This is a genomic window from Pantoea sp. At-9b, assembly GCF_000175935.2.
Lineage (GTDB): Bacteria > Pseudomonadota > Gammaproteobacteria > Enterobacterales > Enterobacteriaceae > Pantoea.
Genome location: NC_014837.1, coordinates 4,018,774 through 4,368,708, shown reverse-complemented (window position 1 = coordinate 4,368,708; position 349,935 = coordinate 4,018,774). Strand labels below are relative to the sequence as shown.

The window sequence follows — 349,935 nt, the reverse complement described above, 5'->3', positions numbered from 1 at the left end:
TTACAATCCCGCCTCTTTATTAAAGACACATTGAGGCGTCGGTCGATTTACTGGCCCGAAAACGCGTCACCCAGTGAAAATTTTCAAGTTTAGGTAGAAATCGCCATGAAACGCACTTTTCAACCGTCCGTACTGAAGCGCAACCGTTCTCACGGCTTCCGTGCACGTATGGCTACTAAAAATGGTCGTCAGGTTCTGGCACGTCGTCGTGCTAAAGGCCGTTCTCGTCTGACCGTTTCTAAGTAATAAAAGCTAACCCTCGTGGTTAAGCTCGCATTTCCCAGGGAGTTACGTTTGTTAACTCCCACTCATTTCACTTTCGTCTTCCAGCAGCCACAAAGGGCTGGCACGCCGCAAATCACCATTCTCGGCCGCCTTAACTCGCTGGGGCATCCCCGCATCGGTCTCACCGTCGCCAAAAAGCATGTAAAACGCGCCCATGAACGCAACCGGATCAAGCGATTGACCCGCGAAAGCTTTCGTCTGCGTCAACATGAACTGCCAGCGATGGATTTTGTGGTCGTGGCTAAAAAAGGGGTTGCTGACCTGGATAACCGTGCGCTGGCGGAAGCGTTGGAGAAATTATGGCGTCGTCACTGTCGCCTGGCTCGCGGCTCCTGATCGGCCTGATACGCGTGTATCAACGCGCCATCAGCCCACTGCTGGGACCTCATTGCCGGTTCCATCCCTCCTGTTCGCAGTATGGAATTGAGGCCTTACGTCGCTTTGGCGTAATAAAAGGCAGTTGGTTGACGATTAAACGCGTATTAAAATGCCACCCTTTGAACCCGGGTGGCGACGATCCTGTGCCGCCGAAAAAACTTTGAAACCAGAGAACATTAACGATGGATTCGCAACGCAATCTCTTTCTCATCGCTTTTCTGTTCGTGTCTTTTATGATCTGGCAAGCCTGGCAGACGGACCATGCTCCTCAGCCACAGCAAACCCAGACCACACAGACTACTAACAGCACAGCGGGTGATGCCGCCACTTCCGGCGTTCCCGGCAGCGGCCAGGGCAAAACGATCACCGTTAAAACTGATGTCCTGTCTTTGAACATCAACACCCGCGGTGGCGATATCGAGCAGGCTTCACTGCTGACTTACCCGGATAAACTGGGTTCGGATGCACCGTTCCAGTTGCTTGAAACCACCCCAGCGTTCATCTATCAGGCACAGAGCGGCTTAACTGGCCGTAACGGTCCGGATAACCCGAACAATGGCGCGCGTCCGCTTTTCACCACCACTCAGGATCACTTTGAGATGGCGGAAGGCCAGACTGAGCTGCGCGTACCGCTCACCTGGACTGGCGAAAACGGTGTGGTCTACACCAAAACCTTCGTGTTCAAACGCGGCGAATTCGCTGTGAATGTTGACTACAACATCAATAACGCCAGCCAGCAGCCGCTGGAAGTCGCGATGTTTGGTCAGCTGAAACAGACCATTGAAGTCCCGAAACACCGCGATACCGGCAGCAACAACTTTGCCCTGCACACCTTCCGTGGCGCAGCGTACTCGACCAGCGATGCGAAATACGAAAAATATAAATTCGATACCATCAATGATAACGAGAACCTGAACACCACCACCAGCAATGGCTGGGTTGCGATGTTGCAGCAATACTTTGCTACCGCGTGGGTTCCGCGCACCGAAGGCACCAACACCCTGTACACCAGTAACCTGGGTAACGGTGTGGCAGCCATCGGTTATAAATCTGCACCGGTCACCATCGCCCCTGGCGCACAGCAAAATCTGGGTGCGACCCTGTGGGTTGGCCCGGAAATTCAGGACAAAATGGCAGCCATTGCGCCGCACCTGGATCTGACCGTGGATTACGGCTGGTTGTGGTTCATTTCTCAGCCGCTGTTTAAGCTGCTGAAATTTATCCACAGCTTCATCGGTAACTGGGGCTTCTCCATCATCGTTATCACCTTCATCGTTCGTGGCATCATGTACCCGCTGACCAAAGCGCAGTACACCTCGATGGCGAAGATGCGCATGCTGCAGCCGAAGATTCAGGCGATGCGTGAACGTCTGGGCGATGATAAGCAGAAGATGAGCCAGGAGATGATGGCACTGTACAAAGCGGAGAAAGTGAACCCGCTCGGTGGCTGTCTGCCGCTGGTGATTCAGATGCCAATCTTCCTTGCCCTGTACTACATGCTGTCAGGCTCGGTTGAACTGCGTCATGCGCCGTTTATCCTGTGGATTCATGACTTGTCCGCGCAGGACCCGTACTACATCCTGCCAGTCATCATGGGTATCACCATGTTCTTCATTCAGAAGATGTCACCGACCACCGTGACCGATCCGATGCAACAGAAGATCATGACCTATATGCCGGTGATCTTTACCGTCTTCTTCCTGTGGTTCCCGTCAGGTCTGGTGCTGTACTACATCGTCAGCAACCTGGTTACCATTCTCCAGCAGCAGCTGATTTATCGCGGCCTGGAAAAACGTGGTCTGCATAGCCGCGACAAGAAGAAAGCGTAACGTCCAGCTCCCGCGAGCTACGACGTATACTGAAGGGGCGGCATTTATGCCGCCCTGTTTTTTTGAAATGAGAGAAAGTTATGAGCCACAGCGATACCATCGTCGCCCAGGCGACACCCCCCGGTCGTGGCGGCGTCGGCATTCTGCGTATCTCCGGTGCCAAAGCCGCTGACATTGCACGTGCCGTGCTGGGCAAACTGCCGAAACCACGCTATGCCGACTATCTGCCGTTTGCCGATAGCGATGGCAGTGTGCTGGATCAGGGCATTGCGCTGTGGTTCCCCGGACCGAACTCCTTTACCGGTGAAGATGTACTGGAGTTGCAGGGCCACGGCGGTCCGGTGATTCTCGACCTGCTGCTGAAGCGCATTGTGGCACTTCCTGGCGTGCGCATCGCGCAACCGGGTGAGTTTTCTGAACGCGCCTTCTTGAATGACAAGCTGGACCTGGCACAGGCGGAAGCCATCGCAGACTTGATTGACGCCAGCTCAGAACAGGCAGCCCGCTCGGCGGTAAATTCGCTACAGGGGGCATTTTCAGTGCGCATTAACGCCCTTGTGGAAGCGCTCACTTACCTGCGCATCTATGTGGAAGCCGCTATCGACTTTCCGGATGAAGAGATCGACTTCCTTTCCGACGGGAAGATTGAAGCGCAATTGAATGCGGTGATCGGTGACCTGAATGCGGTGCGGGCCGAAGCGCGTCAGGGAAGTCTGTTGCGCGAAGGGATGAAGGTGGTGATCGCTGGACGTCCTAATGCCGGAAAATCAAGTCTTCTCAATGCATTAGCTGGAAGAGAAGCCGCAATTGTTACCGATATTGCCGGGACAACGCGTGATGTCCTGCGTGAACACATTCACATCGACGGTATGCCACTGCATATCATTGATACCGCCGGTTTACGCGATGCCAACGACGAAGTTGAGCGCATCGGCATTGAGCGTGCATGGCAGGAGATTGAACAGGCTGATCGCGTGCTGTTTATGGTGGATGGCACCACCACGGATGCCACTGAAGCGGCAGCCATTTGGCCCGATTTTGTTTCGCGCCTGCCTGCCGAGCTGCCGATCACGGTGGTACGTAACAAGGCCGATATGACCGGTGAATCCCTTGGTTTGTCTGAAGTAAATGGTCACTCACTTATTCGTCTCTCCGCCCGTACCGGCGCAGGTGTGGATACCCTGCGCGATCACCTGAAACAAACCATGGGCTTCAGCGGCAATATGGAAGGGGGTTTCCTTGCTCGCCGCCGCCATTTGCAGGCGCTGGAGCTGGCTGCGACCCATTTACAACAAGGTAAAGATCAGTTGCTGGGTGCCTGGGCTGGAGAATTGCTGGCCGAGGAACTGCGTCTGGCGCAGCAGGCGTTAAGCGAGATTACCGGCGAGTTCACTTCGGATGATCTGCTGGGGCGGATTTTCTCCAGTTTCTGTATTGGTAAGTAGCGCTCTAAGATTATTGATTACCCCTGGTTGGCTCAGTAGCTAACCAGGGGTACTTGCAGCAATGTTATTTGGTAACCCTCTCTGTTTGCAGTATAACGGTGAAGACCTTCACCAGCCGGTTCGACTTTCTGATATCCCCCATCACCAGCAAAAGTGCACCGACTGATCCACGTCATACCTCTATTCATGCTAAACATTAGGCTCAATTTGATGCCTGAAAAGGAGAGAAACATGAGTACACCGCTCGACAGCCTTGCTCTGAATGTGCTGTTCAATGAGGCTCGCACCCATAGCTACTGGCAGGAAAAACCGATTTCAGAGGATCTGCTTAAACAGCTCTATCAACTGACGGCGCTCGGTCCCACTTCCGCCAACTGCTCTCCGGGCCGCTTTGTGTTTGTTACCTCCCAGGAAGGGAAAGAGAAGTTAAAACCTGCCCTCTCCTCCGGCAACCTGGAAAAAACCATGAAGGCACCGGCCACGGTGATCGTTGCCTCAGATCCCGAGTTCTATGAAAATCTGCCGAAGCTGTTTCCGCACGGCGATGCGCGCAGCTGGTTCACCAGCAACCCGGAATTGGTCAAAGAGACAGCATTTCGTAACAGCAGCCTACAGGCAGGCTATCTGATCATGGCGGCACGATCGCTCGGTCTGGATGCTGGCCCGATGTCCGGTTTCGATCCGGCGAAAGTGAACGCCGCCTTCTTCAGCGACAGCAAATGGCAGGTGAATTTGCTGATTAACCTCGGCTACGGCGAAGCCAGCAAGCTGCATGCGCGTCTGCCACGCCTCGGCTTTAATGATGTGTGCAAGTTTGCCTAAAGCATGCACCAATGCGTAACAGCGCGGTTTATCGCGCTGTTTTACGACATGCCAGGGGTAGCAAGAATCTGCGCGATAAATCGCGCCATCAGAGACTCAGTGCATGAAAACCACTGTTGAAGTAGACCATTGGCTCGGCAGCCTCACCGGCCAGATTGATGCCGACAATGCGCGCCAGCAGCACGCTATGGGTATGCCATTCAACCACTTTTTCCAGCTGACAATCAAAACTCACCAGGGCATCGGCCAGCACCGGCGCACCGGTGGTAATCGTCTGCCAATTCCCCGTCTGAAAACGTTCCTCGCGGCGTGATGACTGACTGAACTGCGCACACAAATCTGCATGCTGCTCACGCAGTACATTGACGGCGAAATGACCCGCCTGCAAAAAATAGGCGTGGCTGGTGGCACTTTGATTGACGCACACCAGCAGGCTCGGGGGTTCCGCCGTCAGGGAACTGACTGAGGAGGCAATCAAGCCATATTTTTCACCCGCGTGTTGCGTGGTAACCAGCGAGACACCTGAGGCCAGACGGCGCATACCATGACGAAAGTCATCCAGAGAAATCGATTCCTGGTGTGATGAAGTAACTGACATTAAAAACTCCGACATACGTGATTCTGCGATGAAGCTCGACTGAAATTTCGCGATCATAATTTTCTCATCAATCGGCTTTTTTTTACCGCTCAAATCCTACACTACATCACGCTATTCAGCATCCATTCAGGCATTTATCAGCAAACTGCTACCATGAAATAGCGGCTGACGCGGTGTCAGCGCATTGTCATGATGTTCGGCGTTATCTGAAATTCAGGTATTCCATATAATGCCGGATGCAAAGCCATGAGAAAATTCTTACAATAGACCTGATGATTATCCGACCATTTTCACGGAGCGACAGATGGCTAGTCATTTTGTTCGTTGGACAGGTAATCCGCCCCTCTCCTCTGAGACAATGCGGGTTCCACAGGATGTGATTAATAGTGCACAGCGCCTGCCCGACAAGCGCCGGGGACGCTTTCTTGCCGCACGTGAGTTGCTGGCTCAGCTCATGGTGCGCGTCTACGGTATCAATGAATTACCGCCGCTGGTGACCACCAGCAGTGGCCGCCCTTGTTTTGCCGATTCCGCCCTGCCTGATTTCAGCATTGCTTACGCCGGAAATATGGTGGGTGTACTGCTGGCCGAAGAAGGTGGCCGGGCCGGGCTGGATATGGAGATTGTTCGCGCCCATAGCCGCCAGACTCAGGATACCTTAACGCAGGATCTCTCTTCCGGTGAGAAAGCCTGGATTAATGCGCAGCAGGATTTTATGGAGGCGGTGACGCAAATCTGGACCCTGCGCCAAAGTATCCTCAAACTCACCGGAGAAGCGCAAAGTGGTATCGATTCTTTGCGGCTACACCCGGCAGCAGGTCGTCTGCGCTCCAGCGTATTTCCTGATATACAGGCGGTGTGCGATGCCGAACCGACACTGGTCTGGTCCTGCGCGCTCTCTCCCGGCACCGAGCGGCTACGACTGTGGGAAATTGATGCTCACCATCAATGGATGCCGTTGCGCGACGTGGAGATGAGTAAACCGAATATTGGGCCACGCACATTACGGCTGACCAGTTTGCCCAGCGAACGTATCACGCCGCAGGAAATGGGACATCTCTGACAAAACAGGCCGCTTATGCGGCCTGTTCGATTTTAGTGGGCATCAACAAAAACAATTTTCAGCACAAACAGCAGTGCCACCACCACCACGCACGGGCTGATTTCCCGCCAACGACCCGTGCCAAGTTTCATCACGCAATACGCGATAAAGCCCAGTGCGATACCTTCCGTGATGGAGAAACTGAAAGGCATCATCACCGCAGTGACAAACGCCGGAACCGCTTCAGTCAGGTCATCCCAATGCACGCGTGACAGCGACGCTGTCATCAATACGCCAACGTAGATTAACGCGCCCGCCGCTGCGTAGGACGGTACCATCGCTGCCAGCGGTGACAGGAACATCACCAGCAGAAACAGAATCCCGGTGATCACCGCCATCAGACCGGTGCGTCCGCCAATCGCCACGCCTGAAGAACTTTCGATATAGGCGGTGACGGAAGAGGTACCAATCAATGAACCCGCCACCGAGCTGACGCTGTCCACAAACAGCGCCTGCTTCATGCGCGGGAAGGTGCCTTTTTCATCGGTCAGGCCCGCTTTATCCGTCACACCGATCAGCGTCCCGGAGGAGTCAAACAGGTTGACCAGCATAAAGGAGAAAATCACCCCGGCCATGCCGATATTGAGCGCGCCTTTAAGATCAACTTGCCCCACCACTGAACCCACCGACGGCGGTGTCGCGAAAATGCCGGTGAACTTCACATCGCCCAACAGCAAGCCAATCGCGGTCGTCACCACAATCGACACCAGCACGGCCGCATGAATATGACGAGAAGCGAGGATCGCGATGATGAAGAAGCCGAGCGCACCCAGTAAGACGCTGTGTGAGGTCAGGTTGCCGACGGCAACCAGGGTGTCGGCATTTGACACAATAATGCCGGCATTTTTCAGCCCCATCATCGCAATAAACAGCCCGATACCGGCTGTGATGCCAACCCGCAGACTCAACGGGATATTGGCAATCATCCAGTAGCGCACACGCAGCAGCGTGAGGACTAACAGTCCCAGCGCCCCCCAAAAGATGGCCCCCATGCCGATCTGCCACGAATACCCCATCGCGCCGACCACCACAAAAGCAAAGAAAGCATTCAGTCCCATGGCGGGTGCTAACGCTACCGGCAGATTCGCCACCAGTCCCATCAGAATGCTGCCGAACGCCGCGATCAGACAGGTGGTGACAAACACCGCCTGGGTGTTCATGCCAGCAGCACCCAGAATCTGTGGGTTAACGAAAACGATGTAAACCATCGTCAGAAAGGTGGTGAAACCGGCGATCACTTCCGTGCGCACGGTGGTGCCGTGTTCCTGCAACTTAAAGACGCGTTGCAACAGACCCTGCTTGTTCATAGCTTATTCCGCTGAAAAATTTAACGCGCGTATCCTATAGATTTTAGCGGGTCAGCACACTGATTTTTCGCAAGCGTTTGCTCGGTGCGCGCAGTGCGTTAGAGTGACAGCTTCTTGTTTAGCAAAAGGATGATGTCCGATGTCAGTTGAATGTGTTTTTTTTGATTGTGACGGCACGCTGGTCGACAGTGAGGTGATTTGTACACAATCCTACGTCAACACCTTTGCCCGCTACGGAATTGAGCTCTCTCTTCAGGAGATGTTTGAAAAATACAAAGGGGTAAAACTGTACGACATCATCCGCGATGTTTCCGCAGAACATCAGACTGAATTGCCGATGGATGAGGTGGAAACCGCCTATCGCGCAGAAGTGGCACGTCTGTTCGATTTAGAACTGCAACCGATCGCCGGAGCGAAAGCACTGGTGGAACAGGTCAAAGTACCGATGTGCGTCGTCTCGAATGGTACGGTGAAGAAGATGCAGCATTCTCTGGGGCTGACCGGCATGTTGCCCTTGTTTGCCGCGCATCTTTACAGCGGTTATGACATCAATCACTGGAAACCGGACCCGGAACTGATGTACCACGCTGCGGAACAAATGCAGGTGCCCATTGAGAAGTGCATCCTGGTGGATGACTCCGAGGCCGGTGCCCGCGCAGGTATTGCTGCCGGCATCCCGGTGTTTTATTACTGCGCCGATGCCCACAACCCAGAGCTGGATCACCCGCTGGTGACCCGATTTGATGACATGGCGCAGCTACCCGACCTGTGGCGCGCGCGCGGTTGGTCGTTGGTGTAACTACCCACACGGTCCCGTAGCGGCGCGATTCATCGCGCGGGGTTTTCACGCAGCACGCAAGATCTTGCGCGATAAATCGCGCCGCTACGTTCAGCCAATCGCGCCGAGTGAATCCTCATTACCCTGTTTCTTCGGCAGTAAAAACAGCGTGGCGACAATATCCAGCAAATAAATCAGCGCCAGCAGGGTAATCGCCGCCGCAAAGGAAATTTTGGTCGCCAGTAAACCAATGACCAGCGGGCCAAAGCCACCCACGCCGCGTCCGAGGTTAAACAATACGTTCTGCGCGGTAGCGCGTGCCTGGGTTGGGAAGGTGTCGGAAATCAGCGCGCCATAGCCACCAATCATGCCATTTACAAACATCCCCATCAGCGCACCGGTAAATAACATCACGGTGGGATCGCGCAGTTGAGCGTAAATCACCACCATGACGACCGCACCGAATTGATATAACAGGAAGATTTTCCAGCGTGCGAAGCGATCCGCCAGCACACCAAACAGCCAGATGCCGAACGTCATGCCCACCACGGTAACGGCAGTCCACAGGCCAGATTTGGTCAGGCTGAAACCGAAGCTGGAGGAGAGATAACTCGGCATCCAGATCATCAGGCCGTAGTAACCAAAGTTCTGCACCGAACAAAGAATGAAGATGCCGAGGCTGGCTTTGCTGGTCGCGCGATCGCTAAACAGCAGCCGAATACGCGCCGCAAACGACAACTGCGGCGTGGTCGCCACATGGTGGGTAAACCCTTCCGGCTCGCCCATGCTGCGACGAATCACAAACGACACCAGCGCAGGCAGCAGCCCCACCAGAAACATCCCACGCCAGCCAATCACGCTCAGCAACGGCGGGGTGATAAAGGCCGCCAGCAGCACCCCAAGTTGCCAGCCAATACCGACCCACGCCGACGCGCGATTGCGCTTCTCCTGCGGCCAGGCTTCGGCTATCAGCGCCATGCCGATACCAAACTCGCCCCCCAGCCCCATCCCGGCAAGGGTGCGATACGCCAGCAGATCCCAATATCCCTGCGCCACCGCGCACAAGCCAGTGAAAATCGAGAACATCAGAATGGTGACGGTGAGAATACGGATACGGCCAAAGCGGTCACTCAGGTGACCAAAAACAATGCCACCAACCACCGCACCGATCAGCGTCCAGGTCACCAGCGAACCGGCCTGGGAGGGGTCAAGTGCCAGTGAGACGCTAATTGCCGGTAACATAAAACCAAGGATCAGCAGATCGAAGCCATCCATCGCATAGCCACTGACGGCGGCCAGCATCGCTTTTGCCGGGGTTACGCTCTGTTTCTTGTGTGGGGAGAGGGACATGCAGCAGCACCTTGCAGTAAAAAGTGCGCCAAGTATAAAGAGCGGAAAGGCTTGAGACCAATCAGAAATGGAGATGGCTGCGGGTTTTACCCGCAGCCATCTGGCTATCAGGAAGGTTTGTTGCTGCCATCGTCGCCAGACAACAGCTCATCCAGCTTGTCGCCGCCAACGTGACGGAAATCCTGCCCCTTCACAAAATAGAAAATGATCTCACAGATGTTCTGGCAACGGTCACCGATACGCTCAATGGCTCGGGCGCAGAACAGCGCGGTCAACACGCTGGGGATGGTACGCGGGTCTTCCATCATGTAGGTCATTAACTGACGCACAATGCCCTCGTACTCTTTATCCACCTTCTTATCTTCACGGTAAATATCGATCGCCGCGTTGAGATCCATACGCGCAAAGGCATCCAGCACGTCATGCAGCATCTGTACCGTATGGTGGCCGAGGGATTCCAGGCTCACCAGCAGCGGCAAATGTTGCTGGCCAAATTTCTCCAGTGCGGTGCGACTGATTTTTTCCGCCACGTCCCCAATACGTTCCAGCTCAGAGATGGTCTTGATGATCGCCATCACCAGACGTAAATCGCTGGCGGTAGGCTGGCGTTTGGCGATGATGCGCACGCAGGCCTCATCAATCTCCACTTCCATCATGTTGACCTTCTGGTCGCCGTCGATGACACGCTGCGCCAGCTCGCCATCCTGGTTGTGCATCGCGGTAATGGCGTCGGTGAGCTGCTGCTCCACCATGCCACCCATGATCATCACCTGAGTGCGAATGTGTTCCAGCTCAGCGTTGAACTGACCGGAGATATGTTTGTTCAGATTTAAATTATCCATGTGCGTCTCCGTCAAATCAGCCGTAACGACCGGTAATGTAGTCTTCTGTCTGCTTCTGCGCTGGCTTGGTAAACAGCGTATCGGTATCACTGAATTCAATCAGCTCACCCAGATACATAAAGGCGGTATGATCGGAACAGCGCGCCGCCTGTTGCATGTTGTGGGTCACAATCACCACGGTGTAATCCTGCTTCAGCTCGGTGATCAACTCTTCGATACGGCCAGTCGAGATGGGGTCCAGCGCCGAGCAGGGCTCATCCAGCAACAGCACTTCCGGGCGAATCGCAATGCCGCGAGCGATGCACAAACGCTGCTGCTGACCGCCGGAGAGACTGTAACCACTCTGATGCAGCTTGTCTTTGGTTTCATTCCACAGCGCCGCTTTACTCAGCGCCCACTGCACACGCTCATCCATATCAGCACGTGACAGCTTTTCAAACAGACGGACACCGAACGCGATGTTGTCGTAAATCGACATCGGGAACGGCGTAGGTTTCTGGAACACCATGCCCACACGGGCACGCAGCAGGGCGATATCCTGGTTTGACGCCAGAATATTGTCCCCATCCAACAGAATTTCACCTTCCGCACGCTGCTCAGGATAGAGTGAATACATTTTGTTGAAGGTACGCAGCAGGGTCGATTTACCGCAGCCGGATGGCCCGATAAATGCGGTGACCTGGTTTTTTGCGATGTCCAGATTGATGTTTTTCAGCGCATGGAATTTCCCGTAATGGAAGTTCAGATTGCGCACCTGAATTTTGCCGGCAGAAGAAGTTGCCATACTCATTGCTCGTCTCTCATGTACCGCGCCGCCACAGCCGCGCCGGGAAATTAGTGTTTGCTCTTAGCGAAAATCACGCGTGCCAGGATATTCAGCAGCAATACGCACAGAGTGATGATCAGCACACCCGCCCACGCCAGGCTCTGCCATTCCGCAAACGGACTCATGGCAAATTTAAAGATGGTAACCGGCAGGTTAGCGATCGGCTGCATCATGTCGGTGCTCCAGAACTGGTTCGACAGCGCAGTAAACAGCAGCGGTGCCGTTTCACCGGCAATACGCGCAATCGCCAGCAGCACACCGGTAATAATGCCGGAGACTGAGGCCTTCAGGGTGATCGCTGAAATCATCTTCCATTTCGGCGTCCCCAGCGCATAAGCCGCTTCACGCATGCTATCGGGCACCAGACGCAGCATATTCTCAGTGGTGCGGATCACGATAGGAATCTGCAACAACGCCAGTGCCACCACACCTGCCCAACCGGAGAAGTGTTGCATCTGCGCCACCACAATGGTGTAAACGAACAGCCCCACCACAATTGACGGTGCCGACAGCAGGATATCGTTGATAAAACGGATCACTTCCGCCAGCCAATGTTTGCGGCCATATTCGGCAAGGTAAATCCCCGCCATGATACCCAGCGGCGTACCAAAGAAGGTTGACCAGAAAATCAGCAGACCACTGCCCGCCAGGGCGTTGGCTAAACCACCGCCTGCCGTATTGGGTGGCGGGGTGGATTCGGTAAACAGCGACCAGGAGAGGCCATCAATACCGCGCGTAATGGTGGTTAACAGGATCCAGACCAGCCAGAACAGGCCAAACGCCATCGTCAGCAACGACATGGTCAGGGCGATTTTATTTTTGGTGCTGCGCCATGCCTGCATTTTGCGGCGTGAGGCTTCCAGTTCGGCGCGCGCCTGCAATTCAATCGTTGTCATGAACGGGCTCCTTCACTCTTCGCCAAACGCAGGATCATCAGTTTGGAGATCGCCAGCACGATAAAGGTGATCACAAACAGAATCAGCCCCAGCTCCATCAACGCTGCCACATGGACGCCGGATTCTGCCTCAGCAAATTCATTCGCCAGTGCCGAGGTGATGCTGTTACCTGGCATAAACAGCGATGCGCTGTCGAGCTGGTAGGTGTTACCGATGATAAAGGTCACCGCCATGGTTTCACCCAAGGCACGACCCAGACCGAGCATTACGCCGCCGATCACACCGTTTTTGGTGAAGGGCAACACGATGCGCCAGATCACTTCCCAGGTGGTACAGCCAATGCCGTAGGCCGACTCTTTCATCATCACCGGGGTCTGTTCGAACACATCACGCATCACCGATGCGATGTACGGGATGATCATGATGGCCAGGATAACGCCCGCCGCCAGGATGCCGATACCAAAAGCCGGGCCAGAGAACAGCGCACCCACAATCGGGATATTCGACATGATGTCGCCAACCGGCGTCTGAAAATATTCGGCAAACAGCGGCGCGAAGATAAACAGGCCCCACATGCCATATACGATGCTGGGGATCGCTGCCAGCAGCTCGATCGCGGTGCCAAGCGGGCGACGCAACCAACCGGGAGCCAGTTCGGTCAGGAACAGAGCGATACCGAAGCTCACCGGGACGGCGATGATCAACGCAATCAGCGAGGTCACGACAGTGCCGTAAATCGGCACCAGCGCACCAAATTGTTCGTTAGGCGCATCCCAGGTTTTGGTCCACAGGAACGAGAAACCAAATTTCTGGATGCTGGGCCAGGAGGAGAAAATCAGGGAGACGATGATGCCACCCAGCAGCAATAACACAATCAGCGCAGCCAGTTTTACCAGCGCGCCGAAGATCATGTCACCTTGTTTGCCAGGGGCTTTAAACGTCGGCTTAGTGGCAGCCATAGAAGTCTCTGTTCTCAGGAGAAGTCAGGGCGGCAGTGATGCCGCCCATTGGGTGGCCAGCGTATTCGCCAGCCAGGTCATTCACTTACTTGTACAGCGCTTTGCCGGAAGTATCTTTGATGTTGGCTTTCCAGGCGTCGCGAATCTGTGACGTTACGCTATCTGGCAGCGCAGCATAATCCAGGCTGGTCGCTGTTTTACCGCCATTTTTGTACGCCCAGTCGAAGAACTTCAGCACTTCGCTACCTTTCTCAGCATTCGCCTGATCTTTGTAGACCAGAATGAAGGTGGTAGAGGTGATCGGCCATGCATCGTTGCCTTTCTGGAAGGTCAGGTCCTGGGCAAAAGATTCGCTCCAGTTCGCGCCTTTCGCCGCGTTAGCAAAGCTGGCTTCGCTCGGCGCGACAGATTTACCGTCTGCATCGTGCAGTTTGGTGTAGGTCAGGTTGTTCTGCTTAGCATACGCATACTCAACGTAGCCAATTGAACCCGGCAGACGCTGGACAAATGCTGCCACGCCGTCGTTACCTTTACCGCCCAGACCGGTCGGCCAGTTTACGGTGTTGCCTTTACCAATTTTGCTGTTCCACTCTTCGTTCACCTTAGACAGGTAGCTGGTGAAGACGAAAGAAGTACCGGAACCGTCAGCGCGGCGTACCACGTTGATGTTGGTGTCTGGCAGTTTAACGCCCGGGTTCAGCTTAGTGATCGCCGGATCGTTCCACTTTTTGATGTTGCCCAGGTAAATGTCACCAACGGTTTTACCGTCGAGGGTCAGCTGACCAGACTTCACGCCAGGGATGTTAACCGCCAGTACCACACCACCGATCACGGTCGGGAACTGGAACAGGCCATTTTTTTGCAGATCTTCATCTTTCATCGGCGCATCTGACGCACCGAAATCGACGGTTTTGGCGATGATTTGCTTCACGCCGCCCGAAGAACCAATACCCTGATAGTTTACTTTGCTACCGGTGGCTTGCTGGTATTCTGCTGCCCACTTGGCATAAACCGGTGCCGGGAATGTCCCGCCTGCGCCAGTCAGATCGGTTGCTGCAAAAGCAGAGACCGCGCTTACTGCGAAGGTGGCGGCGAGGATTCGGGCTACGGTGCTACGCATCAGTGTCATGTTCCCTCCAGGGGAGTTAAAAAAATCAGGCTCTATGCCATTTTAGTAAGAGTCATTGATTGCTGCTGGAGGGAAAATAGGACAGTTTGATGACAGTCAAATGTACGAAATATGACAGTTTTATGACATCGTTTAAAAATGAAGCGGGGCCATTGCAGCCCCGCCTTTCTTACTGATTATTCAACAGTAACTGATTTCGCCAGATTACGCGGTTGATCGACATCGGTGCCTTTAATCAACGCCACGTGATAGGAAAGAAGTTGCAGCGGCACGGTATAGAAGATAGGCGCGATCACGTCTTCCACATGCGGCAGGGAGATAATCTTCATACCATCACTGTCACTAAATCCAGCATCCTGATCGGCAAACACATACAGCAAACCGCCGCGTGCACGCACCTCTTCAATGTTGGATTTCAGCTTCTCCAGCAATTCGTTATTGGGCGCGACCACGATAACCGGCATATCGGCATCAATCAGCGCCAGCGGGCCATGTTTCAGCTCACCCGCCGCATAGGCTTCAGCGTGGATATAGGAGATCTCCTTCAGCTTCAGCGCCCCTTCCATCGCAATCGGATACTGATCGCCACGGCCAAGGAACAACGCATGATGCTTGTCAGAGAAACCTTCAGCCAAGTTTTCGATCACTTTATCCTGCGCCAGCATCTGCTCAATACGGCTCGGCAGCGCCTGTAAGGCATGCACAATCTCGTGTTCCGTGTCGGCAGACATGCCGTGCAGACGGCCCAGTTTTGCCACCAGCATCAGTAACACCGTGAGCTGCGTGGTAAAGGCTTTGGTGGAGGCCACGCCGATCTCGGTGCCCGCTTTGGTCATCAGCGACAAATCAGATTCGCGTACCAGTGATGAACCGGCGACGTTACAGATGGCCAGTGAGCCGAGGTAACCCAGTTCTTTCGACAGACGCAGCGCCGCCAGCGTATCGGCGGTTTCACCGGACTGTGACAGAGTGATCAGCAGGCTATTTTTACGCACCGCCGATTTGCGGTAGCGAAATTCAGAGGCAATTTCGACATCGCAGGGAATGTTGGCCAGCGACTCGAACCAGTAGCGCGATACCATGCCGGAGTTGTATGAGGTGCCGCAGGCGATAATCTGGATATGCTCAACCTTGCTCAACAAGGTTTCCGCCTGTGGACCAAGCTCGCTAAGATCCACCTCACCGTGGCTGAAACGACCGGTTAAGGTGTTTTTGATCGCCATCGGCTGTTCATAAATCTCTTTCTGCATGTAGTGACGATAAATACCTTTGTCACCGGCATCGTACTGGACGTTAGATTCAATCTCGGCGCGATTTACCGGCGTACCACTACGATCGACAATGGTCACTTCGCGGCGGGTAATCTCGGCGATATCGCCCTCTTCCAAATAGATGAAGCGACGTGTCACCGGCAGCAGTGCCAGCTGGTCGGAGGCAATAAAGTTTTCGCCGACGCCACGACCGACCACCAACGGGCTGCCGGAACGGGCGGCCACCAGCAGTGAGGGATCGCGGCTGTCCATGATCACCATGCCATAGGCACCACGCAGTTGCGGGATTACGCGCAGCACCACTTCACGCAGCGAACCCCCTTGCTTCTGTTCCCAGTGCACCAGATGAGCCACCACTTCGGTGTCTGTTTCTGACGCGAACGTGTAGCCACGCTCAATCAGCTGTGCGCGCAACGGCTCATGGTTCTCAATGATGCCGTTATGCACAATGATGATGTGCTCAGAGATATGCGGATGCGCATTGGCTTCTGAGGGTTCACCGTGGGTAGCCCAACGGGTATGCGCGATACCAGTGCCACCAATCAACGGCTGCTGTTCCGCCGCTTCTGCCAGTTTTTGCACTTTGCCGAGGCGGCGCAGACGCGTCACATGGCCCTGACGATCAACGACGGCCAAACCCGCCGAATCGTAACCGCGATACTCAAGACGACGCAGACCTTCCAGCAGAATCTCTGCAATGTCGCGCTGTGCTACTGCACCAACAATTCCACACATAATAGTTTCCTGACTTCATGGCTTTCGGCCATTGCGTTGTCATCTGACCTGATATCCGGCAGTGCCGGTTCCCCGAGCCTTGTAGAGAGTGGGGATGTAGTTATAGTTACTGCTAACAGGCCGATCTTTGTCGGCCCTTAAAAATTACTTTTTCTTTTCCGGGCGCAGCCAGCCTGCTTTCTGGTTCTGTTCTTTACGGTTGTAGACCAGAACGGCGGCGGGAACGTCTTTCATTACCGTGGTGCCTGCGGCGATAGTTGCGCCACTGGCGACAGTGACCGGGGCCACCAGCTGAGTATCGGAACCGACAAACACGTTGTCACCAATGATGGTTTTGGATTTGTTCGCCCCATCGTAATTACAGGTGATGGTGCCCGCGCCGATATTCACATCGTCACCAATCTCAGCGTCGCCAAGATACGAGAGGTGACCGGCTTTAGATCCCTTACCGAGGGTGGCTTTTTTCATTTCCACAAAGTTGCCAACGTGCGCCTTCTCCCCCAGTTCACTGCCGGGGCGCAGACGAGCAAAGGGGCCAACGGTGCAGGCCGCAGCCAGACTGGCATCTTCGATCACCGAATACGCGCTGATTTCACAATCGTCAGCGATCACGCTGTTTTTGATGATGCAACCCGCCGCGATTTTCACCCGATCGCCCAAGGTAACGTTGCCTTCGATAATGACATTGGTATCGATTTCCACATCGCGGCCATGTTTCAGCGTGCCACGCAGATCGAAACGTGCCGGATCACGCAGCATCACACCTGCCAGCAACAGTTTCTCGGCCTGTTCCGCCTGGTACGCGCGCTCCAGCGCAGCCAGTTGCAGGCGGTTGTTGACACCATCGGTTTCACTGATACGTGCCGGATGCACTGCCTGAACCAGACGCCCTTCCTGATGAGCCATGGCAATAATGTCAGTAATGTAGAACTCGCCCTGCGCGTTGTTATTGTTCAACTGCGACAGCCAGCGTTTGAGATCGCCGCCATTGGCAATCAGGATGCCGGTGTTGATTTCCTGAATCTTCAGCTGCTCTGGCGTCGCATCTTTTTGTTCCACGATACCGGTGATGGTGTCATTTTCACGCACGATGCGGCCATAGCCGGTCGGATTATCCAGCACCACGGTAAGCAGGCCGATGCCGCCAGCCGGTTTGGCCGCGCGCAGGCGTTGTAACGTCTCCAGCGAGATCAACGGCACATCGCCGTATAACATCACAATGTCTTCGTCATCTGCAAAATAAGGCGCGGCCTGCTGCATCGCATGCCCAGTACCAAGCTGTTGCGCCTGTAGCACCCAATTCAGGGTGTTGCCGGAAAGCAGAGCTTTGAGTTGATCGCCGCCGTGGCCGTAAACCAGATGGATTTGCTGTGCACCCAGCCCGGTGGCGGCGTCAATCACATGCTGAACCATGGGTTTTCCAGCCAGGGTGTGCAGAACTTTGGGGAGATCCGAATACATACGGGTGCCCTTGCCAGCAGCAAGAATCACCACACTCATCGCACTAGTAGACATAACTATCCTGCTCAGTTTTAGCTTTCGAAAGTTTAAGGTTTACCTCTGAGATTACTACATTTTTCTCGGATCGAAATTAGAGGATGATGAAAGGCAGTGCGCAATAAATTGCACCGCTACGCCAGGTGCAAAATATCGCGACGCCGTAGCGACGCGATTTATCGCGTTGTTTTTATTTTTTCCGGAACAGCAGGCAAAAAAAATGCCAGCCCAATGGGCTGGCACTTCGTGACGCATAAAGCCTGATTACATCGCTTTTTTGGTCAGCTCGATAACACGCAGTTTCGCGATAGCTTTCGCCAGTTCGGCAGAAGCCTGAGCATAGTCCACGTCGCCGTGGCTGCTGCTCATGTGTTCTTCTGCTTTACGTTTCGCTTCCAGCGCGCGCGCCTCGTCCAGGTCTTCACCACGAATCGCGGTGTCGGCCAGAACGGTGGTGCTGCCCGGCTGTACTTCCAGCACGCCGCCAGAGAGGTAGATATACTCCTCTTCGCCGTGCTGTTTAACGATGCGAATCATACCAGGCTTAATGGCAGTCAGGAGCGGGGCGTGACCAGGGTAAATCCCCAGCTCACCTTCGCTACCTGACACCTGGATTTTCTGCACCAGGCCGGAGAACATTTGTTGCTCCGCGCTGACAACATCCAGGTGATAAGTCATAGCCATATCATTCCTCCCGGGAAACCGTTATTACAGTTTCTTCGCTTTTTCCACGGCTTCGTCGATCGCGCCAACCATGTAGAAAGCCTGCTCTGGCAGATGGTCGAATTCGCCTTCCATGATGCCTTTGAAGCCACGGATGGTGTCTTTCAGCGTTACGTACTTACCTGGAGAACCGGTGAAGACTTCAGCAACGAAGAACGGCTGAGACAGGAAGCGCTGAATCTTACGCGCACGTGCCACCAGCAGTTTGTCGTCTTCAGACAGCTCGTCCATACCGAGGATGGCGATGATGTCTTTCAGTTCCTGGTAACGCTGCAGCAGAGACTGCACGCCACGCGCAACATCATAGTGCTCCTGACCCACGATCAGCGGGTCCAGCTGACGGCTGGTGGAATCCAGCGGGTCAACGGCCGGGTAGATACCCAGAGAGGCGATCTGACGGCTCAGAGTAACAGTTGAGTCCAGGTGGGCGAAGGTGGTCGCCGGAGACGGGTCAGTCAAGTCATCCGCAGGGACGTAAACGGCCTGTACGGAGGTGATTGAACCGGTCTTAGTTGAGGTAATACGTTCCTGCAACACACCCATCTCTTCTGCCAGCGTCGGCTGATAACCTACCGCTGAAGGCATACGACCCAGCAGTGCAGATACTTCTGTACCGGCCAGGGTGTAACGATAGATGTTGTCGATGAACAGCAGAACGTCACGACCTTCATCACGGAATTTTTCCGCCATGGTCAGGCCGGTCAGTGCTACGCGCAGACGGTTACCCGGCGGCTCGTTCATCTGGCCATACACCAGCGCTACTTTGTCGATAACGTTGGAGTCAGTCATTTCGTGGTAGAAGTCGTTACCCTCACGAGTACGCTCACCCACACCGGCAAATACCGAGTAACCTGAGTGCTCAGCCGCGATGTTACGGATCAGCTCCATCATGTTTACGGTTTTACCTACACCCGCACCACCGAACAGACCGACTTTACCGCCCTTCGCGAACGGACACATCAGGTCGATAACCTTGATGCCGGTTTCCAGCAGCTCCTGCGAGTTAGACTGATCTTCATAAGAAGGTGCTGCGCGGTGAATAGAGGAAACCTCTGGTACGCTGCCATCTTCTTCTTTCAGGTCGCCTTTCATGTCGATCGGCTCACCCAGCACGTTCATGATACGGCCGAGGGTTGCTTTACCAACCGGTACCTGGATCGGTTTTTTCAGGTCGGCTACTTCCAGACCGCGCTTCAGGCCGTCAGAAGTACCCATGGCGATGGTACGCACCACGCCACCACCCAGCTGCTGCTGAACTTCCAGCACCAGACGAGCATCACCATTCTTAACCTCAAGAGCGCTGTACACTTGCGGTACGGCATCCTGAGGGAATTCGACGTCAACTACGGCGCCGATAATCTGGACAATCTTTCCAGCTGCCATCTTGAATCCTCTACCTAATTCCAAACCTGGTTAAACCGCGGAGGCTCCCGAGACGATCTCGGTAAGTTCCTGGGTGATGCTGGCCTGACGAGCTTTGTTGTAAACCAACTGCAGCTCTTTGATCAGATTTCCGCCGTTATCGGTTGCGGCTTTCATCGCTACCATACGTGCGGCCTGCTCACTGGCCAGGTTTTCCACCACACCCTGATAAACCTGCGATTCGACATAACGACGCAGCAGGGTATCCAGCAGCGCCTTCGGATCGGGTTCGTACAGGTAATCCCAGGTCTTCGCCTTCATCTCTTCTTCACCTTCCGCTGGCGGTAACGGCAGCAGTTGGGTAATGGTCGGAGTCTGAGACATGGTGTTATTAAATTTGTTGCTGACGACATACAGCTTGTCGATGCGGCCTTCATCATAAGCCTGCAACATCACTTTTACCGGACCGATCAGTTCAGACAGTGAAGGCTTATCACCCATGCCTGTGACCTGTGCCACGATGTTGCCACCCACAGAGCCGAAGAAACCAAGCCCTTTTGAGCCGATAATCGCCAGATCGCTCTGTACGCCTTTATCGGTCCAGGCTTTCATTTCTGCCAGCACTTTTTTGAACAGGTTAATGTTCAAACCACCACAAAGCCCGCGGTCAGTCGAAACGACCAGGTAGCCGACGCGCTTAACGTCGCGCTCATCCAGGTAAGGGTGCTTGTATTCCAGATTGCCTAACGCAAGGTGACCAATCACTTTGCGCATGGTATCTGCATACGGACGGCTGGCCGCCATGCGTTCCTGCGTTTTACGCATCTTGGAGGCGGCGACCATTTCCATCGCTTTGGTGATCTTCTGCGTGTTTTTCACGCTTCCGATCTTGGTACGTATCTCTTTTGCGCCGGCCATTAGCTTCTCCTCAAAGCCTTGCGGCCTGCCTTTTCAGACAAGCCGCCAGACATTACCAGGACTGGGTTGCTTTAAACGTTTCGAGGAGGCCTTTCAGCTTCTCTTCGATTTCGTTGTTGTAGTTACCCGCCTGATTGATTTCAGCCATCAGCTCGGCGTGGTCGCGGTCAGCAAACGCCAGCAGCGCTGCTTCGAAGCTACCAATTTTTGCCAGCTCGACATCGTTCAGGAAGCCGCGCTCAGCAGCAAACAGCACCAGACCCTGCTGCGCAACGGACATCGGCGCATACTGTTTCTGTTTCAGCAGCTCGGTCACTTTCTGACCGTGGCTCAGCTGTTTACGGGTCGCGTCATCCAGATCGGATGCGAACTGAGAGAACGCAGCCAGTTCACGATACTGTGCCAGTGCGGTACGGATACCACCAGACAGTTTCTTGATGATCTTGGTCTGAGCAGCACCACCCACACGGGATACGGAGATACCCGGGTTAACTGCCGGACGAATACCGGAGTTGAACAGGTTAGATTCCAGGAAGATCTGACCATCGGTGATTGAAATCACGTTGGTCGGAACGAACGCAGAAACGTCACCCGCCTGAGTTTCGATAATCGGCAGTGCAGTCAGTGAGCCGGTCTTACCTTTCACTTCACCGTTGGTGAAACGCTCAACGTAGTCAGCGGTTACGCGTGATGCACGCTCCAGCAGACGCGAGTGGAGGTAGAACACGTCGCCAGGGAACGCTTCACGACCCGGCGGACGACGCAGCAGCAGAGAAATCTGACGGTAAGCAACAGCCTGCTTGGACAGGTCATCGTACACGATCAGTGCATCTTCACCGCGGTCACGGAAGTACTCACCCATTGCGCAACCGGCATACGGTGCCAGGTATTGCAGTGCAGCAGATTCAGAAGCCGAAGCAACAACCACGATGGTGTTAGCCAGCGCGCCGTGTTCTTCCAGCTTACGTACCACGTTAGAGATGGTAGAGGCTTTCTGACCGATCGCGACGTACACGCATTTGATGCCTGAGTCACGCTGGTTGATGATGGCGTCGATCGCCATCGCGGTTTTACCGGTCTGACGGTCACCGATGATCAGCTCACGCTGGCCACGGCCGATTGGAATCATCGCATCGACAGATTTGTAACCGGTTTGAACCGGCTCATCAACAGACTGACGGTCGATAACGCCCGGTGCAATCACTTCAACCGGCGAGAAGCCGTCGTTGTCGATTGCGCCTTTACCATCGATCGGAGCACCCAGGGTGTTAACAACACGACCCAGCAGGCCACGACCAACCGGCACTTCCAGAATACGGCCAGTACACTTAACCTTCATGCCTTCGGCGAGGTCAGCGTAAGGACCCATCACCACTGCACCTACAGAGTCACGCTCGAGGTTCAGGGCGATAGCGTAACGGTTGCCCGGCAGGGCAATCATTTCACCCTGCATCACATCGGCCAGGCCGTGTACGCGGATGATACCGTCACTTACAGAAACAATAGTACCTTCATTGTGAGCTTCGCTCACGACATTGAACTGAGCAATGCGCTGCTTGATCAGTTCGCTGATTTCGGTGGAATTCAGTTGCATATGCTCCAGTCCCCTTAAGACTGCAAGACGTCTGCCAGACGCTCAAGACGGCCGCGCACGCTGCCATCAATCACCAGATCACCCGCACGGATGACCACGCCTGCCATTACAGACTTATCAATTTTGCAATTCAGCTTAACTTTGCGTGACAGACGTTTTTCCATCGCGGCGCTGATTTTGGTCAGCTGGCTGTCACTCAGCGTACTGGCAGAAATCACATCAACTTCGGCCGTCGCTTCGTGCGCGTCACGCAGTTGAATGAACTGTTCCAGTACAGCCGGAAGCGCTGTCAAACGTCCGTTTTCCGCCATCACCTTAATCAGGTTCTGGGCGTATTCATCCAGTTGATCACCACAGACTGCGATGAAAGAAGCAGATAAAGCTTCCGGTGCTAATGCACCAGCAAGGAGATCTGCCATCTGTTCGTTGCCAGCCACTTCTGCGGCAAACGCCAGCATATTTTGCCAGCGTTCAATACTTTGATGCTCAACAGCAAAGTCAAAAGCTGCTTTGGCGTAGGGGCGAGCTACAGTAATCAGTTCAGACATCAGCCCCTCCCTCCTTACAGTTCAGCGACCAGTTTATCAACGATGTCGCTGTTAGCAGCTTCATCCACGGAACGTTCGATGATCTTCTCGGCGCCAGCTAATGCCAGCAACGCGACTTGCTTACGCAGCTCTTCACGGGCACGTGAACGCTCGGCTTCGATTTCTGCCTGCGCTTGCGCCACGATGCGGTTACGTTCAGTTTCGGCTTCAGTTTTCGCTTCGTCCAGAATCTGTGCACGGCGTTTGTTCGCCTGCTCGATAATGACCTGGGCTTCTTCTTTGGCTTTTTTCAGCTGGTCGGTCGCATTGGCCTGCGCGAGATCCAAATCTTTCTTCGCGCGCTCAGCAGAAGCAAGGCCGTCAGCAATTTCTTTCTGACGCTTTTCGATGGCAGCCATAATCGGCGGCCATACGTACTTCATGCAGAACGCGACAAACAGGATGAACGCGATGGCCTGGCCGAGGATTGTTGCATTAATGTTCACAGCACAATGCCTCTTATTAAGTTAACTTGCTCTGCCGTTATCAATGATAAGCGGCAGAATCCGTTTCTCACCACACCGTGTGCCGTGAGAAACAAGGCTACAGGCTTTAGGCGACAGCAAACATCACGTAGAGACCCAGACCAACAGCGATCATCGGGATAGCATCCACCAGACCCATTACAACAAAGAACTGCGTGCGCAGCAGAGGAATCAGATCCGGCTGACGCGCTGCGCCTTCCAGGAATTTACCTCCGAGGATGCCGATACCGATCGCAGCACCGATTGCCGCCAGGCCCATCATCACAGCGGCAGCCATGTACAGCAGATCCATATTCAGGTTTTCCATGACAGTCTCCAGTTTGTTTCAGTTAAAAGCTAAGTAGTTGAGATAAAAAATCAATGTTCTTCAGATGCCATCGACAGATAGACGATCGTGAGGACCATGAAAATGAAAGCCTGCAGCGAAATAATCAGGATGTGGAAAATGGCCCACGGCACATTTAACACCCACTGCGACCACCACGGCAGCAGACCGGCAATCAGGATAAAGATCAGCTCACCCGCATACATGTTGCCGAACAGTCGCAGACCGAGTGAAACCGGTTTGGACAGCAGGCTAACACCTTCAAGAATCAGGTTGATGGGGATGAAGATCGGGTGATTAAAAGGCTGCAGCGTCAGCTCTTTGGCGAAGCCACCTACACCTTTCATTTTGATGCTGTAGAACAGAATCAAAATAAATACGCCCAACGCCATAGACAGCGTGATGTTCACGTCCGCAGACGGCACGACGCGCAGCGCCGGCAGGCCTAAATAGTGCTCACCGATAAACGGCAGCAGGTCGATAGGCAGCAGATCCATGAAGTTCATCAGGAAGACCCAGACGAAAATCGTCAGAGCCAGCGGGGCGATAAGTTTGCTTTTACCGTGGTACATGTCGCGCACGTTGTTATCAACGAAACCGACAACCAGTTCGATAGCCGCTTGTAATTTCCCTGGCACACCGCTGGTGGCGCTTTTTGCCACTTTACGGAACAACACCAGGAAGATCAGTCCCAGCACCAGAGAGAAAAACATGGAATCGATATTTAATACCCAGAACGTCGCGGGAGCGTCGTGCGGATTCACTAACTCGAAAGTACGCAGGTCCAGCTGAAGGTTATTCAGGTGGTGACCTATGTATTCTTGCGGAGTAGAGATTTCTCCTGCAGCCATGATGCCTCTTACCCTTTGTTGTTAATTACAGCCGGTGCGACGATCTGCACCACCAGCACCGATAACCAGGTGATTGCGAGAGGCCAGAAGACCGCTCCAAACACACCCAACGCCACAATGAGAAAAATAATGGTGGCGAACACCTTTAACACTTCACCGAAGGCAAAGCTCCAGGCTACACGCCCTTTGGCCGGTGTTTGCCCCTGCAGGCGCCAGGCTAAAAACATAAACAACACATTCGGCAGCCAGGCCGCCACTCCACCAGCGATGGCGGAGGCACCCCAGATGACATCTTTCAGGCTAAACAACGCACCGATTACGACAAAAGTCACCAGCTGAATAAGCAGCACGGTTCGGGCCAATTTCACACTGTAAAGAGACACTGACATGGTGCTGAACTCTCCTGCCCCAAACGGGGTATGTCGCGTGTCGTATAAGACTGCCTTTACTCATTTGAGTCAAGCAGCAAAAGCCGTGCAAATTATACGGGCCGCACCTGCGATTTCAATCGCTAAGTAGCGAAAAGGTGAACAATTATTTAAATTTCTTTCCGGAGGGCTATTTTTCAAAAGATTCGCATCCAGCAGAGATGGATTCAGCAGGTGAAATTGCGCCTGCGACTTGCTTTTAAAGCGTGCTTTAGATCACATTATAAGCATGTGGGCATGATGCGATTTTGTTTTGAACAAAGAAATATCGATTTCAATGCAGGTGCAAATCTATACTTTTCAAAAAGATAAAAATATATTCTGGTCACATCGGCTGGATTAACGATAAAAACACTCTATTGACATCTCCCGGCGCAATAAAAACGTAAAACTGATATTACGCACGCCGATTTATTGCAGAGTTATATTTTCCGACGTGACTATCCTTTTCCGTAAATACACCCAGAGAAGTGATCTAACTGATAATAAAATGTGAATTAAACGTTAAATGTAACAGAGCTTTTCGGATAATTTCTAACGGGAATGTTAACTTGCTTCCCCTGCCCTGCTGAATAAATCTCTTTATCGTCTGGTGTTCGATTGCTGATTTTTTATCCAACCGGTTGAGTAACTCAAATGGTATAGATTGGTGTTAATCCATACCATTTAAGGGGCTATTGACGGGCGATGACCACCAGGTGACGCTCACCGTCCAGTTCCGGGACGTGCAACGGATAAACCTGCTGCACGACAAAACCAGCCGGTAAGGTGGTTATTTCATCATCCGGACGCACCCCTTTCAGGGCATAAAAGTGTCCTTGTGCCGCAGGCAGATGATGGCACCAGTTCACCATATCCTCAAGTGATGCGAAAGCACGGCTGATCACCCCATCAAACGGCGGCTCGGCCGGGAACTCTTCAACACGGCTCTGCACTGGCGTAACGTTAGTAAGCCCTAACTCATGCTGAACCTGGCGCAGGAAACGCACACGCTTACCCAGGCTGTCGAGCAGCGTAAAGTGAGACTGCGGACGCACAATCGCCAACGGAATGCCCGGTAATCCCGGTCCGGTGCCGACATCAATAAAGCGCTCACCCTGTAAATGCGGCTCCACCACAATGCTGTCGAGAATATGGCGCACCAGCATCTGCTGCGGATCGCGCACTGATGTCAGGTTATAGGCCTTATTCCATTTATGCAGCAACTCAACATAGCCAACCAGCTGTTGTTTTTGTTGATCGGAGAGGGAAATGTTTGCCGCTTTCAGCAGCGCGGAGAGTTTGTTAATCACGACGAGAATTCCATTAACGGGGGCGAGCAGGCCCGCCCCGTGGTAAATCAGGCGCTTTTACGCAGCAGACCCTGTTTTTTCAGGTAAATCAGCAAAATGGAGATCGCAGCTGGCGTAATGCCAGAGATGCGGGATGCCTGGCCGATCGAGCTGGGTTTGTGATCATTGAGCTTCGCAATCACTTCATTCGACAGACCGCTCACCTGACGGTAATCAAGATCGACGGGCAGCAAGGTGTTTTCATTGCGCTGCTGGCGATCAATCTCTTCCTGCTGGCGGGCAATGTAACCTTCGTATTTTACCTGGATTTCAACCTGCTCTGCGGCCTGTTCATCCGCCAGTACCGGACCATAGCTGTTGAGCGAGGTCAGCAACGCGTAGGTCATTTCCGGGCGACGCAGCAAATCTTCACCACTGGCTTCTTTGGTCAGCGGTGCACTGAGAATGCTGTTCACTTCATCCACGTTTTCTGATTTGGGATGCACCCACAGATCACGCAGACGCTGGCGTTCTTGCTCAATCGCTTCCAGTTTCTGGTTGTAACGCGCCCAACGCGCATCATCCACCAGCCCCATTTCGCGACCGGCTTCGGTCAGACGCAGATCGGCGTTGTCTTCACGCAGCATCAGACGATATTCAGCGCGTGAGGTAAACATGCGGTACGGTTCTTTGGTTCCCAGCGTACACAGGTCGTCAACCAGCACGCCCATGTAAGCCTGATCGCGGCGCGGTGCCCAGCCTTCTTTGTCAGCTGACTGGCGGGCTGCGTTCAGGCCAGCCAGTAACCCCTGTGCCGCCGCTTCTTCGTAACCGGTGGTACCGTTGATCTGGCCCGCAAAGAACAGACCCTGGATAAATTTGCTCTCCAGCGTCGGTTTCAAATCGCGTGGGTCGAAGAAATCATATTCGATGGCATAACCCGGACGTACAATCTTCGCGTTTTCCAGACCCTTCATCGAACGGACGATTTGCATCTGCACATCGAATGGCAGACTGGTCGAGATGCCGTTCGGGTAAATTTCGTTGCTGGTCAGCCCTTCCGGCTCGAGGAAGATCTGATGCGCATTACGATCGGCAAAGCGCATCACTTTGTCTTCGATCGACGGGCAATAACGTGGGCCGATCCCTTCGATCACCCCGGCATACATCGGGCTGCGATCGAGGTTGTTGCGGATCACATCGTGGGTTTGTTCGTTGGTGTAGGTGATCCAGCACGGCACCTGCTGTGGATGCTGTGACACATTGCCCATGAACGAGAACACCGGCATCGGGTTATCACCATGCTGAGGAGCCAGCTGGCTGAAGTCGATGGTACGGGCATCAATACGCGGCGGTGTGCCGGTTTTCAGGCGACCAACACGCAGCGGCAGCGCACGCAAGCGTTTTGACAGCGGGATAGAAGGCGGATCGCCAGCACGACCACCGCTGTAGTTATCCATGCCGATATGAATTTTACCGTCCAGGAAGGTCCCGACGGTCAGCACCACGGTTTTAGCGCGGAACTTCAACCCCATTTGGGTAACAGCCCCGACTACGCGATCGTTTTCTACGATCAGATCATCAACCGCTTGCTGGAAGATCATCAGGTTAGGCTGATTCTCCAGCGCAGTACGTACTGCCTGGCGATACAACACGCGGTCAGCCTGAGCACGGGTCGCACGGACAGCCGGCCCTTTGCTGGCGTTTAGTATCCTAAACTGGATACCCGCTTTGTCGATTGCCGTTGCCATCAAACCACCGAGGGCATCCACTTCCTTCACCAGGTGTCCTTTGCCGATGCCACCGATTGCCGGGTTACAGGACATTTGTCCAAGCTTATCAATGTCATGGGTGAGTAACAGGGTTTGCTGACCCATTCGGGCAGCAGCCATCGCGGCTTCTGTGCCCGCATGACCACCACCAATTACGATGACGTCAAAAGGATCTGGATAAAACATGAAGTGGTACCTCGTTAATATTCGGACAGGGATCATTGCCCTGGGCGGTGGATTCTACTGAAATTCTGTCTACGGTGAAAGCCGTGCGATCCTGAGGTTTAAAAGAAAGGATCTTTATTCTTTGGATGATCTTCCTGTTAGATCTCTTATTAGGATCGCCCGCTCTTGTTGATAACACGGAAAAAGGGTTATTCAACAGCAGGTTGGTCAGGATCGTTTGCTGTGAATGATCAGTGATCCAGATCCGTATAAGCTGAGATCAAAATGGCGAGTTACCCACAGCTCAGAAAAGCATCAGCGGTTATTCTTGGGATAACTACCGGTTATACGCATGAATTAATCTATGTTATCCACAGGAGATCGAAAAATAAAAAGCATAAAACAGCGGAATACTCTGGGGATCGCCTTGATTTCACGATCCCCAACCGGGTTGGATCGTCTTATAACTGCGTTTTCCAGCTCGCGACCCACACCTCTGCCGGATCTTCCGGGATTTCATGTTCCAGAACGTCGATCTCAAGACGATCACCAATACGTGTGGCGCCCAACTGGTTCAACTGATCTTCCAGCAGTTTGATCGCGCCACAGAATAGATCGTATTCGTGGTTACCAATGCCCACAGCACCATAACGCACGCCAGAGAGATCCGGCTGGGTCTCTTTTAAGGCTTCATAGAAGGGCAGCAGGTTATCCGGCAGCTCGCCAGCTCCGTGTGTTGAGGTCACAACCAGCCAGATACCTTCCTGCGGCACCTCATCCAACTCCGGTCCATGCAGCATCTCGGTTGAGAAGCCCGCTTCCTGCAGTTTTTCTTCCAGATGTTCGGCGACATATTCGGCGCTGCCAAGGGTACTGCCACTGATTAAGGTAATATCGGCCATGATGCTCTCCGGAACTCAAAGGCGAGCATTGTACGCTGTGATCAAGCCGTGATCCACCTGTGGAAAACAGGGTTAATAACAGAAAGCATTGGCTGGCAAGCGGCAACCCAGGCGCGATCGGCCTGGGATAAGTTTGTGCACAATAAAAAAGAGGATCAGGGTTTGATGGTGCGCATGATCGGGTTTTGCAGGGAGATCAGGGTTTCGGTGGACTGAATTTCGTCGATGGTCTGGATCTTGTTGATGAGCACCTGTTGCAAGGCATCGATGGAGCGGCACATCACCTTAATAAAGATGCTGTAGTGGCCGGTGGTGTACCAGGCCTCAACCACTTCATCGAGGGCTTCCAGCTTGCTCAGCGCAGCCGGATAGTCACGGGCGCTTTTCAGAATGATACCAATGAAGCAGCAGACATCGAATCCAAGCTGACGGGGATCGATCTCAACCCGGGTACCCAGAATAATCCCGGCCTGACGCATCTTCTCGACGCGCACATGGATGGTGCCCGGGCTGACATTGAACTGCTTTGCCAGCTCGGCATAGGCTGTGCGCGCATTCTCCAGCAGCGCATTTAAGATGCCGCGATCGAGATTATCCAGCTGCACATGTTCCGCCATATCCTTCCCTCTTCAATTGGTCTTCAGTGAACTGAGGAGAATGTGCAGCAAAATAACCGGGCAGGCAAGGTGCAGACAGCGGGGCTGCCGCTGTCTGCAAGCTTTTAACGCTTACGCCACAGGGTGACCTGCGCCAGCGTGTGCTGGAACTTGCGCGAGGTTTCGCGGATGACGAAAGGCACATCCTGCGGTGCGGCGATCTCGTCGAACGCATCACGCAGCAGGCGTTGCAGCGTTTGCAAGGTTGTCAGCGCTTCACCGTTTTCACGCACACCGCCCAACCAGTTCTCCTTCGGAGTAAATTCCTCCAGCCAGGTGTAGGGCGATGACAACACCAGCAGGCCGCCTGAGCGGATCATCGGGGTGATATCTTGCAGGAAGCGTTTCGGCTGACGCAGGCGATCGAGCAGATTCGATGCCAGCACCAGATCATAGCGATCCGGCTGTGGCTTTAGATTACAGGCATCGCCCTGCACAAAATGAATACGCTGTACCTGCTCGTCACCGAGATCGAACGCTTTCAGGCGCACCTGACGATACTCCACCAGCTCCCCTTCTTCCGGCACCACATAACGGAAATCCTCGCCGGAAGTCAGCTGCAAGGCCACATCAATAAAGCGTGCCGAGTAATCCATGCCGACCACGTGGTTGAAATGGCGCGCCAGCTCAAAGCTGGCACGGCCGGTGGCACAACCAATATCCAGTGCCTGACCACGCTCGCTGCAATGTGGCAGCAGCAGCGATACCAGGTTTTCGGCATAATTTGGCACGCCGAAATAGCGTGGTCCGTACTGAAAATCGAGGTACTGCGACACCATGCTGTCGGTTTCATAGGGGTTCAGCGTCATCGTCTCCTGGTGTGAGGAGAGCACATAACGAAAACCGGCATGCTGGAAGAAGTGGCGACGGAAGGCGTAGCGCGAAGATTTCAGCGCCTCGTTGCCGGTCGAAATCCAGCTGCCACCTTTGATCAACGCATGTTTACCATCAAAGGTTGGCGTGGAGAAATCGTCATACAGCGGATGGACTTTGAAGCCTTCGAAACCGTTGGTTGGCGTAGTGGTCCATTGCCAGACGTTGCCGACGATATCGAAAAACTCGCCCTGTGCAAAATGATCCACCGGGCAGGAGGAAGCCCAATATGCCAGGTTGATGTTGCCTGGCGCGTCGATCCAGTCTGGCTGATCGCCCTCGACCCTCTCACGCAGTTGCATCCACTCTGCTTCGCACGGTAGCTGGATCGCTTTACCGGTCTCTTCTGCCAGCCAGCGACAAAATGCCGCGGCTTCCAGTTGATTAACCTCTGCCGGCCAGTCCCACGGCATCGCGACTTCTTCGGTCATCAGACGCAGTTTTAGCTGATCGGGTTGCTGAATATCTCCCACCCAGAAGGCGGGCATCTGTGCGGCTGCAAATGTGCGCCAGCCCCAGCCTTCGTCATCCCACCAGCGCTGGTCCTGATAGCCACCCGCCGCAACGAAGTTAAAATATTCCGCATTGCTGACCAGCATTTTGCTGGCTTTAAACGGTTTGAGTTCAGTCAGCTGGCTGCCGTATTCGTTATCCCAACCGTAGGTATCGTCGGTTTTACCCTGCTGTACACGGCCACCGGGCATTGCCATCAATGCGTTGGCAGGAACCTGATGGCGATCATGTCTGGCCTGTGGGCATACCGGCCAGTGCGCCTGCGGCTGCACCCACTCAATCGGCAACTGGCGCATCAGGACGCTGGAGGTTTCCAGATGGATACGTTCATGTTCGATACCCATCAGGATCACCCATGCCGGGCTGTCCCAGTTGATGGGAAGTTCCAGTGGCATGCTCTGGATAAATTCGCTGACCAGGGTTTTGACCTTGCCGCGATAATCGCGCACTTCCGCGACCGTCGGCCAGCTGTAGTGGCTGTCGTCGAGATCGTCCCAGCTCATTTCATCCACGCCGATCGCCATCATCGCTTCGATGCGATCGTCGACGCGCTGTTCAAGGTAGCGACCCGCCATCAGCTTATTAATATAGAAAGTCGCGGTGTGACCAAAATAGAAGATCAGCGGATGGCGTAGCGAAATGGCTTTATTGAAGTACGCGCGTTCGTCAGCAAGGCAATCGAACAGGCTTTCGTACAGCGTCCAGGTTTGCAGAAAATAGTCCAGCAGCTCGGCGCGTTTTTGTTCTGAATTCTGGCCGGAGAGCCGCAGCGTGCGGGTTGGTGTTGGCAAGGCGGTGGTCACGATATGCTCCAGTTTGCTCAGCGAATTAACTTATCACTATAGCAAATAAGCATTTCCGTCAGATGAATTAGCGTTGCCAGCGACGGAGCAAACGGCTTTTCAGGCCGGTATCAAAGCGCCAGATATGATCGAAGATGCGCAGAATCCCCGGTTTGCCATGGGCTGACATCGCTACCGCATGGAAACGCTGCTGATTATGACGCTGACGTTGTTTCACGGCGTTAACGATCTCTTCCGGCAGGCGCTGAGCGATAAAATCGGAGACGATCACCGCATCGGCTTCCTGCCACAGGCTGCCCTCCATCCGTGCCACCACGGCGGCCAGACAGGCGGCCAAATCGGTGCCACCACGAAAGCGCTGGCTGAGGAAACGCACGGCCTGCTCGATACCGTTATCTGCTGTCAGTTCATAACCGATCACCTCATGAGCGAACAGCATGATGTAGCAACGACGTTTATCCGCCAGTGCCACCTTCAGCAGGGCCAGGCAAAAGGCCTTGGCGCAACGCTCATTGAAGCCTCCCATGGAACCGGAGGTATCAACGCAAACAATAAACGGGCCACGCGGCTGTTCTTCATGGTGCTGATGGCTGACCGGTCGCAGAGCGACTTTCTCATGCCAGGCATCGCCTTGCAGGCGATAGGTCAACAGGCGTTTTTCCACCAGGCGACGATAAAATTCCAGCTCCAGCTCGCTGATGCTCAACGTAGCCAGCTCGGGCGGCAGCAGGCGCAGCACATCATCGCTCTGATGAATGCCACTGACCTCTTCCGGTACGTTATCCGGTTCACGTACCACCTGGTGAAACTCTTCCAGTGGCGCGTCCTGGGACGGCACCGCCTTCGCTTCACGGCTGCGTCCCAATTGTTGCGCCAGTTTCATCAATTCGGGCTGTTGCGCGAGAAAATCACCGTACTGCACGATCAGTTCATAGTCGCCATGCTGCAACGGCGCTTTGCTCAAATCCCACAAGCGTCCGGCGGCAGCTTCATCGTCATCGGTGAGAATCGGGGCCAGCTGCCCGCTCAGCGCCATGCGTTGCTGCAACTCCGCCATCAGACGTTCGCGCTGCTGCTCAAGCAATTGCTGATTAAGCGTCAGGGTTTGTAACGTCAGGCTGAGACGCCAGCGTTGCAGGAACAGCGTGTGTTGCGCGTTGCTGACCTGGTCGCTATCGGTATGCAGCAGCAATTTGCTGGCTTCTTCGATAAAGGGGGATGGCAGGCTTTTCAGTTGGCTGATGATGGCGGGGAGTTGCTGGTTGAATTCATGCTGGTTGAACAACTGCGCCTGCTGAAACAGCTGAAATTCCTGCGCCAGTGTTTCGGGCACCGCCGTGTTTTTCATCTCTTCGGCAATTTCAGCGCGCCAGCGCGGCAGGTCGCGCATCATGGCCTGCTTGAGACGCGGGAATTTCTCAAAGAACATCGCCAACTGCGGCGACGCCAGCAGCGCCAAAATCAACTCCTCGATCAGCTCAGTTTCACCAATCGATAACAGCGTGCTCAGCGTCTCCAGCGAAATCATTTACGCGCCTGTTTCAACTGTTCTGCCACATCTTGCAGGCTGGTCTCAATGCGCGCCAGCCAGTCATCGCTGATAAACAGGCAGCGCTGGTGCTGGCTGAACAGCGTGCGCTGAGCGCGCAACTGGTTATCCAGGGCGTCAAACTCATCAACGATTTCCTGCGGCAGTTCGTTACTGGTGCTGGCACCTGGCAGTGTCAGACGCGTTGCCTGTAGGCTGACATCACGTAATGTCAGGCAATGATGAGCGTCCACCAGCAGATCGAGTGTCTGCGCAAAGCCAATGCCGTTGAGCTTGCCGCGAATTTCACCGCCCTTCAGCAGCCATTGGCTCAGTGCTTCGCGGCTGATCAACACATGACTGACCTGCATATCATGCAGCATCAACGGTTGTTGCAGCATCAACGTCAGTTGCTCATCGCCGAGCGTGGCAGGCAATTCATAATGGGGTTTGCGGCTGAACATGCCGCTGTGCTTCTCCAGCGTCAGCGCCTGGGCCACGCTTTGCTGCTGTTGCAGCGCCAGTCGCCGTGCTTTGATCTGCTGGAGCTTCATCAGCATCGGTTGTTGTTGCCAGGCGTGTTGCGTCATCAACGCATCGATTTCGCGATCCAGCAGTTTCATTGACGTGACGTCATGCCACAGGCAATCTTTCAACAGGATCAGATCCAACGGGGCAATCGCGACGCGACCACTGTAGAACGCGCTGGCCTGTAACAGATGGATGGCTTTCTTCCAGCGGCGGTCGGAGATATAAGGTGCATCAGGCAGATTCTCCAGCTGCTGACGCAGCTGATAGATCAGCTCAAATACGTGATCCGGCAAGCTGACCTGACTGATGCCTTGCTGCCACTGATGATACTCTTCATCACTGATGCACAACGATTCTGCCACCGGATTGACGCTTTCATCCTGCTGGTGGGTCAGCATGCTGCGGAAGTTCTGTTTTTCGTGCACATTATCGAGCCACAGACGAATCAGCATACGGTCATACAGGGCTTCCAGCCCGCTGTCGGCTTCCGGTAGTTCGTTAGAGGCGGTCACCAGCAGACGCATCGGGATCTTATCTTCGCTGTCGCCATTACGGAAACGGCGTTCGTTGATGGCGGTGAGCAGGGTATTCAGAATCGCCGGGCCGGCTTTCCAGATCTCATCCAAAAAGACGATTTCGGCATCCGGCAGATAGCCTTTGGTCAGACGTTGATAGCGACCTTCATCTTTTAATGCCTGGATAGAGAGGGGACCAAAAACTTCTTCGGGAGTGGAGAAACGCGTCATCAGGTATTCAAAGGCGCGGGCATGCTGGAAAGCGTACTTCAGGCGGCGGGCGATCAGGCTTTTGGCGATACCCGGCGGCCCGAGCAAAAAGACGCTTTCGCCACTCAGCGCGGCTAACAGGCAAAGGCGGATCGCATGATGCCGTTCATACAACCCTTTTTCCAGGGCGTTGCTCAGGCGAGAAATTCTTTCTGCCAAAAGATGGGGTTGAGCCATAATCACATCATTGTCCTTCTGATCCTGGTGCCATCGCATTCTGGCGAGCGCATTACTCTACTGATTATCATGCGTGAAAGCGTTGATAGCCGTCAGCTTTTTTGTTTCAGAAGGTTGAAGCGAGGCTACTCGCCTGTTCCGGCGTATTTTTGCCGGATTTTGCGGCGAAAAACCGCGTCGCTCGCGCCATGTTGTATGTTTGTAAGGGTAGGTTTTTTTGGGAATATGTGCATACTGTGCGCTTTTTGATGGCCAGAGCGGTCGGCAACCGCCTGATCGACTCCAACAAAAGATAACTCTATGAGCTCGGAAAACAAGCAGTCCCTTGGCGCTGTCACGCTGGCCGCAATCGGCGTGGTGTATGGCGATATTGGCACCAGTCCACTTTATACCTTGCGCGAATGCCTCTCCGGCCAGTTTGGTTTTGGTGTGGAACGTGATGCGGTATTCGGCTTCCTTTCTCTTATTTTCTGGCTGCTGATTCTGGTGGTGTCACTGAAATACATCAGCTACGTAATGCGCGCTGATAACGCCGGTGAAGGGGGGATTTTGACGCTGATGTCGCTGGCCGGGCGTAATACCGGAGCCAGAGCCACAGCGATTCTGGTGATCATGGGATTGATTGGCGGCAGCTTCTTCTATGGCGAAGTGGTGATTACCCCGGCGATCTCGGTGATGTCCGCGATTGAAGGTCTGGAGATTGCTGCGCCTTCGCTCGATCCCTGGATTGTCCCTTTGTCGATCACGGTGCTGACGCTGCTGTTTATTATTCAGAAGCACGGCACGGGGATTGTGGGTAAGCTGTTTGCCCCGGTGATGCTGTTGTGGTTTATCGTGCTGGCGGTGCTGGGTGCCAACAGCATCATCAAAAATCCGGAAGTATTGCAGGCACTTAACCCGTCACATGCGGTTAACTTCTTCCTGCATTACAAAACTATCTCCTTCTTTGCGCTCGGGGCTGTTGTCTTATCGATTACCGGCGTAGAAGCGCTGTATGCCGATATGGGGCACTTCGGTAAGTTACCGATTCGTCTGGCCTGGGTCGCGGTGGTGCTGCCGTCGCTGGTGTTGAACTATTTTGGCCAGGGCGCGTTGCTGCTGGCACATCCTGAAACCATCAAAAACCCGTTCTTCCTGTTGGCTCCGGACTGGGCGCTGATTCCGTTACTGATCCTCGCCACACTGGCCACGGTCATTGCTTCGCAGGCGGTGATTTCCGGCGTCTTCTCGTTAACGCGTCAGGCGGTGCGTCTCGGCTATCTGCCGCCGATGCGCATTATCCATACCTCTGAGATGGAATCCGGCCAAATCTATGTGCCGGTAATCAACTGGCTGCTCTACTTCGCGGTGCTGATTGTCATCGTCAGCTTTGAACACTCCAGCAATCTGGCAGCGGCATACGGGATCGCGGTAACCGGCACGATGGTGCTGACCACCATTCTTTCCTGCACCGTGGCGATCAAAAACTGGCACTGGAATAAAATTGTCGTCAGCTTAATTTTGGTGGCGCTGCTGTGCATTGATATCTCGCTGTTCTCCGCCAACCTGGTGAAAATCTTCTCCGGCGGTTGGCTGCCGCTGTGTCTGGCGCTGGTGATGTTTATTGTTATGACCACCTGGAAAAGCGAGCGCTTCCGCCTGTTGCGTCGTATGCATGAACACGGCAACTCGCTCGAAGCGATGATTGCCTCGCTGGAGAAATCGCCGCCGGTGCGTGTACCGGGTACGGCGGTGTATATGTCGCGTGCGTTAAATGTGATCCCGTTTGCCATGCTACATAATCTCAAGCACAACAAAGTGTTGCATGAACGCGTGGTGCTGCTGACCTTGCGTACTGAAGATGCACCCTATGTGCATAACGTCAGACGCGTCACCATTGAGCAGCTGTCACCGACATTCTGGCGCGTCGTGGCCAGCTACGGCTGGCGAGAAACGCCTAATGTCGAAGAGATTTTCCATCGCTGCGGGCTGGAAGGGCTGAACTGTCGCATGATGGAAACCTCATTCTTTATGTCGCATGAATCACTGATTATTGGCGACCGTCCTTGGTATCTGCGTCTGCGCGGCAAGCTGTTCCTCGCTCTGCAACGCAATGCGCTGCGTGCACCGGATCAGTTTGAAATCCCACCTAACCGGGTGATTGAACTGGGCACCCAGGTCGAGATTTAACGTTGTTCTGCGCGTCCGTTACCAGCTTAGCGTGACGCGCAACCCCCCAGCTGTTCTCTGACTAAAACCAACGCGGATGGCGTGCAGTTGCGCGATATTCTTCACGATCGAGAGTCCCAGCCCGCTACCGGTTTGCGTTTGTCCCGGTGGACGCCAGAAACGTTCGCCGAGGCGCGCTAACGCCTCATCGCTCACCCCGGGACCGTTATCATCGATAATCATGGCACCAGCCGTCAGGCTGACCGTCACCTGGCCCCCGTCAGGGGTATAACGCAGCGCGTTATCCAGCAGATTACGCATCATCAATGTCAGCAACAGCTGATGACCGTTCATCACCGGTTGCGCTGTGGTGTGCAGCTGTAAATCGATATGTTTCTCTTCCGCTTGGGAAAAATGTTCGGCCAACAGGTTTTGCAGCAGCGGGGCCAGGGCTGTCGGCTGAAATTCACTGCGCAGATCATCCGCTTCAACTCGGGAGAGCGTCAGCAGTTGATCTACCAGCCGGGTCGCACGCAGGATCCCCGCATCCAGCTGCTGTAACGCGCGATTGCGCATCGCTTCATCGTCGTCCGCCAATTGGATCACGTCGCTCTGCACCCGCAATGCCGCCAGCGGGCTGCGCAACTCATGGGCTGCATCGGAGGTAAAACGGCGTTCACGCTGTACCAGGGCTGCCATACGGTTGAACAGGCCGTTCAGTGCCTGGACCAGCGGTTGAACTTCTTTCGGCAGGCGTGCCAGCGGCAGCGGCGTGGCATCATCGGCTGCACGCTGGTGGAGTGAGGCGGTAAGGCGTTTTAGCGGGCGCAGTTCAAACCACACCAGCGCCAGCAGCAGGGTCAGCATAAACGGCAGCGCGATCAGCCACGGCAGGATGTTGCTTTGCGCCAAATCGCTGGTCATATCGTCGCGGTAGTCCCACTCCTGACCGACCACCACGCGATAGCGTTGGTCGGGAGAGGTTAGCCACAACAAACGCCAGCGGTCATCATCATCGCGCAGGTGTCCATTGCGAAAACCATCGCGCCCGTCATCGAACTGCAACTCCCGGCCCTTTTCGCCATCATTGAGCAGCAGCGTGCCGTCGTGACTAAAAATGGCAAAAGCCAGCGCGTCATCATCCTGTTTACCGCGATGATGGCTCAGTAACGCGTTGTTTTTGGGTAGCGTCGTTTGGTGCAATGTCGTCGGATCAAGGGCCAGCAGGCGTTTGGCGAACAGCATTTGCTGGGTATCAAACAGTTCATTGACGGTTTCCCGTGTCTGATGCCAGGCGCTCAGGCTGGCGGTGCCCCAGCACAGCATAATCAGCAGCACAAAACCGAGGGTGAGCCGCAGGAACAGGCTCATTCTGCGGCTCCCAGGGTATAACCGACACCATGCACGGTACGGATAAACTGGCTGCCGAGCTTTTTACGTAGATGATGGATGTGAACCTCCACGGCATTACTGGAGACATCGTCATCCCAGCTGTAGAGCTTCTCCTCCAGTTGGCTGCGTGTCAGCACCCGACCAGGATTGCGCAGGAACAGCTCCAGTAGCGCCAGTTCACGACTTTTCAGTGTTACCGGTTCCCCTGCCAGCAGCACGCTGTGGCTGGCTGGGGACATCACCACCTTGCCGTGGCGCAGCTCCGGCTGTAACTGGCCGTGACGCCGACGGATCAGCGCTTCCAGACGTGCTGCAACTTCGGCCAGCGCAAATGGCTTGCACAGGTAGTCATCTGCGCCCAGTTGCAAACCCTGAACCCGCTGATCGAGCGCATCGCGCGCGGTGAGGATCAACACCGGCACATCCTGGCCCTGTTGCCGCCACTGGCGCAGGATATCGAGTCCATCTCTTTCCGGCAGCGACAAATCAAGGATCACGGCATCCCAGGGGGCAGATGCCAGCGCCTGAAAGCCAGCGTCACCGGAAACGAACCAGTCCACGCTGAAACCGAGTTTGGTCAGGCCGACTTTCAGGCCGTCACCGATTATTCTGTCGTCCTCAATCAATAAAATGCGCATGTAAGTCCCTCCCTGTATCCTCGAGTTATACGAAGCAGAAGCGTTCATGTACAGGATAAATCGCGACATTTGGCCTGATTTTCACGAATTTTAATAAATTGATCCGCCTTAAGATCCTGTTAAGAACCCTATGGTGAAATAGCCTCCGTATCCCGCACATTCATGGAAAAGAGGTGAAAATATGAAAAAGCATGCAGCACTTTTCGCGATCGTCGCATTGGCTTCCACGCCGGTTCTGGCGGCACAGCAGGGGGGATTTGTTGACCCCAATGCGCCTGCAGTGCAACACCATGCCGGTGGCTTTCAGCCTGGAAACACCAGCGTTGTGACGGTTAAGCAGGCTGAAACAATGAAGGACGATAGCTGGATCACCGTGCGTGGTTATCTGGATAAGCAAGTGGGTAAAGAGGATTATCTGTTCCGTGATGAGACCGGCACCATGAAGGTCGAAATCGATCACAAACGCTGGGATGGACAAACCATTTCGCCCAAAGATCGTGTTGAGCTGACCGGCGAGCTGGATAAGGGGCTCAACGCGGTGGAGCTGGATGTGAAACAGGTCAGGAAACTCCCCTGATGATCTGGCAGGGCTGCTGCGGCAGCCCGTTTATAACTCCAGCCAGACGGAATGTTCTCCCGGCGTGTTGCCCTGGGTCCAGTAGGCAGCCTTCCAGGCTTTCCCCTGCCAGGTGACTTTATCCTTACTGGAATAGGACATCGATTTATTCCATTCACGTAGCTGTTCCGGGTCCGCAAACTTCCAGCCTGCACCATTAGCGGGTATCGATTGTGTCCATTTGGTCGCGATGTACTTAATCCCGGCGAAAGTGACTTTATCGCCTGCCATATAGGTATTTTCTTCACCCCAGTCCGGAAATTCAGTGGGTTTAGCCGGATTTTCCGTCACGGATGAATACCACGGGGAAGTGGCGGTCATGGTGACGCGTTTGGTATCGATGTTGCCATCTTTATCGGTGACGCTGACTTCATAGACCGCGACACCGGTGTGCCTGGCCGGAACCAGGGCTTTGGCTTTGGCCTGATTAACCTCGGTCTTCCAGCCTCCTCCTGGTTTTTCCTGTAGCCAAAAGACACCTTTCCCCTCTGCCACTTTCCAGCTAAAAGAGACGGCATTCTTGCTGGCGGAAGCGTCCAGTTCGAACAGGACAGATTCATCCACTGAACTTGTAACACTAAAGTCGGCAGTGGCGATCGCGACCGGCCCGAACACTTCAGCCTTTGGTGCCATCTCTCCCTCATCAGCCCAGGCGGCAGCCACCAGTGATAAGGCGCTCAGGCTGGCAATTGCTTTCATTTTAAAATTCATTAGGTTCAATCCTTTGATGCCTGCGTGGTGGCGCACAACAAATACACATTCCGTTACCGATGAAAAAACGTAACACAGAGAGCGGAAGGGAATTTCTGCCGGAAACGCAGGGAGTTTCTCTCGTTGATTGAGAAAATTCGGCTGACCTTGTCTGTTGAGGTGGTTTGGTTATCCACCTAACTCAAATATTTTCTGGTACAAGCGAAACGTTTCGATGGCGATCACATTTCCGTGATGCCGGGATTGAGTTGCTATGCATTTTTTATACACTCCGGTCAGCGAAACGTTTCGCTGTGGAGTGGAAGAAATGAAAAAAGGTCGCTTGTTAAACGCTGAAATCTCTCATGTGATTGCCCGTCTGGGACACACGGATACGCTGACGATTGCCGATGCGGGGTTGCCCATTCCGGTGGGGCCGCAACGTATCGATCTGGCGCTGACGCCGGGTACACCCGAGTTTTTACAGGTTGTTGAGGTGGTTACTCAGGAGATGCAGGTTGAGAGCGCTCTGATGGCGGAAGAGATCAAGCAGTTCAACCCGCAGCTCCACAGCGCACTGCTCGCCGTGCTCGATGCCTTGCAACGACACCAGGGAAATACCATCGCTATTCGTTACACCAGTCATGAACAGTTCAAACAACAGACTCAGCGTAGTCAGGCGGTCATTCGCAGCGGAGAGTGTTCTCCGTATGCGAATGTCATCCTGAGCGCGGGCGTTACCTTCTGAGGTCGCTATGCAACCGTTATTGCAACTCAAAGGGATTGAAAAGTCGTTTCCCGGTGTGAAAGCGCTGAAAGGCGCATCACTGGCCGTCTGGCCTGGGCGGGTGATGGCGCTGGTGGGCGAAAATGGTGCCGGTAAATCCACCATGATGAAGGTGCTGACCGGTATTTACAGCATGGATGCCGGTTCACTGCACTGGCTCGGCAAAGAAACTACCTTTTCCGGGCCCAAATCATCCCAGGAAGCGGGCATTGGCATCATTCATCAGGAACTCAACCTGATCCCGCAGCTGACCGTGGCGGAGAATATCTTCCTCGGACGCGAATTTGTGAACCGTTTTGGCCGCATCGAGTGGAAAAAGATGTATGCCGAGGCGGATACGCTGTTGGCTCGTCTGAACCTGCGCTTTAACAGCCATAAGCTGGTGGGTGACTTGTCAATTGGCGACCAACAGATGGTCGAGATCGCCAAGGTACTTAGCTTCCAGTCGCGCGTCATCATTATGGATGAACCGACAGATGCACTGACCGATACCGAAACCCTGTCATTGTTCCGCGTGATCAACGAGTTGAAAGCGCAGGGGTGCGGCATCGTCTACATCTCCCACCGTATGAAAGAGATCTTTGAGATTTGCGATGACGTCACGGTATTCCGCGACGGTCAATTTATTGCCGAGCGTCCGGTCAGCGAGCTGAGTGAAGAGAGCCTGATTGAGATGATGGTCGGGCGCAAGCTGGAAGAGCAATACCCGCATCTTGACCAGGCTCCGGGCGCCGTGCGCTTGCAGGTGGAAAACCTGAGCGGGCCAGGCGTTCATGACGTCAGCTTTAACCTGCGTAAGGGTGAAATCCTTGGCGTGTCCGGCCTGATGGGGGCGGGGCGCACCGAATTGATGAAGCTGTTATATGGCGCATTGCCACGTAGCGGCGGCAAAGTCACGCTGGATGGCCGTGAAGTGGTGACGCATGCGCCACAGGATGGTCTGGCGAACGGCATCGTCTATATCTCCGAAGACCGCAAACGCGACGGCCTGGTGCTGGGCATGTCGGTGAAAGAAAACATGTCACTGACCGCATTGCGCTACTTCAGTCGTGGTAATGGCAGCCTGAAACACGCGGAAGAACAGCTGGCGGTGGGTGATTTTATCCGCCTGTTCAACGTGAAAACCCCGTCGATGGAACAGCCGATTGGCCTGCTTTCTGGCGGTAATCAGCAAAAAGTGGCGATTGCCCGTGGGCTGATGACGCGACCGAATGTGTTGATCCTTGATGAGCCAACACGCGGCGTGGATGTGGGCGCGAAAAAAGAGATTTATCAGTTAATTAACCAGTTTAAAGCCGATGGGCTGAGCATCATTCTGGTGTCGTCTGAAATGCCGGAAGTGCTGGGCATGAGCGATCGCATTCTGGTGATGCATGAAGGCCATCTGAGTGGCGAATTTACCCGTGAGCAGGCTAGCCAGGAATCCCTGATGGCAGCGGCAGTCGGTAAGCAACACAGCGAGGAGTTAGTTGTATGAGTACCCAAACCTTACCCGCCAGCCGTCGCTGGTTCAGCAAAGCCTGGTTGCTGGAGCAGAAATCGCTGATTGCGCTGATTGTGCTGATTGCCGTGGTTGCCAGCCTCAGCCCGAATTTCTTCACCGTCGCCAACCTGTTCAACATTCTGCAGCAGACTTCGGTCAACGCCATTATGGCGGTGGGGATGACACTGGTCATCCTGACCTCAGGCATCGATCTCTCCGTCGGCTCGTTGCTGGCGCTGACCGGTGCAGTGGCGGCCTCGATCGTGGGTCATGAAGTCAATGCGCTGGTGGCGGTGGCGGCTTCGCTGGCGCTGGGCGCGGCGATTGGCGGTATCACCGGCACCATTGTGGCTCGTGGCAAAGTGCAGGCGTTTATCGCCACGCTGGTGATGATGCTGCTGCTGCGTGGCGTCACCATGGTCTACACCGACGGCAGCCCGATTAATACTGGCTTTAGCGATAACGCCGATCTGTTTGGCTGGTTCGGCATTGGCCGTCCGCTGGGGATTCCGACCCCGGTGTGGTTGATGGCTGTGGTGTTCGGGCTGGCCTGGTACATGCTGCATCACACGCGTCTGGGACGTTATATCTACGCGCTGGGTGGTAACGAAGCGGCCACGCGGCTGTCGGGTATCAATGTTAACCGCGTCAAAATCATCGTCTATTCACTGTGCGGCATGCTGGCGGCGCTGGCAGGCACCATCGAGGTGGCGCGTCTCTCCTCGGCACAGCCAACGGCGGGCACGGGTTATGAACTGGATGCCATCGCCGCCGTAGTACTGGGTGGCACCAGCCTGGCGGGCGGTAAAGGTCGCATCATGGGTACGTTGATCGGGGCATTGATTCTCGGTTTCCTGAACAACGGCCTCAATCTGTTAGGTGTCTCCTCTTACTATCAAATGATTGTAAAAGCAGTAGTAATTCTGCTGGCAGTGCTGGTGGATAACAAAAGCAGTAAATAACTCTGACCTTCACACAGGATGCATTAATGAAAAAGTTAACCGCATTGGCCGTCATTCTTGGCGCCACTCTGAGTGCCAGCGCGATGGCGAAGGATACTATCGCTCTGGTGGTTTCTACCCTGAACAACCCGTTCTTTGTTGCGCTGAAAGATGGCGCACAGAAAGAAGCTGACAAGCTGGGTTATAACCTGGTGGTGCTGGATTCACAGAACAACCCGGCGAAAGAGCTGGCGAACGTGCAGGATCTCACCGTGCGCGGCACCAAGCTGATGCTGATCAACCCGACCGACTCTGATGCCGTTGGCAACGCAGTGAAAATGGCCAACCAGGCAAATATCCCGGTGATTACCCTCGACCGCGTGGCGTCACAGGGTACGGTGGTGAGCCATGTGGCATCTGACAACCGCTTTGGCGGCAAAATGGCCGGTGACTTTATTGCGAAGAAACTGGGTGATGGCGCGAAAATCATCGAGTTGCAGGGGATTGCCGGTACTTCAGCGGCGCGTGAGCGTGGTGATGGCTTTAAACAGGCTGCTGATGCACATAAATTCAATATCCTCGCCAGCCAGCCTGCGGATTTTGACCGTACCAAAGGTCTGAACGTGATGCAGAACCTGTTGCAGGCGCATCCGGATGTGCAGGCGGTGTTCGCACAGAACGACGAAATGGCGCTGGGCGCCCTGCGCGCACTGCAAACCGCCGGTAAAACCGATGTGGTGGTGGTCGGTTTTGACGGCACCGCTGACGGTGTAAAAGCGGTGGAAGCAGGTAAACTGACCGCGACCGTTGCGCAGATGCCTGACAAGATTGGTATCATCGGCGTAGAGACTGCGGATAAAGTATTGAAAGGTGAAAAAGTGCAGGCGATCAACCCGGTCGATCTGAAACTGGTTACCAAATAACACGCAAAGAAAAGCAGGGCAACGCGCCACCATTGAGGTGGCGCAATTTTGATGGATCACTCCCTATGAGCAAAAGCGCAAAACTGGCCGTACTCGGCAGCATCAATGCCGATCACATCCTTAACCTCGCCCATTTTCCACGACCAGGCGAAACGGTGATCGGGAAACAGTATCAGATTGCCTTTGGCGGCAAAGGGGCTAATCAGGCGGTAGCCGCCGGACGCGCGGGTGCCAATATCGCCTTTATTGCCTGCGTGGGTGCAGATGACATTGGCGAACGTATCCGCCAGCAGTTGCAGCAGGACCGAATTGATACTGCGCCGGTGGAAACCGTCGCGGATGAAGCCACCGGTGTGGCGATGATCTTCGTGAATGGCGAAGGTGAAAACAATATCGGCATCTATTCTGGTGCTAATGCGGCGTTAACGCCGGCCTGTGTTGATCGTCATCAACAGGTTATCGCGGATGCTGATGCGTTGTTGATGCAATTAGAGTCACCGCTGGAAAGCGTGCTGGCGGCGGCGAAAATCGCCAAAGCGCAGCAAACGCAGGTGATTCTTAATCCGGCCCCTGCCACCCATCTTTCCGATGAACTGTTGGCACTGATCGATATCATCACGCCAAACGAAACCGAAGCGGAAATCCTGACCGGCATCGCAGTGAAAAGCGATGAAGATGCGGCGCGGGCGGCGGCAGTGCTGCATGGTAAAGGTATCCAGACGGTGCTGATTACCCTGGGCCGTCGTGGTGTCTGGTTGAGCGAGCAAGGCGAGGGTGTGCGCATTCCTGGCTTTAGCGTACAGGCGGTCGACACCATTGCAGCGGGCGATACCTTCAACGGCGCGTTTATTACCGCCCGTCTGGAAGGGGTCTTGATGCATGATGCGGTACGTTTTGCCCATGCGGCGGCCGCCATCGCCGTGACGCGCCCCGGGGCGCAACCCTCGGTGCCGTGGCGTACCGAGATTGATGCCTTCCTGCAACAACAGGGCTAAGCATTTGGCTACCATGAAAGATGTCGCCCGCCTGGCGGGCGTCTCTACCTCCACCGTTTCGCATGTGATTAACAACAATCGCTTTGTTAGCGAACAGGTGCGTGAAAAGGTGGAGCAGGCCATCCGCACGCTGAATTACGCCCCTTCTGCCCTCGCGCGCAGCCTCAAAATCAATCAGACACGCACCATCGGCATGCTTCTGACCGCCAGCAATAACCCCTTCTATTCTGAAGTGGTGCGCGGCGTTGAGAACAGTTGTTATGAACGTGGCTACAGCCTGATTCTGTGCAATACCGAAGGGGATGAGGAACGTATGAACCGCAGTCTGGAAACGTTGCTGCAAAAGCGCGTTGATGGCCTGCTGATCATGTGCACGGAAACCCACCTGCCCTCGGCGGATATTCTGAATCGTTATCCGTCGATTCCCATGGTGATGATGGACTGGGCACCGTTTGAAGGCCGTGGCGACATTATTCAGGATAACGCGCTGTTAGGCGGTGAGATGGCCACACAGCATTTGATCGATCGTGGCTACCGTCGTATTGCTTGTATTGCCGGGCCGCTGGATAAAACGCCTGCGCGACTGCGTCTGGATGGCTTCCAGAAAGCCATGGCTAACAGCGGGCTGCCGGTGCTACCGGGCTATGTCGTTGATGGCGACTTTGAGTTTCAGGGCGGTTTTAATGCCATGAACCAACTGTTGACGCTGGATCCGCTGCCGGAAGCGGTATTTACCAGCAATGATGCGATGGCGGTAGGTGTCTACCACGCGCTGTTTCAGGCCGGGCTGCGTGTGCCGCAGGATATTGCGGTGATGGGCTACGACAATATCGAACTGTCGCGTTATCTGACGCCGCCGTTAAGTACCGTCCATCAGCCTAAAGATGAGTTGGGCGAGCTGGCGATTGATACCCTGATTCATCGAATGAGCGATCCCGACGCCAGTCAGCAAACGCTGGTCCTGACGCCGGAGTTAGTGGAACGTGGTTCGGTTTAAGCGCCCTTCTTCTTTTTATCGCGGTTGGTGATTAAATGGCGGCCATCGCCATTGCGCAGCAGCATAAAGGTAAACGCGGCCAGCACGGTGATAACCCCCATCGTCAGGAAGGTGGCGTGGAAATGTTGCACCGTGGTGCCATCAAACTCCTGATAAAAGCGCAACACGGCGGCACTCACCGCGACACCAAAGCTGATGGACAGTTGCTGCGTTACCGCCAGCACGCTATTCCCACCGCTGGCGTTCTCATCATTCAGGTCCGCCAGGGTGATGGTATTCATTGCGGTGAATTGGGTCGACATCGCCATGCCCAGCACGAACAACGCCAGCAGCAGCAATAACACACTTCCTCCTGGCGTTTGCAGCGAGAAGGAGGCAATCAGGAAACCGATAATCACCGAAATACCGACCAGGGTGTGGCGATAGCCAAAGCGACGTAAGACTTGGGTAACGGTGGATTTCGCCAGTAACGAGCCAATCGCGGTCGGGCCCATCATGCAACCGGCGATAATCGCCGGATAACCAAATCCCACCTGTAACATCAACGGCATCAGGAAGGGAATACAACCCGTACCGAGACGCGAAGCGATATTGCCAATGATGCCAATGGAAAAGGTTCGGGTTTTAAACATGGGTAAGCTGATCAACGGTGCCGGATGACGGCGCGCATGGACTATATAGAGAAGCAACAACAACACCCCGGTGAACAGAACAGCGGTTGCCTGCCAGGGCGACACAATGCGTTCACCGAACAGTTCGATACCAATCGAGATCAACACTAACCCAACGCCGAATAACACAAAACCACCGAAGTCGAAGCGACGTTTGGGGGTGGTAAAATCCGGCATGTACTTACGCGCATAAAAGATGCCAAGCAGACCGATAGGGATGTTAATCAGGAAAATCCAGTGCCAACTGGCATAGGTGACCAGCAAACCGCCGAGCATCGGCCCCAGTATCGGCCCGACCAGACCAGGCATGGTGACGAAGTTGAGTACCGGTAGCAGTTCACTGCGTGGATAGGCCCGTAGCAGCGCCAGTCGGGCGACCGGCATCATCATCGCGCCGCCAATCCCCTGCACTACGCGGGAAAAAACCAACCACCCCAGACTGCCAGACAAAGCACAGGCCAGCGAACCCAACGTGAACAGCGATACCGCAATGATAAAGATTTTGCGTGTACCAAAGCGATCGGCCAGCCAGCCACTGACGGGAATTAACATGGCAACGGTCAGTGTGTAGCTGATAACGGCGGATTGCATGGCAAGGGGTGAACGTTGGAGGCTGGTGGCGATGGCAGGAAGCGCGGTGTTGAGGATAGTGGCATCAAGCGATTGCATGAAAAATGCCATAGCGGCGATCCAGGGCAAACCGGCCATACTGCGCGCGGAGCGAATCATTTAAAGTCCTTCTTTAATAAAATTCTGTCTGCAGCAGGGGGAAAACTGCGATTGGACCATCAGAATAGCACTTACGTTTAGAGCCATTGCGATGATTTGTGCCGAGCGGTGGGCTTTTCTGGGTGTTTCTTCAGCGTAAAATGCCTGCTTTTAGCACATTCGTATAAAAAAGTAGCGCTCGGTCAATTTTTTGCAATAAACGCTTGTCAGTCAGAATTATCTCCCTATAATGCGCCTCCACTGACACGGCAAAGCGGCAACGCAGACGGTCAGCGAGGGACGAAGTGATTCATCCCGCCAGAGAAAAATCTCGAAAAAGAGATTGACTCTGAAGGAGGAAAGCGTAATATACGCCACCTCGCGACAGACGGTTAACCCGCTGGTCGCACTGCTCTTTAACAATTTATCAGACAATCTGTGTGGGCACTCGCAGGATTGATATCAAAAGTCTACGGACTTAAAAAATATCAAGTCTCAAGAGTGAACACGTAATTCATTACGAAGTTTAATTCTTTGAGCATCAAACTTAAATTGAAGAGTTTGATCATGGCTCAGATTGAACGCTGGCGGCAGGCCTAACACATGCAAGTCGAACGGTAGCACAGAGGAGCTTGCTCCTTGGGTGACGAGTGGCGGACGGGTGAGTAATGTCTGGGGATCTGCCCGATGGAGGGGGATAACTACTGGAAACGGTAGCTAATACCGCATAACGTCGCAAGACCAAAGTGGGGGACCTTCGGGCCTCACACCATCGGATGAACCCAGATGGGATTAGCTAGTAGGTGGGGTAATGGCTCACCTAGGCGACGATCCCTAGCTGGTCTGAGAGGATGACCAGCCACACTGGAACTGAGACACGGTCCAGACTCCTACGGGAGGCAGCAGTGGGGAATATTGCACAATGGGCGCAAGCCTGATGCAGCCATGCCGCGTGTATGAAGAAGGCCTTCGGGTTGTAAAGTACTTTCAGCGGGGAGGAAGGTGTTGGAGTTAATAACTTCAGCAATTGACGTTACCCGCAGAAGAAGCACCGGCTAACTCCGTGCCAGCAGCCGCGGTAATACGGAGGGTGCAAGCGTTAATCGGAATTACTGGGCGTAAAGCGCACGCAGGCGGTCTGTCAAGTCGGATGTGAAATCCCCGGGCTTAACCTGGGAACTGCATTCGAAACTGGCAGGCTAGAGTCTTGTAGAGGGGGTAGAATTCCAGGTGTAGCGGTGAAATGCGTAGAGATCTGGAGGAATACCGGTGGCGAAGGCGGCCCCCTGGACAGAGACTGACGCTCAGGTGCGAAAGCGTGGGGAGCAAACAGGATTAGATACCCTGGTAGTCCACGCTGTAAACGATGTCGACTTGGAGGTTGTGCCCTTGAGGCGTGGCTTCCGGAGCTAACGCGTTAAGTCGACCGCCTGGGGAGTACGGCCGCAAGGTTAAAACTCAAATGAATTGACGGGGGCCCGCACAAGCGGTGGAGCATGTGGTTTAATTCGATGCAACGCGAAGAACCTTACCTGGCCTTGACATCCACGGAATTCGGCAGAGATGCCTTAGTGCCTTCGGGAACCGTGAGACAGGTGCTGCATGGCTGTCGTCAGCTCGTGTTGTGAAATGTTGGGTTAAGTCCCGCAACGAGCGCAACCCTTATCCTTTGTTGCCAGCGATTCGGTCGGGAACTCAAAGGAGACTGCCGGTGATAAACCGGAGGAAGGTGGGGATGACGTCAAGTCATCATGGCCCTTACGGCCAGGGCTACACACGTGCTACAATGGCGCATACAAAGAGAAGCGACCTCGCGAGAGCAAGCGGACCTCATAAAGTGCGTCGTAGTCCGGATTGGAGTCTGCAACTCGACTCCATGAAGTCGGAATCGCTAGTAATCGTAGATCAGAATGCTACGGTGAATACGTTCCCGGGCCTTGTACACACCGCCCGTCACACCATGGGAGTGGGTTGCAAAAGAGGTAGGTAGCTTAACCTTCGGGAGGGCGCTTACCACTTTGTGATTCATGACTGGGGTGAAGTCGTAACAAGGTAACCGTAGGGGAACCTGCGGTTGGATCACCTCCTTACCTGAAGATACCTTCCTTCGAAGTGCTCACACAGATTGTCTGATGAAAAAGTAACGAGCAGAAAAAACCTCTACAGGCTTGTAGCTCAGGTGGTTAGAGCGCACCCCTGATAAGGGTGAGGTCGGTGGTTCAAGTCCACTCAGGCCTACCAAATTTCTCCTCATGCTGCGTTATGCGCGGTCGTTTACCTGAGTAAACTTCCCTTCCGCATGCCTTGCCTGAGAAGAAATTACATTCTTCATGTAAGAATGTTAACTCGGTTGAGTGGTAGTAGTGGTCTCTGCAGTAACTGTATGGGGCTATAGCTCAGCTGGGAGAGCGCCTGCCTTGCACGCAGGAGGTCAGCGGTTCGATCCCGCTTAGCTCCACCATTACAGTACTTCAATACTTCAGAGCGTACCGGAAACGGTGTGCTGCGAAGTATTTGCTCTTTAACAATCCGGAACAAGCTGAAAATTTGAAACGACACGTTGTTTCATTTCTCCGTAATAAGAAATGAAAACGATGTGTTCGAGTCTCTCAAATGCTTGCAGTCTGCATGCGTAAAAACGTCTGTGGGTTGTGAGGTTAAGCGACTAAGCGTACACGGTGGATGCCCTGGCAGTCAGAGGCGATGAAGGACGTGCTAATCTGCGAAAAGCGTCGGTAAGGTGATATGAACCGCTACAGCCGACGATGTCCGAATGGGGAAACCCAGTGCACTTGTGCACTATCGTTAACTGAATACATAGGTTAACGAGGCGAACCGGGGGAACTGAAACATCTGAGTACCCCGAGGAAAAGAAATCAACCGAGATTCCCCCAGTAGCGGCGAGCGAACGGGGAACAGCCCAGAACCTGAATCAGTTTGTGTGTCAGTGGAAGCGTCTGGAAAGTCGCAGGGTACAGGGTGATACTCCCGTACACGAAGATACACTTGCTGTGAGTTCGATGAGTAGGGCGGGACACGTGGTATCCTGTCTGAATATGGGGGGACCATCCTCCAAGGCTAAATACTCCTGACTGACCGATAGTGAACCAGTGCCGTGAGGGAAAGGCGAAAAGAACCCCGGCGAGGGGAGTGAAACAGAACCTGAAACCGTGTACGTACAAGCAGTGGGAGCATCCTTCGGGGTGTGACTGCGTACCTTTTGTATAATGGGTCAGCGACTTATATTCTGTAGCAAGGTTAACCGTATAGGGGAGCCGCAGGGAAACCGAGTCTTAACTGGGCGTTAAGTTGCAGGGTATAGACCCGAAACCCGGTGATCTAGCCATGGGCAGGTTGAAGGTTGGGTAACACTAACTGGAGGACCGAACCGACTAATGTTGAAAAATTAGCGGATGACTTGTGGCTGGGGGTGAAAGGCCAATCAAACCGGGAGATAGCTGGTTCTCCCCGAAAGCTATTTAGGTAGCGCCTCGTGAATTCATCTCCGGGGGTAGAGCACTGTTTCGGCTAGGGGGCCATCCCGGCTTACCAACCCGATGCAAACTACGAATACCGGAGAATGTTATCGCGGGAGACACACGGCGGGTGCTAACGTCCGTCGTGAAGAGGGAAACAACCCAGACCGCCAGCTAAGGTCCCAAAGTCATGGTTAAGTGGGAAACGATGTGGGAAGGCCCAGACAGCCAGGATGTTGGCTTAGAAGCAGCCATCATTTAAAGAAAGCGTAATAGCTCACTGGTCGAGTCGGCCTGCGCGGAAGATGTAACGGGGCTAAACCATGCACCGAAGCTGCGGCAGCGACACTATGTGTTGTTGGGTAGGGGAGCGTTCTGTAAGCCGTTGAAGGTGGACTGTGAGGTCTGCTGGAGGTATCAGAAGTGCGAATGCTGACATAAGTAACGATAAAGCGGGTGAAAAGCCCGCTCGCCGGAAGACCAAGGGTTCCTGTCCAACGTTAATCGGGGCAGGGTGAGTCGACCCCTAAGGCGAGGCTGAAAAGCGTAGTCGATGGGAAACAGGTTAATATTCCTGTACTTGGTGTTACTGCGAAGGGGGGACGGAGAAGGCTAGGTTATCCGGGCGACGGTTGTCCCGGTTTAAGCGTGTAGGCATGTGCACCAGGCAAATCCGGTGCGCTTTATGCTGAGGCGTGATGACGAGCCACTACGGTGGTGAAGTAACTGATGCCCTGCTTCCAGGAAAAGCCTCTAAGCTCCAGGTAACACGAAATCGTACCCCAAACCGACACAGGTGGTCAGGTAGAGAATACCAAGGCGCTTGAGAGAACTCGGGTGAAGGAACTAGGCAAAATGGTGCCGTAACTTCGGGAGAAGGCACGCTGGCATTAGGTGAAGGGACTTGCTCCCGGAGCTGAAGCCAGTCGAAGATACCAGCTGGCTGCAACTGTTTATTAAAAACACAGCACTGTGCAAACACGAAAGTGGACGTATACGGTGTGAACGCCTGCCCGGTGCCGGAAGGTTAATTGATGGGGTTATCCGTAAGGAGAAGCTCTTGATCGAAGCCCCGGTAAACGGCGGCCGTAACTATAACGGTCCTAAGGTAGCGAAATTCCTTGTCGGGTAAGTTCCGACCTGCACGAATGGCGTAATGATGGCCAGGCTGTCTCCACCCGAGACTCAGTGAAATTGAAATCGCTGTGAAGATGCAGTGTACCCGCGGCAAGACGGAAAGACCCCGTGAACCTTTACTATAGCTTGACACTGAACATTGAGCCTTGATGTGTAGGATAGGTGGGAGGCTTTGAAGCGTGGACGCCAGTCTGCGTGGAGCCAACCTTGAAATACCACCCTTTAATGTTTGATGTTCTAACGTAGGCCCGTAATCCGGGCTGCGGACAGTGTCTGGTGGGTAGTTTGACTGGGGCGGTCTCCTCCCAAAGTGTAACGGAGGAGCACGAAGGTTGGCTAATCCTGGTCGGACATCAGGAGGTTAGTGCAATGGCATAAGCCAGCTTGACTGCGAGAGTGACGGCTCGAGCAGGTGCGAAAGCAGGTCATAGTGATCCGGTGGTTCTGAATGGAAGGGCCATCGCTCAACGGATAAAAGGTACTCCGGGGATAACAGGCTGATACCGCCCAAGAGTTCATATCGACGGCGGTGTTTGGCACCTCGATGTCGGCTCATCACATCCTGGGGCTGAAGTAGGTCCCAAGGGTACGGCTGTTCGCCGTTTAAAGTGGTACGCGAGCTGGGTTTAGAACGTCGTGAGACAGTTCGGTCCCTATCTGCCGTGGGCGCTGGAGAATTGAGGGGGGTTGCTCCTAGTACGAGAGGACCGGAGTGAACGCACCACTGGTGTTCGGGTTGTCATGCCAATGGCATTGCCCGGTAGCTAAGTGCGGAAAAGATAAGTGCTGAAAGCATCTAAGCACGAAACTTGCCCCGAGATGAGTTCTCCCTGACCCCTTGAGGGTCCTGAAGGGACGTTGAAGACGACGACGTTGATAGGCCGGATGTGTAAGTGCAGCGATGCATTGAGCTAACCGGTACTAATGACCCGTGAGGCTTAACCTTACAACGCCAGAGGCGTTTTGAGTTGAGAGACGCAAAGAATTTTCAGCATTGTTCAAACGGATTGATTCGTATGGCCTGTGAGGGCGGTGCGGATAAACAGAATTTGCCTGGCGGCTGTAGCGCGGTGGTCCCACCTGACCCCATGCCGAACTCAGAAGTGAAACGCCGTAGCGCCGATGGTAGTGTGGGGTCTCCCCATGCGAGAGTAGGGAACTGCCAGGCATCAATTAGTGAAGAAGCCCTGAACGAAAGTTCAGGGCTTTTTTACGTCTGAAAATCAGAAAAAAATCACGGATTTTTCTGTGAAAAACACCATTCAGCAATGAAGTCGGCAATCTGCTGTGGTTGATTAATATCCAGTACGGGTATCGGCAACGCGGATTCCACATCACTCGCTACCGCAATCACGTAATCATCAAGTAAATCGGCAATAGCCCCCTTCACACCGGTACGCCACAACACAATCTTCGCAACTGGCTCATCCTTAAACCCTTCGACCAACACTAAATCCAGCAAAGCATGGTCCATACGTGCCGCCAGCTGATGCAAATTTAAGGGTTCATCGGGTGTCTCGCACATCAACGCCCAACGCTGGTTGCTGGCAACGATCACCTGATCTGCACCCGCTTTTCGCAGCAGATAGCTATCTTTTCCCGGCGTATCGACATCCATATGATGGTGTGTATGTTTGATCAAGCCCGAACGGATACCTCGGTCTCTCAGCAGTGGGATCACCTTCTCCAGCAAGGTCGTTTTACCGGTTCCGCTCCAGGCGGCAATGGCCAGCAAAGGTACGGTCATGATGGTATTTCCTCATCCCGTAAGTCGTCCGGTGTATTGATATTACGAAATGCCGATTCAGGATCGGTAAAGGTCACAGCATGACCGCCACTTTCCCGCAAAAACTGCATCAGACGCCGCTCGCCGCTTAACAGCCAGGTTTCGAGATCATCTGCTAAAGATCGATTCACCAATGCCAGTGCCGGGTGATCGCGTAGGGGGGATTTCACCCATACGGCCGGAGCATCTGCTTTGTTTTGCCATAAACGTGCAACGAAATCGTCAGGGATCCACGGCGTATCGCAGGCACAAAATGCCACCCACTCAGACGGACTGTGACGCAAACCACTCAGCATTCCCGCCAGAGGACCAGGATAATCGGGCAGAGAGTCGCTGACCACCTGACAACCGCTTAACTGATAACGATCAATGTTGCGGTTGGCGCTTATCAACACAATATTGACCTGTGGCCGAAAACGGCGCAGAACGTGTTGATACAGGGGTTCACCTTGCAGCAGCAGTAATCCCTTATCTTCGCCCCCCATACGACGTCCCTGGCCGCCTGCCAGGATCACGCCGGTAAATGCTGTCATCTTCGTCTCCTTATCCTGAGTGGACGATACTTACAGGTCGGCTGCCTGACACCTGCATATGAGGAATAAATGATGAAATATCACCGTCTCAACGAACTACTCGAACTCCTGCAACCAGCATGGCAGAAGGAGTCTGATCTTAACCTATTGGCATTTTTACAAAAATTAGCGCAGGAAGCAGGCTTCAGTGGCCCATTAAGTGAATTAACCGACGACATATTGATTTACCATCTCAAAATGCGAGATTCAGACACTGATGCTGAGATTCCCGGTCTGAAAAAAGATTATGAAGTGGATTTTAAAACCGCGCTATTACGTGCACGCGGTGTGATTAAGGATGATGAGTAGTGCTATCCTTGCGCATCAAAGCAAAGGTAACACACAGGCCACATGATGAGCGAAGCCACCTTTAATTTTCAGACGTTAAACCCCGATGTGATCCTGGATGCACTTTGGGAAGCGGGTCTGCGCGTAGAATCTGGCTTAACCGCCCTCAACAGCTATGAAAATCGCGTCTATCAATTTAGCGATGATGACAAACGCCGCTACGTCGTGAAGTTTTACCGCCCGCAGCGCTGGAGCGCCGGGCAAATTCTGGAAGAACATCAGTTTGCCCACGATTTATTAAATGACGAAGTGCCGGTTGCTGCCCCCCTGGCATTACAGGGAACCACCCTGAACAGCCATGCCGGTTTTATGTTTGCGGTATTTCCCAGTCTGGGCGGACGCCAGTATGAAACCGATAATGAAGAACAGATGGAGTGGGTAGGCCGTTTTCTCGGGCGCATCCATCAAACTGGCCGGCAAAAAAGCTTCCAGCAACGGCCAACCATCGGATTGGATGAATATATTGTACAGCCGCGCCAACAACTGGAGCAGAGCGTACTGGTACCAGATGCGCTCAAAGCACAGTTAATGGCCGCCATAGATAAATTGAGCCACACGTTACAGCAGATATGGCATACGCGCTGGCAGCCACTGCGATTACACGGTGACTGCCATCCCGGTAATATTCTGTGGCGTGATGGCCCGATGTTTGTCGATCTTGATGATGCACGCACCGGACCGGCAGTACAGGATCTGTGGATGTTGGTAAATGGCGATCGCCAGGAACAACTTATCCAGTGGGATATTTTGCTGGAAGCTTACAATGAATTCAGCGATTTCGATTTACATGAATTGTCACTGATTGAGCCTTTACGCGCGATGCGCATGGTTTATTATTTAGCCTGGGTCGTGCGTCGCTGGCAGGATCCTGCATTTCCACGCGCCTTTCCGTGGATGACCGATGAAGATTTTTGGCGTCGGCAAATTGCCCTTTTTACCGAGCAGGAAAAGCTGTTACACGAACCGCCGTTGCAGCTTAGCCCGCAATTTTAATGAAGCAGTCAGGAGAATTTTTCACGATGAAAAAGATTTGGTTCGCGCTGGTAGGTTTAATGCTGGCATTTAGCGCCTCCGCGGCACAATTTACCGATGGTAAGCAGTATGTCACGCTGCCGAAGCCCATCGCTGGTGAACCGCAGGTAATGGAGTTTTTCTCTTTCTTCTGCCCGCATTGCTATCAATTCGAACGCGTTTATCACGTCAGCGATGCCGTGAAAAAGAATCTGCCTGCCAATACCAAAGTGACCAAATATCACGTGGATTTCCTGGGTGGTGACTTTGGTCCGGTTGTGACGCATGCATGGGCTGTTGCAATGGCACTGGGCGTCGAAGATAAAGTAACGGCACCGATCTTTGATGGTATTCAGAAAACCCAGACAGTCACTGATGCTGCCAGCCTGAAAGACACCTTTATTAAGGCTGCCGGGATCTCTTCAGAAGATTACGATGCGGCGTGGAACAGCTTTGCAGTGAAAGCGCTGGTTGCACAGCAGCAGAAAGCCGCTTCTGATGTTAATCTTCAGGGCGTACCGGCGATGTTTATCAATGGTAAATACATGGTAAACAACGGCGGCCTCGACACCAGCTCTATGGATAATTTCGTGGCGGATTACGCCAACGTGGTGAAATTCCTCGTCGAGAAGAACTAATTTAAGCAATAAAAACGCCGACTACGTCGGCGTTTTCAATTCTGCTTCCTTTCTTTTATTTGCCTTCCTGCTGTAAACCTTGTGGTTAATATCCACATCGACGATCATCTTTTTAAAAAGATGCCCGGCATCACAGAAACTTACCAACTGCATGAAAAATATCGTGTTTTATCGGTGTGAGATTGATGTTCAAAGGAAATAACAATACGTTATGAAATTTACGCACAAAGTTATCCACAATAAGATCCCTGCGATCCATCCCGCGTAATGAGGAAAAAACATCACATCACCTGCCGCGAATTCAACATTCGTCTCTGGTTATGGCATCCTTATACCTCTCTTAATCGCAACGAAGAAAAATCAAACTTATGGCGCACATTGCAGAAAATCCCCTGATTCTGGTAGACGGTTCCTCCTATCTCTACCGTGCATATCATGCCTTTCCGCCCCTGACCAATAGCGCAGGCGAGCCAACTGGCGCCATGTATGGTGTTCTCAACATGTTGAAAAGCTTGTTGATGCAGTATCAACCCAGCCATGTCGCTGTGGTCTTCGATGCGAAAGGAAAAACATTCCGTGATGAGTTATTCGAACACTACAAATCACACCGCCCACCGATGCCTGATGATCTGCGTGCGCAGATCGAGCCGCTTCATGAAATGGTTAAAGCGATGGGCTTGCCGCTGCTGGCAGTAACGGGTGTTGAGGCGGATGACGTCATCGGTACGCTGGCGCAGGAAGCAGAAAAACAAGGGCGTCCGGTTCTGATCAGCACCGGCGATAAAGATATGGCCCAATTGGTGACACCGGGTATCACGCTGATTAACACCATGACGAATACGGTGCTCGGACCGGAAGAAGTTGAACAGAAATACGGTGTACCGCCTTCACTGATTATCGATTTTCTCGCCATGATGGGCGACAGCTCGGACAACATTCCCGGCGTGCCGGGGGTGGGCGAAAAGACCGCGCAGGCATTGTTGCAAGGCCTGGGTGGCATGCAGTCCATTTATGACAATCTGGAAAAAGTGGCTGATCTGTCATTCCGTGGTGCCAAAACGATGGCGGCGAAGCTGGAACAAAACCGCGACGTGGCCTTCCTGTCTTATCAACTGGCGACCATCAAAACTGACGTAGAACTGGAGCTCGGCTGTGAGCAATTGACGGTCAATGAGCCGGATGTTGCTGTCCTGCAAACACTCTTCAGTCGCTATGAATTCAAGCGCTGGTTGGTCGATCTGCAAGAAGGCAAATGGTTGCAGGGTACGAAAGGCAGCGCCCCGGCCCAGCAAGCATTGGCGGATCAGCCTGCGGCAAAAGCCGAAACAGCGAGTGTGTTGTCTTCCGACGGTTACGTCACCATTCTTGATCAAGACACTTTTAGCCGCTGGCTGGAAAAGCTGAAGAAAAGCGATGTGTTTGCATTCGATCTGGAAACCGATTCACTGGATACGCTGAGTGCCAATATTGTCGGCCTTGCTTTCGCCGTCGCCCCCGGAGAAGCGGCTTATTTGCCGGTAGCACATGATTATCTCGATGCCCCCGATCAATTGGATCGCGCGGCGGTGTTGGCGCAGTTGAAACCTTTGCTGGAAGACAGCAAGGCGGCAAAAGTCGGGCAAAATCTCAAATACGATCGCGGCGTTCTGAAGAACTACGACATTGAGCTGAACGGTATCAAATACGACACCATGCTGGAGTCATATTGCCTGAACAGTGTGGGTGGTAAGCACGATATGGACAGCCTCGCAGCGCGCTGGCTGAACCACAAAACGGTCACCTTTGAAGAGATCGCCGGGAAAGGCAAAAATCAGCTGACCTTTAACCAGATTGCCATTGAGCAGGCCGGGCATTACGCCGCGGAAGATGCAGATGTCACTTTGCAGTTGCACCTGAAAATGTGGCCGGAGCTGGAGAAAGAAGCAGGCCCGAAAAAAGTCTTCACTGAGATCGAGATGCCATTGCTGAAGGTGATCTCCCGTGTTGAGCGTAACGGTGTGCTGATCGATCAAAACATCCTGGCGAAACATTCGCAGGAGCTGACGACGCGGCTGGCTGAGCTGGAGCAGCAAGCGCATGATCTGGCGGGAGAACCGTTCAACCTGTCCTCAACCAAGCAACTGCAAACGATTCTGTTTGAAAAACAGGGTATCAAGCCAACCAAGAAGACTCCGGGTGGCGCACCATCGACCAGCGAAGAGGTGTTGGCTGAACTGGCACTGGATTATCCCTTACCGAAGGTGATTCTGGAGCATCGTGGTTTGTCGAAGCTGAAATCGACTTACACCGATAAACTGCCGCTGATGATCAATCCGGTTACTGGTCGCGTGCATACCTCCTACCATCAGGCGGTGACGGCAACCGGTCGTCTGTCATCCACCGATCCCAACTTACAAAATATCCCGGTGCGCAACGATGAGGGCCGCCGCATTCGCCAGGCGTTCATTGCCGGGCCTGACAAGCGGATTGTCGCGGCTGACTATTCGCAGATTGAGCTGCGTATTATGGCGCATCTGTCGCAGGATAAAGGGCTGCTGGCTGCTTTTGCTCAGGGGGAAGACATTCACCGCGCAACCGCATCAGAAGTGTTTGGTGTGGCACTGAGCAAGGTTTCCGGTGAACAGCGCCGTAGCGCGAAAGCTATCAACTTTGGTCTGATCTACGGCATGAGTGCGTTTGGTCTGTCGCGTCAGCTGAATATCGGTGCCGGTGAAGCCAAAAAGTACATGGATCTCTACTTTGAACGCTATCCGGGCGTATTGCGTTATATGGAAGAGACGCGTGAGCAGGCGGCAGCGAAGGGCTACGTTGAGACGCTAGATGGTCGCCGTTTATGGCTGCCGGATATCACATCCAGCAACGCCATTCGCCGCAAGGCAGCAGAACGCGCGGCAATTAACGCCCCGATGCAGGGAACCGCAGCGGATATCATCAAGCGCGCGATGATTGCGGTTGATGGGTGGCTGCTGGAGCAAAAGGACGACAAGGTTAAAATGATTATGCAGGTACACGATGAACTGGTGTTTGAGATCCATCAGGACGCAGTGGCCAGCGCCAGTGACAAAATCCGCCAGTTGATGGAGGGCAGCATGAAACTGGATGTTCCATTGCTGGTTGAGGTCGGAACGGGTGAAAACTGGGACCAGGCGCACTAAGCCACATACCCTAAGCGGCGAAAAGCCGCTTATGACAATGTCATAAGAAAAAAGTTTACTTAATCGGTTCAGCAACGCGCAAAAGCCGTCTGTAAAATGCGCGTTTTGTAACTGCCTAACGTCTAAGCATTTTTTTAGTAATTAAACTACATTGGATGCGCGGTTTTGTGACGAACCTGGTAAAAAAGATGTCGATTCCTGAAACTAAACAACAAAAAACCCTTTGTGGGTCAGGAAAAATCAGGTAAAGTTTCTCGCGTAGGGTACAGAGGTAAGATGTTCTATCTTTCAGACCTTTTACTTCACGTAATCGGATTTGGCTGAATATTAGCCGCCCCAGTCATTTATGACTGGGGCGTTTTTTATTGGGCTTTTTCTGAAAATGCGGGTGGGTGACACCCGCTGCCGATACCCGTTATGCAGGGGTATCGTTGTTGTCATCTTCCTGAGCCGGTTCCAGCTCACTGAACCAGCTATCCAGTTTTTGCCGCAGTTTGTCGACACCCAGCTTCTTCAGTGAAGAGAACATTTCAACCTGTACGTCCCCCTGAAAAGCCAGCGACGCTTCGCGTACCATATTTAGCTGGGCTTTACGTGCACCGGAAGCCAACTTGTCAGCTTTGGTCAATAGCACCAAAACCGGGATCTCACTCTGAACCGCCCATTCGATCATCTGCTGGTCGAGGTCTTTCAGCGGGTGACGAATATCCATCAGCACCACCAGCCCCTTCAGTGCCTGGCGTTTTTGCAGATATTCACCCAGCGCTCGTTGCCATTTGCGCTTCATCTCTTCAGGCACTTCGGCGTACCCATAGCCGGGTAAATCCACCAGACGTTTGCCTTCCACGACCTCAAAAAGGTTGATCAGCTGGGTGCGACCCGGCGTTTTACTGGTACGCGCCAGGCTTTTCTGGTTAGTCAGGGTATTCAGCGCACTGGATTTGCCTGCATTTGAGCGACCGGCAAAGGCAACTTCAATGCCCGTGTCAGAAGGCAAGTGGCGAATATCCGGGGCACTGAGAACGAAATGGGTAATGTGATAGTTCAACGCAGACAAAGTAAAACTCCGGCAAAGTGATTCATGCAATTGCGCAGAGTATACCTGTTATGGCGCAAAAGTGCCCGATGGCGTCTTTGCGCGCGACTTTGTAAGAGATATGCGATAAGTGCTGCCAGTCATTAACGTTTCCTGTAACTAAGGCATGATTATTTATCAATTAAATTCAATTGGTTAATAAAAAACATGGCATTTTCATTATAAATAAGAGAAGCGTCTTACTTGTTCATTTTACCTATTGGTCTACATTTGGTGTCTGTGCAAGGCTGCACGCATCGAATGATGAGCTCAGGAGCGTCAAGGGGGACGAAGAGCAGGCAGGAATACGATTCAGGAACGAATCGGACAGGGACAGGGAAATTCGCAGGAGCGATTTGGCGAGGGAAAAACCGGGACGTTGTGAGCCATTAATGGATTTATCTCGTGTTTCCTTCGTATGAAGGTGCGAAATAAGGCGACAGCATAAGCTGTCGCCTTTTTTCTTTGTCTGCTTTCTGCTAGATTTCGCCGCAATTCGATACCTTAAATCATTCGGGCGGTGGGAAGGCGAAAAGCGCACTCACCACACCAGTCCGTAATATGACCGGTATATACTGATTAAAAATTGCCGAGACCCAACACCATGAAGCAACCTGCACAATCCCCACGCGGCAAACCCGCCGCCAAAGCGAAACGTAAATCGCGTGAAGATTTGAATCTGGAAGCGCGCGATCGTAAACGTGATAAAAAGCACCGTGGCCATGCCGCGGGCAGCCGTGCGAATCCAGAAAAACAAGCCACCGGGAAAGGTCAGGCCAGAAATGCCCAGGATCCCCGTCTTGGTAGCAAAAAACCGATTGCCCTGGTGGCTGAAGGACAGACATCCGTCGTGAAAAAAGCGGCTCCGAAACCGAAAGCGGAAAAAGTTCGTCTGACTCCGCAGGAAGAGCTGGCCAAACTGGAAAATGATGAGCGTCTGGATACGTTGCTGGATCGTCTGGAAAACGGCGAGACCCTGAGCGGCGAAGAGCAGGCCTGGTTGGATGAAACCCTGGATCGCATCGACGAACTGATGGAAACCCTTGGCATCGCGTTAGATGATGACGCTGACGATGATGAGCAGGCGGAAGAAGACATGATGCGCCTGCTGAAGGGCAAATAAGGGCGTTTTTGATCGGCATGCGCATTCGCGCATGCCACGCTAAACAGGTATTGACCGATGTTTTGGCCTGGATCAATTTTAGCGCTGCTGCTGGCATGTTATCTCATTAGCTTATTGTTTAAACTACGCCGTCTGTCGCGCCTGAAGTCGCGTTTACGCCGGGTTGCTGCTCGTCGTCCTGTTCACCCTTCTGCTTCGCGACCTGCCTTCAGACGACGTCACCGTAAGGAGTGAGCATGTCATCACAGCAGATTGAATGGGATCAGCGGCTGATCGAAAAATACAATTACGCTGGCCCGCGCTACACCTCCTATCCCACTGCACTGGAATTCAGTGAGAATTTTGGCGAAGCCGATTTTCAACACGCGGTGGCCCGCTATCCTGAGCGTCCGCTCTCACTCTATGTACATATCCCGTTTTGTCATCGTCTGTGCTACTTCTGTGGCTGCAATAAGATTGTCACGCGTCAGTTACACAAAGCGGATCGTTACCTTGATGTGCTGGAACAGGAAATTCGTCAGCGTGCGCCGCTGTTTGCCGGGCGTAGCGTCACCCAGTTGCACTGGGGCGGCGGTACGCCGACATTCCTGAACCAGCAGCAGGTGAGTCGGCTGGTGGGTCTGCTGCGCAGCCATTTCACCTTTGCCGAAGACGTTGAGATGTCGATCGAAGTCGATCCGCGCGAAATTGAGCTGGAGATGATCGATCATCTGCGTTCGCAGGGCTTCAATCGTCTTAGCATGGGCGTGCAGGATTTTAATAAAGCGGTGCAGGAGAAGGTCAATCGCGTACAGGATGAGGCCATGATTTTCGCGCTGGTGCAACGTGCGCGCGAGCAGGGCTTCCGCTCCGTCAGCCTCGATCTCATCTACGGATTACCGCTGCAAACGCCAGAAAGCTTTGCGTTCACATTGCAACGCGTTATCGCCCTCAACCCTGACCGTCTCAGCGTGTTTAATTACGCCCATTTGCCGACGTTATTCGCCGCCCAGCGCAAAATCAAAGATGCTGAGCTGCCCGGTGCGACACAAAAGTTGGCGATTTTGCAGCAGACCATTGCCACCTTGACCGGTGAAGGCTATCAGTTTATCGGTATGGACCATTTCGCCCGGCCTGATGATGAACTGGCGGTCGCCCAACGCGCGGGCAAACTGCACCGTAATTTCCAGGGTTATACCACGCAGGGCGAAACCGACTTGCTGGGGCTGGGGGTGTCGGCGATTAGCATGATCGGCGACAGTTATGCGCAGAATCACAAAGAGCTAAAAACCTGGTACGCCAGCGTGGAGCAGCAGGGTAGCGCATTGTGGCGCGGTCTGACCCTGAGTGACGATGATTGCCTGCGCCGTGATGTCATCAAGGCGCTGATTTGTAACTTCGCACTCGATTACGCGGCGATAGAGGCGCAGTGGCCGATCGTGTTTACGCGCTATTTTGCGGAGGATTTACAACTGCTGGCACCGCTGGTGGCAGATGGCCTGGTCGAGCAGCATGAGGGTGGGTTACGCGTCACCGGCGTGGGTCGCTTGCTGATTCGCAATATCTGCATGTGCTTTGACGTCTATCTGCGGCAAAAGGCGCGTCAGCAGCAGTTCTCACGTGTGATTTAAAACGACAAAGGGAGCTAAGGCTCCCTTTGTGTTAACTGAACAGACTCACGGTGATGGCGCATATCACGGCAGCAATGGCGGTTTGCGGTGAATGGCTGGCCGCATTGCCGATCGCCGCGATATTATGCGTGATCATCTGGATGACTGACTGGAACATGTTCTCTTCTCCCGATTGCCGCCCGTATGATACTGAACGGCACCGGTCTGTACAGATGGCGTAAGCATAAAAATCGTGCAATAAGCCCTCTTTTTACACTTACTCCATGCCCAGCTCTTTCAGTTTGCGCGTCAGAGTATTACGTCCCCAACCGAGCAAACGTGCCGCTTCCTGTTTGTGCCCCTGCGTATGACGTAACGCGGTGGTGAGCAGGGTGCGTTCCATCTCTGGCTGCGCTTCAGATAACAGGTTTTGATGACCGGAACGCAGTGCACGATCTGCCCATTGCGCCAGCAAGGTGGCCCAGCTATCCGGCAGCGATTGCACCGGGCTTTCTGGCGTGCTGGATTCAAACAGCTCGGCGGGCAGATCCTGAATCAACACTTCCTGACCCGCTGCCATCACTGTCAGCCAGCGACAGGTGTTTTCGAGCTGGCGCACGTTGCCTGACCAATGCAGGCGCGTCAACGCCGCTTCGGTTTCCGGGTGCAAAATCTTCGCTTCCACGCCCAGTTCACGCGCGGCAACTTGCAGGAAATAACGTGCCAAGCGCGGAATATCTTCACGACGTTCACGCAACGGCGGCAGATGCACGCGAATCACGTTCAGACGATGGAACAAGTCTTCACGGAATTTACCTTCCTGTACGCGCATTTCCAGATTCTGGTGAGTTGCGGCGATGATACGGACATCCACCTTCACCGGTGCATAACCACCAACACGGTAGAACTGACCATCGGCCAGCACGCGCAACAGGCGGGTTTGCACGTCGAGCGGCATATCACCGATTTCGTCGAGGAACAACGTGCCGCCATCAGCTTGCTCGAAACGTCCCTGACGAATCTGATTGGCACCGGTAAATGCGCCTTTCTCATGACCAAACAGCTCGGACTCAATCAAATCTTTTGGAATCGCCGCCATGTTCAGCGCGATAAACGGCGCTTTGGCTCGCGGGCTGTGGCGATGCAGGGCATGCGCCACCAGCTCTTTACCGGTCCCGGATTCACCGTTAATCAGCACGCTGATCGAGGAACGCGACAGACGGCCAATAATGCGAAACACATCCTGCATTGCTGGCGCTTCACCGATAATATCGGTGGTCGGGCCGCTGACCGGCTGGTTGCGTGGCTGCTGCTGTTCCTGATAGTGACTAATAGCGCGCTCGACCAGTGCCACCGCTTCATCAATATCAAACGGCTTCGGCAGGTAATCAAAAGCACCCTGCTGATAAGCACTGACGGCGGCATCCAGATCGGAATGCGCCGTCATAATGATGACCGGCAGCATCGGATGGCGTTGTTTAATCTGTTTCAGCAGTGCCAGCCCGTCCATGCCTGGCATACGAATATCTGACAGTAAAACATCTGGGGTTTTGGTCGAGAGCGCTTCCAGCACTTCGTTGCCGCTGTCAAAAGTTGCACAGCTCAAACCGGCTCCAGTGAGCGCACGTTCAAGCACCCAGCGGATGGAGCTATCGTCATCGACGATCCAGACTATCCCTCGTTGCATAGAAACCTCACTGGCGAATAGGCAGGTAAACCGAGAATTCGGTGTGACCAGGCCAACTGTTAAATTCTATTTTTCCTGAATGCTGATCGATCAGACTGCGGGCAATCGACAGACCTAAACCGGTGCCGCCTTCGCGCCCACTCACCATCGGATAGAACAGCGTATCCTGCAGTTGAGCCGGAATACCTGGGCCGTCATCTTCAATATCAATGCGTGCCACCAGGCGATATCGCACACCGTGCAGCGTTAACTGAAACGCGGTGCGGGTGCGGATAATTATTGTGCCGCCTTCTTCACCCAACGCCTGAAGCGCGTTGCGTACTACATTCAGCAGAACCTGTTCAATTTGATCCGGATCGTGCGGCAACTCCGGCAAGCTGGGGTCGTAATCACGCACCAGCGAAACGTTATCCGGCAACTCCATCGACACCAGATTGACCACGCGTTCAGCCACCTGATGAATGCTTTGGGTCACATGCAAACCGGGCTGCTGCGGGCCAAGCAAACGATCAACCAAATTTCTCAGCCGATCGGCTTGCTCAATAATGACCTTGGTATATTCATTCAGCGAAGGGTCCGGTAGGGCGCGGGATAATAATTGCGCGGCACCGCGTAAACCGCCCAGCGGGTTTTTAATTTCATGCGCCAGACCACGTACCAAATCGCGGGCGGCGACCTGCTGAGCATGCTGAATTTGTTCCTGGCTAAGACGACGCTGATTATCCATCGGCGCCATTTCCAGCAAAATTAAACCATCGGGCAGACGTTGCGCCGTGAGCGACATAATATGCGCGCGGCCATCGACCACTAAGGTGACTTCGCTGTCCGTAAAGCCCTGGCCAGCCTCAAGACTCTCGCGCATCACCTCGATATTCAGCGAAAAATAACCGGTTAATTCAGGTAACGGCGTACCAAATAATTTCCGTGAACTCTGCGCCAGTAATTGCTGTGCAGCCGGGTTGGCGTAATGAATAACTAATTCATTGTCCACCAGCAAAATACTGTTTATCAGGGAGTTGAGAATCTGCCCCGCATCGGGCAGCGTGCCAGTTGCCATACAGCGTTCCTCTGCACTAATTTAGTGCATTATAGCCTTTGGTTGTAAAAACCGTTATTTGAACGATGAATTCGTGGAGAAAAAAGCCCATCCGAAGATGGGCTGAAAGTTTCCACGGCAACAAAAAATTTTCAGCGTCTTTCGTGCCGCAGCCGTGTTGGCTGCTCTCACTCACCCGGGTCACTGAGCGATCTCAGCTCCCCGGGATTCATTCGGTTGCCGCCTGGCTGCAACACGAAATCCGCGGAATATTTAATTAATTACACGCTGTAGTACAGCTCGAACTCTACCGGGTGCGGAGTCATGCGAACGCGGTCATTTTCAGACTTACGCAGTTCGATGTACGCGTCGATAGCGTCGTCGGTGAACACGCCACCACGGGTCAGGAACTCGCGGTCTTCGTTCAGGCAGTTCAGCGCTTCTTCCAGTGAACCCGCCACTTTTGGAATCTCAGCTTCTTCTTCCGGCGGCAGGTCGTACAGGTTTTTGTCCATCGCATCGCCAGGGTGGATCTTGTTGATGATGCCGTCGAGGCCAGCCATCAGCAGTGCGGTGAATGCCAGGTACGGGTTAGCAGCCGGGTCCGGGAAGCGAGCTTCGATACGACGCGCTTTCGGGCTGGCAACAACCGGGATACGGATTGAAGCAGAACGGTTACGGGCAGAGTAAGCCAGCATTACCGGTGCTTCGTAGCCTGGGACCAGACGCTTATAAGAGTTGGTGGTCGGGTTAGCCAGGGCGTTGATGGCTTTAGCGTGCTTGATGATACCGCCGATGTAGAACAGAGCAGTTTCAGACAGGCCGCCGTATTTGTCGCCAGAGAACAGGTTCACGCCGCCTTTAGACAGAGACATGTGGCAGTGCATACCTGAACCGTTGTCACCGAACATTGGCTTCGGCATGAAGGTTGCAGTTTTGCCGTAAGCGTGAGCAACGTTGTGAACAACGTATTTGTAGATCTGAATTTCGTCAGCTTTTTTGGTCATGGTGTTGAAGCGGGTAGCCACTTCGTTCTGACCAGCAGTTGCTACTTCGTGGTGATGCGCTTCAACCACCAGACCCATCTGCTCCATGGTCAGACACATGGCAGAACGGATGTCCTGAGCTGAGTCAACCGGCGGAACCGGGAAGTAACCACCTTTGATAGCCGGACGGTGACCTTTGTTGCCACCTTCGTATTCTTTACCGGTGTTCCAGGCTGCTTCGATATCGTCGATAGCAACGTGTGAACCAGAAGTTGAAGAACCGAAACGGATGTCATCGAACAGGAAGAATTCCGGCTCAGGTCCGAACAGAACGGTATCCGCGATACCAGAAGAACGCAGGAAATCTTCTGCGCGCTTGGCGATTGAACGCGGGTCGCGATCGTAGCCCTGCATGGTGCCTGGCTCAAGGATGTCACAACGGATGATCAGCGTCGGATCTTCGAAGAACGGGTCCAGAACGGCAGTGGTTGCGTCCGGCATCAGCACCATGTCTGATTCGTTAATGCCTTTCCAGCCACCGATGGAGGAGCCATCGAACATTTTGCCTTCTTCGAAGAAGTCAGCGTTAACCTGGTGAGCAGGGATAGTAACGTGCTGTTCTTTACCTTTGGTATCGGTAAAACGCAGGTCAACAAACTTAACTTCGTGCTCGTTCATCATCGAGAGAACGTGTTCAGCGGACATACTCAACTCTCCTGGAAATTGTCATTGTCGTCGTGGTGAGAGAACTTCGTTGCCTGGAATGTGCCATGGATTCTGACATCTCCTAACCAAAGATCTCGGCAAGCTCTTCAACCGTTGTGCAACTGTCGTTTTCGCTTGAAAATACTAAAGCGAATTTTGTGCCAACTTTATTACAGCGGATAAAATCGTGCTGTGATGCGCCCTGTCGTGAGTCGATGACTGCACCAGGATGGATGTAGTGCACCGAAATGGTGCCTTTGTGGCAATTAAAAGCACCATTTCAGTGCAAAATGCCATCGCAGTGCAGATTAATGCACCGCAATTGGTGCTAAAAACCAGCGCTGTAAGAAACTTTAGGCGAAATCTGTGATCATGTTCAGTCTTCCGCTTAATCCGTGTACAATAGCGCGTTATTTCTATTTCTATAATGCCTGAGGCAAAGCTGTGACCGAAAATTTGCGTAACATCGCCATCATCGCGCACGTTGACCACGGTAAGACCACCCTGGTTGATAAACTGCTGCAACAGTCCGGTACTTTTGACGCCCGTACCGAAGCGACTGAGCGCGTAATGGACTCCAACGATTTGGAGAAAGAGCGTGGAATTACCATCCTCGCGAAAAACACCGCCATCAAATGGAATGACTATCGTATCAACATCGTTGATACCCCGGGACACGCCGACTTCGGTGGTGAAGTTGAGCGCGTAATGTCCATGGTGGACTCGGTGCTGCTGGTTGTCGATGCGATGGATGGCCCGATGCCGCAAACCCGCTTCGTAACCAAAAAAGCCTTTGCTCACGGCCTGAAGCCGATTGTTGTTATCAACAAAGTTGACCGTCCTGGCGCACGTCCGGATTGGGTGGTTGATCAGGTATTTGACCTGTTCGTTAACCTCGATGCGACTGACGAACAGCTGGACTTCCCGATCATTTACGCTTCCGCGCTGAATGGTATCGCCGGTCTGGATCACAACGACATGGCAGACGACATGACCCCGCTGTATCAGGCGATTGTTGACCGTGTTTCTCCGCCGCAGGTTGAAGTCGAAGCACCGCTGCAGATGCAGATCTCTCAGCTGGACTACAACAACTACCTGGGTGTTATCGGTATCGGCCGCATCAAACGCGGTAAAGTGAAGCCGAACCAGCAAGTCACCATTATCGACAGCGAAGGCAAAACCCGTAACGGTAAAGTCGGTAAAGTGCTGGGCCACCTCGGTCTGGAACGTATCGAAAGCGACCTGGCAGAAGCGGGCGACATCATCGCGATCACTGGCCTGGGTGAGCTGAACATCTCTGACACCATCTGTGATCCACAGAATGTTGAAGCGCTGCCAGCACTGAGCGTGGACGAGCCGACTGTCACCATGTTCTTCAACGTCAACACCTCACCGTTCTGCGGTAAAGAAGGTAAGTATGTGACTTCGCGCCAGATTCTGGAGCGTCTGAACAAAGAACTGGTGCACAACGTTGCGCTGCGTGTGGAAGAGACCGCTGATGCTGACGCTTTCCGCGTTTCAGGTCGTGGTGAGCTGCACCTGTCCGTGCTGATTGAAAACATGCGTCGTGAAGGCTACGAGCTGGCGGTATCCCGTCCGAAAGTAATCTTCCGTGAGTTCGAAGGCCGTAAGCAAGAGCCGTTCGAAAACGTGACCCTCGACATCGAAGAAACCCATCAGGGTTCTGTGATGATGGCGATGGGTGAGCGTAAAGGCGACATGAAAAACATGGACCCGGATGGTAAAGGCCGTGTGCGTCTTGACTACGTGATCCCAAGCCGTGGTCTGATCGGCTTCCGTAACGAATTCATGACCATGACTTCAGGTACCGGTCTGCTGTACTCCACCTTCAGCCACTACGACGACGTGCGTCCGGGCGAAGTGGGTCAGCGTCAGAACGGCGTACTGATCTCCAACGGTCAGGGTAAAGCGGTAGCCTTCGCCCTGTTCGGTTTGCAGGATCGCGGTAAGCTGTTCCTCGGCCATGGTGCGGAAGTGTATGAAGGCCAGATCATCGGTATCCACAGCCGTTCTAACGACCTGACCGTAAACTGCCTGACCGGTAAAAAACTGACCAACATGCGTGCGTCAGGTACGGATGAAGCCACCACCCTGGTTCCGCCAGTGAAAATGACACTGGAGCAGGCTATCGAGTTTATCGATGACGACGAACTGGTAGAAGTGACTCCGCAGTCAATCCGTATTCGTAAACGTCACCTGACCGAGAACGACCGTAAGCGTGCGTCTCGCGGCAGCAAAGAGTAAGCGAACACATATAGCAAGCCCCGCAATGCGGGGCTTTTTTTTGCCTGAACGTCGGGCAATTGTCTGATAAATGTGCAAGGCCAATTCTGTATGTAACCCGCGTGCGAGCTGAAAAACAGAAGAGTGCGCCCGCTTCCAGATCGGGGATTTCCCCGCCAGACCGCCTGTTCAGCCTTCGTATTTGCCGCTAGAGTGAATGATCCAGGGAATATAAAGGAGGCGTCATGCTGTACATCTTTGATTTAGGCAATGTGATTGTTGATATCGACTTTAATCGGGTACTCGGCGTCTGGAGTGACCTGGGACGTGTGCCGCTGGCAACGCTACAAAGTCGTTTTCGCATGGATGAAGCCTTCGAACAACACGAACGTGGTGAGATCAGCGATCCCGAGTTCGCTGCCCGGATGTGTGAGCAGCTTGATGTGGCGCTGAGCTATGAACAATTCACCGCGGGCTGGCACGCCGTGTTTATCAATCCTCGCCCCGACACGCTGAAGCTGATGAACCAGCTACGAGCAGAGGGTCACCGCGTGGTGATCCTGTCCAATACCAATCAGCTGCATTATGAGTTCTGGCCGTCGCAATTTCCCGAGGTGCAGCAGGCCGCCGATAAACTCTATATGTCGCAGGACATCGGTATGCGCAAACCTGAAGCCCGCATTTATCAGTATGTGCTGGATAATGAAGGTTTTACGGCTGACCAGACGGTATTTTTCGATGATAACCACGCCAATATCGAGGCAGCACGTGCGCTCGGCATAGAAAGCGTGTTGGTCACCGACAGCAAAACCGTGCCAGCCTGGTTTGCGAGTCATCGCTGAGTGATGTTCCTGCGCCATTTGCGCCACTCCGGGCATGCATTTTTCCTGTGGGTCAAACTGCTGTGGCGGCGCATTGATGAAGACAATATGACGACGCAGGCGGGTAATCTCGCCTATGTCTCATTGTTGGCGTTGGTGCCTTTGATTGCCGTCGTCTTCGCGTTGTTCGCTGCTTTCCCGGTGTTCTCCGAGATCAGCGTGCAGCTCAAAAACTTCATTTTCACCAATTTTGTACCGGCGGCGGGCAACACCATCCAGCGCTATCTGGAACAATTCGTCGCCAATGTGAATAAGATGACCGCCGTGGGCGCAGTCAGCCTGATTGTCACTGCGCTCTTGTTAATGCATTCGGTAGACAGTGCACTGAACGTTATCTGGCGTAGTGATAAAAAACGGCCAATGGTCTATTCGTTCGCGGTCTACTGGATGATTCTTACCCTCGGGCCACTGCTGGCAGGCGCGAGTTTGGCTATCAGTTCCTATTTGCTGTCGCTGCGCTGGGTAAGTGCCGCTGGTGTGAACAGCCTGATCGAACAGGTGCTGCGCGTCTTTCCTCTGTTGCTCTCCATTCTCGCCTTCTGGTTACTGTATAGCATCGTACCAACGCGTCGTGTCCCCGGACGAGATGCGCTGGTGGGCGCGGTGGTTGCGGGCCTGCTATTTGAGCTGGGCAAAAAAGGCTTTGCGCTCTATGTTACGATGTTTCCCTCGTATCAGTTGATTTACGGGGTACTGGCCGTAATCCCGATTCTGTTCCTGTGGGTTTACTGGACCTGGTGTATTGTGTTGTTAGGGGCAGAAATTACCGTCACGCTGGATGACTATCGTCAATTAAAACAGTGTGAACGAGAAAAAGAACGAGAGGAAACATGATTGCTTTGATTCAACGCGTCAGTCGCGCCAGTGTCAGCGTCGACAACGCGGTGGTAGGGGAGATTGGTGCCGGTTTGCTGGTGTTGCTGGGTGTTGAAAAGGGCGACGATGAGAAAAAAGCGCAACGGTTATGCGAGCGCGTGCTGGGCTATCGCATTTTTGCGGATGAGAACGACAAGATGAACCTCAATGTGCAGCAGGCAGGAGGCGGCGTGTTGGTGGTGTCGCAGTTTACGCTGGCCGCTGATACGCAAAAAGGCATGCGGCCGTCCTTCTCGGGGGGTGCCGAACCGGCAGAAGCCGAGCGTCTTTATGATTATTTTAGCGCCTGCTGTCGTGAGCAGGGCGTGTCTACCGCCAATGGCCGCTTTGCCGCCAATATGCAGGTTGAGCTGGTTAACGATGGTCCGGTGACCTTTTGGTTGCAGGTGTGAGATTTTCAGCCGAGCGGCAAGGGATCAGCCAGGTAAGCTCCGAACGAGAGAATCACTTTATGTATCATCTTCGCGTGCCACAAACGGCGGAAGAACTGGATATGTACTACCAGTTCCGCTGGGAAATGTTACGAAAACCGTTGCGCCAACCACAAGGCTCCGAGCGCGATGCCTGGGATGCGCTGGCTCATCACCAAATGGTGGTGGATGAACAGGGCAAGCCGGTGGCTGTCGGGCGGTTATACATCAATGCGGAAAATGAAGCGGCCATCCGCTTCCTCGCGGTGCATCCGTCGGTCCAGGGTAAAGGCCTGGGTACGCTGGTGGCGATGACGCTGGAATCGGTCGCGCGGCAGGAAGGGGCAAAACGCGTGACCTGTAGTGCGCGCGAAGATGCGGTCGAATTCTTTGCCAAACTGGGCTATGTCAACCAGGGAGAGATCACCGCGCCACAAACCACCCCGGTCCGCCATTTCCTGATGATTAAACCGGTGGTGACGCTTGATGACATTTTGCATCGCGCCGACTGGTGCGGGCAGCTACAGCAGGCGTGGTATGAGCATATCCCGCTCAGTGAAAAAATGGGCGTGCGGATTCTGCAATATACCGGGCAGAAGTTTGTCACCACCATGCCAGAAACCGGCAATCAAAACCCGCACCATACGCTGTTTGCCGGTAGCCTGTTCTCACTGGCTACGCTGACCGGCTGGGGATTGATCTGGCTGTTGCTGCGTGAGCGTCATCTGGGCGGCACCATTATTCTTGCCGATGCACACATTCGTTACAGCAAACCGATCAGTGGCCGTCCGGGGGCGATTGCCGATCTCGGCTCGTTGAGTGGTGACCTCGATCGTCTGGCGCGCGGGCGTAAAGCGCGAGTACAGATGGAGGTTGAGCTGTTTGGCGACGATGAGCTGGGGGCGGTGTTTGAAGGGGTGTATATCGTCTTACCCGCCGATTCGCAGGGAGCACTGGAAGAGGGTGGCTCCGGCGAGCGGATTGATTAATTAAATCTTGCATACACCGTAGCGGCGCGATTTATCGCGCAGTTTTCACGGTTTTCAAAACCCGCGCGATAAATCGCGCCGCTACGGAATAAGGCACGAGATTTACGGTTGAACCTGCCCACCACGCATGGTCTGTTGCACGGCTTGCGTATCGGTGGTCACCGCCAGGTTGCCATTCACGCTCGGGCGTAACGGTGCCGTCGCGTTCAGCGAACCGTTCACCTGCAACAATAAATTGCTATTTCCGGTCAACGGCAACGCTGGCCAGCCCCAGTTTTGCAGGATGTTTGCCGGAACCGACTGGCCTTTCAGGTGCAGCGTCAATGCGCGCTGTGGCTGTTGGTCGACGGTGGCAGTCCCCTCCAGTAAACCGCTGCCATTAAAGGCGCTCAATTCACTGACCTGAATCTTTTGATCATCGGCGCTGAAGCTAATCGACGGATGCCGTAAATCGGTACGGTTAAAGGTCGCCTCAGCGGCGTTAAAACTGGCCTTACCGGCCCAGAATCCCCATTGGTTCTGTCGTGCCAGCAACAGGTTTTCACCGCTGCCATCCAGTGCTGTCATCTGGAACGGGAACGCCGGATTGATATCAATGATCAGGTTGCGGTTGGCGGTCACACGTTTTACCAGCACGCTGTCGAGCCACGTTGGTAAGCTCTGCTGCCAACGGTCGCGCCAGTTCTGCGGCAGGGTATATTCCAGTCCGGCTACCGCCAGTTCATCCAGCGTCAGGCGCTTATCATTGCGCGTCCAGTTACCACTGGCACGGATGACACCACTGGCCCAGCGGGAACTGAACTGCGTCAACGCGATACCCTGCGTTGAGAAGTCGGCATTCACGATGGGGTCATTCAGTTCAAAGGCCCCGTTAATAAAGTTTCCGGCATTCATCGCCAGAGAACCGTCCTCACTCTGCCAGTCATTACCGCGCCAGGTTAAATCCTTCAGGGTGAGATCGAGGTCAGTGACGGCCCAATCCGGCCCTTGCAAACGCGCGTCGGTCATATCCAGCCGGTTAATTGTTACCGATGGCACATCACTGATTGGGGTGAGGAAATCGAGCAGACTTTTATGGGTTTGCAGGCGAATATCATTGAGGCGTAATTGGTTGATCTTCCAGTTACCCTGCGCGTCGCGTTCGGCATCACCGGTCATCGAACCGCGGGCCAGATCGGCCCCGATGTTGCTCAATACCAGGCGCCGTTGCGCCACATTACCTTGCAGTAAGACGTTATTGCCCTGCACACCATCCAGAGTCATTTCACCGGCACTCATCTGGAACTGCGCATCGCTGCCCAGCATATCGTTGGCGGTGGGCTTCCACGGCAAAATGCCACCGTTCACCTTACGGGCAAACATCGGCAGCGCGCTGCCGGGGCTGTCGATACGCATATTATTGAGTTGCAGGCGGTTGGCCTGAATGGGTAATGCGTTATTCGCTGTCAGGTTAGCCAGATCCACTTCGCCATCACGCAATTCAATGCTGCTAAAGTGCAGCGGATCGCTGAACTGGACCAATGCCAGCCCGAGATCAACGCGTTTTGCGACCAGCACCGCCGGTTGGCCATCGTGACCAAAGCTGAAGTCATCGAGGACGATGTGTGAAGGCGAAGAGAGGTTGTGTTCGATTTTACTGAGGGAAAGATGCCAGTCGGTTTTATCACTTACCCAACGGCTAAACCAGCCTGCGCCCCATTGTGTTTGCAGCAACACATACAGGATGACCAGTGCCAGCAGAATTAGCAGCAGTAAAGTAAGGAAAAATTTGCCTAGAAATTTCATTGCATCCATCCCGATCTTTTATCCGGTAAGAGGTTGTTATGCCTGAATTACCGTTACAGCTCAACAGCCTGGATGTAAAAGCGGATAAATATCAGGCAGGCATCAGCCTGCCATGAGTATTACTTTTCCTGGGGGAAGACGAGGTTAAGCACGATTGCGGTGATACCGCCCGCAGCAATACCCGAGGAAAGCAGCGTTTTCAGCCAGTCTGGCGCGAATTGCAGAATCAGTGGCTGCTGTGAAACGCCAAGGCCAACCGCCAGCGACAGTGCAATAATCATAATGGCGCGACGATTCAGTGGTTCACGCGAAACGATGCGCACGCCCGATGCGGCGATAGTACCAAACATAACGATAGTTGCACCGCCCAGCACGGGTTCAGGAATGTGTTGCACAAATCCGCTGACCGCCGGAAACAGGCCCAGCACAATCAACATCAGCGCCACGACAAAGCCCACATAGCGGCTGGCAACGCCAGTCAGCTGGATCACGCCATTATTCTGGCCGAAACAGGAGTTTGGAAACGTATTGAACAATGCGGATACAAAAGAGTTGAGGCCGTTGGCCAGCACGCCGCCTTTCAGGCGTTTCATATACAGCGGGCCGCTCACTGGCTGCTCAGAAACGTCAGAGGTGGCGGTAATGTCCCCGATGGTTTCCAGAGAGGTCACCATAAACACCAGCATCAGTGGCACCAGCAGATTCCAGTCAAAACCGAGGCCGTAGTAGAGCGGTGAAGGCACCGAGACCAGCGCCTGGTTGGTCGGCGTGGTATTTTCCGGCAACATGCCCAACGCCCATGCCAGCACATAGCCAACGGCCATGGCGATCACCAGCGAAGCGACACGCAAATAAGGATTACGCTGACGATTGAGCAGAATAATCACCAACAACACCGCACCCGCCAGCAGCAGATTTTTCGGTGCGCCAAAACTGTGATCATTCATGGCGGCAAAGCCACCACCGATAGAAGTGAGTCCAACCTGAATCAGCGACAGACCGATGATCATCACCACAATGCCCGAAACCAGCGGGGTAATAATGCGGCGTGCCAGGTGCAGCACGCGGGACAACACCATCTCCGTACAGGAGGCCACCATCAGAGTGCCGAACAGCGCAGCCATCATGGTGGGAATATCGGCCCCGCCATTTTTCAGCGCCATACCACCCATAATCAACGGGCTGACAAAGTTAAAGCTGGTGCCCTGAATCGACAGTAGTCCGGACCCTACCGGCCCCCAGGTTTTGATTTGCAGAATCGATGCGACGCCAGAAGCAAACAGCGACATGCTGATAATGTGCTGGGTATCCTGCGCGGGCAGGCCCAGCGCCTGGCAAATCAGCAGCGCGGGGGTGATCACCGCGACAAACATCGCCAGTAGATGCTGGCAGGCAGCAAACAGCGTTTGCGGCAACGGTGGGCGGTCTTCAAGACGGTAAATCAATTCACTTTTTGCCGCACTGGCGGGTTGGCGGGTTTCAGCGGTATCGACGGACATGGTGGACGTTCTCAATCACAACAAAGGGGGCGATTTTAAACCGATGCCGAATGAAAGCAAACGTTTGCAATGCCCCTTTTCATTTCCTTCACCTCAGAGGGTAAATACCGTGCGGCAGCGGCTGTCATCCTCGCTCCAGGCGCTCTGCACTTCACTCAACGGTCGCATCTGGAAGGGAATCGAAAAATCGCTGTGCGCTGCCGCCGCCAACAGTTCGCCGATACAGGCCACCAGCTCGGCATTCGATACACTGCCAAGGCCGCTGCCCATCAGGGTCAGGCCAGAGGAACGCAGCAATTTGCTGTGTAACGCGATCTCCTGGCCGCTGAGCGAGCCGATTTGCACAAACCGAACCACCTTCTCACCACCTGCTACCGCCGCCTGCATAATATCGAGCGCGCTCTGACCCCACAGATAATCGAGCACCACATCAATCCCTTCGGCCATCAGTGCGGGCAATGCGGTCGGTAACGCATCGAGCGTTAGCGTGATATCCGCCCCCTGGGCACGTAACTGTTCCAGCACACTTTGGTTACGCCCGGTGGCGATGATTTTTCCGGCCCCGAGATGGCGCGCGATACGCACTGCCAGCCCACCTGACGTCCCGGTTGCACCGTTGATCAACACGGTTTCGCCTTGCAGCAAATATGCCCGGCGCGTTAATGCCGCCCAGGAGGACATACCGGGATTGGCAAGCGCAGCCGCCAGTACCGGATCCAGTGTCTTCGGTAGTGGGACGATGGCCGCGGCGGGTACGCGCGTTTTTTCCGCCATGCTCCCCCAAGGGGCGTTAAAAGCCAGGAAATACACCGGGTCGCCATTGCTGAGATAACCGGTGCCGTCGATCCCGGTGATAAACGGATAGTGCAGGGTGGAACTGTAATGGGTGCCAGCGGCACGCGCTTTAGCCAACTGACTAATGGCAGCGGCCTTGACCGTGACCACAACCTGATCGTCATCGGCCTGGGGTTCGGGAAAATCGCCGTATACCGGTTGCTCACCTGCTGCGGAAACTATTGCTGCTTTCATGTTTTCACCTTCAGTTAATCGGAATATATGTGTATTATGCACACATTATTCTTGCTTCTGGATGCCGTCAATGAAAAGCGTGCAAAATACACATAATAATTCAGACTTTGATGATCTGCATAATGCGTTGCTGACGATTGTCGGGACGTTCAACCGTCCGCAACGTGATGAATTATTGATAAAAGAGTCCAATATTCAGCTCGATCGTGCGTTGTTTCCGCTGTTGGTGCAGGTCAGCCGTTTCGGTCCGATTGGCGTGGTTGAACTGGCGGATCGGGTTGGCCGTGACTACACCACCGTCAGCCGTCAGGTGGCGAAGCTGGAGGAAATTGGCCTGGCGCAGCGTCAGAAGAATGCGAAGGATAAGCGTGTCAATGAAGCGGTCATTACGGCAGCGGGCAAGGCGATGACCGACAAAATCGATGCTGCACGGAGCAGGATTTACGGAGAGGTGTTTCAGGCGTGGCAGGAGAATGAGCGTGTTGAGCTGGCGCGGTTACTGCAAAAATTTGTCGGGGATTTTACCGCGCTGGATCGTGGTAAAAACACGGGGGCCTGACCCATTCGTAGCGGCGCGATTTATCGCGCGGCGTTTTCCGGCAACGCGCACGAAATTGCGCGATAAATCGCGCCGCTACGCGTTACTGTAGCGTTCGGTTTCCGGTAACCAGCGCTCAATCAACGCCACCGCCTGCTGCGGATAGTGCTGGTGGATATGGCGCGCTACGCGCTGAACTTCCGGGATCATGGCCTGGTCGCGCAGCAAATCGGCGACTTTGAACTCCGCGTTGCCGGTCTGGCGGGTGCCAAGCAACTCACCGGGACCACGAATTTCCAAATCATGCTGGGCGATAACAAAGCCATCGTTGCTGTCACGTAGCACCTGTAAGCGTTTTTGCGCCGTTTTGCTCAGCGGTGCTTTGTACAGCAACACGCAATGCGAGGCGATCGCGCCGCGCCCCACGCGCCCACGCAACTGATGCAGCTGCGCAAGTCCGAGACGTTCCGGGTTTTCGATAATCATCAGGCTGGCATTCGGCACATCCACCCCGACTTCGATCACCGTGGTGGCGACCAGCAGTTGGATTTCATTGGCCTTGAACGCCTGCATCACCGCCTGCTTCTCAGCCGGTTTCATGCGGCCATGCACCAGCCCAACCTGAAGATCCGGTAGTGCCACCTTCAGCTCCTGCCAGGTGGCTTCGGCTGCCTGTGCCTCCAGCAGTTCGGATTCTTCGATCAGCGTACAGACCCAATATGCCTGGCGTCCTTCATGACAGGCGCTCTGCACGCGCGTGATGATATCGCTGCGGCGACTGTCGGGAATGGCGACGGTGGTCACTGGGGTACGGCCTGGCGGTAGCTCGTCAATGGTTGAGGTATCGAGATCCGCGTAGGCGGTCATCGCCAGGGTGCGTGGAATCGGCGTGGCGGTCATGATCAACTGATGCGGATGAAAACCCTGCTCTTCGCCCTTTTCCCACAGCGCCAGTCGCTGGTGGACGCCAAAACGGTGCTGTTCATCGATAATCACCAGCGCCATGCCGTTAAATTGTACCTGCTCCTGGAACAGCGCATGGGTGCCGACCACCATTGCCACCTGACCGCTGGCAATGGCTTCCTGCTGCGCCTGACGCGCCTTGCCTTTCTGTTTACCCGCCAGCCAGCCCACTTCAATGCCGAGTGGCGCAAACCACTGGCGGAAGTTATTAGCGTGCTGTTCGGCGAGTAATTCGGTGGGTGCCATCAGCGCCACCTGCTTGCCATAAGCAATCACATTCAGCGCCGCCATGGCGGCGACCAGCGTTTTGCCCGATCCCACATCGCCCTGTACCAGACGCATCATCGGGAAATCATGTGCCAGGTCGCGCTCAATTTCCGCGACCACCCGTTGCTGCGCACCGGTGGGGGAGAACGGCAGGGCGGCCAGCAATTGATCGACCAGCTGATGATTGGCAGGCATCGGCAACGCGTGATGACGCTGTGCGCCCGCGCGCACGGCCAGCATGCTGAGGTTATGTGCCAGCAGCTCCTCCATAATCAGACGGCGCTGCGCCGGATGGCGTCCGGTTTCCAGTTCACTCAGGCGTAAATCCGGGGGAGGACGATGCAGGGTGCGCAAGGCATCTGGCAGGCTGATCAACCCGCCACTCAGTTCCGGCGGCAACAGCTCAGCAATGGCGCAGGTTTCCAGCAACGTCAGCGCCTGATCGGTCAGGTTACGCAGCGTTGCCTGGCGAATGCCTTCGGTGGTGGGATACACCGGCGTCAGGGTTTCCTGCAACTCAACGTTGCTGTGCTCGCCCTGGATGCGATATTCCGGATGAATAATTTCCGCGCCACGCTGGCCGCGTTTGATTTCACCGTATGCGGTGACGCGGCGGCCTGTCGCCAGGCTGTTTTTCATCCCAGCATTGAAGTTGAAGAAGCGCATGGTCAGCACACCCGAGCCATCGCTGATTTGGCATACCAGCATACGGCGGCGGCCAAAGGTGATTTCACTACTTAATACTTCACCTTCCACCGTGGCCCAGATACCCGGCAGCAGGTCATTAATGCGATAGAGTTGGGTGCGGTCTTCGTAGCGTAACGGCAGGTGCAGCAGCAGATCCTGGATGGTGTACAGGCCAATCTTAGCCAGTTTCGCCGCCTGGCTGGCGCCGACGCCGGTCAGGGTACTGAGCGGGATGGCATCCAGCAGACGGCCTTTCATTTTTTGCCCGTCGCTTGCATGGTTGCCCACCATGCGGCATCGGCTTCCACTTCACCGAGATCGTTGATGTGCGGATAGGGCAGCCCTTTTTGCTTCGCTACACGAGCCAGCACCGGGTAACCCCCTTCGAACAACAGACGTTGCTGTTCTTCTTCATCCAGTAAACTGTAGGTACGCTGGTACATACCGGCATTTTGTCGCTGGCGTTGTGCTTCATACAGGATCAACGCAGAAGCCACCGAGACGTTAAGTGACTGCACCATACCGACCATCGGGATAATGATGTCCTGATCCGCCAGAGCCAGGGCTTCAGCGGTGATACCGGTTTTTTCCTGCCCCATCAGAATACAGGTCGGGCGTGTGTAATCGATCTCGCGAAAATCCACTGCTTTGGCCGACAGGTTAGTGGCCAGCACCTGCATACCCTGGGTCTTCAGATGGGATACTGCGTCAGTAATATTGCGGTGAGTTTTGACCTTCACCCAGCTGTTGCTGCCTGCGGAGGCCGAGACCATGGTGCGCATACGCACGCTGGGCCAGACCGCATGGACTTCATGAATACCCACAGCATCAGCCGTGCGGATCACGGCCGATACATTGTGCGGCTTATGCACCTGTTCCATGCAGACGGTGAGATCGTGCTGGCGCAGGGCCAGCATCTCGCGGATACGAGCAAAACGTTGATCGTTCATGCACTAATTACGATTTCGGTGAACTTTAATCACATCCGGCATTACGCGAATTTTACGCATAATGTTAGCCAGATGGACGCGATCGTGCGCGGTCAGGCGGATAAAGGCGCTATACACGCGACCGTCTCGTTCTTCGGTATTGAGGCTTTGAATGTTTGAACCAGCCGTGTTAATCGCCGCTGTCAGGTTAGCCAGTGCGCCCTGATGGTTGAACATGTCGACCTTAATTTCGGCGACAAATTCCTGATCGGTCACTTTATCCCACTCTACCGGCATGAACTTTTCGGGTTCTTTCTGGTAGCCACGAATATTGCGGCAGGACTCATGGTGCACCACCAGGCCTTTACCCGGGCTGACGTGTGCGACGATCGGATCGCCGGGAATCGGACGGCAGCATTTGGCAAAGGTAATCAGGACGCCATCAGCACCTTTAATCGGCAGCTTGTTGCGTTTATTGCTAACAAGCGGTGCTGAGTTGTCGGATTGCAGCAGGTTTTTCGCCACCACCACGCTCATCGCGTTGCCAAGTCCAATTTCTGCCAACAAGTCATCCAGGCTGGCCAGCTTCATGCGTTCCAGTTCGCGCTGGACGCTTTCCGTCGGAATCTCGGCCAGTTTACGGCTGCCACCCAACGCGTGGCTCAGCAGGCGACGGCCCAGGTTAACGGAATCCTCGCGTTTGAGGTTTTTCAGCAACTGGCGAATTTTAGCGCGTGCTTTGGAACTCACGACGAAGTTGAGCCAGGCGGCGTTTGGTCGTGCACCTGGCGCGGTAATGATTTCAATCGTTTGGCCGCTGGTGAGCGACTGCGATAGGGGATAAGGCTGGCGGTCAACGCGCGCACCGACACAGGCATGGCCGATATCGGTGTGGACCGCATAGGCGAAGTCAACAGGTGTTGCGCCAGCAGGCAGTTCAACAATGCGGCCTTCCGGCGTGAACACATAAATCTCGTCCGGGAAGAGATCCGATTTCACGCTTTCGATAAATTCAAAGGAGCTTCCCGCGCTTTGTTGCAACTCCAGCAAGCTTTGCAGCCAGCGCTGCGCGCGTACTTGCGCGGTGGTGCCGCTTTCACCGGCCTGTTTATAGGCCCAGTGTGCTGCCACCCCCATTTCCGCCATCTGATCCATATCTTCAGTACGGATTTGCACCTCAACCGGCACGCCGTGCGGGCCAATCATGGAGGTATGCAGAGATTGATAGCCGTTAGCCTTGGGGATAGCGATGTAATCTTTGACACGTCCGGGACGCGGTTTGTACAGACTGTGCATCTGTCCGAGCACGCGATAGCAGGTATCTAAATCTTTCACGATGACGCGAAAGGCGTAAATATCCATTATCGAGTGAAATCGCTGCTCTTTCAGATGCATTTTGCGGTAGATCGAATAGAGATGCTTCTCACGGCCGCTGACGCGACAGGGAATTCCGGCCTCTTGTAGACGGCCATCAATCTCAGAAAGAATCTTCTGGATCATCTCTTTACGATTACCGCGCGCCGCTTTGACCACCTCTTTGATGACCCGATAGCGGTTCGGGTACAACGCTTCAAAGCCCAGTTCTTCCAGCTCGGTTTTCAGGTGATGAATACCGAGACGGTGAGCCAGCGGGCTATAAATTTCGAGGGTTTCTCGTGCGATACGACGGCGTTTATCCGGTCGCAGCGAGCCAAGCGTGCGCATGTTGTGGGTGCGGTCAGCCAATTTGATCAGAATGACGCGGATGTCCTGCACCATTGCCATGATCATTTTGCGGAAGTTTTCAGCCTGCGCTTCTTTCTTATCACGAAACTTCAGCTTATCGAGTTTCGACACCCCTTCCACCAGTTCGGCAACGCTTTTGCCAAACAGTTGTTCCATATCCTGGTAAGTGGCGGGGGTATCTTCGATAACATCATGCAGCAGCGCCGCCATCAGCGTTTCGTGGTCGAGTTTCATCTCGGCCAGAATGCAGGCAACGGCAACAGGATGGGTGATGTAAGGCTCACCGCTGGAGCGTGTTTGTCCCTCGTGGGCATCACGCGCAACAAGATAAGCTTGCTTGAGGCGCTTGATTTGCTCCTCAGGCAAGTATTTTTCAATCAGTTGATTGAGGCTTTCAAACAGATACAAGGTTGACCTGCAGGGTGCTGTTAACGACGACCTTCAGCGATAGCGGTAACGGCTTGTAATTCAGCGGCTTCCTGCTCTTGCTGTTCCTGACGATCACGCACATCCAGAATCTGGTTAGTGATCAGACCTTCTTCGATTTCGCGCAGCGCAATAACGGTGGCTTTATCGTTTTCTTCCGGAACCAGCGGATCTTTACCGCCTACCTGCATCTGACGTGCACGACGTGCAGCGACCAACACCAGGTCAAAACGGTTACCAATTTTTTCTACTGCGTCCTGAACGGTTACGCGTGCCATAGGTGTGCTACTCCACAGATGAAGAAATGACTGGGCATAATACTGAAAGTGAATTCAGACTGCCAATAGTTTGCTGATTAAAGCATCATGTCGCGATTTCTGGCGACTCATGCGCAGACGTTCTGCGCGAATGATGGTTTTCAGATCGGACAGCGCCAGATCGAAATCATCATTCACAATTAAGTAATCGTATTCGGCATAGTGGCTCATTTCCGCCACGGCCTGAGCCATACGGCGGGCGATGACCTCTTCGCTATCCTGACCACGGCCACGCAAACGGCGATCTAACTCTTCCGTTGAAGGCGGCAAGACAAAAATGCTGCGTGCGGCAGGCATTTTATGACGGATTTGCTGCGCACCCTGCCAGTCGATATCAAGAAAAACATCAACGCCGGTTGCCAGTACGCGTTCAATGGCCGCACGGGAGGTACCGTAATAGTTGCCAAAGACTTCCGCATGCTCAAGGAAGGCATCCTCGGCAATCATGGCTTCGAATTCCGGTTTCGATACAAAAAAGTAATGTTCACCATGAGCCTCACCAGGGCGCACGCCACGAGTGGTATGGGAAACAGACACTTGCGTATCGTATAACGGTTGTGTCTTCAACAGCGCCTGAATCAGACTGGATTTACCTGCGCCGCTGGGGGCAGAAACAATATAGAGCGTGCCTTGAGCCATGATTTTCTTGAATTGAGTAAAGAGCGGAGTCGATTTCCTGCACAGTATACACGGCTTACGCCCGCCACGCAGCGTTTGCCGCCGCGTCAGGCGCATTTCTTTTTTGTGAGTCAGCCCCAGCCGCATTGTTCAGCGCTGCAAGCGGTGAAAAAACGCGGGAACCTAACCTCCAGATTACCTTTGCGCTGCTGTTATCAGGCTGCCGGATGTTCTCCAATAAGCAAAAAGGAGAACAAAGATGAAAGGATGCATAGTCTTGATGTTGTGGCTATTCAGTGCTGGCGTAATGGCAGAGGGCATTTGTCCCAACTGGTCGCCGATACGTGCCGGACAGGAGATCGCCCAGTTAACCACCCAGCTACGGCACTGGGATGATGCTTATTATCGCCAGGGCTTGAACCCGGTAAGCGATGCCGATTACGACAGCCTCTCCCAACGTCTACAACAGTGGCAACACTGCTTCACTCCCGATCAATCCGCTTACGCGGCACAACCGACAACGGATGGCTCTACGCATCATCCGGTGGCGCACACCGGGGTGCGCAAATTACGTGATAAGCGGGCGGTCATGGAGTGGATGCAGGGAAAAGCAGATTTGTGGGTACAACCTAAAGTTGACGGTGTAGCCATTACGCTGGTGTATCGCCAGGGGCATTTGGCTTCCATGCTTAGCCGTGGCGATGGTTGGCGTGGTGAGGAGTGGCGGGCGAAAGCCTCCCTGATTCCCGCCATCCCACAGCAGATTGCCACGACACAGGATGAGGTGGTGCTGCAAGGGGAGTTGTTTTTGCAGATGACCGATCATCAACAGGCACAGGACGGTGGCAAAAATGCACGGGCGCAAGTCGCGGGGGCGATGATGCGTCGTGATGACACACCACTGTTGGCGCAACTGGGGGTATTTATCTGGGCGTGGCCGGACGGCCCGGTAGCGCTGTCAGAGCGTCTGGCACAATTATCGCGTTGGGGATTTGGCCTCACGGCACGCTGGAGCGAACGGGTCAATAATGAGGACGAGGTAGCAAGCTGGCGCGATCGCTGGTTCCAGGGAAAATTGCCCTTTGTCACTGACGGCATTGTTATCCACCAGTCACCTGTGCGTAGGGGGCGTGACTGGCAACCCGGACAGGGGGAGTGGTCAGCTGCGTGGAAATATCAGCCAGCAGAGGTCAGCAGCGAGGTTCGTTCGGTGGCGTTCAATATCGGGCGCACCGGGAAAATTGCGGTGGTCCTGAATCTGATCCCGGTGCAGTTGGATGATAAAACGGTGCGCCGGGTGAATATTGGCTCGTTACGACGTTGGCGTGAGCTGGATGTGATAGCGGGCGATCAGGTAACGCTGGCGCTTGCCGGACAGGGTATTCCCCGTGTTGAACGGGTCATCTGGCGCGTTGCACAGCGTGACTATCCTGATGCGCCGCAAAGCGATGATTTCAACCAGCTCAGTTGTCTGACATTCAGTCCACCCTGCCGGGCGCAATTCCTGTCACGCCTGAGCTGGCTCAGTGAGAAGTCAGTGCTGGATATAAGCGGCATACAACGCAGTACCTGGCAACGCCTGCTGGATAGCGGCACCATCAGCCATCTGTTTTCCTGGTTGGCGCTGACGCCAGAACAAATTGCTCAGGTGGCTGGGATTTCACCGGCACGTGCGCAGCAGATCTGGCATCGGTTTAACCAGACACGTCAACAACCGTTGCGCCGCTGGGTAATGGCGTTGGGTCTGCCGATACCGCGAGCCGCTTTGCAAGCCATGCCGGATAGCCAGTGGCAACAGTTGCAGTTGCGCAGTGTGGAGAGCTGGCAGCAGTTACCGGGTATTGGCGGCACGCTGGCGCAGCGGATTGTGACAATGCTGCACGACCATCAGGTGCAGCAACTCATCACCTTTTTACAGCAACAGGCTATCCCCGCCGGTGCATCAGTGATCGGGATGCGGGTAGTTGAAAATCGGCAGGCCGAGGCGGAAACGCAGCGCCAGCAGGCGAGCGAAAAAGCCGAACAATAACGTGACGATCACCACCACTTCATTCGCCAGGGACGTTTTTAACAGCAGGATATAGAGCCAGCCGGAGGCGAATGCGACAGCGGCATACAGTTCCTTTTGAAAAACCAGCGGGATGCGGTTGCAGAACATATCGCGGAGTACGCCGCCAAACACACCGGTAATGACCGCGCTAATGGCGGCGATCACGGCCGTATGGCCACCATCCAGTGCTACCTGGGCACCAATAATGGAGAACACGACCAGGCCCAGCGCATCCAGCACCAAAAAGACTTTGCGCAGATGATTCATCAGCGGCGCGACCACGGTGGTGATCACTGCCGCCGCAGCGACAATCATGATGTATTCGGGATGCTTTACCCAACCCAGGGGGTAGTGGCCAAGCAGAATGTCGCGCACTGATCCGCCGCCAATAGCGGTAACCGAAGCAATAATAATGACGCCAAACAGATCCATTTTGCGTCTGCCCGCTGCCAGCGCACCGGTCATGGCCTCGGCAGTGATACCAATGATGTAGAGAACAGTTAACAGCATAGAGCACTCCAGATGATTGGCGGCAAGGCTAAAGATTTCCCAAAGTGTAGACCACTGAGATTTTCTAAAATAGCATCATCGGATTAGCTGTTTTAATAATAATAGCCTGAGCAGGCCCATTTTACCGGGGTTTTTGATGAGATAATTCCTGGTCGCATTATAAAATATGATGCGAATGCGGAGTTTGTTACGCATGAATCGGCCGAAACCTGTGTGGCCCCTTCAGCCATGGTTACGGGGGTTAAAAAGAAAAAAGCGTGCTGACCAGCAGCACGCGAACGCATCCTCTCAGATGCCCAGAGCCCACCATACAGACTTGTTTTTATTATTCGTTTCTTGCCCGCACACCGGCGAAGCTTTTCAGGCTAAAACGGTATTCAGGTTGAAACCATGAACGGCCGTAGTAGCAGTAGACCAGCATACGGATTGAGACCATCGCCAGGTAACCCCAGAGAGCACAGAGTACTGAGGGGGTCAGCCAGACGGTGAACAAGGTCACACCCAGTCCTACCAGCACTGACAAGATTTCTGTAAACGCAATGCGGGTGAATTGTTTTTCCCGCTGCAATATGGCGCGATAATGTTGCCCTTGTGGAATAATAATGAAAATCACCGATATCATTTCCAGCATAATTGCCAGTTCGGGTTGATTCATTATGCGGCTAAAAAGATCGCTGCCAATAAACATGACGGCGAATATTAATAACCCAAGCAACATGTTTCCCCAGTAGAGTACGGAGAGATCGCTTATGCTTAAATTCTGATTGCGAATCGCTGCGTTGCCAAATCCCCGATCAGCTAATGTGTCTATAGCTAATAAAAAGATAATGGCAACGGCCAGTAAGTTCAATTCGTTTGCCTGTAATATCTGTGCCAGAAGTGAAAGTTGTAATACACCGATGCCAATGATTTTAATTGATGACAATATTGACCACTTGGTAGCGCCGGTCAGATTTCTTACGCGTATCGTCATACTCTGCTCGTTATGGTACATGTACCAGTGCAAATTGAGGGTCGCCCGGGCGAAAAGGCCAGAGCACAGATTTCATCAGTGCAGCCAATCCTGGCGCAACCCTGAAATACCTTTCAGTGATTGCCATGTGATGATGCATTCAATCAAATGATGTTCTGAGTTTAAAAAGACGCCCCTGGTGTGTAATTGTTTTTGTGTCATGGCGGTATCTCCTCCTGTCAGAAGAAAATCCGCCAGATCACGATAAAATCCATTTTGATAATTATATTCTCCAGCCAGAATCCGTCTGGCGATCTCAACGAATTCTTTTTCCGATAATAAAGGATAAGTTGAGCGATCCATATTGGCACATTGCGGTTGTTATTATTAATTGCTGCTGTGTGTAAGGGAGTTATACCGTGTTTTATTTGAATAAACACCATAAGAAAACTCCTATAAATGACACTCAGGAATAAATGGTTTCAGGCTGTGCAACTGAATATATAATGAAAAGGGTCATTAATTTATTAGTCTTTTTCGTTAATGCAGGTAAGGGAGAATACAGTTGTTCAGGGCAGATAAAAAAAACATCAGAAAATCAGCGGGCCTGACGGCAGAGGTGACTTCCTCACCAGGAATTTTCCTGGAGAGGAAGCGTTAGCCAAACTGGTGATTAAGATGAAGAACAATCATAAAAGCTACAAAACAGTTAAAGGCTGCGCTGAAGAAAAATTGTTTGCCAGTACCGATTGCGTCCAGAGAATACCAGAGTAAGAATTTTTGTATAATTCATTGATTCTAATGAGTTAAAAGGTGAAGAAGGTTATCCAGATCACGTTTTACCCATGCGACATCTTGTGCAAATTTCTCATCAGACATCAGTGGCTGACGGTACACGACCATCACGACCTCGGCACCTTGCTCATTCGCAATCACCCGCATCGGCATGTAGATCTCCTTACCGATACCGGTATCGATCCAGTGATCCATTACGCCGAATGGATTATGTGGCGTGAAACGGATCTTTACCGTGCCTTCGGGTCCTTTGGCTTTCCAGACATTCCCTTCCTGCGTTAGCGTGCTACTACTTAGCCCGCTCGCCCATTTTGCGAAACACTCGGGTTTCCAGATGGTTTCATATAAATCTAACCAGTTACGTGGAATGGTCAGAGTCACTGTCTGAGATGGCAGCATGGGACCTCCTGTTGGGCGGATAAAGAGGCATTAAAGCACGCGGTTACCGGGCTGGAAACGGCCCGGTGCCGGAAGTGTGGCGCAGATGAGGTTTCCAGAAAAAGCCTCGCGGTCAGATGAACTTGCCGCGTCCTTCAATATTAAGCACTTCAGCGCTACCGTCAGTATGGCGCAACACAAAACGATCGGATTGCGCCACAACCGCGCAACTGTGGTTGGGGAAGATACGCAGTAGCGCCCCCACAGTGGGAGCCTGATGGCTAAATTGCAGGAAGCCGTGCTCCTCGGACAATTTCACCACCTCGTATTGATTACCCTGCTCATCTACAGCAATACCAAAACCGCTGGCGTTGGTGCCGTGCGGACCTTTATCGGAGCTGAGCATTTTGGAGCCGGCATCGATAATGGCGTAATGCGGATTCACCGCCACCACGCGGGTGACCACGCTTAAAGCCAGTGCGTCTGGTGTGCATAAACCTAAACGCCAGGCTGTCAGATCAAGTAGCGCGTAATTGCCGGGACGGATTTCATCGCTACCTTCCGCGACCGGTGCCGCCAGAGCCGTGGGGGTCGAGCCGACAGAGATCGGGCAGGAGGTAAATCCTGCCGCGATCAGGCGTTGCTGCACGCCACGCATAAGTGCGATTTCCTGTCGGGCAACTTCGCAGATGGCGGCGGCATGGCCGGCACCGTAAGCATGGCCAGCATGCGAAACCAATCCGGCAAAAGGCAGCCCGGCGGTGTTGATAGCCTCAGCCAGTTCCAGTGCCGCATTGCTGTCAGGATTCACCCCTACCCGATGCAGACCGACGTCCACCTTAATGGCCACGGCCAGCTCTGCGGTGGGTTGCTGCTGGTGGGCAGCGGCTATTGCGGCCACCCCACTCAGGGAGTCTGCAATGCAGGTAATGCGGGCATGGTTTTCAGTCGCAACCTGGAGTAATTCTGCCAGCGTAGCGGCCAGCACCACCGGATAGGCCAGTAACAGGTCACGTTCGCCGCCCAAAATAAAAGCGACACCTTCACTCGGCTTGGACACCGTAACACCGCGCGCGCCGAGCGCACGTTGCTGCTGAGCAATCCAGACGCTTTTATGGGTTTTGATATGTGGGCGCAGCGCAACGCCAGCTGCATCAGCCTTCTGTTGCATCTGCTGGAGATTACGTTGCAGACGGGCTGCATCAATTTCCAGAAAGGGGGTAAGTCGGTCAGCAATAAGAGGCCGCAACCAGCCAGCCTCAACATCGTGTTCCATCATGATTGTCCGCAGGTTGATTCAATGAGCGCACCATCATTCACCAACGCGCGGCAGAATACCAGCCGCGCCACTTAACTGTGGGGTGCCGCGCCGCTGTTCTGGAATCCACCACCTAAATCTTCAATCAGCACCACCGCCAGATTGATCTGTTGGGCTTTAAGCGCCACCAGTTTCTGGTCGGATTCGATCAACTGATTCTGAATGGTCAATACGTCCAGATAAGGACGCAGGCCCGCCGCATACTCGCGGTTCAGGTCATCCCAGGCGCTGTGGATCAGCTGGTTGGCGCTTTCCTGCTGCGCCAGTTGGTCCTGAATGGACTGCAACTGAGTGATGGTATCGCTGACATTGCCCAGCGAGCTAATCAGCAGCTTGTTGTATTGCGCGACTGCCAGATCCCAGTTCGCATCGCTTTCTGCCAGATCGGCACGGCGTTTACCGGCATCGAAAATCGGCAGCGACAAACTTGGCCCAACATTGAAGAAGCGACTCGGTGCGCCAAACAAGGCGTCGCCCAGCAGTGAGCGTGTACCGGCTTCTGCCACCAGGTTGATATTGGGATAGAACTCGGTTTTGGTCGCTGCGATGTCTTTTGCTGCGGCTTCAACCCGCCAACGGGCAGCCACCACATCCGGGCGACGTCCGAGCAGATCGGCTGGGATACTGCCTGGCAGCAACGCGGCGGTCGGCACGTTCAGTTTCGCTGGCTTCAGGTTATGCCAGTAATCCGGGCCTTTGCCGACCAGTGTTGATAGCTGAATGCCGGCGTCAGTGACGTCCTGTTTGGCTTCCGTAAGCGTGGCTTCGGCCGTTTTCTGTTCCGACAGCGCTTGCTTATATTGATAATCAGACGTGAGCCCGGCAGAAACATATTGCTGCTGAATTTTGGCGATACCATTGGCGCGGTCTGCTGCCTGCTTCGCCAGGTCGGCATTGGTCCACGCCAGATTGAGGTTGTTCCAGGCACGCGTCACGTTAGCGGCCAGCGTTAACTGGCTGGCCTGGCGGTCCAGTTTGCTGGCGCGCGCCTGCCCGAGTGCCGCTTCGGCTGCATCTTTCTTACCACCCCATAAATCGAAGGTGTAGCTCAGCCCAACGTTGGCGGTACGCAGTGTGCTGTAGGTTTTACCCTGAAGCAGCGGGTCGTCGACTTTCGCCACACGCGAGCGTGTAATTCCGGCGTTGAGATCCACATCCGGGTAGCGCTCGGCATTGGCGGCAATCACCTGTGCATTGGCCTTATCGGCTTGGGCGTTAACCACTTGCAGATCCGGGCTGGCGGCCATGGCATCGTTAATCAGGTGATTGAGCTGGGCGTCATCAAAGCTTTGCCACCATTGTGTTTTAGGCCAGTTGGCCGCGCTGAAATGTGCATTTTTCAGCGTGTCCTGTGCCTGTAACGTATTGGCATCAAGCATGTGGTTACTGGTATGTAAGCCATGAGGATTGGCACAACCGGCCAGCAACGCGCTGGCAACAGCAACTGCGAGCATCGCTCGCCGGGGTGAAGTCAAAAGCAGAGTCATAAGTTTGGTCAGGAAAAGGAAATGGCGACCATTACAAAAGGCTGTGCAAATTTTGACAAACCTGTTTTTCGTTAAGAATGGTTGTGAAATGTTTTTGGCGGGTCAGGCAGCAGGCCGGAGCCTGCTGCATCTGGTCAGACGTAGAGTGATGCTTCCCCTGGCGGGCGAGTTTTAAAACGGCGATGCAGCCACAGGTATTGCTCCGGTGCACGCAGGATTTCACGCTCAATCACTTTATTCATGTATGCGGCGGCGGCCGATTCATCATCATGCGGATAGTTTTCCAGCTCTGGCTGGATGATCAGCTGGTAGCCATTTTTCTGCGGATTACGAATCAGTACGATTGTCAGCATCGCCGGGCGTGCCAGGCGCGATAACACAAAAGTCCCGTTAGTTGTGGCCGCTTTTTCAACGGCAAACAGCGGCGCAAAGACGCTGCCTTTCGGGCCGTAGTCCTGATCCGGTGCGAACCAAACTGCCTCGCCTTGTTTCAGCGCCTGCACCATACCGCGCAGGTCACGGCGATCAATCATGGCTTTATTGGAGCGCATACGGCCTTTGGTTTGCGCCCACTCCATTGCCTGATTGTTATGCTTGCGATACATCGCCATCATCGGCTGGCACAACCCGGTGATCCGCCCCCCCAGTTCCAGTGACATAAAATGCACACCAATCACCATCACGCCACGTTTATGGTCCTGGGCCGATTTCAGATTGGCCATACCACTGACCTGAAACAGTTGGCGTACCCGACGATCCGACCAGAACCAGGCAATGCCCGTTTCTGCCAGTGCCATGCCCAACGAGGCAAAGTTGCCGGCGATCATCAGTTCTTTCTCTTCATCACTGATGTGAGGAAAGCAGAGTTCAATATTGCGACGCGTAATGCGCTCGCGACGTTTCAGGAAGCGACGCGACAATTTGCCCGCCGCTGCACCGAGCCGAATAAGGATGGGGTAAGGAAGTTGTACCAGAAGCCATAACACGCCCAACCCAAACCAGGTAAACCAGTAGCGAGGGTGGAGGAGTTGAGAGCAGAAGTGCCCGGTTTTTTTCATAACGCCTTCATGTGATCAGTGAATGTATCGCACAAAGAAGCAGGTCCATGTGTTCCAGGGCGCGGTACAGCAGTCTTAATTTCGACCGGCAGATTAGCAAATAGTGCCGTCAAAGAAACCTAATCTCTGCAATCTTTAAGATTGAACGGATTCATTGAACGGGGAATTATCAAGAAGAAATGTCTTGATGACGTACAGATATATCTTAATTTACAAGTGATTATAAACGAATCGGGTGATTCTTAACGCAGGCGAAGCGGTAAATGACTGACCCAGGTGGACATGGTTGGGTACGTGTCTTTACGCATTTTTTACGTTGCGCCTTCAAAAAAATAGACTAGCGGACAGGAACTGTACGAATGGGTTGAACTGCCCCAGGCAAAGCCGGGGGCAGTGAAGCGATTACTCAATGTTCTGAATCTGTTCGCGCATCTGCTCAATCAACACTTTCAACTCAATCGCTGACGCGGTGATATCGGCGTTAATGGATTTCGATGCCAGAGTGTTCGACTCGCGGTTGAACTCCTGCATCATAAAATCAAGGCGACGACCGACCGCTTCTTTCTTCTTCAGAATATTGAAGGTCTCTTTGACGTGCGCGTCCAGACGGTCCAGTTCTTCGGCGACGTCAATGCGTTGCGCCATCATCACCAGTTCCTGCTCCAGACGGTTGTTTTCCAACTGGACTTCGGCCTCTTCCAGTTTGGTCACCAGACGTTCGCGTTGCCACTTCAAGACTTCAGGCATCTGTTCGCGTACTTTGCTGACCTCATGGCTTACCCCATCAAGACGCTGTTCGATAAGGGTTTTCAGTGCTGCCCCTTCGGTTTCGCGTGCGGTGATAAAGTCATCCAACGCCCCATCCAGTGCGGCCAGCAGTTCAGCATTAATGGCGTCGAGATCCTGCTCTTGTGCCGACATCACGCCCGGCCAACGCAGAATATCCAGTGGGTTGATTGCACCCTCATCGCTCTGCATTTTCACCCAGTTAGCCGCCTGGACCAGCTGTTTCGCCAGTGATTCATTCAGAATCAGTTCGCCCTGCGCGCCGGGATCGGCATCAAAACGCAGGTTGCACTCGATTTTACCGCGCGTCAGTCGGTTGCGAATACGCTCGCGAATGACGGGTTCCAGGCTGCGGAACTGCTCGGGCAAGCGGATGTAGGTTTCCAGGTAGCGCTGGTTAACGGAGCGAAGTTCCCAGGCGGCGCTGCCCCAGTGGCCTTTGGCTTCGCGACGTGCGTAAGCGGTCATGCTGCGGATCATAAGCGGTACTCGTGTGAAGAAAATTTAGTGAATTATAGCGAGCTACGCTTTGGCATGACAGGTAAAAGCCTGAAATACGGACAGCTAAGCACTGGCCTTTTCAAACCAGACACCTATGATAGCGACGGGCATTCAGTTCAGGGAAATCTGTATGGCAACAAAATTTATCGCTTCTTTCGCATTAGCACTGCTGCTGGCAGGTTGCCAGACGCACCCCACCTCGATTACGCAATCCGCGCCGACCAGCACGCCGACGCCGGTGTGTGCCGGTGGAGATATGATGATGCAAACCACGCTGTGGTTCGGCATGAGTAAGCCGCAAGGTGGCACGGTGAGTGAGCAGGAATGGCAGCACTTCGTCGATAGTGATGTCACGCCGCGTTTTAAAGACGGGCTATCGGTCTACGATGCCAAAGGGCAGTGGCTGGGGGAGAATGGCAAACTGGCGCGTGAAAACAGCAAAGCGCTGATGCTGATTCATACGCCAGATCGCGCCAGTTCAGACAACATCAACGCCTTGCGTGATATCTACAAAAAACGCTTCAGCCAGGAATCGGTGATGCGGGTTGATGGCCTGGTGTGCGTGGGCTTCTAAAAACACGGGCGGCTGTCAGGCCGCCCTGTTTCATCAGATAAACAATCCGGCAAACGCGGCAGACAGCAGACTGACCAGTGTTGAACCGTACACCAGTTTCCAGCCGAAGCGCGATACCACGTTACCCTGCGCTTCGTTCAGTCCTTTAATGGCCCCGGCAACGATGCCGATCGAGGCGAAGTTGGCGAACGACACCAGGAACACCGACAAAATACCCAGGCCACGCGGCGTCATTTCTGCGGCCACTTTTTTCAGCTCGATCATCGCCACAAATTCATTGGCTACCAGTTTGGTTGCCATGATGCTGGCCGCTTGTAACGCATCTGCAGCGGGAATGCCGATCAACCAGGCGAACGGATAAAATACGTAGCCCAGCAATTGTTGGAAGCTGTAGCCAAATACGGCAGCAAACAGCGCATTCACGGCGGCAATCAGCGCGATAAAACCAATCAGCATCGCCAGAATAATCATCGCGACTTTAAAACCGGCGAGAATGTATTCGCCCAACATTTCAAAAAAGCTCTGATCTTCATGCAGCTTATCCAGCGCGATATGTTCTTCATCTTGTGCACGCATCGGGTTGATGATCGACAGGATGATAAAGGTGCTGAACATATTGAGCAGCAGCGCGGCAACCACGTATTTCGCGTCAATCATCGTCATATAAGCGCCAACGATGGAAAGCGATACGGTGGACATGGCCGTAGCCGCCATGGTGTAGAGACGCGGCGCGGAGATATCACCCAGAATGCCTTTGTAGGCGATGAAGTTTTCCGACTGACCAAGAATCAGGGTGCTGACCGCGTTAAACGATTCCAGTTTGCCCATGCCGTTAACTTTTGACAGCAAGGTGCCAACCAGACGAATCAACAGCGGCAGAATGCGCCAGTGCTGCAAAATACCGATCAGCGCAGAGATGAAGACAATTGGGCAGAGCACGCCAAGGAAAATAAACGCCAGGCCCTGTTTACTCATGCCGCCGAAGACAAAATCGCTACCCTGAGCCGCGAAGGTCAGCAGCGTTTCAAAGAACCCGCCCACGGAGCTCACCACTGCCAGGCCACTGGCGGAGTGCAGGAAAAACCAGCCAAGAGCGGCTTCCACCAGCAGCAATTGCAGAATAAAACGTGGACGAATTTGTTTGCGGTCGTGACTGACCAATAGCGCGAGGGCAAAGATCACCACCAGCGCCAGCAGGAAATGGAGTATCGCTGTCATCATTTATCTTTTTAAGGAGGAAAACGCGCATTTAGCCACAGAGCGGGCGGAATTTCATCTGCGATTGTGCCGCCTCAGGGCAGGACAGGCGCGGAGGAAGTCCGTATAATGCGCAGCCAAACCTAAGCAAGCCGGAGAGAAACCATGCGTCCAGCAGGCCGACACACCAACCAGGTGCGTCCCGTTACCCTTACTCGTCACTACACCAAACATGCCGAAGGCTCGGTCCTTGTTGAGTTCGGTGAAACCAAAGTGCTGTGCACTGCCACCGTTGACGAAGGCGTACCGCGTTTCCTCAAAGGCCAGGGACAGGGTTGGGTCACCGCAGAGTACGGTATGTTGCCGCGTTCTACGCACAGCCGCATGGCGCGTGAAGCCGCCAAAGGCAAACAGGGTGGCCGTACTCTGGAGATCCAACGCCTGATTGCGCGCTCCCTGCGTGCTGCCGTTGATTTGCAGGCATTGGGTGAATACACCATCACGCTGGATTGTGACGTGATTCAGGCTGATGGCGGCACCCGCACCGCATCTATCACCGGAGCCTGTGTGGCACTGGCCGATGCCCTGAATAAGTTGGTGGCGGATGGCAAACTGAAATCCAGCCCGTTGAAAGGCATGGTGGCCGCTATTTCTGTCGGTATCGTTGAAGGCGAAGCGCGTTGCGATCTGGAGTACGTGGAAGATTCCGCCGCTGAAACCGACATGAACGTGGTGATGCTGGAAGATGGTCGCATGATTGAAGTGCAGGGCACGGCAGAAGGTGAACCGTTCAGCCATGAAGAGTTGCTGGAACTGCTGGCGCTGGCGCGCGGCGGGATTGAGCAATTGATTGTGGCGCAGAAAGCGGCGTTAGCAGATTGATGTAACAGGCGACCAGAGAGTCGCCTTTTCTTTATTTGAGGAGTGAGAAATGAAAGCCTGGCAGCGTCAGTTTATTGAGTTCGCCCTGAACAAAGGGGTATTGAAGTTTGGTGAGTTCACCCTGAAATCCGGGCGCAAAAGCCCTTATTTCTTCAATGCTGGTCTGTTTAATACCGGGCGCGATCTGGCGTTGTTAGGCCGTTTTTACGCGCAGGCCCTGGTGGACGGCGGTGTTGATTTCGACCTGTTGTTTGGCCCGGCTTACAAGGGCATTCCGATTGCCACCACCACAGCGGTGGCGCTGGCCGATCATCATGACCGTGATGTGCCTTACTGCTTCAACCGCAAGGAGGCCAAAGATCACGGCGAGGGTGGTCTGCTGGTCGGCAGCCCACTCCAGGGAAAAGTGATGCTGGTGGATGATGTGATCACCGCAGGCACGGCAATTCGTGAATCGATGGACATCATCAATGCCCATAACGCGACTCTGGCGGGCGTGCTGATTTCTCTTGATCGTCAGGAGCGTGGTCGTAGCGACATTTCGGCGATTCAGGAAGTGGAACGTGACTACCACTGCAAAGTCACGGCAATCATTACCCTGGCTGAATTGATTGATTACCTGGAAGAGAAGCCGGAGATGGCAGACCATCTGGCGAAAGTGCGCGCGTATCGTAAAGAGTACGGGATTTAATTATCCGTAGCGGCGCGAATTATCGCGCCGCTACAGTTAAACCAGCTGTGCTGCCAACAATGGCCAGCGGGTATCGAAATCCGCAGTGGGACGGTAGCGGAATTCAGAACGAACGTAGCGCGACAGCAATCCTTCGCAGAACGCCAACAGCTGGCTGGCGAGCAGGGTTTCATCGGTCTGGAAGCCCTCGCCATCACGCATCTTCTTCTCTTTCATCACCTGGCGTAGCTGCACTTCAATGCGCTCAAACAGCTGATTGATGCGTCCTTGCAGGCGATCCTGCTCAAACATCAGTGCGTGGCCGGTCAGAATACGCGTCAGCCCCGGATTACGCTCACCAAATCCCAGCAGCAACTGCACGATAAGACGCAGGCGCGCCACCGTCTCTTTTTCATCTTTCAGGATCAGATTGATGCGCGTAATCAGGCTGTCTTCAATAAACTCGATCAGGCTGTCAAACATGCGTGTTTTGCTGGGAAAGTGTCGATAGAGCGCCGCTTCAGAAACACCCACGGTGGCCGCCAGTTTCGCGGTAGTGATGCGCTGGCTGCCATCGCTCGACTCCAGCATCTGCGCCAGTGCCTGCAAAATTTCTTCGCGACGATTCCGCTTCGCGACCTTTTTTTCTGCCATGACCTTCAAGACCCCTGAAATTCACCATAAACAGGCAACACTCACGCGTCTGCCCTGTATGCAATGCGCACAGAGCCGAAAAGAAGCAAGGGCAGGGCGTAAGTGAAAAGCGCGTGTTACTGACGGCCAGAGTGACCGAAGCCGCCCGCGCCGCGCACGCTGGCGTCAAAATCTTCCACCAGATTAAACTCAGCCTGCACCACCGGTACAAACACCAGCTGTGCCAGACGGTCACCTGGGTTCAGCGTGAAGCTATCCTGCCCGCGATTCCATACCGAAACCATCAGCTGACCCTGATAATCTGAGTCGATCAGACCGACCAGGTTGCCCAGTACGATGCCGTGCTTATGACCGAGACCGGAGCGCGGCAGAATAACCGCCGCGAGGCTGGGATCGCCAATATGAATTGCCAGGCCAGTGGGCACCAGCACGGTGCTGCCCGGCGTGATTTCCAGTGCTTCATCCAGACAGGCACGTAAATCCAGTCCGGCTGAACCCGAGGTTGCATAAGTTGGCAGCGGGAACTCAGTTCCTACGCGCGCATCAAGAATCTTAACGTCGATTTTTTTCATCATAACGGCTGACAATCTCGTCTAATAATTGTTGGCCAAGGAGCGTCTTATCACTGAGCGGTAAGACTTTCTCTCCTTCCTGCCAAAAAAGGTGAAGAGCATTGGTGTCGCTATTGAACCCCTGGCCCGCTTTTGCCACATCATTGGCGCAAATCAGGTCGAGATTTTTACGGACCCGTTTTTGCCGCGCGTATTCTTCCACATTCCGGGTTTCGGCGGCAAACCCGACGACATAGGGACGACCCTCTTTGAGTGCCGCTACCCCCGCCACAATGTCGGGATTCTTCACCAGTTGCAGCGTGACGTTATCATCGCCACCCTGTTTTTTGATTTTCTCTGCGGCAATATTTGCCGCCCGGTAGTCTGCCACGGCTGCGCTGGCAATGAAAATATGTTGTTGGCTGATTTGCGCCATCACCGCCGCTTCCATCTCCTGAGCGGTCGTGACATCCACGCGCTGCACCCATGCCGGTGTCGGCAGCGTTACCGGACCGGCAACCAGCGTCACTTTCGCACCCCGTTTCGCCGCCGCAGCGGCAATCGCAAACCCCATTTTGCCGGAGCTGTGATTGGTGATGTAACGTACCGGGTCGAGAGCCTCACGGGTCGGACCGGCGGTGATCATAATGTTGAGATGTTGCAGATCGTTGACGGGGGAGGCCCATTCCAGCGCATAAGCCACAATCGCCAGTGGATCGAGCATTCGACCCGGTCCGATATCGCCACAGGCCTGGCTGCCACTGTCTGGCCCCCAAATCAGCACACCACGCGCATGCAGACGTTGCAGGTTCTCCTGCGTAATGGCAGCGCGATACATTTGCTGGTTCATGGCCGGCACGATGGCAATGGGGGCTGCGGTTGCCAGACAGGTGGTGGTCACCAGATCGTTTGCCATTCCGGCGGTAACACGGGCAATCAGGTCTGCGGTAGCGGGTGCCAGCAAAATCAGATCAGCCCATTTCGCCAGCTCGATATGGCCCATCGCCGCTTCGGCTGCCGGGTCGAGCAGATCGTCAAATACCGGATAACCCGATACGGCTTGCAGGCTGAGTGGCGTAATAAACGCTTTGGCCGCGTCGGTCATCATCACACGCACATCGGCACCGCGATCGCGCAAACGCCGTACCAGTTCCGGTGCTTTATAGGCGGCAATGCCGCCACTGACACCCAGCAGAATTTTTTTTCCGGCTAATCCCGTCATCTTCATCGCCTCGGTTCAACGCAGTGTGCCGTGCCAGGCACGGCAGATATGGCAACTTTACCACAAAATCCCCCGGTGCCCTTTTCACTGGCTGCGGCCTTTGCGAGGCGGCTCTGAAAACCTCATTAACGGGCTGGATTTCATCGCGTTGGTTGCTCAGGATAGCCGCAACACAGGGAAGAGGACGCAATGATGGAACTGGCACCACGCGAGAAACTGGCGTTGAAGGGCGCTGAAGCACTGAATGATGAGGAACTGCTGGCGATTTTTTTGCGCACCGGTTCTTGTGGCGTCAGCGTGATGGTGCTGGCGCGACAGATGCTCAATGAATTTGGCTCGCTGTATCGCATCATGAGCTCCAGCAAAGAGGAACTGGTGAGCATCAAAGGCGTGGGTGTGGCGAAAATGACGCAAATTCAGGCAGTGGCTGAGCTTGGACGACGTTTTTTTGCCAGCCAACTGGCGCGTGAAAACGTGATGGAAAACCCGCAGGTGACGCGTCACTATCTGCAAAGCGTCCTGGCGCATCAGGAGCGGGAAATTTTTATGGCGCTGTTTCTGGATAATCAGCACCACGTGTTACAGGCGCAGAAAATGTTTTCCGGCTCGATCAACAGTGTGGAAGTGCATCCACGCGAAATCGTGCGTGAAGCATTGAAACTCAATGCGGCGGCGGTGATTCTGGCGCACAATCACCCGTCCGGTGTCGCCGAACCCAGCCGTGCCGACCGCGAGATTACGGATAAAATCAGCAAGGCGTGTTCGTTGATGAATATTCGGTTGCTCGATCATTTGGTGATCGGTCATGGCGAGTTTACCTCCTTTGCCGAACGGGGATGGCTGTAATTCTGACGGCCAAACCGGCGGAAATGATGTGTTTTTGCGCGATCCATAGGGATCTTTATTTGTTCGGGACTTGAGCACCAGCGCTGACCGGCGTATACTACGCCACCTTTGAGAATCTCGGGTTTGGCGTTTGGGCCAGCTTAGCGGGTTCACATGGAACTCGCCTGGGCGGGCTAAGGCCTGACGAGGCGGCCAAAACCTAGTTTTTAAAGCTCGAGCTGATTTGATTTTTGGAGAATAGACATGTCACGAGTCTGCCAGGTAACTGGAAAGCGTCCGGTGACCGGTAACAACCGTTCCCACGCATTGAACGCGACGAAACGCCGTTTCCTGCCGAACCTGCACTCACACCGTTTCTGGGTTGAGAGCGAGAAGCGCTTCGTTACTCTGCGTGTATCTGCTAAAGGTATGCGTGTTATTGATAAGAAGGGCATCGATACGGTTCTGGCCGAAATCCGCGCCCGTGGTGAGAAGTACTAAGGAACTGAATCATGGCTAAAGGTATTCGTGAGAAGATCAAGCTGGTTTCCTCTGCTGGTACAGGTCACTTCTATACCACCACGAAGAACAAACGTACTAAACCTGAGAAACTGGAACTGAAAAAGTTCGATCCGGTTGTACGTCAGCACGTGATCTACAAAGAAGCCAAAATTAAGTAATTTTGGTGTTCTGCGAAAAACCCGGCTTCGGCCGGGTTTTTTGTTTCTGCGGTTCGTTGAGGAGATGAGATGCCTGAATTACCAGAGGTAGAAACCAGCCGACGCGGTATCGAGCCCCACATGGTGGGCGAAACCATTCTGCACGCCGTGGTGCGCAATTCCCGGCTGCGCTGGCCAGTTTCCAGTGAAATCCACGCGTTAAGCGATCAACCGGTATTGAGCGTACAGCGTCGCGCGAAATATCTGCTGCTGGAGCTGCCAGGTGGCTGGATTATCATTCATCTCGGCATGTCCGGCAGCCTGCGGATGCTCCCTGGCGAGCTGCCACCGGCCAAGCATGACCATGTTGATTTGGTGATGAGTAACGGCAAAGTGTTGCGTTACACCGATCCACGCCGATTTGGTGCCTGGCTGTGGACCAACGATTTGGCAGGCAGTAGCGTGCTGGCGCATCTGGGTCCGGAACCGCTGAGCGACGATTTTGATGGTAATTATCTGTTTGAAAAATCACGCGGCAAACGCACGGTGATCAAACAATGGCTGATGGATAACAAGGTCGTGGTTGGCGTGGGTAACATTTACGCCAGCGAATCGCTGTTTACCGCCGGGATCATCCCCGATCGTCCAGCCATGAGCCTGAGCCAGGCTGAAGCGACGCTGTTGGCCAATACCATCAAGGCCGTACTGCTGAGGTCGATTGAGCAGGGGGGCACCACGTTGCGTGATTTTCTACAAACCGACGGCAAGCCAGGCTACTTTGCGCAGGAATTACAGGTATACGGTCGGGCCGGTGAGCCGTGTCGTGCCTGTGGCACGCCGATTGTCAGTGGCAAGCATGGGCAACGCAGCACCTTCTGGTGCCCACGCTGCCAGCATTAAGGCTGCGCCAGCTTGCTCAGCAGCGCCTGATGGACCACGGCAGGCAGGAATGCCTGCACGTCGCCCTGGTGACGCGCCACTTCTTTGACCAGCGAAGATGAAACAAATGAGAAGCCTTCGGATGGCATCAGAAACACGCTTTCGAGGTCAGGCAGCAGATGACGATTCATATGCGCCAGTTGTAGCTCATATTCGAAATCCGATACGGCACGCAGGCCGCGTACCAACACGTTGGCCTGCTGGGCTTGGGCGAAATTCGCCATCAAGTCACTGAAGCCGATCACCTCGACATTCCCCAAATGCGCGGTGACCTGACGCGCCAAATCAACCCGTTCATCCAGGCTGAACAGCGGCTTTTTGCTCGGACTGGCAGCAATCGCCAACACAATGTGGTCAAACATCCTCGCCGCCCGCGTGACGATATCCAGATGACCGAGGGTGATGGGATCAAAGGTGCCGGGATAAATCGCTTTGGTACTCATACGCGGCCTTGTGTTGAGGTGTGATGCAGCGCCCACAGCGCCGAATATTTATTGAAGGTGTACTGTGCGTTGACGACAGCCAGAATCCAGCCTTGTTTCCCATCGAGAAAACCGGCACGCAGCAGCAAGGTTTTCAGAAACGCGCCCAGCGTATGACTGAAGATGGAAAAAATGCCACAACGTTTGCCGCGCTGAAAGCGCTCCTGCGCCCAGGCTTCGGCATAATTCAGTTGCTTGCGCTGGAAGGCAACCAAATCGCGACAGGTCAGATGCTGCAAATCACCCTCCAGTCTGACGACGGGAGCGCCCTGGGTGTCCAGTGATTCATGCACCAGATTGTCGTTGTAGTTCAGATGGCGTGGATACAGGCGCATCACACGATCCGGATACCAGCCGCTATGCCGCATAAAACGGCCAAGAAACAGGTTGCTGCGGCCCAGGCTGTAAACGGTAGTGGCAGGAGGCTGCGCCAATACCTGTTCGATGGCGTGGCGTAGCGGTGGCGTGACGCGCTCATCCGCATCGATCATCAGAATCATATCGCCACCGGCGTAAGCCTGTGCACGCTGACGCTGTTTGCCGAAGCCGGCCCAGGCTTCAGCCTGATAAACCTGCGCACCATGCTGGCGGGCAACCTCAATGGTTGCATCATGGCTACCGGAGTCCAGCACCACAATCTCATCCGCCCAACTGACGGAAGCCAGCGCCTCCGGCAGCAGTTCAGCTTCGTTTTTGGCGATCATCACCACGGAGAGGCGTTGGCGTTGCGACATTAGTGTGCTCGCGGTGGTAAATGGGGTTCGAGTAAATGTAGCAGACGCTGTAAGGCGCCCTGGTTCTGATGCAGCACGTCAACCGCGTGGCGACCATAGTAGCGACGATAGTCATCGTCCTGCAGCAGGTTAGCGACTTCTTTCTCCAGTGACACCACATCGGTGACGGTAATCAGCCCCTCTGCCTGTTGCAGCCTGGCGCAGATATCTTTGAAGTTCCAGATGTGAGGTCCCATCAGAACTGGAATCGCATGGGCAGCGGGTTCGAGCGGATTATGACCGCCACGTTCCACCAGGCTGCCGCCGACAAACGCCAGATCGGCAATGCCGTACAGCAACATCAGTTCGCCCATAGTATCGCCAATCACCACCTGGGTGGCACTGGACGGGATCTCACCACTGCTGCGCAGCGTGAAACTGAAACCACGCTTCTGCGTCAATTCACAGGCATCTTTGAAACGCTCCGGATGACGCGGCACCAGAATCAGCAGCAGATCAGGAAATTGCGCCAACAGGCGACGATGCGCATCCAGCACAATGGTTTCTTCACCCTCGTGGGTGCTGGTGGCAATCCACACCGGACGGCGCGGTGCCCACTGGCGGCGCAACGTGACGGCTTTTGCTGCCAGCTCAGGCGTAACGGAGATATCAAACTTCAGGCTCCCGGTGACCGCCAGATGTGAACGCTTTAATCCAAGGCTGAGAAAACGGTCGCCATCTTCCTGATTCTGCGCCGCGATCAATGTGATGCGTTGCAGCAGGTCGCGCATAAAGCCGCCCAGCTTTTTGTAGCCTTTGGCGGAACGTTCTGAGAGGCGCGCATTGGCAATCACCAGCGGAATCTGGCGCTGATGCAGAATGCGGATGATGTTAGGCCACAGCTCGGTTTCCATGATGATCACCAGCTTCGGGTTGACGGTATCAAGGAAACGATTAATCGCACCGGGCAGATCATAAGGCAGATAAACGTGATGTACATCTTTGCCAAACGCCGATTGCGCGCGTTCTGAGCCTGTGGGGGTCATGGTGGTCACGGTGATCGGCAGCGTCGGGTAGCGATGGCGTAATGCGCGGACCAGCGGCACTGCGGCGAGCGTTTCCCCTACCGAAACGGAATGCAGCACAATGCCGTTCGGCTCCACTTTGCCACTGCAATAGCCATAGCGTTCCGCCCAGCGCTTGCGATAGGCCGGGGCTTTTCGACCGCGCAGCCACAGGCGCAGCCAGATAAGAGGCTGAATCAGGTAGAGCAGGGCTGTGTATAGAATCGTCATAGTTATCGTTACGACAGGTTCGCGTCAAAAAGCATAAGTAATCAAGATGGCGGCATGTTATCAGAAACCTGACGCCTGCTCATACCACTTCATCAAACAGGCTTCAGCACTTGCTGGTAAAGCGAGGTAAGCGCCTGCGCCAGTCGTTGCGGACCAAAAGGTTCAATTCTGCGGCGTGCGGCTTCACCCAGCGCGGAGTTTTGTGAAAGTGACGGAATTGCCCGTACCGCGTCATTTAATGCCTTGATATCCAAGGCATCACACACGAAGCCTTCCTGACCAGCCTGAATAAATTCCGCGCCACCACATCCCGTACTGGTAATCACCGCGAGGCCACAGGCCATCGCTTCCAGCACCACATTCGGAAAAGGATCATAGAGTGTCGGTAGCAACAAGGCATCAGCAGCATGATAGAAAGGTTGTACATCCTGCTGCACGCCGACAAATCGCAGGCGATCCAGACAATTTAGCTGATTAGCCCACTGCTGATAACGTGACAACTGCTTATCCTGTCCGACGACAACCAGGAAGCGATCGCTGCGCGCCACCGCTTCAATGGCGGCTTTCAATCCTTTGCGCTCAAAGCCGGAGCCGACGTAAATCATCACCGTGGCATCCTGCGGCAGCCTGAGCTGCTGGCGTGAGGAGAAACGTTGGGCTTCGGTGGCCGGTTGGAAGCGCTGGCTATCAATGGCGTTGTGAATCACATGGATCTTGCTGGCATCCAGCGAGAAACAACGCAAAATATCCTGCTTTACCATCTCAGAATTACAGATTACGGCTTTCAGCGACGGGGCATTGAACATTTCGCGTTCGGCTTGCAATACATAGCGATGGTAGGGGCTCAGCGTCGCGCTCAGTCGCTGCCATGTTGAGACAATGCGCGCGCGCTGCTCCAGCCAGACACGGTGCACGCCATCACCCGCGCGAAAAATATCGCAACCAGCGATCCGCTCATGGCTTTGCACAATATCAAACTTTTCCCGCTCCCAACAGGCGCGGGCCGCCACGGCAAAACCGCGTTCACGCGAGACGCGACCAAACTTAGCCGGGTTGCAAATATGCAGATGCCAGGCCGGATTTGGCGTGCCTTGCCAGCTGCGGGTAATGATATTCAGGTCCAGTTGCTCACTGTCCAGGGCTTCCAGTGCGCGCGAAATAAAGCGTTCGGCCCCGCCGTCCGGGCGATATTTCTGCCGGACAATTGCCAGGCGTAGCTTAGTCATGCAAAAAACTCCTTGCAGCGGCGAGCACATCCGCAACCGGAATGGTCGATAAATAGCGCTGGTTGGTTTTGGTATCGATGGAATCCGGATCGGGCAGGGGACCATAATCACCCGCCCAAATGACGCGGTTGTTATCTCCCCACGGACGCCAGAACTGTAGTTTGGTGGGACCAAACAATGCCAGGCAGGGCGTATCCAGTGCGGCAGCCATATGCATCGGCGCGGAATCGACACCAATAAAAAGTTGAGCGCCAGCAATCAGCGCCGCCAGCTGTGGCAAAGAGAACTGACCGGCGAGTGACACGACATTATCGCTCTGGCTCAGTGATTGAATACGTTCAATCATCGATAACTCTTTTTTATCCGGTGCCGCCGTCAGCACCACGGTTCGGCCATCGGCCGCCAGTGCGTCGATCAACTGCGCGACTTTTTCATCATCCCAGCATTTGAATTCCCAGCGTGAGGTGGGTTGTACCACCACATACGGGGTGTTGACCTGCTGTTGGGCCAGTACATCCTGCACTTTTTGTTGGTCGGCTGCGCTGAAATGCATCGAGGCTTTAGCGCCGGCGGCACTGATGCCGAGAGGAGCCAGCGCCGTCATATTTTGTTCGACGGTATGCAGCTTGCCGTGATCATCGGTGCTGACCAGTTGGTTATGGCACCAGCGCCAGATGGCGCTATCACGTTTGGGAAAGGCGAAGCCGATACGAACCGGGGCAGCGGACAGTTTGGTGATGATGGCGCTACGCCACTGATCGGCCAGATTGATCACCAGATCGTAATGACACGCCCGCACGGCGGAAATCAGCGCCATTTCATGGCGAAATTTCTGCCAGCCGCCCTCCTTTTTCCAGTTACGGTCGATGATGTGCAACTGGCGAATATCGGGGTGTGATTCCAGCATCGGACGCGTTTCTTGATAGAGCAGGACGTCGATATTGGCCTGGGGGTAACGTTGGCGAAGTGCATTAATAACCGGCGTGGTCAGCAGCATATCACCATGATGGCGCAGCTTTATCAGCAGAATATTTTGGGGTGCAAAGTGGTCTGGAATCAGGCTTGCCATACTAAATGATCTCAAAATTCAGTGAGCTGATTGTAGGGCAAACCCTCCAGGGGTGAAAGCCAGGCGCGGCGCTTATTTCGCGCGCCAGCGATAAAGACGGCTTAGCCACAACAGCAGCTGATACCATTGCTGTATGCCACGTGCATTGCGCAGCATGCGTTTGTGCGTTTGGGTGGCGAAAAGGTCATTAATGATCGCCTGGCGCGCCTCTGCATCCGGCTCACGGCGGATACTATGACAGACGCTCAACGCTTCGTGCGTAATTTGGTAATGAAACGCGGGGTAGATTGTCACCTTATGCCGGTAGCGGGCATTGATCTCCTCCAGCATTTGGGCGATTTTCAGGTAATGGCGTTGATACTTCACATTTCTTTCACCGGTACGCTTGCGATTGCTGATGGAGGTATCATGCATGTAATAACGATACAGTATCTGGTCGGTATAGCGTACACGCAGGGCGTTGAGCATAAATTCGGTGGTCCAGGGAATATCCTGATGATGCAGACCGGGTTCAAAGCGCAGCTGACGTTGTTCGATTAATTCACGACGATAGATACCTAACCAAACCACGTGCATATAACGATGGGTTTGTAGTGCCTGATTTAACCATTCCGGGCCACTCAATACCCCGGTGGAGGTTAATCGATCGTGGGGGATTAATGGCTTAATACGCTGGCTTGATTGAAAGAACCATTCGGCATTGCACTGGGCGGCATCGAGATTATCGCTTTCAGCCATCTCTACCAGCGTTTGATACATGGCCGGATTGACGGTGTCATCGGCATCGGGAAAGGTGACATATTTGCCGCGCGCAGCCGCCAGACCAGCGTTGCGCGCCCGTGACACGCCACCGTTCGGTTGGTGAATCACTCTGACATGTGCATGCCGGTACGCGTACATATCTGCGCGCTCTCCGGAACCATCGGTAGAACCATCATTAACAATGATGATCTCCAGATTGGTCAGGGTCTGTGCCAGTAGCGATTCCATGAATGTTTCCAGCATCGCTCCGGCGTTATACATCGGGGTGATGACGGAAAGGATAGGGTTGTTTAACGACATTGTTCTGTATTGTTTTAATGAATTTTTAACGAAATCCTGACATTAATTATTGCCAGGCAATTCAGAACTTTTTGCACATTAATGGTCAAAATTGATTGGTTTCGATGATTTTCAGCATTAATCGATAATTTCAGCACCAAAAATCCTGACATCAGTGAGTAACTCTGGGCACCAACATGAAGAATATTTTAGTTATCAGGCGTGACAACATTGGCGATATGGTGTGTACCACGCCATTGCTGGAGGGGCTGAAGCAAGCCTTCCCCGAGGCTAAACTGACTTTGCTGGTGAATAAGATCGCCGAGGATGTGGTAGACAACAATCCTAACGTTGATCGGCTCTTTGTGTATAAAAAGGCCAAGCATCGTGGCAAAAACGAGACAACACTTGGTGTTTACTGGCAGCGCGTGAAGATCATGCTCGCCCTGCGTAAAACCCGTTTTGACGCGACCATTCTGGCAAATCCGGTGCCCTGCAAATACAGCCTGCGGCTGGCCAAAATGGCGGGAGCGCACAACATTATTGGTGCTGCCCAAACGGATGCGGTACTGGATCATCCGTTCCTGAAAGAGGACTTTCAGGGTACTCATCAGGTGGAACACACCTATTCTTACCTTTCCGCGCTGACCGAGAATGCACCCACCGTGCCACCGGTGAATCTGTATCTTTCCGCTGCGGAGCGCGCGCAGGCGAGCGAGCGGGTGGCGCAATTGTTCCCCACGCCGGGCGTGATCTACGGGGTGCACATCAGCAGCCGCAGCCCGAAACGACGCTGGCCGGTGGGCGCTTACGCGGTGTTTATTCGCCAGTTGTTAAAGGATGAGCAGGCGCGCGTGCTGCTGTTCTGGTCACCACAAGGCGCACTGGATCCCAATGACCAGGGGGATGCGGCGCGAGCTGAGGAATTAATGCACCTGGTCGATTCACCACGACTGGCACGCTATGCCACCGCATCCATTCGTGAATTGATCGCCGGGTTTGATCGCTGTGAGCAGATTTTATGTAGCGATGGCGGACAAATGCATATCGCGGCCGGATTGCATAAAAAGCAGGTGGTGTTCTTTGGGGATACTAACGCGCAGATCTGGCATCCGTGGAGCGGTGAGTACGAAATTATGCAGACCGCTTCAGGGGAGTGCAGTGACATCTCACCGGAAACGGTCTGGGACGCCTGGCAGCGTTTGTCTCAGCGTTAACGCGCAGTCAAATCCACGTACTGGCGGCTGATCGCCGTCACATCGTATTGGCTGAGCGCCTCTTCGTTAATGGCAGGCAGATGGTCGTACACCGCTACCATTTTGTCTGCCAGAGCCTGTGCATCAATCGCGGTCAGCATGTCTGACATACCCGCTTTCACCAGAATCTCTTCCGGGCCACCCGGGCAGCGCGTGCTGATCACCGGCGTGCCGCAAATCAGCGATTCGACAATCACATTGCCAAATCCTTCACTGTCGGAACTCATCACCATCAGGCGAGCGTGTTTGATATAAGGGAAGGGATTTGACTGAAAGCCGAGAAACAGCACGCGATCGGCGATGTTCAGTTGCTGCGCCAGCTGTTTTGCCGCAGCAATACGTTCTTCCGTACCGGTACCGAGCAGCACCAGTTTGGCGCGCGCCGCCAGGCCCGACTGGGCAAAAGCCTCCAGCAGACGATCCTGGCGTTTTTGCGGGTGGATACGCGCCACGTTAATCAGATAGTCACTGCCTGCCAGATCGCAGGGTTCATCAGCGCGCTGACGCAATGCCTGTAAATCAAACGGGTTATTGATCACCGCCGTTTTGGCGGTACGTACCCCCATCACCTCAATCATATCGTCCAGCACCGCCTGAGAAACCGCGGTGATGTTGCGATCATGATAGATACGCGCCATCTTTTGCTTTTTAAACCAGTAATTCAGACCTTTACGATGCCCGAGATAGGTTGAGGAGAGCACGCCATGGATGCAGAACCACAAACGCGAGGTATCAATCGCCTGGCTGCGCGCCACGATACGGTCGGTTTTGTGCAGATTGGAGATCACCAGGTCATATTTGCCGTTTTGCGCTTCATCCTGGCGCAACACCTCATCCAGCTTTTTCGCCCGGCGTGACAGTTCCGTCAGCTTCCGCCAGGGGGCACGGCTGTGCTGGGTGATCACCCGATACTCCACCCCTGCCGGCAGCGCATAAGCACAGGTTTCATCCAGCGAGTAGAGCGTGACGTGATGCCCCATTTTATGAATCGATTCGCTCAGGGTGAGCACCACTTTCTCTGCACCACCACCCGGTAAACCATCAATAATCATTAAAATGCGCATGTCACATCCATACTGAATTGCTAAGTTAAGCGCCCTTTATACCGTTTAGGCCGTCAGGGCGCTATCGCTGGTAATAATTAATCCCAGCTCAGTATCACTTTGCCAGAATGGCCGGAACGCATCTCGTCAAAGCCTTGCTGGAAGTCATCAATAGAGAAACGGTGGGTGATGACCGGCGTAAGATCGAGGCCGGATTGAATCAATGCCGCCATTTTGTACCAGGTTTCAAACATCTCGCGGCCATAAATACCTTTAATAAACAGCCCTTTGAAGATGACCAGATTCCAGTCGATTGCCATCTCACCCGGCGGAATGCCCAGCAGCGCGATACGTCCACCGTGGTTCATCACTTCCAGCATGCTGCGAAACGCGGGGGGCGCGCCGGACATCTCCAGCCCGATATCAAAGCCTTCGGTCATACCGAGTGCGGTCATCACCTCGCGCAGGTTTTCCTGTGCGACGTTCACGGCACGTGTGACGCCCATTTTGCGCGCCAGATCCAGACGATATTCATTGATGTCGGTGATCACCACATTACGCGCGCCGACATGTTTGCAAACGGCGGCAGCCATGATGCCGATCGGGCCTGCGCCGGAAATCAACACATCCTCACCCACCAGATCGAACGACAACGCGGTATGCACGGCATTGCCGAAGGGATCAAAAATGGCCGCCAGTTCATCAGAGATATTGTCCGGGATTTTGAAGGCGTTAAACGCCGGAATCACCAGATACTCGGCGAAACACCCCTGGCGATTGACCCCAACACCGATGGCATTGCGGCACAGGTGAGTACGCCCGGCCCGGCAATTACGGCAGTGGCCGCAGGTGATATGTCCTTCACCGGAGACGCGGTCGCCAATCGAGAAGCCTTTCACTTCCTGGCCGATAGCCACCACTTCACCGACATATTCATGACCGGTAATCATCGGCACCGGGATGGTTTTACGTGACCAATCATCCCAGTTGTAGATATGAACGTCGGTGCCGCAGATGGCGGTTTTACGGATTTTTATTAACAGATCGTTATGGCCCGGTTCCGGAATCGGCGCATCGGTGACCATCCAGATGCCTTCTTGTGCTTTTAATTTCGCGAGTGCTTTCATTGCCGGTTCCTCAGACGATCACGCCCAATTGCTGACCAATACGGGTAAACGCTGCCACCGCATGTTCCAGCTGCGCCTGGGTATGACCCGCCGATATTTGGGTACGGATGCGTGCCTGACCCTTTGGCACCACCGGATAAAAGAAGCCGGTAACGTAAATTCCCTCGCGTTGCAGCCGATGGGCAAATTCCTGCGCCACTTTTGCCTCTCCCAGCATGACCGGGATGATGGCGTGATCCGCGCCAGCCAGGCTAAACCCGGCTGCGGTCATTTTTTCCCGGAAATAGCGTGCGTTTTCCCACAGACGCTGGCGCAGTCCATCGCCTTCACTGAGGAGTTCCAGCACCCGTAGTGACGCGGCGACAATTGCCGGGGCCAGTGAGTTGGAGAACAGATAAGGGCGTGACCGCTGACGCAGCCACTCCACGACCTCTTTTTTCGCGGCGACATAACCACCGGACGCACCACCGAGTGCTTTACCCAGCGTGCCGGTCAAAATATCGATGCGATCCATCACCTGGCAATATTCATGGGTACCGCGACCGCTGGCACCGACAAAGCCGACGGCATGTGAATCATCCACCATCACCAGGGCATCAAATTCATCCGCCAGGTCGCAAATGCCTTGCAGATTGGCAATCACGCCATCCATCGAGAACACCCCATCGGTGGCGATCAGAATATGACGCGCACCGTTATCACGGGCGTCCTCCAGGCGAGCGCGCAGTTCGTTCATATCGTTGTTGGCATAACGATAGCGCTGTGCTTTGCACAGGCGAATGCCATCAATGATGGAGGCGTGGTTGAGCGCATCAGAGATGATGGCATCTTCCGCGCCAAGCAAGGTTTCAAACAGGCCACCGTTGGCATCAAAACAGGAGGAGAAGAGGATCGCGTCCTCCATACCCAGAAAGTCCGCCAGTTTGCGTTCCAACTGTTGGTGGATGTCCTGCGTACCGCAGATAAAACGCACCGAAGCCATGCCAAAGCCGTGCGTATCCATGCCTTCTTTGGCTGCCTGAATCAGTGCCGGATGGTTTGCCAGACCCAGGTAGTTGTTGGCGCAAAAATTGATGACCGGCTGTCCGTTGGCAACGTTGATTTCTGCCTGTTGCGGCGAGGTGATAGTCCGTTCCTGTTTGAACAATCCGTCCTGGCGCGTTGTCTCAAGTTGTTGAAGGATTTGCGAATAAAACTGACTGGACATGATTCTGCTCCTCAGATAGCAAAATTTTGGCACATATTACTGATCGAAAAGCGTATTAACGACATTTCAGCCGATGAAATCTCCATTTTGCAGCATAGTTCACGCTGTGAATGCGAAATATGACCGGCTTCCGGAGTCATCTGGCTGCCTGCTGCGGGCTGAAATGTTATGATGTTAGGTATTCGTGCGTGAAACCTCCTGTTTCACCCCAACTGTTTAAAGGCAAAGCACATGATTATCGTAACGGGTGGCGCTGGCATGATTGGCAGCAACATCGTCAAGGCGTTGAACGATCGCGGTCATACTGACATTCTGGTGGTGGATAACCTGAAGGATGGCACCAAATTCGTGAACCTGGCGGATCTGGACATCTCTGATTACATGGATAAAGAGGAATTCCTCACCTACATCATGTCCGGCGAAGATTTGGGGCCGATCGAAGCGGTGTTCCACGAAGGTGCCTGTTCGGCCACCACCGAGTGGGACGGCAAATACATGATGGATAACAACTATCAGTATTCCAAAGATCTGCTGCACTTCTGTCTCGAACGTGAAATCCCGTTCCTGTACGCCTCTTCTGCCGCAACCTATGGCGGTCGCAACGAAAACTTTATCGAAGAACGCCAGTATGAGCAGCCGCTCAACGTTTATGGCTACTCGAAAATGTTGTTTGACCACTACGTGCGCCAGATTCTGCCGGAAGCGGATTCGCCAGTGTGCGGTTTCCGTTACTTCAATGTCTACGGCCCGCGTGAAGGCCATAAAGGCAGCATGGCGAGCGTGGCGTTCCACCTCAATACACAAATCAGCAACGGCGAAAACCCGAAGCTGTTTGAAGGCAGTGATGATTTCCGTCGTGACTTCATCCACGTTGATGACGTCGCTGCGGTGAACCTGTGGTGCTGGGAAAACGGGATCTCCGGCATTTATAACTGCGGCACCGGCCGTGCCGAGTCTTTCCAGGAAGTGGCGGATGCGGTGCTGAAATTCCATCAGCAAGGCGAGATTGAGTACATTCCGTTCCCGGACAAGCTGAAAGGTCGCTACCAGGCATTCACCCAGGCCGATCTGACTAAGCTTCGTGCGGCGGGTTACGACAAGCCGTTCAAAACCGTGGCCCAAGGGGTGGCGGAATATATGGTATGGCTGAACCGTAACGCATAAGGGATCCGGCAGCAGCGATGAAAATTCTGGTTATTGGCCCCTCCTGGGTCGGCGATATGATGATGTCGCAAAGTCTTTATCGCACGCTCAAGGCTGAGCATCCTGAAGCGGTGATTGATGTGATGGCACCCGCCTGGTGCCGACCGCTGCTGTCACGTATGCCGGAAGTGAATCAGGCGCTGGCGATGCCACTCGGTCATGGTGCGTTGGCGCTGGGTGAACGCCGTCGGCTGGGCAAAACTTTGCAGGCGAGTGGCTACGATCGCGCTTACGTGCTGCCGAACTCCTTCAAGTCGGCGCTGGTGCCATTTTTTGCCGGCATTAAACGCCGCACTGGCTGGCGTGGCGAGATGCGTTACGGCGTGTTGAATGATGTGCGGGTATTGGATAAAGCAGCGTTTCCGTTGATGGTTGAACGTTATGTGGCACTGGGTTATGACAAACCGGTGGCCTCTGCGCAGCAGTTGCCACAGCCATTATTGTGGCCGCAGCTGAGGGTCGAAGAGGATGAAAAACGCATGACAGCCGCGCAGTTTGGGCTTTCTGCCGATCGTCCTGCCATTGGTTTTTGCCCCGGCGCTGAATTTGGCCCGGCAAAACGCTGGCCACATTACCATTATGCCGCGCTGGCGGAACAACTCATCAGTGAAGGCTATCAGGTGGTGCTGTTCGGTTCGGCGAAAGATCGCGAAACTGGCGAAACCCTTGTGCAGGCCCTGCCAGAAGCAGCGCGATGCCACTGTAAAAACCTTGCCGGTGACACCCAGTTGGAACAGGCGGTTATTCTGCTGGCAAATTGTGCTGCGGTGGTGAGCAACGATTCGGGGTTGATGCATATTGCCGCCGCGCTTAATCGTCCTCTGGTGGCGTTATATGGCCCAAGCAGCCCCGATTTCACGCCTCCGTTGTCGCATCAGGCGCGCGTTATTCGTCTGATCACCGGCTATCACAAAGTCCGAAAAGGTGATGCCGCAGAAGGGTATCACCAGAGTTTGATCGATATTCAACCGACGCGCGTGCACCAGGAATTAAGCGCTTTGCTGAACGCGGCGCAGGAGTAAACATGCACGTCCTGATAGTGAAAACGTCCTCGATGGGCGATGTTCTGCACACCCTGCCTGCCTTGACCGATGCGATGCAGGCCATTCCTGGCATTCGTTTTGATTGGGTGGTGGAAGAGAATTTCGCTCAAATTCCTGCCTGGCATCCTGCCGTGGATAAAGTCATGCCGGTCGCTATCCGCCGCTGGCGCAAGCATTGGTTTGGCAGCCAGCAACGTGAAGAACGCGTGTTATTTAAACGTGAGTTGCAGTCGCGCCAGTACGATATCGTGATTGACGCGCAGGGACTGATTAAGAGTGCCGCCCTGGTGACCCGTTTGGCGAAAGGTATTAAGCACGGGCAGGACAGCCGCAGTGCCCGAGAACCCTTTGCCAGCTGGTGGTATGACAAACGCCACGAAATCAATAAACAGCAGCACGCGGTGGAACGCACTCGCGAGTTGTTCGCAAAAAGCCTTGGCTATGAAAAGCCAGCCACTCAGGGCGACTATGCGATCGCCGGACATTTCCTGCATTCGCTCCCACAAGATGCGCATCAGTATCTGGTGTTTTTACACGCAACGACGCGAGATAATAAACATTGGCCGGAAGCGCACTGGCGTGAGTTGATTGAATTGGTGCAGCCAACCGGTCTGCGCGTGAAATTACCCTGGGGTGCGGAGCATGAGCATCAGCGTGCGCTGCGCCTGGCAGAAGGCTTCGCGCATGTCGAAGTACTGCCGCGTCTGACGTTGGAGCAGGTGGCCCGCCAGCTGGCTGGGGCGCGTGCCGTGGTTTCTGTCGATACGGGATTGAGTCATCTGACGGCGGCGCTGGATCGCCCAAATATTACCTTGTATGGCCCAACGGACCCGGGGCTGATTGGTGGGTATGGTAAGAATCAGCACGAAGTTAAAGCGTTGGATAACAATCTTGCCTCGGTTACTGCTCAGGCGGTATTCGGTCAGTTGAATATGCTGTTAGCGAGTAATCAGGTTTCCGGACAAAGCAACTGTGGATAAGAAAAAGAAATTTGCCAAACTGCGTGCGATCAATCGTCAACGCAATTATTTGATGAAAGCTTTACGTCTACACATTGCACGTTTGGTATTGGATCACCGATCTCCCCGGCATTTTGCTATTTCAGAGCGGAAGTCAGTATTATTCCTGCGCGATGATGACAAGATCGGCGACATGGTCGTTTCTACTTCACTTTTTCGAGAATTCAAACGCGCCGGATATCGGGTAGATGTGCTGGCCGGAAAAAATAACGTCAAAGTGATTGAATGCAATCCTCATATTAATAAATGTTATGTGGTGGAGAAAGATAATAAAGCCAGGCTCGCTCAGGCCAAATCGCTATCCGCAAATGATTATGACGTTGTTATTGATATGGGAGATAAATTATCGCCTTTTCATCTGTTGTTTTTGAAAACGCTAAATGCCAGAAATATTGTTGGCTTTAACAGGAAAGGCTTTAATATTTATAATAAGTCACTGGAATACCTTGGCTATACCAGTCACATTACTGAACGCTATCATTTATTAATGAAAAGCTTTGACTTTGATTCGTTCAGTACCGATTACGATCTTCATGTCTCAAAAGCAGTCAGCGATCAGGTTCGTGATTTCCTGGCAACAGTTACGGCTAAAATTAAGGTGGTGGTTAACCCTTATGCTGCCGATCCACGCCGTGATATGTCCAGAGATCAATTGAACACGTTGATCAGACGTATCAAAGAGAACTGGGGAAATGCGGAAGTTATTCTGGTGGGTGATCCTGCCAGACTCACTCATCTTGGTGAGATTGATGCGATCGTAAATCCGTTCAATACGCTGGCCAGTGCGTGTGAAATTATTCGTCTGGCTGATATTGTCGTTTCACCTGATACCGCTGTTGTACATATTGCCGCGGCATGGAAAAAGCCGCTAGTTTCATTATATGGCAATGATATTCATGGCGAATATATTAATAGCATTGTCTGGGGACCTGGGTACGAACTGGCACGGCAAATCTACACCAGAGATAAATATCATCCTGTCTCAACAATTGAGGTGGAGGATATTATTTCGGCAATGTCAGACTTGATGGATTATGTTGAAAATTAACTGCTTACGTTGCTTATCCTCGCAGTAACTGACTCAGGCCAGGTTATGTTCCTGGCCCGAGATGAATATTATCTGTGATTTTCTTTCAGGCTAATGCGATTGATGAGTTTTTCAATCACAATCCCTGGTTCAATAATATCCATGATATGCGCGTTTTTCAGATGGCTCTTTTTAGGGCTGATATAAATGACGTCATGTAATTCGGGGTTCTGCAAGGGGCCTGTGGCATAAGGATTGGCCGTACAGAATAGTCCCACGGTCGGGGTTTTGATGGTAACAGCAATGTGCAAAGGCCCGGTATCACCAGTGAGCAATACGTCCATTGAGTTCAACAACTGAGCGAGTTCAGGTAAGCTGGTATTGCCAACCTTGTTGCTGACTTGCAGGTGATATTTTTCTGGCAAGTGTTGCAGAAACGAATCTGCCCGCGATCTGTCACCCGGGCCACCAGTAAGAATAATTTGCAAATCCTGATATTTATTCAGCAGTGCAACGGCCACGGTAGCGAATTTTTCTGGTGACCAACAACGTTCCGGCGTGGAGGCACCGAGTTGAAAGCCAATGATCGGTGTGGTGTTTGCCTCTTTCTCCTGAATAGCAAACGGCATCTTCATTTCGATATTTGAAATATCGCATCCGAGGGACTGAACCAGCGACAGTTTACGTTCGATAATATGTCCGCAGAAGCCGATGGTATATTCTGACAGCCATTTATCACGATAGATAAAATTATCCAGGTAATTATCTTTAATTATGCATTTAGAGCCAGCCAGCAATGCGGCAATGTAATCATAAGGCTCATGGGAATGTAATAATAAAGTGAGGTCAGGCTTAGGATATTTTTTTAACGCGTTAAGTAAACCAGGTAAAGTAATGGCTTTATTGTTCCAAAAAACAAGGTTGTCCCAATCATCGCCATCTTGTAAGAATTCTGTGAATTTTTGGTGGGCGACTAACGTGATCAGCGCTTCAGGGTACCGTTTTCTGATTGCTCTGATAGCGGGGGAGTTAAATAAGAAATCACCTAATGCCGTGGTGGAAAAAATAACGATGTGGCGCGCATCGATATTCGCAAGATCGGGCGGTGTTTGTAGCGGATTTCCTTTTATTAGCATATACAAGCGTATTGCTTTGTCCAGTGCTTTGATCTTCCACAATTTACGCATTATAACAACTCATTCTACCATCATTGATATTTTGGGATCGAGAAACTAAGACCCGAACCAGGTTTATTAGTTTCATTCCCGCCTAACATTTCTGGCGATGAGATGATTAAAAAAGCTGGCTCAGTTGATGTGCAACATAACTGTTTGCAATGCTTTCTTCCAGTATCTGCACGGCCCGACTCTGTGGCACCGGTGCCAATGGTTTGCCGACCTTACAGATGCCAGGTGCGCGGAAGCGCGGCTGTGGCTCAGGTTGCGGTTTTGCTGACGGCGTTGTGGAACCTTGATGCAGTGGTTCATTCAGCAACTGACTGGGTCTGACCAGGGTGATATCGGCAGGTAATGTCGGCAGCATTTGTTGCAGTACCCGCACCGTATTGGGATGGGGGTGCCCGATCGCAATGGCATAACCATCACGCTGAGCCAGTTTGACTGCGCGGGTAAATTGCTGGCGAATGGCGGCATCATTCTGACTGTCGTCAAGAAATACCCGTCGTTTCAGGACCTTCACATGGGTGCCTTGTGCGGCCGGGACAGACTGGCTGTTGCCGATGGTCATGCTGTCGAGGAAGTAAAAATTGTAGTGATTCAGAACCTGCATCACTTTCTGCATTCCCGGCAGGCTGGAAGTCATCTTGCTGCCCATGTGGTTGTTAAGGCCAACCGCATAGGGCACTTTTCCAACCGCATCGTGAATGATGCGTTCAATTTCTGCACTGGACATCTCAGGGGTGAGCGTATCTTTCTCCAATGGCTGCTTGCTGAGAGGGGCCATTGGTAGATGGATAAGGACCTCGTGCCCGCTTTGATGGGCTTTTGTCGCCATCTCGCGCGCATAAGTGGCGTTGGGTAACACCGCAACCGAGATGGCTGCTGGCATCTGCAACACTTTGTTCTCTTCGACCGGTCGATAGCCAAAGTCGTCGATGACGATGGAGAGTTTGCCGGCATGGGCAGAAAGTGACAAAAACAGGCCGCACAAGGCGGCAGAAAGTTTATGAGGTTGAAACAAAGCTTATCTTCCTAACCACGGCAGTGGGTTCACGGCTTGTCCTTGCCGCCGGATTTCAAAATAGAGTGAGGGCGTGCCGCGGCCGCCACTGGTGCCCACCAGAGCAATAGGCTGTCCTGCCTTCACCTGGGCACCGACACTCACCAGCGCACTTTGATTGTAGCCGTAAAGGCTCATATCGCCTTTACCGTGTTCCAGCACCACAACCAGGCCGTAGCCTTGCAGCCAGTCGGCCATCAGTACGCGTCCATCGGCGATGGCTTTCACTTCGGTCCCTTCTGGTGCATCAATCACCAGACCTTTCCAGCGTAATTCACCCTGCATGGTTTCGCCGAAACGATGTTCTACACGTCCGCGTACCGGCCACACAGCCTGACCGCCAGGACGGCCCAAACCACCAGTACGTGCCATCAGCTCGCGCTCACTCTGCGTCGGTTGATAGCTGGAGCCTTTCGCTTTTGCCTGCGCCTGACGCTGACGAACTTTCTCGGCCTCGCGGGCTTCACGCTCGGCGCGTTCACGTGCTTCACGTTCCGCTTTAGCAATTTTGTCTTGCAGGCGGCTTTCGTTCTGGCGCATTTGCACCAAGTCAGCCTGGTCTTTTTGCAGCGAACTTTCCAGTGCCGTCAGGGTTTTCTTACGTGCCGCACTGGCGGACTCGAGTTTGCCCTGCTGCGTTTGCTGCTGGGCGAGCAGATTTTTTTGCTGCTGTTGTTTGTCCTGCAATGCCTGACGCTGTTCCGCCAGCTGTTGCTGCGTCTGTTTCAGGTCATCAATATTCTTCTGACGTGCCGCATTGAGGTAGCCGAAATAGGCCAGAATGCGCTCACTGCGTTGCGCCTCCTCGCCACCCAACAACAGCTGTAAGCCGTTGTGTTGTCCCTGACGGAAGGCCGCATCAAGTTGCTGTGCCAGCAATTTTTCTTGCTGAGCCTGCTGTTTTTCCAGCCGGGAGATGGAGGCGTTGAGTTGGGTAATGTCGTTGTTCAGGGCGCTGAGACTGTTGCGGGTTTCACGTAACTGGCGACTGGCCTGCGCAATGACTTTTTCCTGACTTTCCAGCTGACTGAGCAGGGTGGTGCGCTGCTGTTTTTGCGCCTGAACACTTTTCTCTTTGGCGGCGATATTCTGCTGAATGGATTTCAGCTGGGATTTGCTGTCATCGTCACTGTGTGCGATGGGCGGCAATAACAGAGCGCCCGCACAGAGCAGGCTGAGGGAGAGTGCGGACCAGCGTGATGGCAACGGATGTGCTGGGCCGCTGTGACAGGTCCTTGTTGGTAAAACAATCGCTTTTCCCTTCATAGTCGCTAATTATTCCACGATGAACAGCCGCTTACCAGTTTACCGGGCCGGGTTTTGCTTTTCCAAACATGTCGGCCTTCAGCTTACAAGCATAAACTTTGTCTTAATTTTGCGATTAGAACACTTTTTTTGGAAAATGACGCACAAATCGTAACTCTGACCCCTTAGCGACTGTACATGCGAGGTGGCGCAGGTATACTCAGAACCCTTGTTTTAGCTTATTAGCCCGGTCTGGAGTCGTTACCCCTCATGCAAGAAATTATGCAGTTTGCAAGCAATCACCCCATCCTCAGTCTGGCATGGGTTGTCTTACTCGTTCTGGTGATTGTAACCACCGTTAAAGGTATGTTCTCGAAGGTAAAAACAATCAGCCGTGGTGAAGCGACCCGTCTGATTAATAAAGAGGACGCGGTGGTGGTAGATGTTCGTTCGCGCGACGACTACCGCAAAGGACACATTTCTGGGGCGCTGAATGTAGCGGCGGCAGACATCAAAAAAGGCAGCTTTGGCGAGCTGGAAAAGCATAAGTCTCAGCCCATAATTGTGGTATGTGCCACGGGCCAGAGTGCTGGCGAACCGGCAGCACAGCTGAGCGCAGCTGGCTTCACGCAGGTGTCTGTTCTTAAAGACGGCGTGAGCGGCTGGAGCGGTGAAAACCTGCCGCTGGTACGCGGTAAATAATTCGCAGAGGTAACTGCATGGCTAATGTTGAGATTTACACCAAAGCGACCTGCCCCTATTGCCACCGGGCAAAGGCGTTGCTGAATCAGAAAGGTGTGACGTTTCAGGAGCTTCCTATCGATGGGGATGCCGTGAAACGTGAAGAGATGATTCAACGCAGCGGCAGAACGACGGTGCCACAGATATTTATCGATGCGCAGCACATTGGCGGCTGCGATGATCTCTTTGCGCTGGACGGGCGCCAGGGGCTTGACCCCTTATTACAGGCATAACTTTACGGCCACACAATTCTAACTCACAGGATTTTGTAACATGTCAGAACATAGCACCAACGAAATGCAGTTCCAGATTCAACGTGTTTACACCAAAGACGTCTCTTTCGAAGCGCCAAACGCGCCGCAAGTTTTCCAGAAAGAGTGGGAACCGGAAGTGAAGCTGGATCTGGACACGGCGTCCTCTCAGCTGGCTGATGAAGTCTATGAAGTGGTGCTGCGTGTGACCGTAACCGCCAGCGTCGGTGAAGAAACTGCGTTCCTGTGCGAAGTCCAGCAGGCAGGTATTTTCACCATCAGCGGTATCGAGGGTACTCAGATGGCGCATTGCCTTGGTGCATACTGCCCGAACATCCTGTTCCCGTATGCGCGCGAATGCATCACCAGCCTGGTTTCTCGCGGTACTTTCCCGCAGCTCAACCTGGCGCCAGTCAACTTTGATGCGCTGTTCATGAATTATCTGCAACAGCAGCAGGGCGAAGGCGACGCACCACATCAGGATGCCTGATGACTACACGCAACGCTTCAATTAGCGTCATCGGTGCCGGCTCGTACGGCACCGCACTCGCCATCACGCTGGCGCGCAATGGCCACCCGGTTTTGCTCTGGGGCCATAACCCTTCAAGTGTCGCGCAACTGCAATCCGACCGCTGCAACACCGCTTTTCTGCCCGATGTACCCTTCCCTGACAATCTCGCTCCTGAAGCGGACTTAGCTGAGGTGGTTAACGCCAGCCGCGACCTGTTGGTGGTTGTGCCGAGCCATGTCTTTGGTGACGTGCTGATGCAACTCAAGCCGCATTTGCAGGCAGACTCACGTATTGTCTGGGCGACGAAAGGGCTGGAGAAAGAAACCGGGCGTCTGTTGCAGGATGTGGCGCGTGAAATCCTCGGTGCTGACATTCCGTTGGCGGTGATCTCAGGACCAACCTTTGCCAAAGAACTGGCAGCAGGTTTACCAACAGCCATCGCGCTGGCGGCGACGGATGCACAATTTGCCGACGATTTGCAGCAAAAGTTGCACTGTGGAAAAAGTTTCCGCGTGTATAACAACCCCGATTTTATTGGCGTGCAGTTGGGTGGCGCAGTCAAAAACGTGATTGCGATTGGTGCCGGGATCTCTGATGGCATCGGTTTTGGTGCTAATGCCCGCACGGCATTGATTACCCGTGGCCTGGCGGAGATGAGCCGACTGGGTGCTGCGCTCGGGGCTGACCCGACCACATTCATGGGAATGGCAGGTCTTGGCGACCTGGTGTTGACCTGTACCGATAATCAGTCACGTAACCGTCGTTTCGGCATGATGCTGGGGCAGGGCGAGAACGTGGAAGAGGCGCAAAGCATTATCGGACAAGTTGTAGAAGGCTACAGAAACACAAAAGAAGTCAGAGCATTAGCTGCGCGTGTTGGCGTTGAGATGCCAATAACTGAGCAGATTTATCAGGTATTATATTGCGAAAAATCAGCGCGAGAGGCAGCATTGAGTTTACTCGGTCGTGCAAGGAAGGACGAAAACAGCCAAAGCTGAAGCAGGATGCCCAGCCTCATCACCTGTAGCGCCCCATCAGGCGCTTTTTTTATCGGGAGTACACAGCAATGTCGTCTGAAGAGTTAGAACTGGTCTGGAACAACATCAAAGCGGAAGCCAGGGCGCTGGCCGATTGTGAACCCATGCTGGCCAGTTTTTTCCATGCGACTTTGCTCAAGCACGAAAACCTCGGCAGTGCACTCAGCTACATGCTGGCAAACAAGCTGGCTAACCCGATTATGCCTGCTATCGCCATTCGCGAAGTGGTCGAGGAAGCTTACCGCGAAGACCCTTCGATGATCGTGTCGGCGGCCTACGATATCCAGGCCGTGCGTCAACGTGACCCGGCAGTCGACAAATATTCTACGCCGTTGCTGTACCTGAAAGGTTTTCACGCCCTCCAGGCCTATCGTATTGGCCATTGGTTGTGGAAGGAAGGCCGCCGTGCGCTGGCCGTCTATCTACAAAATGAAATCTCAGTCTCCTTTGCCGTCGATATTCACCCGGCAGCGCGCATTGGCCATGGCATTATGCTCGACCACGCTACCGGCATCGTTATCGGTGAAACTGCGGTGGTGGAGAATGATGTCTCCATCCTGCAAAACGTCACGCTGGGTGGTACCGGCAAAACCAGTGGCGATCGTCATCCGAAGATTCGTGAAGGGGTGATGATTGGTGCGGGTTCTAAAATTCTTGGCAATATTGAAGTGGGTCGCGGTGCCAAAATTGGCGCGGGGTCTGTCGTGCTCCAGTCGGTACCGCCACATACCACCGCAGCAGGCGTACCGGCACGTATTGTCGGTAAACCTGCCAGCGATAAGCCTTCGATGGATATGGATCAACACTTCAATGGCTCGCCGGGTTTTGAATACGGCGACGGCATCTAGCTCTTGATCAGCGCGCCAGCATAATCCAACTGGCGCCACGCTTCGTATACCACCACTGACACGGCATTCGACAGGTTCATGCTGCGGCTTTCCGGCATCATCGGGATGCGGATCTTTTGCTCCGGCGGCAGCGCGTTGAGTATGTCAGCGGGTAAGCCACGGCTCTCCGGCCCAAACACCAGATAATCCCCTGCCTGATAGCGGACGGCGCTGTGTGCCGGGGTGCCTTTTGTGGTGAGTGCAAATAACCGCTGTGGTGCTTCTGCTGCGACAAACGCGGCGTAATTGTCATGATGCTTGATAGCGGTGAATTCGTGGTAATCCAGCCCGGCACGGCGCAGACGCTTATCATCCCAGCCAAATCCAAGCGGGTGAATCAGGTGCAGCTGAAAACCAGTATTGGCGCAGAGACGGATGATATTGCCGGTGTTAGGCGGGATTTCAGGTTCAAATAAAACGATGTTTAGCATAAGGCCCCCGGAAACGAGGGCCGAAGCATAACAAATTATTGCCGGGCGGAGTACAGCGGCAACCAGAGTGTCAGACGCAAACCACCGAGCGGGCTGTCATCGGCTTTCACCCAACCACGATGTTGCTGCACGGCTGTTTCGACAATCGCCAGACCGAGACCGGTACCGCCGGACTCGCGATCGCGCGCCTCATCGGTACGGTAGAACGGCCGGAAGATTTGCTCACGATCTTCCGGGCTGACACCGGGGCCATCATCATCAACATGCACGGTGATGCCCTCAATATCCACCGAAAAACTGACGCTGATGTGGGTATGCGAATAACGCAGCGCATTGCGCACAATATTTTCCAGCGCACTCTCCAGCGCATGTGGGTTGCCGTACAACGGCCAGGGACCGGGCGGATAAGGTACATCCATCCGTTTGCCCATCTGCTCCGCTTCGAATTTGGCATCTTCCAGTACGCCATTCCACAGCTGATTCGCTTTCATCGCTTCGCTGACCAACGCGTTTTTATGCTGGGTACGCGACAGCACCAGCAGGTCGTTAATCATGCCATCAAGGCGCTGCGCTTCGGTTTCAATACGCTCCAGTTCTTTGCCCTCGCCGTGACGGCGGCGCAAAAGCGCAGTGGCTAACTGCAAACGGGTGAGTGGGGTACGTAACTCATGGCTGATATCTGACAGTAGGCGTTGCTGGGCTGTCATCATGCGTTCGAGTGCGCTCACCATCTGGTTGAAACTCGAACCGGCGGCGAGAAATTCCTGAGGACCCGATTCCAGTTCCGGATGTTGCCGCAAATTTCCGCTCGCGACTTCATCAGCAGCATGCTTAAGTTTACGCGCAGGACGCGCCAGGCTCCATGCCAGCCACAATAACAACGGTGAGCTGATCAGCATGGTGACGATCAGCAACAACAATGGGCGGTCAAACAGCAGATTGACGAAATCGAGTTGAGAACTGGTAGCGGGGCGGATCAGGTACAGCTGGTAGTTGTCTTCGCCATCACGCACGGCAAAAGGTCCCACCATCTCCACCCGGCCATACTTTTTCTTCTGAGGATGATCCGCATTATCGGACTGACCAATAAAGTTGCGGATAACCTGCATTTCATTGTGCTGGGCGCCAATCACGCGCCCTTCACTGGTTACCAGCAGCAGTCGCTGGCCAGGTGGTGCCCATTTCTCAATGGCGCGAAACAGCCGACGCCACCACATCAAATCATTCGGCGGGTCCTGAGACAGCTCTGCTTCAACGTGCTGCTCAATCATGATGCCTTGCCGCTGTTCACTTTCCAGCAGTGACGTCATCTGACGTGAGTCGAGTTTGGGCACCATCAGAACCAGCATCAACACCAGCGCCAGGGTAAGCCAGAAGATGGCGAAGATGCGGGTGGTCAAACTTCCAATCATGATGCCGAAACCATCAGGTAGCCACGTCCGCGCAGAGTTTTAAACCACGGATGACCATCACGACGTTCCGGTAATTTGCGACGCAGGTTAGAAATATGCATATCAATGGCTCGGTCAAACGGTGTCAGGCGTTTGCCCAGTACTTCCTGGCTGAGATGTTCGCGCGAGACCACCTGGCCAAGGTGCTGCGCCAGCAGATACAGCAGGGTGAACTCGGTGCCGGTGAGATCCAGCGTTTCATTATCGAAACTGGCTTCCTGGCGGCCTGGGTTCAGGCGCAGACAATCCACTTCCAGCGTTGGCGAGCTGTTATCGTGCTGCTGTTGCTGTTCACTCCAGTTGGAACGACGCAGAATGGCACGGATACGTGCGACTAACTCACGGTCGTTAAACGGTTTGGGCAGATAGTCATCCGCGCCTAATTCGAGGCCGAGGACGCGATCCAGTTCACTACCACGCGCAGTCAGCATAATCACCGGGGTCTGGTGCTGCTGACGCAGCTCTTTCAGCGTATCGATACCGTTCTTTTTCGGCATCATGACATCAAGCAACAGCAGGTCAACGGTGTTATCGAGAAGGTTGAGTGCCTGCTCGCCATCGCTGGCAACCATTACCTCAAAACCTTCCATCTCAAGCAGTTCTTTAAGCAGCGAAGTTAATTCGCGGTCATCATCAACCAACAGGATCTTATTCATTTTTTATTGCCCTCCGCAGGCAAAATACCGTGTTCCTATGTCGCCAATCCAACGCTTTACGTAGTTTTACACCCCCTGACGGATGTTTGCAGCTATCGCCGTACACTAGCCCTCGTTGAATCGCAAAACGGAACGAACTGGGGGTAACGATGCGCAACTTAACCGCCGTCGTCATTGCCTCAGCGATGGTTCTCAGTCACGTCAGCGCAGGAGCTGCAGAGACGACGACGATTGACGAGATGCATCAAAATGGCGGATTGACGACAGGCAGTATGACGCAAAATCCGCAAAGCCACATGTTTGATGGCATTGAATTAACTGAGCATCAACGGCAACAAATGCGAGACCTGATGCAACAAGCGCGACTCGAACGTCCCGCTGTCAGTTTTCAGGATATAGAAACTATGCATGACCTTGTCATTGCAGACAAATTTAACGAATCGGCCATCCGCCTGCAGGCAGAAAAAATTGCGCAGGCCCAGGTGGAACAGAACATCGTGATGGCCCGGGTTCGTAACCAGATGTACCACCTGCTAACGCCTGCCCAGCAAGCGACAGTGCAGAAGAATTATGAGCGACGTCTTGATGAAATGCGTCGGCTCTCAGAATTGCAGCCATCATCACCGCTGCAAGCAGTGAGTAGTACCAGCAGTAACCAGTAACATAGTATCCCTGTTTTCCTTGCCATAGACACCATCCCTGTCTTCCCCGCCATGATGGCGGGGTTTTTTTTGTCTGTTGCTTTCCCGTCCCCCACTGTTAAACATCCCGTTCAGGCAGCGTTTGCTGGCTAATGATAAACTTGAGCCATTCAGAGAACGCACGGGCATCGGTATGGAACACGCGTATGGAAAGTTAGTGAGTCGGGCAGCTATGGCTGCGACGGTGATGGCAACATCATTATTACTGGTGAAAATCTTTGCCTGGTGGCATACCGGCTCCGTCAGTATGTTGGCGGGATTGGTCGATTCCCTGGTGGATATCGCCGCGTCACTCACCAATTTGTTGGTAGTGCGTTATTCGCTGCAACCTGCTGATGAAGACCACACTTTCGGCCACGGTAAAGCGGAATCCCTCGCGGCGCTGGCGCAGAGCATGTTTATCTCTGGCTCGGCATTGTTCCTGTTCCTGACCGGTATCCAACATCTGGCCTCTCCAGAGACGTTACATGCTCCCTTGGTCGGTATCATCGTTACGGTCATCGCGATGTGCTCAACGCTGGTGCTGGTCACTTTTCAGCGTTGGGTGGTGCGACGTACCCGTAGCCAGGCCGTTCGAGCCGACATGCTGCATTATCAATCTGATGTCGTCATGAACGGTGCCATTCTGGTGGCGCTTGGTTTAAGCAGCTACGGTTTTGCGCGTGCGGATGCGTTATTTGCGCTGGGAATCGGCGTCTATATCCTTTATAGCGCGTTGCGCATGGGTTATGAGGCGGTGCAGTCGCTACTGGACCGCGCGTTGCCGGAAGAGGAGCGTCAGGCGATCATTGATGTGATTGCCAATTGGCCTGGTGTACGTGGTGCGCATGACTTACGCACCCGTCAGTCCGGCCCAACGCGTTTTATCCAGCTGCATCTGGAGATGGACGATCACCTGCCGCTGGTGCAGGCGCACAAGGTTGCCGATCAGATTGAGCAGGCGCTGCGCAGTAAGTTTCCCGGTTCAGATGTGATCATTCATCAGGACCCCTGCTCAGTAGTACCGGAAAATCAACAGGGCTTTTTCCAGTTTTAATACTTAACAATCATGCTGTTACGTTATAAAAGTGACGTAACGCTAACAATTTTGTAAAAAAATAGCGAAAACTTGTCTGACCTGAATCAATTCAGCATCCAGCCTTTGATATACTATCTCACAACTATAAGGCCGTGCGATCGCGAGCTGGTTTCCGCAGGGGCACTGGCGAGAATAATCCCTAGTTTTGAACAATCCAGAGGTTGTCATGATCAAAAAAATCGGAGTACTGACCAGCGGCGGCGACGCCCCAGGCATGAACGCAGCCATTCGCGGAGTTGTACGTTCCGCGCTGAGTGAAGGACTTGAAGTTTTTGGTATCTACGACGGCTATCTGGGACTTTATGAAGACCGGATGATCAATCTTGACCGCTACAGCGTCTCCGACATGATCAACCGCGGCGGAACCTTCCTCGGTTCTGCACGCTTCCCGGAATTCCGTAATGAAGAAGTCCGTCAGGTTGCTATCGAAAACATGAAAAAGCGCGGTATCGACGCGCTGGTGGTCATCGGCGGTGATGGTTCCTATATGGGTGCTAAACGCCTGACTGAAATGGGTTTCCCGTGCATTGGCTTACCGGGCACCATTGATAACGATGTGGCCGGTACTGACTACACCATCGGTTACTTCACCGCGCTGGAAACGGTGGTGGAAGCCATTGACCGTCTGCGTGACACCTCTTCTTCACATCAGCGCATCTCGATCGTTGAAGTGATGGGGCGCTACTGTGGCGATCTGACCCTGGCAGCAGCCATTGCCGGTGGCTGTGAATTTATCGTATTACCGGAAATTCCGTACACCCGTGAAGAGCTGGTCAGCGAAATCAAAGCCGGTATTGCCAAAGGTAAAAAACATGCCATCGTGGCGATCACCGAACATATCTGTGATATCGACGATTTGGCGCATTACATTGAAGCGGAAACCAAGCGTGAAACCCGTGCGACCGTATTGGGCCACATCCAGCGTGGTGGCGCGCCTTGCGCCTATGACCGCATCCTGGCATCGCGGATGGGCGCTTACTCCATTGAGCTGCTGTTGCAGGGCTATGGTGGCCGCTGTGTGGGCATCCAGAACGAGAAGATGGTGCATCACGACATCATCGACGCGATTGAAAACATGAAGCGTCCGTTTAAGCGCGATTGGCTGGATACCGCGAAAAAACTCTACTAATCAGTAAAAATCGGGCGCGTGAAGACACGCGCCTTTTTTGTCTCTGTTTATATTCTATCCGGTTATAACAGCTTATTTTTAATTCTTTAATCTGTGGATTAGTTTGTGTCAGTCTTGTTCTATAACGACTTCGGAGAGCAAGCAATGAACAAGTGGAGTATTGGTGTCACCCTGTTACTGGCTTCAACCAGTGTTCTGGCAAAGGATATTCAGCTGTTAAACGTGTCTTACGATCCGACGCGTGAACTGTATGAGCAATACAACAAAGCGTTCAGCGCGCATTACAAACAGGAAACCGGTGATAACGTGGTCATCCGCCAGTCACACGGTGGTTCTGGCAAGCAAGCCACCTCGGTCATCAACGGTATTCGTGCCGATGTGGTCACCTTGGCGTTGCAGTCTGACGTTGATGCCATTGCTGAGCGTGGTCGTATTGATAAAAACTGGATCAAACGCCTGCCCGATAACTCTGCACCTTACACCTCTACCATTGTCTTCCTTGTTCGCAAAGGCAACCCGAAAGGGATTCACGACTGGGGCGATTTAATCAAACCGGGCGTTTCGGTGATTACACCAAACCCGAAAACTTCCGGCGGCGCACGTTGGAACTACCTTGCCGCCTGGGGCTGGGCGCTGGATCAGAACAACGGCGATCAGGCTAAAGCGCAGGCGTATGTCAAAGCGCTGTTCAAGAACGTTGAAGTACAGGATTCCGGTGCGCGTGGCGCCACCAACACCTTCGTTGAGCGTGGCATCGGTGACGTGCTGATTGCCTGGGAAAACGAAGCCTATCTGGCGGTTAACAAGCTGGGTAAAGACAAGTTTGAAATTATCACCCCGAGCGAATCGATCCTGGCTGAGCCTACCGTCTCCGTGGTGGATAAAGTGGTGGATGAGCAGGGCACGCGCAAAGTAGCGGAAGAGTACCTGAAATATCTCTACTCACCAGAAGGCCAGACCATCGCCGCAGAAAACTTCTACCGTCCGCGCGATGAAGCGGTGGCGAAGAAATTTGCCAGCACCTTCGCACCGGTAAAACTGTTCACTATCGACAGCAAATTTGGCGGTTGGGACAAAGCACAGAAAACCCACTTCTCTGATGGCGGTACCTACGATCAGGTGATGAAACCGTAACGGTTTTGTCATCGCCGTATCACGGTCAGCGCAAGCTGGCCGTTTTGCTTTGTGGCGCGGCAAAATCCCGTGACATTCATCACGCGCCAGGCGAGGATGCTGGCAGGTGATGAACAGAGGATTAAGCCATGCAGGGAAGCCGCCGTGCCCTGAGTCTGATTATCTTACTGCTTGCCGTGCTGGTGGTCGGTTTATTACTGGCTGCCGGGCACTTCCAGAAAAATTCCAATGCCTTGTGGCAAATCATCAGCGAAAAGTGCCTGCCCGGCATGATGCAAAAAGGTAACCCGGCACCTTGTCAGCAGGTGAACGTGGCGCAGGGCTATGTCACGCTGAAAGATCTCAACGGTCCTTTGCAATATCTGTTGATGCCGATCGAAAAAATCACCGGGATGGAAAGTCCGCTGTTGTTGGATCCAGCTACGCCAAATCTATTTGCAGATGCCTGGCGTGAGCGAGGATTGCTGGCGCAACGGCGTGGCAAACCCATAGAGGATAGCGTGTTATCGCTGGCGATTAATTCGCAATATGGCCGCACGCAAAATCAGCTGCATATCCATATTTCTTGCCTGCGACCTGATGTTCGTCAGCGGCTGGATTTACTGGCCCCACAGCTTAACGAACAATGGCAAAGTGAGACGCTGCAAAACCACCGTTATCAGATTCGCACGCTGACAACCGCGCAACTGGCGCAGCAGAGTGTTTTTATTCGTCTGGCAACGGAAGTGCCTGATGCACGTTCTGAGATGGGGAAATATGGCATGGCGTTGGCGGCGCTACCGGATGGCCGTCTGGCGTTGATGGCGATTGAACGCAACTGGGCGCGATTAAATAGCGGTTCGGCAGAGGAATTGCAGGATCATCGCTGCCAGATACTGCAATAAAAAAGGCGGCTAATCAGCCGCCTCGCAAGTATCAGAACACTTAGGCGTTTTTCGCTGCCGCTGCGGCTTTGACGATCACGGCAAAAGCATCAGCTTTCAGTGACGCACCGCCAACCAGCGCGCCATCGATGTCTGGCTGAGTAAACAGTTCTGCGGCATTTTTATCATTCACAGAACCGCCGTACTGAATGATGACCTGTGCTGCAACTGCGGCATCTTTCTTCGCGATATGGTCACGAATAAATTTATGCACCGCCTGGGCCTGAGCCGGGGTTGCTGATTTACCAGTACCAATCGCCCACACCGGTTCGTAGGCAATCACGGCACCCTGGAAGGCTTCTGCACCCTGAGTTTCCAGCACTGCGTCGATCTGACGTGCGCAAACTTCTTCAGTTTTGCCCGCTTCGTTCTCGGCGTCGGTTTCACCAATGCACAGCACCGGCACCAGGCCAGCGGCTTTCAGCACGGCAAATTTCTTCGCGATAAACTCGTCGCTTTCTTTGTGGTAAGTACGACGCTCAGAATGGCCAATGATGATGTATTTGGCACCGATGTCCTTCAGCATGTCTGCTGAAGTTTCGCCGGTGAAAGCACCAGACAGGTTGACGTCCACGTTCTGAGCACCCAGAGCAATGTGGCTACCGGAAATGGCATGTTTCGCCTGGCCAAGGTAGAGTGCCGGTGGCGCAATTGCCACGCCGCAACCCTCAACACCTGACAGCTCTTTACGCAAACCTGCGATCAGCTCTTCCGTCATGTGTTTGCTGCCGTTCAGTTTCCAGTTACCCATAACCAGTGGATGTCGCATTCTTTCCTCCGCATAACGCGATTCATGAAATAGCGCTGCGCAATGGCAGCGATGTCTGCCAGACAGTATAGAGATCAAATATGCTGCTGGCTTTGCTTTTCGTCATTTTTGCCGGGGTGATCAGGGGGTGGCGAGCGCCAGTTTTATTGGCTCGACGGCAAAGGTCAGCCCCTTGTCGCCATTGTCGGCGACGACAAAACGCAGTGCCCCTTCATTACGGGAAAAATAGCGCGAGCCTTTACCTGCGCTGAGCAGCGCATCGAGCTTTTTGTGTCCATCTTCCGCGGACAAACCCGGAGAGAAAAAGCGCAGCAGGGCAGTCATATAAGCCATCGCTTTTTCCTGGGCATTCTTCTCATCCGGTCCGGGGAGCGGGAGCCAGGTGATTTGCAGCGTTTTGATCTTCCCGGTGCCTTGCTCCAGCGCGGTCGAGGCATACAGGGTTTCGTTGATTTTGCTGGCTGCTCGCGTCAGGTTGCTTTTGTCGTCGTGGCTATCGATAGCGCGAAACTCCAGCAATTGCAGGTCGGGATTGGCAGCATTGTACTTTTCACGGAACTGCGCAATGGTCATATCAAAGGTGGGCGCACCAGGCAGCAAATAGGGGGCAGCAGGCAGGTGATCGCTGCGATCCTGCGGTGGTGCATCTTCTGCCCAGACGGGAAATGTCAGTGCGAGGCTGAGCAGCAACGCGCCTGGCAAATTCTTCATTGCTTCGGTCCTAACCCAATAACGTAGCCCACGATTAGAACGGTTTTTACCGGCGAAAGTCAAAACCCACGCCGGTAAAAAACTGTCATTCTTCGTGCCGCGTCTTACCAGTAATGCTCGCTGCTCATATGGCCGGGTTTGCGTTTGAAATGTTTGCGCATATCGCGGCTGTCTTTCAACACTTGTTGGGTATCGCGAACCATTTGCGGATTGCCGCACAGCATGACGTGGCTGGTTGCGGCATCCATCGCTAACCCTACTGCCCGTTCGAGTTCCCCGCTTTCGATAAGCTGAGGAACACGCCCGTGCAGCGAATCCGCATTCTGTTCACGGCTGACCACCGTCTGAATGCGTAATTTGCCCTGATAGCGCTGCTGTAATTGCTGCATCAGGGGCAGAAAACTGAGATCGGCGGCGAAGCGTGCTGCATGCACCAGCACAATATTCTCGAAACGTTCCAGTCCTTCCCCTTGTTGCAGAATCGACAAATAGGGACCGATGGCGGTGCCGGTTGCCAGCATCCACAGCGTCTGACAATCAGGGATCTCATCCAGCACAAAAAAACCGGATGCTTCTTTGGTCACCATCACCTGATCACCGGGGCGCAGCGCCTGTAGTCTCGGGCTGAGTTTGCCTTCCGGCACGGTCACCAGGTAGAACTCCAGCAGCGGATCTTGCGGTGCATTGACATAAGAATAGGCGCGTTGCACACGCTCACCGTCAATTTCCAGCGCCAGTTTGGCAAATTGCCCGGCAATAAAGGGATCAACCGGTGCCCGCACGCGCAGACTGAACAGGGCGTCGGTCCAGTTTTTCACTTCTTGTACTTCAGCATTGACCCACTCTGCCATGCTCACTCCTTATTGTTGATTTTTCAGGCATGTCACTATCTTCGTCAGCCATCAGGAAGATTGCCAGTCTCTGAGCAGTGAAAAGGCTCTCAGCGACAAATGCAGCGCACTCTGCTTCAACTGTAGCGGGCGCTTTACAACCTGGTAGCGCAGCTTGACGATGATCAGGAAACGGCTTTTGCCTCACCCCTCGCTTTGTCATCGAATCCTGATATTTTTGCCGCCATTCATGACAGGCAGCCTTTTTTACTGCTGCCTTTACTTTGTTTATCAGACAGACATTTTGTTCCATGTTGAAATCTAAAACGGAAAACCGCCTGCTGTTATTTATGCTGATTGTGCTGGTGGCGGTCGGGCAGATGGCACAAACCATCTATGTACCGGCAATGTCCGGGATGGCAGATGCGCTCAACGTGCACAGCGGCGCGATGCAGCAGGTAATGGCAGGTTATTTAATCACCTATGGCGGATCGCAGCTGATCTACGGTCCTCTGTCGGATAGCATCGGGCGGCGTCCGGTGATCCTCGCCGGGATGACGATCTTCGCGGTGGGGGCCTTGATCGCGTTGTTTGCTCCTTCATTGTCCGTGCTGGTATTGGGCAGCGCGATCCAGGGATTGGGCACCGGCGTAGCTGGCGTGATGGCGCGAACCATGCCGCGCGATCTGTATGCCGGTGTGGCGTTGCGTCAGGCCAATAGCCTGCTGAACATGGGTATTCTGGTCAGCCCGCTGCTGGCCCCGGTTATCGGGGCGTTGCTGACCCGGTTATTTGGCTGGCATGCCTGTTTCGCCTTTCTGCTGCTGTTGTGTGTGGGCGTGACGCTGGCAATGGCGCGCTGGCTGCCGGAAACCCGACCGACAGAAACGCCGGTGACCCCTTTTATGCGACGCTATGCCACCCTTCTCAGCGATGGGAACTTCGTGCGTTATCTGTTGCTGCTGATTGGTGCGCTGGCAGGCATTGCGGTGTTTGAAGCCAGCTGCGGTGTGCTGCTGGGGGGTGTGCTCGGGTTGGATGGCTTAACGGTCAGTATCCTGTTTATTTTACCGATCCCGGCGGCGTTTTTTGGTGCCTGGTTTGCCGGACGGGAGCAAAAATCCTGGCATACGTTGATGTGGTATGGCGTGAATAGCTGTTTGCTGGCGGGACTGCTGATGTGGGTGCCAGCCTGGTTTGGTGTGATGAACATCTGGACGCTGCTGGTGCCTGCCGCCCTGTTTTTCTTCGGCGCAGGGATGCTGTTTCCGCTGGCAACCTCCGGCGCGATGGAACCGTATGCATGGCTGGCTGGCAGCGCGGGTGCGCTGATAGGCGGTTTACAGAATCTGGGTTCCGGGCTGGTGGCCTGGCTGTCGGCGTTGATGCCGCAACGCGATCAGTTCAGCCTTGGCTTGCTGATGTTCGTGACGGCGTTAGTGATGCTGCTGTGCTGGTGGCCGCTCTCACGTCATCCCGAGAGCGGCAAACAGACGGTTACAGGATAAACGGGTGCAACGCCGCATCTTTGCGATCCAGATAATGGATCGACTGGATGCGGCGAATGGTGCGGGATTTACCGCGAATCAGCAGGGTTTCGCTGGTGGCGATGTTACCTTTACGGGTAATGCCTTTAAGTAAGTCGCCGGTAGTGATGCCGGTGGCGGCAAAAATCACGTTATCGTTGCGCGCCATTTGTGCCAGCGTCAGCACTTTACCCGCTTCAATCCCCATGTCGGCACAGCGCTGCAACTCCTGCTCACCCAGACGGCGATTCTCTGCGTTATCCCCTTTGACCTGATGACGCGGCAGCAAACGCGCCTGCATATCGCCATCCAGTGCGCGGATTACTGCGGCGGATACCACGCCTTCCGGTGCCCCACCAATGCCATACATCACATCCACTTCGCTGTCGGGCATACAGGTCAGAATCGATGCCGCGACATCGCCATCCGGGAAAGTAAACACACGCACACCGAGTTGCTGCAATTGCGCAATCACCGCATCGTGGCGCGGCTTGGCCAGAATCGACACCGTCAGCTGACTGAGTGCTTTGCCCAGCGCGGCGGCGATGTTGTGCAGGTTAGTTTCCAGCGGCAGATTGAGATCGATAGCGCCATGCGCTCCCGGCCCGACAATCAATTTTTCCATATACATATCAGGTGCATGCAGGAAGCTGCCTTTATCGCCGACTGCCAGTACCGCCAGCGCATTGGCTTGGCCCAGGGCGGTCATGCGTGTACCTTCAATCGGATCGACGGCGATATCAACCGCATCGCCCTGGCCGGTCCCGACCTTTTCACCGATGTACAGCATGGGCGCTTCATCGATTTCACCTTCGCCAATCACAATCTGGCCGTCGATATCGATGGTATTCAGCATAATACGCATGGCATTGACGGCAGCGCCGTCGGCAGCATTCTTGTCGCCGCGTCCTAACCAGTGATAGCCCGCCAATGCGGCGGCTTCGGTAACGCGGGAAAATTCAATCGCGAGTTCTCGTTTCATGGTCTGCACCTGACAAAAAACAGGCGGGCAGTGTAGCACAGCGGGGAAATTCGACGGAAAAAACCCGCGGCAGGGTGCCGCGGGTCGCAGGGGGATTACTGGTCCTGTTCTTCCCAGGCCTGAGAGCGAGCCACGGCTTTCTTCCAGCCAGCGTAACGGAAATTACGCTCGGTGGTTTCAATGCTCGGGCGGAACTCACGCTCAATGACCGCTTTGGAACGCACTTCTTCCAGGTCATTCCAGAAGCCAACGGCCAGACCGGCGAGGTAAGCAGCACCCAACGCGGTGACTTCACGTACTTCCGGGCGCTCAACGCGCGTGCCAAGAATGTCGGCCTGGAACTGCATCAGGAAGTTGTTCGCTACGGCACCGCCATCTACGCGCAACGATTGCAGTCGGGTATTGGCGTCGTTCTGCATCGCTTCCAGCACATCACGCGTCTGGAAGGCAATCGACTCCAGGGTGGCGCGAATGATGTGGTTACCGTTGACACCACGGGTCAGACCGAAGATGGCACCACGGGCATACGGGTCCCAGTATGGAGCACCGAGGCCGGTAAAGGCCGGCACCATATACACGCCGTTGCTGTCTTTCACTTTCTGCGCGAAATACTCGGAGTCTGCCGCATCGCTGAACAGCTTCATCTCGTCACGCAGCCATTGAATTGCCGCACCACCGATAAACACCGCACCTTCCAGTGCATAGTTCACTTCGCCGCGTGGGCCGCAAGCGATGGTGGTCAACAAACCGTGCGTCGAGGTGACAGCTTCAGTACCGGTGTTCATCAACATAAAGCAGCCGGTGCCGTAGGTGTTTTTCGCCATACCCGGCTGAACGCACAGCTGGCCGTACAGCGCCGCCTGCTGGTCACCGGCAATACCGGCGATGGGAATACGCGTACCGCCTTTACCACCGATGTTGGTCTGGCCGTAGATTTCAGACGAGCCTTTCACTTCTGGCAACATTTCACGCGGAATGTCGAGGATTTCGAGCATACGCTCATCCCACTCCAGCTTGTGAATGTTATACATCATGGTACGTGAGGCGTTGGTGTGGTCGGTGATATGCACGTGACCCTGGGTCATTTTCCACACCAGCCAGGTATCGACTGTACCGAACAGCAGCTCGCCACGTTTAGCACGGTCACGCGCACCTTCGACGTTATCGAGAATCCACTTCACTTTGGTGCCGGAGAAGTAGGGGTTAATCACCAGACCTGTGGTGTGCTGGATATACTCTTCCAGACCCTCTTTCTTCAATTTGTTACAGTAATCCGCAGTACGCGGGTCTTGCCACACGATGGCGTTGTAAACCGGGTTGCCAGTGGCTTTATCCCAGACGATGGCGGTTTCACGCTGGTTGGTAATACCGATAGCGGCGATTTCGTCCGAACGAATGTTGGCATGGGCCAGTACTTCAACCAGGGTTGAACTTTGTGACGCCCAGATGTCCATCGGATCATGTTCCACCCAACCGGCTTTCGGGTAGATCTGGGTGAATTCGCGCTGAGAGACGGCGACGATGTTGGCGTCGTGGTCCAGAATCACGGCACGTGAACTGGTTGTGCCCTGGTCGAGCGCGACGATGTATTTTTTATCTGTCGTAGTCATACGTTTTTCCTGATGATCTTAAAGTGAAACTTAGGCTTTACGCTGCTCAGCACGCGCAACCGGACTTTCTGACTTGCTGGTAACCACGCTCGGCAGGTGTCGTGCGATCAGAGCGCGGTAACCAAAGGCACCGAGACAGGCACCGACCAGCGGGCCAAAAATCGGAACCAGGAAGTAAGGAATATCTTTGCCACCGGTGAAGGCGACACTACCCCAGCCTGCCAGCCATGCGAAAACTTTCGGGCCGAAATCACGAGCCGGGTTCAGGGCGAAGCCAGTGAGCGGACCCATTGAACCACCAATTACCGCCACCAACAGACCAATCAACAGCGGAGCCATTGGGCCACGCGGCACACCGTTGCCGTCATCGGTCAGCGCCATGATGACCGCCATCAGCACGGCAGTAATGACCATCTCAACCAGGAATGCCTGACCTACACTGATATGAGGGTTTGGATAGGTTGAGAAGATCCCGGCCAGTTGCAGACTGTCTACGCTGCCACGCACCATCTGATGGCTTTGCTCGAAGTCGATAAACAAACTGTAGTAAAGACCGTAGACCAGCGCCGCCGCACAGAATGCACCTGCAACCTGCGCCACAATGTAAGGCAGAACTTTGCGGCCTTCAAAGTTGGCGAACAGGCAAAGTGCCACGGTCACCGCTGGATTGAGATGGGCACCTGAAACGCCCGCACTCAGATAAACCGCCATGGAGACAGCTAAACCCCAGATAATACAAATTTCCCATTGACCGAAGCTGGCTCCGGCAAGTTTCAGAGCAGCAACACAGCCCGCGCCGAAAAAGATAATCAAACCGGTACCAAGAAACTCGGCGATGCACTGACCTGTTAGCGTATTCGTAGTCTGACTCATAATGGCATTCCTGAAGCGAGGTTAAATTTTATCAGTTGTTGTTCTCAATCCGTTGAGCCACCCAGCGCTCTTGTAGGGCTGCTGTAAATTTATCGTTAACGAGCATAAACGAGAAATAGCGAAATTGAATTCTGTGTGGTCTGTCATAAAAATGCGCGTTTTCGCGTTTTTTGCGGTTTTTTAAGCACTATTTCCCTTAGTGACAGTAGGGGGTTTCTTGTCGGGCCGGAAAAGGGGTTCAAGCTGGCGCTTTTTTTTAGGCATTAACTGAAAAGTGTTACAGACTTCCTTCGCAAGCCTTGCGCCGCTGGACTTGCCGGGGCGCGCTACATACAATCGGGACATCGTTGCTGGCCGCGTCATGGACGGGCGCGCGTTGCGTCGGGTCAGCACCATCAACGCCTTGCAAGATTTAGGAGAGGTCAGAAAGATGTCATTTGAAGTGTTCGAAAAACTGGAAGCGAAAGTACAGCAGGCGATTGATACCATCACCCTGTTGCAGATGGAAATTGAAGAGCTGAAAGAGCAGAACAATCACCTGAAGAATGAAGTACACCAATCTTCAGGCAACCAGGATGCGCTGGTACGTGAAAATCAGCAGCTGAAAGAAGAGCAGCATGTGTGGCAGGAGCGTCTGCGTGCTCTGCTGGGAAAAATGGAAGAAGTCTAAGCGTACTTTGAACGCTTAACACAACGGGTGCTGATGGCACCCGTTTTCGTATCCGCAATTATTCGATATCGAGCGCATCTTCCGACAGGATCATGCCGGTATTGTCGGCGTAGAGATGATCGCCCGAGAAGAACGTCACGCCGCCAAAATTGACGCGCACATCACTTTCGCCAATGCCCTCACCGGCAGCGCCGACCGGAATGGCCGCAATTGCCTGAATACCGAGTTCCAGCTCTTCCAGCTCGTCCACTTGACGTACTGAGCCGTACACCACAATCCCTTCCCACTCGTTTTGCACCGCCAGACGCGCCACCTCGGCATCCACCAGTGCGCGACGCACGGACCCCCCGCCATCAACCAGCAGGACACGACCGCGGCCATTCTCTTCCAGCAGGTCGTATAACAGGCCGTTGTCTTCAAAACATTTCACTGTGGTTATCTGGCCACCAAATGAGGTGCGTCCACCAAAGTTCGAAAAAAGCGGTTCAACAACGTTCACTTCTTCATGGTAGATATCGCAGAGTGCAGATGTATCGTATTTCATAGTGATGTCGTCTGTTTGCCACAGGAGCGGTAAGTATATCGCTATCTGGCAAGTGTTGGCAAAATCATCACCTGCTAAAAAAAGCGCTACATCAATATCCTGTGCAAAAAAATGCCCGGCACAGAGGCCGGGCTTGGCTGGTGTTGTCGCTTACAGGATAAAGCGGCTCAGGTCTTCGTCAGCCACCAGTTGATCCAGATGCTTACCAACATACTCTGCATCGATGGTAATGGACTCGCCGTTACGATCGCTGGCGTCGTAGGAGATATCTTCCATCAGACGCTCCAGCACGGTATGCAGACGACGCGCACCGATGTTCTCGGTGGTTTCGTTTACCTGCCACGCCGCTTCAGCGATGCGACGGATACCGTCGTCGGTGAAATCAACATTCACGCCTTCAGTCGCCATCAGCGCTTTGTATTGCACGGTGACAGAGGCATTCGGCTCCGTCAGGATGCGTTCAAAATCGTTCACCGTCAGTGCCTGCAATTCAACACGAATCGGCAGGCGTCCCTGCAATTCAGGAATCAGGTCAGACGGGCTGGCCACCTGGAACGCACCAGACGCGATAAACAGGATGTGATCGGTTTTCACCATGCCGTGTTTGGTTGAAACGGTACAACCTTCGACCAGCGGCAGCAGGTCGCGCTGCACGCCTTCACGTGACACATCCGGGCCAGAGGTCTGGCCGCGTTTACAGATTTTGTCGATCTCATCGATAAACACGATGCCGTGTTGCTCAACCGCTTCGATGGCGTCCTGCTTCAGCTCTTCCGGGTTCACCAGTTTGGCAGCTTCTTCTTCAATCAGCAGTTTCAGGGCGTCTTTGATTTTCAGCTTACGTGGCTTCTGCTTTTGACCACCCAAGTTCTGGAACATGGATTGCAGCTGGCTGGTCATCTCTTCCATACCCGGCGGTGCCATGATCTCTACACCCATCGGTGCAGCAGCCAGATCGATCTCAATCTCTTTATCGTCCAACTGGCCTTCACGCAATTTCTTGCGGAACGACTGGCGCGCCGCAGAAGGTTCAGCCGTGTGTTCCGGCTGGCCCCAGTTATTTTTCGCGGGCGGGATCAGCACGTCGAGAATGCGCTCTTCAGCCATCTCTTCGGCACGGTATTTGTTTTTCTCAATCGCCTGAATGCGCACCATTTTCACGGCCGCATCGGTCAGATCGCGAATGATGGAATCCACTTCTTTACCGACATAGCCTACTTCGGTGAATTTGGTGGCTTCTACTTTGATGAACGGCGCATGGGCCAATTTGGCCAGACGACGGGCAATCTCGGTTTTACCGACACCGGTCGGGCCGATCATCAGAATATTTTTCGGGGTGACTTCATGGCGCAGCTCTTCGTCGAGCTGCATACGACGCCAGCGGTTACGCAGCGCAATGGCCACGGCACGTTTCGCGCCGTCCTGGCCGATAATAAAGCGATTCAGTTCGCTGACAATCTCGCGGGGAGTCATCTCAGACATGGTTTTGATCCTTACGCCTTAGACGGTAATTCTTCGAAGTTAACGTTATGGTTGGTGTAGATGCAGATATCACCCGCGATATCGAGCGCTTTGGCGACGATATCCTTGGCACCCAACTCAGTATTTTCCAGCAGGGCGCGTGCCGCTGCCTGGGCGTAAGGTCCACCCGAACCGATGGCAATCAGATCATTTTCTGGTTGGATGACATCACCATTACCGCTGATGATCAGTGACGCGGATTCATCCGCGACCGCCAGCAGTGCTTCCAGACGACGCAGCATCCGGTCGGTACGCCAGTCTTTAGCCAGCTCGACGGCGGCTTTCACCAGATGACCCTGGTGCATTTCCAGCTTGCGTTCGAACAGTTCGAAGAGGGTGAAGGCATCTGCGGTGCCGCCAGCAAAACCGGCAATCACTTTGTCGTTGTAAAGACGACGCACTTTTTTAACATTGCCTTTCATTACGGTATTGCCGAGAGTAGCCTGGCCATCGCCGCCAATCACTACCTGGCCGTTGCGTCGCACACTTACTATTGTTGTCACGGGCAGACCCCTTGTTGCAGTAGAAAAGGACTCCGCGCACTCAGCGCGGAGTATCATGCAACCTGATATGGGGTAAATTGAGAGGGTTTCAACCCCCCAATGCGAGGGGAATACAGTTTCCGTGGCCGGAACTGTGCAGGCGTTTCACGGTACTGTCAGCGCTGCTGCGATCTTTAAATGGCCCAATCACCACGCGATTCCAGCCGCCGCCGGTGGTAATCCGGCTCTCAAAACCTTCGAAAGCGAGCGCGGCACGAGCCGACTCAGCCTGGTCGGTGCCCTTGAATGAACCACACTGCACCATCCAACGTTGTGACGGTTTCTCGACCGGTTTCGCTTTCGCGGTTTCCTGCGGTCGGGTTTGTGGCTCAGGCTCACGCGTAATCGGTGCCGACTGTTGGCGGGTTACCGGTTGCTGTTGCTGCATCTGCTGCTGCTGACGTTGCAACTGCTGTTGCTGCACCTGTTGCTGACGCTGCAATTGTTGTTGCTGCTGTTGTTGGCGCTGCAGCGTTTGCTGGCGCTGCGCCGGGGTTTGTTCATTCCACGGCACTTCATTCAACTGTGTGGGTTGCTGGCGCATATCCGCCTGCATTTGCTCCAGCAACTGGCGCTGTTCATCCGTCAACTGCGTTTGCGACTGGATGCCACCCCCTGCTGACGGCTCTGTAGGGGTAGGAACGGTGAGCTGGCGATTCTCCAACTCTTTGATGTATTTCCAGCGTTCTTCGGGCTTCGGCGGCAGGCCATTACCGGTTGCTTTATGATCCGGGATGACCGGTGACTCTTCTTTCTTATGATGGGAGATGAACCATAAGCCACCGGCAAAGGTGACCAGTACAGCCGCAGCCAGTACGATCATCAGTTTGGAGGTGCCAGAACCGCCTTTGCTTTTCTTGCTACGGCCTGTGCTTTTTTTGCGACGCGTCCCTGTTGAACGCCCGCGGCCTACGTAATCTCTTTGTGCCACTCTCGTTCTGATACCCTTTAAAAAATGCGGGCCTGTAAATGTGCTGTTAATTGCCCGGCAAGGAATGCGCCATGTTACTCAAGGGCTGGAAGTTTGACCAGCGAAGACTGCCTTAAGAATCCGCTGAAAATGCGTTGTAAAGGTAGTCATTTTTCCCGTTTTGCGACAGGGGCTGTGCTGCCACGGACGCGCAATTCCGCATCAAGCAGGCGTGAACCGTTGTTGACACGTTTGCCCTGTAACTCATCCAGCAACAGCAGCATCGCTTCGCGGCCAATGTCAAAACGCGGTTGGGCCACGGTGGTCAAGGGCGGATCGTAGTATTGCGCCAGTTCGATGTCGTCGAAGCCCACCACCGAGAGATCCTGCGGGATGCGCATCCCCAGCTTGCGTGCCTGATTCATGGCCCCCAGCGCCATCAAATCGCTATGACAAAACAGCGCTTTCGGTGGGTTCGGCAGGCTCATCAGCTGCTTCAACGCCGTTGCGCCCGCTTCAAAGGTAAAATCGCCGTGCACAATCAGCGTGGGATCGACAGGCAAATTACTGCGCCGCAGCGCCTGAATGTACCCCTGTAAACGATACTGGCACAGCGGGACATGTTCAGGGCCGGTAATGCAGGCAATCTGACGATGGCCCAGTTGCAGCAGATGATTCACCGCCTCAAAGGCCGCGGTCAGGTTATCGATATGCACCGTGGGCAGCGCCATTTCCGGGGCGAATTCGTTGCCCATCACCATCGGTGGCAGGTTGCGTTGATCTTCCACGCCTGCCTCGAAAGGCAGCTGTGAACCGAGCAGCACCATGCCGTCAATCTGGCGTGTCAGCATCAGATTGAGAAAGGTTTTTTCCTGTTGGTTCTGGTGAGCGCAATCGCCAATCAACACCAGATACCCTTCCTGCGCGGCGGTCACTTCTACCCCGCGGATGATTTCACTGAAAAAGGGATCGCAGATATCCGGCACGATGACCAGAATGGTTTGTGTTTCACCGCGTTTGGCGTTGCGTGCCAGACCGTGAGGGGCATACCCGACGGCAATCACTGCCTGTTCCACCTTCTGCCGGGTGGCTGCCGAGACTTTTTCCGGGTTCATCAACGCACGAGAAACCGTGGCGGTCGAAACGCCCGCTTTCTCAGCCACATCTTTCATGGTGGCGGTGGTTGAGGGTTGCTTCTGGTCCAACGTTTTACTCCTGACGCAGTTCGGTGCGTTGAATGTCTGACGAAAGGCGGGTATCTGCCGGGTCGGCACTATTGTTAACCGAACCGTGGGCGGTGTTGTTACTTAATTTGCATAAAAATTGTGACTTGTGCGACTTTTTTCGATCCGTCTCGCAGATATGGCGTGACTCAGCTCTCGGTCGGGTCGATATCCAGCGTCCATTTGACTTTACGCGCGGCGGGTAGCGTGGTGATCAGCGGCAGCGAACTGCTGAGCAGCTGTTGCAGCCGTTTGCGCGAGGGATGTTGCAGCAGCAGTTGCCAGCGCCAGCGTCCGCTGCGCTTGGGTTGCAATGCCGGAACCGGCCCCATCAGCCATAGCGCCTGATCTTTCAACGGGCTGGCTTCGAGCAAATTGCGTAACTGGTTAAGGAACTCGGCAGCCTGCTGGTTATCCATATCTTCGGCGCGAAACAACGCATGGCTGGTCCACGGTGGCAGATGCACGGACTGGCGCTCCAGCAACGTCTGCTCGGCAAAGGCAAAATAGCCGCGATGCAGCAGGGTTTGCAGCAGCGGATGTTCCGGGTGGTGCGTTTGCAGCAGTACTTCGCCCTGCTTGCCCGCACGACCCGCACGGCCCGCGACCTGAGTATAGAGTTGGGCAAAACGCTCAGCGGCACGGAAATCAGCCGAGAACAGCGCGCCATCGACATCCAGCAGCGAAACCAGCGTGACATCCGGAAAGTGGTGCCCTTTAGCCAGCATCTGCGTACCCACCAGGATGCGTGCGCCGCCACGATGCACATCCGCCAGATGTTGCTCCAACGCGCCCTTGCGGCTGGTGGTATCACGGTCGATGCGCGAGACCGGCACGCCAGGAAACAGCGTGCCGAGTTGCTGTTCCAACTGCTCGGTTCCGACGCCGACCGGCATCAAGTGGGTCGATCCACATTGGGGACACTGGTGCGGCAACGGGCGCTGGCTGTCGCAGTGGTGGCAACGCAGCTGACGGTGGTGCTGGTGCAGCGTGTAATAACGATCGCAGCGTTGGCACTCAGCCAGCCAGCCGCAGTCATGGCACATCAGCGCAGGGGAGAAACCGCGCCGATTCAGGAACAACAGAACCTGATTGTTCGCCTGTAAATGCTGGCGCATTTTTCCCAGCAGCGCCGGAGCCAGACCGCCTTTAAGCTGTTGCCCTTTCAGGTCAAGCAATTGCTGCAACGCCGGTTTGGCGTTACCGGCGCGTTTGGTCAGGTTGAGCTGACGATATTTGCCATTGCGCACGTTATGCAGCGTTTCCAGTGCGGGTGTGGCCGATCCCATCACGATCGGGATATCTTCCTCATGCGCGCGGAACACCGCCAGGTCACGCGCCTGATAGCGCCAGCCTTCCTGTTGTTTATAGGAACTGTCGTGTTCTTCATCAATGATGATAACGCCGGGCCGCGCCAGCGGTGTAAACAGCGCTGACCGGGTGCCAATCACAATGGCGGTTTCGCCACTGCGCGCCCGCAGCCAGACGGCGAGGCGTTCGCTATCATTCAGCGCCGAGTGCAGCACATCAATCGGTGCATCGAAACGTTCGCGAAAGCGGGCGATAGTCTGTGGCGTCAGGCCAATTTCCGGCACCAGCACCAACGCCTGCTTACCGCGTGCCAGCACGTTTTCCAGCACGCTGAGATAGACCTCGGTTTTACCCGAACCGGTGATGCCGGCCAGCAGCCAGGCGGCGTAGCGATCGTCTTCGCTGCGAATCGCGCCGACCGCCATCGCCTGATCGGTATTGAGGCGCAACCTCTCACCTTTAACGGCAAACGTGTCCCGCCAGTCGTGTAAAGGCGCAGCGTGCTCACGCAGATCACACAAACCTTTGGCACGCAGCGCCTGCAAGGCCGCATCGGTGAGATCATGGTCGCTGATCTGATGCCGATAGAGGGGCTGCTGGCGCAGTGCCGCCAACGCTTGCTGCTGTTTGCGGGCGCGTTTCAGGCTATCCAGCGCCACTTCACGCCCGGCGTCATTGATCACCCATTGCCACAGCGGCGCTTCCTGCGCCGGTTTTCCCTGACGCAACAGCACCGGCAATGCATGGTTCAACACCTCGCCGAGCGGGGAGTGATAATAGTGCGCCGCCCACTGCAAAATGCGCCACAGCGCGGGCGAATAGAGGCTGCTGTCATCCAGCACCGCCTCAATCTGCTTCAGTTGCGTCAGGGGCAGGTCGCTGGTTTCCTGCACGCCCACCACAATGCCGACCATTTTCCGGTTGCCAAACGGCACGCTGACGCGCACGCCTGTTACCGGCAGCGGCGCATCGGCAGGCAGCAGGTAGTCAAACAGGCGAGGCAGCGGAACGGGCAGGGCAACCTGAACAACGGGCATGACTTTCTCTATCCGGTTCTGTAATAAGGAGAAGTAGTGTACACGCTGGCGCGGCGAGCGGATATCCATCTGCGTCATTTGCCAAAAGCGCTCATTTTCTGTATACTACGCCGCCTTTGATGAGAATCGCTCGTCAAAGAGTACACATTAATTGTTCAACCGCGTGTGGTGCTGTGCAGGTTTGGCCTGGCACGGAGAGCGACACGGCCTTTTATGAGGTTCTCCCATGAAACAAGGTATTCACCCGAAATACGAAGCAGTGACCATCACTTGCTCTTGCGGTAACGTGATCAATACTCGCTCTACTATGGCTCACAACCTGAACCTGGACGTGTGCGGCAAATGCCACCCGTTCTACACTGGTAAGCAGCGTGTTGTTGACACCGGTGGCCGTGTTGATCGCTTCAACAAGCGTTTCAGCCTGCCGACCAGCAAGAAATAAGATTTGTTTGTCGTCGACTCTTACGGGAGTCGGCTACAAGAAAAAACCCAGCTTCGGCTGGGTTTTTTTGTTTCTGGCTTCAGTATTCCCAGGTATCGGGATTGATGCCCATCTCACGCATGATCTTCTTCGCTTCTTCCGGGATCTCATCACTACGTTCTTTGCGCAGATCAACATCGTCCGGCAGCGGCTGACCGGTGAAAGCATGCAAAAAGGCTTCGCACAGCAGTTCGCTGTTGGTGGCATGACGCAGGTTATTCACCTGACGACGGGTGCGTTCATCCGTTAAAATTTTCAGCACTTTCAGCGGGATAGATACAGTAATCTTTTTAACCTGCTCGCTCTTCTTACCGTGCTCAGCGTAAGGGCTGATATATTCGCCGTTCCATTCAGCCATGGGTTACCTTAATCAATAAAAGTGGAATGTGGGGAAATCCGTTGATTATGCCCGATTTCTTGGTGCCTGACCCCTGAAAATGCAGGTTTTATGCTTAAACATCACTTTCCCGGAGAAAGCGCGCTGAACACCAGGCGATGACGCGTAATTTTAGCGGGTATTGATGCTTTGCTCAATCTATACGCAAAGACATTTAGATGTCCAGATGTATTGACGTCTATCGTCGGAATGCTATCCTGTGGCCTCTTCTTTTTACTCTTCAGGAACAGTAAGCACCATGACGCGTAAACAGGCAACCATCGCAGTGCGCAGCGGTTTGAATGATGACGAGCAATATGGCTGCGTTGTCCCACCGATTCACCTCTCCAGCACCTATAACTTCCTCGACTTCAACCAGCCACGCGCTCATGACTACTCTCGTCGCGGCAACCCGACGCGTGACGTCGTGCAACGTGCGCTGGCAGAACTGGAAGGTGGCGCAGGCGCGGTATTAACCAATACCGGCATGTCAGCGATTCATCTGGTGACCACGGTGTTCCTGAAACCGGGTGATTTGCTGGTCGCGCCGCACGATTGCTACGGCGGCAGCTACCGCCTGTTCGACAGTCTGAGCAAGCGTGGCGCGTACCGGGTGAAGTTTGTCGATCAGGGCGATAAAGCGGCATTGCAGGCAGCACTGGCGGAAAAACCGAAACTGGTACTGGTCGAAAGCCCCAGCAATCCTTTATTACGCGTGGTGGATATCGCCGCGATTTGCCAGGCAGCACGTGAAGCCGGTGCCATCAGCGTGGTGGATAACACCTTCCTTAGCCCGGCACTGCAAAACCCGCTGGCACTGGGTGCCGATCTGGTGATTCACTCCTGCACCAAATACCTGAACGGCCACTCCGATGTGGTGGCGGGTGCGGTGATTGCCAAAGATCCGGCACTGGCAACGGACCTCGCCTGGTGGGCCAACAATATTGGCGTGACCGGGGCGGCCTTTGACAGTTACCTGCTGCTGCGCGGCTTGCGCACGCTCGGCCCGCGTATGGCGGCAGCACAGCGCAATGCGCTGGCGATTGTTGATTACCTAAAGCAACAACCGCTGGTCAAAAAACTGTATCATCCTTCCCTGCCGGAAAATGCCGGTCACGAGTATGCGGTACGTCAACAGCGCGGTTTTGGCGCCATGTTAAGTTTCGAGCTGGACGCCGACGAAGCGCGCCTGCGCCGTTTCCTCAAAGCGTTGCAGCTGTTCACGCTGGCAGAGTCGCTGGGCGGGGTGGAAAGTCTGATTTCACACACGGCAACCATGACGCATGCTGGCATGTCGGCTGAAGCACGTGCCGCAGCGGGAATTTCCGAAACGTTGCTACGTATTTCTGTCGGAATTGAAGATCACGAAGATTTAATCGCCGATCTGGATAATGCATTCAGGATCGCAGCCGAGGGGTAACCATGACGATTTCAGCAGGCGCGGGAACGCCGACCAGTAAGCAGTTGCATAAATTTGGTGGCAGTAGCCTGGCCGATACCCGTTGCTATCAACGCGTTGCCAGCATTATGGCGGATTATAGCCAGCCGGGCGATTTGATGGTGGTTTCAGCCGCAGGCAGCACCACCAACCAACTGATCAGTTGGCTCAAGCTGAGTCAGAGCGATCGGTTGTCAGCGCATCAGGTGCAACAGGCGTTACGGCGTTTCCACAGCGAGCTGATTGCGTCGCTGTTACCGGCTGAAATCGCAGAAACCCTCACCGCAACCTTTATTCGTGATCTGGAAAAGTTGGCGGCGCTGCTGGATGGCACCATTAATGATGCAGTCTACGCCGAGGTAGTAGGACACGGTGAAGTCTGGTCGGCACGGCTGATGGCGGCGGTGCTGAGCCAGCGCGATATCGAAGCGGTTTGGCTGGATGCCCGCGATTTTCTGCGTGCGGAACGTGCTGCGCAGCCGCAGGTTGATGAAGGCAAATCCTGGCCGCTGTTGCAGGCCCTGCTGACACAGCATCCCCATAAGCGTCTGGTGGTGACCGGTTTTATCAGCCGCAATGACGCCGGTGAAACGGTGCTGCTGGGCCGTAACGGCTCCGACTATTCAGCGACCCAGATTGGCGCGCTGGCTGGTGTCGGGCGCGTCACGATCTGGAGCGATGTGGCCGGGGTGTACAGCGCTGACCCGCGTAAGGTATCAGACGCTTGCCTGTTGCCGTTACTGCGTCTGGATGAGGCGAGCGAACTGGCGCGCCTCGCCGCGCCGGTGCTGCATACCCGCACCTTGCAGCCGGTGTCGAACAGCGATATCGACCTGCAATTGCGTTGTAGCTATCAGCCGGAGCAAGGCTCAACGCGCATTGAGCGCGTACTGGCCTCGGGCACAGGTGCACGTATTGTGACCAGCCATGATGATGTCTGCTTGATTGAGATCCAGATTCCCAACAATCATGATTTTGCCACGCTGAACAAAGAAATTGATCTGCTGCTGAAGCGCGCGCAGTTGCGCCCGCTGGCGGTAGGCACTCATCCTGATCGGCAGTTGCTGCAACTGTGCTACACCTCGGAAGTGGTGAACAGTGCCTTTAACCTGTTACAGGACGCCGCGCTACCGGGCCATCTGCAACTGCGCGATGGCTTAGCATTGGTGGCGTTGGTGGGAGCCGGTGTCACGCGTAACCCGCTGCACAGCCATCGCTTCTGGCAGCAAATTAAAGATCAGCCGGTCGAGTTTGTCTGGCAGTCAGAAGAACATATCAGCATCGTGGCGGTGCTGCGTGTTGGTCCTACCCAGCATGTGATTCAGGGACTGCATCAGTCATTGTTCCGTGCCGAAAAACGTATTGGCCTGATGCTGTTCGGCAAAGGCAACATCGGCTCTCGCTGGCTGGAGCTGTTTGCGCGGGAGCAGGAGACGCTGTCGGCGCGTACCGGATTCGAATTTGTGCTGGCAGGCGTGGCAGACAGTCGCCGTAGCCTGTTAAGTTACGACGGCCTTGATGCCAGTCGTGCTCTGGCATTCTTTGATGATGAAGCCGAAGAGCGCGATGAAGAGTCATTGTTCCTGTGGATGTGTGCGCATCCGTTTGATGATTTAGTGGTGCTGGACGTAACCGCCAGTGAGCCGCTGGCGCAGCAGTACCTGGATTTCGCCAGCCACGGCTTCCACGTGATCAGCGCCAACAAGGTAGCCGGTGCGTCGAACAGCCAAAGCTGGCGGCAGATCCGTGATGCTTTTACCAAAACCGGTCGTCACTGGTTGTATAACGCCACTGTCGGCGCAGGCTTGCCGGTGAATCATACCGTGCGGGATTTGCGTGAAAGCGGCGACGCGATTTTGGCCATCAGTGGCATCTTCTCCGGGACGCTTTCCTGGCTGTTTTTGCAGTTTGATGGCACCGTGCCGTTTACCGAACTGGTGGATCAGGCCTGGCAGCAGGGGTTAACCGAACCGGACCCACGCGTTGATCTTTCCGGTCAGGACGTGATGCGTAAGTTGGTGATTCTGGCCCGTGAAGCGGGCTACAACATCGAACCGGATCAGGTGCGGGTGGAGTCGCTGGTGCCTGCCAGCTGCGAAGGTGAATCGATCGATCACTTCTTTGAGAACGCTGATGAGCTGAACGAACAGATGGTTCAGCGGCTGGAAGCGGCGCAGGAGATGGGGCTGGTGTTGCGTTATGTGGCGCGTTTTGATGCCAACGGCAAAGCACGCGTCGGCGTGGAAGCGGTGCGCCCGGAACATCCGCTGGCGGCGCTGCTGCCGTGCGATAACGTGTTCGCCATTGAAAGCCGCTGGTACCGTGACAACCCGCTGGTGATTCGTGGGCCAGGTGCCGGACGTGATGTGACCGCCGGGGCCATCCAGTCGGACATTAACCGCCTCGCACAACTGCTGTAACCTGTCTTACCAGGCAGACGGTGCCAAACCGTCTGCCTGGCTCATCTGCTCCGCGCGATCATGAAACTCCTTCATGTTGGTTGAATATTTGTCACGCCTGTACATTAATTTTCTGTTGACGCCTGACGGCGGATCGTTCATTTTGTGCATCTGGACGTCTAAACGTATGGATGTTCGCAGGCCGCAAATAATCGATGTGTAGAGATGAGGTAACAGGATGAGTTTCTTTCATGCCAATCAGCGCGAAGCGCTGAATCAAAGCCTGGCTGAGCTGAACGGGCAAATAAATGTTTCCTTTGAATTTTTCCCGCCACGTACCAGCGAAATGGAAACCACCCTGTGGAACTCGATCGATCGTCTCAGCAGTCTGAAGCCGAAATTTGTTTCGGTCACCTATGGTGCCAACTCTGGCGAGCGTGACCGTACCCACAGCATCATCAAAGGCATCAAAGAACGTACCGGTCTGGAAGCGGCCCCACATCTGACTTGCATCGACGCCACCCGTGATGAGCTGCGCACCATCGCACGCGACTACTGGGATAGCGGCATTCGTCATATCGTCGCACTGCGCGGGGATTTACCGCCGGGTAGCGGCAAGCCGGAGATGTACGGTTCCGACCTGGTCGAACTGCTGAAGGGCGTGGGCGATTTCGACATCTCCGTCGCGGCGTACCCGGAAGTGCATCCGGAAGCGAAAAGCGCGCAGGCGGATCTGATCAACCTGAAGCGCAAGATTGATGCCGGTGCGAACCGCGCCATTACGCAGTTCTTCTTCGATGTTGAGAGCTACCTGCGCTTCCGCGATCGTTGTGTGGCGACCGGTATCGACGTGGAAATCGTGCCAGGCATTCTGCCGGTCTCCAACTTCAAGCAGCTGCAACGCTTTGCCACCATGACCAACGTGCGTGTGCCGGGCTGGATGAACGCCATGTTTGCCGGTCTGGATGACGACGCGGAGACGCGTAAAATGGTAGGTGCGAACATTGCGATGGATATGGTGAAAATCCTGTCGCGCGAAGGTGTGAAAGATTTTCACTTCTACACCCTGAATCGCGCGGAGATGAGCTACGCGATTTGCCACACACTGGGTGTACGCCCGAGCGTCGCCGTTTGATGCAAGATCACTGAATAAAATAAAAAAGGGGCTGCGGCCCCTTTTTTATTTTCAGCAGGGTGCACATTGATGCGCACCCTGGCCGGGTTAGCCGGTATTACGCATACCCGCTGCGACACCGGCGATGGTCACCATCAGCGCCTGTTCTACGCGCGCATCCGGTTCATCACCACGTTCTTCCTGCGCACGTGAACGATGCAGCAATTCAGCCTGCAACACGTTCAGCGGGTCAGTGTAGACGTTACGCAGTGCGATGGATTCGGCAATCCACGGCTGATCCGCCATCAGATGCGCATCGTTGGCGATGGTCAGCACGGCTTTGATATCCGCGTCCAGCTGATCACGCAATTGCTGGCCCAGCGGCCACAGAGATTTATCCACCAGGCGCTGATCGTAGTATTCCGCCAGCCACAGGTCAGCTTTCGAGAACACCATTTCCAGCATGCCAAGACGGGTCGAGAAGAATGGCCAGTCGCGGCACATTGTTTCCAGTTGATCCTGATGACCTTGTTCCATGGCTTTCTGGATGGCCGCACCGGCACCCAGCCAGGCAGGCAGCATCAGACGGTTCTGCGTCCAGGCAAAAATCCACGGAATCGCGCGCAGTGACTCCACACCACCGGTAGCACGGCGTTTGGCCGGGCGTGAACCCAGTGGCAGTTTGCCCAGTTCCTGTTCCGGCGTTGCAGAGCGGAAATACGGCACGAAATCAGGATTTTCACGCACATAGCCGCGATACATCGCACAGGAGTGGGCCGACAGACCGTCCATGATGTCGCACCATTCGCTTTTCGGCTCCGGCGGTGGCATCAGGTTGGCTTCGAGAATCGCCCCGGTGTACAGCGACAGACTGGCGATAGTCACTTCCGGCAAGCCGTATTTGAAGCGAATCATCTCACCCTGTTCCGTCACGCGCAGGCCGCCTTTCAGGCTTCCCGGCGGTTGTGACAGCAGCGCTGCGTGCGCCGGTGCACCACCACGGCCAATCGAGCCGCCACGGCCATGGAACAGCGTCAGGGCAATACCGGCTTTTTCACAGGTCTTGATCAATGCGTCCTGCGCCTGATATTGCGCCCAGCTTGCCGCCATCACACCAGCATCTTTCGCAGAGTCAGAATAGCCAATCATCACCATCTGCTTGCCCTGAATAAAGCCGCGATACCAGTCGATGCCCAGTAGTTGGCTCATGACGTCGTTGGCGTTGTTCAGGTCGTCGAGGGTTTCAAACAGCGGTGCCACCGGCATGGCGTAGGTGATACCGGCTTCTTTCAGCAGCAGGTGGACGGCCAGCACATCGGATGGCACTTTTGCCATGGAGATGACATAAGCGGCAATCGAACCTTGTGGCGCTTCGGCGGCCACTTTACAGGTATCCAGCACTTCGCGGGTATTGTCGCTCGGCTCCCACTGGCGTGGCAGTAGCGGACGTTTGGAGTTCAGTTCACGGATCAGGAACGCCTGTTTGTCGGCTTCTGACCAGCTTTCATAATCACCGAGGCCAAGATAGCGCGTCACTTCGGCAATCGCTTCAGTGTGGCGGGTACTTTCCTGACGCAGGTCGATACGCACCAGCGGTACACCAAAACACTTCACGCGACGCAGCGTATCCAGCAGCTGACCATTGGCGATGATACCCATGCCGCATTGTTGCAGTGACTGGTAGATGGCAAACAGCGGTTGCCACAGTTGGTCGTTGGATACCAGCAGATCCGCCGGACGCGGTAAACGCTCGCCCTTTAGACGACGTTCCAGGAAAGCCTGGGTGCTCATCAACTGGCTGCGGATACGTTTCAGAATCACGCGGTAAGGTTCCAGCGCTTCCGGGTCACCACAGAGTTCACGTACTTCGTCGCTGCACTCGGACATCGACAGCTCAGATATCAGCACGCCGACATCGCGCAGGAACAGGTCGGCGGCTTTCCAGCGGCCCAGTTGCATCGCCTGGCGCGTGATGCTGGCGGTGACGTTCGGGTTGCCGTCGCGGTCACCGCCCATCCAGGAGGTAAACTGCACCGGGACAAAATCCACCGGCAGTCGCATACCAAAGGTCTCTTCGACCTGCTCATTCAGCTCACGCAGGAACGCCGGTACGCCTTCCCACAGGCTGTTTTCTACCACCGCAAAGCCCCATTTGGCTTCATCGACCGGGGTCGGACGATATTTACGAATTTCATCGGTGTGCCAGGCCTGAGCAACCAGCTGGCGCAGACGACGCATCACCTGGTTGTATTCATATTCGGTGATATCGCTATGGTCGAGCTGTTGCAGACAGCTGTTCACCTCGACCAGTTTGTGAATCAGGGTCCGACGGGTAATCTCAGTCGGGTGCGCCGTCAGCACCAGTTCCAGCGACAGCGATTCAATCGCCGCACGGATATCGCTTTCATTCAGATCTTTCTGCTGCTTCAGGCGATCGAAGGTGCTTTTCAGCAGCTCCGGGTGGTTAGCACCTTCGCCGCTGCGCGCAATGGTCTGATACTGTTCTGCCACGTTGGTAAGATTCAGGAACTGACTGAATGCACGTGCGACCGGCAGCAACTCGTCATTGGACAGGTTTTGCAGCGTCGACAGCAGTTCCTTACGATGAGTGTCATTTCCGGCACGGGATGACTTAGAGAGTTTGCGGATGGTCTCCACCTTATCGAGGATGTTCTCTCCCAGTGCATCCTTTATCGTATCCCCGAGCAGTTTGCCGAGCATACTGACATTACTTCGCATTGCGGAATATTGTTCGTTCATGTGACCCTGACACCCTTATCGTCTTTTTAATTCATATACCCAACGGGCATAACTTCGTCTTTTATCTAGCCACGTATCGCTCTGTTCGTCAATTGCCTTAAACTGACGAAATTTCGCTGCTAAATGCTGGAAATTCAAAGAATTTAACGGGAGCGAAGCGAGATAAGTTATTCTTATTATCAAATCCCGAACATTGACGGGGCATTTTGCTGATTAAACAGTGAAATGCCCCATCTGTTACTCATCAATGGCAAAAGTGATGAACAACCTGCGTGATAAGCGCATGAGTCGGCTTAATAAATGCGGTATCAATAAACTCGTCCGGTTGATGGGCCTGATTGATCGAACCTGGGCCTAACACCAGCGTCGGGCAAAGTTGCTGAATAAACGGCGCTTCGGTGCAGTAGTTCACCACTTCGGTCGGCGTGCCCAGCAGTTTCTCCACCACTTTTACCAGTTCATGATCGACCGGACACTCGTAACCTGGAATCGGTGGGTGCAGCTCGCCGACGGTTAAACGACCCGGCCAACGCTCACTCACCGGGGCCAGCGCGTCATTCAGCAGGCCATCCAGATCGCTGAGGGTTAACCCCGGCAGTGGACGAATATCCATATGCAGTTCGCAGCAGGCGCAAATGCGGTTAGCCGCATCGCCACCATGAATATGACCAAAGTTCATAGTTGGGTAAGGAATGGCGAAACCATCATGGTTATAACGCGTTTTCAGCGTATTACGCAGCTGCATCAGTTGGGTGATGGATTCATGCATCAATTCGATGGCGTTCACCCCGCGTGACGGATCGCTGGAGTGGCCTGACTGCCCCTGAATACGAATCACATTGGAGAGATGGCCTTTGTGCGCACGAACCGGTTTCAGTGAGGTCGGTTCACCGATGATGGCGCAATCCGGACGCAGTTGGGTGGATTCAGCAAAATACTTCGCACCCGCCATGGTGGTTTCTTCGTCGGCCGTGGCGAGAATGTAGAGCGGTTTGTTCAGTTTGGTCACGTCAACGTCACGCAGCGCATCCAGAATGAAGGCAAAGAAGCCTTTCATATCTGCCGTTCCTAAACCGTAAAGCTTGTTGTCGTGTTCAGTCAGGGTAAAGGGATCGCGCGTCCAGCGGCCATCATCGAACGGAACGGTATCGGTGTGACCGGCCAGTAATAAGCCACCGGCACCTGATCCCGTGCGCGCCAGCAGGTTAAATTTATGCCGTGTGCCCGGTACGGGTTGCACTTCTGTATCGAAGCCAAGATCGCGAAACCAGCCCGCCAGCAAATTGATTAAAGTTTCATTGCTCTGATCGAGCGCGGCGTCGGTGGCGCTGATTGATGGTGTGGCAATCAGCTGGCGGTAGAGTTCGATAAAAGGTGGTAATTTTGTCTTCACTGTTGACGGTCCTTGGGTTAGGATGTATCAATATTCATGCATTAATAGTGAATAAAAATACATTAACGTCGTCTGCATGTGAACAGTAAATCGCTGCAAACGGCATCGTGGGCAACGGGGCAAGGCCGCGACCCGGAACGTGTGACTGTAATAAGGTATACAGCCTGATGTTGAATACGCTGATCGTTGGTGCCAGTGGTTACGCTGGCGTAGAGCTTGCCACCTACCTGAATCGCCATCCGCATATGAACATAACCGCTTTAGCGGTTTCAGCGCAAAGCCCGGATGCCGGAAAGTTACTTTCAGACCTGCATCCGCAGTTGAAAGGCATTGTCGACCTGCCGTTGCAGCCGCTGAGCGATGCCGCTGAATGGGCAGGTAAAGTCGATGTGGTGTTCCTCGCCACGGCACATGAAGTCAGCCACGACCTGGCACCGGAATTCCTCAAAGCTGGCTGTGTGGTTTTTGACCTCTCCGGGGCGTTCCGCGTTAACGATGACGCTTTCTATACCCAATATTACGGTTTCAGCCATCAGCATGGCGACTGGCTGGACAAAGCGGTTTACGGCCTGGCGGAATGGCAGCACGAAAAAATTAAAGAAGCCCAACTGGTAGCGGTGCCGGGATGCTACCCGACTGCCTCTCAACTGGCGTTGAAACCGCTGGTAGAAGCGGGCCTGCTGAATCTGGACCAGTGGCCGGTGATCAACGCGACCAGCGGCGTCAGCGGTGCCGGGCGTAAAGCCAGCGTCACCACCAGTTTCTGTGAAGTCAGCCTGCAACCTTATGGCATCTTCAACCATCGTCACCACCCGGAAATTGTCGCCCATCTCGGTACGCCGGTGATTTTTACGCCGCATCTGGGTAACTTCCCGCGTGGCATTCTCGCCACGGTCACCTGCCGCCTGAAACCGGGCGTCAGCGAACAGGATGTGGCGGAAGCTTTCCATAATGCTTACCACGACAAACCGCTGGTGCGTCTGTATAAAAAAGGTGTCCCGGCGCTGAAAGGTGTGGTGGGGCTGCCGTTCTGCGATATCGGTTTTGCCGTGCAGGGTGAGCATGTGATTGTGGTGGCCGCAGAAGATAACCTGCTGAAAGGGGCTTCTTCGCAGGCGGTACAGTGTCTGAATATTCGTTTCGGCTTCCCCGAAACGCTGTCTCTGATTTAACGGGCGAGTAAGTAAACCATGACCAATCCTCTGATTATTAAACTGGGTGGCGTCCTGCTGGATAGCGAAGAAGCGCTGGCCCGCCTGTTTGATGCGCTGCTGGCGTATCGCACCGAATATCAGCGTCCGCTGATTATTGTGCACGGCGGCGGCTGCCTGGTGGATGAGCTGATGAAGAAGCTCGCGCTGCCGGTGAAAAAGAAGAACGGTTTGCGCGTGACGCCAGCCGATCAGATTGACATTATTACGGGTGCCCTGGCGGGTACGGCGAACAAAACCCTGCTCGCCTGGGCGAAGAAATATGGCATCAACGCGGTGGGTCTGTGCCTGGGTGACGCGGGTTTGGTCAATGTTGCGCAGTTTGATGAAGAACTGGGCCACGTGGGTAACGCCACGCCGGGCAATCCTGCTCTGGTTAACACGCTGCTGGGTGCGGGTTATATGCCGGTGATCAGCTCAATCGGGATTACCGACGGTGGCGATCTGATGAACGTCAACGCCGACCAGGCGGCGACCGCGCTGGCGGCGACTATTGGTGCCGACCTGGTGCTGTTGTCAGATGTCAGTGGCATTCTCGACGGTAAAGGCCAGCGCATCGCTGAGATGACGGCAGCGAAAGCCGAACAGCTGATCGCCCAGGGCATTATTACCGATGGCATGATTGTTAAAGTTAACGCAGCGCTGGATGCGGCACGTACCCTGGGTCGCCCGGTGGATATTGCCAGCTGGCGTCATGCGGAACAGCTGCCAACCCTTTTCAACGGCGTGTCGATTGGCACCCGGATTCTCGCTTAACGATACTGATTCAAGGATTACGAAATGCAAACGCAAGGCATCAAAAAAATTGTTCTGGCTTACTCCGGTGGCCTTGATACGTCTGCCATCATTCCATGGCTGAAAGAGAACTACGGCGGCTGTGAAGTGGTGGCCTTCGTGGCGAATATCGGTCAGGACCCGGCTGATCTGGAAGGCGTTGAGAAGAAAGCGCTGCAATCCGGTGCTTCTGAGTGCCATGTGGTTGACCTGCGTGAAGAGTTCATCAGCGACTACGTTTACCCGGTACTGCAGACCGGTGCGCTGTACGAAGGCACCTACCTGCTGGGTACGTCAATGGCGCGTCCGATTATCGCCAAAGCCCAGGTTGAGCTGGCGCTGAAAGTAGGCGCGGATGCGCTGTGCCATGGCGCAACCGGTAAAGGTAACGACCAGGTGCGTTTTGAAACCACCTACACCGCACTGGCTCCGCAGCTGAAAGTGGTTGCGCCGTGGCGTGAATGGAATCTGCGTTCACGTGAAGCACTGCTCGACTACCTGAAAGAACGCAACATCCCGACCACAGCGTCGCTGGAAAAAATCTACAGCCGTGACGAAAACGCCTGGCACATCTCCACCGAAGGTGGCGTGCTGGAAAGCCCGTGGAATGCACCGAACAAAGATTGCTGGGTGTGGACCGTCGATCCGCTGGAAGCACCGGATCAGCCGGAAAACGTCACCGTGACCGTCGAGAAAGGCCGCGTGGTTGGCGTGAACGGCGAGAAACTGAGCCCGTTCGCCTGTCTGGAAAAACTGAACACACTGGGTGCGAAACACGGTGTGGGTCGTATCGACATCGTAGAAAACCGTCTGGTCGGCATCAAATCCCGTGGTTGCTATGAAACCCCGGGCGGCACCATTATGGTCAACGCGCTGCGTGCGGTTGAGCAGTTGGTACTGGATCGCGACAGCTTCAAATGGCGTGAGCAGCTGGGACAGGAGATGTCATACGTGGTTTATGATGGCCGCTGGTTTGCGCCGCTGCGTCAGTCCATCCAGGCAGCAGCGGAGTCACTGGCTGAGCTGGTGAATGGCGAAGTGGTTCTGCAACTCTACAAAGGTCATGCGACGGCGATTCAGAAGAAATCCGTCAACAGCCTGTATTCAGAAGAGTTTGCGACCTTCGGCGAAGACGAAGTGTACGATCACCGTCATGCGGGTGGCTTTATCCGTCTGTTCTCGCTCTCTTCTCGCATCCGTGCGCTGAACGAGCAGAAAAAGTAATTCCGCGCCAACGACACACATTCACAAGGGCGGCTTCGGGCCGCCCTTTGTTTAACAGCATTCAGGAGTATTCAGATGGCACTTTGGGGTGGACGCTTTACCCAGGCAGCAGACCAACGGTTCAAACAATTCAATGACTCGCTGCGTTTCGACTATCGCCTGGCAGAGCAGGACATCATCGGTTCTGTCGCTTGGTCAAAAGCGCTGGTTACGGTCAATGTACTGAGCAGCGACGAACAGCAGCAGCTGGAAGCCGCATTGCAGGCATTGCTGGCTGAAGTGCGTGCGAATCCGCAGCAGATTCTGCAAAGTGATGCCGAAGATATCCACAGTTGGGTCGAAGGCAAGCTGATCGACAAAGTCGGTGCGTTAGGTAAAAAGCTGCATACTGGCCGTAGCCGCAACGACCAGGTCGCGACCGATCTGAAACTGTGGTGCAAAGAGCAGGTTGCGGTGCTGCTGGATGCCACGCGTGAGCTGCAAAAAGCGTTGGTTGTTACCGCAGAAGCCAATCAGGATGCAGTGATGCCGGGTTATACCCACCTGCAACGCGCCCAGCCGGTGACCTTTGCGCACTGGTGTCTCGCCTATGTCGAAATGCTGGCGCGTGATGAAAGCCGTTTACAGGATACGCTGAAGCGCCTCGACGTCAGCCCACTGGGTTGCGGCGCGCTGGCGGGTACGGCCTACGAGATCGATCGTCAGCAACTGGCGGGCTGGTTAGGCTTCGCCTCTGCCACCCGTAACAGCCTTGATACCGTTTCTGACCGCGATCACGTGCTGGAGCTGCTGTCTGATGCCTCGATCGGCATGGTGCATCTGTCGCGCTTTGCTGAAGACATGATTTTCTTCAACACCGGTGAAGCGGGCTTTGTCGAGCTGTCGGACAAAGTGACTTCCGGTTCCTCACTGATGCCGCAGAAGAAAAACCCGGATGCGCTGGAGCTGATCCGTGGCAAATGTGGCCGTGTGCAGGGTGCACTGACCGGCATGATGATGACGCTGAAAGGCTTGCCGCTGGCGTACAACAAAGATATGCAGGAAGACAAAGAAGGGCTGTTTGACGCGCTCGACACCTGGCTGGACTGTCTGCATATGTCGGTACTGGTGCTGGATGGCATCCAGGTGAAACGTCCGCGCTGCCAGGAAGCGGCAGAGCAGGGTTATGCCAACTCTACCGAGCTGGCGGATTACCTGGTCGCTAAAGGCGTGCCGTTCCGCGAAGCACACCATATCGTTGGTGAAGCGGTGGTGGAAGCGATTAAGCAGGGCGTAGCGCTGGAAGCGTTAAGCCTGGCGCAACTGCAGCAGTTCAGCGCGACGATTGAAGAAGATGTCTATCCGATTCTGTCACTGCAATCGTGCCTGGATAAGCGTAACGCCCGTGGTGGCGTGGCACCTCAGCAGGTCGCGCTGGCGATTCAGGAAGCGCAGCAGCGTCTGAAATAAGCCACGAAAAAAAAGCGGGCTATATATAGCCCGCCAACCTCTAGCTTCGGAATTTCATTATTTTATAGGCACATCATCAAAGGGCTGGCACTCCGGCCAACTCAGTGATTTATCAGACTGATTGCAGGTGTTACTCCGTACTCTTTCAGCCTTTTTTCATATTGCTTCAGATGGCACGTATTATTCCTGTCAGTGGCTTGATAGGGCTAATCGTTCATTGCTATTCTATCTATCGCCACGGGCTATCGTGGTTCGGAGGATATCAATGAACATTCGTGATCTGGAGTATCTGGTATCGCTTGCGGAGCATCGTCATTTCCGCCGTGCAGCGGATGCCTGCCATGTCAGTCAGCCAACGTTGAGCGGACAAATTCGTAAGCTGGAAGATGAACTGGGTGTGATGCTGCTGGAGCGCACCAGCCGTAAGGTGTTGTTTACCCAGGCGGGGTTGCTGCTGGTGGATCAGGCGCGTACTGTGCTGCGTGAAGTGAAGGTACTGAAGGAGATGGCCAGCCAGCAGGGCGAAACGATGTCCGGGCCACTGCATATCGGTCTTATCCCCACCACCGGTCCTTATCTGTTGCCGCATATTATCCCGATGCTGCATCAGACCTTTCCCAAGCTTGAGATGTATCTGCACGAAGCGCAGACGCAGCAACTGTTGGCACAGCTCGACAGCGGCAAGCTCGATTGCGCCATTCTGGCGCTGGTGAAAGAGAGCGAAGCCTTTATCGAGGTGCCGCTGTTTGATGAGCCGATGAAGCTGGCGATCTATGAGGATCATCCGTGGCACGATCGCGATCGTGTTCCGATGTCGGATCTGGCGGGTGAAAAGCTGCTGATGCTGGAAGATGGTCACTGTTTGCGTGATCAGGCAATGGGTTTCTGCTTTGAAGCTGGAGCGGATGAAGACACCCATTTCCGCGCCACCAGTCTGGAAACGCTGCGTAACATGGTTGCTGCGGGAAGTGGCATCACCTTATTACCGTCGCTGGCGGTGCCAAATCAACGCGTGCGTGACGGCGTCTGCTATCTGCCGTGTTATAAACCCGTGCCGCAACGCACCATCGCGCTGGTGTATCGCCCGGGATCGCCTCTGCGCAGCCGCTATGAGCAGCTGGCAGAAGCGATTAAGACCCATATGCAGGCTTATCTCGATAACACGTTAAAACAGGCGGTTTAAGCCGTTTAACGCCGCAACGCGATAGGCTTCGGCCATCGTGGGATAGTTAAAGGTGGTATTCACGAAATATTCAATCGTGTTACCGCCATTTTTCTGTTCCATGATGGCCTGACCGATATGAATGATCTCTGCTGCACGCTCACCAAAGCAATGAATGCCCAGGATTTCTTTGGTTTCCCGGTGGAACAGAATCTTCAAACTTCCCACATTCATGCCGACAATCTGCGCGCGCGCCAAGTGTTTAAACTGCGCACGTCCCACTTCATACGGCACTTTCATCGCGGTCAGCTGTTGTTCGGTTTTCCCGACGGAACTGATCTCCGGAATGGTGTAAATCCCGGTGGGGATATCTTCAATCAGATGCGCGGTCGCTTCACCTTTCATGATCGCCTGGGCAGCGATACGCCCTTGATCATAGGCCGCTGAGGCCAGGCTCGGATAGCCAATCACGTCACCGACCGCATAGATATGCGGCTGTGCTGTCTGGTACATGCTGTTGACCTTCAGCAGACCGCGACCATCAGCTTCCAGACCGACATTTTCCAGCGCCAGTGAATCGGTATTACCGGTTCGGCCGTTGGCGTACAGCAGACAATCTGCCTTCACCTTTTTGCCGGATTTGAGGTGCATGATGACGCCATCGTTCACACCTTCAATCTTCTCAAACTCTTCGTTGTGACGAATCACCACGCCGCTGTTCCAGAAGTGGTAGGACAGCGAATCTGACATCTCCTGGTCGAGGAATGCCAGCAGGCGATCGCGGGTGTTGATCAGGTCAACCTTGACGTTCAGTCCACGGAAGATCGAGGCGTATTCACAGCCGATCACCCCGGCACCGTAGATAATCACGTGGCCCGGCTCATGGTGCAGATTGAGAATTGAATCGGAGTCATAAATACGTGGGTGGGTGAAATCGACATCGGCCGGGTGATAGGGGCGCGATCCACAGGCAATCACAAATTTCTCTGCGGTTAAGCGCTCGCGGGTACCGTCCGGTTGTTCCACTTCGATGGTGTTGGCATCGACAAAATGCGCATCGCCCTGATACAGCTCACAACGGTTACGTTCGTAAAAGCCCTGCCGCATCGCGGTTTGTTGGCTAATCACGTTTTCCGTGTGGTTGAGGATATCCGCAAAAGAGGAACGCAGAAGCCGGGTATGATCACTGTAGAGGGGATTTTGATTGAACTCGATAATACGGCTGACAGCATGACGCAACGCTTTGGAGGGGATAGTGCCCCAGTGAGTACAACCGCCGCCGATGTTATGGTAGCGTTCGATCACCGCAATGCGCGCTCCCTGCTTCACCAGCCCCATGGCCGCACCTTCACCGCCCGGACCGGAGCCAATCACAATGGCATCGTAATCGTAAGACTTTTGCATACCAGTACGTCCTATGTTTCTATACATTTTTACAACGAGATTCTAACATCTCGCCGCGCACTTCTGAATTCTAACAGCGATTTTTGCCCACTTTTGACAAAGCGTGAGGTTAACAGGCGGTCACAAACTTTGCGCCGCTGTACGCTGAAAAGTTTGTTATAGTGCCTGCCTGATTACTCACAAGGCAGAGAGAATGGGCGTCAGAGCGCAACAAAAAGAACGTACAAGACGTTCACTGATTGAAGCCGCCTTCAGTCAGCTAAGTGCAGAAAGGAGTTTTGCCAGCCTGAGTTTGCGTGAAGTTGCGCGTGAAGCCGGTATTGCGCCCACCTCGTTTTATCGTCACTTCCGGGATGTGGATGAACTGGGTTTGACGATGGTTGATGAAAGCGGTCTGATGCTGCGCCAACTCATGCGTCAGGCACGCCAGCGCATTGCCAAAGGTGGCAGCATTATTAAAACTTCTGTTGCAACTTTTATGGAGTTCATCGGGAACAATCCCAACGCTTTTCGTCTCTTACTACGCGAGCGCTCCGGAACCTCGGCGGCGTTTCGTGCTGCCGTCGCGCGAGAAATTCAGCACTTTATTGCCGAGCTGGCGGATTATCTTGAGCTGGAAAACCGCATGCCGCGCAGTTTTACCGAAGCACAGGCCGAAGCGATGGTCACCATTGTGTTCAGTGCCGGTGCGGAAGCGCTGGATGTGGATATTGAACAGCGTCGCAAGCTGGAAGACCGTCTGGTGCTGCAGCTGCGGATGATCGCCAAAGGTGCTTATTATTGGTATCGCCGGGAGCAGGAACGGCTGGCGGTAACACTGGAAAAACCCGAAGAGTAATGTGATAAGGATAATGAAATGATTGAGCAAAACCCCCGCGATAAAGGAACGCTTTTACTGGCTTTTATCACCGGTTTAGCCATCAACGGCTCCTTTTCGGTGCTGTTCAGTGCATTTGTACCCTTTTCGATTTTTCCGCTGATCGCGCTTGGCCTGGCGGCCTGGTGCCTGCATCAGCGTTATCTGAACCGCAATATGCCGGAAGGCATGCCGTCACTGGCGGCGGCGTTTTTCCTGTTGGGGATTCTGGTCTACAGCGCCTTGGTGCGCGCGGAGTACCCGGATATTGGTTCTAACTTTATCCCCACCATCCTGATGGTGGCGCTGGTGTTCTGGATTGCGACACGCTTTAAGCGACCGAAGAACAAGAATTAAAAAAACGGGAACCCCAGGGTTCCCGTTTTTCATTATGCTTTGCGTGTGAGCAGTACGCCGCTTTCCATATGATGGGTATAGGGGAACTGATCAAACAACGCCAGACGGGCGACCTCATGGGTTTCCGCCAGGGTTGCGAGGTTATCGCACAGCGTCTGCGGATTGCAGGAGATATAGAGGATACGCGGGTAAGCCTGCACCATTTTGACCGTTTCGGCATCCAGCCCACTTCGCGGCGGATCGACGAAAATGGTTTCACATTGATAACTTTGCAGGTCAATGCCTTCCAGTCGATTAAAGCTCCGCACGCCATTCATCGCTTGGGTGAACTCTTCTGCCGCCATACGAATGATTTGTACGTTATCAATGTGGTTGGCGGCGATATTGAACTGTGCGGCGGCTACTGAAGGTTTGGCAATTTCCGTGGCGAGTACGCGACGGAAATTACGCGCCAGCGCCAGTGAAAAGTTCCCGTTGCCGCAATACAGTTCCAGCAGGTCGCCGCGCGCGTTTTGCGTGACATCCAGCGCCCACTCCAGCATTTGAATGTTCATGGCGGCATTCGGCTGGGTAAAACTGTTCTCTACCTGACGATAAATCATCTCTTTGCCCGCCACCGGCAGGCGTTCATCAATGTAATCGCGGTCGAGACAGATTTTCGTCTTGGTGGCGCGGCCAATCAGCTGTACATCAAAACCTTCGGCGCGTAGCGCGTCACGTAATGCGCTGGCCGCCAGCTGCCACTCCTCTTCCAGTTTGCGGTGGTAGAGCAGGGAAATGACGATCTGATTGCTCAGGGTCGACAGGTAATCAATCTGGAACAATTTATGGCGCAGTGCACGGTTATCACGGATCGCGTTGATCATTTTGGGCATCAGTTGGTTGATCAACGCGCTGGCTGCGGGAAATTGATCGACGCGAATACGCTGTTTGGTCTGCTGATCAAAGATGATGTGATACAGATCGTCGCCATCGTGCCAGATGCGGAATTCGGCACGCATGCGGTAGTGACTGACCGGTGAACGGAACACCTCCACCTCTGGCGCAGCAAACGGTGCCATCATCGCCTGTAAACGGCTGACTTTTTCTGCCAGTTGCGCGTCATATTGTTCAATCGGGAGCTGTTCGGGTGTCATCTTCAATCCTGGTAATAAGCCTGCTTGCCGGGCGATTGTAGGCATTCGACTGCTGATGTCCAGCCTTGTGCAAAAGAAGATGGCTGGAAGTCTGGATTTCTGGCCTTCTTGTCCGTAGACTGCGACGGCCGGCCTCCTTGAGTTAAAAGGGAATCCAGTGAGAACCTGGAGCTGACGCGCAGCGGTAAAGAATGTCGTGGTGATTGCTGATGCAGACACTGTCCTGCGGGATGGGAAGTCTTCACCATTTATGATTCTCAGCCCGAAGACCTGCCGGTGTGACGTCGCAACTCGTACGGTCATCGCGTGCTATCGATCGTATGCCTGCGGCATCCTGCTTTGTCTTTTGGATGCTAAAACAATGAAAAAAACACATGCTTCGCTGTTTGCCTTTAGCGCAACGGCGATGTCCCTCTGGGCGCAATTTGGCTATGCCCAGCAGGATGATGATACGCAAATCGTTACCGCTAACCGTTTTTCACAGCCGGTTTCTTCCGTGCTGGCACCCACCACAGTTGTTACCCGGGAAGACATTGACCGCTGGCAGGCAAAAAGCCTCACGGATGTCATGCGTCGCTTGCCGGGCGTCGACATTGCGCAAAACGGGGGCATGGGCCAAAGCAGCTCCATGTTTATTCGAGGCACCAACTCCAACCACGTGCTGATTCTGATTGACGGCATTCGTCTGAATCAGGCGGGTATTTCCGGTTCATCCGATCTCAGCCAGATTCCACTCTCGCTGGTACAGCGCATCGAATATATTCGTGGTGCGCGTTCGGCGGTGTATGGTTCCGACGCGATCGGCGGTGTGGTCAACATCATCACTGGCCGGGATAAAAACGGCACCACGCTGACCGCAGGTGTCGGGTCGAAAGGCTACCAGAGCTACGATGGCTCGACCCAGCAACAACTGGGTGATGCGACGAAGCTGACCCTGGCGGGCAACTACACCTACACCAAAGGCTACGATGTGGTGGCAAACCTGCCCGACATCTATGGCGATCCGGCGCAGAAAGATCGCGACGGTTTTATGAGCAAAACCTTGTATGGTTCGCTGGAGCATCAGTTTAGCGACCAGTTCAGCGGCTTCGTTCGTGGTTATGGCTTTGACAACCGCACGGCTTATGATGGCTATCCCACTTATGTGGAACCCAACACCTTTGTTGATACCCGTCAGCTCTACAGCCAGACTTGGGATACCGGACTGCGCTTTAATCAGGGCATCTATTCTTCACAGCTGATCGCCAGCTACAGCCATACCAAGGATTACAACTACAGTCCTCAGCTGGGCAAATATGATGCCACGGCGTCGCTGGATGATGTTCAGCAGTACAACCTGCAATGGGGCAACTCGGTGCAGGTGGGACAGGGTACGGTGAGCGGCGGTGTTGATTGGCAGAAACAAACCTCTGAACCCGGCACGAATTCCACCGTGGAAGGCCAGGAACAACGTAATACCGGCATCTACGCCACCGCGCAGCAGCAGTTGGGTAGCGTGACGCTGGAAGGCGCGGTGCGCGGCGATGACAACAACGCGTTTGGTTGGCATAACACCTGGCAGAGTAGCGCCGCCTGGGAATTTGTTGATGGCTATCGCGTGTTTGCCTCTTACGCTACCGCCTATAAAGCGCCGAATCTGGCTCAGCTTTATAGCCAGACTTATGGCAATCCGAACCTGAAACCGGAAGAGAGCAAGCAGTGGGAAAGCGGTTTTGAAGGCTTAACCGGGCCGGTGAACTGGCGTGTGTCGGGCTATCGCAACGACATTGATAACCTGATTGATAGCGATCCGACCACCTACGTTTACTACAACATCGATAAAGCCCGTATCAAAGGTGTGGAAGCGACGGCGTCTTTCGATACCGGTCCGCTGAGCCATACGATTTCTTATGACTATGTTGACGCGCGTAATGCTGAGACTAATCAGCAATTGTTGCGCCGTGCGAAGCAGCAGGTGAAATACCAGCTCGACTGGACGGTCTTCAATTTTGACTGGTCGATCACCTATCACTACCTCGGTGAGCGTTACGACAACGATTACAACCATTCCTATACGACGCAGCGCATTAAATTGGGCGGCGTCAGTTTATGGGATCTGGCGGTATCGTATCCGGTCACCTCTCAGCTCACCGTTCGTGGTAGAATTGCCAACCTGTTCGATAAAGACTACGAGACAGTGTATGGCTACCAAACTCCAGGAACGGAGTACTACCTCAGCGCCAGCTACAGCTTCTGATCTGCGTCCCACCGTGCTGGTTTTTGACTCCGGCGTCGGTGGGCTCTCCGTCTATGAGGAGATTCGACAATTGCTGCCGAATCTCCATTATCTTTACGCCTTCGATAATGAAGGTTTCCCTTACGGTGAAAAAACCGAAACCTATATTGTTGATCGTGTTGTTTCGATCGTTGAGGCGATTACGCAGCACTTTCCCCTGGCGCTGGTGGTGATTGCCTGTAACTCAGCCAGTACGGTTTCTTTACCTGCACTGCGTGCGAAGTTTGACTTCCCGGTGGTCGGGGTAGTGCCCGCGATAAAACCCGCAGCACGCTTAACGCGTAATGGCGTGGTGGGGCTACTGGCGACCCGTGGCACGGTGAAACGTCCTTATACCCATGAACTGGTGGCGCAATTCGCCCGTGAATGCCAAATCAAGATGTTGGGTTCCGCAGAGCTGGTCGAGCTGGCCGAGGCGAAGCTCCACGGTGAAGAGGTGCTGCTGGACGATGTGCGTCGTGTGGTGCAACCCTGGCTACGCATGAAGGAGCCGCCAGATACGGTGGTGTTGGGCTGTACTCATTTTCCGTTGTTGCGCGATGAGTTGCAGTTGGTGTTGCCGGAAGGAACGCGACTGGTGGATTCCGGCGCAGCGATTGCGCGTCGTACCGCCTGGCTACTGGAGCATGCTGCTCCTGTGGCACTTTCTGATGCGCCTAACATGGCGTTTTGCACGCGGATGGATGAAGAAGTGCTGCAATTATCACCGGTTCTACAGCGTTATGGCTTCCCATTGATGGAAAAACTGGCACTTTTGTGATGTTTCGTTGAAAAAAACAGCACTCAGAAATTAATTTGCATTTAGCGCTTGTCAGCCTCAAAGAACTCCCTATAATGCGCCTCCACTGACACGGAACAACGGCTTACGAAGTAACGTGTTAGCGAGGTGGCCTTAAGTGGCAACCTTCAGAAAAGCAAAAATAAATGCTTGACTGAAAACGCGGAAAGCGTAATATACGCAACCCGCGCCACACGAGAAATGTGGCACTGCTCTTTAACAATTTATCAGACAATCTGTGTGGGCACTCGCAGGATTGATATCAAAAGTCTACGGACTTAAAAAATATCAAGTCTCAAGAGTGAACACGTAATTCATTACGAAGTTTAATTCTTTGAGCATCAAACTTAAATTGAAGAGTTTGATCATGGCTCAGATTGAACGCTGGCGGCAGGCCTAACACATGCAAGTCGAACGGTAGCACAGAGGAGCTTGCTCCTTGGGTGACGAGTGGCGGACGGGTGAGTAATGTCTGGGGATCTGCCCGATGGAGGGGGATAACTACTGGAAACGGTAGCTAATACCGCATAACGTCGCAAGACCAAAGTGGGGGACCTTCGGGCCTCACACCATCGGATGAACCCAGATGGGATTAGCTAGTAGGTGGGGTAACGGCTCACCTAGGCGACGATCCCTAGCTGGTCTGAGAGGATGACCAGCCACACTGGAACTGAGACACGGTCCAGACTCCTACGGGAGGCAGCAGTGGGGAATATTGCACAATGGGCGCAAGCCTGATGCAGCCATGCCGCGTGTATGAAGAAGGCCTTCGGGTTGTAAAGTACTTTCAGCGGGGAGGAAGGTGTTGGAGTTAATAACTTCAGCAATTGACGTTACCCGCAGAAGAAGCACCGGCTAACTCCGTGCCAGCAGCCGCGGTAATACGGAGGGTGCAAGCGTTAATCGGAATTACTGGGCGTAAAGCGCACGCAGGCGGTCTGTCAAGTCGGATGTGAAATCCCCCGGGCTTAACCTGGGAACTGCATTCGAAACTGGCAGGCTAGAGTCTTGTAGAGGGGGTAGAATTCCAGGTGTAGCGGTGAAATGCGTAGAGATCTGGAGGAATACCGGTGGCGAAGGCGGCCCCCTGGACAGAGACTGACGCTCAGGTGCGAAAGCGTGGGGAGCAAACAGGATTAGATACCCTGGTAGTCCACGCTGTAAACGATGTCGACTTGGAGGTTGTGCCCTTGAGGCGTGGCTTCCGGAGCTAACGCGTTAAGTCGACCGCCTGGGGAGTACGGCCGCAAGGTTAAAACTCAAATGAATTGACGGGGGCCCGCACAAGCGGTGGAGCATGTGGTTTAATTCGATGCAACGCGAAGAACCTTACCTGGCCTTGACATCCACGGAATTCGGCAGAGATGCCTTAGTGCCTTCGGGAACCGTGAGACAGGTGCTGCATGGCTGTCGTCAGCTCGTGTTGTGAAATGTTGGGTTAAGTCCCGCAACGAGCGCAACCCTTATCCTTTGTTGCCAGCGATTCGGTCGGGAACTCAAAGGAGACTGCCGGTGATAAACCGGAGGAAGGTGGGGATGACGTCAAGTCATCATGGCCCTTACGGCCAGGGCTACACACGTGCTACAATGGCGCATACAAAGAGAAGCGACCTCGCGAGAGCAAGCGGACCTCATAAAGTGCGTCGTAGTCCGGATTGGAGTCTGCAACTCGACTCCATGAAGTCGGAATCGCTAGTAATCGTAGATCAGAATGCTACGGTGAATACGTTCCCGGGCCTTGTACACACCGCCCGTCACACCATGGGAGTGGGTTGCAAAAGAGGTAGGTAGCTTAACCTTCGGGAGGGCGCTTACCACTTTGTGATTCATGACTGGGGTGAAGTCGTAACAAGGTAACCGTAGGGGAACCTGCGGTTGGATCACCTCCTTACCTGAAGATACCTTCCTTCGAAGTGCTCACACAGATTGTCTGATGAAAAAGTAACGAGCAGAAAAAACCTCTACAGGCTTGTAGCTCAGGTGGTTAGAGCGCACCCCTGATAAGGGTGAGGTCGGTGGTTCAAGTCCACTCAGGCCTACCAAATTTCTCCTCATGCTGCGTTATGCGCGGTCGTTTACCTGAGTAAACTTCCCTTCCGCATGCCTTGCCTGAGAAGAAATTACATTCTTCATGTAAGAATGTTAACTCGGTTGAGTGGTAGTAGTGGTCTCTGCAGTAACTGTATGGGGCTATAGCTCAGCTGGGAGAGCGCCTGCCTTGCACGCAGGAGGTCAGCGGTTCGATCCCGCTTAGCTCCACCATTACAGTACTTCAATACTTCAGAGCGTACCGGAAACGGTGTGCTGCGAAGTATTTGCTCTTTAACAATCCGGAACAAGCTGAAAATTTGAAACGACACGTTGTTTCATTTCTCCGTAATAAGAAATGAAAACGATGTGTTCGAGTCTCTCAAATGCTTGCAGTCTGCATGCGTAAAAACGTCTGTGGGTTGTGAGGTTAAGCGACTAAGCGTACACGGTGGATGCCCTGGCAGTCAGAGGCGATGAAGGACGTGCTAATCTGCGAAAAGCGTCGGTAAGGTGATATGAACCGCTACAGCCGACGATGTCCGAATGGGGAAACCCAGTGCACTTGTGCACTATCGTTAACTGAATACATAGGTTAACGAGGCGAACCGGGGGAACTGAAACATCTAAGTACCCCGAGGAAAAGAAATCAACCGAGATTCCCCCAGTAGCGGCGAGCGAACGGGGAACAGCCCAGAACCTGAATCAGTTTGTGTGTCAGTGGAAGCGTCTGGAAAGTCGCAGGGTACAGGGTGATACTCCCGTACACGAAGATACACTTGCTGTGAGTTCGATGAGTAGGGCGGGACACGTGGTATCCTGTCTGAATATGGGGGGACCATCCTCCAAGGCTAAATACTCCTGACTGACCGATAGTGAACCAGTACCGTGAGGGAAAGGCGAAAAGAACCCCGGCGAGGGGAGTGAAACAGAACCTGAAACCGTGTACGTACAAGCAGTGGGAGCATCCTTCGGGGTGTGACTGCGTACCTTTTGTATAATGGGTCAGCGACTTATATTCTGTAGCAAGGTTAACCGTATAGGGGAGCCGCAGGGAAACCGAGTCTTAACTGGGCGTTAAGTTGCAGGGTATAGACCCGAAACCCGGTGATCTAGCCATGGGCAGGTTGAAGGTTGGGTAACACTAACTGGAGGACCGAACCGACTAATGTTGAAAAATTAGCGGATGACTTGTGGCTGGGGGTGAAAGGCCAATCAAACCGGGAGATAGCTGGTTCTCCCCGAAAGCTATTTAGGTAGCGCCTCGTGAATTCATCTCCGGGGGTAGAGCACTGTTTCGGCTAGGGGGCCATCCCGGCTTACCAACCCGATGCAAACTACGAATACCGGAGAATGTTATCGCGGGAGACACACGGCGGGTGCTAACGTCCGTCGTGAAGAGGGAAACAACCCAGACCGCCAGCTAAGGTCCCAAAGTCATGGTTAAGTGGGAAACGATGTGGGAAGGCCCAGACAGCCAGGATGTTGGCTTAGAAGCAGCCATCATTTAAAGAAAGCGTAATAGCTCACTGGTCGAGTCGGCCTGCGCGGAAGATGTAACGGGGCTAAACCATGCACCGAAGCTGCGGCAGCGACACTATGTGTTGTTGGGTAGGGGAGCGTTCTGTAAGCCGTTGAAGGTGGACTGTGAGGTCTGCTGGAGGTATCAGAAGTGCGAATGCTGACATAAGTAACGATAAAGCGGGTGAAAAGCCCGCTCGCCGGAAGACCAAGGGTTCCTGTCCAACGTTAATCGGGGCAGGGTGAGTCGACCCCTAAGGCGAGGCTGAAAAGCGTAGTCGATGGGAAACAGGTTAATATTCCTGTACTTGGTGTTACTGCGAAGGGGGGACGGAGAAGGCTAGGTTATCCGGGCGACGGTTGTCCCGGTTTAAGCGTGTAGGCATGTGCACCAGGCAAATCCGGTGCGCTTTATGCTGAGGCGTGATGACGAGCCACTACGGTGGTGAAGTAACTGATGCCCTGCTTCCAGGAAAAGCCTCTAAGCTCCAGGTAACACGAAATCGTACCCCAAACCGACACAGGTGGTCAGGTAGAGAATACCAAGGCGCTTGAGAGAACTCGGGTGAAGGAACTAGGCAAAATGGTGCCGTAACTTCGGGAGAAGGCACGCTGGCATTAGGTGAAGGGGACTTGCTCCCGGAGCTGAAGCCAGTCGAAGATACCAGCTGGCTGCAACTGTTTATTAAAAACACAGCACTGTGCAAACACGAAAGTGGACGTATACGGTGTGACGCCTGCCCGGTGCCGGAAGGTTAATTGATGGGGTTATCCGTAAGGAGAAGCTCTTGATCGAAGCCCCGGTAAACGGCGGCCGTAACTATAACGGTCCTAAGGTAGCGAAATTCCTTGTCGGGTAAGTTCCGACCTGCACGAATGGCGTAATGATGGCCAGGCTGTTCTCCACCCGAGACTCAGTGAAATTGAAATCGCTGTGAAGATGCAGTGTACCCGCGGCAAGACGGAAAGACCCCGTGAACCTTTACTATAGCTTGACACTGAACATTGAGCCTTGATGTGTAGGATAGGTGGGAGGCTTTGAAGCGTGGACGCCAGTCTGCGTGGAGCCAACCTTGAAATACCACCCTTTAATGTTTGATGTTCTAACGTAGGCCCGTAATCCGGGCTGCGGACAGTGTCTGGTGGGTAGTTTGACTGGGGCGGTCTCCTCCCAAAGTGTAACGGAGGAGCACGAAGGTTGGCTAATCCTGGTCGGACATCAGGAGGTTAGTGCAATGGCATAAGCCAGCTTGACTGCGAGAGTGACGGCTCGAGCAGGTGCGAAAGCAGGTCATAGTGATCCGGTGGTTCTGAATGGAAGGGCCATCGCTCAACGGATAAAAGGTACTCCGGGGATAACAGGCTGATACCGCCCAAGAGTTCATATCGACGGCGGTGTTTGGCACCTCGATGTCGGCTCATCACATCCTGGGGCTGAAGTAGGTCCCAAGGGTACGGCTGTTCGCCGTTTAAAGTGGTACGCGAGCTGGGTTTAGAACGTCGTGAGACAGTTCGGTCCCTATCTGCCGTGGGCGCTGGAGAATTGAGGGGGGTTGCTCCTAGTACGAGAGGACCGGAGTGAACGCACCACTGGTGTTCGGGTTGTCATGCCAATGGCATTGCCCGGTAGCTAAGTGCGGAAAAGATAAGTGCTGAAAGCATCTAAGCACGAAACTTGCCCCGAGATGAGTTCTCCCTGACTCCTTGAGAGTCCTGAAGGGACGTTGAAGACGACGACGTTGATAGGCCGGATGTGTAAGTGCAGCGATGCATTGAGCTAACCGGTACTAATGACCCGTGAGGCTTAACCTTACAACGCCAGAGGCGTTTTGAGTTGAGAGACGCAAAGAATTTTCAGCATTGTTTACCGGATAAAGAATTAGCGGAAACGAAAGATTTTGCGCTGAGGCAAGGCGGCCAGCGAAGTAAAGGAAGGAGCATACATGAGTATGTGACTGAGTTTACGAGCGCAGGCAACGCAGCATCAGTGAAAAATATTCGTTTCGTGCACCAAGATTTGCCTGGCGGCTGTAGCGCGGTGGTCCCACCTGACCCCATGCCGAACTCAGAAGTGAAACGCCGTAGCGCCGATGGTAGTGTGGGGTCTCCCCATGCGAGAGTAGGGAACTGCCAGGCATCAATTTAAGGTACTTGCCCGAAAGGGTAACACCGGTTATCAGCGAGACCCCGCTGGTAATGCAGTATTCGGTGGTGCGGTAGTTCAGTCGGTTAGAATACCGGCCTGTCACGCCGGGGGTCGCGGGTTCGAGTCCCGTCCGCACCGCCACCCTCATTTAGGGGCGTAGTTCAATTGGTAGAGCACCGGTCTCCAAAACCGGGTGTTGGGGGTTCGAGTCCCTCCGCCCCTGCCAGAAAACAATCCTTTGCTTAGGCAAAGGATTTTTTTTTGCCTGAAATAACAGGTGTATTTCCACTACCACCTCATTAGTCAGCCTGCTTTAGCACAAAATGCCTCAGATCTTTTCGTGATGGAGGGAATTGAGCTTCACCAATATCCACTCAAACCCTTCTGTTTTTATTACATCAATGCGTTAATACCGGATATTTGAGCAACTGACGAATATGGGCCTGTTGATCGCTATTTTGTAGCCATACCGCATAAAGAGGTCTGACAGCGACAGGGGTATCAGGAATAACCATCAGATCGCTATAAAGGCTGTGCCAAAAATCAGGCAAAAACGCGCAAGCGCCAGTGGTATGCAGCAATTCTCGGGTAACATGCGCCGATGTTGTGGTTAATACCGGAACGTCATCACTGGACAGATAATTTTCATGTTGATGAAAATCTGCTCCCCATTCCAGTTTGATGTAATCATATTTTTCACGCTTTTCAGTTTTACGCGCACGAAATAATGCGAGTGAAATGTGGCCAATTTGCTGACTGGTCAATTCATCCATCTTTGGCGCTTCGGTGGTGATCAAAAGATCAAGCTGGCGTTCATGTAACTGCTTTACCAGTAAGTGCCGTTGTGCAATACGCGCTTCAAGGTGCAGGCTTTCCCTGTTCTCATAAAGCGATTGTAACCAAGGGGTTAGATAAGCCTCCCATAGCGATGCACTGGCTCCGATAGAAAGCTCATGATGCTGCTGGGTATGGGAAACTTCCTTTTTTGCCATCAGCCAGGTGCTCATCAAGCTCTCGGCATAGGGTAATAAGCGTTCACCGGCAGAAGTCAGCCGGATGTTATTACGATGACGAGTAAAAAGGTTAACGCCCAGCTGGTTTTCCAGTTGGCGAATGCGAAAACTAACGGCAGATTGCGTGAGGTAAAGCGCTTCAGCAGCACGCCCGAAATGGCGAGTTCTGCTCACTTCGAGGAAAGTTTTCAGTAATTCCGTATCCACAGCATTCTCCCAAAAAATGTTTGTCGTATTGATTTAAATGTTTTGTTTTACACTCTGTCAAGCCTATCTAATACTCCGCGCCATAAATAGCACGGCCATATGAGAATCAGGAGCGTGTAAAATGGCGGATAGCTTCGCAACAACGAATCGTTTCTTTGATAACAAGCATTACCCTCGTGGTTTTTCGCGTCATGGTGATTTCACCATTAAAGAAGCTACGCTTCTTGAGCGCCACGGTTTTGCCTTTAATGAACTGGACCTGGCAAAGCGTGAGCCAGTGACGGAAGAAGAGCGTTTATTTATTGAAGTATGTCGTGGTATTCGTGAGCCGCAAACGGAAGCTGAGCGTGTATGGTCGAAATATACCGCACGTATCAAGCGTCCTAAGCGTTTTCACACGCTTTCTGGCGGCAAGCCGCAGATGGACAGCGTCGAAGATTACAGCGACAGCGAAGACTAAGAAACGGGGCAGGTGCCCCGTTTTTTTATTCCAGGCTTTTGTGTAGATAGATCATCAGGCGATCAATACTGCGGTACCCCACCGCCTCCTGCAGGTGATGACGAGTAATCTGTGCCTCCCCAGCTAAATCTGCGATGGTTCTTGCCACTTTCAGGATGCGTTGCCAGGCGCGCACCGACAGACCAAGCGAATTCAGCACCTCTTCAAGCCATCGGGCATCTTCCTCCTCAAGTTCACACCAGCGCTGTATCTCCGCATTTGACAGATGCGCGTTCACTTTCCCACTGCGATTAATTTGATGTTGCCGTGCCGCAACAACCCGTTGCAGCACTTCTGCACTGCTCTCACTGGGGTGCTGTTTCTGGCTGAGGGTTCCACTGGGTAATAAGGGGACTTCCAGAGAGAGATCAAAGCGGTCGAGAAAAGGACCGGAAAGACGGCTGAGATAGCGCAATACCTGCTGTGGGGTACAACGGTTATGGGTTCCCTGATAATGACCGGTTGGGCTGGGATTCATGGCACCAATTAACTGAAAGCGTGCCGGATAGGTGACTTTAGCACGGGTGCGCGAGATGGCAATCTCACCGGATTCAATCGGCTCGCGTAACGCATCCAGCGCCCGACGTTCAAACTCGGGTAACTCATCCAGAAAAAGCACGCCATTATGCGCCAGCGAAATCTCACCCGGACGGGGTAAGGAACCGCCGCCAATCAGGGCATACAGCGAAGCGCTATGATGTGGCGCACGAAAGGGGCGTTTGCGCCATTGTTGTTGAAGGTTACCGCTGCTGACCAGACTGGCGATGGCAGCACACTCCAGTGCCTCCTGCTCGTTCAAGGGGGGCATGATGCCAGGTAAGCGTGTGGCCAGCATGGTTTTCCCGGTTCCCGGCGGACCCAGCAGCAGCAAATTGTGCCCGCCCGCAGCGGTAATCTCCAGTGCCCGCCGTCCTTGTTCCTGTCCAATGATATCGCGCAGATCCTGATTGTCGTTGTCAGTGATCTCAGGCTGATAACACGCAATGGGTAACTCGGTTTGATTATGCAGAAAGGCGCAAATTTCCAGCAGATGTTTGCCAATCAAGGTTGTGCCTTGCTGAATTAAACCCACATCCTGTTGATTCTGTTCAGAGAGCACCATCTGCCTGCCCGCCTGAAGGGCTGCCATAGCCGCAGGAATGGCGGCCTGAACGCCACAGAGCGCGCCGTTCAGGGCTAATTCACCCAGGAATTCATATTGCGCGAGTTTCGCGTCAGGAAGCTGCTCTGAGGCGGCGAGAATTGCAATGGCGATCGGCAGGTCGTAACGCCCCCCCTCTTTAGGGAGATCGGCAGGGGCCAGATTGATGGTGACGCGTTTAGCCGGAAAGGTGAATCCGCTGTTGATGATCGCGCTGCGGACCCGCTCACGCGCTTCTTTCACCGTGGTTTCTGGCAAACCGACCAGCGTTAAGGCGGGTAGGCCATTACTGATATGGACTTCCACTGTCACCAGCGGTGCCTGTACACCCAAAGCTGCGCGTGTTAAAACCCGTGATAAAGACATAACCACTCCTTGTTGGTGCTATCTTGCCGGGCTTGAAAAGAATGGCCTAATCGCGTTCATCAGAGTTGCGTGCAGGGTTCCACCATTTCGCTGCTAATTTCTGCTCATTCATGTTTTTTGGAAGCAAGTCCTCAGAATAAAATCGAATGTTACGACGCGGTCGTAATGAATATTTATCACAAATAAAAATAACCGTTAACTTACAAGGTGATAACTGTCTCGGTGCCGTTGTGTCATAAAAATTTCTGATGAAAATTATTGTCAATGCCCCGATAACTATGGTAACTCTGTAGGTATTACTTCGAACAATCGAAAAAACGAACAACATATGAAAGCCCTTCTACAAGTGATTAGCCTAGTCGTGATTAGCGTGGTGGTGATTATTATCCCACCGTGCGGGGCTACGCTTGGAGAAAGAAAGGCTTAAAAATCAAGCCCGGAATTCGAAAAACCCCCGCACCGCAAGGTCCGGGGGTTTTTTTTCGACCAGGCAAAATATCAGCGAATCATCGAGGAACAGATAATGAACAGTAGCATAAAATTCTGTTGTTCCCGCAGGGATACAGGAGAATAACCATGACAGGTGCACAGTGGGTAGTTCAGGCTTTACGCGCGCAGGGTGTTGATACAGTGTTTGGTTATCCTGGCGGTGCCATCATGCCAGTGTACGATGCGCTCTACGATGGCGGCGTGGAACACCTACTGTGTCGGCATGAGCAAGGTGCGGTGATGGCGGCGATTGGCTATGCCCGTGCGACGGGTAAAACCGGCGTCTGTATCGCCACCTCGGGTCCTGGTGCTACTAACCTGATCACTGGTCTGGCTGATGCGATGATGGACTCCATCCCGGTTGTTGCCATTACCGGCCAGGTAGCTTCCCCGTTTATCGGCACCGATGCGTTCCAGGAAATTGACGTTCTCGGCCTGTCACTGGCCTGCACCAAGCACAGCTTCCTCGTTGAATCCCTTGATGATTTGCCTTCGGTGATGGCAGAAGCCTTCGCCATTGCCCAGTCTGGTCGTCCCGGCCCGGTACTGGTTGATATCCCGAAAGATATTCAAATCGCCAACGGCGATCTCACGCCGCACCTGCTGCCGGTTGAAGAGGCGTTGAGCCATTCACCGCAACATATCGCGGAAGCGCGTGCGTTGATGGCGCAGGCGAAAAAGCCGATGCTGTATATCGGTGGTGGTGTGGGAATGGCGCAGGCCGTCCCGGCGTTACGTGCGATGGCGATCGATACCGGCATCCCGATGGTTGCCACCCTGAAAGGGCTGGGCAGCGCAGATGCCAACAGCGATCTCTACCTCGGCATGCTGGGAATGCATGGCACCAAAGCCGCTAACCTGGCGGTTCAGGAGTGTGATTTGCTGATTGCCGTGGGTGCGCGTTTTGACGACCGCGTGACCGGCAAGCTCGACACCTTCGCGCCACACGCCAGCGTGATCCATATTGATATCGACCCCGCTGAGCTGAACAAGCTGCGTCGTGCGCACGTCTCGTTGCAGGGGGATTTGAACCAGGTGCTGCCTGCGTTAAGCATGCCGCTGCAAATCGATGCCTGGCGTAGTGCAGTTAAAGCGATGAAAGCGGAATTCGACTGGCGCTACGACCATCCGGGCGACGCGATCTATGCGCCGTTGTTGCTGAAACAACTGTCCGATCGCAAAGCCGACAGCGCAGTGGTGACCACTGACGTGGGTCAGCATCAGATGTGGGCGGCGCAGCATATGTCGTTCAGCGCGCCGGAAAACTTTATAACCTCCAGTGGTCTCGGCACCATGGGCTTTGGCCTGCCGGCTGCGGTGGGTGCCCAGGTAGCCCGTCCGAACGATACCGTCATCTGCGTATCGGGTGACGGTTCAATCATGATGAACATTCAGGAACTGGGCACCATCAAGCGCGGTAAACTGCCGGTTAAAATCCTGCTGCTGGATAACCAGCGTCTCGGCATGGTGCGCCAGTGGCAGCAGCTGTTCTTTGATGGCCGCTACAGCGAAACCATCCTGACTGATAACCCCGATTTCCTTACGCTGGCCAGCGCTTTTGATATCCCCGGCCAGCGCATTACCCGTAAAGATCAGGTCGACGCCGCCCTTGATGCTCTGCTGAACAGTGAAGGTCCTTACTTCCTGCATGTTGCGATTGATGAGCATGAAAACGTCTGGCCTTTGGTGCCACCTGGTGCCAGCAACGCAAACATGATGGAGAAAACCGTATGAACCAGCATCAATTGTCTATCGAAGCGCGCTTCCGCCCTGAAATATTGGAACGCATTTTGCGCGTCGTGCGCCACCGTGGTTTCCAGGTGTGCACCATGAACATGGCATCAGCCGCGAATGCCGAAAACATTAATATCGAAATGACCGTTGCCAGCCAGCGCTCTGTCGATTTACTGTCTTCGCAGTTAAGCAAACTGATGGATGTCGCTTGCGTCCAGATCCAACAACAGACAACACAACAAATCCGTGCCTAGTCGCGAAAGGAAATAACAATGAGTACGAAGAAAGCAGACTTTATTTGGTTCAATGGGGAGATGGTTAAGTGGGAAGACGCCAAGGTCAGCGTCATGTCTCACGCGTTGCATTACGGTACTTCTGTGTTTGAAGGCGTGCGTTGCTACGACTCTCACAAAGGCCCGGTGGTGTTCCGTCATCGTGAACACATGCAGCGTCTGCACGACTCCGCCAAAATCTACCGCTTCCCGATTAAAGCCAGCGTAGATGAGCTGATGGAAGCCTGCCGCGAAGTGCTGCGCGTCAACAAATTGAAAAGCGCTTACATCCGTCCGCTGGCCTTCGTCGGCGACGTGGGTCTGGGTGTGAACCCGCCAGATGGCTACACCACCGATGTGATCATCGCTGCATTCCCGTGGGGTGCTTACCTGGGTGCTGAAGCGCTGGAGCAGGGCATCGACGCGATGGTGTCTTCCTGGAACCGCGTAGCCCCGAACACCCTGCCAACCGCAGCAAAAGCCGGCGGTAACTACCTGTCTTCTCTGCTGGTCGGCAGCGAAGCACGTCGCCACGGCTATCAGGAAGGTATCGCTCTCGATACGAACGGCTATATTTCAGAAGGTGCCGGTGAAAACTTGTTCGAAGTGAAAGACGGTATTCTGTTCACGCCGCCGTTCACCTCTTCTGCGCTGCCGGGCATCACCCGTGATGCCATCATCAAGCTGGCGAAAGACATGGGTATCGAAGTCCGCGAGCAGGTGCTGTCACGTGAATCACTGTACCTGGCTGACGAAGTGTTCATGTCCGGTACTGCCGCAGAAATCACCCCGGTACGCAGCGTTGACGGTATCCAGGTGGGTGCAGGCAAATGTGGTCCAGTGACCAAACGCATTCAGCAGGCATTCTTTGGCCTGTTCACTGGCGAGACTGAAGACAAATGGGGCTGGCTGGATCAGGTTAACCCATAACAAGTTTTTTCGCGGACGCAGCAGCGTCCGCGACATTATCCTTACTGGAGTAAATAGAGCATGCCTAAGTACCGTTCCGCCACCACCACCCATGGCCGTAACATGGCGGGTGCCCGTGCCTTGTGGCGCGCGACAGGAATGACCGACGCCGATTTCGGTAAGCCGATTATCGCCGTGGTCAACTCATTCACCCAATTCGTGCCAGGCCACGTCCACCTGCGCGATCTCGGCAAACTGGTCGCTGAACAAATCGAAGCGGCTGGCGGTGTGGCTAAAGAGTTCAACACCATTGCGGTGGATGACGGTATCGCCATGGGCCATGGCGGCATGCTGTATTCACTGCCTTCGCGTGAGCTGATCGCTGACTCCGTCGAGTACATGGTCAACGCCCACTGTGCCGATGCGATGGTCTGTATTTCCAACTGCGACAAAATCACCCCGGGGATGCTGATGGCGTCACTGCGCCTCAATATTCCGGTGATCTTCGTGTCGGGTGGCCCGATGGAAGCGGGTAAAACCAAGCTGTCTGACAAAATCATCAAGCTGGATCTGGTGGATGCGATGATTCAGGGTGCAAACCCGAATGTCAGCGATGCCGACAGCGAGCAGATCGAACGTTCCGCCTGTCCGACTTGTGGTTCCTGCTCCGGTATGTTCACCGCTAACTCGATGAACTGCCTGACTGAAGCGCTGGGTCTGTCGCAACCGGGTAACGGTTCGCTGCTGGCAACGCACGCTGATCGTAAGGATCTGTTTATCAATGCCGGTAAGCGCATTGTTAACCTGACCAAACAGTATTACGAGCAGGATGATGAACGCGTGCTGCCGCGCAACATCGCCAGCAAAGCGGCATTTGAAAACGCCATGACGCTGGATATCGCCATGGGTGGCTCTACCAACACTGTCCTGCACCTGCTGGCAGCGGCGCAGGAAGGCGAAATCGACTTCAACATTTCCGATATCGACCGTCTGTCGCGCAAAGTACCGCATCTGTGCAAAGTGGCACCGAGCACCCAGAAATACCACATGGAAGATGTGCACCGCGCGGGTGGTGTGATCGGTATCCTCGGTGAGCTGGATCGTGCTGGCCTGCTGCACACTGATGTGCGTAACGTGCTGGGTCTGAACCTGCGTGAAACGCTGGATCAGTACGACATCATGCTGACCAAAGACGAAGCAGTGAAAAAGATGTTCCGCGCCGGTCCGGCCGGGATTCGTACTACTCAGGCGTTCTCACAGGATTGCCGTTGGGACACGCTGGATGACGATCGCCAGGAAGGTTGTATCCGCACCCGTGAATTCGCGTTCTCTCAGGACGGTGGTCTGGCGGTGCTGTACGGCAACCTGGCAGAAGACGGTTGCATCGTAAAAACCGCCGGTGTGGACAAAGAAATCCTGACTTTCAAAGGTCCGGCCAAAGTTTACGAAAGCCAGGATGACGCGGTTGAAGCGATCCTCGGTGGTAAAGTGGTGGCGGGCGACGTGGTGGTCATTCGCTACGAAGGGCCGAAAGGTGGACCGGGCATGCAGGAAATGCTCTATCCAACCACTTACCTGAAATCGATGGGCCTTGGCAAAAGCTGTGCATTGATCACCGATGGTCGTTTCTCTGGCGGTACGTCAGGTTTGTCTATCGGCCACGCTTCACCGGAAGCGGCCAGCGGCGGCACCATTGCGCTGGTGAAAGACGGCGACATCATCGAAATCGACATCCCGAACCGTGGCATCAAGCTGGCGGTGCCGGAAAACGAACTGCACGCCCGTCGTGAAGAGGAAGAAGCCCGTGGTGATGCAGCGTATACGCCGCATGGCCGTGTGCGTCAGGTCTCCTTCGCCCTGCGTGCTTATGCATCACTCGCGACCAGCGCTGACAAAGGCGCGGTGCGCGATAAGTCTAAGCTGGGAGGCTAACAGATGGCTGAGTCTCAACCGCTACCCGCGGCGCCCTGCGGCGCGGAGTATTTGCGCGCGGTATTGCGTTCACCGGTGTACGAAATTGCACAGGTCACGCCGTTACAGAAAATGGAGAAAATTTCATCGCGTCTTGGCAACACCATTCTGGTGAAGCGTGAAGATCGACAGCCGGTGCACAGCTTCAAGCTGCGCGGGGCTTACGCGATGATTGCCGGGCTGACTGAGGAGCAGAAAGCGCGCGGCGTGGTGACGGCATCTGCCGGCAACCATGCGCAGGGCGTGGCCCTCTCAGCCAGTACCTTAGGCATCAAATCACTGATTGTGATGCCGCTGGCCACGGCAGATATCAAGGTTGATGCGGTGCGCGCATTTGGCGGTGAGGCTTACCTGTTTGGGGCCAACTTCGACGAAGCAAAAGCCAAGGCGATCGAGCTGGCGGAGCAGCAAGGTTACACCTTCGTTCACCCGTTTGATCATCCGGCGGTGATTGCCGGACAGGGTACGCTGGCGATGGAGCTGTTGCAGCAGGATGCGCATCTCGATCGCGTCTTCGTGCCGGTCGGTGGCGGTGGCCTGGCGGCGGGTGTGGCGGTGCTGATCAAGCAGCTGATGCCGCAGATTAAGGTGATTGCTGTCGAGTCGGAAGACTCAGCCTGCCTCAAAGCGGCGCTGGATGCGGGTCATCCGGTCGATCTGGCGCGGGTGGGTTTGTTTGCTGAAGGCGTGGCGGTGAAGCGCATCGGCGACGAAACCTTCCGTCTGTGCCAGGAGTATCTCGACGACATCATCACCGTGGATAGCGATGCCATCTGTGCTGCGATGAAAGATCTGTTCGAGGATGTGCGTGCGGTGGCGGAGCCTTCCGGGGCACTGGCACTGGCCGGGATGAAAAAGTACATCCAGCAGCACAACATCAAAGGCGAACGCATAGCGCACGTGCTGTCGGGCGCTAACGTCAACTTCCATGGCCTGCGTTACGTCTCCGAGCGTTGCGAACTGGGTGAGCAGCGTGAAGCGTTGCTGGCGGTGACCATTCCTGAGCAGCAGGGGAGCTTCCTGAAGTTCTGCCAGACGCTGGGTGGACGCTCCGTGACGGAGTTTAACTATCGCTATGCCGATGCTGACAACGCCTGCATCTTCGTTGGTGTGCGCTTAACGCGCGGGCTGGAGGAGCGCAGCGAAATCATCAGCCAGCTGACGCAGGGTGGTTATAACGTGGTGGATCTCTCCGACGATGAAATGGCGAAGCTGCATGTGCGCTACATGGTCGGTGGTCGTCCTTCGAAACCGCTGCGTGAGCGCCTGTTCAGCTTTGAATTCCCGGAAGCACCCGGCGCGCTGTTGAAGTTTCTGCAAACGCTCGGTACGCACTGGAATATCTCGTTGTTCCATTATCGCAGCCACGGCACCGATTACGGTCGGGTGCTGGCGGCGTTTGAACTGGGCGATGATGAGCCGCGCTTTGAGGAGCACCTCACGGCGCTGGGTTATGACTTCCACGACGAAGCCAATAACCCGGCGTTCCGCTTCTTCCTCGCCGGTCAGTAGCTACAGCAGGTTCCAGAAGGCATTGATAAGCGGCTCTCCGAGCCGCTTTTTTTGTACGCACACGCCCAGTTCGAGCGGTGCGACCGATTCGACATTCTCCAGCACCAGCACGCGATTACGTACCGGCTCCGGGCTGTTTTCCAGCACCACGTCGGGCAGCAGCGCAATGCCACATCCCAGCGCCACCATCGACACAATCGCCTCATGGCCTGATACCGTGGCATAAATCAGCGGATTGGGGATACGGCGGCGGCGAAACCACAGATCAATTCCCCGTCGTGCAGGCCCTTGTTCCGGCAGGATAAACGGAATCAACGACCAGTCAGGTTCATCCTGTGTCGCCTGGTTACGCACCGGACAGGGCAACGCCGGGGCGATCAGGACCAGCGGAATCAGCCCAAGTGGCGTAAAATCTATGCTGGCGGGCAGCGATTCAGGACGACCGGCAATCGCCAGGTCAGCTTCACCGGACTGCACCATTTCAATTGCATCGGCGGCATCGCCGGTGGTGAGCTTGATCTCCACCTGCGGGTGTTCCGCGCGAAAGCGATCGAGAATCGGCGGCAGATGACTGTAGGCTGCTGTAACCGAACAAAACAGACGTAACTCGCCACTGAGCGAGGGGCCGTTCAGGTCCATCACATGACGCAGTTGCTGATATTGCAGCAGAGTTTGCTGGGCAAACTGACGCAGCCGTTCACCGGCTTCGGTCAGCGTCACGGTACGGTTATCACGCAAAAACAGCGCGTGGCCGACATCCTCCTCAAGGCGCTGGATCTGGCGCGACAGGGTAGATGGGCTGACATGCATGGCGCGTGCTGTGCGGCCAAAGTGGCAACTTTCGGCCAGATGGAGGAAGAGTTTCAGGTCTCGTAAATCCATGCGCGGGTAACCTCGAAGTAATATTGCAAATCCTGCAACGTGACCTTGTAAATATATCAATTTAAGCAACAGATTTCCTGTCATATGATGGGGTCATTCGCGACGCTGGTTATGGCGTCGTTACTGAACAAAGCAAACACAACATCAAACCGGAGTACCCATGGCTAACTACTTCAACACTTTGAACCTGCGCAACCAGTTAGCGCAGTTAGGCAAATGTCGTTTCATGGCGCGCGATGAATTCGCGGATGGCGCCAGCTTCCTGAAAGGGAAAAAAGTCGTCATCGTTGGCTGTGGTGCTCAGGGCCTGAACCAGGGTCTGAACATGCGTGATTCCGGTCTGGACATTGCTTACGCCCTGCGTGCTGAAGCGATTGCTGAAAAGCGTGCTTCCTTCCGCAAAGCGACCGATAACGGCTTCAAAGTGGGTACTTACGAAGAGCTGATCCCGCAGGCTGACCTGGTGGTTAACCTGACGCCGGACAAGCAGCACTCTGCGGTGGTGCAGGCGGTACAACCGCTGATGAAAGACGGCGCAGCGCTGGGCTACTCACACGGTTTCAACATCGTTGAAGTGGGCGAAACCATCCGTAAAGACATCACCGTGGTGATGGTGGCACCGAAGTGCCCGGGTACTGAAGTTCGTGAAGAGTACAAGCGTGGCTTCGGTGTGCCGACCCTGATTGCGGTTCACCCGGAAAACGATCCGAAAGGCGAAGGTCTGGCGATTGCTAAAGCCTGGGCCTCGGCGACCGGTGGTGACCGTGCTGGCGTACTGGAATCCTCTTTCGTTGCTGAAGTGAAATCTGACCTGATGGGTGAGCAGACCATCCTGTGCGGTATGTTGCAGGCCGGTTCTCTGCTGTGCTTCGACAAGCTGGTGGCAGAAGGTAACGATGCTGCTTACGTTGAGAAACTGATTCAGTTCGGCTGGGAAACCATCACCGAATCGCTGAAATTCGGCGGTATCACCCTGATGATGGATCGCCTGTCTAACCCGGCTAAACTGCGTGCTTACGCACTGTCAGAGCAGCTGAAAGGCATCATGGCTCCGCTGTTCCAGAAGCACATGGATGACATCATCTCTGGTGAGTTCTCTTCTGGCATGATGGCTGACTGGGCCAATGACGACAAAAACCTGCTGACCTGGCGTGAAGAGACCGGTAAAACCGCGTTCGAAACCGCACCGCAGTTCGCTGGCAAAATCGAAGAGCAGGAATACTACGACAAAGGCGTTCTGATGGTTGCCATGGTGAAAGCAGGCGTTGAGCTGGCATTCGAAACCATGATCGACGCGGGCATCATTGAAGAGTCTGCTTACTACGAATCACTGCACGAGCTGCCGCTGATCGCGAACACCATCGCACGTAAGCGCCTGTATGAAATGAACGTCGTTATCTCTGATACTGCTGAATACGGTAACTACCTGTTCTCCTTCGCGGCTGTACCGCTGCTGAAAGAGTTCATGACTACCCTGCAACCGGGCGACCTGGGCAAAGCAGTGGAAGGCACTCAGGTAGACAACGCGCAGCTGCGTGACGTGAACGAAGCGATTCGTCAGCACCCGATCGAAGCGGTTGGCCGCAAACTGCGTGGCTACATGACCGACATGAAACGTATCGCCGTAGCGGGTTAATCCGTTCGCGACACAGTTTTCAGCAACGAAAAACCCCGGCTTGCCGGGGTTTTTTTGTTAAGGTGCGTGCTGTTACCCTCACCCCGGCCCTCTCCCATGAGGGAGAGGGAGGTGTGCCATATGCTCGATCGGTGCCCTCCCCGTTTATGGGAGAGGGAGATGTGCCATAGGCTCGATCAGTTCCCTCTCCCGCTTGCGGGAGAGGGTTAGGGTGAGGGTAACAAGCCGCACCTTACCCCAATAAAAAACCCGGCCTGAGCCGGGTTTCGTATTTAACACTTCAGCGCATCACACCGCTTCATACAACGTCTGATTACGTGTCTCTTTGCAGGCAATCAACGCAATCAAGGTCAATGCCGCCATCGAAGCCAGATAGAAACCCACCGCCTGCAAACCGTAGTTCGCGTTCAACCAGGTTGCGATATAAGGTGCAACGGATGCCCCCAGAATCGACGACAGGTTATACGAGAACGAGGCACCGGTATAACGCACTTCCGTCGGGAACAGTTCTGGCAGCAATGCGCCCATCGGACCAAAGGTCAGGCCCATAATGCTCAGGCCGAGCAGCAGGAAGCCCATCACCAGCACTTGTGAACCCGAACCGAGCAGCGCCGGGAACATAAAGGCGAACGCGATAATCATCAGGGTAATGGTGATCATGGTTTTACGGCGACCGAAACGGTCAGCCAGCAGGCCCGCAATCGGTACCATCACACCAAAACCAATTACTGCCACCATCAGCATCCACAGGAAGCTGTTACGTGAATAGCCAAGACCGACCGGCGCAGGCGCGGTGCCGTAGCTCATGGAATACACGGTCATGATGTAGAACAGCGTGTAGGTGGCGAGCATGATAAAGGTGCCGAGGATGGTCGCGAGCAGATGTTTGCTCAGCAGGGTGCCAATCGGTACGCGTACCTGTTTTTTCTCTTTCTGTACTTTGGCAAACACCGGGCTTTCATGCAGCGACACACGCACATACAAACCGATAATTACCAGCACCGCTGAGAGGATAAAAGGTACACGCCAGCCCCATTGCATGAACTGCTCGTCAGTCAGCAGCCAGGAGAGCAGCAGGAAGGTGCCGTTAGCGAAGAAGAAGCCAATCGGCGCGCCCAGCTGCGGGAACGAGCCGTACAGCGCACGTTTTTTCGCCGGGGCATTCTCGGTTGCCAGCAACGCAGCACCGCCCCATTCACCGCCGAGGCCCAGACCCTGACCAAAACGTGCCAGCGCCAGCAGCAGCGGCGCAGCGACACCAATGGTCTGGTAACCCGGCAGCAGGCCGATCAGTACGGTTGAGACCCCCATGGTCAGCAGCGAAGCCACCAGTGTGGCTTTACGGCCCACGCGGTCGCCAAAGTGACCAAACACCGCTGAACCAATCGGACGTGCAACGAAGGCAATGGCAAAGGTTGCCAGGGACTGTAGCGTCGCGACCGTGGCATCACCTTGTGGGAAGAAAATATGTGGGAAAACAATCACCGCCGCAGTGGCGTAGATGTAGAAATCGAAGAATTCAATTGCGGTGCCGACAAGAGATGCCACAACCACTTTGCCGCGTGAATTAACGGGCGTGTCGTCGTGTTTTTTGTCGAGTGGTTCTGTGATGGAGGCTTGCATAACTGTTTCTTAATTGTAAATTGAAACAAAGAATCTTACGCACCTGTTTTGCGTCATTCAATGGCGAAAAACCCCGTCGCAACAGGCTTTTTCGGCGAAAAAGAGGATAATTTCTGAGTTCATGCAATCGGCGGCGGATGGGAAGGGGAACGGCGGCTTTTTTGGCGGGAATCTCTGCAAAAGGGCCAAATAAAAGTGACCCTTTAGCGATTCCTGCTGGGTTTTGCCGCAAAAACAGCCAATGGGGAACATTTTTGGCTGTTGCGGCAAATGTAACTAATGTTGCTGGTGGGGCTGCGGCATCTCTTTATCATCTTTATATCTGGCGGTGGCGATCCAGGCGGCACAGAACAGCGTCAGACGCGCAAAGAAATAGAAAAAGGCCATCAGACCCAAAACCGAACCGAAAGCCGCGCCGGAGGGTGAGGTTGCCAGTTTTGGCAGGGTAATGGTCATGACAAACTTAATCACTTCGAAGCCGATAGCCGCCAGCAAGGTGCCGCGAAACAGCGCTTTCTTACGCGGTTTATGGCGGGGCAGAATCCAGAAAATCCACAGGAACAGCAGATAATTAGCAAAGATGGAGATGATCAGGGTAATGATGGTCAATGCCGGGCGCAGCCACTCAATATGATCCAACCCCAGTGCCTGCACAATCGCCGCCTGCGCCGCTCCGGCCACTGAGGTCAGGGATAACGTGATGACCAGCGCCAGCATCAGGCCGGTGAGCGAGATAAAATCACGAATATATTTCTTCCAGAATTTTTCCTGATCATCAGGTTTCCGTTCCCACACATCGCGTGATTGCGCGCGAATCGCTTCGCGCAGGTTACCCATCCAGTTAATGCCTGAGTAGAGCGCCAGCAGCAGGCCGGTCAGGCCAACGGTCGCGCGTTGCTGAATGGCAGTATTGACGGTGTTTTTCAGGGTATTGGCGAGGTTGGGATCGCTGATACTGTTGACGATTTTGTTGATCAACTCCGTGAGTAAATCCTGATTCGACGCCAGCACAAAACCGACCGCCGCAAAGGAGACCATCAAAATCGGTATCAATGAGAGAAACGAGAAGTAAGTAATGGCGGCACCAAACTGGCTGCCGAGGCGATCGTTAAATCGCTCCAGCGCGCGCAGAAAATGGGCTACCGCCGGGATGGCCTGAAACCAGGCCGCGAAGCGCGAGACATGCACAATCGAGCGGTCCACGTGCTGGTTACCGGTTTTCAGATCAATCAGCGGCTTTTGCTCAGCCGCCTTTTCCTGATATTTTTCGTCCGTCATAGACATTCATCATCCTGTTCACAGCGAAATTAAAATTATAGCCTGCTAAGTGACGTACTCCTGCAAGACCTGGCTCAACCACTCCATAAACACCCGTACACGACGCGCGACATTGCGTCGATGCGGATAGAGCAACGAAATCGGCATCGGTTTAGCCGGGAAGTGATGCAGCACCTCCACCAGTTGCCCGGACTCCAGCAACGGCTGCACGCCAATCGCGGGCACCTGAATAATCCCCAGCCCGGCAATACAGGCCGCGCGATAGGTTTCGGTACTGTTGACCGTCACCACGCCGCCGGTCTGAATATAGTGCGTCTGCTTGCCATCAAAATATTCAAAGCCTGACGACGGCTGGCCCAACTGCTGGGTGTAATGCACCATCGCATGCTGCGATAAATCTTCGAGGCGCACCGGCCTACCGAAGCGGGAAAGGTAATCGGGGCTGGCGCAGTTAATCAAGGCATGGGTTCCGATTTTACGCGCAATCAGGCCGGAATCTTTCAGTTCCCCCACGCGTATCACGCAGTCAAATCCTTCACGGATCACATCCACCTGGCGATCGCTGCTGCTAAGCTCAATCTCAATGCCGGGATAGTGCTGCAAGAACTCCGGCAAACGCGGCAGGATAAAACCGGTCGCCATGGCGACCGACATATCCACGCGTAATTTGCCGCTCAGCGTCGCCGGGTCATGCTGAAACAGGCTGTCCATATCATCCAGCATCGACAGCAAATCGAGGCAGCGATCGTAATAAACCAGCCCATCCTGGGTGAGATGGACACGGCGCGTGGTGCGATGGAGCAACCGTGTACCCATTTGATTTTCCAGCGCCTGTAACTGGCGCGATACGCTGCCTTTCGGCAAACCAAGGCTCTCTGCCGCGCGGGTAAAACTGCCCATTTCTGCCACCCGCACAAAAACCTGCATTGCGTGAATTTTATCCATGTTGTTCACCGATTGTTGTTGTTAGTGAAACAGTGCAGCGCATTACAACGAGTTTATAGATCAAACCTCAGAGAATATCCTTGAAACGTGTTCAATTTTGCAACAGGAGCGAATCATGAGTCACAAAATTGCGTTGATTACCGGCGGCAACCGCGGTTTAGGCAAGAATGCCGCGCTAAAACTGGCCGCAAAAGGCACCGATATTATTTTTACCTACCGTAGCCATGCAGAAGAAGCAGAGGCGGTGGTGAAGGAGATTGAAGCGCTGGGGGCGCGTGCTGCCGCGCTGCTGCTGGATGTCGGTGACATCCGCCAGTTTGATGGCTTTGTGAGCCAGGTTAAAGAGACGCTGCAAAAGGTGTGGCAGCGAGACAACTTTGACTACTTAGTGAACAACGCCGGGCACGGTCACTACAAGCTGTTCAGCGAAACCACCGAGGATGAGTTTGACGCATTGGTCAACGTGCACTTTAAAGGGCCGTACTTCCTTACCCAGAAGCTGCTGCCAGTGATTATTGATGGTGGCCGTATTCTCAATATCTCCAGCGGCCTGACGCGCATCACCTATCCGGGTTCAAGTACCTATGCGTCCATGAAAGGGGCGATGGAAGTGCTGACGCGCTACCAGGCGAAAGAGCTGGGTGAGCGGCGTATCCGCGTCAACATCCTGGCACCGGGCGCGATTGAGACGGATTTCGGTGGTGGCCGCGTTCGCGACACCAAAGAAATCAACGACACCATTGCCTCGCTGACGGCGCTGGGCCGCGTGGGGCTGCCGGATGATATCGGCGACGCAGTCAGTGCGATCCTGAGCGATGAAACCGGCTGGATCACCGCGCAGCGCATCGAAGCATCCGGCGGGCAAGCGCTCTAATCAATCCCCGCGCAATAAATTGCGCCGCTACAAATACTTGCCGACACCGTAGCGGCGCGATTTATCGCGCAATTTGCATCGGTGCGTTATACCTCGATGGTGCCGTCGATCACCGTCACTGTCTGACCGCCGATCCAGATGCTCTCGGCGGTGAAACTGACCTGAATCCGTCCGTCACGCTGAATCACGCTACCCTGACGGGCGTGGTAGTCAGTGCTGTGGCCCTGTGCCGCGAAATAGCGTGCCAGACAGGCGTTGGCGCTGCCGGTCACCGGGTCTTCCACCAGAGTGCCATTCTCGATAAACAACGCGCGCAATTCATATTGCTCGCTTTCTCCCTGTGGCAGTGGGCCAAACGGGGCGATGCCATTCACCTTAGCGTGTTTTTGCAAGCGCAGCAGGTCGCTGGCATTGGCCTGAATCTCTCGTACCGCCGCAGCACTGGTCATGGGTAACAGCAGCCAGCGAATCCCCATATCCACCACCGTTGGCGACTGGGTGTCATCTAAGGCGTCGCTGTTGATGGCGCTGCCGATCAGCGCATCGCTGAAAGGCGTCAGACTGGCTGCCGGGGCGGCGAAGGCCAGCGCACCGTCAGCACTGATCCTGACGTCCACCAGACCCACGCCGCACTCCTGCACAATTTTGCCCGGTGTCTTCAGTGGCCAGCCCGCTTCAAGCAGTGCATGAGCAGTGCCAAGTGTCGGATGTCCGGCAAACGGCAGCTCGCCACCCGGGGTAAAGATGCGCACGCGATAATCCGCGGCGGCAGCCGTAGGGGGCAGTACAAAGGTGGTTTCCGACAAATTGGTCCAGCGCGCAATGGCGGCCAGCTGCGCATCGCTTAATCCCTGCGCATCCATGATCACCGCCAGCGGATTACCGCGAAAGGCTGATGAGGTAAAGACATCCACTTGTTTAAACGCGACCTTCATTGGCACTCCTTCCTCGTTGAGGTGGTCTGAAATCCGGATTTACATGATGTTAATTGCTAAAGGTAATCAATAGGGCTATGAATAGATTAACAATTATGCAACCGGAGTTCGCTATGTTAAAAATTCTTGGCCGCACATCGTCAATTAACGTGCGCAAAGTGTTGTGGCTGTGTGCAGAGCTGGATATCCCTTATGAACACGAAGTCTGGGGCGATGAAAACAAATCGCTGCATTCGCCTGACTTTCTGGCGCTCAACCCCAATGCCATGATCCCGGTGATTATCGAAGACGATTTCGTCATGTGGGAATCCAATGCCATCCTGCGCTATCTCGCCACCAGTTACGGCGGTGAGTGGCTCTACCCGGAAAATCCCCGCGCCCGTGCGCCGATCGATCAATGGACCGACTGGCAAGCCACTGAACTTAACACTTCATGGCGCTATGCGTTTATGTCGCTGGTGCGCAATTCCCCTGCCCACCAGGATGAACGCCTGCTGGCGGCGGCCTGCAAGGGCTGGAATCACACCATGGGTATTCTCAACCAGCAACTGGAAAAAACCGGGCGCTACGTAGCAGGTCGCAACTTTACGCTGGCGGATATTCCGGTCGGTTTGGCGGTGAACCGCTGGTTTGAAACCCCGCTGGACCATGCCGACCTGCCAGCAGTACGGACCTATTACGAACGCCTGACGGAACGCGAAGGCTATACCACCTGGGGCCGCAACGGCACGCCTTGATCCTGTCCCGGCGGCAGACCGCTTAATTCGCAGGCCAGCGCGCCGGTACGCTCCAGTGCCCAGGTGTAACGCGCATCGAACGGATAGCAGCAGGAGAGGCGCAGCGCATGGGTGTAGCGCTCACTCAGTGAGTACAGCGCACCCGGCGTGACGCAAATTTGCTCTTGCAACAACCGATGAAACATCTCCACGGTATCCACTTTTCCCGGCAACTCTAGCCAAAACACAAAGCCACCCCGCGGCAGGGTAGCGCGCGTCCCTTGTGGGAAATGGCGGGCGATAATACCGCGCGCCGCATCAAGGTTGGCCGCGTAGCGACGGCGCAGGGTGCGCAGATGGTGATCGTAGCCACCGCTGGCGAGAAACTCTGCCAGCACTTCGCTCAACAGGCGTGACTCCGACATCGAGGACACCGCCTTCAGCCGGGCAATTTTGTCGTGAAAACGGCCTGCTGCCGTCCAGCCAACGCGAAAATCCGGGGCCACGGTTTTGGTAAAGCTGGTGCAGTAGATCACCCAGCCCTCGCTGTCGAACGCCTTGACCGGCGGTGACAGTGGCCAGTCAAACTGCAATTCGTCGTACAGACCATCTTCAATCAGTGGAAGCTGGTAAGTATTCACCAACTTCGCCAGGCGTTTCTTATTCGCCAGTGGCATCACGTAACCGAGTGGATTCTGTGCGCCAGGCATAGCGATCAGCGCCTGGATACGTTGCTCCTGCAATAACATCTCCAGCGCGTCCAGCGATAACCCTTGTTGCGGATCGGTCGGAATCTCCAGCGCCTTCAGCCCGAGTGAGGCCAGTAGCGGGAAGAGAAAGAAGTAGGTGGGGGATTCCAGTCCAACGCAGTCGCCGGGCTGAGTTACCGCGCGTAACGCCAGCTGCAACGCTTCCATGCAGCCGTGGGTGAGGGTGATGTCGTCGACCGTCAGATTGATACCCACGTGCAGGCTGCGGCGGGCAATCTCCTCCCGTAAGCGCTTACTACCCGGCGGAAGCACGTAGCGACCGATGAGATCCGGATCGCGACGGACCAGGGACGCGGTAATGCGTCCCAGCCGTGCGGCGGGAAACAGCTCGCTATCCTGCGGGCAGGCCAGCGAGATATTGGTGTAGTCCGGATTATTCTGCGCTGCAAACACCTGTTCAATCAGCTCCAGCTTTTGTGCACTGGGGTCATCCACCTGTGCGCGCATTTTCTGCACCGGGCGCGTCAAGGCGGGTAACACGCTGCGCACGTAATACCCGGACTGAGGGCGTGCTTCGATCAGGCCGCGATCTTCGAGGATTTGCCAGGCATTGAGCACCGTATTGATGCTGACCTGATGGGATTGTGCCACCCGGCGTATCGCGGGCAGACGTTTACCGGGCTTGAGCGTCCCCTGGTGGATAGACTCCGCAAAGCTGTCGGCAAGTTGTTGGTACAACGTCTGGCCAGAGGAAAGAGGTAGGGACACAAAAGCCTCCACATTCGATGGGTACAATTAACAAATTGGCAAACTGTAACCATAACAATAGTCATTTTGTGTCTCTGTTTCCATTGCGTCGTGACGATTAGCATGACGTTATGTTGATCAATCAGGAACTGCATCATGCTCGATCCCTCTTTCTTCAGTTATGTCACCGTTATGTCGATCACCCCCGGCCCGAACAACCTGCTGCTGGCAACCTCCGGGGTGAATTTTGGCCTGAAACGTACCCTGCCGATGGTGCTGGGTATCATGCTGGGCTGCGCGGTACAGGTGGTACTGGCCGGGGTCGCGCTGGAGGTGCTGCTGCACTGGATGAGCGCCGTGCGCCTGCCGTTAACGTTGGTGGGATGTGGCTACCTGCTGTGGCTGTCATGGAAGATCTTTCGTGCCGGAGCGCCGCAAGCGCGGGAAAGCGTCCAGCCGATGACGGTGCTTGCCGGAGCCTGCTTCCAGGCGGTCAACCCCAAAGCGTGGCTGATGGCGACTAACGTGGCGCTGATGTATGCCAACAGCAATGGGGTAATGGCAATCGTGGTGGGATTTGCGCTGTTGAACCTGCCGTGCATTCTGATTTGGGCAGCGCTGGGCGATCGCTTACGCAACCATCTGCAAATTGCCTGGAAGCGTCAGGCCTTCAATAGCCTGATGGCGCTGTCGCTGGTGGTGACCACCGGATGGATGTTGGTTGACGCGATTTCGTTCGCCTCCGTGTGATTTCGTTTGCTATGGCGTGGTTTCGTTCGCTACAGGCACTGGCAGTTTCAGTTCGCCGGTGCGGCGACCGAGCAAAGGGGACCTGGCCGTCCCCTTTGCATTCCCCGGCCCTGCGCCGCCTGCCTCGCCGCTTCGCGGTCCCTTCGCTTACTCACGCTTCCGACGGACCGGCGTCGATTCGCTCCTGCTCAACGCCGCCTTTCGCCGCATCCATGCGGCTCATCCTGGAATCGTTCCCGCACTCAGCGAGTTCGGATGGCGCTCACACCCCCGCTGTCCCAGCCATGCCGGTTTTTGGTTTTTCTTTTGCTGTTGGTTTTTATTCGATGGTCTTGCAGACGGGGTGTTGGCGGCATCCACAGCGCCGAGCGCAGAGGGAAGGCCAGGACGAGCCGCATGGATGCGGCGAGAGAGCGGAATGAGCCATGGATGGCGAATCCGCGCGGTCCGTGCGGCCTGAGTGATAAGCGAGGGAACAGCGCGAAGCGCTGCGCGAGGACGCCGCAGGGCGCGGATTGCAAAGGTCCGCGCCTTCGGACCTTTGCCCGTCCGCCTGCACGTTGTGGCTGAAACTCGGCCATGTCTGGCGGGCGGAACCCCTGCGGAGTCAGACCGCTGCTATTTCCCCACGACATGTGCGGTTTCACGACCTTCGTCGTTCGCCGCCATCGGTGTTACCGGTGCGTAGTCGAGTTGCAGCACACGGCTGGTGTCGGCCAGCACTTTCTCCGTCAACGCCACGTCACCGTTCAGCTTACGGCCCCATGAGGGGATCACGGCACGGATTCTGGTCTGCCACTCAGGTGAACGCATCTGTTCCGGGAAGGCTTTCGCCATCAGTTCGAGCATAATCGGTGCGGCAGTGGATGCCCCCGGTGATGCGCCCAACAGCGCCGAAATCGTGCCATCTTGTGAGGTGACCACTTCAGTGCCGAGACGCAACACACCGCCGTCTTTCTCATCGTTCTTGATGATCTGCACACGTTGACCCGCCGTCACCAGACGCCAGTCTTCCTGCTTCGCCTGAGGGACATAGGCGCGCAGGGCTTCCATACGGTCGCTGTCGCTTTGCAGCACCTGATCAACCAGATATTTCACCAGGTCGAAGTTTTTCAGGCCAACCTGCATCATCGGCATCAGGTTGCTGCCATTCATCGCGCCGAACATATCCAGCAGCGAGCCTTGCTTGAGGAATTTGGTAGAGAAAGTAGCGAAGGGGCCAAACAACAGCACCTGTTTGCCATCCAGCACGCGGGTATCAACGTGCGGTACGGACATCGGCGGTGCGCCGACCGAGGCTTTGCCATAGACTTTCGCCATATGCTGCTGCACCACGTCCGGGTTCTCTGTCACCAGGAATGAACCGCCGACCGGGAAACCGGCATAGCCTTTTACTTCCGGGATGCCTGATTTTTGCAGCAGCGGTAGCGCTGCGCCGCCAGCGCCGATAAACAGCTGACGGGCGGTAAGCAGACGGCTTTCACCACTGTCGAGGTTAAACAGGGTGACCTGCCAGCGACCATCACTCAGGCGTTTAATATCACGCACTTCCTGACGCATACGCAGGCGGAAATTGGCTTTCTTCTCCAGGGAGGCGATCAGCTGGCGCGTCACTTCACCGAAGTTCACGTCGGTGCCCATTTCGGTCCAGGTCGCGGCCACTTTCTGTTTCTTGTCGCGACCATTCATCACCAGGGGGATCCACTGCGTGATTTGATCGCGTTCTTCTGAGTATTCCATGCCACGGAACAGGGTGCTTTTTTGCAGTGCCTGGAAACGTTTGCGCAGGAATTCGACGTTGTCGTCGCCCCAGACGAAGCTCATGTGCGGCGTACTGTGGATAAAGCTTTTCGGATTGCGCAGATTGCCTTTCTGAACGTGATACGCCCAGAACTGACGGGAAATCTGGAACGATTCGTTAATCGCCACCGCTTTCGCGATATCGATGCTGCCATCCGCCTTCTGCGGCGTATAGTTCAGCTCTGCCAGTGCAGCATGACCGGTTCCGGCATTGTTCCAGCCATTGGACGACTCTTCCGCCACTGTTGCCAGGCGTTCGACCATCTCAATAGACCAATCCGGCTCCAGGTCTTGCAACCAGGTGCCTAACGTAGCGCTCATGACGCCAGCGCCAATCAACAGCACATCGACGTCTTTTCGTTCCTGAAGGTTTGCGCTATCCATGCCAGCGGCGCTTACTGCCAGCGCCAGATTTACCGCAGTTTTGCTCATGAGGCGACATCTCCTCTTCTGTTGACCTGAAGTTCAACAGGTTCGCAGGCGAAACAGCCACGCTTCTTTCGAGCGCGTCGCGCCGTTTCTCAAAGGTTAAGACTCAGGTTAAGTCGTGGGGGTGCTAACGGTTAACTGCACGTTATGCATAGTCATTCGAATATAACATTCTCGTATCGGAATTAAACGTTTGTTTATTTTTTAAAGGCAGAAATGATTCAGCATAAGAATTAATCGGATCAACCCGCTTGTCATAAGGGATTTTTATCCCTTAATCAGACGGTTACGGAAACATGCATGTTGCGACATTGTGATGTGGTTGTGTAGGTTTTAACGTAGCTAACCCCAACGGGTTAATGTTAACTTGATGATAATATTGAATTTAAAGAAAATTGATTTTTTATGCGATTTTTATGTTGCGCGATATTTCGCCATGTTGTGTAAAAATAATGTTACATTTGTGTGATAACAGATTTGGGCGCGTGCTGGCGCGCCCGTCAGAAGAAATTTCAATCACGCGGGGCACTGTCGGGTAACTTTTTCAGACTGATCGCCAGGCGGTTATAGGTATTCATCAAACCAATCGCGACGTTGAGATCCACAATCTCCTTATCGCTGAACACGGCTTTCACTTGCTCAAACAGCGCCTGCGGTGCACCCTGGCTGGCAATCAGCGTCAGGCTCTCGGCCCACGCCAGCGCGGCCTGTTCCCGGGCATCAAACAACGCGCCCGATTCATGCCATACCTGGGTTAACACAATTTTGTGCCACGGCATCTCGGCTTTGTGCAGCGCCTGGGTGTGCATATCGATGCAGTAAGCACAGCCGTTAATCTGCGAAACACGCAGAAATACCAGCTCCAGCAGGCTGTGCGACAGGCCAGTTTGTGACAGATAGCTATACACGCCGCCCAGGGCTTTCATGGCACCAGGCGCGGCGCTGTAAAAATCGATACGTTGGCTCATCTTTCGTTCCTCAATCAGTTAAGGTTGGCATCTGCATTGTTCACTGCCGTATGGAGCAACAAAAGTGCCAAAAAATGACAAAAGCAGTGGCCCATTCGCCCTGACGTTGGATCGTAGCGATACGCGGGGATTAAGTGAACAGCTGCACCAGCAACTCAGTACGGCGATTGCCGAAGGGCAGCTGGTGGCTGGCGCGCGGCTGCCTTCGTGCCGCGACCTGGCGGTGCAACTGGGCGTGGCGCGCGGTACGGTACGGCGGGCTTACGACATGTTGGTTGATAGCCAACTGCTGGTGGCAAAAGGGGCGGCAGGCACCTTTGTGGCGGCTGCGGCGTTAACCCAACCGCCACGCGCGCCGGTCGCGGCAACCGGGTCAGCCTTGCTGGATATGGTGTATGACTTCGACACCGCGCCTCTCACTTTCCAGATGGGTGTGCCCGCCAGCGATGCTTTTCCCGCTAAAGTCTGGTCACGTGTTGTCCAGCGGCAGGCGCGGCAGCAAGCCAGCCAGTCACGCGGCTATCCCGATCCACGCGGTAGCCTGGCACTGCGTCAGGCGCTGGTGGGTTACCTGGCGATGGCGCGCGGTATTCATTGCCAGACCAGCCAGATTTTGATCACCAATGGTTATGCTGGCGCACTGGGTCTGATTGCGCTGGCGCTGGGTTTGCACGGCCAACAGGCCTGGATGGAAGAGCCCGGTTTTATGCTGGCACGCGCGGCATTGCAGCAAATGCATGTCACGCCTGTCGGCATTCCGGTGGATAGCGAGGGGTTGCAGGTGGAGGAAGGCATGGCGCGTGCGCCTGATGCCGCTGTTGCTCTGGTCACGGCGGGTCAGCAGGCCCCGCTGGGGGTCACGCTGTCTTTGGCGCGACGCCAGGCGTTACTGGCATGGGCCAGTTCGCAGCAGCGCTGGATCGTGGAAGATGATTACCTTGGCGAGCTACAACTCGGTAGCCGTGCCGCCCCCGCGCTGGCAGCGATTGATAACGACGGGCGGGTGATCCATGTCGGCACCTTCAGCAAAACCCTCAGTCCCAGTCTGCGCCTCGGGTTTGTCGTGGTGCCACCCGGGCTGGCTGCGCGCTTTGCCGATACCAGTGCGCTGCTGGCTCCCGCCTCGTCAGCGTTGCTGCATGATGCGGTAGCGGAGTTCCTGCGCGAGGGCCATTTTCTGCGCCATCTGCGGCGTATGAAGCGGGTTTATCACGAGCGGCTGGAGGGGATTATCACGGCGCTACGTCCGCATTTTAGCGAGGTACAACGCGCCGGGTTGGCGGTGATTATCCGCTTACCCGCAGGCACGCCAGACCAGCAAATTGCCCGTGAGGCGCTGGCCTATGGCCTGGCTCCTTCACCGCTTTCGCTCTGGTTTCAGCAGGAGGACGGGCGGCAATATGGTTTCCTGCTGGGGGTCACCCAGTTGCCGCGCGAAGGTTTTGCCCGCTGCGCCGAACGGCTGAAATGGCTGGTGGATGCGCATCAACCGCGAATGGACCAGTAAAAAACCGCATTCTTGTGCCTTTTTCTGGTCCATCGGGAGGATTAAGGTACGCCTCATTGCAACGAATGAGGAATCTGAGTGATGAAACTGTTACATGTTGATGTCAGCCCGAAAGGTGCCAAATCCAACTCTCGCGCATTAAGTCGTTATTTTGTCGATCGTTTGCAGGCGCAACTGCCTGAGTTGCAGGTAGAGTATCTCGACCTGGACCAGCATCCGGTGGGCCATGTCACCGGCGAGTTTGCCCAGGCGACATACACCCCGGAAGAACAGCGCACGCCGCGTATGCAGGCGGTGCTGGCTGATTCCGATCGCCTGTGTGCGCAGTTGCTCAATGCCGATGCCTTGCTGTTCGCCATGCCGATGTACAACTGGAGCATGCCGTCGGCTTTCAAAGCCTATATTGATGCCATCATTCGCACCAATCTGACGTATCACTTTGATGAACAACAAAATGTGATAGGTAATCTGACCCGGCAAAAAGCGCTGTTTCTGACCACGCGCGGAGCCAGCCTGCAACCGGGGTCGCCCTATGCCGACATGGATGCCTTAACGCCCGCTCTGCGCGCCGCCTTCGGGTTTATCGGCATCCAGGCACCGCAGTTTGTTAACGCGGAGCCGCTGGCATTTGCGGACCAGGCTGCCCGGGAAGCGGGGCTGGCACAGGCATACCGCGATCTGGATGCGGTGGTGACGCAATGGGCTGATGCGACGGTTACTGCCTGAACCAGCGTCGCCAGACGAAGCGGATCACGAAAAATTCAATCGCGCCCAGCAGTAAAAACCACAGACAAAACACAATGGTGTAAAGCTGATTCAGATCCTGCAAATGAAACGTGGTTTGCAGGCTCTTTGCTACCGCCAGGCTAAAGGCTGGCGCAGGCAGCAGCAACGCAGAGAGAAAGCCCAGCAGTAAAATGCCACCAGGGATGATCAGAGTTTCTAATGGGTTTTTCATCGCAAAATTCCACAACAAGTCGCGCGGGCATTAGCGCACAAAGCCCCGCAGGGTGCAATCCTTCGGACGAAAGGCTTAAGAATTTTCTTCTATTCCATCGACTTAGCAGCAGAAATAGCGAGAGTTAAGAGTTATAGCCTTTGCTATACTTAAAGCCCTGATTTTACTGTCTTTTTTTTAGTGAATTTGCGTGTTAGACTGCGCGCACTTTTTCATTACTGAACAATAAATGCGGACAAACTCCAGGCTTATACGCCTTTTGCTCTGCGTTGACTGAAAAATCATGACATTTATCGCAACCCTGATTCTGGCCTTTGGTATGTCGATGGACGCCTTCGCCGCAGCACTTGGCAAAGGTGCGTCCCTGCATCGTCCAGACTTTAAAGAGGCACTGCGCACCGGTCTGATTTTCGGTGTGATTGAAATGCTCACCCCGTTGATTGGTTGGGCAATTGGCCTGGCGGCCAGCCGTTATGTGATGGCATGGGACCACTGGCTGGCATTTGGCCTGCTGACTCTGCTCGGTGGCCGTATGATGATGGCTGGTTTAAGTCAAACCGCCGGTGAACCCTGTGAGCCACCGCAGCGCCACGGTTTTATGGTGCTGGCGTTAACGGCCGTCGCCACCAGTCTGGATGCCCTGGCCGTGGGTGTTGGCCTGGCGTTTTTGCAGGTGAACATCGTGATGACCGCCATCACCATCGGTGCAGCCACCACCATCATGGCGACCACTGGCGTGCTGGTGGGACGCTTTATTGGCCCGGTGCTGGGCAAATGGGCCGAAGTGCTGGGGGGCGTTGTCCTAATTTGTATCGGTTCCACCATTCTGGTGGAACATCTGGGTTGGTTCAGTTAAGGTCTTTCGTATCAGCAGATTGTGCAGATGCGAAAAACCTGCATTTTTGTGATCTGGTTCAAAGTTTCTTGCTTAAAAAACAGGCTGGGGATATACTTTTTTTAGTATTTCTCAACTTATTTTTAATCAGGTGCTTTATGAAACGGTTCTTCAAATACGTGTTTCGTGCTTATGTTGAAACCTACAAACACGTACCGCCGGGTGCTTTAAACTAAGCTCCCCGCACGCAACCCTCGATAATCGCGGTCAGGGATCGACCGGTGATTATCAATGATTTTCTTATCTCTCCCACGCAATCTCTCCCCCATTTTCCCCTGAAATCGCGGTTTTACCCCTGTAGTCATCAGATTTTGATCTGGCTATAGCCTGAGGTTATACCCCGCCACTAAACAAGCATTCGTCCCTCTGACAACGGCATGAAATAGTCAGCTCAGGTCCTTTTTCCCTGTCTGATACGAGAAACATCATGCTGATCCCGCAACCTTATTTGCTTTTCCTTGGTGACGTTACCGATCCACTGGCCGCGAAAACTGCGCGTGGCATTCACGTCTGGCGTCCTGAGCAGTGCGTCGGCGAAATCAAACTGCCTGGCTGCACCGTTAGCCTCGGTCTGGAAGAGATCGATATTGCCACCGCCAAAGCGCGCGGCGCGAAAACGCTGGTGCTCGGCACCGCTAACGCCGGTGGTTATCTGCCGCAGCACTGGCTGGATACGGTGCGCAACGCGATCAAAGCGGGGATGAACGTCGCCAGCGGCCTGCATCATCGTCTGGTGGATGAGCCAGAGCTGGTGGCGCTGGCGCAGGAGTTCGGCGTTGAACTGTTTGATATCCGCCATATGCGTCCGAAGCTGGAAGTCGGCAGCGGTAAAAAGCGTACCGGTAAGCGTGTGCTTACTGTCGGCACCGACTGCTCGGTAGGCAAGATGTACACCTCGCTGGCCCTGGAAGCGGCGATGCGTGATATCGGTCTGAACGCAGATTTCCGTGCTACCGGCCAAACCGGCATCCTGGTTGCGGGTGCGGGTATCGCGATCGATGCAGTGATTGCCGACTTTATCGCTGGCGCGGTTGAAGCGTTATCTCCTGCCAACGAACCCGATCACTGGGACATCGTTGAAGGTCAGGGTTCCTTGTTCCATCCGTCCTACGCCGGTGTATCCATGGGCCTGATCCACGGTGCGCAGCCGCAGTGGCTGGTGATGTGTCATGAGATGGGACGCCCGCATATGCGCCATCTGCCACATCAGCCGATGGTCAGCCTGAAAGATTGCGTGGAGGCTAACCTGCGTGCCGCCACCGTGACCAGCGATTCCGTGCAACTGGCCGGTTTCGCCATCAACACCTCCAACTACAGCGAAGCAGAAGCGCGTGCCTATTGCGCCGAAGTCAGCGCCGAGTTTGGTGTCCCTGCGACCGATCCGGTGCGCTTTGGTATCGATGCTATCGCAGCGCTGCTGAAGGAGCGTGGCTAAGATGCGGCGCATGCAGATTGAAGTGCTGGAGCTGCCGCTGGCGCGTCCGTTTGCCATTTCGCGTGGCACGCGCACCGCAGTGACGGTGATTCGTGTCACCCTGGAGCAGAATGGCTTTATTGGTCGCGGCGAATGTACCCCAACGCCGCGTTACGACGAAACGCCAGAAAGCGTCAACGCCGAGCTGGAAGCGATGCGCGCTGACATCGAAGCGGGCCTCAGCCGTGTCGATCTGCAAACCCGTCTGCATGCCGGTTCAGCGCGTAACGCGCTGGACTGCGCGCTGTGGCGGCTCGACGCTGCATTGACGAAACAATCGTTCTGGCAGCTGACGCAGCAGGAACAGCCGATTTCGGTGATCACCGCCGAAACCCTCAGCCTGGACAGCGTAGCCAATATGGCGGAAGCGGCAGCCGATGCGGTATCGCGCGGCGCTATTCTGCTGAAAATCAAACTCAACCGTGACGACATCCTGGAAAAAGTGGCGGCGATCCGCGCTGCGGCACCGCACGCCACGCTGATTATTGATGCCAACGAAGCCTGGTCCGGTGTCGATCTGCACAGCCTGCTTAACGCGCTGTTGCCGTACAACATCGCCATGGTCGAGCAGCCGTTACCGGCCGGTCAGGATCAGGATTTACAACGTTTCACCCATCCGATTCCGGTGTGCGCCGACGAGAGTTGCCATACGCGGGAAGATATCGCGCAACTGCGCAATCGCTACGAGATGATCAACATCAAGCTGGATAAATGCGGCGGCTTAACCGAAGCACTGGCCATGGTGGCCGAAGCGCAAAAGCTGGATATGCGCCTGATGGTGGGCTGCATGCTGGGGTCATCGCTGGCGATGGAAGCGGCGCTGCCGGTAGCGATTGCAGCGGAACATGTCGATCTTGATGGCCCGATCTGGCTGGCGGCAGACAGCTCGCCATTCCTCTCCTATTCCCAGGGCCGAATCTGGCTATAACCCGCACGCGGAGCAACGATGACGGACTCTTCACTTATGCACAACGCCGCCAGCGTTGCCGGTTCCGCGACTGCGCCGGTACTCGCTATTCAGGATCTCAGTGTCAGCTTTCGTGGCCGTAGTGGCGTCAGCCAGGCGTTGAAAGGCATTAATTTCGAGATACACCAGGGCGAAATCGTCGCCGTGGTCGGCGAGAGTGGCTCAGGCAAATCAGTCACCTCGCTGGCGGTGATGGGGTTGCTGGCCGCGTCGGGTCGTATCGATCGCGGTAGCATCCAGTTCCGCGATCGTCGCGGCCAGTTGCATCAACTGGAAAAACTCAACGAAACCCAGCGCCGCGCCTTGCGTGGCCGCGAAATGTCGATGATTTTTCAGGAGCCGATGACCTCACTGAACCCGGTGTTGCGCGTTGGCGATCAACTCACGGAAGCGCTACGCGACCAGCAAATTTGCGGCAAGGCTGAGGCCGAGGCGCGTGCGCGTGAACTGCTGCGCCAGGTGCGCATTGCCGATGTCGATCGCGTAATGAAAAGCTATCCGCACTCGCTGTCGGGTGGGATGCGTCAGCGCGTGATGATTGCGCAGGCGCTGGCCTGCGATCCGCAATTGTTGATCGCCGATGAACCGACGACCGCGCTCGACGTAACGGTGCAGGCGCGCATTCTGCATATCCTGCGCGATCTGCAACGCGCCAAACAGATGGCGGTGCTGTTTATCACCCACGATATGGGCGTGGTGGCGGAAGTCGCTGACCGCGTGGTGGTGATGTATCGCGGTGATGTGGTGGAACAAGGCACGGTGGCGGACATCTTTAACGCGCCACAACATCCCTACACCAAAGCCTTACTGGCGGCGGTGCCGAAACTGGGCGATATGCGTGAACACGCCTGGCCGCAACGCTTTCCGCTGCTGGGGGCCGCTCCCGCCGCTAACGCCGAACAGCGCACCGCTCGCTATGACGACCAACCGCTGCTCGATGTCCGTGGCCTGAAAGTGTATTACCCGATCCGCAGCGGCATCTTTTCGGCACTGACCCATCAGGTTCATGCGGTGGAGCAGATCGATTTCACGCTGTGGCCGGGAGAAACCCTGGCGATTGTCGGTGAGAGTGGCTGCGGCAAATCCACCACTGGCCGTGCATTGATGCGTTTAATCAACAGCGACGCCGACAGTATCCATTTCCAGGGCAACGAAATTGCCAACCTGAAAGAAGCCCAGTTTCAGCCGCTCAGGCGTGAAATCCAGATGGTATTTCAGGACCCCTATGCGTCGCTCAATCCGCGCTTAACCGTGGGCTTCACCATTGCCGAGCCGCTGTTGCTGCATGGCGTGGTGAAGTCACTGGAAGAGGCGACGCCGCAGGTTGAAGCCTTGCTGAACAGTGTCGGTTTGTTGCCAGAACATGCACGCCGTTATCCACATGAGTTTTCCGGCGGCCAGCGTCAGCGCATCGCGATTGCGCGTGCCATGGCGCTGAAACCGAAGGTGATTATTGCTGACGAAGCGGTCTCGGCGCTGGATGTGTCGATTCAGGCCCAGGTGGTGAACCTGATGATGGATCTGCAACAGCAAACCGGTGTGTCGTGGATCTTTATCTCACATGACATGGCGGTGGTGGAGCGGATCGCTAACCGCGTGGCGGTGATGTACCTCGGCCAGATTGTCGAACTGGGGCCGCGCCAGTCGGTGTTCAATAACCCGCAACATCCCTATACCCAACGGCTGCTGGCCTCGGTGCCGGTGGCTGATCCACAGAACCGTCCACAACGAACTTTCGAGGACAGCGAGATCCCCTCGCCGCTCCGTAAGGTGGGAGAAACGGTCATTAAACCCCGTTATCGCCAGGTTGCTCCGCAGCACTGGGTCGCTGACGGCATTGTTTCGCGCTAACCCCAATACCAGGAGATTTTATGAACCCGTTTTTCCGTCGCACCTCGCTCGCTCTCGGACTTACCCTCTCCCTGGCGGCTGCCGCACAGGCGCAGGATCTGCACATCTCAATGTATGCCGATATCACCGGCCTCGATCCGCACGATACCTCAGACAACGTCAGCTATTCGGTACAGAGCGGTATCTTTGAGCGCCTGTTCCAGTTCGATGCCCAGATGAAGCTGCAACCCTGGCTGGCGACCAGCTATACCAGCAACGACAGCGCCACCGAGTTCACCCTGACGCTGCGTAAAGGCGTCACCTTCCAGGACGGTACGCCGTTCGATGCGGAAGCGGTAAAAGCCAACCTTGATCGCCTCGCCGATCAGACCAAAGGCCTGAAGCGCAACAGCCTGTACAAGATGATCGCGAAAGTCACGGTGCTGGCCCCGGATCAAGTGAAAGTTGAACTGAATCAGTCATTTGGTGCCTTTATCAACACCCTGGCGCATCCGTCGGCGGTGATGTGGAGCCCGGCAATCCTGAAGCAGTACCCGGACGAAGCGCAGCTGCGTCTGCATCCGGTGGGTACTGGTCCGTTTAAGTTTGTCGACTGGCAGCCGGGTAAAGCGGTGGATCTGACCAAATACGCTGGTTACTGGCAGAAAGGCTGGCCGAAAGTCGATAACGTCACCTTCTCACCCAGCCCGGAAGATGCCACGCGTGTCGCGGCTCTTAAGTCAGGGCAGGTGGATGCGATTTGGCCATTGCCGTCCGATCTGATCAGCACCGTGCAGAGCGACAGCAAGCTGGCGATCCAACGCGATCCGAGCATTTACCTCTACTACATGGCGATCAACACCCAGCACAAACCGCTGGCGGATCTGCGTGTGCGTCAGGCGATCAACTACGCCATCGATCGTAACCTGTGGCTGAAAGTGGCGTTTGCTGGCATGGGCAAACCGGCCAGCTCCGCCATTCCAGAAGGGGTGCAGTTCTATCAGAAGCAAAGCGACCCGAACTACCGTTACGCGCCGGATGAAGCCAAAGCGTTGTTGAAAGCGGCGGGTTATCCGAACGGTCTGGATCTGAAGCTGTGGACCACCAATGCCACCGCCAGCGTGCGTGCGGCGCAATTCCTGAAAGCGCAGCTGGCGACCGCAGGTATCCGCGTTACCGTGACGCCGATGGACTCCGGTACGCGTAACGCCAAACTGTGGGGCGTGAAAGATCCGAAGCAGGCGGAATTTGACCTCTACTACGGCGGCTGGTCGACCTCCACCGGCGATGCTGACTGGGCGCTGCGTCCGCTGTACGCCACCGAATCCTGGGTACCGACCTCGTACAACGTGTCGTACTACAGCAACCCGGCAGTGGACAAAGCGATTGCCGGTGGCCTGGCAACCGCTGATCCGGCCAAACGTGGCGTGGCTTATGCCGAAGCCCAGAAGTTGCTGTGGAAAGACGCGCCGGTGGCCTTCCTCGGTACCCCAGACAACCTGGTGGGTAAACGCAGCAACCTGAGCGGCGTGTCGATGCTGCCAGATGGCAACTTCCTGTATACCCAGGCAGCGTTTAAGTAAGACATCGCTGTGGCCCTCACCCCAGCCCTCTCCCGCAAGACGGGAGAGGGAGGTAGTGCATAGGTTACATGGTGCTCGATCAGTTCCCTCTCCCACAAGACGGGAGAGGGAGATAGTGCATAGGTTACGTGGTGCTCGATCAGTTCCCTCTCCCGCAAGACGGGAGAGGGAGATAGTGCATAGGTTACGTGGTGCTCGATCAGTTCCCTCTCCCGCAAGACGGGAGAGGGAGATAGTGCATAGGTTACGTGGTGCTCGATCAGTTCCCTCTCCCGCTAGCGGGAGAGGGGTAGGGTGAGGGTGAGGCCCCACCGCGCGCACCATCACAAAAAGGAAACGCATGTTCGCATACATCATTCGTCGCCTGCTGGAGATGATCCCGGTACTGCTGGTGGTCTCGCTGCTGGTGTTCGGCTTCATCAAACTGCTGCCGGGCGATCCGGCACGCATCTACGCCGGGCCGGATGCACCGCTGGCGGCGGTGGAAGCGGCACGTCAGCATCTTGGTCTTAACGACCCGCTGCCGCAACAATATCTGCACTGGCTGGGTGGCCTGTTCCGTGGCGATCTGGGTGTCACTTACCGCACGCAACAACCGGTGCTGGACGTGATCAAAAAAGGCTTTATGCCGACCATGTGGCTGGCGCTGGCGGGCTTTGCCTGGTCGGTAATTCTGGGTCTGTTTCTGGGAGTACTGGCGGCGCTGAAACGCGGCAAATGGCAAGACTGGACGCTGATGAGCGTTGCAGTTGGGGGGATCTCAATGCCGACCTTCTGGCTCGGCCTGCTGCTGATTCAGTTTGTCGCCATGCCGTTTGGTCTGTTCTCGGTTAGCGGCTTCAATAAGCCCACCGATATCATCCTGCCTGCCATCACCCTTGGCTCCTCGGTGGCGGCGGTGATGGCGCGTTTTACCCGCTCAGCCTTCCTGGAAGTGGCGCAGGAAGATTATGTGCGCACCGCCAAAGCGAAGGGGCTGCGTAATCGCCTCGTCACCTGGAAACATGTGATGCGCAATGCGCTGATCCCGGTGATCACCATGCTCGGTTTGCAGTTTGGTTTTCTGCTGGGTGGATCGATCGTGGTGGAAAGCGTGTTCAACTGGCCGGGGTTAGGCTGGCTGTTGATCGAATCGATCAAAGCACAGGACCAACCGGTGATCCAGGCGCTGGTGATGCTGTTCGTGTTTGAATTTATTGTAATTAACCTGCTGGTAGACCTGCTGTACGCAGTGGTGAACCCGGCAATTCGCCTGCGACAGGAGCCGTGATGAGTCTGCAATCTTTGCCTGCTAACACGCAGGAGGCGATCCGTTCGCCGTGGCGCGATTTTCTCCACGCCTTTGTACGCAATCCACTGGCGCTGGTGTCGGGCGGTTTTGTGCTGCTGCTGGTGCTGGTGGCGATTTTAGCCCCGTGGCTGGCCCCGTGGGACCCGATGGCACCGGACTGGATGGCGCTGTCGTCGCCCCCGTCAGCCGCGCACTGGATGGGCACTGACGATCTGGGTCGCGACCTGCTCAGCCGTATTATTTATGGCGCGCGTATCTCGCTGTATGTCGGCGTTGTGTCGGTCACGCTTGGCATGGTGGTGGGTGTGCTGCTTGGCTTGTTGGCGGGCTACTATGGCCGCTGGATCGACATGCTGATTATGCGTGGGTCCGATGTGCTGTTCGCCTTCCCCGGCATGCTGCTGGCGATTGCGGTGGTGGCGATTCTCGGCCCGGGTTTGAATAACGTGATCATCGCGGTGGCGGTATTCAGCGTACCGGTGTTCGCCCGCATCGTGCGTGCATCGACGTTATCGCTGAAGCAGGCTGCCTATGTGGAAGCGGTGCGCTGTGCGGGTGCGCCAGACCGGGTGATCCTGCTGCGCCATATTCTGCCGGGTACGCTGTCGAACGTGATTGTCTACTTCACCATGCGCATCGGCACCAGTATTCTCACCGCAGCCGGACTGAGTTTTATCGGTCTTGGCCCGGAGCCGGACGTCCCGGAGTGGGGCAACATCCTCGCGATGAGCCGCAACATGATGATGGCGGGCATGTGGCACGTCAGCGTCTTCCCCGGTCTGGCGATTTTTATCACGGTGCTGGCGTTTAACCTGCTGGGCGATGCCCTGCGCGATACGCTTGATCCCAAACTGAAGGGCTAAGCATGGATTTTCAACAGATGCAGCGCGACCTGCTGCTGCAACGCTGGCGCGAAACGCGTCAGCTCGGTCAGCCGCGCAGCGCCTGTGGGCCGACCAACCTGATCAGCGATGTACCCGGCGTGCGCGTCGGGCATGCCACGCTGGCGGAGGGTGAGATCCAGACCGGCGTCACCGCGATTGTGCCGCCGGGTGACAACCTGTTTCAGCAACCGTTGCCCTGTGCGGCGGCGGTGTTTAATGGCTTTGCCAAGCCGGTTGGCCTGGTACAGGTGGAGGAGCTGGGCGTCTTGCAGACACCGATCCTGCTCAGCAACACGCTGGCGGTTGGCACGCTGTTTACCGCCCTGGTACGGGATGCCATCAGCCGCAACCCGGAGCTGGGCCGCAGCCTGCCGACAGTCAATCCGTTGGCGCTGGAGTGCAACGACGGCTGGCTGAACGACATCCAGGCGCTGGCGGTGACTGAAGCGCTGGCGCAGCAAGCCCTGCACCAGGCGCAGGCCGATTTCGCCCGTGGCAGCGTGGGTGCCGGACGTGGGATGAGCTGCTTCAGCCTGAAAGGCGGCATCGGCAGCGCCTCGCGTCTGATCCCGGCGCTGGATGCCACGCTGGGTGTGCTGGTATTGGCAAACTTTGGTGCACTGACAGCGTTAACGCTGGATGGCGTGCGCCTCGGCGAGATGATCGCCCCGTTGCTACCGGAACTGACGCCACAGCGCGATGCCGGTTCCATCATCATCATTATGGCGACCGATGCGCCGCTGGATGCACGTCAACTGAAGCGCGTGGCAAAACGCGCCGGAGCGGGCCTCGGGCGGCTCGGCAGCTACTGGGGGCACGGTTCGGGTGATATCGCGGTGGCCTTCTCCACCCAGACCCAGCCACAACCGCCGGAGGATGCCGCGCTTGAACCGCTGCTGGCCGCTGCTGCCGATGCCACTGAACACGCGGTGTTGGATGCGTTGCTCGCGGCTACCGCCGTCACCGGTTTTCGCGGCCACCACCGTCCTGCATTAACGGATGTTTTAGACAGGTTATCTCAATGAAAATCTTTATCTCCGCCGATATCGAAGGCATCGCGGGCGTGATGCGCCCGGAACAGTGTTCACCGGGCCATGCAGAATACCAGCTGGCGCGTGGCTTGATGGAACAGGAAGTGAACGCCGCCATTGACGGGGCATTTGCCGGAGGGGCTACCGAGGTGGTGGTGGCTGACAGCCACGCGCAAATGACCAACCTGCGTGCGGAAAATATCGATCCGCGCGCTCGCTTGGTTCAGGGCAAACCTCGCGGTTTGTCGATGGTGGAAGGGCTGGAACAACAACCGTTCGATGGCCTGTTTTTTATTGGTTATCACAGCGCGGCAGGTGAACCGGGTGTGCTGGCGCACACCATTAACGGGCGTGCGTTCTGGCGCATCCATATCAACGGCAAAGTGATGGGCGAAAGCGATATCTATGCCGCTGCTGCGGCCGAGCAGGGTACACCGCTGTGGCTGGTGAGTGGCGACGATCAGCTTCAGGGCTGGATTGGCGAGCACTATCCATCGGTTGATTACGTCTGCGTAAAACGCGCGATTTCCCATACCTGCGCGGAATCCATCAGCCCGCAGGCGGCACAAACCGCCATTCGCACGGCAGCCACGGCGGCAGTGCAGCGCGCACGTCAGGCCAGCACTACCCGTCTCAGCGCCCCTTACGAGATGCAGTTGCAGGCCAGCAAACCGGTGCTGGCCGATCTGTTTAGCCTGATCCCCGGCGTAACGCGCATTGATGCAGTAACAGTGGGCTATCGTGCCGAGCAGATGGGCACGCTGATCAGCCTGCTGAGTGCCTTTTCGTATCTGGCGAGTACGCAAAATTAAGCCACATCGCGCGCAGGTCGTACCGCTTTCCTGTGCGGCTTTTGGTAACCTGCGCGCGATTTTTTTATTCCAACGAGGCAGTCATGCAGCTTTGCAGTTTTTATGTTATTGATCAGGCAACAAAAAGTTATGGAATCGTGCAGGAACAGGGTGTGGTGGATCTCGGCAAACGCCTCGGTGCCGCGTGTCCCGACCTGAAAACCCTGCTGCAACGCGGCGCGCAGAGCGACCTGGCTGCGTACCTTTCACAACCCATCGACTATCCGTTCAGTGCGATCCGTTTTCTGCCGGTGATCGAGAATCCAGGTAAGGTGTTTTGCGTCGGCATGAACTATGCCGACAAACGCAAAGAGTTTGCCGAAACTCTTGAAGCGCCAACATTATTTGTGCGTTTTGCCGACTCGCTGGCGGCGCATGAGCAGCCGCTGCTAAAACCGGTCACCACCCAAGAGTTCGACTATGAAGGCGAGCTGGCGGTGATCATCGGCAAACCGACGTATCAGGTGCAAGCGGAGCAGGCGCTGGCGCACGTCGCGGGTTACAGCTGCTTTATGGATGCCACGGTGCGCGACATGCAGTTTACCTGGTTTACCGCCGGGAAAAACTGGCCGCAGACCGGAGGGTTTGGCCCGTGGATGACCACTGCCGATGAGATCCCTGATCCACAGCAGCTGGCGATTAAAACCTGGTTGAATCAACGCGAAGTGCAGAACGACACCACCGCCAGCATGGTGCATCCGGTGGCGAAGATCATTGAATATATCTCGGCGTTTAGCCCGCTGGCGGCAGGGGATGTCATCATCACCGGTTCACCGGGCGGCGTCGGTAAGAAACGCACGCCGCCGCTGTTTATGTTCCCCGGCGATGAGATTGAAGTGGAGATCGAACATATCGGGCGGCTGCGCCACCGTATCGCCTGAAATACGCAATAAATTGCGCCGCTACGGTTGCGTTCGGCCCGTGGCGGCGCGATTTATCGCGCGGGGTTTTAGCGTGTAAAGGTCACCACGCGGCTGCGATTGAGCAGCAGCCGCACGTTATCTCCAGACCGTGCCAGCACAAACCGTTTCTCCCACGGGCCATCCAGCGCGGTCGCCAGTACGCGATCGCCGCCCAGCGATTGCAGCGTGGCGCGAATCGCCGCCGGGCCGATGCCCATCGTCAGCGTCTCACCCTCAATCACCATTTCGCTGCGCCACTGCGACGCAAACCAGCGCCCTTGCAAATTGTCGATGCTGGCACTGTCCGGTTGCACCGGCACGAAACGGCGCGCGGCATGGCCGATTTCACCGACAATCGCCGCACCGTCGTGGCGTAACTGCATCGGGAAGGTGCTGGAAAGCGAGACGGCATCGCCGTGGCGTTCATCGCGCCACAGGGTTTCACCCGCGCCCAGCCAGGTGGCGGTGACGCCCTTGATCTCCAGCCAGTCAGCGGCATCCGGTGCCACATATAAACCGGGGGTGAGATCATGTCCTTTCTCCGGCAATGTCCGGCCCAGCGCCGCTGCCAGAATACGCAGTGCGCTTTCGGAGGTGGTGACATCTTCGCGGTTGGCTACCAGTGCCACACCTATTTTCAGCTCCGGGTGCAGCAGGAAATAACTTTTATAACCGGCGTGAGAACCGCCGTGACCAAACAATGTCTGGCTCCCGAGCGTCGAGCTGGTAATGCCGAGACCATACCCGCTGGTGCGGCCATCGTTCAGATTACGGGGGGCGCTCAACCGTTGCAGCACGCCAGCACCTGGGCCGCTATCCGCTAACAAACTTTGTAACCAACGTGTCAGATGGCGCAGGCTGCCGGTCACACTGCCGGACGCCGACAGATGCAGACCGGCACTGGAAAGCTGCCACTGCTGCCCGTTGTACCAGTAACCGGGCACCAGACCCGGCACGATATCGAACCAGCTTTCCGGTGCGAACAGGTCGATATCCAGCGGTTCGCATACGTATTGCTGCAACAGGTCGTTGAACAGCACGCCTTTAGCCTTTAACGCTTCTTCCACCAGGCGATAGCCGGTGTTGGTGTAGGAGATCTCGCTGCCTGGCGGGTAGCTGAGATCGCCTTCACGGGCCACGAAAGCGAGCAAATCGGCGGCGGTAGTGGCGTTGTAGACCGACAAACCGAGTAATGACAGGGTTTCGCGCACATCCGGCAGGCCGCTGCTCATATCCAGCGCCTGGCCGACGGTGACCGCGCCGTTGGCACCGGTCAGCTGTGGCAGATGCTGTGCCAGGGTGTCATCCAGTTGCATATAACGGCGGCCCGGCCCGGTCACCATGGTTGCAAACAGATGTTTGGTGATGGAGGCAAAACGCACCACGCTGTCGACGGTGAAGGGCGTCTGTTGGGCCAGATCGCCCAGTCCGGCGCAGTGCGTCGAATGAATATGGTGGGCATCAAAGAGCACGATCGCACCGCCTGGTGCACCGGGTTGTTGCCAGCTTTGCACGATCGAGTTTGCAACGTCTGCGGCCTGTTGCCAGTGGGCTGTCATGCCGGTTCCTCCAGCGTCATGCTGAGATCAAAAAGTTGTGCGGTGTGCGGATGCTGGATACGGCGGGCGCGCAGGTCATCAGCGCTCAGTTGCTCCACCATCTCGCCATGCTGCATCACGCCAATGCGCTGACACAGATGCGTCACTACCGCGAGGTTGTGTGTCACCATAATGTAGGTCAGTTTGCGCTCGCTGCGAAGATCGCTAAGTAAATTAAGGATTTCCGCCTGCACTGACACATCAAGCGCCGAGGTCGGCTCATCCAGCAGCAGCACTTCCGGTTCGGCAATCAACGCACGGGCAATCGCCACACGCTGACGTTGCCCACCAGAGAGCTGGTGGGGATAACGAAAACGTACTGCCGCAGGCAGGCCCACTTCGCTCAGTGCCTGGCTGATTCGTTGTTCGGCGCGATCAATCTGATGCACCAGCAATGGCTCGTGCAGGATACGGTCAATGGTCTGGCGCGGATGCAGCGAGCCGAACGGGTCCTGAAACACCATTTGGACCTGGCGAAAAAAAGCACGGCTGCGTTTGGCGCTCAGCGCCTGACCACCGAAGGTCATGCTGCCCTGCCAGTCTTCATTCAGCCCGGCCAGCGCCCGCAGAATGGTGGATTTGCCGGAACCGCTTTCGCCGACCAGGCCAAAACTTTCGCCGTTACCCACGCTAAAGCTGACGCCTTTCACCACGGTATGCGCACCAAAGGCGATGCGCAGATTATCGATATGAATCATGTATTTTGCTCGTACAAATACGTTATTAATCCCGCCACGCCGCGTCGCGCTGCAACACCGGCAACCGCTCACGCGGATGGCGCAGAGACGGCAGGCAGGCCAGCAATCCACGGGTGTACGGGTGCTGCGCCTGTTGCAGTTGTCCGGCATCCAGCAGTTCGACGATCTTTCCGGCGTACATCACCGCCACACGATCGCAGAAATGGGATACCAGCGGCAGATCGTGGCTGATCAGGATCAACCCCATACCACGCGCAGAAACCAGATCGTCAATCAGTTTCAGGATCTCCGCCTGCACCGTGGCATCCAGCGCGCTGGTGGGTTCGTCGGCGATCAGCAGCTCCGGGTCCGGTGCCAGCATCATGGCAATCATGACGCGCTGGCCCATACCGCCCGAAACTTCATGGGGATAGCGCTTCGCCACCCCGTCGGGATCGCGGATTTTTACCTGTTCCAGCAAGCCAATCGCCGCCTGCATCGCCGCTTTTTTGCTGCCGCCTTTGTGCTCACGCCAGGCTTCAGCAATCTGCTGGCCGATGGTCATCACCGGATTCAGCGAATATTTCGGGTCCTGCAAAATAAAACCGACGCGCTTGCCGCGAATCTGGCGCAGCACTTTTTCGCTGGCACCACGCAGATCGATACCGTCGAAGCGCAGCACATCCGCCGTTACCTCGGCATTGCCTGGCAGTAGCTGCATCAGGCTCCGTGCCGTCAGCGATTTGCCGGAACCACTCTCGCCGACAATGGCAAATTTTTCGCGGCCAACGCTAAAGCTGACGCCACGCACCGCTTCAAAGGTTTCAGCGCGATTGCGAAAGGCAATGCGCAGATTATCAATTTCCACCAACATTTAGCGCTCCTTCGGGTCCAGCACGTCGCGCAGACCGTCACCAAGAAAGTTGAACGCCAGCGACGTCAGGAAAATCGCGATACACGGCATCAGCGGCACCCACCATTCGCTAAACAGAAAACGGCGCGCGGTGGCGATCATCGTGCCCCATTCCGGTGAAGGCGGTTGTGCACCCATGCCGAGAAAACCCAGGCTGGCGGCGGTGATGATGATCGAGCTCATGTCGAGTGTGACGCGCACAATCAGGCTGGGTACGCACAGTGGCATGATGTGGCGCAGAATAATGCGCAATGGCGCGGCCCCGGTCAGGCGGCTGGCGGCGATAAAATCGCTGTTGCGGAACTGCAACGTCTCAGCACGGGCCAGACGCGCATAGGGCGGCCAGGCGGTGAGGGCAATCGCCAGCACCGCGCTTTCGACACCCGGTTTCAGCGCGGCAACAAACGCCAGCGCCAGAATCAGGCGTGGGAAAGCGAGGAAGATATCGGTCAGACGCATCAGCGCCTTATCGACAAACCCTCCGGCATACCCGGCGATACAGCCAATTAACAGGCCGAGCGGGGCGGTCAGCAACACCACCGCGATCACCATGCCAAGCGTGGTGCGCCCGCCATAGATGATGCGTGTCCAGACATCGCGCCCCAGTTCATCGGTGCCGAGCCAGTGTGTCCAGGACGGTAGCGCAAGGCGGTTATCCAGATGCTGTGTACCGGGATCGAACGGTGTCAGCAGCGGCGCAAACAGCGCCAGCAGTAACATCAGGAAAATGACCAGCAGCCCCGCCATTGCCAGTGGGTTACTGCGCAGGCTGAGCCACAGACGATAGCGGCGGCCCCACACCGCCTGACGGCGGTTGGCTGGCGTGTCATCCAGTAGCCAGTCACGAGAGAAAAAGATCATTTTACGCGCGGGTCCCAAAGTCGATAGAGAAGGTCAGCCAGCTGATTAAGCAGCACATATACGGTGCCGACCAGCAGGGTTGCGCCCACCACCGGGTTCATGTCGGCATTCATCAGCGAGGTGGTGAGGTACTGCCCGAGGCCCGGCCAGGCAAAGACGTTTTCCGTCACGACGGCACCCTCCAGCAACCCGGCGTAGGTCAGTGCCAACACCGTCACCAGCTGTACCGCCACCGTGGGGAAGGCGTGACGCCAGATCACCCGCGCCGAAGATAAACCCTTGGCGCGCGCGGTGATCACAAACTCGCCGCTCAGGGCGTTGAGCATAAAAGTGCGCGTCATACGCGTGATGTAGGCCATGCTGAAATAGGCGAGGATCAACACCGGTTGCGCCATATGTGCCAGCGCATCACGGAAAGCGTCATACTCACCCGCCAGCAGGGAGTCGATGGTGAGGAAGCCCGTCACCTGCGGCACCATATCCTGCCAGATGATGTCCTGCCGTCCCGGCCCCGGGGCAATGCCCAGCACCGCGTAGAACACCAGCAGACTCAGCAACGCCAGCACGAACACCGGCAGCGAGTGGCCTGCCAGGCACACCACGCGAATGGTTTGATCCACCCAGCTGCTTTGGCGTACCGCTGCCCACACGCCCAGCGGGATGCCAATCAACGCGGCGATAATGATCGCCGCCGTTGCCAGCTCCATGGTGGCCGGGAAGAAACGGGCGATATCGGTGGTGACCGGGTTGGAGGTCAGAATCGATTTGCCGAGATCGCCATGTAACAGCTGATTGAGGTAATGACCAAACTGGATGTAAAGGGGCTGATCCAGCCCCATCTCCGCACGCACGCGCTCCACCACGGACTGGGGCGCGTTATCACCGACCGCTGCCAACACCGGATCGGTGGGCATCACGCGGCCAATGAAAAAGGTCAAAACCGACAGGCCAAACAGCGTCAGCACCAGGCTGCTCAGGGTGCTGACGATTTTCTTCAGTAACGGCATCAGGCTTTTTTCACCTGCTCATACGGCCATTGCTCCAGCACGGTCAGGTGAACGTTGCTGACATTTTTGCCGACCGCGACGTTTTTGGTTTTCTGCATCATGTAGATAAACGGACTCTTCTCACGGCCAAGTTGCTGAATCTGGTGATACAGCGCGATACGTTTGGCCGGATCGGCCTCGTGCAGCGCCTGCTCGGTCAGTTGGTTGAACTCATCGTCAGACCAGCTGCAACGCCAGGCCAGCGTGCGGTTGCGCGCGTTGTCGCTGTTGTCGGTGTTAACGCAGAAGGCTTCGGTATTGGAGTTCGGGTCGAAGTAATCCGCACCCCAGACGGTCAATGCCAGCTGGTGCTGACGGGCACGCATCTTGGTCAGCACCTGACGGTTTTCAGCCGCAATCAATGACACTTTGATGCCAATCGCGCCCAGTTGGGTCTGAATCGCCTGTGCGATATCCGGGTACGGCTGCATTGAGTAGTGGTCGAGGGTGATTTCAAACCCGTTCGGGTAACCCGCTTCCGCCAGCAGCGCTTTAGCTTTGGCGATGTCTTTATGGAAAGGGGTATCGTCCAGTGCCGCCGGGAAGCCGCTCGGCAGGAAGCTTTGATGGGTGATGAAACTCATCGACAGAATATTTTTCTGGATGCTGTCGTAATCCAGCGCCCATTTCAGCGCCTGCCATACCTGTGGTTTTTTCAGGTATTCGTTATTGGTGTTGCATGACATCAGCATGATGGCGGAGAGCGACTGATTCACCAGCGATACCGTCGGGTCATTTTTCACCTGCAACAGTTGCTCGGTGGTCAGGTCATAGGCCGCATCGACATCGCCTTTTTTCAGCATCAGCGCCTGTGCTGCCGGGTCGGCGATATGTTTCAGGATCACGCGCTTGATTTTGCTCTGGTCAGCAAACTGCGGGCTGAGTTCCAGAATCACCGTTTCGCTGGCTTTCCAGGTGCGCAGGGTAAAGGCACCAGAACCGGCGCTGTGCTGTTTCAGCCACGCGTTACCGAAGTCGTTGTTCTGCTGGTTCGCCAGACAGGCTTTCTTCGACACGATGCTGCCGACGGTGGCTGACAGGCAATACAGCAGGAAGGTCTCAGCAGCCGGTGCGCCCAGTTTCATTTCCAGCGTATGGGTGTCTTTTGCCGTCACCAGCTGGGTCACGTTGTCTTTGGTAAAGCCGAACTGATTGATAATAAACGCCGGGCTTTTATCCAGTTTCACAATACGTTCAATGGAGAACGCCGCATCTTCGGCGGTGACCGGTGTGCCATCGGCAAATTTCGCTGCCGGATCGATATGGAAGGTATACACGCTGTTGTCGGCGTTCACTTCCCAGCTTTTGGCCAGTGCGCCGATCACTTTGTCGGCCTGCTGTGGGTCCGGCATCACCAGCTTCTGATACAGGTTGCCGCAGATCTGGCCGCCGGTGGCTTCAAAGCTTTCGTGGGGATCGAGGCTGGTCATGTTGTCCAGCTGCATCGCCATCACCAGCATGCTGGGCGGCGTGGCAGCAAAGGCAGAGTTGAGGCTGAGATACGAAAGGAAGGGCACTGCGGTGCATCCTGCAAGAAAACGTCTTCTGGTTACCATGACAACTCCAACTTATTGATTATTAAAATAAAAAAGTTATTATTTGCTGTTTTTTGTCTTGACATTCCCGCCGGGCAGGAGGATTAATAACAGGCATTAAGCCTTTTGTTTCATGCGCAGCCGCTTGCCCTTTTTTGGTGCATTTTGCCCCCTCAACTGGCAGCGTTTGCGCTTTCCCCTGAACAAGAAACGGATACAACATGTCTGACTCGCCGAACGCCAACCGGATTGCCATCCCGGTTTTTGATGGTCACAACGATGTCCTGAACAAACTGTGGCAACACCATCAGCCCGATGCCGTGAATGTTTTTTTCAACGGTACTGACTCAGGCCAGATGGACTTTCCCCGTATCCGGCACGGAAATATGGTAGGTGGGATTTTTGCCACCTGGGTGCCATCACACCCGTCAGTTGCAAGAAGTGCGCCAGACCTCTCAGATTTTCCTCAGGAAATTATCAGCAATGCGCGCGATGCCACCTTCTCCATGCTGGCGTTATTGCTGCGTATTGAGCAGGCGTCGCAGGGCCAGGTAAAAATTTGTCGCAGCGTGCGTGACATTCGTGAGTGCATGCGCAAAGACGTACTGGCGGTGGTGATGCATGTGGAGGGCGCGGAAGCTCTGGATACGCATGGCGAGCTGCTGGACATCCTCTACGCCAGCGGGCTGCGTACCCTTGGGCCACTGTGGAGCCGGCCAAACCAGTTTGGCGATGGCGTGCCCTTCCGTTATCCCTCCTCACCCGATATCGGCAATGGCCTGACGGCGGCGGGTAAGCAACTGGTACGTGACTGTAATCAGCGCCGCATTATGGTTGACCTGTCGCATATGGATGAGAAAGGTTTCTGGCATACCGCGGAGATCAGCACGGCACCGCTGGTGGCGAGCCACTCCAATGCGCATGCGTTGAGTGCTCAGTCGCGTAACCTGACCGACCGTCAGTTGGCCGCGATTGCGGCAACGCAGGGCTTTGTCGGTGTGAATTTTGCCGTGCCCTTCCTGCGTGAAGATGGCGATCGCCACGCGCCTACCACTGTCGATGCTATCGTGCGTCACGTGGAATATCTGTTGGAAAAAGTGGGTGAAGATGGCGTTGGTTTTGGTTCCGACCTGGATGGCGCGACCATGCCGGGTGATATGAAAGATGTGGCCGGTTTTCCGCTGGTGGTGGATGCGCTGGCGGCGCGCGGTTATTCGCAACAGTTGCTGGAGAAAATCTGCTACGGCAACTGGCTGCGTGTGCTTGAAGCCACCTGGGGCGAATAATCGTGCGATTGCGACATATTGAGGTGTTTCAGGCGATTGTGCAGACCGGCAGTATCAGCGGTGCGGCGCGCTTGCTTAATGTGTCGCAACCGAATGTCAGCCGGGTGCTGAATCACGCCGAGCAGCAGCTTGGGTTTGCGCTGTTTGAACGGCGTGCGCAGGGGATGATTGTCACCGCAGAAGGGCGGCGTCTGCTGCCGGAAGTGGAAGAACTGTATCAACGTTTGCAATCGATTACCGAGCTGACGGAGCAACTGCGGCGCGGCGAAGGGCAGACGGTGCGCGTTGGCGCGGCGCATGCTTTTGGTCAGATGGTGCTGGCTCCGGCGCTGGTGACCTGGCGGCAACAGGCGGCGTCGGTTAGCGTGGAGCTGGTCACTGAACACTTCAGCACCCTGTGCCGCAGCATTCTCGATAATCAGCTCGACTTCGCGCTGGTGTTTGGGCAGCAGGTGGATGCGGAGCTGCTGGCGGAACCTTTGTTTCAATCCTCGATGGTCGCGCTGCTGCCGCAGTATCACACCCACAATGAACCGGTCACCCTCGAATGGTTGTGCGCCAATAATTTGCTGATGATGCAAAGCCAGGACCCGCTGGGGCGTGTGCTGCATCGTGCGTTGCGCGATAAGGGGTTAAATCCCGGGGTGTCCTTGTCGATTAAGACCTACTCGGTGATTGCCGACATGGTGCTGGCGGGCGGCGGCGTGGGGATAGTTGATTTGTTTACCGCCTGTCGCTATGCCGATCAGCTGAAACTGCTGCCGGTGGCACAACCGTTGCCGTTTGAGGTGATGCTGATTAGCCGCCGTGATCGGCCTCAGTCACAATCGACCCTGCAATTGAAACAGGTGATTCGTAATAAGTTGTGGGAGATCGCGCGGCAATGTGAATCACGGTTTTTTACGGTGAAGCCGTAGGGCATTCGTTCGCTCTGAGCGGGTTTCGTTCGCCACGAGCAGTGGCAGTTGCAGTTCGCCGGTGCGGCGACCGAGCAAAGGGTGCCTGGCCGCACCCTTTGCAATCCCGGGCCTCGCGCCAGCCTCCCTCGCCGCTACGCGGTGTTTTTTGCGCGATAAATCGCGCCGCTACAACTGCCGACGGACCGGCGGCGATTCGCTCCTGCTCAACGCCGCCTTTCGCCGCATCCATGCGGCTCATCCTGGCAGCATTCACTCGCTCAGCGAGTCCGGATGGTGCCCCACCCCCCGCTGCAAAACCTGTGTTTTTCAGTCCCTTTCTTTTTGCTTTCCGTTTTTTATTTTTTGTTTTTTGTGTTTTCTGCGGTCTTTCAGACGGTGGGGTGGGCGGCATCCACAGCGCCGAGCGCAGAGGGAAGGCCAGGACGAGCCGCATGGATGCGGCGAGAGAGCGGAATGAGCCATGGATGGCGAATCCGCGCGGTCCGTATGGCCTGAGTGATAAGCGAGGGGACAGCGCTATGCGCTGCGCGAGGACGCCGCAGGGCGCGGATTGTTAAGGCCCGCGCCTTCGGGCCTTAACCCGTCCGCCTGCACGTTGCAACTGAAACTCCCTAATGCCTGGCGGGCGGAACCTTCTCAGAGCCAGCGGGCGGAACCTTCCCGCCACCAATGGCAACTAAAATCAAACCCCATCTGCAATCGGTTTACGCACCAACAACAGATACGCCAGCGCCCCCACCACCGTCACACCGGCACAAATCATCAGCGCCAGGCTGAAGGACTTGGTGGTATCCAACACCCAACCGGTAACAATCGGTGCGAACGAAGCGAACACAAAGCTGGCAAAGTTCTGGATACTGCCGACCGAGGCGGTCATACGGGCGGTAACGTTGGCGTGAATCAGCCCCCAGCAGGACGTTCCGGCAAAATGGATACAGAACAGCGCCATGCCGATCAGCGTCACTGCGCTGGTGGTGTCGGTAGCACGGGTAACAAAGGCAGTAAACGCCGCAGACAGCAACATACCGCTGACAATGCTCACCTTACGCACCTTCACCGCATTCATCCCACGACGGACCAGCGCATCCACCACATAGCCGTTGAGCAACATCCCAGCGGCACCGAACAGGAACGGAATCGCCGCCAGCAAACCAGTGCTTTTCAGGTCGAGGTGATAGGTGGATTGCAGGTAGCCCGGCAGCCAGGCGATATACAGCCACGCGGTATAGTTGATGCCGCTGAAACCAATCATCATGCCCCACATGGTGCGTTGCTTAAACAGCCCACGCCACTCGGCAAAACTGATCGGCTCCTTGCGCGATGCCACGCTACCCGCCTGTAAATAATGGATCTCTTCCGCACTCAGTTTGTTGTTATCGCGATCGCGATAGGTCAGATACCATCCGATAGCGAGGAACATCCCCAGTACGCCGATGGTGACAAACATGCCGCGCCAGCCCAGCACCAGCATCATCGCGGCCAGAATGGGCGGAGCAATCGACAGACCAATCATCGAGGCGGCGTTAAACATTCCCATCGGCATGCCGCGATCTTTGATGTTGAACCAGTCGTTGATCACCTTCACACCGCACGGGTTCATCGGTGCTTCGCCGATCCCGAGGCCGATGCGCACCAGAATAAACTGGGTAAAGTTATGCACCATACCGGCGGCGGCCTGGAACAACGACCAGAAGAACATGCCAATCGCCAGCATAATGCGTGGGCCTTTGCGATCCAGCAGTGCGCCGCATGGCAGCTGTGCCAGACCATACGCCAGCGAAAACGCAGACAACAGCACGCCAATTTCGGTGGCTGACAAACCCAACTCTCCACGAATCGTCATATTGGCGACGGACAGCGAACTGCGGTCGAGATAGTTAATGATGGCGGCAAACAGCAGCAACAGCATTGCCGTCATCTGAATCTTTCTGATGCGCGGTGAGCGCACCACATCGCCGCGTGCAGGGACAAATTCACGTCCATCTGCGGCTGGGGCTGGCGCTGTCTCGCGACCACGAGCCGACGTATTTTCCATTGCAACCTCCCGGATCTGGGTACTTATCGTTATCAGTCAGTGTGGGGTTCTGTGGTCGCCAACCGATGCGACCTCAACAGATGGTTCCGAGACTAGAAGCAAAGATGACAGGATGTTGCAAAGATGTTTCTGATTCGTGCGGGAGCTAATGCTTTGTGGTTTTTAATCGGTTTTTAATTGTACTGGCGGATTGAGCGGATCATTGAGGTTTTGGCCGTATCGAGATGGGTATGCAGCGCGCACAGTGCTTCCACATCCTGACGGCTGATCAGCGCGGTGAGGATCGCCATATGTTCTTCCAGCGCCACAATATTGCGCTGCTTGAGATCGCTCTCATCCCATTGATAATGCGAATGAAAAATCACCGAGATAATCTCCAGCGATTGATTAAAAAACGGATTGTTGGCGGCGGAAAGAATCAGCGAATGCATCTCCTTATCCAGCGCAGCGAAGTGGCGATAATTGCTGGCGATGGTGTCCCGCATCGCACGATGCCTGTCGAGAAGATCGCGCGCCTGAATCCAGCGCTCATCCTCTGATGCCAGGTTGAGAAAACGATTTAACGCGTGAGTTTCCAGCATTTCGCGCAGCTCAAACAGTTTTTCCGCGTAATTCTGGTCGAACTTTTTCATGCGCCACTGGCCGCGTTTCACTGGCTCCAGCAGGTTGTAGCGCATAAAACGCAGCAAAAATTCACGGACTACCACCGGACTGACCTTCACCCGCTGTGCCAGTTGCAGCTCGGTAAAGGTATCGCCTGGCATCAGCAGCCGCTGGTTGATCAAATTAAAAAACGCCTGTTCAAATTGCGTGGCCTGCTGTTCGATCGGCGGGGTGAGTGTGCTGAAACCATCCTCATCGCTCGGGTTACGCACGATCACGTAAGTCTCATCCACCTTCTCCAGTATGCCGCGTTGGTGCAGGTAATGCAGGGTATGGCGCACGGTGGTCCGGCTGATATTGAACATCTCCGCCAGCGCAGCCTGCGGAGGTAAAGGCGAGCGAATATGGCGCTGCGCGATGCCCTCCAGCATTTGGTTGATGACGTTCTGACGCAAATTTTGGCTTCGGCTCATGTCACACTCCGGTTTTTTATTTATTAAAAACCATCGAAAGCCCAAAAAAATCGTTCTGCTTCACATTTTCGCGTGCGCAACAAGCCGTTAACATCGATTCTCGCCATAACTGTGACATCAGCACAGGAGAAACCTATGACAAGCATGAAAACCCTGGTGGTGGCGGAACCCCGTAGCATGGTGTGGCAGCAGCGTGCCAAACCGACACCGGCCGCCCACGAGGTTCTGATCAAGCCGATTACCGCCGGGATTTGTGGCACTGATATCCACGCCTGGGCGGGTAATCAGCCATTTTTTAGTTATCCACGCGTGTTGGGCCATGAGTTATGCGGTGAAGTGGTGGCGTTAGGTGCTCAGGCGAGCGGCTTTACGCCGGGGCAACGTGTCGCGCTGATCCCTTACGTTGCCTGCCAGCAGTGCGATGCCTGTCAAAGCGGCAAAACCAACTGTTGTGAAAACATCTCGGTGATTGGTGTGCATCAGGACGGCGGCTTCTGTGAACTGCTCAGCGTGCCACAAGACAATTTGCTGGCAGTGGATGATGTCGCCCCAGAAGCGGCAGCCTTGATCGAGCCATTTGCCATCAGCGCCCACGCAGTACGCCGGGCCGCAGTTATGCCGGATGAACAGGTGCTGGTGGTCGGTGCCGGGCCGATTGGCCTTGGCGTGGCAGCGATTGCCGCTGCCGCTGGCGCGCAGGTGGTGGTGGCGGATACCAGCGAACAGCGGCGGACGCATGTCGCGCAGCAACTGGGGCTGGCAACCATCAACCCACTGGATGCGGATTTTGACGCCACGCTGCGTGCGCAGTTTGGTGGACGTCTGGCCGCGAAGGTGATTGATGCCACCGGCAGCCCGGCGGCGATGAACGGTGCGGTGAAACTGATTCGCCACGGCGGCACCATCGTGTTTGTCGGCCTGCACAAAGGCGACCTGGTGATCCCCGATACCGAATTCCACAAAAAAGAGACCACGTTGATGGGCAGCCGCAATGCCACGCGCGAAGATTTCGACAAAGTGCGCGCACTGATGGCGAACGGTCAGCTACGTGCCGACATGATGCTCAATCGACATTATGATTTCTCTACCCTGGCAGAGACCTTTGAACCCGAGGTGATCAACAACCGCGAGCTGATCAAAGGCGTCATCCACTTCGCCCGCTAAGCCTGCAATGTGGCGAAAAAGTGCTGGCGCACTGCGTCAGCCTCCACCCCGAGACACAGGCGCTGAGCATGCAATCCGGCAAAGGGATCATGGCGTGAGGCGAGGGCGTTCAGACGGCGCAGCGTCTGGCCGCTGCTGATCCCTGCCGTCACCACCCGTACCGGCGCTTCCGTGATGTGAAACGCATGCGGCAGCGCCAGCCAGGAGAGGGTCAGCGTGTCGTGCAATGCCATCCCGGCAAAGCCTTCTTTCTCCAGGCTATACGCCAGATAGGGACGGCAGATGGCGCTCAACACCGGCTGATTAAGTTGCTGCACCTCGTTGGCGGTGATCAATACCTTATGGGTGACATCCAGCGGCAGTACCACCACCTTTAAGGCTGAGGACAGCACCTGATCGGCGGCGTGCGGGTCTTTCCAGATATTGAACTCGGCGAACGGCGTCACATTGCCGCTGTGCCCGTCGGTGCCGAATGCGCCACCCATCATCACCAACTCTTTCACCAGCGGAATAATATCCGGGGCTTGGTTTATGGCGCTGGCGATATTGGTCAGTGGACCAATTGCCACCAGAGTGATGGCATGCGGGTGAGCGCGCACGCTGTCGATAATAAATTGCACCGCGCCAGGCGCCTGATCGCTATGTGGATTACTGAAGGCATCGCCCAAACCATCTTCCCCATGCAGACGCGCCGGTTCAGAAGGGGCCTGCGCCAGCGGGCGTGAACACCCGCGATACACCGGGGCATCAATCCCCATTTTCTCGCAAAACAGCCGGGCATTTTTCACCGCCTGGCCCACCGCCACGTTGCCAAATACCGTGGTGATACCCAGTAATTTCTGGGTGCGCGCGGCATACGCCAGCGCAAAGGCGTCATCCACGCCGATATCGGTATCAAAAATCAGGGTGCGCATGAGGATCTCCAGTTAATCGCTGCCGTCCAGGTTAAAACATAAATGTGTTGGGTGATACACCAATTTGTCCGGACGATTACCTTGCGCAACGTCACATATTGTTTGCCAGCGCCAGCCATCGTATTATCAACCCCCTTAAGGTGATGGCGTGCCACCTTCCCCAACCGCCGTTCTGGCAACAGACGGCTGATGACGCCTGACAACACTCTTATCCCTGCGCGGGAGACGGCGGTGTGTCAGGCGTTTTTCTGTCCTGCCGCGGCCCTGCGCGTTTTAAACATCAGGAGCTACACATTTATGTTGAAGTCTTTACTGGCCGTTGTGCTGGGTGGTGCCGTGGGCTGTACGCTGCGCTGGCTGATTTCTGTCCGCTTTAACGCCCTGTTCCCCAACCTGCCGCCAGGCACCCTCATGGTGAACCTGATCGGTGGTTTTATCATTGGTGGCGCGATGGCGTGGCTGCTGAAAAATCCCCAACTCGATCCTGCCTGGAAATTACTGATTATCACCGGTTTCTGCGGCGGTCTGACGACCTTCTCCGCATTTTCAGCGGAAATCATGGTGATGCTGCAATCCGGTAAATATCTGTGGGCGATGTCGAGTGTGCTGGTGCATGTGGTTGGCTCAGTGCTGATGACCTTTGCCGGTTTCGCCGTGGTCAACCTGCTGGGCTAAACGGAGCGCTTGAAATAACCTTTAAGAGGTAGATACTGGTCAGAGTTCTGTGCGTGTGACGCACAGAACGTGTCACCGATTTATCCGGACGATTAAGGAGCACGTTGATGAGTAGTCACCCCAAATTCCTTAACCTGGTGTTGTTAAACGGTGAGCCTGAAGAGAAATTGCGTGCAGCGCACGCAGCGGGCTTTGATCAGGTTGAAATCTGGCGTGAAGATGTTCAGGCCAGCGCGCAGGGCACTCTGGCGCTGGCACAATTGGCCGCTCAGCAGCAGCTTTCGTTTACCAACTTGCAGGTGTTACGCGATTTTACCGGTGCGCCAGATCGTGAACGCCAGCAGAAGCGTGAAGAACTGCGTCAGTTTATTCAGGTCGCCCAGGCGCTGGGCTGCGACACCATCCAGGCACCGGCGACCACGCGTGAAGATTGCCTCGCAGAACGTATCGATGAGGATTTGCAGTGGATGGCGTCGGAAGCGGCGCGCTACAAAATGCGCATCATGTATGAGCCAATGGCGTGGTGCAGCGTCGATAACACCCTGCCGTTGGCATGGGAGAGGCTGCAACGGCTAGATCAACCGAACATTGGTTTGGTGGTCGATCTGTTCCACATCTGTGCGCGGGGCGGCGATGCTTCGCAACTGGACGGTATTCCCGCCGATCGCATCTATGAAGTGCAGCTGTGTGATATGGCCGCGCTGCCGCCGCAGAATAACGACGCGATTATCGATATTGCACGTCACCAGCGTTTATTGCCCGGTGACGGCATCATCGAAGTCGAGCGTTTTGTCGATAAGTTGAAAAGCGCCGGTTACAACGGGCCGGTCGGCATTGAAGTGTTTAACGATGCGTTAAAAGCGCAGCCACCGGCAGTGGCGGCGCAACAGGCCTGGACCGCGCTCAATCGCTACTGGCCTTAATCCTGTAAACATTGCGCGATAAAGGCGGCCGCCTGCATCGCGCCCTGCGACGAAATGGTGTGCCCGGTGGCTGGTTCAAAGCGTGTTTCCAGCGTCACACCCGCGCTTTTCAGACGCAGCGCGGCAGATTCGCTTTCGGTCCACGGAATCACGCCGTCAGCATGGCCGTGGATCAGCAGCGCAGGCGTCAGTGGCTGCGGCGTTAAGGGGCCATCAAAGGCCAGACGGCCAGAGAACGCGACCACACCCGCCAGCGGATGACGGCCCGAGGCCAGGGCATCCAGCGCCATAATCGACCCCTGCGAGAAGCCCACCAGAATCACGTTATCCCAGGCATCGGCAAAGCCATGCTGTGCCATCAATTGTTGCAGCGTGGCGTCAAACGCGGCACGTGCTTCGCGCACGCGTGCCGGACGGTTTTCCACGGTGACGCCGTTCAGGCTAAACCATTGATAACCCATACCGTGTTCAAACGGATAAGGGGCATTCGGTGAGGCGAACGCCACATCCGGCAGCAGGCTGGCCCAATGCTGGCCGAGCACCGCCAAATCGTCACCATTGCTGCCGACGCCGTGCAGAAAAATCACTAACGCTTTTGCCATCTTACCGCTCCTTAAAAACCGTATTCCGCCATATCCGGGCCAGCCGGCACGATACCATTTGGGTTCAGTGCTTTGATGGAATAGTAGCCCTGCTTGATATGGTCGATATTCACTGTCTGGCGCACGCCGGACACCGACAGCATACTCTTCAGGTAGCGATTGAGTAGCGGATAGTCGCGCAAGCGGCGCAGGTTGCATTTGAACAGGCCATGGTAAGCCGCGTCAAAGCGGATCAGCGTCACAAACAGGCGAATATCGGCTTCGGTCAGCTGCTCGCCCAACAAGAAGGTGCGGCCATCGCTCAGGCGCTCCTCCAGCTCATCCAACTGGCTAAAGACATCCTGAAACGCCTGCTGATAGCTGATTTGCGTGGTGGCGAAACCGGTGCGATACACGCCGTTATTCAGACGGGGATAGATCGATTCATTGATCGCATCGATCTCGCTGCGCAGATCCTGCGGGTACAGATCGATGCTGTTATCGGCGAGATCGCCAAAACCGCTGTTCAGCATGCGCAGGATATCGGCGGATTCGTTATTCACGATGGTCCCGGTCTTTTTATCCCACAGCACCGGCACGGTGGCACGACCGGTGAAATCGGCGGCGGCGCGGGTATAGAGTTCATGCAGATACTCAGCATTATTCAGGGTATCGCGATCGGCACCAGGATAATCACCGAAATGCCAGCCCTGGTCGCCCAGTTGTGGTTCCACCACCGACACGCTGATCACCTGCTCCAGCCCTTTCAGGTTGCGGGCAATCAGGGTACGCGAGGCCCACGGGCAAATCAGCGCCACATAGAGGTGATAGCGATCCGGCTCGGCAGCAAACTCGCTGGAACCATCGCAGGTGATCCAATGGCGAAAACTCGATGTCTGACGGACAAAGCCGCCCTGTTTATCGGTGGCCTGTACCGGATGCCACTCTGCGCTCCACTTACCGTTTACCAACATCGCTCTGCTCCTCTGTGGTGATGTTGGTTAGCTTAACCCGCTGCCGGAGGGGTGATAATCCGGGCAAAATGGCTTTCATTGCTTCCAAAATGGAAGGAATCAGCCCGGTGGAGAATGGCGGAAATGCTCGGCGAGGAAGTCGATCAGCAGACGGGTTTTCTGCGCCAGATGGCGGGCAGGGGGATAAAGCGCAAACAGGCCAAGCGGCGGGGTGGCGAAGGCATCCAGCAGCGACACGATCTCACCGCGTTGCAGTGCGGGTGCGGCAATAAAGCCCGGTAAGCGCGCGATACCCAGCCCGGCCAGCGCGGCCTGTAAACAGGCTTCAGTATTGGAGAAACACAGGCGGCCGCGAATCGGCATATTGACGCTATCACCGCAGGGGGTGATGAACGGCCAGTGCCAGGGATCGCGGAAATTGGTGTCGCTGATACATTGGTGCGCAGCCAGATCGCGCCAGTGCTGCGGCGTGCCGTGTTGCTGGAGATAGCCGGGCGAAGCCGCCACGCGCACCGCCACATCACCGAGACGGCGGGCGATCAGGCTGCTGTCATCCAGCTTGCCGATGCGAATCGCCATATCAAACCCTTCATCGACGATATTCACCGCCCGATCGGAGAAATTCACGTCCAGTTCGATTTGCGGATAGGTGCGGGCAAACTCCACCAGCACGCGGGCAAGCACGGCGGTGCCAAAGGTGCCGGGGGCGCTGATCTTCAGCCGTCCGGTTGGGGTCGTGGCGCTTTCGCGCACCGTGGCATCGAGGGTGTCGAAGGCTTCCAGCAGGCTTTTTACCCGTTCGTAATAAGCGCGACCCACTTCGGTAGGTGATAGCGCGCGCGTGCTGCGTTTAAACAGCTGTACGCCCAGCTCCTGCTCGAGTCTGGATACCAGTTTTGACGCCTGGCCGCTGCTGGTGCCAAGCCGCGCGGCGGCACCGGCGAAGCTGCCGACTTCCAGCACGGCAACAAACATCCGGTCACAATCAAGACGATCCATGGCGCTTCCTGATGGCAAACAAAAGCGGAGTATATAACGCGCGATAAATCACGCCGCTACAAAAATCTGCCTGATCGTAGCGGCGCGATTTATCGCGCGCTTTTTTCCGACACAGCGCTCTGGTTTAAGTTCGCATTCGGTGCGCTGCACCTTTCCCCCGGCGACAAAACCTGTTTGACTACAGGTTCGCTTTTATCAGGCCGGGAGCCGTGGATGTCTTTGCTTCACCTGTCATCGCTGGCGGAGATTAGCGCCGCCGCGTGGGATGCATTGTTACCTGACGATCAACCGTTTTTACGCCACGCTTTTCTGCTCACGCTGGAAGAGAGCGGCAGCGTGCGGCCGGAAAGCGGCTGGCAGCCGGATCACCTCATTTGGCGCGAGCGGGGCGAGGTGCGTGCGGCGCTGCCGGGCTATCGCAAACGTAATTCGTGGGGCGAATATGTGTTCGATCACGCCTGGGCGGATGCCTGCCAGCGGGCGGGTATCCCTTATTATCCCAAATGGCTGGGCGCGATTCCGTTCAGCCCGGTGACTGGCGCGCGCCTGTTGGGTGATGCTGCGCCATTACTCGCGCAATTACCGGATTACCTGCATCAGCACGGCCTGAGCAGCGCCCATATCAACTTCACCACACCGCACGCCAATGCCATGCTCGAACAGGCACCGGACTGGCTGGCGCGTCTCGGCATTCAGTATCACTGGCACAATCGGGGCTACCGGGATTTCCAGGATTTCCTCGACACCCTGATGTCGCGGAAACGTAAACAGCTGCGTAAAGAACGCGAACAGGTAGCCAGCAACGGTTTTGCTTTTGACTGGTATCGCGGCGATCAGCTGCGTGAAGATCAGTGGGACTTTATTTACACCTGCTACGCCAATACCTATGCGGTGCGCGGCCAGCGGCCCTATCTGACACGCGAGTTCTTCAGCCTGCTGGCCGAACGGATGCCACACAGTATCCGGGTGTGCATCGCCTCGCTACAACGGCAACAGGCGGCGATGGCCTTCTGTCTGGTAGATGGCACCACCTTGTATGGCCGCTACTGGGGTTGCCTGGCGGAGTTTGATCGGCTGCACTTCGAAACCTGTTTCTACCAGGGGATGGATTACGCGATGGCCGAGGGCATCGCGCGCTTTGATGCGGGTGCGCAGGGCGAGCACAAACTGGTGCGTGGCTTCGAACCGCAGATCACCCATTCGTGGCACTATCTCAGCCATCCGGGGCTACGGGCGGCGGTGGGCGATTTTCTGCAACAGGAGCGGGCAGGGATCCGCGCCTGGGAAGCGGAGGCGCGCGACGCCCTGCCGTATCGACGCGGCGATTAATCCACGCCGACAAAACCCCCGGTCTGATGCTGCCACAGGCGCGCGTACAAACCGTTGTGCGCCAGCAGCTCGCGGTGGTTACCCATCTCGACGATTTGCCCCTGCTCCAGCACCACCAGGCGATCCATTTTGGCAATGGTGGAGAGGCGGTGGGCGATGGCAATCACCGTTTTGCCCTGCATCAGCGTTTCCAGGCTCTCCTGAATCGCCGCTTCGACTTCTGAATCCAGTGCCGAGGTGGCCTCATCCATGATCAGAATCGGTGCGTCTTTCAGCAGCACGCGGGCGATGGCGATACGCTGACGTTGGCCACCCGACAGCTTCACGCCGCGCTCACCGACGTGCGCATCCAGCCCGGTGCGCCCCTGTGGGTCAGACAGCAGCGGAATAAACTCGTCGGCGCGCGCGCGGCGAATCGCCTGCATCAGCTCCGCTTCGGTGGCATCCGGGCGGCCATACAACAGGTTTTCGCGAATCGAACGGTGCAGCAACGAGGTGTCCTGAGTGATCATGCCAATCTGACCACGCAGGCTTTCCTGGGTGACGTTGGCGATGTTTTGGTCGTCAATCAGGATGCGGCCACCGTTCAGGTCATACAGCCGCAGCAGCAAATTCACCATCGTCGATTTGCCCGCACCGGACGGGCCAATCAAGCCAATTTTCTCCCCCGGCTTGATATTGAGGTTGAGGCGATTGATCACCTGGCGACCGCCACCGTAATCGAAGCGCACATCTTCGAAACGGATTTGGCCGCGCGTCACCTGCATCTTCTGCGCGGCAGGGGCATCCTGCACGCTGAGCGGCTGGGAGATGGTATTCAGACCATCCTGCACCATGCCGATATTTTCGAAGATGCCGTTTACCACCCACATGATCCAGCCCGACATGTTGACCAGGCGAATCACCAGGCCGGTTGCCAGCGCAATCGCGCCGACGCTAATCAACGACTGGCTCCATAACCACAGCGCCAGGCCAGAGGTGCTGACAATTAACAGGCCGTTCAGCGTCGACAGCGTGATATCCATGCTGGTGACCATGCGACTGGCGTGCTGGGTTTTGTCGGTTTGCTCCTGAATCGCTTCGCGTGCATAACGTTTTTCCAGATCGTTATGGGCGAACAGCTTAATGGTGGCGATATTGGTATAGCCATCGACAATGGTGCCCATCAGCTTCGAACGTGCCTCGGAAGACACCACCGAGCGCTGTTTCACGCGGGGTACGAAGAAACGCAGCGACAGACTATAGGCGACCAGCCAGATGATAAGTGGGATCATCAGCCGCCAGTCGGCTTCGGCAAACAGCACCAGCGAGGTGACGGCGTAAATCAGCACGTGCCAGATGGCATCCACCAGTTGCACCGCCGAATCACGCAATGAGTTGCCGGTTTGCATGATGCGTTGTGCGATGCGGCCAGCAAAATCGTTCTGGAAGAAATTCAGGCTCTGCCGCAGCACGTAGTTGTGATTTTGCCAGCGGATCAGGCTGGTCATGCTGGGGCTGATACTTTGATGCACCAGCAGATCATGCAAGGCAATCACGATGGGCCGGAAAATCAGCGCCACCACCGCCATCCACAGCAAAATCGGCCAGTTATCAGTAAACAGCGTGGCCGGGGTTGAGTGGTTCACCAGGTCGATAATGCGGCTGAGATAGCTGAACAGCGCCACTTCAATCAGCGCCTGCACCAGTCCGACAATCAGCAGGGCGACAAAACTTGGCCAAACCTGGCGCAGATAGTAGAGATAAAACGGCCAGACAGTGGAAGGGGGTGAATCTGTTGGTGCATCCTGGAAAATATTGATAAAACGTTCAAAACGGCGATACAGCATAGCGTCACTCTTTCCGTCTCATTGAATCATTCAGCTTAGTGTAATTTTCAGGAGAATAGCGATATGGATTTGCTTATCCGTGGCCGTGAACCGCGCGATGCGGCCGCGTACCAACGGTTGTACAGCCAGCCAGCAGTCTACCAATGGACCACGCAGTTGCCCTTTCCCAGTGTTGTCACCTGGGAGAAAAAATTCGAGAAAATGGAGGCAGAGGGCTTTATCGCCTTTGTGGCGGAAATCGACGGTAACCTGGTGGGGGAGCTGACGCTGTTTGTGGATCATCGGCCACGGACTCGCCACGGTATCAGCTTTGGCATCAGCGTTGATCCGGCCTTCAGTGGGCGCGGCATTGGCGAAAAACTGATCCGTACCGGCATGGATTACGCCTTTAACTGGCTGGGTGTGCAGCGTATCGAGCTGGAGGCGTTTCACGATAACCAGCGCGCGCTGCGCCTCTATCAACGTCTCGGTTTTCAGCACGAAGGGGTGCGGCGTAAAGCCTGCCTGCGCAATGGCGAGTACCACGATATCGTGGTGATGTCGGTGCTGCGGGCAGAGTGGGCGCAATAAATTGCGCCCTTGCTGAGGGTATGGCGGGTAACGGCGCGTGCCGTTACTCACTTTTCTCGACGTAGTGCTGCATATTCTCTTTGGTCACCAGTTCAAACGGAATCCAGACGTGTGAATCCAGTTTTTCACCCTTGATCAGTTTCTGCGCCACATCGACCGACGTTTTGCCCTGACCAATCGCATCCTGGAAAACCGTAACCTGCAAGGTTCCGGCCGCCAGCGCTTTCAGGCCGTCCGGCGTGGCATCGATCCCGCCCACCAAAATCTTTTTGCCAGTTTTTGCCTGGGCCAGCGCCATGGTGGCACCAATCGCCATCTCGTCATTGTTCGCCGCCACGATATCGATCTCTTCGCCGTTGGTCAGCCAGTTCAGCATCAAATCCATGCCTTCGTTGCGCGCGTAGTTCGCGGTCTGCTTCAGCACTACCTTCATGCCCGGATACTTCGCCACCACCTGCTCGACATCTTTGGTTCGTTGCAGGGCTCCGGCATCGGTCAGGTTGCCGATCATGATCGCCACCTTGCCTTTATAATTTGCCATCTTCGCCAGCGCTTCCATCTGCAAGGTGCCTGATTCGCGTTCATCGGAGCCGACAAACACCACGCCAGGCGGCAAGGTTTTATCGCCCGGTGAGCGGTTGACGTAAACCAGCGGGATTTTTGCCTGTTGCGCCATTTTGGTCAGGGCCGGGGTGCTGGCGGAATCCACCGGATCGACGATGATGGCATCGACACCGGCGCTGATAAAACTCTGCACCTGATCGGTCTGACGACCGACATCACCGCGTGCATCTTCAAACTGCACCCCCAGCCCGCGCGCTTTGGCTTCTTTATCAATGGCATGACGAATAATGGTCAGGAAATTTTGATCGAAATAGGCCATTGATACGCCGATTTTTTCCGCCAGCGCGGAGGCAGAGCTGCACAACAGACCAACTAACACGATCGCCTTGATGGTTTTCATCGCGGACTCCAGGGTGAGGTTGTTATTAGAATGAAAGTTTCATTGATATTAAGAATGGATAAATGAAACCATTTGCAGACTACGAAGCGGCAGCGATGCTGACAACGGGTAAATACATATTCTGCTGATGCGCGCACATTTTGCCGTCGGCGGCTGAATCCTTAGCCTGCACATAGTTGCGGCTCAAAGAATTTTCTTCGACCTGGCGCACACTCCCGGTGTTTGCTGGCGAGAGATTTAGGGTTCTGTGCAGCATCGCACCTTGCTTTGTGGCATACGCCAAAACAGGGGTGAAATTTCCCATGCAATTCCCTCATCCGCACAATGACCACGCCATGCCCGGCTCTTTATATTTTCTCAACAGGGAAAATTAAGCGGTATTCCTGAACACATCATCCAGAGCAGGAGGCTCCTCTGATTAAGGAATTCACCCTATGTCACACCAAAAAATCGCTGGGCGCACCAGCCATGTCCGTATCTGGATCCTGATGCTGATCCTGTTTCTTTCCGTGGTGGCCTACGCTGACCGCTCGATCCTGTCGATCTCCGGCTCGGCGATCAAAGAAGAGTTCGGGCTTTCGGCGATCCAGTTGGGGTTGATCCTCTCCGCCTTTAGCTGGGCCTATGTGATCGGCCAGATTCCCGGTGGTTTGTTCCTCGATCGCTTCGGCACCAAAAAGGTCTATGGCGTGACGCTGGCTCTCTGGTCGCTTGCCACCATTGCGATGGGGTTTGTCGGTGAGTTTTCCAGCGGCATGACGGCAGCGCTGGCGTTGATGTTTGCGCTGCGTTTTATCCTTGGGCTGATTGAGGCACCCAGTTTTCCGGCCAATGCGCGCGTGGTGATCATGTGGTTCCCCAGCGCCGAACGTGGGCGGGCATCCTCGTTATTTAGTTCGGCGCAATACTTTGCGGTCGCGATCTTTTCGCCGCTCTCCGGCTGGCTGGTGTCGCGCTATGGCTGGGAGTGGCCGTTCTTTGTGCTGGGTGGCATCGGCGTGCTGGCCGTGCTGGTCTGGACGGGGTATATGCGCAGTCCGAAACACCATCCGCAAGTGTCGGAAACCGAACTGCGCCATATCGTCGATGGCGGCGCGCTGGTGGATATCGATGCTGCCCAGACACTCAAAGCCCGTCCGGCGCTGAGCAAAGCGATGTTCAAGAAGCTGCTCAGTAACCGCATGTTGTGGTGCGCGTATATCGGCCAGTACTGCATCATCGCGCTGAGCTACTTTTTTATCACCTGGTTCCCGATTTACCTGGTACAGGCGCGCGGGATGAACATTCTTGATGCCGGGTTTGCCACCATTGCGCCGGCGTTGTTTGGTTTTGCTGGCGGCATCAGCGGGGGCTACATCTCGGATAAGTTGCTGGCACGTGGCTGGAGCATCTCCTGGGCGCGTAAAACCCCGTATATCGTCGGCATGCTGATGGCGGCAACGTTGATTCTGGCGGCGGTGATCCCGAGCAATGCCGGGATTATCGCCATCATGTCCTTCGCCTTCTTTGGTAAAGGGGTTGCCGCCGGTGCGGGTACCTGGACGGTGGTCAGCGATACCGCGCCGAAAGAAGCGGTGGGCCTGGCCGGTTCGATCTTCAACGGCATCGGCAATATCGCCGGTTTTCTCACTCCGCTGCTGTTCGGCATCATTGTGGGTGTCACCGGTAGCTACAGCATCGGCCTGGTGTTTGTCGGCGCACATTGCGTGGTCGCGGCTTTGCTGTTCTGGCTGGTGATGGGGCCGATCGAACGTGTCGGCGAGGAGCAGGAATCTGGCGTCACATCGTATGAAAAACAGGGGAAAGAAGATGGCATCAACGCAGTTTAAGGTATTGATGAAAGGTCCGTTACTGCCGGCACGCTTGCAGGACAACCTGGACGCGCAGTTTACCACTTACCGCTTATGGCAGCAGGACGATCAGGCCGCCTGGCTGGCGCAACACGGCGCAGAAATCGATGCGCTGGTCACCAGCGGCAACGCATTGATGGGTGCCAGCGCTGCATTGATGGACCAACTGCCCAACCTGAAGGTGATTTGCAGCAACGGCGTGGGCTATGACGCCATCGATACCGCAGCAGCCAAAGCCCGTGGTATTGTGGTGACCAACACGCCTGGCGTCCTCAACGCCTGCGTCGCCGATACCGGCATGGCGCTGCTGCTGGATGTCGCCCGTCGGATCAGCGCGGCGGATCGCTACACACGATCAGGACAATGGCCGAGCCAGGGGCGTTATCCGCTCACCACCAAAGTGGGGGGCAAGGTGTGCGGCATTGTTGGCCTGGGCGGCATTGGCAAAGAACTGGCGAAACGCGCCCAAGCCTTTGATATGGATATTCATTACTACAACCCGCGTTCGCGCCCGGATGTGCCTTACCTCCGCCATGACTCATTGTTATCACTGGCGCAGCGAGCTGATTTTCTGGTGTTGACGCTGCCAGGCGGGGCAGCCACCCATCATTTGGTGAATGCTGAGGTACTGCGCGCGCTCGGGCCTAAAGGCTTTCTCATCAACATCGCGCGCGGCAGCGTGGTGGATGAACAAGCGCTGATCGCTGCGCTGCAAGCCGGTGAAATCGCCGGTGCCGGGCTGGACGTGTTTGAACAGGAACCCGCCGTGCCCGAGGCACTGCGTCAGCGCGATGATGTGGTCATCACCCCGCACCTCGCCAGCAGTACCGAGGAGACGATGGCGGCGATGGCGGACTTGGTGTTTGAAAACCTGCTGGCCTTTGCCCAGGGCGAAGCGGTGCTGACCAGGGTGGTTTGACAGATATCTGGAATACATCTCGACAATCCGCTATGATGTTAATTATTGCACTTGAGCACAGTGCATGAGTGCAATAAATTTCTGTGCAGGCTGATTATGCGCAGGGAGCAACATGGCGGGTTCAATTGAGAATTTCAGGGATGACTGGCTTCAATCATTTTTTGTGTATGGCACGCCACACAAATGTATACCCGCCAATATTGAGTCTGCGCTGGCGCGCAAACTCGACATCATCAATGCGGCTAAAAACTATCAGGATTTACGTGCACCACCTGGTAATCGTTTGGAGATGCTGCAACCTCCTTTGCAGAGGTATTCATCGATAAGAGTTAACGGGCAATACCGCCTCATTTTTCAGTGGGATGAGGGCAAGGCTCGGCATCTCTATCTCGATCCACATCGTTATAAATATCATCGATAGTCTCTGATTTCGGTCCGACTGCAATGAGAAGAATGCTATGAAACAGGCAATGCGTAAGCCGACCAGCGTCGGTGATGTACTTCAGTACGAGTTTCTCGAACCCCTGAACCTGAAAGTGAATGACTTGGCGGTCATGCTTAATGTGCACCGCAATACCGTGAGTGCGTTAGTGAATAACAATCGTAAATTGACGACAGAAATGGCCTATCGCCTTGCAATCGTTTTTGCCACATCGGTAGATTTCTGGCTGGATCTGCAACGCCATCTTGATCGCTGGGAAGTGGAAAACGACGCCCGCACGCAGGAAGAACTGAGTCGTGTCACCAAACTGGGAACCTTCCTCAGCCAACACCATCAGGTGGCGTGATACTTCCCGTAGCGGCGCGATTTATCGCGCCATCCCGCAGATCGCACAAAACCGCCTGAAGATATTTTGTTCAGCTGCCGATATCTCTCTACCATCCACTGATATTAAGGAGAGATATCGTGATAAAGCTGATAACCGTTGACGAACTGCGGCCGGGGATGTTTGTCCACAAACTGGAGGTGTGGTGGATCAAAGACAAACGCATTCGCAACCAGATGCTGATCACTGAAAAACGCCAGATCGCCTGGATCCGCAATGAAGGGATCCTTGAAGTCTGGATCGATGTTGATAAATCGGTGCAGGCACCGCAGAAGCCACCGGAACCGAAAAAAGAGATTCCGCAAACGCCGTTTTTTCATGAGATTGACCAGGCGCAGGCGATCTTTACCGAGGGGAAACCCCAGGTGTTGGCGATGTTCAACGAAGCGCGCCTTGGGCAGAGTCTTGACCTCAACTATACCCTTAATCTGGTGGACGAAATCGCCGGATCGCTGACGCGTGAACCTACCGCATTGCTCAGCATGGCGCGCCTGAAAAACCATGACGATTACACCTATCTGCACTCGATGGCGGTGTGTGGTCTGATGATTTCGCTGGGTAAAAAACTCGGGCTGGATGAACAACAGCAGCGCCGTGTCGGCATGGGCGGTTTGCTGCATGATGTTGGCAAAGCTGCCGTGCCGCTGGAAATTCTCAACAAACCCGGCAGGCTCACCCCGGAAGAGATGGCGATTATGCGCCAGCATCCGATTGTTGGCGCGCAAATGCTGATGGAAGCCGACGCGGATGAGGATTTGCTGGATATTACCTTGCATCATCATGAAAAGCTGGATGGCAGCGGCTATCCACATGGCCTGAAAGGGGAAGAGATCAGCCTTTTTTCGCGTATGGCGGCGGTATGTGACGTGTACGATGCCGTCACCTCCGATCGCCCCTACCGTAAAGGCTGGACCCCGGCTGAAGCGATGCACAATATGCTGAGCTGGCGCGGCCACTTCGACACCAAATTACTGCAAACCTTCGTGCGTTCCATTGGCATCTATCCGGTGGGATCGCTGGTGCGGCTGGCCTCCGGACGTGTGGCATTGGTGGTACAGGCGGGGGAACAGTCGTTGCTGAAGCCGAAAGTGCATGTTTTCTGGTCGCTGCATGCACAGCGGGAAATCAAACCTGAAGAACTCGATCTCGGCGACAGTTTTTGCACCGACAGCATCACCGGTGCTGAAGACAGCAGCATGTGGCAAAACATCGATCTCAATCGTATCTGGGCGCTGGAAAGCGCCTGATTTCCGACCATTTTTATACTTTTTTTACGCCCGCCAACTGCCTTTTTACCTCTTCTTTATACCGCCACGCGCATGCTTGCAGCACAACCAAATCCTCTGGAGGTCGCTGTGAGTGTGGGCGTGATAACCGGCATCGTGCTGGTGTTTTTATTACTGGGCTATCTGTTTTATGCCCTGCTTAATGCGGAGGCATTCTGATGGCTGCCAATGCATTTCTGCTGATTGCGGTGTTCCTGCTGGTGCTGATGGTGCTGGCACAGCCGCTTGGACGCTTTCTGGCGCTGATGATTGCCGACAAACCGCTGCTGCCGCGCACCGAGCGTGCGCTGTGGCGGCTGGCGGGGGTGGACGGCGATGCGATGCGCTGGCCGCATTACCTGCTGGCGATCCTGCTGTTCAACGCGCTGGGTGTTGTGTTGTTGCTGGTGATGCTGATGATGCAGGGCGCATTGCCGCTCAATCCGCAGCACTTGCCGGGGCTGAGCTGGGATTTGGCGCTGAACACCGCCATCAGCTTCGTCACCAACACCAACTGGCAGGCTTACAGCGGCGAAAGCTCCCTGAGTTACTTCAGCCAGATGGCGGGATTAACGGTGCAAAACTTCCTGTCGGCTGCCACCGGTATCGCGGTGGCGTTTGCGCTGATCCGTGGTTTTGCCAACCGCTCGCTGGCGACATTGGGTAACGCCTGGCGCGATCTGACGCGTATCACCGTCTACCTGTTGTTGCCCATCAGCCTGCTGATGGCGCTGTTCTTCGTCAGTCAGGGCAGCATCCAGACCTTTGAGCCTTACCATGTCCTCACGACGCTGGAAGGGGCGCAGCAAACCTTGCCGCTCGGTCCGGTGGCATCGCAGGAAGCGATCAAAATGCTCGGCACCAACGGTGGCGGTTTCTTCAATGCCAACTCGGCACACCCGTTTGAAAACCCTAATGCGCTGACTAACTTCGTGCAGATGCTGAGTATCTTCCTGATTCCGGCGGCGCTGTGCTTCGCGTTCGGCCAGCAGGTGGGCGATCGTCGTCAGGGCCATATGTTGCTGTGGGCGATGACGCTGATGTTTGTACTGGCGGTGGTCACGGTGATGTGGGCTGAGCTGCGCGGCAATCCGCACTTTCTGACGCTCGGCGCAGACAGCGCCATCAACATGGAAGGCAAAGAGACGCGCTTTGGCATTCTCAACTCCAGCATGTTTGCGGTGATCACCACGGCAGCCTCCTGTGGTGCGGTGAATGCGATGCATGACTCGCTGACCGCGCTGGGTGGCATGGTGCCGATGTGGTTGATGCAGTTGGGCGAAGTGGTGTTCGGCGGCGTCGGCGCCGGGCTGTACGGCATGTTGTTGTTCGTGCTGCTGGCGGTATTTATCGCGGGCCTGATGATTGGGCGCACCCCGGAATTCCTCGGCAAAAAAATCGATGTGTGGGAGATGAAGATGACCGCGCTGGCGATTCTGGTGACGCCGACGCTGGTACTGCTCGGCACTGCGCTGGCGATGATGACCGAAGCGGGGCGAGCGGGCATGGCTAACCCGGGTACCCACGGCTTCAGTGAGGTGCTGTACGCCGTCTCCTCGGCCGCCAATAACAACGGCAGTGCCTTTGCCGGGTTAAGCGCCAACACGCCGTTCTGGAACCTGCTGCTGGCGGTCTGCATGTTCGTCGGTCGCTTCGGCATCATCATCCCGGTGATGGCCATTGCCGGTTCGCTGGCGGTGAAAAAAGTGCAACCGGTGGGTAACGGTACGCTGCCGACGCACGGCCCGCTGTTTGTCGCTCTGCTGATTGGCACCGTGTTGCTGGTGGGCGCGCTGACTTTCATCCCCGCACTGGCGCTCGGTCCGGTGGCGGAACATCTGCAATTAATTCAGGGATAACGGAATCATGAGTCGTCAACAACTGGCCCTGTTTGATGCGCGGCTGACGCGTGTCGCGATGCTGGATGCGGTGAAAAAACTCGATCCACGCGTCCAGTTTCGTAACCCGGTGATGTTTCTGGTGTGGCTCGGTAGCGTGCTCACCAGCGTGCTTGCGATCGGCATGGCCGCAGGGCAATTGAACGGTAGCGCCGGTTTTACCGCCGGGGTTGCCATCTGGTTGTGGTTTACCGTGCTGTTTGCCAACTTCGCAGAAGCGCTGGCAGAAGGGCGCAGCAAAGCGCAGGCCAACAGCCTGAAAGGGGTGAAAAAAAGCGTCGATGCGAAAAAGCTGGCGGAGCCGCATTACGGAGCCGCGTGGAAAAACGCCTCGGCGGATAGCCTGCGCAAAGGCGATGTGGTGCTGGTGGAAGCGGGTGACATTATTCCGTGCGATGGCGAAGTGCTGGAAGGGGGCGCGTCAGTGGACGAAAGCGCCATTACCGGCGAATCGGCCCCGGTGATCCGTGAGTCCGGCGGTGACTTCGCCTCGGTGACCGGCGGTACGCGCATTCTTTCTGACTGGCTGGTCATTCAGTGCAGCGTCAATCCGGGGGAAACCTTCCTTGATCGCATGATCGCTATGGTGGAAGGCGCTAAACGCCGTAAAACCCCGAACGAAATCGCGCTGACCATTCTGTTGGTGTCGCTCACCATCGTGTTCCTGCTGGCGACCGTGACCCTGTGGCCGTTCTCCGCCTGGGGCGGAACCCCGGTCAGTGTCACGGGGTTGGTGGCGCTGCTAGTATGTCTGATCCCCACCACCATTGGTGGTTTGTTGTCGGCGATTGGCGTGGCGGGGATGAGCCGCATGCTCGGCGCGAATGTGATCGCCACCAGTGGCCGTGCGGTAGAAGCGGCGGGCGACGTGGATGTGTTGATGCTGGACAAAACCGGCACCATCACCTTGGGCAACCGTCAGGCGACGCAGTTCCTGCCTGCTCCCGGCGTCAGCGAACAGCAATTGGCCGATGCGGCGCAGCTCGCCTCGTTGGCGGATGAGACACCGGAAGGGCGCAGTATCGTGGTGCTGGCGAAGCAGAAATTTAATCTGCGTGAGCGCGATCTCAGCAGCATGGGTGCCAGCTTTATCCCGTTCTCGGCGCAAACACGGATGAGTGGCGTGAATGTGCAGGATCGCCTGATCCGCAAAGGGGCGGTGGATGCGGTGCGTCGCCACATTGAAGCCAGCAATGGCCGCTTCCCGGCTGAGGTGAATGCGGCGGTGGAAGAGGTGGCGCGTGCCGGTGGCACGCCGTTGGTGGTGGCGGAAGGTGCTCAGGTGCTGGGCGTGGTGGCGCTGAAAGATATCGTTAAAGGTGGCATCAAAGAGCGTTTTGCCGAGCTGCGCAAAATGGGGATCAAAACCGTGATGATCACCGGCGATAACCCATTAACCGCCGCTGCGATTGCGGCAGAAGCGGGTGTGGATGATTTCCTCTCGGAAGCGACCCCGGAAGCCAAGCTGGCGCTGATCCGCCAGTATCAGGCGGAAGGGCGACTGGTGGCGATGACCGGCGATGGCACTAACGATGCTCCGGCGCTGGCGCAGGCCGACGTGGCGGTGGCGATGAACTCCGGCACCCAGGCGGCAAAAGAGGCGGGAAATATGGTCGATCTCGACTCCAACCCGACCAAGCTGTTGGAAGTGGTGCATATCGGTAAACAGATGCTGATGACGCGTGGTTCGCTGACCACCTTCAGTATCGCCAACGATGTGGCGAAATACTTCGCCATCATCCCGGCAGCGTTTGCCGCCACCTATCCGCAGCTCAACATGCTGAACGTGATGCAGCTGCACTCCCCCAACTCCGCGATTTTGTCGGCGGTGATTTTTAACGCGCTGGTGATTGTGTTCCTGATCCCGCTGGCGCTGAAAGGCGTGAGCTACCGTCCGCTGAGTGCCGCCGCGTTGCTGCGGCGCAACCTGTGGATTTACGGGGTGGGTGGGCTGGTGGTGCCGTTTATCGGCATCAAAGCGATTGATGTGCTGCTGACCTTGTTGGGTCTGGCGTAAGGAGAAGAGAAATGAGTCAGTTACGTCCGGCTATTGTATTGTTAGTACTGCTGACGGTCATCACCGGTGGCATGTATCCATTGCTCACCACCGGTCTGGCGCAATGGTGGTTCCCGGCGCAGGCCAATGGTTCGCTGCTGGAGCAGAATGGCGCGGTGCGGGGTTCTGCCATGATTGGTCAGGCATTCAGCCAGTCCGGTCATTTTTGGGGCCGTCCATCGGCCACCGGCGACAGCGCCTATAATCCTCTGGCTTCCAGCGGCAGCAATCTGGCAGGCAACAACCCGGCGCTGGATAAGGCGGTGGCGGAGCGCGTTGCGGCGCTGCGCGCGGCCAACCCACAGGCTCCGACGGCAGTACCGGTAGAGCTGGTGACTGCGTCGGCCAGCGGCCTCGATCCGGATATCTCACCGCAGGCGGCATTGTGGCAGGCACCGCGTATTGCGGCGGCGCGCCAGATGCCGTTGCAGGAGGTTGAAGCCTTGATTACCCGCCATACTGAACGTCCGTTACTGCCTTTTACCGGTGAAGAGACGGTGAATGTGCTGCGGTTGAATATGGCACTGGATGCGTTAAACAACTAACACCGTAGCGGCGCGATTTATCGCGCGCCTTTTAAAACTCGCGCGATAAATCGCGCCGCTACGCGTTTGCAGCTAATGGATTGAACATGAACGACGAACTGCCGCGCCCGGACCCCGATGCGCTGCTGCTGAACCACAGCGACAGCCATCGCGGCAAACTCAAAATCTACTTCGGAGCCTGTGCCGGGGTGGGGAAAACCTACGCCATGCTTCAGGAGGCGCAGCGTCTGCGCGCCCAGGGACTGGATGTGCTGGCGGGGGTGGTCGAAACCCATGGCCGTGATGAAACCGCCGCCCTGTTACAGGGGCTGGCGGTTTTGCCACGTCGGGCGACGGGCCGTTCACGTCACGCGGAGTTCGATCTGGATGCGGCGCTGGCGCGCCATCCGGCGGTGATCCTGATGGATGAACTGGCGCATACCAACGTGCAGGGTTCACGCCATCCGAAGCGCTGGCAGGATATTGAAGAGTTGCTCGACGCCGGTATCGATGTGATCACCACCGTCAACGTGCAGCATCTGGAAAGCCTGAACGATGTGGTCGGTGGCGTCACCGGCATTCAGGTGCGCGAAACCGTACCCGATCCCTTTTTCGATGCCGCTGATGAAGTGGTGTTGGTGGATCTGCCGCCCGATGATCTGCGGCAGCGGTTGAAGGAGGGGAAGGTCTACGTTGGCGATCGTGCCGAACGCGCCATCGAAAACTTCTTCCGTAAAGGTAACCTGTTTGCCCTGCGTGAACTGGCGCTGCGCCGCACCGCTGACCGTGTTGATGACCAGATGCGCGCCTGGCGCGATCAGCAGGGGCGTGACAAGGTGTGGCATACGCGTGATGCCATCCTGCTGTGCATTGGCGATGATACCGGCAGCGAAAAGCTGGTACGCACCGCCGCACGGCTGGCGGCCCGCCTTGGCAGTGAATGGCATGCGGTGTACGTGGAAACGCCGCGTCTGAATCGCCTGCCGGAAGCACGTCGCCGTGCCATTTTACGCACGCTGCAACTGGCACAGGAGCTGGGGGCGGAAACTGCCACGCTGTCCGACCCCGACGAAGCGCGCGCCGTGCTGCGCTACGCCCGTGAACATAACCTCGGCAAGATCGTCACCGGTCGCCAGCCACAGCGGCGCTGGCGGCGCGACAGTTTTGCCCAGCGTCTCGGCGAACTGGGGCCGGACCTCGATTTGTTGGTGGTGGCGCTGGATGAGCCAGTACGCGATGCCCCTTCACTGATGAATGGCCAGCGCGCCAGCGCGGAAAAATGGCGCATGCAACTGCGTGGCTGCCTGATGGCGCTGGTGCTCTGTATTCTGGTCACCGCCGCCGGTCGTTGGTTGCTGGTGGAATTTGATCCGGCCAATGGCGTGATGATTTATCTGTTGGCGGTGGTGATTGTCGCGTTGCGCTTTGGCCGCTGGCCGTCGGTGTTCGCCACGGTGATCAATATCCTCGCCTTTGACCTGTTCTTCGTGGCACCCACCGGCACGGTGGCGGTGTCGGACCTGCAATATCTGGTGACGTTCGCGGTGATGCTGGCTGTCGGGGTGATTGTCGGCAACCTGACGGCTGGGGTGCGTTATCAGGCGCGGGTGGCGCGGTATCGTGAGCAGCGGGCGCGTCATCTGTACGAGATGGCGAAATCGCTTGGCAGCGCGCTGACACCGCAGGATATCGCCAGCACCAGCCAGCGAGTGATAGAGGTGACGCTTCAGGCGCGCAGCCTGTTGCTACTGCCGGATGAGCAGGGCGAACTGCGGGCCGTGGGCGAGAGCAGCATGGGCACGCCCCCGGACCTCGCCATCGCCAAGTGGAGCTACAGCAAAGGCCAGCCAGCCGGGGCGGGCACCGATACCTTACCGGCGGTGCCGTACCAGATTCTGCCGCTGAAAAGCGGCAACCACTGTCGTGGTCTGCTGGTGGTGGAACCAGAGAATTTACGGCAGCTGATGATCCCGGAACAGCAGCGGCTGGTGGAAACCTTCACCGTATTGATTGCCAACGCGCTGGAACGGATGGCGCTGTCGCAAAGTGAAGCCGCTTCGCGCCTGGCGGCGGAGCGCGAGCAGCTGCGTAACGCGCTGCTGTCGGCGTTGTCGCATGACCTGCGCACTCCGCTCACGGTGTTATTCGGTCAGGCGGAAATGCTGATGCTCGACCTCGCCAGCGAGCAGTCGAAATATGTCGCGCAGGCCAATCAGATCCGCGAGCAGACACTGAGCACCATCCGGTTGGTCAGCAACATGCTGGATATGGCGCGTATTCAGTCTGGCGGGCTGAATTTGCGCGAAGAGTGGGTGGCGCTGGATGAGGTGATTGGTGGGGCGTTGAGCAGCATGGGACCGTCGCTGAAAGGCCATGATTTTACCCTCGATTTGCCCGCCGAGCTGGTACTGATCAAAGGCGACAGCAGCATGCTGGAACGGGTGTTCACCAATATCATCGAAAACAGCCTGAAATACGCCGGCAACGCGGCGCAGCACGGTATCCACGCCTGGCGTGAAAACGCCCGACTGGAAATTGCTATTTGGGATAGCGGTCCGGGCATTGCGCCGGATGCGCTGACGCGCATCTTCGATAAGTTTACCCGTGGCGATAAGGAATCTGCGGTGCCGGGCGTGGGTCTGGGGCTGGCGATTTGCAAAACCATTGTGGAATCCCACGGCGGACGGATCTGGGCGGAGAACCGGGCTGAAGGCGGCGCGTCGTTCCGACTCTCCCTGCCGCTGCCCCCGGCCCCTGAAATTTCTGAAGACGGGCTGAAATAACTTCACATTTGTTCGGTTATAATCGCCAGCTTGTCGGTTGATTAATGGGAAATTATGGAACGTTTTACCGAGAACCTGATGTATGCATCGCGCTGGTTGCTGGCACCGGTTTACATCGGACTTTCACTGGGATTGCTGGCGCTCACCATTAAGTTTTTCCAGGAGATTTTTCACCTGCTGCCTGACATCCTCAGCATCGGGGAAAACGATCTGATTCTGCTGCTGCTGTCGCTGGTGGATATGACGCTGGTGGGTGGCCTGCTGGTGATGGTGATGCTGTCGGGCTATGAGAACTTTGTCTCTAAACTGGATATCGCCGAGCACAAGGAGAAGCTGAGCTGGTTGGGTAAGATGGACTCTGGCTCGCTGAAGAATAAAGTGGCCGCGTCGATTGTGGCGATTTCTTCCATTCACCTGCTACGGGTGTTTATGGAGGCGCGCAACGTAGCCAATGACAAACTGATGTGGTTTGTGATTATCCACCTGACCTTTGTGCTGTCGGCGTTTGTGATGGGTTATCTGGACAATATGTCGAAGGCAGAAAAGAAATAATTGCGTAGCGGCGCGATGTATCGCGCGTCTTTTTCAGACATCGCGCCGCTGCGGGTTTTTATTTTATTTTTTAGCCGGTTGTGTCCCCGCTAACTGCGGCATCACTTCACGAATCATGGCAAAAAACTTCTGCAATCTGGCCGGGTAGTAGCTGGCCCACGGGTAGGTCAGCCACACCGGTAACGGCGGAGCCTGCCATTCTGGCACCAACTGAATCAAATCACCGCGTGCCAAATCCTCCTGCACCACCCATGACGACACCACAGCGGCTCCCATCCCCGCCAGCGCAGCTTTGCGCACCGCGTACAGGCTGTCACTGGCAAGGCGTGGGCTGATCGCCAGATTCACCGGATGCCCGTCGCTCAGGCGTTGGAGCGCAATCTCACCGTGGTAAAAACTGGTTAATGCCAGCCACGGTAGATTCGGCAGTTGCTCAACGGCCATAACCGGTGGATGCGCGGCCAGCAGCGACGGGGCCGCCACCACAAACCGCGGCACTTCCGCCAGCAGAATCGCCACCACCGAAGGATCGGTCGGTGCGCCGACCTGAATCGCGCAGTCGACGTTTTCGGCGACAAAGTCGGGTGTGCGGTCGTTCAGCATCCACTCCACATTCAGGCGCGGATAACGTTGCAGATAATCCACCAGTGGCGCGACCAACTGATCCTGGCCAAACGCATGTGGCGCACGCACACGCAGCGTGCCCACCGGGTCATCGCTGGCACCGGTCAACTCATCCTCCAGCGCATACCAGGTGGCAAGCAGCTGACGTGCCTGCTGATAGCAGCGCTCGCCGTCATCGGTAAGTTTCAGCGCGTGGGTAGTACGCAGAATCAGCTTTAGCCCCAGCCGCTGCTCCAGTGCCTGCAAACGGCGGCTGATGGTCGGCTGGGTAGTGCCGAGTTGCGCGGCGGCGGCCGACAGTGAACCGCTCTCCACGATACGGATAAAGGTTTGCATCAGTTCGATGCGATCAACACTGGAAAGATTGCTCATACGTATCACGTATAACGGTTTTGCTTTTCATCAGTCTACCGCGTATGGCTGTGACGCGCTTTAATAAGCGCACTTTCACGGGGGAAACTATTATGTCTGCCATGACGCAATCATCTGAACAGATCACTGAATCACTGCCCACACCGCTGGTCTTTACGCTGGCGGCGGGGGCGGGTCTGAGTGTCGCATCGATTTACTACAGCCAGCCGATGCTGGATATCATTAGCAAACAATTTAACGCCAGCATTGGCAGCGTCGGTATGGTGCCGATGCTGACGCAAGCGGGTTATGCGCTGGGTATCCTGCTGCTGGCCCCGCTCGGCGACCGCCACGACCGTCGCACCATCATCCTGATTAAAGGTCTGCTGCTGGTGGCGGCGTTGCTGCTGTGTGGATTCTCGGGCGGCCTGAACGCGCTGTTGATCGCCAGTTTTGTTACCGGTTTAACCGCCACGGTGGCGCAGGATATCGTACCGGCGTCGGCGGCGCTGGCACCAGAACGCAGCCGGGGGAAAACCGTCGGCACGGTGATGACCGGGTTGCTGGTTGGCATCCTGCTCTCCCGAGTGGTGAGTGGCGTGGTGGCGGAGTATTTCGGCTGGCGCACCATGTATCTGGTGGCGGCTGCTGCGGTACTGATGATCAGTCTCGCCCTGTGGCGCGTGCTGCCACGCTTTAAACCCGGCACTTCGGTGAGTTATCCGCGTCTGCTGCTGTCGCTGGCGCATCTGTGGCAACACCACCAGACACTGCGCCGTGCCGCGCTGGCGCAAGGCTTGCTGTCCGTTGGTTTTAGCGCCTTCTGGTCCACGCTGGCGCTGATGCTGAGCGATCGCTTCCATCTGGATAGCGCGGTAGCAGGGGCTTTTGGTCTGGCGGGCGCAGCCGGTGCACTGGCGGCCCCACTGGCGGGCAGCTTTGCCGACCGTATCGGTCCGGCGCGGGTGACGCAATACGGTGCCACGCTGGTGATGGTGTCCTTTGCGCTGATGTTCCTGCTGCCGGTGTTGCCGGTATCCGCCCAGCTTGGGTTGATCATCATCAGTACCGTCGGTTTTGACCTCGGTGTCCAGGCGACGTTGGTGGCGCATCAGACGCTGGTCTACAGCCTGGCACCCGAAGCGCGTAGCCGCCTGAACGCCCTGATGTTCACCGTGGTGTTTATCGGCATGGCAACCGGTGCCGCGCTGGGTAGCCTGGCGTTGGCGCACTGGGGCTGGACGGGTGTGGTGGCGCTCTCGACGCTGGCAGCCGCGTTGAGTTTGATGATTCGTCTGGCGAGTCGTCACCTGAAAAACTGACGTGGCAGGTTGCCTGATGAATTTAGTTGCATGGATGACAACAGGTGCGCAACATGGGGCATCGCAATTTCTGGCAACTACAGGAGCCTGTTATGAAAGTTTGGTTGCTCGCCCTCGTTGGGCTGGCACTGTCGACCAGTGCGCTGGCGGAGGACCCCAACTCAGACGCGGAACAAAACGTCTATGCCAGCCAGCTGTGCCATCTGGTGAGCAGTGAAAAAAGCACCGGAACCATGGACAGCTACGTGGCAAAAATGAAGGCGCAAATGGCCAGCGGTCAGGCGGAATTTGATGAAGAGATGGCGCAGGAAGTGATCAGTGGCTGGATGCAACTGGACGATGAAGAACGCAGCCAATTACGTCATAACCAGCAGCAATGTGAACAGACGGTGATGACGCAATTTCAGCAAGAAGATTAAATCTTTTTATCGACCGTTATAACCCTAAAATTCGCGCCATTTTTGGCGCGTTTTTTATAGCTTTTTTGTACAGATTGCGTACATAATCGCCAGCGTTTGGCATTGGACTTGCATCACCATAACGAGACACAGCCTCAAGGCTGTCCCTTTCCTGACAGTGGCTTCACAGCATGATGATAACGCGTCGCCGCCTTTTGCTGGCAACCGGGGCAACGGTACTTTCGATGACCACAGGCAAGCTGTTTGCCCGTGATGACATTATTCCTCTCTGGCCGGAAGATCCGCCCGGCGGCGGTGGCCCATCGGGTTTGCTCCGGGTCAGTGCCAACGGCTCCTGGTCCAATATTGTTTCACCAGCCATTCAGCGCTTTCGCCCGGAAAACCCCAATGGCGAAGCGGTGCTGATTGCGGCGGGCGGCGGTTATAAATGGATCGGCATGGGGCGTGAAGCCTGGCCGGTGGCGCGTTGGCTGAATGCCAACGGCTACACCGCCTATGTGCTGAGCTATCGCTTACCGGGCGAGAAGTGGCAGGCGGGCCATCTGGCCCCGTTGCAGGATGCGCAACGCGCTATCCGTCTGGTACGTTCGTTTGAACGCAAAGTCCATGTGCTCGGTTTCTCGGCGGGTGGTCATCTGCTGGGGATGGCGGCGGCACGTCCTGATTTCGATAGCTACCCGGCGCAGGACCCGCTGGATCAGGTGGTGCCGAGAGTCGACAGCGTCGGCCTGATCTATCCGGTCATCACCCTCGAAGCGCCTTACCAACACACCAACACCCATTTAATGATGGTGGGGAACAATGCCACCCCGGCCGAAGAGGCCAACTGGTCGGTACAGAATTTTGTCACCCGCAGTTATCCGCCGACCTTTCTGGCACAGGCGGAAGATGACCACACCTCCAATCCGCATAACACCGAATTAATGCGCGATACCTGCCGTCGCATGCGGGTACCGGTCGAATTAATTCAGCTCACGAAAGGTGGTCACGGTTTTGGCCTCGGTCAGGCGGGGACGCCAGCGGCACTGTGGGATCAGGCTTATGTGCGCTGGCTTGACCATCTGAGTTAAGCGTTGTTACGTCAGATTAAAATATTTATCTGGCTGCAACGGTGCAGGCAGCGGATCACCGTTCATCGCCTTCAGGTTGCGCTCAATTGCCACACAAATGGCGTCCAGCGGCAGGTCATTGGGCGCAGTGCCAAACGGATCTTCCAGTTCCTCCGCCAGCGATTCCAGCGACAAAAAGGTGTAGGAGATAAACACCGATACCAGCGGCGTCATGGCGTGCAGATCCGACACCAGCGCAAAAGGTAGCAGGGTGCAGAACAGATAGACGGTGCGGTGCAGAATCAGGCTGTAGGCGAAGGGAATCGGCGTGGTAGCGATGCGATCGCAACCGCCCAGCACCGTCGACAGATGATTCAGATTTTCATCAATGCTTTGCCAGACGATATCCGACACATGCCCTTCATGCCGCTGTTGCGCCAGCCATTCACCCATACACAGCAAAATCTGCGTCGTCGCTAACGGTTGATGTAGCACCGTATCGTGCCAGCGCGGCGGCAATGTACGCTGCAAATCTTCCAGCGGGTCCGAGCGGCGTAGCTGATGTTTCAGGCTCAGATTGAAGGCGATTTGTAGATCGGCAAACTCACGAGCCTGCTCCAGGCTGAGCGTGCGAATGCTTTTTATCTGACGCAGCAGGGAGCGCTGGGTAATCAGCAGCGTCCCCCACAGGGTGCGGGCTTCGGTAAAGCGGGCATAGCTGGCGTTGTTACGAAAGCCAAGGAAGATGGCGATCGACACACCAATCAGGCTAAACGGCGCGGTGGTCAGGTGAATACCGAGCGTTTCATACCAGGGAAAGCCGAGGATGGCGACAAGCGACATTACCAGGTTGAGTGACAGGCGGAACAGGATGCTGGTGAGCACCGAACCATGCCAGTCAAACAGCCGCAGGAACCAATGCTGGTGGGGACGAACAATCATTTTTGCGATGGTGAATTTTTGATTTTGTGAGCACAGGTTACGCCTGTCTTTATCGACTAATCAACGTTGTTTCGCGGAATCAATGCGACAGAAGAGGCGTTTTTTTCAGTTAAATCAATCTTCTAAAACCATTTTGAACAACTTATAAAATTCTTTCCGTTATCTCTTCAGCGCGGCTTTTTTTAAAGTTCATCTCAACGACACAACACACAAAACCCATACCGCTGAGGAATTTAACATGTCTAAACTTGACCTGCTCGACCCGCAAAACTCTACCCTGATCTTCATCGACCACCAGCCGCAGATGGCATTTGGCGTGGCCAATATCGATCGCCAGCAGCTCAAAAATAACACCGTTGCCCTGGCAAAAGCGGGCAAGATTTTCGACGTGCCGGTGATTTACACCTCGGTGGAAACCGAAAGCTTTAGCGGCTACATCTGGCCAGAACTGCTGGCGGTGCACCCGGAAGCGAAGCCGATTGAACGTACCTCCATGAACTCATGGGAAGATGCCAAATTCGTTGAAGCAGTCGAAAAAACCGGCCGTAAAAAGCTGATTATCTCTGCGTTGTGGACCGAAGTGTGCCTGACCTTCCCGGCACTGATGGCGCTCAAAGCGGGTTATGAAGTCTATGTGGTGACTGACACTTCGGGCGGCACCAGCGTCGATGCCCACGAACGTTCGGTACAACGTATGGTACAGGCGGGGGCAGTGCCGGTAACCTGGCAGCAGGTCCTGCTGGAGTACCAGCGCGACTGGTCACGCAAAGAGACGTATGACGCGGTGATGGACCTGGTGCGTGAGCACAGCGGTGCCTACGGTATGGGTGTCGATTATGCCTACACCATGGTGCATAAGGCTCCACAGCGTCATCTGTGATAGGGCAGGTGAATTTTAAGGGCATCAATAAACAGCCGCAGCGCCATCGACTGATGGCGGTTAGGTGGAAACCATAAGGCGATGCCCGCCGACTGCACACGCCACTCGGCCAGCAGCTCCACCAGTTGGCCGTTGGCTAATCCTGCGCTGGCGTAAGGCAGTGGCAGGTAAGCAATACCTAAACCGCCGATGGCCGCCTGGGCCATCAGTGCGTTGCTGTCGAGCGTCAGCTGCCCCGGCACATCCATTTCCAGCGACTCCCCCTGCCGTTGATACTCCCAGCGATAGCGTTTGCCACTTGGCAGCCGTTGGCGGATACACTGCTGCTGCTGTAAATCTTGCGGGTGTTGCACCGGCGGATGATCAGCAAGATAAGCCTGCGCAGCCACGGTAACAAACGTCAGCGGGCCGCCAAGCGGTACCGCCACCATGTCCTGCGGCACGTCTTCAATCAGCCGAATACCGGCATCAAAACCCTGCGCGGTGATATCCACCAAGGCACCCTGTGCGGCGAGGTCCAGTTCGATTTGCGGATATTGGGCGCTGAATGCCGGGATAACCTGGGTTAGCAGCAAGCCAATGGCCGCATCGCTGGCGCTGATCCGTAGCGTACCGTAATGCTGCTGGCGCTGAGCGCTGACGTCATACAGTACCTCATCCATCTCGTTCAACAGCGGCGTCAGCCGGGTGAGCAACTGCTGGCCCGCCTCGGTCAGTGACACGCTACGTGTGGTGCGCTGAAACAGCTGCACACCGAGGTTGTGTTCCAGCCCCTTCACCAGATGGCTGAGTGAGGAGCGTTTCAGCCCGAGCAGCTCGGCGGCGCGACGAAAACTGCGCTGCTCCGCCAGCGTTCTGATGGCTTGCAGTTCATGCCACGAAGGTCTTCTCATTGGTGGTTTTTCCTCACCAGGTCATACGCGATTAGGGAGACGATAACCACCAGTAAAGCGATCTACCATCAGGTTTTCAACTGGAGGAAGCAATGATGAAAACCTGGTTAATTACCGGTGCCAGCAACGGGCTGGGCCGTCTGATGAGTGAACGCTTACTGGCGCGTGGCGATGTGGTGATTGCCTGCGTGCGCCGTGTCACGGCGATGGCGGATCTGCAACAGCGTTACGGCGATCGCGTACAGGTGATCTCCCTGGATCTGGCCCAGACCGCCACCATTGCACCTGCGATCTCCGCGGCCTTCGCCGCAGTCGATCGTATCGATGTGGTGGTAAGCAACGCCGCTTACGGTCTGTTTGGTGCTGCTGAGGAGCTGAGCGATGCGCAGATTGAACGCCAAATCGCCACCAACCTCACCGGCTCGATCCAACTGATTCGTGCGGCGATTCCGCTACTGCGCCAGCAGGGCGGCGGGCGCATTGCCCAATTGTCGTCGGAAGGTGGGCAGGTGGCTTACCCTAATTTCAGCCTGTATCACGCCACCAAATGGGGTATTGAGGGTTTTGTGGAGGCGGTACGGCAGGAAGTCGCGCGTTTTGCTATCGACTTTTTGCTGGTGGAGCCTGGCCCGACGGCGACCAACTTTGGTGCCGGACTGGATGTGGCTGCGGCGCTGGAGTGCTATCGCGATACCGCGTCGGGTGAGCTGCGACGCAGGTTGCAATCGGGAGAGTTTGCCATCCTCGGTGATGCGGAAAAATGCGTGACGGCGATGATCGCCACGCTGGAACAGCCGCAGATGCCGCTCAGACTGGCACTCGGCAGTACCGCGTATCAGCATATCGACGCCGCACTGCAAAGCCGTCTGGCAGAGTTACATGCCCAACAAGTACAGGCTTATGCCGCTGATGCCTGAAGGCGGGAACAGGACTACAGTAAAGTCTGAGCCTGTTTAACCTGAAGGAATCACTATGTCTGTGCAATCTTTCCAGATTGCCATTGCGCAATCGCAGTTAGATGACCTCGAATGGCGTCTTCGTCAGACGCGCTGGGCAGCAACCTTGCCCGGCGATGCGTGGCAGAAAGGCACCGCCCCCGATGAGTTAAAGGCGCTGGTGGATTACTGGTTGCATCAGTATGACTGGCGTCAGCAGGAGCGTGAACTTAACCAGCTTGGGCATTATTACTGGCGGCAGGGGGAGACGCAGATCCATTTCATCCATCAACGTGGTAACGGGCCAAACCCGCTGCCACTGTTGTTGACCCACGGCTGGCCTGATTCGTTTCTGCGCTACCAAAAAATCATCCCGCTCCTGACCGATCCGGCGCGTTTTGGCGGTAAGGCGGAGGATGCGTTCGACGTTATTGTGCCGTCGCTGCCGGGCTTTGCGTTTTCCACCTGCCCGCCGGCGGGGGTTAACAATGCCCAAATCGCCGATCTCTGGGCGCAGTTGATGAGCGAGTTAGGCTATCCACGTTTTGCCGCCAGCGGGGGAGATATTGGTTCTGGTGTTACCCGCTATCTGGCGGTGCAGCATCCCGACAGGTTAGTGGGTATTCACCTCACCGATATTGGCCTGGTGCGTCCCTTAATGCAGGCGGCTGGTGATGACCTGACCGATGAAGCGCGCGCCTATCAGGCGGCAGCGATGAAATGGATCGCGCAGGAAGGGGCGTATATGGCGCTGCAATCGACCAAACCACAAACCCTCGCGTTTGCACTTAATGATTCACCGGTCGGACTGGCGAGCTGGATTCTGGAGAAATTCCGCAGTTGGGGCGATTGTCAGGGCAATGTGTTTGGTCGCTTCAGCAAAGATGAGCTGCTCAATAACATCATGCTGTACTGGCTGACCGGCAGCTACGGCACCTCTGCCAATCTCTATTACGAAAACAGCCATGCGCTGCCGCCGATGGAGAAAATCACGGTACCGACCGGATTGACGCGTTTTCCCTATGATCTGATGCCGCCGCCGCGTCACTGGGCTGAGCAAAATCTGGCTATCCGGCACTGGCATGAATTGCCACGCGGTGGGCATTTTACCGCGCTGGAAGAGCCGGAGCTGCTGGCGCAGGAGATTCGGGCGTTTTATCAACCATTGCGTTAAAAGGTATCATTTTTGTCGATATCTAAAATCAACAATCACGATTTCCGTGATGTCTGTGCCTTTGTCATGCTAAGCACCATCGGAAAAGGCAGGGAGAGGTTATCGCTGCCACACTTACTTTTTTGCTGACGAGGATGACTGACCATGCAAGCGATGATCTTAAAAAGCCCGGGTGGACTGGAGAATTTACAGTTGGTGGATCTGCCGGACCCCGGCAAACCCGGTCCGGGTGAGATCCGGGTAGCAATCCATGCCACCTCACTGAATTTCCACGATTTACTGGTAGCCCAGGGTGCCATTCCTACCGCCGATGGCCGCATTATGATGGCGGACGGTGCGGGTGTGGTGGAAGACGTCGGCGCTGACGTCAGTGAATTTAAGGTCGGCGATCATGTGGTCTCTGGCTTCTTCCCGCAGTGGCAGGATGGTTTACCTTATGCGCAGGTTGGTAACTTTGCCCAAACCCCGGGCGATGGTGCGCACGGTTTCGCCGCTGAAGTGGTGGTACGTCCGGCCAGCCATTTCACCCTGGCACCCGAGGGCTGGCGGCACGCCGAAGCGGCGACCATTACGACCTCGGGCCTCACCGCCTGGCGTGCGCTGGTGGGCGATGCGCAGATCAAAGCGGGTGACACCATTCTGACGCTGGGCACTGGCGGAGTGTCCATCACCGCGCTGCAAATCGCCAAAAGCATGGGCGCACGGGTGATCGTCACCTCCTCATCGGATGAAAAACTGGCGCGCGCCCGCGAGCTGGGCGCAGATGAAGTGATTAACTATCGCAGCACGCCGGAGTGGGGCAAAGCGGTACAGCAACTGACCCAAGGTCAGGGCGCAGATGTGGTGATTGAACTGGGTGGGCCTGGCACCATGGCGCAATCCATCGAAGCGGTGCGTGTCGGCGGCCATATCGCGTTGATTGGCGTGCTGACCGGGCGCGAAGGCGTAATCCCGACCTCGTTGTTAATGGCAAAACAGGCACGCATTCAGGGATTGATTGTCGGCCATCGCCGTCAGCAGCAGGATTTCGTGCGCGCACTGGAGCAGAGTGGCATTCGCCCGGTGATCAGCGACAGTTATGGTTCGTTAGGAGATCTGACGGCGGCGTTTCAACATCAGCAGAGCGCCGGTCACTTTGGCAAGATTACGGTGGAGTGGTAGCTGCATTGCGCGATAAATCGCGCCGCTACGAAATCGGCAGAAATTGTTGCCATTGAAGAAAATCGCACCGCTACGGTAGCGGCGCGATTTATCGCGCTGTTATCAATAATAATCGCCGTGGCGGTAATCCCATGAAGGGAAAATATCGGACAGCAGCGACATAATCTTATCCACATCAAGACCTTTGCGGATCAACACCGGACAGGGTGTAATTTTACGCTCGCCTTTTTGCTCCGGGATTAAACGGCCTTGGTTATCCACCATCGATACCATCACCCCCTGTTCATAACGCACTTTATTATCGTCGTTAGGCTGAATGGATTTGACGTAATCGTTGGCAGCAATAATTAAATCCGCACGGGATTCAATACGTTCGCCGATGCCTTCAACCAGACCACGGTTCCCCTGACCAGAGGGGTTAGCGGAGCTGGCAAAGGAGAATTTTCCGTGTTTTTCCCACAATTCTTTTGCCAGTATTTCACCCGGCTTGCCGAATTTAATCACGAAACAACTGGTCTGACGGCCATCCATCATTAACTCTTTGGAACCGTCAGCGGGAATACGCGCCAGCGCATCTTCACGCCACGGTAAGATGCAGCCCAGCAGAATGTCCTGATCCCAGTGGCGTTGATACAGTTCGTCGATTTCCGGGTTGAGTTGAGCCAGTGAACGCAACTGTTCCAGCGATCCGCACAGCACCACGCCCGGCTTGTTGCGATTACGATTTTTCGCCTCGAACTTGCGTTCCAGACCGGCTTTGTCGGAGGTCATGATGATGTAGCCGACCTTGGTCGGGCTGACGATCATGCCGCCCTCTTTGGCCAGAATTTCGATGGCTTCGTGCTGTAACCCGCCATTCCAGGTTATTTTTTTACCGCTCATGGATCGACCCTATCTGCCTACAAAATATGACGTACAGGAATATTACCTGCGATGAATATAAGGGATTACGTTATTAACCCGATATTTTCTCAGGATATGCGATGCCGTGATTTATTAGCAGGCAAACCATTAGAGTTATAGGGTTAATTGCACATTTCAGCAATAATCTTCTTGCGATAATAATACTAACAATAACGGTCATGCAACTGATGAAAATAACGATGAAATAGATAGGGTTAATTTTAAATAACGCTTAAAAACTGTAGTGTTATTCTAAAAATAGAAACGCTAAACAGGGGGTTACCCGCTTAGCGTCGCGCTTAAAAAAGCAGGGAATGTGCGGTGGCGCGCAGGGCGATGCCTAACAGAATACCCGGAACGGCGAAACGGAACAGACGCGGGAAGCGGCTGGACAGTCCGAGAAAAATCCCGATGCCGGGCAGGTCAAAGGTCTGAATCAGTAAACCTGCCGACGCGTTAATATTGTGGGCGCTGTACAACCCCTTTTCCACCAGGCCCGAGATCACGCCATAGTAAGCCGTGCCGCCTGCCAGACATTTGGTGAGCGCGGGCAGGATGTAGATCTCGGAAATATTCAGGCGATCCAGTAACGGAGATAACAGCCGGGTAAGTAACTCCACGCCACCGGCCTCTTTCAGAATGCCGACCACTGACAAGGAGAGGATCAGCATTGGTAGCGAACCGAGCGCCAGGCGAATCGCGTCGGAGCCAGCATTATTGATGATGGCAATTACACCGGGCTTCGCTTCTCTATGGCTGATTCCTTCGTCTTCATCACGTAGCGCGACGCCAGACAGTTTACGGCCAAAGAAATGGTAGGTGACGGAAGCCGCCAGTACTCCCCCACAAATGGAGATCAGAATGGCGGCTCCCCAGTGCAAACCGGCGGGAATCAACGGGTAAAAGGCATTTGCCTGACCCATGGCAAATAACATGCTGAGCGTGGCGGCCATATGGCGATCGGAGGTACCGCGTTTTTCCATAATCGCCAGCGCGGCGAGAGGAGCGGCGAAACTGACAAAATTTAACTGGATGAGAGCAAATAACGCCAGACCGGTAATACCCAAGGGTTTTAATAACGGTGTGGTATGACGCACAATAAAATCGAGTACGCCTTTCGCTTCCAGATATTTCATCACAAATAACATGACAACCATGATGGGAATCAGCGTATACAGCGCCACATCCACCGAGGCTTTGCCCGCCGACATAATAATGCTGATGATATTCATGCCTGATTGTGATCCTTGCTACCTAATCCCCGCTGCGCAACATGAATATTCACGCCAGCCTCCCTCTGCCCAATAATTCACTAAAAAATACCAACGCGATAAATGCGTTAGCGTCACAAAGGGGGAAATGTTATCCCGGTCAGCGCGGATTGAGTAGTAAAGAAACAGGTTTTTGTCTGGAAGGAAGGGAAGAAAAGCCAGCATGCAGTAGCATGCTGGCCGGGTGGGTTAACGCATCGTCACAAACTCTTCTGCGGCGGTCGGGTGGATCGCCACGGTGTTGTCGAAGTCTTTTTTGGTGGCTCCCATTTTCAGCGCCACGGCAAAGCCCTGCAACATCTCATCCATACCAAAACCGATGCCATGGATACCGACAATTTTCTCTTCCGGACCCACGCAAACCAGTTTCATCCGGCACGGCTGGCGGTGCTGGGTGACGGCAGTGTACATGGCGGTGAAGGCTGATTTATAGATTTTCACCTGATCATCGCCGTACTGCTCTCGCGCCTGGGGTTCGGTCAGACCGACGGTGCCAATCGGCGGGTGGCTGAACACCACGGTGGGGATATTGCTGTAATCCAGATGCTCGTCCGGCTTGTTATTAAACAGACGCTCAGACAGGCGACGGCCTGCCGCCACCGCTACCGGCGTCAGCTCTACCGCACCGGTGTTGTCGCCCACCGCGTAAATGCCCGGCACGCTGGTGTTCTGGAATTTATCCACCTTGATATAGCCTTTCTCATCCAGTGCCACGCCGGTGACGGCCAGATTGAAATTATCGTTGGCGGGTTCACGACCAATCGCCCATACCAGGCAATCAACGGTTTGATCAAAACCGTTTTCCAGTTGTAGCGTCAGGCTGCCGTCAGCGTTCTTGATCACTGCTTTTGGAATCGAGTCGGTATGTAATGACGGGCCTTCCGCCTGCATCACTTCAACCAGCGTATCGGTGATCAGCGGGTCGAAGCTGCGCAACGGCGCATGCTTACGCACGAACAGATGGGTTTCTGCCCCCAATGCGTTGACCACGCCGGCCAGTTCCACGGCGATATAACCGGCACCGACCACCGCCACGCGTTTGGGAAGAGCATCCAGCTCAAAGAAGCCGTCGGAATCGATGCCGTACTCTGCTCCCGGCACGTTGGGATGGCTTGGACGGCCACCGGTGGCGATCAGGATATGGTCCGCCGTGATCGTTTCGCCGTTCACCTCCACGGTGTGCGCATCCACAAAACGGGCGAAGCCTTTGATCACTTCAACGTTGTTCTTACCCAGCACGTTGTCGTATGAGGTGTGGATACGATCGATATAGGCGCTGCGATTTTTTACCAGGGTTGACCAGTCGAAGCGGTTGACCGTGGTGTCGAAACCGTAATCCGGGCCATAAAGGTGGATAGCTTCAGCAATTTGCGCCGCATGCCACATCACTTTTTTTGGTACGCAACCCACGTTGACACAGGTGCCGCCCAGCTCTTTGGCTTCAATCAGGGCGCATTTCTGGCCGTGCATCGCCGCACGGTTAATGGAGGCGATACCGCCGCTGCCGCCGCCAATGGCAAGGTAGTCAAAATGTCGGGTCATCAGATGTGTCCATTTGCAGGAAGAAAAATTGGGTTAGAGTGTAACGCTGACAGGGGAAAGGGCGCAAAGATTGCACCTATGATTGTGATAGGGTTGGATCAACACCCATTACAGGGAAGCACCGTATGCAACTGACATTTCTCGGCACCGGCGCAGGCGCGCCAAGCCTGCAACGTAACGTCACCGCCATTGCGTTGACCTTATCCAAACGGGGTGACACCTGGTTGTTCGATTGTGGTGAGGCGACGCAGCATCAATATATGCGTTCGACGCTGAAACCGAGCAAGCTGGAAAAAATCTTTATTACCCATCTGCACGGCGACCATATTTTTGGCCTGCCCGGGTTGCTTACCAGCCGTTCGATGGCGGGTTTAAAAGAGCCGCTGACCATTTATGGCCCACAAGGTATCCGCCAGTTTATCGACACGGCGCTGAGCCTGAGCGGCTCCTATACCAGCTTTCCGCTGGAAATCGTGGAAATCGCCGCCGGTCTGGTGTTTGACGACGGTGATTTCCGCGTCACCGCCTGGCCGATGAACCATATTGTTGAGTGTTACGGCTACCGCATCGAACAGCATGACAAGCCTGGCTTCCTTGATGCGCCGCGCCTGAAAGCCGAAGGCGTGCCGCGCGGGCCGTGGTATCAGCAACTGAAACAGGGTGAACGTGTTCGGCTGGAGGATGGGCGCGAGATTAACGGCGCGGAGTATCTGGGGCCAGCCACCAAAGGAAAGGTGGTGGCGATTTTTGGCGATACCGGGCCGACCGAGGTGGCATTACAACTGGCGGCCGATGCTGATGTGATGGTGCACGAAACCACGCTGGAGGCGGCACTGGCAGAAAAAGCCAATAGTCGTGGGCATTCAACGACGGTACAAACGGCAGAGGTGGCAAAACAGGCCAGGGCTAAGCGGTTGATCGCGACCCATTTCAGCTCGCGCTATTTGTCTCAGGATCGGGAAAGATTACTGGCGGAGTGCCAGTCCATCTTTGCGGCGACGGAACTGGCACATGATTTCGCGGTGTTCGAGATTTAGTGCGCCTTACTCTGGCACAATCCACTCAACACGGGTATGACCGGTGCCTGCGGGCACCAGTTTCTGATGCAGCCACGGCAGCAGTTCTTTCATCTGCTGTTCCAGCTTCCACGGCGGGTTAATCACAATCATCCCCGAGGCAGTCATGCCACGCTGGTCGCTGTCCGGACGCACGGCCAGCTCAATCTGCAAAATGTTACGAATGCCGGTGGCCTGCAAATCTTTGGTCATATGTTTGATCTGCTGACGCAACACCACCGGATACCACAACGCGTAGATGCCGGTGCTGAAACGTTTGTAACCTTCCTGAATGCCTTTCACCACGTCCTGATAATCGCTTTTCAGCTCATACGGGGGGTCGATAAGAATCAGGCCACGACGGGTTGGCGGTGGCAGTTTTGCTTTTAGCTGCTGATAACCATCGGCACGTTCCACACGCGCACGGCTATCTTTACTGAATTCATTGCGCAGCAGCGGATAATCGCTGGAGTGCAGCTCGGTGAGTTGCAGTTTATCGTCCTGGCGCAGCAAATGGCGGGCGATCAGCGGCGAACCCGGATAGTAGCGCAGGGTGCCGTTGGGGTTTAGGTTACGAATCGCCGAGAAGTAGGGCTTCAGCAGCTCTGGTGCATCCGGCTGCTGCCAGATCCGTGCGATGCCTTCCAGATATTCACCGGTGCGTTCGGCGTGCTCACCGCTCAGTTGGTAACGTCCGGCACCGGCGTGGGTATCCAGATAGAGGAACGGTTTCTCCTTCTCCATCAGGGCGGTCAGGATCAGGCTCTCAACGGTGTGTTTGAGCACGTCGGCATGGTTGCCGGCATGAAAACTGTGGCGATAACTCAGCATAAAAAAGAGGGGTCCGCGGTTGGATCAAAGAATTCAGAACATCGTGTCTGGCGCGATTATAGCCGCGCTGGATAAAAATTGCTGACGTTTCGGGGCGGCATTGATTTTCCACCAACCAGGCCGCATGTTAGTAAGATTGCGTTGCGCGACCGGTTCGCGCCCCACACTCCATAAAAGGACTGCGCTTATGACCAATCCGTTACTTACGCCTTTTACCCTTCCGCCTTTTTCTGCCATCAAACCTGAGCACGTGGTTCCCGCTGTGACTGCAGCGCTCGACGACTGCCGTGCGGCGGTGGAACGCGTAGTGGCGCAGGGCGCGCCCTATAGCTGGGATAACCTGGTACAACCGTTGGCGGAAGTGGATGATCGTCTTGGGCGTATTTTCTCGCCGGTCAGCCATTTGAACTCGGTCAAAAACAGCCCGGAACTGCGTGAGGCCTATGAGCAGACGCTGCCGCTGCTGTCGGAATACAGCACCTGGGTCGGCCAGCATGAAGGGCTGTACCAGGCGTATCGCGACCTGAAACAGGGTGGCAACTACGCGGCGCTGGATATTGCGCAGAAAAAAGCGGTGGATAACAGCCTGCGTGATTTCGAGCTGTCGGGCATCGGGCTGGATAAAGAAAAACAGAAACGCTATGGCGAGATTGCCGCGCGTCTGTCTGAACTGGGGTCGACCTACAGCAACAACGTGCTCGACGCGACTCAGGGCTGGAACAAACTGTTCACCGATGAAGCCGAGCTGTCCGGGATGCCGGAAAGCGCACTGGCGGCAGCCAAAGCGATGGCCGAAGCCAAAGAGCAGGAAGGCTGGTTGCTGACGCTGGATATCCCGAGCTATCTGCCGGTGATGACCTACTGTGACAACGCCGCGCTGCGCGAAGAGATGTATCGCGCCTATTCAACGCGTGCGTCCGATCAAGGCCCGAACGCCGGTAAATGGGATAACGGCCCGGTGATGGCGGAAGAACTGGCGCTGCGTCACGAACTGGCTCAGCTGCTTGGCTTCGATTCCTTCGCTGACAAATCGCTGGCGACCAAAATGGCGGAAAGCCCGTCTCAGGTGATCGACTTCCTCACCGACCTCGCGAAACGCGCCCGTCCGCAGGGTGAGAAGGAACTGGCTCAACTGCGCGCCTTTGCCAAAAAAGAGTATGGCGTTGATGAGATGAACCCGTGGGATCTGACCTACTACGGCGAAAAACAGAAGCAACATCTCTACACCATCAGCGACGAGCAGCTGCGTCCTTATTTCCCGGAAGCACGTGCGGTGAACGGCCTGTTTGAAGTGGTGAAACGTATCTACGGCATCAGCGCGCAGGAGCGTAAAGATGTCGATGTTTACCACCCGGATGTGCGTTTCTTCGACCTGTTCGATGAAACCGGCGAACTGCGCGGTAGCTTCTACCTCGACCTCTACGCCCGCGAGCACAAACGCGGTGGTGCCTGGATGGACGACTGCGTCGGCCAGATGCGCAAAGCCGATGGCAGCCTGCAAAAGCCGGTGGCTTACCTCACCTGTAACTTCAACCGTCCGGTGCAGGGCAAACCGGCGCTGTTCACCCATGATGAAGTGACCACGCTGTTCCATGAGTTCGGCCATGGTCTGCACCATATGCTGACGCGCATCGAAACCCCCGGGGTGTCCGGCATCAGCGGTGTGCCATGGGATGCAGTAGAGCTGCCGAGCCAGTTTATGGAGAACTGGTGCTGGGAGCCGGATGCACTGGCGTTTATCTCCGGCCACTATGAAACCGGTGAGCCGTTGCCGAAAGAACTGCTGGATAAAATGCTGGCGGCGAAAAACTACCAGGCGGCGCTGTTTATCCTGCGTCAGCTGGAGTTCGGTCTGTTCGATTTCCGTCTGCATACCGAGTTTAACCCGCAGCAGGGCGCGCAAATCCTCGAAACCCTGCGTGAAGTGAAAAAGCAGGTGGCGGTGGTGCCCAGCCCGGAGTGGGGCCGCTTCCCGCACGCCTTCAGCCACGTGTTTGCCGGTGGCTATGCCGCAGGTTATTACAGTTACCTGTGGGCCGATGTGCTGGCTGCCGATGCTTACTCACGCTTCGAAGAGGAAGGCATCTTCAACCGCGAAACCGGTCAGTCGTTCCTCGACAACATCCTGACGCGCGGTGGTTCAGAGGAGCCCATGGAGCTGTTCAAACGCTTCCGTGGCCGTGAACCGCAGCTCGATGCGATGCTGGAACATTACGGGATTCAGGGATAAGCCTGCCTGTGAAAATCGGTTTAATTGATGAAACAGGCGCCGGAGACGGCGCCTTATTACATTTGGCGCAGCGCTGGGGACTGGAGCAGGATGAGCAGTCGACACTGGCACTGGTGCTGACCGCCAGCCACCTTGAGCTACGCAAACGCGACGAGCCAAAGCTGGGCGGTATTTTTGTTGATTTCGCCTCTGGCGCGATGGCGCACCGACGTCGTTTTGGCGGTGGACGCGGCGAGGCCGTGGCGAAAGCGGTGGGTATCAAGGGGGATTACCTGCCGGATGTGGTTGATGCAACGGCCGGATTAGGACGCGATGCCTTTGTGCTGGCGGCGTTAGGTTGCCGGGTACGGATGCTGGAACGCCATCCGGTGGTGGCGGCATTGCTGGAGGATGGCTTGCGTCGTGGCTACGATGATCCTGAAATCGGCGGCTGGCTGCGCGAGCGGCTGACGCTGCTGCATGTGGTCAGCCAGCAGGCGTTGAGCGAAATCACCCCTGCGCCGGATGTGGTGTATCTCGACCCAATGTATCCCCATCGCCAGAAAAGCGCGATGGTGAAGAAGGAGATGCGGGTATTTCAGTCGCTGGTGGGGGCAGATGAGGATGCCGATGCGTTACTGGAACCGGCGCGGCGGCTGGCGAAAAAACGCATTGTGGTAAAACGCCCGGATTACGCACCGCCGTTAGCGGGGGTGGCGACGCAATCCGCCGTGGTGACCAAAAGCCATCGTTTTGATATCTATCCGCCGTTGGTGGGATGAAAAAAAACAGGCCAGCAAGCTGGCCTGTTTTCAGTTATTCGTCGTCATCACGCAGCGGCACAATCAACATATCAATATGCACCGTATTGATCAGCTGGCGCGCTGAAGACATCAGCTTGCTCCAGAAGTCCTGATGGTGACCGCACACCACCAAATCCACGTCATATTTTCTAATCGCATCCACCAGCACCTGACCAAGGTCACCGCTCCCGCTCAGCGTTTCACTGATCGGATATCCGGCGTTGGTCGACAGCTCTTTCAGCGCGGTATGCGTCTCTTCAGAAATGCGTTTCTGCATATCACCCAGATTGACGTCAATCAGCCCGGTGTAAAGGTCTGAATAATTCACATCAACGTGGATTAACGAGATTTTCGCATCATAAGGGCGTGCCAGTGAGACGGCTTTTTCAACCAGTAACTGGCTTTCCGGGGAAAGGTCTACTGCAATCAGGATGTGTTTATAAGCCATGATATAACTCCTTTCACAAGATTCTGGGGGCAACCCGAATTCCTGCCACGTCACGGCTGGCGAAATCCTTTGCGCATAACGGCGATAAGCGCCACCCATCGAGATTTATGCTTTGCAGGCGGTTTGTTGTTATGTGTTCAGTATAGCCAGAGTTGTTAACAAATGCTGCAAGGCGCTGTACCGCTGTGAGGAAGATCAAGGGTTATCGCTTTTTTCGCTCGCGGTGAACGAAAATCATCGCTGGAAAAATTTTTACCAAATCTCCTACACTGAAAATGACGGTCATACATCTCCTGATGACTTACCGCCGGACTCGCAAAAAAACAATGCAATTCGATTCATTCAGTGGAAGGCTTTCTCGTGGGGCGTTTACAGCATTGCGTCTCCACGGCTCCAGCCGGGAGGGGATCATGATCAGCACTATCGCGCTTTTTTGGGCTATTTGTGTGGTTTGTCTGGTGAATATGGCGCGCTACTTCTCTTCTCTGCGCTCGTTACTGGCGGTGCTGCGCGGCTGCGATCCGCTGCTGTATCAGTATGTGGATGGTGCCGGTTTTTTTACATCGCATGGTCAGCCCAGCAAACAGGTGCGCCTGGTGCGTTACATCTGGGAGAAACGCTATCGTGATCATCATGACGAAGAGTTTATTCGTCGCTGTGAACGCGTGCGTGGGCAATTTATTTTGACCAGCGGGCTATGTGGTTTGGTGATTGTCAGCCTGATTGCGATGGCGATTTGGCAATAAAAAAGGGCGACATTGCTGTCGCCCTTCAGTGCCTGAAGCGCTGATTACACCAGCTTCAGGGCAATCCAGTACAGCGAGCCGGACAGCAGAATACACACCGGCAGAGTAAACACCCACGCCATCGCGATATTCTTGATGGTACGGCTTTGCAAACCACCGCCATCGACCAGCATGGTCCCGGCGACTGACGACGACAGAATATGCGTGGTGGAGACCGGCATCCCGGTGTAGCTGGCAATGCCAATCGACACCGCTGCCGTCACCTGCGCTGACATACCCTGCGCGTAGGTCATGCCTTTCTTACCAATCTTCTCGCCGATGGTGGTTGCCACACGACGCCAGCCAATCATGGTGCCGACGCCGAGCGCCAGGGCTACAGCCATGATGATCCACACTGGCGCATACTCAACGGTTCCCAACAGATCGCTTTTCAGCTTGTTCAGGAAACGCTGATCGTCAGCGCTGGTTTCCGGCAGCTTCGCGGCTTTATCCGCCGTGTCGGAGATACACAGCAGCAGACGACGCATCTGGCTACGCTGGTCTGGGGTCAGATCGCTGTAGCTTTGCAGATTGTTCAGCAAGCCCTGAGCACGCTGAATCGCGGGCAGTGCGCGAGCGCTGTCGCAGTGGAATTCATGCGGACCATTGATAGATTCCTCTGGCGCAGGCACCGCAGGCGGTGCCATCTGCACGATGTGCGTCAGTGTTGCGCCGTGCTGCTGATAGTACTGCTCCAGATGGTTCACTGCGTCACGGGTACGGGTGATGTCATAGCCGGAGGCATTCATGTTGACCACGAAGCCCGCAGGCGCGACACCAATCAGTACCAGCATGATCAGGCCAATGCCTTTCTGACCATCGTTCGCACCATGTGAATAGCTCACGCCAATGGCGGAAACAATCAGGGCGATACGCGTCCAGAACGGTGGCTTTTTCTTGCCGTCGATTTTCTCGCGATCGGCTGGCGTCATATGAATGCGCGAGCGTTTCTTGGTGCTGCTCCAGTAGCGGCGCAGCAGGAAAATCAGGCTACCGGCAAGCACCAGGCCGACAATCGGCGACAGAATCAGGGAAAGGAAGATATTCAGAACTTTGGGCAGGTTGAGCGCGTCAACCACCGAAGTCCCGGTCATCAGAGCATTGGTGAGACCGATACCAATAATGGCACCAATCAGGGTATGGGAGCTGGACGCCGGCAGACCAAGATACCAGGTACCGAGGTTCCAGATAATCGCAGCCAGCAGCATGGAGAACACCATCGCCAGGCCGTGAGCTGAACCAACATTTAATAGCAGATCGGTGGGGAGCATATGAACAATGGCATAGGCCACACTCAAACCGCCCAACAAAACACCGAAAAAGTTGAAAACACCTGCCATCACAACCGCCAGCTGCGCCCGCATCGCACGGGTGTAGATAACTGTCGCGACCGCGTTGGCTGTGTCGTGGAAACCGTTGATTGCTTCGTAAAACAATACAAACAGCAGGGCAAGAACCAATAACAGGCCGGTACTTAGGTCAAGACCAGCAAACAGATGTAGCATAAACGTTACGCCATTTTGGAGGACATGAACGCGGCGCATTATCCGCGACAACGTGCTGTATGGGAAAGGGAAATATAGTCTTTTTTTGTCTTAATGTTGCCAGCCACACGCCAAAACAAGAGAAAAATGCCGAAATATGAGTCATTTACAATATGACATATTTACGGCATTTTTTTGACACTGGCGTCAAACGGGACAGATCACTACAATCAGCGCCTTTCGGGTGAAGTGAGAAAACGCAGTGGAAAAGTTTGACGTTATCATTGTTGGCGCAGGGGCTGCGGGCATGTTCTGTGCTGCACAGGCCGGACAACGCGGCTTGCGTGTGCTGCTGCTTGATAACGGCAAAAAGGCGGGTCGCAAAATTCTGATGTCAGGCGGCGGCCGCTGTAACTTCACCAATATGTACACCGAACCTGCGGCCTATCTCTCCCACAATCCGCACTTCTGTAAATCTGCGCTGGCGCGTTATACCCAGTGGGATTTTATCGATCTGGTCAATCGCCACGGCATCGCTTATCACGAGAAAACGCTGGGCCAGTTGTTCTGCGACGATTCGGCGCAACAAATCGTGGATATGCTGCTGGCCGAGTGTGAAGCCGGGCAGGTGACGTTACGGTTACGCAGCGAAGTACTGAGCGTGCAACGCGACGATGCCGGATACACCTTGCAGTTGAACGGTATGACGGTGCAGGCCGGGAAGTTGGTGATTGCCAGCGGTGGTCTGTCGATGCCGGGGCTGGGTGCTTCACCGTTCGGTTATAAAGTGGCGGAGCAGTTCGGCCTGACAGTGTTCCCGACGCGTGCGGCGTTGGTGCCCTTTACCCTGCATAAGCCGCTGCTGGAACAGCTAAACACCTTGTCTGGCGTTGCCTTACCCACCACCATTACTGCGCAGGACGGCACCTTATTCAAAGAGGCGCTGCTGTTCACCCATCGCGGGCTATCCGGCCCGGCCGTGTTGCAGATTTCCAGCTACTGGCAGCCAGGCGAGTTCGTGACGGTGGATTTATCCCCGGCAACACCGCTGGATGATTTTATTAATGTGCAGCGCGAAGCACACCCAAATCTCAGCCTGAAAAACAGCCTGGCGAAAATTTTGCCGAAGCGTTTGGTGGAAGTGTTGCAGGCGCTGAACCACATCCCCGACGTCACCCTGAAGCAGCTCAATAGCAAGCAGCAGGGCGAACTGGTGCAAACGCTGCATCAGTGGCGGGTCCAGCCAAATGGCACCGAAGGCTACCGCACCGCTGAAGTGACGCTGGGTGGCGTGGATACCACCCTGTTATCGTCAAAAACCATGGAGGCACGCGATGTGCCTGGGCTGTATTTTATTGGCGAAGTGGTGGATGTCACTGGCTGGCTGGGCGGCTATAACTTCCAGTGGGCATGGAGTTCCGCCTGGGCGTGTGCACAGGCGTTGTCATCCTGATTACGGCAACTTTAGATTGATCAGATACTCATACTGAATACGTGAAATATCCAGTGGGGCTGCGCCTTCAAAGTAAACCTTTATAAACTCCGCAGGTCGGCCAACAATATCAACGCGCTGATAGGCAGAGTTGATAAATCGGGTCAATATCTGCTGAATTGCCGTGGCCTGATCACCCGGAAGCGCATTTTTACCTGTGACATTTTGTTCAAAAGTCAGGGGAGGGCTGTCTTCATCAGGTTTGTATTGTATGCGTTTGCTATAAACGTCATTGCGGAATTCAGAAAATGCATTGTGTGTGGTATTGAACATATCGGCGAGGTTCTTTATATGTGACGCCATCTGATTCACCGCTACAACTTTCTGGGTCACAAAACGTGTTCCCCATGCGGAGGCAGCCGTGACGCCGAACTGCACGGCATTCCTGCCAATGATGCTGCCCACGCTGGAACCTAATCCCGCCCATAGCCCGGCACCAAGAAATATCGCGGTTCCTCCCAAGGCACTTTTGGCAGCATTATCCACATGCTGGACGCGCACACCGGCTACCCGGTTATCCAGATGGTTAATCCTCCCCAGTGGCAACTGCCCTGACTCTACATCGCCGGACGCCAGGCGGCGATTGTTATCGTCTTTATAATCTTTCAGGGTATATGCAATCTGACTGGTTTCCGATTTAGCCAATCTGTAGACTTCGTCCGTTGATAACGAACGGACAAGGATCAAGGCTTCATCCAGAATTTCAGTGGTCAGGTAATTGGCTGACACGCGATTATTTAATTCGGGCTGTGATGTCAGCGCTAATATTTCATGCGATTTCGGAAATGCCATAACGCCCCCGAGCGTGGTTAGACTTCTTTATTTTGTTTGATATCCCAACCCATCTGCACTGACGCACCTTTATTCCCCTGCGAGGTTTGTTCCCAATACTCCATTGCCACTTTACTGGCCTGGAATGCGTACTCCATGCCCAGGGTTGAGCCATGCGCCACGCCGATATAATCGGTTTGTGTTACCAACACATCTTCCAGCGTAATAAGGGTGTATTCGACTTCCTGACCACCTGCTTTGCAGATTGAAAGTTGAACTTTGGCAATATGTTTGCCGCTGGAGCAATATTTCAATAATGCCGGGGTGCCTTTATCAACCAACGCCTGTACCGTCAGGTCTCGGTAATTCACTTTACCGGCACCGCCGCCGCCACCGACTGCCATATTACCGGGCTGCTTTGCACCCCAACTAAATGAATAAACATCGATCCAGTTTTGGTGATTCGCATTTTGCGATTCACCATTGATGCCATCGACTTTTAAAAAAATATCTATCGCCATCGTTTTTACCGTCACCTTGTCGTGATATCAGGGAGCTGCGTATGATTAGCTTTCTTTATTCTGCTTAATGTCCCAGCTCACTTTGCTTTCGGCACCTTTAGTGCCACTTTCTCCCTGTTCCCAGTAACTCATTGAGACTTTGGATGCCTGGAAAGCGTAATCCACGACGATGGTGTCGCTCTGGCCTACGCCGTTAAAATCAGTTTGTGTTACCAGCACATCTTCAAGAGTGATCTTTGAATATTCCACCTGGTTGCCACCGGCTTTACAAATTGACACTTCGACTTTGTCGACATGTTTACCGCTGGAACAAAACTTCAAAATCGCCGGGGTGGATTTATCAATTAACGCCTTAATATTGAGGTCGCGGTAAGCCACTTTACCGGCACCGCCACCACCGCCCACTGACATATTTCCTGGCTGTGAAGCCCCCCAGGTAAAGGAGAGTACATCGGTCCATCCTTTGTGATTGCTGTCCTGGGACTCACCCGTTGTTCCATCAACTTTCAAATAAATATCAATAGCCATTACCTGATTTCCTGATTGTTTTTTCCATGAAAGATAAATGAGATCAGCATCTCACGCGGTTATGTGAAAAAGACATTGAGCCAGTTAATCTTGAAATAATTCTGTCACCGCAATGTCACTTTTCACCTGATTGGGCCTGATGAATAACAGGTGGTATTGCGGCCTGCCAGAGCTGATATGACGCGTATTTAGGTAGAGATTGGATCTAAATATCATCGCGTAGACACGCGATAGCACCGTAATACATTAGTAAAATTTAACACGGCTTCATGTCAATAAATTAACAGTCTTAACGATTTTATTAGGATGATTCTGAAACTGAATGATTGCATTCAGTATTGAGCGGAGGGGGGGTAAATCCTTAGTCAATCGTGGCTTTCACCGCAGCCAGTAAACGGCGATGGCGATGTTCACCCCAAAGCGAATAAAGGCCGCCAAGGGCCACTAATGCACCGCCGAACAAGGTGGCTTGCTCGGGCAGCGTACCTAAGAACAGAAAACCAATAATCACGGACCACAGCAGGGTGGTGTAATCAAAGGGGGCCAAGAGCGAGGCATCGGCAAAGCGCAGGCTGAGGGTCAATAATATCTGCGTGATACCGCCAAATAACCCACAGCCGATCAGCAGCAACCACGCGCTACCTTGCGGGATTTTCCAGCCTGCCACCAGCGTTACCAGCGACGTTAAGGCCGTCATCACCGCGAACCAGAAGGCGATAGCGCCAGGTTTTTCCGTTTGATTGAGCGCCCGAATTTGAATCGATGCGCCAGCCGTACAAAGCGCGGCAAGTAAAGCCAGCATAATCCCGGCGGTGGCACCAAAACTAAAATGCGTACCGCGAAACGTGAGTTGGCCTGCCAGCATCACCATAATGCCGGAAAACCCTGCAATCACGGCGATCCAACGATGGAACCGCACGTTTTCGCGCAACACCACGGCCGCCAGTAACACGGTAAACAACGGAGCGGCATAATTAAGCGCGGTGGCATCTGTCAGCGAAATATACAGCAGCGAGAGATAACTCAGATACATGGCGGTGGTGCCAGCCAGGCCACGGACAAAATGGCCACGCACATTCTGGGTCTGAATGCCCTGTAGCACGCCACCTTGCAACTTCAGCCAGCATAGCAGAGGGATAAGTGCGATCGCCGAGCGAAAGAAAATCACTTCACCGACCGGGATGGTGCCATCAAGAGCTTTAACGCAGGCCAGCATCAGGGTTGAACTGAGTGCCGCCATAATCTTCATTGAAATCCCGGAGCCTGCGCTCATAAGGTGAGAAAACCGTCAGAAAAGTGATTTTCCCACCTTACCCTATGCTGTTAAGCATCCGGCGCTGAAATTCAGCGCCAGAAAGGCAGATTATTTTTTTATCACCGCCACTTTCATCCCACGCTTCAATGACATGCCGTAACCCGCCAACGCACAGGCGGCGATAAACCACGGAATCATCTTCACCACGCTGGAATCGCTGCCGCTCAGGGATTGCAGGTTGTTCACCACCAGAATGATGGTGAGGGTCATACAAATAATCGACAGCAGCGGTGCCCAGAACACCTGAAAACGGTTGTCATCCGTCGTGACGCGGCGGAAAAACAGCACCACCGCCGCAGACACGCCTAATTGCAGAATCAGGATACACAGGGTTGCGACCGCCGACCCGATGGCAAAGATATGCACCATCGGGTCCAGTCCGGCGCTGCCCATCCCCGCCAGCAACAACAGCAGGATCACGCTGTGCAGATGGCTGGCGTTATGCGGCGTACCGTTGGTGGGATGGGTTTTGCACAGCTCTTTCCAGATCAGGCCATCGCGGCTGATGCTAAACAGGTAGCGCGAGATATTGTTGTGAAATGCCAGCGTTGCGGCGAACAGGCTGGTGATCAGCAGCACTGACATGGTATCCACCGCCCACTGGCCGACATACTGGCGGGTGATGTTGAAGACAAAATTGCCGGGATCTTTGCTGGCGATGGCGACGATTTCATCGAATCCATACGCCTGTACCAGCGACCAACTGGTGAAGCAGAAGAAGGCGGTGATCAGCAGCAGGGCGCAAATCGTGGAGCGTGGCACGGTTTTCTGCGGATCGCGGCACTCTTCGGCATAGATCGCCGTCGATTCGAAACCGATAAAGGCGGCGATGGTAAAGATAAAGGCGATCCCGAGGTTACCCTGCATAAAAACCGCAGGTTCAAACGACTGGAAGGTGTAAGGGCCGGTTTTTTTCACCAGCAGCATCACATCGGTCAGCAGGACGATCGCGACCTCGGCCAGCATCAGCACACCCAGTAACTTACCGCCCACCTCGACCCGCTTAATACCCAGCACCCAGGCAATCACCGCAAACAGCATACTCAGCGCCCACCATGGAATGTGGGTGCTGAGATGTTCTTCGAGGAACAACTGGGTAAAGAAACCGAGCATGGCAACAATCGCGATTTGGATGGAGAAGTAGGCCATCAACGCCAGCACCGATGCGGATGCGCCCCAGTTTTCCCCCAGACCTTTGGAGATATAGGTGTAGAAGGCTCCGGCGTTATTGACGTGGCGGCTCATGGCGATAAAGCCCACCGCGAACAGCATCAAAATGATGCACGACAGGATATAAAACACCGGAATACCGCCGCCGTTGCCGGAAATGATCGCCACCGGCAGCCCTCCGACCACGCCGGTCAGTGGTGATGCCGCTGCCACCACAAAAAAGACCAGAGAAAACAAGCCCAACGTATTTTTGCGTAAACCGGTATCGTTGTTCATCGCCAGCGCCTCGATGGAGAGAGTGAAATTTCTCAGGCGATCTGCGTCGCCTGAAGCAGGTAACTTCGCTGCATCATTTCTCAGCGACGACGATGGCGGATAGAAAAAATCGGACAGAGCAACGGTGCAGTGCTGCACCGTTTTAGTGCTCAGTGATAGCGCAAGCGATGGAACAGGGCGTCGTGGGCAATCCGACGTTGATAGTCGCAGGGCGTGGTACTGACAAACTTCTTAAATTCGCGCAGGAAGTGGGACTGGTCGCTAAATCCGAGGTTAAACGCCAGATCGCTAAAGGAAATATTACCTTGTGCATGGATGCTGGTCAGCGCTGACTGGCAGCGCAGAATGCGGCTAAAGGCTTTCGGCGACAAACCGGTATCCTGGCGGAACTGCCGTTGAATGGTGCGGCAGGTATACCCGGTCAGGGCTTCCAGTTGGTCAACGCGAATATTGCCCTTTTGCTGGCGCATCGCGTGGATGATAAAGGCGGTTACCGATGAGGCTTTGCGCACCAGCCGTGGCGTGAAGTGGGCGTTAAATAACGAAATTTGCTGTGAAAAGCTGTGGCTTTGCACAATTTGTTCAAACGCCAGTCGGGCATCAGGTACCACATCAAGAAAGCTGAATTCATGGTCGGGGATCTCCTCTGCCATCACATCAAGAAAGTCGGGGATAACGCCCGGCGCGAAACGCACGCCGAAGTAATGATGGTTGTGCAACATGTCCGCGCCACGCGCTTCCAGCGTGGTGCCGCACACGCGCCCTTTCGGGTTAAGCGGGTCACAATCAAACACGATATCAACACAGCCATCCGGGATGGCCAGGGTCATACCTGCCGATTGCGCGACATCGAAGCTGTAAAAGTGTGAAATCGCCGGGTTTTCTGAGGCAATCACCGAGTAATGTTGCGCGGCATTCAGCACGAACCACGGCTGTTCCGGGTGAAAGCTGCCGCCATGACGATAAAGGGAATTCTCAGACATCGCGCGCTCCGTTTCAGGCTGAACAGGGATAGCGGGATCATGCAAGCGCTGTGCCACGCGGATGTCGCAAATATTCAATACAGCCCAAAGCCAGTCACGTATTCCTAAAGGCATCCACCTGCACGCCAGATGCACTGCGCTGGCGGGAATACGAACCAAGACTGAAAAAGGGGTTAACCATGACAGATTCAACCCGGATTGATTTTATCTACCTGTCGGAGCAGGACATGATCCGCGCAGGCGTCACTGATATGCCTGCCTGCGTCGATACCATGGAGGAGATGTTTGGCCTGTTGTACCGCGGCGACTACCGCATGGCCGGTGCCAATAACGATTCACATGGTGCGATGGTGACCTTCCCGGAAAACTCACCGTTTCCCACCATGCCAAAGCCCACGGCCGACCGACGTTTAATGGCGATGCCCGCCTATCTCGGCGGCAGCTTCTGTACCGCCGGCGTGAAATGGTATGGCTCGAATATCGCCAACCGCGAAAAAGGGCTGCCGCGCTCGATTCTGATGTTCACCCTTAACGATGCGGATACCGGCGCTCCGTTGGCGCACATGTCGGCGAACCTGTTGTCGGCCTATCGCACCGGCGCAGTGCCGGGGGTGGGCGCGCGCCATCTGGCGCGCAAGGACTCGCGCGTGATTGGTTTGCTGGGACCAGGGGTGATGGGTAAAACCGCCGTCGCCGCTTTTATCGCGGTGTGCCCGCTGATCGACACCATCAAAGTAAAAGGTCGTGGGCAGCGCAGCCTCGATAACTTCCTCACTTGGGTGCAGGAAACGTATCCACAAATCAAACACATCGAAATCGTCGACACCCTCGAAGCGGTGGTACGCGACTCAGACATCGTCACCTATTGCAGTTCCGGCGAGGTGGGCGACCCGGACAGCTATCCACTGGTCAAACGCGAGTGGGTCAAGCCAGGCGCTTTTCTTGCCATGCCAGCGCTCTGCAACATCGACGCCGGGATGGAACAGCCCGACGTGCGCAAAGTGCTGGATAACACCGGCCTGTATCAGGCGTGGTTCGAGGAAGTGCCGAAACCCGCCCACAAAACCATCCCGGTCATTGGCGTGCGTTTTATGGACATGATCGCCGAAGGCAAACTGGCGGCGGAACAGCTGGAGGATATCGGCAAAATTGTGGCCGGTGATGCGCCCGGTCGGCAAAACGATGACGAGATCATCATCATGTCCGTCGGCGGCATGCCGGTGGAAGACGTGGCCTGGGGCACGGTGGTGTATCGCAACGCGCTGGCAAAAGGCATCGGCGTGAAATTAAACCTGTGGGAAACCCCGGTACTGAGCTAACCAAGGAAACCAACATGACACAGATTATTAAGGTAAAAACCGGTTCGAAATTTGAAGAGATGGGCAGCTATTCGCGCATCGTTGCGGTGGATAACTGGATTTATGTCTCCAACACCGCAGGCCGTCACCCAGTCAGCAAGGAGATACCGGCCGATGTCACGGAGCAGACTTTGCAGGTGTTCGCCAATATCGAAGCGGCGCTGGCGGCGATTGATGCCTCGCTACAGGATGTGGTGTTCTCGCGGGTGTTTATTCAGGAACCAGACGATGTGCCGACGGTGATGGCCATCATTGGTGAGAAATTCCGTGGCATCAACCCGGCCACCACCGTGACCTGCCCACCGCTCGGTTCCACCGTTTACAAAGTGGAGCTGGAGGTCACGGCGTATCGTGGGGCCGGTCAGGCCGACGTCCAGGAAATCACCGTGGCGCTGTAAGGCGTCACAGGAGGCGCGTTATGTCACCGCAAATTACCCCCGTTACCACCTCTGCCGCTTTTCCTTCCGCCACCACGGTGGTGATTATTGGTGGTGGCATTGTTGGTTTAACCGCCGCTTTAACGCTGGCGGAGCGCAACATTCCGGTGGTGGTGTTGGAGAAAGGCCGCATCGCGGGCGAGCAGTCATCACGTAATCTGGGCTGGATTCGTAAAACCAGCCGTGCCGCCGATGATATTCCGCTGGCGCAGGCTGCCGATCGCCTGTGGGCGGGGATGGCGGCACGTGTTGGCAGTGATGTAGGCTATCGTCAGGCGGGGATTATGTTTATCGCCCGCAACGCAGCCCAGATGGCGCTGCATGAAAGCTGGTTTAAGGCAGTAGCGCCATTGGCGCTGGATACCCGGTTGCTGAGCAAAGCAGAGATTGCCGAGCGGGTGCCGGGAGGGCAGGGCAACTGGGCGGGGGGGATTTTCACCGCCTCTGATGGGCGGGCAGAACCGACGCTGGCTGCCAGCGCGATTGCCAGAGCGGCCATCGCCCGCGGGGCGATCATTGTTGAGCAGTGCGCGGTACGCACGCTGGAAACCAGCGATGGCAAGGTCAGTGGGGTGATTACCGAGCGCGGCGAAATTCGCTGCGACCAGGTGTTGCTGGCGGCGGGAGCCTGGTCGCGGCGCTTCCTTGGCAATCTCGGGATTGCGCTGCCGACGTTGCCGCTGATCTGTTCGGTGATGCGAACAAAACCGCTGGAAGGGCCAACCAATATCGCCGTGGGTGCACCGGATTTCTCGTTCCGCAAACATCAGGATGGTGGATTTGTTATTACCCAGCGAGGCGCGCTGGATGCGCCGCTGACGCTGGACCATCTGCTGCTGGGGACACGCTATTTACCCCAGTTGCGCCATGCGCGGGACAATCTGCGTATCTCGCTTGGCCGCTATTTCGTCAAAGATCTGGCGCTGGCTCGCCGCTGGCGAGGCGATCGTCGCTCGCCGTTCGAACGTATTCGTACCCTCGATCCTGCGGCGAACCCGGCGCTCAATGAGGAGGCGATGCGTAACCTGCGCGCGGCCTGGCCAGTATTTGAGAAAGCCGAGTTGGCACAGGCCTGGGCTGGGGTGATTGATGTCACACCCGATTCGAACCCGGTCATCGGCCCGGTGGCGGCGTTGCCGGGTTTGACGCTGGCGACCGGGTTTTCCGGTCACGGCTTCGGCACTTCTCCGGCGGCCGGGCAACTGGCGGCTGATCTGGTTTCCGGCCATGCGCCGCTGATCGATCCGAAACCGTATCGGTTTGAACGATTTTGAGATAAATACGCGCTAGCGTTACTTCATATAACTCCGCACCACCGCAATAATCTGCTCCATATCGGTGGTGCGCTCTTGCTCGCTGGCGTGCGGATTCATCAGGTGCTCGCGGATATGGCCTTCCAGTAACTCACTCATCAGCCCGTTAATGGCCCCACGCACCGCAGCGACCTGCTGCAATACCTTCAGACACTCTTCCCCGGCGACCAGCGCTTTTTCCAGTGATTCAGTCTGGCCTTTGATACGGCGCACGCGCGCCAGCAGCTTCTTTTGGTCTTTCTGGGTATGAGACATAGCGTGAAGTCCGTTGATCAATACTATAGTGGGGTATAGTATATTATTGGTGTCAGACAAATGCATCTGTCGCGCTGTTTTTTTAATTCAATGAGAAAAATCATGACCGATTTTGCAGCACTGCTGAGTCAGGGCACTTCCAGCGCTTGGCTGTTTATCCCCAGCGCGATTTTACTTGGCGCGCTACATGGCCTGGAGCCGGGCCATTCGAAAACCATGATGGCAGCGTTTATCGTAGCGATTCGCGGCACGGTAAAACAGGCGGTGATGCTGGGGTTGGCGGCAACGCTGTCGCATACGCTGATCGTCTGGCTGATCGCGTTAGGCGGCATGTACGTCAGCCGCAAGCTGACGGCCGATACCGCCGAACCCTGGTTTCAGTTGATTTCTGCCATTATCATTCTGGCAACCGCGTTATGGATGATTTGGCGCACCTGGCAAAGCGAGCAACAACGTAAGCAACATCAGCACGATCGTCGGCCAGATGCGCAGGTGATTGATACCGGCCACGGTCATGTTGAGCTGGCGCTGCATCAAGGTTACTGGCAACTGCGTACTCTGGATGGTGCAGCATGGCAGGCCAATCAAGTCAGTGTCGCGACCCGGCGCGGCATGGGGTTCTCGCAGATCTTTACCTTCGCCGCACAAGACGGTGTCCTGCAATCGACGCTGGCGGTGCCACAGCCACATACCTTCAATGCGCGCCTGTCACTCGGTCATGGTGGCCATTCGCATGATTACGATGTGAGCTGGCAGCAGGGGGAAGTACAGCACGCACCGGGTGAGAACGACGGGAGTTTTCAGGATGCGCATGAGCGTACCCACGCCAGCGACATCAAAAAGCGGTTTGCCAGCCGTGAAGTGACCAACGGGCAGATCATTCTGTTTGGTTTAACCGGTGGCCTGATCCCCTGTCCGGCGGCCATCACCGTGCTGCTGCTGTGTATTCAGGTGAAAGCCTTCAGCCTCGGGGCTGCGCTGGTCCTGTGCTTCAGTATTGGGCTGGCCCTCACCCTGGTGGGCGTTGGTGCTGCTGCGGCATTAAGCGTGCAGAAAGCGACCCAGCGCTGGCAGGGACTGGATACTCTGGCACGCCGCGCGCCCTGGTTCTCCGGCACCCTGATCGCGTTGGTGGCGCTCTACATGGGCTATCACGGACTGAACGGCATCATGCACTAAACCGTAATGCCGCGAATCTGGTACCATCGCGGCGTTTTTTTCCATTTGGTTATGTTCTCCATGTTAAAACTAAAATTTATCCTGCCGCTGCTGATCATCATCAGCGCCCTCGTCTGGTGGTTTACGCCGCATTACAGTGATGAGGACAAGGCGTATTACATCGCGATGTTTTGTACGCTGACCCACGATGGACGCAGTAATTCGGTGCAGGATATGCAGCAGATTATTGAAGGCAGCAATTCAGACTATGCGCTGCAAAAAATTCACTTCCAGCGTGGCCTTGGTGAACATCTGCAAATGGTGTGGCAGGGTCTGTCACCGGAACGGCAACAACAGGCCCATCAGGATCGTACCGAATGCCGCCGTCTGATGTCGGAAAAATTATTACCGGGCCAGGAATTGCAGGGCTAAACGGATTGGCGCGATAAATCGCGCCGCTACGAATAGGTTCAGCTCGTAATAAAAAATATTAAATCTGGATAATAAGCGCTCAAAAAGATCAATGTTCGTTGGTGGTAAATTAGACAATAGCCATAGAAAATTACCACGACAATTGAAGAGGACGAGCTGATGAAAAAATATATTCTGTCTGCGTTGCTGTTCGGTGCGAGTGTACCGGTGATGGCTGCCAATAATATTTCTGCACAGGAAGCGGAACACTTTAAACTTGAGTCGCTGGGAAATATTAGCGTGTCCGATACTGGCGGTGCCATTAGCTCGCCGATGGATCTGCATCAGCGTCTGTCAGAAATGGCGGATGAAAAAGGCGGAAAATATTATGTGGTGGAAGCAGCGCGCCAGCACGGGAATAATTTTGACGCAGTAGCCCAAGTTTACAAGTAACGTAAAAAGCCCCGTAAGGGGCTTTTTTTATGGCCTTTTTTCAGCGCAAAAAAAAGCGCGATAATCGCGCTTTTTATTATTGCATCACACAGTCAATTCGACGCACCGGGAACTTACCAGGCCGCACCGGTGGCGGCAGGATGTCCGGCATCTCCTGACTATTGGCGACGGATTCCAGGCGACATAATACGCAAGGATCCTCACAGTCTGCCAGTTGCTGTTGCCGCTCTCCGCTTAATTGCTTTTTACGGCATGAAAGCGGTGTACAACCCATCATCTGTTTAAAAGAGCGGGTAAAAGATTGCTGGCTTTCAAAATGGTATTTTACGGCCAGGCTGATAATGGTTGCTTCGCTATTTTTCAGCTCGACAACACAGGCGGCCAGTTTCTTTTTGCGAATATAACGTGCCAGGGTTTCATTGTGGCAACGGGCAAAAAGTTTCTGCAAATACCATTTTGAATAACCAGATTTTTGCGCAATATCATCAATGCTCAAACGCTGATCTAAGTTTTCAACAATCCAATCCGTTACGGCGAGAATGACACCCTCATTGTACTTTCTCTCTTGCATATAGCACCTCCAGGTCAGTGCGCACAGTGTAATTTAACTTATCTTTCTGTGTGCCTTGTTACGTAAAGTTTTATCAGGAAGTTGAGGTTTATTTTTCTGCTATCAGACTATTCTCGCAGTTCGTGAGATTTGACCGTTATATGTTGTTTATTTGTTGAGGAAATATCCGTCACTAACCCGAATTAGTTAACGTAAAATCCCAAAACCTTTATACATCAGAGAAATTTACTGATGGCACGGCCCATCAATACAGCGATACGCGTAACATGCCACACTCGACGCTTTGCCCTGACAGGAGATGTCCTGATGGCGTTACGTTTACCCATGAAGTTATTGATCTCTTCACTCATGCTGATGAGCAGCGCATCGGCGCTGGCCGCCAATGTCTATGGCGAACAACTGGAAGGATTCCAGTATCCTTATCCGTTGCAGCACTTTACCTTCCCCTCCCAGCAGCAGACGCTCAGCATGGGGTATATGGATGTGCCGCCCACACAGCATGCCAATGGCCAGACCGTGGTGCTGATGCACGGTAAAAACTTCTGCGGCGCGACCTGGGAAGATACCATCAAGGCATTGAGCCAGCAGGGTTATCGCGTGGTCGCCCCGGACCAGATTGGCTTCTGTAGCTCCAGTAAACCGGCGAATTATCAATACACCTTCCAGCAACTGGCGCAAAACACCCATCAGTTATTGCAGCAACTGGGTGTCGATAAAGCGGTGATTGTCGGCCACTCCACCGGTGGCATGCTGGCGACACGCTATGCCTTGATGTATCCGCAGCAAACGCAAAAACTGGTGCTGGTGAACCCCATTGGCCTGGAAGACTGGAAAGCGAAAGGGGCACCCTGGCGTTCGGTGGATCAGTGGTATCAGCGCGAGCTGAAGCTCAATGCTGCGGGTATCAAAAAGTACGAACAGCAGACCTATTACGTCGGCCAGTGGAAGCCGGAATATGACAAATGGGTCGATATGCTGGCCGGGCTGAACAGTGGCCCGGGACATCAAAAAGTCGCCTGGAACTCGGCGCTGATCTACGACATGATTTTTACTCAGCCGGTGTACTACGAATTCAAGGATCTGCGCGTGCCGACCACCTTGATGATCGGCACCTCTGATACCACCGCGATTGGCAGCGATATCGCCCCCCCAGCCGTGAAAGCACAACTGGGGCATTACAACGTGCTGGGGAAACAGGTAGCAAAACTGATTCCGGGTGCGCGCCTGATTGAATTCCCCGGCATGGGGCATGCGCCACAAATGGAAGAACCGCAGAAGTTTAACCAGACCTTGCTTGACGCGTTAGCGCGGTAGGGGCAATACCGCGCGATTTATCGTGCCTGCTTACGCAATTTTTTGGTGGCGTACATGCGTTCGTCGCTGCTTTCCAGCAACTGCTCCAGCGCCAGCGGATGGTGCGGATCGAACTCGACGATACCGGACGAAAAATGCAGCTGATAACGGCGGTTCAGGTCATGCGTCTGTTTTTGCAACAGGCGATCAAAGCGCGCCAGTACCCCTTCGGCATCCGCCTGTTGCAGGCCGTTAAACAGCACCACAAACTCATCTCCCCCTAAGCGGGCAAACAGGTCCGCATGACGGAAACTCACCTTCATGGCATCGGCAAAATCCATCAACGCACGGTCGCCTTCGCGATGGCCGAGGGTGTCGTTAATCTCTTTAAAGCGGTCGAGATCGAGAAACGTCAGGCTGGCGGGCAACTGTTTCACCTGGCATTCGTTCAACGCCAGTTGTCCCAGCGTCATAAAGCCACGGCGGTTGGTGATTTGCGTCAGTTCGTCGGAGGTTGCGGTTTGAAAGGCGATCAGTTCAGCTTCCGCCATCGCCGCCAGATCGCGCAGTGTGTGGCAATCATCGGCATCAAACGAACGTGCCTGGTGGTCGACGATACAGAGCGTGCCGACTTTGGCACCGGCAGGGGTACGCAGCGGGCAACCCGCATAGAAGCGCACCGGGTTCTCGCCAGTGACTAAGGGATTATCGTAAAAGCGATCGTCGTCCAGCGCGTTCTCCACCACCATCACATCATCCTGCAGGATGGCATGGCCGCAAAAGGAAGTATTGCGCGGTGCCGTTTCGCCGGACTGGCCCGCAATAGATTTGAACCATTGGTGGTCCTCCTCCAGCAGGCTTACCAGCGCAATCGGCACGCCGAACAGACGACGGGCGAGGCGGGTCAGACGGTCAAAACGCTCTTCTGCCGGGGTATGCAGAATGTTGAGCGCACGTAACTGAGCCAGACGATATGACTCGTCTGCGGGCAGTGCAGGTGCTTTCATCGCGTTACTCTTCTTATTAGATGCAGGTACGACAGAACTGGTGTTGTGCCACAAATAAAGATGGCCGTAATAGCTTACCAGCCGCCAAAAAACGGCTGATAAGCGTAACGGTGATCAGAGCATTTTTTGCTCGGCGAGATCAAGGGCAAAATAACTGAAAATCAGATCGGCACCGGCGCGCTTAATGGCACCAAGGCTTTCCAGCACCACATTGCGTTCATCAATGGCACCGGCTTGTGCGGCGAATTTGATCATCGCGTATTCACCACTGACCTGGTAGGCCGCCAGCGGCAGCGTAGTGCGCTCGCGGATATCACGCAGGATGTCGAGGTAGGCTCCGGCTGGTTTCACCATCAGCGAATCGGCCCCTTCCGCTTCATCAATCAGCGACTCGCGAATCGCTTCGCGGCGGTTCATCGGATTCATCTGATAAGTTTTGCGATCGCCTTTCAGTGCCGTCCCCGCCGCTTCACGGAACGGGCCATAGAAGGAGGAGGCAAACTTGGTGGAGTACGACATGATCGCGGTATCGGTAAACCCGGCGGCGTCGAGTGCCTGGCGAATGGCTTTAACCTGGCCGTCCATCGCGGCTGACGGTGCAATAAAATCGGCACCGGCTTGTGCAGCAACCACCGCTTGCTTGCCAAGGTTAATCAGGGTTGCATCGTTATCGACGCCGTGGTCGCACAGCACACCGCAGTGGCCGTGACTGGTGTATTCGCAGAAACAGGTGTCGGACATGACGATCATTTCCGGCACGGTTTCTTTGCAGATACGCGACATACGCGCCACCAGACCGTTTTCGTTCCAGGCATCGCTGCCGGTGGCATCGGTATGATGTGAGATACCGAAGGTCATCACCGAACGGATACCCGCTTTGGCGATACGTTCGATTTCATATGCCAAGCGTTTTTCTGGAATACGCATCACGCCGGGCATCGCGGTAATGGGTTTGTAATCGTCCACCCCTTCTTCAACGAAGATCGGCAGGGCCAAATCGCTGAGGCTCAGGCTGGTTTCCTGGAACATTTCACGCATCGCGGCGCTTTTACGCAGCCTTCTTGGACGCTGGATAAGGGAAAAATCAGACATGCTCATTCTTACTTACAGGTGAAAAAAGTAGCGACAGTCTACTCCTTTTCACGCTGGTCGATGAAGGTTTGTGTGCTGCGCAGTACATGAAAACTCCCGCCGGAGCGGGAGTGGCGGGGAATTACTCGTTGATATCCGGGTGCTGCTGCACCAGATTTTTACGCTTCGCTTCCAGTTTTGCGATCTCAGCATCGATATCTTCGATTTTCTGCTCAATGTTGTCGTGATGTTCCTGGAGAATTTCACGTGCTTCTTCAATGTCAGATGCCGCAGGTGTCGCACCAATCAGCGGTTTATTCGCCGTCTCTTTCATATACAGGCCAGTGACCAAACCAATCACCGCAATCACCATCAAATAGTACGCTGGCATATAGAGGTTATTGGTGGACTCGACCAGCCAGGCGGCGGCGGTCGGCGTCAGACCGGCAACCAGCACCGAAATGTTGAAGGCGCTGGCCAACGCGCTGTAGCGGATATGGGTCGGGAACATGGCGGGTAGCGAGGAGGCCATCACGCCGGTAAAGGCATTCAGGATCACCGCCAGCAGCAACAGACCGGCAAAAATCAGCCCAATCACGCCGCTGTTGATCAGCATAAATGCCGGGATGGAGCAGATGAACAGCGCGATACTACCGATAATGACAAACGGACGGCGGCCAAAACGGTCACTCAGCATCCCCATCACCGGCTGCACAAACAGCATCCCGATCATAATGGCGATGATAATCAGCACGCCGTGATCTTCCGAGTAGTGCAGGTTATGCGACAGGTAGCTCGGCATATAGGTCAACAGCATGTAATAGGTGACGTTAGTGGCAATCACCAGCCCCACGCAGGCCAGCAGGCTTTTCCAGTGCTTGCTGGCGATCTCTTTAAACGAGACTTTCGGGCCGTCGCGCAGACCGTCACGATCCCCCTGTTCCAGCTTGTCGACATGCTGTTGGAACGCCGGGGTCTCCTCCAGAGCGTGGCGCAGATACAGGCCAATAATGCCTAACGGCAGCGCAAGGAAGAACGGCAGACGCCAGCCCCACTCCAGGAAGTGCTCCTCCCCGATAAGGGTGGAGATCAGTACCACCAGACCCGCCCCCAACACGAAACCGGCGATGGAGCCGAAATCCAGCCAGCTGCCCATAAAGCCGCGCTTCCGATCCGGCGAGTATTCGGCAACGAAGATCGAGGCACCGGTATATTCACCGCCCACCGAGAAGCCCTGGGCCATTTTGGCGATCAGCAGCAGTACCGGTGCCCAAATGCCGATAGAGGCGTATGAAGGGATCAGGCCGATACAGAAGGTACTGAGCGACATGATGACGATGGTGATGGAGAGAATTTTCTGTCGACCGTATTTATCCCCCAGCATGCCGAAGAACAGGCCACCCAGCGGACGGATCAGGAACGGCACGGAGAAGGTCGCCAGTGCGGCGATCATCTGAATGCCGGGCGTGGCATCCGGGAAAAATACTTTACCCAGCGCATATGCCACAAAGCCATAGACACCAAAATCGAACCATTCCATCGCGTTACCCAGAGATGCCGCGGTGATGGCCTTACGTAAACGGGCATCGTCGATGATGGTGACATCATCCAGCCCGATCGGTTTTACACGTTTCCTACGAATTTTCATGAGGTTACCCTGTCCTGGAATCAGAAAGTCCTCAACGGCGCGGACCGGATGATAACGGTCAGTCCGCGGCGTTGAGAAAATTAAAGCATAGCCGTAAAAAGTGCTTTTCTCTGGCTTGCCATTGCAATAATTACGCTGGCAATTATTGCATCCCGTGGCAGAGTATACCGTTTTTGTGTGATATTTGTCATGTTTAAGCCAAAAACCGATGGGTTTCTGGCTTAAACTATGGCTGCGAGGGGGCGGAAAACGTGGGCTTACAGCAGTGAACGCAGCGGCGCACCTTTCACCCAACCGGCGATATTTTCCACTGCTTCGGTGAAGTAAGTGCGGTAATTATTGTCGGCCACGTAACCCAAATGGGGTGTGGCGAGGACGTTCGGTAACTGGCGCAATGGGTGATCGGCAGGCAGCGGTTCCTGATCAAACACATCCAGACCGGCACCGGCCAGTTGCCCACGTTGTAAGGCGGCGATCATGGCCGCCTGGTCAACCAGGCCAGCACGCGAGGTATTGATCAGCAACGCGCCTGTTTTCATCTGCGCCAGCGCGTCGGCATCCAGCAGATGACGGGTGCGATCGCTCAGTACCAGATGCAGCGACACCACATCGCTCGCCTGCAATAAGGTGTGCAGCGAAGCCATTTTTTCGGCCCCACAGGCGGTTGCGCGCTCCGCCGTGAGATTCTGGCTCCAGGCACATACCCGCATGCCAAATGCCTGGGCCACTTTCGCCATCTCACCACCAATTTTACCCAGCCCAATCAACCCCAGGGTTTTGCCCTGCAACCCGATACCCAGCGTCTGTTGCCACGGACCGTTGTGGCGCAGTGCCTGATTTTCGCTAACGATATGGCGTGCCAGTCCCAGCAATAAGCCCCAGGCCAGCTCCAGCGGTGGTGCGCTGCTGCTGCCTGTGCCACAAACCGCGATATAACGTTCGCGGCAGGCATCGAGATCGATGGAAGCATTGCGCATCCCCGATGTGACGACCAGTTTCAGTTTCGGCATACGGCCAATCAGCTCAGCCGTGAGCGGAGTACGCTCACGCATCACCACCAGAATATCGGCATCTGCAATCTGGCTGACCAGTGTTTCGGGATCGTCAATGTGGGTGGTAAGCGTGGTGGTGTGGACCAGGGGGGCCAGCGTCGTCCAGTCGGCAAGCGTCAGGGCGACATTCTGGTAATCATCAAGAATGATACAGTTCAGACTCATGGGATTCCTCAACACGTAGCGGCTGCTGCCCCTGCTCGTTGAGCCACGTGCGCAGCCGGTCATTATCCATTGGCCAGGCGTAATAATAGCCCTGAATAAATAGCACACCACGCTGTTGCAGGTACTGGAATTGTAACGAGGTTTCAACGCCTTCGCCGAGTACCTCAAGCTGCAGCTTGCGTGCCAGATTGATAATCGCGTCCAGCACCGGGGTTTCGCCATCCAGCCGTTCAATGGCGTTGATAAAGCCGCGATCAATTTTCAGATAATCGAGCGGGAAGGTGAGGAGATAGCTGAGTGAGCAGTGACCGGTACCGAAATCGTCGATCGCCACCCTCATGCCTTGCGACTGCAACAACCGCAGCTTGCGTGCCACATCCTCGCCGTCGTGAATTAAACTGCGTTCGGTCAGTTCCAGCGTAATCTGCAATTTTTTGTCCTGCACACGTCGGGCGAACAGCTCAATATCTTTGACGAAATCCGGGTGTTGTAGATGTTCTGCGGCCAGATTCAGCCCGATATGGAACCCAGGCGCCACCTGCCAGCTCTGAATATCTTCCGCCATCAGCTCCAGCAAATGACGCGTCAGCGGCACAATCATCCCTTCTTCTTCTGCCGCGCTGATAAAGATGTCAGGTCGGATCGTATCGCCGTTCGGCAAATGCCAACGCAGTAAGGCTTCGACACCGTTACAGTGCTGCTCAGCGACGCTGTAGACCGGCTGATAATGGACCGAAAATTGGCGGTTGCGCATCGCGCGGCGAATCTCATCGCGCCAGGAGATACGCCGACGCAGCCAATTGGCGGTGAGGATCATCAGCAGAATGGAAAAAATCGCCGCCATCGGCAGGAAAATGAACAGCGCCTGCCGCCACGCCTTTAACAGCTCGCTGGGCGGGACGACCACCTCGACACTGATGGGATAACGGCTGGACTGCGCCAGGAGTGGTTCGCTTTTTAACCAGATTTCCGGCTGCACTTCGACTGGCCCACTGGTGATGGGTGCGCCGTCGTTAAAACGCATCGTCATGTGATAGTTACGTGATTCACCCAGCGCGCGCATAAAGTCCATCAGGTACTGGCCATCAATCACCGCCCAGAAGCCCTCACCATCAGGAAGTTGCCGCACAAAGATGACCGCCGGGCGGTCCGGCACACCATAGGTGCCACGAAGGGAGATGCTCCACCAGGCTTTGCCGGTTACCGGCGGTTGGCGCAATATCATTTCGCTCAGGGTGCCCGGATACATACCGTAGGCCGAGGAACAGGTGACGTTATCGCCCTCCAGCTTACCGATGGAGCGAAAATAGGCGTTCAGGTTACCTTCACGTTGCAGCTTGCCTTCGATTGCCGAGCACGGCTGATAGTGGAACTGACGCAAATCCGTGATCATATCCCAGGCGCTGTCGCTCATTCTTTCCGCCTGAGCCAGCAGCGAGTTGGCGGTATTGATTTGCTGCTGATGCACAGTGTGGCGCGCTTCAATCGCCGTGCAAAGAATACCGAGCACCAGTGGCAATAGCCCGGCACAAACAATCAACAGCCAGCCAAAATCGCGGTTTCGTCTCTGCGGTGGCACCAGGCATCCCTCGGTAGGTTTAAGCAGCGGGAAGGGCGCGATGCTGCTGCTTCAGCAGCATAGCACTTTCCCAAGGGCGTGCATGTTAGCGTTTTGATTTCGCACCAAACTGACCCAGGTCAATTATCGACCCTGGTTTGCGTTTATTGACAATGTTTTGCCATTTTTGGCATTTCCCAGGAAGAAAAGTGCGATGAATGGCGAACTGAAAGCGCGATAAATCGCGCCGCTACGGAGATATGCGGTTATTTATCGCGCAAAAACAGGCTAGCGCGATTGTCGGCGCAGCAGTGCCAGTGCGGCCAGCATCAGGCTGAGGCTGGCGAGCAGCGTCAGGGTCGCCATTGCCATACCCTGTCCGACCGAACCTTGCTCAAACTGCCGCCAGATAAAGATCGCCACGGTTTGTGTCCCTGCCGGGGCCAGAATCAGCGACGTCACCAATTCGCGTGAGGCGACAGCAAACACCATCATCATTGCCGCCAGCAGGCTCGGAGCCACCAACGGCAGCACAATCAATCGCAACGCCTGCAAGCGCGAAGCGCCATGCACCCGGGCGGCGGGTTCCAGCGTCGGGCCAATCTGGCGTAAAGCGCTGCTGACATAGCGCACCGGCCATGGCAGCAGCAGGCAACTGTAGGAAAGCAGCAAAATCGCCAGCGTGTTGTACGGCGAAACTGGCCAGAAACCGCGATTCCACAGCAAAATCAGCCCCACGCCAATCACCACCCCTGGCATCGCGGCGGGCAGCAGCGCCAGGCCATCCATCAGCGCCAGCAAACGGGTTTTGCCTTCGGCCACGCGCCAGGCAATCAGAAAGCCCAGCAGCCCGGTGAGCAACGCCGCTCCCAGCGCCAGTCCGATGCTGGTGGAGAAGGCCGCCAGCGCATCGCCTTGCTGGCTAAACAGCGCGCCGAAGTGGCGTAACGTCAGGTTGCTGACCTGAATACCGCCGGACAGGGTATTCAGCAAACCGCTGAGCGTCATCGCCCCCAGCGGTAACGCCACTGCCAGCAGCGCGGTGCCGACGAACAGCAGCAGCATGGGTAACTGCCAGCGACCGGCGTTGGCGGCTTCCTGCGCCACCGGCTTGCCGCTCACCGCCGTGACATCGCTGCTGCCGGTGAGTTTGCGCTGGCAAAACCATGCCAGCAGTGCCACCAGGCTGAGCATCAGCGATAGCGAAGCGGCACCCGGTAAATCGATCGGCCAGTCGGCCAACTTCTGTTCAATGCCGACCGTCATTAGCGTCAGCCCGGCACGTGCGCCGAGCGCCGCCGGGACGCCATACTCTTCAATCGCCAGGGTAAAAGCCAGCAGCACGCCCCCCGCCAGCGCCGGTAAGGTCAGCGGCAGGGTGACCTGATAAAAAGCACGCCACGCGGAAGCGCCATGCACCCGTGCTACCCACGCCAGACGTTGTCCACTGGCCATCAGCGAACGTGACACCGCAAAATAAACCACCGGAAAGATATTCAGTGTCATCACCAGCATCATGCCGCTGCTGCTAAACAGCAGGCTATCGAAGTTCAACCCGGTGAGTTGGGCAACGTAACCATTGCGTTGCAGCGCCAGCGTCCAGGCCAGCGCCACGATATAGGGTGGCGTCAGGAACGGGATAAGAAACAACAGGTCCCACAGCGCTGCGCCGGGCAGGCGAAACAACCCGCGTAGCGCACCGAGTGGCAGCCCGAGCAGCAGGCTGCCAAGTGCCACACCCAGGCCAATTTTCAGCGTGCCCAGCCACATTGGCACTAACTGCGGGTCTTCCAGCAATGCCGGAAGCGCGCTGAAAGCACCGCGCCACTCGCCTTCACTCAGATGCGGAAACAGCGCCTGTAGCACAATAAACAGCAGCGGCAGCGCCACCAGCACCAGCAACGCCAGCAGGATCAGGCCGTTAAACAGGGCACGCGACATGGCTTATTGCCCGAACAAGGTGGCAAAGCGTTTCAGCACGGCCGCGCGATCGCCACCGCCATCCTGATTCATCGGCAACAGTTTTATTTCAGTGATCAGCGGGCGTTGCGCCTTAATATCGGTACGTGCAGGCATCAACCAGGCTTTCGCCACCTGCTGCTGGCCTTCATCCGACAACACATAATCGATAAAGGCTTTAGCATCCGCCGTGTGCTGGCTGGTTTTCAGGATCATCATCGGACGTGGCGCGACCACCGTGCCGTTTTCCGGGAAAATCACTTTCACCGCTTCACCCTGCGCGATGTTGTTGTAAGTCACGTAGTCCACCGCGCCAAACACCGCCGCTTTTGCGCCCTGCAATACCGGGGTCACTGCCTGGGCGTTCGGGCCGCTGATCACCATGCCGTTGGCTTTCAATTGATCGAACAACTGCCAGGCTTTTTCGCCTTCGCCGTTCTGCAAACCAATCAACAAGTCGAGGGAAGCCCCGGACAGCGCCGGATCGGGGGTGGTGACCTGATCTTTAAACGCCGGGCCAGTGAGATCTTGCCAGGTTTTCGGCTCCGGGGTATGGCTGTTGGTGTTCCAGACGATGCCGAGCGCGGAGATGCCTTGTGCCACGTAAGCATCGGTTTTAAACGCGGCCGGGACGTTAGCCGCGTTCGGGCTTTGGTAAGGCAGCAGCCAGCCACGCTGTTGCAAATCTTCGGCAGTATCCCAGGAAGCGGAGATCAACACATCTGCTTGCGGATTCGCCTGCTCAGCTTCCAGACGCGCCATCACTTTGCCGGTGGTGGCCTGGAAAATATTCACCTTAACCCCGGTTTGTTTTTCAAACCCGGCGGCGAGGCTTTTCGCCAGCGATCCCGGCCCGGCGGTGTACACCGTCAGTGCTTCGGCATCGTTCATCATCATCATGGCGGAGGTCAAAATCATCGCGCTGATGGCTCCTGTTTTAACAGATTTGAGAGATGGCATGGTTTTCCCCTGAGAGGTCAGTGACTGAAACAATCTGGCCCTGCGCCAGATGGATAATGCGATCGGCGAGGGTGTTGGCTTCCTCGCGGTCATGGGTGACGTAAACGGCGGTGATCCCTGCGGCGCGCAGCAACTGCGCCATATGCTGCGCAAGGGTTTCGCGCAGATCGCGATCGAGGTTAGATAAGGGTTCGTCGAACAGCAGGATCGCCGGTTGCGCGACCAGCGCGCGCGCTAAGGCCACCCGCTGCTGCTGGCCGCCCGATAACATCGCGGGTTTACGATCGCCGAAGTCGCTCAGACCCACCTGGGCCAGTGCGGCTTGCGCCTGTTCCAGTGCCGCCGCTTTTTTTACGCCGCGCATGCGCAGTGGGAAGGCGACGTTTTGCGCCACGCTCATATGCGGCCATAACGCGTAATCCTGAAATACCATGCCGAGGTTGCGTGCTTCCGGTGCGGCGCAATGCGTGGCAGAGGCGACGCACTGGTCGCCCAGCCAGATTTCACCGGAAGTGGGTTGCAGCAAACCCGCCAGCAGTTTCAGCAGCGTACTTTTGCCACAGCCAGAAGGACCAAGCAGCGCCAGCGTTTGTCCGGCCGGAATGGTCAGGGAGAGATCGTGCAGAATGGTCAGGTTACCCGCAGACCAACTGAGGTTCTTTAGTTCGATAGGTTGCGCGACACGCGTCATCGCCCACCTCCCATGCCGTACAGGAAGCGGTTAAACGCCACGCGCACCCGATGGTTTATCAGGAGCGTCATCAGATTGTTATCCTCTTTGGGATTTCACTGGCGGCGAGTCTACGGTGGCGATATGACGAAATGATGACCAAATATCATCAGAGGCTATGATGCGCCGGGGGATAAAAGGCGTATAGTAAACGTTCTGTTATAAAAACTTCGTCAAACACGAGCGCAATTACTCATGCCTGACCAGCCTGCCGCGGAACCTGCTTTAACGCCTTTCCGTCTAAATTTACTGATTCTCTCCATCGTGATGTTCAACTTTGCCAGTTATCTCACCATCGGTTTGCCGCTGGCGGTACTACCCGGTTTTGTCCATGACGGACTGGGGTATAGTGCCTTCTGGGCCGGATTGGTGATTAGCCTGCAATATCTCGCCACGCTACTGAGCCGCCCCCATGCCGGACGCTATGCTGACCAGTGGGGACCGAAAAAAGTGGTGGTGATCGGCCTGTTCGGCTGTTTTATCAGTGGATTATGTATCTTGCTTTCGGCGCTGACCGAAAGCTGGACGGTGCTCAGCCTCGGGCTGCTTTGTCTCGGCAGGGTGATTCTCGGTATTGGCCAGAGTTTCTCCGGCACCGGCACCTCGCTGTGGGGCGTGGCGCGCGTCGGCTCGTTGCATATTGGCCGCGTTATCTCCTGGAACGGCATTGTTACCTACGGGGCGATGGCGATTGGCGCGCCGTTGGGCGTGGTGATTTTCCGTAGCGGCGGGCTGTTGCTGCTTTCCGGGGTGATCATCGCGATCTGTGTGCTGGCGATTGCCCTGGCGTTGCCACGTGCGCCGGTGAAAGGCAGCAAAGCCAAACCTCTACCGTTTCGCGATGTGCTGGGCAAAATCTACGGTTTTGGCCTGATTCTGGCGATGGGGTCGGCAGGGTTTGGGGTGATCGCTACCTTTATCACCTTGTTCTATCAGGATAAAGGCTGGGATGGTGCAGCGTTCGCCCTAACGTTGTTTAGTGCCGCCTTTGTCGGTACGCGTTTGCTGTTCCCCAACGCCATCAACCGTCTTGGCGGTTTACGGGTTGCCAGCATCTGTTTTGCGGTCGAGGCGATTGGCCTGTTCCTCGTGGCGGCATCGTTTGATCCCTGGATGGCGAAAGTCGGTGCATTCTTTACCGGCGCGGGTTTCTCGTTGGTGTTCCCGGCGATTGGTGTGGTGGCGGTCAAAGTGGTGCCGCAGCAGAATCAGGGCAGCGCGCTCGCCACCTATACCGCCTTTATGGACTTATCGTTGGGGATCACCGGACCGATTGCCGGTTTTATCATGAGCTTCGCGGGCGTGCCGTTGGTCTACTTTCTTACCGCGTTGCTGGTGTGTCTGGCGCTGATAAGTACGCTGCGGATGAGTCGACGTCAGCCAGCCACGCCGCCAATCGAAATCAAAGAGAATTAAAAAGAGGCCTCCGACCGAGGCCAATCACTACAAAGTTGTGTCAGTGACACAGATAAGGGTAGGGCAGACGGGGCGACGGACAGACGCCCCGTTTTTTGTCAGGCTTGCAGCAATTCGATACTGGCGCGGATTTCACGTTCGATGTCTTTGGCGCTCCACTTCTCCAGCTCCGAAGAGAAAGGTTCAAAGGCGTAGATACCTTTGTAGCCGAGCCGCTCCAGACGCTTCACCTGCGCCACGCTGTTCAACACATCTTTATCGCTCAGCATGATGCGTTCTTCGTCGGTGAGCTGCGCCGTTGGACGGCTATCTTCCACCCCAGACAGATGCACCAGACCGATCTGATTCACATCAATCTCTTGCGGGAACTCCAGCTCGGCGTTCTCGTACAGGTGATGGTGGAAGGTATCCAGCAGCAGTTTGAACGGCACCTGCGCATCGCGGATCAGTTGCTGGGTTTTCACCGCCGAGCGCAACGAGCTGATCGGGAAACCGAGTGGCTCCACCAGTCCCTGAATACCATAATGTTCAAAGCGGGGAGCGAGGGTTTGCAGCGCCGCCAGCGTCTGTTCCGGGGAGATGGCGATCCCTTCATTGAGCGGACACATCACCAGCGCTTTGGCGCCGATCTGCTGTGCTTCCTGCAACAGGGCTTCAGTTTTCGCCAGCAGCGCGTCATCAACACGGTTGAACGGATAGAGCGCGTTAATGGTTTCGATTTCGATGTGATATTTGTCGGCTAACGCGCGCAGTGCAGCGGCACTGAGGTCATCGGTGACTTTGCCACTCGGCATATCGTTACGCAGTTCGACTTTGTTCAAGCCCAGTCGCTGTACCAGTTGGAAGAACGCTTCCAGCGACAGCGTTGGGGCAATTTTACGGTTAATACAGAAACGGGTGGGATCGATGGCCATGCTGCGGCTCCTGTAATGATATGCGGGTAAGATGGGGCTAAAGAAAACATTTATTTCATTGTTAGTGAATTATGAAATATCAGATATTGGATCTGCCTCGCAAAAATTTCATATTTCGTTTCGGATACCCGGTTTCTGCAGACGGGTATCGGGGATGTAGCTTGAGAAAAAATGCGATCCAGCCCGCTAAAAGGAAATTTTCCAAAAAGAAGTATTTGAAAAATTTATTTCATTGTAATAGCTTCATATCACGCTTTTAGTTCTCGCTGGTTTACATATTTAAAGAGGCAACGACATGAACATCGTAGGAAACTTTATCGGCGGCCAGATTACCCACAGCGCCAGCAACGAAACTATCCCTGTTTACGATCCGGCAACCGGCAAAGTGGTACGTGAGCTGACGCAGAGCACCTCGGAAGAAGTCGCCCAGGCGATTGCCGTTGCGCATGCAGCTTTCCCGGAATGGTCAAAGACTTCTCCGCTGCGTCGTGCCCGCGTGATGTTCAACTTCAAAGCGCTGATGGAACAGCACCGCGAGGAACTGGCGGCGCTGATTGTCTCTGAGCACGGCAAAGTGTGGTCCGATGCGCTGGGTGAGCTGACGCGCGGTATTGAAGTGATTGAATTTGCCTGCGGTATTCCGCACCTGATCAAAGGTGAAAACTCACCCAACGTCGGCGGCGGTGTGGACAGCTACTCATTGATGCAGCCGGTGGGCGTGGTGGCGGGTATCACCCCGTTCAACTTCCCGGCAATGGTGCCGTTGTGGATGTTCCCGATTGCGCTGGCCTGCGGCAACACCTTTATCCTGAAGCCTCCGGCGCTCGACCCGTCTGCCTCGGTGCGCATGGCGGAGCTGCTGAAAGAAGCCGGTCTGCCAGATGGTGTGTTCAACGTGGTGCACTCCTCTAATGAAGATGCCGAGCAGCTGTATAAAGATCCGCGCATTGCCGCAGTGAGCTTTGTCGGTTCGTCCGGCGTGGCAGAACATATCTACAAAACCGCCAGTGCCCATGGCAAACGTGTCCAGGCGTTTGGCGCAGCGAAAAACCACGCCATCGTGATGCCGGATGCGGATCTTGATGCCACCGTGAACGCCATTATGGGCGGTGCGTTTGGTTCTGCCGGTGAGCGTTGCATGGCACTGCCGGTAGTCGTGGCCGTGGGTGAAGGCACCGCCGATAAACTGATTGCACGCCTGACACCGCTGATTAAGGCGCTGCGTGTCGGCCCGGGTATCCAGAAGGGTGCGGAAGAGAATGAAATGGGGCCGGTGGTGTCTGCCGCGCACCAGAAAAAAGTGCTGGGTTATATCGACAAAGGTGAGCAGGAAGGCGCGAAACTGGTGGTGGATGGTCGTAACTATCAGGTGCCGGGCCATGCTGAAGGCTACTATGTCGGCGGTACGCTGTTCGATAACGTGACCTCAGACATGACCATCTGGCGTGAAGAGATCTTCGGACCGGTGCTGAGCATCATGCGTTCTGCGGATTTCCACAGCGCGCTGCAACTGGTGAACAGCCACGAATTTGGCAACGGTAGCGCCATCTTCACCAGCAACGGCCACACCGCACGTGAGTTTGTGCAGGATGTGGAAGCGGGCATGGTCGGCGTTAACGTCCCGGTCCCGGTCCCGATGGCGTTCCACAGCTTCGGCGGCTGGAAACGTTCGGTGTTTGGTGCGCTGAATGTGCACGGTCCGGATGGCGTGCGTTTCTATACCCGCATGAAAACTGCCACCGTGCGTTGGCCGAGCGGTCAGCAGACGGTATCTGAATTCAGCATGCCGACCCTGGGTTAATTGGCCAACGGAGGAGGATGGGGATGTCACTACTTGCGAAAGCGCAGCAGCCAGACAGCAATGGTCGTATCCAGCACGTCACGCCGGAAAGCGCAGGCTGGGGATACGTCGGCTTTGATGCTTATCTGCTGAAAAAGGGACAGACGCTGAAACTCAGCAGCGGCGATAAAGAGCTGTGTCTGGTGCTGGTGGCGGGATTTGCTTCGGTGAAAACCCGTCATGCGGAGTTCCCGAATCTGGGTAAACGCCTGTCACCGTTTGAGCGTATTCCACCGTATTCGGTTTATGTGCCACATAACGATGAGGTGGAAGTCTACGCCGATAGCGATCTGGAGCTGGCGGTGTGCAACGCCCCCAGCCAGGGCAATCTGCCCGCGCGTCTGATTGCGCCGGAAGATGTCGGCGTTGAACATCGTGGCAAGGGACGCAACCAGCGTCTGGTGCATAACATTCTGCCGGACAACCAGCCCGCTGACAGCTTGCTGGTGGTGGAAGTCTACACCGACGAAGGGGCGACCAGTTCTTATCCGAGCCACAAACACGACCAGAAAGACAGCCCGGACGAAACCTACCTGGAAGAGACGTATTATCACCGTTTCGATCCGGAGCCGGGTTTTGCCATGCAGCGTGTCTACACCGACGATCGTTCACTCGACGAATGTATGGCACCCTATAACCGGGATGTGGTGACGGTGCCGCGTGGCTATCATCCAGTGGCAACGCTGGCGGGGTACGACAATTATTACCTGAACGTGATGGCGGGGCCGGTACGGCTGTGGAAATTTACCTGGGAGAAAGATCACGCCTGGGTGAATAGCGACAAATATCCGCGTTCGTAGCAAAGTGAAAAATCGCGCCCTGTCATAGCGGCGCGATTTTTCGCGCGTTTTAGCGTTTAATCCGTCGATCCCAGCGACGGTTGCACACGGCTTCGCCGTTATGCTGCACCTTCATCTCGCCGCTGATGATGAAATGCGTCAAATCGCTGCGCATCTCCAGCACGATATCGGTTTCTGTCCACCAACCTTCCCGGCCAATTTTCATGCTCTGCGTCAGCAGATAATGGGCTGACAGCGGGTCATCGTTATGCATGGTCAACTGACGGCGCAGGCTGTGGTCAACCGTGGTATCGATATCATCAAATCGATAGACACCCTCACCGAACACCCCACCGATACCATGAGTGATGCTTTCCCAGCTATCGTTGACCACGTCATAACGTAGTTCACGCTCCACCCGTCCTGGCGACAGCAATGTCAGCGGCGTATTGGCGGCAGTGGCCGGTTGCGGGTTGGGACCGGCAATCGGTGTCACCTGGCGGCAGACTGGCAGATCGAGCGCGGCGCTCGCCAGATTCACCTGCAGGGTGGCGACTTCCGGCATCGGCCAGATCATCGGCCAGAAGGTCGTTGCCAGCGAAATGCGCAGACGATGCCCGGCGGCAAAGCGCCAGGCGATACCGTCCAGTTGCACCTGTACCTCCACCACTTCACCCGGCGTCAGCGGCACGTTTTTATCCTGCCCCTGCAAGTGGCTGAGGTTAACCCAGCCGTGGGTGACGCGGGTTGACGCACCATCCGGTGCCACATCGGAGAGGCGGACATACAGCATCGCCGCCGGTTTGTCGCTGCTCAGTTTGACGCTGAACTGCGGGAAACCGTAGATGCTCAGGCTGTCACTTAACGGCGCGCTGTCAAAACTCTCTGCCAGCCCGTCGTCCATACGTTGATCGCTCGGGCTTTCACCCAACACGCCCGCGCCCATCCACTCTCCGGCAAACAGGCCGTGATTCTGCTGCGTACAGACGGCTTGCCAGTTGTCCTCGGCCAGCGGCGTGGTAGTCAGGCGGCCAGGTTGTACATGCCAGCGTTGCGGTTGCGTGACTTCGTCGGTATCGCCGTCGAGGCCGATCCACTCGCCAAACGCCTGAGGACGCTGTGAACCGGGGCGCTGGCTGTCATTCAGCCATGCCTGCACGCGTGGGCCAGCCAGTGCGTCGTTGTCCACCTGCTTCAGCCAGCGATCCCACCAGGTGACGGCTTCCTGGAGAAAACCAATCGCCGGTTCTGGCGTGCCATCCTGTGGATAGATATGCGCCCACGGGCCGATAATCGCCTTGCGGGGTACATCGAGGTTGTCCATCAGGCGGAACACCGCGTTGCTGTAGGAGTCGGCCCAACCGCCGATCGCCATCACCGGGCACTGAATCGCCGACCAATCCTCGCCGACCGAACCGTGTTTCCAGTAGGCATCTTTCAGCGGATGGTCCATCCACAGTGCCGGGAAGAATGGCATGTTTTCCAGCCGATTCAGCCAGTCCTGATACCCGCTTTCGCCCACCAGTGCCGGGTCCTGCGGGCGACTCTGGTAAGCCAGCATGATGCCACCCCACCACAGGTTGTCATTCAGCAGGCAGCCACCTTTATAGTGGATGTCGTCGTTGTAACGATCGTCGGTGGAGCACACGGTAATGATGGCTTTCAGCGCAGGCGGGCGACGTGCCGCCAGTTGCAGGCAGTTAAAACCACCCCAGGATTTGCCCATCATGCCAACCGCACCGCTGCACCAGGATTGCTGACTAATCCAGTCGATCACTTCCAGCGCATCTTCCTGTTCCTGCAACAAATATTCATCTTCCAGCAGGCCATCTGATTCGCCGCTACCGCGCATATCGACGCGCAGCACCGCATAGCCCTGCCCGGAGAAATAACCGTGCATCGGCTCGTCGCGGGTGCGTGTCCCATCGCGTTTGCGGTAGGGGATGTATTCGAGAATGGCGGGCACCGGCTGCTGGCTGGCGGAGAGCGGCAGCCACATGCGAGCGGCGAGGCGGGTGCCGTCTTTCAGGGTAATCCACAGATGTTCCGTCACGCTGACGCTGTGGGGAAATTGCGTTACGAAGGTTTTCATGAGGCTCCAGCCATTGCGTTGTTCTGACGCTGACCCAGCACTTCATCCAGCCATGAGGTGCGCATTTCCGGCACTGAGGTCAGTAGTTTTTCGGTGTAGCTGTGCATCGGGGCGCTGAATACTTGCTCGGTCGGTCCCTGTGCTACCACGTTGCCCTGATACATCACCGCCACTTGCTGCGCGATGCGCTTCACGGTGCTGAGATCGTGAGTGATAAACAGGTACGACAGGCCCAGTTGCTCCTGCAAACGACGCAGCAGATTCAGTACCTCTTCCGCCACCAGCGGATCGAGCGCGGAGGTGGCTTCGTCACAGATGATCAATTCCGGCTCGGCGGCCAGTGCGCGGGCGATGCAGACGCGCTGCTTTTGACCACCCGACAGCGCGGAGGGGTAGCGATCCATCAGCGTGAGCGGTAACTCAGTCAGGCGCAGCAGTTCTTCCACGCGTGCACGTACCTGGCGCTTATCCAGCCCAAAGTAGAAGGCAATCGGGCGACCGATGGCTTCCAGGATGGTCTGGCGCGGGTTGAGCGCCACATCCGGCAACTGATAAATCATCTGGATACGGCGTAGCGTTTCTTTATCACGCTGCTGATAACGGTTCGCCAGCACCTGTCCGGCAAAGCTGACGTTACCGGCGGTATCGCCCAGCAAGCCACACAACGCACGCGCCAGGGTACTTTTGCCACTGCCGGATTCGCCGATAATCGCCAGGGTTTCACCTTTGGCAATGCTCATCGACACGCCGCGTACCACGGTTTTACCGTTGTAACCGGTGGAGAGATTTTGCAGCGTCAGCAGTGGTCCCTGCGCCACGTTTTCGGCGTGTACCGCCGTCAGCGCATGGGCGCGCTCCGACACCAGACGTTGGGTATAGCTTTCCAGCGGATTTTGCAGAATGTCAGCGGTGCTGCCGCATTCCACTTCGCTGCCCTGGCGCAGCACCATGATGCGGTCAGCAATTTGCGCCACCACCGCCAGGTCATGCGTGATGTACAGCGCAGCGGTGTTGAATTCACGTACCAGCTTGCGCAGCATCACCAGCACTTCAATTTGCGTGGTGACGTCCAGCGCGGTGGTCGGTTCATCCATTACCAGCAGGTCAGGTTTACAGGACATCGCCATTGCTGCCATCGCGCGCTGTAGCTGACCGCCCGATAATTGGTGCGGATAGCGCTGGCCGATGGTGTCCGGCTGCGGCAGATCCAGCGCACGGAACAGCGTCACCGCCCATGCCTGTGCTTCTTCGGCGTTCATCAGGCCGTGGCGGATCGGGCCTTCGCACACCTGTTTACCGATAGTCAGTGCCGGGTTAAACGCCGCGGCGGCGCTTTGTGCCACATAGGCCACGCGTCTGCCGCGAATGTCACGTTTCTCTTTGCTGGAGAGCGGCACAATATCCTGTCCGGCGATACGCACTTCGCCACCGGCAATACGGCAGCCGGAGCGGGCATAGCCCAGCGCGGCGAGGCCGATAGTGGATTTACCGGCACCGGATTCGCCAATCAGCCCCAGCACTTCGCCGGGTTTCAGGCTGAGTGAAATACCCTGCACCAGTGGAATACCCTGGTCGGTTTCAATGCGCAGATCGCGCATTTCCAGAATCGGTTGCATCATCCTTCTTCCCCCAGCGAGAGGTTGTTACGCACCAGCAGCCAGTCAACCACCAGGTTGACGCCAATGGTCAGCAGGGCGATGGCGGCGGCCGGGTAAAGTGGTGCCAGTTGGCCGAAGTTAATCGCCTGGGCGTTGTCACGCACCATGCTGCCCCAGTCGGCCCACGGCGGCTGAATGCCCAGACCGAGGAAGCTCAAACCGGCGATAAACAGGAAGGTGAAGCAGAAACGCATACCAAACTCCGCCAGCAGCGGCGGAATGGCATTCGGGAAAATCTCCTTCCGCACGATCCAGCCGAGACCTTCACCACGCAGTCGTGCCGCTTCGACATATTCCTGGCAGACAATGCCCTGCGCCACCAGACGCGCCAGACGATAGACGCGGGTGGCATCCAGCAAGGCAATGGTGCCGACCAACACCGGAATCGAGGTGCCGAGCACTGACAACACGATCAGCGCCAGAATCAGCACCGGGATCGACATCAGGGTATCGACGATACGCGTCAGCACCACATCCACCCAGCGGCCATAAATGGCGGCGGTGAAGCCGGTGAGAATACCGATGACAAACGAGATGGCGGTGATCGTCAGCGCGATGGCGATGGTGGTGCGTGCGCCAAACAGAATGCGCGACAACATATCGCGGCCAAGGCTGTCGGTGCCGAGCGGCAGTGCGCCGGAGGGCAGCATCCAGATATCGCCCACCTGCGCGGTTTCGCTGTGCGGTGCCAGCCACGGCGCAAACAATGCGGCAATCAGGTTGATGGCGATGATCGCCAGGCCAAGCATGGCGGAAAACGGCACCGCGCGGCTTTTCAGTTTTTTCATAGCTTACCTCGCGTGGCGCAGTCGTGGGTTACACCAAATCGCCAGCAAGTCGGCGGCGGTGTTGAGCAGAATGTAGGTGCCGCCAAACAGCAGCCCGCAGGCCTGCACCACGGGCAGGTCGCGCTTGGTCACCGCATCCACCATCAGTTGCCCAATGCCCGGATAAACAAACACCACTTCGACCAGAATCACCCCCACCACCAGATAGGCGAGGTTAAACGCGATAACGTTGATGATCGGTGCCAGCGCATTCGGCAGCGCGTGACCCAGTACAATGCGCCAGCGCGACAGGCCTTTCAGCAACGCGGTTTCGATATAGCTGCTCGACATCACCGCTCCCACGGAGGCGCGGGTCATACGCAGCATATGTGCCAGCACCACCAACACCAGCGTCAACATCGGCAGGGTGCAGGCATACAGGCGACCAAGGAAACCGGCATCCGGGTCGACCAGCGCCAGGCTGGGAAACCAGGCCAGGCGGATGGCGAAGAAGATCACCAGCACATAACCCACGAAGAACTCCGGCACGGAAATGCTCAGCAGCGTCAGTGAGTTAGCCAGGCGATCAAACCAGGAACCGCGCCATACTGCCGAGGCGATGCCGAGCAGCACCGCCAAGGGAATCGCGATGATGGCGGCATAACCGGCGAGGAACAGGGTATTCGCCAGGCGGGGTAACAACTCCGCGCTGATCGGCTGGTTGTTGGCCAGCGAGTTACCCAGATCGCCGTGCAACACGCCTCCCAGCCAGTGCAGGTAGCGCCAGATGGCAGGCTGATCCAGTCCGAGCTGCGTGCGCAGCGCGGCGATGGTTTCCGGCGTGCCGTTTTGTCCGAGAATTGCGCTGGCAACATCGCCAGGCAGCAATTCTGTTCCGACAAAAATCAGCAACGACACCAGCCACAGCGTGAGCAAGCCCAGCAGCAGGCGATGTAAAATCTGCTTTTTCATTACGACTCCAGCCAGACGCGTTCAGCCAGGCGACCACCCATAAAGTTGAACATCGGATGTGGCTTCACACCGCCCAGTTTTTTGCTGGTGGCATCCAGGTAGTCACCGAACAGCGGGATCATGGCACCACCATCATCGCTGGCGATTTGCTGCAATTCGCCATAGATCTCAGCACGTTTCTGATCATCCAACAGCGAACGCGCCTGAATCAGCAGGCTGTCGAATTTCTCGTTCTTCCAGTGGGTATCGTTCCATTTGGCGGTGGATTGCCATGCGGTAGAGAACATCTGGTCGGCGGTTGGACGTCCACCCCAGTAGCCCATACTGAACGGCGCTTTCATCCACACGTCATCCCAGTAGCTGTCGGCGGGCTGGCGTTTGATGCTGACCTGAATCCCGGCCTGTGCGGCCTGACCCTGGAACAGTGCGGCGGCATCGAGTGCGCCGGCAAAGGCGGCATCGGAGGAAGAGAGTTCGACCGGCAGGCTGCTCAGTCCGGCTTTCTTCAAATAGAATTTGGCTTTGTCGGCATCATAAGCGCGCTGCGGCAGCGCTTTATTGAAGAAGCGATCGGTTTTCGGGATCGGGTGGTCATTACCGAGGGTGCCGTAGCCACGCAGTACCGTCGCCAGCAGTTTTTCACGATCGATACCGTATTTAATCGCCATACGAACGTCGTTGTTATTAAACGGCGCGACGCGGCAATCCATCAGGAAGGTAAAGTGCTGGCCGCCCGATGAACGGATAATATTCAGTGCCGGGCTGCGTTTCAGGAAATCAACGGTTTTGAAATCGACACGGTTGATGGCATGGACCTGGCCGGAGATCAATGCGTTGGTACGCGCGGTGGCGTCGTTGATCACCAGTACTTCGACGGCATCAACAAAGGCGCGATTCGGTTTCCAGTAGTTCGGGTTGCGTTTGAAGTACGAGCGCACGCCGGGTTGGTATTGGTCGAAGACAAAGCCACCGGTGCCGATCGGGTGTTTCCAGTCGGTGAAGCCGTCTGGTACCACCACCAGATGATAATCCGCCAGCAGGAAAGGTAAGTCGGCGTTGCCGCTGTCCAGCGTCAGGGTGATTTCGTTATCACCGCTTTTCTTCAGATCGGTGATGCTTGCCAGCTGAGATTTGATGGCACTGCGTGACTTGTCGCCGCGATGCAGGTTGATGGAGTAGAGAATATCTTCCACCGTCAGGGTTTTACCGTTATGGAAGGTCACGCCCTGACGGACTTTAAAGGTCCACTCCTGTGCGCCAGGTTTGGCCGACCAGCTTTCCAACAGCTCAGGCGTGGCCTGGTTGTTCTCATCAATCTCGATCAGGCCGTTCATCAGCATATAAGCCTGGTTGAGGGGCACCCAGTCGCTGAACAGCGTCGGGTCGAGTGAATCGCTGGTGTTGCCGCCGGACATGCCCAGTTTCAGCACGCCGCCTTTTTTCGGGGTAGCCTCAGCCGCAAAACCGGCGAAAGGAGAAAGTGTTAATGCCGTACCCGCACCAATCAGCGCAGCAGTATTGATAAATGAACGGCGACTTAAATTCGCGCCCTGAAGATATTTGTTAAATTTGTCCTGCTCGTCTTTCATTTATTTTTCTCCGTTGTTATTCGCCCTGTTTTACTCGTCACCCTGAGCCTTAGCGCAGTTATTTCTGATTTATATCAAAACCAATAAAACCTGATGTATGAGATTTTCGTATCAGACTATGCGAAAAACGCGCAGCAGAACACCCACAAAAAAGATAATTTCCTGAACACAAGGCAACACCAGGGAAAATGCATGTGGAACTGCATACGATAGTTGGGTTAATTGGCGTTTTTTGTTACTTGCTGGCTTACGCGCTGGTTCAGTTGCGTAAATTAGTCATTGATTCAGACGTTTATGCCTGTCTGAACATCGCGGGAGGGGTTTGCGGACTCTATTCACTCAGTCACGATTTTAATTTGGCGATGGTGATTTCCCAAACAATGTGGTTAATTTTTACGCTGGTTGGTATGCATTCTTCACACCGTCGACGCGGTGCATTAAAAAATAAACTTCCGCCAATGGATACCCAACAATAAAGAAAGGGAAATAGCGGCATAGGCTTTTATTTTATATATAAGAAAAACCTATGACGTGATATTAATTTACTTATGTTTTGTATAAACGGTGATGTGGCAAATAATCTGCTGCATCGCCGTTTTTTATAATGGCAACATCTCAGTCTGATGTTGATGCTGGAGCCAGCTGATAACATGACGCACAATCGGCTTGAGATAGCGGTCCTGCGGGATGAGCAGAAAACATTTTCCGTTAGCGGCCAGCTTCCCGGCATGGGCGGGCACCAGCTCACCCCGGTTGAGATGATCCTGCACTAACCCCTCCCAGCCGAGTAATATCCCGTCACCGCGTACCGCCGCCTGCACCAAAAATGGATAGTTATTCGCCCGCCAGGTCTGGCGTGGCACAAAACTCAACACATCCTGCGAGGCGAACCAGTCACTCCAGCCGGTCCATTCACGTTGTGGATCGTCCTGAATCAACAACATATGGTGAAGTAAGGATTCGGCGGAGGCATTCTCCTCCAGTCGCGCCCGAAATTCAGGGGCGCACATCGGATAACAGATTTCATCAAACAGCGGGGTGGCCTGAAAGCCCGGCGGTGCTTCGCGTAGATAGAAGATCGCCAGGTCAAACTCCGACGAGCGCATATCAGCGAAGCTGTCGGAGATTTTCATGCGGATTTGCAGATCGGGCAATTCACCATGCAGCGCGGAGAGCCGTGGGGCTAACCATAACGATCCCATGGCGCTGGTACAGGCAATAGTGACCTGCGGCAGACCATTCCAACCCATTACTTCGGCGGTGGCATGAGACAGGGCGGAAAGCTGCTGGCGCACTTGCGTGGCATAAGCCTCACCGCGCGGCGTCAGCAGGACGCGGCGCTGGGTACGGGTAAAGAGTTTGCAACCGAGCATCTCTTCCAGCTGCAAAATCTGACGGCTGGTGGCGCTTTGCGTCAGGTTAAGTTCCTCAGCCGCGCGCGAAATATTGCCATAGCGTGCCACACACTCGAAGGCAATGAGCGTGTTGAGGGGCGGTAAAGGTTCGATCTGCATCAATCCTGCCTCGGTGCGGGGGAGAATGCGCCGCCACAGCGGTCGCGATGCTCACACACTAACCATCGCGGGGGAGGCTGGCAAGCGTCTCGCTGCCAGCCGCAGGGTCAGGCTTTTTCGACGTTATTCAGTGCCAGGGAAACCGCGAGGGTTTGCGCCAGACACAGCGACGCCACTTGTGAACGGAAGCCGTCGACCTGTGCTTCGCGTACTACAAAGCAGACATCGCTGAAGGCTGCCAGCGGGCTGACCTGGCTATCGGTGATGGCGATCTGATGCGCGCCGCGCTTGGCACCCAGTTCGACCAGTTCCACCGCTTCACGTGCGTAGGGTGAATAACTGATGGCAATCACCACGTCTTTCGGATTTACCATGCTCAGCTGCTCGGTGAACATGCCGCCGAGGCCATCAATCAGGAACGCGCGACGCTCCAGATGGCGCAGCGCGTACACCAGGTACGACGCCACACTGAATGAACGACGCAGACCGATGATGTAGATATTTTCTGCTTCATTCAGCATTTTCACCGCTTTGTTGAGCTGGTCCGGGTTGACCTGCATCGCCAGCTGTTGCAGCGCCTGGCTGTTGACCATGGTGAAGACGTTGAGGATTTCGACCGGGCTTTCCGGCGAGGATGCGCTGTCGTCGGTGGCGGTCTGACGGAATAGACGGGCGCGTTCGGTGTAGTTCACCGTTTCTTCCATCAGATGCTGACGGAAAACCTGTTTCATCTCGTTAAAACCGCTGAAACCAAAGGCGTTGGCAAAGCGGATCAGCGTGGAGGGCGGTACATCCGCCTGCTGTGCGATGGATGCCACGGTATCGAAAGCGATGCTGTTGCTGTTATCAAGAATATAACGCGCCACCTGCTTCAGGCGTTTACTCAGCGTCTCATAACGACGACGAATGTCGTCCTGTAACAATGTCAATTGGGTGGGGTTATTGGTCATTACTTCGGCCTGCTAATAAGAATTATGGCTGGATAATGAGCGCTATAGTACCAGATGGATGGAAAATTTCATTTGTTTGACAGCATCGTGACGCTTATTTCATCGGTTTATGAAACGCTTCACAAAATGCAGGGATATGGTACGTGCTGTTGCCCTCACCCCGGCCCTCTCCCGCAAGCGGGAGAGGGGGAGTGCAATATGCAAGTTCTCTCGTTCTGTCCCCTCTCCCGCAAGATGGGAGAGGGGGAGTGCAATATGCAAGTTCTCTCGATCTGTCCCCCTCTCCCGCAAGACGGGAGAGGGGGAGTGCAATATGCAAGTTCCCTCGATCTGTCTCCTCTCCCGCAAGATGGGAGAGGGGGAGTGCAATATGTAAGTTCTCTCGATCTGTCTCCTCTCCCGCAAGATGGGAGAGGGGGAGTGGAATATGCAAGTTCTCTCGATCTGTCCCCCTCTCCCGTAAGACGGGAGAGGGGGAGTGCAATATGCAAGTTCTCTCGATCTGTCCCCTCTCCCGCTTGCGGGAGAGGGTTAGGGTGAGGGGTGCCCACTCAACCGCGTGCTGCGCGCCAGTACTCAATCAGCCGCAGATAATTGCCTTTGACCGTCTCAATCAGCGCCTGGTCATCCAACTCGCCCTGTAACCACTGGCGTGACGGTTGACCAAAGATGGTACGACCGACGGCAAAGCCTTTCACCCAGGGGGCCTGAGCAGCAGCGGCGAAACCGGCTTTCAGTTTCTCCTCCGGCGCGTCGAGGCCGAGCAGCAAAATGCCACGGCAGTGAGGGTCCTGCTGTTCGATCAAGGCGCTGACCGCCTGCCAGGTTTCGGCCGACAGCGGCGGTAATTTCCACCAGTCAGGCTGGATGCCGAGGCTATAGAAGTGGCTCAGCATATCGACATAGTAAGACTCTTTCTTATCCGGGTTACTCTCCGGCAGGATCACTTCCAGCAGCAGCTCGTGCCCGCTTTTGTTACACCCCTTCCACACATCCAGAATCAGGTCGTCCTGCTCTTTGCGCAGTTCCGCGCTGTCGTGCGGATGGTAAAACACCAGGCATTTCACCACGTGTTCCTGCGGCCAGTCGATCAACTGGGAGCCGATATTGCCGTGCTCGAGGCGTAACGGACGCGAACTTGGCAGCTCAATCGGGCGGCCAATCCACCAGCCTTTACCGGTGATGGCGTTGAGCGCTTTCTGACCATAGGTGGTATCCGCGAGGATGCCGCTTTTGCTGTCGAGACCGGCCTGCTCAGACGCTTCATGTGCAGCCTGTAACAGCAGCAGCTTGAGTTGCGGGATGCGGCTTTCATCAACACCCGCTTCGCGCGCCATATCGGCGAGTTGTTTGCGATGGTCGAAGGCGAACACGTTCAGTTCTGGCCACTCGCGGGTACGCGAGGTGACACGATGCAAATGGTTAAGACGGGCATCGAGGTCCGGGCGTTTCACGTCCTGATCGCGGCTGAGGAAATCGTCCAGCTCCTCTTTGGTCGGCATTGCCGGGGCGCAACCGTGGCGTGACACCACCAACGCACCGCAGGCATTGGCGTAGCGGCACGCCTGCTCCCAGCCTTCATCATTCAGCCAGCCACGCAGCAGGCCAGACATAAAGGCATCACCCGCGCCCAGTACGTTCAACACTTCCACGCGCACGCCACTGTGCAGTTTGGTCTGCTCCCAGCTATCCGGGATATCCCCTTCAAAGACCACGCAACCCAGTGGCCCACGTTTACATACCAACGTTGCCTGGCTGGCCTGACGCACATTTTTCAGTGCGGTCAGGGTGTCGGTGCTGCCACCGGCAATATGAAACTCTTCTTCTGTTCCGACAATCAGATCGAAATAGTGCACCACTTCCTGTAGCTGCTTTGTCACCTGGCTGGACTCAATGAAACGCGTTTCACCGTCGCCGAGTGAGGTCAGCCCCCATAACACCGGACGATAATCGATATCCAGCGCGGTACGCAGACCGTTACGTTTGGCGATATCCAGCGCTTTCAACACGGCGGCACGGGTATGCGGATGTGACAGGTGTGTGCCGGTTACCGCCACGGCGCGTGAGGAAGTGATGAAATTTTCCTGAATATCTTCCGGCACCAGCCCCATATCCGCGCAGTTGTCGCGGTAGAAAATCAGCGGGAAGGTTTCTTCATCTTTGATGCCGAGGATCACCAAGCCAGTCAGGCGATGTTTATCGGTGATCAACCCCTCAGTGTTACAGCCCACGCGTTGCAGGGTTTCACGCAGAAAGCGGCCATTATGCTCGTCCCCGACGCGTGCCAGCATGGCAGATTTCAGACCCTGGATAGCGGTGCCATAGGCAACGTTGCCGGAAGAGCCGCCAAGGTATTTGGCGAAGGTGCTCATATCTTCCAGTCGCGATCCAATTTGCTGACCGTAGAGGTCGACGGCGATGCGTCCTATACAAATCACATCAAGCCGCTTCTGTTGTGTACTCATACCTGTGGTTTCCTTCTGTGATAAGCAGACACTTCGGGCGTTGTGCTTCCGGGTTCTCAAGGTGCCTGATTGGCTATGGTCGCAGTATGGGGAATAAAAATTCCAAATTCAATATGAAATGAAATATCTGTCACGATTTTGTGAACCAGGTAAAACTCTGAACAACGCCGTGTGCAGCGCAGAGTAAAAGGACAAGTTTCGCGGATGCTCTGGCTTGTGAGCCAGGTCTCAGGAAAACCCTGAGAAATAATGGAAGCTGCTGAAGTGAAATGAAATTTCTTTATAAGCGTCTGAAGCTTTATTGTTGTTCCACTTTGCCCCGTTTTCGACCCGCGCCTGAGTCCGTTTCATCCCTGAATTTGATCTCCATCGCAAAATGAAATGTTTCTTCTGTAATCGTATTTTATGGAAAAAATATTTGTTTATAATCGCCTCACGTTTCACTTATCCGCGGTCGCCATTTCCGGTGCGTTGACGTTAACCGCGTTGTACCTGGTTCACAGGTACCAGCATGTAAAGGATGAGCATATGGGCACAATCAGATTAACCACGGCACAGGCGCTGGTGAAATTCCTTGATAACCAGTATCTGAACGTTGATGGCGTTGAAACCAAGTTTGTGAAAGGCATTTTCGCTATTTTCGGCCACGGCAACGTGCTGGGGCTGGGACAGGCACTGGAGCAGGACAGCGGCGATCTGGTGGTGCACCAGGGCCGTAACGAGCAGGGCATGGCACATGCGGCCATCGGTTTTGCCAAGCAGTCGCTGCGCCGTCAGATCATCGCCTGTACGTCTTCAGTCGGACCCGGTGCCGCAAATATGATCACGGCCGCCGCGACCGCCACCGCCAACCGTATTCCTTTATTGCTGTTACCGGGCGATGTGTTCGCCACGCGTCAGCCGGATCCGGTACTGCAACAGATCGAGCAAAGTCACGATCTCAGCATCAGCACCAACGATGCCTTCCGCGCCGTCAGCAAATACTGGGATCGCGTCAGTCGCCCGGAACAGCTGATGACCGCCTGTATTAACGCACTGCGCGTGTTGACCGATCCGGCAGAAACCGGCGCGGTGACCATCTCGCTGCCGCAGGATGTGCAGGGTGAAGCCTGGGACTTCCCGGAATATTTCTTCCAGAAACGCGTACATCGTCTGGACCGCCGCCTGCCTGTTGCGGCCCAGTTGGAAGATGCACTGGCCCTGATTGCACGTAAACATAAGCCGCTGATTGTCTGTGGTGGTGGCGTGAAATATTCCGAAGCAGGTGAAGCGCTGCGCCAGTTTGCCGAGCGTTTCAATATTCCGTTTGCTGAAACCCAGGCGGGAAAAGGCACCATCATTTCGGATCATCCGCTGAACGTCGGCGGTGTCGGTGAGACCGGCTGCCTGGCGGCTAACCTGTTGGCGAAAGAGGCCGATTTAGTGATTGGCGTGGGGACGCGCTATACCGACTTCACCACGGCCTCAAAATGGATTTTCCAGAACCCGGACGTCAGCTATCTCAACATCAACGTCAACAACTTTGACAGCTACAAGCTCGATGCGGTGCAACTGCTGGCGGATGCACGTGAAGCCTTGACCGCGCTGGAGCAGGGTTTACAGGGCTTTGAAAACCACTGGGGCGGTCAGATCGACCAGGCGCAGAGCAAGCTGCTGAAAGAGACCCAGCGCGTGTATGCCGCCACCTATAACACCGACGATTTCATCCCGGAAATCGCCGACCATATCGACCGTGAAGCGCTGTTTGCGGAGTTCCAGCGCCTGACGCAGTCGGTACTGACGCAGAGCAGCGTGCTGGGCACCTTAAACGAGCAGCTCCCAAAGGATGCGGTGATTGTTGCGGCCGCGGGCAGTCTGCCGGGCGACCTGCAACGCGTGTGGCGCACCAAAGATTACAACTCGTACCACGTTGAATATGGCTACTCCTGCATGGGGTACGAGGTGAATGCGGCGCTGGGTGTGAAGCTGGCCCAGCCGCAGCGTGAAGTCTACGCCATGGTGGGTGACGGATCTTTCATGATGCTGCATTCCGAGCTGGTCACCTCGATTCAGGAGGGGGCGAAAATCAACGTCATCCTGCTGGATAACATGACCAACGGTTGTATCAACAACCTGCAAATGGAGCACGGGATGGACAGCTTCACCACCGAGTTCCGTTTCCGTAACCCGGAAGGCGGCAAGCTGGATGGCGGTTTCGTCCCGGTGGATTTTGCGGCGATTGCCGGTGGTTACGGTTGCAAAACCTATCGCGTCACCACCCTCGATCAGCTGAAGGCGGCACTGGCCGATGCGCAGCAGCAGACGGTTTCAACCCTTATCGATATTAAAGTGCTGCCCAAAACCATGGTGCACAAATACTTCAGCTGGTGGCACGTCGGGGTGGCGCAAGCCTCAACCTCCGAGCGCACACAGCAAGTGGCTGACAACCTTAACGCGCATATCGAACAGGCGCGTAAGTACTGATCTTCAGGCCGGATTTCTCCGGCCTTTATTAACCCTTATCCGACTCTACAGGTGTAATTATGACGCTCAAACTCGGTGTTATCGGTGCCGGTGCCATTGGCCAGGAACATATCCGCCGCTGCAACAATGTGCTGCAAGGGGCGAAGGTGGTGGCGGTTTCAGATATTAATGTGGAAGGGGCGCGTGCCGCGCTGCAACGTCTGAATATCGCTGCGGAGGTGTATCAGGACGGACATCAGGTGATCAACTCACCAGAAGTCGATGCGGTGCTGGTGACCTCGTGGGACCCGACGCACGAAGAGTTTACCCTGGCGGCGATTGCAGCGGGCAAACCGGTGTTCTGTGAAAAGCCACTGGCACTGAGTGCTGAAGGTTGCCGTCGTATTGTCGATGCAGAAATCAAACACGGTAAACGTCTGGTACAGGTCGGGTTTATGCGTCCGTATGATGCCGGTTACCGCGCCCTGAAAAAGGTCATCACTGACGGTGAAATCGGCGAACCGCTGATGCTGCACTGCGCGCACCGCAACCAGAGCGTCGGTGAGAACTACACCACGGATATGGCCATCACCAATACCCTGATTCACGAGCTGGACGTCCTGCGCTGGCTGACGGAAGACGATTACAAAAGCGTGCAGGTGGTGTTCCCGCGCGTCACCTCTAAGTCCCATGCGAAGCTGAAAGATCCGCAGATCGTGCTGTTTGAAACGCAGAAAGGCATCCGCATTGATGTGGAGATCTTCGTGAACTGTGCGTATGGCTACGACATCCAGTGTGAAGTGGTGGGGGAAGAGGGCATCGCGAAACTGCCGGAGCCTTCCGCCATTCAGATGCGTAAAAACGCCCGTCTCGGCAACGCCATTCTCACCGACTGGAAAGATCGCTTTATCGAAGCTTACGACGTGGAATTGCAGGCGTTTATCAATGATGTGAAAGCCGGCCAGTTGACCGGGCCTTCAGCCTGGGATGGTTTTGCGGCCTCAGTGGCGGCGGATGCCTGCCTGAAAGCGCAGAACAGCGGTGCTATCGAAGCGGTTGAAATGCCACCGCGTCCGACTTTCTACAACAAATAATCGGGGCTTGCCATGAACAAAGAGAATGTGAAGCTGGCGATTGCGCCAATCGGCTGGACCAACGACGACATGCCGGAACTGGGCAGTGAAAACACCTTCCAGCAGACGGTGAGCGAAATGGCCCTGGCGGGCTTTACCGGCAGCGAAGTCGGCAGCAAATACCCGCGCGATCCGGCGGTGCTGAAACCGATGCTGGATATTCGCGGCATCCAGATCTGCAATGCCTGGTTCAGCACCTTCTTCGCCCAAGGTGATAAAGCGAAAACCATCGACGAATTCACCAATCACATGAATTTCCTGCATGCGATGGGCGCGCGAGTCATTGGTTGCTCGGAACAAAGCAAAAGTATCCAGGGTACCACGCTGCCAGTGCTGGAGCAGAAACCGATTTTCACTGATGAAGAGTGGCGTCTGACGGTAGAAGGCTACAACGAGCTGGCGGAGATTGCGGCACAGAAAGGGATGCGCGTCAGCCTGCATCACCATATGGGCACGGCGATTCAGACCCCGGCGGAAATCGACCGCTTTATGGAGTCAACCAACGACAACGTTGGCCTGCTGTACGACACCGGCCACATTTACTACTCGGAAGGTTCACAACAGGCGATGCTGGATGTGCTGACCAAATACCTGCCGCGTATTTTCCATGTGCACCTGAAAGATGTGCGCGACAGCGTGGTGGCAGAAGTGCGTGCGAATTCGTTGTCGTTCCTCGATGGCGTGAAGAAAGGCACCTTTACCGTACCTGGCGATGGGGTGATTGATTTCCAGCCGGTGTTTAAAATCCTCGACGATTTCGGCTACAAAGGCTGGATGGTGGTAGAAGCAGAGCAGGATCCGGCGCTGGCTAACCCGTTCGAGTATGCGGTGAAAGCACGCAAATATATTCGCGAGCAAACCGGCCTGTAAGGCAACAAAAAGGCCGTAACCCTGAAGAGGGTTACGGCCTTTTCTCTGATACTACGTTTTACGATGCCAGCGACAGTGTCGGTTTCTGGCGGTGAGTGGCCAGCCATTCGCTGATGCGCGCCTGCTCGGCTTCACTCAGCCACATGCCCTGCTTGGTACGACGCCAGATAGCATCATCCAGTTCATACACCCATTCGTGTTTCACCAGGTAACGCAGTTCGGCTTCATAAAACTCATGGCCGAAGTTCTCACCGAGATCTGCCAGACTCTGCGCGCCTGCCAGCAACACTTCGGTGTTGCTACCAAAGGTGCGGGCATAATGACGCGCCATACCTTCGCTGATAAACGGATAACGGCGACGCAGACTGGCGGCGTAATCTTCGCGCGAACCGGCGATATTGCCTCCCGGCAGCACCGCCGTTTTAGTCCAGGCCGGGCCAGCGTTCGGGTAATACTTCGCCAGTTTTTCCAGCGCGTGTTCTGCCAGTTTACGGTAGGTCGTCAGTTTGCCGCCAAAGACGGACAGCAGCGGGGCCTGGCCGTGATCGTCATGGACATCCAGCGTGTAATCGCGAGTGATGGCCTGCGGTGAATCGGACTCGTCGTCACACAGCGGGCGCACACCCGAGTAGGTCCAGACGATATCTTCCTGCGTCAGCTGTTTTTTGAAGTGGCCGTTGTACACCTTCAGCAAATAGTTGATTTCGCTGTCGTCGATCTTCACTTCTTTCGGATCGCCTTTGTACTCGACGTCTGTGGTGCCGATGATCGAGAACTCATCCATCCACGGAATGACAAACACGATGCGGTGATCTTCGTTTTGCAGAATGTAGGCCTGTTTTTCACGATGCACGCGTGGCACCACGATGTGGCTACCTTTGATCAGACGGATGCCATACGGCGATTTCAACTTCAGGCCGTCGTCAAAGAACTGTTTCACCCACGGACCGGCCGCATTCACCAGCCCTTTGGCACGCCAGGTATAGGTTTTGCCGGTATCAATATCTTCAGCTTCCACCATCCACAGGCCAGCTTCACGCCAGGCGCGGGTTACGCGGGTGCGGGTGCGTACTTCACCCCCCTGTTTCACCACTTCCTGGGCATTGAGCACCACCATGCGCGCATCGTCCACCCAGCAGTCGGAATATTCGAATCCGCGCGTGATTTCAGACTTAAGTGCCGAATCTGCGCCAAAACGCAGGCTCTTACTGCCCGGCAGGCTGGTACGTTTGCCAAGATGGTCATACATAAACAGGCCCATGCGGATCATCCACGCCGGGCGTAAGTGCGGGCGGTGCGGCAGACGGAAGCGCATTGGGAAAGCAATGTGCGGTGCCATTTTCAGCAGCACTTCACGTTCCGCCAGAGCTTCGCCAACCAGGCGAAATTCGTAGTGTTCCAGGTAGCGCAGGCCACCGTGGATCAGTTTTGAACTGGCAGAGGAGGTTGCACAGGCCAAATCCCGCGCCTCCAGCATCAGCACCGACAGCCCGCGTCCTGCAGCGTCCACTGCAATGCCGGCACCGTTGATGCCGCCGCCGATAACGATCAGGTCTTTGGTTTCCACGTCATCTCCTCCGATGTTCGGAATCGTTCCTAAATGTTCGTTTTCGAGCATAATAATAATCGGAAACCAACATTGATGCCAGCGGTTAACCTAATAAAAACATCTTTGCGTGATACAGCTAACATTCCGGCAGGAAAAAAAACACAAACCCACATGCTTTATCAGGTTATGGCGCTCGCAACTCAGGGTAAACTAGGCGTTAATTGTGACGATGTGATGAGAGAAACCATGGAAACCTTCGAATGTATTAACGTCCTGCAGGCTCAGGAGCATCTGGCAAAAGGTGCGCAGCTGGTGGACATCCGCGATCCGCAAAGCTTCTCTCTGGGCCATGCCGCAGGCGCTCAGCACCTGTCGAATGACAACCTCGCCGATTTTATCAGCCAGGCCAATCATGACTTGCCTGTGCTGGTCATGTGCTACCACGGTAATAGCAGCAAAGGTGCCGCGCAGTTCCTGCTGGGACAAGGGTTTAGCGCGGCCTACAGTATTGATGGGGGATTTGATGCCTGGCGTGCGGCCTTCCCGGCTCAGGTGACCACGGGTACGATGTGAGCCTTTAGATAAAGGTATGGAGAGCACCGCATGATGCGCATTACCCAGTTCAATAATCCACGCATGGCGCAGGCGTTTGTGGACTATATGGCGACGCGTGGCGTCAGGTTAACGATTGAACGCGAAAGCCATTTTGTCATTCTGCTGGAAGACGAAAGCAAACTGGATATGGTCGAAAACGAACTCGCGCAGTTCGTGCGTGATCCCAACCATCCACGTTATCAGGCCGCCAGCTGGCACACCGGCAGCACGGAAAGTGGGTTACGTTATGAGCGCAGCAATATCTGGGCGAACATTCGTGAACGCGCAGGCCCGCTCACGATGACCATGATGATGGCCTGTGTTGCGGTGTTTATCCTGATGCAGGTGGTCGGTGATGAAACCATGCTCGGCTGGTTGGGCTGGCCCGATGGCCCGCAACAATATTTCCAGGTGTGGCGCTGGTTCAGCCATGCACTGCTGCATTTCTCCCTGCTGCATATTTTGTTCAACCTGATGTGGTGGTGGTATCTCGGCGGGGCGGTAGAAAAGCGTCTCGGTAGCGGGAAATTGTTTGTGATCATGCTCATTTCCGCGCTTCTCACCGGCTGGATGCAGGCCAAATTTAGTGGCGTGCTGTTTGGCGGTTTGTCTGGTGTGGTGTATGCGCTGATGGGATATTGCTGGCTGCGAGGCGAGCGCGATCCCGAAAGTGGTATTTATCTCGAGCGCGGTTTGATGGGGTTCGCTATTGTGTGGTTGATTATTGGCTGGTACGGCGCATTTGGCCTGTCGATTGCCAATGCGGCACACGTGACCGGGCTGCTGGTCGGGTTAGCGATGGCGTTCGTCGATACGCGTAAGAAAGTGGTGCGCCGTTAATACCAGAAGAAGAAAAACGCGGCATCAAGCCGTGAACAGGAGAGAGATGTGAAGCAGACGCAACGTCATGACGCCATTATCGATCTGGTCCGGCGTCAGGGATATGTCAGCACGGAAGAGCTGGTGGATCACTTTGAAGTCAGCCCACAAACCATCAGGCGTGATCTGAACGACCTTGCCGATCAGAACAAAATTCAGCGTCATCACGGCGGTGCAGCGCTGCCCTCCAGTTCGGAAAACACCGCCTGGCAGGACCGAAAAATGATGTGGTCGGCAGAAAAAGCGCGCATTGCCGAGCGCGTTGCCAGCCAGATCCCCGATGGAGCGACATTGTTTATCGATATCGGCACTACGCCAGAAGCGGTGGCGCATGCCTTGCTGAACCATAGCAATCTGCGAGTCGTCACCAACAACCTGAATGTCGCGATGCTGCTGATGGCGAAACCGGATTTCCGCGTCATCATTGCCGGTGGCGAAGTCCGTACCCGCGATGGCGGCATTATGGGGGAGGCTACCCTCGATTTTATCTCCCAGTTCCGCCTGGATTACGGCATTCTGGGGATCAGCGGTATCGATATGGATGGTTCACTGCTGGAGTTTGACTACCACGAAGTTCGCACCAAGCGCGCCATCATCGAAAACTCGCGTTGCGTGATGCTGGTGGTAGATCACTCCAAATTTGGCCGCAACGCCATGGTGAATTTGGGCAACATGAGCCTGATCGACTATCTGTACACCGACCTCACGCCACCTGCCAGCGTGATGAAGGTGATTGAGCAACACGAAGTGCAGCTCGAACTCTGCTAAATCACCCTGAGGCGGGTTTTTTTCTCTCCCGCCTTGTTTTCCTGTCGCTTTTTTCTCCTGACCCGTCTTTACTTATCCATTCAGGCCAGCATCCGGCCATGCGCTCCCCAATTTCGCTTCACCGTTACCGGACTTGGAAGGGATTGATATGTCGCAACAAAAATTCAATAAAGCGCGTTTTGACGCCGCACTTACCCGCCAGTGGCAATATCTTGGTCTTTCTTCAGCACAACAAATGACGCCGCAGCAATGGTGGCAGGCGCTGAGCGCTGCGCTGGCAGAGCTGTTGGCGACACAACCCCCCCTGACGCCACGCAAAGGCCAGCGGCACGTTAATTACCTGTCGATGGAGTTTTTGATTGGCCGTCTGACCGGCAATAACCTGATGAATCTCGGATGGTATCAGGCGGTGCAGGACGCGCTGGCGACTTATCAGGTTTCGTTAAGCGAGTTACTGGAAGAAGAGGTCGATCCGGCGCTCGGTAACGGTGGGTTGGGCCGTTTAGCCGCCTGTTATATGGATTCAATGGCCACCGTGGGGCAGGCGGCGATGGGGCATGGCCTGAATTATCAATATGGTCTGTTTCGTCAGTCGTTTGATGATGGCCAGCAAAAAGAAGCGCCAGATGACTGGCAGCGCGACCGTTATCCGTGGTTTCGCCACAACGCAGCGCAAGATGTGCAGGTCGGTATCGGCGGTAAAGTCGAGAAAACCGACAACGGCGGCGAGTACTGGCAGCCCGCTTTCTGGTTAAAAGGGGAAGCCTGGGATCTGCCGGTGGTGGGGTATCGCAATGGCGTGACGATACCGCTGCGACTGTGGAAAGCAACCAGCGAGCACCCGTTTGACCTGACGCTGTTTAATGACGGTAAATTTCTCCAGTCTGAGCAACCGGGGATTGAGGCGGCGAAACTGACCAAAGTGCTCTATCCCAACGATAACCATCAGGAAGGTAAACGCCTGCGCCTGATGCAGCAATATTTTCAGTGTGCCTGCGCGGTAGGCGACATTCTGCGGCGGCATCATCTGGCTGGACGTTCGGTACATGATCTGCCGGACTTCGAAGTCATCCAACTGAATGACACCCATCCAACCATTGCGATTCCTGAGATGTTGCGCCTGCTACTGGACGAACATCAACTGAGTTGGGATGACGCCTGGCACATTACCAGCCGCGTCTTTGCCTATACCAATCACACGCTGATGCCGGAAGCACTGGAGCGCTGGGACGAGCGGCTGGTGCGTAGTTTGTTGCCGCGCCATATGCAGATCATCCGTGAGATCAACCGTCGTCTGAAAAAGCGAGTGCAACAGCAGTGGCCGGATGATGAGGCGGTGTGGCAGAAACTGGCTGTAGTGGCGGAGGGGCAGGTACGGATGGCCAACTTGTGCGTGGTGAGCGGATTTGCCGTCAACGGTGTTGCCGCGCTGCACTCCGAGCTGGTGGTGAAAGATCTGTTCCCGGAATATCACCAGTTGTGGCCGAAGAAATTCCATAACGTCACCAACGGCATCACCCCGCGCCGCTGGCTTCAGCAGTGCAACCCGCGGCTATCGGCGCTGCTTGACGAGACATTGCAGGTGGAGTGGGCGAACAACCTGGAGGCCTTGAAGGCGCTGGAGCCGTTTGCCGCTAAAAAAGCCTTCCGTCAGAAGTACCGTAAAATCAAACAGGCCAACAAACAACAGCTGACGGAGTATATCCACCAGGTCACTGGCATTCAGGTCAACCCCGAAGCGTTATTTGACGTGCAGATCAAGCGCCTGCACGAATACAAACGTCAGCACCTCAGCTTGTTGCACATTCTCCATTGTTACCGTCAGCTGCGTGACGACCCGAACAATCCCGACTTTGTGCCGCGTGTGTTCTTGTTTGGCGCGAAAGCCGCACCGGGTTATTACCTGGCGAAAAACATTATCTATGCCATCAACAAGGTGGCCGAGGTGGTCAACAACGACCCGAAAGTGGGCGACAAACTGAAGGTGGTATTTATTCCTGACTACCGCATTACCGCCGCTGAACTGATGATCCCGGCGGCCGATCTCTCCGAACAGATTTCCACCGCGGGTTATGAAGCCTCCGGCACCGGCAATATGAAGCTGGCGCTGAATGGTGCGCTTACCATCGGTACGCTGGACGGTGCCAACGTGGAGATTGCGGCGGAAGTGGGTGAGGAGAATATCTTTATCTTTGGTCACACCGTCGATGAAGTGAAGGCGCTGAAAGCCGAAGGGTATCAGCCGAAAAAGCTGCGCAAAGCCAATAAACACCTCGACGGGCTGCTGAAAGAGTTGGAGAAGGGCAAATTCAGTGATGGCGACAAACACGCCTTCGATCTGCTGCTCAATAGCCTGACGAAAAACGGCGATCCCTGGCTGGTGCTGGCCGATTTCGATGCTTATGTCGAGGCGCAGCAGCGGGTGGAGGCGTTGTGGAAAGATCAGGAGGCCTGGACCAAAGCGGCGATCCTCAATACCGCGCGCACCGGGATGTTCAGTTCCGATCGCTCCATCCGTGATTACCAGAAACGTATCTGGCAGGCGAAAAGATGACGCTGAACAAGCTGGATCACGCCGCGCAAGCCGCCGGTATCGCGCTGCGATTTATCAATGCCAACGGCGAGCCGGAAACCATCAGTGATGAAACTAAGCGAGCGCTGCTGGCGGTGATGGACACGCCAGAGGGCAAAGCGCCGCCGCTGCCGCCGGTGCAGGTGTTTTGTGGGCGGGTGAAGCGCCAGTTGACACCACAGGGCAGTGGCGAATTCCACTGGCAGCTGATCTCCGAGCAGGGTAAGCATTTTCACGGCAGCGTGCAGGGTGGCGAGGCGCTGGCGCTGCCACCACGGCTGCCGCAGGGCTACCATCAGCTTATCTTGCGCAAAGGTCGCCAGCAGTGGCAAACCCGCATCATCCTCGCGCCGCGTCGTTGTTACCTGCCCGCACCGTTGGAGCAAGGTGAAAAGCGTTGGGGCGCGCTGGTGCAACTCTATACCCTGCGATCTGAACACAACTGGGGGATGGGGGATTTCGGCGATCTGGCACGGATGCTGGAGCAGGTGGCCGCGCACGGTGGTGACTTTGTGGGGCTCAATCCGCTGCACGCGCTCTATCCGGCACAACCGGAGATGGCCAGCCCATATAGCCCCACTTCGCGGCGCTGGTTGAATGTGCTGTATATCGATGTCAGCCAACTGGAGGATTTCCAGCAAAGTCGCGCAGCACAACGCTGGTGGAACAGCGCCAAAACCCGTCGGGAGCTGGAGAACGCGCGCGCCAGTGAGTGGGTGGATTACAGTGCAGTCGCAGCGTTGAAAATCCACGCGTTGCGTCTCGCCTGGCAGGCATTTTGTCAGCATGGGGAACAAAACAGTGCCTTCCGGCAATTTGTGGTGGAAGGGGGCGATCATCTGCGCTATCAGGCGGCGTTTGACGGCATTCAGGCGCAACGACAAACCGACGATCAACAGGCGTGGGGCTGGACTGGCTGGCCAGAGGGCTGGCGCAATGCGCACTTACCGGATGTGCAGCAGTGGTGTGCACAGCATGAGGATGAGATCCAGTTCTGGAGTTGGTTACAGTGGCTGGCGCAGCAGCAGTTTGCGCAATGTTGGCAGCGCAGCCAGCAGCTCGGCATGGCGGTGGGGTTGTATCGCGATCTGGCGGTGGGTGTGGCACAGGGCAGTGCGGAGACCTGGCAGGACCCACAACTCTACAAGTTAGGTGCTTCCGTCGGTGCACCACCAGACCGCCTCGGCCCGCTTGGGCAAAACTGGTCACTGCCGCCGCTTGATCCCCACGTGATGCGCGCGCGCGGCTACCAGCCGTTTATCGATCTGCTGCGCGCCAACATGCGCGATTGTGGTGCATTGCGTATCGATCATGTGATGGGGTTGCTGCGGCTGTGGTGGATACCTTATGGCGAAACGGCGGATAAAGGCGCGTATGTGGCTTATCCGGTAGAGGATCTGCTGGCGATACTCGCGCTGGAGAGCCAGCGCCATCATTGTATGGTGATCGGCGAGGATCTGGGTACGGTGCCGAAGGAGATTGTCAGCCTGCTGCGCCAGAGCGGTATTTTCTCCTGGAAGGTGCTGTGGTTCGAACAGAACCGCGATGAAAGCTATCGCCTGCCGCACGAGTATCCCCGTCAATCAATTGCCAGCGCCAGTACCCACGACCTGCCAACGCTGGCCGGATTCTGGGATGCGGGAGATTTGCTGCTGGGCAATAAGCTCGGGCTGTATCCCGGTGAAAGCGTGTTGCAGTCATTGCAGCAACAACGGGCAACACAGAAACAGGCACTGCTCGACGCCTTACATCAGGCGGGGGCGTTACCCAAACGCAGCGGCAAGCAGGCGGCGAAGTTAGCGATGTCGCCAGCACTTAATCTGGCGATTCACCGTTTCCTGGCGGCAACTGACAGCGCGTTATTGGGCCTGCAACCGGAAGACTGGCTGGGCATGACATCGCCGGTCAATGTACCGGGAACCGTTGAGCAATACCCTAACTGGCGTCGCAAGATCAGCGTCACGCTGGAGGTAATGTTTGCGGAGGAAGAGGTGCAGCGGTTGTTAAAAGGGGTAAGTGCCGGGCGCCAGGGGAAATAACACGCGCGGCAGCGTCGGGTCGCTGCCGCGCGTTGATAATCAGTAGTAGGAGTGCTCGCCGCGCTGATGTTCGGTGAGATCGCGCACGCCTTTCAGTTCCGGGAAGGCCGCCAGCAGCTCTTTCTCGATACCGTCTTTCAGCGTCACGTCAATCATCGAACAACCGTTGCAGCCGCCGCCGAATTGCAGAATGGCGTAGCCGTCATCGGTGATTTCCATCAGTGAAACGCGACCACCGTGGCCTGCCAGCTGCGGGTTGATCTGCGCCTGCAACAGATATTCCACGCGTTCTACCATCGGCGCATCGTCAGAGACTTTACGCATTTTGGCGTTTGGCGCTTTCAGCGTCAGCTGAGAACCGAGGTTGTCAGTGACAAAGTCGATTTCCGCGTCTTCCAGATAAGGGGCGCTCAGCTCGTCAACATAGGCTGACAGCTTTTCAAACTTCAGCTCGGTATCAGTGGCTTCTACTGCATCGGGTGGGCAGTAGGACACACCGCACTCAGCGGTAGGCGTACCCGGATTGATCACGAATACGCGGATTTGGGTGCCATCTTCCTGTTTTGACAGAAGTTTTGAGAAGTGCTCTTGGGCAGCATCAGTAATACGGATCATGGCGATTGCTCAATAGTTGACTAATTTAGTTGGTTATAATACGCCCAACGCCGACGCTCTACAAGGTACGGCACAGGCATCCAATCTGTACGCTGGCCGCGCCTGCGGCCTGCAACATGCGGCTGATTTCTGCCACCGTACTGCCGGTGGTCACCACATCGTCGATAAGCAAGATATGGCGTCCCGTTACCGGGATTTCAAGGCGAAACGCGCCGCGCAAGTTCTTTTTACGCGCCGATGCGCTCAGTTCATGCTGCACCGCTGCCCGACGTACACGACGGATGCCTTCCACGTAAGCACAACCTAACCAGTGTGCCAGCGGTTGCGCCAGCAGCTGCGCCTGGTTGTAACCGCGCCGCCAGTGGCGGTACTGGTGCAAAGGAACGCTGAGAATGATATCCGGTCGGGGGAGCGCATAGTGTCGCCGCATCGCTAACCACTTTAGCAAAAGCAGCCGCGCCAACATCACCCTGAGTGCGGTCGCGCGGCAAAACTTCAACTGATTTACCCAGTGGCTGAGTGGGGGAAGATAATCGCTGACGCAGATGAGCTGTTGCCACGGTGGCGGTCGTTGCAGGCAGCGCCCACAGACCCGATCGGCACGGGCGGGCAGACCACAGCATGGACAGCGTTCGGGTATTCGTGGCAACTGGCGTAAACAACTGCTGCACAGGCCGTGTTGTGCCAGCCGCAGCGGCAAACGGCATAGCCAACACAGGGCAGGGATTGGTAGCATAGCGACCTCCTTTTCACTTTCTGGATAATAACCTATGAGTTCGATCTGGTGGCACACCACAGGCACGGGCGATCGCGATCTTGTGCTGCTGCACGGCTGGGGATTGAATGCCGAAGTGTGGCAAAACATCATTCTGCGACTCAGCCCGCACTTTCGCCTGCACCTGGTCGACCTGCCCGGTTTTGGTCGAAGCCAAGGCTTTGCCGCGATGACCCTGCCCGAAATGGCACAACAGTTGGTGGCGCATTTACCCGAACGCAGCCTGCTTTTAGGCTGGTCGCTGGGGGGGCTGGTCGCCAGTCAATTGGCGCTCAGCGTGCCGGAACGCGTCAGCGGGTTGATCAGTGTGGCGTCGTCGCCGTGTTTCACCGCCAGTGCGGAATGGCCCGGCATCAAACCGGAGACGCTGCATGGCTTTCAGCAGCAGTTAAGCAGCGATTTTCAACGTACCGTGGAGCGCTTTCTGGCTTTACAGACGCTGGGCACGGAAAGTGCGCGTCAGGATGCACGTCAGTTGAAAGAGGTGGTGTTATCCCAGCCGATGCCGTCAGTTGCGGTGCTGGAAGGCGGTCTGGAGATGCTGCGCCACTGCGATTTACGCGCGTCGCTGGATGACCTCCAGCTACCCTTCCTGCGCCTGTATGGTTATCTGGATGGCCTGGTGCCTCGTCGTATCGCGGCCGAGTTGGATGCGCGTTGGCCGCACTCGCCTTCGGTGGTGATGGAGAAAGCGGCCCATGCACCGTTTATTTCCCATCCCGATGCATTTTGTCAGCATATTCTTAGCTTTAGTGACCCTCTGCCGCGCTAGCTGGCAATTCTCCCGGAAAGGTCAATACTTTCCGGGTGGGCAGGAATGCTTTACCTCTGAAACCAACGTCCTGCCGACATCTCTGCAAATCAAATAATAACTGAGGGTAATGACATGAAAGTTATCAACACGGTTGTGGCGGCGATGGTGATGGGCGCGATTTCCTTTTCGGCACTGGCAGCCAAAGAGGTGACCAAAGAAGAAGTACAGAAAATGAATCTGGAAAAAATTGGGACGGTGACCACCACGGCAGAAACCACGTCACCGATGGATGCCAGAAAAGAGTTGTCAAAACTGGCGGATGAAAAGGGTGGGAAATATTTCCTGGTAATTGCCGGCCGCGAACATGGCAAGTTCAGTGCCGTCGCGGATGTGTATAAATAATTAGCCTTTTAGCCACATAAATTGCCAGGCAGCCAGTCGCACAGGCTGGTTGCCATTAATATTCTCCCCACTGATTAAATCGTGAAACTGCCGTGCCTGCGGCAACATCGTCTCAATCTCACGTCCGCTGAGATTAAATACGCACAGTAGCGCTTCCTGGCTGTCAGGTTTGTAACGGCGCAGCACCAGCAACGCGTTATCGCTGTCGAACAACGTCATTGGGTTGTCGGGATGGAAAACGGGCTGACGTGTGCGTAACTGGATCAGCGCACTGAGGCGTTCAAACACTTGCTGGCGCAGCGCATTGCCACCACTGAGAAACTGCTCCATTTCGTGCAAGCTGAACTTTTCCCGATTGATGGCGCGGTTATGTCCGGCGGCATGTACCCCTTCGTTGTCGTTACGTGAACCGAGGATGCTTTGAATATAGATGGCGGGCACGCCGGGAAAAGCCAACAGGATGGCGTGAGCCAGCAGGAAACGGCGTAGTCGCGTATTGTCATCATCATCCTGACGATTTAGTGCATCCAGATAAGTGACGTTGATTTCATACGGGCTGGTGGTGCCGTCCGGGTTGTTTTTATAGGAAACCAGCGCGCCCTCCAGCGCCAGGTCACGCACCAGCGCCACAATCTCCACTTCCGACAAAATGCCGCGCGCTGGATTGAGGCCAATGCCATCATGGGAGGCGAGAAAGTTAAAGAAGGTGGTATCACCGCTGCCAATATCGAGCGAACTGGCCCATTGACGCAGCGCGCGCCCTGAGCCGGAGTGGATGGCATGCAGCACCAGCGGCGGCAACGAAAACTGATACACCATCTGTGCTTCGTCATGGCCGTTGCCAAAATAACTGATGTTGTCTTTGTGTGGCACGTTAGTCTCAGTAACGATCACCGTGCCCGGTGCCACCACATTGGCAATCGCGCGAAACAACTTCACCAGTTGATGGGTTTTCGGCAGATGGATGCAGTTGGTGCCCGGCGTTTTCCACATATAGCCCACCGCATCAAGCCGCACGTAGTCGGCACCCTTCTTCAGATAATCGAGCAACACGTTGACCATGCGGATCAGCACTTCCGGATTGGCGAAGTTGAGATCGATTTGGTCAGCGCTGAAGGTGGTCCAGATAAAACGCGTAGCACCATCGGCCATTTCGAATGGCGTCAGCAACGGCGAGGTGCGCGGGCGGGTCACGCCACTAAGGTCGGTCGCGGGGGGCATGCTGATAAAGAAATCATCCCAGCCGGGGTCCTGCGCCAGGAAGTGGCGAAACCAGCTACTGTGTGCGGACATGTGGTTACAGACAAAATCGAACATCAGCCGCGTATGGGTATGCAATGCCGCCACGTGTTGCCATTCGCCGCAAATCGGGTTGACCTGGTGATAGTCGATAACCGAGAAGCCGTCGTCCGAGGAGTAAGGAAAAAACGGCAGCAGATGGACCAGAGAAAAGGTGCCTTGCAGGTGTTGCTGATAAAAGCGCGAGAAGGTGGCAAGGGTGGGCACATCCGGCTCACGCAACTGGTCGGCGTAAGTAATAAGCACCACATCCTTCTCATCCCAGTGCGGTTTACGGGGGATTTTGACGGTATCCCGTGCTGCACGTATGTGGGAAAGCAGACGCTCACGAGCCGCCACAGGGAAGGTACCTGCGTAAATCTCATCAAGTAAGGCGTTGATAATATCCATCAGATCGCTGTGCCACGCGGAAGGTCATTTTTTCACACGGATTTTTTCAGCGTAGCTGGAAGGGGCGATTTATCAACCTGATGTGCGCGGCGACCCGATAGTCACCGCGCAAGTTACGGCAGGAGGTTAGCGTTTTTTGCCGAAAGCCGCGGCCAGCGCATCACCCATCGCGCTGTTACCGGCAGGCTGGCTGGCCGGTTTGGCCCGGCCTTTATTCGCCTGAGCCGGGCGCGCCGACTCCTTCCCGGCACTACGGTTGCCCGCGCCGCGCGCATTGCTCTCGCCTGGCTGTTCGTCCAGACGCATGGTGAGTGCAATACGCTTACGTTGCAGATCGACTTCCATCACTTTAACTTTGACGATATCACCGGCTTTCACCACCTGATGCGGATCTTCGACAAATTTATCCGACAGCGAGGAGATGTGAACCAGGCCATCCTGATGCACACCGATATCAACAAAGGCACCAAAGTTGGTGACGTTCGTCACTGCACCTTCCAGTATCATGCCCGGCAGCAGATCGTTGAGTGTCTCCACCCCTTCAGCAAACTGCGCGGTTTTGAACTCAGGGCGTGGATCACGGCCTGGTTTTTCCAGTTCTTTGATGATGTCGGTAACCGTGGGCAGACCAAAACGCTCGTCGGTAAACTCGCGTGCACTCAGGTTGCGCAGGCTACCCGGGTTGCCCATCAGCTCGCCCAGTGCCTGCTCGGTTGCCGCCAGAATGCGTTCAACCACCGGATAGGCTTCCGGGTGAACGGTAGAGGCATCCAGCGGGTTGTCGCCGTGGTTAATACGCAGGAAGCCCGCGCATTGTTCAAAGGCTTTTGGACCAAGACGGCTGACTTTCAGCAGCTGCTGACGGTTCTGGAAGCGACCATTTTCATCACGCCAGCTGACGATGTTCTGCGCCATCATACGGGTCAAACCGGCCACGCGGGTCAGCAGCGCCACTGAAGCGGTGTTGAGATCGACACCCACGGCGTTAACGCAATCTTCCACCACCGCGTCCAGTTTCTTCGCTAACTGGCTCTGGCTGACGTCATGCTGGTACTGGCCCACGCCGATGGATTTCGGATCGATCTTCACCAGCTCGGCCAGCGGGTCCTGCAAACGGCGCGCGATGGAAACCGCACCACGCAGTGACACGTCGAGGTCTGGGAACTCCAGCGCCGCCAGTTCTGAGGCAGAATAGACCGACGCACCCGCTTCGCTGACAATCACTTTCTGCGCTTTGATCTGCGGATATTGTTTCTGCACATCGAGGAAGAAACGTTCAGTCTCACGTGATGCGGTGCCGTTGCCAATGGCCACCAGTTCAACCTGGTGTTTGGCACACAACGCCGCGACAGCGGTCGCCGCTTTAGCGGCCTGCCCGGTATGGGGATAGATGGTATCGGTCGCGACCAGCTTGCCGGTGGCATCCACTACCGCGACCTTCACGCCGGTACGCAGGCCGGGATCGAGGCCCATGGTAGAACGCATACCCGCCGGAGCCGCCATCAGCAGGTCGTGCAGGTTACGCGCAAACACGTTGATGGCTTCATCTTCAGCGCGTTCGCGCACGGTGCCCATCAGTTCGGTTTCCAGATGCAGCAACACCTTGATACGCCAGGTCCAGCTCACCACCGCTTTACGCCAGCTGTCTGCCGGAGCGTTATTCAGACGCAAATTCAGATGGCTGGCAATCAGGGTTTCGCCGTGGCTTTCACGCGGTGCTTCGTCAAATTGCGGATCGGCATTCAGCGATAATTGCAGCACGCCTTCATTGCGGCCACGGAACATTGCCAGTGCGCGATGTGACGGGACGGTGCTGAGTGCTTCGTGATGATCGAAATAGTCGCGGAATTTCGCGCCTTCGTCTTCTTTACCTTCCACCACGCGGGAAACCAGGTGGGCGTTTTTCCACAGGTAATCACGCACTTTTGCCAGCAAGGTGGCGTCTTCAGCAAAACGCTCCATCAGGATATAGCGTGCGCCATCCAGCGCGGCGCGTACATCGGCAACGCCTTTGTCGGCATCGACATAACCGGCAGCCAATTGCTCCGGGTCGTGCGACGGGTCCTGCCACAGCGTGTCTGCCAGTGGTTCGAGACCGGCTTCGATAGCGATCTGACCCCGCGTGCGGCGCTTCGGTTTATACGGCAGGTAAAGGTCTTCCAGCTCGGTTTTGCTGAGGGTGCCATTAATGGCGCTGGCGAGGTCGGCGGTGAGTTTGCCCTGTTCGTCGATAGATTTCAGAATCGACTGGCGGCGCTCCTCCAGCTCACGCAGATAGCCAAGGCGGCTCTCCAACTGGCGCAGCTGGGTATCGTCCAGTCCGCCGGTGACTTCCTTACGGTAACGTGCGATAAACGGCACGGTATTCCCTTCGTCAAGCAGGCGGATGGCGGCGTCAACCTGTTCGTCACGCGCCTTCAGCTCACTTGCGATAATCTGGCTCAGCGAATCTTTCATCATCAGTTACTGTCTTGCTTACACGGGGTTAAGAAACAGGGGACAGTTATACGGGCTGAGGCTGCAAATTGCCATACGGCGGCAGGTGAATCCGTCATTTTCTGAATGCAGCGCGCAGAACATTGCGCTTACCTTGCTGATGTTGCGCGGGTCGCATATTGTTAGCCTCCACTATGCTAAATCAAGTCTGTACCACGAGTTGACGCGATGAAAACCCAACTGATTACCCGTGAGGGCTATAACAAACTGCGTGCTGAGCACGATCATTTGTGGAACGAAAAGCGTCCGGAAATCACCAAAATTGTTTCCTGGGCGGCGAGCCTGGGCGATCGCTCGGAAAATGCCGACTACACCTACAACAAACGTCTGTTGCGGCAAATCGACCGTCGGGTACGGTATCTGCGTAAATGCCTGGCGGAGCTGAAGATCGTTGATTACGCCCCGCAACAGGAGGGGAAAGTGTTTTTTGGTGCCTGGGTTGAGGTGGAGAACGAACAGGGCGAAGTGAAACGCTTTCGTATTGTCGGCCCGGATGAGATCTATGGCGAGGTGAAGGATTACATCTCAATTGACTCGCCGATGGCGCGCGCTTTGATCAAAAAAGAAGTGGATGACGAAGTGACGGTGAATACCCCGGAAGGACAAAAGCTGTGGTTTGTGAACCGTATTGAGTACGTGCAAGACGCGGCAGAAAAAAGAGGCGGAGAATAATAGCTTTTGTAAGAAAGCTTGGGGTGACACTTATTCTCCGGTGGCGAAAGGGCTGGTAAACAACAGGACTGGTCAACAACCGAGAAGGCGCGGCGTTCCGGCCGCGCCAGAAAGTCATTATTTAACGGGTTTTGTGTTGGTGGTGGTTGAGGTCGAGGTGTTGGTGCCATTACCTCCACCGCCTGCGGTGGCTAACGCCACCCCCAGTAATGCGGCAACGACGCCAACCCCGACGGCTTCTGAGGTGCCTTTTGCACGCGAGGAAGCCTGGTTACCGGCGGCTTCACCGACGGCCGTTGCGGCCTTCGCCTGGGTGAGGCCCGTCAGGATCAAGATGCTCAGCAGAACAGCGATTTTTTTCATTTTCTGTCTCTCCACACGAACGCAATTTCACCCGCTATGGAAGCAGTGTCGGAGATCGTGTCGGGAGAGGGAAGTGGGTGTTAGTGGCTGATTTTTATTGCTTTATTTTACGGTGGTCCTTATTTCATCGGCAGGGTGGGATTCCTCCGAGAGCGGAAGGGCAGTAGCATCAACCCATGCCACATTTTATGCTTCCCGGTCAGGTTCGCTGGGATATTCTCAACATGAATAAGCAGAAAAAGGACCGTCAGCGCGGCAGAGCCAGCAGCAACAATAAAATGCGCCGATTTTTCAGATATCCCGCAAACATATTGATCGGATGGGCAAAAAGCGCGAAATGCGCCACAATTAAGCGGCGAAATTAAAGATAAGCTGCTGTTTAATATGCTTTGTAACAATTTCGGCTAGAATATAAACCATTAATGACTGTCACTGTAAGGCATCTTTTTTTAACAATATTGGCTCAGGCAATGGCGCCTTTGGGAGTTGAACATGCAAGAGAACTACAAAATTCTGGTCGTCGATGATGATATGCGTTTGCGCGCGTTGCTCGAACGCTATCTCACCGAACAGGGCTTTCAGGTGCGCAGCGTTGCCAACGCCGAGCAAATGGATCGTCTGTTAACCCGAGAATCTTTCCATCTGATGGTCCTTGACCTGATGCTGCCGGGCGAAGATGGCCTGTCAATCTGCCGCCGCCTGCGTAGCCAAAGCAACCCGATGCCGATCATTATGGTCACCGCAAAAGGGGAAGAAGTGGACCGTATCGTGGGGCTGGAAATCGGCGCTGACGATTACATTCCGAAGCCGTTCAACCCGCGTGAACTGTTGGCGCGTATCCGTGCGGTGCTGCGTCGTCAGGCGAATGAACTGCCAGGTGCACCGTCACAGGAAGAAGCGGTGATTGCGTTTGGTAAATTCAAGCTGAACCTCGGTACGCGTGAAATGTTCCGTGAAGATGAGCCGATGCCGCTCACCAGTGGGGAATTCGCCGTGCTGAAAGCGCTGGTCAGCCATCCGCGCGAACCGCTGTCCCGCGATAAGCTGATGAACCTGGCCCGTGGTCGTGAATACAGTGCGATGGAGCGTTCTATCGACGTGCAGATTTCCCGTCTGCGTCGCATGGTAGAAGAAGATCCGGCACACCCGCGTTACATTCAGACCGTTTGGGGTCTTGGCTACGTCTTTGTTCCGGACGGCAGTAAAGCATGAGGCGATTGCGCTTCTCACCTCGCAGTTCGTTTGCCCGCACCCTGTTATTGATCGTTACCTTGCTGTTCGTCAGCCTGGTAACGACCTATCTGGTGGTGCTCAATTTCGCCATTCTTCCCAGCTTGCAGCAGTTCAACAAAGTCCTCGCTTATGAAGTGCGTATGCTGATGACCGACCGCCTGCAACTGGAAGATGGTACGCAGCTGGAGGTGCCACCGGCCTTCCGGCGTGAAATCTATCGTGAACTGGGCATTTCGCTGTATACCAATGCGGCCGCAGAAGAGAGTGGGTTGCGCTGGGCACAACACTACGAGTTCCTTAGCGAGCAGATGGCGCAGCAGCTTGGCGGGCCAACCGATGTGCGGGTTGAGGTGAATAAAAACTCCCCGGTGGTGTGGCTGAAAACCTGGCTGTCACCCGATATCTGGGTACGCGTGCCGTTGACCGAAATTCACCAGGGCGATTTTTCACCGCTGTTCCGTTACACGCTGGCGATTATGCTGTTGGCGATCGGCGGGGCCTGGCTGTTTATCCGGATTCAGAACCGACCCTTGGTTGACCTCGAACATGCGGCCTTGCAGGTAGGGAAAGGCATCATTCCACCGCCGTTGCGCGAGTACGGCGCATCGGAAGTTCGTTCGGTGACGCGCGCCTTTAACCAGATGGCAGCGGGCGTGAAGCAATTAGCCGATGACCGCACCCTGTTGATGGCCGGTGTCAGCCACGATCTGCGCACCCCGTTGACGCGTATTCGTCTCGCAACTGAGATGATGAGCGAGGAAGATGGCTATCTGGCGGAGTCGATTAACAAAGATATCGAGGAGTGCAACGCGATTATCGAGCAGTTTATCGACTATCTGCGCACCGGGCAGGAGATGCAGACCGAGCGTGCCGATTTGAATAGCGTGCTGGGTGAGGTGGTTGCAGCGGAAAGCGGCTACGAGCGTGAGATTGAGAACGCGGTGATGCCAGAAGAGCTGATGCTGGATATCAATCCGCTGTCGATTAAACGTGCGGTGGCGAATCTGGTGGTGAATGCGGCACGCTATGGCAATGGCTGGATTAAGGTCAGCAGTGGTCAGGAACTGAATCGCGCCTGGTTCCAGGTGGAGGATGACGGTCCGGGGATTAAGCCGGAACAGCTACAGCATCTGTTCCAGCCCTTTGTGCGCGGCGACAGCGCGCGCAGCACCAGCGGCACCGGTCTGGGGCTGGCGATTGTGCAACGTATTATCGATGCCCATGAAGGTTCGCTGGAGATCGGTGTCAGCGAGCGTGGTGGCTTGCGCATTCGCGCCTGGCTGCCCGTACCGGGAACCGGAACCGCGCTGGTCAACAGCAATCATAACGTCTGACGTAGCGGCGCGATTCATCGCGCGCCTTTGACTTTTGTTGTCAACGTGCGCGATAAATCGCGCCGCTACAGGATGGTGTGTGTTACGGCAGTTGCGGCCCGGCCTGTACCAATGCGGCCCCGGCTGCGTTGTCGGTGTATTTCTCAAAGTTGTTGATAAAACGCTGCGCCAAATCCTGTGCCGCTGCCTGCCATGCTGTCGCGCTGCTCCAGCTGGCGCGTGGATCGAGCACCGCGTCATTCACCTGCGCCAGGCTGGTGGGCATTTGCAGGTTAAAGATGGGCAGCGTCTGTGTCTCCACCTCATCCAGCTCACCCGCCAGAATCGCGTTGATAATCGCGCGCGTGTCTTTCAGCGAAATACGTTTGCCGTTGCCATTCCAGCCCGTATTCACCAGATACGCCTGCGCGCCCGCCGCTGCCATGCGTTTCACCAGCACTTCGGCGTACTGCGTTGGGTGCAGGGTGAGAAACGCGGCCCCAAAGCAGGCGGAGAAGGTCGGTGTCGGCTGGGTTACACCGCGTTCCGTACCGGCCAGCTTGGCGGTAAAGCCGGAGAGGAAATGATATTGCGTCTGTTCCGGCGTCAAACGTGAGACCGGCGGTAGCACCCCGAAGGCATCGGCGGTGAGGAAAATCACCCGCTTTGCATGACCCGCTTTGGAAACCGGGCGCACGATGTTTTCGATGTGCTCGATGGGATAAGAGACGCGGGTGTTTTCCGTTTTGCTGGCGTCGGCATAATCGACGCTACCATCACGGCGAACCACCACGTTTTCCAGCAGGGCATCACGGCGAATCGCGTTGTAGATTTCCGGCTCGGCCTGGGCAGACAGGTTGATGGTTTTTGCGTAGCAACCCCCCTCAAAATTGAAGACCCCGTCATCATCCCAGCCGTGTTCATCGTCGCCGATCAACTGACGATCCGGATCGGTCGACAGCGTGGTTTTTCCGGTGCCGGAAAGGCCAAAGAACACGGCCACATCACCGCTTTTACCCACGTTGGCTGAGCAATGCATCGACGCAATGCCTTTCAGCGGCAGCAGGTAGTTCATGATGGCAAACAGACCTTTTTTCATCTCGCCGCCATACCAGGTGCCGCCAATCAGCTGCATGCGTTCAGTCAGGTTAAAGGCGACGAAATTTTCTGAATGCAGCCCCTGGGCTTGCCAGTCAGGGTTGGTGCATTGGGCGGCGTTCATCACCACGAAATCCGGTGTGAACTGTGCCAGTTCGGCGTCACTCGGGCGGATAAACATGTTTTTGACAAAGTGCGCCTGCCACGCCACTTCCATCACAAAACGCACGCTGAGGCGCGTATCCGGATTGGCACCACAGAATGCATCCACCACAAACAGGCGTTTGCCAGACAGCTGTGTGGTGACGCAGTGCTTGAGCGCCTGCCAGGTTTCGCTGGAGAGCGGTTGGTTGTCGTTTTTGCCTTCGCCACTGTCGTTCCACCACAGCGTGTCGCGCGTGGTGTCATCACGCACGATGTACTTATCCTTTGGCGAACGTCCGGTGAAGATACCCGTATCGACAGCGATAGCCCCGCTTTGCGTCAGGATGCCCCGTGCATAACCTTCCAGTTCGGGGCGGGTTTCTTCCTGAAACAGGGTGTCGAAGTCAGGGTTGTACACCACGTCTGTGGTGCCATTGATGCCCAAAGTGGCGAGATCGTGCGATGTCAGGCCGTTAACGCGCATGTGAATGCTCCTCATCGGGGTCTGTTCTATTTGTAATTATGAAAGATGATCCTGCAGGTCGGCCCGCTCAGGGGCGAAGGATGATCGCGCGCAGTGTACTCCAGTTGAGAGGCTGGGAAAGGTTTGTCAGTCAGAAATGCGACTCAGGGCGCGTTAAGTGGATTAATCTGCCACTTATGAAACTAAAGTTAGGGAAAAGAAGGTAATTTCTTTGAAAATGAAGGGGATGTGAGAGGGCGGCGAGGCCGCCCTCTCATGATCAATGCAGCTGATCGCTACTGCCTGTTGGCGTATTGCGGATGGCTGCGATATCGACGGCATCGTAAACATAATGCGCGCCGCAGTAATCGCAGTGCATGTCGATTTCACCATCTTCTTCTAGGATTTCATCGACTTCTTCAACCGGCAGCGTTTTCAGCACTTCACCACAGCGCTCACGTGAACAGGTGCATTTGAAGCTGACCGGCGTGGGATCGTACACCGTGGCTTCTTCCTGGTGGTACAGACGCCACAGCACGTCAGTGGCAGCCATTTCAATCAACTCTTCACTTTTCACGGTTTCGGTCAGGGTCGCCAGGTGATTAAAGTCGTCGAGATTCGGTTCCTGAGCGGGCAGCACCTGCAATAAGATCCCGGCCGCGCCTTTATCATTGGTACGAATAAACAGGCGGGTAGGCAGCTGTTCAGAACGCATAAAGTAATCTTCCAGACAACCAGCCAGCGTATCGGCTTCCAGCCCAACCACTCCCTGATAGCGCTCGCCTTTCTCCGGGGAGATGGTGATCACCAGATAGCCGTTGCCAACCATTTGCTTCAGACTGCTGCCGGGCGCGATCTCTTCTTTCACGCGTGCCACACCGCGCAGCTCCTGGCGGTTGTTACCGTTGATCACCGCCAGCGACAGCGGGCCATCGCCTTGCAACTGCACGGTGATATCGCCATCGAATTTCAGCGTGGCGGTCAGCAGGCTGGTGGCCACCAGCAGCTCACCCAGCAGGGTTTTCACCGGTTCGGCGTAGTCGTGGTTTTCCACGATGTCACGCCAGGTCTGGGAAACATTCACCAGCTCGCCGCGCACGGCTACATTTTCAAACAGATAACGATGCAGTTGATCTTGAACAGACATAGGTTTTCTCTCGTTGGGGCGCGAGTTATTCATCGCCCGACAATTTAAATTTCATCAGATCGCGGCGCTCCTTCTTATCCGGGCGGCGATCCGGGTGCGGCATACTCAGCGCGTTCATCTTGCGCGCCAGCGCCAGCTTTTCCCGTTTCTCAATGCTGGCAGCCGTTTCAGCATAAAGTCCCTGTGCTTCAGTAGCCGGACGCCGCTGCTCGCTGATGGCGGTGATGATGACGGTGCGTTCATCATTGCCCTGACGTAGCGTCAGTTCTGCTTCCAGTTCCACCAGCTTGCTTGGCTTGCTGCGCTGGCCGTTGTAATGCACCTTGCCGCCTTCAATCATCTCGCGGGCGATGGCTCGGGTTTTGTAAAAACGCGCCGCCCACAGCCATTTGTCGAGGCGCACGCCTTCGCTGTTTTTCTCTTTCATTGCGGCTCCTGATTTAACCCAGCGTTTCCAGTAGCTCCCGATAATCCCGCACCGCCGGATGGCGGCTGAAAGATTGGTCCGGGCGGCCAGAATCCGGATTGCTGACGCCTAAACACCAACCGATGCCCCAGTGCGTAGCGGCATCAAGAATCGGTTCGCTGTCATCAATAAACAGCGTGCGCGCATTGTTGAAGCCGGTTTGTTGCTGTACCGCTTGCCAGAGACGCTGGTCCTCTTTCGGATACCCAAAGGTATGGGTAGAAAGTAATAAATCAAGGTGGGCAGCCAATCCGGTCTGCGCCAGTTTGACGTCCAGATTGTAAGGATGGGCATTGGTCAGCAGAATGGTGCGTTTACCCGCCGCACGCAGCGCCTGCAAAAACGGCAGCGTATCCTCGCGCATCGTTGCGCGATCGCGCTGTGCAAAGGTCATGGCGCGGATATCCAATGCCAGTTCCTGTGACCAGTAATCCAGACAGTACCAGTTTAGCGTATGCGCAACGGCGTGATACTTTTCCCGGATCAGCTGATGCGCGTCGGCCAGTGTGATGGCCCGCTCGCGACTCAGGGTTTCCGGGACATGCTCCAGCCAGAAGTGGCGATCAAAAGCGAGATCGAGCAAGGTGCCGTCCATGTCCAGCAACACCGTATCGATCCCGGCCCAGTTAAGCGTGACTTGCATGTTTTTCCCCCGCCCTGAAAACAGGGCGACAGGGTAGCACAGAAGGGAAAGGCTCAGAACAGCGAGCGCACGCTCTGCATGGTGCTGAGATTGTGGTTAAAACATTTGTCGTAGTATTGCTGAATCTCGGCCATTCGCAGGCGATTGCGATGGACACGGCGTAACGCCAACAGCCCATTAATCACTGCGCATCCCGCCAATACCACCATCAACAATGCCGTGCCGAGATAACGCCACTGCGCCAGCGCATCCGGTTCATTGTGCAGTGCGATATGACGCGTGCCATTGGCGTCAGTGGTGATGCTGGTAATGATGCCGCTGGCAGTGAAGGGCGTATGCAGCAGCATACCGGACATATGTTGCAGTTCACGCCATTGTGATGGCGCATCTAAATCAAACAAAGGGACGGACGGCTGTGGCTGATTGACCAACTGGCGGCCTTCATCGCTAATGATGAGAAAACCGCCCGGCGGCGGGCTGTTCAGGTTCTCCGCTGCGCGACGTGTTTCACGCGAGAAGAAGGTCGACGTCGCGGTGTTGACGAGGTTTTCCAGTGCTTCGGCGCTGACCGGACGCAATAACACGTTCATGCCATTCAGGCGGCCGGAATCTGCACGATGGATCAGGGTGTCCCAATCTTTCGCATTACCGAGATTGACCAGCGCATTTTTCAGGCGCACACAATCCTGCTGCTGGCTGCACAGATCCTGGGTTTTCAGCACCAGATCGGAGAAATCGTCCAGCAGAATCATGCCCGACTTCTGAATAGCGGAGGCGAGTTGTGGATTGAGTTTCGGATCGGTGTTGGTTTCAGGATGTAGCTGACGTGTCGTGGTGTCGAGCAGCGCGGCAGCTTTATCAATAATATCGGATTGCGGTTGTGGCAGCGGTGTCGCGTTATTCCAGTAGATGGCGGAGCAGTCGAACGGCATAAAGGCATAGCTGCGATTGCTTTGATAATTACCGGGTACGGAACACATACCGGTGCCGCTGACCTTCAGGCTATCGCCAATATGCAGCGGCATGGCATTGAGTTTATCGACGCTATTCACTTCCAGGCTTTCGGTGCCTTTGACCCAGGCAAGGCTGAGTTTGATCGGCATGCTGAGGGGTATCCAACTGACCAGCATCACCAGCACCAGTAACGAGCCGCAGGCCAGTACCAGATTCTTACGCCAACGCTGTACCGGGAAGTTACGCACCTCATCCTGTAACGACAAAAAACGTCCCTGACGGACCACCTGGCGGTTCAGGTAAATATCGACATCCGTGACCTGGCCTAAATCGTGCGCCACATAGGGCTGCCAGTGTGACGGATAGACCAAATCGATAATGCCCAGCGAGATGTTGCTCTGCTCCTGATTTGACTCACCAAACAAGCCCCAGCGTTTCGGTGCGCCGCGCAGGCAGTGCACTTCACGCAGACCATTTTCACCGGGGAAGCGGTACAGGAACCACAGGCTGACGGCGATCATCGCGCTGGCGAGCAGGGCCATCCAAATCATCATGCTGCCGGGCACCACCAGACTGAGGAAGAACAACAAAAAGGCAAAACAGATGGTGGCGGCTTCGCGGGTGCCGTCGGGACGTGACAATCGGTATTCTTCAAGTGTCTCTTTGCGCACGCGCAGCAACTCAACGTTTTCGCTCTCTTCTTTGCGAATCGAGGCGTTGGTCGACATGGACCGCACCAGCGGCGGGAGCGCGGGCTGCTCCACCACGTAATTCACCAGGGAATGACCATTGAGTGAAATGACCAGCGGCATGGTTTGCGTGCGGATCAGTTCGACGTAGTTTTCATCGGCAATGTACTGTTCCCACAGCGGCGGCAGATGCACTTCGACGGCATCCAGATAATAACGCCATTTCTGTGGATCATCGGTCGATAGACCATAGCGGGTGATGGCGCGGGTGACGGGGTAGACGTTATTGCTTTGTGCGGTCAGCGTCAGACCTTCTGACTCCTGCTGTTTTTTACCCGCGCGGGTGCCAGGTTGCTGGCGCTGTTTGCCGAGGGCCGCAATGTATCTTTCCACGGCCACACGTTCTTCATCGGTGAGTTTACGGTAGGGCGGATTAATGAACGGCAGAGGTTTCGCCAACGGCGGACGATGCCGCATAGCGTACCAATAACCTATGCCCGCGAGCATGGAGCAAGCCATCACAATGGCCAAAATAATGATAATTGTGCTCATGCTCTGCTCAGTTCAGCCAAAAAACTGCCTTCACGTTAACGATCTGCTCCCGATGAATGATCAATACAGGTCAATTTTGGCGAGCTGATGTCATTCTGACAAGTGAAATGTCAGATAAAATAACGCGCAAAATCATTGAATTAGAAATTATTAGATTATTCCTTACAGGAATGTTATCGGGACTCCACTCAATTAAATATCGGTATTTTCTGAATTTCCCCTCTTATCATTGACTTATTGTGAGAATTTTAATGCAGAAATAACAATATGTTGTTAGTACCGGTTAGCAAATATATGACAGCATAGTTTACCTGTGCTGTTTGTCGCACAATTGTTCTGGCTTCGGTATGCTGTGCCGATGCTGGCATTATCGCATCACAAGGTCGTGCAAAGTTTGAGGCTGATATGAAAACTCCACAGAAAAAACCTGACATCCTCAACATCGAGACGGTGGCTCGTTCCCGGTTATTTACTATTGAAGCTGTCGATCTCGCTTTCAGTAATGGTGCGAAGCGGGTTTATGAACGTATGAAACCGTCCGAACGTGAAGCGGTAATGATTGTACCCATTCTTGGTGATGATGTGATTCTGATTCAGGAATATGCCGTCGGGTTGGAAAGCTATGAACTGGGCTTCCCCAAGGGATTAATCGATCCCGGAGAAAACGCGTTTGAAGCGGCGGACCGTGAGCTAAAGGAAGAAGCGGGTTTCGGTGCCACGAAACTGGAAGCGCTTGGTAAGCTGACGATGGCTCCCTCTTATTTCTCCAGCAAGATGAATATCGTGGTGGCGGAAGGGTTGTATGAAGAGAAGCTGGAAGGCGACGAGCCGGAGCCGCTGATTGTACGCCGTTGGCCGTTGAACAATCTGCTGGCGTTACTTGATGAACCCGATTTTCGTGAAGCCCGCAACGTCAGCGCGCTGTTTCTGGTGCGCGAGTGGCTGGTGAAGCAGGGACGTCTGACCTATTGATGAAGGTGTCATCTGTAGCGGCGCGATTTATCGCGCCAGTTTTATTCGATGTCCATAAAAAAGCCGGCAACCTGTGCCGGCTTTTTTGATCAGAACAATTCGTGGCTTTGTCCGTTGTCCATGATGGTGGTGCCGACGTCATGCACCGAGTATTCCGTCGGCTGTGTGCCGTTGATGAAATACTCCTGACGCGAATTACCGCCGCCATTCGCCAACTTGCCGGTACTGCGATCAATGGTCACTGTCACCACGCCATCTGGTGGTGTCAGTGGCTGATCCGGCACACCATCCAGTGCGATTTTCATATACGCATCCCACGCGGGTTGTGCGCTCTTCGCACCGCCTTCATAGCCAGAAATCTGATCCGGAATGGCACCAGAAACCGTGGTGCGACCCAGCGCGCGTGAATCATCAAAGCCGATCCACACGGAGGTCACGACGCCAGGGCCATAACCGGAGAACCAGGCATCTTTCGAGCTGTTCGTCGTACCGGTTTTGCCACCGATGTCGTTACGTTTCAGGTCACGGCTGGCGCGCCAGCCTGTCCCCATCCAGCCCGGTTCACCAAAGATATTGGTGTTCAGCGCGCTTTTAATCAGGAACGACAGCGGTGTATTGATCACATGCGGCGCGTACTGCTGCTCGCCTGCGGGTTGCGGCTGGGCTGGCACTTGCTCCAGCTCCGGCTGCGGCACCGTCTGGTTTTGCGCCTGATTGGACACCGCCACGTTTTCAACGCTCTCTTCATTCAGCGCGAGGGATTTCTGCGTATCACCGTAAATCACCGGCAAATTGCACTGCGGACAGGCGATTTTCGGTTTGGCTTCAAACACCGTGGTGCCCTGTTCATTGACAATTTTGGTGATGAAATAGGGATCAATCAGGAAGCCGCCGTTCGCCATCACCGAGTAGCCACGCGCCACCTGCATGGGGGTGAACGATGCCGCACCCAGCGCCAGTGATTCGGTATGCACAATGTTTTGCGCCGGGAAGCCGAAACGTTGCAGATACTGCGCCGCGTAATCAACACCCATCGCGCGCATGGCGCGGACCATCACCACGTTTTTCGACTGGCCTAAGCCCTGACGCAGACGAATTGGGCCGTCATAGGTAGGTGGTGAGTTTTTCGGTCGCCAGTCAGCACCGGCACCCGCATCCCAACGTGAAATCGGCACATCGTTGAGGATCGAGGCCAGTGTCAGGCCACGGTCCATCGCTGCGGTATAGAGGAACGGTTTAATATTGGAACCGACCTGACGCAGCGCCTGAGTTGCGCGGTTAAACATGCTCTGGTTGAAGTCAAAACCACCCACCAACGCACGTACCGCACCGTCTTCAGGATTGAGTGACACCAGGGCAGAGTTGACGACCGGCACCTGGCCCAGCCACCAATCGTTGTCGACTTTGCGTACCCAAATCTGCTGTCCGGTTTGCAGCACCTGCGACACGCTCCGTGGCGCAGGGCCTTGCAGCATGTCGGATTTGTAGGCACGCGCCCAGCGTACACCCGCCATCGTCAGTGACACGCTGCTGCCATCTTTCAGCATCGCTGTGGCTTCGTCGTTGCTCACGTTGGTAACGACCGCCGGATTCAGCGGGCCGTACAGCGGCAGATCTTTCAGCGCGTTCTGGATGCGGGTTTTATCCCAGCTGGCTTCACCCACTTTCCATAACACGTTAGTCGGGCCACGATAACCGTGACGCATGTCATACGCCATCACGTTGTTACGCACTGCCTGCTGTGCCGCTTCCTGCAAACGGCGGGTCACGGTGGTGTATACCTTGTAACCATCCTCGTAGGCACTGTCGCCGTAACGTTTCACCATCTCCTGGCGCACCATCTCACTCAGATACGGTGCAGCAAAGGCGATTTCCGGGCCGTGATAGCTGGCGGCCAACGGAGTGTTACGGGCGTCGTCGTACTGCTGCTGGGTGATGTAGTTCTGGTCCAGCATCCGCGACAGCACCACATTACGACGCGCCAGCGCGCGCTGGTGTGAGTAAAGGGGGTTGAAGGTGGACGGCGCTTTTGGCAGACCCGCAATCATCGCCATCTCACTCAGCGACAGCTGATCGACCGACTTGCCAAAATAGACCTGTGCGGCCGCACCGACGCCGTAGGCGCGGTAGCCGAGGTAAATTTTATTGAGGTACAGCTCCAGAATCTCATCTTTGCTCAGCAGCTGTTCAATACGAATCGCCAGGAACGCTTCCTTAATCTTACGCATCAGCGTGCGTTCTGGACTGAGGAAGAAGTTACGAGCGAGCTGCTGGGTAATAGTACTCGCACCCTGGGAGGCATGGCCGGATACCAGCGCAACGCTGGCAGCACGGAAAATACCTACCGGATCAACACCATGATGCTCGTAAAAACGGCTATCTTCGGTGGCAATAAACGCTTTGATCAGCTCAGGCGGCATTTGTTGCAGGGTGAGCGGCACACGGCGTTTCTCACCGTACTGGGCGATAAGCTCGCCATCCGCACTGTAAACCTGCATTGGGGTTTGCAGGCGCACATCTTTCAATGTGTTTACGTCGGGCAACTGCGGCTCTATGTATTTGTACAAACCATAAATCGAGCCGGCTCCCAGCAAGATGCAACACACTGCAAGGATTAATAAATACTTTACGAACTTCACCTGAGATTTCCCATCTGTTGTCGTTTGGGCAGTTTATAAACAATCGCGCGGTAGTATAAAGGCAAGCCTGACGCTTTGATATACCCGGCATACTTCAAGTCCCCTGCGGGACGACTTTTGGGACAGACGCGCAGGTCCCTGGCGGCTAACCCGGGAGTTTATGCAGGAGCAACCCGGCAGCGACACGAGATATTTCGGGTATTTACCTCTTACGATAAGGAGATCGTGCGTATGACTTTTCAGCGCTGGCAAATTGGCCTGGATATTCAGAACGGGAAATTATGTACGCTGGCGATTCAGCGTCGACGTCAAGGCTGGCAACTCAGGCATTGGCAGCAGCAGGCGCTGCCAGAAGAGACGTTAAAAAACGGTGTGCTACAGTCGTCAGCCGCGCTATTGGCGGCGCTACGCCAGTGGCGATGTCAGCTACCGAGCCGCTATTCATTGCGTGTCGGCTTGCCACCGCAACTGGTGCTGCAACGCACGTTAGCGTTACCGGATGTCACGCTGCGTGAACCGGCACTCAATCGCTATGTTCAGGCGTCGTCACAACGCCTGTTTCCGGTCGAGCCAGCATCGCTGGCGCTGGATTATCGTGCATCCTCCGCATCAACCCAGCTATGCATCACCGCGGCACGGCGTGAAGTGATTGCACAGTGGCTCGAACCCTTGCAACAGGCTGGTTTGCAACCTGATGTATTTGAATTGAGCAGCCTCGCACTGGCGCAGGTTGCATGGCGTTTGCCATTACGCCCTCAGCAATTGTTGATTCATCCGTTGAGCGATCACTGGCTGTGGTATCTGGCGGGGGAGACACCCACCTCAGGAGCATGTTGCGAGCCCCTTTCGCTGGCGCAAGTGCAGGCGACATTTCCGGGGATGGTGTCGGCGCTCAGTACCACACCGATGACCGGATTCACCGCTGTACGCCCCTTTTCATTGCTGCACTATTTACAGCTGCCATTGCCCGATCACGAGGGCGACTTTGCCCTGGCGCTTGGCCTGGCATTGCGCCCGGAGGATGCCTGATGTTGACGGTTAATTTGCTTCCCTGGCGGCTTCAGCGCTGGCAGCGTCAGAGACAACAGCATCTGATGCTGCTGGTGAGCTGCGCAGGCCTCTGCTTGCTGATTTTACTGTTGTGCGGTTGGCGCGGCTATCTCGTCGATCAGCAACAGCAGGCTGAACAACGACAACTGACACAGCGCATTGGCGAGCTGGATCAGCAATTGATTGAGCAGCAGAGGTTGTTGCTGCAACGTGATGCGTTAGTGCAAACGCAACGCCGGCAACAAATGCGCCAATTGCAGCATCTCGCCTGGCAACAGTTCTGGCAGCAACTTCCCAAGTTGATGCCAGCAGGGCTGTGGCTAAGCCGTGTGGAACGCAGGCAGGGGCAACTGGTGCTGGAAGGCCTGGCGTCGGGGATGGCTGAGATTAGCGATTTTCGTCGCCTGCTGGCGAAGCAATCGCTGTTTCCGGTGATTCGCCAGGGCAACGTACAGCGCCAGCCAGAGGGGCACTATAGCTTTACGTTGCGTGCTCAGGTGACGGAGGTGAACGGTGAATGAAGCACTACAGCGCTGGATGCACCTGGCGCTACCCTTGCGCGTTGCTTTATTACTGGGGCTGGCACTGCTGGTGTTGGCGCTGGCCTGGCTGGTGGTGTTGTTACCGCAGCAGCAGGCCAATGCACGGCAGGAACACCAACTCCGGCAACAGGCACAGCTGGAAAAACAGCGGCAGCAACAACTTGCGTTGCGCCCATCGATTGCTGGTTTGCTGTCTGAAATTAACGCATTACAACAACCCACTGCTTCCCCCCAACCGCGTCTGTTACTTGAAAGCCTGCTGGCGGAACGGGGAACCCAACTGGACGCCTGGCAGCCGGAAAGCCAACCGCAGCACATTGTACTTAAACTGAACTGGCAGCAATTCACGCCGCTGTTTGCTGAGTTGGCGCATACGGCGTTACCGGTGCCGGAACGCTTTCAGCTTCAGGCGGAGCAGGGCACGCTGATGACGCAGCTGTGGCTGGAGAACCGTGATGAGGAGTAGCACGCTCCTGTGTCTCCTGCTGTGTAGCACGATGGTGCTGGCGCGCGACCCTTTCCAGCCCGTGGCTCCTGCACTCTGTCAGACCGCGCCAGCCCCTCCGCAGGGATGGCGGTTGCAAGGCATTGTCGGTGTGCCTGATCACTATGTTGCTTGGCTCCGTTCACCGCAGGGAAAAAACGTCAGGCTGATGGAACACATGCAATTGCCACAGCTGCCCTGGCGTGTACAACAACTGACAGCCCGTTCGTTACTGTTGCATGTGGAGCAAGGCTGTTCACCGCAGCAGATGCAATTTCGTATAAAAGGAGGTTTTTATGCCACGGATGAAGGTATGGCTGCTGCTATTTCTGGGCCTGAGCGCACCACTGCACGCCAGTGAGCAGCGACTGAGTCTGGTCTTCGACGATACACCGGTGGAAAACATCTTGCAGGCACTGGCAGATTACCAACAAACCAACCTGTTGATTGCCCCGGGGGTTGAAGGTCGGCTTTCCCTGCGGCTGGAGGATATCGAGTGGCAACGCGCGCTGGCGCTGGTTGCCCGGCTGGCGCGGCTGAGTGTGGTGCAGGAAGAGGGGGTGTTACTGATTTATCCCGAAAGCTGGCAGCAATGGCAGGCACAAAAAATACAGGCAGAGCGCGAAGAACAGCAGCAGCAGATCGCGCTGACTCAGCAGACGGTAACCTTTCATTACGCCAATGCCGGTGATGCCGCGCGCAGTTTGCAAGCGGAGCGTTCGCTGATGACGCCACGCGGTAGCGTCACCGTGGATAGCCGTACTAACAGTTTGCTGTTGCGCGATACCCCTCGGGCGTTGCAGGAAACAGTTCGCTGGCTTAACGCATTGGATCTGCCGCTGGAGCAGGTTGAGTTGTCCGCCCATATCGTGACCATCAGCGAGGAACATTTGCGCGAGCTGGGGGTGAATTGGGGACTTTCTCCGGCGGAAGAGGTGATGCAAACCCTGCGCAATCCTCAACTGGCGATCCCGCTGGCGGTGAGTAATCCGGCATTCCGCATGGGGGTAACGCTGGGACACATAGGGGGAGATCTGCTCAATCTTGAGTTGAGCGCGCTGGAGCAGGAGAGCCAGATTGACATCATCGCCAGCCCACGGCTTTTTACCTCACATCAGCAAACCGCCACCATTAAACAGGGAACGGAAATTCCCTATGAAGTGAAATCCGGTAACAGCGGCGCGACGGCGATCGAATTTAAGGAAGCAGTACTGGGTATGGAGGTGACGCCCGTGGTGCTGGGCAATGGCCGTATTCAGTTAAAACTACGCTTGAGCCAGAATATGCCGGGCCGCAGTATTAACACGGGTGAGCATCAAACCTTAAGTATTGATAAACAGGAAATCGACACCCAGGTCACGCTGCGGGATGGTGAAACCCTGGCGCTGGGCGGGATTTTTCAGCAGCAGCGAGCGCAAAACGAAAATCGTGTGCCCTGGCTGGGGAAACTCCCGGTGGTGGGAAATCTTTTTCGCCATCAAACGGATGAGCACAAGAAAAAGGAGTTGGTGATCTTCATTACACCGAGACTGGTCAGGGAAGCAGCGCTTACGACCGGATAAAGAGGAAAATTCACTCTGTGATGCCAACTGCGTTGACGCAGGACAGGAATTAGCTTACAAGGTTTAGCGATTTTTAAACGGTGTAACGGAACGCGACAAAAAATCTCCCGATGGGCGTCCAGTCACAAGCGATACTGGCGTCAAATGAACATATACCCTGAGGTCTAATGGGGGTGCGGAGGTGCGTTACCGTCTCGCGAACCACAGACCGGTCCTGTTAAGAGGTCGCCGGGGGCAATTTATTCGGTTGCCAAACGGCCATGAGTGTTGAGATAATTTTTCGTCTGACTCTTGCTAACGCTCATGAGGTCTCAGTTCCTGTCCCGCCAGCTAAAGCTGAACGCGGGGTATCATCAACGAATTCTTAGTAATACCGACAAAATGGCAGAGAAACGCAATATCTTTCTGGTTGGGCCGATGGGTGCCGGCAAAAGCACTATTGGTCGTCAGTTAGCTCAGCAACTCAATATGGAATTTTTCGATTCCGATCAGGAAATTGAGCGACGTACCGGAGCGGATGTGGGCTGGGTGTTTGACGTTGAAGGCGAAGCGGGTTTCCGCGATCGTGAAGAAAAGATTATCAATGAACTGACCGAGAAGCAGGGCATCGTGCTGGCTACTGGTGGCGGTTCCGTCAAATCCCGAGAAACCCGTAATCGTCTCTCCGCCCGCGGTGTGGTCGTCTACCTCGAAACCACCATCGAAAAGCAACTTGCTCGCACCCAGCGTGATAAAAAGCGCCCGTTGCTGCAGGTTGATTCGCCGCCGCGTGAAGTACTGGAAGCGCTGGCTGGCGAACGTAACCCGCTTTATGAAGAGATCGCTGATGTCACTATCCGCACGGATGACCAGAGTGCAAAAGTAGTGGCGAATCAGATCATCAATATGCTGGAAAAAAGTTAATCCAGCGCCTGAGAGCTAATTCATAGGTATCGGTCATCATGGAGAAGATCACTGTCTCACTCGGGGATCGCAGTTACCCCATCACCATTGCTGCCGGGCTGTTTAACGATCCGGCTTCCTTTTGGCCGCTGAAAGCCGGTGACAATGCCATGCTGGTGACTAACCAGACGCTGGCACCGATCTATTTGCAGAAGCTGTCGGCGTTGCTGAGTGCAGCAGGGGTGAAAGTGGATCAGGTGATCCTGCCCGATGGCGAGCAGTATAAAACGCTGGCGGTAATGGATGAGGTGTTTACAGCTCTGCTGCAGAAACCTCATGGCCGTGATACTACGCTGATTGCGCTTGGCGGTGGTGTGATTGGTGATCTCACCGGTTTCGCTGCGGCCAGCTATCAGCGCGGCGTGCGTTTTATTCAAGTACCGACCACATTGCTTTCTCAGGTGGACTCCTCCGTTGGCGGCAAAACCGCTGTTAACCATCCGCTCGGCAAAAACATGATTGGCGCGTTTTATCAGCCTGCCTCGGTGGTGGTCGATACCGATTGTCTT

Annotated in this window: 313 protein-coding genes, 6 tRNA genes, 6 rRNA genes, 1 pseudogene and 2 riboswitches (1 of these 328 only partly in view); of the genes and pseudogenes, 163 read left to right on the top strand and 163 right to left on the bottom strand. The window is 55.2% G+C overall.

Annotated features, from left to right (window positions below):
- The first annotated feature begins 105 nt into the window (after positions 1–105).
- From rpmH to PAT9B_RS20180, 6 genes and pseudogenes are all read left to right on the top strand, one after another.
- Entirely contained in the window at positions 106–246 is a 141-nt protein-coding gene (rpmH, locus tag PAT9B_RS29845; RefSeq protein WP_003849659.1) for a 50S ribosomal protein L34, read from the top strand.
- A 15-nt stretch (positions 247–261) separates the two neighbouring features.
- Entirely contained in the window at positions 262–621 is a 360-nt protein-coding gene (gene rnpA, locus PAT9B_RS20195; RefSeq protein ID WP_036625704.1) for a ribonuclease P protein component, read from the top strand.
- Positions 585–843 (top strand): annotated as a pseudogene (yidD, locus tag PAT9B_RS29840) (membrane protein insertion efficiency factor YidD). The gene rnpA and the pseudogene yidD overlap by 37 nt, the downstream one beginning before the upstream one ends.
- Positions 844–845: 2 nt before the next feature.
- Positions 846–2,492: a membrane protein insertase YidC gene (yidC, locus tag PAT9B_RS20190; RefSeq protein ID WP_013511118.1), complete on the top strand. Its 1,647-nt coding sequence runs from the start codon at positions 846–848 to the stop codon at positions 2,490–2,492.
- 80 nt (positions 2,493–2,572) lie between these two features.
- On the top strand, positions 2,573–3,937 hold the full coding sequence (mnmE, locus tag PAT9B_RS20185; protein WP_013511117.1) for a tRNA uridine-5-carboxymethylaminomethyl(34) synthesis GTPase MnmE: 1,365 nt from the start codon (positions 2,573–2,575) through the stop codon (positions 3,935–3,937).
- Between the two features lie 231 nt (positions 3,938–4,168).
- Positions 4,169–4,759, top strand: coding sequence for a malonic semialdehyde reductase (locus tag PAT9B_RS20180; protein ID WP_013511116.1), 591 nt, complete (start codon positions 4,169–4,171; stop codon positions 4,757–4,759).
- Positions 4,760–4,847: 88 nt separating this feature from the next.
- Here PAT9B_RS20180 and PAT9B_RS20175 read toward each other — a convergent pair whose 3' ends face one another.
- Entirely contained in the window at positions 4,848–5,357 is a 510-nt protein-coding gene (locus tag PAT9B_RS20175; RefSeq protein WP_041526026.1) for a flavin reductase family protein, read from the bottom strand.
- A 304-nt stretch (positions 5,358–5,661) separates the two neighbouring features.
- On the opposite strand from PAT9B_RS20175, the gene PAT9B_RS20170 reads away from it, so the two are divergent.
- Complete coding sequence (locus tag PAT9B_RS20170; protein WP_013511114.1) at positions 5,662–6,420, top strand: 4'-phosphopantetheinyl transferase superfamily protein; 759 nt, start codon at positions 5,662–5,664, stop codon at positions 6,418–6,420.
- Positions 6,421–6,452: 32 nt separating this feature from the next.
- Here PAT9B_RS20170 and PAT9B_RS20165 read toward each other — a convergent pair whose 3' ends face one another.
- Positions 6,453–7,766, bottom strand: a complete 1,314-nt coding sequence (locus PAT9B_RS20165) for an NCS2 family permease (RefSeq protein WP_013511113.1) — start codon at positions 7,764–7,766, stop codon at positions 6,453–6,455.
- A gap of 139 nt (positions 7,767–7,905) precedes the next feature.
- Here PAT9B_RS20165 and yieH point away from each other — a divergent pair, with 139 nt between their 5' ends.
- A complete protein-coding gene (gene yieH / locus PAT9B_RS20160; RefSeq protein WP_013511112.1) occupies positions 7,906–8,565 on the top strand; it encodes a 6-phosphogluconate phosphatase in 660 nt (219 codons plus the stop codon).
- Positions 8,566–8,655: 90 nt separating this feature from the next.
- On the opposite strand, the gene PAT9B_RS20155 is transcribed toward yieH, so the two are convergent.
- From PAT9B_RS20155 to ravA, 24 genes are all read right to left on the bottom strand, one after another.
- Positions 8,656–9,894: an MFS transporter gene (locus tag PAT9B_RS20155; RefSeq protein ID WP_013511111.1), complete on the bottom strand. Its 1,239-nt coding sequence runs from the start codon at positions 9,892–9,894 to the stop codon at positions 8,656–8,658.
- Between the two features lie 107 nt (positions 9,895–10,001).
- On the bottom strand, positions 10,002–10,736 hold the full coding sequence (gene phoU / locus PAT9B_RS20150) for a phosphate signaling complex protein PhoU (RefSeq protein ID WP_013511110.1): 735 nt from the start codon (positions 10,734–10,736) through the stop codon (positions 10,002–10,004).
- Positions 10,737–10,752: 16 nt separating this feature from the next.
- Positions 10,753–11,526, bottom strand: coding sequence for a phosphate ABC transporter ATP-binding protein PstB (gene pstB / locus PAT9B_RS20145; protein ID WP_013511109.1), 774 nt, complete (start codon positions 11,524–11,526; stop codon positions 10,753–10,755).
- Between the two features lie 44 nt (positions 11,527–11,570).
- Positions 11,571–12,458 carry a phosphate ABC transporter permease PstA gene (gene pstA, locus PAT9B_RS20140; RefSeq protein WP_013511108.1) on the bottom strand — a complete coding sequence of 296 codons (888 nt, stop codon included), beginning with the start codon at positions 12,456–12,458 and terminating at the stop codon, positions 11,571–11,573.
- Positions 12,455–13,417 (bottom strand): phosphate ABC transporter permease PstC, encoded by a 963-nt coding sequence (pstC, locus tag PAT9B_RS20135; RefSeq protein ID WP_013511107.1) that lies wholly within the window; start codon positions 13,415–13,417, stop codon positions 12,455–12,457. The genes pstA and pstC overlap by 4 nt, the downstream gene beginning before the upstream one ends.
- A gap of 85 nt (positions 13,418–13,502) precedes the next feature.
- Complete coding sequence (gene pstS / locus PAT9B_RS20130) at positions 13,503–14,546, bottom strand: phosphate ABC transporter substrate-binding protein PstS (protein WP_013511106.1); 1,044 nt, start codon at positions 14,544–14,546, stop codon at positions 13,503–13,505.
- A 176-nt stretch (positions 14,547–14,722) separates the two neighbouring features.
- Entirely contained in the window at positions 14,723–16,552 is a 1,830-nt protein-coding gene (glmS, locus tag PAT9B_RS20125; protein WP_013511105.1) for a glutamine--fructose-6-phosphate transaminase (isomerizing), read from the bottom strand.
- Positions 16,553–16,696: 144 nt separating this feature from the next.
- A complete protein-coding gene (glmU, locus tag PAT9B_RS20120; protein WP_013511104.1) occupies positions 16,697–18,067 on the bottom strand; it encodes a bifunctional UDP-N-acetylglucosamine diphosphorylase/glucosamine-1-phosphate N-acetyltransferase GlmU in 1,371 nt (456 codons plus the stop codon).
- 246 nt (positions 18,068–18,313) lie between these two features.
- A complete protein-coding gene (locus PAT9B_RS20115; protein ID WP_013511103.1) occupies positions 18,314–18,733 on the bottom strand; it encodes a F0F1 ATP synthase subunit epsilon in 420 nt (139 codons plus the stop codon).
- A gap of 24 nt (positions 18,734–18,757) precedes the next feature.
- Positions 18,758–20,155 carry a F0F1 ATP synthase subunit beta gene (gene atpD / locus PAT9B_RS20110; protein ID WP_013511102.1) on the bottom strand — a complete coding sequence of 466 codons (1,398 nt, stop codon included), beginning with the start codon at positions 20,153–20,155 and terminating at the stop codon, positions 18,758–18,760.
- Positions 20,156–20,185: 30 nt separating this feature from the next.
- Positions 20,186–21,052 carry a F0F1 ATP synthase subunit gamma gene (gene atpG, locus PAT9B_RS20105; RefSeq protein WP_013511101.1) on the bottom strand — a complete coding sequence of 289 codons (867 nt, stop codon included), beginning with the start codon at positions 21,050–21,052 and terminating at the stop codon, positions 20,186–20,188.
- 52 nt (positions 21,053–21,104) lie between these two features.
- Complete coding sequence (gene atpA, locus PAT9B_RS20100) at positions 21,105–22,646, bottom strand: F0F1 ATP synthase subunit alpha (RefSeq protein ID WP_013511100.1); 1,542 nt, start codon at positions 22,644–22,646, stop codon at positions 21,105–21,107.
- Between the two features lie 14 nt (positions 22,647–22,660).
- Positions 22,661–23,194: a F0F1 ATP synthase subunit delta gene (gene atpH / locus PAT9B_RS20095; protein WP_013511099.1), complete on the bottom strand. Its 534-nt coding sequence runs from the start codon at positions 23,192–23,194 to the stop codon at positions 22,661–22,663.
- Between the two features lie 14 nt (positions 23,195–23,208).
- Positions 23,209–23,679 carry a F0F1 ATP synthase subunit B gene (atpF, locus tag PAT9B_RS20090; protein ID WP_013511098.1) on the bottom strand — a complete coding sequence of 157 codons (471 nt, stop codon included), beginning with the start codon at positions 23,677–23,679 and terminating at the stop codon, positions 23,209–23,211.
- 106 nt (positions 23,680–23,785) lie between these two features.
- The gene (gene atpE / locus PAT9B_RS20085; RefSeq protein ID WP_003849523.1) at positions 23,786–24,025 is read right to left on the bottom strand and encodes a F0F1 ATP synthase subunit C; all 240 of its coding nucleotides are present in this window, start codon (positions 24,023–24,025) and stop codon (positions 23,786–23,788) included.
- Positions 24,026–24,075: 50 nt separating this feature from the next.
- Complete coding sequence (gene atpB / locus PAT9B_RS20080) at positions 24,076–24,894, bottom strand: F0F1 ATP synthase subunit A (protein WP_013511097.1); 819 nt, start codon at positions 24,892–24,894, stop codon at positions 24,076–24,078.
- 8 nt (positions 24,895–24,902) lie between these two features.
- Entirely contained in the window at positions 24,903–25,283 is a 381-nt protein-coding gene (gene atpI / locus PAT9B_RS20075) for a F0F1 ATP synthase subunit I (protein WP_013511096.1), read from the bottom strand.
- A gap of 713 nt (positions 25,284–25,996) precedes the next feature.
- The gene (rsmG, locus tag PAT9B_RS20070) at positions 25,997–26,614 is read right to left on the bottom strand and encodes a 16S rRNA (guanine(527)-N(7))-methyltransferase RsmG (protein WP_013511095.1); all 618 of its coding nucleotides are present in this window, start codon (positions 26,612–26,614) and stop codon (positions 25,997–25,999) included.
- A 47-nt stretch (positions 26,615–26,661) separates the two neighbouring features.
- A complete protein-coding gene (gene mnmG, locus PAT9B_RS20065; protein ID WP_013511094.1) occupies positions 26,662–28,551 on the bottom strand; it encodes a tRNA uridine-5-carboxymethylaminomethyl(34) synthesis enzyme MnmG in 1,890 nt (629 codons plus the stop codon).
- Between the two features lie 440 nt (positions 28,552–28,991).
- Positions 28,992–29,432: an FMN-binding protein MioC gene (gene mioC / locus PAT9B_RS20060; protein ID WP_013511093.1), complete on the bottom strand. Its 441-nt coding sequence runs from the start codon at positions 29,430–29,432 to the stop codon at positions 28,992–28,994.
- Between the two features lie 155 nt (positions 29,433–29,587).
- Complete coding sequence (gene asnC, locus PAT9B_RS20055) at positions 29,588–30,049, bottom strand: transcriptional regulator AsnC (RefSeq protein ID WP_013511092.1); 462 nt, start codon at positions 30,047–30,049, stop codon at positions 29,588–29,590.
- A gap of 104 nt (positions 30,050–30,153) precedes the next feature.
- Positions 30,154–32,298: a 5-histidylcysteine sulfoxide synthase gene (gene ovoA, locus PAT9B_RS20050; protein ID WP_190274674.1), complete on the bottom strand. Its 2,145-nt coding sequence runs from the start codon at positions 32,296–32,298 to the stop codon at positions 30,154–30,156.
- Positions 32,299–32,344: 46 nt separating this feature from the next.
- Positions 32,345–33,805, bottom strand: a complete 1,461-nt coding sequence (gene viaA, locus PAT9B_RS20045) for an ATPase RavA stimulator ViaA (RefSeq protein ID WP_013511090.1) — start codon at positions 33,803–33,805, stop codon at positions 32,345–32,347.
- The gene (gene ravA, locus PAT9B_RS20040) at positions 33,802–35,298 is read right to left on the bottom strand and encodes an ATPase RavA (protein ID WP_041526025.1); all 1,497 of its coding nucleotides are present in this window, start codon (positions 35,296–35,298) and stop codon (positions 33,802–33,804) included. The genes viaA and ravA overlap by 4 nt, the downstream gene beginning before the upstream one ends.
- Positions 35,299–35,598: 300 nt before the next feature.
- Here ravA and kup point away from each other — a divergent pair, with 300 nt between their 5' ends.
- Entirely contained in the window at positions 35,599–37,467 is a 1,869-nt protein-coding gene (gene kup, locus PAT9B_RS20035) for a low affinity potassium transporter Kup (protein WP_013511088.1), read from the top strand.
- 18 nt (positions 37,468–37,485) lie between these two features.
- Here kup and qseC read toward each other — a convergent pair whose 3' ends face one another.
- Positions 37,486–38,817, bottom strand: a complete 1,332-nt coding sequence (gene qseC / locus PAT9B_RS20030) for a quorum sensing histidine kinase QseC (RefSeq protein WP_013511087.1) — start codon at positions 38,815–38,817, stop codon at positions 37,486–37,488.
- Entirely contained in the window at positions 38,814–39,476 is a 663-nt protein-coding gene (gene qseB / locus PAT9B_RS20025; RefSeq protein ID WP_013511086.1) for a quorum sensing response regulator transcription factor QseB, read from the bottom strand. The genes qseC and qseB overlap by 4 nt, the downstream gene beginning before the upstream one ends.
- A gap of 181 nt (positions 39,477–39,657) precedes the next feature.
- Between qseB and PAT9B_RS20020 the strand changes: the two genes are divergently transcribed.
- Positions 39,658–40,053: a YgiW/YdeI family stress tolerance OB fold protein gene (locus PAT9B_RS20020; RefSeq protein ID WP_013511085.1), complete on the top strand. Its 396-nt coding sequence runs from the start codon at positions 39,658–39,660 to the stop codon at positions 40,051–40,053.
- 30 nt (positions 40,054–40,083) lie between these two features.
- Here PAT9B_RS20020 and PAT9B_RS20015 read toward each other — a convergent pair whose 3' ends face one another.
- Entirely contained in the window at positions 40,084–40,803 is a 720-nt protein-coding gene (locus PAT9B_RS20015; RefSeq protein ID WP_013511084.1) for a carbohydrate-binding protein, read from the bottom strand.
- Between the two features lie 307 nt (positions 40,804–41,110).
- Between PAT9B_RS20015 and rbsD the strand changes: the two genes are divergently transcribed.
- The 6 genes from rbsD to rbsR all read left to right on the top strand — a co-directional run bounded on the left by rbsD (position 41,111) and on the right by rbsR (position 46,908).
- Positions 41,111–41,530: a D-ribose pyranase gene (rbsD, locus tag PAT9B_RS20010; RefSeq protein ID WP_013511083.1), complete on the top strand. Its 420-nt coding sequence runs from the start codon at positions 41,111–41,113 to the stop codon at positions 41,528–41,530.
- 7 nt (positions 41,531–41,537) lie between these two features.
- A complete protein-coding gene (gene rbsA / locus PAT9B_RS20005; RefSeq protein ID WP_013511082.1) occupies positions 41,538–43,046 on the top strand; it encodes a ribose ABC transporter ATP-binding protein RbsA in 1,509 nt (502 codons plus the stop codon).
- Positions 43,043–44,014, top strand: a complete 972-nt coding sequence (gene rbsC / locus PAT9B_RS20000; protein WP_013511081.1) for a ribose ABC transporter permease — start codon at positions 43,043–43,045, stop codon at positions 44,012–44,014. Before rbsA ends, rbsC begins: the two co-directional genes overlap by 4 nt.
- 26 nt (positions 44,015–44,040) lie before the next feature.
- Positions 44,041–44,916: a ribose ABC transporter substrate-binding protein RbsB gene (gene rbsB / locus PAT9B_RS19995; RefSeq protein WP_013511080.1), complete on the top strand. Its 876-nt coding sequence runs from the start codon at positions 44,041–44,043 to the stop codon at positions 44,914–44,916.
- A gap of 65 nt (positions 44,917–44,981) precedes the next feature.
- Positions 44,982–45,911, top strand: a complete 930-nt coding sequence (rbsK, locus tag PAT9B_RS19990; RefSeq protein WP_013511079.1) for a ribokinase — start codon at positions 44,982–44,984, stop codon at positions 45,909–45,911.
- 4 nt (positions 45,912–45,915) lie between these two features.
- Entirely contained in the window at positions 45,916–46,908 is a 993-nt protein-coding gene (gene rbsR / locus PAT9B_RS19985) for a ribose operon transcriptional repressor RbsR (RefSeq protein WP_369700777.1), read from the top strand.
- Here the strand turns inward: rbsR and mdtD are convergent.
- Positions 46,905–48,308: a multidrug transporter subunit MdtD gene (mdtD, locus tag PAT9B_RS19980; protein ID WP_013511077.1), complete on the bottom strand. Its 1,404-nt coding sequence runs from the start codon at positions 48,306–48,308 to the stop codon at positions 46,905–46,907. The genes rbsR and mdtD overlap by 4 nt on opposite strands.
- Before the next feature lie 528 nt (positions 48,309–48,836).
- Here mdtD and PAT9B_RS19975 point away from each other — a divergent pair.
- The 5 genes from PAT9B_RS19975 (at position 48,837) to rrf (PAT9B_RS19955) (ending at position 54,068) form a co-directional block, all read left to right on the top strand.
- A 16S ribosomal RNA gene (locus PAT9B_RS19975) occupies positions 48,837–50,377 on the top strand.
- Between the two features lie 74 nt (positions 50,378–50,451).
- A tRNA-Ile gene (locus PAT9B_RS19970) sits at positions 50,452–50,528 on the top strand.
- 144 nt (positions 50,529–50,672) lie between these two features.
- A tRNA-Ala gene (locus PAT9B_RS19965) sits at positions 50,673–50,748 on the top strand.
- A gap of 194 nt (positions 50,749–50,942) precedes the next feature.
- Positions 50,943–53,846, top strand: a 23S ribosomal RNA gene (locus PAT9B_RS19960).
- Between the two features lie 106 nt (positions 53,847–53,952).
- A 5S ribosomal RNA gene (rrf, locus tag PAT9B_RS19955) occupies positions 53,953–54,068 on the top strand.
- The 16S, 23S and 5S rRNA genes sit together here with 2 tRNA genes alongside, the layout of an rRNA operon.
- A 66-nt stretch (positions 54,069–54,134) precedes the next feature.
- Here the strand turns inward: rrf (PAT9B_RS19955) and mobB are convergent.
- Both mobB and mobA read right to left on the bottom strand, forming a co-directional pair.
- Entirely contained in the window at positions 54,135–54,647 is a 513-nt protein-coding gene (mobB, locus tag PAT9B_RS19950; RefSeq protein ID WP_013511076.1) for a molybdopterin-guanine dinucleotide biosynthesis protein MobB, read from the bottom strand.
- Positions 54,644–55,219 carry a molybdenum cofactor guanylyltransferase MobA gene (gene mobA / locus PAT9B_RS19945; RefSeq protein ID WP_013511075.1) on the bottom strand — a complete coding sequence of 192 codons (576 nt, stop codon included), beginning with the start codon at positions 55,217–55,219 and terminating at the stop codon, positions 54,644–54,646. The genes mobB and mobA overlap by 4 nt, the downstream gene beginning before the upstream one ends.
- 72 nt (positions 55,220–55,291) lie before the next feature.
- Here mobA and PAT9B_RS19940 point away from each other — a divergent pair, with 72 nt between their 5' ends.
- The 4 genes from PAT9B_RS19940 to polA all read left to right on the top strand — a co-directional run bounded on the left by PAT9B_RS19940 (position 55,292) and on the right by polA (position 60,410).
- On the top strand, positions 55,292–55,567 hold the full coding sequence (locus PAT9B_RS19940; RefSeq protein ID WP_041525874.1) for a YihD family protein: 276 nt from the start codon (positions 55,292–55,294) through the stop codon (positions 55,565–55,567).
- 45 nt (positions 55,568–55,612) lie between these two features.
- Positions 55,613–56,599, top strand: a complete 987-nt coding sequence (locus PAT9B_RS19935) for a serine/threonine protein kinase (RefSeq protein ID WP_013511073.1) — start codon at positions 55,613–55,615, stop codon at positions 56,597–56,599.
- 26 nt (positions 56,600–56,625) lie between these two features.
- Complete coding sequence (dsbA, locus tag PAT9B_RS19930) at positions 56,626–57,255, top strand: thiol:disulfide interchange protein DsbA (protein WP_013511072.1); 630 nt, start codon at positions 56,626–56,628, stop codon at positions 57,253–57,255.
- A 368-nt stretch (positions 57,256–57,623) separates the two neighbouring features.
- Positions 57,624–60,410: a DNA polymerase I gene (gene polA, locus PAT9B_RS19925; protein WP_013511071.1), complete on the top strand. Its 2,787-nt coding sequence runs from the start codon at positions 57,624–57,626 to the stop codon at positions 60,408–60,410.
- 415 nt (positions 60,411–60,825) lie between these two features.
- Here the strand turns inward: polA and yihA are convergent, their stop codons facing one another.
- Positions 60,826–61,467 (bottom strand): ribosome biogenesis GTP-binding protein YihA/YsxC, encoded by a 642-nt coding sequence (gene yihA, locus PAT9B_RS19920; protein ID WP_013511070.1) that lies wholly within the window; start codon positions 61,465–61,467, stop codon positions 60,826–60,828.
- A 622-nt stretch (positions 61,468–62,089) separates the two neighbouring features.
- Here yihA and yihI point away from each other — a divergent pair.
- Both yihI and hemN read left to right on the top strand, forming a co-directional pair.
- Positions 62,090–62,608 carry a Der GTPase-activating protein YihI gene (yihI, locus tag PAT9B_RS19915; protein ID WP_013511069.1) on the top strand — a complete coding sequence of 173 codons (519 nt, stop codon included), beginning with the start codon at positions 62,090–62,092 and terminating at the stop codon, positions 62,606–62,608.
- Between the two features lie 236 nt (positions 62,609–62,844).
- Positions 62,845–64,218, top strand: coding sequence for an oxygen-independent coproporphyrinogen III oxidase (gene hemN / locus PAT9B_RS19910; protein WP_013511068.1), 1,374 nt, complete (start codon positions 62,845–62,847; stop codon positions 64,216–64,218).
- Positions 64,219–64,249: 31 nt separating this feature from the next.
- On the opposite strand, the gene PAT9B_RS30665 is transcribed toward hemN, so the two are convergent.
- The 4 genes from PAT9B_RS30665 to glnA form a co-directional block, all read right to left on the bottom strand.
- Complete coding sequence (locus PAT9B_RS30665; protein ID WP_013511067.1) at positions 64,250–64,375, bottom strand: YshB family small membrane protein; 126 nt, start codon at positions 64,373–64,375, stop codon at positions 64,250–64,252.
- Positions 64,376–64,474: 99 nt separating this feature from the next.
- Complete coding sequence (glnG, locus tag PAT9B_RS19905) at positions 64,475–65,884, bottom strand: nitrogen regulation protein NR(I) (protein WP_013511066.1); 1,410 nt, start codon at positions 65,882–65,884, stop codon at positions 64,475–64,477.
- Positions 65,885–65,891: 7 nt separating this feature from the next.
- Positions 65,892–66,941, bottom strand: a complete 1,050-nt coding sequence (gene glnL / locus PAT9B_RS19900; RefSeq protein WP_013511065.1) for a nitrogen regulation protein NR(II) — start codon at positions 66,939–66,941, stop codon at positions 65,892–65,894.
- 260 nt (positions 66,942–67,201) lie between these two features.
- The gene (gene glnA, locus PAT9B_RS19895; RefSeq protein ID WP_013511064.1) at positions 67,202–68,611 is read right to left on the bottom strand and encodes a glutamate--ammonia ligase; all 1,410 of its coding nucleotides are present in this window, start codon (positions 68,609–68,611) and stop codon (positions 67,202–67,204) included.
- A gap of 444 nt (positions 68,612–69,055) precedes the next feature.
- Between glnA and typA the strand changes: the two genes are divergently transcribed.
- The 5 genes from typA to fabY all read left to right on the top strand — a co-directional run bounded on the left by typA (position 69,056) and on the right by fabY (position 74,011).
- Positions 69,056–70,876, top strand: a complete 1,821-nt coding sequence (typA, locus tag PAT9B_RS19890) for a ribosome-dependent GTPase TypA (protein ID WP_013511063.1) — start codon at positions 69,056–69,058, stop codon at positions 70,874–70,876.
- 224 nt (positions 70,877–71,100) lie between these two features.
- Positions 71,101–71,697 (top strand): glucose-1-phosphatase, encoded by a 597-nt coding sequence (gene yihX / locus PAT9B_RS19885; RefSeq protein ID WP_013511062.1) that lies wholly within the window; start codon positions 71,101–71,103, stop codon positions 71,695–71,697.
- A 3-nt stretch (positions 71,698–71,700) separates the two neighbouring features.
- The gene (locus PAT9B_RS19880; protein ID WP_013511061.1) at positions 71,701–72,570 is read left to right on the top strand and encodes a virulence factor BrkB family protein; all 870 of its coding nucleotides are present in this window, start codon (positions 71,701–71,703) and stop codon (positions 72,568–72,570) included.
- A complete protein-coding gene (dtd, locus tag PAT9B_RS19875) occupies positions 72,567–73,004 on the top strand; it encodes a D-aminoacyl-tRNA deacylase (RefSeq protein ID WP_013511060.1) in 438 nt (145 codons plus the stop codon). The genes PAT9B_RS19880 and dtd overlap by 4 nt, the downstream gene beginning before the upstream one ends.
- A gap of 59 nt (positions 73,005–73,063) precedes the next feature.
- The gene (gene fabY, locus PAT9B_RS19870; protein WP_013511059.1) at positions 73,064–74,011 is read left to right on the top strand and encodes a fatty acid biosynthesis protein FabY; all 948 of its coding nucleotides are present in this window, start codon (positions 73,064–73,066) and stop codon (positions 74,009–74,011) included.
- 102 nt (positions 74,012–74,113) lie between these two features.
- On the opposite strand, the gene PAT9B_RS19865 is transcribed toward fabY, so the two are convergent.
- The 3 genes from PAT9B_RS19865 to PAT9B_RS19855 all read right to left on the bottom strand — a co-directional run bounded on the left by PAT9B_RS19865 (position 74,114) and on the right by PAT9B_RS19855 (position 78,324).
- Positions 74,114–75,796, bottom strand: coding sequence for an AsmA family protein (locus PAT9B_RS19865; RefSeq protein WP_013511058.1), 1,683 nt, complete (start codon positions 75,794–75,796; stop codon positions 74,114–74,116).
- Positions 75,797–75,915: 119 nt separating this feature from the next.
- Entirely contained in the window at positions 75,916–77,295 is a 1,380-nt protein-coding gene (locus tag PAT9B_RS19860; RefSeq protein ID WP_013511057.1) for an NCS2 family protein, read from the bottom strand.
- A 93-nt stretch (positions 77,296–77,388) separates the two neighbouring features.
- Positions 77,389–78,324 carry a zinc-binding alcohol dehydrogenase family protein gene (locus PAT9B_RS19855; protein WP_013511056.1) on the bottom strand — a complete coding sequence of 312 codons (936 nt, stop codon included), beginning with the start codon at positions 78,322–78,324 and terminating at the stop codon, positions 77,389–77,391.
- A 70-nt stretch (positions 78,325–78,394) separates the two neighbouring features.
- Here PAT9B_RS19855 and PAT9B_RS19850 point away from each other — a divergent pair, with 70 nt between their 5' ends.
- Complete coding sequence (locus PAT9B_RS19850; RefSeq protein WP_013511055.1) at positions 78,395–78,883, top strand: MarR family winged helix-turn-helix transcriptional regulator; 489 nt, start codon at positions 78,395–78,397, stop codon at positions 78,881–78,883.
- 75 nt (positions 78,884–78,958) lie between these two features.
- Here the strand turns inward: PAT9B_RS19850 and recG are convergent, their stop codons facing one another.
- The 5 genes from recG to gmk are packed head-to-tail and all read right to left on the bottom strand — an operon-like array spanning position 78,959 to position 84,815.
- Positions 78,959–81,037, bottom strand: a complete 2,079-nt coding sequence (recG, locus tag PAT9B_RS19845) for an ATP-dependent DNA helicase RecG (RefSeq protein ID WP_041526024.1) — start codon at positions 81,035–81,037, stop codon at positions 78,959–78,961.
- Positions 81,034–81,729: a tRNA (guanosine(18)-2'-O)-methyltransferase TrmH gene (gene trmH / locus PAT9B_RS19840; protein WP_013511053.1), complete on the bottom strand. Its 696-nt coding sequence runs from the start codon at positions 81,727–81,729 to the stop codon at positions 81,034–81,036. The genes recG and trmH overlap by 4 nt, the downstream gene beginning before the upstream one ends.
- 3 nt (positions 81,730–81,732) lie before the next feature.
- Positions 81,733–83,841 (bottom strand): bifunctional GTP diphosphokinase/guanosine-3',5'-bis pyrophosphate 3'-pyrophosphohydrolase, encoded by a 2,109-nt coding sequence (gene spoT / locus PAT9B_RS19835; protein ID WP_013511052.1) that lies wholly within the window; start codon positions 83,839–83,841, stop codon positions 81,733–81,735.
- Positions 83,842–83,861: 20 nt separating this feature from the next.
- Entirely contained in the window at positions 83,862–84,137 is a 276-nt protein-coding gene (gene rpoZ, locus PAT9B_RS19830) for a DNA-directed RNA polymerase subunit omega (RefSeq protein WP_013511051.1), read from the bottom strand.
- Positions 84,138–84,191: 54 nt separating this feature from the next.
- Positions 84,192–84,815, bottom strand: coding sequence for a guanylate kinase (gene gmk / locus PAT9B_RS19825; RefSeq protein WP_041525872.1), 624 nt, complete (start codon positions 84,813–84,815; stop codon positions 84,192–84,194).
- A gap of 238 nt (positions 84,816–85,053) precedes the next feature.
- Between gmk and ligB the strand changes: the two genes are divergently transcribed.
- Positions 85,054–86,823 carry an NAD-dependent DNA ligase LigB gene (ligB, locus tag PAT9B_RS19820; protein ID WP_013511049.1) on the top strand — a complete coding sequence of 590 codons (1,770 nt, stop codon included), beginning with the start codon at positions 85,054–85,056 and terminating at the stop codon, positions 86,821–86,823.
- Here the strand turns inward: ligB and PAT9B_RS19815 are convergent.
- From PAT9B_RS19815 to PAT9B_RS19780, 8 genes are all read right to left on the bottom strand, one after another.
- A complete protein-coding gene (locus PAT9B_RS19815) occupies positions 86,737–87,354 on the bottom strand; it encodes a trimeric intracellular cation channel family protein (protein WP_013511048.1) in 618 nt (205 codons plus the stop codon). The genes ligB and PAT9B_RS19815 overlap by 87 nt on opposite strands.
- Positions 87,355–87,679: 325 nt before the next feature.
- A complete protein-coding gene (locus PAT9B_RS19810; protein ID WP_013511047.1) occupies positions 87,680–88,327 on the bottom strand; it encodes an oligosaccharide flippase family protein in 648 nt (215 codons plus the stop codon).
- A gap of 75 nt (positions 88,328–88,402) precedes the next feature.
- Complete coding sequence (locus PAT9B_RS19805; protein WP_041525871.1) at positions 88,403–88,669, bottom strand: hypothetical protein; 267 nt, start codon at positions 88,667–88,669, stop codon at positions 88,403–88,405.
- A gap of 435 nt (positions 88,670–89,104) precedes the next feature.
- A complete protein-coding gene (locus PAT9B_RS19800) occupies positions 89,105–89,500 on the bottom strand; it encodes a hypothetical protein (RefSeq protein WP_013511044.1) in 396 nt (131 codons plus the stop codon).
- A 112-nt stretch (positions 89,501–89,612) separates the two neighbouring features.
- Entirely contained in the window at positions 89,613–90,758 is a 1,146-nt protein-coding gene (locus PAT9B_RS19795; RefSeq protein ID WP_013511043.1) for an alanine racemase, read from the bottom strand.
- A gap of 71 nt (positions 90,759–90,829) precedes the next feature.
- Complete coding sequence (locus PAT9B_RS19790; protein WP_013511042.1) at positions 90,830–92,251, bottom strand: efflux transporter outer membrane subunit; 1,422 nt, start codon at positions 92,249–92,251, stop codon at positions 90,830–90,832.
- A gap of 167 nt (positions 92,252–92,418) precedes the next feature.
- The gene (gene lpxP / locus PAT9B_RS19785; RefSeq protein WP_013511041.1) at positions 92,419–93,342 is read right to left on the bottom strand and encodes a kdo(2)-lipid IV(A) palmitoleoyltransferase; all 924 of its coding nucleotides are present in this window, start codon (positions 93,340–93,342) and stop codon (positions 92,419–92,421) included.
- 402 nt (positions 93,343–93,744) lie between these two features.
- Positions 93,745–94,608, bottom strand: a complete 864-nt coding sequence (locus PAT9B_RS19780) for a YicC/YloC family endoribonuclease (RefSeq protein WP_013511040.1) — start codon at positions 94,606–94,608, stop codon at positions 93,745–93,747.
- A 151-nt stretch (positions 94,609–94,759) separates the two neighbouring features.
- Here PAT9B_RS19780 and PAT9B_RS19775 point away from each other — a divergent pair, with 151 nt between their 5' ends.
- Complete coding sequence (locus tag PAT9B_RS19775; RefSeq protein WP_013511039.1) at positions 94,760–95,203, top strand: DUF3574 domain-containing protein; 444 nt, start codon at positions 94,760–94,762, stop codon at positions 95,201–95,203.
- A 33-nt stretch (positions 95,204–95,236) separates the two neighbouring features.
- Here PAT9B_RS19775 and PAT9B_RS19770 read toward each other — a convergent pair whose 3' ends face one another.
- Positions 95,237–96,421: a NupC/NupG family nucleoside CNT transporter gene (locus tag PAT9B_RS19770; protein WP_013511038.1), complete on the bottom strand. Its 1,185-nt coding sequence runs from the start codon at positions 96,419–96,421 to the stop codon at positions 95,237–95,239.
- Positions 96,422–96,565: 144 nt separating this feature from the next.
- Here PAT9B_RS19770 and rph point away from each other — a divergent pair, with 144 nt between their 5' ends.
- Together rph and pyrE are read left to right on the top strand one after the other, a co-directional pair.
- Positions 96,566–97,282: a ribonuclease PH gene (rph, locus tag PAT9B_RS19765; RefSeq protein WP_013511037.1), complete on the top strand. Its 717-nt coding sequence runs from the start codon at positions 96,566–96,568 to the stop codon at positions 97,280–97,282.
- 49 nt (positions 97,283–97,331) lie between these two features.
- A complete protein-coding gene (gene pyrE, locus PAT9B_RS19760; RefSeq protein ID WP_013511036.1) occupies positions 97,332–97,973 on the top strand; it encodes an orotate phosphoribosyltransferase in 642 nt (213 codons plus the stop codon).
- 36 nt (positions 97,974–98,009) lie between these two features.
- Here pyrE and slmA read toward each other — a convergent pair whose 3' ends face one another.
- From slmA to coaBC, 3 genes are all read right to left on the bottom strand, one after another.
- Positions 98,010–98,606, bottom strand: a complete 597-nt coding sequence (slmA, locus tag PAT9B_RS19755) for a nucleoid occlusion factor SlmA (RefSeq protein WP_013511035.1) — start codon at positions 98,604–98,606, stop codon at positions 98,010–98,012.
- Between the two features lie 116 nt (positions 98,607–98,722).
- Complete coding sequence (dut, locus tag PAT9B_RS19750) at positions 98,723–99,181, bottom strand: dUTP diphosphatase (protein ID WP_013511034.1); 459 nt, start codon at positions 99,179–99,181, stop codon at positions 98,723–98,725.
- Entirely contained in the window at positions 99,159–100,379 is a 1,221-nt protein-coding gene (gene coaBC, locus PAT9B_RS19745; RefSeq protein ID WP_013511033.1) for a bifunctional phosphopantothenoylcysteine decarboxylase/phosphopantothenate--cysteine ligase CoaBC, read from the bottom strand. Before coaBC ends, dut begins: the two co-directional genes overlap by 23 nt.
- 189 nt (positions 100,380–100,568) lie before the next feature.
- Here coaBC and radC point away from each other — a divergent pair, with 189 nt between their 5' ends.
- The 4 genes from radC to mutM all read left to right on the top strand — a co-directional run bounded on the left by radC (position 100,569) and on the right by mutM (position 102,763).
- The gene (radC, locus tag PAT9B_RS19740; RefSeq protein WP_013511032.1) at positions 100,569–101,225 is read left to right on the top strand and encodes a DNA repair protein RadC; all 657 of its coding nucleotides are present in this window, start codon (positions 100,569–100,571) and stop codon (positions 101,223–101,225) included.
- A gap of 243 nt (positions 101,226–101,468) precedes the next feature.
- A complete protein-coding gene (gene rpmB / locus PAT9B_RS19735) occupies positions 101,469–101,705 on the top strand; it encodes a 50S ribosomal protein L28 (RefSeq protein ID WP_013511031.1) in 237 nt (78 codons plus the stop codon).
- 11 nt (positions 101,706–101,716) lie between these two features.
- A complete protein-coding gene (rpmG, locus tag PAT9B_RS19730) occupies positions 101,717–101,884 on the top strand; it encodes a 50S ribosomal protein L33 (RefSeq protein WP_001051798.1) in 168 nt (55 codons plus the stop codon).
- Between the two features lie 69 nt (positions 101,885–101,953).
- On the top strand, positions 101,954–102,763 hold the full coding sequence (mutM, locus tag PAT9B_RS19725; RefSeq protein ID WP_013511030.1) for a bifunctional DNA-formamidopyrimidine glycosylase/DNA-(apurinic or apyrimidinic site) lyase: 810 nt from the start codon (positions 101,954–101,956) through the stop codon (positions 102,761–102,763).
- Here mutM and coaD read toward each other — a convergent pair.
- From coaD to PAT9B_RS19695, 6 genes are all read right to left on the bottom strand, one after another.
- Positions 102,760–103,245 (bottom strand): pantetheine-phosphate adenylyltransferase, encoded by a 486-nt coding sequence (gene coaD, locus PAT9B_RS19720; RefSeq protein WP_013511029.1) that lies wholly within the window; start codon positions 103,243–103,245, stop codon positions 102,760–102,762. The genes mutM and coaD overlap by 4 nt on opposite strands.
- Complete coding sequence (locus PAT9B_RS19715) at positions 103,242–104,018, bottom strand: glycosyltransferase family 2 protein (RefSeq protein WP_013511028.1); 777 nt, start codon at positions 104,016–104,018, stop codon at positions 103,242–103,244. The genes coaD and PAT9B_RS19715 overlap by 4 nt, the downstream gene beginning before the upstream one ends.
- On the bottom strand, positions 104,018–105,292 hold the full coding sequence (gene waaA / locus PAT9B_RS19710) for a lipid IV(A) 3-deoxy-D-manno-octulosonic acid transferase (protein ID WP_013511027.1): 1,275 nt from the start codon (positions 105,290–105,292) through the stop codon (positions 104,018–104,020). The genes PAT9B_RS19715 and waaA overlap by 1 nt, the downstream gene beginning before the upstream one ends.
- Before the next feature lie 92 nt (positions 105,293–105,384).
- Positions 105,385–106,518 (bottom strand): glycosyltransferase family 4 protein, encoded by a 1,134-nt coding sequence (locus tag PAT9B_RS19705; protein WP_013511026.1) that lies wholly within the window; start codon positions 106,516–106,518, stop codon positions 105,385–105,387.
- Positions 106,511–107,587, bottom strand: coding sequence for a putative lipopolysaccharide heptosyltransferase III (gene rfaQ / locus PAT9B_RS19700; protein WP_013511025.1), 1,077 nt, complete (start codon positions 107,585–107,587; stop codon positions 106,511–106,513). Before rfaQ ends, PAT9B_RS19705 begins: the two co-directional genes overlap by 8 nt.
- 72 nt (positions 107,588–107,659) lie before the next feature.
- A complete protein-coding gene (locus PAT9B_RS19695; protein WP_013511024.1) occupies positions 107,660–108,649 on the bottom strand; it encodes a glycosyltransferase in 990 nt (329 codons plus the stop codon).
- Positions 108,650–108,825: 176 nt separating this feature from the next.
- On the opposite strand from PAT9B_RS19695, the gene PAT9B_RS19690 reads away from it, so the two are divergent.
- Entirely contained in the window at positions 108,826–109,845 is a 1,020-nt protein-coding gene (locus tag PAT9B_RS19690; RefSeq protein WP_013511023.1) for a glycosyltransferase family 9 protein, read from the top strand.
- Here the strand turns inward: PAT9B_RS19690 and PAT9B_RS19685 are convergent.
- The 3 genes from PAT9B_RS19685 to PAT9B_RS19675 form a co-directional block, all read right to left on the bottom strand.
- Positions 109,842–110,948 (bottom strand): glycosyltransferase, encoded by a 1,107-nt coding sequence (locus tag PAT9B_RS19685; protein WP_013511022.1) that lies wholly within the window; start codon positions 110,946–110,948, stop codon positions 109,842–109,844. The genes PAT9B_RS19690 and PAT9B_RS19685 overlap by 4 nt on opposite strands.
- Before the next feature lie 77 nt (positions 110,949–111,025).
- Positions 111,026–112,054, bottom strand: coding sequence for an L-threonine 3-dehydrogenase (tdh, locus tag PAT9B_RS19680; RefSeq protein ID WP_013511021.1), 1,029 nt, complete (start codon positions 112,052–112,054; stop codon positions 111,026–111,028).
- Between the two features lie 10 nt (positions 112,055–112,064).
- Positions 112,065–113,261: a glycine C-acetyltransferase gene (locus PAT9B_RS19675; protein WP_013511020.1), complete on the bottom strand. Its 1,197-nt coding sequence runs from the start codon at positions 113,259–113,261 to the stop codon at positions 112,065–112,067.
- A 231-nt stretch (positions 113,262–113,492) separates the two neighbouring features.
- Between PAT9B_RS19675 and rfaD the strand changes: the two genes are divergently transcribed.
- From rfaD to PAT9B_RS19655, 4 genes are read left to right on the top strand one after another with little or no spacing between them, the layout of a single operon-like run.
- Positions 113,493–114,425, top strand: coding sequence for an ADP-glyceromanno-heptose 6-epimerase (gene rfaD / locus PAT9B_RS19670; RefSeq protein ID WP_013511019.1), 933 nt, complete (start codon positions 113,493–113,495; stop codon positions 114,423–114,425).
- A gap of 17 nt (positions 114,426–114,442) precedes the next feature.
- Positions 114,443–115,486 (top strand): ADP-heptose--LPS heptosyltransferase RfaF, encoded by a 1,044-nt coding sequence (gene rfaF, locus PAT9B_RS19665; RefSeq protein ID WP_013511018.1) that lies wholly within the window; start codon positions 114,443–114,445, stop codon positions 115,484–115,486.
- A gap of 2 nt (positions 115,487–115,488) precedes the next feature.
- A complete protein-coding gene (gene rfaC / locus PAT9B_RS19660; protein WP_013511017.1) occupies positions 115,489–116,487 on the top strand; it encodes a lipopolysaccharide heptosyltransferase RfaC in 999 nt (332 codons plus the stop codon).
- Entirely contained in the window at positions 116,480–117,574 is a 1,095-nt protein-coding gene (locus PAT9B_RS19655) for a glycosyltransferase family 9 protein (protein ID WP_013511016.1), read from the top strand. The genes rfaC and PAT9B_RS19655 overlap by 8 nt, the downstream gene beginning before the upstream one ends.
- 68 nt (positions 117,575–117,642) lie before the next feature.
- Here PAT9B_RS19655 and PAT9B_RS19650 read toward each other — a convergent pair whose 3' ends face one another.
- The 3 genes from PAT9B_RS19650 to envC form a co-directional block, all read right to left on the bottom strand.
- On the bottom strand, positions 117,643–118,740 hold the full coding sequence (locus PAT9B_RS19650) for a glycosyltransferase family 9 protein (protein ID WP_013511015.1): 1,098 nt from the start codon (positions 118,738–118,740) through the stop codon (positions 117,643–117,645).
- A gap of 106 nt (positions 118,741–118,846) precedes the next feature.
- Positions 118,847–119,752, bottom strand: a complete 906-nt coding sequence (locus PAT9B_RS19645) for a divergent polysaccharide deacetylase family protein (RefSeq protein ID WP_013511014.1) — start codon at positions 119,750–119,752, stop codon at positions 118,847–118,849.
- A gap of 3 nt (positions 119,753–119,755) precedes the next feature.
- Positions 119,756–121,057 carry a murein hydrolase activator EnvC gene (gene envC / locus PAT9B_RS19640; RefSeq protein WP_013511013.1) on the bottom strand — a complete coding sequence of 434 codons (1,302 nt, stop codon included), beginning with the start codon at positions 121,055–121,057 and terminating at the stop codon, positions 119,756–119,758.
- A 249-nt stretch (positions 121,058–121,306) separates the two neighbouring features.
- On the opposite strand from envC, the gene PAT9B_RS19635 reads away from it, so the two are divergent.
- The 5 genes from PAT9B_RS19635 to cysE all read left to right on the top strand — a co-directional run bounded on the left by PAT9B_RS19635 (position 121,307) and on the right by cysE (position 124,424).
- On the top strand, positions 121,307–121,738 hold the full coding sequence (locus PAT9B_RS19635) for a rhodanese-like domain-containing protein (protein WP_013511012.1): 432 nt from the start codon (positions 121,307–121,309) through the stop codon (positions 121,736–121,738).
- Between the two features lie 17 nt (positions 121,739–121,755).
- Positions 121,756–122,010 (top strand): glutaredoxin 3, encoded by a 255-nt coding sequence (gene grxC / locus PAT9B_RS19630; protein ID WP_013511011.1) that lies wholly within the window; start codon positions 121,756–121,758, stop codon positions 122,008–122,010.
- A 40-nt stretch (positions 122,011–122,050) separates the two neighbouring features.
- On the top strand, positions 122,051–122,518 hold the full coding sequence (gene secB / locus PAT9B_RS19625; protein WP_013511010.1) for a protein-export chaperone SecB: 468 nt from the start codon (positions 122,051–122,053) through the stop codon (positions 122,516–122,518).
- The gene (gene gpsA, locus PAT9B_RS19620) at positions 122,518–123,537 is read left to right on the top strand and encodes an NAD(P)H-dependent glycerol-3-phosphate dehydrogenase (RefSeq protein ID WP_013511009.1); all 1,020 of its coding nucleotides are present in this window, start codon (positions 122,518–122,520) and stop codon (positions 123,535–123,537) included. Before secB ends, gpsA begins: the two co-directional genes overlap by 1 nt.
- Before the next feature lie 68 nt (positions 123,538–123,605).
- Positions 123,606–124,424, top strand: a complete 819-nt coding sequence (gene cysE, locus PAT9B_RS19615) for a serine O-acetyltransferase (RefSeq protein WP_013511008.1) — start codon at positions 123,606–123,608, stop codon at positions 124,422–124,424.
- Here cysE and trmL read toward each other — a convergent pair.
- From trmL to cpxR, 3 genes are read right to left on the bottom strand one after another with little or no spacing between them, the layout of a single operon-like run.
- Positions 124,421–124,894 (bottom strand): tRNA (uridine(34)/cytosine(34)/5-carboxymethylaminomethyluridine(34)-2'-O)-methyltransferase TrmL, encoded by a 474-nt coding sequence (gene trmL, locus PAT9B_RS19610; protein WP_013511007.1) that lies wholly within the window; start codon positions 124,892–124,894, stop codon positions 124,421–124,423. The genes cysE and trmL overlap by 4 nt on opposite strands.
- A 35-nt stretch (positions 124,895–124,929) precedes the next feature.
- A complete protein-coding gene (cpxA, locus tag PAT9B_RS19605; protein ID WP_013511006.1) occupies positions 124,930–126,306 on the bottom strand; it encodes an envelope stress sensor histidine kinase CpxA in 1,377 nt (458 codons plus the stop codon).
- Entirely contained in the window at positions 126,303–127,001 is a 699-nt protein-coding gene (gene cpxR / locus PAT9B_RS19600) for an envelope stress response regulator transcription factor CpxR (protein WP_013511005.1), read from the bottom strand. The genes cpxA and cpxR overlap by 4 nt, the downstream gene beginning before the upstream one ends.
- Positions 127,002–127,150: 149 nt before the next feature.
- Here cpxR and cpxP point away from each other — a divergent pair, with 149 nt between their 5' ends.
- The 5 genes from cpxP (at position 127,151) to PAT9B_RS19575 (ending at position 131,927) form a co-directional block, all read left to right on the top strand.
- On the top strand, positions 127,151–127,663 hold the full coding sequence (gene cpxP / locus PAT9B_RS19595; protein WP_013511004.1) for a cell-envelope stress modulator CpxP: 513 nt from the start codon (positions 127,151–127,153) through the stop codon (positions 127,661–127,663).
- Between the two features lie 172 nt (positions 127,664–127,835).
- Positions 127,836–128,738, top strand: coding sequence for a CDF family cation-efflux transporter FieF (gene fieF, locus PAT9B_RS19590; protein WP_013511003.1), 903 nt, complete (start codon positions 127,836–127,838; stop codon positions 128,736–128,738).
- A gap of 208 nt (positions 128,739–128,946) precedes the next feature.
- Positions 128,947–129,909, top strand: coding sequence for a 6-phosphofructokinase (pfkA, locus tag PAT9B_RS19585; RefSeq protein WP_013511002.1), 963 nt, complete (start codon positions 128,947–128,949; stop codon positions 129,907–129,909).
- Positions 129,910–130,053: 144 nt separating this feature from the next.
- Positions 130,054–131,043, top strand: a complete 990-nt coding sequence (locus PAT9B_RS19580; RefSeq protein ID WP_013511001.1) for a sulfate ABC transporter substrate-binding protein — start codon at positions 130,054–130,056, stop codon at positions 131,041–131,043.
- 128 nt (positions 131,044–131,171) lie between these two features.
- Positions 131,172–131,927: a CDP-diacylglycerol diphosphatase gene (locus tag PAT9B_RS19575; RefSeq protein WP_013511000.1), complete on the top strand. Its 756-nt coding sequence runs from the start codon at positions 131,172–131,174 to the stop codon at positions 131,925–131,927.
- Between the two features lie 40 nt (positions 131,928–131,967).
- Here PAT9B_RS19575 and tpiA read toward each other — a convergent pair whose 3' ends face one another.
- From tpiA to PAT9B_RS19555, 4 genes are all read right to left on the bottom strand, one after another.
- On the bottom strand, positions 131,968–132,735 hold the full coding sequence (gene tpiA, locus PAT9B_RS19570; protein ID WP_013510999.1) for a triose-phosphate isomerase: 768 nt from the start codon (positions 132,733–132,735) through the stop codon (positions 131,968–131,970).
- A gap of 120 nt (positions 132,736–132,855) precedes the next feature.
- Entirely contained in the window at positions 132,856–133,446 is a 591-nt protein-coding gene (locus tag PAT9B_RS19565; protein WP_013510998.1) for a YiiQ family protein, read from the bottom strand.
- A gap of 104 nt (positions 133,447–133,550) precedes the next feature.
- A complete protein-coding gene (gene fpr / locus PAT9B_RS19560; RefSeq protein WP_013510997.1) occupies positions 133,551–134,297 on the bottom strand; it encodes a ferredoxin--NADP(+) reductase in 747 nt (248 codons plus the stop codon).
- The gene (locus PAT9B_RS19555) at positions 134,275–134,589 is read right to left on the bottom strand and encodes a hypothetical protein (RefSeq protein ID WP_041525870.1); all 315 of its coding nucleotides are present in this window, start codon (positions 134,587–134,589) and stop codon (positions 134,275–134,277) included. The genes fpr and PAT9B_RS19555 overlap by 23 nt, the downstream gene beginning before the upstream one ends.
- On the opposite strand from PAT9B_RS19555, the gene emrD reads away from it, so the two are divergent.
- Complete coding sequence (gene emrD / locus PAT9B_RS19550; protein ID WP_013510996.1) at positions 134,588–135,784, top strand: multidrug efflux MFS transporter EmrD; 1,197 nt, start codon at positions 134,588–134,590, stop codon at positions 135,782–135,784. The genes PAT9B_RS19555 and emrD overlap by 2 nt on opposite strands.
- Here the strand turns inward: emrD and glpX are convergent.
- From glpX to PAT9B_RS19535, 3 genes are all read right to left on the bottom strand, one after another.
- Positions 135,774–136,784 (bottom strand): class II fructose-bisphosphatase, encoded by a 1,011-nt coding sequence (gene glpX / locus PAT9B_RS19545; RefSeq protein ID WP_013510995.1) that lies wholly within the window; start codon positions 136,782–136,784, stop codon positions 135,774–135,776. The two genes, emrD and glpX, sit on opposite strands and share 11 nt — an antisense overlap.
- 95 nt (positions 136,785–136,879) lie before the next feature.
- Entirely contained in the window at positions 136,880–138,394 is a 1,515-nt protein-coding gene (gene glpK, locus PAT9B_RS19540) for a glycerol kinase GlpK (protein ID WP_013510994.1), read from the bottom strand.
- Between the two features lie 30 nt (positions 138,395–138,424).
- Complete coding sequence (locus PAT9B_RS19535; protein WP_013510993.1) at positions 138,425–139,267, bottom strand: MIP/aquaporin family protein; 843 nt, start codon at positions 139,265–139,267, stop codon at positions 138,425–138,427.
- A 430-nt stretch (positions 139,268–139,697) separates the two neighbouring features.
- On the opposite strand from PAT9B_RS19535, the gene zapB reads away from it, so the two are divergent.
- Positions 139,698–139,937, top strand: a complete 240-nt coding sequence (zapB, locus tag PAT9B_RS19530; protein ID WP_013510992.1) for a cell division protein ZapB — start codon at positions 139,698–139,700, stop codon at positions 139,935–139,937.
- Between the two features lie 58 nt (positions 139,938–139,995).
- On the opposite strand, the gene rraA is transcribed toward zapB, so the two are convergent.
- The 6 genes from rraA to priA all read right to left on the bottom strand — a co-directional run bounded on the left by rraA (position 139,996) and on the right by priA (position 147,025).
- On the bottom strand, positions 139,996–140,481 hold the full coding sequence (gene rraA / locus PAT9B_RS19525) for a ribonuclease E activity regulator RraA (RefSeq protein ID WP_013510991.1): 486 nt from the start codon (positions 140,479–140,481) through the stop codon (positions 139,996–139,998).
- Positions 140,482–140,631: 150 nt separating this feature from the next.
- A complete protein-coding gene (hslU, locus tag PAT9B_RS19520) occupies positions 140,632–141,963 on the bottom strand; it encodes an HslU--HslV peptidase ATPase subunit (RefSeq protein WP_013510990.1) in 1,332 nt (443 codons plus the stop codon).
- Positions 141,964–141,974: 11 nt separating this feature from the next.
- On the bottom strand, positions 141,975–142,505 hold the full coding sequence (gene hslV / locus PAT9B_RS19515) for an ATP-dependent protease subunit HslV (protein ID WP_071883917.1): 531 nt from the start codon (positions 142,503–142,505) through the stop codon (positions 141,975–141,977).
- A gap of 88 nt (positions 142,506–142,593) precedes the next feature.
- Positions 142,594–143,475, bottom strand: a complete 882-nt coding sequence (gene ftsN / locus PAT9B_RS19510; protein WP_013510988.1) for a cell division protein FtsN — start codon at positions 143,473–143,475, stop codon at positions 142,594–142,596.
- A 146-nt stretch (positions 143,476–143,621) separates the two neighbouring features.
- Positions 143,622–144,659, bottom strand: coding sequence for a DNA-binding transcriptional regulator CytR (gene cytR / locus PAT9B_RS19505; protein ID WP_013510987.1), 1,038 nt, complete (start codon positions 144,657–144,659; stop codon positions 143,622–143,624).
- Between the two features lie 167 nt (positions 144,660–144,826).
- Positions 144,827–147,025 (bottom strand): primosomal protein N', encoded by a 2,199-nt coding sequence (gene priA, locus PAT9B_RS19500; protein WP_041526021.1) that lies wholly within the window; start codon positions 147,023–147,025, stop codon positions 144,827–144,829.
- Between the two features lie 226 nt (positions 147,026–147,251).
- Between priA and rpmE the strand changes: the two genes are divergently transcribed.
- Entirely contained in the window at positions 147,252–147,467 is a 216-nt protein-coding gene (rpmE, locus tag PAT9B_RS19495; protein WP_013510985.1) for a 50S ribosomal protein L31, read from the top strand.
- A gap of 79 nt (positions 147,468–147,546) precedes the next feature.
- Here rpmE and metJ read toward each other — a convergent pair whose 3' ends face one another.
- A complete protein-coding gene (metJ, locus tag PAT9B_RS19490; RefSeq protein ID WP_013510984.1) occupies positions 147,547–147,864 on the bottom strand; it encodes a met regulon transcriptional regulator MetJ in 318 nt (105 codons plus the stop codon).
- A gap of 277 nt (positions 147,865–148,141) precedes the next feature.
- Between metJ and metB the strand changes: the two genes are divergently transcribed.
- From metB to metF, 3 genes are all read left to right on the top strand, one after another.
- The gene (metB, locus tag PAT9B_RS19485; protein WP_013510983.1) at positions 148,142–149,302 is read left to right on the top strand and encodes a cystathionine gamma-synthase; all 1,161 of its coding nucleotides are present in this window, start codon (positions 148,142–148,144) and stop codon (positions 149,300–149,302) included.
- Positions 149,303–149,304: 2 nt separating this feature from the next.
- Positions 149,305–151,740 carry a bifunctional aspartate kinase/homoserine dehydrogenase II gene (locus PAT9B_RS19480; RefSeq protein WP_013510982.1) on the top strand — a complete coding sequence of 812 codons (2,436 nt, stop codon included), beginning with the start codon at positions 149,305–149,307 and terminating at the stop codon, positions 151,738–151,740.
- A 217-nt stretch (positions 151,741–151,957) separates the two neighbouring features.
- Entirely contained in the window at positions 151,958–152,854 is an 897-nt protein-coding gene (gene metF, locus PAT9B_RS19475; protein WP_013510981.1) for a methylenetetrahydrofolate reductase, read from the top strand.
- An 87-nt stretch (positions 152,855–152,941) separates the two neighbouring features.
- Here the strand turns inward: metF and ppc are convergent, their stop codons facing one another.
- Both ppc and argE read right to left on the bottom strand, forming a co-directional pair.
- Complete coding sequence (gene ppc / locus PAT9B_RS19470; RefSeq protein WP_013510980.1) at positions 152,942–155,593, bottom strand: phosphoenolpyruvate carboxylase; 2,652 nt, start codon at positions 155,591–155,593, stop codon at positions 152,942–152,944.
- A 244-nt stretch (positions 155,594–155,837) separates the two neighbouring features.
- Positions 155,838–156,986: an acetylornithine deacetylase gene (gene argE, locus PAT9B_RS19465; RefSeq protein ID WP_013510979.1), complete on the bottom strand. Its 1,149-nt coding sequence runs from the start codon at positions 156,984–156,986 to the stop codon at positions 155,838–155,840.
- A gap of 167 nt (positions 156,987–157,153) precedes the next feature.
- Between argE and argC the strand changes: the two genes are divergently transcribed.
- From argC to oxyR, 5 genes are all read left to right on the top strand, one after another.
- The gene (gene argC / locus PAT9B_RS19460; protein ID WP_013510978.1) at positions 157,154–158,158 is read left to right on the top strand and encodes an N-acetyl-gamma-glutamyl-phosphate reductase; all 1,005 of its coding nucleotides are present in this window, start codon (positions 157,154–157,156) and stop codon (positions 158,156–158,158) included.
- Between the two features lie 18 nt (positions 158,159–158,176).
- Positions 158,177–158,953 (top strand): acetylglutamate kinase, encoded by a 777-nt coding sequence (gene argB / locus PAT9B_RS19455; protein ID WP_013510977.1) that lies wholly within the window; start codon positions 158,177–158,179, stop codon positions 158,951–158,953.
- Between the two features lie 24 nt (positions 158,954–158,977).
- Positions 158,978–160,195, top strand: coding sequence for an argininosuccinate synthase (locus PAT9B_RS19450; RefSeq protein ID WP_013510976.1), 1,218 nt, complete (start codon positions 158,978–158,980; stop codon positions 160,193–160,195).
- 75 nt (positions 160,196–160,270) lie between these two features.
- Positions 160,271–161,644 carry an argininosuccinate lyase gene (argH, locus tag PAT9B_RS19445; protein WP_013510975.1) on the top strand — a complete coding sequence of 458 codons (1,374 nt, stop codon included), beginning with the start codon at positions 160,271–160,273 and terminating at the stop codon, positions 161,642–161,644.
- 265 nt (positions 161,645–161,909) lie between these two features.
- On the top strand, positions 161,910–162,827 hold the full coding sequence (gene oxyR / locus PAT9B_RS19440) for a DNA-binding transcriptional regulator OxyR (RefSeq protein WP_013510974.1): 918 nt from the start codon (positions 161,910–161,912) through the stop codon (positions 162,825–162,827).
- Here the strand turns inward: oxyR and sthA are convergent.
- Positions 162,810–164,210: a Si-specific NAD(P)(+) transhydrogenase gene (gene sthA, locus PAT9B_RS19435; protein ID WP_013510973.1), complete on the bottom strand. Its 1,401-nt coding sequence runs from the start codon at positions 164,208–164,210 to the stop codon at positions 162,810–162,812. The two genes, oxyR and sthA, sit on opposite strands and share 18 nt — an antisense overlap.
- A gap of 193 nt (positions 164,211–164,403) precedes the next feature.
- On the opposite strand from sthA, the gene fabR reads away from it, so the two are divergent.
- Together fabR and PAT9B_RS19425 are read left to right on the top strand one after the other, a co-directional pair.
- The gene (fabR, locus tag PAT9B_RS19430; protein ID WP_013510972.1) at positions 164,404–165,048 is read left to right on the top strand and encodes an HTH-type transcriptional repressor FabR; all 645 of its coding nucleotides are present in this window, start codon (positions 164,404–164,406) and stop codon (positions 165,046–165,048) included.
- Between the two features lie 18 nt (positions 165,049–165,066).
- Positions 165,067–165,423: a YijD family membrane protein gene (locus PAT9B_RS19425; protein WP_013510971.1), complete on the top strand. Its 357-nt coding sequence runs from the start codon at positions 165,067–165,069 to the stop codon at positions 165,421–165,423.
- A gap of 32 nt (positions 165,424–165,455) precedes the next feature.
- Here the strand turns inward: PAT9B_RS19425 and trmA are convergent, their stop codons facing one another.
- Positions 165,456–166,559, bottom strand: coding sequence for a tRNA (uridine(54)-C5)-methyltransferase TrmA (gene trmA / locus PAT9B_RS19420; protein WP_013510970.1), 1,104 nt, complete (start codon positions 166,557–166,559; stop codon positions 165,456–165,458).
- A gap of 112 nt (positions 166,560–166,671) precedes the next feature.
- Positions 166,672–166,852: riboswitch (cobalamin riboswitch) on the top strand.
- A gap of 68 nt (positions 166,853–166,920) precedes the next feature.
- On the opposite strand from trmA, the gene btuB reads away from it, so the two are divergent.
- The 9 genes from btuB (at position 166,921) to PAT9B_RS19375 (ending at position 175,533) form a co-directional block, all read left to right on the top strand.
- Positions 166,921–168,795 (top strand): TonB-dependent vitamin B12 receptor BtuB, encoded by a 1,875-nt coding sequence (gene btuB / locus PAT9B_RS19415; RefSeq protein WP_013510969.1) that lies wholly within the window; start codon positions 166,921–166,923, stop codon positions 168,793–168,795.
- Positions 168,740–169,594, top strand: coding sequence for a glutamate racemase (murI, locus tag PAT9B_RS19410; RefSeq protein WP_013510968.1), 855 nt, complete (start codon positions 168,740–168,742; stop codon positions 169,592–169,594). The genes btuB and murI overlap by 56 nt, the downstream gene beginning before the upstream one ends.
- A gap of 367 nt (positions 169,595–169,961) precedes the next feature.
- Positions 169,962–171,503: ribosomal RNA gene (locus tag PAT9B_RS19405) — 16S ribosomal RNA — on the top strand.
- Positions 171,504–171,577: 74 nt separating this feature from the next.
- Positions 171,578–171,654: transfer RNA gene (locus tag PAT9B_RS19400), tRNA-Ile, on the top strand.
- A gap of 144 nt (positions 171,655–171,798) precedes the next feature.
- Positions 171,799–171,874 (top strand) — tRNA-Ala (locus tag PAT9B_RS19395).
- Between the two features lie 194 nt (positions 171,875–172,068).
- A 23S ribosomal RNA gene (locus PAT9B_RS19390) occupies positions 172,069–174,973 on the top strand.
- 208 nt (positions 174,974–175,181) lie between these two features.
- A 5S ribosomal RNA gene (gene rrf / locus PAT9B_RS19385) occupies positions 175,182–175,297 on the top strand.
- A gap of 74 nt (positions 175,298–175,371) precedes the next feature.
- Positions 175,372–175,448 (top strand) — tRNA-Asp (locus PAT9B_RS19380).
- 9 nt (positions 175,449–175,457) lie between these two features.
- Positions 175,458–175,533 (top strand) — tRNA-Trp (locus PAT9B_RS19375).
- 172 nt (positions 175,534–175,705) lie between these two features.
- Here the strand turns inward: PAT9B_RS19375 and hdfR are convergent.
- The gene (hdfR, locus tag PAT9B_RS19370) at positions 175,706–176,527 is read right to left on the bottom strand and encodes an HTH-type transcriptional regulator HdfR (protein WP_013510967.1); all 822 of its coding nucleotides are present in this window, start codon (positions 176,525–176,527) and stop codon (positions 175,706–175,708) included.
- 121 nt (positions 176,528–176,648) lie between these two features.
- Here hdfR and PAT9B_RS19365 point away from each other — a divergent pair, with 121 nt between their 5' ends.
- Positions 176,649–176,987, top strand: a complete 339-nt coding sequence (locus tag PAT9B_RS19365) for a DUF413 domain-containing protein (RefSeq protein WP_013510966.1) — start codon at positions 176,649–176,651, stop codon at positions 176,985–176,987.
- Between the two features lie 25 nt (positions 176,988–177,012).
- Here PAT9B_RS19365 and PAT9B_RS19360 read toward each other — a convergent pair whose 3' ends face one another.
- Positions 177,013–178,533, bottom strand: coding sequence for a YifB family Mg chelatase-like AAA ATPase (locus PAT9B_RS19360; protein WP_013510965.1), 1,521 nt, complete (start codon positions 178,531–178,533; stop codon positions 177,013–177,015).
- A gap of 328 nt (positions 178,534–178,861) precedes the next feature.
- On the opposite strand from PAT9B_RS19360, the gene ilvL reads away from it, so the two are divergent.
- The 6 genes from ilvL (at position 178,862) to ilvA (ending at position 185,420) form a co-directional block, all read left to right on the top strand.
- Positions 178,862–178,960 (top strand): ilv operon leader peptide, encoded by a 99-nt coding sequence (gene ilvL, locus PAT9B_RS29830; RefSeq protein WP_071783595.1) that lies wholly within the window; start codon positions 178,862–178,864, stop codon positions 178,958–178,960.
- 149 nt (positions 178,961–179,109) lie between these two features.
- The gene (ilvG, locus tag PAT9B_RS19355; RefSeq protein WP_013510964.1) at positions 179,110–180,756 is read left to right on the top strand and encodes an acetolactate synthase 2 catalytic subunit; all 1,647 of its coding nucleotides are present in this window, start codon (positions 179,110–179,112) and stop codon (positions 180,754–180,756) included.
- Positions 180,753–181,010, top strand: coding sequence for an acetolactate synthase 2 small subunit (gene ilvM / locus PAT9B_RS19350; protein ID WP_013510963.1), 258 nt, complete (start codon positions 180,753–180,755; stop codon positions 181,008–181,010). Before ilvG ends, ilvM begins: the two co-directional genes overlap by 4 nt.
- Before the next feature lie 18 nt (positions 181,011–181,028).
- On the top strand, positions 181,029–181,958 hold the full coding sequence (gene ilvE / locus PAT9B_RS19345; protein ID WP_013510962.1) for a branched-chain-amino-acid transaminase: 930 nt from the start codon (positions 181,029–181,031) through the stop codon (positions 181,956–181,958).
- 60 nt (positions 181,959–182,018) lie between these two features.
- On the top strand, positions 182,019–183,869 hold the full coding sequence (gene ilvD, locus PAT9B_RS19340; RefSeq protein WP_013510961.1) for a dihydroxy-acid dehydratase: 1,851 nt from the start codon (positions 182,019–182,021) through the stop codon (positions 183,867–183,869).
- Positions 183,870–183,872: 3 nt separating this feature from the next.
- Positions 183,873–185,420, top strand: coding sequence for a threonine ammonia-lyase, biosynthetic (gene ilvA, locus PAT9B_RS19335; RefSeq protein ID WP_013510960.1), 1,548 nt, complete (start codon positions 183,873–183,875; stop codon positions 185,418–185,420).
- On the opposite strand, the gene ilvY is transcribed toward ilvA, so the two are convergent.
- Complete coding sequence (gene ilvY, locus PAT9B_RS19330; RefSeq protein ID WP_013510959.1) at positions 185,421–186,302, bottom strand: HTH-type transcriptional activator IlvY; 882 nt, start codon at positions 186,300–186,302, stop codon at positions 185,421–185,423.
- A gap of 160 nt (positions 186,303–186,462) precedes the next feature.
- Here ilvY and ilvC point away from each other — a divergent pair, with 160 nt between their 5' ends.
- Positions 186,463–187,938, top strand: a complete 1,476-nt coding sequence (gene ilvC, locus PAT9B_RS19325; RefSeq protein ID WP_013510958.1) for a ketol-acid reductoisomerase — start codon at positions 186,463–186,465, stop codon at positions 187,936–187,938.
- Positions 187,939–188,226: 288 nt separating this feature from the next.
- Here the strand turns inward: ilvC and PAT9B_RS19320 are convergent, their stop codons facing one another.
- From PAT9B_RS19320 to PAT9B_RS19310, 3 genes are all read right to left on the bottom strand, one after another.
- Entirely contained in the window at positions 188,227–189,561 is a 1,335-nt protein-coding gene (locus tag PAT9B_RS19320; RefSeq protein WP_013510957.1) for an MFS transporter, read from the bottom strand.
- Positions 189,562–189,837: 276 nt separating this feature from the next.
- Entirely contained in the window at positions 189,838–190,845 is a 1,008-nt protein-coding gene (gene yhjD, locus PAT9B_RS19315; protein WP_013510956.1) for an inner membrane protein YhjD, read from the bottom strand.
- A gap of 39 nt (positions 190,846–190,884) precedes the next feature.
- Complete coding sequence (locus PAT9B_RS19310) at positions 190,885–191,784, bottom strand: LysR family transcriptional regulator (protein ID WP_013510955.1); 900 nt, start codon at positions 191,782–191,784, stop codon at positions 190,885–190,887.
- 115 nt (positions 191,785–191,899) lie between these two features.
- Between PAT9B_RS19310 and PAT9B_RS19305 the strand changes: the two genes are divergently transcribed.
- Complete coding sequence (locus PAT9B_RS19305; protein ID WP_013510954.1) at positions 191,900–192,658, top strand: SDR family NAD(P)-dependent oxidoreductase; 759 nt, start codon at positions 191,900–191,902, stop codon at positions 192,656–192,658.
- Positions 192,659–192,744: 86 nt separating this feature from the next.
- Here PAT9B_RS19305 and PAT9B_RS19300 read toward each other — a convergent pair whose 3' ends face one another.
- Positions 192,745–193,593, bottom strand: coding sequence for a PhzF family phenazine biosynthesis protein (locus PAT9B_RS19300; RefSeq protein WP_013510953.1), 849 nt, complete (start codon positions 193,591–193,593; stop codon positions 192,745–192,747).
- Between the two features lie 113 nt (positions 193,594–193,706).
- Here PAT9B_RS19300 and PAT9B_RS19295 point away from each other — a divergent pair, with 113 nt between their 5' ends.
- Positions 193,707–194,330 carry a glutathione S-transferase family protein gene (locus tag PAT9B_RS19295; RefSeq protein WP_013510952.1) on the top strand — a complete coding sequence of 208 codons (624 nt, stop codon included), beginning with the start codon at positions 193,707–193,709 and terminating at the stop codon, positions 194,328–194,330.
- Here PAT9B_RS19295 and PAT9B_RS19290 read toward each other — a convergent pair.
- Positions 194,297–195,787, bottom strand: a complete 1,491-nt coding sequence (locus tag PAT9B_RS19290; protein WP_013510951.1) for a PLP-dependent aminotransferase family protein — start codon at positions 195,785–195,787, stop codon at positions 194,297–194,299. The genes PAT9B_RS19295 and PAT9B_RS19290 overlap by 34 nt on opposite strands.
- Before the next feature lie 135 nt (positions 195,788–195,922).
- On the opposite strand from PAT9B_RS19290, the gene PAT9B_RS19285 reads away from it, so the two are divergent.
- Entirely contained in the window at positions 195,923–196,516 is a 594-nt protein-coding gene (locus tag PAT9B_RS19285; protein ID WP_013510950.1) for a LysE family translocator, read from the top strand.
- Between the two features lie 618 nt (positions 196,517–197,134).
- Here PAT9B_RS19285 and mqo read toward each other — a convergent pair.
- Both mqo and PAT9B_RS19275 read right to left on the bottom strand, forming a co-directional pair.
- Entirely contained in the window at positions 197,135–198,748 is a 1,614-nt protein-coding gene (gene mqo, locus PAT9B_RS19280) for a malate dehydrogenase (quinone) (RefSeq protein ID WP_013510949.1), read from the bottom strand.
- A 509-nt stretch (positions 198,749–199,257) separates the two neighbouring features.
- Positions 199,258–199,713 carry a carboxymuconolactone decarboxylase family protein gene (locus PAT9B_RS19275; RefSeq protein ID WP_013510948.1) on the bottom strand — a complete coding sequence of 152 codons (456 nt, stop codon included), beginning with the start codon at positions 199,711–199,713 and terminating at the stop codon, positions 199,258–199,260.
- Between the two features lie 64 nt (positions 199,714–199,777).
- Between PAT9B_RS19275 and PAT9B_RS19270 the strand changes: the two genes are divergently transcribed.
- Positions 199,778–201,220 (top strand): PLP-dependent aminotransferase family protein, encoded by a 1,443-nt coding sequence (locus tag PAT9B_RS19270; RefSeq protein ID WP_013510947.1) that lies wholly within the window; start codon positions 199,778–199,780, stop codon positions 201,218–201,220.
- Positions 201,221–201,301: 81 nt separating this feature from the next.
- Entirely contained in the window at positions 201,302–201,946 is a 645-nt protein-coding gene (locus tag PAT9B_RS19265; protein WP_013510946.1) for an FMN-dependent NADH-azoreductase, read from the top strand.
- Here PAT9B_RS19265 and PAT9B_RS19260 read toward each other — a convergent pair.
- Positions 201,936–202,178 (bottom strand): DUF1158 domain-containing protein, encoded by a 243-nt coding sequence (locus PAT9B_RS19260; RefSeq protein ID WP_013510945.1) that lies wholly within the window; start codon positions 202,176–202,178, stop codon positions 201,936–201,938. The two genes, PAT9B_RS19265 and PAT9B_RS19260, sit on opposite strands and share 11 nt — an antisense overlap.
- A 283-nt stretch (positions 202,179–202,461) precedes the next feature.
- Here PAT9B_RS19260 and mntP point away from each other — a divergent pair, with 283 nt between their 5' ends.
- From mntP to PAT9B_RS19210, 10 genes are all read left to right on the top strand, one after another.
- Positions 202,462–203,034 (top strand): manganese efflux pump MntP, encoded by a 573-nt coding sequence (gene mntP, locus PAT9B_RS19255; RefSeq protein WP_013510944.1) that lies wholly within the window; start codon positions 202,462–202,464, stop codon positions 203,032–203,034.
- Between the two features lie 466 nt (positions 203,035–203,500).
- Positions 203,501–204,508, top strand: coding sequence for an N-acetyltransferase DgcN (dgcN, locus tag PAT9B_RS19250; protein WP_013510943.1), 1,008 nt, complete (start codon positions 203,501–203,503; stop codon positions 204,506–204,508).
- Position 204,509: 1 nt separating this feature from the next.
- Positions 204,510–205,475: an N-acetyl-D-Glu racemase DgcA gene (gene dgcA, locus PAT9B_RS19245; RefSeq protein ID WP_013510942.1), complete on the top strand. Its 966-nt coding sequence runs from the start codon at positions 204,510–204,512 to the stop codon at positions 205,473–205,475.
- An 18-nt stretch (positions 205,476–205,493) separates the two neighbouring features.
- On the top strand, positions 205,494–207,365 hold the full coding sequence (locus PAT9B_RS19240; RefSeq protein WP_013510941.1) for an ABC transporter ATP-binding protein: 1,872 nt from the start codon (positions 205,494–205,496) through the stop codon (positions 207,363–207,365).
- 20 nt (positions 207,366–207,385) lie between these two features.
- Entirely contained in the window at positions 207,386–208,927 is a 1,542-nt protein-coding gene (locus PAT9B_RS19235; RefSeq protein WP_013510940.1) for a glutathione ABC transporter substrate-binding protein, read from the top strand.
- A 340-nt stretch (positions 208,928–209,267) separates the two neighbouring features.
- A complete protein-coding gene (locus PAT9B_RS19230) occupies positions 209,268–210,197 on the top strand; it encodes an ABC transporter permease (RefSeq protein WP_013510939.1) in 930 nt (309 codons plus the stop codon).
- Entirely contained in the window at positions 210,197–211,081 is an 885-nt protein-coding gene (locus PAT9B_RS19225) for an ABC transporter permease subunit (RefSeq protein WP_013510938.1), read from the top strand. The genes PAT9B_RS19230 and PAT9B_RS19225 overlap by 1 nt, the downstream gene beginning before the upstream one ends.
- 2 nt (positions 211,082–211,083) lie before the next feature.
- Positions 211,084–212,127, top strand: a complete 1,044-nt coding sequence (locus PAT9B_RS19220) for a P1 family peptidase (protein WP_013510937.1) — start codon at positions 211,084–211,086, stop codon at positions 212,125–212,127.
- Complete coding sequence (locus PAT9B_RS19215; RefSeq protein ID WP_013510936.1) at positions 212,124–212,945, top strand: M55 family metallopeptidase; 822 nt, start codon at positions 212,124–212,126, stop codon at positions 212,943–212,945. Before PAT9B_RS19220 ends, PAT9B_RS19215 begins: the two co-directional genes overlap by 4 nt.
- A gap of 83 nt (positions 212,946–213,028) precedes the next feature.
- Complete coding sequence (locus PAT9B_RS19210) at positions 213,029–213,865, top strand: fumarylacetoacetate hydrolase family protein (RefSeq protein WP_013510935.1); 837 nt, start codon at positions 213,029–213,031, stop codon at positions 213,863–213,865.
- Between the two features lie 68 nt (positions 213,866–213,933).
- On the opposite strand, the gene PAT9B_RS19205 is transcribed toward PAT9B_RS19210, so the two are convergent.
- Genes PAT9B_RS19205 through PAT9B_RS30660 form a run of 7 tightly spaced genes read right to left on the bottom strand, consistent with a single transcriptional unit; the run spans position 213,934 to position 220,739 of the window.
- Positions 213,934–215,445 (bottom strand): serine hydrolase, encoded by a 1,512-nt coding sequence (locus PAT9B_RS19205; RefSeq protein WP_013510934.1) that lies wholly within the window; start codon positions 215,443–215,445, stop codon positions 213,934–213,936.
- Positions 215,442–216,182, bottom strand: coding sequence for an ABC transporter ATP-binding protein (locus PAT9B_RS19200; protein ID WP_013510933.1), 741 nt, complete (start codon positions 216,180–216,182; stop codon positions 215,442–215,444). The genes PAT9B_RS19205 and PAT9B_RS19200 overlap by 4 nt, the downstream gene beginning before the upstream one ends.
- A gap of 25 nt (positions 216,183–216,207) precedes the next feature.
- Positions 216,208–217,035: an ABC transporter ATP-binding protein gene (locus PAT9B_RS19195; protein ID WP_013510932.1), complete on the bottom strand. Its 828-nt coding sequence runs from the start codon at positions 217,033–217,035 to the stop codon at positions 216,208–216,210.
- Entirely contained in the window at positions 217,036–217,935 is a 900-nt protein-coding gene (locus PAT9B_RS19190; protein ID WP_013510931.1) for an ABC transporter permease, read from the bottom strand.
- A complete protein-coding gene (locus PAT9B_RS19185) occupies positions 217,932–218,942 on the bottom strand; it encodes an ABC transporter permease (protein WP_013510930.1) in 1,011 nt (336 codons plus the stop codon). The genes PAT9B_RS19190 and PAT9B_RS19185 overlap by 4 nt, the downstream gene beginning before the upstream one ends.
- Positions 218,942–220,537, bottom strand: a complete 1,596-nt coding sequence (locus tag PAT9B_RS19180; protein WP_013510929.1) for an ABC transporter substrate-binding protein — start codon at positions 220,535–220,537, stop codon at positions 218,942–218,944. Before PAT9B_RS19180 ends, PAT9B_RS19185 begins: the two co-directional genes overlap by 1 nt.
- A gap of 22 nt (positions 220,538–220,559) precedes the next feature.
- Positions 220,560–220,739, bottom strand: a complete 180-nt coding sequence (locus PAT9B_RS30660) for a hypothetical protein (protein ID WP_150105802.1) — start codon at positions 220,737–220,739, stop codon at positions 220,560–220,562.
- Here PAT9B_RS30660 and PAT9B_RS19175 point away from each other — a divergent pair.
- Complete coding sequence (locus tag PAT9B_RS19175) at positions 220,738–221,802, top strand: dipeptidase (RefSeq protein WP_013510928.1); 1,065 nt, start codon at positions 220,738–220,740, stop codon at positions 221,800–221,802. The two genes, PAT9B_RS30660 and PAT9B_RS19175, sit on opposite strands and share 2 nt — an antisense overlap.
- A gap of 2 nt (positions 221,803–221,804) precedes the next feature.
- Positions 221,805–222,719: a LysR family transcriptional regulator gene (locus PAT9B_RS19170; RefSeq protein WP_013510927.1), complete on the top strand. Its 915-nt coding sequence runs from the start codon at positions 221,805–221,807 to the stop codon at positions 222,717–222,719.
- A gap of 685 nt (positions 222,720–223,404) precedes the next feature.
- Here PAT9B_RS19170 and PAT9B_RS19165 read toward each other — a convergent pair.
- Positions 223,405–224,757 carry an MFS transporter gene (locus tag PAT9B_RS19165; protein WP_013510926.1) on the bottom strand — a complete coding sequence of 451 codons (1,353 nt, stop codon included), beginning with the start codon at positions 224,755–224,757 and terminating at the stop codon, positions 223,405–223,407.
- Between the two features lie 173 nt (positions 224,758–224,930).
- Entirely contained in the window at positions 224,931–225,833 is a 903-nt protein-coding gene (locus PAT9B_RS19160; protein WP_013510925.1) for a GntR family transcriptional regulator, read from the bottom strand.
- A 135-nt stretch (positions 225,834–225,968) separates the two neighbouring features.
- Between PAT9B_RS19160 and PAT9B_RS19155 the strand changes: the two genes are divergently transcribed.
- A complete protein-coding gene (locus tag PAT9B_RS19155) occupies positions 225,969–226,997 on the top strand; it encodes a zinc-binding alcohol dehydrogenase family protein (protein WP_013510924.1) in 1,029 nt (342 codons plus the stop codon).
- Here PAT9B_RS19155 and PAT9B_RS19150 read toward each other — a convergent pair.
- Positions 226,994–227,911, bottom strand: a complete 918-nt coding sequence (locus tag PAT9B_RS19150; protein WP_013510923.1) for a nucleoside hydrolase — start codon at positions 227,909–227,911, stop codon at positions 226,994–226,996. The genes PAT9B_RS19155 and PAT9B_RS19150 overlap by 4 nt on opposite strands.
- Before the next feature lie 130 nt (positions 227,912–228,041).
- Positions 228,042–228,117, top strand: a riboswitch (Fluoride riboswitch).
- A gap of 91 nt (positions 228,118–228,208) precedes the next feature.
- On the opposite strand from PAT9B_RS19150, the gene crcB reads away from it, so the two are divergent.
- Together crcB and PAT9B_RS19140 are read left to right on the top strand one after the other, a co-directional pair.
- On the top strand, positions 228,209–228,586 hold the full coding sequence (gene crcB / locus PAT9B_RS19145) for a fluoride efflux transporter CrcB (protein WP_013510922.1): 378 nt from the start codon (positions 228,209–228,211) through the stop codon (positions 228,584–228,586).
- 107 nt (positions 228,587–228,693) lie between these two features.
- Positions 228,694–229,509 carry a sugar phosphate isomerase/epimerase gene (locus PAT9B_RS19140; protein WP_013510921.1) on the top strand — a complete coding sequence of 272 codons (816 nt, stop codon included), beginning with the start codon at positions 228,694–228,696 and terminating at the stop codon, positions 229,507–229,509.
- Here PAT9B_RS19140 and PAT9B_RS19135 read toward each other — a convergent pair.
- The 3 genes from PAT9B_RS19135 to PAT9B_RS19125 all read right to left on the bottom strand — a co-directional run bounded on the left by PAT9B_RS19135 (position 229,506) and on the right by PAT9B_RS19125 (position 232,063).
- A complete protein-coding gene (locus tag PAT9B_RS19135; RefSeq protein ID WP_013510920.1) occupies positions 229,506–230,111 on the bottom strand; it encodes an alpha/beta hydrolase in 606 nt (201 codons plus the stop codon). The two genes, PAT9B_RS19140 and PAT9B_RS19135, sit on opposite strands and share 4 nt — an antisense overlap.
- Positions 230,112–230,122: 11 nt before the next feature.
- Positions 230,123–231,064 carry a glutathione S-transferase family protein gene (locus PAT9B_RS19130; RefSeq protein WP_013510919.1) on the bottom strand — a complete coding sequence of 314 codons (942 nt, stop codon included), beginning with the start codon at positions 231,062–231,064 and terminating at the stop codon, positions 230,123–230,125.
- A 99-nt stretch (positions 231,065–231,163) separates the two neighbouring features.
- The gene (locus PAT9B_RS19125) at positions 231,164–232,063 is read right to left on the bottom strand and encodes a LysR family transcriptional regulator (protein ID WP_013510918.1); all 900 of its coding nucleotides are present in this window, start codon (positions 232,061–232,063) and stop codon (positions 231,164–231,166) included.
- Between the two features lie 213 nt (positions 232,064–232,276).
- Between PAT9B_RS19125 and PAT9B_RS19120 the strand changes: the two genes are divergently transcribed.
- The gene (locus PAT9B_RS19120) at positions 232,277–233,392 is read left to right on the top strand and encodes a GNAT family N-acetyltransferase (protein ID WP_013510917.1); all 1,116 of its coding nucleotides are present in this window, start codon (positions 232,277–232,279) and stop codon (positions 233,390–233,392) included.
- Here PAT9B_RS19120 and PAT9B_RS19115 read toward each other — a convergent pair.
- Positions 233,389–235,221, bottom strand: coding sequence for an ABC transporter ATP-binding protein (locus tag PAT9B_RS19115; protein WP_013510916.1), 1,833 nt, complete (start codon positions 235,219–235,221; stop codon positions 233,389–233,391). The genes PAT9B_RS19120 and PAT9B_RS19115 overlap by 4 nt on opposite strands.
- Before the next feature lie 63 nt (positions 235,222–235,284).
- On the opposite strand from PAT9B_RS19115, the gene PAT9B_RS19110 reads away from it, so the two are divergent.
- Positions 235,285–235,791 (top strand): GNAT family N-acetyltransferase, encoded by a 507-nt coding sequence (locus PAT9B_RS19110; RefSeq protein WP_013510915.1) that lies wholly within the window; start codon positions 235,285–235,287, stop codon positions 235,789–235,791.
- A 43-nt stretch (positions 235,792–235,834) separates the two neighbouring features.
- Here PAT9B_RS19110 and PAT9B_RS19105 read toward each other — a convergent pair whose 3' ends face one another.
- Positions 235,835–236,755, bottom strand: coding sequence for a sugar ABC transporter substrate-binding protein (locus tag PAT9B_RS19105; RefSeq protein WP_013510914.1), 921 nt, complete (start codon positions 236,753–236,755; stop codon positions 235,835–235,837).
- A gap of 79 nt (positions 236,756–236,834) precedes the next feature.
- Entirely contained in the window at positions 236,835–237,059 is a 225-nt protein-coding gene (locus tag PAT9B_RS19100; protein ID WP_013510913.1) for a hypothetical protein, read from the bottom strand.
- Between the two features lie 130 nt (positions 237,060–237,189).
- Here PAT9B_RS19100 and PAT9B_RS19095 point away from each other — a divergent pair, with 130 nt between their 5' ends.
- The 11 genes from PAT9B_RS19095 (at position 237,190) to PAT9B_RS19050 (ending at position 249,429) form a co-directional block, all read left to right on the top strand.
- Complete coding sequence (locus PAT9B_RS19095; protein ID WP_013510912.1) at positions 237,190–238,584, top strand: MFS transporter; 1,395 nt, start codon at positions 237,190–237,192, stop codon at positions 238,582–238,584.
- Positions 238,565–239,524: a 2-hydroxyacid dehydrogenase gene (locus PAT9B_RS19090; protein ID WP_013510911.1), complete on the top strand. Its 960-nt coding sequence runs from the start codon at positions 238,565–238,567 to the stop codon at positions 239,522–239,524. Before PAT9B_RS19095 ends, PAT9B_RS19090 begins: the two co-directional genes overlap by 20 nt.
- A 112-nt stretch (positions 239,525–239,636) precedes the next feature.
- Entirely contained in the window at positions 239,637–239,945 is a 309-nt protein-coding gene (locus tag PAT9B_RS19085) for a type II toxin-antitoxin system RelE/ParE family toxin (RefSeq protein ID WP_013510910.1), read from the top strand.
- Between the two features lie 37 nt (positions 239,946–239,982).
- On the top strand, positions 239,983–240,312 hold the full coding sequence (locus tag PAT9B_RS19080) for a HigA family addiction module antitoxin (protein ID WP_013510909.1): 330 nt from the start codon (positions 239,983–239,985) through the stop codon (positions 240,310–240,312).
- Positions 240,313–240,431: 119 nt separating this feature from the next.
- Positions 240,432–241,598, top strand: coding sequence for an HD-GYP domain-containing protein (locus PAT9B_RS19075; RefSeq protein WP_013510908.1), 1,167 nt, complete (start codon positions 240,432–240,434; stop codon positions 241,596–241,598).
- Between the two features lie 108 nt (positions 241,599–241,706).
- Positions 241,707–241,796: a K(+)-transporting ATPase subunit F gene (gene kdpF / locus PAT9B_RS29825; RefSeq protein WP_071783594.1), complete on the top strand. Its 90-nt coding sequence runs from the start codon at positions 241,707–241,709 to the stop codon at positions 241,794–241,796.
- Positions 241,796–243,475: a potassium-transporting ATPase subunit KdpA gene (gene kdpA / locus PAT9B_RS19070; RefSeq protein WP_013510907.1), complete on the top strand. Its 1,680-nt coding sequence runs from the start codon at positions 241,796–241,798 to the stop codon at positions 243,473–243,475. Before kdpF ends, kdpA begins: the two co-directional genes overlap by 1 nt.
- Positions 243,476–243,482: 7 nt before the next feature.
- Entirely contained in the window at positions 243,483–245,531 is a 2,049-nt protein-coding gene (gene kdpB, locus PAT9B_RS19065) for a potassium-transporting ATPase subunit KdpB (RefSeq protein WP_013510906.1), read from the top strand.
- A gap of 11 nt (positions 245,532–245,542) precedes the next feature.
- Entirely contained in the window at positions 245,543–246,115 is a 573-nt protein-coding gene (gene kdpC, locus PAT9B_RS19060) for a potassium-transporting ATPase subunit KdpC (RefSeq protein ID WP_013510905.1), read from the top strand.
- Between the two features lie 86 nt (positions 246,116–246,201).
- Positions 246,202–248,877, top strand: coding sequence for a two-component system sensor histidine kinase KdpD (gene kdpD / locus PAT9B_RS19055; RefSeq protein ID WP_013510904.1), 2,676 nt, complete (start codon positions 246,202–246,204; stop codon positions 248,875–248,877).
- 54 nt (positions 248,878–248,931) lie between these two features.
- Positions 248,932–249,429 (top strand): TIGR00645 family protein, encoded by a 498-nt coding sequence (locus PAT9B_RS19050; RefSeq protein WP_013510903.1) that lies wholly within the window; start codon positions 248,932–248,934, stop codon positions 249,427–249,429.
- A 63-nt stretch (positions 249,430–249,492) separates the two neighbouring features.
- On the opposite strand, the gene PAT9B_RS19045 is transcribed toward PAT9B_RS19050, so the two are convergent.
- The gene (locus tag PAT9B_RS19045; RefSeq protein ID WP_013510902.1) at positions 249,493–250,425 is read right to left on the bottom strand and encodes a LysR family transcriptional regulator; all 933 of its coding nucleotides are present in this window, start codon (positions 250,423–250,425) and stop codon (positions 249,493–249,495) included.
- 92 nt (positions 250,426–250,517) lie between these two features.
- On the opposite strand from PAT9B_RS19045, the gene PAT9B_RS19040 reads away from it, so the two are divergent.
- From PAT9B_RS19040 to PAT9B_RS19030, 3 genes are all read left to right on the top strand, one after another.
- Complete coding sequence (locus PAT9B_RS19040) at positions 250,518–251,726, top strand: MFS transporter (protein ID WP_013510901.1); 1,209 nt, start codon at positions 250,518–250,520, stop codon at positions 251,724–251,726.
- 92 nt (positions 251,727–251,818) lie between these two features.
- Positions 251,819–252,145 (top strand): enkurin domain-containing protein, encoded by a 327-nt coding sequence (locus PAT9B_RS19035; protein ID WP_013510900.1) that lies wholly within the window; start codon positions 251,819–251,821, stop codon positions 252,143–252,145.
- Positions 252,146–252,318: 173 nt separating this feature from the next.
- Positions 252,319–253,215: an alpha/beta hydrolase gene (locus tag PAT9B_RS19030; RefSeq protein WP_041526019.1), complete on the top strand. Its 897-nt coding sequence runs from the start codon at positions 252,319–252,321 to the stop codon at positions 253,213–253,215.
- Between the two features lie 6 nt (positions 253,216–253,221).
- Here the strand turns inward: PAT9B_RS19030 and PAT9B_RS19025 are convergent, their stop codons facing one another.
- Positions 253,222–254,136, bottom strand: coding sequence for a bestrophin family protein (locus PAT9B_RS19025; RefSeq protein WP_013510898.1), 915 nt, complete (start codon positions 254,134–254,136; stop codon positions 253,222–253,224).
- 238 nt (positions 254,137–254,374) lie between these two features.
- On the opposite strand from PAT9B_RS19025, the gene PAT9B_RS19020 reads away from it, so the two are divergent.
- On the top strand, positions 254,375–255,016 hold the full coding sequence (locus tag PAT9B_RS19020; protein WP_013510897.1) for a hydrolase: 642 nt from the start codon (positions 254,375–254,377) through the stop codon (positions 255,014–255,016).
- Here PAT9B_RS19020 and PAT9B_RS19015 read toward each other — a convergent pair.
- Positions 255,007–255,909 carry a LysR family transcriptional regulator gene (locus PAT9B_RS19015; RefSeq protein WP_013510896.1) on the bottom strand — a complete coding sequence of 301 codons (903 nt, stop codon included), beginning with the start codon at positions 255,907–255,909 and terminating at the stop codon, positions 255,007–255,009. The two genes, PAT9B_RS19020 and PAT9B_RS19015, sit on opposite strands and share 10 nt — an antisense overlap.
- A gap of 95 nt (positions 255,910–256,004) precedes the next feature.
- On the opposite strand from PAT9B_RS19015, the gene PAT9B_RS19010 reads away from it, so the two are divergent.
- From PAT9B_RS19010 to PAT9B_RS19000, 3 genes are all read left to right on the top strand, one after another.
- Positions 256,005–256,826, top strand: a complete 822-nt coding sequence (locus PAT9B_RS19010) for an SDR family oxidoreductase (RefSeq protein WP_013510895.1) — start codon at positions 256,005–256,007, stop codon at positions 256,824–256,826.
- A gap of 55 nt (positions 256,827–256,881) precedes the next feature.
- On the top strand, positions 256,882–258,018 hold the full coding sequence (locus PAT9B_RS19005) for an epoxide hydrolase family protein (protein ID WP_013510894.1): 1,137 nt from the start codon (positions 256,882–256,884) through the stop codon (positions 258,016–258,018).
- A gap of 144 nt (positions 258,019–258,162) precedes the next feature.
- Positions 258,163–259,179, top strand: coding sequence for an NAD(P)-dependent alcohol dehydrogenase (locus tag PAT9B_RS19000; protein WP_013510893.1), 1,017 nt, complete (start codon positions 258,163–258,165; stop codon positions 259,177–259,179).
- Positions 259,180–259,281: 102 nt separating this feature from the next.
- Here the strand turns inward: PAT9B_RS19000 and PAT9B_RS18995 are convergent, their stop codons facing one another.
- The 3 genes from PAT9B_RS18995 to gorA all read right to left on the bottom strand — a co-directional run bounded on the left by PAT9B_RS18995 (position 259,282) and on the right by gorA (position 262,895).
- Positions 259,282–260,061 carry an L-threonylcarbamoyladenylate synthase gene (locus PAT9B_RS18995; RefSeq protein ID WP_013510892.1) on the bottom strand — a complete coding sequence of 260 codons (780 nt, stop codon included), beginning with the start codon at positions 260,059–260,061 and terminating at the stop codon, positions 259,282–259,284.
- Positions 260,062–260,381: 320 nt separating this feature from the next.
- On the bottom strand, positions 260,382–261,314 hold the full coding sequence (locus PAT9B_RS18990; protein WP_013510891.1) for a nucleoside recognition domain-containing protein: 933 nt from the start codon (positions 261,312–261,314) through the stop codon (positions 260,382–260,384).
- A 228-nt stretch (positions 261,315–261,542) separates the two neighbouring features.
- Positions 261,543–262,895 carry a glutathione-disulfide reductase gene (gene gorA / locus PAT9B_RS18985; RefSeq protein ID WP_013510890.1) on the bottom strand — a complete coding sequence of 451 codons (1,353 nt, stop codon included), beginning with the start codon at positions 262,893–262,895 and terminating at the stop codon, positions 261,543–261,545.
- Between the two features lie 125 nt (positions 262,896–263,020).
- Between gorA and rnz the strand changes: the two genes are divergently transcribed.
- The gene (gene rnz / locus PAT9B_RS18980) at positions 263,021–263,932 is read left to right on the top strand and encodes a ribonuclease Z (RefSeq protein ID WP_013510889.1); all 912 of its coding nucleotides are present in this window, start codon (positions 263,021–263,023) and stop codon (positions 263,930–263,932) included.
- A 6-nt stretch (positions 263,933–263,938) separates the two neighbouring features.
- Here the strand turns inward: rnz and PAT9B_RS18975 are convergent, their stop codons facing one another.
- The gene (locus tag PAT9B_RS18975) at positions 263,939–264,781 is read right to left on the bottom strand and encodes a 23S rRNA (adenine(2030)-N(6))-methyltransferase RlmJ (protein WP_013510888.1); all 843 of its coding nucleotides are present in this window, start codon (positions 264,779–264,781) and stop codon (positions 263,939–263,941) included.
- A 187-nt stretch (positions 264,782–264,968) separates the two neighbouring features.
- Here PAT9B_RS18975 and prlC point away from each other — a divergent pair, with 187 nt between their 5' ends.
- Positions 264,969–267,011, top strand: a complete 2,043-nt coding sequence (gene prlC / locus PAT9B_RS18970) for an oligopeptidase A (RefSeq protein WP_013510887.1) — start codon at positions 264,969–264,971, stop codon at positions 267,009–267,011.
- Between the two features lie 8 nt (positions 267,012–267,019).
- On the top strand, positions 267,020–267,772 hold the full coding sequence (gene rsmJ, locus PAT9B_RS18965) for a 16S rRNA (guanine(1516)-N(2))-methyltransferase RsmJ (RefSeq protein WP_013510886.1): 753 nt from the start codon (positions 267,020–267,022) through the stop codon (positions 267,770–267,772).
- A gap of 34 nt (positions 267,773–267,806) precedes the next feature.
- Here the strand turns inward: rsmJ and uspA are convergent, their stop codons facing one another.
- Positions 267,807–268,241, bottom strand: coding sequence for a universal stress protein UspA (gene uspA / locus PAT9B_RS18960; protein ID WP_013510885.1), 435 nt, complete (start codon positions 268,239–268,241; stop codon positions 267,807–267,809).
- A gap of 410 nt (positions 268,242–268,651) precedes the next feature.
- Between uspA and uspB the strand changes: the two genes are divergently transcribed.
- Positions 268,652–268,987: a universal stress protein UspB gene (gene uspB / locus PAT9B_RS18955; RefSeq protein WP_013510884.1), complete on the top strand. Its 336-nt coding sequence runs from the start codon at positions 268,652–268,654 to the stop codon at positions 268,985–268,987.
- 44 nt (positions 268,988–269,031) lie between these two features.
- Here uspB and pitA read toward each other — a convergent pair whose 3' ends face one another.
- On the bottom strand, positions 269,032–270,531 hold the full coding sequence (gene pitA / locus PAT9B_RS18950; RefSeq protein ID WP_041525867.1) for an inorganic phosphate transporter PitA: 1,500 nt from the start codon (positions 270,529–270,531) through the stop codon (positions 269,032–269,034).
- Between the two features lie 241 nt (positions 270,532–270,772).
- On the opposite strand from pitA, the gene PAT9B_RS18945 reads away from it, so the two are divergent.
- Complete coding sequence (locus PAT9B_RS18945; protein ID WP_013510882.1) at positions 270,773–271,963, top strand: NAD(P)/FAD-dependent oxidoreductase; 1,191 nt, start codon at positions 270,773–270,775, stop codon at positions 271,961–271,963.
- Here PAT9B_RS18945 and PAT9B_RS18940 read toward each other — a convergent pair whose 3' ends face one another.
- From PAT9B_RS18940 to PAT9B_RS18915, 6 genes are all read right to left on the bottom strand, one after another.
- On the bottom strand, positions 271,964–272,794 hold the full coding sequence (locus tag PAT9B_RS18940; protein ID WP_013510881.1) for a hypothetical protein: 831 nt from the start codon (positions 272,792–272,794) through the stop codon (positions 271,964–271,966). It lies immediately after the preceding gene.
- A gap of 17 nt (positions 272,795–272,811) precedes the next feature.
- Complete coding sequence (locus tag PAT9B_RS18935; RefSeq protein ID WP_013510880.1) at positions 272,812–273,294, bottom strand: type VI secretion system tube protein Hcp; 483 nt, start codon at positions 273,292–273,294, stop codon at positions 272,812–272,814.
- A gap of 45 nt (positions 273,295–273,339) precedes the next feature.
- The gene (locus PAT9B_RS18930; protein ID WP_013510879.1) at positions 273,340–273,822 is read right to left on the bottom strand and encodes a type VI secretion system tube protein Hcp; all 483 of its coding nucleotides are present in this window, start codon (positions 273,820–273,822) and stop codon (positions 273,340–273,342) included.
- A gap of 361 nt (positions 273,823–274,183) precedes the next feature.
- Positions 274,184–275,095: a DMT family transporter gene (locus PAT9B_RS18925; RefSeq protein WP_013510878.1), complete on the bottom strand. Its 912-nt coding sequence runs from the start codon at positions 275,093–275,095 to the stop codon at positions 274,184–274,186.
- Positions 275,096–275,185: 90 nt separating this feature from the next.
- Positions 275,186–276,583: an APC family permease gene (locus PAT9B_RS18920; protein WP_013510877.1), complete on the bottom strand. Its 1,398-nt coding sequence runs from the start codon at positions 276,581–276,583 to the stop codon at positions 275,186–275,188.
- A gap of 149 nt (positions 276,584–276,732) precedes the next feature.
- Entirely contained in the window at positions 276,733–277,566 is an 834-nt protein-coding gene (locus PAT9B_RS18915) for a helix-turn-helix domain-containing protein (protein WP_013510876.1), read from the bottom strand.
- Between the two features lie 179 nt (positions 277,567–277,745).
- Here PAT9B_RS18915 and PAT9B_RS18910 point away from each other — a divergent pair, with 179 nt between their 5' ends.
- From PAT9B_RS18910 to PAT9B_RS18900, 3 genes are read left to right on the top strand one after another with little or no spacing between them, the layout of a single operon-like run.
- Positions 277,746–278,885, top strand: coding sequence for a tyramine oxidase subunit B (locus tag PAT9B_RS18910; protein ID WP_013510875.1), 1,140 nt, complete (start codon positions 277,746–277,748; stop codon positions 278,883–278,885).
- A gap of 14 nt (positions 278,886–278,899) precedes the next feature.
- A complete protein-coding gene (locus PAT9B_RS18905; RefSeq protein WP_013510874.1) occupies positions 278,900–279,322 on the top strand; it encodes a RidA family protein in 423 nt (140 codons plus the stop codon).
- Positions 279,323–279,342: 20 nt separating this feature from the next.
- The gene (locus PAT9B_RS18900; RefSeq protein WP_013510873.1) at positions 279,343–280,635 is read left to right on the top strand and encodes an FAD-binding oxidoreductase; all 1,293 of its coding nucleotides are present in this window, start codon (positions 279,343–279,345) and stop codon (positions 280,633–280,635) included.
- A gap of 18 nt (positions 280,636–280,653) precedes the next feature.
- On the opposite strand, the gene PAT9B_RS18895 is transcribed toward PAT9B_RS18900, so the two are convergent.
- The gene (locus PAT9B_RS18895; RefSeq protein ID WP_013510872.1) at positions 280,654–280,929 is read right to left on the bottom strand and encodes a metal/formaldehyde-sensitive transcriptional repressor; all 276 of its coding nucleotides are present in this window, start codon (positions 280,927–280,929) and stop codon (positions 280,654–280,656) included.
- Between the two features lie 102 nt (positions 280,930–281,031).
- Between PAT9B_RS18895 and PAT9B_RS18890 the strand changes: the two genes are divergently transcribed.
- The 3 genes from PAT9B_RS18890 (at position 281,032) to PAT9B_RS18880 (ending at position 282,951) form a co-directional block, all read left to right on the top strand.
- The gene (locus PAT9B_RS18890) at positions 281,032–282,108 is read left to right on the top strand and encodes a nickel/cobalt efflux protein RcnA (RefSeq protein WP_013510871.1); all 1,077 of its coding nucleotides are present in this window, start codon (positions 281,032–281,034) and stop codon (positions 282,106–282,108) included.
- A gap of 60 nt (positions 282,109–282,168) precedes the next feature.
- On the top strand, positions 282,169–282,519 hold the full coding sequence (locus tag PAT9B_RS18885) for a hypothetical protein (RefSeq protein ID WP_013510870.1): 351 nt from the start codon (positions 282,169–282,171) through the stop codon (positions 282,517–282,519).
- 159 nt (positions 282,520–282,678) lie between these two features.
- Positions 282,679–282,951: a DUF1471 domain-containing protein gene (locus PAT9B_RS18880; protein ID WP_013510869.1), complete on the top strand. Its 273-nt coding sequence runs from the start codon at positions 282,679–282,681 to the stop codon at positions 282,949–282,951.
- Between the two features lie 76 nt (positions 282,952–283,027).
- Here the strand turns inward: PAT9B_RS18880 and PAT9B_RS18875 are convergent, their stop codons facing one another.
- Positions 283,028–283,522: a helix-turn-helix domain-containing protein gene (locus PAT9B_RS18875; protein WP_013510868.1), complete on the bottom strand. Its 495-nt coding sequence runs from the start codon at positions 283,520–283,522 to the stop codon at positions 283,028–283,030.
- Between the two features lie 306 nt (positions 283,523–283,828).
- Here PAT9B_RS18875 and PAT9B_RS18870 point away from each other — a divergent pair, with 306 nt between their 5' ends.
- Complete coding sequence (locus PAT9B_RS18870) at positions 283,829–284,836, top strand: alpha/beta fold hydrolase (RefSeq protein ID WP_013510867.1); 1,008 nt, start codon at positions 283,829–283,831, stop codon at positions 284,834–284,836.
- A gap of 17 nt (positions 284,837–284,853) precedes the next feature.
- On the opposite strand, the gene PAT9B_RS18865 is transcribed toward PAT9B_RS18870, so the two are convergent.
- The 8 genes from PAT9B_RS18865 to PAT9B_RS18830 all read right to left on the bottom strand — a co-directional run bounded on the left by PAT9B_RS18865 (position 284,854) and on the right by PAT9B_RS18830 (position 294,926).
- Positions 284,854–285,822 carry a diguanylate cyclase gene (locus PAT9B_RS18865; RefSeq protein ID WP_013510866.1) on the bottom strand — a complete coding sequence of 323 codons (969 nt, stop codon included), beginning with the start codon at positions 285,820–285,822 and terminating at the stop codon, positions 284,854–284,856.
- 114 nt (positions 285,823–285,936) lie between these two features.
- Positions 285,937–286,914 (bottom strand): porphobilinogen synthase, encoded by a 978-nt coding sequence (gene hemB / locus PAT9B_RS18860; RefSeq protein WP_041525865.1) that lies wholly within the window; start codon positions 286,912–286,914, stop codon positions 285,937–285,939.
- 121 nt (positions 286,915–287,035) lie between these two features.
- A complete protein-coding gene (gene proP / locus PAT9B_RS18855; RefSeq protein ID WP_013510864.1) occupies positions 287,036–288,541 on the bottom strand; it encodes a glycine betaine/L-proline transporter ProP in 1,506 nt (501 codons plus the stop codon).
- Between the two features lie 257 nt (positions 288,542–288,798).
- A complete protein-coding gene (locus PAT9B_RS18850) occupies positions 288,799–289,758 on the bottom strand; it encodes a D-2-hydroxyacid dehydrogenase family protein (protein ID WP_013510863.1) in 960 nt (319 codons plus the stop codon).
- Positions 289,733–291,337: an EAL domain-containing protein gene (locus PAT9B_RS18845; RefSeq protein ID WP_013510862.1), complete on the bottom strand. Its 1,605-nt coding sequence runs from the start codon at positions 291,335–291,337 to the stop codon at positions 289,733–289,735. The genes PAT9B_RS18850 and PAT9B_RS18845 overlap by 26 nt, the downstream gene beginning before the upstream one ends.
- A gap of 267 nt (positions 291,338–291,604) precedes the next feature.
- A complete protein-coding gene (locus PAT9B_RS18840) occupies positions 291,605–293,257 on the bottom strand; it encodes an iron ABC transporter permease (RefSeq protein ID WP_013510861.1) in 1,653 nt (550 codons plus the stop codon).
- A 3-nt stretch (positions 293,258–293,260) separates the two neighbouring features.
- Positions 293,261–294,235 carry an ABC transporter substrate-binding protein gene (locus PAT9B_RS18835; RefSeq protein ID WP_071883916.1) on the bottom strand — a complete coding sequence of 325 codons (975 nt, stop codon included), beginning with the start codon at positions 294,233–294,235 and terminating at the stop codon, positions 293,261–293,263.
- Positions 294,213–294,926, bottom strand: coding sequence for an ABC transporter ATP-binding protein (locus PAT9B_RS18830; RefSeq protein ID WP_013510859.1), 714 nt, complete (start codon positions 294,924–294,926; stop codon positions 294,213–294,215). The genes PAT9B_RS18835 and PAT9B_RS18830 overlap by 23 nt, the downstream gene beginning before the upstream one ends.
- 234 nt (positions 294,927–295,160) lie before the next feature.
- Here PAT9B_RS18830 and PAT9B_RS18825 point away from each other — a divergent pair, with 234 nt between their 5' ends.
- Positions 295,161–296,381, top strand: coding sequence for an MFS transporter (locus PAT9B_RS18825; RefSeq protein WP_013510858.1), 1,221 nt, complete (start codon positions 295,161–295,163; stop codon positions 296,379–296,381).
- Positions 296,382–296,479: 98 nt separating this feature from the next.
- Here the strand turns inward: PAT9B_RS18825 and PAT9B_RS18820 are convergent, their stop codons facing one another.
- Complete coding sequence (locus tag PAT9B_RS18820; protein ID WP_013510857.1) at positions 296,480–297,295, bottom strand: TIM barrel protein; 816 nt, start codon at positions 297,293–297,295, stop codon at positions 296,480–296,482.
- A gap of 295 nt (positions 297,296–297,590) precedes the next feature.
- On the opposite strand from PAT9B_RS18820, the gene PAT9B_RS18815 reads away from it, so the two are divergent.
- Both PAT9B_RS18815 and iolB read left to right on the top strand, forming a co-directional pair.
- Complete coding sequence (locus PAT9B_RS18815; protein ID WP_013510856.1) at positions 297,591–299,096, top strand: CoA-acylating methylmalonate-semialdehyde dehydrogenase; 1,506 nt, start codon at positions 297,591–297,593, stop codon at positions 299,094–299,096.
- 23 nt (positions 299,097–299,119) lie between these two features.
- Positions 299,120–299,935 carry a 5-deoxy-glucuronate isomerase gene (gene iolB, locus PAT9B_RS18810; protein ID WP_013510855.1) on the top strand — a complete coding sequence of 272 codons (816 nt, stop codon included), beginning with the start codon at positions 299,120–299,122 and terminating at the stop codon, positions 299,933–299,935.
- A 49-nt stretch (positions 299,936–299,984) separates the two neighbouring features.
- On the opposite strand, the gene PAT9B_RS18805 is transcribed toward iolB, so the two are convergent.
- Genes PAT9B_RS18805 through PAT9B_RS18785 form a run of 5 tightly spaced genes read right to left on the bottom strand, consistent with a single transcriptional unit; the run spans position 299,985 to position 306,992 of the window.
- Complete coding sequence (locus PAT9B_RS18805; protein ID WP_013510854.1) at positions 299,985–302,006, bottom strand: CocE/NonD family hydrolase; 2,022 nt, start codon at positions 302,004–302,006, stop codon at positions 299,985–299,987.
- On the bottom strand, positions 302,003–303,625 hold the full coding sequence (locus PAT9B_RS18800) for an ABC transporter ATP-binding protein (RefSeq protein WP_013510853.1): 1,623 nt from the start codon (positions 303,623–303,625) through the stop codon (positions 302,003–302,005). Before PAT9B_RS18800 ends, PAT9B_RS18805 begins: the two co-directional genes overlap by 4 nt.
- Positions 303,622–304,452, bottom strand: coding sequence for an ABC transporter permease (locus PAT9B_RS18795; RefSeq protein WP_013510852.1), 831 nt, complete (start codon positions 304,450–304,452; stop codon positions 303,622–303,624). Before PAT9B_RS18795 ends, PAT9B_RS18800 begins: the two co-directional genes overlap by 4 nt.
- A gap of 3 nt (positions 304,453–304,455) precedes the next feature.
- Complete coding sequence (locus PAT9B_RS18790) at positions 304,456–305,403, bottom strand: ABC transporter permease (protein ID WP_013510851.1); 948 nt, start codon at positions 305,401–305,403, stop codon at positions 304,456–304,458.
- Positions 305,403–306,992, bottom strand: coding sequence for an ABC transporter substrate-binding protein (locus PAT9B_RS18785; protein WP_013510850.1), 1,590 nt, complete (start codon positions 306,990–306,992; stop codon positions 305,403–305,405). Before PAT9B_RS18785 ends, PAT9B_RS18790 begins: the two co-directional genes overlap by 1 nt.
- Before the next feature lie 194 nt (positions 306,993–307,186).
- On the opposite strand from PAT9B_RS18785, the gene PAT9B_RS18780 reads away from it, so the two are divergent.
- On the top strand, positions 307,187–307,468 hold the full coding sequence (locus PAT9B_RS18780; protein ID WP_041526017.1) for a hypothetical protein: 282 nt from the start codon (positions 307,187–307,189) through the stop codon (positions 307,466–307,468).
- Between the two features lie 123 nt (positions 307,469–307,591).
- Here PAT9B_RS18780 and PAT9B_RS18775 read toward each other — a convergent pair whose 3' ends face one another.
- The 3 genes from PAT9B_RS18775 to iolC form a co-directional block, all read right to left on the bottom strand.
- Positions 307,592–308,506, bottom strand: a complete 915-nt coding sequence (locus PAT9B_RS18775; RefSeq protein WP_013510848.1) for a LysR substrate-binding domain-containing protein — start codon at positions 308,504–308,506, stop codon at positions 307,592–307,594.
- A gap of 107 nt (positions 308,507–308,613) precedes the next feature.
- Positions 308,614–309,456, bottom strand: coding sequence for a MurR/RpiR family transcriptional regulator (locus PAT9B_RS18770; protein WP_013510847.1), 843 nt, complete (start codon positions 309,454–309,456; stop codon positions 308,614–308,616).
- 551 nt (positions 309,457–310,007) lie between these two features.
- On the bottom strand, positions 310,008–311,921 hold the full coding sequence (gene iolC / locus PAT9B_RS18765) for a 5-dehydro-2-deoxygluconokinase (RefSeq protein ID WP_013510845.1): 1,914 nt from the start codon (positions 311,919–311,921) through the stop codon (positions 310,008–310,010).
- Positions 311,922–312,449: 528 nt separating this feature from the next.
- Between iolC and iolD the strand changes: the two genes are divergently transcribed.
- Genes iolD through iolE form a run of 3 tightly spaced genes read left to right on the top strand, consistent with a single transcriptional unit; the run spans position 312,450 to position 316,366 of the window.
- Positions 312,450–314,384: a 3D-(3,5/4)-trihydroxycyclohexane-1,2-dione acylhydrolase (decyclizing) gene (gene iolD, locus PAT9B_RS18760; RefSeq protein WP_041525864.1), complete on the top strand. Its 1,935-nt coding sequence runs from the start codon at positions 312,450–312,452 to the stop codon at positions 314,382–314,384.
- 59 nt (positions 314,385–314,443) lie between these two features.
- Positions 314,444–315,457 carry a Gfo/Idh/MocA family protein gene (locus tag PAT9B_RS18755; protein WP_013510843.1) on the top strand — a complete coding sequence of 338 codons (1,014 nt, stop codon included), beginning with the start codon at positions 314,444–314,446 and terminating at the stop codon, positions 315,455–315,457.
- 12 nt (positions 315,458–315,469) lie between these two features.
- Positions 315,470–316,366: a myo-inosose-2 dehydratase gene (iolE, locus tag PAT9B_RS18750; protein ID WP_013510842.1), complete on the top strand. Its 897-nt coding sequence runs from the start codon at positions 315,470–315,472 to the stop codon at positions 316,364–316,366.
- Between the two features lie 58 nt (positions 316,367–316,424).
- On the opposite strand, the gene glpD is transcribed toward iolE, so the two are convergent.
- Positions 316,425–317,933: a glycerol-3-phosphate dehydrogenase gene (gene glpD, locus PAT9B_RS18745; RefSeq protein WP_041525863.1), complete on the bottom strand. Its 1,509-nt coding sequence runs from the start codon at positions 317,931–317,933 to the stop codon at positions 316,425–316,427.
- 228 nt (positions 317,934–318,161) lie between these two features.
- Between glpD and glpE the strand changes: the two genes are divergently transcribed.
- The 5 genes from glpE (at position 318,162) to malQ (ending at position 324,767) form a co-directional block, all read left to right on the top strand.
- Complete coding sequence (glpE, locus tag PAT9B_RS18740) at positions 318,162–318,488, top strand: thiosulfate sulfurtransferase GlpE (RefSeq protein WP_041525862.1); 327 nt, start codon at positions 318,162–318,164, stop codon at positions 318,486–318,488.
- A gap of 33 nt (positions 318,489–318,521) precedes the next feature.
- Complete coding sequence (glpG, locus tag PAT9B_RS18735) at positions 318,522–319,349, top strand: rhomboid family intramembrane serine protease GlpG (RefSeq protein WP_041526016.1); 828 nt, start codon at positions 318,522–318,524, stop codon at positions 319,347–319,349.
- A gap of 48 nt (positions 319,350–319,397) precedes the next feature.
- Positions 319,398–320,156, top strand: a complete 759-nt coding sequence (locus PAT9B_RS18730) for a DeoR/GlpR family transcriptional regulator (protein WP_013510838.1) — start codon at positions 319,398–319,400, stop codon at positions 320,154–320,156.
- A 148-nt stretch (positions 320,157–320,304) separates the two neighbouring features.
- Positions 320,305–322,710: a maltodextrin phosphorylase gene (malP, locus tag PAT9B_RS18725; protein WP_013510837.1), complete on the top strand. Its 2,406-nt coding sequence runs from the start codon at positions 320,305–320,307 to the stop codon at positions 322,708–322,710.
- A complete protein-coding gene (gene malQ / locus PAT9B_RS18720) occupies positions 322,707–324,767 on the top strand; it encodes a 4-alpha-glucanotransferase (RefSeq protein ID WP_013510836.1) in 2,061 nt (686 codons plus the stop codon). Before malP ends, malQ begins: the two co-directional genes overlap by 4 nt.
- Positions 324,768–324,806: 39 nt before the next feature.
- Here the strand turns inward: malQ and nfuA are convergent, their stop codons facing one another.
- Positions 324,807–325,382, bottom strand: coding sequence for a Fe-S biogenesis protein NfuA (nfuA, locus tag PAT9B_RS18715; protein WP_013510835.1), 576 nt, complete (start codon positions 325,380–325,382; stop codon positions 324,807–324,809).
- A gap of 58 nt (positions 325,383–325,440) precedes the next feature.
- Positions 325,441–326,118, bottom strand: coding sequence for a DNA utilization protein GntX (gene gntX, locus PAT9B_RS18710; RefSeq protein ID WP_013510834.1), 678 nt, complete (start codon positions 326,116–326,118; stop codon positions 325,441–325,443).
- 34 nt (positions 326,119–326,152) lie between these two features.
- On the opposite strand from gntX, the gene bioH reads away from it, so the two are divergent.
- On the top strand, positions 326,153–326,929 hold the full coding sequence (bioH, locus tag PAT9B_RS18705) for a pimeloyl-ACP methyl ester esterase BioH (RefSeq protein ID WP_013510833.1): 777 nt from the start codon (positions 326,153–326,155) through the stop codon (positions 326,927–326,929).
- Between the two features lie 114 nt (positions 326,930–327,043).
- Positions 327,044–327,313, top strand: coding sequence for a DUF1471 domain-containing protein (locus PAT9B_RS18700; RefSeq protein WP_013510832.1), 270 nt, complete (start codon positions 327,044–327,046; stop codon positions 327,311–327,313).
- Here PAT9B_RS18700 and PAT9B_RS18695 read toward each other — a convergent pair whose 3' ends face one another.
- Together PAT9B_RS18695 and PAT9B_RS18690 are read right to left on the bottom strand one after the other, a co-directional pair.
- Entirely contained in the window at positions 327,314–329,002 is a 1,689-nt protein-coding gene (locus tag PAT9B_RS18695) for an alpha-amylase family glycosyl hydrolase (RefSeq protein WP_013510831.1), read from the bottom strand.
- Positions 329,003–329,128: 126 nt separating this feature from the next.
- Complete coding sequence (locus tag PAT9B_RS18690; protein ID WP_041526015.1) at positions 329,129–331,459, bottom strand: Tex family protein; 2,331 nt, start codon at positions 331,457–331,459, stop codon at positions 329,129–329,131.
- Positions 331,460–331,666: 207 nt separating this feature from the next.
- On the opposite strand from PAT9B_RS18690, the gene greB reads away from it, so the two are divergent.
- Positions 331,667–332,170, top strand: a complete 504-nt coding sequence (greB, locus tag PAT9B_RS18685; protein ID WP_013510829.1) for a transcription elongation factor GreB — start codon at positions 331,667–331,669, stop codon at positions 332,168–332,170.
- A gap of 117 nt (positions 332,171–332,287) precedes the next feature.
- Here greB and yjbE read toward each other — a convergent pair whose 3' ends face one another.
- On the bottom strand, positions 332,288–332,533 hold the full coding sequence (gene yjbE, locus PAT9B_RS18680; protein ID WP_013510828.1) for an exopolysaccharide production protein YjbE: 246 nt from the start codon (positions 332,531–332,533) through the stop codon (positions 332,288–332,290).
- 492 nt (positions 332,534–333,025) lie between these two features.
- Here yjbE and ompR point away from each other — a divergent pair, with 492 nt between their 5' ends.
- On the top strand, positions 333,026–333,745 hold the full coding sequence (gene ompR / locus PAT9B_RS18675; protein ID WP_001157751.1) for a two-component system response regulator OmpR: 720 nt from the start codon (positions 333,026–333,028) through the stop codon (positions 333,743–333,745).
- Positions 333,742–335,100: a two-component system sensor histidine kinase EnvZ gene (gene envZ, locus PAT9B_RS18670; RefSeq protein WP_013510827.1), complete on the top strand. Its 1,359-nt coding sequence runs from the start codon at positions 333,742–333,744 to the stop codon at positions 335,098–335,100. The genes ompR and envZ overlap by 4 nt, the downstream gene beginning before the upstream one ends.
- 82 nt (positions 335,101–335,182) lie before the next feature.
- Here the strand turns inward: envZ and pckA are convergent, their stop codons facing one another.
- The 5 genes from pckA to PAT9B_RS18645 all read right to left on the bottom strand — a co-directional run bounded on the left by pckA (position 335,183) and on the right by PAT9B_RS18645 (position 341,235).
- Positions 335,183–336,805 carry a phosphoenolpyruvate carboxykinase (ATP) gene (gene pckA, locus PAT9B_RS18665; protein ID WP_013510826.1) on the bottom strand — a complete coding sequence of 541 codons (1,623 nt, stop codon included), beginning with the start codon at positions 336,803–336,805 and terminating at the stop codon, positions 335,183–335,185.
- A 259-nt stretch (positions 336,806–337,064) separates the two neighbouring features.
- Positions 337,065–337,931, bottom strand: a complete 867-nt coding sequence (gene hslO / locus PAT9B_RS18660; protein WP_013510825.1) for an Hsp33 family molecular chaperone HslO — start codon at positions 337,929–337,931, stop codon at positions 337,065–337,067.
- Positions 337,932–337,956: 25 nt separating this feature from the next.
- Entirely contained in the window at positions 337,957–338,358 is a 402-nt protein-coding gene (gene hslR, locus PAT9B_RS18655) for a ribosome-associated heat shock protein Hsp15 (protein WP_013510824.1), read from the bottom strand.
- Between the two features lie 13 nt (positions 338,359–338,371).
- A complete protein-coding gene (yrfG, locus tag PAT9B_RS18650; protein WP_013510823.1) occupies positions 338,372–339,040 on the bottom strand; it encodes a GMP/IMP nucleotidase in 669 nt (222 codons plus the stop codon).
- Positions 339,041–339,093: 53 nt separating this feature from the next.
- Positions 339,094–341,235, bottom strand: coding sequence for an intracellular growth attenuator family protein (locus PAT9B_RS18645; protein WP_013510822.1), 2,142 nt, complete (start codon positions 341,233–341,235; stop codon positions 339,094–339,096).
- Between the two features lie 405 nt (positions 341,236–341,640).
- Between PAT9B_RS18645 and nudE the strand changes: the two genes are divergently transcribed.
- Entirely contained in the window at positions 341,641–342,207 is a 567-nt protein-coding gene (nudE, locus tag PAT9B_RS18640) for an ADP compounds hydrolase NudE (RefSeq protein ID WP_013510821.1), read from the top strand.
- Between the two features lie 89 nt (positions 342,208–342,296).
- Here the strand turns inward: nudE and mrcA are convergent, their stop codons facing one another.
- Positions 342,297–344,846, bottom strand: coding sequence for a peptidoglycan glycosyltransferase/peptidoglycan DD-transpeptidase MrcA (gene mrcA, locus PAT9B_RS18635; RefSeq protein ID WP_013510820.1), 2,550 nt, complete (start codon positions 344,844–344,846; stop codon positions 342,297–342,299).
- Between the two features lie 231 nt (positions 344,847–345,077).
- On the opposite strand from mrcA, the gene pilM reads away from it, so the two are divergent.
- From pilM to aroB, 7 genes are all read left to right on the top strand, one after another.
- The gene (gene pilM / locus PAT9B_RS18630) at positions 345,078–345,875 is read left to right on the top strand and encodes a type IV pilus biogenesis protein PilM (RefSeq protein ID WP_013510819.1); all 798 of its coding nucleotides are present in this window, start codon (positions 345,078–345,080) and stop codon (positions 345,873–345,875) included.
- Positions 345,875–346,417: a PilN domain-containing protein gene (locus PAT9B_RS18625; protein WP_013510818.1), complete on the top strand. Its 543-nt coding sequence runs from the start codon at positions 345,875–345,877 to the stop codon at positions 346,415–346,417. The genes pilM and PAT9B_RS18625 overlap by 1 nt, the downstream gene beginning before the upstream one ends.
- The gene (locus PAT9B_RS18620; protein ID WP_013510817.1) at positions 346,410–346,904 is read left to right on the top strand and encodes a hypothetical protein; all 495 of its coding nucleotides are present in this window, start codon (positions 346,410–346,412) and stop codon (positions 346,902–346,904) included. Before PAT9B_RS18625 ends, PAT9B_RS18620 begins: the two co-directional genes overlap by 8 nt.
- A complete protein-coding gene (locus PAT9B_RS18615) occupies positions 346,894–347,283 on the top strand; it encodes a HofP DNA utilization family protein (RefSeq protein WP_013510816.1) in 390 nt (129 codons plus the stop codon). The genes PAT9B_RS18620 and PAT9B_RS18615 overlap by 11 nt, the downstream gene beginning before the upstream one ends.
- Positions 347,228–348,484 carry a DNA uptake porin HofQ gene (gene hofQ, locus PAT9B_RS18610; protein ID WP_013510815.1) on the top strand — a complete coding sequence of 419 codons (1,257 nt, stop codon included), beginning with the start codon at positions 347,228–347,230 and terminating at the stop codon, positions 348,482–348,484. The genes PAT9B_RS18615 and hofQ overlap by 56 nt, the downstream gene beginning before the upstream one ends.
- Before the next feature lie 381 nt (positions 348,485–348,865).
- Positions 348,866–349,387, top strand: coding sequence for a shikimate kinase AroK (gene aroK / locus PAT9B_RS18605; RefSeq protein ID WP_041525861.1), 522 nt, complete (start codon positions 348,866–348,868; stop codon positions 349,385–349,387).
- Between the two features lie 38 nt (positions 349,388–349,425).
- A protein-coding gene (gene aroB / locus PAT9B_RS18600; RefSeq protein WP_013510813.1) for a 3-dehydroquinate synthase crosses the window boundary here: on the top strand, positions 349,426–349,935 show its 5' portion. 582 nt of this gene lie beyond the right edge of the window; 510 of the gene's 1,092 nt are visible here — the first part of the coding sequence; the start codon lies at positions 349,426–349,428; its stop codon lies beyond the right edge, outside the window.

What these genes read in the sequence shown, in the direction of transcription:
- rpmH (WP_003849659.1), top strand. Translation starts at nt 106, where the DNA reads ATGAAACGCACTTTTCAACCGTCCGTACTGAAGCGCAACCGTTCTCAC.
- yidC (WP_013511118.1), top strand. Translation starts at nt 846, where the DNA reads ATGGATTCGCAACGCAATCTCTTTCTCATCGCTTTTCTGTTCGTGTCT.
- mnmE (WP_013511117.1), top strand. Translation starts at nt 2,573, where the DNA reads ATGAGCCACAGCGATACCATCGTCGCCCAGGCGACACCCCCCGGTCGT.
- PAT9B_RS20180 (WP_013511116.1), top strand. Translation starts at nt 4,169, where the DNA reads ATGAGTACACCGCTCGACAGCCTTGCTCTGAATGTGCTGTTCAATGAG.
- PAT9B_RS20175 (WP_041526026.1), bottom strand. Translation starts at nt 5,357, where the DNA reads ATGTCAGTTACTTCATCACACCAGGAATCGATTTCTCTGGATGACTTT.
- PAT9B_RS20170 (WP_013511114.1), top strand. Translation starts at nt 5,662, where the DNA reads ATGGCTAGTCATTTTGTTCGTTGGACAGGTAATCCGCCCCTCTCCTCT.
- PAT9B_RS20165 (WP_013511113.1), bottom strand. Translation starts at nt 7,766, where the DNA reads ATGAACAAGCAGGGTCTGTTGCAACGCGTCTTTAAGTTGCAGGAACAC.
- yieH (WP_013511112.1), top strand. Translation starts at nt 7,906, where the DNA reads ATGTCAGTTGAATGTGTTTTTTTTGATTGTGACGGCACGCTGGTCGAC.
- PAT9B_RS20155 (WP_013511111.1), bottom strand. Translation starts at nt 9,894, where the DNA reads ATGTCCCTCTCCCCACACAAGAAACAGAGCGTAACCCCGGCAAAAGCG.
- phoU (WP_013511110.1), bottom strand. Translation starts at nt 10,736, where the DNA reads ATGGATAATTTAAATCTGAACAAACATATCTCCGGTCAGTTCAACGCT.
- pstB (WP_013511109.1), bottom strand. Translation starts at nt 11,526, where the DNA reads ATGAGTATGGCAACTTCTTCTGCCGGCAAAATTCAGGTGCGCAATCTG.
- pstA (WP_013511108.1), bottom strand. Translation starts at nt 12,458, where the DNA reads ATGACAACGATTGAATTGCAGGCGCGCGCCGAACTGGAAGCCTCACGC.
- pstC (WP_013511107.1), bottom strand. Translation starts at nt 13,417, where the DNA reads ATGGCTGCCACTAAGCCGACGTTTAAAGCCCCTGGCAAACAAGGTGAC.
- pstS (WP_013511106.1), bottom strand. Translation starts at nt 14,546, where the DNA reads ATGACACTGATGCGTAGCACCGTAGCCCGAATCCTCGCCGCCACCTTC.
- glmS (WP_013511105.1), bottom strand. Translation starts at nt 16,552, where the DNA reads ATGTGTGGAATTGTTGGTGCAGTAGCACAGCGCGACATTGCAGAGATT.
- glmU (WP_013511104.1), bottom strand. Translation starts at nt 18,067, where the DNA reads ATGTCTACTAGTGCGATGAGTGTGGTGATTCTTGCTGCTGGCAAGGGC.
- PAT9B_RS20115 (WP_013511103.1), bottom strand. Translation starts at nt 18,733, where the DNA reads ATGGCTATGACTTATCACCTGGATGTTGTCAGCGCGGAGCAACAAATG.
- atpD (WP_013511102.1), bottom strand. Translation starts at nt 20,155, where the DNA reads ATGGCAGCTGGAAAGATTGTCCAGATTATCGGCGCCGTAGTTGACGTC.
- atpG (WP_013511101.1), bottom strand. Translation starts at nt 21,052, where the DNA reads ATGGCCGGCGCAAAAGAGATACGTACCAAGATCGGAAGCGTGAAAAAC.
- atpA (WP_013511100.1), bottom strand. Translation starts at nt 22,646, where the DNA reads ATGCAACTGAATTCCACCGAAATCAGCGAACTGATCAAGCAGCGCATT.
- atpH (WP_013511099.1), bottom strand. Translation starts at nt 23,194, where the DNA reads ATGTCTGAACTGATTACTGTAGCTCGCCCCTACGCCAAAGCAGCTTTT.
- atpE (WP_003849523.1), bottom strand. Translation starts at nt 24,025, where the DNA reads ATGGAAAACCTGAATATGGATCTGCTGTACATGGCTGCCGCTGTGATG.
- atpB (WP_013511097.1), bottom strand. Translation starts at nt 24,894, where the DNA reads ATGGCTGCAGGAGAAATCTCTACTCCGCAAGAATACATAGGTCACCAC.
- atpI (WP_013511096.1), bottom strand. Translation starts at nt 25,283, where the DNA reads ATGTCAGTGTCTCTTTACAGTGTGAAATTGGCCCGAACCGTGCTGCTT.
- mnmG (WP_013511094.1), bottom strand. Translation starts at nt 28,551, where the DNA reads ATGTTTTATCCAGATCCTTTTGACGTCATCGTAATTGGTGGTGGTCAT.
- mioC (WP_013511093.1), bottom strand. Translation starts at nt 29,432, where the DNA reads ATGGCCGATATTACCTTAATCAGTGGCAGTACCCTTGGCAGCGCCGAA.
- asnC (WP_013511092.1), bottom strand. Translation starts at nt 30,049, where the DNA reads ATGGCGGAACATGTGCAGCTGGATAATCTCGATCGCGGCATCTTAAAT.
- viaA (WP_013511090.1), bottom strand. Translation starts at nt 33,805, where the DNA reads ATGATTTCGCTGGAGACGCTGAGCACGCTGTTATCGATTGGTGAAACT.
- ravA (WP_041526025.1), bottom strand. Translation starts at nt 35,298, where the DNA reads ATGGCTCAACCCCATCTTTTGGCAGAAAGAATTTCTCGCCTGAGCAAC.
- kup (WP_013511088.1), top strand. Translation starts at nt 35,599, where the DNA reads ATGAGCTCGGAAAACAAGCAGTCCCTTGGCGCTGTCACGCTGGCCGCA.
- qseC (WP_013511087.1), bottom strand. Translation starts at nt 38,817, where the DNA reads ATGAGCCTGTTCCTGCGGCTCACCCTCGGTTTTGTGCTGCTGATTATG.
- qseB (WP_013511086.1), bottom strand. Translation starts at nt 39,476, where the DNA reads ATGCGCATTTTATTGATTGAGGACGACAGAATAATCGGTGACGGCCTG.
- PAT9B_RS20020 (WP_013511085.1), top strand. Translation starts at nt 39,658, where the DNA reads ATGAAAAAGCATGCAGCACTTTTCGCGATCGTCGCATTGGCTTCCACG.
- PAT9B_RS20015 (WP_013511084.1), bottom strand. Translation starts at nt 40,803, where the DNA reads ATGAATTTTAAAATGAAAGCAATTGCCAGCCTGAGCGCCTTATCACTG.
- rbsD (WP_013511083.1), top strand. Translation starts at nt 41,111, where the DNA reads ATGAAAAAAGGTCGCTTGTTAAACGCTGAAATCTCTCATGTGATTGCC.
- rbsA (WP_013511082.1), top strand. Translation starts at nt 41,538, where the DNA reads ATGCAACCGTTATTGCAACTCAAAGGGATTGAAAAGTCGTTTCCCGGT.
- rbsC (WP_013511081.1), top strand. Translation starts at nt 43,043, where the DNA reads ATGAGTACCCAAACCTTACCCGCCAGCCGTCGCTGGTTCAGCAAAGCC.
- rbsB (WP_013511080.1), top strand. Translation starts at nt 44,041, where the DNA reads ATGAAAAAGTTAACCGCATTGGCCGTCATTCTTGGCGCCACTCTGAGT.
- rbsK (WP_013511079.1), top strand. Translation starts at nt 44,982, where the DNA reads ATGAGCAAAAGCGCAAAACTGGCCGTACTCGGCAGCATCAATGCCGAT.
- mdtD (WP_013511077.1), bottom strand. Translation starts at nt 48,308, where the DNA reads ATGATTCGCTCCGCGCGCAGTATGGCCGGTTTGCCCTGGATCGCCGCT.
- mobB (WP_013511076.1), bottom strand. Translation starts at nt 54,647, where the DNA reads ATGACCGTACCTTTGCTGGCCATTGCCGCCTGGAGCGGAACCGGTAAA.
- mobA (WP_013511075.1), bottom strand. Translation starts at nt 55,219, where the DNA reads ATGACAGCATTTACCGGCGTGATCCTGGCAGGCGGCCAGGGACGTCGT.
- PAT9B_RS19940 (WP_041525874.1), top strand. Translation starts at nt 55,292, where the DNA reads ATGAAATATCACCGTCTCAACGAACTACTCGAACTCCTGCAACCAGCA.
- PAT9B_RS19935 (WP_013511073.1), top strand. Translation starts at nt 55,613, where the DNA reads ATGAGCGAAGCCACCTTTAATTTTCAGACGTTAAACCCCGATGTGATC.
- dsbA (WP_013511072.1), top strand. Translation starts at nt 56,626, where the DNA reads ATGAAAAAGATTTGGTTCGCGCTGGTAGGTTTAATGCTGGCATTTAGC.
- polA (WP_013511071.1), top strand. Translation starts at nt 57,624, where the DNA reads ATGGCGCACATTGCAGAAAATCCCCTGATTCTGGTAGACGGTTCCTCC.
- yihI (WP_013511069.1), top strand. Translation starts at nt 62,090, where the DNA reads ATGAAGCAACCTGCACAATCCCCACGCGGCAAACCCGCCGCCAAAGCG.
- hemN (WP_013511068.1), top strand. Translation starts at nt 62,845, where the DNA reads ATGTCATCACAGCAGATTGAATGGGATCAGCGGCTGATCGAAAAATAC.
- PAT9B_RS30665 (WP_013511067.1), bottom strand. Translation starts at nt 64,375, where the DNA reads ATGTTCCAGTCAGTCATCCAGATGATCACGCATAATATCGCGGCGATC.
- glnG (WP_013511066.1), bottom strand. Translation starts at nt 65,884, where the DNA reads ATGCAACGAGGGATAGTCTGGATCGTCGATGACGATAGCTCCATCCGC.
- glnL (WP_013511065.1), bottom strand. Translation starts at nt 66,941, where the DNA reads ATGGCAACTGGCACGCTGCCCGATGCGGGGCAGATTCTCAACTCCCTG.
- glnA (WP_013511064.1), bottom strand. Translation starts at nt 68,611, where the DNA reads ATGTCCGCTGAACACGTTCTCTCGATGATGAACGAGCACGAAGTTAAG.
- yihX (WP_013511062.1), top strand. Translation starts at nt 71,101, where the DNA reads ATGCTGTACATCTTTGATTTAGGCAATGTGATTGTTGATATCGACTTT.
- PAT9B_RS19880 (WP_013511061.1), top strand. Translation starts at nt 71,701, where the DNA reads ATGTTCCTGCGCCATTTGCGCCACTCCGGGCATGCATTTTTCCTGTGG.
- dtd (WP_013511060.1), top strand. Translation starts at nt 72,567, where the DNA reads ATGATTGCTTTGATTCAACGCGTCAGTCGCGCCAGTGTCAGCGTCGAC.
- fabY (WP_013511059.1), top strand. Translation starts at nt 73,064, where the DNA reads ATGTATCATCTTCGCGTGCCACAAACGGCGGAAGAACTGGATATGTAC.
- PAT9B_RS19865 (WP_013511058.1), bottom strand. Translation starts at nt 75,796, where the DNA reads ATGAAATTTCTAGGCAAATTTTTCCTTACTTTACTGCTGCTAATTCTG.
- PAT9B_RS19860 (WP_013511057.1), bottom strand. Translation starts at nt 77,295, where the DNA reads ATGTCCGTCGATACCGCTGAAACCCGCCAACCCGCCAGTGCGGCAAAA.
- PAT9B_RS19855 (WP_013511056.1), bottom strand. Translation starts at nt 78,324, where the DNA reads ATGAAAGCAGCAATAGTTTCCGCAGCAGGTGAGCAACCGGTATACGGC.
- PAT9B_RS19850 (WP_013511055.1), top strand. Translation starts at nt 78,395, where the DNA reads ATGAAAAGCGTGCAAAATACACATAATAATTCAGACTTTGATGATCTG.
- recG (WP_041526024.1), bottom strand. Translation starts at nt 81,037, where the DNA reads ATGAAAGGCCGTCTGCTGGATGCCATCCCGCTCAGTACCCTGACCGGC.
- trmH (WP_013511053.1), bottom strand. Translation starts at nt 81,729, where the DNA reads ATGAACGATCAACGTTTTGCTCGTATCCGCGAGATGCTGGCCCTGCGC.
- rpoZ (WP_013511051.1), bottom strand. Translation starts at nt 84,137, where the DNA reads ATGGCACGCGTAACCGTTCAGGACGCAGTAGAAAAAATTGGTAACCGT.
- gmk (WP_041525872.1), bottom strand. Translation starts at nt 84,815, where the DNA reads ATGGCTCAAGGCACGCTCTATATTGTTTCTGCCCCCAGCGGCGCAGGT.
- ligB (WP_013511049.1), top strand. Translation starts at nt 85,054, where the DNA reads ATGAAAGGATGCATAGTCTTGATGTTGTGGCTATTCAGTGCTGGCGTA.
- PAT9B_RS19815 (WP_013511048.1), bottom strand. Translation starts at nt 87,354, where the DNA reads ATGCTGTTAACTGTTCTCTACATCATTGGTATCACTGCCGAGGCCATG.
- PAT9B_RS19810 (WP_013511047.1), bottom strand. Translation starts at nt 88,327, where the DNA reads ATGACGATACGCGTAAGAAATCTGACCGGCGCTACCAAGTGGTCAATA.
- PAT9B_RS19805 (WP_041525871.1), bottom strand. Translation starts at nt 88,669, where the DNA reads ATGGATCGCTCAACTTATCCTTTATTATCGGAAAAAGAATTCGTTGAG.
- PAT9B_RS19800 (WP_013511044.1), bottom strand. Translation starts at nt 89,500, where the DNA reads ATGCTGCCATCTCAGACAGTGACTCTGACCATTCCACGTAACTGGTTA.
- PAT9B_RS19795 (WP_013511043.1), bottom strand. Translation starts at nt 90,758, where the DNA reads ATGATGGAACACGATGTTGAGGCTGGCTGGTTGCGGCCTCTTATTGCT.
- PAT9B_RS19790 (WP_013511042.1), bottom strand. Translation starts at nt 92,251, where the DNA reads ATGCTCGCAGTTGCTGTTGCCAGCGCGTTGCTGGCCGGTTGTGCCAAT.
- lpxP (WP_013511041.1), bottom strand. Translation starts at nt 93,342, where the DNA reads ATGAAAAAAACCGGGCACTTCTGCTCTCAACTCCTCCACCCTCGCTAC.
- PAT9B_RS19780 (WP_013511040.1), bottom strand. Translation starts at nt 94,608, where the DNA reads ATGATCCGCAGCATGACCGCTTACGCACGTCGCGAAGCCAAAGGCCAC.
- PAT9B_RS19775 (WP_013511039.1), top strand. Translation starts at nt 94,760, where the DNA reads ATGGCAACAAAATTTATCGCTTCTTTCGCATTAGCACTGCTGCTGGCA.
- PAT9B_RS19770 (WP_013511038.1), bottom strand. Translation starts at nt 96,421, where the DNA reads ATGACAGCGATACTCCATTTCCTGCTGGCGCTGGTGGTGATCTTTGCC.
- rph (WP_013511037.1), top strand. Translation starts at nt 96,566, where the DNA reads ATGCGTCCAGCAGGCCGACACACCAACCAGGTGCGTCCCGTTACCCTT.
- pyrE (WP_013511036.1), top strand. Translation starts at nt 97,332, where the DNA reads ATGAAAGCCTGGCAGCGTCAGTTTATTGAGTTCGCCCTGAACAAAGGG.
- slmA (WP_013511035.1), bottom strand. Translation starts at nt 98,606, where the DNA reads ATGGCAGAAAAAAAGGTCGCGAAGCGGAATCGTCGCGAAGAAATTTTG.
- dut (WP_013511034.1), bottom strand. Translation starts at nt 99,181, where the DNA reads ATGATGAAAAAAATCGACGTTAAGATTCTTGATGCGCGCGTAGGAACT.
- coaBC (WP_013511033.1), bottom strand. Translation starts at nt 100,379, where the DNA reads ATGACGGGATTAGCCGGAAAAAAAATTCTGCTGGGTGTCAGTGGCGGC.
- radC (WP_013511032.1), top strand. Translation starts at nt 100,569, where the DNA reads ATGATGGAACTGGCACCACGCGAGAAACTGGCGTTGAAGGGCGCTGAA.
- rpmB (WP_013511031.1), top strand. Translation starts at nt 101,469, where the DNA reads ATGTCACGAGTCTGCCAGGTAACTGGAAAGCGTCCGGTGACCGGTAAC.
- rpmG (WP_001051798.1), top strand. Translation starts at nt 101,717, where the DNA reads ATGGCTAAAGGTATTCGTGAGAAGATCAAGCTGGTTTCCTCTGCTGGT.
- mutM (WP_013511030.1), top strand. Translation starts at nt 101,954, where the DNA reads ATGCCTGAATTACCAGAGGTAGAAACCAGCCGACGCGGTATCGAGCCC.
- coaD (WP_013511029.1), bottom strand. Translation starts at nt 103,245, where the DNA reads ATGAGTACCAAAGCGATTTATCCCGGCACCTTTGATCCCATCACCCTC.
- PAT9B_RS19715 (WP_013511028.1), bottom strand. Translation starts at nt 104,018, where the DNA reads ATGTCGCAACGCCAACGCCTCTCCGTGGTGATGATCGCCAAAAACGAA.
- waaA (WP_013511027.1), bottom strand. Translation starts at nt 105,292, where the DNA reads ATGACGATTCTATACACAGCCCTGCTCTACCTGATTCAGCCTCTTATC.
- PAT9B_RS19705 (WP_013511026.1), bottom strand. Translation starts at nt 106,518, where the DNA reads ATGACTAAGCTACGCCTGGCAATTGTCCGGCAGAAATATCGCCCGGAC.
- rfaQ (WP_013511025.1), bottom strand. Translation starts at nt 107,587, where the DNA reads ATGGCAAGCCTGATTCCAGACCACTTTGCACCCCAAAATATTCTGCTG.
- PAT9B_RS19695 (WP_013511024.1), bottom strand. Translation starts at nt 108,649, where the DNA reads ATGTCGTTAAACAACCCTATCCTTTCCGTCATCACCCCGATGTATAAC.
- PAT9B_RS19690 (WP_013511023.1), top strand. Translation starts at nt 108,826, where the DNA reads ATGAAGAATATTTTAGTTATCAGGCGTGACAACATTGGCGATATGGTG.
- PAT9B_RS19685 (WP_013511022.1), bottom strand. Translation starts at nt 110,948, where the DNA reads ATGCGCATTTTAATGATTATTGATGGTTTACCGGGTGGTGGTGCAGAG.
- tdh (WP_013511021.1), bottom strand. Translation starts at nt 112,054, where the DNA reads ATGAAAGCACTCGCGAAATTAAAAGCACAAGAAGGCATCTGGATGGTC.
- PAT9B_RS19675 (WP_013511020.1), bottom strand. Translation starts at nt 113,261, where the DNA reads ATGTCCAGTCAGTTTTATTCGCAAATCCTTCAACAACTTGAGACAACG.
- rfaD (WP_013511019.1), top strand. Translation starts at nt 113,493, where the DNA reads ATGATTATCGTAACGGGTGGCGCTGGCATGATTGGCAGCAACATCGTC.
- rfaF (WP_013511018.1), top strand. Translation starts at nt 114,443, where the DNA reads ATGAAAATTCTGGTTATTGGCCCCTCCTGGGTCGGCGATATGATGATG.
- rfaC (WP_013511017.1), top strand. Translation starts at nt 115,489, where the DNA reads ATGCACGTCCTGATAGTGAAAACGTCCTCGATGGGCGATGTTCTGCAC.
- PAT9B_RS19650 (WP_013511015.1), bottom strand. Translation starts at nt 118,740, where the DNA reads ATGCGTAAATTGTGGAAGATCAAAGCACTGGACAAAGCAATACGCTTG.
- envC (WP_013511013.1), bottom strand. Translation starts at nt 121,057, where the DNA reads ATGAAGGGAAAAGCGATTGTTTTACCAACAAGGACCTGTCACAGCGGC.
- PAT9B_RS19635 (WP_013511012.1), top strand. Translation starts at nt 121,307, where the DNA reads ATGCAAGAAATTATGCAGTTTGCAAGCAATCACCCCATCCTCAGTCTG.
- grxC (WP_013511011.1), top strand. Translation starts at nt 121,756, where the DNA reads ATGGCTAATGTTGAGATTTACACCAAAGCGACCTGCCCCTATTGCCAC.
- secB (WP_013511010.1), top strand. Translation starts at nt 122,051, where the DNA reads ATGTCAGAACATAGCACCAACGAAATGCAGTTCCAGATTCAACGTGTT.
- gpsA (WP_013511009.1), top strand. Translation starts at nt 122,518, where the DNA reads ATGACTACACGCAACGCTTCAATTAGCGTCATCGGTGCCGGCTCGTAC.
- cysE (WP_013511008.1), top strand. Translation starts at nt 123,606, where the DNA reads ATGTCGTCTGAAGAGTTAGAACTGGTCTGGAACAACATCAAAGCGGAA.
- trmL (WP_013511007.1), bottom strand. Translation starts at nt 124,894, where the DNA reads ATGCTAAACATCGTTTTATTTGAACCTGAAATCCCGCCTAACACCGGC.
- cpxA (WP_013511006.1), bottom strand. Translation starts at nt 126,306, where the DNA reads ATGATTGGAAGTTTGACCACCCGCATCTTCGCCATCTTCTGGCTTACC.
- cpxR (WP_013511005.1), bottom strand. Translation starts at nt 127,001, where the DNA reads ATGAATAAGATCCTGTTGGTTGATGATGACCGCGAATTAACTTCGCTG.
- cpxP (WP_013511004.1), top strand. Translation starts at nt 127,151, where the DNA reads ATGCGCAACTTAACCGCCGTCGTCATTGCCTCAGCGATGGTTCTCAGT.
- fieF (WP_013511003.1), top strand. Translation starts at nt 127,836, where the DNA reads ATGGAACACGCGTATGGAAAGTTAGTGAGTCGGGCAGCTATGGCTGCG.
- pfkA (WP_013511002.1), top strand. Translation starts at nt 128,947, where the DNA reads ATGATCAAAAAAATCGGAGTACTGACCAGCGGCGGCGACGCCCCAGGC.
- PAT9B_RS19580 (WP_013511001.1), top strand. Translation starts at nt 130,054, where the DNA reads ATGAACAAGTGGAGTATTGGTGTCACCCTGTTACTGGCTTCAACCAGT.
- PAT9B_RS19575 (WP_013511000.1), top strand. Translation starts at nt 131,172, where the DNA reads ATGCAGGGAAGCCGCCGTGCCCTGAGTCTGATTATCTTACTGCTTGCC.
- tpiA (WP_013510999.1), bottom strand. Translation starts at nt 132,735, where the DNA reads ATGCGACATCCACTGGTTATGGGTAACTGGAAACTGAACGGCAGCAAA.
- PAT9B_RS19565 (WP_013510998.1), bottom strand. Translation starts at nt 133,446, where the DNA reads ATGAAGAATTTGCCAGGCGCGTTGCTGCTCAGCCTCGCACTGACATTT.
- fpr (WP_013510997.1), bottom strand. Translation starts at nt 134,297, where the DNA reads ATGGCAGAGTGGGTCAATGCTGAAGTACAAGAAGTGAAAAACTGGACC.
- emrD (WP_013510996.1), top strand. Translation starts at nt 134,588, where the DNA reads ATGTTGAAATCTAAAACGGAAAACCGCCTGCTGTTATTTATGCTGATT.
- PAT9B_RS19555 (WP_041525870.1), bottom strand. Translation starts at nt 134,589, where the DNA reads ATGGAACAAAATGTCTGTCTGATAAACAAAGTAAAGGCAGCAGTAAAA.
- glpX (WP_013510995.1), bottom strand. Translation starts at nt 136,784, where the DNA reads ATGAAACGAGAACTCGCGATTGAATTTTCCCGCGTTACCGAAGCCGCC.
- glpK (WP_013510994.1), bottom strand. Translation starts at nt 138,394, where the DNA reads ATGACTACGACAGATAAAAAATACATCGTCGCGCTCGACCAGGGCACA.
- PAT9B_RS19535 (WP_013510993.1), bottom strand. Translation starts at nt 139,267, where the DNA reads ATGAGTCAGACTACGAATACGCTAACAGGTCAGTGCATCGCCGAGTTT.
- zapB (WP_013510992.1), top strand. Translation starts at nt 139,698, where the DNA reads ATGTCATTTGAAGTGTTCGAAAAACTGGAAGCGAAAGTACAGCAGGCG.
- rraA (WP_013510991.1), bottom strand. Translation starts at nt 140,481, where the DNA reads ATGAAATACGATACATCTGCACTCTGCGATATCTACCATGAAGAAGTG.
- hslU (WP_013510990.1), bottom strand. Translation starts at nt 141,963, where the DNA reads ATGTCTGAGATGACTCCCCGCGAGATTGTCAGCGAACTGAATCGCTTT.
- priA (WP_041526021.1), bottom strand. Translation starts at nt 147,025, where the DNA reads ATGCCCGTTGTTCAGGTTGCCCTGCCCGTTCCGCTGCCTCGCCTGTTT.
- rpmE (WP_013510985.1), top strand. Translation starts at nt 147,252, where the DNA reads ATGAAACAAGGTATTCACCCGAAATACGAAGCAGTGACCATCACTTGC.
- metJ (WP_013510984.1), bottom strand. Translation starts at nt 147,864, where the DNA reads ATGGCTGAATGGAACGGCGAATATATCAGCCCTTACGCTGAGCACGGT.
- metB (WP_013510983.1), top strand. Translation starts at nt 148,142, where the DNA reads ATGACGCGTAAACAGGCAACCATCGCAGTGCGCAGCGGTTTGAATGAT.
- PAT9B_RS19480 (WP_013510982.1), top strand. Translation starts at nt 149,305, where the DNA reads ATGACGATTTCAGCAGGCGCGGGAACGCCGACCAGTAAGCAGTTGCAT.
- metF (WP_013510981.1), top strand. Translation starts at nt 151,958, where the DNA reads ATGAGTTTCTTTCATGCCAATCAGCGCGAAGCGCTGAATCAAAGCCTG.
- ppc (WP_013510980.1), bottom strand. Translation starts at nt 155,593, where the DNA reads ATGAACGAACAATATTCCGCAATGCGAAGTAATGTCAGTATGCTCGGC.
- argC (WP_013510978.1), top strand. Translation starts at nt 157,154, where the DNA reads ATGTTGAATACGCTGATCGTTGGTGCCAGTGGTTACGCTGGCGTAGAG.
- argB (WP_013510977.1), top strand. Translation starts at nt 158,177, where the DNA reads ATGACCAATCCTCTGATTATTAAACTGGGTGGCGTCCTGCTGGATAGC.
- PAT9B_RS19450 (WP_013510976.1), top strand. Translation starts at nt 158,978, where the DNA reads ATGCAAACGCAAGGCATCAAAAAAATTGTTCTGGCTTACTCCGGTGGC.
- argH (WP_013510975.1), top strand. Translation starts at nt 160,271, where the DNA reads ATGGCACTTTGGGGTGGACGCTTTACCCAGGCAGCAGACCAACGGTTC.
- oxyR (WP_013510974.1), top strand. Translation starts at nt 161,910, where the DNA reads ATGAACATTCGTGATCTGGAGTATCTGGTATCGCTTGCGGAGCATCGT.
- sthA (WP_013510973.1), bottom strand. Translation starts at nt 164,210, where the DNA reads ATGCAAAAGTCTTACGATTACGATGCCATTGTGATTGGCTCCGGTCCG.
- fabR (WP_013510972.1), top strand. Translation starts at nt 164,404, where the DNA reads ATGGGCGTCAGAGCGCAACAAAAAGAACGTACAAGACGTTCACTGATT.
- PAT9B_RS19425 (WP_013510971.1), top strand. Translation starts at nt 165,067, where the DNA reads ATGATTGAGCAAAACCCCCGCGATAAAGGAACGCTTTTACTGGCTTTT.
- trmA (WP_013510970.1), bottom strand. Translation starts at nt 166,559, where the DNA reads ATGACACCCGAACAGCTCCCGATTGAACAATATGACGCGCAACTGGCA.
- btuB (WP_013510969.1), top strand. Translation starts at nt 166,921, where the DNA reads ATGAAAAAAACACATGCTTCGCTGTTTGCCTTTAGCGCAACGGCGATG.
- murI (WP_013510968.1), top strand. Translation starts at nt 168,740, where the DNA reads ATGGCTACCAAACTCCAGGAACGGAGTACTACCTCAGCGCCAGCTACA.
- PAT9B_RS19365 (WP_013510966.1), top strand. Translation starts at nt 176,649, where the DNA reads ATGGCGGATAGCTTCGCAACAACGAATCGTTTCTTTGATAACAAGCAT.
- PAT9B_RS19360 (WP_013510965.1), bottom strand. Translation starts at nt 178,533, where the DNA reads ATGTCTTTATCACGGGTTTTAACACGCGCAGCTTTGGGTGTACAGGCA.
- ilvL (WP_071783595.1), top strand. Translation starts at nt 178,862, where the DNA reads ATGAAAGCCCTTCTACAAGTGATTAGCCTAGTCGTGATTAGCGTGGTG.
- ilvG (WP_013510964.1), top strand. Translation starts at nt 179,110, where the DNA reads ATGACAGGTGCACAGTGGGTAGTTCAGGCTTTACGCGCGCAGGGTGTT.
- ilvM (WP_013510963.1), top strand. Translation starts at nt 180,753, where the DNA reads ATGAACCAGCATCAATTGTCTATCGAAGCGCGCTTCCGCCCTGAAATA.
- ilvE (WP_013510962.1), top strand. Translation starts at nt 181,029, where the DNA reads ATGAGTACGAAGAAAGCAGACTTTATTTGGTTCAATGGGGAGATGGTT.
- ilvD (WP_013510961.1), top strand. Translation starts at nt 182,019, where the DNA reads ATGCCTAAGTACCGTTCCGCCACCACCACCCATGGCCGTAACATGGCG.
- ilvA (WP_013510960.1), top strand. Translation starts at nt 183,873, where the DNA reads ATGGCTGAGTCTCAACCGCTACCCGCGGCGCCCTGCGGCGCGGAGTAT.
- ilvY (WP_013510959.1), bottom strand. Translation starts at nt 186,302, where the DNA reads ATGGATTTACGAGACCTGAAACTCTTCCTCCATCTGGCCGAAAGTTGC.
- ilvC (WP_013510958.1), top strand. Translation starts at nt 186,463, where the DNA reads ATGGCTAACTACTTCAACACTTTGAACCTGCGCAACCAGTTAGCGCAG.
- PAT9B_RS19320 (WP_013510957.1), bottom strand. Translation starts at nt 189,561, where the DNA reads ATGCAAGCCTCCATCACAGAACCACTCGACAAAAAACACGACGACACG.
- yhjD (WP_013510956.1), bottom strand. Translation starts at nt 190,845, where the DNA reads ATGTCTATGACGGACGAAAAATATCAGGAAAAGGCGGCTGAGCAAAAG.
- PAT9B_RS19310 (WP_013510955.1), bottom strand. Translation starts at nt 191,784, where the DNA reads ATGGATAAAATTCACGCAATGCAGGTTTTTGTGCGGGTGGCAGAAATG.
- PAT9B_RS19305 (WP_013510954.1), top strand. Translation starts at nt 191,900, where the DNA reads ATGAGTCACAAAATTGCGTTGATTACCGGCGGCAACCGCGGTTTAGGC.
- PAT9B_RS19300 (WP_013510953.1), bottom strand. Translation starts at nt 193,593, where the DNA reads ATGAAGGTCGCGTTTAAACAAGTGGATGTCTTTACCTCATCAGCCTTT.
- PAT9B_RS19295 (WP_013510952.1), top strand. Translation starts at nt 193,707, where the DNA reads ATGTTAAAAATTCTTGGCCGCACATCGTCAATTAACGTGCGCAAAGTG.
- PAT9B_RS19285 (WP_013510950.1), top strand. Translation starts at nt 195,923, where the DNA reads ATGCTCGATCCCTCTTTCTTCAGTTATGTCACCGTTATGTCGATCACC.
- mqo (WP_013510949.1), bottom strand. Translation starts at nt 198,748, where the DNA reads ATGAGCAAAACTGCGGTAAATCTGGCGCTGGCAGTAAGCGCCGCTGGC.
- PAT9B_RS19275 (WP_013510948.1), bottom strand. Translation starts at nt 199,713, where the DNA reads ATGAGCCAACGTATCGATTTTTACAGCGCCGCGCCTGGTGCCATGAAA.
- PAT9B_RS19265 (WP_013510946.1), top strand. Translation starts at nt 201,302, where the DNA reads ATGAAACTGTTACATGTTGATGTCAGCCCGAAAGGTGCCAAATCCAAC.
- PAT9B_RS19260 (WP_013510945.1), bottom strand. Translation starts at nt 202,178, where the DNA reads ATGAAAAACCCATTAGAAACTCTGATCATCCCTGGTGGCATTTTACTG.
- mntP (WP_013510944.1), top strand. Translation starts at nt 202,462, where the DNA reads ATGACATTTATCGCAACCCTGATTCTGGCCTTTGGTATGTCGATGGAC.
- dgcN (WP_013510943.1), top strand. Translation starts at nt 203,501, where the DNA reads ATGCTGATCCCGCAACCTTATTTGCTTTTCCTTGGTGACGTTACCGAT.
- dgcA (WP_013510942.1), top strand. Translation starts at nt 204,510, where the DNA reads ATGCGGCGCATGCAGATTGAAGTGCTGGAGCTGCCGCTGGCGCGTCCG.
- PAT9B_RS19240 (WP_013510941.1), top strand. Translation starts at nt 205,494, where the DNA reads ATGACGGACTCTTCACTTATGCACAACGCCGCCAGCGTTGCCGGTTCC.
- PAT9B_RS19235 (WP_013510940.1), top strand. Translation starts at nt 207,386, where the DNA reads ATGAACCCGTTTTTCCGTCGCACCTCGCTCGCTCTCGGACTTACCCTC.
- PAT9B_RS19230 (WP_013510939.1), top strand. Translation starts at nt 209,268, where the DNA reads ATGTTCGCATACATCATTCGTCGCCTGCTGGAGATGATCCCGGTACTG.
- PAT9B_RS19225 (WP_013510938.1), top strand. Translation starts at nt 210,197, where the DNA reads ATGAGTCTGCAATCTTTGCCTGCTAACACGCAGGAGGCGATCCGTTCG.
- PAT9B_RS19220 (WP_013510937.1), top strand. Translation starts at nt 211,084, where the DNA reads ATGGATTTTCAACAGATGCAGCGCGACCTGCTGCTGCAACGCTGGCGC.
- PAT9B_RS19215 (WP_013510936.1), top strand. Translation starts at nt 212,124, where the DNA reads ATGAAAATCTTTATCTCCGCCGATATCGAAGGCATCGCGGGCGTGATG.
- PAT9B_RS19210 (WP_013510935.1), top strand. Translation starts at nt 213,029, where the DNA reads ATGCAGCTTTGCAGTTTTTATGTTATTGATCAGGCAACAAAAAGTTAT.
- PAT9B_RS19205 (WP_013510934.1), bottom strand. Translation starts at nt 215,445, where the DNA reads ATGACAGCCCACTGGCAACAGGCCGCAGACGTTGCAAACTCGATCGTG.
- PAT9B_RS19200 (WP_013510933.1), bottom strand. Translation starts at nt 216,182, where the DNA reads ATGATTCATATCGATAATCTGCGCATCGCCTTTGGTGCGCATACCGTG.
- PAT9B_RS19195 (WP_013510932.1), bottom strand. Translation starts at nt 217,035, where the DNA reads ATGTTGGTGGAAATTGATAATCTGCGCATTGCCTTTCGCAATCGCGCT.
- PAT9B_RS19190 (WP_013510931.1), bottom strand. Translation starts at nt 217,935, where the DNA reads ATGATCTTTTTCTCTCGTGACTGGCTACTGGATGACACGCCAGCCAAC.
- PAT9B_RS19185 (WP_013510930.1), bottom strand. Translation starts at nt 218,942, where the DNA reads ATGCCGTTACTGAAGAAAATCGTCAGCACCCTGAGCAGCCTGGTGCTG.
- PAT9B_RS19180 (WP_013510929.1), bottom strand. Translation starts at nt 220,537, where the DNA reads ATGGTAACCAGAAGACGTTTTCTTGCAGGATGCACCGCAGTGCCCTTC.
- PAT9B_RS19175 (WP_013510928.1), top strand. Translation starts at nt 220,738, where the DNA reads ATGTCTGACTCGCCGAACGCCAACCGGATTGCCATCCCGGTTTTTGAT.
- PAT9B_RS30660 (WP_150105802.1), bottom strand. Translation starts at nt 220,739, where the DNA reads ATGTTGTATCCGTTTCTTGTTCAGGGGAAAGCGCAAACGCTGCCAGTT.
- PAT9B_RS19165 (WP_013510926.1), bottom strand. Translation starts at nt 224,757, where the DNA reads ATGGAAAATACGTCGGCTCGTGGTCGCGAGACAGCGCCAGCCCCAGCC.
- PAT9B_RS19160 (WP_013510925.1), bottom strand. Translation starts at nt 225,833, where the DNA reads ATGAGCCGAAGCCAAAATTTGCGTCAGAACGTCATCAACCAAATGCTG.
- PAT9B_RS19155 (WP_013510924.1), top strand. Translation starts at nt 225,969, where the DNA reads ATGACAAGCATGAAAACCCTGGTGGTGGCGGAACCCCGTAGCATGGTG.
- PAT9B_RS19150 (WP_013510923.1), bottom strand. Translation starts at nt 227,911, where the DNA reads ATGCGCACCCTGATTTTTGATACCGATATCGGCGTGGATGACGCCTTT.
- crcB (WP_013510922.1), top strand. Translation starts at nt 228,209, where the DNA reads ATGTTGAAGTCTTTACTGGCCGTTGTGCTGGGTGGTGCCGTGGGCTGT.
- PAT9B_RS19140 (WP_013510921.1), top strand. Translation starts at nt 228,694, where the DNA reads ATGAGTAGTCACCCCAAATTCCTTAACCTGGTGTTGTTAAACGGTGAG.
- PAT9B_RS19135 (WP_013510920.1), bottom strand. Translation starts at nt 230,111, where the DNA reads ATGGCAAAAGCGTTAGTGATTTTTCTGCACGGCGTCGGCAGCAATGGT.
- PAT9B_RS19130 (WP_013510919.1), bottom strand. Translation starts at nt 231,064, where the DNA reads ATGTTGGTAAACGGTAAGTGGAGCGCAGAGTGGCATCCGGTACAGGCC.
- PAT9B_RS19125 (WP_013510918.1), bottom strand. Translation starts at nt 232,063, where the DNA reads ATGGATCGTCTTGATTGTGACCGGATGTTTGTTGCCGTGCTGGAAGTC.
- PAT9B_RS19120 (WP_013510917.1), top strand. Translation starts at nt 232,277, where the DNA reads ATGTCTTTGCTTCACCTGTCATCGCTGGCGGAGATTAGCGCCGCCGCG.
- PAT9B_RS19115 (WP_013510916.1), bottom strand. Translation starts at nt 235,221, where the DNA reads ATGCTGTATCGCCGTTTTGAACGTTTTATCAATATTTTCCAGGATGCA.
- PAT9B_RS19110 (WP_013510915.1), top strand. Translation starts at nt 235,285, where the DNA reads ATGGATTTGCTTATCCGTGGCCGTGAACCGCGCGATGCGGCCGCGTAC.
- PAT9B_RS19105 (WP_013510914.1), bottom strand. Translation starts at nt 236,755, where the DNA reads ATGAAAACCATCAAGGCGATCGTGTTAGTTGGTCTGTTGTGCAGCTCT.
- PAT9B_RS19100 (WP_013510913.1), bottom strand. Translation starts at nt 237,059, where the DNA reads ATGGGAAATTTCACCCCTGTTTTGGCGTATGCCACAAAGCAAGGTGCG.
- PAT9B_RS19095 (WP_013510912.1), top strand. Translation starts at nt 237,190, where the DNA reads ATGTCACACCAAAAAATCGCTGGGCGCACCAGCCATGTCCGTATCTGG.
- PAT9B_RS19090 (WP_013510911.1), top strand. Translation starts at nt 238,565, where the DNA reads ATGGCATCAACGCAGTTTAAGGTATTGATGAAAGGTCCGTTACTGCCG.
- PAT9B_RS19085 (WP_013510910.1), top strand. Translation starts at nt 239,637, where the DNA reads ATGGCGGGTTCAATTGAGAATTTCAGGGATGACTGGCTTCAATCATTT.
- PAT9B_RS19080 (WP_013510909.1), top strand. Translation starts at nt 239,983, where the DNA reads ATGAAACAGGCAATGCGTAAGCCGACCAGCGTCGGTGATGTACTTCAG.
- kdpA (WP_013510907.1), top strand. Translation starts at nt 241,796, where the DNA reads ATGGCTGCCAATGCATTTCTGCTGATTGCGGTGTTCCTGCTGGTGCTG.
- kdpB (WP_013510906.1), top strand. Translation starts at nt 243,483, where the DNA reads ATGAGTCGTCAACAACTGGCCCTGTTTGATGCGCGGCTGACGCGTGTC.
- kdpC (WP_013510905.1), top strand. Translation starts at nt 245,543, where the DNA reads ATGAGTCAGTTACGTCCGGCTATTGTATTGTTAGTACTGCTGACGGTC.
- kdpD (WP_013510904.1), top strand. Translation starts at nt 246,202, where the DNA reads ATGAACGACGAACTGCCGCGCCCGGACCCCGATGCGCTGCTGCTGAAC.
- PAT9B_RS19050 (WP_013510903.1), top strand. Translation starts at nt 248,932, where the DNA reads ATGGAACGTTTTACCGAGAACCTGATGTATGCATCGCGCTGGTTGCTG.
- PAT9B_RS19045 (WP_013510902.1), bottom strand. Translation starts at nt 250,425, where the DNA reads ATGAGCAATCTTTCCAGTGTTGATCGCATCGAACTGATGCAAACCTTT.
- PAT9B_RS19040 (WP_013510901.1), top strand. Translation starts at nt 250,518, where the DNA reads ATGTCTGCCATGACGCAATCATCTGAACAGATCACTGAATCACTGCCC.
- PAT9B_RS19035 (WP_013510900.1), top strand. Translation starts at nt 251,819, where the DNA reads ATGAAAGTTTGGTTGCTCGCCCTCGTTGGGCTGGCACTGTCGACCAGT.
- PAT9B_RS19030 (WP_041526019.1), top strand. Translation starts at nt 252,319, where the DNA reads ATGATAACGCGTCGCCGCCTTTTGCTGGCAACCGGGGCAACGGTACTT.
- PAT9B_RS19025 (WP_013510898.1), bottom strand. Translation starts at nt 254,136, where the DNA reads ATGATTGTTCGTCCCCACCAGCATTGGTTCCTGCGGCTGTTTGACTGG.
- PAT9B_RS19020 (WP_013510897.1), top strand. Translation starts at nt 254,375, where the DNA reads ATGTCTAAACTTGACCTGCTCGACCCGCAAAACTCTACCCTGATCTTC.
- PAT9B_RS19015 (WP_013510896.1), bottom strand. Translation starts at nt 255,909, where the DNA reads ATGAGAAGACCTTCGTGGCATGAACTGCAAGCCATCAGAACGCTGGCG.
- PAT9B_RS19010 (WP_013510895.1), top strand. Translation starts at nt 256,005, where the DNA reads ATGAAAACCTGGTTAATTACCGGTGCCAGCAACGGGCTGGGCCGTCTG.
- PAT9B_RS19005 (WP_013510894.1), top strand. Translation starts at nt 256,882, where the DNA reads ATGTCTGTGCAATCTTTCCAGATTGCCATTGCGCAATCGCAGTTAGAT.
- PAT9B_RS19000 (WP_013510893.1), top strand. Translation starts at nt 258,163, where the DNA reads ATGCAAGCGATGATCTTAAAAAGCCCGGGTGGACTGGAGAATTTACAG.
- PAT9B_RS18995 (WP_013510892.1), bottom strand. Translation starts at nt 260,061, where the DNA reads ATGAGCGGTAAAAAAATAACCTGGAATGGCGGGTTACAGCACGAAGCC.
- PAT9B_RS18990 (WP_013510891.1), bottom strand. Translation starts at nt 261,314, where the DNA reads ATGAATATCATCAGCATTATTATGTCGGCGGGCAAAGCCTCGGTGGAT.
- gorA (WP_013510890.1), bottom strand. Translation starts at nt 262,895, where the DNA reads ATGACCCGACATTTTGACTACCTTGCCATTGGCGGCGGCAGCGGCGGT.
- rnz (WP_013510889.1), top strand. Translation starts at nt 263,021, where the DNA reads ATGCAACTGACATTTCTCGGCACCGGCGCAGGCGCGCCAAGCCTGCAA.
- PAT9B_RS18975 (WP_013510888.1), bottom strand. Translation starts at nt 264,781, where the DNA reads ATGCTGAGTTATCGCCACAGTTTTCATGCCGGCAACCATGCCGACGTG.
- prlC (WP_013510887.1), top strand. Translation starts at nt 264,969, where the DNA reads ATGACCAATCCGTTACTTACGCCTTTTACCCTTCCGCCTTTTTCTGCC.
- uspA (WP_013510885.1), bottom strand. Translation starts at nt 268,241, where the DNA reads ATGGCTTATAAACACATCCTGATTGCAGTAGACCTTTCCCCGGAAAGC.
- uspB (WP_013510884.1), top strand. Translation starts at nt 268,652, where the DNA reads ATGATCAGCACTATCGCGCTTTTTTGGGCTATTTGTGTGGTTTGTCTG.
- pitA (WP_041525867.1), bottom strand. Translation starts at nt 270,531, where the DNA reads ATGCTACATCTGTTTGCTGGTCTTGACCTAAGTACCGGCCTGTTATTG.
- PAT9B_RS18940 (WP_013510881.1), bottom strand. Translation starts at nt 272,794, where the DNA reads ATGGCATTTCCGAAATCGCATGAAATATTAGCGCTGACATCACAGCCC.
- PAT9B_RS18935 (WP_013510880.1), bottom strand. Translation starts at nt 273,294, where the DNA reads ATGGCGATAGATATTTTTTTAAAAGTCGATGGCATCAATGGTGAATCG.
- PAT9B_RS18930 (WP_013510879.1), bottom strand. Translation starts at nt 273,822, where the DNA reads ATGGCTATTGATATTTATTTGAAAGTTGATGGAACAACGGGTGAGTCC.
- PAT9B_RS18925 (WP_013510878.1), bottom strand. Translation starts at nt 275,095, where the DNA reads ATGAGCGCAGGCTCCGGGATTTCAATGAAGATTATGGCGGCACTCAGT.
- PAT9B_RS18920 (WP_013510877.1), bottom strand. Translation starts at nt 276,583, where the DNA reads ATGAACAACGATACCGGTTTACGCAAAAATACGTTGGGCTTGTTTTCT.
- PAT9B_RS18915 (WP_013510876.1), bottom strand. Translation starts at nt 277,566, where the DNA reads ATGTCTGAGAATTCCCTTTATCGTCATGGCGGCAGCTTTCACCCGGAA.
- PAT9B_RS18910 (WP_013510875.1), top strand. Translation starts at nt 277,746, where the DNA reads ATGACAGATTCAACCCGGATTGATTTTATCTACCTGTCGGAGCAGGAC.
- PAT9B_RS18905 (WP_013510874.1), top strand. Translation starts at nt 278,900, where the DNA reads ATGACACAGATTATTAAGGTAAAAACCGGTTCGAAATTTGAAGAGATG.
- PAT9B_RS18900 (WP_013510873.1), top strand. Translation starts at nt 279,343, where the DNA reads ATGTCACCGCAAATTACCCCCGTTACCACCTCTGCCGCTTTTCCTTCC.
- PAT9B_RS18895 (WP_013510872.1), bottom strand. Translation starts at nt 280,929, where the DNA reads ATGTCTCATACCCAGAAAGACCAAAAGAAGCTGCTGGCGCGCGTGCGC.
- PAT9B_RS18890 (WP_013510871.1), top strand. Translation starts at nt 281,032, where the DNA reads ATGACCGATTTTGCAGCACTGCTGAGTCAGGGCACTTCCAGCGCTTGG.
- PAT9B_RS18885 (WP_013510870.1), top strand. Translation starts at nt 282,169, where the DNA reads ATGTTAAAACTAAAATTTATCCTGCCGCTGCTGATCATCATCAGCGCC.
- PAT9B_RS18880 (WP_013510869.1), top strand. Translation starts at nt 282,679, where the DNA reads ATGAAAAAATATATTCTGTCTGCGTTGCTGTTCGGTGCGAGTGTACCG.
- PAT9B_RS18875 (WP_013510868.1), bottom strand. Translation starts at nt 283,522, where the DNA reads ATGCAAGAGAGAAAGTACAATGAGGGTGTCATTCTCGCCGTAACGGAT.
- PAT9B_RS18870 (WP_013510867.1), top strand. Translation starts at nt 283,829, where the DNA reads ATGGCGTTACGTTTACCCATGAAGTTATTGATCTCTTCACTCATGCTG.
- PAT9B_RS18865 (WP_013510866.1), bottom strand. Translation starts at nt 285,822, where the DNA reads ATGAAAGCACCTGCACTGCCCGCAGACGAGTCATATCGTCTGGCTCAG.
- hemB (WP_041525865.1), bottom strand. Translation starts at nt 286,914, where the DNA reads ATGTCTGATTTTTCCCTTATCCAGCGTCCAAGAAGGCTGCGTAAAAGC.
- proP (WP_013510864.1), bottom strand. Translation starts at nt 288,541, where the DNA reads ATGAAAATTCGTAGGAAACGTGTAAAACCGATCGGGCTGGATGATGTC.
- PAT9B_RS18850 (WP_013510863.1), bottom strand. Translation starts at nt 289,758, where the DNA reads ATGAGTCTGAACTGTATCATTCTTGATGATTACCAGAATGTCGCCCTG.
- PAT9B_RS18840 (WP_013510861.1), bottom strand. Translation starts at nt 293,257, where the DNA reads ATGTCGCGTGCCCTGTTTAACGGCCTGATCCTGCTGGCGTTGCTGGTG.
- PAT9B_RS18835 (WP_071883916.1), bottom strand. Translation starts at nt 294,235, where the DNA reads ATGCCATCTCTCAAATCTGTTAAAACAGGAGCCATCAGCGCGATGATT.
- PAT9B_RS18830 (WP_013510859.1), bottom strand. Translation starts at nt 294,926, where the DNA reads ATGACGCGTGTCGCGCAACCTATCGAACTAAAGAACCTCAGTTGGTCT.
- PAT9B_RS18825 (WP_013510858.1), top strand. Translation starts at nt 295,161, where the DNA reads ATGCCTGACCAGCCTGCCGCGGAACCTGCTTTAACGCCTTTCCGTCTA.
- PAT9B_RS18820 (WP_013510857.1), bottom strand. Translation starts at nt 297,295, where the DNA reads ATGGCCATCGATCCCACCCGTTTCTGTATTAACCGTAAAATTGCCCCA.
- PAT9B_RS18815 (WP_013510856.1), top strand. Translation starts at nt 297,591, where the DNA reads ATGAACATCGTAGGAAACTTTATCGGCGGCCAGATTACCCACAGCGCC.
- iolB (WP_013510855.1), top strand. Translation starts at nt 299,120, where the DNA reads ATGTCACTACTTGCGAAAGCGCAGCAGCCAGACAGCAATGGTCGTATC.
- PAT9B_RS18805 (WP_013510854.1), bottom strand. Translation starts at nt 302,006, where the DNA reads ATGAAAACCTTCGTAACGCAATTTCCCCACAGCGTCAGCGTGACGGAA.
- PAT9B_RS18800 (WP_013510853.1), bottom strand. Translation starts at nt 303,625, where the DNA reads ATGATGCAACCGATTCTGGAAATGCGCGATCTGCGCATTGAAACCGAC.
- PAT9B_RS18795 (WP_013510852.1), bottom strand. Translation starts at nt 304,452, where the DNA reads ATGAAAAAACTGAAAAGCCGCGCGGTGCCGTTTTCCGCCATGCTTGGC.
- PAT9B_RS18790 (WP_013510851.1), bottom strand. Translation starts at nt 305,403, where the DNA reads ATGAAAAAGCAGATTTTACATCGCCTGCTGCTGGGCTTGCTCACGCTG.
- PAT9B_RS18785 (WP_013510850.1), bottom strand. Translation starts at nt 306,992, where the DNA reads ATGAAAGACGAGCAGGACAAATTTAACAAATATCTTCAGGGCGCGAAT.
- PAT9B_RS18775 (WP_013510848.1), bottom strand. Translation starts at nt 308,506, where the DNA reads ATGCAGATCGAACCTTTACCGCCCCTCAACACGCTCATTGCCTTCGAG.
- PAT9B_RS18770 (WP_013510847.1), bottom strand. Translation starts at nt 309,456, where the DNA reads ATGACCAATAACCCCACCCAATTGACATTGTTACAGGACGACATTCGT.
- iolC (WP_013510845.1), bottom strand. Translation starts at nt 311,921, where the DNA reads ATGAGTACACAACAGAAGCGGCTTGATGTGATTTGTATAGGACGCATC.
- iolD (WP_041525864.1), top strand. Translation starts at nt 312,450, where the DNA reads ATGGGCACAATCAGATTAACCACGGCACAGGCGCTGGTGAAATTCCTT.
- PAT9B_RS18755 (WP_013510843.1), top strand. Translation starts at nt 314,444, where the DNA reads ATGACGCTCAAACTCGGTGTTATCGGTGCCGGTGCCATTGGCCAGGAA.
- iolE (WP_013510842.1), top strand. Translation starts at nt 315,470, where the DNA reads ATGAACAAAGAGAATGTGAAGCTGGCGATTGCGCCAATCGGCTGGACC.
- glpE (WP_041525862.1), top strand. Translation starts at nt 318,162, where the DNA reads ATGGAAACCTTCGAATGTATTAACGTCCTGCAGGCTCAGGAGCATCTG.
- glpG (WP_041526016.1), top strand. Translation starts at nt 318,522, where the DNA reads ATGCGCATTACCCAGTTCAATAATCCACGCATGGCGCAGGCGTTTGTG.
- malP (WP_013510837.1), top strand. Translation starts at nt 320,305, where the DNA reads ATGTCGCAACAAAAATTCAATAAAGCGCGTTTTGACGCCGCACTTACC.
- malQ (WP_013510836.1), top strand. Translation starts at nt 322,707, where the DNA reads ATGACGCTGAACAAGCTGGATCACGCCGCGCAAGCCGCCGGTATCGCG.
- nfuA (WP_013510835.1), bottom strand. Translation starts at nt 325,382, where the DNA reads ATGATCCGTATTACTGATGCTGCCCAAGAGCACTTCTCAAAACTTCTG.
- gntX (WP_013510834.1), bottom strand. Translation starts at nt 326,118, where the DNA reads ATGCTACCAATCCCTGCCCTGTGTTGGCTATGCCGTTTGCCGCTGCGG.
- bioH (WP_013510833.1), top strand. Translation starts at nt 326,153, where the DNA reads ATGAGTTCGATCTGGTGGCACACCACAGGCACGGGCGATCGCGATCTT.
- PAT9B_RS18700 (WP_013510832.1), top strand. Translation starts at nt 327,044, where the DNA reads ATGAAAGTTATCAACACGGTTGTGGCGGCGATGGTGATGGGCGCGATT.
- PAT9B_RS18695 (WP_013510831.1), bottom strand. Translation starts at nt 329,002, where the DNA reads ATGGATATTATCAACGCCTTACTTGATGAGATTTACGCAGGTACCTTC.
- PAT9B_RS18690 (WP_041526015.1), bottom strand. Translation starts at nt 331,459, where the DNA reads ATGAAAGATTCGCTGAGCCAGATTATCGCAAGTGAGCTGAAGGCGCGT.
- greB (WP_013510829.1), top strand. Translation starts at nt 331,667, where the DNA reads ATGAAAACCCAACTGATTACCCGTGAGGGCTATAACAAACTGCGTGCT.
- yjbE (WP_013510828.1), bottom strand. Translation starts at nt 332,533, where the DNA reads ATGAAAAAAATCGCTGTTCTGCTGAGCATCTTGATCCTGACGGGCCTC.
- ompR (WP_001157751.1), top strand. Translation starts at nt 333,026, where the DNA reads ATGCAAGAGAACTACAAAATTCTGGTCGTCGATGATGATATGCGTTTG.
- envZ (WP_013510827.1), top strand. Translation starts at nt 333,742, where the DNA reads ATGAGGCGATTGCGCTTCTCACCTCGCAGTTCGTTTGCCCGCACCCTG.
- pckA (WP_013510826.1), bottom strand. Translation starts at nt 336,805, where the DNA reads ATGCGCGTTAACGGCCTGACATCGCACGATCTCGCCACTTTGGGCATC.
- hslO (WP_013510825.1), bottom strand. Translation starts at nt 337,931, where the DNA reads ATGTCTGTTCAAGATCAACTGCATCGTTATCTGTTTGAAAATGTAGCC.
- hslR (WP_013510824.1), bottom strand. Translation starts at nt 338,358, where the DNA reads ATGAAAGAGAAAAACAGCGAAGGCGTGCGCCTCGACAAATGGCTGTGG.
- yrfG (WP_013510823.1), bottom strand. Translation starts at nt 339,040, where the DNA reads ATGCAAGTCACGCTTAACTGGGCCGGGATCGATACGGTGTTGCTGGAC.
- PAT9B_RS18645 (WP_013510822.1), bottom strand. Translation starts at nt 341,235, where the DNA reads ATGAGCACAATTATCATTATTTTGGCCATTGTGATGGCTTGCTCCATG.
- nudE (WP_013510821.1), top strand. Translation starts at nt 341,641, where the DNA reads ATGAAAACTCCACAGAAAAAACCTGACATCCTCAACATCGAGACGGTG.
- pilM (WP_013510819.1), top strand. Translation starts at nt 345,078, where the DNA reads ATGACTTTTCAGCGCTGGCAAATTGGCCTGGATATTCAGAACGGGAAA.
- PAT9B_RS18625 (WP_013510818.1), top strand. Translation starts at nt 345,875, where the DNA reads ATGTTGACGGTTAATTTGCTTCCCTGGCGGCTTCAGCGCTGGCAGCGT.
- PAT9B_RS18615 (WP_013510816.1), top strand. Translation starts at nt 346,894, where the DNA reads ATGAGGAGTAGCACGCTCCTGTGTCTCCTGCTGTGTAGCACGATGGTG.
- hofQ (WP_013510815.1), top strand. Translation starts at nt 347,228, where the DNA reads ATGAAGGTATGGCTGCTGCTATTTCTGGGCCTGAGCGCACCACTGCAC.
- aroK (WP_041525861.1), top strand. Translation starts at nt 348,866, where the DNA reads ATGGCAGAGAAACGCAATATCTTTCTGGTTGGGCCGATGGGTGCCGGC.